Annotated in this window: 421 protein-coding genes, 8 tRNA genes and 2 pseudogenes (2 of these 431 running past the window's edge); 197 read left to right on the top strand and 234 right to left on the bottom strand. The window is 61.9% G+C overall.

The window, feature by feature from the left end:
- The 12 genes from fabD to DOM58_RS04435 all read left to right on the top strand — a co-directional run.
- Positions 1-867, top strand: partial view of an ACP S-malonyltransferase gene (fabD, locus tag DOM58_RS04490; RefSeq protein WP_110691905.1) — the 3' portion only. It extends 102 nt beyond the left edge of the window; only the last 867 of its 969 coding nucleotides appear in the window; its start codon lies off the left edge, out of view; it ends in the stop codon at positions 865-867.
- Between the two features lies 1 nt (position 868).
- Positions 869-1,612: a 3-oxoacyl-ACP reductase FabG gene (gene fabG, locus DOM58_RS04485; protein ID WP_110692058.1), complete on the top strand. Its 744-nt coding sequence runs from the start codon at positions 869-871 to the stop codon at positions 1,610-1,612.
- Positions 1,613-1,708: 96 nt separating this feature from the next.
- Entirely contained in the window at positions 1,709-1,942 is a 234-nt protein-coding gene (gene acpP, locus DOM58_RS04480; protein ID WP_075561292.1) for an acyl carrier protein, read from the top strand.
- Between the two features lie 469 nt (positions 1,943-2,411).
- Entirely contained in the window at positions 2,412-3,650 is a 1,239-nt protein-coding gene (gene fabF, locus DOM58_RS04475) for a beta-ketoacyl-ACP synthase II (RefSeq protein WP_075561293.1), read from the top strand.
- Between the two features lie 6 nt (positions 3,651-3,656).
- Entirely contained in the window at positions 3,657-4,463 is an 807-nt protein-coding gene (gene pabC / locus DOM58_RS04470; protein WP_110691904.1) for an aminodeoxychorismate lyase, read from the top strand.
- Positions 4,464-4,520: 57 nt separating this feature from the next.
- Entirely contained in the window at positions 4,521-5,525 is a 1,005-nt protein-coding gene (gene mltG / locus DOM58_RS04465; protein ID WP_075561295.1) for an endolytic transglycosylase MltG, read from the top strand.
- Positions 5,526-5,579: 54 nt separating this feature from the next.
- Positions 5,580-6,236: a dTMP kinase gene (gene tmk, locus DOM58_RS04460; RefSeq protein ID WP_110691903.1), complete on the top strand. Its 657-nt coding sequence runs from the start codon at positions 5,580-5,582 to the stop codon at positions 6,234-6,236.
- Entirely contained in the window at positions 6,227-7,210 is a 984-nt protein-coding gene (locus DOM58_RS04455; protein ID WP_110691902.1) for a DNA polymerase III subunit delta', read from the top strand. The genes tmk and DOM58_RS04455 overlap by 10 nt, the downstream gene beginning before the upstream one ends.
- Before the next feature lie 62 nt (positions 7,211-7,272).
- Positions 7,273-8,094: a TatD family hydrolase gene (locus tag DOM58_RS04450; protein WP_110691901.1), complete on the top strand. Its 822-nt coding sequence runs from the start codon at positions 7,273-7,275 to the stop codon at positions 8,092-8,094.
- 43 nt (positions 8,095-8,137) lie between these two features.
- On the top strand, positions 8,138-8,671 hold the full coding sequence (locus DOM58_RS04445; protein ID WP_110691900.1) for a DUF1285 domain-containing protein: 534 nt from the start codon (positions 8,138-8,140) through the stop codon (positions 8,669-8,671).
- Complete coding sequence (locus tag DOM58_RS04440) at positions 8,668-10,950, top strand: ATP-dependent helicase (RefSeq protein ID WP_245392149.1); 2,283 nt, start codon at positions 8,668-8,670, stop codon at positions 10,948-10,950. Before DOM58_RS04445 ends, DOM58_RS04440 begins: the two co-directional genes overlap by 4 nt.
- Before the next feature lie 3 nt (positions 10,951-10,953).
- The gene (locus tag DOM58_RS04435) at positions 10,954-11,784 is read left to right on the top strand and encodes a sulfurtransferase (protein ID WP_110691899.1); all 831 of its coding nucleotides are present in this window, start codon (positions 10,954-10,956) and stop codon (positions 11,782-11,784) included.
- Positions 11,785-11,822: 38 nt separating this feature from the next.
- Here DOM58_RS04435 and DOM58_RS04430 read toward each other — a convergent pair whose 3' ends face one another.
- On the bottom strand, positions 11,823-13,493 hold the full coding sequence (locus DOM58_RS04430) for an electron transfer flavoprotein-ubiquinone oxidoreductase (RefSeq protein WP_110692056.1): 1,671 nt from the start codon (positions 13,491-13,493) through the stop codon (positions 11,823-11,825).
- Positions 13,494-13,926: 433 nt separating this feature from the next.
- Between DOM58_RS04430 and DOM58_RS04425 the strand changes: the two genes are divergently transcribed.
- The 8 genes from DOM58_RS04425 to DOM58_RS04390 all read left to right on the top strand — a co-directional run bounded on the left by DOM58_RS04425 (position 13,927) and on the right by DOM58_RS04390 (position 21,091).
- Positions 13,927-14,688 (top strand): electron transfer flavoprotein subunit beta/FixA family protein, encoded by a 762-nt coding sequence (locus tag DOM58_RS04425; RefSeq protein WP_075561301.1) that lies wholly within the window; start codon positions 13,927-13,929, stop codon positions 14,686-14,688.
- Between the two features lie 14 nt (positions 14,689-14,702).
- Positions 14,703-15,629: an electron transfer flavoprotein subunit alpha/FixB family protein gene (locus DOM58_RS04420; protein WP_110691898.1), complete on the top strand. Its 927-nt coding sequence runs from the start codon at positions 14,703-14,705 to the stop codon at positions 15,627-15,629.
- 297 nt (positions 15,630-15,926) lie between these two features.
- Positions 15,927-16,766: a DUF3450 domain-containing protein gene (locus tag DOM58_RS04415; RefSeq protein WP_245392148.1), complete on the top strand. Its 840-nt coding sequence runs from the start codon at positions 15,927-15,929 to the stop codon at positions 16,764-16,766.
- Entirely contained in the window at positions 16,763-18,178 is a 1,416-nt protein-coding gene (locus DOM58_RS04410) for a MotA/TolQ/ExbB proton channel family protein (protein WP_110691897.1), read from the top strand. Before DOM58_RS04415 ends, DOM58_RS04410 begins: the two co-directional genes overlap by 4 nt.
- A complete protein-coding gene (locus DOM58_RS04405; RefSeq protein ID WP_110691896.1) occupies positions 18,162-18,695 on the top strand; it encodes a MotA/TolQ/ExbB proton channel family protein in 534 nt (177 codons plus the stop codon). Before DOM58_RS04410 ends, DOM58_RS04405 begins: the two co-directional genes overlap by 17 nt.
- Complete coding sequence (locus DOM58_RS04400) at positions 18,688-19,095, top strand: ExbD/TolR family protein (RefSeq protein WP_110691895.1); 408 nt, start codon at positions 18,688-18,690, stop codon at positions 19,093-19,095. Before DOM58_RS04405 ends, DOM58_RS04400 begins: the two co-directional genes overlap by 8 nt.
- Positions 19,095-19,880 carry an energy transducer TonB gene (locus DOM58_RS04395; protein WP_110691894.1) on the top strand — a complete coding sequence of 262 codons (786 nt, stop codon included), beginning with the start codon at positions 19,095-19,097 and terminating at the stop codon, positions 19,878-19,880. The genes DOM58_RS04400 and DOM58_RS04395 overlap by 1 nt, the downstream gene beginning before the upstream one ends.
- A 2-nt stretch (positions 19,881-19,882) precedes the next feature.
- Complete coding sequence (locus DOM58_RS04390) at positions 19,883-21,091, top strand: heme biosynthesis protein HemY (protein ID WP_245392147.1); 1,209 nt, start codon at positions 19,883-19,885, stop codon at positions 21,089-21,091.
- Between the two features lie 131 nt (positions 21,092-21,222).
- On the opposite strand, the gene xthA is transcribed toward DOM58_RS04390, so the two are convergent.
- Entirely contained in the window at positions 21,223-22,041 is an 819-nt protein-coding gene (gene xthA, locus DOM58_RS04385) for an exodeoxyribonuclease III (protein ID WP_110691893.1), read from the bottom strand.
- Positions 22,041-22,292, bottom strand: a complete 252-nt coding sequence (locus tag DOM58_RS04380) for a hypothetical protein (protein WP_075561307.1) — start codon at positions 22,290-22,292, stop codon at positions 22,041-22,043. The genes xthA and DOM58_RS04380 overlap by 1 nt, the downstream gene beginning before the upstream one ends.
- A 516-nt stretch (positions 22,293-22,808) precedes the next feature.
- On the opposite strand from DOM58_RS04380, the gene rhlB reads away from it, so the two are divergent.
- Together rhlB and dinG are read left to right on the top strand one after the other, a co-directional pair.
- Positions 22,809-24,098: an ATP-dependent RNA helicase RhlB gene (gene rhlB, locus DOM58_RS04375; protein WP_075561308.1), complete on the top strand. Its 1,290-nt coding sequence runs from the start codon at positions 22,809-22,811 to the stop codon at positions 24,096-24,098.
- 120 nt (positions 24,099-24,218) lie between these two features.
- Positions 24,219-26,372: an ATP-dependent DNA helicase DinG gene (gene dinG / locus DOM58_RS04370; protein WP_110691892.1), complete on the top strand. Its 2,154-nt coding sequence runs from the start codon at positions 24,219-24,221 to the stop codon at positions 26,370-26,372.
- A 107-nt stretch (positions 26,373-26,479) separates the two neighbouring features.
- Here the strand turns inward: dinG and DOM58_RS04365 are convergent, their stop codons facing one another.
- The gene (locus tag DOM58_RS04365; protein WP_110691891.1) at positions 26,480-27,562 is read right to left on the bottom strand and encodes a 3-deoxy-7-phosphoheptulonate synthase; all 1,083 of its coding nucleotides are present in this window, start codon (positions 27,560-27,562) and stop codon (positions 26,480-26,482) included.
- Between the two features lie 360 nt (positions 27,563-27,922).
- On the opposite strand from DOM58_RS04365, the gene rpoE reads away from it, so the two are divergent.
- The 10 genes from rpoE (at position 27,923) to pdxJ (ending at position 38,838) form a co-directional block, all read left to right on the top strand.
- Positions 27,923-28,528: an RNA polymerase sigma factor RpoE gene (rpoE, locus tag DOM58_RS04360; RefSeq protein WP_075561311.1), complete on the top strand. Its 606-nt coding sequence runs from the start codon at positions 27,923-27,925 to the stop codon at positions 28,526-28,528.
- Positions 28,529-28,903: 375 nt separating this feature from the next.
- Positions 28,904-29,692 carry a sigma-E factor negative regulatory protein gene (locus DOM58_RS04355; RefSeq protein ID WP_110691890.1) on the top strand — a complete coding sequence of 263 codons (789 nt, stop codon included), beginning with the start codon at positions 28,904-28,906 and terminating at the stop codon, positions 29,690-29,692.
- On the top strand, positions 29,692-30,750 hold the full coding sequence (locus DOM58_RS04350; RefSeq protein ID WP_110691889.1) for a MucB/RseB C-terminal domain-containing protein: 1,059 nt from the start codon (positions 29,692-29,694) through the stop codon (positions 30,748-30,750). Before DOM58_RS04355 ends, DOM58_RS04350 begins: the two co-directional genes overlap by 1 nt.
- Positions 30,751-31,113: 363 nt before the next feature.
- On the top strand, positions 31,114-32,538 hold the full coding sequence (locus tag DOM58_RS04345) for a DegQ family serine endoprotease (protein ID WP_110691888.1): 1,425 nt from the start codon (positions 31,114-31,116) through the stop codon (positions 32,536-32,538).
- 190 nt (positions 32,539-32,728) lie between these two features.
- A complete protein-coding gene (gene lepA / locus DOM58_RS04340) occupies positions 32,729-34,546 on the top strand; it encodes a translation elongation factor 4 (RefSeq protein ID WP_110691887.1) in 1,818 nt (605 codons plus the stop codon).
- 11 nt (positions 34,547-34,557) lie between these two features.
- Positions 34,558-35,346, top strand: coding sequence for a signal peptidase I (gene lepB, locus DOM58_RS04335; protein WP_110691886.1), 789 nt, complete (start codon positions 34,558-34,560; stop codon positions 35,344-35,346).
- Between the two features lie 201 nt (positions 35,347-35,547).
- On the top strand, positions 35,548-36,234 hold the full coding sequence (rnc, locus tag DOM58_RS04330; protein ID WP_425353386.1) for a ribonuclease III: 687 nt from the start codon (positions 35,548-35,550) through the stop codon (positions 36,232-36,234).
- Positions 36,231-37,130 carry a GTPase Era gene (gene era, locus DOM58_RS04325; RefSeq protein WP_075562408.1) on the top strand — a complete coding sequence of 300 codons (900 nt, stop codon included), beginning with the start codon at positions 36,231-36,233 and terminating at the stop codon, positions 37,128-37,130. The genes rnc and era overlap by 4 nt, the downstream gene beginning before the upstream one ends.
- A 54-nt stretch (positions 37,131-37,184) precedes the next feature.
- Positions 37,185-37,895, top strand: a complete 711-nt coding sequence (gene recO, locus DOM58_RS04320) for a DNA repair protein RecO (protein ID WP_110691885.1) — start codon at positions 37,185-37,187, stop codon at positions 37,893-37,895.
- A gap of 121 nt (positions 37,896-38,016) precedes the next feature.
- Positions 38,017-38,838: a pyridoxine 5'-phosphate synthase gene (pdxJ, locus tag DOM58_RS04315; protein ID WP_110691884.1), complete on the top strand. Its 822-nt coding sequence runs from the start codon at positions 38,017-38,019 to the stop codon at positions 38,836-38,838.
- A 5-nt stretch (positions 38,839-38,843) separates the two neighbouring features.
- Here pdxJ and DOM58_RS04310 read toward each other — a convergent pair whose 3' ends face one another.
- The gene (locus DOM58_RS04310; RefSeq protein WP_110691883.1) at positions 38,844-41,537 is read right to left on the bottom strand and encodes an Hpt domain-containing protein; all 2,694 of its coding nucleotides are present in this window, start codon (positions 41,535-41,537) and stop codon (positions 38,844-38,846) included.
- 286 nt (positions 41,538-41,823) lie between these two features.
- Here DOM58_RS04310 and cysM point away from each other — a divergent pair, with 286 nt between their 5' ends.
- The 9 genes from cysM to DOM58_RS04265 all read left to right on the top strand — a co-directional run bounded on the left by cysM (position 41,824) and on the right by DOM58_RS04265 (position 54,064).
- Entirely contained in the window at positions 41,824-42,720 is an 897-nt protein-coding gene (cysM, locus tag DOM58_RS04305; protein ID WP_110691882.1) for a cysteine synthase CysM, read from the top strand.
- Between the two features lie 2 nt (positions 42,721-42,722).
- Positions 42,723-44,207, top strand: a complete 1,485-nt coding sequence (rlmD, locus tag DOM58_RS04300; RefSeq protein WP_110691881.1) for a 23S rRNA (uracil(1939)-C(5))-methyltransferase RlmD — start codon at positions 42,723-42,725, stop codon at positions 44,205-44,207.
- 1 nt (position 44,208) lies between these two features.
- The gene (relA, locus tag DOM58_RS04295; protein ID WP_110691880.1) at positions 44,209-46,470 is read left to right on the top strand and encodes a GTP diphosphokinase; all 2,262 of its coding nucleotides are present in this window, start codon (positions 44,209-44,211) and stop codon (positions 46,468-46,470) included.
- Between the two features lie 34 nt (positions 46,471-46,504).
- Complete coding sequence (mazG, locus tag DOM58_RS04290; RefSeq protein WP_110692053.1) at positions 46,505-47,386, top strand: nucleoside triphosphate pyrophosphohydrolase; 882 nt, start codon at positions 46,505-46,507, stop codon at positions 47,384-47,386.
- A gap of 158 nt (positions 47,387-47,544) precedes the next feature.
- Entirely contained in the window at positions 47,545-50,244 is a 2,700-nt protein-coding gene (gene ppc, locus DOM58_RS04285; protein WP_110691879.1) for a phosphoenolpyruvate carboxylase, read from the top strand.
- Positions 50,245-50,336: 92 nt separating this feature from the next.
- Positions 50,337-51,371, top strand: a complete 1,035-nt coding sequence (locus DOM58_RS04280) for a DnaJ C-terminal domain-containing protein (protein WP_110691878.1) — start codon at positions 50,337-50,339, stop codon at positions 51,369-51,371.
- Positions 51,368-51,673, top strand: coding sequence for a chaperone modulator CbpM (locus DOM58_RS04275; RefSeq protein WP_075562399.1), 306 nt, complete (start codon positions 51,368-51,370; stop codon positions 51,671-51,673). Before DOM58_RS04280 ends, DOM58_RS04275 begins: the two co-directional genes overlap by 4 nt.
- Positions 51,674-51,880: 207 nt before the next feature.
- Positions 51,881-52,570: a nucleoside/nucleotide kinase family protein gene (locus tag DOM58_RS04270; RefSeq protein WP_245392146.1), complete on the top strand. Its 690-nt coding sequence runs from the start codon at positions 51,881-51,883 to the stop codon at positions 52,568-52,570.
- A gap of 54 nt (positions 52,571-52,624) precedes the next feature.
- The gene (locus tag DOM58_RS04265; protein ID WP_110691877.1) at positions 52,625-54,064 is read left to right on the top strand and encodes a sugar porter family MFS transporter; all 1,440 of its coding nucleotides are present in this window, start codon (positions 52,625-52,627) and stop codon (positions 54,062-54,064) included.
- Between the two features lie 112 nt (positions 54,065-54,176).
- Here the strand turns inward: DOM58_RS04265 and DOM58_RS04260 are convergent, their stop codons facing one another.
- From DOM58_RS04260 to DOM58_RS04250, 3 genes are read right to left on the bottom strand one after another with little or no spacing between them, the layout of a single operon-like run.
- Positions 54,177-55,187, bottom strand: coding sequence for a ketopantoate reductase family protein (locus tag DOM58_RS04260; protein WP_110691876.1), 1,011 nt, complete (start codon positions 55,185-55,187; stop codon positions 54,177-54,179).
- Positions 55,184-57,292: a DNA topoisomerase III gene (locus tag DOM58_RS04255; RefSeq protein ID WP_110691875.1), complete on the bottom strand. Its 2,109-nt coding sequence runs from the start codon at positions 57,290-57,292 to the stop codon at positions 55,184-55,186. Before DOM58_RS04255 ends, DOM58_RS04260 begins: the two co-directional genes overlap by 4 nt.
- Before the next feature lie 42 nt (positions 57,293-57,334).
- Positions 57,335-59,248, bottom strand: coding sequence for a hypothetical protein (locus DOM58_RS04250; RefSeq protein ID WP_110691874.1), 1,914 nt, complete (start codon positions 59,246-59,248; stop codon positions 57,335-57,337).
- A 120-nt stretch (positions 59,249-59,368) separates the two neighbouring features.
- Here DOM58_RS04250 and DOM58_RS04245 point away from each other — a divergent pair, with 120 nt between their 5' ends.
- Positions 59,369-61,189, top strand: a complete 1,821-nt coding sequence (locus tag DOM58_RS04245; RefSeq protein ID WP_110691873.1) for an SEC-C domain-containing protein — start codon at positions 59,369-59,371, stop codon at positions 61,187-61,189.
- A 91-nt stretch (positions 61,190-61,280) separates the two neighbouring features.
- On the opposite strand, the gene DOM58_RS04240 is transcribed toward DOM58_RS04245, so the two are convergent.
- Complete coding sequence (locus tag DOM58_RS04240) at positions 61,281-62,711, bottom strand: AmpG family muropeptide MFS transporter (RefSeq protein WP_110691872.1); 1,431 nt, start codon at positions 62,709-62,711, stop codon at positions 61,281-61,283.
- 247 nt (positions 62,712-62,958) lie between these two features.
- On the opposite strand from DOM58_RS04240, the gene rfaH reads away from it, so the two are divergent.
- Together rfaH and DOM58_RS04230 are read left to right on the top strand one after the other, a co-directional pair.
- Positions 62,959-63,495, top strand: a complete 537-nt coding sequence (gene rfaH / locus DOM58_RS04235) for a transcription/translation regulatory transformer protein RfaH (RefSeq protein ID WP_110691871.1) — start codon at positions 62,959-62,961, stop codon at positions 63,493-63,495.
- A gap of 149 nt (positions 63,496-63,644) precedes the next feature.
- A complete protein-coding gene (locus tag DOM58_RS04230; RefSeq protein ID WP_110691870.1) occupies positions 63,645-64,160 on the top strand; it encodes an FKBP-type peptidyl-prolyl cis-trans isomerase in 516 nt (171 codons plus the stop codon).
- A gap of 17 nt (positions 64,161-64,177) precedes the next feature.
- On the opposite strand, the gene DOM58_RS04225 is transcribed toward DOM58_RS04230, so the two are convergent.
- Both DOM58_RS04225 and DOM58_RS04220 read right to left on the bottom strand, forming a co-directional pair.
- The gene (locus DOM58_RS04225) at positions 64,178-64,813 is read right to left on the bottom strand and encodes a lytic transglycosylase domain-containing protein (RefSeq protein ID WP_245392145.1); all 636 of its coding nucleotides are present in this window, start codon (positions 64,811-64,813) and stop codon (positions 64,178-64,180) included.
- A gap of 15 nt (positions 64,814-64,828) precedes the next feature.
- Positions 64,829-66,538: a proline--tRNA ligase gene (locus DOM58_RS04220; RefSeq protein ID WP_110691869.1), complete on the bottom strand. Its 1,710-nt coding sequence runs from the start codon at positions 66,536-66,538 to the stop codon at positions 64,829-64,831.
- Positions 66,539-66,909: 371 nt separating this feature from the next.
- Here DOM58_RS04220 and DOM58_RS04215 point away from each other — a divergent pair, with 371 nt between their 5' ends.
- The 3 genes from DOM58_RS04215 to DOM58_RS04205 all read left to right on the top strand — a co-directional run bounded on the left by DOM58_RS04215 (position 66,910) and on the right by DOM58_RS04205 (position 69,285).
- Positions 66,910-67,515 (top strand): Yip1 family protein, encoded by a 606-nt coding sequence (locus DOM58_RS04215; protein WP_075562389.1) that lies wholly within the window; start codon positions 66,910-66,912, stop codon positions 67,513-67,515.
- A gap of 166 nt (positions 67,516-67,681) precedes the next feature.
- The gene (locus DOM58_RS04210; RefSeq protein WP_110691868.1) at positions 67,682-68,122 is read left to right on the top strand and encodes a hypothetical protein; all 441 of its coding nucleotides are present in this window, start codon (positions 67,682-67,684) and stop codon (positions 68,120-68,122) included.
- Positions 68,123-68,208: 86 nt separating this feature from the next.
- Positions 68,209-69,285 carry a zinc-binding metallopeptidase family protein gene (locus DOM58_RS04205; RefSeq protein ID WP_110691867.1) on the top strand — a complete coding sequence of 359 codons (1,077 nt, stop codon included), beginning with the start codon at positions 68,209-68,211 and terminating at the stop codon, positions 69,283-69,285.
- Between the two features lie 195 nt (positions 69,286-69,480).
- On the opposite strand, the gene DOM58_RS04200 is transcribed toward DOM58_RS04205, so the two are convergent.
- Positions 69,481-70,479 (bottom strand): alpha-E domain-containing protein, encoded by a 999-nt coding sequence (locus DOM58_RS04200; protein WP_110691866.1) that lies wholly within the window; start codon positions 70,477-70,479, stop codon positions 69,481-69,483.
- Between the two features lie 4 nt (positions 70,480-70,483).
- Positions 70,484-71,938, bottom strand: a complete 1,455-nt coding sequence (locus DOM58_RS04195) for a circularly permuted type 2 ATP-grasp protein (protein ID WP_110691865.1) — start codon at positions 71,936-71,938, stop codon at positions 70,484-70,486.
- A 291-nt stretch (positions 71,939-72,229) separates the two neighbouring features.
- Here DOM58_RS04195 and DOM58_RS04190 point away from each other — a divergent pair, with 291 nt between their 5' ends.
- The 3 genes from DOM58_RS04190 to DOM58_RS04180 all read left to right on the top strand — a co-directional run bounded on the left by DOM58_RS04190 (position 72,230) and on the right by DOM58_RS04180 (position 79,360).
- The gene (locus DOM58_RS04190; RefSeq protein WP_110691864.1) at positions 72,230-75,640 is read left to right on the top strand and encodes a transglutaminase family protein; all 3,411 of its coding nucleotides are present in this window, start codon (positions 72,230-72,232) and stop codon (positions 75,638-75,640) included.
- Positions 75,641-75,903: 263 nt separating this feature from the next.
- Positions 75,904-78,399 (top strand): circularly permuted type 2 ATP-grasp protein, encoded by a 2,496-nt coding sequence (locus tag DOM58_RS04185; protein ID WP_157957484.1) that lies wholly within the window; start codon positions 75,904-75,906, stop codon positions 78,397-78,399.
- Between the two features lie 58 nt (positions 78,400-78,457).
- A complete protein-coding gene (locus DOM58_RS04180) occupies positions 78,458-79,360 on the top strand; it encodes a transglutaminase family protein (protein ID WP_110691862.1) in 903 nt (300 codons plus the stop codon).
- Between the two features lie 101 nt (positions 79,361-79,461).
- Here DOM58_RS04180 and DOM58_RS04175 read toward each other — a convergent pair whose 3' ends face one another.
- Entirely contained in the window at positions 79,462-80,655 is a 1,194-nt protein-coding gene (locus DOM58_RS04175; protein ID WP_110691861.1) for a benzoate/H(+) symporter BenE family transporter, read from the bottom strand.
- Between the two features lie 187 nt (positions 80,656-80,842).
- On the opposite strand from DOM58_RS04175, the gene DOM58_RS04170 reads away from it, so the two are divergent.
- The gene (locus DOM58_RS04170; protein WP_110691860.1) at positions 80,843-81,391 is read left to right on the top strand and encodes a helix-turn-helix domain-containing protein; all 549 of its coding nucleotides are present in this window, start codon (positions 80,843-80,845) and stop codon (positions 81,389-81,391) included.
- A gap of 19 nt (positions 81,392-81,410) precedes the next feature.
- Here DOM58_RS04170 and DOM58_RS04165 read toward each other — a convergent pair whose 3' ends face one another.
- The 4 genes from DOM58_RS04165 to DOM58_RS04150 form a co-directional block, all read right to left on the bottom strand.
- The gene (locus DOM58_RS04165) at positions 81,411-82,391 is read right to left on the bottom strand and encodes an N-acetylmuramoyl-L-alanine amidase (RefSeq protein WP_245392144.1); all 981 of its coding nucleotides are present in this window, start codon (positions 82,389-82,391) and stop codon (positions 81,411-81,413) included.
- Positions 82,388-83,134, bottom strand: a complete 747-nt coding sequence (locus tag DOM58_RS04160) for a DUF3307 domain-containing protein (RefSeq protein ID WP_110691859.1) — start codon at positions 83,132-83,134, stop codon at positions 82,388-82,390. Before DOM58_RS04160 ends, DOM58_RS04165 begins: the two co-directional genes overlap by 4 nt.
- Positions 83,131-83,766, bottom strand: a complete 636-nt coding sequence (locus tag DOM58_RS04155) for a hypothetical protein (protein ID WP_110691858.1) — start codon at positions 83,764-83,766, stop codon at positions 83,131-83,133. The genes DOM58_RS04160 and DOM58_RS04155 overlap by 4 nt, the downstream gene beginning before the upstream one ends.
- A gap of 231 nt (positions 83,767-83,997) precedes the next feature.
- Positions 83,998-84,945 carry a GGDEF domain-containing protein gene (locus DOM58_RS04150; RefSeq protein WP_157957483.1) on the bottom strand — a complete coding sequence of 316 codons (948 nt, stop codon included), beginning with the start codon at positions 84,943-84,945 and terminating at the stop codon, positions 83,998-84,000.
- Positions 84,946-85,723: 778 nt separating this feature from the next.
- On the opposite strand from DOM58_RS04150, the gene DOM58_RS04145 reads away from it, so the two are divergent.
- Positions 85,724-86,101 carry a histone-like nucleoid-structuring protein, MvaT/MvaU family gene (locus DOM58_RS04145; RefSeq protein ID WP_110691856.1) on the top strand — a complete coding sequence of 126 codons (378 nt, stop codon included), beginning with the start codon at positions 85,724-85,726 and terminating at the stop codon, positions 86,099-86,101.
- 98 nt (positions 86,102-86,199) lie between these two features.
- Here the strand turns inward: DOM58_RS04145 and DOM58_RS04140 are convergent, their stop codons facing one another.
- From DOM58_RS04140 to flgA, 3 genes are all read right to left on the bottom strand, one after another.
- Positions 86,200-86,652, bottom strand: coding sequence for a flagella synthesis protein FlgN (locus tag DOM58_RS04140; protein WP_110691855.1), 453 nt, complete (start codon positions 86,650-86,652; stop codon positions 86,200-86,202).
- 36 nt (positions 86,653-86,688) lie between these two features.
- Complete coding sequence (gene flgM / locus DOM58_RS04135) at positions 86,689-86,964, bottom strand: flagellar biosynthesis anti-sigma factor FlgM (RefSeq protein ID WP_075562427.1); 276 nt, start codon at positions 86,962-86,964, stop codon at positions 86,689-86,691.
- A 115-nt stretch (positions 86,965-87,079) separates the two neighbouring features.
- Entirely contained in the window at positions 87,080-87,853 is a 774-nt protein-coding gene (gene flgA / locus DOM58_RS04130) for a flagellar basal body P-ring formation chaperone FlgA (RefSeq protein WP_083627800.1), read from the bottom strand.
- Between the two features lie 281 nt (positions 87,854-88,134).
- Here flgA and flgB point away from each other — a divergent pair, with 281 nt between their 5' ends.
- The 12 genes and pseudogenes from flgB to flgL all read left to right on the top strand — a co-directional run bounded on the left by flgB (position 88,135) and on the right by flgL (position 98,886).
- A complete protein-coding gene (gene flgB / locus DOM58_RS04125; protein WP_075562372.1) occupies positions 88,135-88,554 on the top strand; it encodes a flagellar basal body rod protein FlgB in 420 nt (139 codons plus the stop codon).
- Between the two features lie 4 nt (positions 88,555-88,558).
- On the top strand, positions 88,559-88,969 hold the full coding sequence (flgC, locus tag DOM58_RS04120) for a flagellar basal body rod protein FlgC (RefSeq protein ID WP_110691854.1): 411 nt from the start codon (positions 88,559-88,561) through the stop codon (positions 88,967-88,969).
- 58 nt (positions 88,970-89,027) lie between these two features.
- A complete protein-coding gene (locus DOM58_RS04115) occupies positions 89,028-89,732 on the top strand; it encodes a flagellar hook assembly protein FlgD (protein WP_110691853.1) in 705 nt (234 codons plus the stop codon).
- Positions 89,733-89,797: 65 nt separating this feature from the next.
- Positions 89,798-91,090 carry a flagellar hook protein FlgE gene (gene flgE / locus DOM58_RS04110; RefSeq protein WP_110691852.1) on the top strand — a complete coding sequence of 431 codons (1,293 nt, stop codon included), beginning with the start codon at positions 89,798-89,800 and terminating at the stop codon, positions 91,088-91,090.
- Positions 91,091-91,214: 124 nt separating this feature from the next.
- Positions 91,215-91,277: pseudogene (locus DOM58_RS17855) on the top strand (pentapeptide repeat-containing protein); the annotation flags it as partial.
- Complete coding sequence (locus DOM58_RS04105) at positions 91,270-92,037, top strand: flagellar basal body rod protein FlgF (protein WP_110691851.1); 768 nt, start codon at positions 91,270-91,272, stop codon at positions 92,035-92,037. The pseudogene DOM58_RS17855 and the gene DOM58_RS04105, both read left to right, overlap by 8 nt.
- A 42-nt stretch (positions 92,038-92,079) precedes the next feature.
- Positions 92,080-92,862 carry a flagellar basal-body rod protein FlgG gene (gene flgG / locus DOM58_RS04100; RefSeq protein ID WP_075562367.1) on the top strand — a complete coding sequence of 261 codons (783 nt, stop codon included), beginning with the start codon at positions 92,080-92,082 and terminating at the stop codon, positions 92,860-92,862.
- Positions 92,863-92,902: 40 nt separating this feature from the next.
- Positions 92,903-93,574: a flagellar basal body L-ring protein FlgH gene (locus tag DOM58_RS04095; RefSeq protein ID WP_075562366.1), complete on the top strand. Its 672-nt coding sequence runs from the start codon at positions 92,903-92,905 to the stop codon at positions 93,572-93,574.
- Positions 93,575-93,579: 5 nt separating this feature from the next.
- The gene (locus DOM58_RS04090) at positions 93,580-94,731 is read left to right on the top strand and encodes a flagellar basal body P-ring protein FlgI (protein ID WP_110691850.1); all 1,152 of its coding nucleotides are present in this window, start codon (positions 93,580-93,582) and stop codon (positions 94,729-94,731) included.
- A complete protein-coding gene (gene flgJ, locus DOM58_RS04085; protein WP_075562364.1) occupies positions 94,731-95,816 on the top strand; it encodes a flagellar assembly peptidoglycan hydrolase FlgJ in 1,086 nt (361 codons plus the stop codon). The genes DOM58_RS04090 and flgJ overlap by 1 nt, the downstream gene beginning before the upstream one ends.
- Positions 95,817-95,943: 127 nt before the next feature.
- Positions 95,944-97,572: a flagellar hook-associated protein FlgK gene (gene flgK, locus DOM58_RS04080; RefSeq protein WP_110691849.1), complete on the top strand. Its 1,629-nt coding sequence runs from the start codon at positions 95,944-95,946 to the stop codon at positions 97,570-97,572.
- A gap of 99 nt (positions 97,573-97,671) precedes the next feature.
- Positions 97,672-98,886, top strand: coding sequence for a flagellar hook-associated protein FlgL (gene flgL, locus DOM58_RS04075; RefSeq protein ID WP_110691848.1), 1,215 nt, complete (start codon positions 97,672-97,674; stop codon positions 98,884-98,886).
- Between the two features lie 227 nt (positions 98,887-99,113).
- Here flgL and fliR read toward each other — a convergent pair whose 3' ends face one another.
- The 8 genes from fliR to DOM58_RS04035 form a co-directional block, all read right to left on the bottom strand.
- Positions 99,114-99,905: a flagellar biosynthetic protein FliR gene (fliR, locus tag DOM58_RS04070; RefSeq protein ID WP_110691847.1), complete on the bottom strand. Its 792-nt coding sequence runs from the start codon at positions 99,903-99,905 to the stop codon at positions 99,114-99,116.
- 16 nt (positions 99,906-99,921) lie between these two features.
- On the bottom strand, positions 99,922-100,191 hold the full coding sequence (gene fliQ / locus DOM58_RS04065) for a flagellar biosynthesis protein FliQ (RefSeq protein WP_075562360.1): 270 nt from the start codon (positions 100,189-100,191) through the stop codon (positions 99,922-99,924).
- A 47-nt stretch (positions 100,192-100,238) separates the two neighbouring features.
- A complete protein-coding gene (gene fliP, locus DOM58_RS04060; protein ID WP_245392143.1) occupies positions 100,239-101,072 on the bottom strand; it encodes a flagellar type III secretion system pore protein FliP in 834 nt (277 codons plus the stop codon).
- Positions 101,072-101,506 carry a flagellar biosynthetic protein FliO gene (gene fliO, locus DOM58_RS04055; protein ID WP_110691846.1) on the bottom strand — a complete coding sequence of 145 codons (435 nt, stop codon included), beginning with the start codon at positions 101,504-101,506 and terminating at the stop codon, positions 101,072-101,074. Before fliO ends, fliP begins: the two co-directional genes overlap by 1 nt.
- Positions 101,503-102,048, bottom strand: coding sequence for a flagellar motor switch protein FliN (gene fliN, locus DOM58_RS04050; protein WP_110691845.1), 546 nt, complete (start codon positions 102,046-102,048; stop codon positions 101,503-101,505). Before fliN ends, fliO begins: the two co-directional genes overlap by 4 nt.
- Positions 102,041-103,051, bottom strand: coding sequence for a flagellar motor switch protein FliM (fliM, locus tag DOM58_RS04045; RefSeq protein ID WP_110691844.1), 1,011 nt, complete (start codon positions 103,049-103,051; stop codon positions 102,041-102,043). Before fliM ends, fliN begins: the two co-directional genes overlap by 8 nt.
- Positions 103,052-103,069: 18 nt before the next feature.
- The gene (gene fliL, locus DOM58_RS04040; RefSeq protein WP_245392142.1) at positions 103,070-103,540 is read right to left on the bottom strand and encodes a flagellar basal body-associated protein FliL; all 471 of its coding nucleotides are present in this window, start codon (positions 103,538-103,540) and stop codon (positions 103,070-103,072) included.
- 242 nt (positions 103,541-103,782) lie between these two features.
- Positions 103,783-105,009, bottom strand: a complete 1,227-nt coding sequence (locus tag DOM58_RS04035) for a flagellar hook-length control protein FliK (protein ID WP_157957482.1) — start codon at positions 105,007-105,009, stop codon at positions 103,783-103,785.
- 64 nt (positions 105,010-105,073) lie between these two features.
- Here DOM58_RS04035 and DOM58_RS17430 point away from each other — a divergent pair, with 64 nt between their 5' ends.
- The gene (locus DOM58_RS17430) at positions 105,074-105,424 is read left to right on the top strand and encodes a hypothetical protein (RefSeq protein WP_157957481.1); all 351 of its coding nucleotides are present in this window, start codon (positions 105,074-105,076) and stop codon (positions 105,422-105,424) included.
- Here the strand turns inward: DOM58_RS17430 and fliJ are convergent.
- The 5 genes from fliJ to fliF all read right to left on the bottom strand — a co-directional run bounded on the left by fliJ (position 105,400) and on the right by fliF (position 111,019).
- On the bottom strand, positions 105,400-105,855 hold the full coding sequence (gene fliJ / locus DOM58_RS04030; protein WP_139313622.1) for a flagellar export protein FliJ: 456 nt from the start codon (positions 105,853-105,855) through the stop codon (positions 105,400-105,402). The two genes, DOM58_RS17430 and fliJ, sit on opposite strands and share 25 nt — an antisense overlap.
- Before the next feature lie 171 nt (positions 105,856-106,026).
- On the bottom strand, positions 106,027-107,451 hold the full coding sequence (gene fliI, locus DOM58_RS04025; protein ID WP_280951115.1) for a flagellar protein export ATPase FliI: 1,425 nt from the start codon (positions 107,449-107,451) through the stop codon (positions 106,027-106,029).
- Positions 107,441-108,232 carry a flagellar assembly protein FliH gene (locus DOM58_RS04020; protein WP_110691842.1) on the bottom strand — a complete coding sequence of 264 codons (792 nt, stop codon included), beginning with the start codon at positions 108,230-108,232 and terminating at the stop codon, positions 107,441-107,443. The genes fliI and DOM58_RS04020 overlap by 11 nt, the downstream gene beginning before the upstream one ends.
- Positions 108,219-109,217: a flagellar motor switch protein FliG gene (gene fliG / locus DOM58_RS04015; protein WP_075562351.1), complete on the bottom strand. Its 999-nt coding sequence runs from the start codon at positions 109,215-109,217 to the stop codon at positions 108,219-108,221. Before fliG ends, DOM58_RS04020 begins: the two co-directional genes overlap by 14 nt.
- A complete protein-coding gene (gene fliF / locus DOM58_RS04010) occupies positions 109,214-111,019 on the bottom strand; it encodes a flagellar basal-body MS-ring/collar protein FliF (RefSeq protein WP_110691841.1) in 1,806 nt (601 codons plus the stop codon). The genes fliG and fliF overlap by 4 nt, the downstream gene beginning before the upstream one ends.
- A 476-nt stretch (positions 111,020-111,495) precedes the next feature.
- Here fliF and fliE point away from each other — a divergent pair, with 476 nt between their 5' ends.
- Positions 111,496-111,822 (top strand): flagellar hook-basal body complex protein FliE, encoded by a 327-nt coding sequence (gene fliE, locus DOM58_RS04005; protein WP_075562349.1) that lies wholly within the window; start codon positions 111,496-111,498, stop codon positions 111,820-111,822.
- A gap of 72 nt (positions 111,823-111,894) precedes the next feature.
- On the opposite strand, the gene rarD is transcribed toward fliE, so the two are convergent.
- Positions 111,895-112,860 (bottom strand): EamA family transporter RarD, encoded by a 966-nt coding sequence (rarD, locus tag DOM58_RS04000; RefSeq protein WP_110691840.1) that lies wholly within the window; start codon positions 112,858-112,860, stop codon positions 111,895-111,897.
- A 126-nt stretch (positions 112,861-112,986) separates the two neighbouring features.
- On the opposite strand from rarD, the gene DOM58_RS03995 reads away from it, so the two are divergent.
- The 3 genes from DOM58_RS03995 to DOM58_RS03985 are packed head-to-tail and all read left to right on the top strand — an operon-like array spanning position 112,987 to position 115,500.
- Positions 112,987-113,811, top strand: a complete 825-nt coding sequence (locus DOM58_RS03995; RefSeq protein ID WP_110691839.1) for an amidohydrolase — start codon at positions 112,987-112,989, stop codon at positions 113,809-113,811.
- Between the two features lie 9 nt (positions 113,812-113,820).
- Entirely contained in the window at positions 113,821-114,768 is a 948-nt protein-coding gene (gene corA, locus DOM58_RS03990; protein ID WP_110691838.1) for a magnesium/cobalt transporter CorA, read from the top strand.
- Between the two features lie 30 nt (positions 114,769-114,798).
- Positions 114,799-115,500: a pseudouridine synthase gene (locus tag DOM58_RS03985; protein ID WP_110691837.1), complete on the top strand. Its 702-nt coding sequence runs from the start codon at positions 114,799-114,801 to the stop codon at positions 115,498-115,500.
- 127 nt (positions 115,501-115,627) lie between these two features.
- On the opposite strand, the gene DOM58_RS03980 is transcribed toward DOM58_RS03985, so the two are convergent.
- The 6 genes from DOM58_RS03980 to gloB form a co-directional block, all read right to left on the bottom strand.
- A complete protein-coding gene (locus tag DOM58_RS03980; protein ID WP_110691836.1) occupies positions 115,628-117,211 on the bottom strand; it encodes an ABC transporter ATP-binding protein in 1,584 nt (527 codons plus the stop codon).
- Entirely contained in the window at positions 117,208-118,326 is a 1,119-nt protein-coding gene (locus DOM58_RS03975; RefSeq protein WP_110691835.1) for an ABC transporter permease, read from the bottom strand. The genes DOM58_RS03980 and DOM58_RS03975 overlap by 4 nt, the downstream gene beginning before the upstream one ends.
- Positions 118,326-119,414, bottom strand: coding sequence for a microcin C ABC transporter permease YejB (locus DOM58_RS03970; protein ID WP_075562424.1), 1,089 nt, complete (start codon positions 119,412-119,414; stop codon positions 118,326-118,328). The genes DOM58_RS03975 and DOM58_RS03970 overlap by 1 nt, the downstream gene beginning before the upstream one ends.
- A 9-nt stretch (positions 119,415-119,423) precedes the next feature.
- Entirely contained in the window at positions 119,424-121,193 is a 1,770-nt protein-coding gene (locus DOM58_RS03965) for an extracellular solute-binding protein (protein WP_245392141.1), read from the bottom strand.
- 374 nt (positions 121,194-121,567) lie between these two features.
- Positions 121,568-122,734, bottom strand: coding sequence for a transglycosylase SLT domain-containing protein (locus DOM58_RS03960; RefSeq protein ID WP_110691833.1), 1,167 nt, complete (start codon positions 122,732-122,734; stop codon positions 121,568-121,570).
- A 78-nt stretch (positions 122,735-122,812) separates the two neighbouring features.
- Positions 122,813-123,580: a hydroxyacylglutathione hydrolase gene (gloB, locus tag DOM58_RS03955; RefSeq protein ID WP_110692047.1), complete on the bottom strand. Its 768-nt coding sequence runs from the start codon at positions 123,578-123,580 to the stop codon at positions 122,813-122,815.
- Positions 123,581-123,813: 233 nt separating this feature from the next.
- Between gloB and DOM58_RS03950 the strand changes: the two genes are divergently transcribed.
- The 4 genes from DOM58_RS03950 (at position 123,814) to nudC (ending at position 126,932) form a co-directional block, all read left to right on the top strand.
- A complete protein-coding gene (locus tag DOM58_RS03950; protein ID WP_110691832.1) occupies positions 123,814-124,752 on the top strand; it encodes a methyltransferase domain-containing protein in 939 nt (312 codons plus the stop codon).
- 60 nt (positions 124,753-124,812) lie between these two features.
- The gene (rnhA, locus tag DOM58_RS03945; RefSeq protein ID WP_075562338.1) at positions 124,813-125,271 is read left to right on the top strand and encodes a ribonuclease HI; all 459 of its coding nucleotides are present in this window, start codon (positions 124,813-124,815) and stop codon (positions 125,269-125,271) included.
- 144 nt (positions 125,272-125,415) lie between these two features.
- Complete coding sequence (gene dnaQ, locus DOM58_RS03940) at positions 125,416-126,165, top strand: DNA polymerase III subunit epsilon (RefSeq protein WP_110691831.1); 750 nt, start codon at positions 125,416-125,418, stop codon at positions 126,163-126,165.
- The gene (gene nudC / locus DOM58_RS03935) at positions 126,165-126,932 is read left to right on the top strand and encodes an NAD(+) diphosphatase (protein WP_110691830.1); all 768 of its coding nucleotides are present in this window, start codon (positions 126,165-126,167) and stop codon (positions 126,930-126,932) included. The genes dnaQ and nudC overlap by 1 nt, the downstream gene beginning before the upstream one ends.
- Positions 126,933-126,942: 10 nt before the next feature.
- Here nudC and DOM58_RS03930 read toward each other — a convergent pair whose 3' ends face one another.
- Entirely contained in the window at positions 126,943-127,263 is a 321-nt protein-coding gene (locus DOM58_RS03930; protein ID WP_075562335.1) for an SCP2 sterol-binding domain-containing protein, read from the bottom strand.
- Positions 127,264-127,449: 186 nt separating this feature from the next.
- On the opposite strand from DOM58_RS03930, the gene sohB reads away from it, so the two are divergent.
- Positions 127,450-128,502, top strand: a complete 1,053-nt coding sequence (gene sohB, locus DOM58_RS03925) for a protease SohB (RefSeq protein WP_110691829.1) — start codon at positions 127,450-127,452, stop codon at positions 128,500-128,502.
- A gap of 19 nt (positions 128,503-128,521) precedes the next feature.
- On the opposite strand, the gene DOM58_RS03920 is transcribed toward sohB, so the two are convergent.
- A complete protein-coding gene (locus tag DOM58_RS03920) occupies positions 128,522-128,824 on the bottom strand; it encodes an ArsR/SmtB family transcription factor (protein ID WP_075562333.1) in 303 nt (100 codons plus the stop codon).
- A gap of 292 nt (positions 128,825-129,116) precedes the next feature.
- Between DOM58_RS03920 and DOM58_RS03915 the strand changes: the two genes are divergently transcribed.
- Positions 129,117-129,797, top strand: a complete 681-nt coding sequence (locus DOM58_RS03915; protein WP_110691828.1) for a 7-cyano-7-deazaguanine/7-aminomethyl-7-deazaguanine transporter — start codon at positions 129,117-129,119, stop codon at positions 129,795-129,797.
- An 89-nt stretch (positions 129,798-129,886) separates the two neighbouring features.
- Entirely contained in the window at positions 129,887-130,672 is a 786-nt protein-coding gene (locus DOM58_RS03910; protein WP_110691827.1) for an alpha/beta fold hydrolase, read from the top strand.
- A 51-nt stretch (positions 130,673-130,723) separates the two neighbouring features.
- Here the strand turns inward: DOM58_RS03910 and DOM58_RS03905 are convergent, their stop codons facing one another.
- The 4 genes from DOM58_RS03905 to DOM58_RS03890 all read right to left on the bottom strand — a co-directional run bounded on the left by DOM58_RS03905 (position 130,724) and on the right by DOM58_RS03890 (position 134,354).
- On the bottom strand, positions 130,724-131,662 hold the full coding sequence (locus tag DOM58_RS03905) for a GIY-YIG nuclease family protein (RefSeq protein WP_157957480.1): 939 nt from the start codon (positions 131,660-131,662) through the stop codon (positions 130,724-130,726).
- 20 nt (positions 131,663-131,682) lie between these two features.
- Complete coding sequence (locus DOM58_RS03900) at positions 131,683-132,726, bottom strand: ABC transporter substrate-binding protein (protein WP_245392140.1); 1,044 nt, start codon at positions 132,724-132,726, stop codon at positions 131,683-131,685.
- A 115-nt stretch (positions 132,727-132,841) separates the two neighbouring features.
- On the bottom strand, positions 132,842-133,618 hold the full coding sequence (locus DOM58_RS03895) for an ABC transporter permease (protein ID WP_245392139.1): 777 nt from the start codon (positions 133,616-133,618) through the stop codon (positions 132,842-132,844).
- Positions 133,611-134,354: an ABC transporter ATP-binding protein gene (locus DOM58_RS03890; protein WP_110691824.1), complete on the bottom strand. Its 744-nt coding sequence runs from the start codon at positions 134,352-134,354 to the stop codon at positions 133,611-133,613. The genes DOM58_RS03895 and DOM58_RS03890 overlap by 8 nt, the downstream gene beginning before the upstream one ends.
- A 255-nt stretch (positions 134,355-134,609) precedes the next feature.
- Between DOM58_RS03890 and DOM58_RS03885 the strand changes: the two genes are divergently transcribed.
- On the top strand, positions 134,610-135,476 hold the full coding sequence (locus DOM58_RS03885) for a hypothetical protein (RefSeq protein ID WP_110691823.1): 867 nt from the start codon (positions 134,610-134,612) through the stop codon (positions 135,474-135,476).
- Positions 135,477-135,568: 92 nt separating this feature from the next.
- On the top strand, positions 135,569-137,278 hold the full coding sequence (locus DOM58_RS03880; protein ID WP_075562326.1) for a potassium/proton antiporter: 1,710 nt from the start codon (positions 135,569-135,571) through the stop codon (positions 137,276-137,278).
- Positions 137,279-137,349: 71 nt separating this feature from the next.
- Here DOM58_RS03880 and DOM58_RS03875 read toward each other — a convergent pair whose 3' ends face one another.
- The 6 genes from DOM58_RS03875 to DOM58_RS03850 all read right to left on the bottom strand — a co-directional run bounded on the left by DOM58_RS03875 (position 137,350) and on the right by DOM58_RS03850 (position 140,169).
- Positions 137,350-137,565 carry a hypothetical protein gene (locus DOM58_RS03875; RefSeq protein ID WP_075562325.1) on the bottom strand — a complete coding sequence of 72 codons (216 nt, stop codon included), beginning with the start codon at positions 137,563-137,565 and terminating at the stop codon, positions 137,350-137,352.
- A gap of 164 nt (positions 137,566-137,729) precedes the next feature.
- Positions 137,730-138,032 (bottom strand): hypothetical protein, encoded by a 303-nt coding sequence (locus DOM58_RS03870; RefSeq protein ID WP_110691822.1) that lies wholly within the window; start codon positions 138,030-138,032, stop codon positions 137,730-137,732.
- A gap of 164 nt (positions 138,033-138,196) precedes the next feature.
- On the bottom strand, positions 138,197-138,439 hold the full coding sequence (locus tag DOM58_RS03865) for a DUF1654 domain-containing protein (RefSeq protein WP_075562323.1): 243 nt from the start codon (positions 138,437-138,439) through the stop codon (positions 138,197-138,199).
- A gap of 146 nt (positions 138,440-138,585) precedes the next feature.
- On the bottom strand, positions 138,586-138,837 hold the full coding sequence (locus DOM58_RS03860; RefSeq protein WP_110691821.1) for a hypothetical protein: 252 nt from the start codon (positions 138,835-138,837) through the stop codon (positions 138,586-138,588).
- 454 nt (positions 138,838-139,291) lie between these two features.
- Positions 139,292-139,753, bottom strand: a complete 462-nt coding sequence (locus DOM58_RS03855; RefSeq protein ID WP_110691820.1) for a lysozyme inhibitor LprI family protein — start codon at positions 139,751-139,753, stop codon at positions 139,292-139,294.
- A 325-nt stretch (positions 139,754-140,078) separates the two neighbouring features.
- Positions 140,079-140,169 (bottom strand) — tRNA-Ser (locus DOM58_RS03850).
- A gap of 164 nt (positions 140,170-140,333) precedes the next feature.
- On the opposite strand from DOM58_RS03850, the gene DOM58_RS03845 reads away from it, so the two are divergent.
- The 6 genes from DOM58_RS03845 (at position 140,334) to DOM58_RS03820 (ending at position 143,134) form a co-directional block, all read left to right on the top strand.
- On the top strand, positions 140,334-141,005 hold the full coding sequence (locus tag DOM58_RS03845; RefSeq protein ID WP_075562320.1) for a Bax inhibitor-1/YccA family protein: 672 nt from the start codon (positions 140,334-140,336) through the stop codon (positions 141,003-141,005).
- Positions 141,006-141,126: 121 nt separating this feature from the next.
- The gene (gene tusD / locus DOM58_RS03840) at positions 141,127-141,519 is read left to right on the top strand and encodes a sulfurtransferase complex subunit TusD (RefSeq protein ID WP_110692045.1); all 393 of its coding nucleotides are present in this window, start codon (positions 141,127-141,129) and stop codon (positions 141,517-141,519) included.
- Complete coding sequence (gene tusC / locus DOM58_RS03835) at positions 141,516-141,902, top strand: sulfurtransferase complex subunit TusC (RefSeq protein WP_110691819.1); 387 nt, start codon at positions 141,516-141,518, stop codon at positions 141,900-141,902. Before tusD ends, tusC begins: the two co-directional genes overlap by 4 nt.
- 16 nt (positions 141,903-141,918) lie before the next feature.
- Positions 141,919-142,209 carry a sulfurtransferase complex subunit TusB gene (tusB, locus tag DOM58_RS03830; RefSeq protein ID WP_110691818.1) on the top strand — a complete coding sequence of 97 codons (291 nt, stop codon included), beginning with the start codon at positions 141,919-141,921 and terminating at the stop codon, positions 142,207-142,209.
- Positions 142,209-142,559 (top strand): TusE/DsrC/DsvC family sulfur relay protein, encoded by a 351-nt coding sequence (locus DOM58_RS03825; protein ID WP_075562318.1) that lies wholly within the window; start codon positions 142,209-142,211, stop codon positions 142,557-142,559. The genes tusB and DOM58_RS03825 overlap by 1 nt, the downstream gene beginning before the upstream one ends.
- A 26-nt stretch (positions 142,560-142,585) precedes the next feature.
- The gene (locus DOM58_RS03820) at positions 142,586-143,134 is read left to right on the top strand and encodes an acyl carrier protein phosphodiesterase (RefSeq protein ID WP_110691817.1); all 549 of its coding nucleotides are present in this window, start codon (positions 142,586-142,588) and stop codon (positions 143,132-143,134) included.
- A 78-nt stretch (positions 143,135-143,212) separates the two neighbouring features.
- Here the strand turns inward: DOM58_RS03820 and DOM58_RS03815 are convergent, their stop codons facing one another.
- The 5 genes from DOM58_RS03815 to DOM58_RS03795 form a co-directional block, all read right to left on the bottom strand.
- A complete protein-coding gene (locus tag DOM58_RS03815; protein ID WP_110691816.1) occupies positions 143,213-144,442 on the bottom strand; it encodes a molybdopterin molybdotransferase MoeA in 1,230 nt (409 codons plus the stop codon).
- Positions 144,435-144,965 (bottom strand): molybdenum cofactor biosynthesis protein B, encoded by a 531-nt coding sequence (moaB, locus tag DOM58_RS03810; RefSeq protein WP_110691815.1) that lies wholly within the window; start codon positions 144,963-144,965, stop codon positions 144,435-144,437. The genes DOM58_RS03815 and moaB overlap by 8 nt, the downstream gene beginning before the upstream one ends.
- Positions 144,962-145,297 (bottom strand): DUF1244 domain-containing protein, encoded by a 336-nt coding sequence (locus DOM58_RS03805; protein ID WP_075562314.1) that lies wholly within the window; start codon positions 145,295-145,297, stop codon positions 144,962-144,964. The genes moaB and DOM58_RS03805 overlap by 4 nt, the downstream gene beginning before the upstream one ends.
- Before the next feature lie 117 nt (positions 145,298-145,414).
- Positions 145,415-146,047 (bottom strand): helix-turn-helix domain-containing protein, encoded by a 633-nt coding sequence (locus DOM58_RS03800; RefSeq protein ID WP_075562313.1) that lies wholly within the window; start codon positions 146,045-146,047, stop codon positions 145,415-145,417.
- A 102-nt stretch (positions 146,048-146,149) separates the two neighbouring features.
- Positions 146,150-147,085, bottom strand: a complete 936-nt coding sequence (locus DOM58_RS03795) for a histone deacetylase family protein (RefSeq protein ID WP_110691814.1) — start codon at positions 147,083-147,085, stop codon at positions 146,150-146,152.
- A gap of 153 nt (positions 147,086-147,238) precedes the next feature.
- Here DOM58_RS03795 and DOM58_RS03790 point away from each other — a divergent pair, with 153 nt between their 5' ends.
- From DOM58_RS03790 to DOM58_RS03775, 4 genes are all read left to right on the top strand, one after another.
- Complete coding sequence (locus DOM58_RS03790) at positions 147,239-150,031, top strand: bifunctional acetate--CoA ligase family protein/GNAT family N-acetyltransferase (protein ID WP_110691813.1); 2,793 nt, start codon at positions 147,239-147,241, stop codon at positions 150,029-150,031.
- Between the two features lie 186 nt (positions 150,032-150,217).
- Positions 150,218-151,420 (top strand): quaternary amine ABC transporter ATP-binding protein, encoded by a 1,203-nt coding sequence (locus DOM58_RS03785; RefSeq protein WP_075562310.1) that lies wholly within the window; start codon positions 150,218-150,220, stop codon positions 151,418-151,420.
- Positions 151,420-152,262 carry an ABC transporter permease gene (locus DOM58_RS03780; protein WP_075562309.1) on the top strand — a complete coding sequence of 281 codons (843 nt, stop codon included), beginning with the start codon at positions 151,420-151,422 and terminating at the stop codon, positions 152,260-152,262. Before DOM58_RS03785 ends, DOM58_RS03780 begins: the two co-directional genes overlap by 1 nt.
- A gap of 177 nt (positions 152,263-152,439) precedes the next feature.
- Complete coding sequence (locus DOM58_RS03775) at positions 152,440-153,324, top strand: glycine betaine ABC transporter substrate-binding protein (protein ID WP_075562308.1); 885 nt, start codon at positions 152,440-152,442, stop codon at positions 153,322-153,324.
- Positions 153,325-153,524: 200 nt separating this feature from the next.
- Here the strand turns inward: DOM58_RS03775 and pdxH are convergent, their stop codons facing one another.
- The 6 genes from pdxH to DOM58_RS03745 all read right to left on the bottom strand — a co-directional run bounded on the left by pdxH (position 153,525) and on the right by DOM58_RS03745 (position 157,659).
- Positions 153,525-154,175, bottom strand: a complete 651-nt coding sequence (pdxH, locus tag DOM58_RS03770) for a pyridoxamine 5'-phosphate oxidase (RefSeq protein WP_110691812.1) — start codon at positions 154,173-154,175, stop codon at positions 153,525-153,527.
- A 187-nt stretch (positions 154,176-154,362) separates the two neighbouring features.
- Entirely contained in the window at positions 154,363-155,613 is a 1,251-nt protein-coding gene (locus DOM58_RS03765) for a hypothetical protein (protein WP_245392138.1), read from the bottom strand.
- Entirely contained in the window at positions 155,610-155,996 is a 387-nt protein-coding gene (locus DOM58_RS03760; protein ID WP_110691811.1) for a DUF2069 domain-containing protein, read from the bottom strand. The genes DOM58_RS03765 and DOM58_RS03760 overlap by 4 nt, the downstream gene beginning before the upstream one ends.
- Positions 155,993-156,637: an NAD(P)H:quinone oxidoreductase gene (wrbA, locus tag DOM58_RS03755; RefSeq protein ID WP_110691810.1), complete on the bottom strand. Its 645-nt coding sequence runs from the start codon at positions 156,635-156,637 to the stop codon at positions 155,993-155,995. The genes DOM58_RS03760 and wrbA overlap by 4 nt, the downstream gene beginning before the upstream one ends.
- Positions 156,638-156,678: 41 nt before the next feature.
- Complete coding sequence (locus DOM58_RS03750; RefSeq protein ID WP_245392137.1) at positions 156,679-157,053, bottom strand: arsenate reductase family protein; 375 nt, start codon at positions 157,051-157,053, stop codon at positions 156,679-156,681.
- Between the two features lie 147 nt (positions 157,054-157,200).
- Positions 157,201-157,659: a gamma-glutamylcyclotransferase family protein gene (locus DOM58_RS03745; RefSeq protein WP_110691808.1), complete on the bottom strand. Its 459-nt coding sequence runs from the start codon at positions 157,657-157,659 to the stop codon at positions 157,201-157,203.
- Positions 157,660-157,878: 219 nt separating this feature from the next.
- Here DOM58_RS03745 and smrA point away from each other — a divergent pair, with 219 nt between their 5' ends.
- The gene (gene smrA / locus DOM58_RS03740) at positions 157,879-158,478 is read left to right on the top strand and encodes a DNA endonuclease SmrA (protein ID WP_110691807.1); all 600 of its coding nucleotides are present in this window, start codon (positions 157,879-157,881) and stop codon (positions 158,476-158,478) included.
- 88 nt (positions 158,479-158,566) lie between these two features.
- On the opposite strand, the gene DOM58_RS03735 is transcribed toward smrA, so the two are convergent.
- From DOM58_RS03735 to metH, 3 genes are all read right to left on the bottom strand, one after another.
- Positions 158,567-159,112, bottom strand: coding sequence for a DUF934 domain-containing protein (locus DOM58_RS03735; protein WP_110691806.1), 546 nt, complete (start codon positions 159,110-159,112; stop codon positions 158,567-158,569).
- Complete coding sequence (locus DOM58_RS03730) at positions 159,102-160,757, bottom strand: nitrite/sulfite reductase (RefSeq protein ID WP_110691805.1); 1,656 nt, start codon at positions 160,755-160,757, stop codon at positions 159,102-159,104. Before DOM58_RS03730 ends, DOM58_RS03735 begins: the two co-directional genes overlap by 11 nt.
- A 117-nt stretch (positions 160,758-160,874) precedes the next feature.
- Complete coding sequence (gene metH / locus DOM58_RS03725; protein ID WP_110691804.1) at positions 160,875-164,660, bottom strand: methionine synthase; 3,786 nt, start codon at positions 164,658-164,660, stop codon at positions 160,875-160,877.
- Positions 164,661-164,865: 205 nt separating this feature from the next.
- Between metH and nfuA the strand changes: the two genes are divergently transcribed.
- Positions 164,866-165,453, top strand: a complete 588-nt coding sequence (nfuA, locus tag DOM58_RS03720; RefSeq protein ID WP_188113769.1) for a Fe-S biogenesis protein NfuA — start codon at positions 164,866-164,868, stop codon at positions 165,451-165,453.
- 204 nt (positions 165,454-165,657) lie between these two features.
- Positions 165,658-166,635, top strand: coding sequence for a TAXI family TRAP transporter solute-binding subunit (locus DOM58_RS03715; protein ID WP_223162125.1), 978 nt, complete (start codon positions 165,658-165,660; stop codon positions 166,633-166,635).
- Between the two features lie 42 nt (positions 166,636-166,677).
- Here the strand turns inward: DOM58_RS03715 and DOM58_RS03710 are convergent, their stop codons facing one another.
- Complete coding sequence (locus tag DOM58_RS03710; RefSeq protein WP_075562296.1) at positions 166,678-167,649, bottom strand: DNA-binding protein; 972 nt, start codon at positions 167,647-167,649, stop codon at positions 166,678-166,680.
- Positions 167,650-167,823: 174 nt separating this feature from the next.
- Here DOM58_RS03710 and DOM58_RS03705 point away from each other — a divergent pair, with 174 nt between their 5' ends.
- Positions 167,824-168,252, top strand: a complete 429-nt coding sequence (locus DOM58_RS03705) for a SufE family protein (RefSeq protein ID WP_075562295.1) — start codon at positions 167,824-167,826, stop codon at positions 168,250-168,252.
- Between the two features lie 19 nt (positions 168,253-168,271).
- On the opposite strand, the gene yidD is transcribed toward DOM58_RS03705, so the two are convergent.
- From yidD to DOM58_RS03690, 3 genes are read right to left on the bottom strand one after another with little or no spacing between them, the layout of a single operon-like run.
- Positions 168,272-168,589: a membrane protein insertion efficiency factor YidD gene (gene yidD / locus DOM58_RS03700; RefSeq protein ID WP_425353383.1), complete on the bottom strand. Its 318-nt coding sequence runs from the start codon at positions 168,587-168,589 to the stop codon at positions 168,272-168,274.
- An 8-nt stretch (positions 168,590-168,597) separates the two neighbouring features.
- On the bottom strand, positions 168,598-169,041 hold the full coding sequence (gene hisI, locus DOM58_RS03695; RefSeq protein WP_110691802.1) for a phosphoribosyl-AMP cyclohydrolase: 444 nt from the start codon (positions 169,039-169,041) through the stop codon (positions 168,598-168,600).
- A 36-nt stretch (positions 169,042-169,077) separates the two neighbouring features.
- Positions 169,078-169,521, bottom strand: coding sequence for a transcriptional repressor (locus DOM58_RS03690; RefSeq protein WP_075562293.1), 444 nt, complete (start codon positions 169,519-169,521; stop codon positions 169,078-169,080).
- 524 nt (positions 169,522-170,045) lie between these two features.
- On the opposite strand from DOM58_RS03690, the gene cyoA reads away from it, so the two are divergent.
- The 5 genes from cyoA to cyoE are packed head-to-tail and all read left to right on the top strand — an operon-like array spanning position 170,046 to position 174,880.
- A complete protein-coding gene (cyoA, locus tag DOM58_RS03685) occupies positions 170,046-171,038 on the top strand; it encodes a ubiquinol oxidase subunit II (RefSeq protein ID WP_342588580.1) in 993 nt (330 codons plus the stop codon).
- Positions 171,039-171,042: 4 nt separating this feature from the next.
- Entirely contained in the window at positions 171,043-173,025 is a 1,983-nt protein-coding gene (cyoB, locus tag DOM58_RS03680) for a cytochrome o ubiquinol oxidase subunit I (RefSeq protein WP_075562291.1), read from the top strand.
- A 2-nt stretch (positions 173,026-173,027) separates the two neighbouring features.
- Entirely contained in the window at positions 173,028-173,645 is a 618-nt protein-coding gene (cyoC, locus tag DOM58_RS03675) for a cytochrome o ubiquinol oxidase subunit III (protein ID WP_075562290.1), read from the top strand.
- Position 173,646: 1 nt separating this feature from the next.
- A complete protein-coding gene (gene cyoD, locus DOM58_RS03670) occupies positions 173,647-173,979 on the top strand; it encodes a cytochrome o ubiquinol oxidase subunit IV (RefSeq protein ID WP_110691800.1) in 333 nt (110 codons plus the stop codon).
- A 7-nt stretch (positions 173,980-173,986) separates the two neighbouring features.
- On the top strand, positions 173,987-174,880 hold the full coding sequence (gene cyoE / locus DOM58_RS03665; protein WP_075562288.1) for a heme o synthase: 894 nt from the start codon (positions 173,987-173,989) through the stop codon (positions 174,878-174,880).
- Positions 174,881-174,983: 103 nt separating this feature from the next.
- Here cyoE and DOM58_RS03660 read toward each other — a convergent pair whose 3' ends face one another.
- From DOM58_RS03660 to gorA, 4 genes are all read right to left on the bottom strand, one after another.
- Positions 174,984-175,379, bottom strand: a complete 396-nt coding sequence (locus DOM58_RS03660; RefSeq protein WP_075562287.1) for an ectoine synthase — start codon at positions 175,377-175,379, stop codon at positions 174,984-174,986.
- 77 nt (positions 175,380-175,456) lie between these two features.
- Entirely contained in the window at positions 175,457-176,722 is a 1,266-nt protein-coding gene (ectB, locus tag DOM58_RS03655) for a diaminobutyrate--2-oxoglutarate transaminase (RefSeq protein WP_075562286.1), read from the bottom strand.
- A gap of 120 nt (positions 176,723-176,842) precedes the next feature.
- Positions 176,843-177,427 (bottom strand): diaminobutyrate acetyltransferase, encoded by a 585-nt coding sequence (ectA, locus tag DOM58_RS03650; RefSeq protein ID WP_075562285.1) that lies wholly within the window; start codon positions 177,425-177,427, stop codon positions 176,843-176,845.
- A 362-nt stretch (positions 177,428-177,789) separates the two neighbouring features.
- Positions 177,790-179,163 (bottom strand): glutathione-disulfide reductase, encoded by a 1,374-nt coding sequence (gorA, locus tag DOM58_RS03645; protein ID WP_110691799.1) that lies wholly within the window; start codon positions 179,161-179,163, stop codon positions 177,790-177,792.
- 268 nt (positions 179,164-179,431) lie between these two features.
- Here gorA and can point away from each other — a divergent pair, with 268 nt between their 5' ends.
- From can to DOM58_RS03600, 9 genes are all read left to right on the top strand, one after another.
- Positions 179,432-180,076: a carbonate dehydratase gene (gene can / locus DOM58_RS03640; RefSeq protein WP_075562283.1), complete on the top strand. Its 645-nt coding sequence runs from the start codon at positions 179,432-179,434 to the stop codon at positions 180,074-180,076.
- Between the two features lie 159 nt (positions 180,077-180,235).
- On the top strand, positions 180,236-181,879 hold the full coding sequence (locus DOM58_RS03635; RefSeq protein ID WP_110691798.1) for an ABC transporter substrate-binding protein: 1,644 nt from the start codon (positions 180,236-180,238) through the stop codon (positions 181,877-181,879).
- Positions 181,876-182,922 (top strand): ABC transporter permease, encoded by a 1,047-nt coding sequence (locus DOM58_RS03630; RefSeq protein ID WP_110691797.1) that lies wholly within the window; start codon positions 181,876-181,878, stop codon positions 182,920-182,922. The genes DOM58_RS03635 and DOM58_RS03630 overlap by 4 nt, the downstream gene beginning before the upstream one ends.
- Positions 182,919-183,866 (top strand): ABC transporter permease, encoded by a 948-nt coding sequence (locus DOM58_RS03625; protein ID WP_110691796.1) that lies wholly within the window; start codon positions 182,919-182,921, stop codon positions 183,864-183,866. Before DOM58_RS03630 ends, DOM58_RS03625 begins: the two co-directional genes overlap by 4 nt.
- Before the next feature lie 11 nt (positions 183,867-183,877).
- Positions 183,878-184,894 carry an ABC transporter ATP-binding protein gene (locus tag DOM58_RS03620; RefSeq protein WP_110692041.1) on the top strand — a complete coding sequence of 339 codons (1,017 nt, stop codon included), beginning with the start codon at positions 183,878-183,880 and terminating at the stop codon, positions 184,892-184,894.
- The gene (locus DOM58_RS03615; RefSeq protein ID WP_110691795.1) at positions 184,891-185,946 is read left to right on the top strand and encodes an ABC transporter ATP-binding protein; all 1,056 of its coding nucleotides are present in this window, start codon (positions 184,891-184,893) and stop codon (positions 185,944-185,946) included. Before DOM58_RS03620 ends, DOM58_RS03615 begins: the two co-directional genes overlap by 4 nt.
- A gap of 129 nt (positions 185,947-186,075) precedes the next feature.
- On the top strand, positions 186,076-186,987 hold the full coding sequence (locus tag DOM58_RS03610; RefSeq protein WP_110691794.1) for a LysR family transcriptional regulator: 912 nt from the start codon (positions 186,076-186,078) through the stop codon (positions 186,985-186,987).
- Between the two features lie 22 nt (positions 186,988-187,009).
- Complete coding sequence (gene pepQ, locus DOM58_RS03605; protein WP_110691793.1) at positions 187,010-188,347, top strand: Xaa-Pro dipeptidase; 1,338 nt, start codon at positions 187,010-187,012, stop codon at positions 188,345-188,347.
- On the top strand, positions 188,340-189,425 hold the full coding sequence (locus DOM58_RS03600) for a hydrolase (RefSeq protein ID WP_110691792.1): 1,086 nt from the start codon (positions 188,340-188,342) through the stop codon (positions 189,423-189,425). The genes pepQ and DOM58_RS03600 overlap by 8 nt, the downstream gene beginning before the upstream one ends.
- A 47-nt stretch (positions 189,426-189,472) precedes the next feature.
- On the opposite strand, the gene msrA is transcribed toward DOM58_RS03600, so the two are convergent.
- The 4 genes from msrA to DOM58_RS03580 all read right to left on the bottom strand — a co-directional run bounded on the left by msrA (position 189,473) and on the right by DOM58_RS03580 (position 197,294).
- A complete protein-coding gene (gene msrA / locus DOM58_RS03595; RefSeq protein WP_075562417.1) occupies positions 189,473-190,117 on the bottom strand; it encodes a peptide-methionine (S)-S-oxide reductase MsrA in 645 nt (214 codons plus the stop codon).
- Positions 190,118-190,232: 115 nt separating this feature from the next.
- On the bottom strand, positions 190,233-194,459 hold the full coding sequence (gene tamB / locus DOM58_RS03590; RefSeq protein ID WP_245392136.1) for an autotransporter assembly complex protein TamB: 4,227 nt from the start codon (positions 194,457-194,459) through the stop codon (positions 190,233-190,235).
- Positions 194,423-196,264, bottom strand: coding sequence for an autotransporter assembly complex protein TamA (gene tamA, locus DOM58_RS03585; protein WP_110691791.1), 1,842 nt, complete (start codon positions 196,262-196,264; stop codon positions 194,423-194,425). Before tamA ends, tamB begins: the two co-directional genes overlap by 37 nt.
- A gap of 4 nt (positions 196,265-196,268) precedes the next feature.
- The gene (locus tag DOM58_RS03580; RefSeq protein WP_110691790.1) at positions 196,269-197,294 is read right to left on the bottom strand and encodes a coiled-coil domain-containing protein; all 1,026 of its coding nucleotides are present in this window, start codon (positions 197,292-197,294) and stop codon (positions 196,269-196,271) included.
- Between the two features lie 359 nt (positions 197,295-197,653).
- On the opposite strand from DOM58_RS03580, the gene DOM58_RS03575 reads away from it, so the two are divergent.
- Positions 197,654-198,250, top strand: a complete 597-nt coding sequence (locus tag DOM58_RS03575) for a Fe-Mn family superoxide dismutase (protein WP_188113768.1) — start codon at positions 197,654-197,656, stop codon at positions 198,248-198,250.
- Between the two features lie 62 nt (positions 198,251-198,312).
- Here DOM58_RS03575 and DOM58_RS03570 read toward each other — a convergent pair whose 3' ends face one another.
- Positions 198,313-199,593: a nucleotide sugar dehydrogenase gene (locus DOM58_RS03570; RefSeq protein ID WP_110691788.1), complete on the bottom strand. Its 1,281-nt coding sequence runs from the start codon at positions 199,591-199,593 to the stop codon at positions 198,313-198,315.
- Positions 199,594-199,597: 4 nt separating this feature from the next.
- Positions 199,598-200,485, bottom strand: coding sequence for a UTP--glucose-1-phosphate uridylyltransferase GalU (gene galU / locus DOM58_RS03565; RefSeq protein ID WP_075562272.1), 888 nt, complete (start codon positions 200,483-200,485; stop codon positions 199,598-199,600).
- Positions 200,486-200,771: 286 nt separating this feature from the next.
- Between galU and ubiG the strand changes: the two genes are divergently transcribed.
- Both ubiG and DOM58_RS03555 read left to right on the top strand, forming a co-directional pair.
- Entirely contained in the window at positions 200,772-201,542 is a 771-nt protein-coding gene (ubiG, locus tag DOM58_RS03560; RefSeq protein ID WP_110691787.1) for a bifunctional 2-polyprenyl-6-hydroxyphenol methylase/3-demethylubiquinol 3-O-methyltransferase UbiG, read from the top strand.
- Entirely contained in the window at positions 201,539-202,216 is a 678-nt protein-coding gene (locus DOM58_RS03555; RefSeq protein ID WP_110691786.1) for an HAD-IA family hydrolase, read from the top strand. The genes ubiG and DOM58_RS03555 overlap by 4 nt, the downstream gene beginning before the upstream one ends.
- A 38-nt stretch (positions 202,217-202,254) precedes the next feature.
- Here the strand turns inward: DOM58_RS03555 and DOM58_RS03550 are convergent, their stop codons facing one another.
- The 13 genes from DOM58_RS03550 to DOM58_RS03490 all read right to left on the bottom strand — a co-directional run bounded on the left by DOM58_RS03550 (position 202,255) and on the right by DOM58_RS03490 (position 213,176).
- Positions 202,255-203,019, bottom strand: a complete 765-nt coding sequence (locus DOM58_RS03550) for a YciK family oxidoreductase (protein WP_075562269.1) — start codon at positions 203,017-203,019, stop codon at positions 202,255-202,257.
- 18 nt (positions 203,020-203,037) lie between these two features.
- The gene (gene ybgF, locus DOM58_RS03545; RefSeq protein WP_075562268.1) at positions 203,038-203,889 is read right to left on the bottom strand and encodes a tol-pal system protein YbgF; all 852 of its coding nucleotides are present in this window, start codon (positions 203,887-203,889) and stop codon (positions 203,038-203,040) included.
- 18 nt (positions 203,890-203,907) lie between these two features.
- Positions 203,908-204,420, bottom strand: a complete 513-nt coding sequence (pal, locus tag DOM58_RS03540; protein WP_075562267.1) for a peptidoglycan-associated lipoprotein Pal — start codon at positions 204,418-204,420, stop codon at positions 203,908-203,910.
- A gap of 47 nt (positions 204,421-204,467) precedes the next feature.
- Positions 204,468-205,781: a Tol-Pal system beta propeller repeat protein TolB gene (gene tolB / locus DOM58_RS03535; RefSeq protein ID WP_075562415.1), complete on the bottom strand. Its 1,314-nt coding sequence runs from the start codon at positions 205,779-205,781 to the stop codon at positions 204,468-204,470.
- An 11-nt stretch (positions 205,782-205,792) separates the two neighbouring features.
- Positions 205,793-206,947: a cell envelope integrity protein TolA gene (gene tolA, locus DOM58_RS03530; protein ID WP_110691785.1), complete on the bottom strand. Its 1,155-nt coding sequence runs from the start codon at positions 206,945-206,947 to the stop codon at positions 205,793-205,795.
- Between the two features lie 4 nt (positions 206,948-206,951).
- Positions 206,952-207,392: a protein TolR gene (gene tolR, locus DOM58_RS03525; protein ID WP_075563833.1), complete on the bottom strand. Its 441-nt coding sequence runs from the start codon at positions 207,390-207,392 to the stop codon at positions 206,952-206,954.
- A 14-nt stretch (positions 207,393-207,406) separates the two neighbouring features.
- The gene (tolQ, locus tag DOM58_RS03520; RefSeq protein WP_188113767.1) at positions 207,407-208,084 is read right to left on the bottom strand and encodes a protein TolQ; all 678 of its coding nucleotides are present in this window, start codon (positions 208,082-208,084) and stop codon (positions 207,407-207,409) included.
- Positions 208,085-208,109: 25 nt separating this feature from the next.
- Positions 208,110-208,520 carry a tol-pal system-associated acyl-CoA thioesterase gene (gene ybgC / locus DOM58_RS03515; RefSeq protein WP_075563831.1) on the bottom strand — a complete coding sequence of 137 codons (411 nt, stop codon included), beginning with the start codon at positions 208,518-208,520 and terminating at the stop codon, positions 208,110-208,112.
- Positions 208,513-209,610, bottom strand: coding sequence for a Holliday junction branch migration DNA helicase RuvB (gene ruvB, locus DOM58_RS03510; protein ID WP_110691784.1), 1,098 nt, complete (start codon positions 209,608-209,610; stop codon positions 208,513-208,515). Before ruvB ends, ybgC begins: the two co-directional genes overlap by 8 nt.
- A 7-nt stretch (positions 209,611-209,617) precedes the next feature.
- Positions 209,618-210,223 (bottom strand): Holliday junction branch migration protein RuvA, encoded by a 606-nt coding sequence (gene ruvA, locus DOM58_RS03505; RefSeq protein ID WP_075563830.1) that lies wholly within the window; start codon positions 210,221-210,223, stop codon positions 209,618-209,620.
- A gap of 89 nt (positions 210,224-210,312) precedes the next feature.
- The gene (gene ruvC / locus DOM58_RS03500; protein ID WP_245392135.1) at positions 210,313-210,849 is read right to left on the bottom strand and encodes a crossover junction endodeoxyribonuclease RuvC; all 537 of its coding nucleotides are present in this window, start codon (positions 210,847-210,849) and stop codon (positions 210,313-210,315) included.
- A gap of 192 nt (positions 210,850-211,041) precedes the next feature.
- Positions 211,042-212,823 (bottom strand): aspartate--tRNA ligase, encoded by a 1,782-nt coding sequence (gene aspS / locus DOM58_RS03495; protein ID WP_110691782.1) that lies wholly within the window; start codon positions 212,821-212,823, stop codon positions 211,042-211,044.
- Positions 212,824-212,882: 59 nt separating this feature from the next.
- Positions 212,883-213,176 (bottom strand): FmdB family zinc ribbon protein, encoded by a 294-nt coding sequence (locus DOM58_RS03490; RefSeq protein WP_075563827.1) that lies wholly within the window; start codon positions 213,174-213,176, stop codon positions 212,883-212,885.
- A gap of 346 nt (positions 213,177-213,522) precedes the next feature.
- Between DOM58_RS03490 and DOM58_RS03485 the strand changes: the two genes are divergently transcribed.
- The 3 genes from DOM58_RS03485 to DOM58_RS03475 all read left to right on the top strand — a co-directional run bounded on the left by DOM58_RS03485 (position 213,523) and on the right by DOM58_RS03475 (position 216,455).
- Entirely contained in the window at positions 213,523-214,455 is a 933-nt protein-coding gene (locus DOM58_RS03485) for a D-2-hydroxyacid dehydrogenase (protein ID WP_110691781.1), read from the top strand.
- A 10-nt stretch (positions 214,456-214,465) separates the two neighbouring features.
- Positions 214,466-215,410, top strand: a complete 945-nt coding sequence (locus DOM58_RS03480; RefSeq protein WP_110691780.1) for a ribokinase — start codon at positions 214,466-214,468, stop codon at positions 215,408-215,410.
- Positions 215,411-215,498: 88 nt separating this feature from the next.
- Positions 215,499-216,455 carry a nucleoside hydrolase gene (locus DOM58_RS03475; RefSeq protein WP_110692039.1) on the top strand — a complete coding sequence of 319 codons (957 nt, stop codon included), beginning with the start codon at positions 215,499-215,501 and terminating at the stop codon, positions 216,453-216,455.
- Between the two features lie 166 nt (positions 216,456-216,621).
- On the opposite strand, the gene DOM58_RS03470 is transcribed toward DOM58_RS03475, so the two are convergent.
- From DOM58_RS03470 to DOM58_RS03435, 8 genes are all read right to left on the bottom strand, one after another.
- Complete coding sequence (locus tag DOM58_RS03470) at positions 216,622-216,894, bottom strand: acylphosphatase (protein WP_110691779.1); 273 nt, start codon at positions 216,892-216,894, stop codon at positions 216,622-216,624.
- Entirely contained in the window at positions 216,833-217,825 is a 993-nt protein-coding gene (locus tag DOM58_RS03465; protein WP_110692038.1) for a YihY/virulence factor BrkB family protein, read from the bottom strand. The genes DOM58_RS03470 and DOM58_RS03465 overlap by 62 nt, the downstream gene beginning before the upstream one ends.
- 156 nt (positions 217,826-217,981) lie before the next feature.
- Positions 217,982-218,899: a LysR substrate-binding domain-containing protein gene (locus DOM58_RS03460; RefSeq protein ID WP_075563823.1), complete on the bottom strand. Its 918-nt coding sequence runs from the start codon at positions 218,897-218,899 to the stop codon at positions 217,982-217,984.
- A 91-nt stretch (positions 218,900-218,990) separates the two neighbouring features.
- Complete coding sequence (gene cls, locus DOM58_RS03455) at positions 218,991-220,421, bottom strand: cardiolipin synthase (RefSeq protein ID WP_110691778.1); 1,431 nt, start codon at positions 220,419-220,421, stop codon at positions 218,991-218,993.
- A gap of 193 nt (positions 220,422-220,614) precedes the next feature.
- On the bottom strand, positions 220,615-222,120 hold the full coding sequence (locus DOM58_RS03450; RefSeq protein ID WP_110691777.1) for a fumarate hydratase: 1,506 nt from the start codon (positions 222,118-222,120) through the stop codon (positions 220,615-220,617).
- A 173-nt stretch (positions 222,121-222,293) separates the two neighbouring features.
- A complete protein-coding gene (gene nei / locus DOM58_RS03445; RefSeq protein ID WP_110691776.1) occupies positions 222,294-223,115 on the bottom strand; it encodes an endonuclease VIII in 822 nt (273 codons plus the stop codon).
- 60 nt (positions 223,116-223,175) lie between these two features.
- Positions 223,176-225,209, bottom strand: a complete 2,034-nt coding sequence (gene uvrB, locus DOM58_RS03440) for an excinuclease ABC subunit UvrB (RefSeq protein WP_075563819.1) — start codon at positions 225,207-225,209, stop codon at positions 223,176-223,178.
- 162 nt (positions 225,210-225,371) lie between these two features.
- Positions 225,372-225,569: a copper-exporting P-type ATPase CopA gene (locus tag DOM58_RS03435; protein WP_110691775.1), complete on the bottom strand. Its 198-nt coding sequence runs from the start codon at positions 225,567-225,569 to the stop codon at positions 225,372-225,374.
- A 292-nt stretch (positions 225,570-225,861) separates the two neighbouring features.
- On the opposite strand from DOM58_RS03435, the gene ygfZ reads away from it, so the two are divergent.
- The gene (ygfZ, locus tag DOM58_RS03430) at positions 225,862-226,908 is read left to right on the top strand and encodes a CAF17-like 4Fe-4S cluster assembly/insertion protein YgfZ (RefSeq protein ID WP_245392134.1); all 1,047 of its coding nucleotides are present in this window, start codon (positions 225,862-225,864) and stop codon (positions 226,906-226,908) included.
- Between the two features lie 25 nt (positions 226,909-226,933).
- Here ygfZ and DOM58_RS03425 read toward each other — a convergent pair whose 3' ends face one another.
- From DOM58_RS03425 to DOM58_RS03415, 3 genes are all read right to left on the bottom strand, one after another.
- Positions 226,934-227,704, bottom strand: a complete 771-nt coding sequence (locus tag DOM58_RS03425) for a TatD family hydrolase (RefSeq protein WP_110691773.1) — start codon at positions 227,702-227,704, stop codon at positions 226,934-226,936.
- A 3-nt stretch (positions 227,705-227,707) separates the two neighbouring features.
- On the bottom strand, positions 227,708-228,193 hold the full coding sequence (gene mscL, locus DOM58_RS03420; RefSeq protein WP_075563816.1) for a large-conductance mechanosensitive channel protein MscL: 486 nt from the start codon (positions 228,191-228,193) through the stop codon (positions 227,708-227,710).
- Between the two features lie 210 nt (positions 228,194-228,403).
- The gene (locus DOM58_RS03415; RefSeq protein ID WP_110691772.1) at positions 228,404-229,993 is read right to left on the bottom strand and encodes a peptide chain release factor 3; all 1,590 of its coding nucleotides are present in this window, start codon (positions 229,991-229,993) and stop codon (positions 228,404-228,406) included.
- A gap of 393 nt (positions 229,994-230,386) precedes the next feature.
- On the opposite strand from DOM58_RS03415, the gene DOM58_RS03410 reads away from it, so the two are divergent.
- The 4 genes from DOM58_RS03410 to DOM58_RS03395 all read left to right on the top strand — a co-directional run bounded on the left by DOM58_RS03410 (position 230,387) and on the right by DOM58_RS03395 (position 233,648).
- Positions 230,387-231,658: an ATP-binding protein gene (locus tag DOM58_RS03410; RefSeq protein ID WP_075563814.1), complete on the top strand. Its 1,272-nt coding sequence runs from the start codon at positions 230,387-230,389 to the stop codon at positions 231,656-231,658.
- A 51-nt stretch (positions 231,659-231,709) separates the two neighbouring features.
- Positions 231,710-232,264, top strand: a complete 555-nt coding sequence (locus DOM58_RS03405) for a response regulator transcription factor (RefSeq protein ID WP_110691771.1) — start codon at positions 231,710-231,712, stop codon at positions 232,262-232,264.
- 130 nt (positions 232,265-232,394) lie between these two features.
- Positions 232,395-233,216 (top strand): inositol monophosphatase family protein, encoded by an 822-nt coding sequence (locus tag DOM58_RS03400; protein WP_188113766.1) that lies wholly within the window; start codon positions 232,395-232,397, stop codon positions 233,214-233,216.
- Positions 233,217-233,378: 162 nt separating this feature from the next.
- A complete protein-coding gene (locus tag DOM58_RS03395; RefSeq protein WP_075563812.1) occupies positions 233,379-233,648 on the top strand; it encodes a GrxA family glutaredoxin in 270 nt (89 codons plus the stop codon).
- A 138-nt stretch (positions 233,649-233,786) separates the two neighbouring features.
- On the opposite strand, the gene DOM58_RS03390 is transcribed toward DOM58_RS03395, so the two are convergent.
- Entirely contained in the window at positions 233,787-235,103 is a 1,317-nt protein-coding gene (locus DOM58_RS03390; protein WP_110691770.1) for an MFS transporter, read from the bottom strand.
- A gap of 410 nt (positions 235,104-235,513) precedes the next feature.
- Here DOM58_RS03390 and DOM58_RS03385 point away from each other — a divergent pair, with 410 nt between their 5' ends.
- The 5 genes from DOM58_RS03385 (at position 235,514) to DOM58_RS03365 (ending at position 239,669) form a co-directional block, all read left to right on the top strand.
- A complete protein-coding gene (locus tag DOM58_RS03385; RefSeq protein WP_075563810.1) occupies positions 235,514-236,389 on the top strand; it encodes an acyltransferase in 876 nt (291 codons plus the stop codon).
- A complete protein-coding gene (locus DOM58_RS03380; RefSeq protein WP_110691769.1) occupies positions 236,329-237,222 on the top strand; it encodes a M23 family metallopeptidase in 894 nt (297 codons plus the stop codon). Before DOM58_RS03385 ends, DOM58_RS03380 begins: the two co-directional genes overlap by 61 nt.
- 139 nt (positions 237,223-237,361) lie before the next feature.
- Positions 237,362-238,519: a glycosyltransferase family 4 protein gene (locus DOM58_RS03375; RefSeq protein ID WP_110691768.1), complete on the top strand. Its 1,158-nt coding sequence runs from the start codon at positions 237,362-237,364 to the stop codon at positions 238,517-238,519.
- Positions 238,488-239,042: a phosphatase PAP2 family protein gene (locus DOM58_RS03370; protein WP_110691767.1), complete on the top strand. Its 555-nt coding sequence runs from the start codon at positions 238,488-238,490 to the stop codon at positions 239,040-239,042. Before DOM58_RS03375 ends, DOM58_RS03370 begins: the two co-directional genes overlap by 32 nt.
- A 9-nt stretch (positions 239,043-239,051) precedes the next feature.
- Positions 239,052-239,669: an alpha-ketoglutarate-dependent dioxygenase AlkB family protein gene (locus tag DOM58_RS03365; RefSeq protein WP_245392133.1), complete on the top strand. Its 618-nt coding sequence runs from the start codon at positions 239,052-239,054 to the stop codon at positions 239,667-239,669.
- 198 nt (positions 239,670-239,867) lie between these two features.
- On the opposite strand, the gene gcvT is transcribed toward DOM58_RS03365, so the two are convergent.
- Positions 239,868-240,980, bottom strand: a complete 1,113-nt coding sequence (gene gcvT / locus DOM58_RS03360) for a glycine cleavage system aminomethyltransferase GcvT (protein WP_110691766.1) — start codon at positions 240,978-240,980, stop codon at positions 239,868-239,870.
- Positions 240,981-241,013: 33 nt separating this feature from the next.
- Positions 241,014-242,351: an alanine/glycine:cation symporter family protein gene (locus tag DOM58_RS03355; RefSeq protein WP_425353385.1), complete on the bottom strand. Its 1,338-nt coding sequence runs from the start codon at positions 242,349-242,351 to the stop codon at positions 241,014-241,016.
- Positions 242,352-243,027: 676 nt separating this feature from the next.
- Here DOM58_RS03355 and gcvH point away from each other — a divergent pair.
- Entirely contained in the window at positions 243,028-243,435 is a 408-nt protein-coding gene (gcvH, locus tag DOM58_RS03350) for a glycine cleavage system protein GcvH (RefSeq protein ID WP_110691765.1), read from the top strand.
- 104 nt (positions 243,436-243,539) lie between these two features.
- On the top strand, positions 243,540-246,440 hold the full coding sequence (gene gcvP / locus DOM58_RS03345) for an aminomethyl-transferring glycine dehydrogenase (protein WP_110691764.1): 2,901 nt from the start codon (positions 243,540-243,542) through the stop codon (positions 246,438-246,440).
- A 148-nt stretch (positions 246,441-246,588) separates the two neighbouring features.
- Here the strand turns inward: gcvP and DOM58_RS03340 are convergent, their stop codons facing one another.
- Entirely contained in the window at positions 246,589-247,509 is a 921-nt protein-coding gene (locus tag DOM58_RS03340) for a LysR family transcriptional regulator (RefSeq protein ID WP_110691763.1), read from the bottom strand.
- 422 nt (positions 247,510-247,931) lie between these two features.
- On the opposite strand from DOM58_RS03340, the gene DOM58_RS03335 reads away from it, so the two are divergent.
- Together DOM58_RS03335 and ppnN are read left to right on the top strand one after the other, a co-directional pair.
- Entirely contained in the window at positions 247,932-248,219 is a 288-nt protein-coding gene (locus DOM58_RS03335; RefSeq protein WP_157957479.1) for a YfcL family protein, read from the top strand.
- Between the two features lie 33 nt (positions 248,220-248,252).
- The gene (gene ppnN, locus DOM58_RS03330) at positions 248,253-249,617 is read left to right on the top strand and encodes a nucleotide 5'-monophosphate nucleosidase PpnN (RefSeq protein WP_110691761.1); all 1,365 of its coding nucleotides are present in this window, start codon (positions 248,253-248,255) and stop codon (positions 249,615-249,617) included.
- A 221-nt stretch (positions 249,618-249,838) separates the two neighbouring features.
- On the opposite strand, the gene DOM58_RS03325 is transcribed toward ppnN, so the two are convergent.
- From DOM58_RS03325 to DOM58_RS03270, 12 genes are all read right to left on the bottom strand, one after another.
- A complete protein-coding gene (locus DOM58_RS03325; protein ID WP_110691760.1) occupies positions 249,839-250,207 on the bottom strand; it encodes a hypothetical protein in 369 nt (122 codons plus the stop codon).
- A 23-nt stretch (positions 250,208-250,230) separates the two neighbouring features.
- The gene (locus DOM58_RS03320; RefSeq protein ID WP_075563799.1) at positions 250,231-250,692 is read right to left on the bottom strand and encodes a flavodoxin domain-containing protein; all 462 of its coding nucleotides are present in this window, start codon (positions 250,690-250,692) and stop codon (positions 250,231-250,233) included.
- Between the two features lie 124 nt (positions 250,693-250,816).
- Positions 250,817-251,125 carry an integration host factor subunit alpha gene (ihfA, locus tag DOM58_RS03315; RefSeq protein WP_075563798.1) on the bottom strand — a complete coding sequence of 103 codons (309 nt, stop codon included), beginning with the start codon at positions 251,123-251,125 and terminating at the stop codon, positions 250,817-250,819.
- 28 nt (positions 251,126-251,153) lie between these two features.
- Positions 251,154-253,535 carry a phenylalanine--tRNA ligase subunit beta gene (pheT, locus tag DOM58_RS03310; protein ID WP_110691759.1) on the bottom strand — a complete coding sequence of 794 codons (2,382 nt, stop codon included), beginning with the start codon at positions 253,533-253,535 and terminating at the stop codon, positions 251,154-251,156.
- 28 nt (positions 253,536-253,563) lie between these two features.
- A complete protein-coding gene (gene pheS / locus DOM58_RS03305; RefSeq protein WP_075563796.1) occupies positions 253,564-254,583 on the bottom strand; it encodes a phenylalanine--tRNA ligase subunit alpha in 1,020 nt (339 codons plus the stop codon).
- Between the two features lie 159 nt (positions 254,584-254,742).
- Positions 254,743-255,093 carry a 50S ribosomal protein L20 gene (rplT, locus tag DOM58_RS03300; RefSeq protein ID WP_075563795.1) on the bottom strand — a complete coding sequence of 117 codons (351 nt, stop codon included), beginning with the start codon at positions 255,091-255,093 and terminating at the stop codon, positions 254,743-254,745.
- A gap of 36 nt (positions 255,094-255,129) precedes the next feature.
- Entirely contained in the window at positions 255,130-255,324 is a 195-nt protein-coding gene (gene rpmI / locus DOM58_RS03295) for a 50S ribosomal protein L35 (RefSeq protein WP_071230088.1), read from the bottom strand.
- Positions 255,325-255,417: 93 nt separating this feature from the next.
- Positions 255,418-255,957 carry a translation initiation factor IF-3 gene (gene infC, locus DOM58_RS03290; protein ID WP_075563794.1) on the bottom strand — a complete coding sequence of 180 codons (540 nt, stop codon included), beginning with the start codon at positions 255,955-255,957 and terminating at the stop codon, positions 255,418-255,420.
- A gap of 21 nt (positions 255,958-255,978) precedes the next feature.
- On the bottom strand, positions 255,979-257,892 hold the full coding sequence (gene thrS / locus DOM58_RS03285) for a threonine--tRNA ligase (RefSeq protein ID WP_110691758.1): 1,914 nt from the start codon (positions 257,890-257,892) through the stop codon (positions 255,979-255,981).
- A gap of 16 nt (positions 257,893-257,908) precedes the next feature.
- A complete protein-coding gene (locus DOM58_RS03280; protein WP_110691757.1) occupies positions 257,909-258,106 on the bottom strand; it encodes a hypothetical protein in 198 nt (65 codons plus the stop codon).
- Positions 258,107-258,199: 93 nt separating this feature from the next.
- Positions 258,200-259,081 (bottom strand): OmpA family protein, encoded by an 882-nt coding sequence (locus tag DOM58_RS03275; protein ID WP_110691756.1) that lies wholly within the window; start codon positions 259,079-259,081, stop codon positions 258,200-258,202.
- A gap of 399 nt (positions 259,082-259,480) precedes the next feature.
- The gene (locus DOM58_RS03270) at positions 259,481-259,963 is read right to left on the bottom strand and encodes a DUF2489 domain-containing protein (RefSeq protein WP_110691755.1); all 483 of its coding nucleotides are present in this window, start codon (positions 259,961-259,963) and stop codon (positions 259,481-259,483) included.
- Between the two features lie 325 nt (positions 259,964-260,288).
- On the opposite strand from DOM58_RS03270, the gene DOM58_RS03265 reads away from it, so the two are divergent.
- A complete protein-coding gene (locus DOM58_RS03265) occupies positions 260,289-261,743 on the top strand; it encodes an SLC13 family permease (RefSeq protein WP_110691754.1) in 1,455 nt (484 codons plus the stop codon).
- Positions 261,744-261,846: 103 nt separating this feature from the next.
- On the opposite strand, the gene DOM58_RS03260 is transcribed toward DOM58_RS03265, so the two are convergent.
- Positions 261,847-261,923 (bottom strand) — tRNA-Pro (locus DOM58_RS03260).
- Positions 261,924-262,166: 243 nt separating this feature from the next.
- On the opposite strand from DOM58_RS03260, the gene DOM58_RS03255 reads away from it, so the two are divergent.
- Both DOM58_RS03255 and DOM58_RS03250 read left to right on the top strand, forming a co-directional pair.
- A complete protein-coding gene (locus tag DOM58_RS03255; protein ID WP_110691753.1) occupies positions 262,167-262,535 on the top strand; it encodes a CidA/LrgA family protein in 369 nt (122 codons plus the stop codon).
- Positions 262,532-263,260 (top strand): LrgB family protein, encoded by a 729-nt coding sequence (locus tag DOM58_RS03250; protein ID WP_110691752.1) that lies wholly within the window; start codon positions 262,532-262,534, stop codon positions 263,258-263,260. Before DOM58_RS03255 ends, DOM58_RS03250 begins: the two co-directional genes overlap by 4 nt.
- Positions 263,261-263,351: 91 nt before the next feature.
- Here DOM58_RS03250 and DOM58_RS03245 read toward each other — a convergent pair whose 3' ends face one another.
- The gene (locus tag DOM58_RS03245; protein WP_223162124.1) at positions 263,352-263,927 is read right to left on the bottom strand and encodes a KdsC family phosphatase; all 576 of its coding nucleotides are present in this window, start codon (positions 263,925-263,927) and stop codon (positions 263,352-263,354) included.
- Positions 263,927-264,772 (bottom strand): 3-deoxy-8-phosphooctulonate synthase, encoded by an 846-nt coding sequence (gene kdsA / locus DOM58_RS03240; protein ID WP_110691750.1) that lies wholly within the window; start codon positions 264,770-264,772, stop codon positions 263,927-263,929. The genes DOM58_RS03245 and kdsA overlap by 1 nt, the downstream gene beginning before the upstream one ends.
- Positions 264,773-264,931: 159 nt before the next feature.
- On the opposite strand from kdsA, the gene DOM58_RS03235 reads away from it, so the two are divergent.
- The 8 genes from DOM58_RS03235 (at position 264,932) to modC (ending at position 272,183) form a co-directional block, all read left to right on the top strand.
- On the top strand, positions 264,932-266,311 hold the full coding sequence (locus tag DOM58_RS03235) for an AlkA N-terminal domain-containing protein (RefSeq protein WP_110691749.1): 1,380 nt from the start codon (positions 264,932-264,934) through the stop codon (positions 266,309-266,311).
- Positions 266,308-266,892, top strand: a complete 585-nt coding sequence (locus DOM58_RS03230; protein WP_110691748.1) for a methylated-DNA--[protein]-cysteine S-methyltransferase — start codon at positions 266,308-266,310, stop codon at positions 266,890-266,892. Before DOM58_RS03235 ends, DOM58_RS03230 begins: the two co-directional genes overlap by 4 nt.
- 82 nt (positions 266,893-266,974) lie before the next feature.
- Positions 266,975-267,370: a DUF2946 domain-containing protein gene (locus DOM58_RS03225; RefSeq protein WP_075563784.1), complete on the top strand. Its 396-nt coding sequence runs from the start codon at positions 266,975-266,977 to the stop codon at positions 267,368-267,370.
- A 184-nt stretch (positions 267,371-267,554) separates the two neighbouring features.
- Complete coding sequence (locus DOM58_RS03220; protein WP_245392132.1) at positions 267,555-268,949, top strand: PepSY-associated TM helix domain-containing protein; 1,395 nt, start codon at positions 267,555-267,557, stop codon at positions 268,947-268,949.
- A gap of 79 nt (positions 268,950-269,028) precedes the next feature.
- A complete protein-coding gene (locus DOM58_RS03215; RefSeq protein ID WP_110691747.1) occupies positions 269,029-269,412 on the top strand; it encodes a winged helix-turn-helix domain-containing protein in 384 nt (127 codons plus the stop codon).
- 90 nt (positions 269,413-269,502) lie between these two features.
- Positions 269,503-270,294 (top strand): molybdate ABC transporter substrate-binding protein, encoded by a 792-nt coding sequence (gene modA, locus DOM58_RS03210; protein ID WP_110691746.1) that lies wholly within the window; start codon positions 269,503-269,505, stop codon positions 270,292-270,294.
- A gap of 12 nt (positions 270,295-270,306) precedes the next feature.
- Positions 270,307-271,020, top strand: coding sequence for a molybdate ABC transporter permease subunit (gene modB / locus DOM58_RS03205; RefSeq protein ID WP_110691745.1), 714 nt, complete (start codon positions 270,307-270,309; stop codon positions 271,018-271,020).
- Positions 271,017-272,183, top strand: coding sequence for a molybdenum ABC transporter ATP-binding protein (gene modC, locus DOM58_RS03200; protein WP_110691744.1), 1,167 nt, complete (start codon positions 271,017-271,019; stop codon positions 272,181-272,183). The genes modB and modC overlap by 4 nt, the downstream gene beginning before the upstream one ends.
- A gap of 383 nt (positions 272,184-272,566) precedes the next feature.
- On the opposite strand, the gene DOM58_RS03195 is transcribed toward modC, so the two are convergent.
- Entirely contained in the window at positions 272,567-273,193 is a 627-nt protein-coding gene (locus DOM58_RS03195) for a TetR family transcriptional regulator C-terminal domain-containing protein (protein ID WP_245392131.1), read from the bottom strand.
- Between the two features lie 260 nt (positions 273,194-273,453).
- Between DOM58_RS03195 and xdhA the strand changes: the two genes are divergently transcribed.
- From xdhA to guaD, 4 genes are read left to right on the top strand one after another with little or no spacing between them, the layout of a single operon-like run.
- Entirely contained in the window at positions 273,454-274,977 is a 1,524-nt protein-coding gene (gene xdhA / locus DOM58_RS03190) for a xanthine dehydrogenase small subunit (RefSeq protein WP_110691742.1), read from the top strand.
- Positions 274,961-277,525, top strand: a complete 2,565-nt coding sequence (xdhB, locus tag DOM58_RS03185; RefSeq protein ID WP_245392130.1) for a xanthine dehydrogenase molybdopterin binding subunit — start codon at positions 274,961-274,963, stop codon at positions 277,523-277,525. The genes xdhA and xdhB overlap by 17 nt, the downstream gene beginning before the upstream one ends.
- Complete coding sequence (xdhC, locus tag DOM58_RS03180) at positions 277,522-278,496, top strand: xanthine dehydrogenase accessory protein XdhC (RefSeq protein ID WP_110691741.1); 975 nt, start codon at positions 277,522-277,524, stop codon at positions 278,494-278,496. Before xdhB ends, xdhC begins: the two co-directional genes overlap by 4 nt.
- Positions 278,493-279,827, top strand: coding sequence for a guanine deaminase (guaD, locus tag DOM58_RS03175; protein ID WP_110691740.1), 1,335 nt, complete (start codon positions 278,493-278,495; stop codon positions 279,825-279,827). The genes xdhC and guaD overlap by 4 nt, the downstream gene beginning before the upstream one ends.
- 167 nt (positions 279,828-279,994) lie before the next feature.
- Here guaD and DOM58_RS03170 read toward each other — a convergent pair whose 3' ends face one another.
- A complete protein-coding gene (locus tag DOM58_RS03170) occupies positions 279,995-280,936 on the bottom strand; it encodes a hydroxymethylglutaryl-CoA lyase (protein WP_110692032.1) in 942 nt (313 codons plus the stop codon).
- A 35-nt stretch (positions 280,937-280,971) separates the two neighbouring features.
- A complete protein-coding gene (locus tag DOM58_RS03165) occupies positions 280,972-282,219 on the bottom strand; it encodes a CaiB/BaiF CoA transferase family protein (RefSeq protein ID WP_245392128.1) in 1,248 nt (415 codons plus the stop codon).
- A gap of 166 nt (positions 282,220-282,385) precedes the next feature.
- On the opposite strand from DOM58_RS03165, the gene DOM58_RS03160 reads away from it, so the two are divergent.
- The 3 genes from DOM58_RS03160 (at position 282,386) to DOM58_RS03150 (ending at position 286,006) form a co-directional block, all read left to right on the top strand.
- The gene (locus DOM58_RS03160) at positions 282,386-283,312 is read left to right on the top strand and encodes a LysR family transcriptional regulator (protein ID WP_110692030.1); all 927 of its coding nucleotides are present in this window, start codon (positions 282,386-282,388) and stop codon (positions 283,310-283,312) included.
- 182 nt (positions 283,313-283,494) lie between these two features.
- Complete coding sequence (locus DOM58_RS03155; protein ID WP_110691739.1) at positions 283,495-284,481, top strand: Bug family tripartite tricarboxylate transporter substrate binding protein; 987 nt, start codon at positions 283,495-283,497, stop codon at positions 284,479-284,481.
- A 148-nt stretch (positions 284,482-284,629) separates the two neighbouring features.
- Positions 284,630-286,006: a mechanosensitive ion channel family protein gene (locus tag DOM58_RS03150; RefSeq protein ID WP_110691738.1), complete on the top strand. Its 1,377-nt coding sequence runs from the start codon at positions 284,630-284,632 to the stop codon at positions 286,004-286,006.
- 132 nt (positions 286,007-286,138) lie between these two features.
- Here the strand turns inward: DOM58_RS03150 and DOM58_RS03145 are convergent, their stop codons facing one another.
- Positions 286,139-287,590, bottom strand: coding sequence for a mannose-1-phosphate guanylyltransferase/mannose-6-phosphate isomerase (locus DOM58_RS03145; RefSeq protein ID WP_110692029.1), 1,452 nt, complete (start codon positions 287,588-287,590; stop codon positions 286,139-286,141).
- A gap of 447 nt (positions 287,591-288,037) precedes the next feature.
- Between DOM58_RS03145 and DOM58_RS03140 the strand changes: the two genes are divergently transcribed.
- Positions 288,038-289,762, top strand: coding sequence for a PilZ domain-containing protein (locus DOM58_RS03140; protein WP_110691737.1), 1,725 nt, complete (start codon positions 288,038-288,040; stop codon positions 289,760-289,762).
- Positions 289,763-289,995: 233 nt separating this feature from the next.
- Here DOM58_RS03140 and DOM58_RS03135 read toward each other — a convergent pair whose 3' ends face one another.
- Positions 289,996-290,226 carry a hypothetical protein gene (locus tag DOM58_RS03135; protein WP_110692028.1) on the bottom strand — a complete coding sequence of 77 codons (231 nt, stop codon included), beginning with the start codon at positions 290,224-290,226 and terminating at the stop codon, positions 289,996-289,998.
- A gap of 796 nt (positions 290,227-291,022) precedes the next feature.
- Between DOM58_RS03135 and DOM58_RS03130 the strand changes: the two genes are divergently transcribed.
- The 6 genes from DOM58_RS03130 to DOM58_RS03105 all read left to right on the top strand — a co-directional run bounded on the left by DOM58_RS03130 (position 291,023) and on the right by DOM58_RS03105 (position 296,984).
- Positions 291,023-292,120: a FliC/FljB family flagellin gene (locus DOM58_RS03130; RefSeq protein ID WP_110691736.1), complete on the top strand. Its 1,098-nt coding sequence runs from the start codon at positions 291,023-291,025 to the stop codon at positions 292,118-292,120.
- Positions 292,121-292,252: 132 nt separating this feature from the next.
- Positions 292,253-294,502 (top strand): flagellin N-terminal helical domain-containing protein, encoded by a 2,250-nt coding sequence (locus DOM58_RS17805; protein ID WP_110691735.1) that lies wholly within the window; start codon positions 292,253-292,255, stop codon positions 294,500-294,502.
- A 167-nt stretch (positions 294,503-294,669) separates the two neighbouring features.
- Positions 294,670-294,945 carry a hypothetical protein gene (locus DOM58_RS03120; RefSeq protein ID WP_110691734.1) on the top strand — a complete coding sequence of 92 codons (276 nt, stop codon included), beginning with the start codon at positions 294,670-294,672 and terminating at the stop codon, positions 294,943-294,945.
- A gap of 396 nt (positions 294,946-295,341) precedes the next feature.
- Complete coding sequence (locus tag DOM58_RS03115) at positions 295,342-295,608, top strand: flagellar protein FlaG (protein ID WP_245392127.1); 267 nt, start codon at positions 295,342-295,344, stop codon at positions 295,606-295,608.
- A 123-nt stretch (positions 295,609-295,731) separates the two neighbouring features.
- Positions 295,732-295,950: a hypothetical protein gene (locus tag DOM58_RS03110; protein WP_110691732.1), complete on the top strand. Its 219-nt coding sequence runs from the start codon at positions 295,732-295,734 to the stop codon at positions 295,948-295,950.
- 83 nt (positions 295,951-296,033) lie between these two features.
- Positions 296,034-296,984 carry an alpha/beta hydrolase gene (locus DOM58_RS03105; RefSeq protein ID WP_110691731.1) on the top strand — a complete coding sequence of 317 codons (951 nt, stop codon included), beginning with the start codon at positions 296,034-296,036 and terminating at the stop codon, positions 296,982-296,984.
- A gap of 280 nt (positions 296,985-297,264) precedes the next feature.
- On the opposite strand, the gene DOM58_RS03095 is transcribed toward DOM58_RS03105, so the two are convergent.
- Together DOM58_RS03095 and DOM58_RS03090 are read right to left on the bottom strand one after the other, a co-directional pair.
- Positions 297,265-297,519, bottom strand: coding sequence for a Txe/YoeB family addiction module toxin (locus DOM58_RS03095; RefSeq protein ID WP_075562091.1), 255 nt, complete (start codon positions 297,517-297,519; stop codon positions 297,265-297,267).
- On the bottom strand, positions 297,516-297,770 hold the full coding sequence (locus tag DOM58_RS03090) for a type II toxin-antitoxin system Phd/YefM family antitoxin (RefSeq protein ID WP_110691730.1): 255 nt from the start codon (positions 297,768-297,770) through the stop codon (positions 297,516-297,518). The genes DOM58_RS03095 and DOM58_RS03090 overlap by 4 nt, the downstream gene beginning before the upstream one ends.
- A gap of 204 nt (positions 297,771-297,974) precedes the next feature.
- On the opposite strand from DOM58_RS03090, the gene DOM58_RS03085 reads away from it, so the two are divergent.
- Positions 297,975-299,939: a SulP family inorganic anion transporter gene (locus DOM58_RS03085; RefSeq protein ID WP_110691729.1), complete on the top strand. Its 1,965-nt coding sequence runs from the start codon at positions 297,975-297,977 to the stop codon at positions 299,937-299,939.
- Here the strand turns inward: DOM58_RS03085 and DOM58_RS03080 are convergent.
- Positions 299,928-301,136 carry an AGE family epimerase/isomerase gene (locus DOM58_RS03080; RefSeq protein WP_110691728.1) on the bottom strand — a complete coding sequence of 403 codons (1,209 nt, stop codon included), beginning with the start codon at positions 301,134-301,136 and terminating at the stop codon, positions 299,928-299,930. The genes DOM58_RS03085 and DOM58_RS03080 overlap by 12 nt on opposite strands.
- Between DOM58_RS03080 and csiR the strand changes: the two genes are divergently transcribed.
- A complete protein-coding gene (csiR, locus tag DOM58_RS03075) occupies positions 301,101-302,030 on the top strand; it encodes a DNA-binding transcriptional regulator CsiR (protein WP_342588579.1) in 930 nt (309 codons plus the stop codon). The genes DOM58_RS03080 and csiR overlap by 36 nt on opposite strands.
- Before the next feature lie 47 nt (positions 302,031-302,077).
- Here csiR and DOM58_RS03070 read toward each other — a convergent pair whose 3' ends face one another.
- The 7 genes from DOM58_RS03070 to DOM58_RS03040 form a co-directional block, all read right to left on the bottom strand.
- Positions 302,078-303,400 carry a CaiB/BaiF CoA transferase family protein gene (locus tag DOM58_RS03070; RefSeq protein WP_110691727.1) on the bottom strand — a complete coding sequence of 441 codons (1,323 nt, stop codon included), beginning with the start codon at positions 303,398-303,400 and terminating at the stop codon, positions 302,078-302,080.
- Positions 303,397-304,575: an acyl-CoA dehydrogenase gene (locus DOM58_RS03065; protein WP_110691726.1), complete on the bottom strand. Its 1,179-nt coding sequence runs from the start codon at positions 304,573-304,575 to the stop codon at positions 303,397-303,399. The genes DOM58_RS03070 and DOM58_RS03065 overlap by 4 nt, the downstream gene beginning before the upstream one ends.
- A 111-nt stretch (positions 304,576-304,686) precedes the next feature.
- Positions 304,687-306,363 (bottom strand): alpha,alpha-trehalase TreF, encoded by a 1,677-nt coding sequence (gene treF, locus DOM58_RS03060; protein ID WP_110691725.1) that lies wholly within the window; start codon positions 306,361-306,363, stop codon positions 304,687-304,689.
- A 135-nt stretch (positions 306,364-306,498) separates the two neighbouring features.
- Entirely contained in the window at positions 306,499-308,187 is a 1,689-nt protein-coding gene (cydC, locus tag DOM58_RS03055) for a thiol reductant ABC exporter subunit CydC (RefSeq protein ID WP_110691724.1), read from the bottom strand.
- Positions 308,184-309,887, bottom strand: a complete 1,704-nt coding sequence (gene cydD / locus DOM58_RS03050) for a thiol reductant ABC exporter subunit CydD (RefSeq protein ID WP_188113765.1) — start codon at positions 309,885-309,887, stop codon at positions 308,184-308,186. Before cydD ends, cydC begins: the two co-directional genes overlap by 4 nt.
- Before the next feature lie 53 nt (positions 309,888-309,940).
- Complete coding sequence (gene cydB, locus DOM58_RS03045) at positions 309,941-310,942, bottom strand: cytochrome d ubiquinol oxidase subunit II (protein ID WP_075562084.1); 1,002 nt, start codon at positions 310,940-310,942, stop codon at positions 309,941-309,943.
- 4 nt (positions 310,943-310,946) lie between these two features.
- A complete protein-coding gene (locus DOM58_RS03040; protein WP_110691722.1) occupies positions 310,947-312,344 on the bottom strand; it encodes a cytochrome ubiquinol oxidase subunit I in 1,398 nt (465 codons plus the stop codon).
- Positions 312,345-312,992: 648 nt separating this feature from the next.
- Here DOM58_RS03040 and DOM58_RS03035 point away from each other — a divergent pair.
- Positions 312,993-314,261 (top strand): multidrug effflux MFS transporter, encoded by a 1,269-nt coding sequence (locus DOM58_RS03035; protein ID WP_223162123.1) that lies wholly within the window; start codon positions 312,993-312,995, stop codon positions 314,259-314,261.
- Between the two features lie 23 nt (positions 314,262-314,284).
- On the opposite strand, the gene DOM58_RS03030 is transcribed toward DOM58_RS03035, so the two are convergent.
- A complete protein-coding gene (locus DOM58_RS03030; protein WP_425353382.1) occupies positions 314,285-315,253 on the bottom strand; it encodes a calcium/sodium antiporter in 969 nt (322 codons plus the stop codon).
- 412 nt (positions 315,254-315,665) lie between these two features.
- Here DOM58_RS03030 and DOM58_RS03025 point away from each other — a divergent pair, with 412 nt between their 5' ends.
- Genes DOM58_RS03025 through DOM58_RS03015 form a run of 3 tightly spaced genes read left to right on the top strand, consistent with a single transcriptional unit; the run spans position 315,666 to position 319,286 of the window.
- Positions 315,666-316,988, top strand: a complete 1,323-nt coding sequence (locus DOM58_RS03025) for a PqiA/YebS family transporter subunit (RefSeq protein ID WP_425353384.1) — start codon at positions 315,666-315,668, stop codon at positions 316,986-316,988.
- On the top strand, positions 316,981-318,633 hold the full coding sequence (pqiB, locus tag DOM58_RS03020; protein WP_110691719.1) for an intermembrane transport protein PqiB: 1,653 nt from the start codon (positions 316,981-316,983) through the stop codon (positions 318,631-318,633). Before DOM58_RS03025 ends, pqiB begins: the two co-directional genes overlap by 8 nt.
- Entirely contained in the window at positions 318,630-319,286 is a 657-nt protein-coding gene (locus tag DOM58_RS03015; RefSeq protein WP_245392126.1) for a PqiC family protein, read from the top strand. Before pqiB ends, DOM58_RS03015 begins: the two co-directional genes overlap by 4 nt.
- Positions 319,287-319,369: 83 nt before the next feature.
- Here the strand turns inward: DOM58_RS03015 and DOM58_RS03010 are convergent, their stop codons facing one another.
- From DOM58_RS03010 to fliD, 21 genes are all read right to left on the bottom strand, one after another.
- On the bottom strand, positions 319,370-320,068 hold the full coding sequence (locus DOM58_RS03010; protein ID WP_075562080.1) for an RNA polymerase sigma factor FliA: 699 nt from the start codon (positions 320,066-320,068) through the stop codon (positions 319,370-319,372).
- Positions 320,069-320,237: 169 nt separating this feature from the next.
- Positions 320,238-320,633, bottom strand: coding sequence for a flagellar protein FlhE (locus DOM58_RS03005; protein WP_110691718.1), 396 nt, complete (start codon positions 320,631-320,633; stop codon positions 320,238-320,240).
- Between the two features lie 41 nt (positions 320,634-320,674).
- A complete protein-coding gene (gene flhA, locus DOM58_RS03000; RefSeq protein ID WP_110691717.1) occupies positions 320,675-322,759 on the bottom strand; it encodes a flagellar biosynthesis protein FlhA in 2,085 nt (694 codons plus the stop codon).
- Positions 322,756-323,919 carry a flagellar biosynthesis protein FlhB gene (gene flhB, locus DOM58_RS02995; RefSeq protein ID WP_110691716.1) on the bottom strand — a complete coding sequence of 388 codons (1,164 nt, stop codon included), beginning with the start codon at positions 323,917-323,919 and terminating at the stop codon, positions 322,756-322,758. The genes flhA and flhB overlap by 4 nt, the downstream gene beginning before the upstream one ends.
- A 175-nt stretch (positions 323,920-324,094) precedes the next feature.
- Positions 324,095-324,763 (bottom strand): protein phosphatase CheZ, encoded by a 669-nt coding sequence (gene cheZ, locus DOM58_RS02990; protein ID WP_075562076.1) that lies wholly within the window; start codon positions 324,761-324,763, stop codon positions 324,095-324,097.
- Positions 324,764-324,782: 19 nt separating this feature from the next.
- Complete coding sequence (gene cheY, locus DOM58_RS02985) at positions 324,783-325,172, bottom strand: chemotaxis response regulator CheY (protein ID WP_110691715.1); 390 nt, start codon at positions 325,170-325,172, stop codon at positions 324,783-324,785.
- A 77-nt stretch (positions 325,173-325,249) separates the two neighbouring features.
- Positions 325,250-326,320 (bottom strand): protein-glutamate methylesterase/protein-glutamine glutaminase, encoded by a 1,071-nt coding sequence (locus DOM58_RS02980; protein WP_110691714.1) that lies wholly within the window; start codon positions 326,318-326,320, stop codon positions 325,250-325,252.
- Positions 326,321-326,330: 10 nt separating this feature from the next.
- On the bottom strand, positions 326,331-327,227 hold the full coding sequence (locus DOM58_RS02975; RefSeq protein WP_110691713.1) for a CheR family methyltransferase: 897 nt from the start codon (positions 327,225-327,227) through the stop codon (positions 326,331-326,333).
- Positions 327,228-327,241: 14 nt separating this feature from the next.
- Entirely contained in the window at positions 327,242-329,410 is a 2,169-nt protein-coding gene (locus DOM58_RS17800) for a methyl-accepting chemotaxis protein (protein ID WP_110691712.1), read from the bottom strand.
- A 128-nt stretch (positions 329,411-329,538) separates the two neighbouring features.
- A complete protein-coding gene (locus DOM58_RS02965) occupies positions 329,539-331,170 on the bottom strand; it encodes a methyl-accepting chemotaxis protein (RefSeq protein ID WP_245392125.1) in 1,632 nt (543 codons plus the stop codon).
- A gap of 238 nt (positions 331,171-331,408) precedes the next feature.
- Entirely contained in the window at positions 331,409-331,909 is a 501-nt protein-coding gene (locus DOM58_RS02960; RefSeq protein ID WP_075562071.1) for a chemotaxis protein CheW, read from the bottom strand.
- Positions 331,906-334,044, bottom strand: a complete 2,139-nt coding sequence (cheA, locus tag DOM58_RS02955; protein ID WP_110691711.1) for a chemotaxis protein CheA — start codon at positions 334,042-334,044, stop codon at positions 331,906-331,908. Before cheA ends, DOM58_RS02960 begins: the two co-directional genes overlap by 4 nt.
- A 48-nt stretch (positions 334,045-334,092) precedes the next feature.
- Positions 334,093-335,028: a flagellar motor protein MotB gene (gene motB, locus DOM58_RS02950; protein ID WP_110691710.1), complete on the bottom strand. Its 936-nt coding sequence runs from the start codon at positions 335,026-335,028 to the stop codon at positions 334,093-334,095.
- The gene (gene motA, locus DOM58_RS02945) at positions 335,025-335,912 is read right to left on the bottom strand and encodes a flagellar motor stator protein MotA (RefSeq protein WP_075562068.1); all 888 of its coding nucleotides are present in this window, start codon (positions 335,910-335,912) and stop codon (positions 335,025-335,027) included. The genes motB and motA overlap by 4 nt, the downstream gene beginning before the upstream one ends.
- A gap of 188 nt (positions 335,913-336,100) precedes the next feature.
- Complete coding sequence (gene flhC, locus DOM58_RS02940; protein ID WP_110691709.1) at positions 336,101-336,691, bottom strand: flagellar transcriptional regulator FlhC; 591 nt, start codon at positions 336,689-336,691, stop codon at positions 336,101-336,103.
- A gap of 3 nt (positions 336,692-336,694) precedes the next feature.
- A complete protein-coding gene (flhD, locus tag DOM58_RS02935; protein WP_075562066.1) occupies positions 336,695-337,027 on the bottom strand; it encodes a flagellar transcriptional regulator FlhD in 333 nt (110 codons plus the stop codon).
- A gap of 325 nt (positions 337,028-337,352) precedes the next feature.
- Complete coding sequence (locus tag DOM58_RS02930) at positions 337,353-337,646, bottom strand: EscU/YscU/HrcU family type III secretion system export apparatus switch protein (protein ID WP_075562065.1); 294 nt, start codon at positions 337,644-337,646, stop codon at positions 337,353-337,355.
- Complete coding sequence (locus DOM58_RS02925; protein ID WP_110691708.1) at positions 337,636-338,919, bottom strand: flagellar hook-length control protein FliK; 1,284 nt, start codon at positions 338,917-338,919, stop codon at positions 337,636-337,638. The genes DOM58_RS02930 and DOM58_RS02925 overlap by 11 nt, the downstream gene beginning before the upstream one ends.
- Positions 338,916-339,296, bottom strand: a complete 381-nt coding sequence (locus DOM58_RS02920) for a flagellar protein FliT (protein WP_110691707.1) — start codon at positions 339,294-339,296, stop codon at positions 338,916-338,918. The genes DOM58_RS02925 and DOM58_RS02920 overlap by 4 nt, the downstream gene beginning before the upstream one ends.
- Positions 339,297-339,300: 4 nt before the next feature.
- Entirely contained in the window at positions 339,301-339,711 is a 411-nt protein-coding gene (gene fliS, locus DOM58_RS02915; protein ID WP_110691706.1) for a flagellar export chaperone FliS, read from the bottom strand.
- A gap of 15 nt (positions 339,712-339,726) precedes the next feature.
- Entirely contained in the window at positions 339,727-341,130 is a 1,404-nt protein-coding gene (gene fliD / locus DOM58_RS02910) for a flagellar filament capping protein FliD (protein WP_110691705.1), read from the bottom strand.
- 234 nt (positions 341,131-341,364) lie between these two features.
- Between fliD and DOM58_RS02905 the strand changes: the two genes are divergently transcribed.
- The 7 genes from DOM58_RS02905 to DOM58_RS02875 all read left to right on the top strand — a co-directional run bounded on the left by DOM58_RS02905 (position 341,365) and on the right by DOM58_RS02875 (position 346,540).
- Entirely contained in the window at positions 341,365-341,865 is a 501-nt protein-coding gene (locus tag DOM58_RS02905; protein ID WP_075562060.1) for a hypothetical protein, read from the top strand.
- A 78-nt stretch (positions 341,866-341,943) separates the two neighbouring features.
- Positions 341,944-342,567, top strand: a complete 624-nt coding sequence (locus DOM58_RS02900) for a CBS domain-containing protein (RefSeq protein WP_075562059.1) — start codon at positions 341,944-341,946, stop codon at positions 342,565-342,567.
- 7 nt (positions 342,568-342,574) lie between these two features.
- Positions 342,575-343,630, top strand: a complete 1,056-nt coding sequence (locus DOM58_RS02895; protein WP_110691704.1) for an asparaginase — start codon at positions 342,575-342,577, stop codon at positions 343,628-343,630.
- A gap of 74 nt (positions 343,631-343,704) precedes the next feature.
- Entirely contained in the window at positions 343,705-344,394 is a 690-nt protein-coding gene (gene queC / locus DOM58_RS02890) for a 7-cyano-7-deazaguanine synthase QueC (protein WP_075562057.1), read from the top strand.
- A gap of 229 nt (positions 344,395-344,623) precedes the next feature.
- The gene (gene queE, locus DOM58_RS02885; protein WP_110691703.1) at positions 344,624-345,277 is read left to right on the top strand and encodes a 7-carboxy-7-deazaguanine synthase; all 654 of its coding nucleotides are present in this window, start codon (positions 344,624-344,626) and stop codon (positions 345,275-345,277) included.
- Complete coding sequence (locus DOM58_RS02880) at positions 345,277-346,131, top strand: 6-carboxytetrahydropterin synthase (protein ID WP_110691702.1); 855 nt, start codon at positions 345,277-345,279, stop codon at positions 346,129-346,131. The genes queE and DOM58_RS02880 overlap by 1 nt, the downstream gene beginning before the upstream one ends.
- 157 nt (positions 346,132-346,288) lie before the next feature.
- Positions 346,289-346,540: a YkgJ family cysteine cluster protein gene (locus DOM58_RS02875; RefSeq protein ID WP_110691701.1), complete on the top strand. Its 252-nt coding sequence runs from the start codon at positions 346,289-346,291 to the stop codon at positions 346,538-346,540.
- Between the two features lie 38 nt (positions 346,541-346,578).
- On the opposite strand, the gene DOM58_RS02870 is transcribed toward DOM58_RS02875, so the two are convergent.
- From DOM58_RS02870 to DOM58_RS02815, 11 genes are all read right to left on the bottom strand, one after another.
- Positions 346,579-347,589: an NADP-dependent oxidoreductase gene (locus tag DOM58_RS02870; RefSeq protein WP_075562053.1), complete on the bottom strand. Its 1,011-nt coding sequence runs from the start codon at positions 347,587-347,589 to the stop codon at positions 346,579-346,581.
- Between the two features lie 100 nt (positions 347,590-347,689).
- Positions 347,690-349,513 (bottom strand): SurA N-terminal domain-containing protein, encoded by a 1,824-nt coding sequence (locus DOM58_RS02865; protein WP_110691700.1) that lies wholly within the window; start codon positions 349,511-349,513, stop codon positions 347,690-347,692.
- Between the two features lie 236 nt (positions 349,514-349,749).
- Complete coding sequence (gene hupB, locus DOM58_RS02855; RefSeq protein WP_110691698.1) at positions 349,750-350,022, bottom strand: nucleoid-associated protein HU-beta; 273 nt, start codon at positions 350,020-350,022, stop codon at positions 349,750-349,752.
- Between the two features lie 188 nt (positions 350,023-350,210).
- Positions 350,211-352,613, bottom strand: coding sequence for an endopeptidase La (gene lon, locus DOM58_RS02850; protein ID WP_110691697.1), 2,403 nt, complete (start codon positions 352,611-352,613; stop codon positions 350,211-350,213).
- Positions 352,614-352,857: 244 nt separating this feature from the next.
- Positions 352,858-354,153: an ATP-dependent Clp protease ATP-binding subunit ClpX gene (gene clpX, locus DOM58_RS02845; RefSeq protein ID WP_110691696.1), complete on the bottom strand. Its 1,296-nt coding sequence runs from the start codon at positions 354,151-354,153 to the stop codon at positions 352,858-352,860.
- 63 nt (positions 354,154-354,216) lie between these two features.
- Complete coding sequence (gene clpP / locus DOM58_RS02840; protein WP_075562048.1) at positions 354,217-354,837, bottom strand: ATP-dependent Clp endopeptidase proteolytic subunit ClpP; 621 nt, start codon at positions 354,835-354,837, stop codon at positions 354,217-354,219.
- Between the two features lie 85 nt (positions 354,838-354,922).
- Positions 354,923-356,278 (bottom strand): trigger factor, encoded by a 1,356-nt coding sequence (gene tig / locus DOM58_RS02835; protein ID WP_110691695.1) that lies wholly within the window; start codon positions 356,276-356,278, stop codon positions 354,923-354,925.
- A 370-nt stretch (positions 356,279-356,648) separates the two neighbouring features.
- Positions 356,649-356,723 (bottom strand) — tRNA-His (locus DOM58_RS02830).
- A 24-nt stretch (positions 356,724-356,747) separates the two neighbouring features.
- Positions 356,748-356,822: transfer RNA gene (locus tag DOM58_RS02825), tRNA-His, on the bottom strand.
- Positions 356,823-356,866: 44 nt separating this feature from the next.
- A tRNA-Arg gene (locus DOM58_RS02820) sits at positions 356,867-356,943 on the bottom strand.
- Positions 356,944-356,990: 47 nt separating this feature from the next.
- Positions 356,991-357,067: transfer RNA gene (locus tag DOM58_RS02815), tRNA-Pro, on the bottom strand.
- Positions 357,068-357,312: 245 nt separating this feature from the next.
- Between DOM58_RS02815 and folD the strand changes: the two genes are divergently transcribed.
- Together folD and mtnN are read left to right on the top strand one after the other, a co-directional pair.
- Positions 357,313-358,170 carry a bifunctional methylenetetrahydrofolate dehydrogenase/methenyltetrahydrofolate cyclohydrolase FolD gene (folD, locus tag DOM58_RS02810; protein ID WP_110691694.1) on the top strand — a complete coding sequence of 286 codons (858 nt, stop codon included), beginning with the start codon at positions 357,313-357,315 and terminating at the stop codon, positions 358,168-358,170.
- Between the two features lie 154 nt (positions 358,171-358,324).
- Positions 358,325-359,029: a 5'-methylthioadenosine/S-adenosylhomocysteine nucleosidase gene (gene mtnN / locus DOM58_RS02805; protein WP_110691693.1), complete on the top strand. Its 705-nt coding sequence runs from the start codon at positions 358,325-358,327 to the stop codon at positions 359,027-359,029.
- 77 nt (positions 359,030-359,106) lie between these two features.
- Here mtnN and cysS read toward each other — a convergent pair whose 3' ends face one another.
- On the bottom strand, positions 359,107-360,498 hold the full coding sequence (gene cysS / locus DOM58_RS02800; RefSeq protein ID WP_188113775.1) for a cysteine--tRNA ligase: 1,392 nt from the start codon (positions 360,496-360,498) through the stop codon (positions 359,107-359,109).
- 21 nt (positions 360,499-360,519) lie between these two features.
- On the bottom strand, positions 360,520-362,262 hold the full coding sequence (locus DOM58_RS02795) for a glutamine--tRNA ligase/YqeY domain fusion protein (protein ID WP_083627761.1): 1,743 nt from the start codon (positions 362,260-362,262) through the stop codon (positions 360,520-360,522).
- Between the two features lie 196 nt (positions 362,263-362,458).
- Between DOM58_RS02795 and DOM58_RS02790 the strand changes: the two genes are divergently transcribed.
- On the top strand, positions 362,459-362,953 hold the full coding sequence (locus DOM58_RS02790) for a peptidylprolyl isomerase (protein WP_110691691.1): 495 nt from the start codon (positions 362,459-362,461) through the stop codon (positions 362,951-362,953).
- 46 nt (positions 362,954-362,999) lie between these two features.
- Positions 363,000-363,722: a UDP-2,3-diacylglucosamine diphosphatase gene (locus DOM58_RS02785; protein ID WP_110691690.1), complete on the top strand. Its 723-nt coding sequence runs from the start codon at positions 363,000-363,002 to the stop codon at positions 363,720-363,722.
- 115 nt (positions 363,723-363,837) lie between these two features.
- Here the strand turns inward: DOM58_RS02785 and DOM58_RS02780 are convergent, their stop codons facing one another.
- Both DOM58_RS02780 and DOM58_RS02775 read right to left on the bottom strand, forming a co-directional pair.
- Entirely contained in the window at positions 363,838-367,737 is a 3,900-nt protein-coding gene (locus DOM58_RS02780; protein ID WP_110691689.1) for an ATP-binding protein, read from the bottom strand.
- 126 nt (positions 367,738-367,863) lie between these two features.
- The gene (locus tag DOM58_RS02775; RefSeq protein WP_245392124.1) at positions 367,864-368,523 is read right to left on the bottom strand and encodes a MiaE family protein; all 660 of its coding nucleotides are present in this window, start codon (positions 368,521-368,523) and stop codon (positions 367,864-367,866) included.
- Between the two features lie 490 nt (positions 368,524-369,013).
- Between DOM58_RS02775 and acnB the strand changes: the two genes are divergently transcribed.
- The 3 genes from acnB (at position 369,014) to DOM58_RS02760 (ending at position 374,563) form a co-directional block, all read left to right on the top strand.
- Complete coding sequence (gene acnB / locus DOM58_RS02770) at positions 369,014-371,617, top strand: bifunctional aconitate hydratase 2/2-methylisocitrate dehydratase (RefSeq protein ID WP_110691687.1); 2,604 nt, start codon at positions 369,014-369,016, stop codon at positions 371,615-371,617.
- Between the two features lie 268 nt (positions 371,618-371,885).
- Positions 371,886-372,506, top strand: a complete 621-nt coding sequence (locus DOM58_RS02765; protein ID WP_245392123.1) for a porin family protein — start codon at positions 371,886-371,888, stop codon at positions 372,504-372,506.
- 242 nt (positions 372,507-372,748) lie between these two features.
- On the top strand, positions 372,749-374,563 hold the full coding sequence (locus DOM58_RS02760; protein ID WP_110691686.1) for a glycerophosphodiester phosphodiesterase: 1,815 nt from the start codon (positions 372,749-372,751) through the stop codon (positions 374,561-374,563).
- Positions 374,564-374,666: 103 nt separating this feature from the next.
- Here DOM58_RS02760 and ppsA read toward each other — a convergent pair whose 3' ends face one another.
- Positions 374,667-377,063, bottom strand: a complete 2,397-nt coding sequence (gene ppsA, locus DOM58_RS02755; protein ID WP_425353381.1) for a phosphoenolpyruvate synthase — start codon at positions 377,061-377,063, stop codon at positions 374,667-374,669.
- A 345-nt stretch (positions 377,064-377,408) separates the two neighbouring features.
- On the opposite strand from ppsA, the gene ppsR reads away from it, so the two are divergent.
- Positions 377,409-378,242 carry a posphoenolpyruvate synthetase regulatory kinase/phosphorylase PpsR gene (gene ppsR, locus DOM58_RS02750; RefSeq protein ID WP_075562036.1) on the top strand — a complete coding sequence of 278 codons (834 nt, stop codon included), beginning with the start codon at positions 377,409-377,411 and terminating at the stop codon, positions 378,240-378,242.
- A 58-nt stretch (positions 378,243-378,300) separates the two neighbouring features.
- Here ppsR and DOM58_RS02745 read toward each other — a convergent pair whose 3' ends face one another.
- From DOM58_RS02745 to DOM58_RS02735, 3 genes are all read right to left on the bottom strand, one after another.
- On the bottom strand, positions 378,301-378,873 hold the full coding sequence (locus DOM58_RS02745; RefSeq protein WP_110691684.1) for a hypoxanthine-guanine phosphoribosyltransferase: 573 nt from the start codon (positions 378,871-378,873) through the stop codon (positions 378,301-378,303).
- Positions 378,874-378,949: 76 nt separating this feature from the next.
- The gene (gene nagZ / locus DOM58_RS02740; protein WP_110691683.1) at positions 378,950-379,966 is read right to left on the bottom strand and encodes a beta-N-acetylhexosaminidase; all 1,017 of its coding nucleotides are present in this window, start codon (positions 379,964-379,966) and stop codon (positions 378,950-378,952) included.
- A gap of 204 nt (positions 379,967-380,170) precedes the next feature.
- The gene (locus tag DOM58_RS02735; protein WP_110691682.1) at positions 380,171-380,839 is read right to left on the bottom strand and encodes a TetR/AcrR family transcriptional regulator; all 669 of its coding nucleotides are present in this window, start codon (positions 380,837-380,839) and stop codon (positions 380,171-380,173) included.
- A gap of 320 nt (positions 380,840-381,159) precedes the next feature.
- Between DOM58_RS02735 and lexA the strand changes: the two genes are divergently transcribed.
- Both lexA and dinB read left to right on the top strand, forming a co-directional pair.
- Complete coding sequence (lexA, locus tag DOM58_RS02730) at positions 381,160-381,807, top strand: transcriptional repressor LexA (RefSeq protein ID WP_075562032.1); 648 nt, start codon at positions 381,160-381,162, stop codon at positions 381,805-381,807.
- Positions 381,808-381,825: 18 nt separating this feature from the next.
- Positions 381,826-382,896 (top strand): DNA polymerase IV, encoded by a 1,071-nt coding sequence (dinB, locus tag DOM58_RS02725; RefSeq protein ID WP_110691681.1) that lies wholly within the window; start codon positions 381,826-381,828, stop codon positions 382,894-382,896.
- A 103-nt stretch (positions 382,897-382,999) separates the two neighbouring features.
- Here dinB and purU read toward each other — a convergent pair whose 3' ends face one another.
- Complete coding sequence (purU, locus tag DOM58_RS02720) at positions 383,000-383,848, bottom strand: formyltetrahydrofolate deformylase (protein WP_110691680.1); 849 nt, start codon at positions 383,846-383,848, stop codon at positions 383,000-383,002.
- Positions 383,849-384,354: 506 nt separating this feature from the next.
- Between purU and DOM58_RS02715 the strand changes: the two genes are divergently transcribed.
- Entirely contained in the window at positions 384,355-386,043 is a 1,689-nt protein-coding gene (locus DOM58_RS02715) for a ribonuclease J (RefSeq protein WP_342588578.1), read from the top strand.
- Between the two features lie 136 nt (positions 386,044-386,179).
- On the opposite strand, the gene DOM58_RS02710 is transcribed toward DOM58_RS02715, so the two are convergent.
- From DOM58_RS02710 to DOM58_RS02660, 11 genes are all read right to left on the bottom strand, one after another.
- On the bottom strand, positions 386,180-386,470 hold the full coding sequence (locus tag DOM58_RS02710) for an H-NS family histone-like protein (RefSeq protein ID WP_075562029.1): 291 nt from the start codon (positions 386,468-386,470) through the stop codon (positions 386,180-386,182).
- A gap of 152 nt (positions 386,471-386,622) precedes the next feature.
- The gene (moaA, locus tag DOM58_RS02705) at positions 386,623-387,612 is read right to left on the bottom strand and encodes a GTP 3',8-cyclase MoaA (protein ID WP_110691679.1); all 990 of its coding nucleotides are present in this window, start codon (positions 387,610-387,612) and stop codon (positions 386,623-386,625) included.
- Positions 387,609-388,070 carry a molybdopterin synthase catalytic subunit MoaE gene (gene moaE, locus DOM58_RS02700; RefSeq protein WP_075562027.1) on the bottom strand — a complete coding sequence of 154 codons (462 nt, stop codon included), beginning with the start codon at positions 388,068-388,070 and terminating at the stop codon, positions 387,609-387,611. The genes moaA and moaE overlap by 4 nt, the downstream gene beginning before the upstream one ends.
- Positions 388,071-388,083: 13 nt before the next feature.
- The gene (gene moaC, locus DOM58_RS02695) at positions 388,084-388,866 is read right to left on the bottom strand and encodes a cyclic pyranopterin monophosphate synthase MoaC (RefSeq protein WP_110691678.1); all 783 of its coding nucleotides are present in this window, start codon (positions 388,864-388,866) and stop codon (positions 388,084-388,086) included.
- 132 nt (positions 388,867-388,998) lie between these two features.
- Positions 388,999-389,574: a molybdopterin-guanine dinucleotide biosynthesis protein B gene (mobB, locus tag DOM58_RS02690; RefSeq protein WP_075562106.1), complete on the bottom strand. Its 576-nt coding sequence runs from the start codon at positions 389,572-389,574 to the stop codon at positions 388,999-389,001.
- A gap of 47 nt (positions 389,575-389,621) precedes the next feature.
- A complete protein-coding gene (mobA, locus tag DOM58_RS02685; RefSeq protein WP_245392122.1) occupies positions 389,622-390,251 on the bottom strand; it encodes a molybdenum cofactor guanylyltransferase MobA in 630 nt (209 codons plus the stop codon).
- Entirely contained in the window at positions 390,248-390,877 is a 630-nt protein-coding gene (gene upp / locus DOM58_RS02680) for a uracil phosphoribosyltransferase (protein WP_075562025.1), read from the bottom strand. The genes mobA and upp overlap by 4 nt, the downstream gene beginning before the upstream one ends.
- A gap of 57 nt (positions 390,878-390,934) precedes the next feature.
- Positions 390,935-391,624, bottom strand: coding sequence for a uracil-DNA glycosylase (ung, locus tag DOM58_RS02675; protein ID WP_110691677.1), 690 nt, complete (start codon positions 391,622-391,624; stop codon positions 390,935-390,937).
- Positions 391,625-391,642: 18 nt separating this feature from the next.
- A complete protein-coding gene (gene gpt / locus DOM58_RS02670; RefSeq protein WP_110691676.1) occupies positions 391,643-392,131 on the bottom strand; it encodes a xanthine phosphoribosyltransferase in 489 nt (162 codons plus the stop codon).
- A 103-nt stretch (positions 392,132-392,234) separates the two neighbouring features.
- Positions 392,235-392,786, bottom strand: a complete 552-nt coding sequence (locus DOM58_RS02665; RefSeq protein WP_075562022.1) for an adenine phosphoribosyltransferase — start codon at positions 392,784-392,786, stop codon at positions 392,235-392,237.
- 144 nt (positions 392,787-392,930) lie between these two features.
- Positions 392,931-393,539 (bottom strand): riboflavin synthase subunit alpha, encoded by a 609-nt coding sequence (locus tag DOM58_RS02660; protein WP_110691675.1) that lies wholly within the window; start codon positions 393,537-393,539, stop codon positions 392,931-392,933.
- 283 nt (positions 393,540-393,822) lie between these two features.
- Here DOM58_RS02660 and DOM58_RS02655 point away from each other — a divergent pair, with 283 nt between their 5' ends.
- The 4 genes from DOM58_RS02655 (at position 393,823) to DOM58_RS02640 (ending at position 397,033) form a co-directional block, all read left to right on the top strand.
- Positions 393,823-394,866, top strand: a complete 1,044-nt coding sequence (locus tag DOM58_RS02655; protein ID WP_075562020.1) for a methionine ABC transporter ATP-binding protein — start codon at positions 393,823-393,825, stop codon at positions 394,864-394,866.
- On the top strand, positions 394,847-395,500 hold the full coding sequence (locus DOM58_RS02650) for a methionine ABC transporter permease (protein ID WP_075562019.1): 654 nt from the start codon (positions 394,847-394,849) through the stop codon (positions 395,498-395,500). The genes DOM58_RS02655 and DOM58_RS02650 overlap by 20 nt, the downstream gene beginning before the upstream one ends.
- 138 nt (positions 395,501-395,638) lie before the next feature.
- The gene (locus tag DOM58_RS02645) at positions 395,639-396,439 is read left to right on the top strand and encodes a MetQ/NlpA family ABC transporter substrate-binding protein (protein WP_110691674.1); all 801 of its coding nucleotides are present in this window, start codon (positions 395,639-395,641) and stop codon (positions 396,437-396,439) included.
- 120 nt (positions 396,440-396,559) lie between these two features.
- Positions 396,560-397,033 carry a GAF domain-containing protein gene (locus DOM58_RS02640; RefSeq protein WP_075562104.1) on the top strand — a complete coding sequence of 158 codons (474 nt, stop codon included), beginning with the start codon at positions 396,560-396,562 and terminating at the stop codon, positions 397,031-397,033.
- Positions 397,034-397,077: 44 nt separating this feature from the next.
- Here the strand turns inward: DOM58_RS02640 and DOM58_RS02635 are convergent, their stop codons facing one another.
- The 9 genes from DOM58_RS02635 to DOM58_RS02595 all read right to left on the bottom strand — a co-directional run bounded on the left by DOM58_RS02635 (position 397,078) and on the right by DOM58_RS02595 (position 404,778).
- On the bottom strand, positions 397,078-397,911 hold the full coding sequence (locus DOM58_RS02635) for an HDOD domain-containing protein (RefSeq protein ID WP_110691673.1): 834 nt from the start codon (positions 397,909-397,911) through the stop codon (positions 397,078-397,080).
- Between the two features lie 177 nt (positions 397,912-398,088).
- Entirely contained in the window at positions 398,089-399,837 is a 1,749-nt protein-coding gene (locus tag DOM58_RS02630) for an ABC transporter substrate-binding protein (RefSeq protein ID WP_075562016.1), read from the bottom strand.
- Positions 399,838-399,919: 82 nt separating this feature from the next.
- A complete protein-coding gene (locus DOM58_RS02625; RefSeq protein WP_075562015.1) occupies positions 399,920-400,192 on the bottom strand; it encodes a DUF2160 domain-containing protein in 273 nt (90 codons plus the stop codon).
- A 28-nt stretch (positions 400,193-400,220) separates the two neighbouring features.
- Positions 400,221-401,021: a carbohydrate ABC transporter permease gene (locus DOM58_RS02620; RefSeq protein WP_075562014.1), complete on the bottom strand. Its 801-nt coding sequence runs from the start codon at positions 401,019-401,021 to the stop codon at positions 400,221-400,223.
- A 7-nt stretch (positions 401,022-401,028) separates the two neighbouring features.
- Positions 401,029-401,892, bottom strand: a complete 864-nt coding sequence (locus DOM58_RS02615) for a carbohydrate ABC transporter permease (protein ID WP_075562013.1) — start codon at positions 401,890-401,892, stop codon at positions 401,029-401,031.
- Entirely contained in the window at positions 401,879-402,991 is a 1,113-nt protein-coding gene (locus DOM58_RS02610) for an ABC transporter ATP-binding protein (RefSeq protein ID WP_110691672.1), read from the bottom strand. Before DOM58_RS02610 ends, DOM58_RS02615 begins: the two co-directional genes overlap by 14 nt.
- Positions 402,992-404,101 (bottom strand): ABC transporter ATP-binding protein, encoded by a 1,110-nt coding sequence (locus DOM58_RS02605; RefSeq protein WP_110691671.1) that lies wholly within the window; start codon positions 404,099-404,101, stop codon positions 402,992-402,994.
- A gap of 463 nt (positions 404,102-404,564) precedes the next feature.
- Positions 404,565-404,641, bottom strand: a tRNA-Val gene (locus DOM58_RS02600).
- Between the two features lie 60 nt (positions 404,642-404,701).
- A tRNA-Val gene (locus DOM58_RS02595) sits at positions 404,702-404,778 on the bottom strand.
- A gap of 342 nt (positions 404,779-405,120) precedes the next feature.
- On the opposite strand from DOM58_RS02595, the gene DOM58_RS02590 reads away from it, so the two are divergent.
- The 3 genes from DOM58_RS02590 to DOM58_RS02580 all read left to right on the top strand — a co-directional run bounded on the left by DOM58_RS02590 (position 405,121) and on the right by DOM58_RS02580 (position 408,926).
- Positions 405,121-405,927 carry a DeoR/GlpR family transcriptional regulator gene (locus tag DOM58_RS02590; RefSeq protein WP_110691670.1) on the top strand — a complete coding sequence of 269 codons (807 nt, stop codon included), beginning with the start codon at positions 405,121-405,123 and terminating at the stop codon, positions 405,925-405,927.
- A gap of 270 nt (positions 405,928-406,197) precedes the next feature.
- A complete protein-coding gene (gene glpD, locus DOM58_RS02585) occupies positions 406,198-407,724 on the top strand; it encodes a glycerol-3-phosphate dehydrogenase (RefSeq protein ID WP_110691669.1) in 1,527 nt (508 codons plus the stop codon).
- Positions 407,725-407,849: 125 nt separating this feature from the next.
- Positions 407,850-408,926, top strand: a complete 1,077-nt coding sequence (locus DOM58_RS02580) for an endonuclease/exonuclease/phosphatase family protein (RefSeq protein WP_110691668.1) — start codon at positions 407,850-407,852, stop codon at positions 408,924-408,926.
- Positions 408,927-409,090: 164 nt separating this feature from the next.
- Here DOM58_RS02580 and DOM58_RS02575 read toward each other — a convergent pair whose 3' ends face one another.
- Both DOM58_RS02575 and DOM58_RS02570 read right to left on the bottom strand, forming a co-directional pair.
- On the bottom strand, positions 409,091-410,470 hold the full coding sequence (locus DOM58_RS02575) for a class II fumarate hydratase (protein WP_110691667.1): 1,380 nt from the start codon (positions 410,468-410,470) through the stop codon (positions 409,091-409,093).
- Positions 410,471-410,584: 114 nt separating this feature from the next.
- Complete coding sequence (locus DOM58_RS02570) at positions 410,585-411,712, bottom strand: zinc-dependent alcohol dehydrogenase family protein (protein ID WP_110691666.1); 1,128 nt, start codon at positions 411,710-411,712, stop codon at positions 410,585-410,587.
- A gap of 254 nt (positions 411,713-411,966) precedes the next feature.
- Here DOM58_RS02570 and DOM58_RS02565 point away from each other — a divergent pair, with 254 nt between their 5' ends.
- Positions 411,967-412,386 carry a secondary thiamine-phosphate synthase enzyme YjbQ gene (locus DOM58_RS02565; RefSeq protein ID WP_110691665.1) on the top strand — a complete coding sequence of 140 codons (420 nt, stop codon included), beginning with the start codon at positions 411,967-411,969 and terminating at the stop codon, positions 412,384-412,386.
- Positions 412,387-412,421: 35 nt separating this feature from the next.
- On the opposite strand, the gene DOM58_RS02560 is transcribed toward DOM58_RS02565, so the two are convergent.
- From DOM58_RS02560 to DOM58_RS02535, 6 genes are all read right to left on the bottom strand, one after another.
- The gene (locus tag DOM58_RS02560; RefSeq protein ID WP_110691664.1) at positions 412,422-414,215 is read right to left on the bottom strand and encodes an IlvD/Edd family dehydratase; all 1,794 of its coding nucleotides are present in this window, start codon (positions 414,213-414,215) and stop codon (positions 412,422-412,424) included.
- Positions 414,216-414,335: 120 nt separating this feature from the next.
- The gene (locus tag DOM58_RS02555; protein WP_110691663.1) at positions 414,336-415,736 is read right to left on the bottom strand and encodes a GntP family permease; all 1,401 of its coding nucleotides are present in this window, start codon (positions 415,734-415,736) and stop codon (positions 414,336-414,338) included.
- A 220-nt stretch (positions 415,737-415,956) separates the two neighbouring features.
- The gene (gene araH, locus DOM58_RS02550; protein ID WP_075562002.1) at positions 415,957-416,958 is read right to left on the bottom strand and encodes an L-arabinose ABC transporter permease AraH; all 1,002 of its coding nucleotides are present in this window, start codon (positions 416,956-416,958) and stop codon (positions 415,957-415,959) included.
- Between the two features lie 68 nt (positions 416,959-417,026).
- On the bottom strand, positions 417,027-418,520 hold the full coding sequence (gene araG / locus DOM58_RS02545; protein WP_110691662.1) for an L-arabinose ABC transporter ATP-binding protein AraG: 1,494 nt from the start codon (positions 418,518-418,520) through the stop codon (positions 417,027-417,029).
- 48 nt (positions 418,521-418,568) lie between these two features.
- Positions 418,569-419,513 (bottom strand): arabinose ABC transporter substrate-binding protein, encoded by a 945-nt coding sequence (locus DOM58_RS02540; protein ID WP_245392121.1) that lies wholly within the window; start codon positions 419,511-419,513, stop codon positions 418,569-418,571.
- 434 nt (positions 419,514-419,947) lie between these two features.
- Positions 419,948-421,204: an aldose epimerase family protein gene (locus DOM58_RS02535; protein WP_245392120.1), complete on the bottom strand. Its 1,257-nt coding sequence runs from the start codon at positions 421,202-421,204 to the stop codon at positions 419,948-419,950.
- Positions 421,205-421,390: 186 nt separating this feature from the next.
- On the opposite strand from DOM58_RS02535, the gene DOM58_RS02530 reads away from it, so the two are divergent.
- Positions 421,391-422,404, top strand: a complete 1,014-nt coding sequence (locus DOM58_RS02530) for a LysR substrate-binding domain-containing protein (RefSeq protein ID WP_083627756.1) — start codon at positions 421,391-421,393, stop codon at positions 422,402-422,404.
- A gap of 54 nt (positions 422,405-422,458) precedes the next feature.
- Here DOM58_RS02530 and hda read toward each other — a convergent pair whose 3' ends face one another.
- Positions 422,459-423,160: a DnaA regulatory inactivator Hda gene (gene hda / locus DOM58_RS02525; RefSeq protein ID WP_075562000.1), complete on the bottom strand. Its 702-nt coding sequence runs from the start codon at positions 423,158-423,160 to the stop codon at positions 422,459-422,461.
- Complete coding sequence (locus tag DOM58_RS02520; protein WP_157957477.1) at positions 423,157-423,408, bottom strand: hypothetical protein; 252 nt, start codon at positions 423,406-423,408, stop codon at positions 423,157-423,159. Before DOM58_RS02520 ends, hda begins: the two co-directional genes overlap by 4 nt.
- Positions 423,409-423,512: 104 nt before the next feature.
- Between DOM58_RS02520 and purM the strand changes: the two genes are divergently transcribed.
- The 3 genes from purM to DOM58_RS02505 all read left to right on the top strand — a co-directional run bounded on the left by purM (position 423,513) and on the right by DOM58_RS02505 (position 426,653).
- Complete coding sequence (purM, locus tag DOM58_RS02515; RefSeq protein ID WP_110691660.1) at positions 423,513-424,607, top strand: phosphoribosylformylglycinamidine cyclo-ligase; 1,095 nt, start codon at positions 423,513-423,515, stop codon at positions 424,605-424,607.
- Entirely contained in the window at positions 424,604-425,368 is a 765-nt protein-coding gene (purN, locus tag DOM58_RS02510) for a phosphoribosylglycinamide formyltransferase (RefSeq protein ID WP_110691659.1), read from the top strand. The genes purM and purN overlap by 4 nt, the downstream gene beginning before the upstream one ends.
- A gap of 196 nt (positions 425,369-425,564) precedes the next feature.
- Positions 425,565-426,653 (top strand): aldo/keto reductase, encoded by a 1,089-nt coding sequence (locus DOM58_RS02505; RefSeq protein WP_110691658.1) that lies wholly within the window; start codon positions 425,565-425,567, stop codon positions 426,651-426,653.
- Positions 426,654-426,791: 138 nt separating this feature from the next.
- Here the strand turns inward: DOM58_RS02505 and dcd are convergent, their stop codons facing one another.
- The 10 genes and pseudogenes from dcd to DOM58_RS02455 all read right to left on the bottom strand — a co-directional run bounded on the left by dcd (position 426,792) and on the right by DOM58_RS02455 (position 435,417).
- A complete protein-coding gene (gene dcd, locus DOM58_RS02500; RefSeq protein ID WP_075561995.1) occupies positions 426,792-427,358 on the bottom strand; it encodes a dCTP deaminase in 567 nt (188 codons plus the stop codon).
- A gap of 266 nt (positions 427,359-427,624) precedes the next feature.
- Positions 427,625-428,440: pseudogene (apbC, locus tag DOM58_RS02495) on the bottom strand (iron-sulfur cluster carrier protein ApbC); the annotation flags it as partial.
- Between the two features lie 190 nt (positions 428,441-428,630).
- The gene (locus tag DOM58_RS02490; protein ID WP_110691656.1) at positions 428,631-429,092 is read right to left on the bottom strand and encodes a tellurite resistance TerB family protein; all 462 of its coding nucleotides are present in this window, start codon (positions 429,090-429,092) and stop codon (positions 428,631-428,633) included.
- Positions 429,093-429,268: 176 nt separating this feature from the next.
- Complete coding sequence (gene luxS, locus DOM58_RS02485; protein WP_075561992.1) at positions 429,269-429,784, bottom strand: S-ribosylhomocysteine lyase; 516 nt, start codon at positions 429,782-429,784, stop codon at positions 429,269-429,271.
- A gap of 104 nt (positions 429,785-429,888) precedes the next feature.
- Entirely contained in the window at positions 429,889-430,617 is a 729-nt protein-coding gene (locus tag DOM58_RS02480) for a glutathione S-transferase (RefSeq protein WP_110691655.1), read from the bottom strand.
- A gap of 230 nt (positions 430,618-430,847) precedes the next feature.
- A complete protein-coding gene (locus tag DOM58_RS02475; RefSeq protein WP_110691654.1) occupies positions 430,848-431,117 on the bottom strand; it encodes a hypothetical protein in 270 nt (89 codons plus the stop codon).
- 168 nt (positions 431,118-431,285) lie between these two features.
- Entirely contained in the window at positions 431,286-433,673 is a 2,388-nt protein-coding gene (locus DOM58_RS02470; RefSeq protein ID WP_110691653.1) for a DNA polymerase II, read from the bottom strand.
- 41 nt (positions 433,674-433,714) lie between these two features.
- Positions 433,715-434,644, bottom strand: a complete 930-nt coding sequence (locus DOM58_RS02465) for an AEC family transporter (protein ID WP_075561988.1) — start codon at positions 434,642-434,644, stop codon at positions 433,715-433,717.
- Between the two features lie 95 nt (positions 434,645-434,739).
- On the bottom strand, positions 434,740-435,057 hold the full coding sequence (locus DOM58_RS02460) for a DUF2845 domain-containing protein (RefSeq protein WP_223162122.1): 318 nt from the start codon (positions 435,055-435,057) through the stop codon (positions 434,740-434,742).
- Positions 435,058-435,093: 36 nt separating this feature from the next.
- Positions 435,094-435,417 (bottom strand): DoxX family protein, encoded by a 324-nt coding sequence (locus DOM58_RS02455; RefSeq protein ID WP_245392119.1) that lies wholly within the window; start codon positions 435,415-435,417, stop codon positions 435,094-435,096.
- On the opposite strand from DOM58_RS02455, the gene DOM58_RS17655 reads away from it, so the two are divergent.
- The 4 genes from DOM58_RS17655 (at position 435,409) to nth (ending at position 439,629) form a co-directional block, all read left to right on the top strand.
- The gene (locus DOM58_RS17655) at positions 435,409-435,552 is read left to right on the top strand and encodes a hypothetical protein (protein ID WP_188113781.1); all 144 of its coding nucleotides are present in this window, start codon (positions 435,409-435,411) and stop codon (positions 435,550-435,552) included. The two genes, DOM58_RS02455 and DOM58_RS17655, sit on opposite strands and share 9 nt — an antisense overlap.
- A 177-nt stretch (positions 435,553-435,729) precedes the next feature.
- Positions 435,730-437,790: a methionine--tRNA ligase gene (gene metG, locus DOM58_RS02450; RefSeq protein ID WP_110691651.1), complete on the top strand. Its 2,061-nt coding sequence runs from the start codon at positions 435,730-435,732 to the stop codon at positions 437,788-437,790.
- A 160-nt stretch (positions 437,791-437,950) separates the two neighbouring features.
- On the top strand, positions 437,951-438,994 hold the full coding sequence (locus DOM58_RS02445; RefSeq protein ID WP_110691650.1) for an RnfABCDGE type electron transport complex subunit B: 1,044 nt from the start codon (positions 437,951-437,953) through the stop codon (positions 438,992-438,994).
- Complete coding sequence (gene nth, locus DOM58_RS02440; protein WP_110691649.1) at positions 438,991-439,629, top strand: endonuclease III; 639 nt, start codon at positions 438,991-438,993, stop codon at positions 439,627-439,629. Before DOM58_RS02445 ends, nth begins: the two co-directional genes overlap by 4 nt.
- A 78-nt stretch (positions 439,630-439,707) precedes the next feature.
- Here the strand turns inward: nth and DOM58_RS02435 are convergent, their stop codons facing one another.
- The 4 genes from DOM58_RS02435 to DOM58_RS02420 all read right to left on the bottom strand — a co-directional run bounded on the left by DOM58_RS02435 (position 439,708) and on the right by DOM58_RS02420 (position 442,748).
- Positions 439,708-440,220 (bottom strand): DUF1161 domain-containing protein, encoded by a 513-nt coding sequence (locus DOM58_RS02435; protein ID WP_110691648.1) that lies wholly within the window; start codon positions 440,218-440,220, stop codon positions 439,708-439,710.
- Between the two features lie 119 nt (positions 440,221-440,339).
- Complete coding sequence (locus tag DOM58_RS02430; RefSeq protein ID WP_110691647.1) at positions 440,340-441,002, bottom strand: glutathione S-transferase family protein; 663 nt, start codon at positions 441,000-441,002, stop codon at positions 440,340-440,342.
- Between the two features lie 152 nt (positions 441,003-441,154).
- Positions 441,155-441,460, bottom strand: coding sequence for an HlyU family transcriptional regulator (locus DOM58_RS02425; protein WP_110691646.1), 306 nt, complete (start codon positions 441,458-441,460; stop codon positions 441,155-441,157).
- 67 nt (positions 441,461-441,527) lie between these two features.
- Positions 441,528-442,748, bottom strand: a complete 1,221-nt coding sequence (locus DOM58_RS02420) for an argininosuccinate synthase (protein WP_110691645.1) — start codon at positions 442,746-442,748, stop codon at positions 441,528-441,530.
- 211 nt (positions 442,749-442,959) lie between these two features.
- Between DOM58_RS02420 and rnt the strand changes: the two genes are divergently transcribed.
- Positions 442,960-443,625 (top strand): ribonuclease T, encoded by a 666-nt coding sequence (gene rnt, locus DOM58_RS02415; RefSeq protein ID WP_110691644.1) that lies wholly within the window; start codon positions 442,960-442,962, stop codon positions 443,623-443,625.
- Positions 443,626-443,737: 112 nt separating this feature from the next.
- Here rnt and grxD read toward each other — a convergent pair whose 3' ends face one another.
- Positions 443,738-444,085, bottom strand: a complete 348-nt coding sequence (gene grxD / locus DOM58_RS02410; protein WP_075561978.1) for a Grx4 family monothiol glutaredoxin — start codon at positions 444,083-444,085, stop codon at positions 443,738-443,740.
- A gap of 410 nt (positions 444,086-444,495) precedes the next feature.
- On the opposite strand from grxD, the gene argF reads away from it, so the two are divergent.
- The gene (argF, locus tag DOM58_RS02405) at positions 444,496-445,413 is read left to right on the top strand and encodes an ornithine carbamoyltransferase (RefSeq protein WP_110691643.1); all 918 of its coding nucleotides are present in this window, start codon (positions 444,496-444,498) and stop codon (positions 445,411-445,413) included.
- A 63-nt stretch (positions 445,414-445,476) separates the two neighbouring features.
- Here the strand turns inward: argF and DOM58_RS02400 are convergent, their stop codons facing one another.
- The 3 genes from DOM58_RS02400 to DOM58_RS02390 all read right to left on the bottom strand — a co-directional run bounded on the left by DOM58_RS02400 (position 445,477) and on the right by DOM58_RS02390 (position 448,618).
- Entirely contained in the window at positions 445,477-446,097 is a 621-nt protein-coding gene (locus DOM58_RS02400) for a TVP38/TMEM64 family protein (protein ID WP_157957476.1), read from the bottom strand.
- Positions 446,098-446,233: 136 nt separating this feature from the next.
- On the bottom strand, positions 446,234-447,730 hold the full coding sequence (trpE, locus tag DOM58_RS02395) for an anthranilate synthase component I (RefSeq protein ID WP_110692018.1): 1,497 nt from the start codon (positions 447,728-447,730) through the stop codon (positions 446,234-446,236).
- Positions 447,731-447,952: 222 nt separating this feature from the next.
- Positions 447,953-448,618, bottom strand: a complete 666-nt coding sequence (locus tag DOM58_RS02390; RefSeq protein WP_110691641.1) for a phosphoglycolate phosphatase — start codon at positions 448,616-448,618, stop codon at positions 447,953-447,955.
- A 325-nt stretch (positions 448,619-448,943) separates the two neighbouring features.
- On the opposite strand from DOM58_RS02390, the gene DOM58_RS02385 reads away from it, so the two are divergent.
- On the top strand, positions 448,944-450,242 hold the full coding sequence (locus DOM58_RS02385) for an NAD(P)/FAD-dependent oxidoreductase (protein WP_110691640.1): 1,299 nt from the start codon (positions 448,944-448,946) through the stop codon (positions 450,240-450,242).
- A gap of 40 nt (positions 450,243-450,282) precedes the next feature.
- Complete coding sequence (locus DOM58_RS02380) at positions 450,283-451,935, top strand: dihydroxyacetone kinase subunit DhaK (RefSeq protein ID WP_110691639.1); 1,653 nt, start codon at positions 450,283-450,285, stop codon at positions 451,933-451,935.
- 198 nt (positions 451,936-452,133) lie between these two features.
- Here the strand turns inward: DOM58_RS02380 and DOM58_RS02375 are convergent, their stop codons facing one another.
- The 5 genes from DOM58_RS02375 to rpe all read right to left on the bottom strand — a co-directional run bounded on the left by DOM58_RS02375 (position 452,134) and on the right by rpe (position 458,102).
- Positions 452,134-454,464, bottom strand: coding sequence for an ATP-dependent DNA helicase (locus DOM58_RS02375; protein ID WP_110691638.1), 2,331 nt, complete (start codon positions 454,462-454,464; stop codon positions 452,134-452,136).
- Positions 454,461-456,200 carry a VRR-NUC domain-containing protein gene (locus DOM58_RS02370; RefSeq protein WP_110691637.1) on the bottom strand — a complete coding sequence of 580 codons (1,740 nt, stop codon included), beginning with the start codon at positions 456,198-456,200 and terminating at the stop codon, positions 454,461-454,463. Before DOM58_RS02370 ends, DOM58_RS02375 begins: the two co-directional genes overlap by 4 nt.
- Before the next feature lie 75 nt (positions 456,201-456,275).
- Entirely contained in the window at positions 456,276-457,022 is a 747-nt protein-coding gene (locus DOM58_RS02365) for a ParA family protein (protein WP_075571120.1), read from the bottom strand.
- Positions 457,023-457,067: 45 nt separating this feature from the next.
- Positions 457,068-457,409 carry a GIY-YIG nuclease family protein gene (locus tag DOM58_RS02360; RefSeq protein WP_110691636.1) on the bottom strand — a complete coding sequence of 114 codons (342 nt, stop codon included), beginning with the start codon at positions 457,407-457,409 and terminating at the stop codon, positions 457,068-457,070.
- 6 nt (positions 457,410-457,415) lie between these two features.
- Positions 457,416-458,102: a ribulose-phosphate 3-epimerase gene (rpe, locus tag DOM58_RS02355; protein ID WP_075571118.1), complete on the bottom strand. Its 687-nt coding sequence runs from the start codon at positions 458,100-458,102 to the stop codon at positions 457,416-457,418.
- A gap of 295 nt (positions 458,103-458,397) precedes the next feature.
- Between rpe and ggt the strand changes: the two genes are divergently transcribed.
- Positions 458,398-460,077 (top strand): gamma-glutamyltransferase, encoded by a 1,680-nt coding sequence (gene ggt, locus DOM58_RS02350; protein WP_210403220.1) that lies wholly within the window; start codon positions 458,398-458,400, stop codon positions 460,075-460,077.
- 121 nt (positions 460,078-460,198) lie between these two features.
- Positions 460,199-461,373 carry the 5' portion of an MFS transporter gene (locus DOM58_RS02345; protein ID WP_110691634.1) on the top strand. 1 nt of this gene lie beyond the right edge of the window, so the window shows 1,175 of its 1,176 coding nt (coding positions 1-1,175); its start codon is at positions 460,199-460,201; its stop codon straddles the right edge of the window (only 2 of its three bases are visible, at positions 461,372-461,373).

The raw sequence follows: 461,373 nt of genomic DNA, 5'->3' as shown, positions 1-461,373 counted from the left end.
GATGAAGCATCGGAGGCATTGGGTTACGACCTCTGGCATGTCGTCCAGGAAGGACCCGAAGAAGAGCTCAACTCGACGGCTTGTACGCAACCTGCACTGCTGACTTCGAGCGTCGCGATCTGGCGTGTCTGGCAGGAGCTCGAGGGGCCTCGCCCCGGCATGATGGCGGGGCACAGCCTGGGCGAGTACAGCGCGATGGTCTGTTCCGGCGCACTCGGCTTTGCCGAAGGCGTGCGATTGGTTCGCCTGCGTGGCGAAGCGATGCAGCAGGCGGTGCCGGCCGGCGTCGGGGCGATGGCGGCGATTCTGGGGCTGGACGATGCCGCGGTCGAAATGGCCTGTCGCGACGCCGCTCAGTCGGAAGTGGTCTCTGCGGTCAATTACAACTCTCCCGGGCAAGTCGTGATCGCAGGCAACCAGGGCGCCGTCGATCGCGCCATCGCCCTTTGTCAGGAAGCGGGAGCCAAACGGGCTCTGCCGTTGCCGGTCTCGGTGCCGTCTCACTGCGCACTGATGCAGCCTGCCGCCGAGCGGGTCGATGCCGCCATGGCAGAGCTTGAGTTCAAGCTGCCGCGTTACGCTGTCTACCAGAACGTCAACGCAAAGGTTGCCGAGACCACCGAGGTGCTGCAGCAGCGACTGGTCGAACAGCTTTACCAGCCGGTCCGCTGGACCGACTGCGTCAACGCGATGTTCGAGGATGGCGCCTCCGTCTTCATCGAGTGCGGGCCGGGGAAAGTGCTGACCGGCTTGAACAAACGCATTCAGCGTCAGGCGAGAGGGATCGCGGTCAACGATCCCGATACCTTGTCTTCGGCGCTCGAGCTGGCGCGTGATGCGCTGGACGTCCAAGAGCCCAAGGGGTGAAATCATGACCGAACGTAGAGTGGCGCTGGTCACCGGAGCGAGCCGGGGTATCGGCCGTGCCGTGGCGCGCGAGTTGGGGCGTCAGGGGCGCATCGTCGTGGCCACGGCCACCAGCGAAGCCGGCGCTGCCAGAATCGACGACGATCTCAAGGCCGAGGGTATCGAGGGATTGGGTCTGGCGCTGGACGTGACCGATCAGAACAGTGTCGATGCGGTGTTCAAGCGTATTACCGAGACCTTCGGTGCGCCGACCATTCTGGTCAACAACGCCGGCATTACCCGCGACAATCTCTTGATGCGGATGAAGGAAGACGAGTGGGACGCGGTACTCGATACCAATCTCAAGTCGGTCTATCGTGTCTCCAAGGCTGGCCTCAAGGGGATGACGCGAGCTCGCTTCGGCCGTATCGTCAATGTCAGCTCCGTCGTCGCGATGATGGGGAATCTGGGACAGGTCAACTATGCTGCTGCCAAGGCGGGTATGGAAGGCTTCACCCGGGCCCTAGCACGCGAAGTGTCGTCGCGGGCGATCACGGTCAATGCCGTGGCGCCGGGCTTCATCGACACGGATATGACGCAGTCTCTACCGGAAGCGCAGCGTGACGCGCTTCTGAAACAGATTCCGTTGGCGCGACTGGGCCAGCCGGAGGAGATCGCCGCCGCGATTGCTTTTCTCGCCAGCGATGCAGCCGGGTATATTACCGGGGAAACGCTGCAGGTTAACGGTGGCATGAACATGCGGTAATCCTCCCGCGACGCGGGTTGCGTCGTCTGGGGGCGGTCTATAAACTACCCGCAGCTTTTTAGCTGGCGGATTCGTACCACTAGGAGTAACGACATAATGAGCACCATCGAAGAGCGCGTGAAGAAGGTTGTTGCCGAACGCCTGAACGTCAAGGAAGAGGACATTCAGAACTCCTCATCCTTCACCGAAGACCTCGGCGCGGATTCGCTGGATACCGTCGAACTGGTGATGGCGCTCGAAGAGGAATTCGACACCGAAATTCCCGACGAAGAAGCTGAAAAGATCACGACCGTTCAGGAAGCGATCGATTACATCGTCTCTCATCAGTAAGCCTGTCGTCTCCCGCTGAGGCGAGAGAAGCCAAGCTGCTAAATAGTGTCGATGACAGTATCGATGTTCGGAAAGCCGCTCTCAATGAGAGCGGCTTTCTGCATTCTGAATGACTCACACGGGAAGCGCTGTCATGAAACGGGAATATGAAACGGGAGTGCTCCACCCGGTGGTCAGGCATCGTGGCCGGAAGGCCCGGGTGTAAGGCCGGCCAGGATAGAAGGCTTGGCGGCGGCTTGGCGATGAGTTGGTGTTCCAAATCAGGGTGGCGGAAATTGAAGGGCTCGAGTGCCCGCGAGGTGTCATGCCAAAGTCCCGGCTTACGACGCCCATCTCTCGGGTTGTTCAGGTATAATTCGCGCCAGTCGGGCCGAGGTCGAGGTGGCAATCCGGCGGGACGATGACAGTCGAAGGATCGTCCTTCATGAGCCGCGCCTAAATGGCCATCAGGAAGTTCGGAGGAGATTAGATGCCGCGCAGAAGAGTGGTGGTGACCGGAATGGGGCTGGTAACGCCAGTCGGCAACACGGTCGAGGAGAGCTGGAAAAGCCTTCTTTCAGGGACGAGTGGCATCACGCCGATCGAGCATTTCGACACGACCGGTTTCAATACGCGGTTCGGTGGTGCGATCAAGAATTTCGATATCGGCGAGTATCTCAATCCCAAGGATGCTCGCAAGATGGACCTGTTCATTCAGTACGGAGTGGCCGCGGCCACGCAGGCGTTGCGTCATTCCGGAATCGAATGTACCGAGGCCAACGCCCATCGCATCGGGGTTGCCATCGGCTCGGGTATCGGTGGTCTTCCGATGATCGAGCGTAACCACGACTCTCTGCGCAAGGGTGGCGCGCGGCGGATCTCGCCGTTTTTCGTGCCAGGGTCGATCATCAACATGATCTCCGGCAGCCTGGCCATTCAGCATGGCTTCAAGGGCCCTAACATCGCCATCACGACTGCCTGTACGACGGGCACGCATAACATCGGCTACAGCGCACGCACGATCGCCTATGGTGATGCCGACGTGATGTTCTGCGGCGGAGCCGAAATGGCGACCACGCCGCTGGGTCTTGGCGGATTCTCGGCTGCCAGAGCGCTTTCCACCCGCAACGATGATCCGCAGGCCGCTAGCCGTCCCTGGGATCGCGATCGCGACGGCTTCGTGCTGTCTGACGGGGCCGGGGTGATGGTGCTCGAGGAGTACGAACATGCCAAACGCCGTGGCGCGACCATTCATGCGGAGCTGACCGGCTTCGGCATGAGTGATGATGCCTTCCACATGACCTCGCCGCCGGAAGATGGCAGCGGCGCGGCGGCGGCGATGGCCAACGCGATTCGCGACGCCGGCATCGATTCCTCGGCCATCGATTACATCAATGCGCATGGCACCTCCACCTCGGCTGGCGACGTGGCGGAAAGTCGTGCGGTCGAGCAGGTCATGGGGGATCGCGCTCGTCAGGTGGCGGTCAGTTCGACCAAGTCGATGGTCGGGCACCTGTTGGGGGCTGCCGGTGCCGTCGAGGCGATCTTCTGCGTGCTGGCGATTCGCGATCAGGTCGCGCCACCGACCATCAATCTCGACAACCCGGATGAGAACTGCGTGCTGGATTACGTACCCCACACCGCACGCGATATGCCGATTCGCACGACGCTGTCGAACTCCTTCGGGTTCGGCGGAACCAATGGTTCACTGATCTTTACTCAGGTCTAGTCAGCGATGCGCGAAGCTGCACTGCCGATCGACGATCGCGGTCTGGCCTATGGCGACGGTCTGTTCGAAACGGTACTGGTTCGGGATGGACAGCCGTTGCTGTGGGACTACCACATGGCGCGTCTCGAGCGGGGGATCGATCGGCTGGCCTTGCCGCGGCCGGACTTCGCCGCGATCCATGCGCTACCGGCGCAATGCGGGCCGGGTCTTCGGGTCCTCAAGCTGATATTGACGCGCGGTAGCGGTGGCCGGGGTTATCGCCCGCCTGAAGCGCCCGACCTGCGGTGGCGCTGGAAGGATTCGCCCTTCGAGCCGTCGCCCGGACGCTGGTTCGAAGGCGTCAAGGTACGGTGTTGCGAGCTTCGCCTGGGCATTCAGCCGCGTCTGGCCGGTATCAAGCATCTGGCCCGACTGGAAAACGTGCTGGCGCGACAGGAGTGGCAGGACGACGCGATCGCCGAAGGGCTGCTCTGTGATAGCCAGGGCCATCTGGTCGAAGCCACGGCGATGAATCTGGTCTGGCGTCGGGCGGGGCGGCTCGAGACACCGTTGCTCGATCGTTGCGGTGTCGACGGTACGCTGTTGAGCGCGCTGGACGAGGTCGTCGATCTCGATCGGGTACGCGCCGGGCTCGATACCTTGCTGACGGCTGACGCCGCTTGGCTGATCAACAGCGTTCAGGGCGTGTGGCCCATTCGCCGGCTCGATGATAGCGCCGGCAACGCGCTCAAGCAGTGGTCGCTCGAATCGAACGATACTTTCCGTCACGCTGCCCATCGGCAGTTGGGTTATCCGCTGAACCTCGGCGATTGACGCCCGTCTCATGCCCAAAAGCCGCCTCTGCGCGGCTTCCGGCGATTAAGGAACAACATGCGTGTCCTCAAAATTCTGATCGTGCTGCTGGTGGTGGCGACGATTGCGGTCTTTGGCGGGTTTCACTACTGGCAGAAACAGCTCGATGCACCGATCGCGATCGACCAATCGACGATCTACGAGGTGCCTCGCGGCGCCGCTTACACCCAGGTCGTGCATGACCTCGCGAGCCGCGGCATCATCGATGCGGCGTGGCCCTATCAACTGCTCGCGCGCATCGCGCCCCAGGCTACCCAGGGGTTACGTGCCGGGGAGTTCGAACTCGAGCCGGGGATGAACGGCCGTCAGCTCATCGCCCATCTCTCCAGCGATCAGGTCGTGACCTATCGGCTGACGATTCCGGAAGGCTGGACCTTCAAGCAGATGCGCCGCCTGCTGGATCAGGCACCTAAGCTCGATCACCGTACCCAGGACATGAGTGACGACGAGGTGATGGCGGCGCTGGGACATGCAAAGACTCACCCCGAAGGCCAGTTCTTTCCCGACACCTATCGCTATCACAAGGGGGTGACGGATACCGAGATTCTTCGCCGCGCCTACGATCGTATGCAGCAGACCCTGGCCAGCGTCTGGGACGAGCGCGACGAGGGTCTGCCCATCGACTCGCCCTACCAGGCGCTGATTCTCGCCTCTCTAATCGAACGGGAAACCGGCGTACCCGACGAGCGCGAAGAGATCGCCGGCGTGTTCGTGCGCCGCCTACAGAAGGGGATGCGGCTGCAGACCGATCCTACTGTCATCTACGGCATGGGCGACAGCTACATCGGCAACATCACTCGCGCCGATCTTCAGCGCCAGAACGCCTACAATACCTACGTCATCGAAGGCCTACCGCCGACGCCGATCGCGATGCCGGGGTTGGGCTCGTTGAAAGCGGCCGTTCACCCGGCAGAGGGCGATTCGCTCTATTTCGTGGCGAAAGGCGATGGCTCGCACCAGTTTTCCAGGACGCTGCAGGAGCACAATGCTGCCGTCCGCCGTTACATTCTGAATCGCGATTGAGATCGCGGCGCCAGCAGATCCACGACCCCGACCACAGCGACGAGACGACAGCGCATGAGTGCAGGCGATATCGAACAGCGGCGCGGCCGCTTCATCACGTTGGAAGGCGGCGAAGGCGTCGGCAAGACGACCAACGTCAACTTCGTCTGTGACTGGCTGACGGCGCGAGGGATCGAGGTGGTGCGTACCCGCGAGCCCGGCGGTACGCCCGGCGCCGAAGCGATCCGCGCACTGCTGCTGGACCCGACGCGTGAAGAGTCCTGGAGCGACGACGCCGAGCTGCTGCTGGTCTTCGCGGCTCGCGCCCAGCATCTCGCCGAGCGTATCCGCCCGGCGCTCGACCGGGGGGCCTGGGTCGTCTGTGATCGTTTCACCGACGCCACTTTTGCCTACCAGGGCGGGGGCCGCGGGGTGGATCTCGAGCGCATTCGCACCCTGGAAACACTGGTCCAGAACGGCTTGCAACCCGATCTCACGCTGCTGCTCGATGTTCCACTGATCGTCGCCGCGCAGCGTGTGGCAGGACGTGGCGCGCAGCTGGACCGTTTCGAGCGCGAGCGGGATACGTTCTTCGAAGCCGTGCGCGCTACCTATCGGTCGCGGGCCGAAGCCGACGCCCGCTTCGCGATCATCGACGCCTCGCCCTCGCTGGAGCGCGTCCAGTGCGCCATCGCCCAGTGTCTGGAACAGAGGGTGGCGCCATGGCTATGACGCCACTGCCGTGGCAGCACGATCGCTGGCGAAAGCTGATCGAGCTCCAGGATAGCGGTCGTCTCCCGCATGCCTTGCTGCTGTCGGGGCCGCGCGGTATCGGCAAGCAGCCGCTGGTCGAGGCGTTGATCGCACGCACCCTGTGCCGGGCGCCGGGCGACGTCGCCTGCGGCGAATGTCACGGTTGCCGGATGCTGGGAGCGGGCTATCATCCCGACCTTCTCAGCGTGGGGCTGGTGGAAAAATCCCGTCAGATACGCGTCGATGCGATTCGCAAGGTCAACGGTTTCGTCGCCCAGACGGCGCAGCAGGGCGGCTATCGCGTCATCCGGATCGAACCGGCCGAGGCGATGAACGTCGCCGCCTCGAACGCGCTGCTGAAAAGCCTAGAGGAGCCGGGCGAGCGGACCCTGTTCATTCTGGTCTCCGATACCCCCTCGCGGCTGTTGCCGACCATTCGCTCGCGCTGTCAGCACTGGAACCTGGTGGCGCCGCGGCCGGAGGAGGCCGAACCCTGGCTGCGAGAGCGTCTGGGCGACGGCGGCGAAGCGCGTTTCTGGCTGCGTGTCGCCGGCGGCCTGCCGCTGCTGGCCGAAGAGCTGGCCGGCGCCGACGCTCGCCAGCTGCGCCAGGATATGCGCGAACTCTTCGATGCGCTGGTCCGCGGCGGGGAGCCTGTCGGTGAAGCCGCAAGGCTCGATGCGCAGTCACTCGATCGCATACTATGGTATGGCATCGGCTGGCTCGAAGATCTGATTCGCCTCGGCCTGTCCGGCGATCCGCAGCAGGTGCGCAACAGCGATCTGCTGCCGCTCTATCGTCAGGCGGCCAAGAACGCCCGGGTCCGCGACTGGTTCCGACTGCTCGATTACGCCCGCGAGCAGCGCCGTCTGGTGGCGGCCGGTGGCAATCCGAATCCGCAGCTGGTGCTCGAGGCCTGGCTGGTTCGCTGGTCGGCCCTGCTGCGATCCTGAGCGCGCCGACGTCATCGATCTTCCCGTCGGCACCCTCGTCATTACCCACTCTGGAAATTTGCATGTTCGTCGATTCTCACTGCCATCTCGATCGCCTCGACCTGACGCCCTACGACGGCGACCTCGATCTGGCGCTGGAGGCCGCTCGGGCCCGCGGCGTCCATCGCTTTCTGGCGATCTCGACTTCGCTGGATGGCGCCCCGAATCTGGCCGAGATCGCGAGACGTCATGACGATGTCGATATCAGCATCGGTCTGCATCCGCTTCACGAGGTGGCTGTAGAATCCGGTGGAGTGGAGCCCGACAGCAAAACGATTCAGGAGTGCGCGGACCGTTACGGCGCGGTGGCCATTGGCGAGACCGGGCTCGACTTCCACTACGATAGCGTGCCGCGGGACGTTCAGCGTCGACGATTCGTTGCCCATCTGGAGGCCGCGCACGAACTCGAACTGCCGGTGGTCGTTCATACCCGCGAGGCGCGCGACGAAACCCTGGCGCTGATCCGCGAATACATCGATCCCAAGGTGGGCGGCGTACTTCACTGCTTTACCGAGGATCTCGACATGGCGCGGGAGGCGGTGAGATCGGGTTTCTACATCTCGCTGTCGGGGATCGTGACGTTCGCCAGTGCCGAGGCGCTGCGAGACGTCGCACGCCAGGTGCCGCTGGACCGGCTGTTGATCGAGACCGATAGCCCGTTTCTCGCCCCCGTTCCCCATCGCGGCAAGCCCAACGAGCCGCAGTGGGTGGTCGAGGTCGCCGAGTGCATCGCGCGGGAGCGGGGTATTACCGTCGACGAAGTGGCGATGCAGACCCGCGCCAACTTCTATCGGCTATTCTCCGCCAGTACCCCTGACGCTCAGCGTGACAATCCATTCGGGTGACGGAGTTTCATCCACGTGAAGACGTCATGATCCGGAGGCCACGATGAAACTCGATACACTGTTCCAGCAGTTCGACGGGCAAACCATACCGCCGCTCGAGCAGTGGGATCCACCTTCGTGCGGCGACATGGATCTGGTGATCATGGCCAACGGCGACTGGGTGCACGAGGGCACGCCGATCCGGCGCCCGGCGCTGGTCAGCTTGCTGAGCCGCGTGCTCCGGCGCGAAGCCGAAGGCGACTATTTCCTGGTGACGCCGGGGGAGAAGCTGCGCATCCGTGTCGAGGATCTACCGCTGCTGGTGACGGATGCCGACCCCGTGGGGGCCGACTGGCTGGCGACAACCGCCTGTGGGGATCGTGTGGTGCTGGATGGCGCCCATCGATTGTCGCTGTCGCTGACACCGGGCGGGGAGTCACTGCCCGCGCTGCCCATTCGTCACGGGCTGCAGGCCCGCCTGCACCGCAATCTGTTCTATCGCTGGGTCGAAACCGCCGAGCAGGATGGCGACGAGATCGGGCTGTGGAGCGGTGGCATCTGGCACTGTCTCGGCCGCACGGACGACGTGACGCCATGAGCGATTCGATGAGCGCGGCGACTCCCGCCGCCGCACCGAACGACGAGTTGACGGCGGAACAGCGTGCGGTGATCGGCCATCTCGAGGGGCATGCCCGCGTGGCTGCCGTCGCCGGGGCCGGCAAGACCACGACCCTGGTCCGGCGCGTACTCCATCTGCTCGCCGGCGGTGAAAACCCACGGCGCATTCTGGTGTTGATGTTCAACCGTGCGGCGCGCGACGACTTCCGCGCCAAGCTGGCGCGGGAGGCACCCGCGGGCGTCGCTTTACCGGAAGTGCGCACTTTTCACTCGATCGGCCATCGCTTGACCCAGAGCCTGACCCGCTGGGGCTATCTACCGCCGCGTCAACTGCTGCAGGCGGAATGGCAGCGGGAGCGTCTATTGCGTCAGGCGGTGATGCAGAGTCTGGAATCGACCGACAGCGAAACCCGCGAGGCGGCACTCGATGCGGACCGGCTCGAGGCTTTCGGCCAGTTCTGTGATCTGGTCAAGGCCGAGGTCGCCACGCCGTCCGAGCTGTTCGAGAAGCTCGGTTACACCGGTAGCGAACGCCACTTCATCGATGCCTTCGATGTGGCCGAGTCGTTGCTGGAATCTGCCGGACAGATGACCTATGCGGATCTGCTCTATCGCCCGCTGCGATGTCTCGAGGAGCACGCGGAGGCGCGTCGTCGCGTCGAGGGATTTCTCGGCCACGTCATCGTCGATGAGTACCAGGACATCAATGAAGCCCAACTGCGGCTGCTCAAGTTACTGTCCGGCGATGCGGCGCAGGTGATGGCAGTCGGCGACGCCAATCAGTGCATCTATGAGTGGCGGGGCGCACGCCCCGACGCGATGCTGGCGCGCTTCGATGGTCTGTTCGGTCGGGCCAGCGAGTATCCGCTTTCTTACACGTTTCGCCACGGCCATGCCCTAGCGCTGGCGGCCAATCATGCCATTCGCGGCAATCGCCAGCGCTGGGATCAGCTCTGTCTGGCGGCGCCCGGCAATCCATTGACTCGATTACAGGCAGGCGCCGGGGCCGCCAAGCTGCTCGAGGCGCTGCAGCGCTGGCATGCCGATGGCCGGCGCAGTGACGAAGCCTGCGTACTGGTCCGCAGCTGGTCGTTGTCGGTCTCGGTGCAACTTCAGCTGCTGCGGGCCGGCATACCGTTCCGTCTCGCTCAGGAAGAGCGCTTCGTGTTCCGGCTGCCGTTGGTACAGGCGCTGGCAGGCTATCTCCAGCTGGCGCGTGAACCTCGGCGGCTACACGACCCGGCCCATCTGGTTCTGCTGTTCTCCCAGCCCACGACCTTCGTCGCCCAGGATCGCGTGCGCCGTCTGGTCGAGGAACTGGCCCGGACTCAGCAGTGGCCGGCTCGCGAGGCCTCGGTGCTGGCGGGTCTCAAACCCGGCCAGCGTCGCCATCTCAAGCGTCGCTGGCAGCTGCTCTGCGAGCTTCCCAAGTTGGCGACGTGGCCGCCGGCCAAGCTGCTCGAGCATGTCGTCGATGCCATCGACGCCGAAAAGATCCTGCGGCGCTCGGCCGCACGGCGGGAGAAGGGCGACGACGATGTCCGACTGCTCGATGTGTTGATCGAACAGGCCGGCGAGTTGGCCAACGACCCCGAGGCGTTCATCGAGCTGCTGCGCAATCCAGTAGAGAACCGGCCGGATGGCGTGCTGATCAGTACCGTTCACGGTGCCAAGGGCCTCGAGTGGCCGCTGGTTGTCGTATGGGGGCTCAATGAAGAGGATTTTCCCCATTTCAGTCGCGACAATCCGCTCTCGCCGGAACGGCTGGAAGAGGAGCGACGGCTCTACTATGTCGCCATCACCCGCGCCCGGGAGCACTTGCTGCTGATCCATGACGGTGGCGATCATCGGCCGAGCCGCTTCCTCGAGGAGACCGCGCTCGAAGATTGCTCCCGCGTCGACCGGGCGATCCAGGCCGGTGCCGAAACCGCCGTCGCGGTGCGCGAGCCGGAGATGATCGGGACTTATCTGACGCGCATCGGCCTGGAGCGCGGCGGTCAGTGGGTGACACTCGAGGCCCGGGAGTCGCCGACGCCGACTCTCGACCCCGGCAGAGGCGCCGCCGTCGAGAGCGGCACCAACGCGTCGTGGCAGGTCGGAGATCGCTTGCAGCACGCAAGCTTCGGCGAGGGCGAAATACTGGTGGTGGAGGGCAACGCCGCCAACCCGGTGATCGATGTGCGTTTTGAAGCGGCCGGCCGGCGGCGTCTGATCGCGACCCGGGCGCCAGTGACCAAACTGTCCGGAAACGGGAGATGAACCATGAATGCATCCGTTCTTGTCACACCAGAAGCGCTGCGCGATAGCCTCGCCGGTGAGAGGCCACCGCTGGTTTTGGACTGCCGGGCTCGCTTGGAAAGCGCCGACGCGGGCCTTCAGCTATGGCAGCAGGCGCACATTCCCGGGAGCTATCACCTGGATATGGATCGGGATCTCTCGACGCCGCCTGGAGAAGGCGGTCGTCATCCACTTCCGACGCAGGAAGCTTTCACGGCCACGATCCAGCGTTTCGGCATCCAGCCTCTGCGTCCCATCGTGGTTTATGACGATAGAGGCGGGCAGCTGGCCGCCGCTCGAGCCTGGTGGATGCTGGCCTGTTGGGCCGCTCATCCCGATGTTCGGGTACTCGATGGTGGGTTACCTGCGTGGCAGGAGATGGAAGGTGATCTGGTCACCGATGAGCCTGAGGTAACGTCCGCCAGCGAATGGCAGCCTGCCTTTGATAATACTGTGAGGGTCCCGGTTGAACGTCTGTTGCAAGAGGGTGGCCAATTGCTGGACGCTCGCGGTGAAGCGCGTTTTCGCGGAGAAGAGGAACCCATCGATCCCGTTGCAGGGCATATTCCCGGTGCTCTCTGTCGCCCCAGTCAAGCGAACCTGGAGGCAGATGGCCGTTTCAAATCGCCGGAAAAGCTGGCGGAGGAGTTGCCGAGGGCGGAGCGGGTCACCGCTTACTGCGGCTCCGGCATCTCGGCTTGTCATGACGTGTTGGCCTACGCCGTCGCGGGTTTGCCGCTGCCTCGGCTATATGCCGGGTCCTGGAGCGAGTGGATTCGCGACCCGGCACGGCCGATCGCGACCGGCGATGCCTGACACCGCCGGTCACGGAAGCGTGCTTTCGCTGTGACGTACTACATATTCGGGTAGTTGGGCCCGCCGCCGCCCTCCGGTGCTACCCAGGTAATGTTCTGGGACGGATCCTTGATGTCGCAGGTCTTGCAGTGAATGCAGTTCTGGAAGTTGATCCGGAACTGCGGCTCGCCCGCTTCCTCGACCACTTCGTAGACCCCGACCGGGCAGTAACGCTGCGCGGGTTCCGCGTATTCCGGCAGATTCTTCGCGATCGGAATGGCCGGATCGCTCAGCTTCAGGTGGCAGGGCTGGTTCTCGTCGTGGTTGGTATTCGACAGAAAGACCGACGAGGGCTTGTCGAACGACAGCTTGCCGTCGGGTTTGGGGTAGTCGATCGGCGCCGACTCTGATGCCTTCTTCAGCTGATGATCCGGTGTGGTATCGCGCTGTAGCGGCAGCTTGCCGCCGAGCCACTGATCGACGAAGTTGAATGCGCCGCCGCCCACGGTACCGAACTTGTGAATGGCCGGGCCGAAGCTGCGACTGGCCTGCAGTTCCTGCCACGCCCAGCTCGACTCCCAGGCGTTGGTGAAATCGCTGAGTTCCTTGCCGCCCTCATCACCGGCGGCGATTGCCGCGAATACCGTTTCGGCGGCGATCAGCCCCGACTTCATCGCGGTATGAATACCCTTGATCTTGGCGAAGTTGAGCGTGCCGGCATCGCAGCCCAACAGCAGGGCGCCGGGCATCGTCATCTTGGGCAGGCAGTTGGCGCCGCCCTTGGTGATCGCACGTGCGCCGTAGGCGACGCGTTTCCCGCCCTCGAGATGGCGCTTCAGCAGCGGATGGTGCTTCATGCGCTGGAATTCGTCGAACGGCGAGAGATGAGGATTGCGGTACGCCAGGTCGACGATCAGTCCTACCATCACCTGCTGGTCATCGCCGTGATAGAGAAACCAGCCGCCGTGGCTGTCGCCGCCATGGTCCTTGTCATCCAGGGGCCAGCCGGAACCGTGCAGCACCAGCCCCGGCTCGTGCTGCTCGGCGGGGACGTCCCAGAGCTCCTTGAAGCCGATGGCGTAATGCTGGGGATCGCGACCCGCGTCGAGCTCGAAGCGTGAGATCAACTGTTTGCCGATATGCCCCCTCGCCCCCTCGCAGAACAGCGTGTACTTGGCGCGCAGCTCCATGCCGGGCATGTAATTGGCGGTTTCGCTGCCATCGGCGGCGACGCCCATGTCGCCGGTGAGAATGCCGCGAACGACGCCCGCGTCATCGACGATCGCTTCCTGCGCGGCGAAGCCGGGGAAGATCTCGACGCCCAGCGCTTCGGCCTGCTCGCCCAGCCAGCGGCAAAGGTTGCCGGCGCTGATGACGTAGTTTTGATCACTGGCACCGGTCGAACCGGCGTGGCCGGTGTTGTGCATCGACTTGGGCACCAGTGCATTGGGCAGTTTCTGCGCCTTGGCGGTGTCCTTCAGCAGGTAGAGTTCATCGCGCCGCACCGGCGTATTCAGCGGCGCGCCCCGCTCGGCCCAATCGGGGAATAGCTCGGTCAGGGCGCGCGGCTCGAATACGGCGCCGGATAGGATATGGGCCCCGACTTCCGAACCCTTCTCGACCACGCAGACCGAAAGCTCTTGCCCGGTCTCGTTAGCCTGCTGCATCAGACGACATGCCGCCGACAGGCCGCTGGGGCCTGCACCCACGATCACGACGTCGAAATCCATGGATTCACGTTCCAAACCCGATCTCCTTGCTGGCTAGCGGGGCGCTGGCGAATACGGTAGCCAGGCACGCCCGCTCGGTCTGTTTCGTCGACGGCTGCTGCCACCGTTTTTTATAGCCTAACGTCAGTCAGGTGCCTCATGTTATGCCTGAGTGCGCTTTTCTTATGCGAAGGTGCTGCTTCGGCAGCACCCCGTTGATGCGCTATCATCGCATTTTCGCCCGTCGATGTCCCCGGCGATGCACCATGCTGGAGCGGAAGACGGGCCCCGAGTTGACCTTGGCCGACGTCGACGTGATTCTATATGCGCCGACGTTTTTGCTGTCTGGCATCACGTCAAAAGGGTGGTCGTGACATATCGATCATCGACGTCGACCAGCGCCCGCCGGGTCGGTCTATCAATAGCCTGCGAGGACAACCATGCGAGGCCACTCATGAAAGTACTCGTCGCGGTCAAACGCGTCATCGATTACAACGTCAAGATCCGGGTCAAGGCGGATCACTCCGACGTCGATCTGACCAACGTCAAGATGGCCATGAACCCGTTCTGCGAAATCGCGGTGGAAGAGGCCGTTCGTCTGAAAGAGAAAGGCGTCGCCTCGGAAATCGTTGCCGTCACGGTGGGCCCCAAGGCCGCTCAGGAACAGCTGCGCACGGCGCTGGCGCTGGGTGCCGATCGCGCCATTCACGTCGAGACCGACGAACGTGTCGAGTCGTTGACGGTGGCCAAGCTGCTCAAGGGTGTGGTCGACGAAGAGAAGCCCGATCTGGTGATCCTGGGTAAGCAGGCGATCGATACCGACAACAACCAGACCGGCCAGATGCTGGCGGCGTTGACCGATATGGGGCAGGGCACCTTTGCTTCCGAGGTCGCTTTCGGCGAGGGCGTCGAAGCCGGTGAGGTTCGCGTCACTCGCGAGATCGACGGCGGCCTGCAGACCGTCGCGCTCAAGCTGCCCGCCGTGGTAACGACCGACCTGCGACTGAACGAGCCACGCTACGCCAAGCTGCCGGATATCATGAAGGCCAAGAAGAAGCCGCTGGAAACCAAGACACCGGAAGCGCTGGGTGTGGCCGTGTCCAGCGGGCTCACGCTGCTCAAGGTCGAGACGCCTGCCGAGCGCAAGGGCGGCGTCAAGGTAGGCTCCGTGGATGAGCTGATCGACAAACTCAAGAACGAAGCCAAAGTGCTTTGATAGGAGCTGATCGCATGAGCATTCTGGTTCTGGCCGAGCACCACAACGGCCAACTGGCCGCCGGCACCGCGCATGTCGTCGGTGCCGCGCAGGCCATCGGTGGCGACATCGATCTTCTGGTCGCGGGTGAGAACGTTGGCGGTGTCGCGGAAGCTGCCGCCAGACTCGACGGCGTCGCCCGCGTGCGGGTGGCCGACAATCCGGCGTACGCCCACCAGCTGCCCGAGCCGCTGGCGGATCTGCTGGTCGCGCTGGCCGATGAATACAGCCATGTACTGGCCGCGGCTTCGACCGAGGGCAAGAACGTGCTGCCGCGATTGGCCGCGCTTAAGGATGTCTCGCAGATTTCCGAGATTCTGGGCGTCGAGAGCGCCGATACCTTCACGCGTCCGATTTACGCCGGCAACGCCATCGCCACGGTGCAGTCGAGCGATCCGCTCAAGGTGATCACCGTGCGCACCACGGCATTCGATGCGGTTAGCGAAGGCGGCGCGGCCTCCATCGAGGCGCTCGATTACATTGCCGACAGCGCGTGTTCGCGTTTTATCGGCGAAGAGCTTGCCCAGAGCGAGCGCCCGGAGCTGGGCGGCGCTCGAGTCGTGATTTCCGGTGGCCGTGGCATGGGTAACGGCGACAATTTCAAACTGCTCGACGGAATCGCCGACAAGCTGGGCGCTGCCGTCGGCGCGTCGCGGGCGGCGGTCGATGCCGGTTTCGTGCCCAACGACATGCAGGTCGGCCAGACCGGCAAGATCGTCGCTCCCGATCTCTACATTGCCGTGGGTATCAGCGGCGCGATTCAGCACCTGGCGGGGATGAAGGACTCCAAGGTGATCGTGGCGATCAACAAGGACGACGACGCGCCGATCTTCCAGGTCGCGGATTACGGTCTGGTGGGCGATCTATTCGAGATCCTGCCCGAGCTGGAACAGAAGCTTTAGGGGCTGTTGCTGTTCGCGCCTGCAAGCCGCGTTCGACCCAACCGGTGCCTGAGGGCACCGGTTTTTTTATGGCGGTGTCTTTTTTAAGGCGGTGTCTTGTTGATGAGAGGCGTCGGTCCGGCGACATGCTCGCCAGCGAAAACAGAGGTGATAACGCCGAGAAAACGAGACGATATCATGCGGATTGATAATTGTTCTTGTTTGTATTAGCGTATCGCATCGAATTCAGCGGCGTTACATCGTCGATCCGGTGATGCTCGTCACCGGCTGCTGACTGCTCATACGCAAGGAGATAGCGTGGTGCATGATTTCTCGCGCAGGCGAGGCAAGAGGCGTCTGTCGGCGTTCTGCCTCGCCGCCATGAGCCTGGCCGCGGCCGGCCCGGCATCGGCTCAGGACTCGCTCAGCCAGTCCAGCATCCAGGCCCAGCAGACCCAGGCCGAACTTCAAAGCCGTATCGATGAAGCCGACGACGCCACGCGCGACGCGCTGGAGCGTCTGCGTCAGGCCAACCAGCAGGCCGACCGACTGGAGAGTTACAACGCCGAGCTGGCGCCGATCGTCGATAACCAGGCCAAGCGAATCGCCGCCGAACAGAAAGCGCTGGCACAGATTTCGGTGACGCGTGAAGCGTTGCCGGGTGAGCTGCGCCAGATGGTCGAGCAGTTGCGCGCAATGATCGAGGCGGATATGCCGTTCCTGCGCGACGAGCGCCTGGCACGCGTCGACGATCTGGAGCAGATGCTGACCCGTGACGACGCCTCCCAGGCGGACAAGTTGCAGCGAATCTTTTCCGTGTGGCGCACCGAGCTCGACTACGGCCGCGAGATGGATCAGTGGAGCGGTTCGCTCGACGGTTCCCAGTCCGACGCGGCAAGCCAGGGTAGCCAAATGGCGCGGGAAGTCGACTATCTGCGTGTAGGACGCACTGGCTGGTACTACGTCACGCCGGACGACCGCGCCGGCGGTGTCTGGAGCGTCGCCAACGGCGAGTGGGAAGTGCTCGATGGCGATCAGATCGACGAGGTTCGCCGCGGTATCCGCATCGCTCAGGATCAGAGCGCGCCGGCGCTGCTGCACCTGCCGGCCTCACTGACCGTCGAGAACGGTCGGGCATCGACGGAGGACCAATCATGAAGCGTCACGCATGGTGGTTGGCAGTGCCTCTCGTCGCCACGCTTCTCACCCCGGGTATTGCCGTTGCCCAGTCCAGTGCCCAGTCCGACGCAGGAAGCAACACGACGCCGTCGATGCAGCAGGTGCTTCAATCCTTTCGCGCCGACAGCCAGGCCGCCGAACAGCGTGACAGCCAGCGGCTCGAGACGTTGCTGGACGACCGCCAGGCGCTGCAGCAGGCCGTTTCCGATGCCGAGCAGCGGCTGCAGCAGGTTCAGGCCCGACGCCAACAGCTGGACGATCGTCAGTCCGCGCAGCAACAGCAGCTGGCGGAACTCCAGCAGCAGCGATCGGATCAGGCCGGAGACATCGGCGAGATTTCCGGCATCGTCAAACAGCAGGCCGGCGAGTTGCGAGATGCTCTCGGCGAGAGCTGGCTGACCGTGGGCGGTGACGCTCGACTGCCGCCGCGGCTGGACGATCATGGGCTGGTCGATCGACAGACGTTCGATCAGGTACGTCAGGCTCTCGCCGGCCTGGTCGCGGAAAGCGGCCGTGGTGTGCGCTTTCAGGCGCCGGTGGCGGGCAAGGACGGCGATGTCGCCGAGCGCGAGGTAGTGCGCCTGGGTGACACCCTCGCCTTCAGCAACGGCGATCTGCTGCAACGCATCGGCGAGGATGGAAGGCTGGCGGTGTACCCGGTAACGCCCGGCGATGCCCGGCAGTCGTTACAGGCCTTTCAGCAGGGTGATGGCAACCAAATCGTGGTCGATCCCACCGATGGCGACGTTCTCGACGCGCTCTCCCGGCAGCCCAGTCTGTGGCAGCGCTTTCAGCAGGGCGGCTATGTCGGCTACGTGATCGTCGCGCTGGGGATCGTCGGTCTGCTGATAGCCCTGGCGCAGTATGTCTATCTCGTGATCGTCAGTGGCCGGATGCGCCGCCAGATGCAGGCGCCGGATACGCTGCAAGACGACAACCCGCTGGGCCGGGTGCTCAAGCGCTTCGCAGCACTGGGGCGCGATCATGCGCCGGAAGCACTGGAGGCGCGGCTCGACGAAGCCCTGCTGGCAGAGCAGCCGCGGCTGGAGCGCGGTCAGCCGATCGTCAAGCTGATCGCCGCAGTGGCGCCGCTGCTGGGTCTGCTGGGTACCGTGACCGGGATGATCGTCACTTTCCAGTCGATCACCGTGTTCGGCACCGGCGATCCGCAGTTGATGGCGGGCGGGATCAGTCAGGCGCTGGTCACCACCGTGCTGGGCCTGATCACGGCCGTGCCGCTGCTGTTCGTCAATACCGCCTTGAGCAGCCGTAGCCGGCGGCTGATCGGCCTGCTGGAAGGCCGGGCCAGCGCCGTGCTCGCCGAGCATCTCGAAGCCGAGACCGCTGCTGCCGCCCACGCCGAGGAGCGCCGTCATGGTGCCCACGCTTGAGCCGATCCGCTGGCTGATCAGTTCCGGCGGCGAAGTGCTGGTATTGATCATGCTGGTGGCAATGGCGTTGTTCGCGATTTCGCTGGAGCGATTGTTCTACTGGCGATTCACCCATCGGCGTGCGCGCCGGGTGCTGATCGACGCCTGGATCCGGCGGCGTGATCACTCGAGCTGGAGCGCGCTGACGCTGCGCGAAGTCTGGACGCGCGAACTGATCGCGCGGCTGCGTCTGCCACTGCCCTGGCTCAAGTTGCTGATCGCTCTCTGTCCGCTGCTGGGCCTGCTGGGAACGGTGACCGGGATGATTCAGGTTTTCGACAGCCTGGCGCTGACCGAAAGCAGCCAGGCCCGGGCCATGGCCGACGGCGTCGCCCAGGCCACGTTGCCGACGTTGTGCGGCATGGCCGTCGCCGTGGTGGGTCTGCTTTTCGTCACTCGTCTGGAACAGATCATTCGGCGCGAGGATCAGCGGTTGCATGACCGTATGGCCCGCGCCGTGGAGGACTCACATGCGTAGGCGCCGGTTGCGGGAAGCCAGTGACGACTCGACCGGTATCGATCTCACGCCGATGCTGGATGTCGTCTTCATCATGCTGATCTTCTTCATCGTCACCACCAGCTTCATCAAGGAGAGTGGCGTCGAGATCGAGCGGCCCGATTCGAGCGAGGCCACGGCGCGGCAGAATACGCAAGTGCTGGTCGCCATCACCGGCGATGGCGCGGTATGGGTCGACGGCGAGGCGGTGGATGCCCACCGCGTCGGCGCCCGTGTCGCCCAGCTAATATCCGGTGACGGCAGCGTCGTCGTCCAGGCCGACAAGAACTCGACCACGGGCCTGCTGATTCAGGTCATGGATCGTATTCACCAGGCCGGCGTCGACAACGTGGCCGTCGCCGCCAACCGGGATGCCGGTTGATGCGTAGAGTGGCCGGACTCGCGGGTGGCGCGCTGCTGACGCTGCTGGTGTTCTATCTGCTGGCGCTGTTGGTCGCGCCGCCGGAGCCGGATCGCACCCAGATCGTGACGCCCACCTCCATCTCGATGGTCGATGCGCCGGAGCAGGCGCAGGCACAGCCATCTCCGACCTCGCCGGCATTGCCGACGCCGCCCAGTGCGCCGCCACCGCCGCCCGCGGCGGCCCCCGTGCCGGCAGCGGAAACGCCCAGCCAGGTGGCGATTCCGGAGCCCGAGACGCCGCCGATGGAGACGCCGGATGCGACTCTGGACGCGTCGCTACCCGAGTTGAGCGAGGCGCGGCCGGAACCGAAACCAGAGCCCCAGCCTGAGCCGGAACCTCAGCCGGAACCTCAGCCAGAGCCGAAGGCGCAACCCGAGCCGCAGCCAACGCAGCAAACCGTGGCGGAATCGGCGCCACAGCCGCGGGCGGTGCCTGCTCCGCAGCAGCCGCCGAAAGGCACGCAGGCCTCGCCCCGCGATGTCGGCCAGCTCCAGCCCACCAGCCGGGTCAATCCGTCCTATCCCATGCGTGCACGCCGGCGGGGCATGGAGGGCTACGTAGAGGTCAGTTTCATCATTCAGCCTGACGGGCGTGTCGATACCGGTAGCCTGCGGGTGATCGATGCCGATCCCGCCAATGTCTTCGATCGTGCCGTCGAGGAAGCCGTGTCGCAATGGCAGTTCCCGCCGGCCGATGATGTCAGGCGCGCGACGCAGCGCATCCAGTTCCAGTTGGAGGGCTGAGGATGAGTTCGACGGTGGTCCGAGATCTGCGCAAGCGATGCCTGGCGCTGATGGCCGCGGGCCTGATCGGCCTCGGATGCGTTTCGTCGGCCCAGGCGGAAGGGCCGGCGCTGCGTCCGGACATGATTCAGACGCTGCACTCGATGCAGTCGCAGCTCGAGACCGGCGACGATGCTGCCGTGGCCTCGCGTGCCGCGGCTTCTGCCTCGCGGCTGCAAGGAGGGAATGCCGCCGACCGCTGGGCGCGGGCGCTGTTCCTGCAGTTGGCCGCGTCGGCCAATGCCCGGCAGGGCAACGATAGCCAGGCGGCGGATCAGTTGGCCGAGGCGCGCGGCACCGACGAGGTTCCCGATGCCCGCCGGCTGGCCTGGTTACGCCAGGAAGCACAGCTTCGGCTGAGTGCCGGTCAGACGGAACAAGGCGCGGATCGACTGACGCAGTGGGTCGAACGAAGCGGCGGCGACGACACCTCTCGTTGGCTGCTGGTACAGGCGCGGGCCTCGCTGAAGGAGTGGTCGGCCGCGGCCAATTCGCTCGATCGCCTCCGCCAATCCGGCGCCGAGGGGTGGAGCTCCTCACAGCAGCAATTGGCGAGCACGGTCTACCAGCAGACGGGTCGGTTCGACGACGCTTTGGCGCTGCTCGGCGACGATGCGAGTTCGCCGGACGTCTGGCGACGAGCGGCGGGGCTGGCGCAACAGGCGGGAGATGACGGCCGCGCGGCAGCGATCTGGGAGAGCGGCTGGCGTCGTGGGGCATTGACCTCGCGCGACGATCTGCTGCAGCTGGCCAAATTGCATATCGCCGGGGGAACGCCGGCACGAGCCGCCGAATATCTGCAGAGCTGGCTGGATGACGGCCAGCTGCAATCCAGCCCCGCGACGCTACGCTTGACCGCCCAGGCCTGGACCGCGGCTCGCGATCACCATCAGGCGCTGACGGCGTGGCGCAAGCTTGCCGAACGGAGCGGTCGCGCAGAAGATTGGCAGCAACTCGCCGAGCTCGCCTACGGTTGGGGTGAATGGCAAACGACGCTGGATGCGTTTTCGGCATTGAGAGAGGCAGGCGGCGACATGTCCGGGCGGGATTGGTTGCTGCAAGGCATCGCCACGGTACAGCTGGACGATCAGGACGCGGCACGCGATGCGTTCCGCCGGGCCAAAGCCGCGGGCGTCGATCAGGCGCAGCAGTGGCTGGATTCGCTGGGTTAGGGAGTGTGCCCTCTCGAGCGGGCCACGAACCGCAACGGCGACGTCTGGGATTCCCAAGCGTCGCCGTTTTGGTTCAGCGAGTTCGTAGTGTCGCTGCGCTTGTCGATCGACTCGGCTTGGGCCAAATCACCTCAATCCAGCGCGAACTCGGTCCACACCGGGGCATGGTCGGAAGGCCGCTCCATGGCGCGCAGGTCGTAGTCGATACCCGAGTGGCGCGTGGCGCGGGCCAGCGGTTCGGTAACCAGAATGTAGTCGATGCGCAGCCCGCGCTTGGGTTCGCGATCGAAGCCCTTGGAGCGGTAGTCGAACCAGCTGAAAGTGTCGCTGTCATCGGGGTGGCAGCGTCGATAGCTATCTTCGAGACCCCACGCCTTGAGGCGTTCGAGCCATTCCCGCTCTTCCGGCTGAAAGCTGGTCTTGCCCTCGCGCAGCCAGCGCTTGCGGTTGTCTTCACCGATGCCGATGTCGATATCGGCCGGCGAGATATTGAAATCCCCCATGATCGCCACCCGCTCGGAAGACTCGTGCTGCGTCTTCAGCAGGGCATTGAGCCCGGCGTAGAACGCCCGCTTGTTGGGGTATTTGGTCGGGTGCGCGATATTCTCGCCCTGAGGGAAGTAGCCGTTCCAGACCGTCAATGGCGCACCGTCTTCCATCTTCAGCGTCACCCCGATCAGCCGGCGCTGCGCTTCCTCGCCGTCATCGGGCAGCCCGTAATGCACGGATTCCGGTGCCACCCTGGTCAGCATTGCCACACCGTAATGGCCCTTCTGGCCGTGGAAGTGGACGTGATAGCCCATCGCTTCGACTGCCTCGCGCGGGAATTCGCTGTCCTGGACCTTGGTTTCCTGAAGACCGATGACGTCCGGCGCGTGAGTCTCGATCAAGGCGGCGAGCTGGTGTAGTCGAGCGCGGATACCGTTGATATTGAAGGAAACCAGGCGCATCAGTCGGAGTCCCCATTCTTCGAAGCGTCGCTGTCGGTTTTGGAGGCGTGCAGCGGTAGCGGCGGGGCGCTCTGGCGCTGACGCTTGCGCTCGGCCTGGAGTTTTCGCTGCTGAGTCTTCTTGTCGACATAACGGCGGGACGGGGCCACCGCGTCGGGGTTGTCATGGCGCCAGCGGCGGTAGTCCTTGCGCTTTCCGGTACGAATCGTCACCTTGTCGGCCAGCGACTTGGTCTTCTTTCTGCGAGTCATGCGCGCGACCTATAGCGGTTTCCATCGAACGATTTCCATCGACAGTCTCGACAACGCAACGCCGAGACATGGCGTCGCGAAATGAGACATCGGGACATTACCGCGTATTCTAACAGCCAGCGATGCAGGTGCCAGCGCTTAACGACCGCGCTCGCCGCCCCCCTCGACGTTCGATAGCGCCCGAGCGCCTGACAAGCCGTTGATTGGCAGGGCGACGAGACGTTGGTCGGCTGGGTGAGGAGACGTTGATCGACTGGGCTCGCGACGTTAGCGGGCTGGGCTGATATAATGCCCCCGGCTCGCGCTGGGCTCAGCCCCTGCGAAGTCGTCAATCGTCGCGTCGAGGTATCGTCTAGAAGCACTGCTTGGCATTAGCTGTCTAGCACTACCTAACCTAGAAGTACCCTCCTGGAGGGCGTGAACGCCTGTCCCGCCGCGCCGATGTCGGCGTCGTCGAACAGGGCGCCAGCCGTCGCGAGTCAAACCGTCAATCGATTTCGGACATTCGTCATTACTATGAGTGAGTCTGACAACACCCAGCCCCCGGCAGAGAATCGCAGACCCAAGCGGCGTCGGCGCAAGCCACGCAAATCCCAGTCCCGTAACGCTTCCGGCTGGTCGCTGAAGCAGTTTCAGGTCGAGCCTGTTGCCGGGCGCTGGCGGTTCCATGACTTCGACCTGCCGACGCCGCTGATGCGGGCGATCCAGGCCGAGGGCTTCGAGTACTGCACGCCGATTCAGGCCGAAGCGCTGATGCACACGCTGCTCGGCGGCGATGTGGTCGGCAAGGCGCAGACCGGAACCGGCAAGACGGCCGCGTTCCTGATCTCCATGCTGGCCTATTTCCTCGAAGAGGAAGCGCCGGACGGCCAGAAACCGGGGACGCCGCGCGCGCTGATCGTCGCGCCGACCCGCGAACTGGCCCTGCAGATCGAAAAGGATGCCAAGGCGCTGGCGCGGTTCACGTCGCTGAACGTGGCGAGCGTCGTCGGTGGCATGGACTACCAGAAGCAGCGCGATCAGTTGAGCAAGAATCTGGACGTGCTGGTGGCAACGCCGGGCCGACTGCTCGATTTCCAGCAGAAGCGGGATATCGACCTGTCTCAGGTGGAAGTGCTGGTGCTGGATGAAGCCGACCGGATGCTGTCGATGGGCTTCATTCCCGACGTCAAGCGCATCATTCGCTACACGCCCAAGCCCGTGGAGCGTCAGACCTTCCTGTTCTCGGCGACCTTCACGCCGGACATCCTCGGTCTTTCCGAGCAGTGGACCCAGAACCCGGCTCACGTCGAGATCGAGGTGACCCACGACAACGCGGCCAACATCGATCAGCGTGTCTATCTGGTCAGTGACAGCGACAAGCGCAAGCTGCTGTTCAATCTGGTCAACCAGGAGGCGATGGAGCGGGTCATCGTGTTCGCCAACCGTCGCGATCTCGTCCGTGAGCTGGATCAGCTACTGCGTGAACAGGGCATCAATGTGGCGATGCTTTCCGGTGACGTGCCGCAGAGTCAGCGCATCAAGACGCTGGAGCGTTTCCGTGAAGGTGAAGTGAACGTGCTGGTGGCGACCGATGTCGCCGGGCGTGGCATTCATATCGAAGATGTCAGCCACGTGATCAACTTCACGCTGCCGGAAGACCCGGAAGACTACGTTCATCGTATCGGCCGTACCGGCCGGGCCGGCGCCCAGGGCGTATCGATCAGTTTCGTCGGCGAGGAAGATGCGTTCTCATTGCCCGAGATCGAGAACTACATCAACGGCAAGCTGCCCTGCGAGCATCCGCCCGAATCGATGCGGCCTTGAGCCGATGCGGCCCTGAGCGGCTGACATCCAGGGCGGCGCAGATCCCTGAGGCTGTTCTCCGGTAATCGCCCACCCTCGGTGGGCGATCCTTTCCCGATACCATTCCGCTCCGGAACGCGCATGCTCGACGAACCCCTCAAGCAACAGATTCAAGAGGCTTACCGGCGCGTGCTCGAGGGGCTGGAGCTCACGCCGCGCTACGGTCAGCGCCTGATGATCGCGGAAATCGCGCGGACGCTGGCGTCGATCGAGCAGGACGAGCAAGGTCGGAGAACCTCCAACGAGCACGTCTGTGTGCTGGAAGCCGGCACCGGAACCGGCAAGACGCTCGCCTATCTATTGTCGGCACTGCCCGTGGCCAAGGCCCGCGGCAAGCGTCTTGTCATCGCCACCGCCACGGTGGCGCTCCAGGAGCAGGTTCTGAATCAGGATCTGCCGATGCTCAAGGCGCACAGTGGCCTCGACTTCGAATACGCGCTGGCCAAGGGGCGGGGGCGTTACCTCTGCGTGGCCAAGCTGGACCAGGCGCTGGAAGGGGCCGAACCCAATCCGACGCTGTCGCTGTTCGAGCAGACTATCGCCACGGATGCCGGGGGGGATTTCCCTCAGCTGATTCAGGAGATGGCCGACACCTACGCGTCGGGGAACTGGGAAGGGGACCGTGACAGCTGGCCGGTCGCCATCGACGATCGCGACTGGAGGCGGCTGACGGTGGATCATCGGCAATGTACCAATCGCCGCTGTGGTCATTTCGGCGCCTGCGCCTATTTTCGTTCGCGCCGGCATCTCGAGCAGGCCGATATCATCGTTGCCAACCATGATCTGGTGCTGGCAGATCTGGCGCTGGGCGGTGGCATGGTGTTGCCATCGCCCAAGGACTGCATCTACGTCTTCGATGAAGGGCACCATCTGCCGGACAAGGCGCTGGATCATTTCTATCATCGCTTCGGGATCAACGCCACGCTGCGCTGGTTGCGAACGTTGAAGAAATCGCTGACCGAATTGAACACCGCGCTGGGCGCTCAGCCCACCTTGGCACGACTGCTGGCCAGCTTCCCCGAGCGGATAGCGGCGCTGGAGCCCCGGCTCGGCGATGCCTATGCCATGGGTCATCAGATCGCCGGGCTGAGTGCCGGTGCCGGCGATGAAACGCAGAACTTCCGCTTCCCCAACGGCCGCGCCCCCGAGCCGCTGGTCGAGCTCGCTCAGCAACTGGTCATACCGTTCGCCGAACTCTCGCGCGACCTGGAGACGATGAGCGACATCCTGCGCGAGAGCCTCGATCCGGATAAATCCACCGGGCTCCCGCGGGAGCAGGCGGAACCCTGGCTGCCTTTGACGGCGCTGCTCCACGGCCGCGCCCTCGAGGCGCACGCGCTGTGGTCGGCCATGGCCAAGCCCGATCCGTCCGGACAGGCGCCACAGGCGCGCTGGTTGACGTTCCAGAGCTTCGGCGGTGAGCCGGAGCTTACTTTTTCCGCCAGTCCGGTATCGGCGGCGGAGACGTTGGCGCGTCATCTCTGGGGAAGCTGCTACGGGGCGGTGGTCACTTCGGCGACACTGACGGCGCTCAACCGCTTCGAACGCCTGCAGGAGCGCGCCGGACTGGCCAACCGCTACCGCTATCAGCGCCTGCCGAGTCCGTTCGACTACTCCCGTGCGACGCTCAGCGTGCCGCGCGAGGCGGTCGAACCTGGCGATGCCATGGCCCATGACCGCTCCATCGTGCAGTTCATCGAAGGCCTGGCCGACGACGAAGCGGTGCTGGTGCTGTTTTCGTCGCGCAAACAGCTGCGCAGCGTGGCGGATGCGCTACCGGAGCCGTGGGCATCGCGGCTGCTTTCCCAGGATCGATTGCCCAAACGTGAGCTGCTGGAGCGTCACCGCGTCGCCGTCGATGCCGAGAAGGGGAGTCTGATCTTTGGCCTGGCGAGCTTTGCCGAGGGCATCGATCTGCCCGGTCGTTACCTGACCCACGTGGTGATTACCCGGCTGCCGTTCTCGGTGCCGGACGATCCCGTCGGTGCGACGCTCGCCGAATGGATCGAAAGCCAGGGCGGCAATCCTTTCATGCGAATTTCGGTGCCGGATGCGTCGATCAAGCTGGTGCAGGCGTGTGGGCGATTGATTCGCAAAGAGGACGATAGCGGGCGTATCTCGTTGCTGGACCGGCGCGTGCTGACGCGCCGCTACGGCAAGGCGTTGCTGGATGCGCTGCCGCCGTTCCGACGCCAGATCGAGGGCGTCGACATGGGAGACTCGGTCAGGTCCTGAATCTCGATGTCGCGTCATGTCGTCTCGAATGAAAAACGCCCGATGCTGGTTCGCAGCATCGGGCGTTTTTCTGGGTAGTGTTCGCTTTGACGGCATTCGCTCGCGAATCAGTCCTCGTCCTGCTGGCGCGCCTTGAGCGGTGACTTCAACTGCTTCGCCATCTGGGTCAGTGTGCGTTCAGTAGTCGGCCAGTCGATGCAGGCGTCGGTGATCGAGACGCCATATTCGAGCTGACTGCGATCTTCCGGAATCTTCTGGCTACCCCAGCCGATGTTCGACTCGATCATCAGGCCGATGACCGAACGGTTGCCATCGAGAATCTGATGGGTCACGTTTTCCATGACCAGCGGCTGCAGCGCCGGGTCCTTGTTGGAATTGGCGTGAGAGCAGTCGACCATGAGATTGGCCTTCAGGCCGGCCTTGTGCAGCTCCTGCTCGGCCAGCGTGACGCTAACGCTGTCGTAGTTGGGCTTGCCGTTGCCGCCGCGCAGCACCACGTGGCCATAGGCGTTGCCGCGAGTGCGAATTACGGCGACCTGGCCGGACTGGTCGATACCCAGGAAGTTGTGCGGGCTGGCCACCGACTGCAAGGCGTTGACCGCCACATCCAGGCTGCCATCGGTGCCGTTCTTGAACCCGACGGGTCCGGACAGGCCGGAGGCCATCTCGCGATGAGTCTGGGATTCCGTGGTGCGTGCGCCCACGGCCGACCAGCTGATGCAGTCCTGCAGATATTGCGGCGAGATCGGGTCCAGCGCCTCGGTGGCCAGCGGCAACCCGATCTCGGCCAGATCCACCAGCAGACGACGAGCGATGTGCAGGCCCTCTTCGATCTCGAACGAGTCGTTGAGGTGCGGGTCGTTGATCAAGCCTTTCCAGCCGACCGTGGTGCGGGGCTTCTCGAAATAGACGCGCATCACGATATAGAGGCTGTCGCTGACGGCATCGGCCAGCTTGCGAAGACGTCTGGCGTAGTCGCGAGCGGCATCCGGGTCGTGGATCGAACACGGGCCGATGACTACCAGCAGACGTGGATCTTCACGATCCAGAATACGCTGGATGGTCTGGCGCCCTTCGATGACCGTGCGCTCGGCGGATTCCGTGAGCGGAATGTTCTGCTTCAACGCTTCCGGGGTAATCAGGACATCCTGGGAAAGAACGTTGAGATTGTTGACCTGCTGTTCCGACATGCTGGGGCCCGTTGACTCTGATTAGTGACTGCGCGTGAAGCGCGTACTATGGAGGCTGCGAGGTGTAAAAATCAACTTTCGGGCTGTCGTCGAGCCGCGAGACCGGGTCGAATTTCAGGAAATCGAGCCCGGAATGATAGTTTGATGGGGCATGATAAAACCCAAACGCCGGGGCAGCTTCGCGTGCTAATCCAGCGTTTCTGTTATAAGTTGCACGCCTGTCATTGAATCGCGAGCTCGAGGGCTCCAGGTTGGATCATGAGCGTATTGTTTCCTAGTCACCACACTTGTCACCGCCGCGCTGTCACTCGACTTCCGCTTCCGCCGTTTTCCGTCCCCCACTGTACGGGGAGGGTCTGAATGGGTGTCCGAGAGACCGACCAACAGCTCGTAGAACGCGCGCAGAAAGGAGATAGCCGAGCTTTCGATCTCCTGGTCAAGAAGTATCAGCACAAGATCCTCGGCTTGATCAGCCGTTATGTTCAGGATCATTCCGAAGTTCAGGACGTTGCCCAGGAAGCTTTCATCAAGGCCTATCGTGCGTTGGGAAGCTTCCGCGCCGAGAGTGCCTTCTATACCTGGATGTATCGAATCGCCATCAATACGGCGAAGAATTATCTGGTATCGCGGGGGCGTCGTCCGCCCGGCAGCGATCTCGACATCAGTGATGCCGAGATCGTCGATCAGAGCGGACGGCTATCGGATATCGAATCCCCCGAGGCGGCGATTGCCCGTGACCAGCTCGAAGCGGCGGTGTTCGAAGCGATCGATAAGCTGCCTGACGATCTGCGTACCGCGATCACCCTGCGTGAGTTCGATGGGCTCTCCTACGAAGATATCGCCACGATCATGGAGTGCCCGGTGGGTACCGTGCGCTCGCGGATATTTCGGGCCCGTGAAGCCGTCGATAAACATATCGAGCCGCTGCTGGAACATGGTACGGGCAATGCGGTCAATGATTCGTGAATGATGTAGAGGTGCTCATGCGCGGATGTTTCGGCGAGAGGCGCGCCGCGTCCGGTGAGGGATTCATCGGTCTTCGCTGGAAGTTGGCGACGGTCAGCGAGTGAAAGATGAATCGAAAATGAACTGTCGTCGATTTTTGTCGTCGTAGTAAGGGCAGATGATAGCCAAGGCAGGGCAGATGATAGCCAAGGCAGCGCAGGTGATGGCCAAGGCGTCGTCGACCGGGGCTCCCGGTCACGATGAGCCGGTGACACAGAGGTTGAGCTTGCGTGTCTCGAAAGGCGCAGATCGAGCTGACGGCCTCCCAATGTCATTCTGAACGTTGCCGTCATTCAACACGTGGCGAGCCGCAAGGCCGAGTGTGAGGGTGTAATCATGAAACAGGTGCACGAGTCTTTTTCCGCACTGATGGATAACGAAGCCGATGAATTCGACCTGAGACGAGTTCTCAAGACGATGGGTACGGCCTCGCAAGAGGGCGACACCTGGCGTCGATATCATCTGGCTCGAAGCATGATGCGACGTGAGCGCGATGCGATCGTCGACATCGATATTTCCCGCGATGTGATGGCTGCCATTGCCGACGAGCCGCAGCCGGTTCGGGAGTCCGGTAGCGAACCGACGAGGCGCCATTCGTTCTCGATGATGAGTGGAGCCGCCGTTGCGGCCGCGGTATCGCTGATGGTGATCACCGGCGTTCAGGTCTACAACAGCCAGTTTGGTGGTGGCACCACGTTATCGCCGGACGTCGCGTCCAGCAGTGGAGCGGCTTCGTCGGCAGGGGCACAGCCTTCGCTGGCCTCGGAAGAGATGTCAGGCGGGCAGGGCGGTGCGATGCAGGCTTCCATGCAGGCGCCCATCTCCAACGGCCTGCCGTATGCGCTGGGTGGCGCTGGCAGCTTTGGCAGTGGCAACCCGGGTAACGGCGGTAACAGCGGGTTGATGACCGTCGGTGAGCAGGTCATGCAGCCGATGTTCATGTCTCCAAGCACGCGTCAGTCGCCCAATATCGACAGAGAGCAGGCGCAGACGCTGCAATCCTATCTCGAGCGTCATTCTGTTGGGGCCGCGTACAGCACCGGTGACAACTGGATGCCATTGCTGCGCACGCCGGGTGGCCTGTCCGCCCAGATCGACGGCGCCGGAGCCACGGACGCGCGTTGATGTTCCGGATCTCCCCTCGGGCCCCTTGGGCCGCGGTATTCGCCGTAGTGGCAGCGTCGGCTGCCATGCCGGCGTCATCGCTTGCCGATGATCGAACCGCCCAGGAGACGTTCGACTGCGGTGATCTCGGTAATCTTGGCGCGGATAGCGACAGTGATGTCTCCCCCTATGCGTTGTTTCAGCGCAGTCTCTGGGCCAGCCACTGCTACAACTTCGGAGCGCGTGCCGTCCGCATCAGCTTCGATGGTGTCAGAACGCTGGCGCTGACCCATAGCGTCGAAAACGGGGTCGAGACCGAGTCCGCCAGATTCCTTGATGGCCCGCCCATCGCTGTGGAAAAGCGAGGCAGCGTAGGCCAGGGCTCGAAAAAGAGCGCCCTGGGCTTCTCGGCCGGCGTCGCACCCGCCGAGCTCACTCGCCAGATCGTCGGACACTACGAACTCCAACCGATGGCGCTCGAGCGGATCGCCGGCCGCCCGGCATGGCGACTCGATGTCGAACCGCAGGACGGGCTGCGCTACGGCTACCGCCTATGGCTCGATCGCGAGACAGCGTTGCCGCTCAAGCGCGAGATGATCGGCATCGACGGGCAGATTCTCGAAACCTTCCAGATAACCGATCTTCAAAAGCCCAAGCTCTATGCCGGCACGTTGCGTCTCGGGCCAGGCCTCCAGCCTGCGGACTCCCCGTGGCATGCGCAGTGGCTGCCTGCGGGTTTTACCGCGCAGCCGATTCCCCCGGAAAGCCCTGACCAGAGTGCTCGGGTGGAGCATCGCCTTTACAGCGACGGCCTGACCAGCATCAGCCTGTTCGTCGAACCCATGGCCAATGACCGGCGCGCCTTGCTGGCGGGCATTCATCGTCTGGGTATCTCCTACGGCGCTGTTCGCCATGTGATTCATCAGGGTCGGCCCATGCAGATACTGGTGCTAGGGGAGGCCCCGGCCGAGGTGCTGGCACGCATCGCCTCGAGCGTGGCGTGGAATGATGAAGACGGCGCCAGCGACACCACTGCCGATAGTGTCGATGACAGCTCCGCTGATAGTTCCGCTGAATAGTTCCGCTGAATAGTTCCGCTGGTGGTTCCTGACGGTCCTTCCCTGTAGCTTCTGATGGCATTCCCGAGCATGGGCCAATGTCTGAACCGCCGCTGTCGGGTCCTGTTTCTTCCGTGCCGTCCGGTCGTCGATAGCCATTGGCGATAGCGAGCCGATGGCGGCCGCCGCTGCAAAGAAACTTTACATCCCGTTGAACTCTTGCTGGTTTTTCGTATCAATGACTGTGGTCGCCGCGTCTTGTCATCAGCCGCGGCGATGATGCGATGACGTGAGGTTTATCAGCGGCGCTTAATTTACCCCTCACGGCCATCGATCTTCTCAACGTGTGACTCTCAGAGTCTTCATCGATGTTTAGGAGTGTTTATGGAACGCATGACAAGATGGTTCGCTCCGTGGCTCTTGATGGCCGTGACGTTATTGTCCGTTCAGGCGGCACAGGCACGCGAACTGCCCGACTTTACCAAACTGGTCAAACAGGCTGCGCCCGGCGTCGTCAACATCGCCACGACCAGCAGTGTCAGCGCGTCCAGCGGCCCTTACGGTCAGCAGGACGTCCCCGAGATATTCCGACGTTTCTTCGGCGATCAGATGCCGCAGATCCCCGGTAGCCCAGGCGGCCAGGGTGAAGAGGAGGAGCGTAAATCCCTTGGGTCGGGATTCGTCATTCGTAAGGATGGCTACATTCTGACCAACGCCCACGTGGTCAAGGATGCCGACGAGATCATGGTGCGGCTGAACGATCGGCGTGAGCTGCCGGCCAAGCTGGTGGGTTCCGACACCCGCACCGACGTGGCGTTGCTCAAGGTCGACGCCAAAGATCTGCCGACGTTGAAGATCGGTGACTCAGACGATCTCGAGGCCGGCGAGTGGGTTGCCGCCATCGGCTCTCCGTTCGGTTTCGACCATTCGGTGACGGCCGGCATCGTCAGCGCCATCAACCGCACGCTGCCGAGCGAGACCTACGTGCCGTTCATCCAGACCGATGTAGCGATCAACCCAGGCAACTCCGGCGGGCCGCTGTTCAACCTCGACGGCGAGGTCGTGGGTATCAATTCGCAGATCTATACGCGTAGTGGCGGTTTCATGGGTCTATCGTTCGCGGTACCGATCAGCGTTGCCATGAATGTCGCCGATCAGCTGCGCACCGAAGGTCATGTCAGCCGCGGCTGGTTGGGCGTGGTGATTCAGCCGGTGTCCAAGGATCTTGCCGAATCGTTCGGCCTCGACGGCACCAACGGTGCGCTGGTATCGGATGTCAGCGATGACAGCCCTGCCCAGAAGGCCGGTCTGAAGGCAGGCGACGTGATTCTGAGCGCCAACGGGTCGGATATTCAGGACTCCACTACGCTGCCCCGCGTGGTCGGTCAGGTGTCGCCGGGCGATGAGGTCAAGCTTCAGGTCATGCGTGACGGTACCGAGCGCGACATCGACGTGACCGTAGGGGATTGGCCGGAAGAGATGGCCGCCGACGGTTCGCCATCCAGCGAATCCTCCAACGATCAGACCCAGTTGGGTATCGCGGTCAGCGATCTCAACGATCAGGAGAAACAGCAGCTGGATATCGACAAGGGCGCGCTGGTGCGTCGCGTCGATCCGCGTGGCGCGGCGGCTTCCGCAGGTATTCAGCCGGGGGATGTGGTCGTCAGTTTCGATCAGAAGCCGATCGACAGCGCCGACCAGTTGATCGACGCGGTCAAGAAAGCCGATGACGATCGCGCGATTCCGGTGCGAATCGTGCGTGATGGCAACTCGCTGTTCGTGGCACTGCGCCTGAAGTCCGGCGACTGAGCCGGGTGACGCGACAGCAACACGTTGCAGCTTCACACAGCCCCGCTTTGGCGGGGCTGTGTGCGTTCCGGTTGTCGCTGTCTTTGCCCCGGCCTTGTCGGTACAATGCGCCCAATTCGAAATCGACCGCGCGACTTGGCTACAGCACTCCGTGCGGACTGCGCGTGTACAAATGACCGGTAAGGCTTAAATGGCAGACGCTGCAAGTAACGAGCAACTGAAGTTCATTCGCAACTTCTCGATCATCGCCCATATCGACCATGGCAAATCCACCCTGGCGGATCGCATCATCCAGTTCTGCGGGGGGCTGACGGATCGCGAGCTCAAGGAGCAGGTGCTCGATTCGATGGATCTCGAACGCGAGCGGGGCATCACCATCAAGGCGCAGTCGGTCACGCTCGACTATCAGGCGCAGGATGGTCATACCTATCAGCTCAACTTCATCGATACACCGGGGCACGTCGACTTCTCCTACGAGGTGTCGCGCTCGCTCTACGCCTGCGAAGGGGCGTTGCTGGTGGTCGACGCGGGCCAGGGCGTCGAGGCGCAGTCTGTCGCCAACTGTTACACCGCCATCGAGCAGAATCTGGAAGTCATCCCGGTTCTCAACAAGATGGACCTGCCCCAGGCCGATCCGGATAAGGTGGCTCACGAGATCGAGGAGATCATCGGCCTCGACGCGCAGGATGCCATACGCGTGTCGGCCAAGAGCGGTCTCAATATCGATCTGCTGCTCGAGCGTCTCGTTCGCGACATACCGCCACCCCAGGGGGATCGTGAAGGCGATCTCCAGGCGCTGATCATCGACTCCTGGTTCGATAATTATCAGGGCGTCGTGTCGCTGGTGCGGCTGTTCGATGGCACGCTGAAAAAGGGCGACAAGATCCGCATGAAGTCGACCGGTCGCGACTGGGACGTGACCGATATCGGCTATTTCACGCCCAAGCAGAATTCCACCGGTATCCTGCGGGCTGGCGAAGTCGGCTTCGTCATCGCCGGGATCAAGGATATCCAGGGCGCGCCGGTGGGCGACACCATCACGCATACCAAGACCAAGGACGTGCCGCGTCTGCCCGGTTTCCAGAAGGTGAAGCCGCAGGTCTACGCGGGCATGTTCCCGATCAGTTCCGATGACTACGAGGACTTCCGCGACGCGCTCGAGAAGCTGGCGCTCAACGATGCCTCGCTCGATTACGTGCCGGAAAATTCCGATGCGCTCGGGTTCGGCTTCCGTGTCGGTTTCCTGGGCACGCTGCACATGGAGATCGTCCAGGAGCGGCTGGAACGCGAATACGACATCGATCTGCTGACCACGGCGCCCACGGTCAACTACGAAATCCTGATGGACAACGGCGAGCTGGTCACCATTTCCAACCCGTCGAAGCTGCCGGACATGGCCAACGTGGCGGAGATGCGCGAGCCGATCGTGCGCGCCAGCATTCTGGTCCCGCAGGAGTATGTGGGCAACGTCATCTCCGAATGCGTCAATCGGCGTGGCGTGCAGCTCGACATGCAGGTGCTGGGCAACCAGATGCAGCTCGTCTACGAACTGCCGATGGCCGAAGTCGTGATGGATTTCTTCGACCGTCTCAAGTCGATCTCCAAGGGTTATGCGTCTCTCGACTACAGCTTCGAGCGTTTCGAGACGGCCAAGCTGGTGCGCCTGGATATCCTCATCAACGGGGAGCGTGTCGATGCCCTGGCGCTGATCATTCATCGCGATCATGCCCACTCTCGCGGCCGCATTCTGGTCGACAAGATGAAAGAGCTGATCCCGCGTCAGATGTTCGACGTCGCCGTCCAGGCGACAATCGGCGGCAGCGTGGTCGCGAGATCCACGGTCAAGGCGCTGCGCAAGAACGTGACGGCCAAATGTTACGGCGGTGATACGTCACGCAAGAAGAAACTGCTGGAGAAGCAGAAAGCCGGCAAGAAACGCATGAAGCAGGTGGGTCGTGTCGAAATACCCCAGGATGCGTTCCTTGCCGTTCTCAAAATGAACGAGTAGGAAAACAGGTCATGGATTTTTCGCTGTTACTGGTATTGGCTGTCGCCATCACAGGGCTCGTCTGGTTGCTGGACAGCCTGTTCTGGCGTCGCTCACGTCATCGACGTCAGCGGGCCGATGCCGAAGCCAAGGGCGATGGCAAGACCGCAGAGTTCAAGGATCCCTGGCCGGTCGATTACGCTCGCTCGTTCTTTCCCGTGCTGCTGATCGTGCTGGTGCTGCGCAGCTTCATCATCGAACCGTTCCAGATTCCTTCCGGTTCCATGCGTCCGACGCTCGAGATCGGCGATTTCATCCTGGTCAACAAGTTCAGCTACGGCCTGCGACTGCCGGTCGTCAATACCGAAATTGCGGATCTGGGCGAGCCGGAGCGGGGTGACGTCATGGTCTTCCGATTCCCGGAGGACCCGTCGGTCAACTTCATCAAGCGCGTCATCGGCTTGCCTGGCGATCGCATTCGCTACGAGAACAAGCAGCTCTACGTCAACGGCGAACCGGTATCCAAGTCGATGGCCGACTCCGATCCGGCGGAGGCGCCCGGCGAAGAGCTGTTCACAGAGCATCTCGGCGATGTCGATCACAGTATTTTCAACAATCCGCAGAGCCCCGGGCCGCAGATGCGGGAGATCGTGGTTCCCGATCATGAATATTTCATGATGGGCGACAACCGCGATCATTCCAACGACAGCCGCTACTGGGGCTTCGTGCCGGAGAAGAATATCGTCGGCAAGGCGTTCGCGGTGTGGATGCACTGGGATGGTGGATTACCTAGCTTCAGTACGGTGCGACAGATAAACTGATCCTTATATAGCCGGAAGCTAAAGCAACCGCTGCGCCACCCGCCGAGACCATCGGGTTCAGGTAACGGCAGTGACGCAGCAACTCGCGGAGCGGGCGACGGGCTATCCCGCGCCCGCTTTGCTTCGAAGACAACGACTCTTTGTTTCAAATAAGACTTGGTTCAAAGATAACGACTCAATGGGAATGACGTGAGTGATCCTCTGCAAGGCTTCAGCCGTCGTATCGGCCACGACTTTCGTGACCCGGCGCTGCTGGAACTGGCCCTGACGCATCGAAGCGTCGGCGGTTCCAACAACGAAAGACTCGAGTTTCTGGGAGACTCGATCGTCAATTTCGTGATCGGTGAAGCGTTGTTCAAGCGCTTTCCGGCCGCACGCGAAGGTCAGCTATCCCGGCTGCGGGCAGGCCTGGTCAAGGGTCAGACGCTGGCCGTGGTGGCTCGCGAATTCGAACTGGGCGGCTGTCTGCGGCTGGGCTCAGGGGAGATGAAAAGCGGCGGACATCGGCGCGATTCGATTCTCGCCGACGCCTTGGAAGGGGTCATCGGCGCCATCTATCTCGATGCCGGCATGGATGTGGCGCGAAGCCGCGTGCTGGCCTGGTTCGGTACCCGGCTGGAGGCGATCGATCTGCACAATACGCAGAAGGATCCCAAGACGCGACTGCAGGAGTTTCTGCAGTCTCGCCAGCAGGCGCTGCCGCGCTACGAGGTGATTTCGGTCGAGGGTGAAGCACACTCCCAGACCTTCAGCGTCGAGTGTCACGTCTCGATGCTGGGCGACGAATCGCCGACGCTAGGAGAGGGCTCCAGTCGGCGCATCGCCGAACAGCAGGCCGCCGAACTTGCGTTGTCCAAACTCGAACCCTCAAAGGGCAAGCGCCAATGACACAGAGCTGTGGTTTCGTCGCGATCGTCGGGCGCCCCAATGTGGGCAAGTCGACCCTGATGAATCGGATCCTGGGGCAGAAGATATCGATCACTTCGCGTCGTCCGCAAACGACGCGTCATCAGGTGATGGGGATCAAGACCGAGAATGAGGTCCAGTTCGTCTACGTCGATACGCCGGGTATTCACCTGCAGACCCGCGATCGCAACAAGGCGATTAACCGGTTCATGAACCAGGCCGCGACCCAGGCGCTGCGCGATGTCGACTGCGTGGTGTTTCTGGTCGATCGTACGCGCTGGACGGACGAAGATCAGGTCGTTCTCGACAAGCTGACCCATGTCGAGGCGCCGGTGATCCTGGCGATCAACAAGGTCGATTGGCTCGAGGACAAGACGACCTTGCTGCCGTGGCTGGAATCGCTTTCGGCGAGACGCGAGTTCGCCGCGATCCTGCCGATTTCGGCCAAGGACGGGACCAACGTGCCCGAACTCGAGGGCGAAGTCGCCAAGCGTCTGCCCGAGGGCGTGCACTATTTCCCGGATGACCAGATCACCAACAAGAGCCAGCGGTTTCTGGCGGCCGAACTGGTACGTGAGAAGGTCATGCGCCAGCTGGGCGACGAGCTTCCCTATCAGATGACCGTCGAGATCGAAGAGTTTCGCGATGAAGGCAAGGTCATTCACATCAGCGCGCTTATGCTGGTCGAGCGTCAGGGCCAGAAGAAGATCCTGATCGGCGACAAGGGCGAGCGGATCAAGAAGATCGGTATCGAGGCGCGTCAGGAGATGGAGCGCGCGTTCGACAGCAAGGTCATGCTCAACCTCTGGGTCAAGGTCAAACGCGGCTGGTCCGACGATGACCGTGCGCTGAAGAGTCTCGGCTATAACCACGATTGAACGACGGCCTGCGACTTCCTTGCTGACCTACGCTTTTCTCAAGAGACAACGGCAATGACGCCCCAGCCGGCCTACCTCCTGCACAAGCGGCCTTACCGGGAAACCAGTGCGCTGGTCGACGTCATCACCCTCGAACACGGCCACGTGCGCGCCGTGGCCCAGGGGGTGCAGCGAGCGGGCAGCAAGTCGCGCAGCAAACTTCAGCCCTTTGCGCCGCTGCATCTGACCTGGGTCGGCGACGGAGATCTCAAGCGCCTGCGGATGATGGAAACCAGCCAGAGCGCGGTATTGCTGGCCGGTGAGGGGTTGCTCTGCGGTTTTTACGCCAACGAGCTGCTGACCCGTGCGCTGCCGGTGGGTTTGCCTGCAGGGGACGTATTCGCCATCTACGCCTGGGCGATCGAGCGTCTGACCCGTCCGGCGGAGCGCGCCACCAGCCTGCGCCGCCTCGAGATCACGCTGCTGGAAACGCTGGACGCCGACCCGGTGTTTCTCGATCTGGACGACGCGCCGCTCGATCCTTCCGTGCGTTACACCTATCTGCCCGAGAGTCGCCGATTCATGCCGATTGCGGCGCATCTTCCCGGATGGGACGGACGCAGTCTCAAGCTGCTGGCGCGCGGCGACTGGGATTCACCGGGGCTGGCCGGTTTGAGCAAGGCCTTGACCCGCGCCGCCCTGGCGCCGTTGCTCGGCAATCAGCCGTTGCGCTCCCGAGAGCTGATGCAGCGCCTCGGTCAGCGTCGTCGGCAGGGACATTCCTGAGCGTGATCGATGTTGGGTTTGGGTTCTGTATCGCGGACCCGCTGCGACACCATTTTCGTTTTGCCCATCACAGCTTTTGTTTGTCACAGCTTCTACCTATCAAAACAAGGAGATCGAGCCGATGATCGCTACCCGAATCCAGTTGGGGGTCAACATCGACCACGTCGCGACGTTGCGCCAGGCACGCGGGTCCCGCTATCCCGATCCCGTCCAGGCGGCGCTGCTGGCCGAGGAAGCCGGCGCCGACGGTATCACGCTCCATCTGCGCGAAGATCGCCGCCATATCCAGGAGCGCGACGTCGAGCTGATTGCGGCCGTACTCAACACGCGCATGAATCTGGAGATGGCCGTCACCGAAGAGATGATCGCGCTGGCCGAGCGGCTGAAGCCCAGTGATGTCTGCCTGGTACCGGAAAAGCGCGAGGAGTTGACCACCGAAGGGGGCCTCGACGTCGCTGCCGGCCGTGACGCCGTCGCCGATGCCTGTACGCGTCTGGCGGCCGCCGGCTGCCGGGTGTCGCTGTTCATCGATCCCGAACCGGCCCAGATCCAGGCGGCGTTCGAGGCCGGTGCGCCCATCGTCGAGTTGCATACCGGTGCCTATGCGGAGGCTACCGGTGAGGCCCAGCGCCTCGAGTACGCGCGCCTGGTCGCCGCCGCGGAGTTCGCGGACGAGCTGGGGCTGGTGGTGAATGCCGGTCACGGTCTGCACTATCACAACGTCGAGGCGGTCGCGGCCATTGCCGGTATCCACGAGCTCAATATCGGCCATGCGATCATTGCCCGCGCGCTGTTCGTCGGTCTCAAGGAAGCCGTGGCGGAGATGAAGCGGCTGATGATCGCGGGCCAGGAGTCGGGGCTCGTCGCTCAGATCGAGTCTTTCGACCACGACCATGAACACGAACACGATCACGACGCCGACGATGACCACGGCCACGCGTAAGACCCTCAGCGATTCGCGGTGATCTTCTGGTCGTCGGCCCATACGATGAGACGATCGCAGGCGGCCATCAAGTCGCGAAACGCCTCACCGCAATCGTCCAGCGGCTGGCGCCGGGCTCGATTCTCCAGTACGTCGCAGCTCGCCGACAGCTGCGGTACGCCGCAGTAGCGACAGCCGCCGCCGAGCTGGTGCGCGATCTCCACGAGCTGTTCGACGTCATGGCGCTGCCACGCATCCTGCAGTTGGCGGCGGTAAGCGGGCAGGCTCGCGACCAGCATCGTCAGCATCTCCTCGGCGAGCGCTGCGCGATTGCCGCTGAGTCGTCGCCCCTCGGCCTTGTCGACGACCGGTAGATCATCGGGATGCGATGACGGGCGGGAGCCCGCGGTTGTAGCTGTCGCCGCAAGGCCCCGTTGCGGAGGCGGAATGGTGGCGCCAACGCTGGGCGGCGCCGCTAGCGGCAAGTAGCGGCCCAGCAGGTCTCTCAGCAGACGCTCGTCCAGCGGCTTGATCAATCTCTCGTTGAAGCCGTCATGCGGCAGGCCGTTCTTGTCTCCCAGACGCTTTTCGTCCACGGAGCTGTTTTCGTTCTCCAGCCCGTTCTCATCCTCGGGGCAGTTCTCGTCCTCGACAGTTTCGCGGCCTTCGGCGCTGCCGCTGTCCTCAACATGGTGCTCGTACGCTGCCGGTTCGGCGGTCATCGCGATGATCGGTTTATGTTCCCATGCGCGACTCAGGCCTCTCAGGCGACGCGTTGCCTCGACGCCACCGGCATCGGGTAGACGCAGATCCATCAGTACCAGATCGAGGGTCTCTTCTTTCGCAACGGCATAGGCTTCCGCGGCCGTTCCGGCGATCACCACGTCGACACCGAAGATGGGAAGCAGGGCGTCCAGATAGTGTTGCGAGACTTCGTCGTCGTCGACGACCAGGATGCGAGGACGGGGAGGTAGCATCCGCTGACGGCGTTCGGCGAGCATCTTGGCCAACGTCCGGCCGAGAATGTAGCGCGATATCGGCAGCCGTAACAAGACGCTTCCCCTCGGCAGACTCCAGTTGAGTGGCTGGCTCGGCGCGACGTTGGCGACCACCAGACAGGGACGCTCCATGGCGTCGAAGCGCGATTGCCAGGATTCGCGGGCCTCGGGTTCCAGATCCTCGATGTCGATACCGATAATCGCCAGCTGACTCGTGTCAATCGGCGCGCTCAGAAAATCCGCCTCGGTCAGCGATATCGGGCGGGCGCGCCAGCGCTTCAGCGCGTAATCGAGGAGATAGGCAAGCCGCGAATGGGGTTGCCACAGCGCAATCTCCGCGCCTTCGAGGTCGAATTCCGCCGGGCGAACGTAGGGCGCGCACGCTTCCAGCCCGATGTTGGCAACGAGGGTGTGGCCCTTGCCCGAGCGCGCGGCCAGCGCCAGTGTTCCGTTCATGTTCGCGACCAGACGATGGCAGATGCCGACGCCTACGCCGGCCTCGGCATCGCTCGGTCGCACCGGTCCATGATGGATCGCCTGTTCGAGGCGCCTGCCGTGTGCTGGATCGAGGCTGCCACCGTCGCTGACGCTCAGACGCAACCGCACGGCGCTGCCTTCACGGCTCTCGAGGACGACTCGAACGACCACATCACCCTCGCCGCCATACTTGATGGCATTGTTGATCAGGTTGGTCAGCAGTTGGCGGATGCCGACATCGGCTCCGACGAGGCGAGGGGGAACATCATCGTAGACGATCGCCAACAGCGTGATGCCTCGTGATTGCGCCAACGGCGTCTGCAGACACAGGACCTCCCACAGCACTTCGGTGATGTCGAACACATTGTCGGCGCGGCAACGGCGGGTGTCTCCCAGCACATGGTCGACGGTGTCAAGCAGCCCGTTGGAAGCCAGGTGGATATGACGTAGCCATTCCCGCTGCTGGACATCGAGAGGGCTGTTCTCCAGCAACCGACAAAACCCCAGCACTCCGGATAGCGGGGCGCGCAGTTCATGGCTGACATAGCTGAGATCGGCGTCGGGGAGGGCCTGGGGTAGTGATGTCGGCGGAGCGCGCGATGATTCGCTGTCTCTTTCGGTTTCGCTGTCCTTCTCAGTGTCGGTGTCGGTGTCGGTCCTGGTCTCGAGCTCAGGTTCGACCGGTTCCCGCTGGCGCCCGATCTCTTCGCCGCGGCGTGATTGGCGCCAGGCCAGCATCGCCGGCGAGGCCAACAACAATGCCACCAGCGGCGTCCACCAGTCGGCCCGATCTCCCGAGAGGGGGCTGGCGCGTTGGGGATCGAGGCTCAGATCCAGCCAATAGCGATGCGTCGACCGCGAGCCGGCAAATTCCTCCAGCGGCTGAACCCATCGCTGAACGCCATCGTGATGGCCGGTGTGCAGTATCGGCGGCAGTGTTTCCAACCCGGCAGGAGGCGGCATCTCCCCCGTGGAATCGCGAGCATTGCCGCTTTCATCTCTGAGCGTGGCGTTGAGGATCGCCGGGTCGCGAGTCAGGCGGGTCAGCAGCTCATGGACCTGAGCCATGTCCTCGTTCTGCGCAGCTTCGGCCAGTGACGGCGTGAAGACACGATTGATGCTCTGCAGCCGACGAGACAGCATCTGGGCGTTGCCATGATGCCATTCCCAGGCGTGCCACCCGGTAAAGCCGAGCAGCAGCAGGGAAGACAGCGTCGAAAGCAGAATCAGCCAGCGTGGAACCATGAATACTCGAAGCCCTTGACGTTCTCTTGGCGTTTTTATCGGCGATTACCTATAAAACCGTAATCCTGGGCGTCACTTGAATCGACTATATCTTACGAAGGGTTTCTCGGTGTCGTCTCGAGACGCCAATGTAAGGGCACGAGTCGGTACCGCGTCACGATGACCGCTGTCATGTCCCCCGCTGGCTTCGATATACTGGTGTCATTCCACTTACCGATTTCAGCCGGCCGCTTCCACCAATGGCCTCGACTGAAACCGTCCAGACTTTAGCTTCAGGGACTTCTCTATGGCATTTCCCACACTCGCGCAGACTGTCGGCAATACGCCGCTGGTCAGGCTCGCCCGCATCAACGCCGGGCGCGACAACACGATTCTAGCCAAGCTGGAGGGTAACAACCCGGCCGGCTCGGTCAAGGATCGTCCCGCACTGTCCATGCTTCGCGAAGCCGAAACCCGCGGCGACATCTCGCCGGGCGATACGCTGATCGAGGCGACCTCCGGTAACACCGGTATCGCGCTGGCCATGGCCGCGGCGGTCATGGGTTACAAGATGGTCCTGATCATGCCGGACAATGCCTCGAGCGAGCGCAAGCAGGCGATGGCGGCTTACGGTGCCAAGCTGATCGGCGTCAGCAAGGAGGCCGGCATGGAGGGCGCGAGAGACCTGGCCGACGAGATGATCGCGCGCGGCGAGGGCAAGCCGCTCAATCAGTTTGCCAATCCTGACAATCCGTTGGCCCACTACCGCACCACCGGCCCTGAGCTGTGGGAGCAGACCGCGGGGCGTATCACCCATTTCGTCAGTGCGATGGGTACCACGGGTACCATCATGGGGACGTCGCGCTATCTCAAGGAGCGCAACCCGTCGATCCAGATCGTCGGTCTGCAGCCGGCGGACGGCGCGAGTATCGCCGGTATCCGGCGCTGGCCCGAGGCCTATCTGCCCGGCATCTTCGAACCGCAGCGAGTCGACAGCGTGCTGGACGTCGGCCAGCAGGAAGCCGAGGAACACATGCGTCGATTGGCGCGGGAAGAGGGAATTCTCGCCGGTGTCTCCTCCGGCGGTGCGCTGGCGGGGGCGCTCAGGGTCGCCGAGCAGGTCGACAATGCGGTCATCGTGTTCATCGTCTGCGATCGCGGCGATCGCTATCTTTCCACCGGCCTCTATGCGCCGGAAACCTGATCATGGCGATGCTGGGAAAGAGGCGCGTGCCGGCGGTCCGGCGCGAACGCCAGCCGACCACGCCGGCGGCGAAAAGCGATGACGATTCACTGATCATCGAACGGCTGGCGCACGACGGCCGCGGCGTGGCACGAGACGTCGAGGGCAAGACGGTATTCGTCGATGCCGCGCTGCCGGGCGAGCGGGTCGAGGTCGCGATACATCGCCAGCGCAAGCGCTACGACGAAGCGCACATACGCCAGCGCCTCAGCGATGCCGCGAGTCGCGTCGAACCGCCGTGCGTCTATGCCACCCGTTGCGGCGGCTGCGATCTGCAGCATCTGAGTGTCGACGGTCAGCGTGAGCACAAGCGTCAGGTGCTGATCGATCTGCTCAAGCGCCAGGCCATCGAGGCGCCCGACGAGGTACCCATGCTGGTCGGCGATTCGGCCGGCTATCGGCGCCGCGCCAGGCTCGGCGTCAAATGCGATGCGCAGGGTCACGTGCATCTGGGGTTTCGGGCGCGGGGTAGCGAGCAGCTGGTCGATATCGACAGTTGTCACGTGCTGGCGTCGCCGCTGGCGGCGCTGTTGCCGAAATTGCGAGCCCAGCTCGAATCGCTCGAGGCGCCCCGCCATGTCGGGCATCTCGAACTGCTGCTGACCGATGGCGATGACGATGGCGATGGCGATGGCGACATTATCACCGTGGTCGTTCGGCAGCTGCGCGATGTGTCTGAGGACGCGAAGCGCTGGCGAGCATTCGCCGGGCGGGAACGGCTGGCTTGCGCGCTACGCCGGGGAAGACAATCGACGGATCTGGTCTGGCTGGGCGATCAGCCGCGGCTGGTCACCGCCATCGACGGCGGTCGGCGTCAACTGTCGCTTGCGCTGGCGCCGGGGGATTTTCTTCAGGTCAATGCCGAGATCAATCAGCGCCTGATCGACACCCTTAGAGCGTGGCTGGCGCCGCGCGGCAGCGAGCGGCTGCTCGACCTGTTCGCCGGCATCGGCAATTTTTCGCTGGCCTTGGCCGATGACGTTGCCAGTGTCACCGCTGTCGAAGGTAGCAATGAGATGGTCGAGCGGCTGCGCGATAATGCCGATCATAACGGCTTGAGCGTATCGGCCCTGCAGGCTGATCTCAACGATCCCGGTGCGACGATCGAGGAGCTGATCGCCGCCCACGATACGGTGTTGCTGGACCCGCCGCGGGATGGCGCCGACGCGCTTTGCCGTCGCCTGGCGCAGAGCGATGTCACGCAGGTCGCCTATATCTCCTGCGATCCGGCATCCCTGGCACGGGACGCGGCACATCTGCTGGCTGGCGGGTTTGTGCTGTCGCATCTGGCGATGGCCGACATGTTCCCGCATACCGCCCATCTGGAGTCGCTGGCGCTGTTCCAGCGACCGGAGCGTCTCGAACGGCCAGCGCGATCGGCCTATCGCGAGCGGCTGCGGCGGCAGCAAAGTGATCTCGACAGTCCGGTCTCGGGAGGCAAGCGCTAGCATGGTAAAGGTGCGAGAGAGTGAGCCGCTGGTCGATGACGGCAGCGTCGATCTGGAATTGTGGTTGCATCGGTTGCAGCAGGAAGTCGAGTTGCGAGCTCCCGAACGCATTCTGCAGGCATGCCGTCTGGCGCTGCGAGCCAGCGAACGAGAGGCGAACGGCAGCGAGGCGCTGCCCGATCAGACGTTGCTGACTGGGCTGGAGATGGCCGACATTCTCAGTCAGCTCAAGCTCGATCAACAGACGCTGGAAGCCGCGATTCTCTACCGTAGCGTCCGCCGCGGCCTGTTGAGCCTGGAAAGCGTCGCCAAGCAGATGGGTGACGAGGTTGCCAAACTGATCGACGGCGTGCTCAGCATGGCCGCGATCAGCCAGCTCCAGGCGCCCAAGCACGGCCTGTCGCAGCACAACCAGCAGGACAATCTGCGCAAGATGCTGGTGACCATGGTCGATGACGTGCGTATCGCACTGATCAAGATTGCCGAACGGACGTGCATGCTGCGCCAGGTCAAGGATGCCTCGCGAGAAAAGCGGCTGCGTGTGGCGCGTGAGGTCTTCGACATCTACGCCCCGCTGGCGCACCGGTTGGGTATCGGTCAGATCAAGTGGGAGCTCGAGGATCTGGCTTTCCGCTATCTGCACGAAACCGAGTACAAGTCGATCGCCAAGCAGCTGGCGGAAAAGCGACTCGCCCGTGACCGTTATATCCATGAAGTCGTGGACACGCTGGAGACGCTGCTGGAGCGCCAGGGCATCCTGCGCTATCAGGTCGATGGCCGGGCCAAGCATATCTATTCGATCTGGCGGAAGATGCAGCGCAAGCGCATCGATTTTTCCCAGGTCTACGACGTGCGGGCGGTTCGTATTCTGGTGCCCGAGATCGCCGACTGCTACACCACCCTCGGGGTGGTGCACTCGCGCTGGCACCATGTGCCCAATGAATTCGACGACTATATCGCCAATCCCAAGAAGAACGGCTATCAGTCGCTGCACACTGCGGTCATCGGCCCCGAAAACAAGGTGCTCGAGATCCAGGTGCGCACCTTCGCCATGCATGAAGAGGCGGAGCTCGGCGTCTGTGCCCACTGGCGCTACAAGGGCATGGACACCGACGCCAAGAGCCGGGGTTACGAAGAGAAGATCGCGTGGCTGCGCCAGGTCCTCGAGTGGCAGGAAGAAGTCGGCGACGTCGGCGATTTCCGCGAAGGGCTGGCGAGCGACGTGGCGCCGGATCGGATCTACGTGTTCACGCCCGACGGTCACGTCATCGACATGCCCCAGGTCGCCACGCCGATCGATTTCGCCTATCGCGTGCATACTGAAATTGGCCATCGCTGTCGCGGTGCCAAGGTCGACGGCCGCATCGTGCCGCTGACCTATCGGCTCAAGACGGGCCAGCAGGTCGAAATTCTTACCGCCACCAAGAGCGCGCCGAGCCGCGACTGGCTCAACCCCAATCTGGGCTATGTGCGCACCTCAAGAGCGCGCTCCAAGATTCAGGCCTGGTTCAAGCTGCAGGCGCGCGAGCAGAATCTCGACGAGGGCAAGGCGATCTTCGATCGCGAGTTTCGCCGACTCGACATCGACGGTGTCGATCTCGAGCGTCTGGCGGCTGCGGTCAACTACCTCGAGGTCGAGGACATGTACGCCGCGATCGGGGCGGGCGATCTGCGTATCGGCCAGGTACTGCATCAGGCCCAGCAGCTGTTCGGCGAAAGCGACGATCAGGAGCAGCTCGATCGCCTGCTGACGAAGCCGCGGCGCCATCAGGGCAAGGAGCCCAGCGACGGGATCACCGTGCTCGGGGTCGGCAATCTCAAGACCGCGATGGCCAACTGCTGCCACCCGGTGCCGGGGGATCAGATCATCGGCTATATCACCCAGGGTCGCGGTGTCACCATTCATCGCCAGGATTGCTCCAACGTGCTGCAGTTGCGCAGCGAGGAGCCGCGGCGGATCGTCGACGTCGAGTGGGGTCAGAAAGAGCAAGCCCAGTATCCGGTGGACATCGAAATCGAAGCCTGGGATCGCTCCGGGCTGCTGCGCGACGTCACCCACGTGCTCTCCAGCGACCGCGTCAACGTGACCTCGGTCAATACAGTGACGGACAAGTTCGACAACATCGCGCGAATGCGGATCACCTTGGAGATCGAGAGTCTGGAGGCGTTGGAGCGCATCTTCTCGCGCATTCAGCAGCTACCCAACGTGATCGACGTCAAACGGCTGAGACAGGGCGCGGGGCAGGGTCACGGGCCACAATGAGGATCAAGGTTTGAGTATCGAGGACAAGACCGCCATGCCACCGCCTGCCGACCTCCGACGCCCGGACTCGCGACGTCATTCCCTCGATGACCTGCTGACCCTGATGGCCGTGCTCAGGGATCCCGACCATGGCTGCCCGTGGGACATCAAGCAGCACTGGGACACCATCGTTCCCCACACCCTCGAGGAAGCGTACGAAGTCGCCGATGCCATCGAGCGCCGCGCCTTCGATGATCTACCCGGCGAACTCGGCGATCTACTGTTTCAGGTGGTCTACTACAGCCAGTTCGGCCGGGAGGAAGGGCGCTTCGACTTCGATGATGTCGTGGATACACTGACGGCCAAGATGCTGCGACGTCATCCGCATGTCTTTCCCGACGGCACGCTGCATTCCCGACGCAGTAGCGGTGGTGACGCGGAAAGTCAGGTGGCCGAGCGGCAGGTCAAGGCCCGTTGGGAAGCGTTGAAAGCCGACGAACGCGAAGCCCGCGTAACCGATGGCGCCGGTGCTTCGGCGCTGGACGATATCCCCACGGCGCTACCGGCACTGAGTCGCGCCGCCAAGTTGAGCAAGCGTGCTGCCGGTCAGGGTTTCGACTGGCCGGACGAGCGCGGCGTCATCGACAAGATCCGCGAGGAACTCGCCGAGGTCGAGTCGGCGCTGGCCGAAAACGACCGGACCCACGCCCAGGAGGAAGTCGGCGATCTGCTGTTCGCTGTCGTCAATCTGGCACGGCGTCTGGGCTGTGATCCGGAACAGCAGCTGCGCGGGACCAACGCCAAATTCGAATGGCGCTTCCGTTACGTCGAACGTGCCCTCGCGGCAAGCGACTCCGCGACTGATCGTGCCTCTCTGGAGGAGATGGAGCGCCATTGGCAGGCGGCAAAGCGCGAAGAGAATGCCTCGCGCTCCTGATCCATGTCGTAAATTTACGACTAATGTCGTTTTCCCGCCGGTCGACTCTTTCCCCCAGATCGTTATGCTGATGTTTTCAGCGGTTTATTCCAGTGATATCGATCTGCTGGGATCGGGGTCGCCACCTGGCGCCCTGTCTAGCCATAGGGAGGGATGCCATGAGTCCAGAACAGGAAACGTCGCTGCACGAATCATTGCGAGACAACGTCCGGCTGCTGGGCGATAGCCTCGGCCGCACCATCGCCAAGGATCTCGGCAGTGAGTTCGTCGATCGTATCGAAACGATCCGTGCCCTGGCCAAGAAAGGGCGACAGAGCGCCGAAGAAGCCGATCGCCGCGAACTGATCGATTACCTGCGGGCGCTCCCTGACCAGGAGTTGCTACCGGTCACCCGGGCCTTCAACCAGTTTCTCAACTTCTCCAATATCGCCGAGCAGCACTATCGCGCACGCTTTCGGCGTGTCGAAGATTACAAGCCCGGCACCCAGCCCGATCTGGGCGAACTGCTCCAGCGCGTGGGGGCGTCGGGCCAATCCTCGCGGCAATTGGTCGATGCCATCGCCGACATGCGCGTCGATCTGGTACTGACGGCACATCCCACCGAAGTCATTCGACGCACCTTGATTCAGAAATACGACGCCATCGATGACTGCCTGCGGACCATCGAGGACAGCGGCGATCATCCGGAAGTGCTTCAGCGCGCCCAGGGCCGATTGGAAGAGCTCATTGCCCAGTCCTGGCATACCGACGAGATCCGCCACGAGCGACCCACGCCCGTCGACGAGGCGAAATGGGGCTTCGCGGTGATCGAAAACTCGCTGTGGGAGGCGGTCCCGACGTTCCACCGCGACCTGGATGCGTTGCTGATGGAGACGGCCGGTGAGCGGTTGCCGCTGGAAGCGTCGCCCATCCGCTTCGCCTCGTGGATGGGAGGCGACCGGGATGGCAATCCCAATGTCACGGCCCGCGTCACCGAAGAGGTTCTGCTGCTGGGGCGCTGGATGGCCGCCGATCTTTATCTGCGCGATCTGGAGCAGCTCAAGGCCGAGCTATCGATGTGGAAGGCCAACGATGCGCTGCGTGCCGAGGTCGGAGACGACGCCGAAACCGGATCCCGCCAGGCTGCAGAACCCTATCGCGCGCTGCTCAAACGCTTGTCGACCCGGCTGGAGGCGACTCGGGCATGGGCGCGAGCGCGACTCGATGGCGAACCGCCCGGCGATGATCCCATCATCGAGACGCGCGAGCAGCTGTTCGCGCCGCTGCTGACCTGTTACCGCTCACTGTGCGATGTGGGGCTGGAGACCATTGCCAACGGCGTGTTGCTGGACACGCTCAGACGGGTGGCGGTCTTCGGGGTCAATCTGGCCAAGCTCGACGTGCGCCAGGACGGTACCCGCCATGCTCAGGTCTTCGAGGAACTGACCCAATACCTCGATGTCGGCGCCGACGGCAGCCACTACCGTGACTGGGACGAATCCGCGCGGCAGGCATTTCTGCTCGAAGAGCTGGCCTCGCCGCGGCCGCTGATTCCGCCTCGTTGGGAGTGCTCGGCCGAAACCCGGGAAGTCCTCGACACGTTCGGCGTGATCGGCCGCGAGCATCGTCAGGCGCTGGGCACCTATATCATCTCCATGGCCCAGCAACCCTCCGACGTGCTGGCGGTGGCGCTGCTGATGAAGGAAGCCGGCAACGGCGTGCGTCTGCCGATCGCTCCGCTGTTCGAGACGCTGGACGATCTGGATCGGGCGGGTGACGTGATCGAGCGTCTGCTGGCACTGCCGGGGTATCGAGAGGTCGCCGGCGACTATCAGGAAGTGATGATCGGCTACTCGGATTCGGCCAAGGACGCCGGTCAGCTGGCGGCGGCCTGGGCCCAGTATCGTGCCCAGGAGCGGCTGGTCGACGTGTGCCGAGAGGGCGGCGTATCGCTGACGCTGTTTCATGGCCGCGGTGGCACCGTCGGCCGCGGCGGTGGCCCTGCCCACGCCGCCATTCTGTCGCAGCCGCCGGGCTCGGTGAACGGCAGCCTGCGAGTGACCGAGCAGGGCGAGATGATTCGCTTCAAGTTCGGCCAGCCCGATATCGCGCTGCGTTCGATGGAGATCTACGTCTGCGCGGTGCTCGAAGCGACGCTGTTGCCGCCGCCTGCACCCCGACCCGAGTGGCGCGAGGAGATGGATCGCCTGGCCGATATTGCCCATCGTGCCTATGTGGGCGTAGTGCGCGAGGATCCCGACTTCGTGCCTTACTTCCGGGCGGTGACGCCTGAAGGCGCACTAGGCCGGCTGCCGCTGGGGTCACGTCCCGCCAAGCGGCGTCAGGAGGGCGGCATCGAGACTCTGCGTGCCATTCCCTGGATATTCGCCTGGACCCAGACTCGCCTGATGCTGCCGGCCTGGCTGGGTAGCGGCGAAGCGTTCTCCAAGCGTCTGGAAGAAGACGGCGGGCTCGATCGGCTGCGAGAGATGCGCGAACAGTGGCCGTTCTTCGGCACCTATCTCGATATGCTCGAGATGCTGCTGGCCAAGTCGGATCCGCTCATCGCCGCCTATTACGAGAAGCGGCTGGTGGAGGAGCCGGCATTGACCCGACTGGGTGAGTCGCTGCGTCAGCGCTTGGTCGATCTGGAAGCCGTGCTGTTGCGGATCCTCGATCAGCGCCGGCTGCTCGACAATACGCCGTTGATTCGCCAGGCGATCGAAGTGCGCAACCCCTACATCGATCCACTGCATGGTCTTCAGGCCGAACTGCTGCAGCGTAACCGCGATGCCGACGGCAATATTACACCGGAGCTTTCCCGAGCGCTGATGGTAACGATGGCGGGTATCGCTGCCGGCCTGCGTAATACCGGCTAGGCGCGAGAGATGCCGCGAACCCTGCTATAACGATAGTGACCGGCCTGCATGAAAATGCGGCCGGTCATCGACCCGTCGACAGGGAGCGCGGCATGGAGTTCAAGGATTACTACGCGGTGCTGGGCGTGGAACGCGATGCCACTCAGGAAGAGATCAAGCGCGCCTACCGCAGACTGGCTCGAAAGTATCACCCGGATGTCAGCCAGGAAGCCGACGCCGATGCGCGCTTCAAGGAACTGGGTGAGGCGTACGAAGTCCTGAAGGATCCCGAAAAGCGTCTCGCCTATGACCAGGTGGGGCAAGGTCAGCGGGCCGGCGAGGATTTCCGGCCGCCGCCGGACTGGGATGCCGGGTTCGAATTCCGTGGCGGTGGCTATACTCAGCAAGGCCATTCGCGGGGCGGCTATTCAGCGGGAGGCCATTCACAGGAGGACAGCGCCGCTTTCAGCGATTTCTTCGAATCGCTGTTCGGGCAACGCCGGGCAGCCGGCTTTGGTCCCGCAGCCTCGAACGGCGAACCCGGCAGCGCGGGGTATCGTGATCGCGGTGCGGGTCTGCGCGGAGAGGATCATCATGCCAAGGTGTCGATTGCGCTCGAAGACGCCTATCGCGGCGCCACGCGGACGCTGACGCTCCAGAGCGGTGAAATCGATGATCAGGGTCGGCTGCGACCTCGCCAGCGTACGCTGAAAGTTCGTATCCCCAAGGGCGTCAAGCAGGGCCAGCGAATCCGCCTGGGCGGGCAGGGCGAGGCGGGGATGGGCGGCGGACCGGCCGGCGATCTCTATCTGGAGATCGAGTTCGAGTCGCACCGGCGCTATCAGGTCGAAGGGCGCGACGTCACCCTGATCCTGCCCGTGGCACCCTGGGAAGCAGCGTTGGGCGCGACGATCGCGGTCCCGCTACCCGAGGGCTCGGTGGAGCTCAAAGTGCCGTCGGATTCCCGGGAAGGACGGCGCTTGCGACTCAAGGGTCGAGGCATTCCCGGCCAGCCGCCGGGCGATTGCTATGTGACATTGAAGATCGTTCTGCCGCCCGCGACGAATGAAGACGTCAAGGCGGCTTATCGCCAGCTGGAAGCGGTGGCGAACTTCGATCCCAGAGCGGCAGCGGAGGAGAAGCCATGACCATCCACGATCTCACCCAGGTCCCGGTCGACAACCTCGACGAAACACCCGTCCTGACGCTTGGCGAACTGTGCCGGACCTGCACGGTCCATGCCGAGTGGGTCATTGAGCTGGTCGACGAGGGCGTCATCGTTCCCGATGGCCGCCGGCGTGAACAGTGGCGGTTCTACGGCGCGAGCCTGCACCGGGTCAGAGTTGTCCAGCGTCTGCAGCACGATCTGGGGGTCAACTTGGCTGGTGCAGCCCTGGCACTCGAACTGATGGATGAGGTGGCACGATTGCGCCGGAGAGTTGGCGAGTAGCCGATCGCTTGCCGATCACCAAGGATATTGCAAGCGCCTTCGAGAGCGTTTGCGGCCGACATCGTGATTGAAACCGGCAATATCGACCTCGATATTTTCAAATGTCAGTAAGTTTACGACGATAGTCTTGTCGCAGAAAAACGACTCTCATCATCAAAATGAGCGTGCTACGCTTATTCCCACCTCCAGCTTTTCTGCGATCCCCCAATGCGTATCAAGGCGATGGAAACGCGGTCGTTATCGATCGATATCGACCCGCTGATTGTGGATGTGGCGCGGCGCTTAATCGATTCACCCGAGCGCCGTCTTCTCGGCCTTGTCGGGGCTCCCGGTTCCGGTAAAAGCACGCTTTCCGCGGCGCTTCTTTCGGCGCTGGGCGATCGGGCACAGGTCGTACCGATGGATGGGTTTCATCTATCCAACCGCCAACTGGTCGCGCTGGGTCGCGAACAGCGAAAAGGCGCGCCTGACACGTTCGATGCGTTCGGCTATCGCGATTTGCTGCTGCGTCTTCGTACGCCTCATGACGAATCCGAAATTGTCTATGCGCCGGGGTTCTATCGCGAGATCGAGGAGCCCATCGCCGCCAGTATCGCCGTTCCACCGGTAACGTCCTTGATCATTACCGAGGGCAATTATCTGCTGCTCGAGGATGAACCCTGGCCACAGGTGCGAGAGATGCTGGACGAGGTATGGTTTCTCGATGTCGACCGAGAGCTACGCGAAGAGCGTCTGGTGGCTCGGCATAGACAGTTCGGTCGTACCCAACAGCAGGCGCTGGACTGGGTTCGCACGACAGATGCGCCCAACGCCGAGCGTATCCAGGCCGTAGCCGCCAACGCCGACCGCCAGCTGTGGTGGAGCGGCACCAGCATTCGTTTCAAAGATAGCACCTAGTCATTCGAACCGGGCAATTCGTCATCCAGGACGCCCGATTTCAAGGAGAGAAGCATGAACGCAAACGCAACCGCCAGTGGCGGGCCGAAGCGTAAAGGGCTGGTCGTCATGGTGTCGGTCGTCGCTGCGCTAGGTGGCCTGCTGTTCGGTTACGACACCGGCATTATCGGTGTGGCGCTACTGGGGCTGTCGAAGCAGTTCGCCCTCGACGACACGCTCAAGCAGTTGGTGACCGGCGCCATCATTCTTGGCGCGATCTTCGGCTGCGTAGGCACGGGCCGGCTGTCCGATCGGCTCGGGCGGCGCTGGACGATCGTGCTGGTCGGCGCGGTGTTCGTCGTCGGCTCGATTCTGTCGGCGACCTCGACCAGCGTCGGCATGCTGATCGCGGCGCGGTTCATTCTCGGGCTTTCCGCCGGCAGCGCGACGCAGATCATTCCGGTCTACATCGCCGAAGTCACGCCGCCGGAGCATCGCGGAAAACTGGTGGTGATGTTCCAGTTCATGGTGGTGTTCGGCATTCTCGTCGCCTATCTCGTGGGTTACGGGCTGGGCGAACAGTGGCGCTGGATGTTCGGTCTGGGCACCGTACCCGCGGTCATTCTGATGCTGGGCATGCTGTTTTTGCCGGAAAGCCCGCGCTGGCTGGTGAGCAAGGGACGCGAACCCGAAGCGCTGCATATCCTCGAGCGAGTGCGCGCCAGCCGCGAAGGCGCCCAGACCGAGATGGACGAGATCAAGGAGGTCTCGGCGCGTCCCGAAGGCACTTGGCGTGACCTGTTCCAGCCGTGGATCCGTCCGGCGCTGGTGGCCGGCGTGGGGATCGCGATGTTCTCGCAGATCACCGGTAACAATGCCCTGATCTACTACGCGCCGACCATTCTGAGTCAGGCCGGTTTCGGCGACAGCGCCTCGGTGCTGGCGGCCATCGGTGGCGCGGTACTGATCAACCTGGCGACGATTCTGGGGATCTTCCTGGTCGATCGTATCGGCCGCAAACGCTTCCTGCTGTGGATGGTGCCGGGGTCGGCGGTGGCGCTGGTGATCATGGGACTGCTGTTCATCGGTGGTGCGCCCGAGGACGCCTTCAGCCAGTACGCGCTGGTGGCGTGTCTGGCGATCTACATGGCGCTCAACTGCAGTTTCGGTGTCTGTCTGTGGCTGATCAACGCCGAGGTCTACCCGCTGTTCGTGCGGGGCAAGGGCGCCAGCATGGGGGCGTTGAGCCACTGGGTGTTCAACCTGCTGGTGACGCTGACCACGCTGTCGCTGATCAGCACGCTGGGCACTTCCGGCACGTTCTGGCTTTACGCCGTGATCACCACGATCGCGCTGGTGTTCATCGTGCGCTACGTTCCCGAGACCAAGGGCCGCTCGCTGGAAGAGATCGAGAGCGATCTGAAAAAGGGCGTGTTTTTTCCGGCGGACAAGGCCAAGGGCAAGTCGCAGCCTGATTCGCCAATCCGATCTGAAGCCGCCAGCACTACCGAATGAGGGGCTGATACCGATATCACTGGAACAACGCAAACGGCCGTTTGCGTCTCGGGCCATCGATTCGAATCGTGGCCCACGCGGGCAGGTTGGTAGCCGGTAGGAGAGGTGTTATCTAGGCCGGCCTTGCCCGGTAGAGCTCAGTGAGCGCTGGTGTGGCGAGTTCATGGCGAAGACCCGCATCGATCAGTGGCCAGAGAATGGCGTCACGCTCCGTGGGACGACCGGCGAGCACGTCCTGCAGCATCGAGGAACGGTTGGTTGCAGTGGCCTCGATCACGCCGTCGATCAGCGCCTGCCAGCCCGCGGCGGGTGGTTTTATACCCTCGGCCCGCATGATCCGGTCGATCTCCGAGATCAACGCCTCGATCCGGGGGCGGAACTCGGCTCTCGCCAGTTCGCCGTTGCGAACCCCATGGCTGGCGGTCAACGGATTGATCACCGCGTTGATCGCGAGTTTTTGCCACAGGCGCTGGCGGATGTCGGCGCAGGCGGTAGCGGCGATCCCTGCCTGGCTCAGATCGTCGGCGACGACTGTTGCCAGTGCGGCATGGCGGCCGGCCAGATCGCCGATCCAGGTTTCTCCGGCGGCGGCATGAACCACGTCGGGTCTGGAGAGGTGGAAATCAGAATGGGAATCGCCTTCGGGCTCAGGCCCAGGCTCGGGCATCGGACGATAGGCGGCCTCGGTGGTCGAGGCGCAAAGCACCGGCCCTGTCCAGTGTTCGCTGATGCGAGGCTGTACCTGGAAGCCATTCTGCAACAGCAGCAGCGGCGTGGTGGGCGCAAGCGACGGCGTCAAAGCATCGAGTGCGGCCCGGGTATCGTGAGACTTGGTCGCCAGTACCACTAGGGCCGGGGCGCTATATTCGCCCCGTTTGGCGATCCAATCTTTCAGTCGTTCGCGCTCCAATGTGATCTCGACATCCGTGCCATCCACCTTGCGCAGGCGGATGGGGGGCCGCGCCGGGTTCCTGCCCAGCAGGATGACGGGCCGAAACGCAGCGAGGGAGGCGGCAAACAGCTGGCCGAGCGCGCCGGCGCCGACGATCAGCCAGGGCGCATCGTCGCTCGACGCTGGGCCTTGGCCATCGATGCATCGAGGCGTGCCGGCCGAAAATGTCATGAGGTCCGCTTCCGGGTGCGGCGAGGCGGCGTCGGCTTGTCACCCGTCGAGGATGTCGCCTGGCTCTTTTTCGAAGAACTGCTCGTCGAAGAACTGCCCGTCGAAGGGCGACTCGTTGACGAACTGCTCGTCGAAGTACTACGCCGAGACCTGCTTCCGCTCGACTTGCGGGCGCCGGCGCCACGCTTGCCTCCTTTGGTACTCTTGCGTGGCGGGGCTTCCGGTGCCGGCCCTTGCGTCGATGCCTTGAGCGCCTGATTGAGTCGACCGGCATCCGCCTGGCCCAGCAGCGCGCGCAGATCGCTGACCAGCGCTTCCAGGAATGGCGCCGGTGCATCCTGACTTTCGGCGATCGCCGAGAGGCGCTGTTCCCATAGGGCGGTACGCTCCGGCCGCGTCGCCGCCGGGGGCAGCGAGTCGATCAGGGCATGTCCGGTACGCGTCGCCTTGATGGCTTTTTTGTCGCGAATGAGATAACCCCGCGTCAGCAGCGTTTCGATGATGCTGGCCCGGGTCGCTTCGGTGCCGAGACCGTCCGACTCGCGCAGTGTCCGTTTGACCGCGGGATCCTCGACATAGCGCGCGATGTTCATCATCGCCTTGATCAGGCTGGCATCGGTGAACGGTTCCGGCGGGCGGGTTTCGCGGGCTTCGCAGCCGGCATCAGTCACTGTCGCCGTCTCGCCCTGGGTCAGCGGCGGCAGAGCGGGGACGTCGTCGCGGGTGGTGAACAGTGGCTTCCAGCCTGGTTCGATGATCTCCCGCCCCTGGGCCTTGAAGCGCTCGTCGAGGATGTCGAATAGCGCCTGCGTCTCGTAGGTCTCGAGCGCGGGATAGAACTGGGCCAGCACGTTGCGCGCGATCAATCGGAACAGGTTGGCCTCGTCGCGGTTCAGCCTGTCCATGTCGGCCGGCCGGCCGGTGGGTGCCAGCGCGTGGTGGGCGCCGACCTTGGCGTCGTCCCACGCCTTGGAGCGCAGGCTGAAATCAGCCTGTTCGGCCCAGTCGCGCAGCTGGTCGTCGAGTCGGCAGGTGCTGATCAAGGTCTTCGCCGCCTCCCGGTGGTGGGCGGCGGGGAGATAACGGCAGTCGGAGCGCGGATAGGTGATCAACTGATGACGTTCGTAGAGCGTCTGACAGACATCGAGCACCCGCTTGGCGGATAGACCGTGGCGGCGCGCGGCATCGATCTGCAGCGACGACAGAGAATAGGGCAGCGGCGCGGCCTGTCGCTTGCGCTTCTGGTCGAGCTTGGCGAGATGGCCCTGGGCGCCGGCGAGCCGTTGCGCCAGCGCTTGGGCCGGTCGCGGGTCGAGCAGGCGGCCCTGTTCATCAAAACAAGAGCCATCAAAACACGAGCCATCCAAACATGAGCCGTCGAGCGGGTGATTCTCGCCGGGCTGCCACCAGGCTCGCAGCGAACCGTGGGCCACCTGGAGATCCGCCCAAAGCACGTAAAACGGTTTGGGTTCGAACGCCGCGATATCGCGATCGCGCCTGACCACCAGCCCCAGTACCGGGGTCTGCACCCGGCCCACCGACAGCAGGCCATCAAAGCCGGCCTGGCGGCCGATCAGCGTCCAGGCACGAGTCAGATTGATGCCGTACAGCCAGTCCGCCCTGGAGCGCGCCTCGGCAGCGGCATAGAGCGGCTGGTAACGCTGGTTGTCCTCGAGGCTGGCAAGCGCCTTGACCACCGCGGGGCGGTTGAGATCCTGTACCCGCAGACGTTGGGTCGGCCGTCGCCAGCCGAGGTGGTTCAACACTTCTTGCACCAGCAGTTGGCCTTCGCGATCCGGATCGCCGGCGTGAACCACGCTGTCGGCGCTTTTTATCAGCTTGCGCAGCACGGCCAGCTGGCTGCGTGCCTGGCTTCTGGGCACCAGCTGCCAGCGTTCGGGAATGATCGGAAGGTCATCGAGCCGCCACTGCTTGTATTTCGGGTCGTAGCGTTCGGGAGGCGCCTGTTCCAGCAGGTGACCGAGGCACCAGCTCACCACGGTATCGCCGGCCTCGAGATAGCCTTCGCGCCGCGTCGCCCTGACCGGTAGCGCGTCGGCGATGGCGCGGGCGAGACTCGGTTTTTCGGCGACGATTAAACGCATGGAACAGGCTCCGCTGAATGGCTTCTATTCGACATCCGTCGATCATTTCTCCAAATGGCGGCGAGCGCGAACCAGCGCCCGATACCACTGGCGATGCGGCGTACCCACGGCCGGCGGTGCCATGCTCAGGTAGCTGACGTTGGCTGTCTCGGCGCGATCCAGATTGACGTTGGTCAGCATCTGCAGCGTGGCTTCCCGCGCGCCGTACTGGCGCTGCAGGAATGCCATCGCCTCCGGTTCCAGCGCGACGCGGTAGTGCCTGACCAGCGCCAGCGCCAGCGACTCCGCGGTACGCGACAGGTCGGTCTCGATCTCGCGGACCATGGCCGAGCCCATCGCTGCCTTCGCCGCTACCGAAAGGTTGGGCTCGAGCTGGCCGAAATCCGCCGCATTGGTACTGTTGATGGCACGCTGCACCGCCGGTCGCGACAGATGCACGTGGGGCTCCAGCGCCAGGAATATTTCCACCGCCACGCGTTTGGCGCTCTCGACCCCGACGCTGAGCTGGGTGTCTCGCCCGACTTGGCGCAGCCGCTCGCGCAGCGTGCCGATGTTGGCCTTCTCGAGATGACGGCCGAGATGCTTGCAGACCACCGCCTTGGCTTCGTCGTTTAAAGCGATCTTGCTTTCGCGAATGCGCAGGCCGCGCCGCCCCGGGCCCAGGCGCAGGCGGGTAGTGCTATCGGAAAGATCGGCACTGACTGCTTCCCAGCGCTGGGCCATGCGCAGTCGATGGGCGTGGCTGCGGCCGACTTCGTCGTAGGCACTGGACACGCTCTTGTAGAGCTTGATCGCGTTGGTCAGTACTTCCGCCTGGCGGCGCAGTGTCTGACGATCGTCGCTGCGTCCGGTATGGATGGCATGGGACAGCGCATGCGTCTGTTCGCTCAGCTCATCGATGGCGGCAACGCTGTGGGCCAGCAGGGCGTCGGCGCGCTGGCCGGAAACGCTTTCGGCGAGCGGCGTCACCGAATGCTCGACGAGATAGGTGTTCAGCGCCTTCAGGCGCGAGAGACCGGTGGCCTGGGCGATCCGATGTCGAGCCCGGGCTTCTTCCAGGCTGTCGAAGGCCCGAGCCAGCTTCCAGCGGCCGCGGTATTCGAATGACAGTACCGGGATTTCCCGTCCGCTGATCAGTTCGAACGCCAGAATCACCATCTCCTCGACGTCCTGTAGCGTCATCAGCAGATCGTTGTCGTGCTCGATCGAGGCCATGACGCGCTCGATGAAGTGTTCGTCTCGCGGCACGCCGTATCGCGGGTCCGGGGCATGGCCCTCGAAGCGATCCCGCAGCAGCGTGATCGCGGCAGGCGCCAGGTCGTAGAGTTCGGTGAAACGTGGCTCGATATCGTCGCGGTAGATCTCGACCAGATCGCTGACTCGGGCGTGGAGACCGACCCGTCGATAGACGTCGATCTGGCCGATCAGGCGAGCGCTGTCACGGTCGTCGAGCAGTTCCAGTGCCGCCAGTTCGACCCCTTCCGGTGACAGATCCTGCTTGCGCAGCAACATTGCGGCCGCTTCACGACGCCGGGCATCGCCTTCGAGGCTCTCGACGATCAGGTTGCGAGTGGCCAGCAGCAGTTCCGGCAGCGTCTTGATGACCCGCTCGATACGACTCGAGGTGCGTTCCAGCCGGCGCCCGCCTGTCAGCTGGTGCAGCAAATTGGCCATGATCCCGGCGGCACCGGTGATGACCGTAAACGAAATGAAGAAGATGTAGTTCTCGAGCGTCGGCGCCTTGCCGTAGCCCAGCAGGTAGCCGCCCCAGGCGCCGAGCAGGGTCACCGGCCCCGCAGTCCACAGGATCTGCATCAGACTGATGGTCCACGGGACTTTTTCGACCGCCGCCGTGATCCGACGAATTTCGTCGCGACCCTCGCGTTCGAGTCGCACCTGCGGGGTATCGCTGGCGACCGACGGCGACGGGCGGCGAAACGGAATCGGCAAGAGCACGGGCGCTTCTCTTTATTGACGGCGATTGGGCTGGCGGCGGCTAAATTATCACCCCATGCCGGCACTCGCCAGCGCTCTGGGCCGGCATGCTAGGATAGGGCCAGAAAACGGAGGAATGCCATGCTGACAGCTTGGGTCGAACAGCTGCTGGGCTTTGCCAGCGGCGCCCTCGAGGCGATTCGCGCCAATGAACACTACCCGACGATGATGGCATGGGCTCGCAGTGAAGGGATCGAGCATTGCGGCGGCAGCCTCGATCTGGCTCAGGCGCTTGCCCCCCTCATCTGGAATCAGACGCCGCTGGTGCGGCGCGGCTTCGACACCGAGCCACTGGCCGAGCCGAAACGCGACGAACCCTGCTGGTGCGATTCGGGACGCCTCTATCGTGACTGCTGCGCACGGGTCGAGATGCCCAGCGTGATACCCGATCACCTGATGTGGATGCTGTCGCTGCGCGAATGGCGCGGCGAGACGCTGAAGGCCGCGCTGGAAAGCCGCAAGGCACCGGCACAGGCGTTGCTGGAGGCCGGCATCGTATCGGCGGAAAGCGGCAACAATGGACGAGCGCAGCAGATTCTGGAGTCGCTGTTCGTGGGCGATCCCGACTGGGAAGCGCTGCAGGAGCAAATCGAACCGGCTTTCGAGATTCTGGTCGATCTGTATCAGGAGCGAGGCTTTCATCGCAAGCGTGCGGCGCTGGTCGAGAGAGTGATGGCGGACGGGCCGGACTTCCTGCGTGGTGCGGCGCTCGAGCGGCTGTGCCTGATGCACCTGGACAGCGGCGATCTGGCCAGCGCGCGAGAAGCGTTTCAGAGTGCCCAGCGGACCCTGCCGGATTCGCCGTCGCTGGCTTACATCGAAGCGATGGTGTTGCTCCACGAAGGCAATATTGGCAAGGCGCGGCAGCGGGCGGCGTTCTGGTGGCGGCGGCTGTCGCGTCAGCACCATCTGGATCCGGATCAGCTCGAGTTCATTGCCGAACTCGCCGACGATCCCCAGGCGGCGCTGGCGGAACAGGTGATCCACTCCGAGCAAGTGCTGTCCGGCCCGTTGACGGCGCTGCAGGCGCTGCTGCATACCCAGCAGCGCCCGCCGCGACTGGAGCTCTCGCATTCCGACGAACGCGCGCTGCTGTACGAACCCAGCGCTCGCGAGGCGTCGCTCTACCGCGGCTGGGCCGAGGCTTGCGAGGTCGAGATCGACGAAGATGCCGCGCTCGGGTTTCTAGGCGATCCCTGGGTGACGGCACCGCAGTGGCTGCAGGCGCTATGTGCCAATCCCGAGTGGCTCGATGCGCCCCGGGTGATGCAGGCGCTGACCCTGGCACTGGCCAGCCGCTTCGGCAGTCTGCCGTGGATGGTCGATACTTTCTTCACGCCGCTGGCCGAACGCTACGGTTTCTGGCTCAACCAGCTCGAGGACGCCGGCGGCAGCTTCTCCTGGCACGATGCCGACAATGCCACGCTGCTGAGAACCGGTCTGGCGCTGGTCATCGGCATGGAGCGTGGCGCAGGTCAGGAAGCACGGAAGCTGGCGCAGCGTCTGCTGGCGCTGGACGAAGAGGACAGCTTGGGCCTGCGGGAACTGGTGATCGATCAGCTGCTGCGCGAAGGGCGTGACGAGCAGGCGCTGGCGGTCAGTGAACAGGGCCCGGAAGGCACCGAGATGCTGGGGGTGCAGATGGGTCGCGTGCTGGCGCTCTATCGGCTGTCTCGTCACGACGACGCCCTCGGCGTGCTGCGGGAAGTGTGTTCCTCCAATCCCTATATTCTGCCGGTGCTGTGCGAAGACAGGCCACGCCCGGCGCGACTGGGAGAAGACATGCCGGAGCCGGGCACCCGCGCCGAAGCGTGGCAGTATCGCCAATTGATGCGAGACCAGTGGGTCGCCTCCGACGGCGCCCTGGACTGGCTCTCGCAGCAGCGCCGATCACTGGCCTGATTCGACCTCGACTGCCTCGGGCCGCCGCCGGTGATTGGCGGCCCGATGTCCACAAGTCCGACACCCACGAGTCTGACATTTCGCGAGCCCGTCAGCGCAAGCTGGCGGGCTCGCGGTCGTTGTGTTCGGTGGTGCCTGATTCGGCGTCCCGCTCGTTCTCTTCACTGTTTTCGTCACGATCCGGGCCGAGCGTCGGCAGGCGTCGGTTCAGCCACCATGCCAGCGCTACGGCCGGCAGACCCAGCAGGCAGACGATCCCGAAGAAGCTGGCATAGCCGACGTCGGCTACCACCACCCCGGAGAACCCGCCGATGAACTTGCCGGGTAGCGTCATCAACGACGAGAACAGCGCGTACTGGGTCGCGGTGTAGGTACGTGATGTCAGGCTCGACAGGAAGGCGATGAACACCGTGCTGGCGAGACCGTTGGCAAGATTGTCACCGGTGATGGCCACGATCAGCAGCGCCAGACTGTCGCCGCCGATGGCCAGCAGGGAGAACAGCAGATTGGTCAGCGCCACGGTCAGCGCGCCCACGATCAGCATGCGGCCGATGCCGTAGCGAACCACCAGCAGCCCGCCGAGAACGCCCCCGCCGATGGTCATCAGCACGCCGAAGACCTTGGTGACGCTGGCGATGTCGCTCTTGGTGAAGCCCAGGCTCAGATAGAGCGGGTTGGCCATCGCCGCCATCGAGATATCGCTGATCCGGTAGAGACCGATGAAGACCAGCAGCCACAGCGCCAGGCGACCGTAGCGCTGAAAGAAATCACTGATCGGACAGATCACCGCGGCGATCAGCCAGACGCCGGTCTGGCGCTGCCAGTGGCGGCGATCGCGACTATGGCGCAGAAACCGTTTTACGCGCGGATGAAACAGCACCACGGTGAGGCTCTGCGGGCGCGGCGGTTCGGGGCGAACCAGCACCGTGATCATGCCGACGCTCACCAGAATCGCCATGCTCAGGTAGGCGATTGCCCAGGATGCGGCGTCGGCGATGTAGAGCGCGCCGGCACCCGCCATCACGATGCCGATGCGGTAACCGATGATATAGGTCGAAGCCATGGCGGCCTGGATGGACGCTTCGCCGGATTCGATGCGATAGGCGTCGATGACGATGTCCTGAGTGGCTGCACCGAAGGCGGTGAGCAGGGCGAAAGCGGCCACCAGTGGCAGGTGGCCGGCGGGATCGAGCCCGGACAACCCCACCAGCCCGGCGGCGATCAGCGTCTGACCCAGCAGCATCCAGCTGCGCCGCTGGCCCAGGAAGCGGCCGATCAAAGGCAGCCTCACGCGATCGACGATCGGTGCCCAGAACAGCTTGATCGAATAGAGCAGCCCCACCCAGCTGAAAAAGCCGATGGCGGCCACTTCGACGCCGCTGTCCTCGAGCCAGGCGGTGAGGGTCGAGAACACCAGCAGGTAGGGCAGCCCGGCGGAAAATCCCAGAAATAGCAGGGTCACGACCGGCGCCCGCAGATAGACGCGCAAGGATGTCAGCCAGTCACGTGGCTCGCGTTGCATGCAACCTCCCAAAACCGGATCGACCCGCCGCGGGCGGACGAGTCGGGTCGAAAATGGTACTCTAGATGGCCTGTCACGTCTGGCTCGAATCTATCCTGAAAGAACTATCCCGAGCCATCATCGCGATGAGGCATGGTGACCCCGGAACGATGGGCGACGACTGACATTATCTTTGTTGGCAGCTGTGATTGGCAGCTGAGTCCAGTGGCTGAGTCCAATAGCGACGAGCAGGAAGGGATTACTACCGATGGCCAATGAATCGACGCAGGATGGTGAATCGCTACCCCGCTGGTACGTGATCCAGTGCAAGGGCGGCGAGTCGTTTCGTGCCAGCGAACATCTCGACAATCAGGGCTACGAGGTATTTCACCCGGTGCTCGAGGTGCAGAAACGCCGGCGCGGCAAACTGGCCTGGGTGGCCGAGCCGCTGTTTCCCCACTATCTGTTCATTCGTCTCGACCGTATCGCCAGTAACTGGCGACCGATTCGCTCCACCCGCGGCGTCCTGCGGTTGGTCAGCTTCGGTCAGGAACCAGTGTTCGTGCAGGACGCGCTGGTCGAGACGCTACGCGATCGCGTCGCTGCCGACGACAGCCGCGACCGCGCCAACGTCTACTATCGCCAGGGCGATATCGTCGAGATCACCGACGGGCCGTTTCGTGCCCTGCAGGCCGTCTTCGAGGCGCAGAAAGGCGAAGAGCGCGCCATCGTGCTGCTCAATCTGCTGCAGCAGACCCAGCGCCTCGAGGTACCGGTCGACGCCTTGCGCAAGCACACCTCGTAGTTTTTCAAAGGGGCTTTTCACCGAGCAAAGAGGCTTTTCACCGAGCCTTTCAGTCGTGCACTCGAATGCGTTCTAAGCACCGTTTATCGGCGTATCGGGTCGATCTCATCCTTCAACCGCACTGAATCCATCCTCTGTCTGGAGTCATCATGAGCCAGCTCGTCATCGAGCCGTCCCGCGTCGCGACCCTTCACTATGCCCTGCTGGATGCAAACGGCCGCACGCTCGACGATTCGCGCGCGCGCCAGCAACCACTCGAATACCTGCATGGGCATGGCAATCTGTTTCCAGCGCTGGAGGCGGTACTGGCCACTCACGGCCCCGGGGCGCGGTTGAGCGCGACTCTCGCGCCCGCCGATACCTATGGCGAACGCGACGAGGCGCTGGTCAGCGACAGCCCTCGTTCGTCGTTTCCGGAAGACCAGAGGCTCGAGGCCGGCCAGCGCTTTCAGGCGCAAGGGCCGGACGGCCCGCGAACGGTGACGTTGGTCGCCGTCGACGAGTCGCGGATTACCGTGGATGCCAACCATCCGCTGGCGGGAGAGACGCTGACCTACGAGATCGAGATTCTGGAGGTGCGCGAGGCGACGCGGGCCGAGCTGGCAAAGGGCCACCCGTTGCCACCGGGGACGTCACATACCGAGGTCGAAGACCGCAAGCAGTAGCGAGGCTGCGATGCTGTTCAGCGCTCCACCCACCAGCGCGTGAACCACGCCTGCATCACCAGTTCCGGATAAATCGTGCGACCCAGGCTGCCGTTGTAGCGGGCCAGGGCGTGGGTCCAGTCGCCGTTTTCGCGGTCGAGATAGTGAGCCAGGATGGTACAGCCGTAGCGCAGATTGGTATCGATATCGTGGAGGTCGTCCTGCGTTCGGCCGATCTCGGCTTTCCAGAACGGCATCACCTGCATCAGCCCCAGCGCGCCGGCCGACGAGACCGCGTTCGGTTGGAAGCGGCTCTCCACATCGATCAACGCCAATACCAGCTCCGGCGGCAGCTGAGCCCGTCGAGCTTCGGCGTGAATGCGCTCGAGCAGCGCCAGCCGGGCGCGGCGGGAGGGGTAGGCCTGGGGTTGGCGTCTGGCCAGGCGCGACTGCATGTCCAGCAGCCACACCTGAGCGTCGAAGGCATCCTCGAAACCGTCGGGTGCAGCCATGGCGCGAGACAGCGCATCCAGCAGATCCTGAGACGGGGGTTCCCCCGCTTCATCGGATTGCTTGGCAGGCGCGATCGACTGTGCCAGCGCCATGTCGGCGCTCGGCAGCCCGGCGACGACGAGCCAGATCGCCGTCACCGGAATGGCGGAAAGCCGAGTCATCACTCTGTCGACCGATCAGGCGAAGCGGGTGTCCAGGAACGCTCGGAGATTATCCAGCGCCACCATCGTGACTTCGCTGTCGCGGCGCCCCTTGTACTCCAGCTCGCCGTTATCCAGCCCACGATCACCGATGACCAGACGGTGGGGAATGCCCATCAGCTCCTGGTCGGCAAACTTGACGCCGGGACGCAGGTCGCGATCATCCAGCAGCACGTCGATACCGGCATCCGTCAGCTCCTGGTAAAGCTTGTCGGCGGTTTCGCGCACCCGGTCCGACTTGTGGGCGTTCATCGGCACGATCGCCAGCCGGAAGGGCGCAATGGCGTCGGGCCAGATGATCCCGCCGGCGTCGTGATTCTGCTCGATGGCGGCTGCCACCACGCGAGTGATGCCGATCCCGTAACAGCCCATCCACAGCGTCGCCGGCTGACCGCCGTCGTCGAGCACGGTGGCATTCATGGCCCTGGAATACTTCTGGCCGAGCTGGAAGACGTGGCCGACTTCGATGCCTCGGGTGATCGAAAGCGTGCCCTGACCGTCGGGTGACGGATCGCCCTCGACCACGTTACGCAGGTCGGCGACCTCGGGCAGCGGCAGATCACGCTCCCAGTTGATCCCGAACAGATGCTGGTCGTCGACGTTGGCGCCAGCACCGAAGTCGCTCATTAGGGCGACACTGTGGTCGATGATCAGCGGCATCGGCAGCTTGATCGGACCCAGCGAGCCGGGGCCGGCGCCGATGGCGGCCCGAATTTCCTCTTCACTGGCCATGGCCAACGGCGCCGCGACGCCCTCGAGGTTCTCGGCCTTGATCTCGTTGAGCTGATGATCGCCGCGCACCATCAGCGCGATCAGGCCGCCGTCGGCAGCGTGGACGATCAACGTCTTGACGGTCTTCTCGATCGGTAGATCGAAGCCTTCGACCAGCGCGGCGATGGTGCGAACGCCCGGCGTGGGAACCTGACGCAGCGTTTCCTGGGGCGCGGCACGCTCGGCGCCCCGGGGCGGCAGCGCCTCGGCCTTCTCGATATTGGCGGCGTAGTCGGAGCCGGTGGAGAACACCACGGCGTCTTCGCCAGAATCGGCCAGCACATGAAACTCGTGCGAACCGGTGCCGCCAATGGAGCCGTTGTCGGCCAGCACCGGACGGAAGTCGAGGCCCAGGCGGGTGAAGATGCGGACGTAGGCGTCGTACATGCGCTGATAGGACGCCTTGAGGCCGTCTTCATCGCTGTCGAACGAATAGGCGTCCTTCATGATGAATTCGCGCGAGCGCATCACGCCGAAACGCGGCCGGATCTCGTCGCGGAACTTGGTCTGGACCTGATAGAAGTTGGTCGGCAGCTGCTTGTAGCTGCTGATTTCGCGCCGCACCAGATCGGTGATGACTTCTTCATGCGTCGGGCCGACGCAGTAGTCGCGCTGATGACGATCCTTGAGACGCAGCAGCTCGGGGCCGTACTCGTCCCAGCGGCCGGATTCCTGCCACAGCTCGGCGGGCTGGACAGCCGGCATCAACACTTCCTGCGCGCCCGCCCGATCCATCTCCTCGCGAACGATGCGTTCGACCTTGCGTAACGTTCTCACGCCGACCGGCAACCAGGTATAGAGTCCCGAGGTCAGGCGACGGATCATGCCGGCACGCAGCATCAGCTGGTGGCTGACGATCTCCGCGTCGGCGGGCGTTTCCTTGAGGGTCGAGATCTGTAGTTGGCTGGCACGCATGGGGTGTTCTTTCCTGTATTCATCAGCGTCAAGCGGAACGCGGCATATGCTCGATATGACGTGATCGGCAGTGATTCGTCGGGCCGCCAGTATAGAGATGCGAACTGCAGGCAGGAAAGGGCGACTGCCAAAAAGCATTCGCGAACGCCTCGATGGTATCGGACCGCCGCGGCCTCTCGTCTGCAGTCTTTGATATCGGTCTCTGATATCGCTCTTTGATATCACTCTTTCCACTCATGCGATCTTTTCTATCTCGCGATCTTTCCTATAGTGAGAGTCAGGGCCGCGTCCGGCATCGTCGGAACAGACGAGCGGAGCAGGACACCATCGCAAACCCGTCGTAGGCGGCCCGCGGCGGCGGGAGGTGTGTCATGATTCATCACGTCTGGGGACTGCTCACGCATCCCAACCGCGAATGGCAGCAGATCCGTGGCGAGAACGAAACCATCTCGCATTTCTACGGCTCCCACGTGCTGCTGATGGCCGCCATCCCGGTCGTCTGCGCTTTCATCGGCACCACGGTGGTGGGCTGGCACTTCGGAACCACCGAAGACGGGCTGGCAAAGACCGTCAGCGTCTCGCCGACGACCGCGGTGCTGCTGGCTATCATCTTCTATGCGCTGATTCTGGGCGCCATCTGGTTGATGGGTAATGTGATCCATTGGCTGGCACGTCGCTATCCGGAACGCCCGGATCTCAACCACTGCGTCGTGTTCGCGGGCTACATGGCGACACCGATGTTCCTGAGTGGCGTGGTGGCCCTCTATCCGCTGGTGTGGCTGTGCCTGTTGGCGGGCATCGCCGGGCTCTGCTACACGGCCTATCTCGTCTATGCGGGCCTGCCGTCCTTCCTGGCTATCGATCAGCACGAGGGCATGCGCGCCTCGAGCGCCGCGCTGGCTATTGGCGTGCTGGTGCTGGAAGCGCTGCTGGCGATCACCGTATTGCTTTGGGGCTATGGCGCGTCGCTGGTCTGATTCAAAGGCGGCTCTGCCGGCGCCCGTACCTGAAGTGCGGGCGTCATCCTCGATGTCTCGTCTGCGCATGTCGTCTGGACTTGTCGTCTGGACTTGTCGTCTGGACTTGTCGTCGGCTGATGGATTAGGTTACCTCGCGTTACCTACATGTCACTGGAACCCTGCAATGCAACCTCGTTTTCGACGCTTGATGGCTGGCGCTGTCGTGGCCGGCTTGATGCTATCTCTCACCGGCTGCGGCACACTTTTCTATCCGGAGCGCAAGGGCCAGCTTCAGGGACGTGTCGATCCCGGCGTAGCCATTGCCGATGGTCTGGGCCTGCTGCTGTTCATCGTCCCCGGCGTGATCGCCTATGCGGTGGACTTCTCCAACAATACGATCTATCTCCCGGGGTCTCACGACGCCTCGATCGATCGGGTGCACTACGATGGCCAGTTGAGCGCTGATTCCTTGATGGCGATGATCGAAACCCGAACCGGTCGGAATCTCGATGACGATTCTCGCACTGTCGTCGTTGAGCGGGTCGCGACCCTGGATCAAGCGCTGTCGACGCTGGCGTTCGACGATCGACTCGAATTCGACTATCGACACGTCGCCGATTCGTGAGGAAAACGTAATCTGCTGACAAAGACTGGGCCTGTGGATACACCGTCGTCGACGGTGTCGTGCGTCTGCTGATAGGGAGATTGGTCATGCGTACCTTTGAATGCCATCACTGTAATCCGCCAAGTCGGCTTTTCTTCGATAACACTCAGTGTGTGGTGTGCGATGCCGAGGTCGGCTGGTGTCCCGTTTGCCATGCCATCGCCGCGATGCTGCCGGACAACGAAGTCGGCTATCGCTGCGCCAATGCCAGCTGCGGCACGGCGCTGGTGAAATGTTTCAACTATGCCAGCGAAAACGTCTGCAACCGGATGCAGACTCCAGCTGATCATGCGGCCTACGCCGGGCTCTGCGATTGCTGTCGTCACAACGCGGTCATTCCCGACCTGTCGATCGAAGGGCACCGTGAGCGCTGGGCAGCGCTCGAGGCCGCCAAGCGCCGGTTGTTCTACACGCTGGACCTGATCGGCCTGCCACATCCTTCCCCGCAGGACGATTCGCCGCTGCCGCTGAGTTTCGCGTTCATGGCCGACGCTCTGCCGGATGCGGGGCTTTGGCGCTCCACCGGCAGTACCGAGAAGGTTTACACCGGCCATGCCCAGGGTCTGATCACGATCAACCTGATGGAGACCGACGATGCCGAGCGCGAACGTCTGCGCGTCGACATGAACGAGTCTCATCGAACCTTGATCGGCCATTTTCGACATGAGATCGGCCACTACTACTGGGATCTGCTGGTCAAGGGTCAGGATGAGGATGCCAGTCGCGCTGTCTTCGGCAATCATGAAGACCCGACCTACGCCGAAGCACTGGAGCGCTATTATGAGCAAGGGCCGGCACCGGACTGGGCCAGGTCTCACGTATCGGCTTATGCCACCATGCATGCGTGGGAAGATTTCGCCGAGACCTTTGCTGCCTATCTGGATATCGTCGCGGTACTGGATACCGCGGAAAATCTGGGAATGCGGCGGGCAGCCAACGATGGCGGCATCAATGGCATGATCCTGTCCTATCAGCAGGTGGGCCTGGTACTCAACGAACTCAATCGCGAAATGGGAATGCTCGATATGGTGCCGCTGGTCATCACCCCGGCGATTCGCGACAAGCTCGAATACATCCACCAGGTCGTATCGCTAGGTGCCGCTTCCGCGGATTCGCTCCGCTAGCTGGCGATTCTGAAGTAACGCCCGCCATCACGTTCGAAATACGTCCCGAAGCCACGCAGGACAAGCCCGTGGAGACGTAACGATGTCGGAATCGGGTGGCGGAGCCCGTCACCCGGTTTCCACTGTCACGCTCTTGGCTCTTGGCTCTTGGCTCTTGGCTCCTGGCTCCTGGCTCCGCTGTCCGATCAAGCCGGTTCAATCCTCGTCATCGTCAACGAACGCTGACTGCTCCTGGCTTTGCGCCGCCATCACCGGCCGCTCGCTCACCGCGAAATAGGCACTGGCAATGGCTTCGTGAAGGTTGTTGAAGCCGATCTGGAATTCATCGATCAGCCGGTGCAGCTGTTCCGGTGCGCGGGCCAGCGCCTGAACGTCCGCCTCGGCGACTTCGGCGCGGATCAAGGTGGCAACGGCCAGCGGTCGATCGTGATGAGGGAGCGACTCCAGCTCCCAGCTGACCTCTTCCAGACTGCGCAGCACGGAGCGAGGCAGGGCGTGGTTCTGCAACAGGAAGCGCAGCACATCGGGCCCGCGGACGCGTAACCTCACCTGCTGACGGTACATCTGATAGGCAGTCAGTGACTTGAGCACGCTCATCCATTGCAGATGCTCGAAGGGAATCAGTTCTTCCGGATTGCGTGGCAGCAGATTGTTGGAGCGCACATCGATGATGCGGGTTGTCATGTCGGCGCGTTCGAGATGCCGACCCAGTGACAGGAAGGTGCGCGCTTCGGTATGGCTCAGCGTTCCTTCGATCAACCCGGTCAGCGTCTGACAGGCACGCGTCACGCTCTTCAGAAAACTGTCGCGGCTACGGGGTTTCAATCCAGTGAGCGTCTGTTCGCTGATTTCGAGATAGCAGTGATTGATCTCTTCCCAGATCTCCCTCGGGACCACATCGCGGGTCGTGCGTAGATTTTCCCGAGCGTTGGCCATCGACGATAAAATCGAACTGTCGTGTTCGCGGGACAGGCACAGAAAATCCACCACGTTGCGTTCGTTACGCTCCTCGAAGAGGGCATCGAACACCTCGCCGCTACCGGTGATATCGATCAGCGTCGACCAGCTCAGTGCCGCCTTGCCCGGCATGTCGAGCAGCAGATTGCTGTTGACGCTGATCAGCCGGGCGGTGTCTTCGGCGCGTTCGAGGTAGCGGGCCAGCCAGTATAGGTTCTCGGCAACTCGTGACAGCATGATTTCACTCCCCCTCGGTTTCGACGATCCAGGTGTCCTTGCTCCCGCCGCCCTGGGAGGAGTTGACCACCAGCGAGTCCTTCACCAGTGCCACGCGCGTCAAGCCGCCCATGGTGACGTGCGTCTCGGGGCCGGAAAGGATGAAAGGTCTCAGGTCGACATGGCGGGGCTCCGGCGTGCCGTCGAACAGCGTCGGCGCGGTAGAGAGCGCAAGCGTAGGTTGAGCCATGTAGTTGCGAGGGTCGGCTTCGATACGTCTGGCGAATTCCCGGCGTTCCTCGTCGGTGGCGCGCGGGCCGATCAGCATGCCGTAGCCACCGGACTCGTTGGCCGGCTTGACCACCAGCTCGTCGAGATGCTCGAGCACGTAGCGGCGATCGTCCTCGAACATGCAGAGATAGCTGGGAACATTGGGAATCAGCGGTTCCTGATCGAGATAGTACCGGATCAGCTGAGGCACAAAGGCGTAGACGACCTTGTCATCCGCGACGCCGGCGCCTGGAGCATTGGTCAGAGCGACCTTGCCCGCGCGCCAGGCTCGCATCAGCCCCGGCGTGCCGAGCATGGAATCCGGAATGAACGCCTCCGGATCCAGAAACAGGTCGTCGACGCGGCGGTAGATCACGTCGACGCGTTTGAGGCCATCGACGGTGTGCATATGCACGACATCGTCGTCGTCCACCGTCAGATCGGAACCCTGTACCAGTTCCACGCCCATCTGCTGGGCGAGATAGGCGTGTTCGTAATAGGCCGAGTTGTAGATGCCCGGCGTCAGCACCACGATCTGGGGCTCGTCATGGTGACGCGGCGACATGCTCGCCAGCATGTCGTAGAGCTGGGCAGGGTAGTCATCCAGCGGCAGAATGCGACCGGTCTCGAACAGCTCGGGGAGAACCCGCTTGGTCACGTTGCGGTTCTCGAGCATGTAGGAGACGCCGGAAGGAACGCGAAGATTGTCCTCGAGCACGTAGAGCGTGCCGTTGCCGTCGCGAACCAGATCGGAGCCGCAGATGTGCGCCCAGACGCCGTGGGGCGGATTGATCCCCATGCACTGCGGGCGGAAGTTGACCGACTGCGCCAGCACCTCCTCGGGAAACACGCCATCCTTGATGACTTTCTGGTCATGGTAGAGGTCGTCGATGAACAGATTCAGCGCATCGACGCGCTGCTTGAGGCCGGCCTCCACGGCTCGCCACTCGTTGGCCGGGATGATGCGCGGCACGATATCGAACGGCCAGGCCCGGTCGATGGTGCTGCCCTCTGAGTAGACGGTGAAAGTGATGCCCATGGTCCGGATGGCGACTTCCGCCGCGATCTTGCGTTCATCGAGTTCCTTGGCCGTAAAGCTCGAAAGCATGTCGCATAGCGGCTTGGCCGCATCGCGCGGCGAACCATTGTCATCGAGTAGTTCGTCGTAGAAGTGCTGGCTCGGGTACTGCTTCCAATCCACATTGCCCATGGGAGAACACTCCTGTCTGCGGGGTCGAAGACGCTTTTTTGGGTGTTGTCGCGTCGCCCGTTGCGGCAAAACCGTTTATATGGACGTATATAGAGACGGGTATGGAAGAATTCGGTCGTTGTGACTCGGCCTATGTCGCTGTCCGCCAGGCCGTCGTCGAACGTTCCGTCTTCAGCATAGTGAGAAGCGTATGCGGGTGTCACGCTGAACGCCTACGCTGATAGCCTGAATTTGCTCAATCGTGCCCGTGAATACCCACAACAAGATCGTCAATCGAGCCAAGAGATTGCCATGACCCTACGTGTTGCGCTGTCTCATCGTACCTCCTACGTCTTCGACCGGCCGGTTCATCTGTCGCCGCATCTGATCCGACTGCGGCCGGCGCCGCACTGCCGCACGCCGATCGAAGCCTATTCGCTTGAGATTTCGGCCAAGCCGCAATTTCTGAGCTGGCAGCAGGACCCCTTCGGTAACTTCATCGCCCGCGTGGTCTTCCCGGAGCCGGTGACGCGTCTCGACGTGGCGGTCGAGGTGATCGCGCCGATGACGGTGATCAATCCGTTCGATTTCTTCGTCGAGAGCTACGCCGAGAATTATCCGTTCGCCTATCCGCCGGCACTGCGCAAGGAACTGGCGCCTTATCTCGAGATCGGCGAGCGCGGTGAACGCCTGCTGGCCTGGCTGGCGGCGGTGCCCAGAGACGAGCGCGGTATTGCCGATTTTCTGGTAATGCTCAACCAGCGCCTGCAGCAGGACATCGGTTATCTGGTGCGCATGGAAGCGGGCGTCCAGAGTGCCGAGGAGACGCTGGAGAAGGCGCTGGGTTCGTGTCGGGATTCTGCCTGGCTGCTGGTGCAGATCGCGCGTCATCTCGGCCTGGCGGCGCGTTTCGTCTCGGGTTACCTGATTCAGTTGACGGCCGACGTCAAGGCGCTGGATGGGCCCTCCGGGACCGAAACCGACTTTACCGATCTCCATGCCTGGGCCGAGGTCTTCGTGCCCGGCGCGGGCTGGATCGGTCTCGACCCGACTTCCGGTCTATTGGCCGGGGAAGGGCATATCCCGTTGGCGGCGACGCCGGAGCCGACCAGCGCCTCGCCGATCGTCGGTTACTCCGACGAGTGCGAGGTGACGTTCGATTTTTCGATGAGCGTCGAGCGGATCCACGAGGATCCACGTGTCACCCGGCCCTATAGCGACGATCAGTGGCAAGCGATCGAGCGTCTCGGCGAGCAGGTCGATCGTCGCCTGAGCGCCGGTGATGTCCGTCTGACCATGGGCGGCGAGCCGACCTTCGTGTCGACCGACGACATGGAGGCCGACGAGTGGAACACTGCCGCCCAGGGCCCGACCAAGCGCCGGCTTTCCGGCGAGCTGCTCAAGCGGTTGCGGCGCGCCTTCGCCCCGGGCGGTCTGCTGCACTACCGGCAGGGCAAGTGGTACCCCGGCGAACCGCTGCCACGCTGGGCACTGGCCTGTTACTGGCGCCGGGACGGTCAACCCGTATGGCATGACGAGCGCTGGCTGGCCGACGACGGCGCTCAACCCGGCCACGATGCCGGGGACGCGCTGCGCTTCGGCGAGGCCCTGGCCGAGCATCTGGGTGTCAACGCGAATCACCTGCTGCCCGGATACGAAGACGCCTTTTACTATCTGTGGCGCGAGCAGACCCTGGCGCTGGACGTCGACCCGCGTCAGCACGATCTCGATGACGATGAAGAGCGTCGGCGTCTGGCGCAGCTGCTGGAGCGTGGCCTCGGGAGCGTGGTCGGCTACGCGCTACCCCTGCGTTACGCACCGAGATTGCACGGTTGGCAGAGCGGCGAATGGCCGCTGCGCCGCGATCATCTCTATCTGATTCCCGGCGACTCGCCCATGGGCTTGAGATTGCCGTTGTCGTCACTGCCACAGGTAGCGTTTGGCGACGTCGATCAGCAGCGTTCATTGTGGGCGCCATCGGTTGCGCTCGAAGATTCACATGCCGGGGTGACACGACGCTACCAGGCCGTGCGCCAGGCCGTCGAGGCGGGCCCCGCGGGTGCGCAGCGCGAGAGTGCCGAGAGCCTGCCCTACAACGCCTTGAGCGGTGGACGCCGGCCCGGATCGGCGGGGCCGGCGGTCGTCGATGAAGCGGTCAGCGACCGGCCCGGTTCGATCAACGATCAGCCCGAGACCATCAACACCAGCCTGTGTCTGGAAACGCGCGCCGGCCAGCTCCATGTCTTCGTACCGCCGGTGACCCGGCTCGAGCACTATCTCGAACTGATCGCGGCCATCGAGCAGACCGCCGCCATGCTCGAGATGCCGGTGGTCGTCGAGGGCTATCCGCCGCCCGCCGATCCGCGCCTCAAGCAGTTCATGATCACCCCGGACCCCGGCGTGATCGAGGTCAATATCATGCCGGCCGAAAGCTGGTCAGGCCTGGTGGCACAGACCGAAACGGTCTACGAAGAGGCCCGGCAAACCCGTCTCGGCGCCGAAAAGTTCATGCTCGATGGTCGTCATACCGGCACCGGTGGCGGCAATCACGTCACCCTGGGCGGCGCCACGCCCGCGGATTCGCCGTTCCTGCGACGCCCGGCTTTGCTCGGCAGTCTGGTCAGCTACTGGCAGCGCCACCCGGCGCTCTCCTATCTGTTCTCGGGGCTTTTCGTCGGCCCGACCAGTCAGGCGCCACGCGTGGACGAGGCACGCCATGAGTCGCTGCATGAACTCGAAATCGCGCTGGCGCAGCTGGAGCGAGAGGAGACCGCGCAGCCCTGGCTGGTGGATCGACTTTTCCGGCATCTGCTGACCGATCTCACCGGTAATACCCATCGCGCGGAATTCTGCATCGACAAGCTCTATTCGCCGGACAGCGACACCGGAAGGCTCGGCCTGCTCGAGCTGCGGGGCTTCGAGATGCCGCCGCACCCGCGCATGAGCCTGATGCAGGGTTTGCTGATCCGCGCGCTGGTCGCGCGCTTCTGGGATCGGCCGGCGTACGGCAATCTGGTCCGTTGGGGCACTGCGCTGCACGACCGCTGGATGCTGCCGCACTATCTCTGGCGCGATCTCGAGGAAGTGCTGGGCGATCTCGCCAATGAGGGGATGACTTTCGCGCTCGAGTGGTTCGCGCCGTTTCTGGCGTTTCGCTGCCCGGTACTGGGTCGCGTCCAGTATCAGGGGCTCGAACTCGAACTCCGCCAGGCGATCGAACCCTGGCACGTGCTCGGCGAAGAGGCTTCCGGTGGTGGAACGTCGCGCTATGTGGACTCCTCAGTGGAGCGACTGCAAGTCAGGGTCAGCGGTATGAGCGGGAATCGGTATGTCGTGACCTGCAACGGGCATCGTGTGCCGCTGAGGGCCACGGATCGTAACGATGAAGCCGTGGGCGGAGTGCGTTACCGCGCCTGGCAGCCACCGTCCGCGCTGCATCCACGGATACCGGTTCATGCGCCGCTGGTGTTCGATATCGTCGATACCTGGAATCGGCGTTCGATCGGTGGCTGCAGCTATCACGTGTCGCACCCGGGCGGACGCAATTTCGAGCGCTTTCCGGTCAATGCCAATGAGGCGGAGGCACGGCGTCTGGCCCGGTTCGTGGCTCATGGTCATCGCCAGGGTGTCCACGATGTGCCCGAGCTGAACGTCAGTCGCGATTATCCGTTCACGCTCGATCTGCGCGAACGCGGAACGGAAATCGACTCGCGCCATGGCTAAACCGGGATATGATGGCGGCCGATAGAAGGGCGTCGTCCGTGGAACCGGCGGCGTGGCGTTCTTTTGCCGAGCATGGCGTTCTTTTGATGAACATGGCGTTGCTGTGATGAGTAACGCCCTTTGGATGAATAGGGGAACCGACGATCTCGTCGAGCCCCATGGCACCGGCAGGAGCCCGGTGATGACCGGCCGCTGGGAAGGAACCCCGGCGCATACGCAGATAAAATACGATGGTGGCGAGCGAAACGCTTCGGACTCCCTGGTTGGAAAGCTACGCCCCCGGTAGCGCTCACGATGCGTTGATTGCCAGCGATGGCTCGGTGCGCCAGCGTTGGCTGCCACTGTTGCATCAATTGGCCCAACTGGGGCGGGAGGCGCTGGTACAGCGAGCCGACGAAGTGCAGCATCTGCTGCACGAAAACGGCGTGACCTACAATCTTCCCAACGACGAAGCCGGCAGCCGGCGTCAGTGGTGGCTGGATCCACTGCCGTTGGTGATCTCGCCTCAGGAGTGGCAGCAACTCGAACAGGGCTTGCGCCAGCGCAGCCGGTTGCTGGCCGCCGTGCTCAAGGATATCTACGGGCCACGTCGGATGCTGGCGGAGGGCGTGCTGCCGGCCGATGCGCTCTATGCCAATCCTGCTTTTCTGCTCCCCTGCGATCAGCTGTTGAGCGAAGACGATCCCGGTCTGCTGTTGCACGGTGTGGATCTGACCCGCGATGCGCGCGGCCACTGGCGAGTGCTGGCCGATCGTGTCCAGTCGCCTTCGGGCGTGGGCTTCGCGCTGGAAAATCGCATCGCCATGGCTCGCGCGCTGCCGGATCTCTATCGCCGGGCGCCGCTGAGACGGCTGGCGGGCTTTCTGAGCGCCCAGCACCACTCCCTCTCATCGTTGTCACGCCTCAATTTCGATCACCCCACCATCGCGTTGCTGGCGCCGGGCCCCGGGCATGACAGTCATTTCGAACATGCATACCTGGCCAACTACCTCAATCTGGCCCTCGTCGAGGGCAGCGATCTGGTGGTGCGCGATTCGCGTGTGTGGATGCGTACGCTGGGTGGCCTTCAGCCGGTGGACGTATTGTTGCGTCACATCGGCGATGCCTGGAGCGACCCGCTGGAACTGCGCGGCGACTCGCTGATCGGCGTGCCTGGCTTGCTCGAGGCGATTCGCGCCGGTGGCGTCGGTGTGGCTAACCCCCCGGGCGTGGGCGGGCTGGAGCATCCATTGATCGCGGCGCACCTGCCTATTCTGTGCGAGCGACTGCTCGGCGAAACGTTGCAGATCGAGGGGGTCGAGCGGCACTGGTGCGGCCAGCCGGACGGGATGGCCTGGGCGATGGCCGGATTCGAGACGCTCGCTTTCCAATCTCTGGATGAAGGATCGGTTTTGATCTCGGTGGCCGATCTGAGCGAGGAGGCGGCCAGCCAGCTGCGCCAGTCCATCGTCGCCCACCCGGATCGTTACGTCGCCCAGCAGCTGCTGGAGGCGGCTACCGCGCCGTTTTTCAGTCGCGACTGCGCCGAGCTGACACCACTGTCTTTCAATGTGCGTTGCTTCACCCAGGCGGTCTTCGACGCCGACTATCGTTTCAGGGCTTACGAAACCATGCCCGGCGGCGTTGCCTGGCAGGGCGCCCCGGGCAGCGCGATGCGATCCAGCCAGTGCGTCAAGGACGTCTGGATCACCGCGGATCAACCGCAGCCGCATGTCAGTCGGTTGCGGCGTTCGCGTCAGCCGCTGGTGGTGACGCGCGATGGTGCCGATCTGCCGAGTCGTGTTGCCGATAGCCTGTTCTGGGTGGGGCGCTACGGCGAGCGACTCGAGGGACGGTCTCGACTGCTGCGCGAGGCCCTCTATCGGCTACTGGAACAGGATCAGGAAGGGCTGGCGGATGAAACGCTGATCGATCTGCTGCATCTGATGGAGCCCGATTCCGCGTCGCCCGATGCATTGCCGGTGGAACCGTTCGTCGCGCATCGAGAGCGGCTGCTGGCGCTGTTTCAGGAGAGCCGGGACGGTGGTCTGCCGATGCTGATCTCGCGCATGGTCAACAACTGTCGCGCCGTGCGTGACCATCTCGGTGACGATGCCTGGCGCGTCTTCAATCAGCTCCGTCAGGAGTCGGCGCGATTGCCCTACGCCGGGATCGATCAGGGCCGGCGATCGGTCGAGACGCTGATCACTCAGCTGGCGGCTTTCTTCGGTCTGTGCAACGAGACCATGCCGCACCACTTCGGTTGGCGTTTCATGGATATCGGACGTTTTCTCGAGCGAGCACTGGCGACCTTGAGGCTGTTGCGGCTGGCATTGATCGATTCGGCGCATGCCGGCGAGTCGCTGTGGGACGTGGTGCTGACGACGACGGATAACGCCACCGCCTATCGAAGACGTTACCGCAGTGAGCTGCATCCGGCGGCCATTCTCGATCTGCTGCTGTTCGACGAGGCCAACCCGCGCTCCGTGGGCTACATGTTCAAGCGCCTGGAACGTCAGATCGAACGTCTGCCCCAGCCGAGCAACACGCCGTATCGCAGCGATGAAGCAAGGCTGCTGATCAAGGCTCGTTCGGCGTTGCACCTGGCCGATCTGGCGCTGCTGGCGAGACTGGACGACGACGCCGAGGCCAAAAGCGCGCTGTCGGAACTGCTCGATGCCCTGACCGCGCCGCTCGAAAGGTTGTCGCTGGCCATCGAGCATAGCCATTTCAGTCACGTCGAGGCGCCGCGCCAGCTGGTTCCCATGCAGGCGCAATAAATACGCTGCCCGTTGCTCTGGGCATGGTTCTTCGGCTCGCTCGTCACAGGATTTCAGCATGCGCTACCGCGTTCGCCATACGACTCGCTATGACTACGCCTCGCCTGTCTCGCTGTGTCACAACGAGGCGCGCCTCACGCCTCGGGTATTGCCTTGGCAGAAGATCGAGACCACTGAGCTTACGATCGAGCCGCGCCCGGCGGTCGTCAGCGAACGCGCTGATTTCTTCGGTAATCGAGTGACGCGTTTCAGCGTTCAGGAGATCCATCTGGCATTGTCGGTCACCGCCTCGACCGCACTTCAGACCCAGGGGCGCCCGCTGCCACCGAGCGAGGTCGACAAGGATTGGCAGTCGGCCGCGAGCCATGCCCCTCGATTGCCTGAGCTTCGCCAATTTCAACTCGATTCGCCGTTCATCATGCGGGAATCGGCGCTGCGAGCGTTCGCGATCTCCAGCTTTCCGCCCGGTCGCCCGTTACTCGAGGCGGTGGGGGATCTCAACCGCAGGATCTTCGAGACGTTCACCTACGATCCCGAGTTCTCGACGCTGGCGACGCCGGTGCGGGAGGTTCTCCGGGCGCGGCGCGGCGTGTGCCAGGATTTCGCGCATCTGATGATCGGCAGCCTGCGCTCGCTGGGCCTTGCCGCCCGCTACGTCAGCGGCTATCTGGAAACGCTGCCGCCGCCGGGGCGCCCCCGGCTGATCGGCGCCGACGCGTCGCATGCCTGGGTCGCGGTCCATGTCCCGAACTGGGGTTGGCTGGAATACGATCCGACCAACGGCAATCTGCCCGGCGAGCGTCATCTGGTGCTGGGATGGGGAAGAGATTACGGCGACGTGCCACCTCTCAAAGGCATCATGAACGGTGGCGGCGTGCATGAGCTCGAGGTCGCCGTGGACGTCGCGCCGATCGGCGATGGCGACGAGGGCTCGCGACAGGGCGCGTTGAACGGCATCTGACCCATCGTTCAGCTGCTGTCCCCGGCCAGCCGCCGTCCGGTCAGACCGCCAGATTCTATTCAGGGTCAATTCAGAGCCAGCGTCAGGGCGAGGGGCAGGGTTCAGCCGTGGCGCGATGGCGACAGGACGAACAGCGACAGCAGCCCGGCTGCCAGTCCCCAGAACGCCGCGCCGACGCCGAACAGCGTTACCCCTGAACCGGTCACCAGAAAGGTGATCAGCGCCGGCTCGCGCTGATGGCTTTCGAGCAGGGCACGGTGAAGACTGCCACCGATGGTGGAAAGCAGTGCCAGGCCGGCAATCGCCAGCACCAGGCCCGAGGGCAAGGCATCGAATAGCGTGCCGATCGAGCCGCCGAAGAGTCCGGCCACAAGATAGAATCCGCCGGCGCAGATCGCCGCCGGGTAGCGCCGATCCCTATCGGGGTCGACTTCCGGCCCCATGCAGATCGCGGCGGTGATCGCAGCCAGACAGACGCTGAAGGCGCCGAACGGCGCGAGAACGAGCGTCGCCAAGCCGGTCCAGATCATCAGCGGCGAAATGGGCGCGTCGTATCCGGCCGCGCGCAAGGTGGCCACGCCCGGGGCATTCTGCGACGCCATGGTCACCACGAACAGCGGGACGCCCACGCCGATCAGGCTCGATAGCGAGAAAGTCGGCCAGACCGGCTGGGGTGCGGTAATGGTCAGGCCGGCCTGATGTGTATCGATCTCGCCCAAGGCTGCCGCCACGCCGAGTCCGACCAGCAATACCATGACGATGGCGTAGCGGGGCTGCCAGCGCTTGGCGGCGAGATAGGTCAGAAACATGGCCAGTACCAGCACGAAATCGCCTTCCAGCGAGGCAAAGGCCTCCAGCCCGAAGCGCAGCAGCACGCCGGCGAGCATGGCGGCGGCGATCGATTGTGGAATGATCTGCATCAGCCTGGCGAACCAGCCGGTAATACCGCAGATCAGGATCAGGACCGCGCTGAACAGGAAGACTCCGATGGCCTCGCTGAGCGGAAGGCCTGGCAGACTCACTGCCAGTAGTGCCGCGCCGGGCGTCGACCAGGCGGTCAGAATGGGTTGCCGATAGTGCAGCGAAAGCCCGATCGAGGTAACGCCCATCGCCAGGCCGAGCGCGCTCAGCCAGCCGCCGATCTGAGCGGGGCTCGCACCGGCTGCCGCGGCTGCCTGGAAAATGATCACCGCGGAGCTGGTGTATCCGACCAGAACCGCCACGAAACCGGCCGTGACGTGTGACAGAGTGATCCTTGGCAAGGCGAATCGACGGCCGGTGGGTCTGCGAGCCATGAAAGGTCTCTCGAAAGCGATCTGGAATGTGCGTTATAACGCACACGCTGAAACAATGGCAATGTGCGTGATAACGCACGCCGTTGTATTCTCGAGCTTTGCCGGCTCACTCGCCATGGCTGCGGCGGTGGATTGCGGGTAGCGTGGCGTCGGTAGCTTCTTTGAGGACAACCTGTTGGGAGACAGCATGGAGGCGGACCTGACGGCCATCGGCCGCCACTTGAAAAAGCACCGCAGCGAGCGTGGCTGGAGTCTTGACCGGGTCGCTCGGGAGAGCGGCGTGAGCAAGGCGATGCTGGGACAGATCGAACGCGGTGAATCCACGCCGACCGTATCGACGCTGTGGAAAATAGCCAGTGGGCTGCGAGTGCCGCTTTCAGGCTTTCTGGTAGCGGAAGGCGCGCTACAGCGCCCGACAATGGCACCGCGCCATCACGATGCCTCGGGGATGATCGTGACGCCGCTGTTCGCATTCGACCCTGCGCTGGGCTTCGAGATGTTTCTGATCGAGATGCCCCAGGGCACGCTCAGCGAATCGACGCCGCATGCCGCCGGTGTGGTCGAACATCTGATCGTGCTGGAAGGGGTGATGGAGCTGCGCCTAAGCGGTGATTGGCAGACCCTCTCGGCCGGAGACGCCGTTCGGTTCCCGGCGGATCAACCCCATGCCTATCGCAACCAGTCCCGAGCGCCGGCCAGAATCCATGATCTGATTCACCATCCGTTCAGCCCGTGAAGCGCCGCGGGTATCGGTTTTATTGGCCTTGATAGCGGTCTTCTCGTCTGTCCTCGCAGTGCGCTGGTCTCGTCAGGTCATTGGTAGCCAGTTCGTCGTCGGCCAGGTCGTCTACCAGAGCTCCGCCAGCCAGAGCCTGGGGCCGGTAGCGGGCCAGCAGCGCCCACAGCGTCGCCGCGGTATCGACGTCCGGCTGGCCGCTGTAGCTGGCCGGGCGAAAATGCATCTGGAACGCTCGCAGCACGTTCCGAGTGCGGCTATCCAGCTCGCCGGTGATATCGATGGCATAGCCATAGGCGCTCAAGGCTTGCTGGATCTGCCGGATCGTGGGGACGCAACGCGCGAACTGTTGGCGGTAGGCGACGACATCGGCGTCGTTCGGCCAGGCCCCGATACCGGCGTCGTGGAGTCTTTTCCAAGGGAAGCGCGGGCCCGGATCGATCTTGCGTGACGGGGCGATGTCCGAATGGCCCAGAATCGCCGTCGGCGGCAGCTGATAGCGGTGAACGATGTCCTTTGCCAGGGCGATGACCGCCTCGATCTGTGCCTCGGAATAAGGTTGCCATTGTCGCCCACGCGGTGACATGTCCTGCGGGCCGCGGTTGACGATCTCCACGCCGATGGACGTATCGTTGAGCTGCGTGCGGTCTTCCCAGGCGCTGATGCCGGCATGCCAGGCGCGATCCCTCTCGTCGACCAGTTGCCAGATCCGAGGCAGGCTATCCGTCGTCGCAGGCTGTCTGGGTACCAGATAGTGCGAGCTGACATCGGGCCCCAGCAGGGTATGCATCGCTCTGGATTCGTCGGAATCCGTGTAATGCAGAATCAGGTAGCGGATGCGCTGGTTGTAGGCGCGGGAGGAATGCGCTTGATCGGCGATGTAGCCGTCTCGGACTTCGCTGGTGGGGGTACCGGCGCAACCGGCCAGCATGATCAGCAGCAGCCAGCCGGTCAGATGACGCATGACGCCCAGGGGCGGTTCCTCGCGATTGAATGTCATAGTACGCTCAGCAGGTAACGGGTCAGCAGGCCCAACGTCAATGTCAGCGAGAAACTCAACATCGTGCCGAGCAACACGTATTCGGTCAGTTTGCGATCACGGTCTTCATACAGATCGCCGAAGCGCAGCACCGATTTGGCCGTCAGCAGGAAGCCGATCGCGGCCATCTGATGGCTCAATACGAAAGTCAGAATGAGAAAGCGCTCGAGCATGCCGATTCTGGCTCCCGCATCGGCCAGCGTGCCGCGGGTATCCACGCCTTCGCTCCAGCGTCGCATGATCAGCGCGATCAGGATCGAGGCGGGGCGCATCACCACGAGATAGACCAGCGCGACCAGCAGGGTCTGAGGCTGCCATAGCAGGTCGAGTTCGACAGGGAATCCCGACAGGCTGGCATCGATGATCCACCACCACACGGCGGCCAGAATCGCCAGATGCAATCCCTGATCCATCAGGAAGAAACTGACTCTGCGCGGTGGGGTATAGCTCTTGAGTACATCGATCAGCCCGTGTGTAAGCCCGATGATCAGCATGGCGGCAACGGCTTTCAGGATGTCGACGCCAAATACGACCATGACCGCCAGGCTCGACAACGAATGAATACCCACATGCCAGTAAAGGGATATCGCGCGCCAGTGATCGCGCTGCTTCTGGTTCGCCCAGGTGTCGCTCTGCAAGATGAAATCCGAAAGCGTGTGGCACAGCAGCAGAGCCAGCAGCAGCGACAACTCGATCTCGTTCATGTCAGCGCCTCCAGCCGTAACCGGGCAAGATCGAGGAAGTCGCGAATCAACGGCCAACGCGCGGCACTCAGGCGGCGGTTGACAGTGGGCTGGGAACGTTCCAGTCGTCGCGCGAGTTCGCTTTGAGAGAGATCGGTAGTCAGGCTGAAGCGAACCACTTCCGCGGCATTGTGGCTCCAGTGGCTGATGATGTCGTCGGCGAAGCGGACCAGCAGCTCCAGATCGGGCTGTGGCGGCGTGATGAACAGTCCCAGGCGCTGATGGCCGCGACTCGTTATATCGTCCAGACCTTGCCCGGAACGCACGAAAGCTTCTCCATCGGCATCGACGAAATTGTCTAATGTGGGCATCTCGCTCTCTCCGATGCCGACCGCAATTCGGGCATCCCACATCTGCTGTCGAGAGGGCGAGTGCTCGATGAGACTCGCCCGCATGATGACCGCCGCGATAAGGGCATTCTGGGGTTTGGGTATCGCCAACTGGAAAGCGTCGCCACGAAATCGCATGCCTACCGCGCCGAGCGTTGTCTCGAGACGCCCGAGGCCCGTGTCCATCGCCCGACGCAACTTGCGCTTGTCGGTAATATCACGGGAGGCAACGATGTCTCCGCTGAGCACGCCGATCACTGACATGAGGCTCCTCGCCGGTAGTTTCCGATTGGGAATGTTAACTATAGCGTAAAAAAGCTATTTTTAGATTTATGCATGAAAAAGGCTATAAATAAAGCGTATTGCCGATACGCCGATAAGCTCAATCTAAATAAGGGCTGTATAAATATCCAGTTATTGCGTGTAAAAAATGTTGCCTGAATGGCACGAGCCGTCCAGTTTGCGTCGAGACCCCGCAATCTCTGCGGCGCGATCTCAAAGGTTCGGCAGTGGAGTGTCGCAGAGCGGGGGATCGGCCAGCTCGGATTCGGCAGGGGTGGAAGGGGAAGAGTGGGATCGGGGCGCGCCGATCAACCTTGCCGCGACCCGATTTCTACCATGCGCCTTGCAGTCGTAGAGCGCCTGGTCGGCATGCGTGATCATGTCGTCAATATCGACCAGCAGACCATTCGGGCTGGTCACGACTCCGACGCTGACGGTAACGACGTCAGCCACCGGTGAATATTCGTGGGGCAGTCCCAGTGCCTGAATCATGCCGCGCATGGCATCGGCCAGCGACCAGGCTTCCTCTTCGTCGATATTGATCAGCAGCACCAGAAACTCTTCGCCACCCAGACGTATGACCACATCGGTGTCCCGGCGAAAGGTGTCCTTCAGCACGCCGGCAAGATCGACCAGGCAGGCATCTCCGGCGGGATGGCCATAGTTGTCATTGAACGGTTTGAAGTGATCGACATCGATCATCATTGCGGAGACCGTGCAACTCAGCCGCCGGCTCAGCGGGATCAGCATGTCGAGACGGCGCTCGAGCAGACGGCGATTGCCTAGTCCGGTCAACGGATCATTCAATGTCTGTTCTAGCAGTGCGGCATTGTGACGACGAGACTCTTCGATCAGCGTCTGCAATTGCCTCGCCAACAACCCGACGGCATCGAGGCGCTGCGAAAGTTCGGCGGGCATCTCTTGCGGCGTATCGCTGAAATCGTGTTCGAGGCTGACATGATCCGTCAGGCGCCGTATCGGCATCAGCAGGCAGCGGTCGAGTAACCACAGGCTGGTCCCCAGTCCCAGCAGACCGATAACCACTGCCCCCAGCACGATGATCGCGAATGGACGCCCCGCGGCTGCCTGCCAAGCGACTCCCACTATCAGCGCCGAGGTACATAGCCAGATCCCGCCGACTGCGCCTGTCGTCTGTTTCAAGAAATGAATTTTCATTGTAGGTATTGTCTTCCATCGAGGTCGCAGGTATCGATGCATCGCTTTTTTGCGTAGCCGTGGTTATTGTGTCCCGCCTTGTCTACGGTGTTGCCGTTGCCCGGCCTTGAAGTCGAATTTCATGCCTGGCTCCGATGCTCGACCGTTGCATGGAAGGCCAAATGCAAGACTGTCGATATTTGGCCGGCTACTAGTCGATATCGACGGTATGAAGCAGAAACTGTAGCGCTGAAGGCCGGCGCACGGAAATGACCCAATAGCCTTGATGGGTCAACTTTTCATGCGACGCTATTTGCTTATTGGAAATTTCATCCGGTAGCGCCGATGGAGAGCGCCATGAATACCGGCCCTGCGTCGTGCGCCCCGGCGGTCTTCCGGTCGCTGCTCTTCAGGTGTCTGGTAAGGTTCACCGGCGCCTGTTTCATTGTCTATTCCCCGTCGACATTATTTCGGTCATTATTTTCCTACGGCTATCTTCCTATTTCGGTATCGTTAAGTCAGAAAAGACTCGATTGTCGATCGATAAAGAACGATCCCCATAGAGCCATCCACAACGAGTGATGGGCAAAGTTGTTGAACTTGGAAACAGGTCCGAGACAACTATCTCGAGAAGGGTAATCAGAGCGAGTCGTCACTCACCTGCACCTCAATAGAGATTTGTTATTGCTCGACTTTAAAAAAATCATCCGGGCGCGCTTGCAAGTTGGCGGATATCCGCAATAATGATCACGCTTAAACCAATCCGCAACGGAACAACGAACGCATGTCTCTACTTAGCGATTACGTCAAAAAAGAACAGCTCCTGAAGCAGTTGGAAGAAGAGCTGAAACGCATGGAAGGCGATCAGCGCCTGAAAGCCGAAATCGAGTTCAAGGAAAAGCTCGAAGCGCTGATGGCCGAGTACGGCAAGACGACACGTGATGTCATCGAACTGCTCAACCCGAAAGCCGATAGTGCACCGGCGGCTGGTCAGACCGGTTCCACCGGCGGGCGTCGCAAGCGCAAGCTGAAGATCTACAAGAATCCCAAGACTGGGGATGTGGTCGAGACGCGCGGTGGTAACCACAAGACGCTGAAAGCCTGGAAAGACGAACACGGCAGCGATACCGTCGAGTCCTGGGTCGTCAGAACGGAAGACTGAGCGCTTTCTAACTTTTTCCGCGCTTAGGTGAAAGAACCCTCCGCCGTTGTGTCTCGGCGGAGGGTTCTGCGTTAAAGCGCTTTTCGGCTCTGGAAACGTCAGGCCTTGGAGCTGATGCCGCCAAATCCGTGATGGCGGGATTCACCGTTGCGACCGTAGACGCTGCCCCCAATGGCACGATTGAGAAAATCGATAGCCTTCTGGTTGTGCTCCAGGCGCGCGGAGATGATATGGCCATTCAGCCGGTTGCTCCGGCGAACCTGCTCCGCTAGCTGACGAGTGCGCTGCCACGTAACGTGGTGATCCAGCGCCTGGGCAAACTGCTCTGCGCCCTGACTTCCTAGACTGAACCCCATTGTCTGCTGATATTCGCGGCGTTGTTTCTCGATGCGGTCGAGCTCGTGGAGCTGCTGCTGCTTGAGTGCTGCCAGGGCGCTCAGACGCTCCCCATCGACCTTGCCCTCGCCGAGACAGCCGGCTTCCTCATCGAGCGTTTCAGCGAACGCCTGCAGCAGGGTCTTTTGCTCGACAATCAATTCGGCTGGCGTCATGCGGCGGTTCCTGAAACGGGTTTTAAGATCGGATGTTCAGCGCTCACCCAGCATATCGCGGACGCTCTTAACCAGACCGTCGGCAATCTTGCCGGTGTCGAGCTCGAGGCGGCCTTCGGAGATCGCCTGGCGAATCTCGTTGACGCGAGCGGTATCGATGTCACTGCTGTCATCGGCAGTCGCGATCTGACTCAGCGTCGTTCTGGAGCCGGCGGCCGTGTGAGCACCCTCGACCGTCTCTGCACCTTTGCGCTGCTCGGTGGCTTCATTCTGAGCCGGACGAGTCAGGGGATGTGTTTGATCGATTTTCACGGTCATTACCTCATGGCTGGATGCACGATCCTGTGCTTGCCTACGTTATCGGCAGAACCCGCGGGAGCTGAAAGAGATTCGGGCAGAGTTTTGTGAAGAAATTTATCTGAACGGTTCAGAAATCGACTCGCAGTTGATCCTGGCCCGTCACTCGGCCCTGCAGGATCTGGTTGGATTCCGTCTTGAGTCGAATGGTACTCCCCAGCCCGCCATTATCCAGTGCCTCGACGCTACGGCTGACATGAAAGCCCTGGCCGACAGCGGTGAGTACTACCGTGTCTCCTCGTTTTACCATCCATGGCTCTCTGAGCATATTATCGGTCAATACCGCGCCGTCGGGAATGCGCCGGGTCGCGATCATGCCTGCGGCCTGACCGATGTCGTCGAGATAGCCGCGTCGCAGCCGCGAGATGTCCGACTCCTGCCAGCCAAGCTCTGCCGCATCGATTCGCTGTCCGGGAGCGATCGATTGCTGTACCACCAGATGGCGAACCATGGCCGAGACCGTTGCCTGCAGGTAGCGCGTTCGCTCTCCCTCACTCCCGCAATGTACACCGACCGTGACCCGACCCTGGGGAATGCCGGGTCGCGGCAGAAACGGCTGCGGTGCCGGACAATCGCCCAGATCGGCAGCGCTGTCCCGGATCTCGATCGTCACCTGGTCGCCGAGCGAGGCGGTTCGCTGTTCGAGAAAGCGCTTCACGCTGGCGGATACCGTGTCGCCGGTCGGCAATTCGGCATCGGCTTGGGCGATCGAGGGTATCGGTAGCAGAGAGAGTGCGAACAGCGATGCCATCAGCGTCGTGGCGCCGACCCACAGCAGTCGCCGGAGAGCAGGGCGGTATTTCGATCGGGGGCGCTGGGCTGCTTCTGGGGGGGCGACACGCATATCACGGCTCTCGGTGGGTATGCTCTAGGTGACTAGTGAGGAGCGCGGTACATCGCGTCGATTCATATCGCTGGCACATGTGTCCCGTAGCCGTTCTTGGATACATGGCGCCCATCGACGCAATCCTCCACGTTGGATAGCGATTTTAAGCCTGAACCTACAAGAGCATTGATGAAAATGGCGCGCAATTAACGGTCTGTTTACACGTTTGATGCGAGCCTCCCGCCGCTATTCTCCATCCTGTCAATTTTCCAGCGAACGCCATTCGAGGTGCATACGGCATGTTCGACAAGTTGGATAACGCGCTGCGCTTTCAGCAGGAAGCCATCAATCTGCGTGCAGAGCGTCAACAGGTGCTGGCGAACAATATCGCCAACGCCGACACGCCCAACTTCAAAGCACGCGATTTCGACTTCCGTGCGGAGTTGAATCGGGTCATGGAACAGGGCCGTAGCGAGTCGTCCGGCGGACTGTCGCTGACGCGGACGTCGGCTCGTCATATTCCGGCTCAGGCCAGCGGTAGATCGGGCGTGGAAAATCTGGGCTACCGCATGCCGGATCAGCCGAGCCTCGACGGCAATACGGTCGACATGGATCGCGAGCGCTCGGCCTTCGCCGATAATTCGATGCGCTATCAAGCGGACGTCACCTTCGTTAGCCGTAAAATCCAAGGGCTGAAGAAAGCCATGCAGTCGGAGTAACACGATGTCGATGTTCAGTGTATTCGAGATTTCCGGTTCGGCGCTGTCGGCCAATTCACAGCGCATGAACGTAACCGCCAGCAACCTGGCCAATGCCGACAGCGTCGCTGGGCCTGACGGACAGCCGTACCACGCCCGGCAAGTGATGTTTCAGGCGATGAGCCAGCAGGATGGCAGCGCGGGCGGGGTGCGGGTCAACGGGGTCGTCGAGGACGACACCACGCCGATGCGCATGGAGTATCGGCCCGGACATCCCTTGGCCAATGACGAGGGCTATGTGCAGATGCCCAACGTCGATCCGGTCAACGAGATGGTCGACATGATCGCCGCCTCTCGCTCTTATCAGGCCAACGTCGAGGTCATGAATACCGCCAAGACGTTGATGACCAAAACACTCACGATCGGCGAAGGCTGATCGATGCGGCTCATGTCAGGTCGGGTCGTATCCAGTCGGATCACATCAAGGAGACGTCATGTCCAGTCCGGTGATCGGTAGCAGCACGCTTGCCAATATCAATGGCGCGGCCGCCAAAAGCAGCACCACGGGAGTCGATTCCGGCAGCGAACTCAATGATCGCTTCATGACGCTACTCGTCACGCAGTTGAAGAATCAGGATCCGACCAGCCCGATGGAAAACTCGGACATGACCGCGCAGCTGGCGCAGATCAATACCGTCAGCGGTATCGAGAAGCTCAACGACAGCCTGTCCGCCATCACCGACCAGATCGATGCGGGACAAGCCTTGCAGGCCACGGCGTTGATCGGCCAGGGCGTGATGGTGCCGGGCAACGAGATTCTGGTCGGAGCATCCGAGGAATCCACCAGCGATGTCGTTACAACGCCGATCGGCGTGGAGCTGGACAGCGCTGTCGAAGATCTTCAGGTCGATATCCGCGGTGCCAGTGGCGAAATCATCGACAGCTTCTCGACCGGGCCGCTGGAAGCCGGCGTGCATAGCTTCACCTGGGATGGAAAATTGCCCGATGGCACAAGCGCCACTACCAATAGTACTTACACGGCTTCCCTCACCGGAACCGTGGGAGACGAGACATACGCACCGACGACCCTGAATTACGCTCTCGTCAACGGCGTGATTCAGGGCGCGAATGGCGCTCAACTCGACTTGGGATACGCTCAGGATCCCGTGGCGCTCTCGGAAGTGCGTCAGATTCTCTGAGTGAGATCAGTAGCGACAAAAAAACCGTTCTAGCTTACGCAACCGATAAACGCAGAGGATCAGTCATGGGCTTTTCACAGGCATTGAGCGGCGTCAACGCCGCGTCTCAGCAGCTGGATGTCATCGGCAACAACATTTCCAACTCTCAGACCAAAGGCTTCAAGAGCGGGTCAGTGCAGTTCTCCGATGTCTTCGCCAACAGCGCCGTGGGTCTGGGGACTCGGGTTTCCGGTGTGCTGCAGGACTTCGGTACCGGCAGTCTGGAAGCCACCGGGCGCAACCTGGATGTCGCCATTAGCGGCGACGGTTTCCTGCGTTTTCAGCAGGAAGGCGAGGTCGGCTATTCGCGCAACGGCCAGTTGACGATGACCGCCGACGGTTATCTGGAAAATGCTCAGGGCGCGCGGCTGATGGGTTATGGCCTGGCCGATGCGGGTGACGTCAATTCCGGCGTCGTGGTCGGCGGCCAGCCCCAGGTGCTCAACATCCCGGCGTCGGATATGCCGGCGAGCGCTACCGGCGCCACCGGCACGGGGATCAACATCCAGCTCAATCTGGATGCGTCCACGGTTGCCGACGAGTCTTCCACGGCGGTTCTCTATAACAGTCTCGCTGCCAAGACGGCTGAAGACACCACTGAGCAGACCACCGTTCCCTACAACTACTCGACGAGTTTCACGGTCTACGATTCCCAGGGCGAGCAGCACAACTCCACGCTTTATTTCCAGAAGACCGACGATAACGCCTGGAGCGCGCGTACCGCGCTGGATGGCGTGGTGACGGATCAGGAATTCCCGGTGACGTTCGACAACGACGGCAAGCTGGCGACGATCGACGGTGCTGACGCAACGGCCAACCCCGTCGACTGGCCGACGCTGGCTTTCGGCGCCAATGAACTCGGCAATGGTGTCGACCCGGTCAACGCCACCTTCAACATGGCGGGCAGCACCCAGTTCTCCAACGACTCAACGGTCAAGAGCCTGGCGCAGGATGGCTATGGTTCCGGTGCCCTGGTCGGCATCAGCTTCGCCGATGACGGCTCGGTCGTGGGCAGCTATGCCAACGAGAAGACCGTTAATCTGGGCCAGATCGCGCTGGCAACCTTCCGTAACCCCGAGGGTCTGTCACCGTCCGGCGGCAACCTGTTCGCGGCGACGGCGACTTCGGGTAATGAACTGCTGGGAACCGCAGGTACCGGCACGCTGGGATCGATCGAGTCCGAGACACTGGAAGCCTCTAACGTCGATCTGACGCAGGAGCTGGTCAACCTGATCATTGCGCAGCGCAACTATCAGGCCAACACCAACTCGATTCGCACCCAGTCCGAGGTGATGGATCAGGTCGCGCAGCTGCGCTGATAGTTCTGTTGCCAACACACTGGCGTTGCCGGTCGCTATGTGACCGGCAACGACCTTGCTTCGATAGACTTCGCTTCGAAAGACCTCACTTCGACAGACCTGATGCGAAAGCTCTGGTCCGAAAGGCGCTGACTTGAAAGGCACTGACTTGAGAGGCACTGACCTGAAAGGCACTGGGCATGGATAGACTTCTTTACACCGCCGGCGGTGGCGCGAGCCAGACCATGGCGCAGCAGTCGGTGGTCAACAACAACCTGGCCAACGTCAGCACGCCGGGATTTCGCGGCGAGCTGATGGCGCTTCGCGCGGTGCCGGTAGAGGGCGAAGCGCGCCTGCCGACACGTGTCGCCTCGATGATGACCACGCCGGGCGCGGACTTCACGCCGGGCAACATCAACACGACCGGACGCAGCCTCGACGTTGCCCTGCAAGGGGGCGATACCTGGCTGGCCGTACAGTCCCCGGATGGCGGCGAAGCCTATACCCGGCGCGGTGATCTGCAGGTCGACTCGACCGGTTTGCTGACCTCGCTCGGCAACCCTGTGCTCTCGGACAACGGTCAGGCGATCGTGGTACCGCTTGGTGGCGACGTGACGATTGCGGCCGATGGCTCGATCAGCGTGCTGGAGCCGGGACAGAATCCCGATGCCGTGGCCCCGTTGGCGCGCCTCAAGATGGTTGCGCCGGGCAACGACAACCTGGTGCGCGGCGAAGACGGGCTGTTTCGCATGACGCCGGCGCAAGGTCAGGACATCGCGGCGCCGATACCCGCCGACGATACACGGCGCCTGGTTCCCGGTGCGCTCGAAGGCAGTAACGTGACCGCGACCGATGCGATGATCTCGATGATCGACAGCGCCCGCCGTTACGACATGCACATGAAGGTGATCGAAAGCGCGGACGAGAACGAGCAACGCGCCAACAGTCTGCTTTCTCTGACCAGCTGATGCCAGCCGCCGCGCTAGCTCACCGATAATAGGGTTTCTCTCATGATCAAGTCTTTATGGACGGCCAAGACGGGGCTGGAGTCGCAGCAGGTCAAGCTGGACGTGATTTCCAACAACCTGGCCAACGTCTCGACCAACGGCTTCAAGCGCTCTCGCGCGGTGTTCGAAGACCTGCTGTACCAGAACGTGCGTCAGCCCGGTGCCCAGTCTTCGGTGGTCGACACGCTGCCTTCGGGTATGCAGGTGGGTACTGGTGTGCGTCCGGTCGCTACCGAACGGTTACATACGCAAGGCGGATTGCAGAACACCGAGAACTCCCGCGACCTGGCAATCAACGGCAAGGGCTTCTTCGCCGTGCAGATGCCGGACGGCACCACCGGCTATACCCGCGATGGCAGTTTCCAGGTCAACGAAAACGGCCAGCTGGTGACCGCCGGCGGCTATCCGGTCGATCCGCCGATCGTGATTCCGCAGAATGCGCTGTCGATCAGCGTGAGCCAGGACGGTGCCGTCTCCGTTACTCAACCCGGCACGTCGCAGAGCAACGAAGTCGGGCAGATGATGCTCTCTACCTTCATCAATCCGACCGGGCTTCAGAGCATCGGCCAGAACCTGTATCTGGAGACCGATGCGTCGGGGCCGCGTACCGATCTCAACCCGGGGCTGGATGGTGCCGGCAAGCTTTATCAGGGCTATGTCGAAACCTCCAACGTCAACGTGGTGGAGGAGATGGTCAGCATGATCGAGACGCAGCGTGCCTACGAGATCAACAGCAAGGCCGTCGAAACATCCGATCAGATGCTGCAGCGTCTGACCCAGCTATAACCGAGGAAGACGCGTGTCGCCGAACCTGGAACTAGGCCCGATGTGGCGCAGGATGATGATGTTGGTCGGCCTCTCTCTGGCGCTGATCGTCTCCGGCTGCGCCCAGATTCCCCGCCACTCTGTGGTCGAGGATTCGGCGCCGGTGGAGATACCTTCGACGCCGCCGGTGCAGGCCAACGGTTCGATCTATCAGGCCAGATTCGGCTTTCAGCCGCTATTCGAGGACCGCCGCCCGCGTCAGGTCGGCGACATCATCACCATCGTGCTCGATGAACAGGTCAGTGCCAGCAAGAATTCGGCGGCCAATGCGACCCGCAATGGCTCTACCTCTTTTACACCGACGACGGTGCCTGATGCGCTCGATTTTCTCGAAAAGTACGGTACCGACCTCGAAGGCGAGAATGTCTTCAACGGTTCGGGCGGCGCCAACGCCAACAACACCTTCACCGGCACCATTACCGTGACCGTCTACGATCTGCTGGCCAACGGCAATCTCAAGGTGCGTGGCGAGAAGCAGATCGCGATCAATCAGGGCACCGAGTACATCCGGTTCTCCGGCGTGGTCAATCCTCGAGCGATCAGCGGGGCCAACACCGTGCAGTCGACCCAGGTGGCCGATGCCCGCATCGAATATATCGGTGATGGCTATATCAACGAAGCGCAGACCATGGGTTGGCTGCAGCGCTTTTTCCTCAACATTTCGCCTTTCTGATGCCTATGTCTCGTTCGTTCCCGTCGCCGGATCCGCGCTGCCCGTCACGTCGATCACCGCTGGCGACAATCCTGCTGCTGTTGGCGGTCCTGCTGTTCAGCGTGAGTGCCCAGGCGCAGCGTATTCAGGATCTCGCCAACTTTTCCGGCGTGCGTGACAACCCGCTGGTCGGCTACGGCTTGGTCGTTGGCCTGGACGGTACCGGTGACCAGACCACGCAGGCACCGTTTACCGGTCAGAGCGTCACCAACCTGCTGTCGCAGCTGGGCGTTACGATCCCCGCGGGCACCAACATGCAGCTGCGCAACGTGGCGGCGGTCATGGTCACCGCCAAGCTGCCACCGTTCTCGCGTCAGGGGCAGGAGATCGATGTCACCGTCTCATCGGTCGGCAATGCCGATAGCATTCGTGGCGGGACGCTTTTGATGACGCCGCTGAAGGGGGCCGACGGCCGTGTCTATGCGCTGGCCCAGGGCAACGTCTATGTCGGTGGTGCCGGCGCCGAGGCCGCAGGCAGCAGCGTGTCCGTCAATCATCTGGCGGCGGGCCGCATTCCGGGCGGGGGGCTGGTCGAGCAGGAAGTCCCGATGCGCCTGGGCGACGCCAACGGTACGCTGGATCTGTTCCTCAAGGATTCCGATTTCGAGAACGCCCGGCGGATGGTGGCGGCAATCAATCAGGAGTTCGGTGCGCCGGTGGCCGCCGCGCTCGACGGTCGCACGGTCCAGCTAAAGTTGCCGGGCAATGACAATGATCGGGTCAACTTCCTGGCGCGAGTACAGGGCGTGAACGTCACCACCGAACGCGGCCCGGCCAAGGTCATCCTCAATGCGCGTACCGGCTCGGTGGTACTGTCCGATACCGTGACGCTCAATCGTGCCGCCGTGGCTCACGGCAACCTGTCGATCGTTATCGATTCCAATCCGCAGGTCAGCCAGCCCAACGCGCTGTCCGGCGGAAATACCGTGGTCGTGCCCAATGCCGATATCACCGTGCAGCAGGAGGGCGGCGCATTGCAGATAGTTCAGACCAGCGCCGACCTGATGGAGGTGGTCAATGCCTTGAACGCGCTGGGGGCATCGCCGCAGGATCTGATGTCGATTCTGCAGGCGTTGAAGTCGGCCGGCTCGCTCAATGCCGAACTGGATATCATCTGATGGCGATGAGCAACGATCTCTCGGGGCAGTTCGCGCTCGATGTCCATAGCGTACAGAAACTCAAGTACAGCGCTGCCAACTCGCCGCAGGGCAGTCTCAAGGAGGCTTCGCGTCAGTTCGAGGCGATCTTCCTGCAGATGATGCTCAAGAGCATGCGCGACGCCAGTCCCAAATCCGGACTGCTGGAGAGCCATCAGATGGACATGATGCGCTCGATGCAGGATCAGCAATGGGCGCAGCAGCTCGCGGGCAAGGGCCTGGGGCTCGCCGATCAGCTGGTTCAGCAGCTCGAAGGCAGCGGGCTGCCGGGCACCGCGGCGCTTCCGGGAGCCAGCACGGCCGACGACAGCTCGGCGCTGATTGCCGGTATCCCGAGAGGGACGCCGCGCCTGCTGCATGGCGGTCTGCGTACGCCCGGATTTGTGCCGAACGCTTCGGAACGCGCCTCGGCCGGCTTCGAGTCCGACGCGCTCGGCTCGGCGGCGACCGCCGCGAACTCCACACCTTCAGCGTCGGCGACGAGCGAATCCGACGATCGCCCGGCTCACGTTCGCGCTTTCCTGGACAGTCTGGCCGGGCCCGCCCAGCAGGCCGAGCAGTCATCGGGTGTGCCCGCCGAGCTGATCCTCGCTCAGGCCGCACTCGAAACCGGCTGGGGCCAGCGCGAGATCCCCACCGCCAATGGCGGCAACAGTCATAACCTTTTCGGCATCAAGGCCGGCCAGTCCTGGCAGGGCGCCACCACCGAGATCACCACCACCGAGTATGTCGCCGGGCGGCCGATCAAGATGGCCGATCGCTTCCGGGTCTATGACTCCTATGCCGAGGCGTTCGCCGATTACGCCAAGCTGATTGGTGACAATCCGCGTTATCAGGGCGTGGTCGCGGCGGCGTCGCCCGACGTGGCAGCGCAGGCATTGCAGCAGGGCGGCTATGCCACCGATCCGCGTTACGCCGACAAACTTCGCGGGATCATGGCGCAGCTGGGTACGCTCGAATCCTCGGCAGGTAGCGATCGGTTGGCCGCGTCCAGCCGCGTCAATAACCCTTTCGGCCCCGACGCACTGCCCACTGCCATCTTCTGATCGGCGGTAACAATTCGTTGCGAAATCACGCCTTGGAAGGTTCAAGAAGTGACGGGCGCCGCCGATAAAAATCATGACCTTGCATGGACATCGCCCGGATTGACTCGGCGTTTCACGGGAAAGCGATATGAGCCTGTATTCTATTGGCCTTAGTGGTTTGAGCGCAGCGCAGAACGCGCTGTCGACCACCAGCAATAACATCAGCAACGTCTATACCGACGGCTACAGCCGCCAGTTGACGCTGCTGGGACAGAATGGCAGTGGCGATGCGGCCGGCGGTTCCGGTGTCAGCGTCGACGGCATTCAACGTCAGTACAATGGCTATATCAGCTCGCAGCTCAATCAGGTCAACAGCCAGCAGTCGGCGCTGGAAACCTATCAAAGCCAGGTCAACCAGGTCGACGACCTGTTGGCAGATAGCGATTCCGGTCTGACCACGCTGATGCAGGGCTTCTTTTCCAGCGTCGAGGATCTGACCGGCGCGCCTGCGGATGCGGCGGCGCGAGAGGGCGTGTTGGGCAGCTCGCGCAGCATGGTGGCTCAGTTTCGCGCCTATGACAGCTATCTTGGCGATATGCGCGAGGGCATCAATGGCCAGATCGGCGACGTGGTCACCCAGGTCAACAACCTGAGCGATCAGATCGCCGGTCTCAACAAGCAGGTCACGCTGGCGCGGGCGCGAAGCGGCGAAGAGCCCAACGCGCTGCTGGACCAGCGCGACAAGCTGGTCAGCGACCTCGGCGAGCTGGTCGATGTCAACGTCCAGGTCCAGGATGGCTCGACCTATCAGGTGTCGCTGTCCAACGGGATGCCGCTGGTCGCCGGTAACAAGTCGTTCGATCTCGTCGCGGTCAAGAACAGCGATGACCCCTCCAGCGTCACGATCGCCTACGAGGATGGCGCCGGCTCGCAGTCGCCGCTCAAGGAGTCGGTCATCAAGGGTGGCGAGCTGGGCGGGCTGATGAGCTTTCGCCGCGAAACGCTGGATAACGCCCAGAACCAGCTCGGCCAGTTGGCGGTGACCCTGGCATCAAGTTTCAACGCGCAGCATGAAGCCGGCGTCGATCTCAACGGTGATGAGGGCGAGGCGTTCTTCGATATCGGCAGTCCCACCATCGTCAGCCGTTCGACCAATAACGGCAGTGGTTCGATGTCCGCCGAATATAGCGATATCAGCCAACTGACATCGGATGATTATCGCCTGACCTATCAGGCCAATGGCTCCTATTCGGTCGAAAATCTGAGTAGCGGCGATACCAGTACTGTCTCTCCAGAGGATGGCACGTTATCCGTTGGCGGGGTAACGCTGACACTCAAGGGTAACCCGGCCGAGGGGGATGTCTTCACGCTGCAGCCCACCCGCAACGCGGCCGCCGGATTCGATGTGGCGTTGAGCGATACCAGCAAGATCGCCGCCGCCGATGGTGACAGCGGTGGCAGCGGCGACAACCGCAACGCCTTGGCGCTGCTGGACCTGCAGAATCAGAAGCTGGTGGGTGGCAGTGCCACGCTCAGCGGCGGCTATGCCGCGATGGTCAGCGATGTCGGCAACCGTGCCGCGATCACCCAGGCCAACCTCACCACGCAAGAGGGGCTGAGCGATCAGCTCTACGCCTATCAGCAGGCCGACTCCGGCGTGAATCTGGACGAGGAGTACGCCAACCTGATGCAGTATCAGCAGTACTACTCGGCCAACGCCAAGATCATCGAAGCGGGTTCGACCATCCTGGATACGATCTTGAATCTGCGCGCTTAAAAAGCCGCCGAACGTCGTGATTGTGAAGCGTCGTTATTGAACAGCTATTGATCGCGCCTTTTATCGTGGCGCCATCGAGGCATCATCGAGGAGAGTGCCGTGCGTGTCAGCACCGTAATGATGTTCGAGCGCAGTGTCAGCTCGATGAACCGCCAGCAGAGCGCCTTCATGGACGTCGGCGAACAGATCGCGTCCGGTAAGCGCGTCGTGCGTCCGTCCGATGACCCGCAGGCCGCCTCGCGTGCCGTCGGCGTCTCGCAGTCGCTGGCCAGCAATAGCCAGCAGAGCGATAGCCGCGTGACCGTGCGTAACTCCCTGAGCCAGGAGGAGAGCGTTCTCAATAGCGTTTCCGACTCCCTGACCCGGGCCAAGGAGCTGATGGTTCAAGCCGGCAACGGTACGCTGAGTGATGCCGACCGGCAGTCGATGTCCACGGAGTTGCGTGGCGTCTACGAGGCACTGCTGGGCCAGGCGAACTCCACCGACGGTAACGGCAGCCATCTCTTCGGTGGCTATCAGGATGGGGCCGCACCGTTCGTCAAGGATGCCTCCGGCGCGGTGCAGTACGAAGGTTCCGACCAGGTGCGTCAGCAGAAGGTCGACTCCTCGCGGCTGATGGAAGTGGGCAATACCGGCACCGACGTCTTCCAGACCGTCGCTGCCGGGTCCGGTTATGTGGCCAAGGCCGACGCGGGTAATGCCGGCAGCCTCACCTTCACTGGCCCGCAGGTCACCGACACCACCGCCGATGGCTATGGCGACAGCTACGCCATCTCGTTCGGTGACAACGGTGACGGGACGTTCGAGTATACGATCAGTGGTGGCCCTGAAGATGGCACAACGGGCACCTATGACGGCTCCAGCGCCACGCTGGAATTCGGTGGTGTCCGTCTGACGCTGGAAGGCGCGCCCGAGGACGGCGACTCGCTCGCGGTGGGTACGGCGCAGAGCATGGATCCGGACGTCTTCACTACCTTCGAGAACATGCTCTCGGCGCTGGAGAATCCGCTCGATTCCGACGCCGACAAAGCGGCTTTCGCCAATACGCTGTCGACCTCCAGTCGGGAGATGGACAACGCGCTGGACAACGTGCTGACCGTGCGTGCATCCGTCGGGGCGCGGCTCAACGAGCTGGACACCCTCGACACCGTGGGTAGCGACCGTAAAATCAGCTACACCCAGACCCAGAGCGATCTGATCGATCTGGATTACACCACCGCCATTTCCGACTACGTGCTACGTCAGGTAGGGTTGCAGGCGTCGCAGAAAGCCTTCGTCGATCTACAGGGGACCTCGCTGTTCGATCTGATGTGAGATTCGGTGTCCATGTTAGGCGGGCCAGGCCGGGGTCGATCGGTGGGCACGACACGAGAGAGGGGCGTATCCATCCGGATGCGCCTCTCTTTTTCGTTCGAGTGTCATGCAACGCGAATGGGTCGAAAAACGTCAGGGTCGAAGCACGTCAGGGATCGAAAAGCGCGGGCTGACGCGAAACCGAATGTCGATGCCGGGCTTTACCCTCGAATCACCCAGCCACCGAGTCAGGACGAGCCGGCCATCTGCTCGATCATGCCCTGCATGAAACGGAGCTGCGTATTGAACAGGTCGCTCCAGAAACCACCCAGATCCGGAATCAAGGCAGTGATAAGCACCAGGCCAGCGGTCAAGGTCATGGGAAAGCCCACCGAGAAGATCGACAGCTGAGGCGAGGCGCGGTTGAGAATCCCCAGCGAAAGATTGATCAGCAGCAGAGCGGTGATGATGGGGATAGCCATCAGCAGGCCGGAAGAGAAGATCGTGCCGCCCCAGCGGGCCAGCGTCTCGGCGAAGCTGGCATCGATCGAGGTCGACCCGATCGGCAACATCTCGAACGTCCAGGCCAGGATTTCGATGGTGACCAGATGCCCGTTCATGGCCAGGAACATCAGCAGCGTCACCACCTCCAGCAGGCGTGACAGCACCATCGTGTTGGTGCCGGCATCCGGCTGATAGAACGTGGCGAACCCCAGCCCCATCTGCATGCTGATGAATTCACCGGCCGTCTGTACCACGGCGATCATCACCCGCAGTACCAGCCCCATGGCAACGCCGATCAGGATCTGTTGCAGCATCAGACCGAAACTTTCCAGCGAAAACAGCGGAATCCCCGGCATCGGCGGCAGCGTCGGAGCAATGGCGATGGCAATGCTGGCACCAAACAGCGCCTTGACCGGGGTCGGCACGCTGGGAAGGCTCCATAGCGGCGAGGCCATGAAGAAGGCAAGAATGCGCACCGTGGGCCAGAAGAACAGCTGAAGCCAGCCCAGCCACTGGGCGGAAGTGATGTCGATCATCGCGGGCGTTGCCGCCTCAGCTCACCATCATGGGAATATTCTGCAGCAGCTCCCGGGTGAAATTGACCAGCAGCTGAATCATCCACGCTCCCGACACGATCAACATGGCGAAGACGCCCAGGATCTTGGGAATGAACGACAGCGTCATTTCGTTGATCTGGGTCGCGGCCTGAAACAGGCTGACCAGCAGGCCGATCAGGAGCGCGGTCAGCAGCAGCGGGGCGGCCATCATCAGGGTCACTTTCATGCCCTGATAGGCCATGCTCATTACCATTTCCGGGGACACTGTTCACCTCCGTGCGATGGCGGCCAACCCACGACGCCGCCAGCCGTTCAAGAAAGATAGAAGCTCTGGGTCAGCGAGCCGATCAGCAGCTGCCAGCCGTCGACGAGGACGAACAGCATCAGCTTGAAGGGCAGGGAAATCGTCGCCGGTGGCACCATCATCATCCCCAGTGCCATCAGCACACTGGCGACGACCAGATCGATGATCAGAAACGGAATGAAGATCGTGAAGCCGATCTGGAACGCCGTCTTCAGTTCGCTGGTCACGTAAGCGGGAACCAGGATGCGCATCGGCACGTCTTCCGGGCCCTGCATCTCACCGACATCGGCAATCCGGGCGAACATCGCCAGATCGGCCTGGCGCGTCTGCGCGAACATGAACTCGCGAAAGGGTTGGCTACCCCGGTCGAGGGCTTCCTCCAGCGAGATCTGTTCGGCCGAGAACGGTTGCCAAGCCTCGTCATACACCCGGTCCAGCACCGGCGACATGATGAAGAAGGTCAGGAACAGGGCGAGCCCCAGCAGCACCTGGGTGGGCGGCGCGGACGGCGTGGCCATGGCGGTGCGCAACAGGCCCAGCACGATGATGATCCGGGTGAAGCAGGTCATCATCAGCAGCATCGCCGGCAGAAAGGCGAGCGACGACAGAAATAGCAGCGTCTGCAGGCTCAACGACCAGCGTTGCCCACCGTCCGGCATCGGTTCACTGATGATGCCCGGGAGCGCCTGTGCGAGAGTCCCGTGACTGGCCGTCAACGCTGTTAGTGCCACCAGCGTCACGACCAGGCCACGGCATTGACGATAGCCCCGTCTCGCCGCGGCGATGCGCGTAGCCATGATGCCGGCGGGCGGGGCGGCGACCACTGCGCCGAAGATGGCCATCAGGAGTCGACCCCGCCACCGTCCCGCGAGCTCCGGCGCTTCAGGGAGTCTCGTGCGTTGTGCTTGAGCGCCTGCCCGAAACGGCTGGCGAATGAGCCGGGCAGCGGTGACGCCGCGGGGTCTACGGCGGGCGGGGTAGGCGGATCCATGCTATCCAGCCTGGTCACCTGGCCGCCGCCGACACCCAGCACCAGCCAGCGATCGGCGACCTCGACGATCACCACGCGCTCGCGTTGGCCCACGGGCGTGCTCGCCACGACCCGCAGATGTTGCGTTCCTGCGCGACGATTGGGCCCCAGGCGCTTCAGCAGCCAGGCGCAACCCAGGATGATCGCGATGACCACGAGCAACGAGATGGCCGTCTTGCCGATCATCAGCAGACCGATCCCTTCACCGCCCGCGTGGGCTGCCTGCTGGAAGGTGTCGTCTTTCATCGATTCAGTTTTTGGACGCGTTCGGACGGCGTGATGATCTCGGTGATGCGGATGCCGTACTTGTCCTCCACCACGACCACTTCGCCCTGGGCGATGAGATAGCCGTTGATCAGAATGTCCATCGGCTCACCGGCCAACCCATCCAGTTCCACCACTGAACCCTGGGCCAGCTCCAGCAGCTGCTTGATGGTGATGCGCGTTCGTCCCAGTTCCACCGACAGCTTGACCGGGATATCCATGACGACGCCCAGATCCCGCGTCTGGCGCGCGTTGTCGCTGCCTTGATCGAAGGACTGGAACACGCCGATATCGGCGGCTCGGGACTCGCCTGAGTTCGCGGTGGCGGTAGGCTGGGCAGGTCCCTTGGGCGCGGCCTTGTGAGCGTTGGACTCGGCGGCTTTGGACTCGACGGCGTTGGGCTCGGTGGCTTCAGGCTCGACGCCCTGTTCCGCCATGGCTGCCGCCCAGAGATCTTCGGCATCTTCCTGGCTTGCGTTATCGGAAGCTCCCTGCTGGGATCCCGGTTTTTGATCGTCACTCATTGTCAAAGTCCTTCATGGCGGAGTACGTACCATGGTCGATAAGATGCTTCACCCGCAGGGCGCGCTGGCCATGCCGGGTACCGTATTCACAGGCCATGACCGGAACGCCGTCGACGCGCACGCCGAGAGTCTTGGGGAGATCGATGGGCAGAATGTCGCCGACTTCCAGTGCCAGCACGTCACCGATGGTGGAAGGTATCTCGGCGAAATCGGCGATCAGTTCGACCTGGGTTTGCTTGATCTCGCCGGCCATCCGCGACTCCCACTGGGTGTCGTCGCTGTCCAGGGCGCCGATCGGACTGGATAGAATGTCCCGGATCGGCTCGATCATGGAAAACGGAATACAGATATTGAAGTCGCTGGCCAGGTTGCCGACCTCGAGATGGAACGTGCTGTTGACGACGATCTCGTTGGGCGAATTGGTGATATTGGCAAAACGGACCTGCATCTCCGAGCGCATGTAGTCGATCTCCAGCGGATAGATCGATTTCCAGGCGTCCTCGTAGCCCTCCAGCGCCAAGGACATCAGGCGCTGAATGATGCGCTGCTCGGTGGCGGTGAATTCCCGGCCATCGGATTTGGTCAGGAATCGACCGTCGCCGCCGAACAGGTTATCCACCACCATGAATACCAGGCCCGGCGGAAACACCAGCAGAGCGGTGCCCTTCAGCGGCTTCAGGCTGATCAGGTTGAGATTGGTGGGCACCGGCAGATTGCGCGCGAATTCGCTGTAGCTCTGATAGCGCACGCCGGACACGGTGATGTCGGCGCTGCGTCGTATCAGGTTGAACAGCGCCATCCGAAAGAGACGCGCGAAACGCTCGTTGATGATGTCCAGCGCCTGCAGTCGCTCGCGAATGACCCGGTGCTGGTTGGCCGGGTCGAACGGTCGGGTTTGACGGCCGCTCTGGGAATCGTCGGCCGGCTTGTCGTCGTCGCCGCCGCTGACCCCGTTGAGAAGGGCGTCGATCTCTTCCTGCGACAGTAAATCGTCTTGGGACATGATTGGCCTGGCGTCCGCTTACTGCACGATGAAATCGGAAAACAGCACGTCATCGATGGATAACTGGGGCTGCGGCGTGGTGATCGGCTCGTCGAACAGACCGAGAATCTGCTGCTTTATCCGGGTCTTGCCTTCGGGCTTGATCAGCTCTTCCGCACTCTTGCCGGAAAGCAGCATCAGCAGCCGGCTGCGGACTTCCGGCATGTGCTGCTCGAGGAAATCACGGGTTCGTTGGTCGTCGACGCGCAGTGAGAGACCCACGTAGAGCAGACGATCACCGTAATCGCTCTGCAGATTGACCGTGAACGGCTGGATGGTGACGAAGATCGGCACCGGCGGTTCGACCGGCTCGTCCTCGACGACGTCGGTGGTATCGCTGCCACCGCGGGCATCGAGATAGAAATAGACGGCGACCGAGCTGGCTACCGCCAGCAGAACGATCAATAGTCCCACCAACATCAGGGTTCGGCTTTTACGGGGTGCGGACATTGCTTCTGCCATTACGGATCATCTCGGAAAGTTGCTGCGGATTATGCGGGGCGAGGGCTCGTGACGATCGCTGGAAAAGACGCCTTGCGACTTGCCAACTTCCCCTTTCATGCCCCGGAATCGAACATGCCCCGGAATCGAAAGGGGAGGCATGGGTTGCCAATGCCGTCGCATAGCGTAGTGATGGCGTGATGTCGCGGCGAACGTTCGCCAATCGCCACCCGTATTATCGGCAGCGCCGGCTAGGCATAAAGGCTGATATTGCCATTCGACCTGAGGTCGACCTGACGGAGAACGGACTCGTCGCCGGTATCGATGGGCGCGGCGGTCAGCAGTGCGCCGCCGGGAACCGAAGCGCCTCGCCGCCGATCATCGCCGGAAGACTGATCCTGAAACTGGTTTTGCTGAAATAACCCCTGATCACCGACCATCGCTTCACCCAAGGCGATGCCGCTATCGGCCAACGCCTGGCGAAGCTGGGGGATCGCCGCCTCGACCGCCGCCCGGACCGGCGCATGAGCCGAGAGGATTTGGAGCTGGGCCTGTTGATCCTGAACCGTCAACGTGACACTCAGCGGCCCCAGATCCTGAGGGTGAAGTCTCAGCGACATCTGTTGATCACCGCGCTGATGCATCTGCAGCACCTGCTGGCCGAAAGAGGCCGGCCACTGGGGCGACTGAACGGCGGTGGTGATGGCGGCCGGCGCTGCCGATGCCGCCGGAGTGGAAGCGCCGGTGGCATTCGAGAGCGAGGCGGTCAGGCTGGCCAGTGAACCGGGATCGGGACGATCGCCGGGTGACGCGCCCGAATTCAGATTGCCGAAGTCGCGATTGCTCGCCAACGTCGCATCGAGCCTGTCACCCGCGGTCAAATCGCCCTGCGGCATGGGCTGACCCGATGACGTGCCAGTGCCCGGCGCGAGATTACCCGGAACGAGATTGCCCGGCACGAGGTTGCCCAGTGATCCCGGCTTGCCGTCGAGATCCGACGAGGCGTCCCCGGTTGCGGCCTGGGAACCGGCGTTGACGCGAGTCGATGCGCCCGGCTGCTGGCTCGCCGCAGCCAGTACCTTCTGGGCGATGCTCGCGAGCTCGCCGGCATGGCCTGTGGGCGCCCCCAACCCGGTCCGCTGGAGCGCGGCCTGGGTTGCGGTCGATCCGCCAGCGGTATTGCCGACGCCGTTCGGCATCGAACCCGCCGATGTCATGTTCAGGGGCAGGGCGGCGAAGAGCGCGGCAAGCCCCTGGGCGTCGGGCGCTGGCGAATCATCGTCGGCCGCCGCGGTATCGGATGCTGTGTTACCACTCTCTTTGCCGCCTGCCAGCTTTTCGAGCGCGGCGTGAAGCCCGGCCATGTCGCCCGTCTCGAGCGACTGCAGAATTTGCTGCGCGTCCGTGGAGGCCGGGTCGAATCCCTGAGAGCCGCCCTGCGCCTGCCGTGATTCCTGCGTCGTTCGCGAGGTCGCCACGTCCGCCGAAGAGGGCGCTGTCGTCTTCTCTCCAATGGACGTCTGGCCTGAGGGCGTCTGGTCATTGGACGCCTGGCTCGTGTCCGGCTGCGAACTCGCGCCCGATGTTGATATTGTCGAGGAATGCGGCGCTGGATTCTCGCTGCTGGCGACGGAACGTTGCGGCTTTTCGGCGTTCGCCGTGCGCTGCATGACGTCGGCGAACGGCGCGTTGGCCGAGTTCGAGGATGCACTGCTCCGGGCGTCGGTGTTTCGCGCCGAAGAGGAGGACGTCGCAGCGGTAAGAGAGGAGAGTTCCATGGACGATGGCGCCAGAGTGATTATCGTTAAGTTTTTCGATGCAGAGTGGCACCGGACACGAGAACCGGAACCCGTCTTGCGAACAGCCGGCTACCGATGCGCGCCATCTTGTTGACGACGACGCAACTGCGCTGCCATCTCGTCGCTGTGGCGCTGCTCATGGCGTGACAGCTGGTGGGCCGCTTCGCTCTGCCGTCGGCTATGCAGCGTTTCGTAGGCGTTGAGCTTGCGATGCTCGCCCTGCCAGTGCTGTTTGCCGTTCTCGACACGCGATTGCTGCTCGCCGAGCCGGCGCTGCTGCTGCTCGATCGCGTTATCCAGCGAGCCGATGAACTGCTGATAGTCGCGCCACTGGCTGGAAGAGACGCCTTGCGTCAGGCTGTCGTGCAGCTTGCGCTGATACTCGTCGCGATAGCGCTGAAGCTGAGCCAGCTGATCCTGAGCCTCCTGCTGCTGGCGCTGCAGGTGGCCAAGAGTCTCGACGGCCTTGTCGCTGCTGCGCTGCGCAAGATCTCGAAGCATCTGCATGGCGGGTCTGTTGGCCAAGACGTCACCTCCTGTTCATACCGTGAGTGCGGTGAAGCCCGATACCGTTGGGATCTTTCACCGGTTGCCATTGTGACCGCCCGGGCGGCGTGGCAAACGCTCGAGAAACGCTAGAAAAGGCGACTATTCCATCAGCCGGACAGGCGAGGAGAGGTAAGCGAATCCGGTAAGTCAGTCGGCAATGGGGATGAGTCGGTCCAGGTCGGCATGGGTGGGCGCCAGCTCCGCGATCTCGTTCATGCCCTGCTGCAGGAACGACTCGAGCCGCGGGTACAGGGCGACCGCGCGGTCAAGCTGCGGATCCTGACCGCTGATATAGGCGCCGACGTTGATCAGATCGCGGTTGCGCTGGTAGCGGGAGATCATCTGCTTGAATCCCTGCGCCTGGCGCAAGCGCTTGGCTTCGACCACCGCCGGCATCGCTCGGCTGATCGAGGCTTCGATATCGATGGCCGGGTAGTGGCCGCTTTCTGCCAGTTGGCGGGAAAGCACGATATGGCCATCGAGAATGGCGCGTGCGGAGTCGGCGATCGGATCCTGCTGGTCGTCGCCTTCGGTCAGCACGGTGTAGAACGCGGTAATCGATCCGCCGCCGCGCTTGCCGTTGCCGGCGCGTTCGACCAGACCGGGCAGCTTGGCGAAGACGGAGGGCGGATAGCCCTTGGTCGCCGGCGGCTCGCCGATGGCCAGGGCGATCTCGCGCGCGGCCATGGCGTAGCGGGTCAGCGAGTCCATGATCAGCAGGACATTGCGGCCCTGATCGCGAAAATCCTCGGCCAGACGGGTCGCGTAGGCTGCGCCCTGCATGCGTTGCAGCGGCGAGGTGTCGGCCGGGGCGGCAACGACCACGGCGCGTGCCAGGCCGTCTTCGCCGAGGATGTTCTCGATAAAGTCCTGAACTTCGCGGCCACGTTCGCCGATCAGGCCGACGACGATCACGTCGGCATCGGTGAAGCGGGCCATCATTCCCAGCAGCACGCTCTTGCCGACCCCGGAGCCGGCGAACAAGCCCATGCGTTGACCGCGGCCGACGGTCAGCAGGCCATTGATGGCGCGGATGCCGACGTCGATGGCGGTATCGATGGGCGCGCGAGACAGTGGGTTGATCGGTGGCGTCTCGAGCGGAGCGTGCGGGGCCTGTTCCAGGGGGCCGTGGTCATCCAGCGGGCGGCCGTTGCCGTCGACGATACGACCCAGCAGGCCATCCCCCAGCGGAAATCGACGTGCGCTGGCGATATCTAGGCGATTGCCGCTTAGCGCCAGTACACGGGCACCGGGCAAGAGACCGCTGGTGTCGGCCAACGGCATCAGGAAGAGTTTGTCGCCGGAGAAGCCCACCACTTCGGCCTCGGCGAAGCGTTCGTCGTCGCCACTGCCGTTGCCGGCCGAGAGTTCGATCAGGCAGGCACTGCCGAGCGGGAGGCTGATGCCGACCGCTTCCAGAACCAGACCGGTGGCGCGGGTGACGCGACCCTCGTAGCGATAGTGGGAGAGTGATTCCACCCGATGGCTGATCTTGGCCAGGGCTTGACGCCAGCGTTGATGGTGAGGGGAGTCCCCTGAATCTGCCTGGGTGGAGGCCCGGTCACGCATCATCGGCCTCATCCTCGGCGTTCGGCTCCACCGGGGGCTCGGGGCTTTCGCTGACCGACGGTGCCTTGCGTTGGCGACGCTGACCCAGAATCGCCTTCCAATGGGTGCTCAAGCTGGCGTCGAGGCCGCCGCCGGCACTGGTGGCACGGCAGCCGCCGCGTTCGAGCGTCGGGTCGGGATGGCACTCCCAGCCGCTGGCCGCGAGCGTTTCCCCCATCGCCGCCGTCACCAGTTCGAGATCCGCCGGATGCAGCCAAAGGCGCGGTTTACCGTTCAACGTGGTGTCGGCATCGAGCAGCTCGCGCACCACGCTGAGGATCTGGTCGGGGTTGGCGGCGAGAGATTCCCCTGCCAGCTGGCGCCCGGTAATGAGGGCCAGCTCGATCAGTTGGTCGGCGACTTCGGTATCCAGTGACGTCAAGGCGTGACGAAAGTTGTCGGCAAGCTCGGCGAGGGGATTCAGAGTCATTTCCAGACGTTTCTGGAACTCCAGCTCGGCGGCGGCGTTGGCCGCTTCCAGGCCTTCCTGATACCCCGCCTGGTAGCCCTGTTCGTGGCCCTCGCGGTGGCCGCTCTCGAAGCCTTCGCGCTCGGCTTTCTCGCCGGCTACCTGACGCGCCCTGGCGTCGGCCTCCTGCTGCCGGCGTTGACGTTGCGCCTCGGCATCGAAGACGGGATGTCCGGTGTCCGACATGTGTTCGTGGCCGAGATCTTCCATCTGCCAGCGATGCCACTCACCGGTGGTCTCGAGAGCCGGCGGGTTGCGTCGATCAGACGTAGCCATCGTCGCCACCGCTCAAGGCGATCTCGCCGGAATCGGCAAGACGGCGCACCGTACCCAGAATCGCTTTCTGTTCGTTTTCGACCTGTGACAGCCGAATCGGCCCGCGGTTTTCCATATCCTCGCGCATCAGCTGGGCCGCGCGCTGGGACATGTTGCGCGTGAACTTGTCGATCAGTGCCTCCTCGGCCCCTCGCAGCGCAATGACCAGAGAGTTGGTCTCGACCTCGCGCAGGATCATCTGGATGCCGCGATCGTCGATGTCCAGCAGGTTCTCGAACAGGAACATTTCGTCGATGATGCGCTGGGCGAGGTCCTCGCTGTGGGCGCGGACGACGTCGATGACCTGCTCTTCCTGAGCGGTGTTCATCAGGTTGAGAATCTCGGCCGCGGTTCTGACGCCGCCCATCTTGCTGCGCTTCAGGTTGGTGCCGTCGAGCATCGAGGTGAGCACTTCGGTGAGTTCCTGCAGCGCCGCCGGCTGCACGCCGCTGAACGTGGCGATACGCAACATGACGTCGTCGCGCAATTTTTCGTCGAACAGCTCGAGTATGTCCGCCGCCTGGGAGCGCTCCAGGTGGACCATGATCGTGGCGATGATCTGGGGGTGCTCGTCGCGGATCAACTCCGCGACCATCGACGCTTCCATCAGATTCAGCGAGTCGATGCCCGAGGACGCATTATTGGTCTCGAGAATATCCTCGATCAGACTGCTTGCGCGTTCGCTACCCAGGGCCTTGGTCAGGACCGCGCGAATATGGTCGTTGGAGTGCAGGTTGATGGCGGTGAACTGCTCGGCCTCGTCATGGAAGTCCCGCAGCACCGCTGCCATTTCCTCATGGGAGACCTGTCCGAGCTTGGCCATCTCCTGGCTGATGTCCTGTACTTCGCGGGTGGAGAGGTACTTGAACACCTCCGCGGCGCTGTCTTCATCCAGCGACAGCAACAGGATGGCGCCACGTCGGGCGCCGGTCATTTCGAGCGTCATGATTTTTCCATCCAGCTTCTGACGACCATGGCGACCAGGCGCGGATCTTCTTGTGCCATTTCACGAACGTCCTTGAGGTCCTGCTCGTAATTCGAGGCGCTGCGCCGGTTACGCTCGCGGCTTTTCGCGGCGCTGCCGCCGCCAGCATCGCTGACGGTCTGATAATTCGCGGCGCCGGCCGCCGCCGCTGCACCGGAGGGGGGAGCTGCGGGCGCTGCCGCGGGTGCCGGGATGGGCTCCGGGGTCTGACGCCGGATCAATGGTTTCAGCACCTTGAACCACAGGAACAGGGCGGCCAGGGCCACGAGCAGATACTTGAGCGCGCTCTTGGCCAGGTCCCAGACTGCCGGCGTCTGCCACCAAGGCTGAGCGACGAAATCCGAAGTATTGATCTGGAACGGACTGTTGACCACTTCGAGAGCATCGCCGCGCGTCTCGGAGAAACCCATCGCCTGGCGCACCAGGCCGCGAATCTGATCCATCTCGGTATCGCTCAGGGCGATCTGAGTCGGGTTGCCCTCGTCGTCCACGCCGTCTTTGTAGTTGACGACGACCGCGACCGAGAGACGATCGATGCCGCCGCTATGCTGTTTGACGTGATCGACGGTTCGATCGACTTCATAGTTGATGGTGCTGTCGCGACGGCCTTGGCCGGTATCGGTGCCGTTGTCGTCCGTCTGGGCCGTATCGTCGGTAGTGGCGTCATCCGCCTGATCGGCGTCGTCGTCTGCGTTCTGGGCCTGCGTGGCCGGGTCATTGATCGGCGAGGTGGCCACCCCCGGCGGCTGATTGCTCAGCGCGCCGGGAACGCCCATGGCGAGATCGCTATTGCTCTGGAACGACACGCTGTTCTGCTTGCTGCGCACCGCGGCGTCGTGGGGAGACTGATTGGGGCCGTAGCGCTCCGAGGTCTGCTCCCGCTGGGAAAAATCGACCTGCGCGGTGACCTGTGCCCGTACGTTTCTCGCACCGACGATAGGTGCCAGGATCGCCTCGATGCGATCGGCGTATTGATTCTCGAGATTGCCGACGTAATCGAGCTGGCTGCCGTCGAGCTGATTGGCATCATGGCTCGGCCGGCTCAGCAGGTCGCCGTTCTGATCGATCACGGTGACATCATCGACGGCCAGCTGAGCGACGCTGCTGGAGACCATGTGGACGATCGCGTTGACCTGGCCTTCGCCGAGTACGCGACCCGGTTGCAGGTCCAGCACCACCGAGGCGGTGGCGGGCTGACTCTCGCGGACGAAGACCGACGGCTTGGCCATGGCCAGATGCACTCGGGCGCGGGCGACGCTGCCCAGCGTACCGATGGTGCGTGCCAGTTCGCCTTCGAGAGCACGCTGATAGTTGATCTGTTCCGCAAACTGGCTGATACCAAATGCCTGATCGTCCATCAGCTCGAAGCCGACGCCGCTGGCCTCGGGCAGACCCTGTTCGGCCAGCTTCAGACGAATCGGACGGACCTGATCGGCAGGGACCAGCAGCGCCTGGCCGCCCTCGCTGAATTCGTAGGGCACGCCCATGGCATCGAGCTGGTTGATGATCCGGCCGCCATCGGCGTCTGTCAGTGTCGAATAGAGAACGCGATATTCCGGGCTGCGAGCCCACAGCAGCAGCGCGATCACGATCGCCACGGCAGCGGCGCCGGCGATGATCAGCGGGATGCGCGGATTCGTCTGCAGCTTGCTCAACCAGTCGCGGCCGCCAGCGGTCGTCCCCGAATCGGCTTGCCGATTCGAAGCCCGGGCGGAGGCGTTGCCTGAACCTTGGGTGTCGTTGGGCGACGCGGCCGTGCTCATGTCGGGCTCCGATCAAGGCACGCGGTACGATCCAACGACCTGAGGTGTTCCATCGAGAGGGCGCGACCCATCGGGGCGCGATCCGTCAACCTGGTACGACTAGACAACATAGCAGTAGTCTGCTCCCTGCAACGCGTCTGCTCATCCGTGACTCGACCCGCTCGGAGCGTCCGTCCGATGCGGCCAAGACCGGGGCGTAAATTTGATGGCAGCCATTATGTGTCGCTCTGTTAACCGTGAAGGTAGGAAAAGCCGGTGTTTTCACACGCATTTACCGCGATAGTGATTGGCTGGCTATTGATAGGCTGCGAGCGTCGAATCCATCGGCCGCTTTTTTGAGCGCGTTCGCTATCGATAAAGAGCCGCTGCTGCAGTGAGCGTTGCAAAGAGCCGCTGCCTGGAATCGCGGCTGCGAATAGCTGTCGTCGCAGATAGAGAATCGTCTTGTAGTCAAACCGTCACACAGGGAAAACTCCATGAGTGCTCCAGCCATCCAGGCGGCGCTTCAGCAGATGCAGGCGTTGTCGGCCCAGGCCAGCGGTCAGAGCGCGAGCCCGTTGGCCCCGACCGCCGAGACCGGCGGTAGCTTCGCCGGTGAGCTTCAGGCATCGCTCGGTCGAATCAACCAGATGCAGCAGACCGCCAATCAACAGGCGATGTCGTTCCAGGCCGGCGATCCGAACGTGGCGTTGAACGACGTGATGATCGACATGCAGAAGGCGAGCGTGAGCTTCGATATGGGCGTGCAGGTGCGTAATCGCCTCGTGACCGCCTATAAGGAAGTCATGGGGCTGCAGGTCTAAAACCGCGTTCCGATCCTGCCGGCGCTTCGGTGCGGCCTGCCGTCTTGACTGACGGCAGGCCTTTGCCGTCGTTCAGGCGGCGTGCTGGCGATGCCGTCGCCAGGTGTCCACCGAATAGAAACCGAGCCCGATCCAGATCAGCACGAAGGTGATCAACTGGGAGGCGGAAATCGGCTCATCGAACACCCACAGCGCCAGCAGGAATTGCAGGGTGGGGTTGAGATACATCAGAAAGCCGACGGTGGAGAGCGTCAATCGCCGCGCGGCGCCGGCAAAGGCGAGCAGCGGCAGGGTGGTGATGACCCCGCTGACGATCATCAGTGCGGTGGTCCCGGCACCGTCTCCGAAGTGGGACTGGCCATGCCAGCTCAGCCACACCAATGCCACCAGGCTCAACGGCAGCAGCAGACTCGTTTCGACCAGCAGGGCCGAGAGCGCATCCAGCGCCACGCGTTTGCGCAGCAGGCCGTAGGTGCCGAACGTCATCGCGAGCACCAGGCTGATCCAGGGCAATCGCCCCAGCATCACCAGCTGCAGCACGACGGCTGCCAGCGCCAGACCGATCGCCAGCATCTGCCAGCGGCTCAGCCGTTCACGCAGCACCAGCATTCCCAGCGCCACGTTGACCAGCGGTGTCATGAAGTAGCCCAGACTCGCCTGGAGGACGTGGTGTGTTTCCACCGCATAGATATAAAGCCCCCAGTTCAGCGCAATGAGCAGCGCGCAACCCAGACTCCAGGCCAGTCCGCGAGCCAGTTCCCGGGAGCTTCGAAAGCTCCGGCGCAGTGCCGGCCAGCGACCCATCAGCGTGACCACGACAAGCAAAAAGGCACAGGACCACAGAATTCGCTGCACCAGGACCTCGAATGCCGGTACGCCGTCGAACAGCGAGAAGAACAGCGGGAAGCATCCCCACATGGCGTAGGCGGCAACGCCGAACATGACGCCGCGACGCGCCTCGCTTGGGGTTAACGACGATGCGGCAGGCGCCGTATCGGTCGTCGGTACTCGAGAAGTCTCCGTAGAAGAACCAGCCATGTTCGACGCTCCGTGTCGTGAACCCGTAATCTATCATGACCCGTACCTCTCGGCCGCCGCGCCTGATGACGCTGGCCCGAAGTTTGCCCGCGGGCGGTGTGCAATACGATTCGAACGAGGAATTCCATGACTGGACTACGCGTGAGTCTGGTGCAGAGCGAGCTGCACTGGGAGGATCCGGCGGCCAATCGTCGCCTGCTGGATAGCCGTATGGGAACGCTGGACGGCAGCCAGACCGATGTCATCGTGCTACCGGAGATGTTTGCCACCGGATTCACCATGAATGCCGAACTCATGGCTGAGCCCTCCGATTCGAGCCCGACGCTCGAGTGGATGCGCCGCCAGGCACGCGAGCGGTATTGCATCGTGACCGGGAGTCTGGCGATCGCCGAAGGCGGTAACTGCTACAACCGGCTGGTGTGGATGACGCCGGAAGGGCGGGCAACGGTTTACGACAAGCGCCACCTGTTCCGGATGGGCGACGAGCCGAAACACTACGCCGCGGGCTCGCGACGTCAAATCGTCGAGGTCAAGGGCATGCGTGTCATGCTGTCGGTCTGCTACGACCTGCGGTTCCCGGTCTGGCTACGTCAGCAGCCGACCGCCGAGCAGCCATTCGAATATGATGTGTTGCTGTGCGTTGCCAACTGGCCGGCCCCACGTCGACACGCCTGGCGGACGCTACTAAAGGCCCGTGCGATCGAGAATCTGAGCTATGTCGTCGGGGTCAATCGTGTCGGCGAGGATGGCAATGGCTTGCCCTACGCCGGAGATTCGATGGTCGTGGACTTCAAGGGCGAGCCGCTGGCCGATCATCCGGTAGACGAGGGATTCGTCGAGACGGTAACGCTGTCGGGATCGGCACTGTCATCGTTTCGCGATAAATTCCCCGCCTGGAGAGACGCAGATGGCTTTGCGTTGGCCGATTCCGATGACGACCTGCATGAGTAAGGATGGGCCATGATCCGAACCTTTCGCCTCGATCAGAACGATTTCAGAGAGCTCAGTGAAGGCCCCATCGACGCACGTTTGTGGGAAGCCAACTGGATCGATGCCTATGATCTCGACGACGAAGACCGCGCGGCACTGAAACCCTTTCTCGCGGACGAGTTGCCCGCCAATACCGATATCGAGGAGATCGAATCCTCGGCGCGCTTCTTTACCGATACCGACGGGCTGCACGTTCACTCACTGTTTCTGGCACGCAACGAAGGCAAGCATCAGACCAATACGGTGGTTTTCATCCTGCAACCCCAGCGACTGCTGTCGCTGCGCGAGGACGATCTCGCCGATTTTCGACTGTTCCGGCTGAGAGCGCGGCGCGGCCAGGTCAAAGCGGCCTCGCCGCAATCGCTGATCGTCACGCTGTTCGAACAGAAGGTGGAAAACCTGGCCGACGGCATCGAGGACATGCACCGCGACCTCGAACAGGTCAGCCACATGGTACTGGAGATCGAGGATGCCGATCTGGAGGAGGCGATCGACCAGTTGGCCAAGGTCGAGGATATCGTCGGCAAGATACGCCTGTGTCTGATGGACACGCAGCGCTCGCTCTATTTCCTCATCCGGCATCTGCGTTATTATGGCGAGCTGCAGGAGCAGGCCAAGGAGGCGCTGCAGGACGTCGAGGTGCTGATGTCCCACAGCACCTTCCTGTCCGACAAGGTCAACTTCCTGATGGATACCACCCAGGGTTTCATCAACATCGAGCAGAACCAGATCATCAAGAGCTTCTCCATCGCCTCGGTCGTGTTCCTGCCGCCGACGATGATCGCCAGTATCTACGGGATGAACTTCGACGTGATGCCGGAACTTACCTGGAGCTTCGGCTATCCGATGGCGATCGGCTTGATGGCGTTGTCGGGCATTTCACCTTATCTCTATTTCAAATACCGCGGATGGCTGTGAGTCTGCCGCGAGCCAGGGGTTTTCAAATTCATGCGGTTGGATCGATTTCTTAGCGAAGCCACGGAGCTAACGCGCAGCCAGGCCAAGCGTGCGCTGCGCCAGTTCGAAGTCAGCGTCGACGGCGAAGTCACGCGAGATGCCTCATATCAGGTATCCGACGATCAGGTGGTGCGATGGCAGGGCGACACTCTGGAGCGGGTCGGTTGGCGCTATCTGATGTTGCACAAGCCGGTCGGCGTCGAGTGTTCGTTGCGACCGACGCATCATCCTTCCGTGCTCAGTCTGATCGATATCCCGCAGATCGAGCGGGTGCATCCGGTAGGGCGGCTGGATCTCGATACCTCGGGCCTGCTGCTGATCAGCGACGATGGCAAGTGGACGCACCGCGTGACGTCGCCGAACCGCGCCTGCGTGAAGCGCTATCGGGCGACGTTGGGTGAACCGCTGGCAGCGGGCGAGGCAGAGCGTATTGCGGAGCGGTTTGCCGAGGGCGTCGAGTTGAACGGTGACGACAGGCCGACCCGGCCGGCAACCTTCGAGGCCGTCAGCGACACCGAAGTGCTGATCGGTGTCACCGAGGGGCGTTACCACCTGGTCCGGCGCATGCTGACCGCGGTGGGGCATACGGTCGAGGCGCTGCATCGCGAAGCGATCGGCCCGCTGGAGCTCGATCCCGATCTCGAGCCGGGGGAGTGCCGGTATCTGCGCCCGGAGGAAATTGCCGCGTTCTAGGGACGATCGCCGGACTTCGGGCCAGCGATATTGCCGTTAACCACTTCCCTATCTATTACGAGTCAAGGTTTATACCGTTATCTTTTTTTCAAGACTTAACGATAACAGAACTTCTTAAAAGCAGTCATCAGGCCAGTGACGAAGCGTCGATCAACGCTCGGGTATAAGCCGAGCGGGGCGCTTCGAGCAGTGTTTCGCACTGGCCCTGTTCGACGACCTTGCCCTCTTTCAGTACCAGTATCCGATGGGCCATCGCGCGTACCACAGCGAGATCGTGGCTGATGAACAGGTAGCTGAGGCCATGCCTGGCCTGGACGCTGCGCAGGAGTTCGATCAGCTGCTTCTGTACCGTGCGATCCAGCGCCGATGTCGGTTCATCGAGTACCAGTAACCGGGGTTTGAGAATCAAGGCGCGAGCGATGGCGATACGCTGGCGCTGGCCGCCCGAAAACTCGTGCGGGTAGCGGTGGCCGCAATCCGGCGGCAAGTCGACTTCCCGTAGCGCTTCGGCGATCCGTTCGGTCACGATCGAGGCGTCGAGTTCGGGGTGATGAAAGCGCAACCCTTCGCTGATGATATCGGCGACCGGCATGCGCGGGGACAGCGAACCGTAGGGGTCCTGAAATACGATCTGGAAGCCGCGTCGCTGGCGCCGGAGCGCGTTACCGCTCAGTGAATCCAGGCGCAGGCCGTCAAAATGGATCTCGCCGCTGGCCGGCAGCAGGCGAATCAGGGCAGCCGCCAGGGTGCTCTTGCCGGAACCGGATTCACCCACCACGCCGAGTGTTTCTCCCTCGCGCAGTTGAAGCGACAGCGGCTCGACCGCGACGAAAGCGGGCGGCCGGGGGCGCAGAAACGGCTTGGGCCGGGCAAAGGTGATGCCCACATCGTTGGCGCTCAGCAGCGTCGCGGCGTTCTCTGGCACGGGCAGCGGCCGTCCGGCGGGTATCGCGTCGATCAGCTGACGCGTGTAGGCGTTCTGTGGTGTGTCGAAAACATCGGTTGTCGGCCCGGCTTCCACGCATTCGCCGTGGCGCATGACCACCACGCGATCGGCATGACGCCGCACCAGGTTGAGATCGTGGCTGATCAGCAGCAGACCCATACCGTAGCGATCACGCAGATCGTCCAGAAGCGCCAGAATCTCCCGCTGAACCGTCACATCCAGCGCGGTGGTGGGTTCATCGGCGATCAGTAGCTGCGGATCGTTGGCGATCGCCATGGCGATCATCACCCTCTGGCGCTGCCCGCCGGAAAGCTGGTGGGGCCAGGCCGCCATCAGCTCATCGACCCGGGGCAGCTTGACCTGCGTCAGCAGTTCGCGGATGCGACCCTTGGCGGCCTGACCTCGCAGCCCCTGGTGCAGTCGCAGGGTTTCTCCCAACTGCTTGCCAACGCTGTGCAGTGGATTCAACGACGTCATCGGTTCCTGAAAGACGAAGCCGATCCGGCCGCCGCGTAGCGCGTTCCACTGGCGCGGCGAGAATTCGCCGAGGTCGCGGCCGTCGAAACGCCGCTCGCCTTCGATATCGGCCCCTGCGGGCAGCAATCCCAACGCCCCCAGCGCGCTGACCGACTTGCCCGAGCCGGATTCGCCGACCACGGCCACCGTCTCGCCGCGATCGACTTGAAGATCCAGCGAGTCGACCGCAACATGGCTTCCGAAGCGGACGGTGAGACGACGAAGTTCGAAGAGTCGGTGGTCGCTCATGGCAGACTGTCCTGACGCGGTCGGTTTGCCGGGGCCTGGGACCCGGCGGCAGGGGGATTCGGAATCCGGGTCGCCGTGAGGATATGGCGCGGATCGAAAGCGTCGCGAAGTCCTTCGCCGATGAACACCAGCAGCGACAGCATCAGGCTCAAGGTGATGAAGGCGGTAACGCCCAGCCACGGCGCTTGCAGATTGTTCTTGCCCTGGGCGACCAGTTCACCCAGAGAGGGCGAGCCCGGCGGCAGCCCGAACCCCAGAAAGTCCAGCGCCGTCAGGGTGGTGATGGCGCCGGTGAACAGAAACGGAATGAACGTCAGTGTGGCGACCATCGCGTTGGGCAGCACGTGTCGACGCATGATCAACCGCGAAGGCAAGCCCATGGCGCGAGCGGCTCTGACGTATTCCAGATTGCGGGCGCGCAGAAATTCCGCGCGCACGATATCCACCAGACCCAGCCACGAAAACAGCAGCATGATACCCAGCAGCCACCAGATGTTGGGCTCGACCAGGCTGGCGAGAATGATCAGCAGGAATAGCACCGGCAATCCGGACCAGATCTCGATCACGCGTTGGCCGATCAGGTCGACCTTGCCGCCGAAATAGCCCTGTACGCCGCCGATCACGACGCCCAGAAAAATCGAGCCGACCGTGAGCGCGAGGGCGAAAGCGACCGATAGCCGGAATCCGTAGAGGACACGGGCAAACACGTCACGGCCTTGGTCGTCGGTCCCCAGCCAGTGGCGGCTGCCGGGCGGCGAGGGCACCGGCCCTTTCACGTCACGGTCGAGCGTCTGGTAGGAGAACGGGACCGGCGGCCACAGCATCCAGCCGTTATCGGCGATCTGCTCGAAAACCACGGGGTCGCGATAGTCCGTCGTCGTTGGCAGGAAACCGTCAAATTCGGTTTCCGGATAATCCACCAGCAGCGGCACGTACCAGTGGCCGTCGTACTGCATCACGATCGGTTTGTCGTTGGCGATGAGCTCGGCGCCCAGGCTGACGATGAATAGCACCCCGAAGATCCACAGCGACCAGACCGCGCGGCGGTTGCCACGGAAGACATGCAGGCGTCTCTGGGTGATCGGCGACAGATGCCGGCGGCGGCTCGATGTCATCAGGACTCCCGGGTGCCGAAATCGATGCGAGGGTCGACCCACACATAAGTCAGATCCGAGACCAGCTTGAGCACCAGCCCGATCAACGTGTAGAGGTAGAGCGTACCGAAGATCAGCGGATAGTCGCGCTGCATGACCGCCTCGAATCCGAGCAGGCCCAGCCCGTTGAGGGAGAAGATCACCTCGATCAGCAGCGAGCCGGTGAACAGGATGCCGATCAGCGCCGCCGGCATCCCGGCGATGATGATCAGCATGGCATTACGGAAGACGTGGCCGTACAGCACGCGGCGCTCCGAGGCGCCCTTGGCTCTTGCCGTCAGCACGTACTGCTTGTGGATTTCGTCGAGGAAGCTGTTCTTGGTGAGCATGGTCAACGTGGCGAAACTGCCGATGGCCGAGGCAAGGACCGGCAGCGTGATATGCCAGAAATAGTCTTGGATCTTGCCGAGCAGCGACAGCTCGCTGAAGTTGGACGACGTCAGCCCGCGCAGCGGGAACCAGTTCCAGTAGCTGCCGCCGGCGAACACCACGATCAGCAGGATGGCGAACAGGAACCCGGGAATCGCGTAGCCGACCACCACCGCGCCCGACGACCAGACGTCGAAAGCGCTGCCGTGGCGCAGCGCCTTGCGAATGCCCAGCGGAATCGAAATGAGATAGACCAGCAGCGTGGTCCAAAGCCCCAGCGAGATCGACACCGGCAGTCGATCCAATATCAGATCGATCACCGGCTGGCCGCGAAACAGACTGTCGCCGAGATCGAATGTCGCGTAGTCCTTGAGCATCAGCCCGAAGCGTTCCCAGGCCGGCTTGTCGAAGCCGTACTCCTCAGTCAGCTGCTGTCGCAGCTGTTCGTCGACGCCATGGAGTCGCTGGGCGCTGCCGCTGCTGTTGCCACCACCATTGCTACCGTCACCGCCGCCGCTTTCGAGACCGGTGCTGGCGTTGCTGTTCAACCCTTCGAAACGCGCCATCATCTGATCGATGGGCCCGCCCGGGGCGGCCTGGACGATGATGAAGTTGAGCAGCAGAATTCCCAGCAGGGTCGGGATCATCAACAGCAGGCGGCGAACGATATAGCTGGCCATGATCGACAATCACTCCTGGCCGCGCTGACGCGCGGTGACGGCTCGAGCGCGGTCGGGGTCGACCCACCACACCGTGAAATCGGGAGTGTAGCGCGGGAAAGGCTTGGGGTAGTCGAACTTGTCCCAGACCGCGACGCGGGTGCCGTCGAAGTTCCACTGCGGGACCACGTAGAAACCCCATCGAAGAACGCGATCGAGCGCCCGCGAGGCGATGTCCAGTTCGTCGCGGCTGTCGGCCTGAATCAACCGATCGACCAGCGCGTCCACCACCGGGTCATGCACGCCCGCCAGGTTGCGGCTCTGTGGCACATCGGCATAGTCGCTGGTCCAGAAGTCCCGCTGCTCGTTGCCGGGGTTGGCCGACTGCGGGAAGCTGCCGACGATCATGTCGAACTGGAATCCGCGCAGGCGATCGAGATACTGGTTGACATCGACCACGCGAATCTTGCTCTGGATGCCGAGCCGTTCCAGATTGCGCACGAACGGCTGGGTAATCCGCTCCCACTGACTGTCGTAGAGTAGAAATTCCAGCGTGAACGGCTGGCCGATGGCGAGGTTGACGAGTTTGCCGTCGCGTACGTCGTAACCGGCCTCGCGAAGCAGATCGAGCGCCTCGCGCAGCCGTGGCCGTAGTGCCTCCGGCTGGGGGACCGGAAGCGGCTGGTCGAATACCGCGTCGGGCAGTTGGTCTCGATAGGGCGCGAGCAGTTTCAGCTCGGCATCGTCCGGCAAGGCCTTGGCGGCCATCTCCGAATTCTGGAAGTAGCTATTAGTACGTTGATAGGCGCCGTAGAACAGGTGCTGGTTGATCCAGTCGAAATCAAACACCAGGCCCAGCGCGCGACGAACCTTGGGATCCGAAAGCTTGTCGCGTCGCGTGTTGAAGACGTAGCCCTGCATTCCCGCCGGCTGGCCATCGGGAACGATGACTCGCTGGATCGCTCCGTCCTCGACGGCCGGCGTGTCGTAGGCGGTCGCCCAGTTCTTGGCGCTGCTCTCGATGCGCATGTCCAGTGCGCCGGCAAGAAATGCCTCCAGTGCCACGGACTGGTCGCGGAAGTAGTCGTAGATCAGCCGATCGATATTGTAGCGCCCGCGATTGAGCGGCAGGTCGCGGCCCCAGTAGTCGTCGACCCGACGATAGACGATGCGCCGACCGGGATCGATTTCGGCGATTTCGTAGGGGCCGGATCCCATCAGCTTGTCGAGCGTCGGTTTGGTGAAGTCCCGGTCCTGCCAGTAGTGCTCGGGTAATACCGGAAGCTGACCCAGGATCAATGGCAGCTCCCGCGACTGATTGTTCGAGAACTCGAAGCGCACAGTGCGCTCGCCAAGCGCCGAGGCCGATTCGACGCTGGCGTAGTAGGCCCGATAGAACGGCGAACCCTTGTCGCGCAGCAGGCGAAAACTGAACACGACGTCCTCGGCGGTTACCGGCTTCCCGTCGTGAAACCGCGCTTCGGGCCGGATATCGATTTCCATCCAGTGGCGGTCGGGATCGAGTCGGATGCCGCCAGCCAGCAGCCCGTACATGGTGAACGGCTCGTCGGCGCTGGATTCCATCAGCGTGTCGTAGATCTGGTTGAGGCCGTCGGCGGGCGTGCCCTGGATGATGAACGGGTTGGTGGAGTCGAAACTGCCGTTGGCGGCCCGGCGCAGCGTGCCGCCCTTGGGGGCGGCGGGGTTGGCGTAAGGCAGATGGTCGAAGTCCGCGGGCAAGCCCGGATCGTCGTAGAGGGCGATGGCGTGAACGGTCGGCACGTCGCCGGTTTTTTCCACGGCGCTTTGTTCGGCGGTGGTTTTTTTCTCGACGCTTATTCCATCAGCGCTTTTTCCATCAGCGCTTTTTCCATCAGCGCTTTTTCCTTCAGCACTTTTTCCCTCAGAATCATGCTGCTGGGCGAGCGCGGCTGCTGGCAACACGATGGCCAGCGCCAGCGTGACCGTCGCCAGTAAGCCTCGGAATCCAGCCATCGTCGACATCCTTTCCTCACGTGTCGCGGATCTTGTACGGATGCCAGCAAGGGCATCAGGCGCTATGGCATCAGGCATGCCTACATCCAGGCGCGGCCACACTTCGACACGTTGTACCGGCAACGGCCGTGATTTCAAAGCGCTATTTCCCGACGCCGTCGGCGCTTGACCTCCAAGCGCTATCGACGAGCATTGCTGTTTTGCGCCATTGCCGTGGCCGGAACCGTCAGGGTCTGTCCGACGCGGATGGTGCTGCCCTCGAGGCCGTTTTCACGACGGATCTCGGCAACGCTGGCACCGAAGCGCGCGGCAATGGCGGAGAGGGTGTCGCCGCGTCTGACGACGTAGCGGTCGAGTACCGTGCGTTCGGCGGCGGGTAGCGTTGCCAGGTTGGCGAGAAACCGCTGCTTGACCGCGACGGGCACGAGGATCGTGGCATCGTCGCGAGGGCGCGTGGATGCCCGCTTGAATCCCGGGTTGAGCTGGCGCAGCGTCTGGGGATCGACCCCGGCGAGATCGGCCGCCATCGACAGTGTCAGCGGGCCGTCGGTGGGGACCTGGGCAAACTGGACGCTATCGGGTATTTCCGGTAACACCACACCGTACTGTTCCGGCTCCGCGATCACTTCGGACAGCGCCAGCAGGCGCGGGATGTAAGCCATGGTTTCGGCGGGCAGACGCAGGTGCCAGTAATCGATCGGGTCGCCGCGATTGGCGGCGGCCTCTCTGGCCGCATTCACCGTGCCGGCGCCAGCGTTGTAAGCCGCCAGTGCCAGCAACAGGTCGCCATCGTACCAGCGGTCGGCCTGCTGCCGGATATAGCTCATCGCGGCGCCAGTGGCGGCCACGACATCGTGTCGACCGTCATACCAGGCGGTGCGCGATAGGCCCATGGCGTCGCCGGTGGCGGGCATGAATTGCCAGAGACCGGCGGCACCGCCGGGGTTGGTGGCGGTAGGGTCGTAGCCGCTCTCGATGAACGGCAACAGGGCGATCTCGCCGGGCAGATCACGCGACCGCAGTTGCAGGGTAACCCAGCGCAGCCAGGGCCGGGCCTGGGCCGCCACGCGCTCGACGTGCTGTGGGTGTTCCCGATACCACTCGAGCCACTCGGCGACTCGGGGGTTGGCCGTCTCGTGAGATAGACGAAACGCCTCGCGCAGGCGAAGCCAGGCGTCCGGTGAACGATGCTTCTGCAGTTTCAGCGATGACCAGAAGGTGCGCTGGGGCGCACTGGCCTGGGCATCGGCGCCGCTGCCCGCGATGGCAGTCACGGGCAGCGCGGAGAGTAGCAGGCTGCCTGCCAGGCCAACGAAAACCTGGCAGCGCCTCGATCGGGAAATCATGTGTTCGACAATCCTTGATGACGCTGTCGCACAACCGGATAAGGCGAACAGCGAGTAACCTCGTCTTTCATCGCAATGCTAGAAATGGTCTTTCCACGCCCGCAGGGTGGCAAAAGCCTCCATACCGTTATCGGCAGCACCGCGCTGACGTAAAGTCTCGAGCAGCCCAGGCTCGTCGATGCGCAGGAACGGGTTGATCTGGCGCTCACGTACCAGCGTGGTCGGTAACGTCGGACGGTCCAGGTCACGGGCTGTGCGACACTCGTCCCGGTAGGCATCACGGGCCGCATTGTCGGGTTCGGCCGCTGCAGCGAAGGCGAGGTTGGCAAGCGTGTATTCATGGGCGGCAAACACCAGCGTGTCTTCCGGCAGGGTCTGTATCTTGGCCAGTGATTCGTACATCTGCTCGGGTGAGCCCTCGAACAGGCGCCCGCAGCCACCGGAGAACAGCGTATCGCCGGCGAATAGCAGACCCGGTGTCCCGGGAGCGTAGAAGGCGATATGATCCAGCGTGTGGCCGGGTACGGCAAACACCTCGAAGCGTCGCCCGAGGACGCGGCATTCGTCGCCTTCGCCGACGCGATGGTCGATACCGGTAATGGCGTCGTTGGCGGGACCGTAGACCTTGGGAGAGTAACGCTCGATCAGCTCGGCAAGCCCGGCGGTGTGATCCTGGTGATGGTGAGTGATCAGGATGGTGTCCAGGGCCAGGTTTTCCTGCTCGAGCCAGGCGATAACCGGCGCGGCGTCGCCGGGATCGACGACGATGACGCTATCCTGATTGTCCTGGCGCAGTACCCAGATATAGTTGTCCTGCAACGCGGGAATCGGTTTCACGGTCAACATATGGCATCCTTCTGCGGCGGCTTCGTCCAGGGAGTTCCACGTTCGGGTTTCGGCGTCGACGGCGAATATCGCTCGATCTGCTCGACCCATCGCTCAGATCCAGGCATTGCCCGGAGGTTCCCCAGGCCGTCTGGAAAAGACCTTACTAAAATGACCTTTTTAGTACAGGAACCGTCGTCGAACCCGACGAGCCACCGTTTAAAAAGCGATAACCTTGGGGAGTAAAGTCGGTCGTGTCAATCTCGCCAACCGATCCGGGTTTGCAGGCAATCGTCCGCGAAGGGCGTCGATTCTGGGAATCGGCGCCCGGCCTCTCGCTGTGGCGGGCGGAGCGTGCATGCCTGGGGCCGCACTGCGAGCATCATCGGGGGATCGTCAGCCTGCAACTGGGCATGGCGCCCTTGATGAGCGACATGTGCCCGATCCGCCATGCGCTGGACTGGGCCCCGACGCCCGACCTCGTTCGTGGTGCCAACAGCCTCGTCTGCCTTCCCGATCGTCTTCCGCTCGCCGATGACAGCCTCGATCTGGTGGTGCTGCACCATCTGCTCGAAGCCGTCGAGCATCCGCATCACGTCCTGCAGGAAGCCGCACGCGTTACCCGCGCCGACGGGCGTCTGTTGGTGTTCGGCTGGCACCCGTTCGGTCCCAATGGTCTGCGTCCGCGGCAGCGGCCCGCGCCGTGGCAGCAGCAGTGGCGTACTCCCGGCCGCCTGCGCGACTGGCTGGCGTTTGTCGACTTCGAGATCGAGCGGGTAGACTACTGCGGCTTCCGACTGCCCGGTCGCGCCAGCGGAAGTGAGCGGCTCGAGACGTTGGGCCGGCGCTACAATCTGCCGCTGGCCTCGGCTTACCTGATGGTGGCCCGGCGTCGCAGCATTCCGGTCCAGCCGATCAAGGTGCGGGAGCGGGTGCTTGGTGGCAACAAGTCCGGTGCCTGGCTAGGGCTCGCCAAGGAGACGGCGCACGCCCGCGGTCGGCGTGACGAAGAGTCTCGCCGCGGCGCTGGCCCCGGGTCCTTGCCCAACCGGGTCGCGCTCGAGGCCGCCGACGGCGATCAGCGAACGGCGACGTCAAGTGACAGCTTCAATGGCGTCGTCGATGCCAATGCTAGTGCTAGTGATAGTGCCAGTGCTGTGACCCGTACTCGTGTCCCCCAGACGACCGCCTGACATCAAAGTCCGACTTCACAGAGAGTTTACGTCTTGCCTGCTCCAAAACCCGATTCGACGATGCCTGCCGTAACGATCTATACCGACGGCGGTTGCCGTGGCAATCCCGGCCCCGGTGGCTGGGGTGCGTTGCTGGTTTCCGGCCACCATGAGAAGCCCTTGAAAGGGGGCGAGGCCGAAACCACCAACAACCGCATGGAGCTGATGGCGGCGATCCAGGCGTTACGGGCGCTGGATCGGTCCTGCCGGGTTGCGCTTTGGACCGACTCCCAGTATGTCCGCAAAGGCATCACGGAGTGGATCCATGGCTGGCAGAAGCGTGGCTGGAAAACCGCGGCCAAGCAGCCGGTGAAAAACGCCGAACTGTGGCGGGAACTGCTCGCCGAGACCCAGCGCCATGCCATCGAGTGGCATTGGGTGAAGGGCCACAGTGGTCATCAGGGCAACGAGGCCGCCGACCGCCTGGTCAACGAGGCGATCGATGAAGTCGTCGCGGCGCGGCGGTCTTCAGTCCGTTGAGCGCGCCTCGACAGCAATTTTTCCCGTACAACGAGTGACGGCCGCCAGGCACTGAGGCTACGGGCACTAGGTTTACAGGCACTGGGTCTACAGGCACTGAGCCTCCGGACATTCAAGCCGCCGGACACAAGCGAGGATAACGGTATGCGTCAAATCGTCATGGACACGGAAACCACCGGTATCGATCCGCGGGAAGGCCATCGCATCATCGAGATCGGCGGCATCGAACTGGTCAATCGCCGGTTCACCGGACGGACCTATCACCAGTACGTCAACCCGCAACGGGATATCGAAGCGGAAGCCGTCGAGATTCACGGCATTACCAGCGAACGGGTCGCCAACGAGCCCGTCTTCGCGCAGATCGCCGACGACCTGTGGGAGTTCATGCGCGGCGCGCAGCTGGTGATCCACAATGCCCCGTTCGACGTCGGCTTCTTCGATCATGAGTTCAAGTTGCTGAACGCGGCCCGCGGGGAGCCGATGCTGGGGCCGGTGGCCGAGCACTGCAGCATTCTGGACACGTTGAAGATGGCGCGGCAGATGCACCCGGGGCAGCGCAACAGCCTCGACGCGCTGTGCAAGCGCTACGACATCGACAATGGCCAGCGTGTGCTCCACGGCGCGCTGCTGGACTCCGAAATCCTGGCCGAAGTCTATCTCGCCATGACCGGGGGCCAGACCGCGCTGTCGCTGGCCGGCAACGACACCAGCGAGAATCGGGAGTCCGGCGGCGCCAGCGGCAGGCGTCAGGTCGAGCGTAACGGCGCGACGCTGGCCGTGGTCCAGCCGAGCGCAGCCGAGTGGGAAGCGCATCAGCAGCGCCTCGAGCAGATTCGCCAGGCGGCGGGTCAGTGCCACTGGGATGCCTTGACTCTGCCGGAGACCCCACGCTGATGTTACAACGCGAGATGCCGCCGGCGGATGCCAAGGGCGGCTGGCTGCTGCGCATGAGCGACAACGGCGTGGCGTCGGATGCCGGCAACATGCTGATTCGCTGCGAACGCTGGCCGGAACGGGCGCTGCCGCTGGGTTACTGGCTGGGTGAGCCCGTGGCCGTGGTGGTCGAGGAGGGGCGCGACGATTGGCCGGCGTTCCGCGATTGGCTTGCGCAGGTGCCGGCCGCGCAGAGCGAGCTGTTGGCAACGGCGCTCCAGGTCACGCGCTGGGAGCGGGATCATCGCTTCTGTGGCCGCTGCGGCCATGCCACACGGCGGCTCGTCCACGAGTTCGCGATGCAGTGCGATAACTGCGGTCTACGCGGCTATCCGCGCATCTCGCCATGCATCATCACGCTGGTGACCCACGGCAAGGACATGCTGCTGGCGCGCAGCCCTCGATTCCCGCCTCAGCGCTACTCGACGCTGGCCGGCTTCATCGAGCCGGGCGAGGCGGTGGAGGCTGCGGTCAGGCGAGAAGTGATGGAAGAGGTGGGTGTCGATGTCGGTCGCGTCAGCTTCTTCAAGAGTCAGTCGTGGCCGTTCCCGCACTCGCTGATGATGGGATTCTTCGCCGAAGCCGCCAGTCGACGCATCCGCATCGATGGGGAAGAGATCGTCGATGCGGCCTGGTTTCGCCCGCAGAAGCTGCCGCAGCTTCCGCCGGTCTACTCGATCTCGCGCCAGTTGATCGACACTCACTGCGAATCGGTGGCGGTGCGCTGATCGGGCCGACTCAGGCCTTGGATTTGCCGAACAGCTTGGGTAGCCGGCTGGCAAGGCCGATGTCACCCTTGACCTTGACCTTGCCCGTCAGCAACGCCTGCATGGTATTGAGTTCTTTCCTCACCAGCGCCAACAGTGTCTGCGTGTCGCTGATGATGGTGACGCTAGGATCCGGATGACGACCGGGTTGGATATCGAGCACGCCGTGATCGATCGACATGTGGTAGTCGTCGACGTCGTCGAGATCGAATTGATAGATGGCCGACACCGACTCGGCAGCCTCGGCGTCGAAGCGCGCGCGGAGCTTGGCAATCAGTTGCTGGTCTTCCATGAGGGTCTCTCCGGTCACAAAACGCTAAGCAAATCATTGCCCATATTTTCATGCAAGTCTCGTGCAAGCGCATGCTGGCCTCAACCAGGCGCCAGACGATCGTCGGGGCGAAAACGAGTTTGGCGTAGACGACTCGGATAGAACGAAGGCCTGGAAACGGGTATTTCTCAGTGCAAGGAGCGTGAAGTGATCGAATGGCTGGCCGACTATGGCCTTTTTCTGGCGAAGACCGCCACTCTGTTGATCGCCCTCGGGGTGATCCTGACATTGATCGCCCACGGGCGACGAAAAGGGCAGAGCGGTGATGGGGCGACGTTGAAGGTCGTCGAGCTCGATGAGCGCTTTCAGCGTCGGCGCCGACAGCTGCGTCTGGCGGCTGAGCCCAAGGCGAGCCGGCGCCAGCTCGCCAAGCGGCTCAAGAAATCCGGCAAGCAGGCTGACAAGCAGTCCGCCAAGGAACTCGCGGATGCCAATAGCGAGCGAGTCTGGGTGCTGGATTTCAATGGTGACCTCAAGGCGTCCGGCACACCCGCGCTGGCCGAGCTGGTGTCGCTGCTGCTCGAGGAGATTCGGTCAGGCGACGAGGTCGTGCTGCGGCTGCAGTCGGGCGGCGGGCTGGTCCACAGTTACGGATTGGCGGCGGCCCAGCTGGATCGTCTTCGCGACGCCGGGGCCCGACTGACGGTATGCGTCGACAAGGTCGCGGCCAGCGGCGGCTACATGATGGCATGCTGCGCCAACCAGCTGATCGCGGCGCCCTTTGCCGTGATCGGGTCGATTGGGGTCGTGGCCCAGATACCCAACGTCCATCGTCTGCTCAAGAAGCACGATGTCGATGTGGAACTGCTGACCGCCGGGCGCTATAAGCGCACGCTGACCGTACTGGGCGAGAACAGCGAAGAAGGGCGAGCCAAGTTTCTCGAGGATCTGGCCTCGACTCATGACCTGTTCAAGCATTACGTCGGGGAGCGACGCCCCGGGCTGGATGTCGAGTCCGTCGCGACCGGCGAGATCTGGTATGGCAGCCAGGCGCTGGCCGCCGGCCTGGTCGATGCCGTGGGCACCAGCGACGCCTATCTGCTGGAGAAGCAGCGCCAGCGAGCTCGGGTATTGAAGGTATCGCTGGAGACCCGCACCGGCCTGATCGGCAGGCTGGGCAAAGGCGTGGACAGCCGTCTGGAAAAAGGCGTCGACGGCGTGCTCCAGCGCGTCGACGATCTGCGCTGGCAGCGCCGCTAGTATCGCTTCGCTATGGGTGTCAGCCGATGTCCAGCTCGCCGAGCGTCTGAATCAGGCGCTCGGCAGCATTGCCCTGGAGTGAATAGTAGATCACCTGCGAGCTGCGACGTGTCGATACCAGACGCTCCTGGCGTAGCACCGCCAGATGCTGTGACAGCGCTGATTGACTCAGCGTCATCTCCTGGTTGATCTGGGTAACCGAACGCTCGCCACGCATCAACAGGCACAAGATGCGCAACCGGCTTTCGTTGGCGATAGCCTTGAGCGTGGCCGTGGCAGGGCCGATCTGGTGATCGCCGAGCGGGGTAACTGTGGTCGTCATAAAAAATTCCGCATTCGCGTTGGCGGGTTGCCAACACTGAACCGGCGGTTCAGTCTCGCGTCATATTAGCTTAATGTAACTTAGTGTTACAATAGTTTTTTAACCCGTGACAATCGGTAGTTTTTCTGGCCGTTGATCTTCCCAATCTCTATAATATTTGCCCGCTATTCGCGGGCGACGCCATCACGGCGTCACAACCACGTCATCCAGAGGGTTCCCTTACCCCTCGGCCACGCTCCGGTAGACACACGCTTCATGGGTCAGAAGCGCCGGCAAACGAAAAAGGTTCTCCATGTTGACACTCGACAGTCGCCAACTCCGGCTCGCCCTGTTCTGGCTGGTCAGTTTTCACGTGCTGGTGATCACCGCCAGTAACTATCTGGTTCAGCTACCCTTTACGCTCTGGGGGTTACATACCACCTGGGGTGCTTTCAGTTTCCCCTTCATCTTTCTGGCCACCGATCTGACGGTCAGGCTATTCGGCAAGTCATCGGCGCGGCGCATCATCGCCAGCGTGATGTTGCCAGCGTTGCTGGTTTCCTATGGGGTATCGGTGCTGTTTCAGCAGGGCCGCTTCCAGGGCTTCGAAGCGTTGGCGCAGTGGAATCTGTTTGTCGGCCGGATTGCGCTGGCCAGTTTCATGGCCTATGTGCTTGGTCAGCTGCTCGACATTCACGTCTTCGATCGGATGCGCCGTCTTCGCGCCTGGTGGGTCGCGCCGACGTTCTCCACCATCCTGGGGAATCTGGCGGATACCTTCGCCTTCTTTGCGATCGCTTTCTGGCAGGGCCCGGATCCCTTCATGCGGCAGCACTGGGTCGAAATCGCCTGGTTCGACTACGCCGTCAAACTAACGATCAGCCTGGTTTTCTTCCTGCCGTTGTATGGCGTGCTGCTGGCCTATCTGGGGCGGCGTCTGCTGACGCAGCGCGACCAGTTGAATCTGCCGGGCGTATCGCGCCAGCGGAGTTGAGGGTGTCGTGACGCGACGGATCGGCGTTGCGGCGCAGGCTTTGTTATTCTGCTCCAACGGTGTCAGGCAGATTATCAGGAGAGACGACGTTGCAACTTCATTGTATCGATACCGGTGAGCCGGAGAACGCCCGGACCGCGCTTCCGCTAGTCGTGCTGCACGGCCTGTTCGGCAGCGCCGACAACTGGCGTTCCCATATCAAACAGTGGCAGAGCGAGCGTCGCGTGATCGCGGTCGATCTACGCAATCATGGTCGCTCGCCGCATGTCGACGGCATGCGCTATGCGTCGATGGCGGCCGATGTGATCGCGCTGCTGGATACGCTCGAGATCGACAGGATCGACCTGTTGGGCCATTCGATGGGCGGCAAGGTCGCGATGACGCTGGCACGCCTGCATCCGGCACGGGTGGCTCACCTGGTCGTCGCCGATATCGCCCCGGTGGTCTATGCCCATGGTCACGACGATATTTTCAGCGCCATGCGTCGGGTCGAGGCGGCCGAGCCGACTTCGCGCCGCGATGCCGGCAGGCTGATGGAAGAGGCGATCGACAGCGCGCCCACGCGGCAGTTTCTGGCCACCAATCTGGTGAGCGACGACGACGGCGTGATGCGCTGGCGCGTAGGGCTCGACGAAATCAGTGCCGGCTATGAAGATATCGTCGCCGCCCCCGATGGGGACGCACCCTTCGAAGGGCCGACACTGTTGATCCGTGGTGGCGCGTCACCCTACGTGCGAGACGATTATCGCGACGCGGTCGAGGCGGTTCTGCCCGGCGCGAAGTGGCAGACGCTGGACGGCGCCGGCCACTGGCTGCACGCCGAGCAGCCGGAAGCCTTTCGCGAAGCGGTGAATCGCTTCATCGACGCGCCGTAGCTCGTCATATCAGTCGATCACGCGTCGTATCACTCGATCTCGCATCGGGTATCAGTCAATCTCGCCATCGATCGGGATGGCCTCGATCGCCGGGCTCGACGCGGCAATGAAGCGATTGAGAATGCGGTAGGTATCGATGTCGAAGCCGCGAGTGTCGGGCAGCACGTCGAGCTCCTCGAGGCGGGTGACACTGCCTTGATAGTGCCAGTGATCGACGATATGCAGCCCGGCCTCGCCATGGCGATTGGTTTCACGGAAGGCGACCCGGCCGGGCCAGGGCCAGTTCTCGATGCGCAGCCGCTCCATGGCGTCACGCGCTCGCGAGGCGTGGTCGTCAAGGGTCTCCCCACCGCAGCAGGCGCCACGGCAGCGCCCGATCTGATAGCCGAAGCAGCGCCCGCTGCCCGCTTCGAGCCCCAGCACCCGCAGGCAGAGCGATTCCTCGGTGGCGATGTCGCGTAATGTCATCTGCGCATCGCGGCGATTGCGGAACAGGCCGTAGAACTGTGTTCGTGCCGTCACCACCCACTGGCCGTCGGTCAACGCCGGCCGGGCATCGCCCTCGGGCCAGTTCCAGCTCACCATGCGGACGCGCTTGCGCAACTGGCGGTTGTAGAGCGGCATCCAGCGTTTGATCAAGTCGGCCTCGAGCAGTTGCGCGCCGAGATCGCCGCTGGTCCGAAGCCAGGCGATACGTTGGGTCTGGTCGATCATCTGGGCATGCCGCCGGCTGGCCGGCTGCTGGACATGGCTGCGGATGCGGCTGCGGATATCGACACTCTTGCCGACATAGAGCGGTAAATCGTTGAGACCGAAAAAGACGTAGACACCCGGCCGGGCGGGAAGCGCGGCCAGGTCGTCGAGCGAGACGCTGGGGAGCGTCTCGACCGGGTCCTGCTGCGGGTCGTAGCGCCAGGCTTCGGAGCGCAACAGTTCGGGGCGCGACGGTTCGGGGCGCGAGGAATCGCCGCCGGTTGAATTCGAACTCATGTCATCCACCGGAATGCGCGTCACGGGGACGCGTTGAGATCCACCGCGAGACGAGAAACCGGACTCTGCGCCTTGATCTGCCCTCGCTCGAGCAGGAAGGCTTCGAAGTCGCGATAGCGTTTGGTATCGAGCGCCGAGGGACGCAGCGCGAAGCGCGGCAGGGTGGCTTTCCACGCCGCGGCGTTCAGCGGCGTATCCAGCGACGGATCATAGCCGATGAAGCTCTGCCAGGCGTCGTCAGGATGGTTGATGATCCAGGAGGTCGCCTCGCCGATGGCATCCATGAAGCGTCGATCGGCGTCGCGATGCTGATCGAGCGTGTCGCGATTGGCGACGAAGATCAGCTCGTCGTAGTCGGGGACCCCTTGCTCCTCGATATAGAACGCCTTGCCTTCGACGCCTTCCTGTTTCATCTGCGCCAGCTCGAAATTGCGGAACGCACCGGTCACTGCATCCACTTTCTCGCTGATCAGGGCAGGTGTCAGCGAGAAGTTGACGTTGACCATCTCGACATCCTTCAGGCTCAGGCCGTTGTGCTCGAGCATCGCCGCAAGCAGCACTTCCTCGACGCCGCCCACCGAGTAGCCGATCTTCTTGCCCGCAAGCTGGGAGATATCGTCGATTCCGCTGTCCGCGCGCACCAGCAGTGCGTTCAACGGCGTCGCGATCAGCGTGCCGACCCGGACGACGGGTAGCCCCTGGTCGACCTGCAGATGCAGCTGAGGTTGATAGCTGACCGCGAGATCGATGCGCCCGGCGGCGACCAGCTTCGGCGGAACGCTGGGGTCGGCGGGGGACTGGATATCGACATCCAGCCCGCGCTTCTCGAACAGTCCGCGCTGCTTGGCGATGATGATCGGGGCGTGGACCGGATTGACGTACCAGTCGAGCATCACGCTCAAAGGGATCATCTGCGGTGGCGCCAGGTCGTCGTCGTTGTCCTGCGCCAGTGCCGGCGAGGCTGATGTCAGACCGAACAATGCCAGGCCGACCAGAGTCAGACCGAACAGTCCCAGGTTCATGGCCAGCCTGCGGTACCACGGCGTCGAGCGTGAAGTCATCATTCCGGATTCCCTCGTTGGGTCGAATGGATGGTCTTAGGTGTTCGTCTCAGGTCATGCGTTCAGCCGATGGCCTGAAGGCAAGGCGCGGTTGTCGGCGCCAGATGTCATATCGGCTTCAGTCATCGGTCGTTATCCGGTCCTGCTGCCACGGCATCGCCAGTCTCAAGGCGGCGTCGACGCCGAAGTAGAGCAGCAAGGCGAACGCGACCAGCACGACCAGGGCGGCAAACATCAGGTCGATCTGCAGCCGGGCATTGGCGTTCAGCATCAGGTAGCCAAGCCCCTGACTCGAGCCCACCCATTCGCCGATCACGGCGCCGATCGGCGCGGCGCTGGCTGCCATGCGGAGTCCGGAGGCCAGCGACGGCAAAGCGGCCGGCAGCTGGACCTTCAGCAGCCGCTGACGCCGGCTCAACCCGAACGTCCGGGCCAGATCCAGCCACCCCTGAGGCGTCTGGCGCAGGCCATCGTAGCCGGTCGAGGCCACCGGAAAGTAGATGATGACCATGGCCATCAGGATCTTGGGGCCGATGCCATAGCCGAGCCACAGCATCAGGATCGGCGCCAGCGCGAACAGCGGAATGGCCTGACTGATCAGCAGTAATGGCAGCAGCGTTCGGCGTAGCGCCCGGAATCGAGCCAGCGCCAATGCGGTGGCCAGCCCCAGAAGGATGCCGCCGATCAGTCCCGCCACGATCTCGATGGCGGTGATGCCGGCATGATGGGCCAGCAGTCCGCGCTGCTCGATCAGGGCGCGACAGACGGCCATCGGCGAGGGCAGAATATAGCGGGGCACGCCGGTCAGCGTCAGAATGAGCTGCCACACCGCGACGAGGACGACGAGCGCCAGCAGCGGACGCATCCAGCGACTCCAGCCGAGACGGTCAGTCATGATCGGGCTCCCGCAGCTGGGTTACCAGTTCGGCCTGGCGACGTTGCAGTTCGCTGTCGTCGAGCGGGCGAGGGCGAGAGCCTTCGGGCACCCCAATCGATACCAGCCGAGCCGGCTCTCCCTTGAGGATCAGAATCCGATCGGCCAACCGCAACGCTTCCAGCGGATCGTGAGTGACCATGATCACGGTGCGATTGGCCAGCAGCCGACTGGCGAGTTCGTGGAGTTCCAGTCGCGTGATGGCATCCACGGCAGAGAAGGGCTCGTCCATCAGCACGACGCTCGCGTTCTCGAACAGGGTGCGGGCAAGGGCGACACGTTGACGTTGCCCGCCGGAGAGTTCGTCGGGCCACTGATCGGCCTTGTCGGCAAGACCGACCTGTTCCAGCAGCTGCCCGGCGCGCTGGCGATCAGCGGGGGTGGGACGCCCTCGCCAATGGGCGCTGAGCATCACGTTGCCTGCCACACGCTGCCAGGGCACGAGCAGATCCTGCTGCGCCATCCAGGCCAGCCGACCTGTCAGCGGCGAACCGTCGCTGGTTTCGAGATCGATATGATGATTGTCAGGCAGTTTCAGGCTGGCGATCATGCGCAGTAACGAGCTTTTGCCGCTGCCGCTACGGCCGAGCAGACAGGTCCAGCTGCTTGCATCGAAGCAGGCCTGAAGGTCGTGAAACAGCGGGCGATCACCGAAGATCAGCGAAGCCTGCCGGACGAGGAGTCCGGGTGGTGGCATGACAACTCCCGTTGAGGGGAACCGGAAGAAGACATGCGAGAACTGCTGGCATTTCCTCCGCCGGTACTAGCCGGTTCAGGTTCCAGGGTTGTGCATGGCTGTTTACAATCGCGTTCTCGATGGCTCGATCGCGCCTGCAGCCAATTTCACTCTCAGCCCGCGTGACGGGCACCCCTATCCAGTGCCCCGAATTGTACGCCGACCAGCGCCGCCTGCCCACCGGCGATGGCGGCGCTCCTGCAAGGATGATGTTCATTGACGGCATTCGACGACTCGCCCCACGCCTCCCCCGAACTGACGCGACGGGTATCGGTATTGACCGGCAAGTCACTGACGCCGCTGGCGCTTCGCTGGCCGGACAGCGCCAACTGGCTGTGGCGCAGTGAGGAACTGTCGCCACAACTGTTCAAGCTGGCGAGAAGGTCGACGACGACCGACCCGTTCTGGCGAGGTCTTCAGCGGCTGTTCGGATTTGACCGCTGGCAGTCTGCGGAAGCCTTGACCCAACTACCGGGCATGCTGCCGCCGCGACTCCCGCTGGCTCCGCTGCCGATGACCTATCTGGGGCGATTGCAGGGCGCACCGCTCTGGAGCCTGCCCTGGCGGCGGGCGAAACCGCCGCCGATGGGCTTGGCGCTGGCGCAACATCTGGGCCATCAGCTGGGAATCCTGCATCATGAGGCGCTGCCGGGGTTCGGCCATCCCGCGGGCGATGTGGCGCCGCTGTCGCGTTGGCCGGAACGGGCCCGGCGCTTCCTCGAGCATCATCCCCAGCGTGACTGGGTGGGTGGGGCGCCGATCTTTCCGGTGCCCACACGGGCCGTCTGGTCGCTACCCGACCTGCGTAGCGATCAGTTCCTGGCGGGGGCGACGGACTGGCTCTGGAGTGACTGGGAAGCCCTGGTGTGGGCGCCGCTGGAATTCGATCTGTGTCTGCTCGAACTGATTCTCGCCACCGCGGGCCAGCGTGACGCTTTCGTCACCGCGTATCGTCGCTATCAGCCCCTGCCCGCGCTCGGCGCGTATCGTGCCGGTATGCGGGTATTGGCGCTGGCGTTATCGCTGCATGGCGAAGACGGAAAAAACTGGGTATACGCACACCCTCACTGGCTAAAAGATTAAATTCACAGCACTTTTCAGCGCCGCAAGCTTTCGCGGACGTGGCATACTGTGGGTTGAATCTTGCCCTTTCAACCTGACCAACGGGCTCAGTCTTGGACTCGATCAATAGCCTTTTCCTCGTCTGCGGGGCACTGATAGCCCTCAGCATCCTGGCCAGTCGCGTCTCGTCGCGAATCGGCGTACCGCTGCTCGTCATCTTTCTGGGTCTCGGCATGCTCGCCGGGGAGGAGGGTGTGCTTGGCCTGCAGTTCGACGATTATTCCCAGGCGTTTCTGATCGGCCATCTCGCGTTGGCGATGATCCTGCTCGATGGCGGCCTTCGCACACGCTTCAGGACGTTTCGCGTGGGCCTCAAGCCCGCGCTCTCGCTGGCGACCATCGGCGTCTTCCTGACCAGCGGCATTGTCGGCCTGCTGGCGATGTGGTTGCTCGATCTGAGCCTGGTCGAAGGTTTGCTGGTGGGCGCGATCGTCGGCTCGACCGATGCCGCGGCGGTGTTCTCGATGCTCAAGGGCCAGGGCGTCAATCTCAACGAGCGGGTAGGGGCGACGCTCGAGATCGAGTCCGGCACCAACGATCCGATGGCGATCTTCCTGACCATCACGCTGGCCGAGCTGTTGACGGGAGCCGTCGGTGGGGTCTGGGATACGCTGATGCACTTCATTCTCCAGTTCGGCCTGGGTCTCGCGGTCGGACTGGGTGGGGGCTGGGTGTCGGCCAAACTGCTGCGCTGGCTGGACCTGGCGCCGGGTCTCTACTCTCTGTTGGCCTTGGCCCTGGGATTCTGCATTTTCGGCGCGACCAGTGCCGCCGGTGGCAGCGGGTTCCTGGCCATCTATCTCACGGGGCTGATGATCGGCAACCAGCCGGGCCGCCATCTCAACCATATTCTGCCGGTGCATGACGGGCTGGCGTGGCTCAGCCAGATCGGTCTGTTCCTGGTGCTGGGGTTGCTGGTGACGCCGTCCGAGATGATCGACTACGCCATCCCCAGCGCGATTCTGGCAGTGGCGTTAATCGTGCTGGCGCGTCCCGTCGCGGTGATGGTCTCGCTGCTGCCGTTCTTCAATTTTCGTTGGCGAGAACTCTTTTTCATCTCCTGGGTCGGGCTTCGCGGCGCGGTACCCATCGTGCTGGCGATCTTCCCCGTCATCAGCGGTGTCGAAAACGCCTCGCTCTATTTCAACGTGGCGTTCTTCGTCGTGTTGATTTCGCTTCTGCTTCAGGGGTCGACGCTGGCACGCGTCGCGGTCTGGATGCGCGTCGTGCTGCCGGAGAGCACCACACCGGATCGGCGAGGGCAGCTGGGCGTATTGCCCGAAAACGACTACGAGATGTTCATCTACAAGGTCGAGAACGAATCGCTCGATGACGTGCCGATTCGCCTATTGCGTCTACCGTCAGGCACGTTGATCTCCGCGATTTTCCGCCAGCACGCGATGCTGCACCCCAAGGGGAGTACTCGCCTTCGTCTGCGCGACGTCATCTGTCTGATCGGGCGAACCGGTGATCTGCCCTCCCTCAACCGCCTGTTCAATGGCGAAGCCAAACTCAAGCGGGAGCGTGCTTTCTTCGGCACGTTCACGCTGGATGGCGAGGCACTGATGCAGGAAGTGGCCAACGCCTACGGCTTGACCTTGAGCCCTGGCGAGCAGGAGATGACGCTTGGGGAGTTCGTGGCGCTTCGCGTCGGAGGCCATCCCGTGGTCGGGGATGACGTCGATTGGCACGGATTTCACTGGGTCGTCAACGAAATGGAAGGTAACCGCGTAACCCGTGTCGGCCTGCGTCTCTATCACTGAGCTAACAGTGAAGACAGCGAAGGGGTGCTGGGCTCAATTTAGCGGCAGCCCAAGAAAGAGACCGAGGCGTACTACTCGACTTCAGCCTCGTCGGTGGGATTATCCAGTCGCTTGCCGGTCTCGCGGGATGTCATTCGGTTCATGCTGTCGGCACGTTTCTGAGCCTGGGAGACATCGGCAAAATGGCCGAGGCTGCCACCGGTATCGCCATCATAGACCTCGTAGCAAACCTCGGCCGGATTACCCGGTTTGTGAGTCTTTCTGATCTCGACGAACGGTTCTGACATGATGGAATCCTCCTGAAAAGGGGTCGGCTATCAGGTTAGCCGAGTGGCTCGTGTTGTACAGCGGCGCGGCGGTTGTCGCCAAGGCGATGATTCGCCGACGGTACTGTCACTTGATGTCACTTGATGTCACTTGATGAACAGCTCCATGAATGACGCATGACCGCTCAATCTGGATCCAGATCCCACTGCAAACCGAATTGAAGGCCGTTGATGGCCTCGTCGATGAGGCCGTCGTTGCGGCCGCCATTGCTATCGTCCGCTTGCTCTCTCGCCACCTGCGTCTGAGGATCCGGCCACCCACGCCTGGCCATGCATAGCTGATACTCGGGTTCACCGCTGATCTGATGTGTCTGACGCTCGCAGGTATTACTGTCCTGCAGGAAATTCGTGGCCGTCAGCCGCGGCTTAGCCGACACACAGCCTGCCAGAAGAAGGGGAGCGATGAGGAAAATTAACGCGCGGTACATTGGCTACATCACTGAAGACTAGGTTCAGGGTAGCACCGTTCAGGCCCGCATCCGCATCGTCAATCAAAAAAAGCCTAGATCCACCCGCCATTTACGATATCCGACAAGACCGGTGTCGTGAAAAAAGATGCATTGTGGCCGCACGAGTGACCACACGGATGGCTTCACGAAGCGAGGCCCGAAGTAGACGAGCACCAGTTGAGCAGGATGTCGTGACGAGTGATGTGTATGACATGAATTCTGTCGCTGTCATCGAACTGCTCGACGAGCCGCTCCCATACATTCACGGGCTCGCCTTCGCCTCGACTGATCGTCACCTGATGGCGACGATTGGCGTGCGCCACCGAGATAAGCTTTTCCACACGGCGTCTGAGTCTGGCTTCAGGCGTTGGAAAGGAAATGACCATCGAAGGCTCCGCAATTACTGTTTATCCATACAGTATCGAGCAGAATAGACCCGAAAACAATCTCGATGCCGAAATGAAGCCGGCACGGCGCGACGGCTGGCCCAGCTTGCCGCCGTCAGGCTCGAAAGCGGCATCGCTCGAGAGAATTACTGTGGATGACTCTCCATGTAAGACTCGAGCGCAGACATGGTGGTCTGCATATCGTCACAGAAAGACTGGGACGGCTCGAAGTCAGCGCCACTAGCCAGCTTCTTCATCTCTTCATCGTGATTGGAAACCTGACCATTCTCCCGCAGGCCCCGCGCCATGCTGGTCAGATCCTGCTGGGTCTGCTGCGGATTATCGCTGCTGGAAATGTAGTCATCGATCTGCTGCGTCTGCTCGCTGACATGCTTCATCAGGCTATCCGAGGTGCATTCGAGATCGTCTGCAGCCGCTTGAGCCGAAGCGAATACAGCGCCGAACACAGCGGCATAAGCAATATTTCTTTTAAAATTCAAAGGAGTATCCATTTTTAAAGCATTGGCTACCTACTATGACAGCTTTGGCTTCTGCAGCCTAGGCCGTGAAGGAGCCCCAGCGATAGAAGCAATAGCCACACCGACTTTGAGATCTACGTCGCTCGGCGATAACTACCAATATGCGGGAGTCGCATCGATTGAGCAGCGTGAAGACCAATAATCCGACGCGAAAAAAAGCTATCCGCCGGAAAAGCTTGGCTGGTCTTGATTGGCTTGTGGCGCTATAGAAGATGCATTGGGCTGCCCACGGCAGAGGCGCTGCCTCGGCTACAATGGAAAGTTGTAGGCGATGCTGACCTACATGGCGGAACGGGCTCGAGCGTCGAGCTCTTTATATTTTCGGCTCAGGTAACGCAGGAGCGCTCGAGTCGGGTGTGGCGATGAAGTCCTCCCAGATTCGATGTGTACGTTCCTTCGTCAAATCGACGTAGCAGCGCCTTGCGGCTGAATCCCTCAGGCTACCTGTGCCATAGGAGTCGTAAACGTGCCTGCAATAGGTGCTGACGTACTCTTTCCAAGCAGCGCTCTCCTCAGAAAGATCTATTTTTTTGACTTCGTCGGGAAACTGCTCATGGCCTTGATCGAGTGACGCCTGAGCTACCTTCAGATAACGATGTAGTTCTTCGTCGACCTCTTTCGCGACACTTGTCAGGCATTCGTTCATATCGGCCGTTGAGGTTCCACTGGTGCATGGCCATCCATCATTATCTGCTTGGGCGACGGAGCAAGACATCAACGACAACAGCAGACAGCTCGTCGAGAAGCAAAGCGGGAAGTGAGTAGGGCGAGTCATTGTAGTTTTCCTTGAACGGGATTCGCTTAGATTGATATAGAGTGCCGGGCTCGGAAAGCGCTATTTCGCCACCCGTGCTGCCTGACCGAAGTACGGCTTGTCTTCGACGACGGGCTCAAAGTCTCGGTTGCGAAGCTCGGTCGCGACGATGCTCTATATTACTGAAATGCAGGATTTCTCAGTCTGAGCCAGCTTGCAAGCCGCGAGAGATACTGGCGAATACGCGTGGGTCGCTGATCGGGAGGAAGAAGAGGGCGGTTTGACAGGTCCAGAAACGAGAAAAGCCCCGCAGCACAGAGGCTTACGAGACTTTACAGATGTGGCGTGGCGGAGGGACAGGGATTCGAACCCTGGGTAGGCTATTAACCTACGCCGGTTTTCAAGACCGGTGCATTCAACCGCTCTGCCATCCCTCCGGCTTACGGCGTGGAATACTACCAGCTGATCCGAATACGTCAACAGGTTCTTTAGCTTTCAACAACTTATTTCGCTCCGAGCCGGTCGTATAACGCTTGTCAGGGGAACTTTGCAAGGGCATTGTGGTCAATGGGTGAGTTTCAACAGAACTGAGGGGACTACAATGGATTTTCGAACGTCGCACGACATCACAGATCGTCGATCGAGCGCGGTCAGCACCAATAAGGTGTTGCGTAACACCTACATGTTGCTGGCCATGACGCTGCTATTCTCTGCCGTGACCGCCGGCGCCGCCATGGCAATGGGCGTCACGCAGCTCAACATCTTCGTGTTCTTCATCGGGGCTTATGGCCTGATGTTCCTGGTTCACAAGACTGCTAACTCCGGCGCGGGCATTGCAGCGATCTTTGCCTTCACCGGGTTCATGGGTTTCACGTTGGGGCCGATCATTGACCTCTATCTGTCGATTCCCAACGGCGCACAGCTGGTGATGACGGCGCTGGGCATGACGGCCGCGACGTTCCTGGGCCTGTCTGCCGTTGCGCTGATCACGCGCAAAGACTTCAGCTTCCTGGGCAACTTCATGATGGCAGGCGCCATCGTGCTGGTACTGGCCATGGTCGCGGCAATGGTCTTCAACATCCCCGGCCTGGCTCTGGCGGTATCAGCCGGTTTCGTGCTGTTCTCGTCAGCGGCGATCCTGTACCAGACCAGCGAGATCGTGAACCGTGCGGGTGAGACGAACTACATTCTGGCGACCGTCACGCTCTACGTGTCGATCTACAATCTGTTCCTCAGCCTGCTGTCGATTCTCGGCGTCATGTCTCGCGACTAGCGATCATGGTGTGACATAGGCTGTCTCGGGGCCCCACTACGGTGGGGCCCCGTCGTTTGATACCATGTCACCGGTTCGAACCTCTATGACCGATCGAAGGAACGGGAGCCGCGGTGTCATGCTGAATTACGCGTTGCTGGTCCATGGCGCGCCCTATAGCCACCAAGCGGCGCTGTCGGCGTTGCGTTTTGCGGATACCGTCGTCACGAGCGGGCACCGGCTGGTAAGCGTGTTTTTCTACCACGACGGTGTGCACAATGCCTCGGCGTTGATGTCGCCGCCGCAGGACGAAGTCCATCTGGCCGAGGGCTGGCAGCGGCTGCACCAGGATTATGGTACCCAGCTGCTGGTCTGCATTGCGGCCGGTCTGCGGCGTGGCCTGTTGAGTGCCGACGAAGCCAACCGTCATGGTCTGGCCTCGCACAATGTCGAAGCGCCGTTCGAACTGACCGGCATTGGCCAACTGGTCGATGCCATGCTCAACAACGATCGACTGATCACGTTTGCCCCATGACGAGTGTTCACGTTTCCGACATCGAGCCGCAGGACGTATTGATCGTGCTGCGTCATCCGCCCCACGGCAGCCATTGGCTACGCGAAGGAATCGACGTGGCGCTGGTCGCGGCGGCGTTCGGCCAGCGTGTGGGTCTGCTGTTTCAGGGCGATGGCGTCTATGCGCTGCTGGAAGGTCAGCAGAGCGGCGCGCTGGGCCAGAAGGGCACCCATCCACAGCTGGCGATGCTGGAGATGTACGATATCGATTCGCTATGGGTCAGCGCAGCGGCGCTCTCCGAACGCGGCCTGTCGGTGGACGAGTTGATGTTGCCGGTGAAACCCTTGAGCGCCGAAGCGGTGGCCGAACTGATACAGGCCCAACCCCATACACTGATTTTCTGAGTCCGGAACGCATCCCATGCTGCTGCATCTGCTTAACCGATCTCCGCAGTCGACGGCCGTCTATCGAGACCTGGGCGAGGCTTTCGGCGTGAATGATCAGCTACTCCTGATCGAAGATGCCTGCTACGCAGCGCTGCCCGCTGCCAGCGGCGTCCTCGCGGCATTCGGGGGGCGGATTTCGGTACTCGAGGAAGATCTGGTATCTCGCGGCCTGGCGGGGCGAGTGAGCCCGGCCATTACCGTGGTGGATATGAAAGGGTTCCTGGCCTTGACGGAAACCCATGAACGCTGTGTGAGCTGGTTCTGATGGCAAAGACGACGGCAAGAACCTTGATGGTGGAAGGCCAGCCCATCGCGCTGGACCCGGAAGGCTATCTGGTATCGCTCGACGACTGGTCGGAGCGCGTTGCCGAAGCATTGGCGGCGGAAGACGGTCGAGAGCTGACTTCCGAGCATTGGGAAGTGATCGAGGTGTTGCGTGACTTCTACCAACGCTTCGAGGCGGCACCAGCCATGCGCCCGCTGGTCAAGGCGGTAAAGCAGTCGCTGGGCGCGGAGAAGGGCAGTTCGATCTATCTGATGAAACTCTTTCCCGAAAGCCCGGCCAAGGTCGGCGCTCGGTTGGCCGGCCTCCCCAAACCGACCAACTGTCTCTAGTTCATGATCTTCCTGGAATTTCGGCCATGAATTTTCTCGCCCACGCCTGGCTCTCCCGCCACGGCAGCGATGATTTTCTCTACGGCAATCTGATCGCCGATGGCGTAAAGGGTGCGCACCTAGAGTCCTGGCCGATGGCAGTGGCCGCTGGCATCCGCCACCACCGTCGGGTCGATGCCGGTATCGATCATCACGCCGAAGTTCTACGGTTGTTACAGATGGCGCCGACAGCGCAGCGGCGTTATACCGGTATCGCGCTGGACCTGGTATGGGATCATTTTCTGGCTAGCCGCCATCCGGATGCGGCGCTGGTCGAACGCTGCTACCGGGTACTGGGCGAGCGCGAGGCACCCGCGCGTCTGGCCAGGATGGTGCCGGTGATGATCGAGGGTGACTGGTTGCAGCGCTACGCGGACTTCGACTTCACCTGCCGCGCCATCGCGGGTATCGGTCAGCGCCTACGTGGCCCCAATCAGCTCGCGGCGCTGACGCCTTGGTTGCGTGACGAGTACGCCAATCTCCAAGCCGCCTTCGTCACGCTATGGCCGGAGATGCAGCACCGCTTCAGCGAATGACGCGATGCCGACGCCGCCTGCGGTCTGAAGGCATAATCATCTGGCTTTCGTCATCCATGCTTCGTCGTCCAGGCTCCGTCACCGGAGCCACAGACAGTCGACGCGGTCGCCGGGGCGGATATGGCTGTCGGCCGGAATCACCGCGAACGCATTGGTCGCGGCGCAGGAAGTCAGTACCGCCGAGCTCTGTTCGGAATAGACGCTTGCGACGATACGCTCGCCGTGGAATTCGAGATTGGCGCGCATGTAATGGCGCCGCCCCTGGGTATGGGCTTCGAACTGCGCTTCAGCGCTAATCACCGGAAGCGACTCCCTGTCACGACAGCCCTGGAGCCGCCCAAGCAGCGGCCGGAGATAAAGCCAGGCACCGACGTAACTCGATACCGGATTGCCGGGCAGGCCCACCAGCCGCGCGTTGCCGATCGTTCCCAGCGCCAGCGGCTTACCCGGGCGCATCGCTAGACGCCACAGCGAGAGTTCGCCGAGCTGCTCGAGAGCCGGCTTGACGTGATCCTCCTCGCCGACACTGACGCCGCCCGTGGTCACAATGACATCGGCCTGAGCCGCGGCTTCCCGCAGTCGCGCCAGCGTGGTGTCGAAATCGTCCGCCACCTTGACCTGGCTGACCAGGTCACCGCCGAAGTGGCGGATCAGCGTGGCCAGCATCGGGCCATTGCTGTTGTAGATCTGGCCGCGAGCCAGCGCCTGCCCCGGTTCGATGATCTCGTCTCCGGTCAGCAGCAGCGCCACTTTCGGGCGTCGAACCACGTTGACCGTCGACAACCCTTGCCCCGCCAGCAATCCCAACGCCGCGGCGCCGAGGCGAGTGCCTGCCGCGAGAAGCGGGGTGCCGGCGCTGACGTCGAGCCCTCTTAGACGCACGTTCTGGCCGGGCTGGGTAGCCGGAATCATCGCCTCGTCCCCGTCCAGCTCGACGTTTTCCTGAATCGCCACGCAGTCCGCGCCGGGCGGAATTTCGCTACCCGTGAAAATGCGGGCGCAGGTGCCGGGGGCAAGCGGCTGTGCGGGGTGGCCGGCAGGAATGCGTTGGGAGATCGGCAGACGCCGGCCGCTATCTTCGCTGGCCAGCGCGTAGCCATCCATGGCGCTGTTGTCGGCCGGCGGCACGTCGATGGTGGCCAGCACGTCTTCCGTCAGCACCCGATCATCGGCATCGACACAGTCGATGATTTCACCTTCGAGACGCTCGACACCATGGAGCAGCGCTTCCAGCGCCTGCTCGACGCTCTGGAGTCCATCCGTGGGTCCTTTGGCGCTCGATTGTCCGGTCGTGGATCGCTCAGCCATGAAGTTGCGTGCCTCGCTCGGGGATGACCAGGTTGGCGAAGTTGCACGGCCGGTGACGGCTATCCAGCTGCTCTTCGAGGATACGATCCCAGCCGGTGCGGCAGGCGCCGGTCGAACCCGGCAGGCAAAAGATCACGGTGGCGTTGGCAAGCCCGCCCAGACAGCGGCTCTGAACGGTGGAGCTGCCGATCTCCTCGAACGAGAGCTGGCGAAAGAGTTCGCCAAAGCCCTCGATGTGCTTGTCGAGCAACGGCTCAATCGCTTCCGGGGTGGAGTCGCGGCCGGTGAAACCGGTGCCACCGGTGGTCAGCACCACCTGCACGCCAGCATCGGCGATCCAGGCTGCCACCACCGCACGGATCTGGTAGATGTCGTCCGGCACGATGCGCTTCTCGACCAGACGATGGCCGGCGCCTTCCAGGCGTTCGACGAGTGTCTGGCCGGAACGGTCACTGCTTTCGTCACGCGTGTCCGAGATCGTCAGCACCGCGATCGACAGCGGGATCATGGCCGATTCGTTCATGATTCCCCCTTGCCGTCTTCAGTTGCCGCCTTGCGCGCTTGACGAGCTTCCAGTGCGGCGAGCTGCTCGTCGCTGGCCGGAGCCTGATAGTGCGCCTTCCATTCGGAGTAAGGCATGCCGTAGACATACTCGCGCGCCGTTTCGTAATCCAGTTCGGTTCCGCGCTTCTCGGCCGCAGTGACCAGCCACTTGGAGAGACAGTTGCGACAGAAATCGGCCAGGATCATCAGGTCGATGTTCTGGACGTCCTTGTTGTCATCCAGATGGCGAAGCAGGCGCCGGAAGGCGGCGGCTTCGAGTTCGGTACGGGTCTGTTCATCGAGGTGATGCATGATGGGCTCCTGTCGTCTCGGAGGTGAAAGGTTCGGTACCCGCGTCGATGCCGAGTGTTCGAGGCAATCGCGCGACACAGGAATAGTCGACGAATCGTGAGAATAGCCGATGAATCGCTACTCGCCGTCGCCGGGAGTGCAGACCGAGAGCACCACGGCATCGGCATCGCTGGTGGAGACCAGGGCATGGCCCATGTCGCTGTCGAAATAGAGCGAATCTCCGGCGGTCATCGCCAGCGGCTCGTAGAATTCGGAATAAATCAGAATCTCTCCCTCGAGAATCATCAGAAATTCCTCGCCATCATGGCGAACCCACTCCTGAAACTCCTCGAAACGGCGTGCGCGCACGATCGTCTTGAACGGGATCATCCGCTTCTGCGCCAGCTGATACGACAGCAGCTCGTGTTCATAGGTCGGCGTGGGATGCTGCTTGCCATCGCCGCGGGGCGTGAGATCGCGACGTCCGCTGGATTGGCGCTTGGGCTTGGTGGGCTTGAGCAGTTGGGGCAGATCGATGCCCAATCCGGCAATCAGTTTCTGAACGGCGGTGAACGTCGGCGAAATTTGGTTGTTCTCGATCTTGGACAGCGTCGAACGCGCCAGGCCGGTACGGGTGCTGACATCGCCCAGCGTCCACTGATTCGAAAGCCGTATCTCCTTGAGCCGCTCACCCAGACGCAGGGGTTCGACGAAGGCTTTGCGACCGGCGGCGATACGCAGCGCGGCATCCTGATCGTTACTGGCGGCCATGAAACTCTCTGTCAGGAGCGTGAAAAGTCGTTGACGGCATGAGGGCGAAGAATATCACAGCCAGTCGCTCGGACTCTGCGCCGAAACCGACCTGACGGCGTGTCAGGGCGAATACGGTTGCCCCAGCAGCGCGGTCAGGTGGGCTTCGACGCTCACAGGCAAGGTCTTCAAGTGATAACCGCCTTCCAGCACCGAGACCAGCCTGCGGCCGGCATGTCGACGCGCGATATCCATGGCCAGTGTGGTGACCCAGTAGAAATCCTCGTGATCGAGAGCCAATTGCCCCAGTGGATCGTCACGATGGGCATCGAAGCCGCTGGAAAGCAGCACCAGCTGAGGGCGATGTCGTTCCAGCGCCGGTAGCCATTCGCGTTCGACCGCGTTTCTGAAACCGAGGCTGCCGGTGCCGGCCGCCAACGGCGTATTGACGATGTTGGGCCAGTCTCCCGTCAGATAGCGCCAGGGGTAGAAGGCTTCCTGATAGCTGCTGCAGATCAGGATCGCCGGATCGTCGTGAAAGATGTCCAGCGTGCCGTTGCCCTGATGGACATCGAAATCGAGGATGGCGATACGCTCGATGCCGTGGACGGCACGAGCGTGGGCCGCCGCCACCGCGACGTTGTTGTAGAAGCAGAACCCCATCGCCAGCGACCGTTCGGCGTGATGGCCGGGGGGGCGCACGGCACAGAAGACATTGTCGGCGCGATTGCCGCAGACCAGATCGACGCCTCGTACGGCAGCGCCGGCGCCCAGCGCCGCGGCGTCCAGCGAATGCGGGCCCATTCGCGTGTCGCTATCGAGCTGATGGAGGCCGCTTTGCGGTCGCTGCGTGTCCAGCGCACTGAGGTAGTCTGGCGCATGTACGCGTTCCAGCTGGAGCCGCGTTGCCGGGCCGGGCTCGGACTGCATGGTCTGCTGGAGCAGGCCACTCAGCATCAGCCTGGCGCGGATGGCCTCGAGCCGCATTGGCGACTCCGGATGGTGAGAGCCCATGTCATGCAGCGCGATATCGGGATGCGTGAGATACGAAGTGATCATTGAGACTCGCCGGCCGGTTCGAGGTGGCTTCATTCTGAGCCAGAGCAGCGGCTGCGTCACACCGTCACGTGTCGACTTTGGTCTATGAGCTGAACCTCAACGGTCTGACCGTGTAGGGTTGAAACCCTCATAGCCGATGTCGAGAGGTCCACCGTGGCCACGCAGTTCTTGCGCCGATTCTTTGCTCCCCGCTCGCTGGTAGTGGTCGGAGCCTCCCCCAAACCCGAATCCATCGGGGGGATGGTGCTGCAGAATTTGCTTCAGGCGGGATTTTCCGGCCCGCTGTGGGTGGTCAATCCGCGGGGCTACAAGGAGGTTCATGGCGTGACCTGCTTTCGACGCATCGCCGATCTCCCCGAGACGCCGGATCTGGCCGTGGTCTGTTCACCGCTGGAAAGCGTGCCCGAGGTGCTGGAGCGATTGGGTGACAGGCAGGTCCGCGCGGCGCTGATCGTCTCGGGCGGGGTGTCGCTCGACCCCGATTCGAAAGCCGGCGCGGCACTGCGTCGACGCCTGCAGAGAGCGACGCTGCGTTCCGGCATGCGCGTGCTCGGTCCTGAGTGTCTGGGTGTCGCCGTTCCGTCCGTGAAGCTCAATGCGACCTATGCCAGTCAGCCGATCAGCGATGGCACCGTCGCCTATCTGGGTCAGTCGGGCATGCTGGGCAATGCGATGATCGATTGGGCCGCCGGGCGCGAAGTCGGCTTTTCACACCTGGTGACGCTGGGCGATAGCCTCGACGTTCAACTGCCGGATGTCATTGACTACCTCAATCAATCCGGTCGTTGCCGAGCCCTGCTGCTGCATCTGGAAGACGTCCGCAACGCGCGCCACTTCATGACGGCACTGCGCGAGTCCTCACGCAACCGGCTGGTGCTGGCGATCAAGAGCGGGCGCACTGCCGAGGCAACACTGAGTCCGGTCCCGGCGACGGCCGGGATCGACCGACGCGACGCCATCGTCGATACGGCACTGGCCCGGGCCGGCGTGGTGCGGGTCGCGGATTCCGACGAGCTGTTCGATGCGTTGGAGACGCTGTCACGATTCAAGCCCCCCAAGGGTGATCGTCTGGCGATCGTCTCCAACGGCGTGGGCCCGGCGCTGCTGGCGATCGACAAGCTGATCGACGGCGGCGGGCTGCTGGCCGAGCTCAGCGAGACATCCGCCCAGGCGTTGGTAGCCCAGAAGCTGGATGTCAGCCGGCCCGGGCGCAATCCGGTCGATCTGGGGGGCAGGGCTACCCCGGATCACTATCTGCGCGCGCTGGAGATCGTGACCCGCGACCCCGGCGTCGACGCGGTGCTGGTGTTGCATGCACCGACACGTCTGGCACCGTCGCTGGCAACGGCCAACGCGCTGGTCGAGGCGCGCCAGCGTTTCCGCCATCGCCTGCTGGTGAGCTGGATGGGTCTGAAGGAGGCGCTCGACGCCCGCGCGGCCTGCAACCGAGCCGGCATTCCCAGCTACGTGTCGCCGGAAAAGGCCGTGAGAGCGTTCCTCCATCTGGTGCGCTACCGGCAGGTCCAGCGACTGCTGCAGGAAACGCCGCCGTCGTTACCGTTCGACTCCGATGCCGAAGTGCGCCGGCGCTGCCACGCACTCGTCGACGACGCCCTGGTGCGCCAGCGGGATCGGCTGACGCATCAGGAGACCGGCGAGATTCTGAGCGCCTACGGTATCGAGTGCGCGCCCAGCGAATACGTGTTCGATCTGGAACAGGCGGAGCGCGCCACCGAGCGGCTGCCAGGACCCTGGGCGGTCAAGATCGTCCACCGAGACAACTGCGAGCCGTTTCGCGACGGCGGGGAGTCGCGCCGGCCGGCGACCTCGCTGATTCAGGATCTGGAACAGCCGGGTCGCGTGGTGGACGCCGTCGTGCGGCTGGAGTCGCAGGTCAGCGAAATGCTGCCGGACAGCCCGATCTACAGCTACTGCCTGCAGACCATGCAGCGCGGCAAGGGTTCGCTGCAGCTCTGCGCCGGGATCACCCGGGATGCGGAGTTCGGCCCGGTCATCGTCTTCGGCAGCGGGGGCTACAAGATCGACGTCATGGCCGATCGACAGACGGCGCTGCCGCCGCTCAATCTGCGTCTGGCGCAGGAGTTGATCGATCGCACCCGGGCCGGCCGACTGATTCGTGAACACAGTCACGACCCGCAGGACGCCGTGGCCTGGGTTTCGCGGTTACTGGTCAAGTTATCCCAGATGGCGTCGGATCTGCCACGACTCAAAGGCCTGGAGATCAACCCGCTGCTGCTCAATCAGGAAGGGTTGATGGCGGTGGATTTCGCGCTCGACCTGGGGGAACCGTCGACGCAGGCGATCATGCCGTATCCGGAACAGCTGCGGGAGACGGTAGTGCTGAAAGGCATGGAAGTCGACATCCGCCCGATCCGGGGTGAAGACGCGCCGTTGATCACTCATTTCCACACTTTTCTTTCCGAACAGAGCATCCGCTACCGCTATTTCCACCACAAGGCGGTGCTGTCGACCCGGGATCTGGCCCAGCTGAGCCAGATCAATTACGACCGCCAGATGGCGTTCATCGCGGTGCGGCGTCGTGAAGCGGTCGACCAAACAGAGGCCCCGGGTACCAAGGCGGCCGACAATGCGCCAGCCGGCGAGGAGATGCTTGGCGTCGTGCGGGTCTGGAACGATCCCGACAACATACGCACCGAGTTCTCGATCATTGTGAGGGACGATCTTCATGGCGTTGGCCTGGGGCGCCGCCTGATGCAGAAGATGATCGACTACAACCGACAGGTGGGGACCCTAGCGATGGTGGGGACGATTCTGAGCGACAACCTGCCGATGCGGCGTCTGCTGGCTGGGCTGGGATTCGAGCTGCGCACCAATGTCGAGGAGGGCGTGCTCGAAGCCACGCTGCGGCTGAACGATCCCCAGAGCGAATGGCAGCGTCACCGTCTGGAGACGGCGCTGGATTGAACGTGAACGAGGGAGAAGAAGGGGTGATGGAAGTTGAACGCCCATTCAATTATAGGATATTGTCGTTTGAAGGGTTATCGATAAAACCGTATGATGCGAAACCTAATAACACTAACAGATACCGTTCGACACGCGTCTTAACGACGTCGTAGAGGACTTCTTCTGCTTTGCCAACCTAGGCCTGACATGACCGACACACAGCAAACCAAGATTCAAGTGCGAAACTTGAGCAAGGTGTTCGGCGACGACACCAAGAAAGCGCTCAAGCTGCGTGACGAGGGTCTCAATCGTGCCCAGATCCTCGAGAAAACCGGGCAGACGCTCGGTCTCTCCAACATCAACTTCGACGTCCGCGAAGGTGAGCTTCTGGTCATCATGGGGCTTTCCGGTTCCGGAAAGTCGACATTGATCCGTTGCTTGAACCGGCTGATCGAACCGACCGAAGGCGACATCATCATCGGCGGGGAGAACATCCCCCAGCTGAGCGACAAAGCCCTGCTGCACTGCCGTCGTCGGCATTTTTCGATGGTGTTCCAGAACTTCGCGCTGTTCCCGCACCGCACGGTGCAGATGAACGCCGAATACGGACTCGAGATTCGCGGAATCGCCAAGGCCGAACGGGCCGAGAAAGCCAGGAACTCGCTCAAGCAGGTCGGACTCGACGGCTGGGAGCATGCCTATCCCAGCCAGCTTTCCGGCGGCATGCAACAGCGTGTCGGGCTGGCCCGGGCGCTGGCCAACGACTCCAGTGTGCTGCTGATGGACGAGGCCTTCTCCGCGCTCGACCCGCTGATCCGGCGTGACATGCAGCAGGAGCTGATCGAGCTGCAGCACCGCATGAAGAAGACCACGATTTTCATCACCCACGATCTCGACGAAGCGCTCAATATCGGCGACCGCATCATTCTGCTGCGGGATGGCGAAATCGTGCAGATCGGCACGCCGGAAGAGGTGCTGACGAACCCCGCCGATGACTATGTGGCGCGTTTCACCGAAGGCGTCGATCGCTCCCGCGTCGTCACGGCCCGTCGGGTGATGCGCCCGGTTCGTGCCACGGCCCGTCATGATGACGGCCCGCGTACGGTGCTGCGCAAGATGAGCGAGAACTCGCTGGATTCGATCTACGTCACCGATCGCGAGCGCAAGCTGCTGGGGATTCTGGAGGCGGAAAGCGTCGAGGAAGCGGCCAAGGCCGGCAAGGATACGATTCGTGATCTGGTGGTGACGGATTTCCCTCACGTGGGTCCGGAAGAACCGCTGGCAACGCTGTATCCGATGTTCAAGGGCAAGAGTTTTCCCGTGGCGGTCATCGATGACGAGCAGCGGCTGCTCGGCGTGGTGGTCAAGGGTGCCGTACTCGAACAACTGGCGCAGACGGGAGAACACTGATGGATTTCGATATTCCAAGAATTCCGCTGGGCGACTGGATCGAGAGCGGACTCGACTTTCTGACCACCGAATTTTCCGGCGTGACCCGGGCGATTTCCCGGGGGACGCAGGCCGGCATCAATTTGCTCAACGACGGTTTGATGTGGTTGCCTGAATGGGCGCTGATCTTGCTGGTCGCGCTGCTGTGCTGGAAAGTCGGCGGTCGTCGTCTGGCGATCGGCGCCTTGCTGGGCTTGGGCCTGATCTGGAATCTGGGTCTCTGGGATCCGATGATCCAGACGCTGACTCTGGTGGTCATCGCCACTTTGATCGCCATCGTGATCGCGCTGCCGCTGGGAATTCTGGCAGCGATATCCGATCGCTTCTATCGGGTGATCATGCCCATTCTCGATTTCATGCAGACGATGCCGGCGTTCGTCTACCTGATTCCAGCCATTCCGTTTTTCGGCATCGGCTCGGTATCCGGCATCTTCGCCACGGTGATCTTCTCGATGCCGCCGGCGATCCGCTTTACCACTCTCGGGATTCGGCAGGTGCCGAAAGACCTGATCGAGGCGGCGGATGCCTATGGCTCCACGCGTAGCCAGAAGCTGGTCAAGGTTCAGTTGCCACTGTCGCTGCCGACACTGATGGGCGGTATCAACCAGACCATCATGCTGGCGCTGTCGATGGTCGTGATCGCGGCGATGATCGGCGCCAACGGCCTGGGTAGCGAAGTGTGGCGCGCGATCCAGCGCTTGCGCCCCGGCGAGGGTTTCGAAGCCGGTATCGCGGTCGTGATCATGGCGATGTTGCTGGACCGCCTGACGCAGTCTTTCAGCGGTAAAAAGAAAACGAAATAAGCATAAAGCAGCGTCAGATTCTCAAAGGCCAGAGTCCCGAAAGCCAGGGCCCCGAAAGCCAGGGTCCAGAAAGCCAGAGTTTGAAGTGTTAGAGATTGAAGAGCAGGAGCCCGATGCTGCCAGCGTTTCGCCGGCAGCATCGGTAGCGGTACGCAAACCACAAGAAGGGGAAAGTCGATGACACGTAACGTAATGTCGCAAGCCGTTCGCTATGGCGCCTTGATGATGGCCGCCGGCATCAGCATGACCGCCGGTGTCGCCCAGGCCCAGGACGACAAGGGAACCATCAAGCTGGCCTACGTCGAATGGGCATCCGAAGTCGCTTCCACCAACGTGATTCGCGCCGTACTCGAAGAACAGGGGTACGACGTCGAAATGAACTCTCTGGGTGCCGCCGTGATGTGGCAGGCCGTGGGAACCGGCGATGCCGACGCCATCGTGGCTGCCTGGCTTCCGACCACGCACGGCGACTATCTCAAGAAAGTTCAGGATGATGTCGAAGATCTCGGCCCCAACCTGGAAGGGACCAAGCTTGGGCTGGTCGTACCGGAATACACCGATATCGACTCGATCGATCAGCTAAACGATCACGCCGATGAATTCGACGGCAAGATTGTGGGGATCGATCCGGGCGCGGGCCTGATGTCACAGACCGAAGATGCCATCGACGAATACGGCATCGACAAGCTGCAGCTGCAGTCGAGCAGCGGTGCCGCCATGACTTCGGCGCTGGCCGATGCGGTCAAGAATCACGAGGACATCGTGGTGACCGGCTGGACGCCGCACTGGATGTTCGCGCGCTGGGATCTCAAGTATCTCGACGATCCGAAGAAGGCCTATGGCGATGCCGAGCACATCAGCACCGTCGTGCATAAGGGCCTGAAGGACGAGATGCCGCAAGCCTATGCGATTCTCGACAATTTCAACTGGACGCCGGATCAGATGGGCGAAGTCATGCTCATGAACCAGAAAGACGGTTCGGATCCTTACGAGAACGCCAAGAAGTGGGTCGACGAGCATCCCGATGTCGTCGCCGAATGGACTGACGGTACTGCCGACTAACGCAGCCCCGCGTCAATCCCAAAAGAACGCCCGGTCATGATGGCCGGGCGTTTTGCGTTCTGGGCTTGGAAATCTCAGTTCGGGAAACCGTAGCCTCGGAGATCACTGCCTCAGAGATCTCAGTTCAGGAAGCCACGGGCTCGGAAACCTCAGTCTGAGAAGCCACAGACTGGCACGTCGAGCAGGTTTCCCGAAGGCCGTCACGGCGCCAGACGGGTGCGATGCCATTCGGTGGCCTGGCTGTCTCGACGGGTGTAGCGCACGCGATCATGCAGACGGCTGCGCTGCCCCTGCCAGAACTCGATCGTCTGCGGCACGAGCAGATATCCGCCCCAGTGCGGCGGCCGTTCGACCGGCTGGTCGGTGTAGACCTGCTCGAAGCGTGCCAGGCGTTCTTGCATCCAGTCCCGGTTGGGAATCTCGACGCTTTGCTGCGAAACCCAGGCGGCCAGCTGGCTCTTGCGAGGGCGGCTGGAGAAATAGTCGTCAGACTGCTGAACATCTACCTTTTCCACGCTGCCCTCGACCCTGACCTGCCGCTGCAAAGCGGGCCACCAGAATACGACCGCGGCATTGGGCACGTGGGCGAGCTCGTTGCCTTTCTGGCTCTGATAATTGGTATAGAAGCGGAAACCCTGCGGGTCGAAACCTTTCAGCAACACCACACGGGCGTGGGGATGCCCCTCGCTGTCGACCGTCGCCAGGGTCATGGCGTTGGCGTCCAACCCTTCACTTTCGATGGCTTGGTTCAGCCAATCCTCGAACAGGGGAAGTGGCGTGTCGGGGGTATTTTCCGGCGCCAGGGCTTCGCCTTCGTAATCCCGTCGCATACCGGCGAGGTCGCTCATCAGTGATTCTCCATGCGTACGCTATGAATGGTGACCATTGTAGCCTGACCGAGCACGGTGATGATGCCCCCGGCTCTTAGTCATTAGGCTCATCCCCTGATTTTGGTCTCTGGTAGCGGTCTCTGGTAGCGGTCTTTGGCTCCGCTCATCACCTTGGCCCGGCGTATCGCTGCTCCGGGTCGACGTGGGATTAGCCAAGGGCCGCGTGAAGCGCCAGCACCAGCCCGCAACAGCACCAGCCGAGAATGGCATAGGGCAGATTCCAGCGCAGCATGTCGCGCACGGCAATCTGGTAGCGCACGCAGATGGCCAGGTTGCTGCCTGACAGTGGGCTGCTACCGGTTCCCAGCGCCCAGCACATCAGAAACAGCATGCCGAGCAGGGTGGGATCGGGATGCAGCGGGGCGATCAGCGGCGCCAGCGTCGCGATGCCGATCAGCGGATGAATGCCGGTAAAGGAGATCACCACGATCACGCCCAGCGCAAACCAAGCCTGCCAGTGGCCGAAATGATCGATCGGCAGATCGAGCCCGTCAGGCAGACTGGCCAACAGGGCGGCTAGCCCCGTCGAGATGACGCCGGCACCCAGAAACAGGGCGAACTGGGGTGCCAGTCGCTGTAGCCCATGGGTGAACTGATGGCGCATCCGGTCACGTCGATGATCGCGTGGCATCAGCAGAAACGAGAACACTGGCGCGACGATGGCGATGATCAGCGGAATGGAGAGATCGGGTCGCCACAGATGCAATGCGATGACTACGACGGCCAGTATACAAGGCATCAGCAGCGCACTTTTCCCGATCGGGTAGCCGACGAAAGGGGCGTTCAATCGCCGGATGTCGATCCAGTTGAGCGCGAGCAGCAGAGCCGCCGCCAACAGCCCCCACGGGAGCAGGCTCAGATAGTCGAGCCCCGGGGCGTAGGTCAGGGCGACGCCCATGGCGACGAAGAAAGGGGACCAGGCGGCTGCGGCGGTGAAACCACGCCCGACGATGAGCGCCTGCGAGCGGGTCAGCTTGCCGTCGCGCTGCATCCGCTCGCCAAACAGGAAGACCACCGACAGATTGATCGCGGCACCGAACAGATGTGCGCCAAGCATCGTGCCGAGCATGCTGCCCGAGCGCTGATCGTCGCTATCGGTCGGTGGTGTCGCCATGGTCAGAAAGCTGACCCCGGCAAACATCATCAGCAGTGACTGGTTGATGGTCAGGGCATGCAGCAGGGGATAGGGTGTGCCGCGTATCAGCGCCACCGCCCATAGCAGCAGGCCGGCGCCGAACAGGGTTCCGGCCTGGCGACGCGAGGTTCGTGGCAGCTTGCGGAACAGCCTAAGCGTGGCCAGCCAAGCCAGTATTGCCGCCGGCCAGATTGGCCAGCCCAACAGATTGCTGGCCACGCTGAGTACCAGCATGGCCAGAATCAGTACGCTGGATGGTCTCACGAGGTGGGACGATCGATCCGGCCGCGCAAGCGAACGTACCGATAGGCCATGATCGCCAGGCCGGCGGCGGCCAGAATCTCGGCGCCGACCAGCACCGAGCCTCCGCCCTTGGCAACGATCATGATCCCCTGAACGACGTAAAGCACGCCTAGCGCCGTCAGCCAGATATGGCCGCGACGCCGCTGCATCAGCAGCGTCGGCAGGAACAGTACCAGCGGCAGAATTCGAACCAGTATCGCGGCCGCCTGGGCGTGCTGCTGCACGTAGTGCCAGATGCCACTGACCACCAGCAGGGCCAGCAACGCGGCATAGGCGATCCATACCCCCCGGCGAGCGGCGTTCAGGGCGGTGGCGTCAGCGGTCGGGGACGATGACAAAGTCATGAACGCGCATCCCGCATCGACTTGAGCGCCAGCGAGAGTTCGGCCAGGCGGCGCCCCTGAGCCATGGCCAGCGCGCGCTCATCGGCATCGACTTCACGGTCCGCATTGGGTCCCGCCAGATGACTGGTGCCGTAGGGCGTTCCGCCGCTCTGAGTGCTCAGCAGGGCAGTTTCGCTATAGGGTACACCGGCGTAGACCATGCCGTGATGCAGCAGCGGAATGAGCATGGTCAACAGGGTGCTTTCCTGGCCGCCATGCAGGCTGGCCGTCGATGTGAAAGCGGTAGCCGGCCGGTCGACCAGTACACCGTTCATCCACAGGCCACTGGTGGTATCGAGAAAATACTTGAGCGGTGCCGCCATGTTGCCGAATCGCGTCGGGCTGCCCAGTGCGAGGCCCGCACAGTGGCGTAGATCGTCTTCGTCGACGTAAATGGCGCCTTCGTCTGGCACTTCCGGGGCGCTCGCTTCGCAGACCGGAGAAACCGGTGGGACGGTACGGAGTCGTGCCTCGATGCCCGAGACGCTTTCGATGCCTGCAGCCAGCTGCTCCGCCAGGGTTTTCGTCGCGCCTTGACGTGAATAGTAGAGAACGAGAACGTAAGGGACGGCAGAGCCGCGGTTGGCGGTACGATCAGTCATGAAATTCCCTCGGGCGCACGGGTGGTGTCGGTACTGAAACGTTAGATCAGCTGGAGAACGGCCTGGGGTGGGCGACCGACTACGGCATACTCGCCGTCGTCGGCGATCGGCCGCTGCATCAGGCGCGGATGCTCGACGATGGCATCGATGATTTGCGCGCGTGTGGGCTCGTCGATGCCCCGCATCTGCCACTCCGTCTCTTCACGGCGAAGTATCTGATCGACATCGTCGCCCAGACGCCGTGCCAACCCCTCCAGCTCTTCGCGGGAAAGCGGATCGTTCAGATAGCGGCGTTCGATGACTTCGACGCCGCGGGACTCCAGCAGGGCAAGCGCTTCGCGGGACTTCGAGCAACGCGAATTGTGGTACAGCGTCAGCGTAGGCATCGGTGAGGCATAACCTTGTTCTGTCAGCACGAGATCTATTCGCGCGGGCTTGTCAGCACGGCATCTGTCGTCACGGCATCTATCAGCGCGGGCCATTTCAACAAGGGCCATCTTAATCCCGGCCATGCTAGCGCGACGTTATCGGACCCGCATTGTAGCGGTTATGGCGACACAGCCTCAATCACGGCTGCGCCGCGGCGGCGCGGCCTGTTCCGGGATGCGCCGATAGACCCAGGCGATGGTGCCGTCTTCGAGCTTGACGCTCTCCCGGGTATAGCGAATTCCCAGTCGTTCGTAACGATCCAAGGCTTCCAGGGCATCGGGACTGACCGTCAGCACTTCCCCCGGCACCTCGGCGTCCGCCTGCGGCAGAATGTCGAGATCCTGCCGGCGGTATCCCTTCAACGTGGCATCGCGCGTGTCAGCCGGCGTTCCCATGATGACCCAGCGCAACCAGTCATAGCGCAGAGTGCCGTAGACGAAAACGTCCTGCTCCGGCACCCGGTCGTCGATGACCGCGGTTTCCGCGGGCTGGTAGCCGTAGGGGCTCATGAAGGTATACCAGAAATATCCGCCGCCAATGGCGATCGCCGTGATCAGCAGGACGAAAAACCCGATGAGAAGACGTCTTGTCATGAAAGACCCTGATCTAGGTGGAGAAGCTGGGTAGGCGTGTCGAAAGACGTTTCGAGAGACGATTCAAGAGACGTTTCAAGAAGCACTGCTGCCAGCATACACAATGTGCAGACGGCGCAGCGCTGGAGAAGAAACGACACGCCGTTGATCGAGCTCCCGAACCCCGTGCTAGCATTTGAAGTCGAAGCACCAATGAGGTATCGACGGAGGAAAGCCATCATGAGTCACGCGACCAACGACCACCAGGCGTTCCGTGATGCTTTGGGTAACGATGTGCAGCCTCTTAGAAAAGGGCGCGACAAGGCCGCGCTCGCCCGGGCTCAAGCGTCGCCGTCGGAGGCCCAGCTGGCGCGTCGTGCCAGTGCGCAGCAGGCCGGTGACGACCAGCGAGACTTCCTGTCCGACGAGTTCGTCGACCTTTTAGGCGCTCACGATCCGATCGAGTTCCGCCGCGACGGCATCCAGATTGGGGTGCTCGAAAGGCTGCGTCACGGTGGCTATGCCGCCGAAGCACGTCTGCATCTTCTGCGCATGCCGGTGATCGAATGCCGTCGTGCGGTGTTTGGCTTCCTCCGCGACACCTATGAGCACGATCTGCGCAGCGTTCTCATCGTGCACGGACGTTCGCGGGATGACGATGGCCGGTCCAACGTGGTGCGTTCCTATCTCAACCACTGGTTGAAACAGTTGGAACAGGTTCAGGCGTTCAGTTCGGCGCCGGCCCATCAGGGCGGTCTGGGCGCAACCTTCGTGATGCTGCGCAAGTCCGAACGGGCGCGGGCCAACAATCGTGAGCGCCAACAGAAACGCCGTGGTTGAAGCAGTGAGCAGGACCGATTCGGCTAAAACGCAATGACCCCGGCCCTGGCCGGGGTCATTGGGAGATACGGGTAAGACCTTCGCTGCTCTATCGTTCTTTCAGGCGTCGAGCAAAGAGCGGTTCGCTCAGATCCACGGCCGGCTGATAGCTGACGGTGAAAGCCTTGAGCGCCTTCAGGGCCGGTTCGAGTTCCTGGTCCTCACGCAGTGCCAGCGCATCGAAGCCGCAGCGGCTCATGTAATAGAGCTGATCGATCAGTACGTCGCCGATGGCGCGCACTTCGCCGGCGTATCCGAAACGTTCCCGCAGCAGTCGCGCCAGCGTATAGCCTCGGCCATCGGTAAAGGCGGGGAAGTCGATCGCGATCAGGGCCGTCCGTTCCAGCTCGGCGACCAGTTCCGGTGTCAACTCGGTGTCGCTTGACAGCCACGGGGCCAGGTCGTCCTGATTCGCATGCTGCTGCCACAAGGCGAGCGGCACGATAGCGGGACGTCTCTCGGGCAGGCTTTCCGCGTCGCGGGAGAGCACCCAGGTATCGGTGACCGGTTTGCCGAGCTTGATCAGCGCACTCGTGGCAGTGACGGCTTCCTGGGCGTGTTGATGGACTTCTTGAAGCTCCTGTTCAGGCTGCATAGACACGCTCCTTGAAAGCCTGATGGCCGACACGGCGGTAGGTATCGAGGAAGCGCTCTTCATCCAGACGCTTCTCGACGTAGACCTGTAGTACCTTGTCGATGACGTCGGGAACGTCTTCACGGTAGAAGGAAGGGCCCAGGATCTTGCCCAGCGAGACATCGTCGTCGGCGTTGCCGCCCAGCGATATCTGGTAGTACTCCTCGCCTTTCTTGTCGACACCGAGAATGCCGATGTTGCCGACATGGTGATGACCGCAGGCGTTCATGCAGCCGGAGATATTGAGATCGATCGGGCCCAGGTCGTAGAGAAAATCGAGATCCTCGAAGCGCTCCTGAATCGCCTGGGCGATGGGGATCGACACCGCGTTGGCCAGCGAGCAGAAATCCCCGCCTGGGCAGCAGATGATGTCGTTCAACGTGCCCACGGTGGGGTTAGCCATGCCCAGCGCGTCCAACTGCTGCCATAGCGCTTCGATCTCGTCGACGGGGACGTCCGACAGCACCAGATTCTGCTCGTGAGTGACGCGCAGTTCACCGAAACCGAAGGTTTCCGCGAGATCCGCCACGGCATCCATCTGATCGGCGGTAATATCGCCCGGCGCCGCTTCGCGTCGTTTCAACGACAGGGTGACCGCCTTGTAGCCCGGTACCTTGTGATCCATGACGTTGTTGGTCACGAAGCGGGCGAAGGCGCGGTTGTCATGCCGCAGCTGATCGAACGCGACGATCGCGGACTCGGCCACCGGACGACGCGCCGGCTCGGGGAAGTGGGTCTTGGCTTCATCCACCGCGCCGTCGTTCAACGTCTGCGGGCCATCCTTGAGATGGGCCCATTCGGCCTCGACGCGGCGGGCGAATTCTTCGACGCCCAGCGCCTTGACCAGGATCTTGATTCGCGCCTTGAACTTGTTGTCGCGACGACCGAACTGGTTATAGACGCGAACGATGGCTTCGAGATAGGTCAACAGATGCTGCCAGGGCAGGTCGGCACGGACCACCTCGCCGATCATCGGCGTACGCCCCATGCCGCCGCCAGCGAGCACGCGGAAGCGCAGCTCGCCGGCGTCGTTCAGGAACAGTCGCAGGCCGATGTCGTGGACGTGAATCGCGGCGCGGTCATGGGTGGCGCCGGTGACTGCAATCTTGAACTTGCGCGGCAGATAGGCGAATTCAGGGTGCAGCGTGGACCATTGACGAATCAGCTCGCACCAGGGGCGTGGATCGACCACTTCATCCTTGGCGATACCCGCGAACTGGTCGCTGGTGGTGTTGCGAATGCAATTGCCGCTGGTCTGGATCGCGTGCATCTGAACCTTGGCCAGATCCGCCAGGATATCGGGGACGTCTTCCTGCGCCGGCCAGTTGAGCTGCAGATTCTGGCGGGTGGTGAAGTGGCCGTAGCCGCGATCGTAGCGGCGAGTGATCGTCGCCAACGCATGGAGCTGATGGCTGCTCAACATGCCGTAAGGGATAGCGATCCGCAGCATCGGCGCATGGCGCTGAATGTACAGGCCATTCTGCAAACGAACCGGACGAAACTCCTCTTCACCGAGCTTGCCGGCGAGATAGCGGTCCATCTGGTCACGGAACTGCGCAACGCGCTCGTCAACGAGCGTCTGGTCATAGGAATCGTAGCGATACATCGGGCCTGATCCTGCTAGTCATGGATTGCCAATGAGTGCACCTTACCGCGGGCGCTTTATTCTACAAAAGAATAAATACTCATAATTTGTTGCTTTATCGTTATTACGGACTGGTCGTCACGACGCCAGCGCAGAGCTCGAATCCCGTTCGTTGTCACCGGCCTGGGAAGCATCCGGATCGTAGGAGAGCACGGGCGATAGCCACCGCTCCAGCTCTGCCAGCGGCATCGACTTGCGATGCGCCAGTTTCTCGACCTGATCACGACCGATCTTGCCGGTGGAAAAATATTTCGATTCCGGATGGGCGAAGTACCAGCCCGAAACCGCCGCCGCCGGCCACATGGCAAAACTTTCGGTCAGCGTGATGCCGGTGTTTTCGGTGGCGGCAAGGAGACGGAACAGGGTGGCCTTTTCGGTGTGATCCGGGCATGCCGGATAGCCGGGCGCAGGGCGGATACCCTGATATTTCTCGGCGATCAGGGCGTCATTGTCCAGTGTTTCCTCCGGCACGTAGCCCCAGAACTCCTTGCGCACGCGCGCGTGCAGCCGCTCGGCAAACGCTTCCGCCAGACGGTCCGACAGCGCCTGCACCAGAATCGCGTTGTAGTCGTCGCCGGCCGCTTCGTAACGCTTGGCCAGTTCGTCGGCGCCGTGGCCGGAGGTCACCGCGAATCCGCCGATCCAGTCGAGCTTGTCGCTGGGTTCTCCGTTCTCTCGATAGCGCGGTGCGATGAAGTCGGCCAGGCTGTGGCAGATGCCGTCGCGGCCCTTGGTGCTCTGCTGGCGAATGTGATGAAGGCGCTCGATCACGGTCTCGCGGCTCTCGTCGGCATAGACCTCGATCACGTCGTCGTCGACGCTGTTGGCAGGCCACAGACCGATCACGCCACGGGCCTGGATGTGACGCTCGTCGATCAGCTTGCGCAGCATGACCTGGGCATCGCGGAACAGGTTGCGAGCGGCTTCGCCGACCACCTCGTCTTCGAGAATTCGGGGATACTTGCCCGACAGCTGCCAGGTCATGAAGAACGGCGTCCAGTCGATGACTTCGACCAGTTCCTCGAGGTCGTAGTCGTCGAACACCGTGAGCCCGGGCTGGATCGGCTTGACCGGCTCGAAGTGCTCCCAGTCGATCTTGAAGCGTCGCTCTCTGGCAGCGGCGTAACCGATGTCCGAGGCCTTGGGACGACGCTTGGCGTTGCGCTCGCGGACCTGATCGTATTCGTGTTGGATATCGGCAAAGTAGCCCGGCTTCTGCGCCGGCGAGAGCAGGCGGCTGGCAACGCCCACGGCGCGAGAGGCGTCGCTGACGTAGATTACCGGCTCGTCATACTGCGGCGCGATCTTGACTGCCGTGTGGGCTTTCGAGGTGGTGGCGCCGCCGATCAGCAGCGGCAGCTGGAAACCCTGGCGCTTCATCTCCTTGGCGATGTGGACCATCTCGTCGAGCGACGGCGTGATCAGACCGGATAGGCCGATGATGTCGGCGTTCTCCTCGCGGGCAGTCTTGAGGATCTTCTCGGCGGGCACCATCACCCCGAGATCGACCACGTCGTAGTTGTTGCACTGCAGTACCACGCCGACGATGTTCTTGCCGATGTCATGAACGTCACCCTTGACGGTCGCCATGATGATCTTGCCCTTGGACTGCACCTCGCCGGACTTTTCCGCTTCGATGTAGGGAATCAGATAGGCAACTGCCTGCTTCATGACCCGCGCCGATTTGACCACCTGGGGCAGGAACATCTTGCCGGCGCCGAACAGGTCGCCGACCACGTTCATGCCATCCATCAGCGGGCCTTCGATCACCTCGATCGGGCGTTCGGCCGCGGCTCTGGCTTCTTCCGCGTCCGCCTCGATGTAAGCGGTGATGCCCTTGACCAGGGCGTGTTCGATCCGCTTGTTGACTTTCCAGCTGCGCCATTCCAGGTCTTCTTTCCTGGCGGTGCCTCCGCCGTCGCCTCGATACTGTTCGGCGACCTCCAGCAGTCGTTCGGTGCCATCGTCACGGCGATTGAGCACCACGTCCTCGACGGCTTCGCGCAGCTTGCTCGGCAGATCATCGTAGACGGCCAGCTGGCCGGCGTTGACGATGCCCATCGACATGCCGGCCTTGATGGCGTGGTAGAGGAACACCGAGTGGATCGCTTCGCGCACGGCGTTGTTGCCACGAAACGAGAACGACACGTTGGAAACGCCGCCGGAGATCATCGCGTGGGGCAAATTCTCGTGAATCCACTGCGTCGCCTCGATGAAATCGACGGCGTAGTTGTTGTGTTCCTCGATCCCGGTGGCGATGGCGAAGATATTGGGATCGAAGATGATGTCTTCGGCGGGGAAACCGATATCGTCGACCAGCAGCCGATAGGCGCGCTGGCAGATTTCGGTCTTGCGCTCGAAGGTATCGGCCTGACCCTGCTCGTCGAACGCCATCACCACGATGGCGGCACCGTGACGTCGGCACTCGTTGGCCTGATGGCGAAACGACGCTTCGCCTTCCTTCAGCGAGATCGAGTTGACGATCGCCTTGCCCTGGATGCACTTGAGGCCGGCCTCGATGATCGACCATTTCGAGGAGTCGACCATGATCGGTACGCGGGCGATATCGGGTTCGCCGGCGATCAGGTTGAGGAAGCGCACCATCGCTTCCTCGGACTCCAGCATGCCTTCATCCATGTTGATGTCGATCACCTGGGCGCCGTTCTCGACCTGTTCCAGCGCCACTTCCAGGGCGGTAGTGTAGTCCTCTTCCTGAATCAGGCGCTTGAAGCGCGCCGAGCCGGTCACGTTGGTGCGCTCGCCGACATTGACGAACAGCGAGTCCGCTTCGATGTTGAACGGCTCGAGACCGGAGAGTCGGCAGGCGGCGGGGCGCTCGGGGATGGCTCGCGGCGCCACGCCCTCGACAGCGCGCTTGACGGCTGCAATGTGCTCCGGCGTGGTACCGCAGCAGCCACCGATGACGTTGATCAGGCCGCTCTGGGCGAATTCACCCACGATCGCCGCCATCTCTTCCGCGGTCTGGTCGTATTCACCGAATTCGTTGGGCAAGCCCGCATTGGGGTGGGCGGACACGAAAGTGTCGGCCTTGGCGGCAAGTTCCTGCAGGTAGGGTCTGAGTTCTTCGGCACCCAGCGCACAGTTGAGGCCCACCGAGAGCGGCTGGGCGTGACGCACGGCGTTCCAGAATGCTTCGGTGGTCTGGCCGGACAGCGTGCGTCCGGAGGCGTCGGTGATGGTGCCGGAGATCATCACCGGCAAGCGCTCGCCGCGTGACTCGAACAGCGCCTCAAGGGCGTAGATGGCCGCCTTGGCGTTGAGCGTGTCGAAGATCGTCTCGATCAGGATCAGATCGGCGCCGCCGTCGATCAGCGCCGTGGCGGCCTCGATATAGTTGTCGCGCAGTTGGTCGAACGTGACGTTGCGGCGGGCGGGGTCGTTGACGTCCGGCGACAGCGACGCGGTGCGCGAGGTCGGGCCCAATACGCCGGCGACATAGCGCGGCACGCCGGTCTCCTCGGCGACAGCGTCGCAGACCTCGCGCGCCAGCCGTGCCGCCTCACGGTTGAGCTCGACGGTCAGCGACTCCATGCCGTAGTCGGACTGGGAGAGCCGGGTGCTGTTGAAGGTGTTGGTTTCGACGATGTCGGCACCGGCCTCGAGATAGGCGCGATGGATCGATTCGACGATATCCGGTCGCGTCAGCGTCAACAGGTCGTTGTTGCCCTTGAGCTCACTGGGCCAGTCGGCGAAGCGCTGACCGCGGAAGTCCGCTTCCTCGAGGCGATGATCCTGCAGCATCGTCCCCATGCCGCCATCGAGAATCACGATGCGCTCGCCCAGCGTCTTGGTCAGCGTCTGACTAGACGAATCCGGCGAAGAAGCGGGGATAATGGCAGTCATGGCGACGACTCTCCAGCAGCAGGGGAACGGATCGCGTCCCGTCCGAGACGCCGAGGGGCCGCATGGTATCAGAAAGGCACGGGTGGCGGGACTCGGGCGATAGACCGCGGCCGGCATCAATAAGCCTGACTAAATCACTCGGGATTGTTTTGATGCCCGCTTTTTCCTACCATAATGGTACATCTCAAGCAGAGTTCGCAGTCCCATGAGCCAACCGATTCAGATCACCGAAAGCGGCCAGGAATATCTGGCCGATCTACTGGCCAAGCAGGGTGTCGACGATATCGCCGTGCGGGTCTTCATCACCCAGCCCGGTACGCCGTACGCCGAGACCTGTCTTGCCTATTGCCGTCCGGGAGAAGAAGAGCCGACCGACGAACGACTCGAGCTGGAAAGATTCAGCGTCTATCTCGACAAGAACAGCGTGCCGTTCCTGGAAGAGGCCGTTGTCGATTTCAACCCGGATCGCATGGGCGGCCAGCTGACCATCAAGGCGCCTAACGCCAAGATGCCGAAGGTCAATGCCGACAGCCCGCTGGAAGACCAGGTCAACTACATCCTCTACAGCGAGATCAATCCGGGGTTGGCGTCGCATGGCGGCGAGATCAGGCTGATCCAGCTGACCGAGGAGCAGATTGCCGTGCTGCAGTTCGGCGGTGGTTGCCAGGGCTGTGCGGCCGTCGATCTGACGCTGAAGGAAGGGGTCGAGAAGACATTGATGGAACGGATTCCCGAGCTGGCCGGCATTCGCGACGTGACCGATCACACCGACACTACCAACGCGTACTATTGAGCAACCAACGCGTGCCTCTGATCAGCCGCCGCGTCCGCTCGACCATCTCACGCGCCACGGGCGCGACTGCTTACCGGTCGCGTCATGGCCTCGCCAGTCATGTGTCAGTCTCGCGGCTGCATTCAGCTTTGGCTGCCGCGGCCGATACGCTGAATTAGCGCCGGGCGTTCCAGCTCGGCAGGGTATCGTTGCGGAGAGATGCGGATGCGTTCGACGACAACAGGGCGGGCGGGCCGTTATTTCGTGGCATGCCTGTTGATGTGCTGGGGAAGTGCTAGCTGGGCTGGCGCGCCGATCGTGATCGGCACCGGCGACGCTTCCGGCGTCTATCTGACCGTCGGCCAAGCCATCTGTCATCTCTATCAGCAGTCCACCGGTTCGGACTGTGAGGCACTGTCGACCGGGGGCTCGCTCTACAACGCCAACGGCGTACGGACCCGTGACTTCGATTTCGGCATTGTCCAGTCGGACATCCAGTACGCCGCGCTGCAGGGCACCGCAGAGTTCTACGACAGCGGCCCCAGCCCCGAGCTGAGAGCGCTTTTCTCATTGCACGCAGAGGCTTTCACGGTCGTCGCCACGTCGCCCGGGATCCGCCGGTTCGATGACCTGATGGGCAAGCGAGTCAACGTCGGCAACCCCGGGTCCGGCCATCGTGCCACGCTGGATGCTTTGCTGAAGGTCAAGGGTGAGACGGAAAGCGTCTTTACACTGGCTAGCGAGCTGAAGCCGGAAGACATGACCCGGGTGATGTGCAGCGGCAAGCTGGATGCGTTTTTCTACGTCGTCGGTCATCCCTCGAGAGCGATCGACAACGCGACGCGACGTTGCGGCGCACATCTGGTCCAGGTATCGGGGTCGGACGTCGCCAGACTGATTGCCGAAACGCCTTACTACAGCGTTACCGTGATCCCCGGCGGTACCTACGCCAATACGCCGGACGACACGACCACTTTCGGCGTCAGGGCGACGCTGATGACGCGGGCGGATGTGAGTGAAGAGAGCGTCTATCAGCTGGTCAAGAGCGTGTTCGAGCACCTGGATGGCTTTCGTCGCTCGCACCCTTCATTGGCAAGATTGACGCCGAGAGGCATGATCGACAATGGCTTGACCGCGCCCCTTCACCCGGGAGCGCGACGCTATTACGAGGAAGCGGGGCTGTTGCCACCCGACACTCACTGACCGACGACCACTGGCCGACGCCGTCTGGAAAAGGGCCTCGCCTCAACTCGCCGTGGGCGGCAGAGCGGCGCGAGACAGTCGATCGTGGAGTTCTCGGTTGGCCGCGCGTAGGTTCTTGAGCTCGCTCTCGAGGCGCTGGCGCTCCTGCTGGATGGATTTGACCCGATCGTCGCTGACGCGTTTTTCGCTCTCGGCCTGCTCCATGTGCACCTTGTCGGCGCGCAGGGATTCCTGCAGCTGCCCATACTGGCGGCGCTGTTCGGAGAGGTCGTGCTGCAAGCGTTCGCAGCGCTGATCGAGTGACGCCAGACGTTGCTCGTACTGTTTTTCCTGCTTCAGGCGCTCCTGCCGTGCATCCTCCAGCAAGCCCATGAGGCGAGCCTCGGCGGACTCATGACGCTTTTCTTCCTGGGCGAGCTTGGCCTGGTTGGCCTGATGCTGCTTGGCGATCGCGTCACGATGCTGCTTTTCCGCCTGTTCCAGGCTGGACTGGTGGCGCTGGCAGGTCTGCTCGAGCTGAAGAATCCGCTTTTGCTGCTGACTTTGGGTAGAGTGCAACGACTGCAGCTCGGCCTGGAGATGGGCAGCTTCGGTGGTCTTGCTCTCGAGGCGTTCCTGAACGCGCAGCATATGGTCATTGAGCGCCTGTAGCCGCTGCTCGGCGTTTTCACTCTGGCGTTGAGCCTGCTGGCCGATTTCGTCGGCTTCACGGATCTGGTCGTCCGCCTCCTGCCGATAGATCGCCAGTTTTTCGTAGGCCGCCTGCTGTGCCTTGTCCCAGATATCCGCCACCCAGGTGTCGAGACCTTCGGGACGCTCGAGGTTGCGCGGAATGGACTGCACCGAGCCGCCGCTCTGGCGGAGACGCCATTCTCGAAGGTGATCGCTGATCGTGGTGTAGCTGCCCGTACCGAGAAGCTCACGGATTTTCTGGACGCTGACCGTTTCGCCACGCTGCTGCAGCGTGTCGATGGCGCGGCAGACGTCGTCGTAACGAATACCATTACGTGCCATGTCGATTTCCCTTGCGTTGCTGATGATGCCGGAGCTTCTGATGGCTCCTGAGAGATAGCATAGGCGATTTACGTAAACTGTATACGTAAAAAGACTATGTAATGGGAGAGGGCGCATCTCTGGGGATTCGATCGTCAAAGCCCTATAATGACGACATTCATCACAGGAGGCGCTATGAGTATCCGCGAGGCCCAGGCCGAATTGCAGGACGAGTTTTCGATGTTCGACAACTGGATGGATCGGTACCAGTACATCATCGATATGGGCCGCCAACTCCCGGAATACCCGGAGGGAGACAAGATCGTGGCTTACAAGATTGAAGGCTGCCAATCCAATGTCTGGCTACGATCCACGCAAGAGGCGGGGCGGCTGCACTTCCGGGCGACTTCCGATGCCGCCATCGTCAGCGGTCTGATCGCCATTCTGATGCGACTCTACGATGATCGTGAGCCGCAGGAAATTCTCGACGGCGAGCCCGAATTTCTCACCGAGCTGGGACTCGACAAGCATCTGTCCCCAACCCGCAGCAATGGCTTGCATGCCATGATCGAGCGAATCTATGCCATCGCGCGTGAAGCGCGAACCGAACAGAAACTTCACTGATCGCGATCGTGGCCAACCCTCATTGGCGCCGATCGGGTGCGTCATGATCGTCGCCAGCGTTGTCCGCGTCGTCATCAATGCCGTTGTCGGACTGGCAATGACAGCCGCCGGGTTCGGGAACGGGATCGACACCGCCGGCATGAAACGGGTGGCATTTCGACAGCCGGCGAATCGCCAGCCAGCCACCACGCCATGGCCCATGTAGACGGATGGCTTCCAGCGCATAACTGGAGCAGGTGGGCCAGAAGCGACAGCGCGGGCCGAGCAGGGGGCTGATTCCGTAGCGGTAGACCTGGATCAGCGCGGTTAGCAGCCAGGTGGCGAGCTTGGCGATCACGGCGGGCCTCAGCGCTTCCCGGCGTAGAGCTGATCGGGGGAAATCAGCGGCTCCCGGTCGATCTCGGCAACGGTAGGTGTCAGCCTGAGATAAAAGCAGCTGCGGCGACCGGTATGGCAGGCCGGTCCGGACTGATCGACCTTGAGCAATACGGTGTCGCCGTCGCAGTCGAACCGCGCCTCGATCAACTGTTGCTGCTGACCCGAGGTTTCCCCTTTGCGCCAGAAGGCCTGCCGCGAACGGGACCAGTAGCACACTCGTCCCGTACTCAGCGTTTCCTCCAAGGCCGCACGGTTCATCCAGGCCATCATCAACACTTCGCCGCTATCATGCTGCTGTGCAATGGCGGGAATCAGGCCGTCATCGTTCCACTTAGCGGCCGACAGCAAGTCATCCGTCGCTACCTGAGCGCCAGATGTCGAGCGTTCGAGATCGTGAAAAAGTCCGGGCATGAGGTTTTCCGTTAGGCGTGTTCGATCGCCGCGCGATCAGGCTTTCTCGAGACAGGCATCACAGGCACCCAGCAGCTCGATGGTCTGACGCTGGATCGTGAATCCGCGTTCGCGGGCCGTGCGGGATAGCATTTCTCCCACGGCTTCCTGATGCAGCTCTTCGACGCGGCCGCAGTGACGACAGATCAGCAGCTGAAATCGATGCACATGCTCGGGGCATGGACAGGCGATATAGGCGTTGAGCGATTCGATGCGATGAACCAGGCCTTGCTCGATCAAAAAATCCAGGGCGCGGTAGACCGTCGGCGGTCTGGCCGCGGCATGTTCGTCCGAAAGGCGATCGAGCAGATCGTAGGCTTTGAGGCCGCCGGGCGTTCCGGAGATCATTTCCAGCACGCGTCGGCGAATCGGCGTGAATCGAACGCCGCGTTCCTGACACTGTTGGTCTGCCTGCTTGAGGAGTACATCCGAATCGTGCATCGATATTCCCGGGCAAGTATCGAGAGCGGCATATTCTACGCGCTAGCGTCGACGGGAGCCACCGAACGCCGCCAGGGTTTGAGCGAGTGAACGAGAGAGGCGTAACAAGTTGGTGGAGTATCCCGAGCAGATTCACGCCCAACATAATGTATTTAACATAATATATATTATGCGAAGTAAGGCCTGGCACCTGGGAGCAGCACCGGACACGTCCGCTCCAGGATTTTCAGCAACCGGTTTCTCACCGTCGAGGATTCGTGCATCTACGCGCGGCCGGAATCCGTACATCTCTCATGCGTACATCACCACGGAGTTGCGCTACGCTTAAGCTGAAATGACGGCGATCAGACCGCGACGGTCTGCGACATATCGCCACATTGATGATGAGTTTGGCGTCATCGTCTGATGATAAGCCAATTTTTCGGTACACTACCGACCGCGAAATCCCTACTTCGTTGGCGACGTCCGATGCTCGGTGCGCCACTGCGCGTCTTGTCAGAGTTGTCAGCCCTGGCTAGCAGCGTATGATGCAGGCCGCTAACCGATTGTTGCAGGGCCGAAAAGCTTTCCTCCACTGGGGTCGTGAGATGAGAAAAAGGAACTCCCTCAAGTATTTGAGTGTGATGACGTGGTTAACCGCGCCATTGTTGTTGAGTGGTTGTGGATCCGCCTTGATGGACCCGACCGGCCAGGTCGGCCAGGGTCTTAAATCGCTGATCATTACGGCCTTTGGCTTGATGTTGATCGTGGTCATTCCGGTCATCGTGATGACCATTCTGTTTGCGTGGAAATATCGCGGGACCAACCTTGCGGCCAAGTACACGCCGAACTGGGAACATTCGAACATCATCGAGATATTCGTGTGGGCCATTCCGTGCGTCATCATCTTTTTCCTTGCCATCCTGACATGGCAGACGTCGCACTCTTACGACCCGCACAAGCCGATCGCCAGTGAAGACGAAACCATGACCATCGATGCGATTTCGCTCGACTGGAAATGGCTGTTCATCTATCCCGACGAAGGCATCGCGACGGTCAATGAGCTGACCATTCCGGTAGATACGCCGATTCATTTCCGCGTGACCTCGGGCACCGTCATGAATTCGTTCATGGTTCCCACCCTGGGCAGCCAGATCTATGCCATGGCCGGAATGGACAACGACGTGTATCTGGAAGGCAATGAAACAGGCTCCTTCCGTGGTCGTTCGACGCATTACAGCGGTGAAGGTTTCTCCGAAATGCTGTTCGACACCAATGTGGCGACGGAATCGGACTACCAGGCGTGGGTCGACAAGGTCAAACAGTCTCCCAAGAGCATGATGTTCCCGGAGAACTATGACCAGATCGCCAAGCCCTCGATTGCCAATCCAGTAGAATACTTTTCGCAGGTCTCGCCGGATTTCTACGGCGATCTGATCAAAAGTTACAAAGCGGGTCATGGGGGTACGGACAACCATGGCGAGCACAACGAAGCACGGGAGTCTTCAATGCCCATGAGTGCGCAGGCAGCGGAGTAACGTCATGTTTGGAAAACTCAGTTTAGATTCGATTCCCTTCCATGAGCCGATCATCATGGTCACCGCGGCGGCCATCGGCATCATTGGTGCGCTGGTCGTCGGTTTGATTACCTACTACGGCAAGTGGGGCTATCTCTGGACCGATTGGGTGACGTCCATCGATCACAAGAAGATCGGTGTAATGTATTTTCTCGTTGCCCTGGTCATGCTCGTCCGCGGTTTCGCCGACGCGATCATGATGCGGACTCAGCAGGCTCTGGCCGCTGGTGGCGCCGAAGGATACTTGCCGCCCCACCACTTCGATCAGATCTTCACCGCTCACGGTGTCATCATGATCTTCTTCGTCGCCATGCCCATGGTCATCGGTCTGATGAACCTGGTCGTGCCGCTGCAGATCGGCGCCCGTGACGTGGCCTTCCCGTTCATGAACAACCTGAGTTTCTGGCTGTTCGCGGTGGGCATGATTCTGGTGAACATGTCGCTGGTCATCGGTGAGTTCGCCAAGACCGGCTGGCTGGCCTATGCGCCATTATCGGAATTGCAATACAGTCCGGATGTCGGCGTCGATTACTGGATATGGGCATTGCAGCTCTCGGGTATCGGGACCACGCTGACGGGGATCAACTTCTTCGTCACCATCCTGAAAATGCGCACCAAGGGCATGTCCCTGTTCCGCATGCCGATCTTCACCTGGACCGCGCTCTGCACCAACGTGCTGATCATTCTGTCGTTCCCGATCCTGACCGTGACCATCGCCCTGCTGACTCTGGATCGCTATCTGGGCATGCACTTCTTCACCAATGATATGGGCGGCAGCCAGATGATGTACGTCAACCTCATCTGGGCCTGGGGCCACCCGGAAGTCTATATCTTGATCTTGCCAGCGTTTGGTGTCTTCTCCGAGGTCATCGCGACCTTTACCAAGAAGCGTCTGTTCGGCTACAAGACCATGGTCTGGGCCACGGCGGCGATCACCGTATTGTCGTTCATCGTATGGCTGCACCACTTCTTCACCATGGGTGCGGGAGCCAACGTCAATGCCTTCTTCGGCATCATGACGATGATCATCGCGATTCCGACCGGGGTGAAGATATTCAACTGGCTGTTCACCATGTATCGCGGGCGCATCCAGTTCACGACCCCGGTACTCTGGACGATCGGTTTCATCATCACCTTTACTCTGGGCGGTATGACCGGTGTCATGCTGGCTGTACCGGGTGCCAACTTCGTGCTGCACAACAGTCTGTTCGTCATCGCTCACTTCCATAACGTCATCATCGGCGGCGTGGTGTTCGGGATGATGGCCGGCTTCACGTACTGGTTCCCGAAAGCCTTCGGCTTCACGCTGAGTGAAAAATGGGGCAAGCGCTCCTTCTGGTGCTGGCTGATCGGCTTCTACGTCGCGTTCATGCCGCTGTATGCGCTGAGCTTCTTCGGTGCTATGCGCCGGATGCAGTCCTATGAACAGACCGAGTGGCAGCCGCTGATGATCGTGGCCTGGTTTGGCGCGGTGATCATCGCCTGCGGCATTGCCTGCATCGTGATCCAGCTCGTCGTCAGTATTCGCGATCGCGAGAAGAACCGTGATCTGACCGGCGATCCGTGGGATGGGCGTACGCTGGAGTGGTCCACCTCCTCTCCGCCCCCGAACTACAACTTCGCTTACCTGCCCGATGTCGCGTCCATCGACAGCTACTGGGAGATGAAGCAGCAGCCGGGTGGCTTTAAGCGCGAGCTGGCGACCAAGTTCGAGGACATTCACATGCCCAAGAACACGGCCGAAGGTCCGATCATGTCGCTGTTCGCCCTGTTCTTCGGTTTCGCGTTGATCTGGCACATCTGGTGGCTGGTAGGCGTTGGCGCCATTGGCATGTTCGTGACGTTCATGTTCCGTATCTTCAATAACGATACCGACTACCACGTCAGCGCTGCCGAGGTCGAAAGGACCGAGCGTGAATACCACAAACGGTTGGAGATGCAGGCTTAATCATGGCAACCGACACAATCAAGCAACATGACGCTCATGCCCACGACGGGCATGAGCACCACGACGCAGGCGCAATGAAGGTCTTCGGGTTCTGGATCTACCTGATGAGCGACCTGGTGATTTTCGGCTCGCTGTTCGCGACCTTCGGCGTGCTGGCCACGGCGACCGCCGGCGGCCCGACCTCCCAGGAGATCTTCGAACTGCCCTTCGTGCTGGTCGAGACCTTCCTGCTGTTGATCAGTAGTTTCACCTTCGGCCTGGCGGTACTGGCGCAGAATGCGGGTGACCGCGGCGCGGTTCTGAAATGGCTGGCAGTGACGTTTCTGCTGGGCGCCGGCTTCATCTCGATGGAAATCTACGAATTCCATCATCTGATCGCCGAAGGTGCCGGTCCGGACCGCAGCGCGTTCCTGTCAGCATTCTTTACCCTGGTCGGGACGCACGGCCTGCACGTGACATTCGGTCTGATCTGGATCGCGATCATGTTCTTCCAGATCTCCAAGCGCGGACTCGACAGCGTGACCATGCCGCGGATGCTGTGCCTCAGTCTCTTCTGGCACTTCCTGGACATCGTCTGGATCTGCGTCTTCTCCTTCGTCTACCTGATAGGAGCCATGTGACATGAGCGATATTCACACCTCGCACGACGGCGCCAGTCACGGCAGCTACAAGTCCTACATCATCGGGCTCGTGCTTTCGATCGTGTTGACGCTGATTTCATTCGGCGTCGTCATGACCGGCAGCTTCGGCATCCCGGCAATGATGATCACGGTCGTCGTTACCGCCATCATTCAGGTGCTCGTGCAGCTGATTCTCTTCATGCACTTGAATACCAAGTCCGAAGGCGGCTGGAACGTGATTTCCTTCATCTTTACTATCGGTATCCTGACGCTGATCGTTGGCGGTTCTCTGTGGATCATGCACAACATCCACATCAACATGATGCTGGGCTAACCTGCAAATGGCCTTGAAGCCCTATTTGGCGCTGACCAAGCCCGGCATCATCTTCGGCAATCTCGTGACAGTCATCGGCGGCTATTTTCTGGCCGCCGGTGGCCGTTTCGATCTGTGGTTGTTCCTGGCAACGGTACTCGGCACGTCGTTGGTCGTCGCGTCCGGCTGCGTTTTCAATAACGTGATCGACCGCGATATCGATGGCCACATGGCACGTACCCAGTCTCGTGCCATGGTGACCGGCGAGATTTCGATTCCGATCGCCCTGCTGCTGGGCTGTCTGATGGGCGTTGTCGGCTTCGGTCTGCTGGCGTGGATGACCACGCCCATGGCCACAGGATTCGCGGCATTCGGTTTCGCCATCTATGTCGGTGCCTACAGCCTCTATCTCAAACGGAATTCGGTCTACAGCACGCTGATCGGCAGTCTGTCCGGGGCATCGCCGCCGGTCATCGGCTACTGTGCGGTAACGGGGACGTTCGATCTGGGTGCCCTGCTGTTGCTGATCATCTTCAGCATGTGGCAGATGCCCCACTCCTACGCCATCGCCATTTTCCGGTTCGACGACTACGCCTCGGCATCGATACCGGTGCTTCCGGTGAAATGCGGCATCGCCGTCGCGAAGCGACATATCGTGATCTACACGGTGCTGTTCGTGATCGCCTCGGTCATGCTGTCGGTCGCCGGCTATACGGGATGGGCTTACGCCATCGTTGCCGTTGCCGTCGGCGGTTACTGGCTCAGTATTACGCTCAGAGGCTTCCGGACCACCAATAACGAAGCCTGGGCCCGCAAGGTCTTCGGCATCTCGATCATGGTGGTGACGGCGTTGAGCGTGATGATGTCCGTGGACAGCCGTCTACCGATGGCAGAGCCGCTGGTGTCGCTAGCGTTGGGTTGAACGACGCCTCGAAACGAAAAAAGACCGCCGTTGGCGGTCTTTTTTTTGCCAGCGTCATAGGCTGGTAGCGCCCCGTTGACGCTGGCACTTCACACGGGTCGAATCAGTCGTCCGCCGGCGCGTAGGAGCCGTCTTCACGATGGATTTCGCGACCGGTCAATGCCGGGCTGAAGACGCAGGCGACGGTCATGCCCTTCTCCTTGCCGCGCAGCCAATGCTCGTCGTGCTGGTCCAGAAGGTACATGTCGCCTGCCTTGATGGTATGAATCTTGCCATCGGCGATGGTTTCCACTTCCCCTTCACCCTCGTAGCAGAATACCGCTTCGATGTGATTCTTGTAGTGAATGTGGGTTTCTGTGCCCGGATGAATTCGGGTGATGTTGAACGAAAAGCCACAGTTATCCTCGGCCAGCATCAAGCGGGTGCTGTCCCAGTTGCCGTTCTCGGCTTCCACGAAACGGTCGGTTTTCATGCACTCTTGAAGATTACGTACGATCATCGATCATAACTCCTGGTAAGTGATGCAGGGAATGAAAAGCAGCCCCTGAGGGCCGCTTTTCCGGGTCAGTGTCGCGTTTAAGCTAGAGCTTCCCGAGTGCTGCGCTCCAGAATGTCCAGACCTTCGAGCAGGTCTTCATCGCTGATCACCAGCGGGCAGAGGCACTTGATGACCTGACCGCCCTGACCGGCAGTTTCGATGATCAAGCCGTTCTCGAAGGCCTTGGCGGTAATCTTGTCCGCCACCTCGCCGTCGCGAACGTCGATGCCACGCATCAGCCCGCGGCCGCGCTCGCTTGCCGGATAGCCCATCTCGGTCAGCGAAGCGGCAATTCTGGCAAAGCGCTCCTGGACGATGCGGCCCTTGCGCTGCACCTCGAGCTCGAACTGGTCGTCGCTCCAGAAATGCTTGAGCGCGGCAGTAGCCGTCACGAAGGCCATGTTGAAGCCGCGGAAGGTGCCGTTGTATTGGCCCGGCTTCCATTTGTCCAGCTCGGGGCGCATCAGCACGTGGGCGAACGGCAGGCCATAGGCGGACAGCGATTTCGAGTTGGTCACGATGTCGGGCACGATATTGGCGTGCTCGAAGCTGAAGAACTTACCGGTACGACCGCAGCCCGCCTGAATGTCATCGACGATCAGCAGGATGTCGTGCGCGCGGCAGATGCCTTCGAGCCGCTTGAGCCAATCCAGCCCGGCGGGGTTGATACCGCCCTCGCCCTGCACCGTCTCGACGATCACACCGGCCGGCACATCGAGACCGCCGGATTTGTCGCCCAGCAGCTTCTCGAAATAGTCGAGCGTGTCGACGCCTTCGCCGAGGTAGCCGTCGAACGGCAGGAAGCTGGCCCCCTGGGTGGGAATGCCCCCGGTGGCTTCGCGGAACTTGCGGTTACCGGTCGTCGCCAGCGCGCCCATGGTCACGCCATGGAAACCGTTGGTGAAAGTGACGATGTTGTGGCGTCCCTTGGCGACCCGGGCCAGGCGAATGGCCGCTTCGGTGGCGTTGGTGCCGGTCGGGCCGGGCAGATGAACCTTGTAGTCCAGTCCACGCGGCTTGAAGATCAATTCTTCCAGCGCCTCGAGATAGTCGCGCTTGGCCGTCGACCACATGTCCAGGCCATGAACGATGCCATTGGAGGTAATGTACTCGACCAGCGCTTCCTGCAGCTTGGGATGGTTGTGGCCGTAGTTGAGCGTGCCGGCGCCGGCGAGAAAGTCGATGTATTCGCGGCCGTCCTCGTCGGTCAGCCGGGCACCCTGGGCCTTGCCGAAGACGACCGGAAACGAGCGGGAATAGGTCCGGACTTCTGATTCCATGCGTTCGAAAATCTGGGTCTGCATACAACCTCCTCAGTGGATGGATATCGATAGTGGAGTGATTGACTTGGGACAGTCGCAGTGAATGCGTAAACGATCAGGCGGAAAAGCCGAGCGAGAAAACGGCGCGCGGCGTTAGATCCGTCAGCCCTGGATGCGCTGCGGATCGAACGGGCCGATGCGGACGAGATTCTCCGGATCGTGTTCGCCCCCCAGCTGATCGGTAGAGAAATATTCGCGACTGATGAGCGGCGCCTGCCACCGATCGGCCAACCGACGAAACAGCCCCCACGAGGCCTGGTTGTCAGGTGTGATGGTGGTTTCCAGGTGATTCAATCCCGACAGCTCCGATCGCGTCAGCACGGCTTCTACCAGACGACGTGCCAGGCCGGTACCGCGAGCCTTTTCTCCCACGGCCACCTGCCATAGAAAGTAGATGTCGGGAGCTGCAGCCTTGACGTAACCCGAGACGAAGCCGACGATTTCGCCGTCTTCGGTGGTCGCGACAGCGCAACTGTCGCGGAACTGCGTTGCCAGTAGCAGATAGGCGTAGCCGGAATTGACATCGAGCGGTGGGCACGCCTTGACCAGCTCGTAGATACCCCAGCCATCTTCCGTGGTGGGCTTGCGGATGAAGAGAGGCATGTCAGGCTTGCCGACGACGGCATCGGCCACGGTAGGCCTTGCCAGATCTGCCGAGGGCGTAAATGCCGGGTTGGGGTTGGTCATCGTCATCGTCGCTATGGCGAATTTGGGATTCAGAATAACAGTGAGTCAGCCAACCTTCAAACGACAGGTTATTTAGCCGCGCATATTCAATAAATAATATTTATATGCTGGCGGGCTTGCGACTGCCTCGATACCCGAAGTCTAGACGACAAGCGAAGGGCCGTGAGGAAAAGTAGTCGGGGAAATCCCGGGAAGCGATGAGGTACGGGGCTTCGATGTAGCAGCGACGCCAAGAGAGTGGGCTTGTGGCGACCTGCCGCCGTTGCTGCATGACCGGAGCCTGCCGATTGACGAAATGCGATGAACCGAAGCGATAGCCGCCCTGCCGGGCGGCCACTTTGACGTTCAGCGATCGGCAATGATCAGCGTCGCGTCACGCTGCGCATGGTAACGAACTCTTCCGCGGCGGTGGGATGAATGCCCACCGTGGCATCGAAATCGCTCTTAGTCAGCCGAGCTCGCACGGCGATCGCGATTCCCTGAATGGTCTCGCCTGCGTCGTCGCCCACCATATGAGCGCCGACGACACGATCGCTTTCGTCATCGACCACCAGCTTCATCAGGCAACGCTCGTCACTGCCGGATAGCGTGTGCTTCATCGGACGGAAATCCGCGCTGTAGATGCGCACTGCCTCGAAACGCTCCCGCGCCTCTTCTTCGGATAGGCCGACGGTGCCGATGTTGGGGTGACAGAACACGGCCGTCGCGATGTTCTGATAGTCGAGCGGTGCTGGCGTCTTGCCGCCCTCGTTCTGGGTGAAGTGGTGCTGGACCAGGTGCATTGCCTCGGCGAGCGCAACCGGGGTCAATTCGGGGCCGCCGGTCACGTCACCTAGGCCGAGGATCGAGGGCACCGAGGATTCGTAGCGTTCGTTGACCTTGAGCGTACCATCGGTGTTGAGCTCGACGCCCAGCGCCTCCAGTCCCAGCCCTTCCAGGTGGGGCCGACGGCCGGTGGCGGCGAGTACGGCGTCAACTTCGAACTGCTCGCCGCTGGTCAACGTCACCTCGAGCCCGCTCTCTACCTTGCGAATGCGCTCGATATTGGTCTTGAAATGCAGGTCGACCCCTTTCTTGACCATTTCGTCGCGGGTGAACTCTCGCACTTCCCGATCGAAACCACGCAGGAACAGCTCCCCACGGTAGATCAGGCTCGTGTCCGCGCCGAGGCCGTTGAAGATGCTGGCGAACTCGACGGCGATGTAGCCACCGCCCAGCACCAGGAAGCGCTTGGGAAAGCTGTCGAGATCGAATACCTGGTTGGAGTTGATAGTGTGTTCACTGCCCTCGAACTCGGGCGTCCAGGGCCAGCCCCCCACCGCCACCAGTATCTTCTCGGCGGTGACGCGATCGCCGTTGATCTCGACGGCGTTGGCATCGACAACCTTGGCACGACCATTGATCAGCGTGACGCCGACGCCATCCAGCAATCGGCTGTAGATACCGTTGAGGCGCTTGATCTCCTCGATCTTGTTGTCGCGCAGTGTCGCCCAGTCAAACGTCGGTGCCTGCGGGATCGTCCAGCCAAACCCCGCGCTGTCTTCGAACGCGTCATGGAAATGCGCCGCATAGGAGTACAGCTTCTTCGGCACGCAGCCTACGTTGACGCAGGTACCGCCGAGATAGCGGTCCTCGGCAACCGCGACTCTGGCGCCCGTCGCTGCGGCCGTTCGTGCGGCACGCACGCCGCCGGAACCGGCTCCTATCACGAAGAGATCGTAATCGTAATTCGCCACGGTGAAACTCCTTGAATCAAGATCTTGGGAACATAATGCCGCGATGATACCAGCCTCGGTCGTCTGTCGAAAAAGACCGTGCCTATGAGGGCGATATAAAAAAAGCTTTGGGGATAGGATGCTAGCGTTGGCGATGCCATCGGGCCCGTTGAGCCCCTCCTTCAGCACGCCTTCGCCATGCCTTCGAAAATCCCCTCGGATAGCCTAGAATCATCGCTTTGCCGGCGCGACAAGACGTCCGCCGATTCACGTATCTCAGGGTGCTGCCATGAGCGATATCAACACGCTACTCGAACAGAATCGACGCTGGGCCGACGGGGTTCAGCAGCGAGATCCGAACTTCTTCGCGCAGCTTTCTCAGCAGCAGAATCCCGACTATCTCTGGATCGGCTGCTCCGACAGCCGCGTGCCTGCCAATCAGATCGTCGATCTGCCGCCCGGCGAAGTGTTCGTTCACCGCAATGTCGCCAACCTGATCTACCACAACGACATGAACGCGCTGTCGGTCGTCCAGTTCGCCGTCGACGTGCTCAAGGTCAAGCACATCATGGTCGTCGGACACTACGGCTGTGGCGGGGTCAAGGCGGCGATCACCGGGGGAGAACACGGTATCGTCGACTACTGGCTCAACAGCATCAGCGAGCTCTACCAGCAGCATCGCCCCACCCTCGAGTCACTGCCCCTGGAAGAGCAGATCGATCGGATGTGCGAACACAACGTTCGTCTCCAGGTGGCCAACCTGTGTCGTACCAAGATCATTCAGCGCGCCTGGGAGCGCAACCAGCCATTGTCAGTGCACGGCTGGGTCTACGGCCTCACCGATGGGCGCGTCAACGACCTCGGCTGCACGGTATCGCGCGCCGACGAGATGGGCGCCATCCGGATCCAGCCGACGTTCCCCGCCGAAAGCTGATCTCCCCTTCGCGTCCCGTCCTGTCAGCGCACGCCGATCATCGGCTGACGGGACGCTCGTCATTCACGGGTTGAATGCCGCGTTGCGCGATTTCGATTGGGCCCGTCGGACATCTATCAGTAAGGTAGTGGGATAACGGGCCTGCACAGCGGACTTTTAATGCGTCTCACCCTGTTTTCATCCGGCGCCCCGGCCAGCACGCGGGTCTGCGCTCTGATCGTGAGTCTATGGTTGTCCTTGTCGTGTTCGGCGCTGGCCGGCGACAATCCGGCCGATAATGGCGTCGTCGACGATGATCAAGACATCACGCTCAGAGTGGCTTACGACACCGCCCCGGTATCGCTGGATATCCACGAGCAGCTCTCCATTCGCATGCTCCAGCTGTCGCACCTGACTTTCGATCCGTTGGTGCGCTGGGATCGCGATCTCGAACTCGAACCTCGCCTGGCGACCGGCTGGGAACGGATCGACGACACCACGATGCGCTTCCACCTGCGTCACGGCGTGACATTTCATAGTGGTAACGCTTTCACGGCCAAGGATGTCGTATGGACGTTGCAACGTCTCAGGCGCAGCCCGGACTTCCGTGCAATATTCGAACCGATAGAACGGGCCGAAGCGATCGACGATTTCACCGTCGATCTGCATACGCGCAAGCCCTACCCGCTGCTGCTCAACCTCGCCACTTATCTGTTCCCGATGGATAGCCGGTTCTATACCGGCACCTCGGCGGACGGACGCGACAAGGCCGAAATCGTCAAGAACGGCAATTCGTTTGCCTCGAATCACCTGTCCGGGACCGGGCCGTTCGAGATCGAGGAGCGCCATCCCGGGATCAGGACCGAGTTCGAACGCTTTCCCGGCTACTGGGATACCGAGTCGCCCGGCAACGTCGATCATCTAGTAATGACGCCGATCGCCGAGAATGCCACCCGGGTCGCTGCGCTGCGCGCCGGCGATGTCGATTTCATCTCGCCGGTGCCTTTCAATGCCATGCAGCGGCTTCGCCATGCCGACGGGATCCAGCTGGTCTCCATGCCCGGCACCCGTATCACCATGCTGCAGCTCAACGAACGGCGGGTTCCGGCTTTCCGGGATAGTCGGGTACGTCGCGCGTTCACTTACGCCGTCGATCAGACGGCCATCGCCGAGCGCCTGCTGAAAGGCTTCGCGACGCCGGCGGCACAGATGTCGCCCGAGGGCTATGCGGGTCATGTGGCGACGCTGCAACCGCGTTACAATCTTGGCAAGGCGCGTGAACTGATGCGTGAAGCCGGCTACGCCAAGGGCTTTACGGTCACCCTGATGGCGCCCAACAACCGTTACGTGAATGACGCTCAGACGGCGCAGGTCGCGCTGGCGGTGGCTGCCATGCTGGCCAAGATCAACGTCACCGTCGAATTCGAGACGTTGCCCAAGAACCAGTACTGGGCCGAATACGACAAGCGCGCCGCGGACATGATGATGATGGGCTGGTACTCGGATACCGGCGATTCGGCCAATTTCTTCGAGTACCTCACGTTCTGCACCGATCCTGAGACCGGCGCCGGCCACTACAACGCCAGCGAGTACTGCAATCCGGCGATCGATGCGCTGGTCGAACGAGCGAACCTCACCATGCAGCCGGAGGCTCGCGCGCGCCTGCTGAAGCAGGCCGAGCAGTCGATTCACGATGACGCTCCCTTCATCCCCCTGTACTGGCAGAATCTTGCCTGGGCGGCGTCGGATCGCGTTGATATCGCGCCGGTGCTGAACGTGATCAACATGCCCTATCTGGGCGACGTGGTCGTTCACCCCCGATGATCATGTTTCTAATTCGACGACTGTGCCAGGCGATGATGGTGATGTTCGTCATCAGCGTGATCGGTTTCACCCTGCAGAGTAGCCTGGGCGATCCGGTGCGCCAGCTGCTGGGGCAGGCCGCGACGGACGCCGATATCATGGCGCTGCGTCAGTCGCTGGGATTGAACGACCCGCTATGGCTGCAGTATCTGCACTTCGCGGGTAACGCCCTGCGCCTGGATTTCGGCAACTCCTACTTCTTTCACGAGCCGGCGCTCGAGGTGATCGCACGCTACCTGCCGGCGACCCTCGAGCTGATCGCGACCAGCGCCGTGATCACGCTGCTGCTGGCGGCACCGATGGGTGTCTACTGCGCGATTCGCCCGCGCAGCTGGCTATCGAGGACGCTGATGGGTCTCTCGGTGGTGGGCATTTCGGTACCCGTGTTCCTGACGGCCATGGTGCTGATTCAGCTCTTTTCGATCGGTATTGACGTGACGTTATTTCCCGAGGGGACCGGCTGGGGCAGCTGGCTGAATCAGGCGCTCTCCACCCAAGGCGGAATGCCCGCCTACGGACGGGGCAGCCCGGTACACGTCTGGGGTGTCTGGAGCACCAACTTCGCCTCGTGGCGAGGTTGGCTCTATCTACTGCTCCCCGCCCTGTCGCTGGCCTTCGTCATGCTGCCGCTGTTCGTGCGTCTGATCCGCGCCGAAATGCTGGAGGTGCTGGAATCCGACTATGTGCGATATGCCCGGGCGCGAGGCATCCGGCCGTCACGCATCTACTTTCTACACGCGCTGAAAAACACGCTGCTACCGGTGATCACCCTGGGCGGCGTTCAGATCGGCACGCTGGCGGCCTACACCCTGCTGACGGAAACCGTCTTTCAATGGCCTGGCGCCGGCCTGATGTTTCTCGACGCGATCGAACGCGCCGACATGCCGCTGATCGTCGCCTACCTGATGGTAATCGGCGCCATCTTCGTGGTCATCAATACCCTCGTCGATCTACTCTATCGCGTGTTGAACCCGCGCATCACCATCAGCGGGAGGCCGGCATGAAGCAGAACCGACTCGGGACTGAGACGCGCTGGCGACGCTTTGGCGACTCCTACTTCGTCTATCGATTGCGCCGCGACCGCCTGGCCCAGCTCTGTCTGGCGCTGTTCGTGCTGATGATGGCAAGCATCCTGGCAGCGCCCTGGATCGCTCCGAGCAATCCCTACGACCTGGCCCAGATCGATCTGCTCGACTCCGAACTGCCGCCGTTCTGGCTCGCGGGGAGCGAGCCCGGCTTCCCGCTGGGGACCGACGCCCAGGGCCGGGATCTGCTGTCGACCATCCTCTACGGTGCCCGGGTATCGATCGCAATCGGCCTGGGCGCGGTGATGCTCCAGGCGATACTGGGCACGGCGCTGGGACTGCTTGCCGGCTATCGCGGCGGTGTCATCGACACCCTGCTGATGCGTCTGGCCGATATCCAGCTGTCTTTTTCGACGCTGATGATGGCCATCATTATCGGGGCGGTCGTCAAGACGGCGTTTGGTGGCGCGTTCTACGGCGACTACGGCGTGGTGATACTGATTCTGGTCATCGGTTTGAGCGAATGGCCCCAGTACGCGCGTACCGTCAGGGCCAAGGTGCTGGTGGAAAAGCACAAGGATTACGTCGATGCCGCTCGCGTGCTGGGGTATTCGGGGCGTCGCATCATGTTGCGACACATTCTGCCCAATACTCTGACGCCGATTCTGGTGATCTCCACGGTGCAGATCGCCAACGCCATCATGGCCGAAGCGGCGCTCTCGTTTCTGGGCCTGGGCATGCCGGAAACCCAGCCGTCGCTCGGCTCGCTGATCAAGTCCGGGTTCGACTACCTGCAGTCCGGCTCCTGGTGGATCACGCTGCTGCCGGGGTTGTTCCTGGTGGTATTCGTGCTGGTCGTCAATCTGCTGGGAGACTGGCTGCGCGATACGCTCAATCCGCGCCTGCCTGAAGGACCACTATGAGGGCCAATCCCATGGCACTGCTGGAAGTCGAACATCTCGATGTCCGCTTCCCGCTACGGCGGGGGGAAATACGCGCGGTTCGTGACTTGAGCTTCTCGCTCCAGCGAGGCGAGCGGCTGGGCATCGTCGGCGAGTCCGGCGCCGGCAAGTCGGTGCTCGCTTTCAGCCTGCTGAAATTGCTCTCGCGCCCCGGACGTATCGTGGCCGGCACGGTCCGTTTCGAAGGGCGCGAGTTGACCTCGCTGTCCGAAAGGCAGTTCCGACGACTGCGCGGCAATCGCCTGGCGATGATATTCCAGGACCCATTGACCACCCTCAACCCGGTATTGACCATTGGTCAGCAGATGATCGAAAGCCTCAAGGCGCACCGACGACTCTCGACTCGCCGGGCCAGGATCGTCGCCATCGACAAGCTGCGTCAGGTCCAGGTGTCGTCACCCGAACGCCGTCTCGAGCAGTATCCGCATCAGCTTTCCGGCGGACTCTGTCAGCGCGTGGTCATTGCCATCGCGTTGCTGCTGGAGCCGGATATCATCATCGCCGACGAGCCCACCACGGCGCTCGACGTCACGATTCAGGCCGAGATCATCACCCTGCTCAAGCGGCTGTGCGATGAACACGACGTCGGATTGATCGTGATCTCCCACGATCTGGGCGTCATCGGCCAGCTGACGCAACGGACGCTGGTGATGTACGCCGGGCGTATCGTCGAGCAGGGTCCGACCCGCGAGATCATCAACGACGCGCAGCACCCGTACACTCAGGGCCTGATCAATGCCCTGCCGCAGATGACACTGCCGAGACAGCGCCTGCATCAGATCCCCGGTTCGATGCCGACGCTCTCCGAGGTGCCCAGCGGTTGCGCCTTTCATCCCCGCTGCGCCTATCGCATCACGCCCGAAGGACTGCCGCGCCGGGACTGTATCGAAAACGTACCCGAGCCCGTTCGCTCCGGGGAGTGCCAGGTGGCCTGCCATTGGGTCGCCGAGTTGATCGCCCGCGGGCCGGCCGAGGAGCGCGCGACATGACCCAGCCCGAGACACTTCAGACGCTGGGGCGCGCTGCCGACACGCCGGAGCCGCTGGTCAGCGTTCGGCGGCTGCGCAAGCGCTTCGCCCTGCATCCGGAACGCCTCCTGCCGTGGCGATTCGACAGGCGTCAGCGTGGCTGGCGGCGAGAGCGAATTCATGCCGTCAACGGGGTCGATCTCGATATCCAGCGTGGCGACGCGCTCTGCGTGGTGGGGGAATCGGGCTGTGGCAAGTCGACGCTGGCACGCCTGATCATGGGCTTGGTGACGCCCAGCGACGGTGAAGTGCATTACGACGGCTGGCGTATCGATCATCTGAATGCCAGGCAGTGGCAGCCGTTTCGGCGGCGCATGCAGATGATCTTCCAGAATCCTTACGCCTCGCTCAATCCCCGTCTGACGGTGCGACAGGCGCTGGAGGAACCGGTTCGTATCCATCACCCCGACTGGTCTCGCGACCGGGTCGAGGCGAAGGTCGAGGCATTGATGGACGATGTCGGCATCGATAACGGCTGGGGCGATCGTTTCGCGCATGAATTTTCCGGCGGTCAGCGCCAGCGCATCGCCATCGCCCGGGCGCTGAGCGTCGACCCCGAGTTCGTGGTGGCCGATGAACCCGTCTCGGCGCTCGACGTCTCGGTGCAGGCCCAGGTCCTGAATCTGATGATGGACGCCCAGGCCTCGCATCGATTGACCTATCTCTTCATCACCCATGATCTGGCGGTCGTCGAGCATTTCGCCACTCGGGTGGCGGTGATGTATCTGGGTACGATTTGCGAACTGGCTGACGCCGATACGCTGTTCGCGCGCCCCCGCCATCCGTATACCCGGGCGCTGCTGGCGGCTAGCCCACGACTGGACGATGCCTTCCCCGGCCAGCTGCGACTGAGCGGGGAGCTATCGATGCCGCTGCAGGCGCCTTCGGGGTGCGTGTTCCGCGATCGATGTCCGCATGCCAACCGGCGTTGCCGCGAGGCGGCCCCTACCCCGATCACGCTGGATCGCGGCCACCAGGTCGCCTGCCACGCCGTCGAGGAGGGACGCATCTGATGGCCGTCGAAGATGGTCGCCACATGGCGTATCGGTTAGGCTGGCCGCAACCGGCTCTGTGCAGATGAGGTGATGTGCCAACCCGCCGTCCGCGACATCGCAACAGCGTGATTGACGATAGAGAACACCATGGAACTACGTTGGCTCGAAGACTTCATCGTCTTGGCCGAAACGCGTCATTTTTCCCGTGCCGCCGATCAACAGAATGTCACCCAGCCGACCTTTTCGCGACGCATCAAGCTGCTCGAGGAATCAATGGGCGCCACGCTGGTCAATCGTCAGACCCTGCCGCTCAGCCTGACCCCCGCCGGCGAGGAATTTCTGATTCTGTGCAAGCAGATCAGCGAGCGCGTACGAGTGACCCGGGAGCGGCTGAAGAATCTCGACCGAGAGGACGCCCGTCGCGTCAAACTGGCGGCGCCCCAGAGTCTGGTGACGCATTTCGTCCCCGCCTGGCTGGAGGCGAACGCAATCAGCCAGCAGGTCGAACCTTACCTGCGCGCGACCGGCTGGCTGATCGAGGACTACTTTCACGCGCTGGAACGTGGCGAGGTCGATCTGGCGCTGTGTTACTGGCCACAGGGGCGCACGGCGCTGGACCTGGATCTGACCGGCGTGCGCTATCTAGAGATCGGCGAAGAGCGTCTGGTGCCGGTGAGCGTGGCCAATCCCGACGGCCAGCCGCGTTATGCGCTGCCGGGGGACAAGCGAAGCCCGCTGCCACATATCGCCTATCATTCCGGCGGCCTGATCGCCGCGGCGCTGCAGGCACACTGGACGCGTTCGCGTCAGGAGGTGCATCTCTCGACGCTCAACGAAAGCGTCCAGACCTCCAATATTCGTGAACTGGTGCAGCAGGGTTACGGCCTCGGTTGGCTACCCTGGCGCACGGTTCGGCAGTTGCTCGAGACCGGCGATCTGACACGGGCCGGCGACCAGCGCTGGGACGTGTCGCTGTCGCTGCGCCTCTACTTTCGCCACGATAGCCGGCACCCTTCGTTAGCGGGCCTGCTGACGCAACTTTCTGCTGCTCATCGATGAGCCCTAGGACAGGAGACGCTCAATGACGTCTGACAACAACACCGTCGAAGCCCTTCAACGCGCCCATCTGGAACGCCTGCAGGCCGCCTACGCCACGATTCTGGCCGAACAGGGTTTCGATGCGGTGCTTATCTACAGCGGCCATGCCGGCACCTTCTTTGCCGACGACCAGCAAGCGTCGTTCAGAGGCTACGGTCACTTCGTCCACTGGACCGGCGCCAGCCATCACCAGCACGACTGGCTGCTGGTTCAGCCGGGTCGCGCGCCGCGCTGGTACTACTATGCGCCGGCGGATTTCTGGCATCTTCCGACACCCGCGCCAGCGGGCGTGCTGGCAGAAGTCCTGGCGTTGCAGCCGCTTCGTGATACCGGCTGGCCGCCCCCGCAGGAGGTTTCCGCCCGTCGACTGGCGGTGATCGGCGACCTGGACGCCTCGTCGATGCCACTGGGGGCGGAACTCAATCCGCCGGCACTGATCGCCGCTCTGGATGAGCTGCGCATGCGCAAGGACGATTACGAGCGCCACTGTCTGTTCGTCGCCAACCAGTGGGCGCTGGCCGGCCACGAGGCAGCGCGCGACGCCTTCGCGATGGGTGCCGGCGAGCTCGATATCCAGCTCGCCTATCTGGCCGCCACGCGTCAGCGGGAATCCCAGGTCCCCTATCAGAACATCATCGGCATCAATCACCACGCCGGCACTCTCCACTACCAGCACTACGCCTCCGCGGCGCCCGCGACGCCGAAGTCGCTGCTGGTCGACGCCGGCCACGCGCACGCCGGCTACGCCGCGGACATCACCCGCACATGGGCTTCCATTCACGCCGACCCGCTATTCGAGCGTCTCGTTCAGGGCGTGGCCGACTACCAGCACCGCCTGATCGCGCAGCTGGCGCCGGGGCTCAATTTCGTCGAGCTGCACCTCGACATGCATCAATATCTCGCCGAACTCCTGGTCGATACCGGGCTGACCTCGATGACCCCGGCCGCGGCAGTCGAAAGCGGGCTGACGCGCGCTTTCTGCCCCCACGGCCTGGGCCACAGCCTGGGAATACAGGTTCATGACGTCGGTGGCCGGCAGCGCGATAGCCAGGGAACGCCCTTGCCGCCGCCGGAGGCCGATCCGGCGCTGCGCCTGACCCGCACGCTTGACGAAGGCATGGTGGTGACGATCGAACCGGGGCTATACGTGATCCCGATGCTGCTGGAACCCTTCCGTCAGGGCTCGCAACGCCATGCCATCGACTGGGCGGCCATCGACCGGCTCGAGGATCATGGCGGCATCCGGATCGAGGACAACGTGATCATCACGGGGCAAGGTCAAGACAACCTGACCCAGGGCGCACCGATTCCCGATGCGTGAGACTCGCCCGTCCGGCACGATCGCCGCGGCCGACTTCGATCCGCCGTGGTGGCTTCGCAATGCGCATGTGCAGACGCTGCTGCCGCGCCTGCTGCGGGGGCGATCGTTGAGGCAGGATCCCGAGATCGTGAATCTGCCGGACGGGGATTTCGTGGAGCTGGCATGGGCGAGCCCTGCCCCTGCCAGCGACGCCGCGCCGATCTTCGTGCTCTTTCATGGCCTGGAAGGATCATTCGATTCGCCGTACGCGAGAGAACTGCTGTACACCGCGTCAAATCTCGGATGGCGCGCCGTGCTGATGCATTTTCGGGGCTGTGGCCGGGAGCCGAATCGACTGCCGCGGGCGTACCATTCCGGCGATACCGCAGATGCCCGCTGGATCATCGATCTGCTGGCGCAGCGTTATCCCGGTGCGTCGATGGTGGCGGCGGGTGTTTCCCTGGGCGCCAACATGCTGCTCAAGCTGGTCGCCGAACACAGCACCGATGAACTGCCGCTGGCCGGCGCTATCGCGATCAATGCCCCGCTGGATCTGGCCGCGAGCGCCGACACCCTCGATCGCGGCTTCGCGCGTGTCTATCAGCGCTATCTGCTGCGACAGCTGAAGCGCAAGGTGATGACTCGGCTGCAGACGATGTCGCTACCGCTGAGGATCACCTCCTCGGATATTCGGCACCTGAACACTTTCTGGGCCTACGACAACGATATCACCGCGCCAATGCACGGTTTCCGTTCGGCCAGCGATTATTATTGCCGCGCCTCGGCGGGCCCGCTGCTGGGCGAGATCGAAACACCCACGTTGGTACTGCACGCCGCCGACGATCCGTTCATGCCACGAGATCTGTTTTCACGCCTGCCGGCCCCTTCCTCATCGGTTCGGGTCGAGATCGCGCGATACGGTGGCCATGTTGGCTATGTCGAAGTGTGTGGCGGTCGGCTGCGCTCCTGGCTGGCCCGTCGGATCGAGGTCCAGCTCCAGCAGTGGGCACCCTGCCCGTCCGATCCGCCGAGTTGTCCTTCTGAACCGAGATCCCGCCCATCCGAACCGGCTGCCCGTCCCGCTCGGCAGGATCAGTGAGTCGGGACAGGCAGGAAACCCTGTACGGAAGCCGACCGAACGTGCGGTCAGGCCGGCAGCGGACAGGTCACGCCGGTTCCCTTCAGTCCGCAATAGCCGTTGGGATTCTTGGCCAGATACTGCTGGTGATACTCCTCGGCGTAGTAGAACGTATCCAACGGCCGAATCTCGGTGGTGATGACCCCTAGCCCGCGCGCCTGCAGCGCCGATTGATACTCGTCTCGACTCCGTTGCGCTGCCGTCTGCTGCGCGTCGCTGGTGGTATAGATCGCCGAGCGATACTGCGTGCCCATGTCGTTGCCCTGGCGCATGCCCTGAGTGGGATCGTGCGCTTCCCAAAAGGTGCTCAGCAGGGATTGAAGCGTCACTCGAGCCGGGTCATAGACGACCAGAACGACCTCGGTGTGGCCTGTCCTGCCCGAGCATGTCTCTTCATAGGTCGGATTCGGCGTGACACCGCCGGCATAGCCCGCCGCCGTCACGACGACGCCTTCCTGTTCCCAGAACAGGCGTTCGGCGCCCCAGAAACAGCCGGCCCCGAGCACGATCTGCTCGGTCCCCGCCGGAAACGGTGGCTGCATCGAGGCGCCATTGATCAGGTGCTCGCCGCTGATGGCGATGGGCGTATCGCGCCCCGGGAGTGCTGTTTCCGCGGTGGGGAGCGATTCGGAACGTCGTTGAAACATGGTCATCTCCCAGATGTCGAAGTCGGCGTCCGAGGTGTCGGACGCCGTTAGGGTCAATTGCCGGTGGCCTTCAATTGCCGGTGGCCTTCAATTGCCGGTGGCCTTCAATTGCCGGTGGCCTTCAATTGCCGGTGGCACGGCCAAGGCTGAAGGTATAGATCAAATCCACGGCCTGCGCAGCACCGGAGACCGCCTGAAGATAGAGGTTCTGGATCAGGCGGTAGCGAAGCGTCAATTCGGCGATGGGAGAGAATATGCCGACGCCGTAACTCACCTTCAAGTCATCGAAGACATATCCGCTGACCACGACCTGACTGTCGTCGCCGGATCCCGATGCATCGAGGCTCAGATCCTGGACCCCGAACGCTTCGCCGACCTGACCCACCGCGCTACCGGTCTGAGAGAGCGACAGCCCAATCAATGCCGAAGTCAGGGCATCGTCACCGCCGCCGGCGTCCTCCGGTGCTCGCCCGCGCAGAATGTAGGAAAGCGCTCGGCTTTCCGTCATTGCCGGCTCGGAGAAGATCGTCAGCCGTGGCGCCGATGCAGAACCGGTGACCCGCAGCCCGGCGACCACGTCGTCCTCGGTGGTGTCGGGATTGCGAATCGCCTCGAACTGCAGGCTTGGCTGCGAGGCCGCGCCACTGAACAGCACCTGCCCCTGGCGAATGATCAGATCCTGACCGAAAGAGGTGTACGTGCCGTCGGTCAGATTGACGTCGCCATACAGCTGGACCGGGCCGGTGCCCTGGCGAACCTGTAGATCGCCGGTGAGCCCGGCTTCGAGGCCGTAGGCTTCCAGCTTCATGTCGGGCCCGAGATGCAGGTTGACGCGAACATCGAGCTGCATGCCGGCATCGGCCAACGCCTGTGCGGTACCCGCCCCGTCTTCGCTCTCCCGGGCGGCGGCGGCTGCCTGCTGCTGGCGATCATCTTCTTCACTGATGATCACGGTATCGCTGCTGGGCGCCTGTGCCGAGGCAGGCAACTGGCCGATCTCCAGACGCGCCCACGGCACGGTCACGTCGCCGCGTACCTGAAGTCGCTGCGGCATCGCATGAATCTGCAGGTCCGGCGACACCCGCAGCCGACCGTAGGCCGGCATCGCCACCAGCAGCGGCGAGTCGGTGCCATCGATATTGACGTTGGCTCGCCAGTTGGCCGGATCTCGCCAATTGGCGTCGCCGGTCAGCTCGAGGCGGCCGTCGTCGCTCTGCACGAAACCCTGCAGCGTCGACGACTGGCCCTGCAGGGCCAGCGTCAGTTTGGCATCGGTCACCGCGACCGGCGATACGCCACCCTTGACCTTGACGCCATCGATGACGACATCGCCATTCAGCGCCGGCATGGCCAGCGTGCCGCCGAGCGAGACATCGCCGTTGATGGCCCCTTCCAGTTGATCGATGCCTGCCACTAGTGGCCGATAGGGGCTGAAGCGGAGATCGCTCATCTGCAGCCGCCCTTGCAGCGCGCCGTCGCCGGCCGGGTCGTCGACTTGGGCCTGGAGCTGAATTCGCCCCGCGTCTTCCAGTTGCAGATCGAGCTGGGTCCGGGCCCGCTGCTGATTGGCATCCAGCGATAGCGACATCGTTGCCGCCGGCACTTGCCACGGCGCACCGCGCGCATCGACGCCGCTGACCGCGACGTTGCTGTCGATATCGGCTTTGGCGGCCCAGGCCTGACCGCCACGTGACCAGCTGGCAATCAGCTTGCCGCCTGTCTGGCCGTCGATCTGCCAACCATCGGGCATGAAGTCGTCGAGCAGTGCCATCGGAATGTCATCGATCGACAGCGCCGCTCGGCCCTGGTCCGCGGAAGCGGTCATGCGTTCGGTCAGGCATAGCGCCCCGCCTTGCTGCCGATCGAGACAGAACGGCGTAATCATGGCGCTGGAATGGGTCAGGTCGGCATTGAAGCCCAGCGAATCGCGCAACGCGATATCGCCGTAGTCGGTCGAGGCCGAGAGCCGCGAGAATGCGCCTTTATAATGCTGGAATGTGCTGTCGAGGCCCCCCTGCAGGCGAATGGAGGCCTGCGATAGCGGCAGACCTTCACCGCCGCTCACGTCGAGAGAGAGCTGATGGCTGGACAGCCGGCCCTGCAGGCCCAGATCGATGGCGCTGATCTGTTGACCGCCGGCCTGAATGCCAGCGGCAGTGAAATCGACGTCGAACTGCGGATCCTGCGTCCCGGTGGAATTGGCTTTCAACGTCAATCGATCGAGGCGGTTCTCCGCATAGCCGACGCCGCTGCCCTGCAGATCGATGGCGATCTGCGGGCGTTCCAGGGTGCCACGCCCCTCGAACTGGCCTCGCAGGGCGCCAGAGAGTGCTGGCAGAATCGTGCCCAGCGCGGGGGCGTCGATACGGCCGTCGATATCGAGATTCTGGTCGACGCGCCCGCTGGCGGTGACCCGATTGTTACCCTGACGGAAATCCAGCTCGCGGATATCCCACTGCATCTCGCTGTTGCCATCGATCTGCGCATTCAGCTTGAGCGCTCGCTGCTGGAGCTTGCCATCGATCGCCAACTGAGGGACCGACAGCTGCCAGCCGCCATCGTCGCGCATGGCGAATGCCGCGCGCGTCTGACCGTTCAGCTCTCCGGTCACGGCCTGGGTGAAAGCGCCCAGCGGTAGTTTTTTGAAATCGAGGTTCACGCTCGCCGAGAGCACCGGCGTCCAGCGTACCGTGCCCTGGCTATCAAGTTCGCCGCCCTGACTGGTGACGTGCATCGGCTGCCACTGGAAATGACTCAGATCCCCCTCTCCGGCCACCGTCAGCGCGACGGGCGGCAGTCCCTGTCCCTGCCCGGCAAGATCCACCGCGGCGCGATAGTTCTCGAGAGTGCCATCGACATCCAGGGTCAGGTGGTCGAGCTGGTATTGCGGCGGTGCGGAATCGGCGGCGGCAACGCCACGCACCGCCCGCGCGGCCTCGATAGCCGTTGGGTCGATAGTCGCGGCAACGTCGAGCCCTTCGCCCGAGTCGGGTAGAGACGCGAACGGGCTCGTCGCCAACGGCCAGCGCAGCTGGCCCGTTTCGACGTGTAGCGAAAACGGCAGACCTGGTTCGAAGGCCTGCACTCGAGCATCGATCGCGGCTCTGGCTTCGCCGTCGGTGCATAGTTTGACGTCGAGATCGGCGAGCGTGCCGGAAGCGTCGAGTGCAACCGTCTGCCCGTCGATCGGCGCCCGCGTCACGCGCCCATTCAGCGATAGCGAGAGCGGGATATCACCCTGCAGTTCGGCGCTCGCCGTGAGCTCGGCGTGGCCGTCAGGGGCATCCACCATCAGTCTCTGTATCTCGATTTTGCGGTCGACGGCGGAGAACGCCAGCTCCAGCCGGTTCAGTTGCTGTGGGCTCGGCCCGTCGAGTCTGACATCGCTGATCGTCAGGCTGGGTGCCTCGACTTCCAGCGGCAGCTGAATGTCGGGTAGCTGCTGGCGAAGATCGTGCAGCGTCCGCTCGATCCGTTCGACGCGAGCGTCGCGCTGCGAGGTATCCCCATCCGCCACGTTGGCCGCCGCGGCCAGCGTCAATGGCGCCAGTACGGCCGCCACCCGATCGTCGGAGTCAGCGTCGCCACCGGCTGTCGACGATGCGCCTCCAGAGGCTTCAGAGCCAACAGTAGCCGGCGTCGCCGGAGACGCGGCGCGTTCGCCAGTCGCGTTTTCGTCGGCAGCCTGAACGGCCAGCGCCGCCTGCATGGCGTCCGGACTCACGACGCCGGGGCCAAGATCGGGCATAGCCAGCGCCTGGTCCGGGCTTTGCGGCAATCGAATGCGCGCCTGATTCAGCGTCGTCGGCAGTAGCTTCAGGTGATTGCCGGCCATTTCGGCGCCGGTCTGGAAATGCTGCCAATGAATGTCGGTGCCGTCGGCCAGTTGAACGCTGACGTCATCCAGCCGCACCTCGCGAATCTCGACCGGTAGCGGTACCGAGATCGAGGGCATGCCGCTGTCGCCGTCCGTTTCGGGAGGCGGCGTCGGTTGCTGATCACTCTCGCTCATCCGAATACGCGCACCGACCACGCTCAGATCGTCGAGACACACGCGTCCCTTGAGCAGGCAGTCATCGGCCCAGGCGAGGTGAAAGTGATCCACGGCCACATCCAGCGTGCCGGCCGACAGGTGCAACCCGTCGATGGTCAGCTCGTCGAGCGGGGCGCCCGCGAAACGCTGCGCCTCGACCCAGCCGCGCGACTGCGCCTGATCGAACAGCCAGTGGCTGCCCCAGGGAGACAGGCCCAACCCGATGAGCGTCAGCACCAGGCCCAGTAGCCACAGGATCAGGAACAGCAGCAGCCGAATCAGAACTCCGGTCCGATGGAGAAATGGAGACGCCAAGAATCCTCCTCGTCGTCAAACGGGTGGGCGATATCGAAACGAATCGGCCCAACGGGTGAAATCCAGCGCACGCCAACACCGGCGCCGGTCTTGAGCTCATCTGGCCACCATTCGTCGAAGGCGTTGCCCGTATCGACGAACGTGGCGCTCCAGAAGTTGCCGGTCAGATGACGCTGGTATTCGACGCTGCTGGTCAGCATGTGTTGGCCGCCCAGCAGTTCGCCATCGTCGTTTTCCGGGGACAGACTTTCATAGGAGTAGCCGCGGATACTCTGATCGCCCCCGGCGAAGAAACGCAGCGACGGTGGCACCTTGTCGAAAGTGTTGGTGGCCATGGCGCCGCCGCCGATCCGACCGACGAAACGGTTTTCGCTACCCAGCATGCGCACCCACTGGGAATCGAAGGTGGTTCGCACGAAGCGAGCGTCCGAACCCCAGGATGGGTCCGACCACTCCAGCGTCAGCTGCTGCTTGTCGCCCCAGCTCGGGAAGGTCTCGTTGCGCTTGCGGGTGCGCGACCAGCTGATGCCGGGATAGAGCAGCAGCACGGCGTCGTCCTGATCGGCCTGGGTAAAGTCTTCGTAGGTGGTCTGCCAGTAGAGATCCTGGATCCAGCCATTGGAAAACTCCCAGTGGCGTGCAAGCTGCACCGAGCTCTCGAAGCTCTTGGTGTCTTCGTTGTCGATGTTCTTGAGCCCGTAGCGAACGCGGTAACTGTCCCGCAACGGGTTGGCGAGCGGAATCGTATATTCCCCGGAGACGCGCTGCTCCGGCGCCGAAAGAAACAGCGAGTTGGTCAGACTGTGGCCGTAACGATTGAGCCAGGGCATGGTCCAGGTGAACTGCGTTCGCGGACCGACGTCGGTAGCGTACCCCACCCCGACCTCGAACTGATGGCGATCCGCCGGCGTCAGTTCGACATCGACCGGCACGATCGTCGGCTGGCTGTCAGTCAGTTCACGGGCGGCGCTCAGGCCGGGGCCACCCATGACTTCGGTGCTATCGGCCGTCGTGTCACGCCCGGTTGCGGCGCTCCACCATCGGCTGGGCGGCGTCGGGGAAGCGTCTTCATTGACGCGAGGGCGCACCGCGACCCCGGCAAACCAGTTGGTTTGTCCCAGGTTCTGATTGAGCGTTGCCAGATCCCCGGCAATGTAGGGATCGCCCGGTTCGAACGGGATCATGTTTCTGAGCCGGCGCTGCTCGATCTGGCTGCCCTTGAAGTGAACGTTGCCGAAGCGATAGCGTGTCCCGCTATCGAAGTCGAGAAAGATGCGGGCGCTGTTCTCCCACGGCCGAACTTCGATACGCTGCTGGCGAAAGCGCGAATTGAAGTAGCCTCGTTCCAGTGCCAGCGTGGAAATCTTCCCCTTGTAACCGTCGTAGCGCGAGTGCAGCAACGGGTCGCCGACCTTGAGCGGACTGCTCGCCATGACCTGCTCGAACGCCTTATCCTGCTTGGCATCGCCCTCGAGCGAAAGATCGACCTGGGTGATCTGCGTACGCTCGCCGGGTTTGATATCGATGACGACGCGTTTGTTATCCTCGTCGGGGTAACGGGTGGCGAGACTGGCGTTGTAGTAACCGAACGCCTGCAGTGCCTTCTCGGCACGGTCACGCACCACGCCGTCGAGACGTTCGCGGGTGGCCTGGCTGTCGGCTTCCAGCTCCGAGAGTATGTCCACGACGTTCTTCGCCGGTGGGCCACTCAATCCCTTGACGGTGACATCGAGCGCCCAGGCATGCCCTGCCGCGGGTAGCACAAGGCACAGCAGTCCCATCCGTAGGACTCTAGCTTGAGACATCGGCTCAACCTCCGCCGCGCTGTAGGTTGGAAACGTTGGTGATCAGCGACGTCACGCGACGCGTCAGCTGAGCGCGGCTGGCCTCGAGTGACCCCAGCCGTTCCCTGAGGTCGCGAATCTGGGACGCGCTGGCGCCGGTGGGCATATCGCTGATACGCGACTGCAAGGATTCGAGACTCGCGCTGAGCGCGGTCTGGCCCTGGCGAAGTTCCGTAACCGCTCCTTTGAGCTGGTCGACGTCGTCCGCAGACGGAGACTCCTGCTGGGCCAGGGTACCGACTCGTGTTTCGAGCTTCGACACCGTCGATTGCACATCGTCGATGGCCGCCTGGACATCCGAATCATCCGCCGTCCCGAGCTGCTGCGAAAGCGTCTGCTGATCTTGGCGAAGTTGATCGATCGACGCGCTGAATTGGTCGGCTTGCTCTTGATTGGCCTGCTGCTGCCGATCGACGGCGTCACCGAGCGAAGCGAGTCGATCATCCCGCTGTTGCTGGCCTTCCTCGAGCGTGGCGAGCCGTGCTGCCATAGCGCCCCGCTCATCCTTGCCAGTGCTCTCCAGCGCGGTGAACGAGGACTGTAACGCCTCGATCAGCCCCCTGAGGTTCTGGTCGGTCTTCTGCAGCGATTCGAATTGCTCGGCCTTTTCGTCGCCCTGCCGGAAATCGGCGACTCGGGTTTCCAGACTGCCCACGGCGGCCTGAGTGCCATCGAGCTGATCGCGGAGGCGGTCGAATTCGGCGCGCAAGCTTTCACCGGAGGCGTCCAGCGTCGAGCCGGTGGAATCCAGCCGCTGGTTGAGCCGGTCGATCTGCGCATTCTGCGCCTGCACTGTCTGCCAGAGTTGCCAGCCGCCTGCGCAGGCCCCGGCAATCAGCAACAGAAGCAGGATCCACAGCGGCCATACCCTGGGGGCACGACGGCCGCCGGCCCCTCGATAGTGATGTGTTCCGGCCCTGGGCACCGTCATGTCGTTGCGGTCGGGGACGATGCTCGGAGAAGCGCGATGCTCGTCGGATCGTGATGGCATGGCCGTCTTATACCTTTCCGATAATGTTGCGGACGCCGATTCTGCGATCGAGATGATCTTCGACGCCTGGAAGCTCGAACTGATGAAAATATGCCAAAAAGGTTCCTGTCGAGCGAGACCTGCGGAATGAAGGCTTAATGCCGCAAGCCGGGCGTAAACCGCTGACGCAATTACGTTACGTGAAAGCCATCGCAAAGCCTAGGCTTGGCAGCGTACGGTTCGCATGATAACGGCCGCGGCCCCAATGCGTATCGCATTGGCGATCCGATCCCGGTTCGCGGTAGCATGCCCGCCGTCGGCCGATCTCTGTCGGACTCTTTTTCCGCTACTCCGTTCCTCTCCCACTGTCGATGAATACGATGCCCCATTTCGCTTCCCGGTTCGAATTGCCCGCGCTTCCCTTCGAGCGACATTCGCTGGAACCCGAGGTATCCCGGGCGCAGATCGACCTGCTTTACAGCCATCATCATCGACGTCACATCGACGAGCTCAATGCGCAACTGGCTTCCGACGACGGGCGCTCACTGGCTGCGCTGGCAAAAGCCGAGGAAGCTGACGTGCGTGACTCGGCGCAGGAAGCCTGGAACCTGGTGTTCTTCTGGCATGGACTGAGCGCGCGAAGCGTGGAGATGCCGGAAAGGCTCGCCCGACGAATCGAGGCGGCCTTCGGTGGGATCGGCGGACTGCAGTGCCAATGGCGCGCACGGATCCAGGAAACCACCGCCGGATGGTGCTGGCTGGTGCTCGATTCCCGGAGCAGTCTGCGTCTGGCAACGTCGTCGCCTGCCGAGTTACCGGATGATGTGACCCCGCTGCTGGGCATTGCCCTGGCCGACGAGGCCTATCGAATCGATCATCGACACGACCGTGGCGAGTATTTCGATGCGCTGTGGCCCCACCTGAACTGGGAATATGCGCAACTCAACAGCGAGGTGGCGGGTCGAGCGCCGGTCTAGCGTGACCGGCGCTCGAGCTACAAAGTTACCGCCGGGGTTAGAACCCGGGCCAAGGCCCGCAATCAGGCCCGGCGGCCGATACCCCGATAGACGAATCCTCGAGACGCCACGTAGGCCGGATCGTAGATGTTGCGGCCGTCCAGAATCAGCGGTGTCTTGAGCGCCTGGAGCAGACGTCTCCAGTCCGGATTCCAGTAGCATTTCCACTCCGTCACCAGCATCAGAGCATCGGCCCCTTCACAAGCACTGTAAAAGTCTCCTTCACATAGCTCGAGCTGCGGATGGTCGAGATAGTGCGCGGCCAGTGCATGCAAGGCCGCCGGGTCATGTACCTTGACCTTGACGCCCTGCGCCCACAGCGCTTCCAGCAGCGTCAGCACCGGCGCGTGATCGATACGGGCAGTTCCCGGCTTGAACGCAGCGCCCCAGATGGCCACCGTGCGACCTTCCAGTTCGCCCTCGAAATGATTCCAGAGCTTGCGAAACAGCGTCTCTTTCTTGCTCTCGTTGATGTCGAGCACATGTTCGAGCAAGTGGGATTCGCGCCCCGTCGAGTGCTGCACGTCGGCCAGACGCACGAGGTCCCGGGAGAAATTGGGGCCGCCGAACCCGCAGCCGGGATAGAGATATTCGAAACCGATACGCGTATCGGCGCCCATTCCCTGACGCACGTACTCGACATCGACGGCGAGTGAGTCGGCGAGGCCAGCCAGTTCGTTCATGAAGCTGATACGCGTTGCCAGCATGCCGTTGATGGCCAGTTTGGTCAGCTCGGCGGCACGACGCGGCATCAACTGGAACACTTCATGACGTCGGTTGAAGGCACGCAGCAGTTCACGGATCTGCTGAGTTCCCCAGTCGTCCTCGCTACCCAGCAGCCAATGTGCCGGACGAGTGAAGGTTTCCCAGGCGCGGCCCTCCTCGATGCGATCCGGCAACGCCACGGCCACCTGCGAGGAGTGTCCCAACAACGCTTCCAGCTTCTCTGTCTGGCCCACCGGAAACGTCGAGTTGTTGACGATGATCAGCGGCGAGCTTTGTCGCCCCGGCACCGCCGCAACGTAGCTCTCGGCGGCCTCGCGTTGATCCGGCGATAGTGCCAGCCAGTGAACATCGGCTTCAGCATCGTCGGGGACGGCATCGACGATCACCAACTGTCCCGACTCCTGGCCGGCCTGAATCTGGTCCCTGAGGCCCGGTTCACTGATCAGCCAGTCGGCATTGGCCAGGCTTTCCCAGGGAAAGTCGGCATGTGGCATCCAGGTAACCTGATGCCCGACCGAGCACAACGCGGCGGCGGCAGTCGCCGCGGCCAGTTCGCTACCATGTACGACCACCCGCATGGGTCTACTCCTCAGCCGCGTATTGCTGAATCAACTGACGGAAGCCTTCGCCCAGCTTCGGATGCTTCCGCCCCAGGGCCAATGTGGCTTCGAGATAGCCCAGTTGGCTACCGCAGTCGTAGGTTTGCCCCTGCATGCGGTAGGCGGCGGCACCGCTTTGTTTGCGCAGGGTTTCCATGGCATCGGTGAGCTGAATCTCGTTGCCCGCCCCCGGCGGCGTTTCTGCCAGGATCGGGAAGATTTCGCCCGGCAGCAGGTAACGACCGATCACGGCCAGCGTCGACGGCGCTTCCTCGACCTTGGGTTTCTCGACCATGCCGGTCAACGGTGCGCTTTCGCCAGCAGCTGGCTCGTCACCTTCGAGCGCGACGATGCCATACTTATAAGTCAGCTCCTTGGGCACGGTCTCGACCATGATCTGGGCCTTACCGGTCTCGTCGAAGGCCTTGATCATGCCCATCAGATCGTTGCTGGCCATGCCGTTGTCGTCGATCACGACGTCCGGCAGCAGTACCGCAAACGGGTCGTTGCCGATGACCGGACGCGCGCAGAGAATGGCATGACCGAGGCCGAGAGCCTCTGGCTGGCGTACGCTGATGATATTGACGTCATCGGGGATGATATTGCGAAGTTCCTCGAGCAGTTCATCCTTGCCCTTGGCTTCCAGCTGCGTCTCGAGCTCGAAATGCTTGTCGAAATGGTTTTCGATAGCGCTTTTCGACGAGTGCGTGACCAGGACGATTTCCTTGATACCGGCCTTCACCGCCTCGGTGACCACGTACTGAATCACCGGTTTGTCGACGATGGTGATCATTTCCTTGGGGATCGCCTTGGAAGCGGGCAAACAACGGGTGCCGAATCCGGCGACGGGCAGTACAGCCTTGCGAATCATCTTTAGGTCCTTCCCTTCCTGGGTATGAAATCAACGGGCGTGGGGAGCCTGACATCGAGTCTCCTGCTAGCTTAGCGGGCGAGACGCCGAAAGCACAGTCGCACAATGGCGACAGGCCATGTCGATTATTGCCAGCCCTTTTTGCTAACTTGGCATCCAGCCTGGCTACCGTCCATAGTAGAATATCGTAAAGCCAGGTACCGCTGCACCGGCGCATCCCCTCTTTCGGTGGCATGAACTCAGCCAACTCAGCGATACATCGACATTCCGGTAAGGAAACCAGTCCATGACACCATCACCTCACGACAACGCGGCGCCCCATGACAATGTCGATCGGGCCGAAATTGCCAAATTCGAGGCATTGGCCAGCCGCTGGTGGGATCGGGAAGGTGAATTCAAGCCTCTGCATGACATCAACCCGCTGCGTCTGGGATTCATCGATTCTCAGGTATCGCTGGCCGGCAAGCGCGTGATCGACGTTGGCTGTGGTGGCGGCATTCTGAGTGAAGCCATGGCGATGCGTGGCGCAGACGTGACCGGGATCGATCTGGGCGAGGCGCCGCTGTCGGTCGCCAGACTCCATCAGCTGGAGAGCGGCGTGGAGGTCGACTATCGGAACATCAGCGTGGAAGCGATGGCGGCTGAGCACGCCGGTGAATTCGACGTGGTGACCTGCCTCGAAATGCTCGAACACGTGCCCGACCCGGGCTCCGTGATCGAAGCCTGCGCCAGGCTGGTCAAGCCCGGCGGCCACCTGTTCTTCTCGACGATCAATCGCAATCCGAAATCCTATGCGTTCGCGATCCTCGGCGCTGAATACGTACTGGGCCTGCTGCCGCGCGGCACGCACGAATATCGCAAGTTCATTCGCCCCTCCGAACTGTCCGGCTGGTGCCGTCAGCACGGCCTGAGGCTGCAGAAGCAGACGGGGCTGACCTATAACCCGGTATCACGACGCTACCGGCTGACCGCGAGCGACGTATCGGTCAACTACATGGTGCATGTCCGCCCCGAATGGTTCGGAGAAGAGCGAACCGGTAGCGGCGACGGCAAATGAGTGCGACGGCATTGCCGCAAGGGCTGCTGTTCGACCTCGACGGCACCCTCGTCGACACGGCCCCCGATCTGGCCGAAGCTACCAACCGGCTGCGTGAGCACCATGAACTGGCGCGTTTACCCTACGAGGACATTCGGGCCCAGGTGTCCAACGGCGGCAGTGCCCTGGTCACGTTAGCCGTGGGATGGGCCGTCGACCATCCGCGACATGCCACCGCGCGCGAGTTTCTGCTGGAGCGCTATGCGCAAGCCGTCTCGGAGAAAAGCGAAGTCTTTCCGGCACTCGTGCCGCTGCTGGCCCGATGGGAAGCGGCCGGACGGCCTTGGGGCATTGTCACCAACAAGCCGCGGCGTTACGCCGAACCGTTGATTGCGGCACTCGGCCTGGCACCGGGAGTCATGCTCTGCGCGGATGATCTTCCCGTCAGGAAGCCCGACCCCGCCCCACTGTTGGAAGCGGCCCGACAGATCGGTGTCGACGCGCCGCGATGCTGGTACATCGGGGATCATCGGCGGGACATGGAAGCCGCCAATAGCGCCGGCATGGCGGCAATCGCCGTACGCTATGGCTATATCGCGGAAGATGACGATATTGACGCGTGGCCGGCCACGCAGTGGTTTGCCACGCCGGCGGAACTCACCGACACCCTGCTGGCGTTGCTCGAAGCAAGGTGAATGGAGTGTCGAGCGGCGATCTGAGGTATGCGTCTGGCTCAGGCTTTCGCCTTCGGTGGCTGGGCGTCGAACGCCTGGCCGCTGACGCCCTCGCTGGATGAGCCCATCAGCCACAGGTAGGTCGGCATGATCTCTTCCGGCGTGCGAAGCTCCATAGGGTTTTCGTCCGGATACGCCGACTGACGCATGGCCGTGCGCGTGGCGCCAGGATTGAGCGAGTTGAAACGAATGGCAGCGTCGCGATGCTCGTCGGCCAGAATCTGCATCAGACCTTCGGTGGCAAATTTCGAGGTCGAATAGGCACCCCATTTGGCGCGCCCATGGCGGCCGACGCTAGACGAGGTAAAGACGACGGATGCGCTGCTGGAGCGCCCCAGCAGCGGCAGCAACGCTTGCGTCAGACCTAACGTGGCGGTGAAGTTGACCTGCATGACCCGAGCCCATAGCTCCAGATCGTAGGCCTCGACCGATACCCGCTCTCCCAGAATGCTGGCATTGTGAAGCAAGCCGTCGAGGCGGCCGAACTCCTTTTCCAGCTTGGAGGCGACTGCCAGATAATCCTGGGGTGTCGCGCTTTCGAGATTGAGCGGAAAAATCGCCGGCTGCGGCCCGTTCATCGCCTCGATGGCATCGTAAACCACTTCGAGACGACTGACGCTGCGGCCCAGTAGAATCACCGTGGCGCCGTGATGCGCATAGCTCATGGCTGCAGCGCGGCCGATACCTGCGTTCGCCCCGGTCACCAGAACGATCTTTCCGTCGAGTAGCCCGGTTGGCGCCTGATAGTCGATGTGGCACGTCATGCTGGTGTCCTGATCCGATCAGTTACCCATCTGATTGAGAAAGTCGCTCGCCATCTGGGCCGCGTTGCTGTCGGGATAATCGTCACGAGCCTGCTGCAGCAGCTGACGGCTGCCCTCGGTATCCCCCTGACGCGCTTTCAACAGCCCTAGCTTGTATAGCGCATCCGGAACCTTGTTGCTCTGCGGATAGTCGCTGATAACCGTGTCGAATGCCTTGACGGCCTGATCGAGCTGCGACTGCGCGGAATAGAGTTCACCTAACCAGTAGTGTGCATTGGGCACGAGACTGGATTGCGGATAGTCGCTGATGAAGCTCTGGAAAGCGGTGATGGCCGAGTCGAACTGGCGAGACTGAACCTGTTGAAACGCCGCCTGGTAAGCATCACGGCCGTCTTGACCGCCGGCTCCAGACTGGCCACCGCTGTCACCTGCGTTGGACGAGGACTGCGTCGAATTCCCGGCGTTGCTGGCGTTTGCGCCGCTATCGCTCGCGACATCGTTGGCCGCACCGTTATCGATACTGGTGTTATCCAGATCGCTACCGGAATTGCCGCCACCTCCTGCCCCCATCCCGCCGCCGGAGATGCGATCATCGAGGTCAAGATACTGCTGCTGGGTCTGCTGTTTCAGCTGATCCAACTGGTAGCGCAGCTCTTCTACTTGGCCGCGAAGCTGCTGAATCTGCTGTTGATTATCCTTCAACTGATTGAGGATCGTCAGCGTCCCCCCACCACTTTGGCGAGCTTCCGTCTGACTATAGAAGCCGTTCGACTGACCGGTGAGGTCATCAACGGCAGGTTGCTGAGCCCATACGGACAGCGGGAGCACCAGGGCTCCCGCGCCGCACAGTCTTTTCAGACCGTGTTTCATGCTTTTCTCCGTCGGTGCTTAGTACGAAAATACGACGCGACGGTTCTTGGCGTAAGCTTCTTCAGTGTGGCCCTGAACTGCCGGACGCTCTTCACCGTAGCTGACGATCTGGATCTGGGACGGAGAGACGCCCTGAACGGTCAAGTACTGCTCGACCGCCTGCGCACGACGCTCGCCGAGACCCAGGTTGTATTCACGCGTACCGCGCTCGTCGGCATAACCCTGCAGTGTCACGTTGGTGCTCGAGTTCGCCATCAAGTACTGCGCATGGCCATCGAGAACCGATTCGAATTCAGGGCGAATTTCTTCGCTGTCGAATGCGAAATAGATAGTGTCGACGTTGGGCTTCTGGTCATTGGCGCCCATCTGGGAGCCGGAAGTGCCCTGGCCGGATGTCATGCCCTGGCCGGACGTGCCGCCCGCGGTGCCATTCATGTCCCCTTCCTGGGTACCGCCACTGCTGGAACAACCAGCCATTACTGCTAGCGACAGCGCGACTGCTAATGTCTTCGCGTAGGTATTCATTTGCATTGTCATCTCCTTGCTCGGATGTCGAATGACACACTGACTGTAGTCGTTTAGTTCAAAAACGGCGACCACGCGGGTTCGCGTACGTCACCCTGCGCCGAAGGCAGTCGGAAGGACGCACGTCCATCCGAAGAAACTGCCCCCAACACACCTTGCGCCCCTTGCTGGGTAGCGAAGATTACCATGGTGCCATTCGGTGCGACACTGGGCGATTCATCCCAACGTGAATCAGTCAAGACAGTGACACGACTCGTGTCCATGTCCTGCTTCGCCACGTGATAACCGCTGCCGTCACGGGTCACCATGAAAAGAGATTTGCCATCGGGCGAGAAGCGCCCATCCGAGTTATAACTCCCGGTAAATGTGATGCGATCGGCCTGTCCACCGCTGGCCGACATGCGGTACAGCTGCGGGGCGCCACTTCGGTCGGAGGTGAAGATCAGCGACTGACCGTCAGGCGTCCAATCCGGTTCCGTCTCGATGGCGCGATTATTGGTCAGCCGCGTGAGCTGACGCGACGCCAGGTTCATGACGTAGATTTCCGGCTGGCCATCCTTGGACAACGACATCGCCAGCTTGCGGCCATCCGGTGACCATGCGGGTGCGCCATTGATGCCGCGGAATGACGTCAACCGTACGCGCTCGCCCGACGAGGTATTCTGTACATAGATGGCTGAGTTGCCGGATTCGAACGAGACATAGGCGATCTTCTTGCCATCCGGCGACCAGGCCGGTGACAGAATCGGATCATCCGACGACAGAATCTGCTGACTGTTGTAGCCATCGGCATCGGCTATATGGAGCGCATAGCGACTGTTATTCCCGGCACCGCTGGCCGAGACGTAAGCGATGCGGGTCGAGAACGCCCCCCGAATACCGGTAATCGCCTCGAAGATCTGATCGCTGATGTAGTGAGCACTGGCCCGCAGGTTACCCTCGGAGGAGGTCACGGTTTCGCCCAGCATGCGCTTGCCACCCAGGATGTCCATCAGCTCGTACTGGATACGATACTGATCACCCTGGGGCTCGATGTTGCCCACCACCAGATAGCGCGCATCGACGCGTTTCCAGTCGTCGTAGAAAACATCCTTGCTGCTGCTCGGCAACGAGACGAGTGAGCTCCGGCTCAGGGGTGAAAACTGCCCGCTATGTTCCAGATCATCACTGACGATCTGCGCCACATCCTGCGGCAACGAACCCTGGCCGCTGACCTCGAACGGCACGACCGCGATCGGTGTTGCCTGATCACTACCGCGATTGATTTCGATGGTCAGATTCTGTGCCTGGGCGGTGGTCGCCATACAGGTCAGGGCTATCAACGACACCAGCCAGCCGGCGGCCAGGGTTTTCCATCCTTGAGACATCCATCGTTTCATCACTGTACATCCCCGGGGGTGAATTTGAGATTGAAGTCGCGAAACCGCCGTTGCAACCCTGCATCCAGCTGTTGCAGTTCGCGGAACGGTGCCGCGGCTTCAACGGCCTGCGTCGCCGATCGATCGAAACTGGGATTGCCACTGCTGCGGGTGACGCTGGCTGCCAGCAATTCACCGGACGGCCCCAGTCTTACGCGAACCTGTGCTACCAAACCACCGTCCGCGTTGGCCGGCAAGTGCCAGCGATCCTCGACGGCCCGCTTGACCAGATTGATGAAGCTATTCGACGCTTGATCGGACTGCTCGGCATTGGCAATCCGCTCCTGCTCGTTGGAAATCGAATCGCTCAGCGCATCGGCAGCCGCTTTTTTCGCTGCCGCCTCCGCCTGGCGTTTCTTCTCCGCTTCTTCAGCCTTGCGCTTTTTCTCTGCCTCGGCCTTTTTCTGCTTTTCCGCTTCAGCCTTTTTCTTCTCGGCTTCCGCCGCCTTCCGCTTTTCCGCTTCGGCCTTTTTCTTTTCGGCCTCCGCCTGGCGCTGTTTCTCGGCTTCTGCTGCCTTCTGTTTTTCCGCTTCGGCCTTTTTCTTCTCGGCTTCCGCCTGGCGCTGTTTCTCGGCCGCTGCCGCTTTCTGCTTTTCCGCCTCGGCCTTCTTCTCGGCCTCTTCAGCTTTCCGCTTTTCGGCGGCGACCTGCTGCTTTTTCGCTTCGGCCTGACGCTGGGATTCGGCGGCCTTCTGCTGCTCTTCCGCCTCGGCGCGAGCGGCGGCGGCCTCTTTCGCCGCCTGCTGGCGACGCTCGGATTCCGCTTCGGCCTGCTCGGCAGCCGCCTGGCGCTCGGCTTCCTGCTGCTGCGCCTGTTCTTGAGCCTGCTGTTCGGCTGCTTGCTGTGCTTCTTCCTGCGACTGCTGTTCGGCCGCCTGCTGAGCCGCCTCTTCTGCCTGTCGCTGAGCCGCTCGCGCCCGCGCCTCCTTGGCGTACTGGGCCTGGTCCGTGGCGGTGACGTCGCTGACCAGCGTCGCCTGTACCACGGACGAGGAGCTCGGTGTCGGTTCGCTCTCCGGCAGGCGCAACATCGTCAACAACAGCGCCGCGACATGAACGACGATCGCCAGAACGACGGGCAGGCCGTAACCGACTCGGCGGTTTCGCTTCGCCATGCGGTTACCCTTTGTCGCCATGGGGCGGCTCGGAAATCAATCCGACGTTCGCCACACCTGCCATCTGCAGTGTACTCATCAGCGTTACGACCTGACCGTAGGAGGCATTCTGGTCGCCACGCACCATGACCGGGGTATCCGGCTTGCGCTCGAGGATCGCCACGACCTGATCGCCGACGGTCTCCAGTGTCACCGGCTTGTCTTCCTCGCCGAGCGAAATATAGTACTCGCCCTGGCTGTCGACCGAGACGATGATCGGCTCCTGCTCATCGGTGTCGATCGGTTCCGATGTGACCTGAGGCAGATCGACCTTCACGCCCTGGGTCAGCATCGGCGCGGTGATCATGAAGATCACCAGCAGCACCAGCATGACGTCGATGAACGGAACGACGTTGATTTCGCCCATCGGTTTGCGCCGTTGACGGCGGCTGTAGGGTCCACTCATGTTGAACCTCCGCCTCAGGACGCTTGATTGCTGCCGCGACCTTGCAGGTTACGGTGCAGGATCGAATGGAATTCCTCGGCGAAATCTTCGTACTCGCCGAGCAGGCGACTGGCGATGGCCGACAGACGGTTATAGAAAATGACCGCCGGAATCGCGGCGAACAGCCCCATCGCGGTTGCCACCAGTGCCTCGGCGATCCACGGCGCCACGGTCGAAAGTGTCGCCTGCTGGGCCATCGATAGGCTCTGGAAGGACCCCATGATGCCCCAGACGGTCCCGAACAGCCCGATATAAGGGCTCGCCGAGGCCACGGTCGCCAGCAGCGTGAGGTTGGCGTTGAGTCGATCCTCTTCGCGAGAGAGCGCTACTCGCTGCGAGCGCTGCACGCCGTCCAGCACGGCTTCGCTGCTGCGCGTCTTGGGCATCAGCCGATTGAACTCGCGGAAGCCGGCACGGAAGACGTGCTCGGAGCCCTGGGCTTCATAGTTTTCCGGCACATCCCGGTAGAGTTCGTTGAGATCGACACCCGACCAGAAGCGCTCGTCGAACGCTTTCTGCGTTTTCCTGGCACGGGCCAGCGCGAAACTGCGTTGAAAGATGACAACCCAGGAGGCGATGGATGCGGCCAACAGCAGGAGCAAGACCAGCTGGACCACCAGACTGGCGTTCATGATCAGATGGGGGATGGACATGGAGTCGTTCACGAAAATCCTCGAATCACTGGCTTGGAATGTCTGACGTCAGCACCGCGCGGAGTTCGCTGGGCCAACGCATCGGTTTCAGGCGTTGCGCATCGACACAGGCAATATCGACCGTCGCTTCGCATAATGTATCCCCGTCGTACCGTACGGCCTGCTCAAATTGTAACGAGCAGGCCGACAGTCGACTGACCTTGGCCGTCACTTCCAGCCGGTCGTCGAGTCGCGCCGGGCGTGCATAGCGGCAACTCAGCGAATGGACCACCAGCTGCACGCCCTTCTCTATCAACCCACGCTGACCGAAGCCGCGCGCATTCAACCATTCGCTGCGCGCGCGCTCCATGAATTTCAGATAGTTAACGTAGTACACAATGCCACCGGCGTCGGTATCTTCGATATAGACCTTCACCGGGAACATGAATTCACTCATTGCCGACCTGACCCCCGTCCATCGACGAATTCCGCCCGGCGCCTGCAGGCGTCAGGTCATCGCGGGGGGACTTGTCATCCGGCGCCTTGTCGTCCGGCGCGATGCCGAAATGCGTATAGGCGGAGCGCGTGACGACCCGGCCTCGGGTGGTACGCATCATGAAGCCCTGCTGGATCAGGTAGGGTTCGATGACGTCCTCGATGGTGTCGCGTTCTTCGCTGATAGCCGCGGCCAGGCTGTCGACACCGACAGGGCCGCCATCGAACTTCTCGATCATCGCCAGCAGCAGTCGCCGATCCATGTGATCCAGCCCGTGGCTATCGACGTTGAGCATGTTGAGCGCCTGATCGGCTACCACCGCGTTGACCCGCCCGTCGCCCTTGACCTCGGCGAAGTCACGCACGCGTCGCAACAGCCGGTTGGCGATACGCGGGGTGCCGCGGGCGCGTCGGGCAATTTCCCGGGCGCCTTCGACGTCGGCCGGTACGCCCAGCAGCCGGGCGGAGCGCGATACGATCTCGGTCAATTCGTCGACGGCGTAAAATTCGAGTCGCTGCACAATGCCGAACCGGTCGCGCAATGGCGAGGTCAGAAGCCCCGCCCGAGTCGTGGCGCCGACCAGCGTGAACCGCGGCAGATCCAGCTTGATCGATCGGGCCGCCGGGCCGTCGCCGATCATGATATCCAGCTGAAAATCCTCCATCGCCGGGTACAGCACTTCTTCCACTGCGGCGGGAAGCCGATGGATCTCGTCGATGAACAGCACGTCGCCCGGCTGCAGGTTGGTCAGCATCGCGGCCAGGTCCCCGGCGCGCTCCAGCACCGGGCCTGAAGTCGACTTGATGTCCACGTTCATTTCGGTGGCGATAATGTTGGCGAGGGTCGTCTTGCCCAGCCCCGGCGGGCCGAACACGAGGGTATGATCGAGCGTGTCCTCACGCTGACGCGCCGCGGCAATGAAGATGTTCAGCTGCTCGCGCACGCGCGGCTGGCCGATATAGTCAGCGAGCCGGCGTGGTCGAATGGCATGGTCGACCTGCTGCTCGCCCTGCTGCGGCGGTGCCGCAATCAGACGGTCGGGTTCAATCATGAGCGGGTTATCCAGCCAGCTGGCGTGACAGCGCCGCTTTGATCAGCGCTTCGGTAGGGAGCGTCTTGTCCAGCGCGGAAAGCATGCGCGATGCTTCTGTTGGCTTGTAACCCAGCGTGACCAGCGCGGCCTCGGCATCGGCCAGCGGGTCGGCCGGCGTCATCGTGGCGGCATTCTCGCTGCCCAGCAACGACGCCTGCCCTTCCTGCCAATGCGGGAAGCGATCACGCATCTCGACGATCAGGCGATCAGCGGTCTTCTTGCCGACGCCGGGCAGCTTGGTCAACGCCTTGCTGTCGCCTTCCATCACGCAGTGGATGAACGCATCGGTATCCATTCCCGACAGAATGGCCAGTGCCAGTTTGGGACCGACACCGTTGACCTTGATCAGGGCGCGAAACAGCTGGCGTTCCTCGTCGTGGGAAAAACCGTAAAGCAGATGGGCGTCCTCACGCACGCTGAGATGCGTATAGAGGCGCACAGCTTCCCCGGCGCCGGGCAGCGAAACCAAAGTGGTCATCGAGGTCTCGAGCTCGTAGCCGACGCCCTGAACATCGATGACGATCCAGGGGGGATGTTTCTCCAACAGCGTGCCGTGCAAACGTCCAATCATGCCATTCGTGTCCTTACTCCGACGGCGTCCACTATACGCATAGCCGATTCAACTGACTAGCTACCCGAGGCGCTGTTATGACGCCTCTGTCAATCCGGCTTAAAGTCTCGCCAGCGCCCGCCCCGAGAGGGTTTTCCGCGGCGCTGCGGAGACACCGCCAACAAGCCCTGGCGGGCGTATCCATGGGTCAGCGCGATCGCCAGCGCATCGGCAGCATCGGCCGGTGGCGGCGCATCCAGGGAGAGTATCGCCGTCACCATATGCTGGATCTGCGACTTGTCGGCACCGCCGTTGCCGGTGATGGCCTGCTTGACCTGGCGCGCGGCATACTCGTGGACCGGTAGACCATGATTTGCCGCGCAGACGATCGCGCTGCCACGAGCCTGACCGAGCTTGAGGGCGGAGTCCGCATTCTTGGCCATGAACACGCGCTCGATGGCGAATTCTGCCGGCCGATACAGGCCGATCAATTCGCTCACGCCGGCATAGACCCGTGCCAGCTTCTGGGCCAGATTTTCGCCGTCGATACGAATGCAGCCACTGGCGATATAACGTGGCTTGGCGGAGACATCGATCACGCCGTAACCGGTTATCCGCGACCCGGGGTCGATACCCAAGAGAATCAAACGTCGGATTCCTGTATCCACTGGCATAGATTCATCGAAATATGACCTCCCGACTGGCAGCGATGAATGTAATGAAGTTGCCCACGTCGAGCAGCACCGACACGGGGTCCCAGACTACCGCCGAGCCTGGACGACTGCAGCCAAAACAACGCCGGCGCCCCTGAGGGCGCCGGCGTGTGAAGTCGAAAGCCGTTATTCGCCGCTGCTTTCGGGCTTCGCTTTCTGGCGCAGACGGATATGCAGATCGCGTAACTGCTGGCTGCTGACCTCGCCGGGCGCGTCGGTCATCAGGTCGGCGGCGCTCTGCGTCTTGGGGAAGGCGATGACGTCGCGGATGGTCCGTGATCCCGTCATCAGCATCACCAGCCGGTCGAGGCCGAAGGCCAGACCGCCGTGCGGCGGCGCACCGTACTGCAGCGCGTCGAGCAGGAAGCCGAACTTCTCCTCGGCTTCTTCCTTGCCGATACCCAGCACTTCGAACACCGCGCGCTGCATGGCCTGATCGTGAATACGGATCGAACCGCCACCCAGTTCGGTGCCGTTCAGCACCATGTCATAGGCGCGAGACAGCGCCGTGGCGGGCGACGCCTTGAGCTCGTCCGACGAACAGGACGGCGCGGTAAACGGATGATGCAGTGCCGACAGGCGGCCGCTATCGTCGGCTTCGAACATCGGGAAATCGACGACCCACAGCGGCGCCCACTTGGCCGTGTAAAGATCGAGGTCCCCGCCCAGCTTGACGCGCAGCGCGCCGATCGCTTCGTTGACGATTTTCGCTCTGTCGGCCCCGAAGAAGATGATATCGCCGTCTTCAGCGCCGACGCGATCCAGCAATTGCTCGACGATGCCTTCCATGAACTTGACGATCGGCGACTGCAGCCCCTCGAGCCCCTTGGCGCGCTCGTTGACCTTGATCCAGGCCAGCCCCTTGGCACCGTAGATACCCACGAACTTGGTATATTCGTCGATCTCCTTGCGCGACAGCTTGGCCCCACCGCTCACCTTCAGCGCGGCCACGCGACCGTCATCGGCCTTGGCCGGACCGGAGAAGACCTTGAAGTCCACCGACTGCATCAGATCGTCGACATCCACCAGTTCCAGCGGGATGCGCAGATCCGGCTTGTCGGAACCGTAGCGTTGCATCGCTTCGCTATAGGGCATGCGCGGGAACGCCGGCAGGTCGACATCCAGCACTTCCTGGAACAGCTGGCGTACCATCTGCTCGGTAGTGCCCATGATCTCCTGCTCGTCGATGAACGACGCTTCGATATCGATCTGGGTGAATTCCGGCTGGCGATCCGCGCGCAGATCCTCGTCACGAAAGCACTTGGCGATCTGATAGTAGCGATCGAAGCCGGAGACCATCAGCAACTGCTTGAACAGCTGCGGCGACTGTGGCAGCGCGAAGAAGTGGCCATCGTGGGTTCGGCTCGGCACCAGATAGTCCCGCGCCCCTTCCGGCGTCGCTCGAGTCAGGATCGGAGTCTCGATATCGAGGAAACCATGATCCTCGAGATAGGCACGCACGCTGTGAGTGATCCGCGAGCGCAGACGCAGGCGCTCGATCATCTCCGGACGGCGCAGGTCGATATAGCGATACTTGAGCCGCACCTCTTCGCCCACCTTGCCGTGCTCGTCGAGCTGGAACGGCGGTGTCGCGGCGGTGTTGAGGACTTCGACCTGCTTGGCCAGCACCTCGATCATGCCAGTCGGCATGTTGGGATTCTGAGTGCCTTCCGGACGCAGGCGAATGCGACCGACGATGCGAAGCACGTACTCGTTGCGCGCTCGATCGGCATTGGCGAAGGCCTCGGCCGTGTCGGGATCCACAACCACCTGAGCGATACCGTCACGATCGCGCATGTCGAGGAAAATGACACCGCCATGGTCGCGGCGGCGATGCACCCAACCGCAAAGCGTGACTTCGTGATCGATCAATGACTCGTTCAATCGGCCGCAATAATGACTGCGCATGCTGGATCCTAGAATTGTGAAGCTTAAAAATGTGAAGCCTAAAAACGTGGAGACAAGACTCAGGCAGACGCTTTGCTCTCACCGCTCGATTTGCTTTCGCCTGTCGACTTGCTGCCACTTTCGCTCGACGAAGCCGGCTTGGCGGCGTCACCGACGAGATTCTTCTTGCTGCCCGATTTGAAATCGGTTTCATACCAGCCGCCGCCGGCCAGCCTGAAACCGGCCGCCGACACCAGGCGAGAGAGTTCCGGGCGCTCGCAGGTCGGGCAATCCTTCAACGGCGGCGCGCTGATCTTCTGAAGCTTCTCCAGACGATGGCCGCAAGCCTTGCACTCATATTCGTAAATGGGCATGGATTGATCACTCTCTGGCTACGGGAAGCCTAGGCCCCGCTATGGGCGACTTCCTTGCGTTATCCGGGCGCCACCCGGTTGTCGGCCTGGCGCCAGCTGTTTGTCTAGTCCCGCTTATCTGTTTCCCGCCGGCGCGGCGGCGAGAATGTTCTCGACGCCCAGCCCGAGCGGTGACGTACCGACCCTTTCCAAGCCGGGCAGGAAAGCCGCATAGTATAGCGCGCAGCAGCCGGTCGCGGGCAATATTACCGGCTGATAACGCCGATGTCGTCGTTCGCACGCAGCAATCGTGATACGACAGCGCCCGAGACCGCAGAGAGACCCGCAAGAGATAAGGAAAAGAAGCATGAAAGCCGTACTTCTGGACGCCGCTTCACTGGGGGACGATATCGATCTCGGCCCCATCCGCACCCTCGTCGACGATCTCGACATTCATCGTCTTACCGCTCCGGATCAGACTCGGGAACGACTCGAGGGCGCGACGGTAGCCCTCACCAATAAGGTCGTTCTCGATGCCGAACTGATCGAGTCCCTTCCCGCGCTGAAACTGATCTGCGTGCTGGCCACCGGCACCAACAATATCGACATGGCCGCCGCCGAGCGCCGCGGCATCGTGGTGCGTAATGTGGCGGCCTACGGCACGGCCAGCGTCGCCCAGCACACGCTGATGTTGATTCTGGCCCTGGCGGCGAGACTGCCGCGCTATCAGAACGAGGTGCAATCCGGAGCCTGGCAGCGTAGCGATATCTTCTGTCTGCTCGATCATCGCACGCTGCAGTTGGCCGGCAAGCATCTGGTGATCGTCGGCAGCGGCGTTCTGGGTACCGCCGTTGCCAAGCTGGGAGAAGCCTTCGGCATGCGCGTGACGTTCTCCGCTCGCCCAGGCAGTGAAGCTGATGATTCGCGACCGGCATTGGCGACGCTGCTCGGCGAGGCCGATATCCTGAGCCTGCACTGCCCGCTGACGGAGGCGACTCGCGGTCTCATCGATGGCGAGGCGCTAGCGATGATGAAACCCGATGCGCTGCTGATCAACTGCGCCCGGGGCGGCATCATCGACGAGGACGCTGCGCTTGCCGCACTGCGCGAGCGTCGTTTGGGCGGGCTGGCTGTCGACAGCCTGCCCAGCGAACCGCCCCGTGATGGACACCCGCTGCTTGACGCCCTGACCGAGCCGCTCAATCTGATCGTGACGCCGCACAATGCCTGGATCACGCCGGAAGCGCGTCAGCGAGTCGTCGAATTGACGGCGGACAATCTGCGCGGCTGGTTGGGCTAGGAGAGACGAGATGCCACGAGACACACCGAAGATTTACAACTACGGCTCCATCAACATCGATTACGTCTACCGGGTTCCCCACCTGGTGCGTCCCGGCGAGACCTTGGCCAGTACCAGCCTGAGCCAGGTGCTCGGCGGCAAGGGTGCCAATCAATCGTTGGCGCTGGCGCGTGCCGGCGGAAACGTCGCCCACTGGGGGCGTCTGGGCGAGAGCGACCGCTGGGCCCTGGGGGCGCTTGGCGACGCCGGCGTCGATATTCAGGACGTCGAACTGACGGCCGGCGCCAGCGGTCACGCGTTGATCCAGGTCGACGATGCCGGCGAGAACGCGATCATTCTCCACCCCGGGGCCAACCACGGTTTCGACGAGGCCCGGCTGAAGACGCTGGTCGGCTCGGCACACACGGGCAGCTGGGTCTTGATGCAGAACGAGTGCAACGCCGCGGAGTCGATGCTGCGTCTGGCGGCAGACAGCGATTTATCGATCGCCTTCAATCCGGCGCCGCTGTCCGCTGACGTACCCGATCTGCCGCTGGAGCTATGCCGGATTCTGTTCCTCAATCGTGGCGAGGCCGCGGCACTGGTCGAGCAACCGGAAACGGCCAACGTCGATGCGCTACTCGATGCCCTCGCGGCGCGCCTCCCTGCCGTCGAGATCGTACTCACACTTGGCGGCGATGGCGTCTGTCATCAGTATCGGGGCACACGTCTCACCATGGCGGCGCACGCGGTCGAGGCCGTCGACACCACGGCCGCCGGCGATACCTTTATCGGTTACTTCATGGCCGCGCGACAGCGTGGCGACGAGATCGAGCAGGCCCTGCGTCTGGCGACGACGGCGTCGGCACTGTGCGTGCAGCAGGCCGGCGCCGAGCCGAGTATTCCCACCGCCGAGACCGTCGAATCCGCGCTTAAGGAATGGCCCACGCTTGCGCTCGAACGCCTCGCGCCCTGATCGGCTGACACGTCGATCGCCGTATCGCTTCCGAGTGACCGGTCTTGCGTCCGGTCATGCCAACTGAATTGCCATGCAGGAATTCATCATGCCAACTCCGATTATTTTCGATACCGATCCGGGTGTCGACGACGCCCAGGCGATCGCCATCGCCCTCGCCCATCCCGACATCGAACTGCTGGGTCTGACAACGACTTTCGGCAACGTCACGATCGAAGTCGCGACCCATAATGCGTTGCTGCTGGCCGAGCTGGCCGGGCAATCGATTCCGGTTGCCCAGGGCGCCGCCGGGCCGCTGGTGAAGACCAAGAACCCGCCGCCGGGCCATATTCATGGCGACAACGGCCTGGGCGATATTTCACTGCCGCCTATCGGGACTCAGGCCCTGAAGCAGAGTGCGGCGCAGTTCATCGTCGATCAGGTCAACGCCCGCCCCGGCGAGGTGGTGCTGGTCGCCGTCGGCCCGCTGGGCAATCTCGCCGCCGCGCTGCAGCTCGATCCCGGTTTGGTCGACAAGGTCAAACGAGTCGTGGTGATGGGCGGGTCGATCCGGGAAGGCGGCAATGTGACGCCGGTGGCCGAAGCCAACATCTTCAACGACCCGCACGCGGCTGCCAAGGTGCTGGAAGCGAGCTGGCCATTGACGCTGGTCGGGCTGGATGCGACTCACCGCTGCGTGCTGGATCCGCGGAGCATGGCGCGGATCGTCGAGGCTCAAGGCGCGCTGGGGAAGGTGCTGGGTGAAAGCTACGCGTTCTACCGAAACTTCTACCAGCAGGCGCTGGGTATCGATGGCTGCTGCCCGCACGATAGCTGCGCGCTAGTCTGGCTGCTGCGTCCCGATCTGTTCAGCGTCGAACGGGGATACTTGAGCGTGGTGACCGACGGCCTGGCCGAAGGACAGACATTAATGGCGCCGGAGTCACGCGAATTCGTCGATCCACGCTGGTCCCACGGCACGCCGGCGGATGTCTGCATGAATGCCAACGGCCCGGGCGTGATCGATTGGATCGTCGAGACACTGACAGCTCACCCTTCGCCCTGAGCGTTCCCGGATCGTGGTAAATCATCTCAGGACCCCATCGCCCGATCGCCTACAACGGTCGGGCGATAGCGTTGGTTCCTCGGGCCGTGGACGTGTGAGTCGTAAGCTCAATGAACCGTGTATTCACCTCGAGGATTCACCCCAGGTGACTCAGCGAAGCGTGAGTCTAGTAAGTCGTGAAACTTGCCGGTGCAACGAGCGTCGCTTCCTCGACACTGACGTCGCTGACGTCCGCCGCCGGGGAGCCTTCCCACAGCCGGTCGATCAGTTCGGCAACGGCGGTCGCTTCGCCGCAGGCGACGACCTCGACACGTCCGTCCTCTAGGTTGAGCGCATGGCCGGTGATACCCCAGCGCTCGGCGTGCCGCCGTACGTGCTCACGATAGCTGACGCCCTGAACTCTTCCGCTCACCCACGCCTTGATCGTTCGATGGGTCATCCGGTGTCTCCTTTCGAATCACTTCATGGCGAATCAGTACCGCCGTGTTACGCGGAACGATACGCTGCCCCTTGGCGACCGTGTGGGTGCGCGTGAACGCCGCCCCGAACAGTAGAATCAGCGATGAGTAATAGACCCATAGCAGCACCAATACCACAGAGCCGGCGGCACCATAGGTCGATGCCGTCGCGGTATGGGCCAGATAGGCGGCAATCGCATTCCTGCCGATGATGAACAGTACTGCCGTTACCAGAGCGCCGAGTAGCACATCGCGGTAAGACAGCACCACGTCCGGCAGCACCTTGAAGATCGCCGCGAAAAAGAGTGTCACCACGACGATGGACAACAGGAACTCCGCTCCATCGAGCAGGAAGGCGCTCCCCGGCACCCAGTCTCCCGCGTAGCTGAACGTCGTTCTTAGTATGACGCCCAGCACCAGCGAGACCAGCAGAACGAAGCCGATGGCCAGTACGACTGCCATCGACAGCAGGCGCTTCTTGGCGAACAGCACGATGCTGTTGCGATCGGGATTGGGCGCTACGCCCCAGATGGTATTGAGCGAAAACTGCATCTGCCCGAAGACCGTAGTGGCCCCGATCACCAATGTGACGACACCGGCCAGTGTGGGCAGAATGCCGGAAGCCTGAATACTGGACTGCGCCACGGCATCCTCGATTGCGGTGGCCGCCGCTGGCCCCAGGGTGTCCTGCAGGCGGGTCGCGATTTCGCCACGAGCGGCGTCCTCGCCCAGCCACAGCCCGACGACCGTGACGGCGATAATGATCGTGGGTGCCAAGGAAAACAGCGTGTAGAAGGCCAGCGATCCGGCATAGCTGAAGGCGTTGCGATCGAGCCACAGCTTGATCGAGTCGCGCACGATGGCAGTCCAGTACTTCAGGAAAGGGACGACATTGGAAAAAGAGGCTCTCACGTAGCGTTCCTTATAGTTGGATTCCTCGTTGCTGGCTGCCACCGTCCGTGGCAGAAGCACACCTAGGGAAATCGATCGGCAATGACGCTTTCTCGAGTTATCAGCAGTCTAGACGACAATCCGCCGATATCCTGCCTGAGGCGCTGCTGATATCGCTCATGCACGCAAGAAATCGCTGGGGAGCTTCATCATGCGTCGCCAGAGTTTCTCGACCCCGGGCTTGTGCACCAGCGAGCAGCGATAGAGGCGAATTTCCAGCGGGATGTCCCAGTTTTCGGCAGCCGCGCGAACCAGCCTGCCGTTGGCCAGTTCGTCACGAATACAGAAATCCGGAATCCAGGCCAGACCAAATCCCTGCAGCGCCATCCCTTTCAGCCCTTCGGCCATGGCCGTTTCGTAGACGGTCTTCAGGCGCATGCGTCCCGGCTCGTTCTTGAGCAGCATCCGTACGCTGCGACCGAGAAAGGCGCCTTGTGTGTAGGAAAGAAAAGGAATCGCCCCCTCATCATCGAACGAAAATTTCGGCGCGCCGTCGGCGTCCGGCACGCTGACCGCAACCATCTTGACCTGGCCGATCGAAAACGATGGAAATATCTCGGCGTCTAGCTGCATGGTGGCGTAAGGATCGTGATACGCCAGCATCAGATCGCAATTGCCTTCGCGCAGCACATGAATGGCATCGCCGACGTTCATCGCCACCAGGCGCGTCGGCAGCTCGCCGACGCCCTTTTGCAGGCGTGATATCCAGGGCGGATAGAATGCCAGCGCCAGCGAGTGTGCGGCAACGATATCCAGGGCCTCGTTGTCCATCGCCAGACCGCGGAGATGGGCCAGGCTATCGCTGAGCTGCTCGACCATGTTTCTCGCGGTCACCAGGAAGAGCTGTCCTTCCGGCGTCAGACTCACAGGGGTTGTCGAACGATCTACCAGCGTCGCCCCGACCGCCTGTTCCAACGAGCGGATGCGCCGACTGAAGGCAGGCTGCGTCACATGTCTCTGGCGCGCGGAGGCCGAAAAACTGCGCGTGTTGGACAAGGCGACGAAGTCCTCGAGCCATTTGGTTTCCAGATTCAATGAAGCCCCCTGACATCTCTAGTCTCGGCGCGATCTGCGCACGACCTGCGGTGCGATATCTTGTGCCATGAGTGCAAAATACGTTGTCTCGTCATTGGATGGGCGACAGCAGATAGGTGGCCCGCGATACTACTTTGCGCCACAACGGTCGGTCGGAAAGTTCGCGCTGGCTGACTTGCCGGCTATTGGCGAAATCCTGCTCGAGCATATCGATGACCGTGGCAGCGAATGCCTTGTCGGGAATATAGGCTGTCACTTCGAAATTGAGCCTGAAAGACCGATTATCGAGATTGACGGTTCCTACCATCGCCGTGTGGTCATCCACCAGCAGGACCTTTTGGTGTAAAAAACCGGGTTGATAACGGTATATTTTTACCCCTGCCCGAATCATTTCCGGCAGGAACGCAAACGCCGAAAGGAAGACCAGCAGATGATCCGGACGCTCGGGAATCAGCACCCGAACATCCACCCCGCGCAAGGCAGCCAGAACCAGCGCATCCTGCACACCGTGATCGGGCACGAAGTACGGACTGGTAACCCAGAGTCGGTGTCGGGCACCGTGCATGGCATGCTGAACCAGCAAACTGGCGGTTTCCCGACCGTCGGCAGGCCCGGAGGGCACGATTGCCACATGCTGTGACGCCCCGGGCGCCGGCTGAGGCTTCCAGCCTAGTGCCAGAATATCCCCCGTCGCCCAGTACCAGTCTTCCCAGAAAGCCTCCTGTAGTGCCAACACGCTCGGGCCCTGGAGCTTGAGATGGGTATCACGCCATTGACCGTACCGCTCGACCCGGCCGAGATATTCGTCAGCGACATTGAGACCGCCGGTCCAGCCTTCCCGGCCGTCGACCACCACGATCTTGCGATGGTTGCGGAAATTGATCTGGAAGCGATGTCGCCAGCCACGCGAAGAGTTGAAAGCCGATACTCGAGCTCCCGCCTCTTCGAGGTCGCGCAGATATCCGCCGGGGAGCCCACGACTGCCGATCTCGTCGTACAGAAAGTAGACATTGACGCCATGTTCGGCCTGATGGATGAGCTTGCGCTTGAAAGCCATGCCGATCTCGTCAGCGCGGACGATAAAGAATTGAACCAGGATGTACTCTTCGGCTCGATCGATGCCTTCGAACAGACTATCGAACGTGGCTTCGCCATCGATGAGCAGATCCGCCCGATTGCCGCGAGTCATCGGCATTTTCGCCAATGCCTCGACAGCGCGAATGCGTCCGCTGACGGCCTCGGGCCGGGACACGTAGGATTCCATATGCGGACGATACCGCTGCAGTACCTGGCGGAGCACGGTATCGCGTTCACCCCGCGCAGAGACGTAGCCATAGAATCGAGGCCTACCGAACGTCCAGAAGATCGGGACCGCAATGTAGGGAAAGCTGACCAGGGTAACGATCCAGGCGACCGCCCCTTGAGAGGTGCGACTCGACATCAGCGCTACCACCGCGGTGATGATGCCTGCGACATGGGATACGAACAGAAACATACCGATCAGCCAGCTCATGTCTGCCATCTTCCCCCGCCCTTTCTCTCACTCTGCCCCATTGCCGCGCTCCCGCTTAAATCACCAAGCTAACCAATATCATACCGAAAAAAGGAGAGCCCCACCGGGACTCTCCTTTTTATCCGTGTTGCGACTTTCAATGGCCAGCGGCGCGAGCGGGATCCATCGCCGGCAGCCGACGGTTTGGTCCGATCCCAAAGGATCAGACGCGCTCGGCGATGATCTGTTTCCACTTGGCCGGCCCGGTCTGATGGACCGACGTACCGAGATGATCCACGGCAACCGTGACTGGCATGTCTTCGACCTCGAACTCGTAGATCGCTTCCATCCCCAGGTCGTCGAAGGCAATGACTTCGGCTTTCTTGATCGCCTGCGCCACCAGATACGCCGCGCCACCGACTGCCATCAGATAGACCGCCTGATTGTCGCGGATGGCCTCGATCGCCAACGGACCCCGTTCCGCCTTGCCGACCATGCCCAGCAATCCCGTCTCCTCGAGCAGGGTGCGGGTGAATTTGTCCATGCGCGTTGCGGTCGTGGGACCGGCCGGCCCCACGACTTCCTCGCCAACCGGATCGACCGGGCCGACGTAATAGATGAAGCGGTTTTTGAGATCGACAGGCAGGCTCTCACCCTTCGCCAGCATGTCGATCATGCGCTTGTGGGCGGCATCGCGGCCCGTCAGCAGTTTGCCGGAGAGCAGTACAGTATCGCCCGGCTGCCATTCACGTACCGCTTCCGGTGTTATCTCATCGAGGTTGACGCGTCGAACCCCTTCACCCACTTCCCAGGTGATCTCCGGCCAGTCATCCAGCTTGGGGGCTGGCAGTACCGCCGCCCCGCTGCCGTCGAGGCTGAAATGAACGTGCCGAGTCGCGGCGCAGTTGGGAATGATCGCCACCGGCTTGTTGGCGGCATGAGTCGGGTAATCCTTGACCTTGATATCGAGTACCGTGGTCAGGCCACCCAGCCCTTGCGCGCCGATACCGCTGCGGTTGACCTTGTCGAACAGCTCGAGACGCAGCTCTTCGGCGCGGTTGGCGGCACCGCGAGCCTGCAACGCCTGAATGTCGATTGGATCCAGCAGCGCTTCCTTAGCCAGTTCCATCGCCTTTTCGGCGGTCCCGCCGATGCCGATACCCAGCATTCCCGGCGGACACCAGCCCGCGCCCATCTTGGGCAGCTGTTCCAGCACCCAGTCGACGACACTGTCGGAGGGATTGAGCATGGCGAACTTGGACTTGGCCTCGCTACCGCCACCCTTGGCGGCAACGTGCACTTCGATCGTGTCACCCGGTACCAGTTTGTGATGGATGACGGCCGGCGTGTTGTCGCCGGTGTTCTGACGTTTGCCGTCGGGGTCCGCGAGCACCGATGCGCGCAGGACGTTATCGGGCAGCAAATAAGCGCGACGAACGCCCTCATTGATCATGTCGTCGAGACTCATGTCGGCTTCCCAACGCACGTTCATGCCGACATGGACGAAGACCGTGACGATGCCCGTGTCCTGGCAGATCGGGCGATGACCCGTGGCACACATTCTGGAATTGATCAGAATCTGGGCAATCGCATCACGCGCGGCGGGATTCTCTTCCCGTTGATAGGCCGCGTGCATGGCATCGATGAAATCCTTGGGATGGTAATAGGAGATGTACTGCAGCGCGTCGGCCACGCTCTGGATGAGATCCTCCTGACGGATCACGGTCATTACTGGTCTCCTGACTGGTCACGGTAACTGCCAACGGATCGATTGCCCGACGGTCGGTAACTTCAAGGGCGCCAATCATACCCTAGCGAATGTGAATTGGCAGTTGGGCGAGATAGAATTGCAAAATAGATAACGGTATAAGATTTAATATTATCGATCCGAAACCTCAGGTGTCATTCTGGCTGACAGGTCGGACAGCGGTAGAGTCGGCGAGAAGCAATGGTCTCACGCAAAATGAGATCGCCACAGGCATGACAAGGCTGGTTATCGCGATTGAACACGGCGAAGCGCCATTGGCTGCGGCGCTTCCCCTCCCGTTGCAGGCGTTTGCGCCATGTCGGGCGATTGGTCACGCCTGCCTCACGGTAAGCCTGTTGAACGGTCGTCAGAATGCAGTCGGCGAGTTTTTCCCGCTGTGCCTCGGAGAGCGCTTTAGGACGCTTTCTGGGCGCAAGGCCGGCATAGAACAGGATCTCCGACCGCAGATAGTTACCGATCCCCGCATAGAAGCCCTGATCCAACAGCAATCCTCCCAGCCCTCTTCCCGCGAAACGCGGTTCCGACAGACGAGCGACGATATCTTCGGCGGTGACATCGTGCGTCAATAGATCCGGGCCAAGGCGCGCCAGAAACGGCTGTTGTCGCAAGGTGTCGGCAGTCCACAACGAAATGTCCGAGGCACTGTAAAGGCTGGCGGTGTGATCTCCGGCCACCAGGCGCGCCCGCAGCACCCTGCCCGTCGTCGGCGATCGCCCCCGACGATGAACCCGCCAGACGCCGTAAAGCTGGTTGTGAGAATAAAGCACGTGCCCATCGGCGAAGGTGATCAGCAGTGCCTTGCCCCAGCAGTCGACCGTGGTCACCCGACTGTTCACCAGGCGCCCTGCCATGCTTTCCAGCTCGGGAAAGGCAAACCATACCTGGGTCAACGGCACATCTACCAGTACTTTGCCCAGACGATCCGCAACGCGGCGTATTTCCGGCCCTTCGGGCATGGCGCGATCATCCTTGATTCAGATTTCGACGATCCCAGCTTCAACTCGTCCCGACTCGATCTAGCCCAGTTCCAGCAGCCGCGATTTCAACGTTTGCAGCTGATCGCGCAGTTTCGCAGCTTGCTCGAACTCGAGATTCTGCGCGGCCTCATGCATACGATCCTCGAGCTTGCTGATCTCCTTGGTCAGCTGTGTGGCATTCATGGCGGCCAGCGATTCACGGGTATAATCGCCCGGCGCTTCGGCCACCAGCTGTTCGGTCCGCTTGCGACCGCTTTTACGACTACCCGGCGCTTGTGCGCCTTCCATGATGTCCGCCACGGACTTGGTCACGGTCATCGGCGTGATGCCATGGCGTTCGTTGTGCTCGATCTGCTTGTTGCGGCGGCGCTCGGTCTCGTCCATCGCGCGGCGCATCGAGTCGGTGATTCGATCGCCGTAGAGAATGGCCTTGCCGTGAGCATTACGCGCGGCACGCCCGATGGTCTGGATCAACGAGCGTTCGGCGCGCAGGAAACCTTCCTTGTCGGCGTCCAGAATCGCCACCAGCGACACCTCGGGAATATCGAGCCCTTCGCGCAGCAGGTTGATGCCGACCAGCACATCGAACTCGCCCAGACGCAGATCGCGGATGATTTCGACCCGCTCCACGGTATCGATGTCCGAATGCAGGTAGCGCACACGGATGTCGTGCTCGGCAAAATATTCGGTCAGATCCTCGGCCATGCGCTTGGTCAGCGTGGTCACCAGCACCCGTTCACCAACGTCGACGCGTAGCCGAATTTCGGATAGCAGGTCATCGACCTGCGACGTGGCAGGTCGCACCTCGATCTGCGGGTCCACCAGACCGGTCGGGCGCACCACCTGCTCGACGACCTGCCCGGCGTGCTCGGCTTCGTAATTCCCCGGCGTCGCCGAGACGAACACCGTCTGGGGGACGATGCCTTCCCACTCCTCGAAGGTCATGGGTCGGTTGTCCAGCGCCGATGGCAGCCGGAACCCGTATTCGACCAGCGTCTCCTTGCGCGAGCGGTCACCGCGATACATCCCGCCGACCTGCGGCACGCTGACGTGGGACTCGTCGATGAACAGCAGCGCGTCGTCGGGCAGATAGTCGAAGAACGTCGGCGGCGCCTGACCCGGCGCCCGGCCGGAAAGATAGCGCGAGTAGTTCTCGATGCCGTTGCAGTAGCCCAGCTCCAGCATCATCTCGATGTCATACAGCGTGCGCTGCTCGAGGCGTTGCGCTTCGACCAGGCGCTCATGCTTGCGCAGGTACTCGAGTCTGTCGGCCAGTTCCTGCTTGATCGAATCGATCGCACCCAGAATGGTGTCACGCGGCGTGACGTAGTGGCTCTTGGGATAGATCGTCATGCGCGGCACCTGCCCCCGAACCTCCCCGGTCAGCGGATCGAACAGACGAATCGAGTCGATCTCGTCGCCGAAAAGCTCCACGCGCACGCCTTCGTCTTCGGCATCCGCGGGGAAGACGTCGATCACATCGCCACGCACGCGATAGGTCCCGCGCCGGAAATCGGCATCGTTGCGTGTGTACTGCAGCTCGGCCAGCCGCCGCAGAAACGCGCGCTGATCGATCTGCTCGCCGCGGTTGAAGTGCAGACGCATCTTCATGTACTGCTCGGGATCGCCCAGCCCGTAGATCGCCGAGACCGAGACCACGATCAGCGCATCGCGACGTTCCAGCAACGCCTTGGTCGCCGACAGCCGCATCTGCTCGATATGGTCGTTGATCGAAGCATCTTTCTCGATGAACGTATCCGACGACGGCACGTAGGCTTCCGGCTGATAGTAGTCGTAGTAGGAAACGAAATACTCGATGGCATTGTCCGGAAAGAAGCTCTTGAACTCGCCATAGAGCTGCGCCGCCAGCGTCTTGTTGGGCGCCAGCACGATCGTCGGACGCTGCAGTTTCTCGACCACGTTGGCCATGGTGAAGGTCTTGCCGGAGCCGGTGACACCGAGCAGCGTCTGGTGCGAAAGCCCCGCCCCCAGCCCGCGGATCAGCCCCTCGATGGCGGCCGGCTGATCACCGGCGGGACGATACTTGGAGTGAATCTTGAAAGGTTTATTCATGGTCACTAATTAGGGTCCAAACTACCATCATTCAAGGGGCAGGCCTTTTTTCCGTTGCTTTCCATGCCTCGTCGGCGCGACAACCGCCCGGGCAGCACGGTGCTGTACGACACAGTCATTGGGCGACACAGTTACTGGGCGACATATTCCTGGAAGACAAAATCACTGGGCAAAATAGCCGGCCTTCAACGAAGCGACGACCTTGATCAGCGCCTCTCGGCTGACGCGTCCCTCGATCTCCGCCCACTCCAGTCCAATATCGACGGTATCGACTCCATCCACCATCATCAGTGCCGTCGTGACACGATTGAGATCTTCCGGGGTGGAGACCCCTTTCAGGGTCAGATTGATCCGGGCCATGCCGCTTTCTCCACGATGTTTTCCAGAACGCCGGTATGACGAACGGCGCTTTCTGATCAGTACTTCACAGCTGACAATTGACGTTGGTCAGCTCACGATAACGTCACACTCTGTTCATGACTGAGTTCATGACAGGGGCTTCCAGAACCGTGATTCGGGGAAAAGGTTCGAGCCAGCGATATAGCGTAGCACGCCGTTCGCCATCGCCGATGTTGCAATGGCGAGCGATCGACACCATCTTGACGCCAGCATCAGGCATAGACTGACATCAATGTCTTTATGGAGGGACCGGATGAACGATTGGCTGGCACATCTCACGGCAGCGGGCGGGCGCCAGGTCGACGAGCGTCTCTGGCAGTTTCCGCAGGACGATAGCCCCCTGGGCGCCCCCCCAAGCTGCCTGTCGCCGCTGAGCCATCTCGGCATTCTCGAATGCGACGGCCCCGATGCGGCGCGCTTTCTCCAAGGCCAGACCAGCGCCAACGTCGAGCATGCGAACGGCGAATTCGCCCCGCTGACCACGTTCTGTACGCCCAAGGGGCGCATGATCGCCAATGCCGAACTGCTCAAGGTTGGCGCGGAGCGCTACTGGCTATTGCTGGATATTTCTCTGGTCGCCCCGCTGGCGACGCAGCTCGGCAAATACGCACCGTTCTACAAGGTGACGTTGAACCCACGCGATGACCTGGCGCTGATCGGCGTCCTCGGCACCATGCCCTCATTGCCCGACGAGGTGCAGCTTCCCGCTCCGTCCGACATCGATTGGCACATGAGCCAGCAGGACGACACCGTGCTGGTGCGCCACCCTAGCGCCGGGTCACGCCTGCTGATGATTCTGCCCCAGGCGCGAGCGGTATCGGTCTGGAACCAGATGCAGCGCAACGCCATCGCAGTCGGCAATGCGAGCTGGCAACGCGCGGATATCGACGCCGGAGTGGCCTGGCTCACGGCGACCCACAGCGACTCGCTGCTGCCTCAGATGATCAACTGGGAAGCCCTGGGCGGCATCAGTTTTCGCAAGGGCTGCTACACCGGTCAAGAGATCGTGGCGCGCGCGCATTTTCGCGGACAGGTCAAGAAGCGGTTGCAGATCGCGACCCTGGAGGGCGGCACTGCGGTCGAGATCGGCAGCGAGATCCGCAACGCCGAAGGCAAGCGCGTGGGCGAGGTTTTTCAGGCCACGCCTGCAGGCGACGCGGCCGTCTGTGATCTGCTGGTGGTGCTCAATACCAGCGAGTCCGACGAATCCAGGCTCGTCGTCGGCGATCGCAAGCTGACGCTGCGCGAACTGCCCTATCCGCTGGAGCGCCTCGATCCCGAAAGCGTTGTTGCCGCTTAGACTTCGTGAGACGTCTTTCAACCACTCATGAGTCGGCGGTCAGCCGAAACAGTCGCCGCGTATTGGCCCAGGCGTTGGCGGCGATCCGGTCTCGCTCCTGGCGTCGCAACGCGGCGACGGCGTCCAATGTTCGGGGAAGACAGGATGGCTCGTTGCGCTGCCCCTGACGTCCGCATAACGGCATGTCCGGACTGTCGGTCTCGAGCACGAATCCGTCGTCGGGGAGCGACTGCACGACGCGGTGCAATCGTTTCGCCCGATCGTAGGTGACTGCCCCGCCGAGCCCCAGCGTGTACCCCAGATCCAGAAAGCGTCCGGCCTGCTGCGCACTGCCCCCGAAGGCATGAATCAGCCCGCCGGCCGGTAGATCGAGCTGCTTGAGCCGTTTGGCCACCTGATCGTCGGCGTGCACACAGTGGACGATGATCGGCAGCCGGCGCTGCTTGGCCAGTTGGAGCTGCGCCTCGAACAGCGCCCACTGCTGGTCTAGCGTGGCCTCGAATCGCGCGTCGATCCCGCATTCGCCGATACCGACCAGGTGAGGATGCTGGTCCAACGCTTTCGCCAGGCGTTCAATGTCCCTTTCGGCGTGCTCGTCGAGGAAGAACGGATGAAGCCCAAGTGACGCGACGACATCGTCGCGCTCACTCAATGCCAGCACGTTTTCCCACCGTCGCCGCGTCGTTCCCGGCACCATGAAACGCGAGACGCCGGCCGCGTGGGCACGTTCGAAAACGGCTTCGCGGTCGGCGTCGAAACTGTCGAAATCCAGATGACAATGCGCGTCGAACAGCATGATTCAGGCTATCGGGCTCTCTTCCGCCAGCGGAAGATCGGCGGTGCAGTGGCCGCACTTGGTTGCGTTGATCGGAATCGTCATGAAGCAGTGCGGACACGCCTTGTCCGTCGGCGCCTTGGGGGCGACCGCTTCTTCGCGCTTGAGCCGATTGATGGTGCGAACCAACAGGAACACGACGAACGCGACGATGATGAAACTGATCACGGCGTTGAGGAACAGGCCGTAATCCAGCGTCACGGCGCCGGCTTCCTGAGCCGCCCCCAGAGAGGCGTAGGGTCCTGGCGTCGCCCCTTCCTTGAGCACGACGTAGAAATTGGCGAAGTCGACGCCGCCAATGAGCAGCCCGAGCACCGGGTTGAAGATGTTCTTCACCAGGCTTTGAACAATCAGCGTGAAGGCACCGCCAATGATAATGCCCACCGCCATATCGACGACGTTACCTTTGACGGCAAACTCTCGAAACTCCTTGAGAAATTTGGAAGCCATCGGCTTTTTCCTTTTTCTGATCTAACGGGTTGCTCTCGAATCTCTCCGGCCGCCGTGACGACTAGCCGGTTTTCAGAATGGCCCAAGCGCCGGGTGGCGGCAAGACGAAATCTCGCGGTGTCTCGCAAGATCCGTTGAACGGACGAGCGGCTCTGGCGGCCCCGAACGTCCGTGGAGGCGAGATATTCTGCAGCAACGACCTGACGGTAATCAGTGCTCGCGGGTGGCCCTGAACTCGATCTCCGGCCAGCGTTCCTGCGTCATCTGCAGATTGACTCGCGTCGGTGCCAGATAGGTCAGATAGTGGCCGCCGTCCAGCGCCAGGTTGGCGCTCGCCTTGCGCCTGAATTCGTCGAGCTTCTTGGCATCCTTGCTGTAGATCCAGCGAGCGGTATTGACGTTGACCGGCTCGTAGATACAGTCGACCTTGTACTCCTCCTTGAGGCGATGCGCGACGACATCGAACTGCAACGTACCCACGGCGCCCACGATAAGATCGTTGTTGTCCAAGGGCAGGAAGACCTGCGTGGCACCCTCTTCCGAGAGCTGCTGGAGGCCCTTCTGAAGCGCTTTCATCTTCAGCGGGTCACGCAGCCGAACGCGTCGGAATAGCTCCGGCGCGAAGTGCGGAATGCCCAGGAAGCGCATGTCCTCCCCGGCGGTGAAAGTGTCACCGATCTGGATCGTGCCGTGATTGTGCAACCCGATGATATCGCCCGGCCAGGCTTCCTCGACATGAGAGCGGTCGGAGGCCATGAAGGTCAGCGCGTCGGCGATCTTGACCTCCTTGCCGATGCGCACGTGGCGCATCTTCATGTTGCGCTCGTACTTGCCGGAACAGATACGCAGAAACGCGACTCGGTCCCGATGCTTGGGATCCATGTTGGCCTGGATCTTGAAAACGAAACCGGAGAACCGGCCGTCGTCCGCGACCACTTCACGGGCATCGGTTTCCCGGGCCTGAGGCGTCGGCGCGAACTCGACGAAACCGTTGAGCATCTCGCGCACGCCGAAATTGCCCATCGCGGTACCGAAATAGACCGGGGACAACTCGCCACGACGATAGGCTTCCAGGTCGAACTCATGCGAGGCGCCGCGAACCAGCTCGACTTCCATGCGCAGCTCTTCCGCCGCGCTCTCGCCCAGCACGCGGTCGACTTCCTCGCTGGCGAGGCCTTCGATGCGCTTGTCTTCCGGAATGCGGTTGCCCTGGCCCTGGGTATACAGATGAACCACGTCATCGTAGAGATGGTAGACACCCTTGAACTGACGACCCATGCCGATCGGCCAGGTCATCGGTGCGCACTGGATGTTCAGCACCGTCTCGATCTCGTCCATGACCTCGATCGGATCGCGAGTGTCACGGTCCATCTTGTTGATAAAGGTCAGGATGGGCGTGGTCCGTAACCGGCACACCTCCATCAGCTTGATGGTTCGATCCTCGACGCCCTTGGCCGCGTCGATGACCATCAGCGCGGAGTCGACGGCGGTCAGTGTGCGGTAGGTATCCTCGGAGAAATCCTCGTGACCGGGGGTATCGAGCAGGTTGACGATGCGGCCGTTGTAGGGGAACTGCATGACCGACGTGGTGACCGAGATACCCCGCTCCTGCTCCATCTTCATCCAGTCGGAGGTGGCATGGCGCTCGGCCCGCTTGCTCTTGACCGAACCGGCCAGCTGGATGGCGTTGCCGAACAGCAACATCTTCTCGGTGATCGTCGTCTTGCCCGCGTCGGGGTGACTGATAATGGCGAAAGTGCGACGAAGGGCCGCTTCCTGCGCTAGCTGGGCATCTGACATGAGTAACTTCACTGACTAGAGGCGACTCACACGCAACAGCAGTTGCAGTGCGAGAGTTCGCGGAGAATCGAAGATGACGGCGATTGTACGCGCTGAACCGGCAGAGTTGTAGCCGCCGCAGCGGGACGGGAGAGGCCTTGCAAAGCCATGGCAGGGAAATCAGGCCGAAGACGCGATCAAACGGCAGCGTGTGTTCGTTACTGCGATATGCCAGCGCCTCCTTCCTTCTCTTCTCCGGTCGCTTGCTTTCCGTATGACCACCCGAGTCGGGCTCACGTCACCTCGTGGCATGCGGTACCATGATCGTCGTACCCGCGGCGATGTCGAGTCAGCCGCGCTGCCCTCGTTCGCTTTTCGAACGTTCTGCCAACCCGACTCGATACCGGAGAGATCATGCTGCAGCCGCTTCCGCTTTCGACGCCGAACCGCAATCTGGTTCGCTTGACGATCGTTCGCGGTATCACCTGGACCGGATTTCTGGCCGCGATCATCTTCGGGATCGAGGTCCTGGGGTTCCAGCTCCACGTGCTGCCGGTCATCAGTGTCATCGTCGCCATGGGCCTGTTCAACGTGGCGACCTGGTGGCGCCTGGGTCGGCCGCGGGCCGTCACCAACACCGAATATCTGCTGCACTGGCTGGTCGACATCGCCGGGCTGAGTCTGCTGTTCTACTACACGGGCGGTTCGACCAATCCCTTCATCACCTATCTGCTGGTGCCGCTGGGAATCGCCGCCGCCACGCTGCCATGGCCCTACGCCTGGGTCATCGCGCTGGCGGCGACCGCCAGCTACACCACCATGATGCTGTTCTATCAATCCGTGCCGCAGTTGACCAACAGCACGATCGTCTTCGGTGTCCAGCTGCATACGCTCGGCATGTGGTTGAATTTCATTCTGTCCGGCAGCCTGCTCACCTTCTTCATCTTCAAGATGGCGCACACCTTGCGCCGACGCGACATGACGCTATCCCGGACCCGCGAGGCCGCCCTGCGCAACGAACAGATCCTGGCGGTGGCGACCCAGGCGGCGGGTACCGCTCACGAGCTCGGCACGCCACTGTCGACGATGGCCGTGCTGCTCAAGGAGATGCGCCACGAGGCCAGCCAACAGCCAGCGCTGCTGGAGGACATCGACCTGCTGCGCAATCAGGTCGACACCTGCAAGCAGCGTTTGCAGACACTCGTCGCCAACGCCGACCGTCGGCGTCTGGAAAAGCCCGAAACACGGCGCGCGACACCCTGGCTCGAGAATCTGATCCAGCGCTGGCTGGTGCTGCGACCGGACGTTCACCACCGGCTGGAAGTGCTCGGCAAACGTGGCCAACCCAGTATCGCCGTGGACGCCACGCTGGAGCAGGCGCTGATCAACCTGCTCAACAACGCCGCAGACGCCAGTCCCGAAGCCATCGTCACCAGTCTCGACTGGGATGCCGAGGAAGTGGTTATCGACATTCGAGATAACGGCCCGGGCGTGCCGATGTCGATCGCCGATCAACTGGGCGACACCTTCATCTCGACCAAGAGCAAGGGAATGGGGATCGGGCTGTTTCTGACCCACGCTACCGTCAGCCGGTTCGGCGGCGGCGTGAGTCTCTATAATCATGAGGAAGGCGGCACGTTGACCGAGGTCAAGCTACCCCGCGTCAAGGCAGGCGAGAGCCTGTGATGCTCGCGCTCGTGTCCGCCGGGCAGGATTCAGTGACAGGAGGTTTCAGTGATGAGTGACTTGCAACGATCGGCCGATCAGGAGCGCCTGCTGATCGTCGACGACGACGAACAGCTCTGTTTCGTCATGGAGCGCGCCATGCGCCGCCGCGGCTACGACGTGGTCGTGGCTCATACCTACGACCAGGCCCTGGCCTCGGCGCGGGAGACGCCGCCGGCGCTGGCGACGCTCGATCTCAAGCTGGAATCCGATTCCGGCCTCAAACTGCTGCCTGCGCTGCTCGAGGTTGCCCCGGCATGCCGCGTGGTGGTGCTGACCGGCTATTCGAGCATCGCCACCGCCGTGGAAGCGATGAAGCTCGGCGCCGCCAACTATCTCTGCAAGCCCGCTGACGCCGATGAGATTCTGCAGGCGCTCGAACGCGAAAGCGGCGACGTCGACGTGGAGATCGCCGACAACCCGCCCTCGGTCAATCGGGTGACGTGGGAGCATATCCAGAAAGTCCTGCATGAACACGACGGCAATATTTCGGCAACCGCCAGAGCCCTGGGCATGCATCGCCGCACGTTGCAGCGCAAGCTGCAGAAACGCCCGGTGAGGCACTGATCCGGCCGCTGATTTGACCAAAGCCTGACCAGACGGCACTTTTCACCGACTCGACAAACAGACAGCTCATTCATCGTTGACGATCGCGCCCGGCTTTGGCGCGATCCTATCTTTAAGACAGGAGCCCATCGTGGACCACGCCCAGCGACTCGAACAGATAATCCGTATCGCCCGCCAGGCCGGTGAAATGATCGTTCAGGCCCGCGAGAAGCAGAATTTTTCGCGTCAGTACAAGGGCGGAGACGAGCTGGTAACAGAGACGGACGTCGCCGTCGATCAGATGATTGCCGACGAACTGGAAGCGCTGTTTCCCGGAGAAGCCAGACTGACCGAGGAGCTGGCGCCGGATAGAAGCCAGCTCGAGCAGCGCGGTTCGCTGTGGGTCGTCGACCCCATCGACGGCACGGTCAATTTCGCCTACGGCCACGCCCATGTCGCGGTCTCTATCGCCTGGGCCATGGATGGTGAGGTTCAACTGGGCGTGGTTCACGCCCCGTTTCTGGGCGAAACCTTCACCGCCGTGCGCGGTCAGGGAGCCCGACTCAACGATGAGCCGATGCGCTGCAGCCTGGCGGATAGCCTGGAGAGGAGCCTGGTCGCGACGGGATTCCCCTACGCGCGTGACAGACGCGCTCCGTTGGTCAGACGCCTCGATCACATCGTTCAGTCCTGCCGTGACATCCGGCGCAACGGCTCCGCCGCGCTCGATCTGTGCCACGTCGGTTGCGGGCAGCTCGACGCCTATTATGAAAGCGTCTCGCCCTGGGATTTTGCCGCCGGGCTGTTGATCGCCCGGGAAGCCGGGGCGACGACGAGCCATCTCTACGAATGCCCCGACGGGCTACCCGTCGAGCTCTATGGCGAGAACCTGCTGGTCAGCGCCCCCGACATTCATCGAGCGCTCGGAGATCTGCTACGCGATGCCGATGCGGGTCAGCGGCTCGAGCCTTGAAGCCGGGCTAGCGGCCCGTGGCGAAGCGATAGTGGCCTGCAATAGCGAATGTAGCGAGACTCTATTGGTCCGCCCGGGTTTAATACGAAAGAATAAGCCCCATTCTATTTCCACTCTCGTTCATCCGAAGCGAATCCATTATTCAGATCAGGAGAATCATTGATGCTGACCGTCATTTTTGGCCGCCCCGGCTGCCCGTTCTGCGTTCGCGCCAAAGATCTGGCAGAAAAACTGAAGGAAGCCCGGGACGACTTCGATTTTCGCTATATCGACATTCACGCTGAAGGAATTACCAAGGCCGACATGGAAAAGACCATCGGCAAGCCGGTCGAAACCGTACCGCAGATCTTCGTCGACCAGACACACATCGGCGGTTTTACCGAGTTCGATCAGTACGTTCAGGACAAGGCCTTGATGCCCGAAAACGCCTGAAGCACGACACGATATAGTGACCGATATAACGACGAGAGCCGGCAGATGCCGGCTCTTTTCGTTATGACTGAAGAGTTTTAGCTCTAAAGGGTATTGGCTCGAGTCTCGAGCCGCCTCGTCAAACTATCCATCAAACGATCAGCCAGATTGATAGGCCGGCTCGTCGTACTCCTCTTCCAGATCACCCTCCAGATTCAATTCATGCTGATAAGGGCCGTGGCGCGGATCCAGCTCATTGATATAGTGGGTCGACTCCACCATCGGCACCAACGGCATGTAGGGCTCCTGCTCCTCCGGCGCCATGACGGGTTCGCGCCGCCACAGCCGATAGGCAATGAACAGTGCCAGACCCAGCGCCACCGCTCCCAGGAATAGCCACAGGCCATCCGGACCCACGCTTTGCATCAGTAGGGAAGCGCTGAACGGCCCCACCACGGACCCGACTCCATAGCACATCAGGATCTTGCCATTGGCCTGAATCGTCTCCTCTGGCTCCAGCCAATCGTGGGTATGCGCCAGGCTCAGCGAATAGAGGGTATGCAGCATCGCGGTATGAAAGCTGGCCACGAATACCAGCAACCAGTAGCTGGAACGCGCGGCAAATACGATCAGCACGCCCGATATCGCCATGACCACCGCCATGCACAGGATGACCTTGCGCCGATCGAAACGGTCCGAGACTCGCCCCAGCGTCCACTGGGCGATGAGGGCCACCAGCGTGGTTATCGACATGAACTTGGCCGTCTGGGCGGTGGTAAGCCCGATTTCCTGACCGTAGTAAGGCGTCATGGCGAAGAACGCCTGGACCATCAGACCTGCCACGAAAGCGCCGACGAGACCGACCGGGGCTCTTGCCAGCAGCGTTCGCAGCGATATCTTGACTGGCGCGCTCTGGCTGTTGCGCAGCGGCCCCTGGATGCGATGAATCGACAACGGCACCAGCGATAGCGCGAACAACACGCCCGCCACCGAGAACAGCACGAAAGTGCCCGGATCGGCCATGTTGAGCATCCACTGCCCGCCCGCCAGCGACAGCGTCGAGATCACCAGATACCAGCCCAGCACTCTCCCGCGATTTTCATTGGTCGACTCGCCGGATACCCACGACTCCATCACCATCAGCAGCCCGGCGGTCGCCGCACCGCCGAAAAGCCGCCAGACCAGCCAGGCCCACGGGTTGACCCAAAGCCCATGCAGGATCGCGGTAGCCGCCAGCAACGCCGCACAAGCCGCGAATACGCGGATGTGGCCAACGCTACGAATGCGTTTCTCCAGCCAGTAACTGCCGGCAACGAATCCCAGCGAAAAGCAGGACATCAGCAGACCCGCCATCTGCGACGGAAACGCCTCCAGCGACATCCTTACGCCCAGCAGCGTCATGATCAGGCCGTGGCCGAGCAGGAAGCTGATTTCGCAGAGAAACAGGATGGGAAGGGTCGCGGGTAAGGAACGCAACGGCGATCTCCAGTAGCGTTGGTAAGAAAGAGGCCAGGACTTGGCGTCGAGGCGAGTCGATAATCGGTACTCCGTATCGAACGGAGACGAAAGCGGCGGCATTCTATCAATTCATGGAGGATATTGCCGAGAATTGGCGAGATCGATGTATCGCGATCGTTGACCCGAATTATTCACATCTTCTGTGGATAACACTGTGCATTTCCCGTGATCCGCCTCGACCGTCGTCGGCCCCATCCACGCTGGTGTTGAATTGGTTAGTTTTTCGGCAATGAGAAATCTCACTCCGGCTCTCTGAGTGAATTTTTCCGGCGTCGATATCCAGGTTGACCATTGCCCAGGACCTCGGGGCGCTGGGCAGCTTTGCGACATTCCAGTAACATCTAGCCAAGTCGTTGATGGAGAATGGCATGTCGACCCTGAAGGGGGTAATCAGCGTCCTGTTGCTGATCCTCAATACGCTGTTCTGGGGAATCCCCCTGGTCGCGTTGACCGCAATGAAACTGGTCACTCCGACTCGACGCTGGCGCCTGCGTGTCCTGGGTGGGCTGCACCGCGTCGCGCTGGCGTGGATCAGGACCAACAACGTCTGGATCCGCCACTGGATTCGCCCCCAGGTCCGGACCGAGATTCCCGAGACGCTCTCGCCACATCAATGGTGGCTGGTGATCGCCAACCACCAGAGCTGGACCGATATCATGGTCATGCTCTACGTGCTGACCGGGCGAGCGTCGATGCCGAAGTTCTTCCTCAAGCGGGAGTTGATTCTGGTACCCATCGTCGGTTTGGCCTGGTGGGCGCTCGAGTTTCCCTTCATGCGACGCTATAGCCGCGAGAAACTCGCCCGCAATCCCGGGCTGGCCGAGCGAGACCGCCAGGCGACGCATCGCATGTGCGAGCACGCCCGAGAAATGCCGATGACGATCTACAACTTCGTCGAGGGGACTCGCTTCACGCCGCAGAAGCAGCGCCAGCAGGAGAGCCCTTATCGGCACCTGCTGCGCCCCAAGGCCGGCGGCATCGCTCAAGTGATCGGGCTGCTGGGCCCGCGCCTCGACGGCATACTCGACGTGACCCTGCACTACCGCCGAGGCTCTCCCAATTTCTGGGACTTCCTCTGCGGTCGTGAGTCAGAGGTGGCGCTGTCCGTCAGATGCCTCGACAGGCCGAAATGGATGCTGGAGGGCCGCTACGATGACGCCCAATACAAGGAACGTTTCTACACATGGTTGAATTCACTGTGGCAGGAAAAAGACGCGGCGCTCTCCTCCTACTGCTGGGACTGATGTTGATCCTGGGTGGCTGCGCCAGCGGCGGCGGCACCCGGGTCGCCGACGGCGGAGGTTGGGTGACGGTGCAGCGCGGCGACACGCTGGGCAAAATCGCTAACCAGGCGGGGATACCGCTGCTGCGCCTGCAACGATTCAATCCGGGCGTGGATTCTCGTCGCCTGGCCGTCGGGCAGCGACTGATGCTGCCATCGCAGCAGGAACGCGCGCCGGGTGGCGGGCCCTATCGCTATCAGGTGCGTCGTGGAGACTCGCTGTATTCCATCGGACGCTATTTCGGCGCCAATCCGCAGCGCGTCCAGGCCGCCAACAAGGGCATCGATCCCTCGCAGCTCGAGGTCGGTCAGCTGATCCACGTCCCGCTGAACGGCGGACCGTCGTCGAGCGCCAGCCGTCGCACGGCTTCGGCGCCTGCGGCCTCCCGCTCGCTACCGGACCCCGGTCCCTTGCCGTCGTCCGCCAGCCGATGGCAATGGCCTCTGGCGAACTACACCGTGGAACGCCGGTTTGGCCGCGATTCCCACGGCACCCTGCAACCCATGATGCTCTCCACCGCTACGGCGGCGAAGGCGAAAGCCACCACGTCGGGTCAGGTGCGGTTCGCCAGCGGGATGCGCCAGTTGGGCCAGGTCGTCATTCTTCACCACGCCGACAACATGCAGAGCGTCTATGCGTTCTGCGGCAAGCTGCTGGTGTCCGAAGGGCAATCCGTCTCGGCCGGAACACCACTTTGCGATATCGCTCCAGAGAGCGACAGCAGTCGCTACCACCTGCTGTTCGATCTTCGTCATGGCGGCAAGCCCGTGGATCCGGCGCGCGTGCTACGCTAATCCAGTGGTGTCATCTATTCGTCATCATCGTGACGCATTGACGTCATCGGTAACCCGGATGATCGAAGACCGAAGCAGACACGGTCGGTGACGAATCGAGTGCAGTGGCAGATTCGCCAGCGTGCAAGGAGTAGTAACGATGCGCATAGCCCTGGTCAGTGAAACCTGGGCGCCAGAGGTCAATGGCGTAGCTCATACCCTGAGTCATTTCGCCAGCCACCTGGTGTCCAAGGGCATTCTGCTGCAGCTGATACGTCCCGACCCGGCCGACGGCAATCGCGATGTGCTGGCCGAGCGCGATGTGCATGTACGGGGAGTGGCGCTGCCCATCTACGCCGACGTACACGTCGGCTGGCCTTGTCGGCGCCGACTGATGCGTCTCTGGCGTGAAGAGCGCCCGGATGCCATCTACATCGCCACTGAGGGGCCCCTGGGCTGGTCGGCGTTGAATGCGGCACGGCGATTGCAGATCCCCGTCGTCAGCGGCTTCCATACCAACTTCGATCAGTACGCCAGCAATTACCGACTCGGCTGGAGCATCCCCATGGCTCGCCGAGGCCTGCGCTACTTTCATAATCGCTGCGAAGCCACCCTGGTTCCCACCGCGGCCCAGCGTGACGCGCTGGAGGATTACGGCTACCGGGGCGTTTCGGTTCTCGCTCGGGGCGTCGACGCCAACCGCTATCAGCCGTCACGCCGAGACAACGAGCTGCGACGCCAGTGGGGAGCCGGCCCCGATCAGCCCGTCGCGCTCTACGTCGGCCGCCTCGCCAGCGAAAAGAATATCGAGCTACTGGCCAGCACGATGGCGGCAATGCGTCGCGCCAATCCCGACCTGGTTCAAGTTCTGGTGGGCGATGGCCCGGCTCGCAAGACGATTACCCGACGTCTGCCGGAGGCCATCTTTACCGGATTTCAGACCGGAGAGGCGCTGGCGCGTCACTACGCCAGCGCCGACATGTTCATCTTCCCGTCCCTTTCCGAGACTTTCGGCAATGTCGTGCCAGAGGCGATGGCCAGCGGGCTCGCGGTCGTCGCTTTCGATCACGCGGCGGCCAAGGAACTGATAACCCACGACGTCAATGGCCGCCTGGTGCCTCCGGGCGATGACCAGGGCTTCATTCAGGCCGCCAGCGAGCTTTGCCAGCAGCCAGCGCTGTACACGAGCCTGGGCCGCGAAGCCCGCAAGCGCGCCTCGAGTCTGAGCTGGTCTCATATCGGCGACCGTTTTCTCGCACATCTAATCCAGGTTCAGGGAGCCCCGCATGCAGCCACGCACTCCACGTCTCACGTTTGAGCGTCTGGATCGTCTCGAGAGTCGGCTCAGTCACCGGCTGGCGGAACTCTCTCGCCATGCGCCGACGCTGTGGCTGTTCCGCTGCGTCAGTCGGCTGGGCGATTGGCCCGCCTGGGTGGCACTGGCATTGCTGCAACCAATCTGGCATGGCCACTTCGGATGGGTGATAGCGGTGCACTGGGGGTTGACCGCCAGCGTTGCCGCCCTGCTCTATCGCGTGCTCAAGACTCGCTTGTGTCGTGAACGTCCGTATATCACCTTCACCACCATTCGCTGCACCATGCCGCCGGTCGATCGCTACAGCTTTCCCAGCGGCCATACGTTACATGCAGCCATGTTCACCGGCCTGACCGCAGCCACCACGCCGCAACTGCTACCGGTCGTACTCCCGCTGGCGGGGCTGATTGCCGCCTCCCGCGTGGTGCTGGGACTGCACTATGTGAGCGATGTCGTGGTAGGTGGCCTGATCGGCGCCACGCTCGCCTGGTGCAGCGGTCTCGTCGCGCTGTTCGTCTGGGGCTGAGCTCGCGCCGTGACCGACACGACGCCTATCGAATGGCAGCGTCTCAACGACTCTCCGGTGCTGACGCTGCTTCCCGGTTTCCTCTCGCCCGCCGACGCGACGCGGATACAGCACGCCCTCGATCAGGAAATCGTCTGGAGCTCACCGACCATACGACTCTACGGGCGGCTGCATACCATCCCGCGCGCCCAGTGCTGGATGGGAGATAGCGACGCCGGCTACCGCTACTCGGGGCAGACGTTTCAACCCCAACCGTGGCATCCGCTGGTACGGATGCTACGAGACCGCGTGAAAGACGTCTTGCGAAGCAGTGATTTGCCGTCCGCCGACTTCAATAGCGTGCTGCTCAATCGCTACGCCAGCGGCGAACAGCGCATGGGTTGGCATAGCGACGACGAGCCCGAACTTGGCGATCACCCCATCGTGGCATCGCTCTCGCTGGGCAGTGAGCGCCCGCTGCGCTTTCGTGAAAAGACGGGATCTCCCCGGCACGCCTTCAATGTCTGGCTACCCCATGGCAGTCTGCTCCTCATGGGCCCCGGCGCCCAGCAGCGTTGGCAGCATGCGCTGGCCCCACGCGCGATCCAGGGCTGCCGACTCAACCTCACTTTCCGCCGCATCGTATAACCTGCGGTGCCTCGGGTTTGCAGCACTCGCCAGTCTGGTCGGAATCGCGCCACTGGCCGACAACGAGGCTCGCTGGCAACCGCCATGATTCCGCCAAATGGCTGGCAAACAACAGTTCTGCCAAACAAAAGGCCTTCTCTCTCGAGAAGGCCTTTTTAAGATAACGGTATAAAGATAGAGCTTCAGGGAGCCTGACATTCACCCGCGATAGTAATTCGCTGTGACGAATGGCATCGGGCTGATGGTCATCGGCAATCGCTTGCCGCGAACATCGGCGTACAGCGTTGCACCTTTCTCGGCGGACTCGATGACGACGTAGGCCATCGCGACCGGTGCTCCGACGCTGGGACCGAAACTGCCCGAGGTAACGTGACCGACCTCGTGATCATCGGCGTCGAACAGCTTGGTCCCTTCTCTGACCGGTGCCCGGCCCTCGCCGATCAATCCCACCCGGCGGCGGCGATGATCCTTGGCCTGCAACTGGTGGAGCACCATGTCGGCTCCCGGGAAGCCGGCTTCACGCTCCCCGCCGACACGACGCGATTTGCCCACCGCCCAGGAGAGGCTCGCCTCTACCGGTGTAGTGGTCGTGTCGATGTCGTGACCGTAGAGACACAGGCCGGCTTCCAGACGCAACGAATCCCTTGCGCCAAGACCGATCGGCTCGACCTCCGGCTGCTCCAGGAACCAGTGCGCCAATGCTTCGGTCGCCTCGGACGGCGTCGATATCTCGAAACCATCCTCTCCGGTATATCCGCTACGGCTCACCCATATCTCATGCCCCATCACATCGCAACGAGCGTGCTGCATGAATACCAGTTCGCAGGCGGCCGGACACAGCCGCTGCATGACATCCCGAGCTTGCGGGCCTTGCAATGCCAGCAAGCCTCGATCCAGAACCTCGACGTCGTGTCCCGTCCCGAGGCCGGTGCGCATCAGCGCGATGTCCTGATCCTTGCACGCCGCATTGACGACCACGTACAGCGATTCGCCATGATTGACGATCATCAGATCATCCAGCACGCCGCCCTCACTGTTGGTGAACAGCGCATAGCGCTGGCCGCCCTCCACCAACCCGACGACGTCGGCGGTCACCAGAGTCTCCATGGCAGCAGCGGGCGACGGCCCCGTCACTTTTACCTGGCCCATGTGGGAGACATCGAACAGACCGCAAGCTCGGCGCGTATGCTCGTGCTCCTTCTTGACGCCCAGCGGGTATTGCACCGGCATGCTGTAGCCGGCGAACGGCACCATCTTGCCACCCAGCTGCTGATGCAGCGCAAACAGCGGCGTCTGTTTCATGTTGGACATCAATGTCTCCCGTCTAGAGCAGATAAAAGAAAGTTACGCGTCTCGATCGCGGTCTTCCAGCGCTTCACCCGGCAGTACGGTCTTGCCGGCGAAGTGATCGCGAGTCAGCTTGAACACGACTGGGGACAACAGCGCCAGGGCGATCAGATTGGGAATGGCCATCATCGCGTTGAAGGTATCCGCCACCAGCCAGATAAAGTCGAGCTTGGCCATCGCGCCGACCGGCACCGCCAGCACGAACAGAATCCGGTAAAGCAGTATCGCCCGGTCGCCGAACAGATACTGAAAGCATTTCTCGCCATAGAACGACCAGCCCAGGATCGTGGTAAAGGCGAATATCGACAGCGCGATCGCCACGATGTGCTGACCGATACCCGGCAAGGCGCTGTCGAAGGACAGCGAGGTCAGCCCCGCCCCGCTCTCGCCATCCAGCCAGTGGGTCGAGGTCAGAATCACCAGCGCCGTCATGGTGCACACCACCAGGGTGTCGATGAAGGTACCCAGCATGGCGATCAGCCCCTGACGTACCGGATTACGTGTCTGCGCTGCGGCATGCGCGATCGGCGCACTACCCAGGCCGGCTTCGTTGGAGAAGATGCCCCGCGCAACACCAAAACGAATGGCCGCTGCCACCGCGGCACCGGCAAAACCGCCGCTGGCGGCAATGGGCTGAAACGCATGCTCGAAGATGGTTCCCAGAGCGCTGCCGATCTGATCGGCGTTGATGATCAGGACAACGACACCTGCCGCAAAATAGGCGACCGCCATCAGCGGCACCAGTTTTCCGGCGACACTGGAGATCCGCTTGATGCCGCCGAGTATGACGGCGCCCGCCAGCACCATGATGATCACGCCGGTCAGCCACGCTGGCACGCCGAAGGAGGTGGTCAATGCGTCCGCTACCGAGTTGGCTTGGACGGTATTGCCGATACCAAAGGCGGCGATCGCACCGAAGAACGCGAACAGCCCACCCAGCCAGGCCCAGCGTTTGCCCAGTCCGTTGCGGATGTAGTACATCGGCCCACCGACATGGTTACCGTTGGAATCGGTCTCCCGATAACGCACCGCCAGGACGGCTTCCGCGAACTTCGTCGCCATGCCCACCAGGGCGGTCAGCCACATCCAGAACACTGCGCCCGGTCCGCCCAGGGCGATCGCCGTGGCCACCCCGGCAATGTTACCGGTCCCGATAGTGGCCGAGAGCGCCGTCATCAGCGCGTTGAACGGCGATATCTCGCCCTGGTCATGGCTATCGGCTTCACTGCGGCGCCCCCGCCATAACAGGCTGAAACCCAAGCCCAGTTTACGGATGGGCAGCAACCTGAGACCCAGCTGCAGATAGATACCGACCCCGAACAGCAGAATCAGCATCAGCGGGCCCCATACCACGCCATTGATGGCGCTAAATACGGCAGTCAATGAATCCACGGCGAACTCCATCGGCACGTTGTTGTGTATTGGTCAGTTATCGCTTATCGCTTATCGATCACGTCGTTGCATACAAAGCGGCGCCACATTAGAGGATTCAACTATCCACCCACAATTATCCAATAGCATTCTTTTGGCAAGCTGACTCGACGCCACACTGTCCATGGTCATGAAGCCGGTCTCGTTGACGCCCTGAATCCGGGTCTAATTCCAGATATTGAATCTACGTACTGGAATCCACGTACTGGACTCTACGTACTGAGTCCAGTCACCGAGTTAGACAGGTTAAGGCACCATAGCGAAAAGAGCCTTTGTTTCCAATAAGAAACACCGCAAGGGCATCGAGCACCGGGTACGAGTCGTCTTGTCGTCTCCCGAGCAGTATCGCGGTATCCATCGATAATGCGCATCCGCACCACGGGAAACGGCGTGGAGAAGCGCTGGTGCCGCTGTAGGTCTTCTTGGGACTGGACGTTTTCCGGATCTGGGGTCAACCTAGAAGCGCGATTCGCGAGAAGCTGCGATGGAAGCACGCGAGACTATGCCATTCGATCCCGTGTTGAGGCATAATGCTCGCCAAAATCCCCCGTATCGAAATTTGTTTCTTATAGGAAACCTCATGAGCGAAATCCCGAACAACCTGCTCTACACCGACAGCCATGAATGGGTGCTGGACAACGGCGACGGTACCGTGACCGTCGGCATCACCGATCACGCTCAGGAAGCCCTGGGTGATGTCGTTTTCGTCGAGTTGCCGGAAGCCGGCCGTGAGCTGGATGCTGGCGACGAGTTCGGCGTTATCGAATCGGTCAAGGCAGCGTCAGATCTCTACTCTCCGCTGGCGGGTGAAATCGTCGAAGTCAACGAGGCTCTCGAAGACAGCCCCGAGACGGTCAACGACTCACCCTACAGCGACGGCTGGATTCTCAAGCTGCAGCTGGCCGATCAGGGCGATCTCGAATCCCTGATGTCGGCCGATGCCTATAAAGAACTGGTTGCGGCCGAGGAAGATCAGGACGACAGCTGATCGCCCTCCTCTCTCGCCCGCCGATCCGGCCGTTCGGTGCTTCCATCACCGAACGGTCCGTCTCGCTTTCCCAGCAATCTCTTGCCAACCTCGCCGGATAGACTATGCCCACCGAGACTCGCCCCCTGACCGAACTGGCCAATCACGCCGATTTTCTTCAGCGTCACAATGGCCCTACCCGCCACGATGTCGCCGAGATGCTCAAGGCGCTCGACATGACCTCGATGGCGACACTGATCGACCGAACCATTCCCAAGGGAATTCGTCTCGAGGGCGAACTGGCGCTGGATGGCCCGCGGGGCGAGTCGGAATCGCTGGACTATCTGCGCGGCCTGGCGCGGCAGAACAAGGTGTTCAAGAGCTATATCGGCCAGGGATATTACCCCACCCATCTGCCGGCGGTAATTCAGCGCAACGTGCTGGAAAACCCGGGCTGGTACACCGCCTACACGCCCTATCAGCCGGAAATCGCCCAGGGTCGGCTAGAGGGTCTGCTCAATTTTCAGCAGATGGTGATGGATCTAACCGGCATGGCGATCGCCAATGCCTCGCTATTGGACGAAGCGACAGCGGCGGCCGAGGCCATGGCGCTGTGCCGGCGTTCGAACAAGAAACAGAAAAGTCAGCGCTTCTTCGTTGCCGATGACGTGCTCCCGCAGACCCTGGACGTGCTGCGCACCCGCGCTGCCTACCTAGGATTCGAGCTGGTAGTCGCACCCGCGGCTCGACTGGCCGACGAAGAGGTGTTTGGCGCTCTGCTGCAATACCCCGGCGTCGATGGCGACATCAGCGATCTCGAGAATCTGGTGGCCACGGCGCGCTCGCGCCAGATCATGACCTGCGTGGCGGCCGACCTGATGAGCCTGGTGATGCTCAAGGAACCCGGCGCCATGGGCGTCGATATCGTCCTGGGCAACTCCCAGCGCTTTGGCGTGCCGATGGGTTACGGTGGCCCTCACGCAGCATTTTTCGCGACCAGCGAGGCCCTCAAGCGATCGCTGCCGGGGCGCGTCATCGGCGTGTCCAAGGATAGCCGCGGCCGTCCGGCGCTGCGCATGGCGATGCAGACCCGCGAGCAGCATATCCGCCGCGAGAAGGCGACCTCCAACATCTGTACCGCCCAGGCGCTGCTGGCCAATATCGCCGGCTTCTACGCCGTCTATCACGGCGCCGAAGGCCTGCAGACCATCGCCGGTCGCATTCACCGGCTGACCACGCTGCTGGCAGCGGGCCTCAAGCAGCACGGCATCGCACTCAAGCACGACAGCTGGTTCGACACCCTGACGCTGACGGGAGTCGACAGCCACCGGATTCAGGGACGCGCGCTGACCCGCGAGATCAACCTTCGCTATCCCGCCGATGGCGAGGTCGGCGTGAGTCTCAACGAGACCACGACCGCCGCCGATCTGGCGGAGCTCTTCGACGTGCTGATCGGTGAGGAGCACGGTCTGTCGGTGAGCGAACTCGATCGCCAGGCAGTCGATCAGGGCACCACCGGCATTCCCGTCGCCTATCGTCGTGACAGCGACTTCCTGCAGCATCCCAACTTTCAGCGCTTCCGCAGCGAGACGGAAATGCTGCGCTACCTCAAGCGCCTCGAGAATCGCGATCTATCGCTCACTCACGCGATGATCCCGCTGGGCTCGTGCACCATGAAACTCAACGCCACCAGCGAGATGATTCCCATCACCTGGCCGGAGTTCGCCAATATCCACCCCTTTGCGCCTAGCGAACAGGTGAGCGGCTATCGCCAGATGATCACCGAGCTCAGCGATTTTCTGATCGAGATCACAGGCTACGACAGCATTTCGATGCAGCCGAATTCCGGCGCCCAGGGTGAGTACGCGGGTCTCGTCGCCATTCGTCGCTATCAGGCCGCGGTGGATCAGGGGGAGCGTGACATCTGCCTGATTCCGAGCTCGGCTCACGGCACCAACCCGGCGTCCGCGGCGATGGCGCAGATGAAAGTCGTGGTGGTCGAATGCGATCGTGACGGCAATATCGACATGGCCGATCTCGAGGCCAAGGCGACCCAGCACCGTGACAAGCTTTCGGCGATCATGCTGACGTATCCCTCGACTCACGGAGTTTTCGAAGAAAACATCCGCCAGGCCTGTCAGATCGTTCATGACAACGGCGGTCAGGTCTATATCGACGGTGCCAACATGAACGCCCAGGTCGGCCTCTGCCGACCCGGCGATTACGGCGGCGACGTCTCGCACCTCAATCTGCACAAGACGTTCTGCATTCCGCACGGTGGCGGTGGCCCGGGCATGGGCCCGATCGGCGTCAAGGCACATCTCGCCGCTCACCTACCCAATCACGTCATGACACCGCAGGAAGGCATCGCCAAGGATTCCGGCGCGGTATCGGCGGCCGCCTTCGGCAGCGCTTCGATCCTGCCGATCTCCTGGGCCTACATCAAGATGATGGGCGCTCGCGGGCTGCGCGAAGCCACCGAGCTGGCGATTCTCAATGCCAACTACATCGCCAAGCGGCTGGAAACGCATTATCCGGTGCTGTATCAGGGTGCCAACGGGACGGTGGCCCACGAGTGTATCCTCGACGTCCGCCCGCTCAAGGCGGCCTCCGGCATCAGCGAGGAAGATATCGCCAAACGTCTGATGGACTACGGATTCCACGCGCCCACCATGTCGTTCCCGGTGGCCGGCACGCTGATGGTCGAGCCCACTGAGTCCGAATCCCGCTATGAGATCGATCGATTCTGCGATGCCATGATCGCGATACGCGAGGAGATCGCACGCGTGGAAGCCGGCGACTGGCCGAAAGATGCCAATCCGCTGGTGCTGGCGCCGCATACCATGGCGGACGTGACCGAAGAAGAGTGGGATCGCCCCTACTCTCGCGAGCGGGCCGCCTTTCCGACCCAGGCCGTGCGGGAGGCCAAGTACTGGCCGGCGGTCAACCGCGTCGATAACGTCTTCGGCGATCGGAACCTGATCTGCAGCTGTCCGCCGATCGATGCCTATCGGGATGCCTCATGAGGCTTGGTGGAATATCAGTCTTGGTGGAATGATAGAAACGACAACGGCCGCTCATTGAGCGGCCGTTTTTCGTTCCCTGCCTGACACGATGGGCCACGGGTATCGTTATTGCCAACGGAGCGTACAGCGACAATCGCAGACCTGAACGTCAGCTCTTCTCCAGCGTGGGTAGCTCGCTATAGCCGTAGAGGGCATTGAGACGCTGCTGACGGAAGGATGACAGCAGTTGGCGGTAGCGCTTGGGCAGCTCCACATCCTTGCGCGACACCAGGTGCAGTGTTTCGTAGACCGGTTGCGCCAGCGGCATCTCCTTGACCTGACGCTGCCAGGGCGAGGTTTCCAGAACCGGGCGAGACACTACCGTGAACCCCAACCCTCGGGCCACCGCATCCAGAACCTGTCCCACTTCGTTGGTGAACCCCTGCCGCGGGAAATGGCTCATGCTGCGAAATTCGCTGCCGAAGTTGCTCCGCAGCAGCAGGCCCGCATTGGCATTGCCGTCGTTATAGTTGACGAATCCCAACGCCACCAACTCGCTCAGCGTAGTTCCGGTGAAATCGGCCGGCACGACCAGGCAAAGCGGCTCCTGATGCCAGGCTTCGAAATTGAGATCGGTCTGCTTGCCGATCTCGGTGACGATACCGATATCATAGCGCCCGGCTACCACGTCCTGAGCGATCTCATGATCGAAGGCGAAGCTGTAGTTGACCGTCAGCCCCGGGTGCATCTGCTGATAGCCCAGCAGGAAGGGGTAGAACATCAATCCCACGCTACCGGGCGAAGCGATACGGCACTCGCCGCTGTCCGGCGAATCGTCATCCAACGAATGGCGAAAATGTTCGTGCTCGGCAAACAGCTTGACCGCGTAGTCATAGGTGCGGCGGCCGGCATCCGTCAGTGAAAAGCGCCGACCATGGCGATTCAGCAGCGATCGTCCGAGATACTCTTCCAGCTTGCGCACGTGCTGACTGACGCCGGGCTGGGTCATGTCGAGCTTACCCGCAGTCTGGGTGAAGCTCCCCGTTTCGACGAGCATCATGTAAGTACGAAAATACTGAGCGTTGAACATGGAAGCGCGGATCACTCACACTGTACGGCTGATAAAACTGATAAAACGTCTCGAAATGGTCTGAGCTGTCAGTCGGACTTCGATAACGCCTCGTTGTTGCCCACGGGCGTTCAAATCATAGCAGATTATGGAGATCGGGGCATCGTCCGCGCGCGCGAATGCCGTGAACAAATCGTCGGCCAATCAGCGTCGAGTACTGTCATCGCTCACTCTGGGGACGAGCCTGGGGATGAGAGTGAACGACGCCGTGGCCGAGGCGAAAAACGCCTGCCTGTTCAACCCTACGCGTCAGGCCCTACGCGTCAGGCCCTATGCACCCCCGGGGACGCCCTTCACCCATTGTGCCGGACTCCGCCCGGCTCGGCGGTGAGTGAACGCCCATGTTAGAATCGACCCACTTTCACCCAGGATTGAAGAACGCTATGTCTGATCCCTTCGCGCAGCGCGCCAAGGCCGTGCAGCAAACACTACTCGTGATGGAAGAGAATGCCGATGACGGCGAACTTTTCGCCCTCGGTTACATGATTCCGCAAATCGGTCTGGTTCAGGAACTGGCCGAATACGATCCCGCCGAGGTCGACGCCGACGACTTCGACGCGACCTACTGGCAGTGGCTGGAGAGCACCTTCGCCCAGGACAACATGAGCGAAACCGACCGCGAGCAGATTGCCGCGCTATGGCAGACCGCCGCCGCACGTGCCGCGCACTAATTTACCGATTTCATTGCCACAAGGATGCCGTCCATGCCTGAGACGCTATCAACCATCGTCTCCCCCGAGGGGAGTCTCGAGGTCCTGTCCCAGTCCGAAGTCAACCGGCTGAGAGATACGTCGACGAGCGGTCTTCACGATCTGGTCAGGCGCTGTGCGCTGGCCGTTCTCAATTGCGACACCCCGACCGACGATGGCCTGGCGGTCATGGAAGCGTACAAGGATTTCGACATCGAAGTCCTGCAACAGGATCGCGGCATCCGGCTCAAGCTTTCCAACGCCCCGGCCTGCGCGTTCGTCGATGGACACATGATTCGTGGCGTACGCGAACAGCTGTCCGCGGTGCTGCGCGACATCGTCTACGTCTACAACGAGATCCAGAACAACCCCAGGTTCGATCTGCGGACCAACGAAGGCGCCACCAACGCGGTATTCCATATCCTTCGCAACGCCAGCACGCTGCGCACCTCACAGGAGCCGAGCCTGGTGGTGTGCTGGGGCGGCCATTCGATCACCCGCGAAGAGTATGACTACACCAAGGCGGTGGGTTATCACATGGGGCTGCGCGGGCTGGATATCTGCACCGGGTGCGGTCCCGGCGCCATGAAAGGCCCAATGAAAGGCGCCAACCTCGCCCACGCCAAGCAGCGGCGCAAGGGCAGTCGATATCTGGGAATTTCCGAGCCGGGCATCATCGCCGCCGAATCCCCCAATCCGATCGTCAACGAACTGGTCATCATGCCGGACATCGAGAAGCGCCTGGAGGCGTTCGTGCGGATCGGCCATGGCATCGTGGTGTTTCCCGGCGGCGTGGGGACAGCGGAAGAGATCCTCTATCTGCTCGGCATTCTGATGCACCCGGACAACCGGGATATCCCCTTTCCGGTCATCTTCACCGGCCCGGAGAGCGCCCACGACTATTTCCAGCGCATCGACGAGTTCCTGCGCTATACGCTGGGCGAGGAAGTTCGTCGCCACTATCGCATCGTGGTCGACGATCCCGTCAGCGTTGCGCGTCTGATGCGCGACGGCATCCAGGAGGTGGCGGAGTTTCGGCGCGAAAAGAATGACGCGTTCTACTTCAACTGGCGTCTCAACATCGCCGCCGGTTTCCAGCAGCCCTTCGAACCGACGCACGAGGCGATGTCCGCGCTGGCGTTACATCACGACCAGCCCAATCATGAGCTCGCCGCCAATCTCCGACGGGCCTTCTCGGGCATCGTCGCTGGCAACGTCAAGGAACCCGGCTTGCGCGCCATCGCGGCTCGCGGCCCCTTCCGGTTGCATGCGGAGTCTGAGTTGATGACTAGGCTGGATACACTGCTGACCTCATTCGTGGCCCAGGGCCGGATGAAACTACCGGGCAGCGAGTACGTTCCCTGCTACACCCTTGGCTGACGTCGTACCGCGGGCCGACTGGGCCGTTGGCGCTGACGGCGCTTGATCGCAGAGCACGAAGGCCCTGCGCAAAGAGACAAAGAAATAGCGAAACGAAGACGGCGGNNCCGCCGTCTTCGTTTTCATGTCCCATTGATGGCAATCTGAGTGACGCCGCAAATGCTATCTGCTCGACGACTCTCAATTCCAGATCCCGCCTCGCCGAGTGAGCAATAACGGCTTCAGCGACGACGCCAGATCCGAGCCACCACGTGCAGCAGCAAACCCAGCGCTGCGCCTTGGGACAAGACGACCGCCCAATGATCGGCGGCCGTATCGAACCAGCGCCAGACCATCATCAGCACTATCCCGCCCAGCAGACAGGTAGCGAGATGTTTGATCGCTCCAGGGCAACGACTGCGCGCCTCCGGCCCCATTATCCGCCAGAATCCGATCAACGCGACAACGATTGCGGCCGCCAGAATCAGCAGCAGTGTCAACCGGGGAGTGTCGTGCAGGAACCAGTAGCGCGGCAGTGACAGCAGCATGACCAAACCCAGACCCAGCAGCGTGCTCCAGCGCGTGGCGGTCAGCGTTCTGGTCAAAGGCATACGCGAAGGCCCGCGCGACTCATTCACGTCCTCAGCCCCTGGGATTCGATCCATGATTCGACCCACGGAAGTGCGGCGTCGTCCGCCATAAAAGTTTCCATGGCGTCGATCTCGAGCCGCTCCCCCAGACGCTGCGCGCCCAGATCCGCCAGAATCTCGTCCAGCGCCCGGCCGGAACCGCAGAACGTATCCCCATACGAGCTGTCGCCGAGCGCGATCAAACCGTAGCGAAGCGATGCGAGGCTGGGCGGCTGGGACTTGAGTTGACGAACGAACGGCACGAAGTCGCCCGGGAAATCACCGCTCCCGGTGGTCGACACGCAGAACAGGGCCAGATCCGGCGGCTCGTCGATCAGGTCGTTCACCGACGGCTGCTCGATGATGACAACGTCGTAACCCGCCTGTTCGAACACCGGGGAAACCTGTTCCGCCACGTCGAGCGCCCCCCCGTAGACGGTACCGACGATAATCTTTAGCTTGGGCATAACACTCTGTCAGCAATTGATTTGCGCGGGAGCTTAGCATAGACCTCATGCGGGCTCACGGGGCAAAGTCCAAAGCATGACAGCCCGCCANNTGGCGGGCTGTCATGGCGATCACGAGAACGGCTCAGTCTTCCTGCAACTCGCCGTCGAAACTCTCGACCTTGGCCTTGAGCTTCTGCCCGGGCCGAAAAGTCACGACCCGTCTGGCGGAGATCGGAATCTCCTCGCCGGTCTTGGGATTGCGCCCGGGCCGTTCCCGCTTGTCGCGCAGGTCGAAATTACCGAAACCGGATAGTTTCACCTGTTCGTTCTCGCGCAGACAGCCGCGAATCTCTTCGAAGAACGTTTCCACCATGTACTTGGCTTCCCGTTTGGAGAAACCGAGTTCGGTGTGAAGATGCTCCGCAAGCTCAGCTTTCGTCAGCGCTCCCATGATCGCTCCCTTCGCGCAGGATGACGGATCAACTTCGCAGTGTGGCCCCGAAACGAGTTTGTGCCACTTCGACCACGCCTGCGATTAACTGATTGATTTCCTCGTCATTGAGAGTGCGCGAAGGATGCTGCCAGGTCAAGCCCAGGGCAATGCTCTTGAAGCCCTCCTCGACCCCTTTCCCCTGATAGACATCGAACAACTGCCACTGCGTGAGCCATTCACCAGCCCGGGCGCGGATGGCGTCCAGCAGTGGCGCGACGCCCACGTCATCGCTGACCACGAAGGCCAGATCCCGACGCACTTCCGGGAATCGCGACAGCGGTGTGAAGCGCGGAATCACGCCGCGGGTCAATGCCTCCTGCTCCACTTCGAACAGATAGACTTCGGGTTTGATGCCGAGCTCCGCGCGAACGGCCGGGTGCAGTGCCCCAAGCCAGCCCACGGCTTTACCCTGGCGATAAAGGCGTGCCGACCGCCCCGGATGTAGGGCAGGATGCATTTCCTCGATGAAGCTCCACGCATCTGCCTCGCCGCTCAGCGCGATCAGGCTCTCGAGATCGCCCTTGAGATCGAAGAAATCGACACCGTCGCGGGAAGAAAACCAGCCTTCCACTTCCCGCGAACCGCAGATCAGGCCGCCGAACATCGAGGTCTGCACCAGCGCGTCCAGCTCGCCCTGGAAGACCAACCCGGTCTCGAACAGTCGCACGCGCTGCTGCTGACGATTGAGGTTGTGTATCAGTGCCTTGATCAACCCCGGAAAGAGGCTATGTCGCATGACCGACATGTCGCTGGAAATCGGGTTGGCCAGCGTCGGAGACAGTGCGCCCGGCGTGATCAACGCCTGCAGCTCCGGCGACACGAAACTGTAGGTCACCGCTTCCTGATAGCCGCGCGAGACCATATGGCGGCGCAGACGGCGAAGCGGCTGGGACGCCTCGTCGTCCGACGTCAGGCTCAGCCGCGCCTGAGGCCGGCGCACCGGCAACCGGTTATAGCCATGGATACGCGCGATTTCCTCGATCAGGTCTTCTTCGACCGAAATATCGAAACGCCAGCTCGGAATCTGGACGTGCCAGCTTTGCCCCGGCGCAGAACTCGTCATCCCCAGGGATCGGAAAATCCGCTGGATGTCTTCATCGGGCAGACGAATTCCGAGACAGGCCGACAGTCGCTCTCGACGCAGCTCGACATCCGGACGACGAGGAAGATGCGCCGGCTGCCTGACTTCGGTGATCGGGCCCGGCGATCCGCCAACGATGGCGGTCAGCAGCTCGGTGGCGCGCTCCATGGCGGGGCGCGTGATATCCGGGTCCACGCCGCGCTCGAAGCGGTGCGAAGCGTCCGTGTGCAACCCGAACTCGCGTGCCTTGCCAGCGACGGCGAGCGGTGAAAAGTAGGCGGCTTCCAGAAACAGGTTGCGCGTTTCGCCACTGACCCCGGTTGCCTCACCCCCCATCACCCCGGCGATCGCCAGCGCACGATCATGGTCGGCGATGACGAGAGTGTCCCCGTCCAGCACCACTTCCTGTCCGTCCAGCAGCGTCAGCCGCTCGTCCGATCGCGCCCGACGAACCTCGATCCCGCCGTTCAGGGCATCGAGATCGAAAGCGTGCATCGGCTGCCCCAGCTCGAGCATGACGTAGTTGGTGACATCGACTGCCGGATCGATACTGCGGATACCGCTACGGCGGAGACGCTCGCACATCCACAGCGGCGTACTCGCCGTGATGTCCACGTCGCGAATGACCCGGCCCAGATAGCGCGGGCAACGTTCTCCATCGCTCACGACGACCGGAAACTGCGCGTTGTTGCGGGCCACGACCGTCGCGATGCCCGGCTCGTTCACCTTGGTCCCCGTCACGCAACCGACCTCACGCGCCATGCCACGCAGGCTGAGGCAATCCCCGCGGTTGGGCGTCAGATCGACCTCGATGGTGTGATCATCCAGTTGTAGCCAGGCCCGGAAGTCTTTCCCGACAGGCGCATCCGCCGGCAGCACGTAGATACCCTCGGAATGCCCTTCTTCCAGACCGAGCTCGGAGGCCGAGCAGATCATGCCTCGGGATTCGACGCCGCGAAGCTTGGCTTGCTTGATCTTGAAATTGTCGGGCAGCACCGCGCCGACCCGCGCGAACGGGACTTTCTGACCGGTGTCGACGTTGGGCGCGCCGCAGACCACCTGCACCGGCTCGCCGGATCCATCATCCACCTGACAGACATTGAGCTTGTCGGCGTCGGGATGTTGCGCCTTGGCGATGACCGTTGCCACAACCACGCCTTCGAAGATGGCACCAACGGGCTCGACCGCGTCGACCTCCAGGCCCGCCATGGTGATGGCATCGGCCAGCGCCTGGGTGTCGAGAGCCGGTGACACCCACTCGCGCAGCCACGCTTCGGAAAACTTCATCGGGATACTCCTTGACTGGGCGAGGACATCAGTTGAACTGACTCAGAAAACGCAGATCGTTATCGAAGAACAGGCGCAGGTCGTTGACGCCATAGCGCAGCATCGCCAGCCTCTCTGCCCCCATGCCGAAAGCGAAGCCGGTATAACGTTCGGCATCGATCCCCGAATGTCGAAATACCTCTGGATGAACCATGCCGCAGCCCATCACTTCCAGCCAGCCACTGTGCGAGCACACTCGGCAGCCGTTGCCCTGGCACATCACGCACTGGATATCGACCTCGGCAGAGGGTTCGGTGAAAGGGAAATAGGAGGGCCGGAAGCGCACATTCAGATCGTCGCGCTCGAAAAACGCCTGCAGGAAATCCGCAATGGTGCCCTTGAGATCGGCGAAGCTGACCCCTTCATCGACCAGCAGACCCTCCACCTGATGAAACATCGGCGTATGAGTCAGATCGGAATCACTGCGATAGACGCGCCCGGGACAGACGATACGAATCGGCGGTTCCTGGGACTGCATGGTGCGCACCTGCACGGGCGAGGTATGGGTACGCAGCAGCCGCGTGGCATCGAAGTAGAAGGTATCCGCCATCCCGCGGGCCGGGTGATGCGCGGGAATATTGAGCGCTTCGAAATTGTGGAAATCATCCTCGATTTCCGGCCCGACGGCGACCTCGAAACCGATATGCTGAAACAGCGACTCGATCCGCTCCAGCGTCCGCGTCACGGGATGCAGGCCACCGTTGACCTGGCCTCGCCCCGGTAGGGTCACATCGATGCGCTCGGCCTCGAGCCGACTCTGCATCGCGGCTTGCTCGATGATCTGCCTGCGCTGTTCGAGCTCACGCTGCAGGGCCTGTTTGGCCTCGTTGATCCGTTCCCCGGCGGCAGGGCGCTCCTCTGCAGACAGCTGCCCTAGCCCTTTGAGTAGCGCTGTAATCTCGCCTTTCTTGCCCAGAAAGCGAACACGCACCTGATCGAGTACCTGGGCGTCTTCAGCGGCGGCAATGGCCGCTCTCGCCTCGTTGACCAGGGCAGGAAGATGATCCATCCGTCGAGCTCCGCTTGTGATTCATGGCGCAGCGCCGTCGGTCACGAACGACGCGGCGATACGATATAAAACCTACGCTAAAAAAACAGGGGAAGAGCAGCTGCTCTTCCCCTGGATCGGTCATGCGACTCGTCACCCCGTAAGGTGAACTTGACTCGCTTATGCAGCTTTGGCTTTCTCGACAAGCGCCGTAAAGGTCGCTTTCTCGTGAACGGCCAAATCAGCCAGCACCTTACGGTCGATTTCGATGCCGGCCTTTTTCAGACCTGCCACGAAACGGCTGTAGGACATGCCATTGATGCGAGCCGCCGCATTGATACGCGTGATCCACAGAGCGCGGAACTGGCGTTTCCGTTGGCGGCGGTCGCGATACGCATACTGACCGGCTTTGATGACGGCCTGTTTGGCTACGCGGAAGACACGCGAACGCGCTCCATAGTAACCCTTGGCCTGCTTCATGATCTTCTTGTGACGACGACGTGCGACGACACCACGCTTGACGCGAGACATAGTTCTCTCCTGACGTTAAAGACTGACTACCAAGTGTTACAGATTGGGCAGCATGCGAGTTACGAGCTGCTTGTCGGCAGCGTGTACCTGCTTCATGCCACGCAGCTGACGCTTACGCTTGGTGGACTTCTTGGTCAGGATGTGACTACGAAAAGACTGTTTGTGCTTGAAGCCGTTACCAGTCTTCTTGAAGCGCTTGGCAGCGCCACTGTTACTCTTGATTTTCGGCATGGGAAAAACTCCACTCCGCTTTTTTTAGAAAACCCGAGGCCGGAAACGCCGGGCGCCATTCGCTCGCCGTCTCCCGTTCGACTTGCCCGCGGATCACTTCTTCTTGGGCGCAAGAATCATGATCATCTGTCGGCCTTCCATCTTGGGGAAGGATTCGACAGCGGCCAGCTCTTCCAGGTCGGCGGCAATCCGTTCCATCAGTCGACGACCGATGTCCTGGTGTGCCATTTCGCGACCGCGGAAACGCAGCGTGACCTTACCCTTGTCGCCACCTTCGAGGAAACGTATCAGGTTCTTGAGCTTCACCTGATAGTCACCCTCGTCCGTACCAGGACGGAATTTGACTTCCTTGACCTGGATCTGTTTGGTCTTCTTCTTCTGAGCCGACTTCTGCTTCTTCTGCTCGAAGAGGAACTTGCCGTAATCCATGATCTTACAGACGATAGGATCGGCATTGGAAATCTGGACGAGATCCATTCCGGCTTCCTCGGCGCGCTGAAGCGCCTCCTGCATGGGAACGACTCCCAGCTGCTCACCCTCGGCGTCGATCAGGCGAACTTCGTCTGCATGAATACGGTCATTAATGGGCGCGCGCTTTTCCTGAGGGCGCCCGCGCTGATTATTACGCTTGATCGTTAGATCTCCATTTGGCGATTAACGTTGCTGCTCCGGCTGATTGGCCTGCTGAAGCTGCGCTAACAGCGCATCGACAGTCACAGATCCTAGATCCTCACCGGACCGGGTACGTAATGCAACGGCACCCGATTCGACTTCCTTATCACCAACAACCAGCAGATAAGGAATCTTCTGCAGCGTATGCTCGCGGATTTTAAAGCCGATCTTCTCATTCCTCAAGTCCGACTCGACCCGAAAACCGGCTTCACGCAAGCGTTTGGCAAGATTTTCGGCATAATCACGCTGTGCATCCGTGATATTGAGCACGACAGCCTGGACCGGAGAGAGCCACAAAGGCAACGCCCCTGCGTAATGCTCGATCAAAATACCGATGAACCGCTCCATCGAGCCGACGATCGCCCGATGCAGCATGACCGGCACCTGGCGAGAACCGTCCTCGGCGACATACTGCGCGCCCAGACGGCTGGGCATCATGAAGTCGACCTGCATGGTACCGACCTGCCACTCGCGACCGAGGCAGTCTTTCATGTGATACTCGATCTTCGGGCCGTAGAACGCGCCTTCGCCGGGCAGTTCTTGCCACTCGACGTCGCAGTTGCCCAAGGCGGCCCGCAACGCCTCTTCGGCACGGTCCCACGTGTCATCGCTTCCGAGACGCTTTTCCGGCCGGAGGGCGATCTTGACGGCGATGTCCTCGAATCCGAAATCGCCGTAGACCTTCAGCGCCTGACGATGAAACGCTGTGACTTCGGGCTCGATCTGGCTCTCGGTACAGAAAACATGACCATCATCCTGCGTGAAGGCCCGAACGCGCATGATACCGTGTAATGCGCCCGAAGGCTCGTTTCGATGGCAGCCGCCGAACTCGCCATAACGAATCGGCAGCTCGCGGTAGCTTCGCAGACCGGAATTGAAGACCTGGACATGGCCCGGACAGTTCATCGGCTTGAGCGCGTATTCACGCTTTTCCGATTCGGTGAAGAACATGTTGTCGGCGTAATTGTCCCAGTGTCCGGATTTCTTCCACAGCGACACGTCCATGATCTGGGGACATTTTATTTCCTGGTAGCCACTACGCTTGTAGACGCCACGCATGTACTGCTCGACGGCCTGCCAGAGAGTCCACCCGCGAGGATGCCAGAACACCATCCCCGGGGCCTCTTCCTGCATATGGAAGAAGTCGAAGCGACGAGCCAGCTTGCGATGGTCGCGTTTTTCCGCTTCTTCGAGGCGCAACAAGTAGGCTTTCAGCGCCTTCTTGTCACCCCAGGCCGTGCCGTAAATCCGGGTCAGCATCGGCTTCGAGGCATCTCCACGCCAGTAGGCGCCTGCCAGCTTGGTCAGCTTGAAGGCTTTCAGATGCCGCGTGTTCGGCACGTGTGGGCCGCGACACATGTCGATATATTCCTGATGGTGATAGAGACGAATCGTCTCGCCTTCCGGAATGCTCTCGACGACTTCCTGCTTGTAAGGCTCGTTTCTTGACGCGAAGGTAGCCAACGCTTGCGATCGACCCACGTACTCCCGAACGACCTCGTACTCCTGATCGATCAGTGACTTCATCCGCGCCTCGATCGCTTCCAGATCCTCGGAGGAGAGAGAGGTTTCGAAGTCGATGTCGTAGTAGAAACCATCGTCGATCACCGGGCCAATCGCCATCTTGGCGTCCGGATACAGCTGCTTGATGGCGTGCCCCAGCAGGTGCGCACAGGAGTGGCGAATGATCGCCACGCCTTCGTCGTCTCTGGCGGTCAGGATAGCCACTTCGGCATCGCGATCGATGATATCGGCAGCATCGACTTCGACCCCGTCGATCTTGCCGGCAATACACGCCTTGGCAAGACCAGGGCCGATGGACTCGGCCAACTGCATGACCGTCACGGGTTCTTCGAAAGTTCTCTGACTGCCGTCAGGCAGTGTCACAATAGGCATGAAACATTCCTTACGTTCAGTGGTGGTCCACACCAAGGATCACATGAACTCGTTTATGAAGCAGAAGCACCACTTGTCGCCGGTTCGCATACGGGCGAACCCACTGTTGCTCGAAAGATGCGGTTTCGCGTGATATGGCGGTAATCGCGAAAACGTAGATTTGCAACGAGAAAACGCCTTCGCCATCGCTGGCAAAGACGCCGATTTTCAGCACTACCTTCTCTTGCCAACCCAGTTTTCTTTTACCCAATAATAAGGGCGCCCGAAGGCGCCCTCATCATCACATCAACTACGTGTAGTGGAAAGCTTACTTCCACTCACCCAGTTCGACGCGACGGTTCTGAGCACGACCTTCAGCAGTGTTGTTGCTGGCGATCGGCTGCTCTTCACCATGACCAGTGGTCTTGATGTTGTCGCCGGAGAATCCTTTGTTAACCAGGTAGGATTTCACGGAGTCGGCACGACGCTGTGACAGATCCTTGTTGTAGGCTGCTGAACCGACGGAGTCAGTGTAGCCTTCAACGCGGATGCGCAGCTTATCGTTGGTCATCAGCTTGTCGGAAACGCCATCCAGAATGGATTCTGCGCTGGAAGTCAGCTTGGCGGAGTCGAACTCGAAGTTGACGTCGCGAAGGACGACATCTTCTTCACAACCCAAGGAGTTAACTTCGGCACCAGCCGGGGTGTCAGGGCACTGGTCCTGATAGTCCGGCACGCCGTCACCATCGGAGTCCAGCGGGCAGCCCTGAGCGTTGACTTCAACGCCAGCCGGGGTTCCCGGACATTCGTCCATGTAATCCGGCACGCCGTCACCGTCGGTGTCGAGCGGGCAGCCAACAGCGTCAACCGCTACGCCAGCCGGTGTGTTCGGGCACTGGTCACGATCGTCCGGCACGCCGTCGCCGTCGCTGTCCATGACGTCCGAAGAGTAATCGGCGCACAGCAGAGCGCCGGCAGTTGCACCAGCAACGCCGCCAACTGCAGCACCGGTATCTTCGTCGGATTCGCCGCTAGTAGCATAACCGACACCGCCACCGATCAGACCGCCGGCAATGCCGCAGACAAACGGAGACTGGTACCAAGCCTGGTCGGACGAGCTACCAGTAGATTCCATACCGGAACTGGCACAACCAGAAAGACCGACTACCAGAGCAGAACCCAGTAGCAGGCCAGTCGTTGATTTTTTCATGTAAGACTCCTTCTTAACACAGCGCTAGTCGTAACGGGCGTTACCCAGCGGCTTCGAGTATAGAAGCCGAATTCGCCAAGAGGAAGGGGTCCCTCCCTCCTGATAACAAAGAAAACTTTGGCTGGCGTCATCAACACCGCTATGAACGGCGGTCAATGCCCCTTGCCTCTTTCCTTTGCAGCTCCGCAACAGCATTATCGATTCCAACCCGAGATGCAAACCGGTGTCGGGAAACACTGTTCTGTTTTAGCACCATTTCCCAGATTGGCAAAGCGGATTAGCGAAAACTTTGCACTTTTTCTTTATGCCTCCGCATTCCGAACACCGCATTTCCGTGGCGAGATAGCTCCTGTCCCCCAGATCCATGAACCCATTCTTCTCGGATGCCGGAAGCGATTTTCAATGGATAACGGCAGACCCGCTGCGCCCTTTCCTCTCTCGACAAAATTGCCGAAGCTCGATCGCTGCGAGATGCAGTCGATGCTCGTGGCGCTGAGCCATTTCTTCTCGCTGGCGATCCTCGCGGTGGCGTTCACGCGGGGACAGCTCGCGGCGTGCCTGATGGGTATGCAAATGTTCGGCCTCGGCTTGCACTTCACCGAGCACCCGCCAGGTTTCGCGGTCGACGAGGCGATTATCGATGATATCGAGCAGTACCTTGCACCGTAACGCCCCTTCCACCAAATCCACCTGACGCTCCGTCATCGCCTGTGACAGCGCGTCCAGACTGTCGATGCAGTTCTGATTGGCACGATCGATTTCAGCGGCTCGAAGCGCTCGCCGGCGCTTCACCTCGCTCCACAGCCGCCAGGCATAGATCGAGAGCGCGGCAATGATCACAACGGCGAGAATCGCGAATCCGGCTACGTAGGGAAACGACATGACAGTCAACGCCACCTTATAAGGGAAAATGTTTGACCGCGGTCAAAGGTTCGAGACCAAAAGGGTAACAGCATCTCGAATAGCTCACCTATTTATGCTTCTGCCACCTAATTTTATGCTTCTGCCACCTAATCCGTGAACGTTGATCCACGAACCATGACCATCGCGAAGACAGCTCCAACGCAGGAATGCAAGGCACCACCAGATCGGAGAATGTGCGGCAGCCTTATCGATTAGACCAAAGGCTAAGACACGACACCATCAGGGCGCCTACATCTTAAGTAGAATAGACACGACTCAAGCCACCCGAAAAGGAATTCACCTGATGGCGGAAGCTACAGATCAAGTGCCAAGCGCCCCGTCGATGGCCGCGCGCATCGGCCTCGTTCTCGGTCCGATCTGGATTATCCTAACACAGGTCTTGCCGGCACCAGCCGGCATGGAACCCGCCGCCTGGCACTGCGTCGGACTGGCGCTATTGCTGGCGACCTGGTGGGCGACCGAGGCGATCCCGATCCCGGCGACCTCGCTACTTCCCATTCCGCTGGCGCCCGCGCTCGGCATCGCCGAGCTCAAGGGTACTGCCGCCAGCTACGCCAACCCCACGATATTCCTGTTCCTGGGCGGCTTCCTGCTGGGGATCGCCATGCAGCGCTGGAATCTGCATCGCCGTATCGCGCTGCGCATTCTCAACGTCGTCGGCCAGAAGCCCAAGCAACAGATTGCCGGTTTCATGCTGGCGACGGGCTTCATCAGCATGTGGGTTTCCAACACCGCGACCGCCATCATGATGCTGCCGATCGGCATGTCCGTGGTTTCCCTGTTCGCCAGCGCGGATTCCGGCGAGGTCAAACGCTACGCTACCGCCCTGCTGCTGGCCATCGCCTACTCCGCCAGTATCGGGGGTATCGCCACGCTGATCGGTACGCCGCCCAACGCCATTCTCGCGGGCTACCTGTCGAGCGAACAGAATATCGAACTGGGTTTCGCGCAATGGATGATGGTCGGGCTGCCGGTCAGCATCGCGATGATGGTTGTCGCCTGGTGGTGGCTGACCCGCGGCGGTTTCAAGTTGAAGCTCGACGACGGCAGCGGCAATGTCATCGGCGATGAGCTGGCTAAACTGGGCAAGCTCAGCGCCGCGGAAGCCCGTGTCGGCATCGTCTTTCTACTGGCGGCCCTGGCCTGGGTAACTCGTCCGCTACTCAACGACTGGGGCGTCGAATGGCTTTCCGACACCTCTATCGCCCTGCTGGCCGGCGTCGCACTTTTCCTGATCCCCAGCGGCAATGAGCGCCACCGCCCGCTGTTGCTGTGGGAAGACGCCAGGGACCTGCCCTGGGGAATCCTGCTGCTGTTCGGTGGCGGCCTCGCTCTCGCCAGCACCATCAGCGGCTCCGGGCTCGCCGACTGGATCGCCAATCAGCTGAGCGTGTTTGGTGCGCTACCGTTGTTGTTGCTGATCGGGATCGTGGTACTGGTGATCATCTTCCTGACCGAACTGACATCCAACACCGCAACGGCCGCTGCCTTCCTGCCGCTGCTCGGCGCACTGGCCATGTCGCTAGGCGTCGATCCATTGCTGATTACCGTGCCGGCCGCCATCGCCGCCAGCTGTGCATTCATGATGCCGGTAGCCACACCCCCCAACGCCATCGTCTTCGCCACCGGACACATGAAGATCCAATCGATGATTCGAGCCGGGTTCCTGTTGAATATCGTGGGCACGGTACTGGTCACGTTGATCGGGATGGGCCTGATCGAACTGCTCTGGCTATGATTCGAATCGATCCACGACCTGCGGCCTAGCATCCCTATCGAAAGCGACTGAAAAGTCGACACAAAAAAATGGCCATCAGANNTCTGATGGCCATTTTCATATTTGGTCGGAGCGACAGGATTCGAACCTGCGACCTCTGCAACCCCATTGCAGCGCGCTACCAAGCTGCGCCACGCTCCGGTTTCGATCAGTCGCCGAAGTTCGGTCCCTGCGAAACGCTGCGTATACTACCTTGCACCCCGAGAAATGGAAAGCGCTTCTTAAGGCTTTTTTTTCAATTGCTTGCGAAGGCATGCGGTTCCGCGCCCGATCGATCCGGATACGGCTTCCCTATCACTTCGATGATTTGCACCGAGCCTCGTCTCCTGCTGGAGCCGCAGGTACAATCCATCAGCGCTAAGACCAAAGTCTAAGGATACTGCCATGGCACTGATCATCGGGATGAGCATTCTGCTCGGCTGCCAGTTTCTCGGCGAGATCATCAGCCGCGCCCTCGCGCTCCCCGTTCCCGGACCGGTTCTGGGCATGCTGATTCTGTTGATCGGTCTGATGATACGAGGCAGCGTTCCCGCCAGCCTGCGGACGCCGGGCGAAGGGTTGCTCAAATATTTGACGCTGCTGTTCGTCCCCGCCGGCGTGGGTCTCATCCAGCATTTCGGTCTGATCAGCCGGGAATTCGGGATTCTGATCATCACGCTGATCGTATCGACATCGGTGACCCTTCTGGTGACCAGCCAGATTCTGCAGCGTATCGCCGGCAGAACCCAACCTTCTCGAGAAGGCAAGACATGAACGGTTTGGGCCTTGCGCAGGTCTGGGTCTATCTGTCCGCCAGTCCGCTGTTGCATCTATTCGCCACCCTGCTGGCTTTCATCGTGGCCACCAGGATCAACCGCTGGGCGGGCGGAACTCCGCTTCTGCATCCGGTCATCGTGGCCATCGCCCTGCTGATCGGATTCCTGCTTCTGACCGACACGGACTACGCCACCTATTTCGAAGGCGCTCAGTTTCTGCACTTTCTACTCGGCCCGGCAACCGTTGCACTGGCTATTCCGCTCTACGATCATCGCGAACGCGTGCGTCGCATGCTGTGGCCCATCGTTGTCGGCACCCTGGCCGGCGTGGTGACCGCAGTGATTTCTGCCGTCGGCATCGCCATGGTTCTGGGGGCCGAGCCCGAAACGGTGCTGTCGCTGGCACCCAAATCGGTCACGTCTCCGATTGCCATGGGAATTGCCGAAAAAATCGGAGGGATTCCTTCGTTGACGGCCGGGCTGGTGCTGCTGACCGGTGTGGTGGGGTGCATCGTAGGGCCGTGGATTTTCCGACTGACCCGGATCACGGATCCCACCATCCAAGGCTACTCGATGGGGCTGGCAGCCCATGGCTTCGGCACGGCCTACTGCTTCGCCTCCATCGGCGCCGTGGCCGGCGCCTTTTCGGGATTGGCAATGGGCTTGTCCGGCCTGGTAACGGCCTTCGTGCTGCCGGCCATGGTTCATCTTCTCGGTTTCTGAGAGTCCGCCGTCAGGAAACGACGCCGGCTGACGATGGCTTCACGGCCGCTTACCGCCAGCCTTTCGCGCTACTGACCACCAGCCGTGCGCATTACTGAACGATGCCGTGCAGACCGTGACCGTCATCCAGCATGTGCGCGTACATGTCGGCCAGATCCAGCCCCCGCGCGAGCAGCAGGTCCTCGGCGATCTCGCGGGCGACGCCACGGCCGCCGTTGGTTTTCATCACGTGATCGGCGGCGGCGAGAACCAGAGGATGCGCATCGGCCGGCGCGTAGGCCGCGGCGACTTCCCGCATCACCGGAATATCGATGATGTCGTCACCCGCGAAAGCGATACGATCCGCAACAATGCCCTGCTCCTCGGCAATCTGACGAATGGCCTCGAGCTTGTGGCTGAAACCGATCTTGATCACGTCCATGCCCAGCTGTGTCGCTCGGGTGATCAAGGGTCGACTCGATTTGGCCGACAGTACACCGCTCTTGATACCGTGATGGCGCAGCAGGCCGACTGCGACGCCGTCGCGGACGTTGAACGGCTTGAGCGCTTCCCCTTCCGGCCCGATCAACAGCGTGCCATCCGTCAGCACCCCATCGACGTCGAACAGCACCAGCTCGACACGATCACGACGATCCGGGCGCGCCATCACTCGATCTCGGCTTGTCATCACTTGATCTCTAGCGGGGACAGGCTCTTGACCAGATCATCGACCGCCTTGACCTGAGCCAAGAACGGCTCGAGCTTGTCCAGCGGCAATGCGCTGGGGCCATCGCAACGCGCATTGTCGGGGTCGGGATGCGCCTCCAGGAAAAGTCCGGCGATGCCCACGGCCATTCCGGCACGCGCGAGTTCCAGAACCTGCCGACGTCGACCGCCCGACGCTTCACTGGTCGGGTCGCGGCGCTGAAGACTGTGCGTCACGTCGAAGATCACCGGCGCGTTGCCGCTGACGTCCATCATTTCCCGGAAACCCAGCATGTCGACGACGAGATTGTCGTAACCGAAGCAGCTGCCGCGCTCGCACAGGATTACCTGCTCGTTACCGGCTTCGGCGCACTTGGCAACGATGTTCTTGACCTGGCCCGGGCTCAAGAACTGCGGCTTCTTTATATTGATCGGCTTGCCCGTCCTGGCCATGGCAACCACCAGATCGGTCTGGCGGGCCAGGAACGCCGGTAACTGAATCACGTCCGCGACATCGGCGACCGCCTGTGCCTGTTCTATCTCGTGCACGTCGGTGATCACCGGCACGTCGAATTCGCGCTTGACCGCCTCAAATATCTTCATCCCTTCATCGATCCCGACGCCCCGGAAGGAGTGAATCGAGGACCGATTGGCCTTGTCGAAAGAGGCCTTGAAGACAAAGGGAATGCCGAGTTTTCGCGTCACTTCGACGAAGGCTTCGCAGGCCTTCAACGTGCTGTCCAGATCCTCGAGCACGTTGACACCGCCGAACAGAGTAAACGGCGAATCATTGGCTACGGATAGCCCGCCTACCGATACGGATTTCATCGAGTTCCCTCATTTCGGCCCATAAAATACAACTTTCCACGTCCCGCCAGCTTAGCGAATTCGCTTCGCGGATGGGAGTATCATTGAGTGCCGGATCCGGCCAGCCAATCCGTGGTCAGGCGTTACAATGGCTCCGAGACGATGATCAGGACGCACGCCATGCTCGATCCCCGACAATGCCGAAGTGCACGCCTGGCCCGCGACGCCCGCTTCGACGGTCACTTCTTCATTGCCGTCAGCAGCACCGGGATCTTCTGTCGTCCCATCTGCCCGGCAACGCTCCCACAGGAACGCCACGTGCGCTACTTCGAGTCGGCGGTGGCAGCGTCCAGCGCAGGTTTCAGGCCGTGTCTACGCTGCCGACCGGACAGCGCCCCGGATTCTCCCGCATGGATGGGCACCAGAACCACGCTGACGCGAGCCACAAGCCTGATCGACGACGGCGCGCTGCAGAGCGGCAATATCACCACGCTCTGCGAGAGGCTGGGGATCGGTGAGCGCTATCTGCGCCAGCTTTTTCAACAGCGTTTCGGCGTATCGCCCAAGGCCTACTCCCTCTACCGCCAGTGTCTGTTCGCCAAGAAACTGCTTCACGAAACGACTCTGCCGGTAGCCGATATCGCCCATGCCAGCGGGTTCGCCAGCCTGCGCCGCTTCAACGACGCCTTCAAACGCCAGATGTCGCTGACGCCTTCCGCTATCCGACGCCGTCGTAGCCAACCCGGTGCCGCACTCAACCTGAAACTGGCCTACCGCCCGCCTTATGAGTGGGAACGGCTACGCCATTTCTACGCGCTTCATCTCATCGAAGGTCTGGAATGGGTAGGCAAAGGCTCGTTCGGCCGCACGATCCGCTACGGCACGACGACCGGTCACTTCGAGGCCATGCACGATCCCGAGCACCATCAGTTCGACGTGACGCTAGAGCTCAGCGAGCTAGGCGATCTCAACGCAATCGTTCGCCAGATCCGCCGCATGCTGGATCTGGATGCCGACACCCGCACCATCGAAGATCATCTGCGGCAGTCGGTCCCCGGGATGGCACTGGCCGAGGGCCTGCGTCTGCCGGGCGCATGGCACGTGTTCGAGGCCGGTATCCGCGCCGTCCTGGGGCAGCAGATTTCGATCGCCGCCGCCAACCGGCTGATCCAGCAATTGGTCGATCGGTTGGGTGAAGTCGACGGCCATGGCCACCGACGCTTTCCCACCGCCGAGACCATTGCCGCCAGCGATCTGAGTTTTCTCAAGTTGCCCGGCAGTCGCCGCGACACCGTTCGCCGGTTGTCGACTGCCTACGCCGGCGGGGAGATCGGCGATGATCCTCATCATTGGCTCTCGCTCAAGGGCATCGGGCCCTGGACGGCCAACGTGGTCGCCTTTCGCGGCAACGGCGATCCGGATGTCTGGCTGGACGGCGATGTCGGCGTGCGCCGCGCACTCGCCGCCATGGATGCATCAGTGCCGTCGCCGATCGACACTGCTGCCGCCTCGCCCTGGCGCAGCTATCTCACCCTGCAACTGTGGAATCAGATCCTATGAAACATTTCTCGCCCCTCGATGATCCACGCCTTCCGGCCCGCCATGAAGACTACGTCCAGATCTATCATCCGCCGGCGTCGATCCCGCTCGGTCCCATCGTGATACGCGCAACCGAGCGCGGCCTGACCTGGCTGGCATTTTCGGCAAGCAGCGAGATCATTGAACACCCCAACGCCATTACCGAGCGCTGCGCAGAGCAGCTCGAAGCTTATTTTCGAGGTGAGCTGACCGCCTTCGATCTGCCTCTCGCGCCACGTGGCACCGAGTTCCAGACTCGCGTTTGGCAGGCGCTTCAAGCCATTCCCTTCGGCCACACGCGGAGTTATCGCGACATCGCCGTCGCCGTCGATGCGCCGCTCGCGGTTCGGGCAGTCGGTGCCGCGAACGGACGCAATCCGCTGTCGTTGATCGTGCCCTGCCACCGGGTCATTGGCAGCAACGGCAAGCTGACCGGTTACGCCGGCGGCGTCGACAGAAAGCGCTGGCTGCTCGAGCACGAGCGAGCGAACGTCGAGACCGTGTCGGCCCGACAGGACTTCACTTTGAGCGTGACGTCGGGTGCGACCTGGGGTGCGACATAACCCCACACCCGGCCAGACAGGATTGGCGACAAAACCGCCAACGGGTAGAGTCGCGGACTGACGATGGCGTCCTGGAACGGATATGACGCATTTCTGGCACCGCTGGTACCGCCCGCTGACCGCGCTTGCGCTGTTCGCCATGTTGATGGCGTTCACCGGGCCGTTGATCAGCCAGATGCAGCGGTTGATGGAGATGCCGACCGGCGGCATGACCGAGATGGCCCACCAGGGCGATGCCGGGTCTCACGGCCACGATCATCCCCGGGCAGTCGGTGATGCCCAGTTCGTCCATCACTTCGACATGGCCGCGTGCGGCTATTGTGAGCTCTTCCTGCATGCCCCGGGGATCGAACCACCTCGAGTGATGCCCCCGGTGACGCCGCCGCCAGCGGCTCGCCCACTGCTGGCGATCGAAACGTCGCCGTCCACTGCACCGGTCTACCCCCGCTACGCCTCGCGAGCACCGCCCCGAGCCTGAATCCACTCGTCTCTCATCGCCGCTGCCTGCCGTCTCGCGAGATAGAAATCTTCGCGACCGGATTCCCCGAGACTGCATTCTTCGAGATTGCAGTTTCGTGGGATGCATGGCCGGCGACGTTCCGTACGCGCTCGATGCTTCGGCATCCTGGCGCTGCATACTGGCTCAGGCTTGGAGTTCCACCATGGACACCGCTCCCCCGGCGGCCGATCGCCGCACGTCTTCCGCATGGGTCTCACTGATCATGCGCCTTCATTTTTACGTCGGCCTTTTCATCGGCCCTTTCCTGCTGGTAGCCGCGCTCTCCGGCATTGCCTACGCGCTGACCCCGCAACTCGAGAACTGGCTCTATCACGACGCCCTGACTACGCAGAGCAGCGGCGAAGCGCAGCCGCTGTCACGCCAGATCGAGGCCGCGCAGCAAGCCGTTGACATCTCTTCCCCGCCCGCGGCCGTTCGGCCCGCACCAGAAGCGGGGATGACGACACGGGTGATGTTCGGTGGCGATGCCTACGGTGCCTCAGAACATCGCGCGCTGTTCGTCGACCCGGTGACGCTGGAGATCCGCGGCGACATGCCGGTCTACGGGACCAGCGGGGTGTTACCGCTGCGCACCACCATCGATCAGTTCCATCGTAGCCTGCTGCTGGGCGATGTCGGCCGTCTCTACAGCGAGCTAGCGGCCTCCTGGCTGTGGATCGCCGCGCTGGGTGGCGGCTTTCTATGGTGGCGGCGCCGACGCGCCGTACGGCGGGAGAACGGACCGCAGCGCTTGCGCCAGCGTCATGCCACCCTGGGGGCCTTCGCGCTGATCGGGCTGCTGTTCTTCTCCGCCACGGGACTGACCTGGTCTCAGTGGGCCGGCGGCAACATCGCGCAGCTGCGCCATGCCTGGGGCTGGGGCACGCCCAGCGTCTCCACCGATCTGGCCGGGCATTCCGGCTCGGCGCAAAACGCCGATCCTCACGCCGCCCATCATGCCGCGAAGCAACATGCCGGGATGGACATGACCGACGAAACGGCACGGTCGCTGGACGACTTCGACCAAGCCCTGCATGCAGCCAGAGCCGCCGGCATCGACGCCGACAAGATCGAGATCGTGCCGCCGGGTTCGCCGCAGAAGGCCTGGCAGATTCGCGAGATCGGCCGGGAATGGCCGACCCAGGTCGATCAGGTCGCACTGGACCCGCAGACCTTTGCCGTTACCGATCGAACCGACTTTGCCACCTTCCCGCTGGCCGCCAAGCTGACCCGGTGGGGGATCGATCTGCACATGGGGGTACTGTTCGGACTGGCCAATCAGTTGGTGCTGGTCGCCTTCGCTGCGAGCCTCGCGACACTGATCTGCTGGGGCTACGTGATGTGGTGGCGTCGGCGAGCCACGGCTTCCCGCGACACGCAGACGCTGACCGCGCTCTTCCGGCGCATGGGACGACGGTCCCAGATCTGCACCATTCTCATCGCGCTGGCCTGCGGCTACGCGCTGCCGGTAATGGGAGCCAGCCTGGCGTTGTTCGTGATCGTGGACTGGCTGCGCTGGCGATTCGGCACCTACCGCGAAGTCGCGCAGACGGCGTGAACCATGGGCCCAAGGCGAGCGTCTGTGTTAAAACGAGCCCGTGTTAATATGAGGACCTCGCCACCACCATGATGCCGCCATGACCCGAACGCACCACCCGTCGCCGCGATTTCAACTTCGTCTGGTCGTCGACAAGGAGATCGTGATCGGTCCCGGCAAGATCGAGCTGCTGGAGGCGATCGGGCGGCATGGCTCGATCGCCGCGGCGTGCCGGGAAATGGGATTGAGCTACAAGAAGGCCTGGCAGCTTCTCGAGACCATGAATCGCCATCTCGCTGCGCCGGTGATCGATACCGTCACCGGCGGTACCCAGCGCGGTGGCGCCACGCTGACCGCTCATGGCCACGCGCTCATCGAGGAGTACCACCGGCTAATGGCCGATCTGGCCTGCAATCGCCACGGCGAAGCGCTGCTGAATCATCTCTCCCCCCGGCCTCCGGCCGAAGAAAACGGCGCCGACTGATAACCAGCCCTCGGTTTTTCTGTCGACCAATGCATCGCCGGCGTCTATAGTGATTTCCCGTTATTTCCATTCAGACATAGCGAGAAACCCATGACTTCTCCGGCTCATCGAATTCAGCGCCACTGGCTGGCAGCACTCTTTTTCCTCCCGGTTGCGGCCCATGCCGGCGATTCTGGAGCACAGGTCCAGGTCTATGCCGCTGCCTCGATGACCAATGCCATGGACGACGCAATTGACGCTTATGAAGCCGATCATGACGTCGATATCGTCCCGGTCTACGCGTCATCGTCGACGCTGGCGCGCCAGATCGCCAGCGGCGCGCCGGCCGACATCTATATCTCCGCCAATGAACAGTGGATGGACTGGCTCGACGACCAGCACGTAACGCTCGGCGAGCGCGTGGACCTGCTCCGGAACCGGCTGGTGTTGATCGCGCCGGCGCAAAGCGACATCGCGGACTTCACGCCCGGCGGCGATACCCCGATCGCGTCGCAGCTCGAAGACGGCCAACGCCTATCGGTGGGCGAGACCAGTCATGTGCCGGCCGGCATCTACGCCAAGGAGGCGCTGCAGTCGATCGGCGAATGGGATGCGCTGGAATCGCGCCTCGCCAACGGCGACAATGTGCGCGCTGCCATGGCGCTGGTCGAACGTAGCGAAGCGCCGCTGGGTATCGTCTACGAAACCGACGCCAAAGCCAGTGACCGGGTCAAGGAGGTCGGCGTTTTCCCCGACGACAGTCACGATCCGATCACCTATCCCCTCGCCGTGGTCGACCCGCAGCCGAGCGATGCGACCCAAGCGTTTCGGCAATGGTTGGCCGGCGATGATGCGCTCTCGATCTTTTCCCGCTACGGGTTCACCCCTGCGAACGCCGACTGAGTCACAATCCTGATGTTATTCGAGTCGATAGCGCTCTCCGATGCCGAATGGCAGGCCATTACCCTCAGCCTGAAGATCGCTGGCAGTGCGGTCGGCTGGATTCTGCTTCCCGGCATCGCCGTCGCCTGGCTACTGGCGCGCCACGAGTTTCGCGGCAAGGCCCTGCTCGACGGCCTGCTTCATCTGCCGCTGGTGCTGCCGCCGGTCGTGGTGGGCTATCTGCTGCTGCTATCGTTGGGACGCAACGGCTGGCTGGGCCAGTGGCTCTATCAAGGCTTCGGCCTGTCGCTGCCCTTTACCTGGCAGGGCGCCGCGATTGCCGGCGGCGTGATGGCGTTTCCGCTGCTGGTTCGCGCCGTGCGGCTCTCGCTCGAAGCGGTCGACCCCAAACTGGAAGCGGCCGCCGGGACGCTGGGCGCCAATCGCTGGCGCGTACTGTTCACGATCACGCTGCCACTGGCGATACCGGGACTGTTGACCGGGACGGTGCTGGCGTTCGCCCGGGCGCTGTCGGAATTCGGCGCCACCATCACCTTTGCCTCGAACATTCCCGGTGAAACGCGCACCCTGCCGTTAGCGCTCTACACGTTGATCCAGACACCCGGCAAGGAAGCCGCCGCGGCGCGCCTGTGCGTGCTGTCGATCGTGATCGCCATGCTCTCACTGATGGCGTCGGAATGGCTGGCTCGCCGGGCCCGGCAGCGTCTCGAGGAGCGTGATCGATGAACGATGTTTCGCGTCGTCACACCGACCGTGCGAGCGACGCCAACGCCGACGCCGACGCCGACGCCGACGCCGACGCCGACAGCAACGCCCTGGCCTGCCGCGTATACAAGCGCTTGGGAGATTTCGATCTGGATGTCTCGCTCGCAGTACCCGCCAGCGGGGTGACCGCGCTGTTCGGCCAGTCCGGCAGCGGCAAGACCAGTCTGTTGCGATTGATTGCCGGTCTCGACCGCCCGGATGGCGGATACGTCCGGCTAGGCGAGCGTACGCTGAGCGATATCCAGCAGAAGATTCATGTACCGATTCATCGACGCCAGCTGGGCATCGTGTTTCAGGAAGCGCGGCTATTTCCGCACTACCGCGTTCGCGGCAACCTGACCTATGGCATGCCGCCGGCCGCTCGCTCGCGCTTCGACGATCTCGTGGAGCTGCTGGGTATCGAATCGCTTCTGGAACGTTTGCCGGGGACGCTGTCCGGCGGCGAGGCCCGTCGCGTCGCCATCGGTCGCGCCCTGCTGACTCAGCCACGAATATTGCTGATGGACGAGCCCCTGACCGGGCTGGATGGCGAGCGCAAGCAGGAACTGCTGCGTTATCTCGTGCGGCTGACCCGGGAGATCGACATCCCCGTGGTCTACGTCAGCCACGACACCGCGGAAATCGTCGCGATCGCCGACCATCTCGCGCTGATCGAACAGGGACGGCTGGCAGCTCATGGACCACTGGACGAGCTGATGATGCGGCTCGACCTCACCGATCGGCTGGGCGGCTTCGATGCCACCACGCGGCTGAGCGCCAAAGTCGTCGATCACGATCACCGCTATTCGCTGACACGGGTCACACTCGATGACGGCCAGACGCTACGCATACCCGCGGTCGGCCAGCCTCCCGGCACGTCGATACGTCTCAGCGTCGGCGTCCGTGATGTGGCTCTGGCGCATGCCATGCCCCAGGGCACCAGCTATCGCAATGGTCTCGACACCACCATCGAGGCGATAGAGCCATCGCCGCAAGAACCCAGCGCCAACGAAGTTCGGCTGATTTTCGGCCGCCAGCGGCTTCGCGCCCGACTCACTCGTCAGGCTTGTGACGAAATGCAACTCGAAGTGGGCGATACCATCGTCGCGCTGATCCGGAGCGTCGCGTTCGACTCCCGATTATAGTTTACAAAACAATGACTTGAAGAAAGCTAGCAAGCGAATTAACAAGCAGGCGTATCACTTTGTAAATTAACGGTTTTTAGCCAATTTCCGGTTCGCTTTGTCGATCCCGAGTCGGCTACACTGGCAACGGCAGGACGCCGCTGCGGCAAGGAGGCACCTTCACGGATGATACGCACTCGCAAGGAGCGCGTTCAGGGATCGACAGCAGTGCAACAGGACGTTGCCGGCCCTCAAGGTAGAGACTCGATAGGAAGTCGAGCGCGAAGGGACTCGCATCCGAGTTTGAATCAGTGATTATATCTTCGCTCTTCTGCCCCCGCCGTTTTCTACCCGATTCCCAATCGATAGCCTTCGTCCCCTGCCAATACCGATCGACGGTTTCGCTAGCGCGCCCCGCACCCCTTGATGATGACCTGACAGAGGAAGTCGCTGGCCGACTGGAAGTCCTCTTCTCCAAGCTCGTCGCGAGGCGTAATGCCAACGATCTGGGTTTCGAAGTCCGCGTAATGCTGGGTCGCCGACCAGATCAGGAATATGAGCCAAACGGGATCCACCGGATCCATCAGCCCGCGCTCCGCCCACTGACGGAAAACCCGGGTGCGAGCGTCCATCCATTCCCGCATCTCGTCGAAGAGCGATTCCTTCAGAAACGGTGCCCCCTGAAGTATCTCGTTGGCGAAAAGCCGTGAACTCTGGGGATGGGTCTGACTCAGCCGCATTTTGCTGCGAATGAAGGCCTCGAGCACTTCTGCCGGGGAATCGTCGACATCGATATCGCTCAACATCTCGTTCCACCGCCACATCGTGCGTTCCAGCAGCGTGACGTAGAGCCGTCGCTTGCTGCCGACGTAATAGAGAACGTTCGACTTGGGAATACCGGCCGCCGCCGCGATCGCCTGGATGCTGGCGCCACGGTAACCGTGCCGGGCGAAGATGGTTTCCGCAGCCTCGAAAATGCGCTGCTCGTTACGCTCCCGAGCCGTGGTTTCGGGAAGATCGTGATTATCCACCTGAGCTCCTTGCACCCATCTATCTGCACACATCTATCAAAATGAAATCGCCCGCCCCGGGACGCGCCCTAGTGGTCCACGGTGCCGATGCTATGCTGAATTGAGTGGGTTGTCTGCCGGCGGGTCAGCTCAGACGCTGGTAGAGAGCACTTGCCATCGCGGCTGGAATCGAAGACGCTGTTCAAAGTTGACCGATCGGTCAGGATTTTGACGAACCGCTTTCTCGCATTGACCAAGACAATGATAACGACGAGTCCCCGATGATCGAATTCTTTCTCAACGGCCAACCCCAACGAGTGGCCGTCACCCCCGACACCAGCGTCCTCGAACTGCTACGGGGTCCGCTCGGCCAGTGTGGTACCAAGGAGGGCTGTGCCTCCGGCGACTGCGGTGCCTGCACCGTGGCGATCGCTCATCCCCAAGACGGCCATCCCCAAGACGGCCATGCCCAAGACGGCCATCCCAAAGACGACCACCGAGCACTCGCCTATCGCACGGCCAACGCCTGCATCACGCCGGCGCACCAGCTTCAGGGCGCGCACCTGGTCACCGTCGAAGGTCTCGCCCGAGGCGACGCGCTGCATCCGGCGCAGGCCTCGATGGTGGCGTGCCATGGCAGCCAGTGCGGCTTCTGTACGCCCGGCATCGTGATGTCGCTGTTCGCCCTGCATGAGCAGCAGCGCAAGACGCCGGATGCAGCACTGGATCCTCACCGACTCGAAGCCAGCCTGGGTGGCAATCTCTGCCGTTGTACCGGCTATCGCCCGATTCGAGATGCCGCCTTGAGCATGGGCGACCGCGCCGACGTTCGGCCGCCCTGGGCCGACGATCCGGCGCTGGAGAACCAGATTCGCGCGCTGACTCGCCAATCCGCAGAAGCCGATGACGACTCGTCGACTCCCGGCTATCAGACCCCGGCCACGCTGGCCGAGCTCATCGCCACGATGCAACGCCATCCCGAGGCGCCGCTGGTGGCCGGTGCAACGGACCTGTGGCTCGACGTGACCCAGCGCCTTGAGCGGTTCGATACGTTGATCGATCTGCGTCAGGTACGGGAACTGCGCCAGATAGAGGAGGAGGCCAACGGCTGGTGGGTCGGTGCGGCGGTTACCTATCGCGAATGGGAGCCGCTGCTGGCCGAGCACTATCCGGCGTTCGCGCATCTGGTGACCCGGCTGGGCTCGGACCAGATTCGCAACCGCGCTACCGTGGGCGGCAATATCGCCAATGCGTCGCCGATCGGCGATACCCCACCGGTGCTGCTGACGCTGGATGCCAGGCTGCGTCTGGCCGGCCCTGAGGGTATCCGCGAATTACCGCTCGAATCGTTCTTCCTCGATTACAAGAAGACGGCGCTCGAGGCCGGCGAGTGTGTTGCCGCCATCTATCTGCCCAAACCCCGGGCCGATCACGAGCTGCGGGTATGGAAACTTTCCAAACGCCGTGAGGACGATATTTCGACACTGCTGGGCGCTTTTCGCTGGCGATTGAGGGACGGCGTTCTCGCGGACGTACGCGTCGCCTACGGCGGCATGGCGGCGACTCCATTGCGGCTCCAGGCCGTCGAGGCGGCACTGGAAGGCCAGGCGCCCGGCGAAGACGCCTTCGCGATCGCCAAAAAGGCGCTGCGCGATTCACTCACGCCCATGAGCGATGCCCGTGGCTCCGCTGATTACCGTCTTATCGCCGCGGTCAATCTGCTCGAACGCTGGCGGCTGACGCTGGCTCGGGCCGACTCGAACGTTCCGACGCCGGAGGTGGCTCTCGATGCGTACGCTCACTAAACGGCTGTTCAACTCTTCACGTGCGACGACCGTAACGGCTGGGTCCGAGTCTGAAACCGCAGCGCCACGGAAAGATACCGAGGCGTCGCTGGAAGCGCAGATCGAATCCGAGTTATCGGAGCCGGACCGGGAGACCGGCCGCCTCGAAGGCGACGAGCCGGTGGCCCGTGACACCGTCACGCCGCGCCCATCAGCCACGGCCAACAAGCACGCCCAAGCTCATGAAAGTGGTACCCAGCATGTCACCGGTCGCGCCCGCTATATCGATGATCTGCCAGCGCCTCACGGCACGCTGCACGCCATGGTCGGTCTGAGTCAGATCGCTCATGGGCGGGTGACGCGACTCGATCTCGACGCGGTACGCGAGATGCCCGGCGTCGTCGACGTCATCGCGGCGCAGCATATTCCCGGGCATCGCGATATCGGCCCGGTTTTCCCGGGCGATCCGATGTTCGCCGACGAGACAGTGAGTTATGTCGGGCAACCGCTGTTTGCCGTGGCGGCCACCAGCTATGCCGAAGCACGCCGCGCCGTCCGGGCGGCCGTCGTCGAAATCGAGCCGCTGCCGCCCTGTTTCGATCCGGTTGCCGCCGCCGAGGCCGGCGAATTCGTGCGGCCGACGCACGTGCAGGTCAGCGGCGATTGGCAGCAGGCGTTGACGGACGCGCCCCACGTGCTCGAGGCCGAGCAGTTCGTCGGCGGTCAGGAACATTTCTACCTCGAAGGCCAGGCCTGCCTGGTCGTGCCCAGCGAAGATGAAGGCGTCACCGTTTACACCTCCAACCAGCATCCCAGCGAGACCCAGAAACTGGTCGCCGAGGTGCTGGATATCCCGTTCCACGCGGTGACGGTGGAGAATCGCCGCATGGGCGGCGGCTTCGGCGGCAAGGAGACTCAGGCCGCGCCCTGGGCGTGCATGGCGGCGCTGCTGGCCCGCCGCACGGGACGCGCGATACGCCTGCGTCTGCCGCGGGCCGACGACACCCGCATTACCGGCAAACGCCACCCGTTCCACAATCGTTACCGTCTGGGCTTCGACAGTGACGGCGTGATCGTCGGCGGCGATATCACCCTGATCGGCGATTGCGGCCATTCGCCGGATCTGTCCGAAGCGGTGGTCGATCGCGCCATGTTCCACGCCGACAACGCCTACTCGCTGGGCCTGGCACGCGTGACCGGCCATCGTGCCCGCACCCACACCGCCTCGAATACCGCCTTTCGCGGCTTCGGCGGTCCCCAGGGCATGATGATCGTCGAACGGGCGATGGACGATATCGCCCGCCATGTCGGCCAGGATCCACTGACCGTACGCAAGCGCAATCTCTACCGCGAAGGACGTGACACCACCCACTATGGCCAGCACGTCGACCAGCATCCGCTGATGGTGGAGATCATCGAACGACTGGAGCGCAGCAGCGACTACTGGCAACGGCGCGACACCATTCGCGAGTTCAACCATCGCAGCCCGATCATCAAGCGTGGCCTGGCACTGACGCCGGTCAAGTTCGGCATCTCCTTTACTGCCAAGCATCTCAATCAGGCCGGTGCCCTGCTTCACGTCTATACCGACGGCAGCGTGATGATCAATCACGGCGGAACCGAAATGGGCCAGGGGCTGCATACCAAGGTGTGTCAGGTCGTCGCCCGGGAGCTCGGTATCGATTTCGACTCGGTGAGAATCAGCGCCACCCGCACCGACAAGGTACCCAACACCTCACCCACCGCGGCCTCCAGCGGCGCGGATCTCAACGGCATGGCCGCACGCGATGCCGCCAGCCAGATCCGCCAGCGCCTGCTCGATTTCGCCGCCGAGCACTATCAGTTCGACCGCGAAGGGCTGCGTCTCGAGAACGGCAAGCTCGTCACCGACACCGGCGCGTCGACGCCCGCGGTGTCATGGGGAGAACTGATCCAGGCCGCCTATCTCGGCCGGGTCTCGCTGTCGGCGACCGGCTTCTACTCCACCCCGCTGATTCACTACGATCGCGACAGCGGGCAGGGGCGGCCGTTCTACTATTTCGCCTACGGCGCGTCGGTCAGCGAGGTCAGTGTCGATACCCTGACCGGCGAGTACCGCGTCGAGCGCGTCGACATCCTTCACGACGTCGGCGATTCGCTCAATCCGGCCATCGACCTGGGGCAGGTCGAGGGCGGCTTCATCCAGGGCATGGGCTGGCTGACCAGCGAAGAGCTGAAGTGGAACGACGACGGCCGTCTGCTGACCGATGGCCCCGCCACCTACAAGATCCCGACGTTCGGTGACCTGCCACCGATCTTCAACGTCGAACTGCTCGAGGGCCACCCCAACTCCCAGGCCAGTATCTATCGCTCCAAGGCCGTGGGCGAACCGCCGTTCATGCTGGGCATTTCGGTGTGGTCGGCGCTGCGCGACGCGCTGGCGAGCCTCACCGACTATCGCGTCAGCCCGCCGCTGGATACCCCGGCCACGCCGGAGCGCGTATTGATGGCCGCCGAAGCGCTGCGCCCCCAAAAGCCGAGCGCCCAAAAGCCGGACGCCGAAAACTCGAACACCGGAGCGACGCCATGAGCGCTGGCGACTCGCTCGAGACGCGGGGCTCTTTCGAGGCCCTGAACCAGCACGAAACCTGGCACGCCGCGCTGCATCGACTGCAGGAAAGCGCGGCGCCCCACGCCCTGGCTAGCGTGGTCGGCGCCGCCGGCTCGACCCCGCGCGAGCCCGGCGCCAAGCTGGTCGTCACCCCGACGGAGGTCATCGACACCTTGGGCGGGGGCCACTTCGAACAGCAGGTGATCGAGACCGCTCGCCGGCATCTGAAGGCGACGCCCGTGGCGGCAGGCACCTACCTCGAAGCGTTTCCGCTGGGAGGTCGCTCCGGTCAGTGCTGTGGCGGCTTCGTCCACGTGCTGCTCGAAATCTTCGCCGGTGCGGAGAGTCATCTGACGCTGTTCGGCGCCGGGCATGTCGGCCAGGCGCTGGTGGAACTTCTGGCGCCGTTACCTTGGCGCATCGACTGGTACGATAGCCGGGCCGAGGCGTTTCCGCTGCAAAACGGCCACGACGGTTATCCTGCTCGCATTCGGCCGATGGAGCTGACCCCGGACGCCGAAGGCGTTGATCGCGCCGTGGCGGCGATTCCGCCCGCCAGCCATGTACTGGTGATGACCCATGATCATGCACAGGATCGTGCGCTGATCGCGGCACTATTATCCCGAACAAACTCGAGCCACGAGGCATGGCGGTCCATCGGCATGATCGGCTCGCGAAGCAAATGGGCCAGCTTTCGCTCGCGCCTGGCCGCCACCGGATTCGACGATACCGCGCTGGCCCGGGTTCGCTGCCCCATCGGCCTGGGTTCGACGATCAACAAACGTCCGCAGGAAATCGCGATCAGCGTTGCCGCCGAGCTGCTGGCCCAGCAACGACCGTCGAGCAAACCGGCCCAGCGCGGCATTTCCCCGGAAACCTGGCGTGATACCTTCTCCGCTTTCGAACCGCTCGAGAGCGCCCCATTCGTCAAAGATCCTGCTAGAGAATGACCATGAACACTCACCAACGTCTGCTGCGCGGCCCGCTTTTCACCTGCCTCGACGATCCCGGCGAGGAAGCGACGCCGCTGGCCGCCACCACGCGCTATCTCGAGGATGGCGCGATCTGGATCGTCGACGGGCATATCCGGGCCGTCGAGCCTTTTGAGGTACTCGCCGACCAACTGCCGCCCGGTATCGAGATCGTCGACTACCGCGACAAGTTGATGATGCCCGGCTTCATCGATAGCCACGTCCATTACGTTCAGCTCGACATCATGGCGTCCTACGGTCGCGAGCTGCTCGACTGGCTCAACGATTACACCTTCCCGGCCGAATGCCGGTTCGCCGATGCCGCTTATGCCGAGGCCGGCGCCGAGCGCTTTCTCGACGAAATGTTGCGCGTCGGCACCACTACAGCCCAGGTGTTCTGCTCTTCGCATCCGGTGTCGGTCGACAGTTTCTTCAGTGCCGCTCAGCGCCGTCAGCTCCGCATGATCGCCGGCAAGGTGCTGATGGATCGTCACGCGCCGGACGCCCTCACCGACGATACGCTGGGCGGTGTACGTGACAGCGAACGTCTGATCGCCGACTGGCACGGCCGCGACCGCTTGAGCTACACGCTGACGCCACGTTTCGCGCCGACCTCCACCCGCGAGCAGCTCGACGCCGTGGGCGGCGTGCTGAACAACGCCCCCGATCTCTATCTGCAGACCCATCTATCGGAGAATCGTGGCGAGGTGGCCTGGGTCGCGGAACTGTTCCCAGAAAGCCGGGACTATCTCGATGTCTACGAGCGTTATGGCCTCGTCGGCCCGCGCAGCACTTTCGCCCACGGCATCCATCTGAATGACGATCAGCGCCGCCGCCTGGCCCAGCGTGGCGCCAATATCGCCTTCTGCCCTACATCGAACCTGTTTCTGGGTAGCGGACTGATGGATCGGCTGGCGTGTCGTGATGCGGGTCTTACGACATCGCTTGCCAGCGACGTCGGTGCGGGAACCACACTATCCGGTCTCGGCACCTTACAAGGCGCCTATCAGGTCGGCGCACTACTCGGTCAGGCATTGACCGGCTGGCAGGGGTTCTATCGGCTCACGCTAGGCAACGCGCGGGCACTGCACCTTGATGACAAGATCGGCAGCCTGCAGGCCGGGTTCGAGGCGGATATCGTCGTGCTCGACCCGAACTCGACGCCATTGATGTCACGCCGGCTCTCTCAGACGGAGACGCTCTCGGAGCGCCTGTTCGCGATGATGATGCTGGGCGACGATCGCACCGTGGCGGCGACCTGGGCCAACGGGCGCCTGGTTCACGAACGTGATGCGCCACGCTTTGTCTGAAAAATGCCTGCGCTCACCCATACGGCTTTAAAAATCAACTCAAAATGCTCGTTTACCCCGCGTAAATTCCACTTTTTCGCCGATTTTTGCCTTGTCTGGCTATCGCTCGTCGATTTTTCAGACAAAGCTTAGCGGCGTGATTATCGGACGCTACTATCTGCTATCCATCAGCCGTTGGCCGCTTCCGGTAATGGATATCTCCGATCCGACGTGCCGGCCTTGACCACCTGCCCCGGCACCTCATGGCCGATCATCGCCGGCAGCAGCTCGGCGGCCGCAATCAGACGCTCGAGATCGACGCCGGTGTCCACGCCCATCTGCTCGAACATGTGCACCAGGTCCTCGGTGCAGACGTTACCGGTGGCACCCGGCGCGTAAGGGCAGCCGCCCAATCCACCGAGCGAGGCATCGAAGCGGGTGACGCCGTTCTGCCATGCCGCCAGCGCGTTGGCCAGCCCCATGCCGCGCGTGTTGTGAAAGTGGAGCGTCAACGGCAGCCACGGCCAGCGGCTCAACGTTTCACGACACAGGTCGGCAACCTGGCGCGGGTTGGCCATGCCGGTGGTGTCGCAAAGCGAAATTCCCTGAACGCCCAGTGCCAGCAGTTTTTCGGTAATCCCGAGTACCCGCTTGAAAGGCACGTCACCCTCGAAGGGGCAGCCGAATGCCGTCGAGATCGAGGCGTTGACGAAGAGGTTGCTGCCTTTGGTGATCTCGAGAATATTGGCGAAGCGTTCGAGCGACTGTTCGGCCGTCATGCGCAGATTGGCGCGACCGTGGCTGTCGCTGGCCGACAGCACCAGATTGATCTCGTCGACGCCGCAGGCCAACGCGCGTTCGGCGCCCTTCTCGTTGGGCACCAGTACGACGTAGTCGACTCCGGGTACACGCTCGATCCCCCGCATGACCTCCTCGGCATCGCGCAGGCTGGGAATCGCCTTGGGTGAGGTAAACGACGTCGCCTCGATCTTGGCCAGGCCAGTGCGGGAGAGAGCATCGATCAGCCGAATCTTCTCCTCCGTCGGCACGAATCGCGATTCGATCTGGAGACCGTCCCGCGGCGCCACATCGTTGATGGTGACGCGGGACTGCGCGTTCGTCCGGATCATCGAATCAGGCATCGAACCAGGCATCAAATCGGTCATCAGATCACTCCTCTTTCACGCATCTTGGCCTGGGTCTCGCGGTCGATGCCCAGTTCGTCGAGCACATTCTGCGTGTGCTGACCCAACGCCGGTCCGCCCCCGTCGATGCGACCCGGCGTCCGGCTCAGCTTCGGCAGTACGCCCGGCACCTTGAGCGTTTCGCCACCGCCCAGCTGGATGGTCTCGATCATCTCCCTAGCGAGATAGTGCGGATCGGCCACGATGTCCTTCGCGGTATACGGGTAGCCCACCGGCACGTGCGCGCTTTCCAGCACATCGAGCACGTAATCGCGCCGGTGCTGCCGGGTCCAGTCAGCGATGGCGCCATCGATCAGCTCGGCGTGACGACTGCGGCCGTCGTTATGCGCGAAGCGTGGATCGTCGGCGAGATCCTGACGGCCGATCGCCGTCATCAAGCGCTTGAAGATACTGTCGCCATTGCCGGCGATCAGCACGTATTCCTCGCCCTGACCCTCACCCTCGGCCTCGGCCGACGCACAGAGATAGGCATTGGAGGGCGTGATCCCCGGCAAGGCGCTGCCGCTGGGTTCGCGGATCACTTCGGCGCCGTCGTACTCGGGAATCAGACTCTCCATCATCGCGAATACCGATTCGTAGAGCGCGACATCGATGTACTGGCCCCGGCCGCTGCGATGGCGCTCCTGCAACGCCAGCAAGGCGCCGATCACGCCGTACAGCGCCGACAGCGAATCACCGATGCTGATCCCCACACGCACCGACGGCTGCCCGGCATGGCCCGAGAGATAACGCAGCCCGCCCATCGCCTCGCCGATCACGCCGAATCCCGGACGGTCGCGATAAGGGCCGGTCTGGCCATAACCGGAGATGCGCACCATGATCAGGCCCGGGTTGCGCTCGCTCAGCGCCTCCCAACCCAGCCCCCACTTTTCGAGCGTGCCGGGACGAAAGTTCTCGATCACAATGTCCGCCTCATCGACGAGGCGCCGCACGATCTCCTGGCCCTCCTCGGAGCGCAGATCGAGCGCCAGCGAACGCTTGTTGCGGGTCTGGACGTGCCACCACAGTGACGTGTCATCCTTGAGCACACGCCACTTGCGCAGCGGATCCCCCGTTCCCGGTGGCTCGATCTTGATCACGTCCGCACCGAACTCGCCCAGCAGCTTGCTGGCGAAAGGGCCGGCAATCAGCTGACCCAGTTCCACCACCTTGAGTCCCGCTAGCGCCTGCGCATTGTCGTTGACTGCCATGTCGTTGCTGGCCGCCATGTCGATCTCCTTTATCACTTCAGATCCGCTACTCATCCGGCAGACCTCGCCCGACCAAGATTGACTCAGTCAGCAACGGGCAACAATTAGGCGATCGTCAAGCTAGGCTTCGCCGATCGCGAACGCTAGAGTGAGGCGATCATTGCCGCACGCAGGCGCCATCGCCATGAAACGACTCGACTTCACGACGCTCAAGCTGTTCGTTGCCATCGCCGACTCGCGAAGCCTGACCCGCGCCGCCGAGCGCGAGCATCTGGCACTGGCGGCCGTCAGTAAACGAATCAGCGACCTCGAGACCCAGTTATCGACGACGCTACTCTACCGCCGTCCTCGCGGCGTCGAACTGACGCCCGCCGGCCATGCGCTTCTGCATCATGCCCGACACATGCTCGACAGCCTGGATCATCTCAATGCCGATCTCAGCGAGTACAGCGTGGGCATCCGAGGGCACGTGCGCCTGCACGCGAATACCTCGGCGGTGATCGAGTTTCTCCCCGATGACCTCAGCGACTTTACCTGGCGCTATCCGCAGATTCGCATCGACATGCAGGAGCGCCTGAGCCACGAGATCATCGCGGCGGTGCGCGACGGCCTGACCGACATCGGCATCTTTTCGGGACATACCCCCGCCGAGGGACTACTGATTCGCCCTTACCGAAGGGATCGGCTGGTACTGGTTACCGCGCGAGATCACCCGCTGGCCAGCCGGACGAGTCTGGCGTTTGCCGACACGATGGATTACGACTTCATCGGCCTGGAGCAGGACTCTTCACTTCAGGCGCTGCTACACCAGGACGCTCAGCGCCTGGCGCGGCCGCTAAGAATGCGCATTCAGGTGCGCAGCTTCGAAGGCATCTGCCGGATGATCGACCGTGGCATGGGGATCGGGATTCTCCCCGCCCGCGCCGTTGCGGCCTATCGCGAAAGTCTGTCGCTGGCGACGATTCCGTTGGTCGACGCCTGGGCGGAACGCGAGCTGGTCATTGGCGTGCGCGACCTGGAGGCGCTGCCCCTGATCGCCCGCCAGATGGTCGAGCATCTGGCCGGCGTCGGTACGCGAGACGCTGAAACCCCTAGCGATTCGAGATCGTGAAGGTTACGACCAAGGTGCAAATCCTTCGGAAACCGCGAAGGGTTGCTTGTTCAAATAACAATTTTGTCTCCTGACGCCGCTCGCTACAGTCTTCATCTACCAAGGCCTTCATCGACCACGGCTCTGGGCCAGTTGCTCTTTGCCGAGCGATATAGACCGATAACAAGACGAAGGAGCACGCCATGATCCGATCCACCCTGATCACTTTCATTGCCGGAGGCCTACTCTGGGGGGCAGCCAGTACCTCCCAGGCTTTCGAACAGACCGGAAAGATCGACTGTATCGCTCCGGCCAATCCGGGCGGCGGCTGGGATTTCACCTGTCGCTCCGTCGGCCGCGTTCTCGCCGATCTCGGACTGGTCGACGGCAACGTCCAGACCATCAACATGCCGGGTGCCAGCGGCGGCGTCGGTTTCTCCCACGTGGTGCAGAAGCGCGCCGGCCAGGAGAACGTGATCGTTGCCGCCAGCACCGTGACCACCACCGGTCTGGCGCGCGGTCAGTTTCCGGGCATGGACGCCAGCATGGTCAACTGGATCGGCACGCTGGGCGCCGACTACGGCGTGATTGCCGTCGCCGCGGACTCTCCCTATCAATCGCTGCCCGAGGTGATGAAGGCGCTCAAGAAGGATCCTCGTGCGGTGAGCTTTACCGGCGGCACCGCCACCGGCGGCTGGGACCACCTGAAGCTGCTGATGGCCGCCGACGAGGCCGGGGTGGACGATCTGGCGCGCATTGCCTACCTGGGATACAACGGCGGCGGCGAAGCAGTGACACAAACGCTGGGCGGTCACGTCGACGCCTTCACCGGCGATATTTCGGAAGTGATCAGCTTTATCGAGTCCGGTGACCTGCGGCCATTGGCGATACTTTCCGAAGAACGGCTGCCCGGCACGCTGCACGAATGGCCGACGGCGCGGGAACAGGGGATCGATACCGTCGCCCCCAACTGGCGCGGCTTCTATATACCGGCGGATGTCTCCGACGACGCCTACGACTGGTGGGTAGACACCATCGATACCCTGTACTCAAGCGACGAGTGGAAAGGCGTAATGACTCAGAACGGTCTGATGCCCTTCGAGATGCATGGCCAGGCCTTCACGACGTTCGTCAACGACCAGATCGCCCAGATCACTGATATCTCGCGCCAGATTGGCCTTTCCCAGTAACCGGGACATCCCGCTGGACGCGCTCGCTCGAGCTCCGAGCGAGCGCGTTTTCCATTTGCGGCGATCAGAGAAATGCAATTTGCGACGAAAGTCGTAGCCAAAGCGCCTAAGCTGGAATGAGTCGACAACATCAATAACAGGCTCATCCATGAACGAATCCGTCCTCAATGCGACGTTCATCAACACCCTCATCGCAAACTGGCTCGATGCGCTGCCGTTCTGGATCACGGCCGCAGCCATTCTCGGCGCGACCGTCGTTGCCCACGCGCTGCTCAAATATATCCACTTTCGCTTGCGACGGTTCGATGATGGCCGCCTGCACCTGCTCGGCACGACGGCAAAAGCGGTACATCCGCCGCTAGTGGGCGTGCTGTGGATCTATGGATTATTCGGCGCCGGCTACTGCTTGATTCCCGATGAAGTCGAGGGCCACTCGTTGATCATGACCGTGGCGCATTTCGGCGCCGCGCTGCTTGGCGTCTGGCTACTGATCCGCCTGGCTCGGCGGCTGGTCAACACCATGGATCGCTGGGGAGACTCGCGCACTTCGATACTTGAGCGCTTCCTGGTGCCGTTCATGGCGCGCTGCCTGGCCGCGCTGATCCCGATCCTCGTGCTTTTCTCCCTCTTTCCGATTTTTATTACCTCGGTCAGTCTCGATTCGGCGCTGCACGATCTCACTAGTCTGATTCTGATCGGCGCCATCGCGGTGGTGCTGATTCACGGCGTGAATATCAGCGAGCGCGCGCTGAGCGAGCGCTACAAGTTCGACGACGAAGATGCCATCGCGCGCAAGGTCCATACCCAGATCACGGTGCTGCGCAAGCTGATCAATTTCGTGATCATCATCCTGGCGCTCGCCTCGATGCTGATGGTGTTCGACAAGGTTCGTCAGTTGGGCGCCAGCATTCTGGCCTCGGCGGGGATATTGGGCGTGGTGCTCGGCTTTTCGGCGCAGAAGGTGCTGGGCAACCTGATCGCCGGCATCCAGATCGCGCTGACGCAGCCGATCCAGTTGAATGACTCCGTCATCGTCGAAGACGAGTGGGGCTGGGTGGAAGAACTGACGCTGACCTACGCCGTCGTGCGCACGTGGGACTGGCGGAGAGTCGTACTGCCGATCACCTATTTCGTCGACCATCCGTTCGAGAACTGGACCCGGCGCGACAAGGATCTAATCGGCGTGGTCATTCTCTACGCCGACTATCACCTGCCGATGGCGCCGCTACGCGCCGAGTGCCAGCGGATCGCCGAGGCGTCGCCGTTCTGGACGGGCCGGGTCTGCAAGGTGCAATTGCTGGAGATGACCGAGCGCAACAAGCAACTGCGCGTGCTGATCAGCAGTAGCGGCGGCCCCAATACCTTCGATCTACGCTGCGAGATCCGTGAAGGTCTGATCGACTTCATCTGCCGGAATTATCCTGAGCACCTGCCGACCGTTCGCCTGGATATGCCACAACGCGACGGCGGCAATGCGCCGCAACCACCGCTATCGGATTCGGCCGCTTCGCTGGTGAGGGGCTAGGCACAGAGCGACACACCCTGGGCGATATTCAGCGCAATGTGCAGGGCGTCACACAGGGCGATACACCGAATCAGACCCAGGGCGAGGGTCGAGGCAACGCTGTTCAGCCGGGATTATGATCGAGACTGATGTTCACTCCCGCCGGTAGACGTCATCGAACCGCTCGATATCGTCTTCGCCGAGATAGCTTCCGCTCTGAACCTCGATCAGCTCCAGTTCGATCTTGCCCGGGTTCTCGAGCCGATGGACAACGCCCAAGGGTATATAGGTCGATTGATTCTCTTCCAGCAGGAAGGTTTCGTCGCCACGCGTCACTCGCGCTGTGCCGCGGACCACGATCCAGTGTTCCGCGCGATGGAAATGCTTCTGCAACGAAAGCCGGCCGCCGGGGTTCACGCTAATACGCTTGACCTGATAACGCTCGGCGCGATGCACGCCGTCGTAGCTACCCCATGGGCGATGCACACGGCGGTGATGGTCCCACTCCGGCCGATTTTGATGCCTGAGCGTCTCGGCGATCCGCTTGACTGCCTGGGCGGCATCGCGATGGGCGACCATGACTGCATCCGGCGTCTCGATCACCATCAGATCACGGACGCCGACCGCCGCCACCAGTCGGCTTTCGCTGTGGATCAGGCTGCCGGAAACGTCGTCGACGATCACATCGCCGCGCAGCGCGTTGGCGTTGTCATCCTTGGCCGAGATATCCCACAGCGACTGCCATGAACCCACATCCGACCAGCCGGCATCCAGCGCTACCACGCTGGCATCCGCGGTATTTTCCATCACCGCGCAGTCGATCGACTCCGCCTCGCAGGCACTGAAGGCTTCAACGCCGACTCTCAGGAAATCGAGATCGCCCTGACGGCCTTCCCAGGCGCGGGTCACCGCCGCCAGCATGGCCGGCCGATGCTGCTCGAGTGCTCGTAGGTAGCGGTCCGCACGCATCACGAACATCCCACTGTTCCAGAGATGCCGACCGCCATCGAGATACCGCTGCGCCGTCTCCGCATCGGGCTTCTCCACGAAGCGCTCGACCGGCACCGCGCGCTCCGCGCTGTCGTTACCGAGTGGCTCGCTCGTCCCGGGGTCGCTCCCGGTATCGCTGTCGATGCGTTTTTCGATATAGCCGTAGCCGGTTTCCGCACGCGTCGGCTTTACACCGAAGGTCACCAGCTTGCCCTGCTCGGCCGCTGCCTGCGCCGGGGTCATGGCACGGATCAGAGCCTCGGGATTGGCGATGGCATGATCGGCGGGCAACACCAGCATCACCGAGTTCGGATCACGGCTCATGGCTTGTAGCGCGGCCAGGGCAATGGCCGGCGCGGTGTTGCGCATCGCCGGCTCGAGCAGGATATCCGCCGACCAACCGGCCTCCCGCAGTTGCTCGGCCACCACAAACCGGTGCGCCTCCTGACACACGACGATTGTCGCCCCCGTCGCCAGCGGTTCGAAACGCGCCAGGGTTTCCACCAGCATGCTGCGCGTTCCGGTGATCGGCAAAAACTGTTTGGGATAGCTCGCCCGCGACATCGGCCACAAGCGAGTGCCGGAACCACCGGCCAGAACAACGGGAATCAGCATGCGCGCATCCTTGGCTTCGCTGTGATGGATATCTGCTGCATCGAGCTCTCTCATACAGGCCACGATATCTAACTCTATGCATCCAGGCATCGTGCCCAGTCGTCAGGGTAAACGGTTTTGGCCTTCACGACGCTACCGCTTCAGCGGCGGATGAGATTCGGCAACCCGCCCGGCCAAGCCAGCTAAGTTAACTTAGGCTACAAACATCGAACCGCCATCGTCGGCATCCGACTACGATCGCGATTGACCGAGAAGCAACAAGAAGTTTCACCGGGCTTCAGCTAAATCGATAGCAAAAGACATATGCCTATCTTCCCTATGCTTGAGTGAGTACCTAGAATGCGGATTAGGCAGCGGACCGCTGACCGGCATCACCAAACTATACTTAAGCAGCTTCGCTCAAGAGCTATTAAAAAAAGAAAACACACGACCAACGCAGGGTGACTTATGAATGGCAACTCACGCGCCCCCAACCTCTCCGCCCGAGTCATTCGGTCACTGACGCAGTACCAGCACAAGCTATCGGTCTATTCGGAGAACGAAGATTATTCCATTGAAGCCGACATCCTCGATATTGATCAGGACTCCGGCCGAATAGTCTTGAAAGTCCAACTCAATGATATAGATATCGAGAGGTATGCGAACGAAGGCAGTTTCAATTTCGATATCGAAGCCGCCAAGCCCACGGCCCCTCAGAACCGAGAGGTCTACAGCGTTTATTCGGCACCGGCGAAGATATTGAAAACCGATACCTTCAGCTACCGACTCGAATGTCAGTTACCTGACGCCATTGCCGGCGCGGGTATCGGCCGCTCAGCTCGCGTTCCCTTCGTGTTAGGAATGCATGCCGACGTCAGGCTGGAAGTCTATCGTCACAGCCTGAGTATCAACGGCTTTCTGCATAATCTGTCCATCGGTGGTTGTCTGTTGGAGATTCCGATAGCCAACAGTATTGCCCTGACAGTCGATCAGATACTTCCCGGCATTACCCTGGAATTTCCTAACGGTGAAACTTTTTTCTCGGAAGGCAAAATTCGACACATTCGGCCTATCGGCAGCCAAGGCTATACCGCCGTCGGCATACAGTTCATCAACATGAACTCCGAGCAGCAGGAAGCCATCTATCAGCACGTCAGGGATGCTGAAAGAGAAGCCGCCTACCGCTGTGGCACCAATCAGAAAATCACGAATCATTCGCCCCTGTTCATCGCGAACAACAAGGACAAGGAATTTCGTCAGTCCCATAGCCAAGGCGGTAAAATGAAACCCTCCATCCAGCGTGGCGTGGCCGAAATCGCCAATCAGATTCAGATAGGGTTTCTTTTCATCAAGGCCGGAACCAATTTCCGCGAAAAGATATTTTACGACTGTGCCGACCGTTTGATCGATATGGCGATGCGAGATCGCAAGGCGCTGCTATATGATCTGGCCTCGCTGCTGATGGAGCCGGACTGGGTCAGGCATGCCGTGCAGGTAGCGGGGCAACTGGCGGATATGCTGATCACGCAGGATCCCCACTCTCCGCAGATCAGAGAGGCCGTTGTCGGCGCGCTCATGCATACGCTGGGCAAACCGCTGCTGATCAGCCCCGAGCTGCCCTCTCTCGAAGCCCACATGACACCCAGCCAGAGAGCGATACTCAAAGGCCACTCGACGACGCTGTTGAAAAGACTCTCGGTCCTGGAATGGTCGCCCAGCCCGGTCTGTCACGACATCCTCGAAAATGCCAATGAACGGCTGGATGGCACCGGCTATCCTCAAGGCAAATCGTCTGAAGACCTCTCCAGTCTCATCAAGACGATTTCGGTCATCAAAGCCGTCAACAAACTGACCCACGGTCGCAATGGCAACCCGGGAAGGCCGCCACTGGATGCTTACCGCTGGATCAACGACGCCTCCGGCGCCTACGATAAAAGCCTGCTCGTCGAGTATATCCAGCAGTACGGGCTGTATCCGATCGGCAGCCTGGCGAAGTTTTCCAGAGGATACCTGGCGTGGATCATGGAAATCGACGCGAAGGGTATTCCAGTGAAGGTCGCCGTCGTCAAGAACTTGAATTTCCTGGACATGAATCTTAATTACATACTCGTAGCCGATGATTTTCCGCAAATAGGTAAACTGGAAGAAATCGTCAATCCACTAACCTACGGACTCACGCCTCTCAGAGGCTAAAGCCGTAAAAAATCCTCTGGTGACTATTTCTTTAGATCCTTTATAACTTCCGAAAAAGCCATCAAACCATCAAAGCCACTAACGAGGCGACAGTCAGCACGGAAAATAAAAACTTATTATTTTCGGATAACATTATCACTCAGAGAACACTTATCGATGACCAGTACGAAATGGTCATCGATACGACTTTCGATTCTGGAAAGAAGTCATAAAATGGGGAAAGCCTGCTTCTGCTAGACAATCTTCTTGAATTCCAAAAGCGTGCTGAGCATGGTGTGCACGCAGCCTTGGCTCAACGCGTACTCGTCCATCAAACCGTGCAGGCGCAGCTCGAACTCGGGGCGAGCGGCCGGCGCTTCTGGTTTGCTCGATGCCGGGCGGGAGCCGCCATCCATCTCGCGAAGGGCCTGCGCAAAGGCATCATCGAGTTCACGAAACTTACGAAGTTTTTCACGTTCATCCATCATACGAGACATAATAGGTTATTAAACATCCTGAAAAACGACCCGATTGCGGGTCGATAAAGTCTGATGAAAAACGGCCTGAGCCAGCGTTGAACGGGATGATAAATTTGCTGGCGGGAAATAGTGCCGTGGCTCTCTAAAACAGCGCATTAGTCTAGCGAAAAACACCCCAGAAATCATCAATACCGCCACCCTTCTTTGACTCCCAACGGTCACGGCAAGCATTGAAAGGCATTGCACTGCGCTGAGGGTCTGGAAACAGTCACCAAAAATACCGACCGGCGACAGCCAGCGCTAAATCTCGGACCACGAGAATCGCTCAAGATTCCCGCCCCTGGACTCATCCGGCCCACGGCCACTGTCGCGATAGCTTTCGCAGCCACTATCGTGGCGGCCTCCGGCCAGCGCTGCCAGGCGCCTCATAGTGGTACCTCGCCGACGCAGCCAGGTACGCAACCTCATCCTCCCTTCCTCCCTGCCTCCTTCTCTTTCTCTCTTTCTCTCTTTCTCTCTTCCGCTCGTAGCTCGTAGCTCGTAGCTCGTAGCTCGTAGCTCGTAGCTCGTAGCTCGTAGCTCGTAGCTCGTAGCTCGTAGCTCGTTACCAAAAGTAACAAACATCTACATCAAAAAAGCGAAATCATCCTAAAGCGAACCCGGGTAGCGCCGATAACTGGGTCAACGGCCACGGGCCGTTGCACCACGATCCGGCACCAGCTGCCATTAGCGCAGCGGATCAGGCCTAAGGTTGCGATCTCTCAGTGAGAAGCGCCCTCTTAACCGAGAAAGGAATACGACAATGGCAGTTATCAATACCAACATCACCTCGATGATCGGCCAGAACAATCTGAACAAGTCTCAGAACGATCTGTCGACCGCCATGGAGCGCCTCTCTTCCGGCCTGCGCATCAACAGCGCCAAGGACGACGCCGCCGGTCAGGCCATCGCCAACCGCATGACCTCACAGGTCACCGGTCTAACCCAGGCCAGCCGCAACGCCAACGACGGTATTTCACTGGCACAGACCACTGAAGGTGCGCTAGACCAGATCAACGATAACCTGCAGCGTGTTCGTGAGCTGACCGTTCAGGCGACCAACGGCACAAACTCGGATAGCGACCTGAGCTCCATCCAGGACGAAATCGATGCCCGTCTAAACGAAATTGATCGCGTCTCCGCTCAAACAGACTTCAACGGCACCAAAGTCTTGGATGGTTCCAAAACCAACATCAGTATTCAGGTGGGTGCTGACGACAACCAGACAATCTCCATTTCTCTGCAGAAAATGGACTCAGGCTCTCTCGGCCTAGACAGCTTTGATGTCAGCAAGCTTGCAAAATCTGTCTCCGCTGGTGGCTTCGATGACACTACCAATACCGCCGCAGCTGATGCCACCTTTAGCTTCACAGATGGCACAAATGCTGTTGACTCCGAGGGCCTGACTGTCCTTAAAGGGTCTGATGACGCGTACTACGTTCAGGATGCTGATGGAAAAACGTATGCGACTACGGCAACAACCGTGGCAGACGGTGATGGAGTTGCTGCAGACGGTACAGGTACAGATGTATCAATCACATTTGATCCGGCCGATGCATTAACTGCGGAAGAAGCCTCTGCTGTCGGTGTAAGTCCTTTGGCTGACCTGGACTCCGCGCTTAGCAAAGTCGACGGTATGCGCTCCGATCTCGGTGCGGTTCAGAACCGTTTCGAATCTGCCATCGATAACCTGAGCACCACGACTACCAACCTCTCCGCTGCCAAATCACGCATCGAAGACGCCGACTATGCGGTCGAAGTCTCCAACATGACTCGCGCACAGATCCTGCAGCAGGCCGGCACCTCGGTTCTAGCCCAGGCTAACCAGGTCCCGCAGGGCGTTCTGTCTCTGCTGCAGTAATTCGCAACACGAAGTTGAGACGGTAATTGAAGGCCGGCGCAAGCCGGCCTTTTTACGTTCCGGTCTCAATAAAAAACCTCAAGATTTTAGCAGCCAAGTCGATAACGATCGTAGTATTCAGAGAGATTTCCGATGTCCGTTATCAACACCAATATTGCCTCTCTCAAGGCACAACAAGATCAACGCCACTCCGGCACCGCGCTTGCGACTTCGTTGGAGCGTCTGGCGTCGGGCCTACGCGTCAACAGCGCCAAGGACGATGCTGCCGGCCAGGCGATTGGTAACCGGATGACGTCTGAGATTCAGGGGCACTATCAGGCACGGCGCAACGCCAATGATGGTATCTCCATGGCGCAAACTGCCGAGGGCGCACTTGATGAAATCAACGAGCGGCTGCAGCGTGTGCGTGAACTGACCGTCCAGGGGCTCAACGGTACGCTGAACCTCGACGACGCCGATGCGATACAGGCGGAGATTAATCTAAACCTCAAGGAAATCGATCGGCTCGCGGAAACGAGCGAGTTTAATGGCATTCCTGTCCTGAACGGCCAGGCGGGTGTCGTCAAGTTGCAGGTGGGTACTCACGACGATCAGGAACTAGGGATCGATCTGACGCCGCCCGGCTTCGATTCGGAGTCGCTGGGGCTGAAGGACTTCACGATAGTGGGCATCAACGGAGACGTCACGCCACGCGATACCGTGCTGGGACGAGCACGCGATATCGAACTGAACGACGGTTCCACCAATGTCACCTATACGAACACCACCGCGATTGACCCCGAGCTGCGTTATTCCCCCTCGAATGGATTCGGCTACTACACCCAAGCGACCGACACCGAGGGCAACGCCGCGTTTTACAACGCTGGCATTCAGGCTTACCACACGACCGCGACCGATAGCAGCGAGGTCACAGTCACTCAGACCGTCCAGCCGATCTACGCACCCAGCACTACCATTGAAGCCGAGAATTTCAGCCAGTTCGAATATCGCGACGAGAACGATGTGGTATTGAGCGACGACAACGAACGCGCGTTGGTTCTCGGAGACGACGATCACTACTACCTCCAAACGACCGACAACACGACTGGAGAGTTACGCTATCAAGCTGCCGAGTTGAATTATCAAGCGGATACGACCCGCGCCGTCGTCAGTGCCTCGACCGGTGACGTTCTCACTGCCTCCAGTTTTAGCCCGGTGGGGAACGTCGATGGATACGATCTGTCGGACGCTGCGGTTTCCGTGGAATACATTGCAGCTGACCAAACGGCATGGACAAGCGGTACTGAATCGATCGTTCAGGATGACAGTGGCAACTATTACATTCAGTCGGAGGACGCTGGCGAGCCGGTTTATTATCGTGCGACCAACCCGACTGCCGTGACCGATGAAGACGGCAATACCACATTGACGTTCTCCGCCCAGGATGACACAGCACGCCAGGCCGCGCCTTTCAGTACTGTCACCGCCGTTGAAGCTTCTCCGACTGTCCCCGTCGACAACACTGTCGAAATCCGCCGCGCCGACGGCACTATCATGGATTCCGCTACGACCCGCCTGATGCAGAGCACCACGGGCGACTATTATATTGAAGAGAAGGTCTCCAATAGTGAGTACCGGTTCCATCATGCGACTGTCGGCGTGACGTCTGACGGTGAAACCAGCACGATTATCGCCTCCATACAGAGCGACAGCACCCCAGTTGTATTCAATGCTGACATGGACCAGGTCGAAACGGTCTCCGGCTACTCGACGGTCACGCTGGATCCGAGGAACGTTACCGTCAATTATACCGACGGGGATGGCCAGACTTTTAGTGACGTTCTACGAACCGATGGGGACGGTAATTACTACTTCTCGATCAATAATGATGGCTCTAGTGAAGGTGGCTATAAAACCGCCACGTTGGTGGACGACGAAGGCGGCGATATTCTTATCAAGACGGTCAACGGCAATGGCGACGTTATCATTTATCATCCGTCTCAAACCGTCAGCTCGGGCGTCTACAATATTAGTGTTCAAACGGATGCCAACGGTGTGGATGACGATGGCATTGCCCACACGACTATCAATTTGACGGAAGTCGATCAGGATATCCGGCTACGTCAGCCGGAAAATCCTCTCGCTGCGCTGGATCGTGCCATCGCAACCGTCGATGCAAAACGTAGCCATCTGGGAGCCATGCATAACCGACTGGATTCCGTCATCTCGCAGCAGGCCACGGAGACAGTCAACCTCAGCGCTGCCCGCTCGCGCATCATGGATGCCGATTATGCGACTGAGATATCTCAGATGACCAAAGCACAGATCCTGCAGCAGGCCGGCACTTCGGTTCTGGCCCAGGCCAACCAGGTTCCGCAGGGCGTTCTGTCTCTGCTGCAGTAATTCGCGACACGCAGTTGAGATGGTAATTGAAGGCCGGCGCAAGCCGGCCTTTTCACGTCCAAATTTAACCCATGATAAAACGCTCAAACGCCCCTTTTATCGGTTTAACCACCCACGCTTCTCCGTGATTCAATGCACCAAAATGTCGCTGCCCAGGTCGACCCCCGATGACAATAGAAGATTACGAATTCATTATCGAGGAACTGCAAAAGGTTATCGGTGATGCCAAGGCATTGGTGGCAAAGTTCGAAGCCGAGAATGCCGACCAGTCGATGCCGGCGGAATACCACAAAGTGCACGCGCTATATCAACGTGCGGTGAAATCACAAAAGGCTTATACGCATGCGATGCTCGATCTTGTCGAATCCGAGCCTTCGGTACTAAATCAGCTCTGCCGTGAATCTTCACCGATAGAAAAAAGCCGACAACCCTCCATGGATTAGACAGACATCTCGATGGAAAACATCGACTGGCGGCAAGGCCGACGTTTAATACCAATGCCCGTTGAGACGCGAACGCGGCCTGTGAGTTCGCACCCGCCTGGACCGCCCCCTTCAGATTATCCCAACGCCGTCGATAACCCTAGAGACTGGTGTCGTCAGCCACCGGTAGATGCCCCGTCGCTTTAGACCGTAGATAGGCCCTGACAATATGGGCCGAGCGACCGCGTCATCAAGTGCGCTTGTCGCAATAGTGCGGTACCCCGACCTTTCGGATTTTATCCCTCGAGGAAAACAGTCATGCCTACCGCAGTCGATATGGCGACACTCCACTTGGACCTGTCATCAAACGCGTCACCCCAGCAGCGGCTCGATATCTTGATTCAGAGCACCGGGCCCATGTCCGATAGCACCGACATCCGGGGGGCCGATTCCCCGACGATCTTCAGTGGAGCGATGGGCGATCAGGTCAGCGAACTCAATGACGTCATGCGGCAGTACGGTTTGCGCTTCGAACTCAGCGAGTTCGATAGTCGTATCATTACGCAGGTGGTCGATAGAGAGACCGGCGAGATCATTCGGCAGATCCCCGCAGAGGAAATGGTGCAAATTGCCGAGGCTTTCACCAGCGACAACGGCGGCCGACTGCTCGACGCTTCGGCATAAACAGCCGTTCGACGTGATTGGCAAACCCGGTATCTTCGGGCGCCGGCATGTCTTGCTCGACTTGCCCGGCTCCATCACCTTCACCCGATTTCTGTTTCAGATACAGTGTTAGAGTAAAAGCTAATGAATATTGAAGACTACAAGTCAGTATTGAAAGCATTACAGCAGATCATCGATGACGCTAAATCCTTGATGACCCAATTTGAAGGCAACAATATCGATCAGAGCCTCTCGAGCGGAAACCATACGCTCCACGAACTGTATCAGCGCGCAGTGAGTTCGCAGAAGACCTATACCCACGAAATGCTGGATATGCTGGAAAAGCAGGCGATCGCTGACTGAGCGGGAATCGTCCACTTCCGATTGGCACTTCATCAGCGTGGGCCCTAGGCTAAGTCCACTTAACCGTTTCAAGGACCTGGCTGATGCCCAAGCGTTTCCCATTCCCGAGACTGTCGGCGACAGCTCGTTGTCTATTGTCTGCCCTGCTACTGCCGCTGGCTCTGGCCGGCTGCACCACTTACGTCAACGCGCCCGACGATGATTTGCCCCCGTCGGCGCAACAGCCCCACGATCTCGACTATCGAGTCCTTGAGGATCAGACCTACACCCCACCGGACTGGCCGCAGGCGCTGCAGGCGGATGTCTATCTGCCTGAAACCCGAGATGAGGCCCGACGGCCAGCGGTAATGATGGTGCACGGCGGCGGTTGGGAAGGCCGCACGCGGGATGATATGACGCCAATCGCCAAACGCTTCGTGAAACGCGGCTACGTGGTGGTCAACGTCAGCCATCGGTTCGCACCCGAGTATCGTTTCCCGGCGCAGCTGCAAGATCTGCAGGTCGCGCGGCACTGGATCGATGATCACGCGAAGCAATGGCGTATCGACCCGCAGCGTATCGCTGGATTCGGTTACTCTTCCGGCGCACACCTCGTCAGCTTGCTGGCTCTGGTGGCGGGCACGGATAGCGATCTGGATGCCCCTTACGGCGGGCGTGGCACCGGGTTCGCTGCGGTCATTTCCGGCGGCACACCGGCGGATTTGCGGCTGTGGGACAGCGGTCGCCTATTGATTCAACTGATGAACGGCACCCAGGCCGAGCGCCCGACGGCATACGCCGAAGCCTCGCCGGTCTTTCACGTTCACCCGGATGCACCGCCCTTCTTTCTGTTTCACGGCAGTTGGGACGACCTGGTACCGCCCGAGCAGCCCGAGAAATTCATGCAGGCACTCGAAGATGACGGCAATCACGTCGAGCTGCTGTGGATGAACGGCCGCGGACATATCACCACGTTCCTGTTTCGAGGCAGTGCGGAATCGGCGGCGCTGGATTTTTTGGCGCGGGAGATGCCCGACCTAAAATTGAGTCCGTAACGCGCGGGTGTGGGATGGCGCTTTGCGAACAAGACGCGGCGACATGACTCGAATGGCTCATCGATTTATTTGCAACCCCAGTTGCTCTCGCCGCATAACATCGACTATCAGGTGCTTGGTCGAAACAGCTCGATTTCGAGGCCATCGATATGGCGATAGTGGCGATCGTTGGCCGTCTTAAAGTGGTCCCTCGATCCAATGCCGTTGCCGCGATGAGGGCACCTGCCATCTGCATGTTGTGACTCAAGGCGTATTCTTCGACAAGAAACATCGCTCGAGATCAATAGTGGTACCGGCACTGGACGATAATGATCGCTTGCTCGGTCGGCTTGTAGACTAGGCGATGTTCCCGGTCGATACGCCTCGACCAGTAGCCCGACCAGCCGTGCCTCAACGGCTCGGGATCTCCAAGGCCACTAAAGGGCTGCCGCTGGATGTCCTTGATCAGCATATTGACCCGTTTCAGCGTCTTTTTGTCTGTGCTCTGCCAATAGAGATAGTCTTCCCACGCCTTCTCGGCCCACGTGAGCATCATTCTTCGATCAGCCCGTGCTCCTTGGCTCCACCGCTTTCGATTTCGGCGATCGCTTGGCTCAAACGCTCGGCATTCCTGGGGCTGGCCATCAAGTAGGCGGTTTCTTCGTAAGATTTGAAGTCTTCCACCGACATGACAATGGCCGGCTTGCCATTCTGGCGGGTAACCAGAACAGGCGTGTGGTCGTCGTTGACTTTATCCAACGTCTTGGCCAGCTGACTGCGGAAGGCCGAATAGCTCAGCGTATCCATTGGCTCTACCTCTCAGGACTTTAGGTACGCTATAATGTACATGTACAACAATAAGTACGCAACGGCATTGCCACTCGAATCAGACTGCGAGAAGCATGGTTCCAGCCGCCCACCGGCTTGCACCCGTCACCGAGTACGCGCACTATCTAACGCCTTGATTATCCTGTTCAACGATAAGCTTATTACCTGGAGCCGGACGAGACGATGAGCCTTTGGCGCCGATTGACGGGAACCGACGCGCGCGAGCAGATTCGCTTCCGCGCCCGTGTGGCACGCTACTTTCCGATCATCAGCTGGGTGCCCTACTACAACCGCCACCTCCTGAGCGAGGATCTGGTGGCGTCGATCATCGTCACGCTGATGGTGATCCCTCAGGCACTGGCCTACGCCATACTCGCCGGGCTGCCGGCGATCACCGGCCTCTACGCCAGCATGCTGCCGCTGATTCTCTACACGATCTTCGGAACCAGTCGTACCCTGGCCGTGGGGCCAATGGCGATCGTCTCGCTGATGACCGCAGCCGCATTGTCGCCGCTGTTCGAAAGTGGCACCCCGGCCTACAGTCAGGCCGCCGTGACCCTGGCGATGCTCTCGGGGCTGATTCTGGCGGTGATGGGGTTGTTGAGACTGGGGTTCTTCGCCAACTTTCTCAGCCATCCGGTGGTCTCCGGCCTGCTCACGGCTTCCGGCGTGCTGATTGCTGCCAGCCAGTTCGCGAGTTTGATCGGCATCGGCGGTTCCGGCTTCACGCTGATCGAGCAGCTGACGCATCTGCTCACCCATCTCGGCGGCGTTCACTGGCCGACGCTGGTGCTCGGCGTCTCCGCGCTGGTCTTTCTGCTGCTGATGCGCCGAGCCGGCCCGTGGCTTCAGAAGCTCGGGCTGAGCGCCGGTACTGCGACCTTTATCGTGCGCCTGGGGCCGGTCATCGCGGTCGCAATTACTACGCTGGCTTCCTGGGCACTGCATCTGCCCAGGCTTGGCGTGAATGTCGTCGGTGACATTCCGGCGCATTTACCGCCGCTCAGCCTACCGTCGTTCGAGCCGGGGCTGCTGCGCGACCTGCTGCTACCGGCCTTTCTGATCAGCGTGGTCGGGTTCATCGAGTCGGTCTCGCTGGCGCAGATGCTGGCCGCGCGGCGGCGTGAACGGATTTCACCGGACCAGGAGCTGGTCGGGCTGGGGACCGCCAACCTCGCGGCAGCGTTCACCTCCGGCATGCCGGTGACGGGCAGCCTGTCACGCACGGTAATCAACTTCGATGCCGGCGCCCGCACCCCGGCTGCCGGGGCGTTTGCCGCCCTCGGCGTGGGGCTGGTGATCCTGTTCCTGACCTCGCTGATCGCTTATCTGCCGATCGCCACGCTGGCCGCCAGCATCATCGTCTCGGCGATGACGCTGGTCGACCTGCCCGGTCTCAGACGGACCTGGCACTACTCGCGCAGCGACTTCGCGGCGATGTTGATCACGATTCTGCTGACGTTCGTCGAGGGCGTGGAAGCCGGCGTCATGGCCGGGGTCGGGGTGTCGCTGGCGCTCTATCTCTATCGCACCAGTCGGCCGCATACGGCGGAAGTCGGACGTCTCGCAGGCACCGAGCATTTCCGCAACATCCAGCGCCATGAGGCGGAGGTCGATGACGAGATCGCCCTGCTGCGGATCGACGAGAGCCTTTACTTCGCCAACGCCCGCTATTTGGAAGACACCGTCTACGGTCTGCTGGCCGACCGCGAAAACATGAAGCATCTGGTCCTGATCTGCTCGGCGGTTAACCTGATCGACGCCTCGGCGCTGGAAAGCCTGGAGGCGATCAACTCCCGGCTCAAGGATTCCGAAGTGACCCTGCACCTGGCCGAGGTCAAAGGCCCGGTCATGGATATGCTCGGCAACAGCGACTTCCTCGAGCATCTGACTGGCGAGGCTTATCTCAGCACCTTCGCGGCCTGGACCGATATTCGCCACCGCCTGGATGACGAACGGGCCGCGCTTCTGAAGTCGACCGAAGCCTCGACGGAAGCTTCGAAAGAGGCGTTGACCGGGGCTTCAGAAGAGGCCTCGAAAGAAGCTTCAGAAGAGGCGTCGACCGGGGTGTCAAAAGAGACGGCGACCGACGCTTATGCTGATGAGACGCCGCCCGCGACAAGCCCGACCAGACCCTCAGACCGATGACGCCGTCTTACGCTCGCCGTGCTGGCGCTGCATGATCGGCAGAATATCGCAGCAGGCACCCAGGATCTGCCAGTCGGTCTTGGGAGCCGGGCTCTTCTCTCTGGAATAGCGGCGGTTGTCCGGCGTCAGGATGCGATACCAGCCGCCGTGCTGGTGATCGATCAGGTGCTGCCAGCAGTAGTTGGCGATTCTGTCGTACCAGCGCCAGTAGCGGGCCTCGCCGGTCAAATCGCCGAGCATCGCGGCGACGGCCAAGCCTTCGGCCTGCACCCAGTACACCTTGTCGCGATTGAGAGGCTGGCGATCGAAGTCCACGCCATAGACCAGGCCGCCATGGCGGCTATCCCACCCCTTTTCGACCGCCTCGATGAACAGCCGCCGGGCCGTGGGAGTCAGCCAGCTTTCGGCCGGGCAGTGGCGTGCCAGCCCGATCATCAGTCTGGCCCAGGCGATCTGATGCCCGATCTGAAAGCCCCAGGGCCTGAATAGATCGTCGGGCTGATCGCGGTGATAGTCGAAGTCGATATGCCAGTCGCGGTCGTAATGTTCCCACAGCCAGCCATCACCCATGGGCGCGAGCTTGTGCCACAGTGTTCGAGCGATATTCAGCGCCCGCTTCAGAAAGGCGGCATCGCCAGTCGCCTCGAAGGCCGCGATCAGCGCCTCGCAACTGCGCAGGTTGGTGTTCTGCCCGCGGTAGCCAGTCAACTGCCAGTGCATGTCCGCCTCGTCGGCGTACAGCTGCCAATGCGGCTCGAAGAAGTGCCGGGTCTGAAGCGCATGAACGTGATCGAGCCCGGCTCGGGCTTCGCCGATCCCCGCCTTCAGCGCCGTGGCGTAAGCCAGCATCACCGAAGCCCAGCCGTAACCGCGGTGGGTGGCATCATCCGGCTTGCCGTGCTCCAGCGTCCACGCATAGCCCTGGGTACGGGTCTGATAATGCTTCTCTTCGATGAATTTCAGCCCGTGTCGCACCCATTTCAGCGCCTCGGGAGCGCCGGTATGGATGGCATGGAGTGCGTAGAGAATCACGTAGCCGGCGCTGGAAACGAGATGCCGATGGTGACGGTTATAGCGCTGCCCGTCGTCGGTGAGATAATGATAGAAACCCGCCTGGGGATCGATACAACGCGGGTGGTAGAACGCCATGGTCCTGGCGATATGCTGCTCGATCTGGTGCTGCGTGGTCAGCGGCATGGCTACCTCCCGGAAGACGAAGGCGATGACGATCTCGCCAGCACCGCTTGCCCGACATTCTGCGCGGTCGCTTATCCGGCATTGTGGGCGGTCGCCGATAGCGCAGCAATCCGCCACTGGTCGAACGCGGCTAGCCCTGGAGGCCCTTCCCCTGGCGTCGATATTCCCGTTCAATATCGACACATTTTAGTAATGGCCATTCGCATGACCCTCGATGCCAGCCAGTCCCCGACCGCGCTCGAAGCCTATCGACGGCTCAAGGGCGACATCGTGCGCGGCCACTACGCGCCGGCAGAAAAATTGGCGATGAGTCAGCTCAAGAGCCGTTACGGGATCGGCGTCGGCCCCCTGCGCGAGGCGCTGACGCGGCTGATCGGCGAGCAGCTGGTCACCGGCATCAGCCAGCGCGGCTACCGCGTGGCACCGATGTCGATCGCCGAGCTCGACGCCATCTACGACGCTCGCGCAGAACTCGAAGGCCTGCTGATACGGCTCGCCATCGAACGCGGCGACGACGAGTGGGAGGCGGCGATCCTCGCTCGCGCCCATACCCTGAGCAAGATTGACAGGGTGCAGGACGCCGACGAGATGCTCGAACGCTGGGATACCCGGCACCAGGCGCTGCACGATGCCATGGTCGCCGGCTGCGGCTGTCCACCGTTGCTGCAAGCGCGTGCGGCACTGTTCGATCAGGCTCAGCGCTATCGCCATCTCTGGCTGCGCCAGACCGTCTTTTCCGAACAGGCGCTCGCCGACAAGCAGCGCGAACATCAGGCGCTGCTCGAGACGATCCTCTCCCGCGACGCCCCGGCCGCCAGCCGATTGATGCGCGAGCACCTGATGACGCCGGTGCCGATCATCCGGCAACGGCTCGAGGAACGGGGCTGGATTTAGGGCTTATGGCTTAGGGATTAGACACTCGGCAACCTGGCCAGCGTCGATCAGACAATCGCACCATGGCGACGCAGATCGACGATTGCCTCGCCATCCAGCGCCAGCCACTCCTGCAGGACTTGCTGCGTATGTTCACCCAGGCGCGGCGGCGATCGCTCGGATGTCATCCGCTGGCCGTCCAGCGTGATCGGATTGGCCACCAATCTCGCTCGATGGCCATCGGCCATGGGGCTTTCCACCGTCATCCCGCGATGGCGGACCTGCGGATCTTCAAAGACCTGATCGAGCGTGTTGATGGGACCGCAAGGCACGCCATGGGCTTCCAGTAACCCGAGCCATTCATCACGAGGCCGAGCGATCAGCCGCTCGCTCAATAGATCGACCAGACATTCACGATGGGCGACCCGCTGCGCGTTGGTGGCGAAACGCGAATCGATTCCCCATTCGGCTTCGCCCAGCGCCTCGCACAGGCGCCGAAACTGGCTGTCGTTGCCCACGGTGACGATGAGATGTCCGTCAGAGGCGGCGAAAGCCTGATACGGCACGATATTGGGATGAGCGTTGCCCATGCGTTGCGGCGTCTGTCCGCTGGTCAGGTAATTGAGCGCCTGATTGGCGAGCACGCCGACCTGAACGTCCAGCAGCGCCATGTCGATGTAGCCGCCCTCGCCGGTGGCATCCCGGCGACGCAACGCCGCCAGAATGGCATTGGCGGCATAGAGGCCAGTGAAGATATCGGTGATCGCCACGCCTGTCTTCATCGGCTGGCCACCGCAGTCGTCAGGCTCTCCGGTCAGGCTCATCAGACCTCCCATGCCCTGGATCAGGAAGTCGTAACCGGCGCGCCCGGCGTAGGGGCCGTCCTGGCCGAACCCGGTGATCGAGCAGTAGATCAGATCCGGCTTGAGCGACTGGAGACTCGCATAGTCGAGACCGTAGGCGGCCAAGCCACCGACCTTGAAGTTTTCGATCACCACGTCAGCCTTCAGCGCCAGCTGTCGGACCAGATCCTGCCCCGCCTGCGTGGAGAGATCGATAGCAACCGAGCGCTTGCCGCGGTTGGCGCTGAGAAAATAGGCCGAGTCTTTCCTTTCGGCACCCGACTCCATCGCGTCTCTTACCTTAGCACCCGACCCCGTGCCGGTATCCGACTCCGTCGCGTCTCCTTTATTCGCCCCCGTGCTAACGTCCTCGAGCCACGGCGGGCCCCAGGCCCGGGTATCGTCGCCTCGCCCCGGCCGTTCGATCTTGATCACCTCGGCGCCGAGATCCGCCAGCTGCTGGGTGCACCAGGGGCCAGCCAATACCCGCGAGAGATCCAGCACCTTGAGCCCGGCCAGCGGCTGAGTCACTTCGCTCGTCGCGCTCATCCGAAGGCCTGGATGCCGGTCTGGGCGCGCCCCAGAATCAGCGCGTGGACATCGCGGGTGCCCTCGTAGGTGTTGACCGTCTCCAGATTGAGCATGTGGCGGATCACGCCGAACTCCAGCGAGATGCCGTTGCCGCCGTGCATGTCCCGCGACTGGCGGGCGATATCGAGGGCCTTGCCGCAGTGATTGCGCTTGATCAGCGAAATCATCTCCGGCGTGGCCTGGCCGTCGTCGAGCAGGCGCCCCACGCGCAGACACGCCTGCAGGCCCAGGGCGATCTCCGTCTGCATGTCCGCCAGCTTGACCTGCACCAGCTGCGTGGCGGCGAGGGGTCGGCCGAACTGGTGACGATCCAACGTGTATTGCCGCGCGGCGTGCCAGCAGAATTCCGCCGCCCCCATGGTGCCCCAGCTGATGCCGTAGCGGGCCTTGTTGAGACAGCCGAACGGCCCGCCGAGGCCGGAGGCGCCGGGCAACAAGGCGTCCTCCGCCACGAACACGTCATCCAGCACGATCTCGCCGGTAACGGAGGCACGCAGCGATGCCTTGGCCTGAATGGTCGGCGTCGAGAAACCTTCGGCGCCACGCTCGACCAGAAAGCCCTTGATCTTGCCTTCGTGGGCGTCGGATTTGGCCCACACCACGGCGACATCGGCAATCGGGCTGTTGGTGATCCACATCTTCTGGCCGCTGAGTCGATAACCGCCTTCGACCTTTGTTGCCCGCGTCTGCAGGCTGCCGGGGTCGGAACCCGCGTTGGGCTCGGTCAGGCCGAAGCAACCCACCATCTCGCCGCTCGCGAGTTCGGGCAGATAACGCTGCTTCTGCGCCTCGCTGCCGTAGGCCTCGATCGGGTACATCACCAGAGAGGATTGCACGCTCATGGCCGAACGGTAGCCGGAATCGACGCGCTCGACTTCCCGCGCGATCAGCCCGTAGGCGACGTGATTGGCGCCCGCCCCGCCGTAGGTTTCAGAAACCGTCGCCCCCAGCAGCCCGAGCCCACCCATCTCGCGGAGGATCTCGCGATCGAAGCTGTCCTGCTCGAAAGCCTCGAGTACCCGCGGCTGCAGACGCTCCTGGCAGTAGTCTCGCGCCAGCTGCTGAATCTGGCGCTCTTCGTCGCTGAGCTGCTGGTCGAACAGGAAGGGATCGTCCCATTGGAAACCGGCCATGATAGGCGCTCCTGGCATCGTCGATGCGGTTCGGAAAGAGCGACTACGATAGCGCCATTCACAATGTCGACACTATTGGCAAAATGTCTACGTTTTACTCTCGCGACTTTCCTACTCCGGACCTGTCCGGTTTTTTCCCGCCAGGCTCCGATGTGCGGCGTGCCGAGGATCTTCGTGCAGCAGTTGACGCGTCACCCCGTTGGTCCAACCGAAACCATCCTGGAGCGGATATTCGCCACCCCCGCCGCCGAACGCGCCCGACTGGGTCGGAGTCAGAGTATATTTCTCGACCAGCTTGCTCTCGCTCTCGTAGAGATTGCCAACCGTCGTCAGCCAACGGTGCGCGATATCCCGCGCCAGGGTCATCTCGCCATAGCGGGCGAGCCCACGCATCGCCAACCATTGCAGCGGTGCCCAGCCGTTGGGGCGGTCCCACTGCTGGCCGCTGAAAACCTCGGTGGTGGCGATCCCTCCGGGAACGAGCAGCCGAGCCCGAATCACCTCGGCGATACGCTGCGCCTGCTCGTGACTGGCGAGGCCGACATACAGCGGTGCCACTGTCGCTGCGGTTAGCGCCGTGCGTGGCTGATCACGCTGCCAATCGAAGTCGACAAAGGCGCCGGTACGCTCGTCCCAAAGCAACCGGTTGATTGCCTCGCGGCGGGTTTCCATCTTGTGCTGGAAACGCTCGGCGGTCTCGATATCCCCATTCTCCGAACTCAGCCGCGCGATCTGCGCTTCGAGCTTGAACAGGAAACTGTTGAGGTCGATGGGCAACAGCGCCGTGGTGCGGATGCTCGACAGCTTTTCATCGTCGAGCCAACGCGAGCTGAAATCCCAGCCCGAAGCCGCACCGGCACGCAGATCGCGATAAACCTCCGTTGCCGGCCGTACCGTCTGTTGCGCCGTCAGGACATCCTCGAGATAGGCTTCCTCACGAGGCGTGTCGCGGTCGTCCCAGTAGCGATTGAGCAAGGTACCGTCGCTCAGGCGGACACAGTGACGATGCGCTTCCCCGCAACGAAGCGTGTCGGCGCCCGCCATCCAGTAGGCATGTTCCTTGCGGAGCTGTGGCAAGTAATCGCGAGCATGCCTGACGCCGTGATGCTCGAATAAATCGACCATCAGCGCGAATACCGGCGGCTGTGATCGGCTGAGGTAGTAGGTGCGGTTGCCATTGGGAACGTGCCCATAGGTGTCGATCAGATAAGCGAAATTGTCGCCCATGGCCCGCAGCAAATGGGGCCGGCCGCTCTCGGCCAGGCCGAGCATGGTGAAATACGAATCCCAGTAATACAGCTCGTTGAAGCGCCCGCCCGGCACCACGTAGGCATAGGGCAACGGCAGCAGCGAGGAGTAACGAGGGTGCTGGCGCGGCTGGCGGGTGAGAACGTCCCACAGACCATCGATGTGGACCATCAGCGACTGATTCGGCGGTGAGACGTAATCGCGTGTCGGCACAACCTCGTGAGTGAAATGCTCGTGCACGAAGGCCGAAAGGTCGAACCCCGGTGCATCCCTGCTGGCGCGGTAGGCAGCCAGAATCGCCTCGGGTGCCTGGCACGGCACGCAGTCGACGAAGGTCTTGCTGTCCGCGAAGACCCGACGAGACTGCACATCGACGAAAAGCTCCGCATAGCGCTCGGCGGGCGTCAGCGTGTCGGCGGGTTCGACAGAGCCCACCTGCGCCCGAGTGTCGATCTTGTGAGTGTCGATATCGTGAGCATCGGTATTGCCCGTATCAGGAGCATCCTTGCGTTGATCCCTTGGCTGAGCGTCCGGTTTCATTTGCTTGCTCCCTCTGAGTGGTTCGGCAGGCTCTAACGCCTGATCGGGGCCCTGAATGATGTGACGGTTGAGGCAACGACTGAGGCGACGAATGAACTCATCCTGAACCACAGAGGATGAGACAAAAAGACAGCGTCAGACCAGTTCGCTGCCCTGCTCGCCGGGCATCAGCCGCCAGCAGTGGTCGCAGGCTGGCAGGGCCAGACGATCATGCCCCAGCAACAGCACGGTGCGGCCGGCAAGCCAGACATCCAGCATCACCTTGACTGCCGCCGTGGTGTCGGCATCGAGACCGCTCAGCGGTTCGTCGAGAATCACCAGTGGGGAGTTCCGCAGCATCACCCGCGCCAGCGCGATACGTCTAGCCTGCCCGCCGGAAAGCTGACGCCCCTGCTCGCCGACCCAGGTCGCCAATCCTTCCGGCAGCGTCTCCGCCCATTCCTTGAGCTCGACCCGCTCGAGGACATCCCATAGCTCGGTGTCGCTGGCGTCCGGATCGCCCATGCGCAGGTTGGCAGCCAGCGTGTCATGAAACAGTTCGCTGCGCTGGGTCAGATAGCCGATCCGTGCGCGCAGCGAGTCTGGGTCAAGACCGGCAATAGCCTGGTGATTGAATTCGACACACCCGCCTTGCGGGTCGAATGCCCTGACCGCCAACTGGGCCAGTGTCGACTTGCCGATGCCCGAGGCGCCGATGATGCCGATACGCTGACCGGGGTCTATGGCGAGATCGAGGCCACTGAACACGGCGCGTTCACCGTGCATTACGGAGACGTCTCGATAGACCAGCGCCGGTGCGGCCCCGCTCGAGCTCGATGGCTCGTCTTCCACCGGCGTGCCGCTCAGCGGGGTCTTCAATTCGGCCTGTGCATTGAGCCGCTCGGCCGCTCTCACTGTCGCGCCCAGCTGCGTGAATGCCATCGGCAGATTGCCCAGACCTTCGCTTACCGCCAGCGTTCCCAACGCCAGCATCACCATTGCCGGACCGCTCATCTGACCTTCGCGCAATGCCGTCAGCCCCAACAGCAGTACCGCCAAGGTCGCCAGTTGGATGCCCAACGTGACGACGAGGTTGCCCGCGGCGGTACGTCGGCCCAATCGGCGCTGGTCCTCGACCAATCCCTGCTCTTCCCGAACCCAGAGCTCGCGATGGGCCGCCAGCGCGCGGTAGCTGGTCAATTCCGCCAATCCCTCGACCTGCTCGATCGCGCGCACGCGCAGCCGCTCCTGGCGCTCGACCCGGCGGTGGCTGGCGTGCCAGCCCCACCATGCGCAGCCTGCCGTGGCAAACACGCCCAACGGCAGCAGGATAGCCAGCAGAACGATGCCGGCGGCAGGCAGGAAGACGAAGGCGAACAGCGCGAACGCCACGACGCTGACCAGCGCGACCAACGGCGGCGCCAGCAGCCGCAGATAGAGGTTGTCGAGGGTGTCGATATCCGCCGTCATGCGGTTGAGCCATTGCGACGCCCGGACGCGCGACAGGGTCCGCGCGTCGAGTGCCACCAGCCCCGCAAACACCCGTCCGCGAAGATCGGCCAGCAGCCGCAATATGGTGTCGTGGTTGTAGAGACGTTCCAGATAGCGGCTGGCCGTGCGCGAGACGGCGAACAAGCGGATGCCGCCACCCGGCGTGAATACATCCAGATAACCCGAAGCGCTGAGCGCGGCGACCGCCGTCGCGGTAATGAACCAGCCGGAGAGCGAAAGCAGCCCCAGCGCGCTGAACAGCGTGGCAAGCATCAGCAGCGCACCGAGCAGCAACCGGCCGCGGCGCTCGCTCAGGACGCCAATCCAGGGCCGCAATGCCATCAATGCATTCATGAGTGCAACTCTCCAGGCGAATTCAGGCGTTCGATCGGCGACAGCCGACCCGCCTCGATCGCGTACAGACGGCTGGCCATCGTCATGATCGCCGGATGATGCGTGGCGATAATCAAGGTGCGTCCACTTGCCGCCAGTTGCGTCAGTCCGGCGATCACGGCGCGCTCGGTCTCCGGATCCAGCGCCGCGGTAGGCTCGTCCAGCAGAACCAGCGTCGCGGGCGAGAGAAACACCCGCGCCAGCGCCAGCCGCTGTGCTTCGCCGCCGGAGAGCCCGACGCCGCGCTCACCCAGCGGCGTGTCCAGCTCCGCCGGTGTCGAAGAGAGCCATCGTCCCAGCCCCGCCTGATTCAGTGCATGACGAAGCTCCTCGTCTCTCGCGGTCGGGGCGACCAGACGCAGGTTCTCGGCCAGCGAGCCCTGAATGATCAGCGGGCGTTGATCGAGCCAGGCGATGGCGGGCTCGCGCTGAACGTGCACCGCCCCCGCACTCGGCGCGATGAACCCGGCAATCAGTTGTAGCAGGCTGGACTTACCGCTGCCGGACGGCCCGATCAACGCCACCACTTCGCCGGCATCGACGTCGAGCGCGAGCGGCCCGAGAATTCGCTCCCGACCCGCATGGCGAAGTTCGACGTCCACGAGGCGTACAGCGCCCGGCGCGAGTTCGACCGCATCGCTATCCATGCTTCGGGAACGCTCGTCGTCGACCGCGCCAGTCGTCGCTGCTGCATCGGGATTCTCGACCTCATCGTCGAGCAGCGCCACCAGGCCTTCCGCGGCCCCCAGTGCCGAGGCACGGTCATGATAGTGCTGCGACAGCGTACGCAGCGGCTGGAAGAACTCCGGCGCCAGCAGCAGGATGAACAGTCCGCTGAACAGATCGAGCTGCTCCGCGGGACCATACTGGATATAACCCAGCAGGCCGAAGCCGATATAGATGGCGATGACCGCCACCGAGACGGCGGCGAAAAATTCGAGTACCGCCGATGACAGAAACGCCACCCGTAGCGTCTTGAGACTGCGACGGCGATAGTCGTGGGCGACCTCGCTGACTTCCTCGACGCTGCGCTCGGCCAGGCCGAAGAGTTGAAGCGTCGCGATGCCGCGCACGCGATCGAGAAAGTGTCCGGAGAGCCGGGTGACGGCCTGGAACTGGGCTTCGTTGAGGCGCTGCGCTCCCATCCCGATCAGCGCCATGAACAGCGGGATCAACGGCGCCGCGATCAGCAGCCAGATCGCCGCCAGCCAGTTGAGCCAGAACACCACGACGAGATAGATCAGGGGAATGGCCGCCGCCAGTACCATCTGAGGCAGAAAGCGCGAGTAGTAACCTTCCAGCGATTCGACTTGATCCACCAACTGGCTGGCGAGGCCGGCACTATGCCGGGAAGCCAGGCGCACCGGGCCCAATTGCTGCAGGCGGGCCAGCAGACGCGAGCGCACCTGCTGCTTGACCCGCAGGCCGCACTCTTGGCCGCAGACTTCCTGCCCCCACTGCGCCAGGGCACGAACGATGATGGCGGCCACGATCGCCACGACGCCGACAGCCACATCTTCAAGGGCGGCCTGGTCCGTCACCACCCGGTCGACAAGCCAGGCCAGTGCGCCCATCTGTACCAGGGTGGCAACACCGGCAAGCAATCCGCAGCCAACCGCACCGCGATACCACGGCCGCACATCGCCCGCCTGCTGCTTCAACCACGCCCGCGAATGGCTCGCGCCTGACGAATTCGAGGATCGCCTCGCGGCTCTCAATGGTAGCCCTCACCCACGCGAACCTTGCCGCGGAAGACCCAGTAGGACCAGGCGGTATACGTGAGGATGATCGGAATGACGAAGAGCACGCCGATCAGCAGAAACAGCTGCGATTCCGGCGCGGATGCCGCGTCCCACAGCGTGAATTTCGGCGGCACCACGTAGGGCCAGCGGCTGACCAGCAACCCGAGATAGGTAAAGACGAACATGCCCATGGTCAGCAGGAACGGCATGACCTCGCGGCCCGCCTTGATGCTGCGGTAGATGCCGAACGCGCATGCCAGTGCCAAGGCGGGCAGAATCCAGATGATCTGGATATGGCCGAACCAGCGTTCGCGCACGCCGTCATCGATGAACGGTGTCCAGACCCCCACGACGGCGAAGATCGCCAGTACGCCGAACAGCAGTCCGGGAATCAGACGCCGCGCCCACTGATTGATATGCCCTTCCGACTTCATGACCAGCCAAGTGGCGCCGAGCAGCGCGTAGCCCGCCATCATGCCGAACCCGGTCAGCACGCTGAACGGCGTCAGCCAGTCGAGGGCACCGCCGGCGTAGACTCGACCTTCGGTGACGAACCCCTGGATGTAGGCACCAACCACGCAACCCTGCGCAAAGGTCGCGACCGCCGAACCGCCGGCGAAAGAGAGATTCCACCAGCGCTTGTGGCGAGAGGACTTGAACCGGAACTCGAACGCCACGCCGCGGAAGATCAGCCCGGCCAGCATCAGGAACACGCCGATGTAGAGCGCCGGCAGCAGGATCGTGTAGACCAGCGGAAACGCCGCCAGCAGCCCCGCCCCACCGAGCACGAGCCAAGTTTCATTGCCGTCCCAGATCGGCGCAACGGAGTTCATCATCACGTCGCGGGAATCTTCGTCGGGCGCGAACGGGAAAAGAATGCCCAGACCTAGGTCGAAGCCATCCATGAGCACGTACATGATGATGCTGAAGGCGATGATAATCGCCCAGATAATCGAGAGATCGATATTCGCCATGATGTTAACCCCTGCTCGTCGGGTTTTCTTTGTCGAAACTGACGTGAGTCGTTGAGAGTGGCCGCATCGGGCGCTCGATCTCGTCGATCTGGTCTTCCATGCCGTGATCGACCACCCGGGTCAGGTAGTAGATGCCGGCCACGAAGATCACCGCATAGACCGCCATGTAACCCAGCAGCGTGAACAGCGCCATGCCCCCCGTCAGCGACGGCGTCAATCCTTGAGCCTGGGTCATGTGGCCGTAGATGATCCACGGGGCACGCCCGGTTTCGGTAACGAACCAGCCGGCGATGACCGCAATGAATGGCGCCACGGTCATGAACTGCAGGCCTCGCAGATAGAGTCGCGAGGTGTAGAGTCGGCCGCGCGGACGCAACAGCAGGCCGGCGATCGCAAAGGCGATCATCAGCAGACCCAGCCCGACCATGATCCGGAAGCTAAAGAACGTGATCCATACCGGCGGCTGCTCGTCGACCGGCGTATCCCGCAGGCCGGGGATCGTACCGGCAGGATCATGCGTCAGAATGAGACTGGCGACCTTGGGAATGCCGATCTCGAAATGGTTACCCTGTATCCCTCGATCCGGAATGGCGAACAGCAGCAGCGGCGCGCCGGATTGCGTCTCCCAGTTGCCCTCGATCGCAGCGATCTTGGTCGGTTGATGTTCGAGCGTGTTGAGACCGTGTTCGTCGCCGACGAACGCCTGCAGCGGCGCTGCCACGAGCAGCAGCCACATCGTCATCGAAAGCGCCTTGCGATTGGCTTCGACTTCCCGGCCACGCACCAGATACCAGGCGCTGACGCCACACACCACGAAGCCACCCGTCAGGAACGACGCCAACGCCATATGGGCGAATCGGTAGGGGAAGGACGGATTGAAAATCGCATCGATCCAGGAAGTCACGAAAACGTGGCCGCCCCGGAACTCGATGCCGTCCGGCGTATGCAACCAGCTGTTGGAAGCCAGAATCCAGAACGCCGAGATGAACGTTCCCACCGCGACCATGATCGCGGCGAACAGGTGTAGCCCGGCCGGAACCTTGTGACGACCGAAAAGCAGTACCCCGAGGAAACCGGCCTCGAGAAAGAAGGCCGTGACCACCTCGTAGCTGAGCAAGGGCCCGATGAAGTTCGAGGCAGCCTGGGAGAAGTTGCTCCAGTTGGTGCCGAACTGGAAAGCCATGACGATGCCGGAGACCACCCCCATGCCGAATACCACGGCAAAGGCCTTGGTCCAGAAGATCGACAGCCGCTCCCAGAGCGGGTTGCGCGTCGCCACGAACAGCCCCTGCAGCAGCGCCACGTATGAAGCCAGACCGATGGTAAAGACCGGGAAAATGGCGTGAAACGCCACCACGAATGCGAATTGAATTCGCGACAGTATCAGCGGATCCAGCTCCATATCAGACTCCTCGCCAGTCCGGGCGTTGCAACATACATGCGCCGCCCTGGGGATTGCTCATTGATCGTTCGCCACCGTTGTCTCGAATCGCCGTAACCGGCCAGCAACGGCTCCGGCCGGACGCGACTACCAGAGAAGAACCATGGCCCGGGTGATAAGGATAACGGCACTTATCATAAAGAGGACAACGGCACTCATCATAAAGACAGTGACCGTTTGAACCGAACTGTCCTGATGTCGCAGTTCGTCGCACCTCGGCGATTCAGAGTCGTGTCACAGTCGACTCGGTCTCTTCCCTCAAGCTAGGTAAAACCGCGCCGGCTCGCCAACCGAAAGGCTTTGCGCCGTGACGAGCCGACATCGCTGGACCGGCCGCCGCCAACTCGGTGGTCTCGGAGGTGCGACGATATGTCAGCGTCTCGTGCGGAAAATTGACACTGACAAATACCCGTCACGAGAAGGCCTTGGGCGATGCGGTGTTCGGCGGTGACGCTTTCCCGTAATATCTTAATGACTAGCGCGCTATTGGTTTGGTCATGCGCTCACGGCCAGCGTCAGTCCAGAGTCAACGTCGGTCCAGAATCATCGCCAGTCCAGAATCAACGTCAGCGCTAAAAACAACGCGAATAACCCAGGATAAGGAACCTCGTGACCGATCCCGCCGATTCGACGTCCAAATCCGGTTCGACGTCGCCCGCCACACCGGCAACGCCTTCACGCGCCGTGCCCGCTCTGTGGATGCTGGTGATGATTACCTTGGCGGGCACGCTGGCCATGCATATCTTCGTGCCGGCGCTGCCCATCGCCGGCCAAGCGCTGGATGCCGATAACGCTCAGATGCAGTTGACGATCAGCGTCTACATTCTCGGTCTGGCGATCGGCCAGCTGTTCTACGGCCCGCTTTCCGATGCGCTGGGGCGACGGCCAGCGTTGATGCTGGGGATGCTGATCTACAGCGTGGCGGGGGTCGTCGCCTGGCAGGCACAAAGTGTCGAAGTGCTGATCGCGGCACGCTTCTTTCAGGCGTTCGGAGGCTGCGCGGGGCTGGCGCTGGGACGCGCCATGATCCGTGACACCGCGGCGCCGGATCGCGCCGTACAGCGTCTCGCCGTTCTCAATCTGGTGGTTGCCATCGGCCCCGCGCTGGCGCCGCTGGTCGGGACGCTGCTGACAGCCACGCTGGGCTGGCGCACGGTATTGCTGGCCCTCTGTCTGATGGGCATCGGCAATCTGCTGTTCGTGTGGCGACTGATGCCGGAAACCGCCGAGGCCAGCGGTCGCGTCGATGTCCCTCGGCTGGCACGGGAATATCGCACGCTGGTGCGTTCGCCAGCCTTCATCGGCTACGCCATCGGCGGCGGCTGCGTGACCACGGCGATGTTCGCCTTCGTCGCCTCCGCCCCGTTCATCTTCGTCGAGCAGCTGGGCAAACCGGTCAGCCACGTCGCGTTTTATCTCTCGGCCCTGATCCTGAGCATCTCGTTGGGCAACCTGGTCACCAATCGCACCATCCACCGCATCGGTCTGGTTCGGCTGATGCTGTCGGCAAGCCTTCTGAGTCTGGCCGGCGGGATCTCGATGCTGGTCATCGTGCTGTCCGGCTGGACTTCCGTGGTCACGCTCGAGGCGTCGGTACTGCTGTTTACCTTTGGCGTGGGCATGACCGGGCCAACGGCGCTGACGCTGGCCGTGGGCATCAATCCCAAGGTCGTGGGCTCCGCTGCCGGGCTCTACGGGTTTGCCCAGATGGGAATCGGCGCACTGTGCACCGCACTGGCCGGGCTGGGGGACAACCCGGCCCTGGCGACGGCTATCGTGCTGGCGACGGCCGCTGTCATCGGCCAGATCGCGTTGCGCACCGCACTACGCTTCGACGTTCAGCGGGGCGACAGCCAGGCGGGCCGCAATGTCCGATGACGATCGACAACAGGCGATGACGCTCACGGGATGACGCTCATCACCAGCCAGGATGTATAGCCGATGAAACTGGCCAATAGCGCTCCCCCTTCGAGTCGATTGATCCGCCCTTGTCCTTTGAGCCCGATACCGAACACCAGCAACGCCACGGTCAGCGCGGCCATGACCGGCCAATCCCGCACCACCACGGCCGGATCGACATCAATGGGACGAATGACGCCCGCCAGACCGACCACCGCCAGCGTATTGAACAGGTTGGAGCCGACCACGTTGCCCAGCACCAGATCGTGCTGGCCCTTGCGTACCGCGCTGATGGAAGAGGCCAGCTCCGGCAGCGAGGTGCCGATGGCGACCACGGTCAGCCCGATCACCAGATCGCTGACGCCGAAGGCTTCGGCGATCGTCACCGCCCCCCAGACCAGAAATCGCGAGCTGACGATCAATAGCGCCAGCCCGATCAGCGTCCAGATCACGCCCTGCTTGAGCGACATCTCCTGCCCTGTGGCATCGGCTTCCATGTCGGTCTGCAGGGCATCCTTTCCCGGCCGCTGAGAACGCCAGATGCTGTAGCCCAGAAACCCGAACAGCAGCGCCAGCAGCACGATCGCATCGATTCGCGAGATGACGCCGTCATGCAAGCACCACAGCGAGATCAACGTCATTACACCGAGCACCGGCAGCTCCTGGCGAATGATCTGGGAGTGAACTGCCAGCGGGCTGAGCAATGCCACCAAGCCTACGATCAGCGCAATATTGGTGATGTTCGAGCCGTAGGCGTTGCCCAATGCCAGACCCGGGTTACCCTGGATGGCGGCCAGCGCCGAGACCATCAGCTCCGGCGCCGATGTGCCGAAACCGATCACCAGCATGCCGATCAACAGCGGCGACAGCCCCAGATGGCGAGCGGTCGCGGAAGCGCCGTCCACGAAACGATCCGCACTCCAGACGAGCACGCCAAGACCGAGCACAATAGCTGCTAGCGCCATCCACACGTTAGGATCTCCTGTTACGCATTACCAAGGTTTACTTGAGGGCTCGGCTACCCGATATTACGAACCAGGCGTCGGATGCGGGGAATTGTAAGGCCGATTGCACACGCCATCCGGCCCGAGAGTCGTTAAAGACCACCATTGCACTTCTTTCGGCAAATCTCCCTTCACCGACTATTATAATGATGTTTTTACCTACTATAGTACGCAAGCGGCTGAACTAACGAGCATTTCCGCGACTTTGCAACTGTGTCACGCATTCGCTCCGGGTAAATCCAAGCCTAAACATGCATGACTGTATGTTAGAGTGTAACCTGACCGATACAGACTGCGTCACCCCTTACGATTCTGTCCTGCTCTAGGTATCGATTTGGCAACAGCCTCGAATGACAACGGCACCGAGAAGGCGACCTTTCTGACGCCTACGCGCACGCGGCGGCGTCTTCGTGCCTGCCATGAATGTGACCTTCTGGTAGCACTGCCACCCTTGCGGCCCGGCCAGCGCGCCAGTTGCCCGCGCTGCGACCACACGCTGAGCCATCGCCACTTTCGGCCGGCGGAACGCAGCCTCGCTTTCGCGATCAGCGCGCTGATCGCACTGCTGGCGGCGATAGGCTTTCCGTTCATCAGTTTCGAGGCACGCGGCGTCAGTAATGCCATTCGGTTGACCGATACCTCGGCCAGTCTGGTCACACAGCACGAACCCTTCGTGGGTATTCTGGTGCTGCTGACCATCATCGTGCTGCCCGCCTTCTATCTGCTGGCGGTCATCTGGCTACATCTCGGTCTGCTGCAACGCCGGCCGCTGCCTCGAAGCTACCGGATCGCACGCGCGCTTTCGCATCTGGGGCCGTGGATGATGGCCGATGTCTTCGTGGTCGGCGCACTCGTCAGTCTGATCAAGATCGCCGGCATGGCCTCGGTCGATCTCGGGCCGTCGTTCTGGTCCTTCTGTGTCTACGCCCTGCTGCTGCTGCTGACCACACGTTCGATCGATTCGGACTGGATGTGGTTCTCGCTAGCGGGGGAACCGCTGGCACCGGAGGGCTGCCGCCCGGGGCAGCCAGCCGCCGAACAGGCGCTCACCGGTTGCCCGACCTGCGGGCTCGTGAGTCGGCTCAGCCACTTCGGGCGCGGACGCTGCCAGCGCTGTGGAGAACCGCTACGCTTTCGCAGTCCGTATAGCCTTCAGAAGACCTGGGCGCTGCTGATCGCGGCGACGCTTTGCTATATTCCGGCCAATCTCTACCCGATCATGACCACGACCTCACTGGGCGACTCGACGCCCTCGACCATCGTCGGTGGCGTGTTGATCTTTCTGGGTCACGGCGACTGGCCCATTGCCCTGATCATCTTCACCGCCAGCGTGGTGGTGCCGATCGGCAAGGTATTTGCCCTGGCCTGGCTCTGCATCACGGTACGCCGCCGGGGCGAGTCCCGATTCAAGCACAAGCGCCAGACACTTTACCGGATCACCGAGCTGATCGGTCGCTGGTCGATGATCGACGTCTTCGTGGTCGCCATTCTGATCTCGCTGGTGCACGCCGGGTCGCTGCTGTCGATCACGCCGGGGCCGGCGGCACTGGCTTTTTCTGCGGTCGTGGTCATCACCATGCTGGCCGCCAACAGCTTCGATCCTCGCTTGATCTGGGATGCGCGCAACATGCAGCCGCACATGCCGGCCTCGCTCAAGCGACAATCCCCCTATTCGCCTGTCAAGGAAGTCGACGATGCCTGATTCGATGCAACGCGCCAAACGAGTGTCGCAATCGCGGCTCTCCCCGATCTGGATAGTGCCCCTGCTGGCTGCGCTGATCGGCGCCTGGATGGTCTGGGACAACTTCTCCAGTCGTGGTCCGTTGATTTCTCTGAACATGGACAATGCGGAGGGCATTGAGGCCGGCAAGACGCTGATCAAGACTCGCAACGTCCAGGTCGGCCACGTCGAAGCCGTGCGCCTGTCTGACGATCTGTCGCATACCGTGGTCACGGCGCGCATGTCCAACGACGCATCACGTATGCTCAACGCCGATACGCGTTTCTGGGTGGTCAAGCCCCGCATCGGACGCGAAGGTATCAGCGGCCTGAACACCGTGCTGTCCGGCGCGTATATTCAACTCGCTCCCGGCAAGAGCGACGAGGCTCAGGACAGCTTCGATGTCCTGGAGCAGCCACCTGTCGCCCCGCCCGACGCTCCGGGACTGCGTATCAATCTGGTCAGTCAGGTGGGCAATTCGCTCAGCGCAGGGGACCCGATCACCTATCAGGGTTACACCGTCGGCCGTGTCGAGAGTACCGATTTCGATCCCGAGAAGCGTGAAATGCGCCACCGCATCTTTATCCAGTCGCCCTACGACAGCCTGGTCACCGATACCACCCGCTTCTGGAGCTCTTCGGGCATCGACGTACAGCTCGATTCCGAAGGCGTCAACGTCAACCTCGATTCGTTCGAGACGCTGATCAGCGGCGGCGTGACCTTCGGCGTCCCGGAAGACGTCAATCGCGGCAACGCTGCCAAGCAGGACGCGACCTATACGCTCTACAACAACGAAGAGAGCGCCCGCGAAGGCACGTACGATCAGTACATCGAGTACGTGCTGCTTGTCGACGACACGGTCCGCGGTCTGAGCCGAGGCGCCCCGGTGGAATATCGCGGCGTCCGTGTCGGCACCGTGGTCAGCGTGCCGTGGCATTTCACCGCGCCGCAGCCCGACTCGTTGACTCAGTTCGCGATACCGGTACTGATCCGGATCGAGCCGCAGCGCCTGGACAGCAATCAGGATGTCAATGAAGACGTTGACGATCAGGAAGTGCGCGATCGCTTCGAGACCATGTTCTCGGAATACGGACTCCGCGCTACGCTCAAGGCGGGCAACCTGCTGACGGGCGCGCTGTTCGTCGATCTCAACTTCGACGACGACGCCTCGGCCTATGAAGCGCTGAAGTTCGACGGCAAACCGGTCTTCCCGACCGTCTCCGGCGGATTCGCGCAGATCGAACAGAAGGTTTCGAGTCTGCTCGACAAGCTCAACAACTTGCAGGTCGAGCCGGTTCTCACTCGTCTGGATCAGACCATGCAGACCTCACAGCAGACACTCGAGCAGGTGCGCCAGATTGCGGAGTCGGTCAACGGCATCGTTTCCGATCCGGCCACCCAGCAGTTGCCGGGTAGTATCAACGACACGCTGAAGGAACTGCAGGGTACGCTCGACGGCTTCTCTTCCGGTTCTTCCGGTTATCGTCAGTTGAACGATACGCTCAAACAGCTGGAGGTCCTGATGCGAGACCTCCAGCCGGTCGCCAAGACCTTGAGCGAGAAACCCAACGCGCTGATTTTCGACCGCGAAGTCAAAACCGATCCCGTGCCGAGGGCTCCCCAATGATGACGACCGCTCTGCCTCGCTGGCGCCGTTTCGGCGCCACCACCCTGCTGGCGCTGTCCGCCGTGGCCCTATCCACCGTCGTGCTGACGGGCTGCGCCGCGCAATCCACGCCGACCAATCGTTTTACCCTGCCGGAGGCCGATGGCGCGCAGTCATCATCGACGGCAGAGGCGAGAACGACAGCAGACATTCGACAGTTGGCAGTAAGCCCGGTCGAGGTGGCAAGCTACCTCGATCAGGAGGGCATCGTGATGCAGACCAGCGATATCGAGCTCGCCGCGGCCAACCAGAACCTGTGGGCCGAAGAACTGAGCCACCAGTTGACGCGGCGCCTGCGCCAGTCGTTGACGGCCAATCTACCCGGCATGACCGTGCTGAGCGCGGCGCAGAGTGGTTCCGATGCACAGCGCCTGACGCTGAGCGTCGACCAGTTCCAGGGGCGCTACGATGGCCAGGCCGTGGCCTCGGGAGAGTGGCAGCTGCATGACGGCAATCGGCTGGTGGCACAGCACCACTTCGACGTCACGCAACCCTTGAGCGACGACGGTTATCCGGCGTTGGTGCGCACGTTAGGCACCGTCTGGGATCAGGTGGGCCAGCAGGTAGCCGATGAGATCCGCACGGCCTTGACGACGGCGTTGATCACCGAGTGATCCAGATATAAAAAACGCCGCTCGATCCGGCCAGGTCCGCGTCAGGCGGCCGGTTCGAGCGGCGTTTTCGTATCAGATGATGATTAGGGATTCAGACGGCTTCGCAGACGGGCCACCGCCTGACTGTGCAGCTGGCAGACGCGGGATTCACTGACGCCGAGCACCGCACCGATTTCCTTGAGGTTGAGCTCTTCCTGATAGTAGAGCCCCAACAGTAGCTTTTCCCGCTCCGGCAAGGCATCGATTGCCGCCATCACGCTGGCGCGATTATCCGAATCGAGAAGTGCCGCAAGCGGCGACGGCGAGCTTGATTCGGCGACCGTGGCAATGCCGTTCTCGTTGTCGCTCTCGTCGTAAGCCAGCAGAAAGCCGTTGTTGGCATCCGCCAGCAGCCGATGATAATCGTCACTCGAAACGCCCATTTCCCGGGCGATTTCCCGCTCGTCCGGCGCCCGGCCCAGCTGCTGCTCCAACCGGCGCACGGCCTGATCCAGCGCCCGTGCACTGCGCCGCACGCTACGTGGCATCCAGTCCCGGCTGCGCAGCTCGTCGATCATCGCTCCGCGGATCCGCTGATTGGCGTAAGTCGAGAAGCTGGCCCCATGCGAGTCGTCGTAGCGCCCCAGGGCGTCCAGCAGGCCCAGCATACCGGCCTGGATGAGATCATCGAGTTCGACGCTGGCCGGTAGGCGTACCTGAAGGGAGAGCGCATGGCGCCTTACCATCGGCATGTACTGCTCAATCAGTGCCGTCTGATCGATTTTGCCCTGTGCGGTATACATCGAATGGCCTCGTGCAAAACACCTACGGTCATGGAATGCCTGACCCAGGCTTTCATTATGCCGTGTGATCGTCACCCCGAGCGCGCAAACTGCCCGCCTTCAGGTGGCTATTTCGACTGTTTGGCCGTGGCGTTACCGCCATTTCCACTGCCGTCAGCTCGTCGTATTGTCACTGCCGATAGTCGACGATCAGCTGCGCGTCGGATATCACCAGTCTGGTGCCATGGTGCGAATCGGGGGACCATTGAAATCGCAACCGGAATGGGGCCGCCGCGGAGCGACCCGAAAAGTGCTGGGTTTCGCCGCGATTCCGGGTCAGCCGCTGACACCGATCGGCCTGACACAGCCATAGCTTGAGCCCCGGTGCCGACACGCTGGTCCGAAACGTCCAGCGAACCCGCGCAATTTCGGCACCGTTCATCGCCGTCAGCGGCTGGATTGGCTCGCTCTCCATCGGCCGATCCGAGACGACCACCGTCTGACGCGGGATCTTCACGACCCACGAGCCGTCGGCCGCCCAGGCTGGCACGTCCCACCCCATGGTGAGCATCGCCATCAGCGCCATGGCACTCAAAGGCCAAACCCTGAAAGACGGTTTACCCCGGATCACGGCGCCGTGCCGATGGTCGTGGTGACCCGCAGGTTGCGATCGTCGGGAATCTCGGCCTGGGAAAGCACCACCAACGACTTGATCTGGCGGCGCAGAAAACGGGCCAGCAGCGCCCGCAACCCGTGCTGCACGACCAGCACGGTGGGTTCGTCGCGACTCTGTTGACGTTCGACCGCCGCCGCGGTCTGTTGCATCAGCGTGTCGGCCAAGCCAGGCTCCAGCGCACCGCCATTATTGAGCGCCTGGGTGAGCACCTGCTCCAGCCTGGGTTCGAGGCTCATCACGTGCATCGGCTCGCGGCCCGGGAACCACTGCTGGGTGATCGCTCGACCCAACGCCACACGGACCAGCGCGGTGAGTTCGTTGGCATCCGACTGCTGCGGCGCGTATTCCGCCAGCACATCGAGAATCGTGTGCATGTCGCGAATCGGCACGTCTTCGGCCAGCAGATTCTGCAGAATGCGCTGCAGCGAGGTCAGTGCCAGCAGTTTGGGCACCACGTCATCCACCAGCGACTTCTGCTGTTCGCCGACCTTGTCCAGCAACTGCTGGACCTCGGCCCGCCCCAGCATGTCGCCGGCATTCTCGTGCAGCAGATGGTTGAGATGAGTGGCGACCACGGTGCTGGCGTCGACCACGGTGTAGCCATAGATCTGTGCCCGCTCCCGCTGCGCCGTGTCGATCCAGTAGGCGGTCAGGCCGAACGCCGGGTCCTGGGTCCTGGTGCCGTCGATCGCTCCCGAGACCTGGCCCGGATCGATCGCCAGCCACTTGCCCGGAAACGCCTCGGCGCGACCGACTTCGACGCCTTTGAGCGTGATCACGTAAGCGTTGGGACTCAGTTCGAGATTGTCGCGGATGTGTACCACCGAGGGCAGAAAGCCGACATCCTGAGCGAATTTCTTGCGCACGCTCTTGATACGGCCCAGCAGCTCGCCTTTCTGACGATGATCCACCAGCGGAATCAGCCGGTGCCCGACCTCCAGCCCCAGCGTATCGACCAGTTGCACATCGTCCCAACTGGCCTCCGGAGTCTCCTGGACGGTCGGTGGCGCCTTCTCGTCCACCGCGCGAACCGCCAGTTCCTCTTCGCGCCGCGAAATCCACCAGCCAAGCCCCGCGAGAAGGGCGGCAAACAACAGAAACACCACGTTCGGCATGCCCGGGATCATCCCCAGCAATCCCATCACGCCAGCAGCGAGATACATCACGCGCGGGTTGTTGAAGAGCTGACTCAACAGCTGCTGCCCCACGTCCTGATCGGTGTTGACCCGGGATACCGTGACGCCGGCAGCCGTCGAGATCACCAGTGCCGGAATCTGGGCGACGAGACCATCGCCGACCGTCAGCAAGGTGTAGGTCTTGACCGCTTCCCCGAATGGCAACCCGTGCTGCGCCACCCCGATCATCAACCCGCCGATGAGGTTGATCACCATGATCAGCAAGCCGGCCATGGCATCGCCGCGGACGAACTTGCTGGCGCCATCCATGGAGCCAAAGAACTCGGACTCCTGATTGATCTCGGTGCGGCGGCGCCGGGCGTCTTCCTCACCGATCAGCCCGGCATTGAGATCGGCGTCGATCGCCATCTGTTTGCCCGGCATGGAGTCCAGGGTGAAACGCGCACCGACTTCGGCGATACGTCCGGCACCCTTGGTGATGACCATGAAGTTGATCACGACGAGGATCAGGAACACCACCAGACCCACGGCGAAGTTACCGCCGATCAAAAACTCGCCGAACGCCTCGATCACCTTACCCGCGGCATCACCGCCCTCATGCCCGTCCATCAGCACGACACGGGTCGATGCCACGTTCAACGACAGGCGTAGTAGCGTCGAGAACAGCAGGACCGCCGGAAAGGCCGCGAAGTCCAGCGGCTTCTGGGTGAACATGCTGACCAGAAGCACCATGATCGACAGCGCGATATTGAAAGTGAAGAACAGATCGAGCGCGAATGGCGGCAGCGGCAGGATCATCATCGACAGGATCATGATGATCAGGACTGGGCCAGCGAGCACCTTGTACTGCGTTTCGCCCGGCCATTTGCGCTGACCGAACCACTGGGTGAGCGCGTTCATTCACTCTCCTTGGATGAATCAGGTACGGCATCATCGAACGCCGGTGGCACGGTCAGATCCCGTGGCGCCGGCGGCATGTCGCCGCCTTCGGTTTCTACTTGCTTGAGCCGGAACGCCCAGGCCAACACCTCGGCCACCGCGGTATAGAGATCGCCCGGAATTTCCTGCTCCAGATCGACGTGATGGTAGAGCGCGCGAGCCAGCGGCGGTGCTTCCAGCCGTGGCACCCGGTTATCGTCGCCGAGCTCGCGGATTTTGGCCGCCACCTGGTCGGCCCCCTTGGCAATGACCCTCGGCGCCGCCATCGAGTCCTGCTGGTAGCTCAGTGCCACCGCGTAGTGGGTCGGGTTGGTCACGATCACGTCGGCGGTCGGCACCTTGCTCATCATGCGTCGTCTCGCCATCGCCTGCTGCTGGGAGCGGATGCGCCCTTTCACGTGCGGGTCGCCTTCCGACTCCTTGTGCTCCTGGCGGATGTCTTCGCGGCTCATGCGAAGCTTCTTGTTGTGGCTCCAGATCTGGTACGGCACATCGATCAGAATGACGAAGATCATCGAGGTGACGATCAGCGCACAGCCGATGGCCGCCAGACGCATCGCCGTGGCCAGAGCCTGCTGAATCGGCATCTCCATCAGACCGAGCAGCGTGCCGCGCTGAGCCCAGAGATAGGCCACGGCAACGCCCCCCACCAGCACCGATTTGGCAATGGCCTTGCCCAGTTCCGCCAGCGCCTGACTCGAGAACATCCGCTTCAGCCCCTTGAGCGGATTGAGCTTGCTCAACTGAGGCTGAAGCGATTTTGCCGACAGCAGCCAGCCGCCCAGCATCGTCGGTCCCAGAATCGCGGCGACCGTGAACAGCAGGAACAACGGCAATAACGCGATCAGCGTATTCTGGCCCAGCAGCCAGACATGGCTGAGCATGCGGGAGGTGTCGAACGCCAGCCCGTGATCGAACAGGAACGCCTGCTCCATGACGATGGAGAGCTCGTCGTAGAGATGGTTCCCCAGGAACCACAGACCCATGACGCCGCTGACCAGCAACAGAAAGGTGGCGAGCTCGCGCGAACGCGCCACCTGCCCTTCCTCACGCGCTTTTTCGATTCGCCTGGGTGTGGCCGGTTCGGTCTTTTCCTGATCACTGTCGTTCTGCTCGGCCAAGCGCGCACTCCACCACAGTCATCGCCACCGTCGTCGCCACTATCGGCGACATGAATCCGTGGGCGCTATTCTGCTGGGAGTGACGACATGGCAAAGGGAGAAATAGCAGGAGTAAGACCCTGCTATTTCGGAAGGTAGGATGTACAACGGGGTCTGTCAGTTACGACCGGCGCGCTCAGAATCCCAGGCTATCGAGCAGATCGTCGACCTGGTCCTGGCTACTGACAACATCGGCAGCCTGGGGATTGACCTGCGGTCCATTGAGCAGCGAGTTGGGTTTCGCAGCCGTCGGATTCGCCGAGTCCCGACGTTCGGCGCCCTCCGGGGCGTTGTCGATCAACACCTGCACCAGTTGCTGCTCGATCTCGTGGATCACTTCCATCATCTTCTTGATGACCTGCCCGGTGAGATCCTGAAAATCCTGGGCCATCATGATCTCGAGCAGCTGCGCATTGGTGGCACTGGTCTTCTTGGGCACATCCTGAAGATAGGCACGAGTGTCCTTCACCAGCGCCTTGGCCTCGTTCAACGCCTTGGGTTCGGCGAACCACGAATCCCACCGCTCGTCGAGAGCGATCGCCTCGCGCTCGAGCCCGTTCTGCAGCGGCTGGGCGTTGTCGATGGCGTTCAACGAGCGTTCCGCCGCCTGCTCGGTCATCGACGCAACGTAGCTGAGCCGGTCGCGGGCATCGGGAATCGCCTGGGCCGCCTTCTCCACCTCCTTGTCGAGGCCCAGCTCGCGCATGTTCTCGCGCAGCATGCGCGTCAAATGGCCGATACGGCGAATCAGGTCGTCGGGAGCCGCACTTTCCGCCACGCTGGTCTGAGGGTTGGCACCACTCATGATCTACCCTCCGTAGGCGTCACTTGCCCAGTTTTTCGAAAATTTTGTTGAGCTTTTCTTCGAGCGTGGCGGCGGTGAAAGGCTTGACCACATAGCCGTTGGCGCCTGCCTGGGCGGCTGCGATGATATTCTCTTTCTTGGCTTCGGCCGTCACCATCAGCACGGGCAGCGAAGAGAGCTGGGGGTCCTGCCGGATCTCCTTGAGCATCTCCAGACCGTCGAGATTGGGCATGTTCCAGTCGGAGACCACGAACTCGAACGCGCCGGTTCGCAGCTTGGTCAACGCTTCCTGACCATCCTCGGCCTCTTCTACGTTCTCGAATCCGAGCTCCTTGAGCAGGCTGCGGACGATCCGACGCATGGTCGGGAAATCGTCCACCACCAGAATGCTCATGTTCTTGTCAGCCATCGTCTTTCCTCTTCGATTCGTTAGGCGGGCATGCCGTGAATTATCGGCAGCATGACCGTTCGCTTTACAGGTGCTGTCTATACGCGCTGCGCGCGTCCCGCCAGGTGCATCTGCTGAACCAGATGGCCGGCAATATCGGTCAGCGCAATGACCTCCGTCGCTCCGCCGAGCGCGATCGCCTCCTTGGGCATGCCGAAGACCACACAGCTTGCCTCGTCCTGCGCGACGGTATGCGCGCCGGCCTCGCGCATTTTCAGCAGGCCGACCGCACCGTCACGGCCCATGCCGGTAAGGATGACCCCCAGAGCGTTGCGCCCCGCGCAGGCGGCCGCGGACTCGAACAAGACATCGACCGAGGGCCGGTGACGGTTCACGGGTGGGCTCTCGTCGAGCGCGATCACGTAGTTGGCGCCCGAACGCGCCAGCCGCATGTGCCAGTCGCCCGGCGCGATGTAAACGTGACCGGGTAACACGCGCTCTCCCGCTTCCGCCTCCTTGACCGTGACACGGCAGAGTCGATCGAGACGTTCGGCGAAGGAGCGGGTGAAGCCGCCCGGCATGTGCTGGGTAATCAACACCGCAGGACTGTTGGCCGGCAATGGTTCGATGACCTGACGGATCGCCTCGGTCCCCCCCGTGGAGGCACCAATAATGATGATCTTCTCGCTGGAGAGAATCGGCGCCTTGAGTACCCGCGGTGGCGCCGCTGGTGTCGCTGTTCGATGTTGCTGAAGCGGTTGCGGGCGGGACTGCGCGGCGGCGCGGATCTTGTCGGCGATCAAGTCGGCATACTCCAGCATGCCTTCACGAATGCCGACTTCCGGCTTGGCCACGAAGTCTACTGCGCCCAGTTCCAGTGCCCTCAGCGTAATCTCGGACCCGCGCCGGGTCAGCGACGAAATCATCAGCACCGGCATGGGGCGCAATCGCATCAGCCGCTCGAGAAAATCCAGACCGTCCATGCGCGGCATCTCGACATCGAGCGTCAACACGTCGGGGTTGTGCTGCTTGATCAGGTCACGGGCGACCAGCGGATCCGGCGCCGTGGCCACCACGGTCATGTCGGGCTGGGCGTCGATGATCTTGGTCATCAGATCGCGAATGAGCGCCGAGTCATCGACACAGAGCACTTTGATCGTCGGTTTCACCGCTCACTCCCTAGCGTGAGGCATCCGGCATCGCCCGCGACGAGGGTGATGCCAATGTGTAAACGGTCTGACCTCTCAAACGAAAAGCCTGACTCAGAAAGGAGAAGTTCTCGGAGTGACCGGCAAACAGCAGACCATCCGGCTTCATCTGGGCGGAAAATCGCCGCAGAATGTTCGTCTGCGTCTCTCTGTCGAAGTAGATCATGACGTTGCGACAGAAAATGATGTCGAAAGGGCCGTTGATCGACCATGAACCAGTGACCAGATTGAGCGGACGAAAATCGATCATCGCCGCCAGTTCAGGTCGTACTCGAGCCTTGCCGGCACGGCTGCCACTGCCGCGTTGAAAGAATTGCCGACAGCGAACCTCACCGAGCTTTTCCACCGTTTCCAGCGCATAGACCCCGGCGCGAGCGGTATTCAACGCCTCGGTGTCGATATCGGTCGCCAGGATTTTCACCTGCGAGGCCGCCGGGCCCAGCGTTTCTCTCACCGTCATTGCCAGGGAGTAAGGCTCTTCCCCGGTCGAGGCGCCGGCGCACCAGATCTTGATCCCGGTACCGCGTCGGCGTACTTCCTCGGCCAGCACCGGGAAGTGATGGGATTCGCGAAAGAACGCCGTCAGATTGGTGGTGAGAGCGTTGGTGAAGGCCTCCCACTCCTCGGACTCGGCTCGTCCCTCCAGCCGGTCCAGATAGTCACCAAAACGCGTCATGCCATGCAGTCGCAGGCGCTTGGCCAGCCGGCTGTACACCATTTCCCGCTTGTTCTCCGCCATGACGATACCGGCACGGCGGTAAATCAAATCCCGGATCCGCTCGAAATCCCGCAAGGTAAAATCGAGATCCCGGGTAAAGCGCACGGCGTTCTCATCGACGCTCACAGTGGGATCTGGAGCTGAGAACATGGCTGGCTCGGATTTCAAAATGACTCCCACTCCTCGTTGTCATCCGTCAGCGCACGACGAGGGCTCGCGGTAAGCGTGGCCGGCTTGTTCGTCGGCTGATGCCGGGGGGTAACAACGGGCTCGCGCGGCGCCCGTGGCTCGCCGCCGACCACCCGCTCTTCTCCGCTGCCCGCCAACCGGAAGACGGCGATGGAGGTTGCGAGATGGTCGACGCTGGCGCGCAGTTCGGCCGCGGAGGAAGCCGTCGTCTGCACGCGTTCGGCGTTCTGCTGGGTCACTTCGTCCATCTGCGCGACCGCCTGACTGATCTGCTGAATACCGCTGGTCTGCTCTTCGGAGGCGGCGGAAATTTCGCTGATGATATCGTTGACGCGAGTCACCGCGTTGACGACTTCCTCGATCGACCCTTCGGCCTGACGGACCAGATCGGCGCCGTGACCGACTTCCTGAGTCGAGCTGTCGATCAGATTGCGAATCTCCTTGGCCGCATCGGCGCTGCGGCTGGCAAGATTGCGGACTTCACCCGCGACCACCGCAAACCCGCGTCCCTGTTCGCCGGCCCTGGCGGCCTCGACGGAGGCATTCAGCGCCAGAATATTGGTCTGGAACGCGATCGAATCGATCACGCCGACAATATCCGCCACCTTGCGCGAGCTGTCGGTGATGCGACCCATCGTACCTACGACCTGTCCCATCACCTCGCCGCTGCGACGCACTGTATCGGTCGCGCCATCGGCGAGCTGACTCGCCTGACGGGCGTTGTCGGCGTTCTGCTTCACGGTCGCCGTCATCTGCTCCATGCTGCTGGCGGTCTCGGCCAGCGAGGCAGCCTGCTGCTCGGTCCGCGAGGAGAGATCCTCGTTGCCGCTGGCGATATCCCGGGTCGCCGGGGCCACCACCGCGACGTTCGAATTGACGTCGCCGACGATCGTGCCGAGGCTCTGGCGCATGCTGTTGAGCGCCCCGATCAGCCGCCCCACTTCGTCATTGCCGCGCTGCTTCAGCGTCGCTCCCAGATTGCCCGAGGCGATCTGCAGCGCGAAGTCCAGCGCCTCGCGAACGGGCTTGAGCGTTGCCCGTATCGTCGTCAGCCCCACGATGATCAACAGGATGGCGCCGGCCCCAAGCAACGAAAGCAGAATGATCATCGTGGTGCGCTGGGATTCGGCGGCACTCGCCGCCATGTCCGCTCCGCTCACGCGCTTCGCTTCGACCAGCGCGTTCAGGTCGGTGCTGATCTTGTCGCTGTTGGCAGCCAGCACGTCGTTGTAGGCAACGTAGGACTGGTAGAAGTCGCCCCCGTTCAACGCGTCCATCACCCCTTTCAGGCCTTCATCACGGTACTGCTGAAGATCGGCGGCGAAGGTCTCCGCGGCCGGCGTCTGGTTGACGGGACGATCCTGGTAGAAGGCATCCCAGGTCCCGTTCAGTTCGGCGATGAGCGCATCGACCTGTTCGTTGACCGGTGCCAGGTCGGCAGCCATCGGGTTGCTGACCGGCTTGTCGACCAGATTTCGCCCCTTCGACATCAGTTGATCGATCTTCTGAAGCCGAACCAGGTCTTCCAGGCCGTTGGTGGTCAGCTGCTGCAGCCGCTGGCCATCTTGATGCAGCGCATACATCGAGACACCGCCGCTACCGGCCAGCACGATCAACGCCAGCACCATCATCGAAATCAGCCGCCCTTTCAGCGAGCGCAGAGTGAGACGTCGAATTGCCGGGACGAGCCCGCGCGGCTTCAACTCGCCATGGTCAAGCTTGACGCCACGCCTGCGACCGGCCAGCAGCTGCGGATAGTGCTTTTCCGCCAGTTGGCGTGGCTTATCGGCGACCTTGACGCGCACCGAGGTGTAACCGGCGATCTTGCCGTCTTCGATGATGGGGGTGACGGTCGACTGGACCCAGTAATGCGATCCATCCTTGCGCCGGTTCTTGATCACCCCGGTCCAGTTCTCGCCTTTCTCCAGCGTCTTCCAGAGATCTGCGAAAGCCGCCGGCGGCATATCCGGATGTCGGATGAGGTTATGCGGGGCGCCGATCAGCTCTTCCCGGCTAAAACCGCTGACCCTGACGAAAGCCGGGTTGGCATAGGTGATCCTGCCTGTCAGATCGGTTCGCGAAATAAGATAATCCGAGTCGCTTATCGCGAACTCCTGGTCGAGCACGGGTTGATTGTTTCGCATCGCAGCATCCCTGGTGTTGTCATGCACACTCGCGATCTGCCGCAACGCGTGAGGCAGATCAGAGATCATTGTCGTGACTGGTTATCGGCCGATCACCCGCTCTCTTGAGCTTCCCGAGAGGCCACCGATCACGCCGGCTGTTCCCGGCGCGATGTTGTCTTTTCGACGTTGGGCTGCCACTGGGTCAGACTGGAATCGCTGACTTCCGTCTCCGCTACCCGGTAATGCTCCAGCGTCGACTCCAGCTTCTGCGCCTGACTCACCAGCGACTGGGAGGCATTGGCCGTCTGCTGTACCAGCGCGGCGTTCTGGCTGGTGACCTGGTCGAGCTCCGTGATCGCCTGATTGACCTGCTCGATGCCGCTGCGCTGTTCTCGCGACGCGTTGGCTATCTCTTCCATCAGACCACTGACGCTGGTCACCGAGGAGACGATCTCCTCCATGGCGCGGCCCGCCTGCTCGATCAGCGTGGCGCCGCTGTTCACCTGCTCGCCCGATCCGGTGATCAGCCGACGAATATCCCGGGACGCTTCGGCGCTACGGCTCGCCAGGTTGCGCACTTCTTCCGCGACGACCGCGAATCCTCGCCCGGCGGAGCCGGCACGAGCCGCTTCGACGGAGGCATTCAACGCCAGAATGTTGGTCTGGAACGCGATGTTGTCGATCATGTCGACGATTTCCGCCATCTGCCGCGAGCCATCCTGGATCTGTGACATCGTGGTCTCGATCTCGCGCATCATCTCGCCGCCCTGCTGCGCGCGCTGACGCGTCTGGGATGCCGCCCGCGTGGCCGTTTCCGCGTTATCGGCATTGTGGCGGACGGTCTGGGTCAACTGCTCCATGCTGGAGGCCGTTTCGACGATGGCAGCGGACTGCTGATCGGTGCGCACCGCTAGGTCTTGATTGCCGCTGGCGATCTGGCCGGCGCCGACATTGACCCATTCGGCGCTGGCGCGAACGTCGGCGAATGTCCGGGAGAGCCGCTGACGCATACTTTCTATCGCGAACAGCAAACTGTCGATGTCCTTCGACTTGAGAACCAGAGCCTGGGAAAAATCGCCCTCGGCAATTTTCTGGATACTGTTACGCGCATGGCCGGGATCGCCGCCCAGCCGACCCAGAACATTACGGATGACCCAGGCGACGATCAGTGAGAGCAGGCCGCCGATCGCGGCGATCAGCGCCAGGTAGACCACGGCACCGTCCGCCAGCACGGCGTCGATGTCGTCGACATAGACGCCGGTGGCGATCTGCCAGTCCCACTGCGGTACGCGCATGACGTAGCTGAGCTTGTCGTACGTCTCGTCGCCATCACTGCGACGCGAGGCGTAGGGAACGAGCCCGCCGTCGGGCTGCTGGGCAGCAGCGAACATCTCGCGATAGAGATAGACCCCGTTGGGATCCTGATAGTCGCGCATGCTGTCACCCACGGCGCGACGCGGATGCTCGACGATCTCGAGATTGGAGTCGAACACGAAGATATAGCCGTCGGCGCCGAAACCGAGATGGGCCAAAGCGTTGCGCGCCTGCTGCTTGGCATCCGCTTCGCTCAATTCGCCGCTTTCCGATTGGCTGACATAATTGTCGACCAGTTGCTTGGCGCTGCCGATGAAGTACTGGAGGCTCTGGACACGCTGTTCCACCAGGTTTTCCCGCATGGAGTAGAGCGACCAGCCCGCCACCATGATCAAACCGACCCACATCAACCCCAACGTGGCCCAAAGCTTGCGACGCATCGTCCACTCTCGAAAATTCAGCATGGCGTTTCTCACCTGGATAACTTGATCGGCGCCTCGCCTGCCCGTATGGCGAAGCTGATGGTATAAGCGCGATAGCAACGTTATCGGCTTGGCGCGGATCAGCTTTATCTTTATTAGACCAAAGTCGAAAAATCGGATCGCGCCATGAACGGCTCGGTTCGTGATCCATTCGCGCCGTGCCGGCCAAAAAAAACCGCAGCCGAGGCTGCGGTCGATAATTCATTCCATGCTGCCCGGATCAGGCGCTTTCGGCAGTCCGCTCGACGAGCTGCATCTCTTCGTGGGTCAACAGCTTTTCGATGTCGACCAGTACCAGCATGCGATCTTCGAGGCTGCCGATACCGCTCAGGTAATCCGAGGACAGCGTGACGCCGAATTCCGGCGCCGGCTTGATCTGATCCGGCGCCAGGCTCATCACGTCCGAGACGCCGTCGACGACGATACCCACGATACGGTCATCGACGTTGACCACGATCACCACCGTCTGACCGTCGTATTCGACCTTGTCGAGATGGAACTTGAGCCGCAGGTCGATGATCGGCACGATCACGCCGCGCAGATTGGTGACCCCCTTGATGAAGTCCGGCACATTGGCAATGCGGGTGACGTTCTCGTAACCGCGAATTTCCTGCACCTTGAGAATATCGACCGCATACTCCTCTTCACCCAGCGAGAAGACCAGATACTCGCGGCTCGCGGCGTCGTTGACGATGGCATTCATGCTCGCTTGCGAACTCATACTAGCGATACCTCTTGTAGATGTTGGCGTTTCGCCTCGTGGCGCTGCTGCGATTTGCGCCGGTCGAGACGATGAAGATCGGCGATATCGAGAATCAGGGCAACGCTGCCATCGCCAAGGATAGTGGCCGCGGAGATGCCCGGGACCTTGCGATAATTGGTTTCGAGGTTCTTGACCACGACCTGCTGTTGGCCGATCAGGTCATCGACCAGCAGGGCGTAGCGCCGCCCCTCGCCCTGGACGATGACGGCGATGGCCTCGGTCAATTCGGTCCGGGCGTTGGCCACGTCCAGAGCATGGTGCAGCGCGATGATCGGCAGATACTCGTCGCGCACCTTGAGCAGCTGATCGTCGCCGGCCATCGAATAGATGTCGTCGGGCTGGGGCTGCAGCGATTCGAGGACCGCATTGAGCGGCAGCAGGAAGGTCTCCCCACCACAGCGAATCGACATGCCGTCCAGGATCGCCAGCGTAAGCGGCAGCACGATCCGTGTCGTCGTGCCCTGGTTGGGTTTGCTCAGGATCTCGACGTGCCCGCCCATGGCCTGAATATTACGCTTGACGACATCCATGCCGACGCCACGCCCGGAGACGTCGCTGACCTGCTCCGCGGTCGAGAAACCGGGGGCAAAGATCAGCTGCCAGACGTCGTCATCGCTCATGGTGTCGGTGACGGCGAGACCGTTGGACCGGGCCTTGGCCAGAATCCTGTCGCGATTGAGCCCGGCTCCATCGTCGATCACTTCGATCAGGATATTACCGCCCTGGTGCTGGGCGGACAGCGTGAGATGGCCGGTCGGCGACTTGCCGGCCGCTTCGCGGCGTTCCGGAGACTCCAGGCCGTGATCGAGGCTGTTGCGAACCAGATGGGTCAAGGGGTCGATGATGCGCTCGATCAGGCTCTTGTCGAGCTCGGTGGACTTCCCCTCGGTGATCAGTTCGACGTCCTTGCCCAGCTTGGCCGCCAGATCGCGCACCAGCCGCGGAAAACGACTGAAGACGTAATCCATCGGCATCATGCGAATCGACATCACCGATTCCTGCAGATCGCGGGCGTTGCGCTGCAACAGATTCATGCCGTTGACCAGCGGCCCATGAGAGACGATGTCCAGATCGCTGGCCGTCTGCTCGAGCATCGACTGAGTGATGATCAATTCACCGACCAGATTGATGATCTGATCTACCTTGTCGACCGGCACCCGGATGGTGCTGGACTCGCTGCCCTTGGCGTTCTTGCCACCGGACTTGCCACTCGGTTTGCTACTGGCCTTGTCGCTCGGTACGGCGGGCGCCTCAGCCACCGACGTTTCGGCGCTGGCCGGCGCCGGCTCGCTGGACGGCACCGGCGTCTCAGCCATCGGTTCCCGGACGGTCGTGTCTGCGCTGTCCTCGGCCGGGGCAACCGCTTCGGCCGGGGCAACCGCTTCGGCCTGGATCGACAGCTGCTCCGGCTCGATGATGAAACAGAGCACCGCTTCGATATCATCCTGGGATTCCGCGCTGTCCAGAACCACCTGATACCGCGCCGCATCGCCCGACTGCGATGCGATCACACCGAAATGCTCGAGCTCGTCGACCAGCAGATTGCGGTCCTTGTCGTTCACGTTCGTCAGCGTAATCGACAAGCGCTGGGTAGCGCCCTTGCCGGCCTCGGCGCTTTCCGGACTCTCCACTGAAGGAGCGGGGGTCGTCGCCGCGGGTTCCGGTGTCGCAACCGCCGGCACATTCGCTGCCGCACCGCCCTGGCCCAGCTCATCCAGCGCCATCTGCTGCAGAACGCGGGAAATCCGTTCGAACGCTTCGGCATCCGGCTCACTGCCGTTGCGGTAGGCATTCAACTGGTCATGAAGCATATCTTTGGTTTCCAGAAACGTGTCGACGATATCCCGCCGTAGAGTGAGCTCGCCACGCCGGGTATGGTCCAGCAAGTTCTCGAGCAGGTGCGTCGTCTCCTGCAGGACGGTAAAGCCAAAGGTGCCAGCCCCCCCCTTGATCGAGTGCGCGGCACGGAAGATCGCATTGAGCTCTTCGACATCGGGATCGTCGACATCGAGATCCAGCAGCAGGCGCTCCATATCTGCCAGCAGCTCTTCGGCTTCTTCGAAGAAAGTGTCGTAAAAATCAGAAATATCCATGAGCACCTGCCATAGAAGCCCCACCAACAGGGCGTGAACACGTTTGCATCAACCCGCTGAATTCGGCTCGGTCATCCCGCCACTACTACCACTCGCCTCACCACCGTTGCCTGCCAGAGGCGTTGCCAGAGATGAGGGCAGCGGCGTCTTTTCCTGCTGTTCGATTGCCTGAGCCGCCCGGTTATCCAGCACCACGATGCTGATCCGACGATTGACGTCGTCGCTGGGGAGCGTGTTCGGCAAGGTGATGCGCGAGCCCATCCCGGCGACTCTCAAGAGTTTGTCCGGCGCCAGGCCGGCGGCGATCAGTTCCCGGCGTGAAGCGTTGGCACGATCGGCGGACAGCTCCCAGTTGCTGTATCCCTTCTCGCCGCCGACGTAAGGAATGTCATCGGTGTGGCCGCTGATGCTGATGGGATTGGGCATCTCGTTGAGCACGGGAGCGATGCGACCCAGGATCTTTTGCATGTACGGCTCGAGGCGATCGCTACCGAGTTCGAACATCGGCCGCTTGTCGCTGTCGACGATCTGCACTCGCAACCCTTCGGGCGAGAAATCCATCCGCAGCTGCGAGCTCAGTTCCTTGAGCTGCGGGTCGCTCTGAATCACGCTCTGCAGACGATCGCGCAGATAGCGCAGATTGCGCTGCTCGTCACTCGAGCGGGTCTGCTCGCGGATGTTCACGCGGCGTTCCTCGCCATCGACCTTGGTCGGGTTGTCGCCACCACCGGGTATGGCGCTGGTGCTCGCCGTCGTCTTGTCGCCGCCCGTCAAGGCGACGGCTAGTGGAGTACGGAAATATTCGGCGATATGTTCCAATTGGCTCGGACTGGCCGTGGAAAGAATCCACAGCACCAGGAACAGCGCCATCAATGCCGTCATGAAATCGGCGTAGGCGATCTTCCACGACCCACCGTGATGCTTCGCCGACTGAACCCGCTTGCGCTTGACGATCAGCGGCCGCCGTTCATCACCGCTACTCATGGCCCCTCCGTTCCCGTGCTGCGCAGGGTCTGCCCGCTGGAACGAACGTGTTCTTCAAGCTCGCTGAATGACGGCCTGATAGCGGTAAACAGCGCCTTGCGGCCGAACTCCACCGCCAACTGCGGCGCCAGACCATTGAGGCTGGCCATCAGGGTTACGCGAATGCACTGCAGCATCTTGGTCGCTTCACCCGCCTGCAGGTTGATGCGGTGAGCCACGGGCGTCACGAAGCCATAGGCCAGCAGGATCCCGACAAAGGTACCCACCAGCGCCTGTGCGATCATCTGTCCCATGACACCGGCGCCCTGATCCGCCGATCCCAGAGCGTGCACCACGCCCATGACCGCTGCCACGATGCCGAAAGCCGGAAGTCCGTCGCCGACGGCCGATAGCGAGTGCGCGGGCAGCTCCGCTTCATGCTGGAAGGTCTCGATCTCGTGCTCCATCAGCGCATCGATCTCGAAGGGATCCATGTTGCCGCTGACCATTAGGCGTAAATAATCGGTCAGGAACCCCATGATCATCGGATCCGAGAGGATCTTCGGATAGTCCGCGAAGATCGCGCTGTCCTGCGGCGCATCGATATCACGCTCGATCGCCAGCATGCCGTCGCGTCTCGCCTTGGTCAGAAGCCGGTATTGAAGCGCCATCAGCTCCATGTACATCATCTTGTTGTAGCGCTTGGTGCGCTTTAGCTTCGAGAACGACCGCAACGTCGCCTTGATCGCCTTGCCGTTGTTGGCGCAGACGAAGGCGCCGAGGGCGGCTCCGACGATCATCACGAACTCGGCGGGCTGCACCAGCGCACCCAGATGCCCGCCAATCGCGACGTAGCCACCGAATACACTACCCAAGACGATGATGTAGCCTAATAGGATCAGCACGGTGAGGCTCCCGAAACAGTGCATGGCAAACTTGCTGACTGTATCGGCAGCCGAGGCGTCGCGCTTGAGGGTAGAAATATCAGAAAAGCGTGATTGTTCGAAAAACGACGGTGCCAGGCAGGCATCTCGTCGCCGAACGGACACAAAAAAGCGGGCCCGTTGGCCCGCTTCTCGATGACGAGATCAGCCTAGACGGCCAGGCGGTCCGCCAGCGACATCTCCAGAGGAACGAACGTCGGTGCGGCCGGTTTCGACATCGCCTTGGCCTTGCGAGTCTTGCCAGCCCGGGAAGGGGGCTGGCAGATACCGCAGACGTAGTCCTGCATCGGGCTATGAGCATGCGCCACGAAATCGCCCTTACAGGTCTTGCAGCGCGACAACTGCAGCAGATCGCTCTCGAAGAATCGCACCAGCGTCCACGCCCGCGTCAAGCCGAGCGTGGGCTCCGCACCATCGAGTTCGACCTGCTCGAGATACAGCCGATAAGCCTTGACGAACGCAGGCATCCGCTCGCAACCCAGCTCTTTAGTGAGGCGACGATAGACGTTGTAGAACAACGATGAATGAATATTGGGTAGCCAGGTAATGAACCAGTCGGCCGAAAACGGCAGCATACCTTTGGGCGGAGACATGCCTTTGACTTCTTTGTAAAGCTTGATCAAACGCCCGCGACTCAGATCCGTCTCGGTTTCGAGAACCTGCAACCGCGCCCCCAGTTCGATCAACTCGATGGCCAGCTGCACCTGAAGCATCTCCGCAACGAGGCTCTTGTCCGCCATGGATCAGCTCCCCTGCCGGGACGAGAATTGAACGCGACCCGCACCGGCCATCAGCAGTGAGGCATGCGTCTGCTCGAGCCCCTGGGCTCGCGGGTTACGGACCAGCATATTGAGCTGTTCAGCATCCGTGAATCGCAGATTACATAGCAACTGATTTGTTCGAGACAGTTGAGTCAACTGCTTGATCGATAAGCGAATAATGGTATCCGCAAGATCGGCATTCATGTCGAGTCGAAACATCGCCGACTCACGATCCTCGTTCAGCAGGCGCTGAACCAGAAGCAGATAGGAGAGATTGAGATCTTGAATGTCGTCCAGAAGACTGTTCGGGGCCATTGTCCGATTCCCTGCGTATGGTTTTATTGGCTTCCATTGATTGAAAGCTCCAGCCGACATAGCCATCGAGGCGACTACATCAGTTCTTTATGATGGACCTAGTTTGCGACTTTTTGATGAACAAAAGCAAGTTTTGTTACCAAATTTATAGTCACGTAACGAACTCGTCGCTATTGAGTTTGCTATCGATTGATTTAAATAACTGATCCTACGTGAAATATTGTGATTACTGCCTTTACGGGCAGATGCGAGCTCGTGAAGACAAACGGTCCCAAAAGACACATTGGATAACAATACCGTTTAAAATTAAACCTGACAGTCAACGCTAATGCTGATGACCTGACGTCGCCGCACTGTCGATCTGGCCGATCCATACCAGCAATTCTGCTACCACCTGATAGAGCGACTCCGGGATACGGGCATCCAGGTCGACCTGCATCAATAGCGCAACCAGTTCCGGGGAGTCATGTACGAAAACGCCCTCCTGCTGTCCGAGCTCGATGATGCGATCCGCCACATTGCCGTAGCCCTTGGCAACGACCCTGGGCGCGTCCGTTCGTTCACCGCTGTAAGCCATGGCGATCGCGCGTCGGCGGGCATCCGCATTTCTATCGCTCATGATGGCTAGCTCCCAATGCGATCTCTGCTTGTATACCCAACGCAGTCAGGCGCTGGCGCAATGGTTCGAGCTCCCGCCGGACGCGATCCCGGGTGGGCGCCTCGGAAGGATCGATCTCCACTCGTAGTGCAGTCGCCTGGCGCGCCTGGAAGGTGATGTCGACGACGCCCAGAGTGGGCAGCCGAACCTGCACCTCGGCGCGCCACTCGTCGCGGGTTTCGTCATCGTACCGCGGTGAACGATCATCGACGTCGTCATCGTTATCGTCGAAAGCCGGATCGCGTGGCAACTCGGAAAACATCAGTGTCATCGGCACCCCGGGCCACAGCTGCCCTTCCCAACGTAGATTGGGTGCCACGATCAGCTCCAGCTGATGCCGAACGATCGCCTGCAATGCCTCCGTGGGTTGCTGCGAAAGCTGGTGCGCACGGGACATGGCGAGTGACGATGCCGTATCCGATACGCCTGCCATTGAAGACGAACGCTCACCGCCGAAACCGGCCGCCGTGACAGACTGCGAGAGGCGCGATTCCCCGCTCCCAATGGCTCTTGAACTCGTGGTCTCGTCGAGATTGGCTGTCGCAGCGGTCGTGCCGGCAAAGGTACTCGTCTTCGCTGGCATGGGCGTCGAGCTCGGAGAAACATGCTGAGGCAATGCCTGGCTGCCACCGCCGGTCAGGAGCCCCGAATTCAGTGGCGTCGGCGTGGCCAGAAATGGCATTGGCGTGGACAGCATCGAGGTCGGCGTGAACGAACGAAAGGTCAGGCTCAACCAGGCCTGAGGTTCGCGCATCAGCGCCGACCGGGGATACTGACCGGCCATCCATCGCTGCAGATGAGATTCATAGAAGGCACCGCTCTCGCGAACGCTTTGCGACAGTGCGGTGGCGAGGGAATCGGCACTGTCCGCAGGCTGGAGCAGAAGCGCGGCAAGCGGCCGGACCGATGCGGTCTGAGTGGCAGGAAAACGCGAGAGCAGATCAGCGATCTTTATCGCGGTCGGGCTCAAGTGTAACTGCGAGGACGAGAGCCCGGCCTGACCCGACGGTGGAGCGGGCACAGAGGCGCCTTCCCGGACCGTCGCCGGGGATGGGCCCATGACGCGCTCCCCGCCCTGCTGATGTAGACGAGAGTCGCTGCGAGCCGGCTGAATGGCGTCCGAAGACGTCGCCGCCGACACTGGTAACGGCTGGTCCTTGATGACCGGCGTGTCGACACGCTTGCCGAGAACCTGATGCAACAGGGTGTCGAGTATCGGCGTGATGCCGCTCACGGGCGATCGTCGGTCGGCACCGCGCGCAGTCGTGAGGCGATGCTGCCGCGCCCCGCCTGGTAAGCCTGCCCCAGTGCCTGCTGTCGCCGGGAACTGCCAATGAGATGGCTAAGCTCCTCGCGACGGGACTCCAGCACACGGCGAGTCTCGGCGTCCTGGGTCAGGATCTGCTCGAGCAAGCTGAATTTCTGTTCACGCTCCGAATCGGTCAACGACTGCACTTCATCGAGAGACCTCACGCGCTGAAGCGATACCACGTAGCCGGCCTCGCACTGCACCAGGGCTTCCCACTCCTGCTCTCGCGCCAAACCCAGCATCCGGCTCGACACCTCTAGTAACTGACGGTACTGCTCGATGACCGAAGGGCCTGGTGTCATTCGATTATACTCCCCCGACCATCTCGACCGGCGCCTGCCGAAGCTCACGCCAACCGGAGCCGATGTTATCGAGAAGTGACGCGGCTTGATCCAGCGCGGCCATGTCGTCACGCAGATTGGCCTGCAGCAACAGTCTGGCGACGTAGTCGTAAAGCTGCCCCAGGTTGGCGGCGATATCGCCCCCCTTTTCATGGTCCAGCGCAGCCGCCAAACCGTTATTGACGATGTCGATCGCCTTGGAGATCGACGCGCCCTTGGCTGCCCGGTTGCCGTCCTGCATATGCAGGCGAGCACTGGCGATCGCCGCCTGGACACCATCGAATAGCATGACGATCAGCTGGTGGGGGTCGGCAGACATGACCGCCGACTCGACCCCAACCCGCGCGTAGGCGCCCGCGCCCCGTCGTGAATTCATCATCGTTGAGACCTATTACTGGTTGGTTTGCGCGCTCAAGGCATCGAACTGCTGGGTCAGGTAACTACTGGTCGAATTCATCTGCGAGACCAGAGAGTCCAGGCTGGCGAACTGGGTGCGATAACGCTCGACCGTGGAGTCGATGGATTCCTGCATCCGCGTGTAACGGTCGCCCAGGCGGTCCAGCGTGGAATCGATACCGTCGGTGGCAATCTGCAGCAGGCCGCCGTCATCGAGAATGGTCCCCATGGTGTCGTCGATGCTGGCAGACAGCCCGCCCTTCCCGTCGACACCGGCGAAAAATTGGCTTACCGCGTCACTGTCACTGGAGATGGCTTCGCTCAGCTTGTCATCATCGACCTCCAGCGTGCCGTCCAGCTGGCGCTCGATACCCAGGTCCGACAGCATCGAAAACGTGCCATCGCCATCGCTATAGCCGAGCACACTACTCAGGCGGGACTCGATAGTGCGCATGGTCGAGTTGCCCAGCAGCGCTCCGGCCGTGTCTGACTCAGAGTCGTAGGAAGTGAGGGCGTCAGACGTACTCTGAAAGCTGTTATAGGCGGTGACGAAAGCCTTGACCGCCTTGGTCATCGACTCCGTGTCTTTGGACACTTTGAGCGTTTCTGCTCCGCTCGTGGTCGAGGTCAAATCGAAAGTGACGCCTTCGAGCGCACCCTTGACGGTATTGGACTGGCTGGTGATATCGATACCGTTGACGGTCAACTCGGCATCCTGGGCCGCCACGGTCTGTTCCGAGCTGCCATGACTACTGAAGACTTGCTCACCTGCCTCGACCGAGCTTGTAAAGCCGAACGCCACGTCCAACGCGTCCCCCGGCGACGCCGAAGAGACCGACATCGTAGAGTCAGTGCCTGTCTCGGTCGAAGTCAGTACCAAACGATAAGGCTTGTCACTACCGTCGCTGACAATCGTTGCCGTGACATTTCCGTTCTTGCCGTTGATCGCATCCCGGAGATCCGCAAGCGAATCGTCGTTCGCCACGTCAATTTCGAAGGCACTCTCGCCGGACCCGAATTTGAGAGTTCCGGACATCTCGAGACCGTCGTCTTTCTTCTCATAACCACCGGAGGCGACGGACTGCGCCTGAGCAAGACTCGTCACCGAGACTTGATAGCGACCGGCGACGGCATCCCCAGTGGTGGTGGCGGTGACGGCGTCGCCGGTCATCGAGCTGGTGACGGCCGAGAAGGTTTCGGGATCGCTCAACTTGGTCGCGGCATCACGCAACGCGGTCAGGGAACTCTCCAACGAACCGAAGGCGGACAGTTTGGTCTTGTAGCTCTGCTGCTGGGCGACGATCGGCGTGAGCTTCTGTTTTTCCGCATCTTCCAGGTCATCGAGCAGTCCGCTCAAGTCCAGCCCGGAACCGATTCCCAGTGACGATATGGTAGCCATGTAACCTCTCTATGCCTGGCGCACTTTGTAACACGCCGATCACGACAGCAGACGCCGATTAAGCGCACTTTAATGCTTCAGTTCCCTGATCGGCCGATCCCCGGGGAACTTTAGCGTTGGCTGATCTTCTTTTACGCTTGCCGCCCCTGGGGAAACGTCAACCTTGGGTGGTCAGGGAGCCACCGGATAGGCGATCATAGGCGGCCGATAATTTCGCCACTCTCTGGAGAAGACATGGACGCAACCGCCCTGCAGGACAATTATCGCTTGTGGCAGCGTTTTCAGCGCCAGGAACAATTGGGGCGCGAACATCAGGCTGCGCTGCATAAACTGGCACAAACCGGGGCGATGGCGTCTCGTGTCACCGAAGCTTACCGTAGCATGGCGGATCGCGGCGCCAAGGAAGGCGCCAGTTACCGTACGCTGTTTCAACGCCAGCGCGAGAATGGCGACAACCTGGCCTGCGAAGGCTGGCTGTTCGTGCGCCGTGTCCTCGCGGAAGGCGGCACCACCAGAATTCGCGCCACGCTGTTCGAGTCCTTCACGCTGGAGGAGGGGGAGATCAAACCCTCGCCGGAAATCCCCAAGAAGGTCACGCTGGATATTTACGACGAACTGCTGGTCCATAAGAGCATGACACTGGGCTGTCGCACCGATCGTCACGACGATGAGCGGGATACGCGCTTCATTACCTTTCTGGACAGCGTCCGCGGCGATCTTCACCAGTATCTATAACGACCCGCTCGGAAGCCGGCTTCGGCCTGTGGATTCCGACCGGAAAACGCTTTTGATTCGATCCAGGGAGATTCATCGATGGTCAATACCCCCCATCCTTCCAAAGTCCATTTTTCGGCGCTGTCACTGGAAAACCTGGACGGTGTCAGCGGCATCGTGCAGCCGGTAGCCAAGACGCAATCCGTGACACTGGAAAGCCCAGCCACGATGCTGGTCACCGATTTCAATGTCAGCCATCCCCACACCCTGCCCACCGGCAGCTCGATTGGGCAGGCTCACGAGACCATGAAGCAGGCTGGCGTCGGCCTACTGATGCTGATCGACACCAGTGGAAAGTTCACCGGTGTGATCAACGCCCGCGAGCTGATCGGGGGTCGTCGCATCACGCTGGCGATGCAGCAGCATCAGCTCGGCCGCGACGAGGTTACCGTCGAGATGATCCAGACACCGCGTAGCGAATTGCACTCGCTGTCCTACGCCAAGATCTCCCATGCCAGCGTGGGCGATCTGGTCGAGACGCTCAAGACCTCGGGTGACCAGCACGTGCTGATTACCGAACCCGACGGCAGCGGTGCTTCGCGGATTCGCGGCATCATTTCGGCCTCCAACATCAGCCGCGCGCTGGGCGTCGATCTTCACCAGCCACCGTCGGCCCGCACGTTCTCGTCGATCTGCCATGTCATTCTCGGCCACGATCTCTGAAGCTGTCATGAGTGCAGCGACCCAGGACACATCGTCTTCCATTCTGGTGATCTACACCGGCGGCACCATCGGAATGCGTGACAGCGACCGAGGTCTGGTCGCCGCTGGCGATTTCGATTCCCGAATGACGGCAGCGCTGGCGTCGCTGCCGCCAGATCGCCGACGCCGACTTCCCGAATACATCGTCTGGGAGTCGCCCGACCCGATCGATTCCAGCAGCGCCACGCCGGACGACTGGGCAGTGCTGGCAGCGCTGATTGCCGATCGTTATCAGGACTACGCCGGATTCGTGGTGCTTCACGGTACCGACACGTTGGCATGGTGCGCTTCCAGCCTCGCCTTTCAGCTGCAAGGGCTGTCCAAGCCGGTCATCGTGACGGGCGCCCAAAAGCCGCTGGAGTCGGAAGGCAGCGATGCGCTCGTCAACCTCGAAGCTGCGCTGGCTTTTGCCGCGCAGACCGCGCTGCGGGAAGTGTGCGTGAGCTTCGGGGGCCGTCTGCTGAGAGGATGCCGTGCCAGAAAATGGTACACTGCGGACTCGCTAGGATTCGAGAGCCCGAACTGGCCACTGCTGGGTGAGATGGTGGATCACAGTCCGATCGTCTACACGCCCCGCTGCTGGCCCGCACGTGGGGCGCCACGCTTCGAACTTGCCGGCGGCGATGCAGCAGTCGTCATTCGTCTGGTGCTGTGGCCCGGCATTCGTGCCAAAGACGTGGCTCGCTGGCTGGATGACGACTCTCTGCGCGGTGTCGTCATCGAGTGCTGGGGAAGCGGCAATCTACCGGAAGACGAGGCATTGCTCGGTGTCCTGGCTCGCGCCAGTGCCGAAGGCAAAGTCATGGTTGCCGTCAGTCAATGTCCTGTCGGCGGCGTCAGTCCCGGCACCTATGCCAGCGGACAGACGCTCAACGAGATCGGCATCCTGTCCGGCGATGACATGACGCCCGAAGCCGCTCACAGCAAACTCGCTCACCTGCTCGCCCAGGATCTGTCCCGAGGCGATCTGCGGCAGCGCCTGCTGACCTCTCTCGTCGGCGAGAGCGGGGCCTTCATGGCGTAAGCGAGCCACCCGAATCAGCTATCACCGTGGGCCCTTGCCAGGCCCAGACAGTTTGCACGCCACAGGTTAACCGCATGACATCCTCGACTTCTTCCAGCGATTCCACACCGGTCGTCGTGATCTACTCCGGCGGCATGGACTCCTACACGGTACTCCATCGCGCCATACGCGAAGGCTACGACGTCCACGCCCTGTCGTTTCATTACGGTCAGCGTCATGCCCGCGAGCTCGATGTCGCAAGCCGCGTCTGTGCCGACCTTGGTCTTTCGCACCGCGTCGTCGACATTCGGGCGATTCATGAGCTGATCGGCAATTCCGCGTTGACCGACAGTGGACGAGCCATGCCGAAAGCTGACTATGCCGAGGACAACCTCGCCGACACCGTCGTACCCAATCGCAACATGATTCTGCTGTCGTTGGCGATCGGCTACGCAGTCAATATCAAGGCACCGATCTGCTTCTATGGCGCTCACGGGGGCGATCATGTCCTGTACCCCGACTGTCGCCCGGCGTTCGTCGAACGCATGAACGATGTCTCCGCGATCGCCAATTTCGAGGCTGTCAGTATCGAAGCGCCCTATCTGCACAGCGACAAAGCGCAGATTCTCGCCGACGGCATCGAAATGGGGCTCGACTACGCCGATACCTGGACCTGCTATCTGGGCCAGGAAGTGGCTTGCGGTGAATGCGGTAGCTGTCGGGAAAGACTCAACGCCTTTGCCGAGCTGGGAATGAAGGACCCGATTCCCTACGCTACGCGCTGACGGGCGGACGCCTCCTGGCCAGACGTCGATGATGCGAGGCCGGATCGATCGCGCCGACGAATCGGATATCGTTTCGAATTCAGCTTTGACGCATCAGCCCTGGCGCTCAAGTCCTGACTCGCTAAGTCCTGGCTCTCCAAGTCCAGACTCTCCAAGCTCTGGCGCGCCAGGCTCCGGGAAACCCAACCCGGCAAACCGAACCCTGAATCGACTCAGCACGGAATCATGCATGTACAGCGTCAAAGAAGCCTTCTACACCCTGCAAGGAGAAGGCGCCCAGGCCGGTCGGGCCAGCGTCTTCTGCCGATTCACGGGCTGCAATCTGTGGTCTGGTCGAGAACGAGATCGCGCCACTAGCCAGTGCACGTTCTGCGATACCGACTTCGTCGGCACCGACGGTCAGAACGGCGGCCAATTCACCGATGCCGCGGCGCTGGCCTCGCATCTCGAGCGTCTCTGGCCGACGTCCGTTTCGGGCAGACATCGCCGCTATGTGGTATTCACCGGCGGTGAGCCGCTGCTGCAACTGGATACGGCGCTGATCGAGACAATGCATGCCCAAGGCTTCGAAATTGCCGTCGAGACCAATGGCACACTGCCGGCCCCGCTGGGGATCGACTGGATCTGCGTCAGCCCTAAAAGCGACAATGCGCTACGTCAGACGCGCGGAGACGAGCTGAAGCTGGTCCACCCGCAGGCGGGCATCGATCCCGAGACCTTCGCCGAGCTGGATTTCACTCACTTCTTTCTGCAGCCGATGGACCTCGCACCCGGCGCCATCGTGAGCGATGCCAGCCCGATGGAGGCGACCGTCGATTACTGCATGCGTCATCCGCAGTGGCGCCTGTCGCTGCAGACTCACAAGATCGCGGGGATCGATTGATGACCCTTTTCGTCAACAATCTGACCAATATCGACGCATCGATCTGGTCGCCTCAACGTGGCCTGAGCGGCGCCAGCTGGCACGTCGACGTCGAACTCGACGGCGAGCTGGGTGAGGACGGCATGCTGTTCGACTTCGGCGAGGTCAAGCCGTGGATCAAATCACGCCTCGATGGCGGACTGGATCATACCCTGCTCGTGCCCACGCAGGCCGCGGGCGTCAAGATCGAGGAGTGCAGCGAAGGCCTGCACATGGCCGCCGAGCTTCCTTTCCCCTTCGAGCTGCGTGCCCCGCGCCAGGGCTTCACGCTGTTTCCCTGGGGCGAAGTGACGGCGGAACGCCTGGGCGCGCATCTCAGCAGCGAACTCAGCAAACGGCCGCCACCGCGCGTCGAGGCAATTCGCATCCGTCTTCGCGAAGAACTCGTCGATGGCGCCATTTACAGCTACAGCCATGGTCTCAAGCATCATAAGGGCAACTGCCAGCGGATAGCTCATGGTCATCGCTCGCATCTCAGGATCTGGCGGGACGGCCAGCGCGATTCGGAACTCGAACGGCTCTGGGCCCAACGCCTGGACAATGCGTATCTCGTCGACGAGGCCGACATCGTCAATCCTCGGCGCAACGACGATATCATGCGTGTGCGCTATCGCTCCGCCCAAGGCCAGTTCCAGCTCCACCTGCCGAAGGAGCGATGCCATACGCTATCCGCCCCCACCACTGTCGAGAATATTGCGGCTTGGCTCGCTCACCAGATCGCGCTGGCTACCGGCGCGCATATCCGGGTCCAGGCATTCGAGGGAATCGACAAAGGTGCGCTGGCGGAGAGCAGAGGAACGCCTGCCGGGGGCTAGTTGATAACCCTGCTCAATCACCAGCGACCTGATTGCGGGAATATCAGCGAGCGGAGGCCGGGCTGCCGGAGCCCGGCTACTTCAATGAAATGGCTGCCGAAGAGACTCGATCAGATCCCGGTGAATCAAATCGCATGACGCTGAAAGGAGAACCCCCATGAGCTGCCGCGCTGGCTGCGGCGCCTGCTGTATCGCGCCCTCGATCACCTCGCCGATCCCCGGCATGGCGCAGGGAAAGCCCGCCGGGGTCCGCTGCGTGCAACTCGACGACGGCAACCTGTGCCGGCTGTTCGGCGATCCACGCCGACCGGAAGTCTGCCGGCGCTTCGATTATGATCCCGAACTATGCCTCGATAGCCGCGAGCAGGCGCTGACTGTGCTAACGGAATGGGAGCACGCCACTCGGTAGAGGCGCCTCACGGCGGTCGTCGCCATTCTCGAGGGTCGTCAGTCCGAGGCAAGCCGAACCAGCATCTTGCCCTCGTTTTCCCCCGAGAAGAGTTTCAGGAAAGCCTCGGGCATACGCTCCAGCCCATCGACGACGGTCTCCCGATATTGGATCGCTCCGCCTTCTACCCGCGGCGCGACCTGATCGAGAAACGCCTGGTAGTGATCCCAGTGCTCGACGACGATAAATCCTTCCATTCGCGCCTTGCGGAAAAGGAGTTGATTGAGATTGCTGGGGCCGCCGCCCGGCTCTGTCGCATTGTAGCGATCGATCAGACCACAGATCGCGATTCGTGCATGGTCCCTCAGATTGGCCAGCGCCGCCTCCATTAGCGGACCACCGACGTTCTCGTAGTAGATATCGAAGCCGTCGGGCGACGCCTCGGACAACGCGCTCGTCAGCGCCGCGGCATCCTTGTCCCGGTAATTGACCGCCGTGACCCCCAATGACTCGAGCCACTCGCACTTGGCCTGACTGCCGGCGACCCCGACGACGTGACAACCCGCAGCCTTGGCAAGCTGCACCGCCAAAGAGCCCACCGCGCCGGAAGCGGCGCTGACGAGCACGCGATGACCTGGCTTGAGTTCGGCGATGAGATTCAAGCCGGTCCAAGCGGTCATCCCCGGCATTCCGAGAACACCGAGATAGGCCTGCTCCGGCACGTCAAATCTCGGCAGCGGCTCGACCTCCTTGCCGGGGAGCTGGGCCACGTCACGCCATCCCGCCATGTGGCGAACCCGATCACCTTGTTGAAAATGCGGGTGACGCGAAGCAATGACTTCCCCGACTGCGCCACCTTCCATCGGCGCGTCCAGTGCATAGGGCTCGACGTAGGTCGTAACACCACTCATCCGCCCCCGCATGTAGGGATCGACCGACAGCCACCGGTTGCGAATTCTGACTTCGTCGGGCGCAAGATCCGGCAGCGACGTTTCGCGTAATGCGAAATGCTGCGGTTGCGGCAGTCCCTGCGGAATGGATGTGAGTGCAAAGTAACGAGTAACGGTCATTAAAAAACCCTCCTGGCTGACGGTTGGCATACCGTTCAGCCTAGGAGGGTCGGCGGGAATGAAGCAAGACTCGCGTTACCAAGACCTCACTTCGACCGGATTAATTACGCTCGATATCGGCGTCGTCTTCCAGCGTCTGGCTCAAGCCCTGGATGACGATCTGCGCTTGAAGGCGCTGGGCCAGTCGCGTCGAAAAGTCAGCATCGTCCGCGCTGGTATCACCAGCCTGCACCGACTCGACACCGACGATGGCAACCCCGTTCTGGCTATCGACCTGGCCCCAGACCACGCTATCGGCCTGCGGATGCGGCAGCCGGAAAGCCTGCTGGCGAATGGCGTCCGGAACACTGTCGGCATCCCGGGTCACGGCGTCGGCCTGCTGCCAGTTGAGGTCCGATACGCTCTTGCCATCACGCAGCGCCTTGACCGCCTCAGCCGCGCGCGCCTCGAGCGCCTGCTGCGTCTGCTCGGCCTTGACCGCAGCCATGACCTGGTCACGAACCGCATCGAGCGGTAGCGTACTGGCGTCGCGATGATCGACGACATGCAACACGACACGCTGCTGATCATCCGTTTCGATCACATCACTGTTATAACCGTCGTCCTTCACGTCGGAAGAAAAGGCTGCTGCTGCGGCATCCGGGTTGGCAAGCACGCCCTCTCCCCCGGCCTCCTGGGAAAACCAGTCGCTGGACTGGACCGACAAGCCCAGATCGTCGGCGACTGTCGACAGGTCATCCGCTTCATAAGCATCGTCAGTGAGCTTCTGGACCCGTTCGTTGAACAACGATTGGGACTGTTCGAGCTTGACCTGCTGCGTCAGCGCCTCACGATCCTCTTCGAACGACGGAATATCGAGGCCCGTGACCTTGATCAGATGGAGACCATACTGGGTCTGAACGACTTTCGACACCTGGCCCGGATCGAGCGAAAACGCGGCATCGTCGAACTCGTCTCCGAAAAAGCCTTTCTGAATCGCACCCAGATCGCCGCCCTTGTCGGCAGACGACTGGTCGTCGGAGTACTCGCGTGCCAAGGCGGCAAAATCCCCACCCTTCTCGAGCTTCGCCTTCACCTCGGCGAGGCGATCACGCGCCTCCTGCTCGGTACGATCATCACCGAAAGTCACCAGAATATGAGAGACGTCACGGGGCGCTTCCGCGCGCGCCTTGTCATAGGCCTGCTGCAGCTGGTCATCGGTGACCTCGACATCCTTGGCAACGTCTTCCTGGTTCAGTACGAGGTAGTTGACCTTGACCTGCTCGGGCCGACGGTAATCCTGCTGATGCTGATCATAGTACTGCTGCAGATCGGCATCGCTCGGCGTCACGGGCTGGGCGAGGTCCGCTGGCGTCAACTGGGCGTAACGAAAGGTCCGCTGTTGCTGCTGCAACGCGGCCAGGCGCTGTTTCTCCGCCGGCAGCAGGAATGTCGAACCGGCCAGGCCTTGCTGCACCTGACGCCGCAAGGTGTCTGCGCGCAACTCACGCCGGAACGACGAGGGAGTGTAGCCGGCCTGAGCCAGGCGATTGGTGAACAGCTCATCGGAGAAGCGACCATCCTGATCCTGGAACTCAGGCAGCGACACGATCAACTGGTCCAGCTGACTGTCCGAGATATGGAGCCCACCTTCATTGGCATATTGATCCAGCGTACGCTGACGGATCAACTGATCGAGCACCTGGCCGCGGAACTGCCGCTCCTGCTCCGGCGGGACCTGCCCGGAACGGATGCCGCGCTGAACCTGTGTTTCCACGGCCTGACGACTGATGGACTCGCCATTGACGGTCGCCACGTCATTGCTTCCGGAAGAGAAGTAACTGACCAGAGACTCCGCGCCGAAAAGCGCGAAGGTCACGATGATGGCCCCGACGATGACTTTTGCCACCCACCCTTGGGAGCCTTCACGAATTCGTTGCAGCATGCTGTCCTCGCATGTCGATTACCCAATATTGCGCGCGTATCGTACACCGTCTTTCTACGATGGCGCATCCACGCGCATGGTATTGGTGATCCATGCTGCAAAGGCCCCGCCCTTGCAGTACGACAATAAAAAAGCGCATCGCTTGGGCGATGCGCTTATGTTGCGGGCTTCCACTAGCCGGAAGGCTTGAACCTCTCACGGCGACCGGAATGTCGACCCGCGCGACGGAGCGAAACTCAGTTCACCGCGTCTTTGAGCGCCTTGCCTGCCTTGAAGCTCGGCACCTTGGCAGCGCTGATATCGATCGGCTTGCCTGTCTGCGGGTTACGGCCGGTACGTGCTGCACGCTCTTTGACCGCAAAGGTCCCGAACCCTACCAAAGCTACGGAATCGCCTTTCTTCAGGCTGTCGGACACGGACTCAATCATCGCGTCGAGTGCACGCGTGGCAGCTGCCTTGGGAATGTCGGCAGACTCAGCAATGGCTTCAATCAGCTCGGATTTATTCACGCTTCACCCCTTGACTATATACGAAATTAGCAGGACATCGATGCGCAACCGGAAGCGCGATGACGTTCCGATCACTATCAAAACAGGTGGGCATTTTATAGCAATGCCACGATTCTACTGTCAATCAAGATCGTCAGAAAAACCGCGCCATATCAGGCCTGGCGCGTGAAATTTGCACACCGACAAAATCAATGTGTGCTGACATTGGCTTGCGAGGTAGCCACATCTTCAACAACTTTGTCATCGTCGTCGACAGAATTCGTCAATGCCACTGACAATACATCATCAATCCACTTAACCGAACGAATGTCCAATGCATTCTTGATATTGTCAGGTACCTCTTTGAGATCCCGACGATTCTCTTCCGGTATGAGTACGGTCTTTATACCACCGCGCCGTGCAGCCAGCAATTTCTCCTTGAGACCGCCGATCGGCATGACTTCGCCACGCAGATTGACTTCGCCCGTCATCGCGACGTCACACCGTACCGCTCGTCCGGTATAGGCCGAAACCATCGCGGTGACCATGCCGACACCGGCACTAGGCCCGTCCTTGGGAGTCGCTCCCTCGGGAACGTGGATATGCAGGTCTTCCTTTTCGAAGCGCTCGGGGTCGATACCGAACTGGCGGGCACGGGCCCGAACGACGGTATGCGCGGCACTGACCGACTCCTTCATGACGTCGCCCAGGGAGCCGGTCTTGTTGACACGCCCCTTGCCTGGCGTCACTACGGACTCGATGTACAGCAGCTCACCGCCGACCGAAGTCCAAGCGAGTCCAGTAACACGCCCAACCTGATGCTCCTGGTCCGCCAGACCATAACTGTAGCGGCGGACGCCGGCGTAGCGCTCAATGTCGTCCGCGGATAGCGTCACTCCCGCCAGGGCACCCTGCCCCTTTTCCGTCTCGAGACGTTCGCGAAGTACCTTGCGGCTGACTTTCGCGATCTGACGCTCGAGCTCGCGCACCCCGGCTTCCCGGGAATAGTAGCGAATCAGCTCGAGCACGGCCTCGTCACCGAACGACAACTCGCCGTCTTTCAGGCCATTGGCCTTGAGCTGCTTCGGGATCAGATAACGCTTGGCGATGGCGAGCTTTTCGTCTTCGGTATAACCGGGCAGCCGAATCACTTCCATACGGTCCAGCAACGGCCCCGGAATGTTCATCGAGTTGGCGGTACAGATGAACATCACGTCCGACAGATCGTAATCGAGCTCGAGATAATGATCGTTGAACTTGTCGTTCTGCTCGGGATCCAGCACCTCGAGCAGCGCCGACGAGGGATCGCCCCGATGATCCATGCCGATCTTGTCGACTTCATCGAGCAGGAATAGCGGGTTACGCACGCCCGCCTTGCTCATGCGCTGGATCAGCTTGCCGGGCAGCGAACCGATGTAAGTCCGTCGATGGCCGCGAATCTCGGACTCGTCACGCACGCCACCCAGGGCCAGACGTACATAACGACGATTCGTCGCACGGGCGATCGACTGCCCGAGCGAGGTCTTGCCGACGCCGGGAGGACCGACGAGGCAGAGCACCGGGCCCTTGAGCTTCTTGACCCGTTTCTGCACCGCCAGATACTCGAGAATCCGCTCCTTGACCTCTTCCAGACCGTGGTGGTCTTCGTCCAGCACCTTGGCGGCATGCGGAAGATCGTGCTTGACCCGTGTGCGTTTTTTCCAGGGCACGGAGAGTACCCAGTCCAGATAGGAGCGCACGACGGTCGCTTCGGCGGAAGTCGGCGACATCATCTTGAGCTTGCCGAGCTCCTGATTGGCCTTGTCGATGGCTTCCTGGGGCATCCCGGCTTCCTGGATGCGCTGCTCGTACTTCTCCGCCTCGTTGGGAACGTTCTCGAGCTCGCCCATCTCTTTCTGGATGGCCTTCATCTGCTCATTGAGATAGTACTCGCGCTGAGACTTCTCCATCTGGTCTTTGACCCGCGAACGAATACGCTTCTCGACCTGCAGCAGATCGATCTCGGACTCGATCAGCGTCATCAAGTGCTCGACGCGATCACGAACGCGATCCATCTCGAGCAGCTCCTGCTTGTCATCGATCTTCAATGACAGGTGGGCGCAGATGGTATCGACGAGCCGACTCGGATCCTCGATCTCCTGCAACGAGGAGAGCACTTCGCTGGGAACTTTCTTGGACAGCTTCACGTACTGCTCGAACTGATTGAGCAGCACACGAACCAGCGACTCCTGCTCGCGCTCGCTGAGCGGCTCGCTGTCACGGGCGACCGCCTGCGCGCTGATGAAGCCGTCTTCATCCTGCAGGATCTGCTGAATGTCCGCCCGAAAACTACCCTCGATCAGCACCTTGACGGTACCGTCAGGCAGTTTGAGCAACTGCATGATGTCGGCGACCGTACCAATGCCGAAAAGATCATCGACACCTGGATCGTCGTGCGCCGCTTCACGCTGAGCGACCAGCAGCACGCGCTTGTCGTGCTCCATCGCCGTTTCCAACGCGCGAATCGACTTCTCGCGCCCTACGAACAACGGGATGACCATCTGCGGATAGACAACCACGTCACGCAGCGGCAAGAGCGGAAGCTTCATTGTCTGGTCAGAGCTCTTCGCCATTACAGCAATTCCTCGACAAACTATAGGATGGATGAGCCACCAGAGCGGCATTATGGAGACTACGTGGGGGCGCCATCATTCAGATGCAAGTCGCGCACGGCGAACCGTGGGATGCACCAGAGAACGAAATCATGAAGGATCCAAGCCAGAAAAAAGAAAGACACATAAAGCTGGATCCATAAGAGCGACAAAGAAAGGGGGCCCACCGGGCCCCCTTTCTAGGCAGACGCCATGACGAACGCGTTTATCCGTCCTTGTTGGCGACTCGACTCTCTTCCGGCTTGGAATCGTCTTCCTGCTTGGAATAGATCAGCAAGGGATTGCTGTCACCGGAAATCACGGAGCCATCGATCACGACCTTACTGACGCCGTCGAGCGACGGCACGTCATACATGGTCTCGAGCAGCACCGATTCCAGAATCGAACGCAGCCCGCGCGCGCCGGTCTTGCGCTCCATGGCCTTGTGGGCAACCGCCCGCAAGGCTTCCTCGCGGAAGTCCAGATCGACACCTTCCATCTCGAACAGGTGCGCGTACTGCTTGACCAGCGAGTTCTTGGGCTCGGTCAGAATCTCGACCAACGCGTCCTCGGTCAATTCGGTCAACGTCGCGATCACCGGGAGACGCCCGACGAACTCGGGGATCAGACCGAACTTGACCAGATCCTCGGGCTCGACCCCAGCAAGAATATCGCCGACGCCCTTGTTGGTTTCCTTGCTCTTGACGGACGCATTGAAGCCGATCCCACCCTTCTCGGCACGATCGCGAATCACCTTGTCCAGTCCGGCAAAGGCGCCGCCGACGATAAACAGGATATTGCCCGTATCCACTTGCAGGAATTCCTGCTGCGGATGCTTGCGTCCGCCCTGCGGGGGCACGGACGCCGTGGTGCCTTCGATCAGCTTGAGCAGCGCCTGCTGAACACCTTCACCGGAGACATCACGCGTGATGGAAGGGTTGTCCGACTTGCGTGAGATCTTGTCGATCTCGTCGATGTACACGATTCCGCGCTGTGCTTTTTCGACGTCGTAGTCGCATTTCTGCAGCAGCTTTTGAATGATGTTCTCGACATCCTCACCCACGTAGCCGGCTTCCGTCAGCGTCGTGGCATCGGCAATCGTGAACGGCACATTCAACAGGCGTGCCAGGGTCTCCGCCAACAGGGTCTTGCCGCTACCCGTCGGGCCGATCAGCAGAATGTTGGATTTGCCCAGCTCGATGTCGCTCTTGCCACCGCCACGCAGACGCTTGTAGTGGTTGTAAACCGCCACCGACAGCACCATCTTGGCGCGATCCTGGCCAATGACGTAGTCGTCGAGCGTATTGCGAAGCTCGCGCGGTACGGGAAGACGGTCCTCATCGCTCTCGGCGTCGGCTTCCAGGACCTCCTCGCGAATGATGTCGTTGCAGAGATCGACACACTCGTCACAGATGTAGACAGACGGACCCGCGATGAGCTTGCGAACCTCGTTCTGATTCTTGCCACAGAACGAGCAGTACAGCAGCTTGCCGTTGTCGTCTTTGCCTTTACCGTCGGCCATTCGTGTACCTCGTCAGGACGACGGCGCCGCGCGCCGTCGTGTGAAACCTTGACTCAAACGCTATCAGGATACCGGACGCTTATCCAGCATGGCATCGATCAGGCCATATTCGACGGCCTGAGTTCCATCCATGAAGTTGTCACGGTCGGTGTCCTGGGCGATCTTGTCGATATCCTGTCCAGTATGATCTGCCAGAATGCGATTCAGCTTGTGGCGGATGGTCAGGATCTCACGGGTATGAATTTCAATATCCGTCGCCTGTCCCTGATAACCCCCAAGCGGCTGATGGATCATCATGCGCGAATTCGGCAGGCAGAAACGCTTGTCCTTGGCGCCACCGGTCAGCAACAGCGCGCCCATGCTGGCCGCCTGTCCGATACACACGGTGGAGACATCCGGCTTGATGAACTGCATCGTGTCATAGATGGACATACCCGCCGTTACCGAACCACCCGGCGAGTTGATATAGAGATGAATATCCTTGTCCGGATTTTCGGACTCCAGGAACAGTAGCTGCGCCACGATCAGGTTCGCCGTGTAGTCTTCGACTGGGCCGACCAGAAAGATGACGCGCTCTTTGAGCAGACGCGAATAGATATCGTAAGACCGCTCACCGCGCGCGCTCTGCTCCACCACCATCGGGACCAGGCCACCGGCATTACGGATGTCGAACTCGTTGTGCATCGCGATTTCCTTACATCTGGTGATTGTCAGGCCCATCGACTCGCAACCCGGCCTGCGCCGGGTTGCTTCGCTTACCAAGCACCGATCATGCCTTGGAATCGCTTTCCTCAGCCTCGTCTTCTTCGGCTGCTTCTTCGGATTGCTGTGCGGCCTGCAGCACTTGCTCGTAGCTCATGCTGACGTCATTAACCTGGGCTTGCTCGAGAAGCTTGTCAACGGCCTTGTCTTCGAGCACGGCTGACTTGATCTGACCCTTGAGTTCATCGTTTTGCATGTACTGCTCGATGACCTGCTCGGGCTGCTGGTACTGAGTCGCGAGCTCTTCGGCGCGCGCCCGGATCTCGTCATCGCTGGCATCGATTTCGTGCTGCTTGATGACTTCGGCCAACAGCAGCCCGACCTTGACGCGCGTCTGGGCCTGCTCGGCAAACAACTCGTTCGGCAGCTGGCTGACATCGAAGTCTTCACCAAGGCCGAACTGCTGCGCTGCCTGACGCTTGAGCCCGTCAGTCTCCTGCTGGATCAGCGACTGCGGCACCGTGACCTCATTGGCCTGCTGCAGAGCGTCCAGCGCCTGCTGCTTGACGCGATTCTGGGCCGCCTGCTTGACCTCGCGCTCCATGTTCTTCTTGACCTCGGCGCGGAACTTGTCGGGGTCGCCGTCTTCCACACCGAATTCCTTGATGAACTCGGCATCGACTTCCGGCAGCGCCTTGGCGGAGACTTCGTGCACGGTCACCTTGAAGGTCGCTTCCTGCCCGGCCAGGTGCTCGGCCTGGTAGTCGTCGGGGAAAGTCACGCTGATGCGCTTTTCTTCACCCGCCTTGGCACCCACCAGCTGCTCTTCGAAACCCGGAATGAACCGGTTGGAGCCCAGCTCGAGCTCGTGGCCCTCGGCCGAACCGCCTTCGAACGGCTCGTCGCCGAGATAGCCCTGAAAGTCGATCTTGACCTGATCGCCATTTTCAGCGCCACGTTCGACCGGCTGAAACGCCGCATGCTGGCCGCGCAGCGTCTCGATCATGGTGTCGATATCAGCTTCTGTAATGTCCGCCTGCGGACGCTCGATGGCCGTACCCTCGATGCTGTTCAGCTCGATCTCGGGGTAGATCTCGAGTGTCGCGACGAATTCCAGATCCTTGCCGGTCTGATCGACCGTCGGCTCGATCGACGGGTAGCCGGCCGGGTTCAGGCTCTGCTCGGTAATCGCCCGCACGTAGTGCTGACGCATGAGCTCGCTGACGACTTCGTTGCGCACGTCTTTACCGTAGCGCTGACGCACGACCGCCATCGGGATCTTCCCTTGACGAAAGCCATTCAGACGAACTCGCTTGGCGGTGTCTTGCAGGCGCGTAGCAACGGCTTCATCAACCTCGGCTGCCGGAACCTGAACAGTGATGCGACGTTCGATCTGGGATGTCGTCTCAACGGAAACTTGCATAGATGATCCTCTACCGACGGGGGCGTTCTGTGATTGCAACTCAAAAACTGTCGCTTCAAGACTGTCACTTCGAAGCTGTCATTTTTAAACAGGGAGGGATTTTATGAATCCCCATGCCCACTGGCAAGCGGACTAGCGGGATAAATGGTGCTAAAGGGGGCGAAATACAAGCCTGGGGCGGTAAAAATCGATGTGGAAACGAAAAACACCCGATCGGCGATGCCGAACCAAGCATTCAGTGCCGTCTGACGCCGGCGCTCGGCAACCTGCATGACCATCGACGGACGTCATAGCCAAGGCGAAGAGAGTCGAGCAGTGGACGACGAACGTGAAAATAGCGGAAAGCGTGAAAACAGCGACAAACGAGAAATGGGGTGGATGATGGGGATCGAACCCACGACCACCGGAGCCACAATCCGGGGCTCTACCACTGAGCTACACCCACCATTTCTGAAGCAGCGATCGGCAATGGGGTGGATGATGGGGATCGAACCCACGACCACCGGAGCCACAATCCGGGGCTCTACCACTGAGCTACACCCACCATACCGATACGACATCGACCCGGAACACGCGATCCCGGTGGAATGGCGCGCCCAGCAGGACTCGAACCTGCAACCTACGGCTTAGAAGGCCGTTGCTCTATCCGATTGAGCTATAGGCGCATTCCAATACCGGCTGCATTTCCATCGACGCGGTAACCGGAACATGGTGGTCGGGGTAGAGGGATTCGAACCCCCGACATCCTGCTCCCAAAGCAGGCGCGCTACCAGACTGCGCTATACCCCGTCATGCCGTAAACCGCGCTCGATGACTCTACGAGCCCCTCGATGCGCTGCGTATTCTACGGATCATTTCTGCTAGGTCAAGCCTTTACGTGAACCCGACACGGATTCATGGGACCGCTGGAGTGCCGAAAACCCGCCCCTATCGTCGTTGGCATTCACGGCGCGTTGACTACGTCGCTGGGCATGAGAAAATCGCCCTCTTTCGCTGGCCACCGTCAGCACCTTCAGACTCAGAAAGGAAAGTCGATGACCGCTCAGTTGATCGATGGCAGGGGCATTGCCGGCGCTATCCGCAGTCAGGTAAAAGCCGACGTGGAGCATCGAACCCAACAGGGGCTGCGTCAGCCGGGGCTGGCCGTCATTCTGGTAGGTCACGATCCCGCCTCCGAGGTCTACGTCAGCCACAAGCATCGCGCCTGCGAGAATGCCGGCATCCTCTCGTACAGCCATCGGCTCGAGACCACTACGACCCAGGCGGAACTGGAAGCGCTGATCGATCGCCTGAACGACGATCGGAATGTCGATGGCATCCTGCTGCAACTGCCCTTGCCCGAACATCTCGACGCCAACCCGTTGCTCGAGCGCATTCGCCCGGACAAGGACGTCGACGGTTTCCACCCCTATAACCTGGGGCGCCTGGCACAGCGACTGCCACTGCTACGCCCGTGTACGCCCAAGGGCATCATCACGCTGCTGGAGCAAAGCCAGATTCCGCTGCGCGGTCTCGATGCCACCATCGTCGGCGCGTCCAACATCGTTGGCCGCCCCATGGCGCTGGAGCTGCTGCTGGCCGGCTGCACCACGACGATCTGCCACCGCTTCACCCAAGGGCTGGAGCAGAAAGTGCGTCAGGCCGATCTGCTGGTCGTCGCCACCGGCAAGCCGGGATTGATCGACGGCAACTGGATCAAGCCCGGCGCCATCGTGATCGACGTGGGCATCAATCGCCAGCAGGATGGGACCCTCGTCGGCGATGTCGACTTCGCCACTGCCGCCGAGCGCGCCAGCTGGATTACGCCCGTACCCGGTGGCGTCGGCCCGATGACCGTGGCCACGCTACTCCAGAACACGCTGCAGGCGGCCGAACTTCACGACGCCCAGTAGCGTCCGGCAGCGAGGGGTCGGACAGCGCCGCGGGCCCGAACGGGTTCGCTGGCGTTCCCCCCCCTTGCCCCCTTTCAGATAGCGCTTTCAGCGGGCTCTTTCAACCGGCTCTCTCGGCAGACTTTTCCAACGGACTTCTTTAACGGACTATCGCATGCAGACTCTCGGTATCATCGGCGCCATGGAGCAGGAAGTGACCCAGCTGGCATCCCAGCTGACCGACGCCCGCGTCGAGCATCATCCCGGCGGCACCTTTCACTGCGGGGAGCGCCATGGGCTTCGAATCGTGCTGCTGCAATCGGGAATCGGCAAGGTCAATGCCGCGGTCGGCACGACGCAATTGATGACCCACTATCGCCCGGACGCCATCATCAATACCGGTTCCGCCGGCGGCTTCGGCGCCACCATGGAAGTCGGCGACGTGGTCATCTCCAGCGAAGTCCGCCATCACGACGTCGACGTTACGGCTTTCGGCTACGACATGGGTCAGGTCCCCGGCATGCCGGCAGGCTTTGCCGCCGATCCCGGCCTGATCGAGACCGCCCGCGCCTGCATCGAAGGACTTGGCGATCTACCCGTCCACGAGGGGCTGATCTGCACCGGCGACAGCTTCATGGCGGACCCGGCACGTGTCGATGCCGTCCGCGCGCACTTCCCGCAGATGCTTGCCGTCGAGATGGAAGCGGCCGCTATCGCCCAGACCTGCCACATTTTCGACTGCCCGTTCGTGGTCATCCGCGCGCTTTCCGATATCGCCGGCAAGCACTCCGAACTCTCGTTCGAGGCGTTTCTGGAAAAGGCGGCCGCGCATTCTGCCGCAATGGTCGACGCCATCATCGCCCGCCTGGCCGGGAAGTGACTCCAGCCCAATACGTGTCAAAACGACGAACCCCGCCGATTGGCGGGGTTCGTCGGTTCACAAGCTTCCGGTGTCATTCAGGCCGAGGGAGACTCGAAACTCCAGCGAGTCCCCTCGCGGGAATCCTTGAGCACGATGCCCATCGCCGCCAGCTCGTCGCGAATTCGATCGGCTTCCGCGAAATCGCGGCCGCTCTTGGCAGCCGCTCTCGCCGCTATCTGTGCTTCGATCTCCTCCGCGCTCAACGGAAGCGCGCCGGCACCGGCCTTGAGAAATTCGGCCGGCTCGCGTTCGAGAAGCCCCAGCACGCTCGCCAGACGCTTCAACTCCTGCCCCAGCGCACCGGCGTGCCTGGGTTCGACATCGCGTAGCCGATTGATCTCGCGCGCCAGATCGAAGAGCACCGACAGCGCTTCCGGTGTATTGAAATCATCGCTCATCGCCGCCGAGAAACGTTCGGCGTAGATGCCCTCGACATCACCGTGAACCAGCTCGACACCGTCGAGTGCGTGGTAGAAGCGCTCCAGCGACTTGCGCGCCTCGCTAAGCGACTCCGGCGCATAGTTGATCGGGCTGCGATAGTGGCTCGCGACCAGCAGGTAGCGCACCACCTCCGGATCGTGAACCTCCAGCACTTCACGAATGGTGAAGAAATTACCCAGCGATTTGGACATCTTCTCGTGATTCACGCGCACCGCACCGGCGTGCATCCAGACGTTGACGTAGGGCTTGCCGGTCGCCGCCTCGCTCTGGGCGATCTCGTTTTCGTGGTGGGGAAAGGTCAGATCCGGCCCGCCACCATGAATGTCGAAGGTGTCGCCGAGACAGCAGGTCGACATCGCCGAGCACTCGATGTGCCAGCCGGGACGCCCTTCGCCCCAAGGTGACGACCAGCTGGCCTCCCCCGGCTTGGCGGCTTTCCATAGCACAAAGTCGAGCGGATCTTCCTTGTGCTCGTCGACGTCGACACGAGCGCCCGCTCGCATGTCGTCGAGGTTACGATTGTTGAGCTTGCCGTAGCCGGCAAACCGGCGGACACGGTAGTAGACGTCGCCGTTGGCCGCAGCGTAGGCATAGCCGCTGTCGATCAGGCGCTCGATCATCGCCACGATCTCCTCGATATGCCCGGTAGCCCGTGGCTCCGCATCCGGGCGCAACACGCCCAGGCGCGCCTCGTCCTCGTGCATGGCCGCAATCATGCGCTCGGTCAGCGCCGAGATCGACTCGCCATTCTCCTCGGCGCGCTTGAGGATCTTGTCGTCGATATCGGTGATATTGCGAACATAGGTCACGTCCAGTCCCGTCTGACGCAGCCAGCGTGTGATCACGTCGAACGCCACCATGACGCGGGCGTGCCCCAGATGACAGTAGTCGTAGACCGTCATCCCGCAGACGTACATCCGCACCTTGCCGGGCTCGATCGGTTCCAGCGTCGACTTGCGCCGCGTCAGTGTGTTGTAGATTTCCAGCGCGCTCATGCTCTCGTTACCTCAGCCCTGCTTCTTCTGAATCTTGGCCCAGCTATCCTTGAGTCCCACCGTGCGGTTGAATACCAGCCTGCCATCACGACAGGCGTGGCGATCGGCACAGAAGTAGCCCACGCGCTCGAACTGGTAGCGTGCCTCGGGCTCGGCGTCTGCCAAAGAGGGTTCGGCGATGCCTTCCACGGTCACCAGGGATTCGGGATTGAGGTGCTCGAGGAAATCGGCGTCCTTGTCGCGGTCCGGCGCTTCGTCCAGGAACAGGTTGTCATAGAGCCGCACTTCCACTGGCACACCGTATTCGGCGCTGACCCAGTGAATGACGCCCTTTACCTTGCGCCCTTCCGGGTTCTTGCCCAGCGTATCGAAGTCGACGCTGCAGTAGAGGGTCTCGATGTCGCCATCCTCGCCCTTAACCACCTCATCACAGCGGATGACATAACCGTTGCGCAGGCGAACTTCCTTGCCCGGCGCCAGACGGAAGAACTTCTTCGGCGGCTCCTCCATGAAATCGTCGCGATCGATCCAGATTTCTCGGGTCAGCGGCATCCGGCGGGTGCCCATGTCCTCGCGCGCCGGATGTCCCGGCACTTCGAAGACTTCGTGATGATCCGCCGTCACATTGGTCAACACCACTTTCAGCGGATTGAGCACGCACATCGCTCGCGGGGCATTGTCCTCGAGATCCGAGCGGATGGCGAAATGCAGCATCGCGATGTCGACCACGTTCGCGGCGCGGCTGACGCCGGTCATGTCGCAGAACTTGCGCAGCGACGCCGGCGTGTAACCCCGGCGACGCAGTCCGGAGATCGTCGGCATGCGCGGATCGTCCCATCCGTCGACCACGTTCTGATCGACCAGCAGCTTGAGCTTGCGCTTGGAGGTCACCGTATAGTTGACGTTCATCCGCGCGAATTCGGTCTGGCGAGGCTTGGCCGGCACCGGCAACTGGGCCAGGAACCATTCGTACAGCGGACGGTGATCCTCGAACTCAAGTGTGCACAATGAATGCGTGATGCCTTCGATGGCATCGGACTGGCCGTGGGTAAAGTCATAGGAAGGATAGATCTTCCAGGCGTCACCGGTCTGATGGTGCTCGGCATGACGAATACGATAGAGAATCGGGTCGCGCAGATTGATGTTGGGCGCCGCCATATCGATCCTGGCGCGCAGCACCTTGGTCCCTTCGCCAAATTCGCCCAGCCGCATGCGTTCGAGCAGATCGAGGTTCTCGTCGACGCCGCGATCGCGATAGGGGCTGGGGCGACCCGGCTCGGTCAGCGTGCCGCGATACTCGCGGATCTCGTCCGGCGACAGATCATCGACGTAGGCCTTGCCTTCACGAACCAGATGCTGAGCCCAAGCGTAGAGCTGATCGAAGTAGTCGGAAGCGAAACGCACCGCCCCGCTCCACTGGTAGCCGAGCCAGTGAATGTCTTCCTGGATGGCGTCGATATACGCCTGCTCTTCCTTGGCCGGGTTGGTGTCGTCGAAACGCAGGTGGCAGCGGCCACCGAATTGCTCCGCCAGACCGAAATTGACCCAGATCGACTTGGCATGACCAATATGCAGGTACCCGTTGGGCTCCGGCGGAAAGCGAGTCACGATCGTGGTGGCCTGCCCCGATTCGATCTCGCTTCGAATCTGGTTACGCAGGAAGTTCGGCGCCTCGTGCTGGTTCTCTGCACCGGCGTTATGGCTTTCGGCACCGCCGTCGTCGCGCTTGGCGTTCGTGTGGCTTTCGACGCTCATGGAATGCAGGCAACCTCTTTAATTCGAATGTTCAGCCAACGGTGCGCCCTTTAGGCGCCACCCTTTTAACGGCAGGTTAACACGCGCGGACAGCGGTTTCTCCCGCCGCCCCAAAACCGCTATTATAGCGTGACGCGCGCAGCCGGCGGCAAGCCGGCCGCCACCTTTCCCTCGCTCGAATCGCTCAGGATTTTCGATGATCGTTTTGCATACCAATCACGGCGCCATCACGCTCGAACTCGATTTCGACAAGGCTCCCAAGACCGCTGCCAACTTCGAACAGTATGTCAAGGAAGGCCACTACGACGGCACGCTGTTCCATCGCGTGATCGATGGCTTCATGGTTCAGGGTGGCGGCTTCGATACGGACTTCGAGCAGAAGCCCACTCGCGCCACGATCGACAACGAAGCCGATAACGGCCTGACCAACCAGAAAGGCACGGTGGCCATGGCCCGGACGCAGGATCCCCACTCCGCCAGCGCCCAGTTCTTCATCAACGTGGGCGACAACGATTTCCTCAACCACCGCGACAAGAGCGTGCAGGGTTGGGGTTACTGCGTTTTCGGTCGGGTCGTCGATGGCATGGACGTGGTCGACAATATTCGCCAGATCGCCACCGGGCGTCGCGGCATGCACAGCGATGTTCCTACGGATGACGTCGTCATCGAACGTGCCGAAGTCAAATCCTGACCTCTCATCCGACGCCAGCCGACCACCGACAGGAATGAATCGCCGTATGCAACTGCTGATCGCCGATCTCCATCTTCATCCTTCGCAGCCGGATATCGCCAAGGGTTTCATCGACTATCTACGCGGTCCGGCGCGAGAGGCATCATCGTTGACCATCCTCGGCGACCTGTTCGAGGCCTGGATCGGCGATGATTATCGTGGCGATTTCGAGCAGCAGATCATCGCCGAGCTCAAATCCTGCTCGGCGTCAGGCACCCGCCTGGCGTTCATGCATGGCAACCGGGATTTCCTGATCGGCGAAGCGTTTGCCGCCGACAGCGGCTGCGCCCTGCTGGAAGATCCCGCGGTGGTCGAATTGGCCGGTCAGCGCGTTGTATTGCTGCACGGCGACAGTCTGTGCACTCGCGACGAAGCCTATATGGCCTTTCGCCAACAGGCCCGCAACCCGGCCTGGCAGGCACAGATTCTGGCGATGCCGGTCGAGGAGCGGCTGGCGCTGGCCGGCAAGTTGCGGGAACAGTCCGGCGAGGCCAATACCAACAAGGCCGAAGACATCATGGATGTCACCCCCGAGGCCGTCGTGGAGCTCATGCAGCGTCACGACGTGAAGATCATGATTCACGGCCACACCCATCGCCCGGCAGTGCACGATCTCAGCGTCGACGGCGAGCCGGCCACACGCTATGTGCTGGGCGACTGGCGCCCCGGCCAGGGCTGGCAGCTGAGAGTGGAAGACGACACGCTGACGCTCGAGTCGTTCGCGATCTGATCGCGGCAACATCGATGGTAAAAAAGCGCCCGGCTCGAAGCCGGGCGTTTTTGTCAATGCGGCCTGTGTCCAGGCGCTGCAGCCTGCGGTTTCTGCAGCGGGGCCATGCCAAACGTCAGGACGAGAATTGATAGTCCGGTTGACGAGCCGTGGCACTGACATTGTCCAGCAGTGTCCGCCAGCGGGTCAGCACCGGCGCATCGGACAGCGCCACTTCCCCCAGCCGGTAGCGCAACGCATGCCGCTTGTCGGTATCTGCCGGATCGACCAGGGAAAGCCACATCTCGAGACTTTTCAGTTCCATGTGAGGGCTGCCGGCATCGATGGCCCAGCTCCTCGCTTCCTCGATCAGCGCGGCCACCTCTGAAATCTCGTCGCCCATGCGATGCTTGGCGCGAGCCATCTGCAGCGATATCTGCGGCATCATCAGGGAACGCCGCGATCTCGCCTGACGCAGACAGGGCTCGAGATAGGCCACCGCACGCGCCACATCGTTGAGAGCCAGGCAGGCATCGCCGTACCAGAGGAAGGGGCGCTGACAGGGCTCGCGACCGGTCAGCTCACTGAGCTGACGCACGCTATCTTCGATTCGCCGAAAGCCCTGCGCCTCCCCTGCCAACGACTGACCCCATCCCAGCACGCATTCAGCCTCCCAGTGCCAGCGCTGGAGATCGGCGGTGCGGGTCATTTCATGGGCGCGGCGCCCGCGTTCTATCGCCAGATGGACGTGACCCAGTTGGCGATAGAGCGAGGCGGCGAAGATCAGCGCCATCGCCAGCGAGCCGGGATGACGCACGGATTCGGCGAGTCGAATGGCGGCTTCCATCTGCTGTTCGGCACGACGGTAATCGCCACGCAGACACAGCGCCCAGCTCTGATAGCAGGCCGCCGCCACCTGCGGATGATCGGAGTACGGCAGCCATTCCAGCACCATCGGCCGATTGAGCGGATCGATCTGATCGAGATGCTCGTAGGCGAGCGCGACCTGGCCGCTCCAGTATTCCCCGTGGGCGCGAGCGTAAAGCGCCAGACGGTGATACCGGGCGTCGTCGATGCGCTGTGCCAGGTCGCGCAGCTGCAGCGCCAGTGACTCCGCTTCCTGGTTGGCGTGGCGCTGGCTGGCCCCGACCCATAGCCCCCAGGTCACCAGAAATGCCTGATCGTTCGCCTCTTCTTCGTCGAGGGGCGAGCCCTGCCAAAGCTTCTGTGCCTGCAGGAAGCTCTCGTGCGCCGTCGGTGAACCGTGCCCCTCCAGCGCATAGCAGGCCTGCCCTTTCACCGTCAGCAAGCTGACCTGACGCTCGGCGCCGTCGGCAGTTCCCAGACAGTCGAGACCCGATTCCGCCATCTTCAGGGCGGTGCGATTGGCACTGACCTTGAGCGCGCCTCTCGCCGCCATTTCGAAGTAGCGCGCGGCCCGCGCCGCATCCCTGCTGCGCCGCAGATGTTCGGCGAAATCACCGGGATGACGGCTGATCCAGGCGGGGTAGCGGGACTCGATCAGCTCGACGACCCGCTGGTGCAGCACGATACGCACATCCTGTGGGCAAGAGAGATAGGCGGCTTCCTGCAGCAAGGGATGGGTGAACTGGAAATCGTAGGGGTAGGTCTCGCAGGGCTCAATGATCTCCAATCGTCGCATCTGCTCGATTGCCACCTTGAGCGCGGTGTCATCGGTTTCGAGGCACTCGCGCAGCATGCCGGCCTCGAACTGTCGCCCGAACGTCGCCGCCATGTGCGCCACCTGGCGACTGCCCTGCAACTGATCGATCCGGCTCGCCAGCAACCCCAGCAGGCCGCTGGGCAAGCTGGCGACGTCCAGTCGACGTCCTTCGCGCCGATCGATCTCGAGTCGCCGGCAGAGCTCCTGCAGGTAGAGCGGAACGCCTTCGCAGCGCTCGATCAGTTGCTGGCGTAAGCGAGGATTCAGCTTGAGACGATGTTTTCGGCCCAGATAATCCAGCATGTCCGAGGACTGGCGTGTATCGAGACGCCCCAGCACCACCTGTTGATCCCAGTTCAACCTGACCGAAGGCACCTCCCGGTTCTGATGCGAGGCGACCAGCAGCGACGCGGTATGAATCGGCAGCCTGGCCTGGAGGTTCTGTATCACCTTGAGCGATGGTTCATCGAGCCACTGCAGATCGTCGACGATGATCACCAGCGGGCGCCGGGAGGCAGTCATCTCGAGAATCACCGCCTGGATCAGCTGCGTGACCAGCTCCACCGCCTCGTCGGCGTCCTCGCGAGCCAGCGGCTCGCGCCCCAGCACGTCGATCAAGAGCTGGCGGCGCTCGCCACCGATCTTGTCGAGCGTTCGGGTGCGATCGATCAGGGTTTCCAGGACTTCACGACTCGGCTCCTGCTCGAGATGCCACCTCAGCAATGACTGAATCAGTCCGTAGGAAGTCTGGCTGGAAAGCCGGGTGGTGGGCCGCCAGAACACCGCCGCATCTTCGTGCTGCAGGTACTCGCGAAAATGGATCATCAGCGCGGACTTGCCGATACCCGTATCGCCCAGTACCAGCACACTCTGACGAAGCCCCAGCGACACCCGAGCCAGGGCGTCGCGCAGCTGGCGTAGCTCTCCCTCGCGGCCCAGCAGATTGGGCGGCAGCGTGTCGCGCCCCGCGCCGCCCGCGGTGAGCACCAGTCCGCGACGCTGAACCCGGCCGTCGCTACTGATCAGGCGAGGCGCCAGCCGGGACTGAAGATCGAACGCCGGCGGCAGATGCTGGCTGGCGTTGAGCGAGATGACCAGCTCGCTGCGCTGAGCGGCAGCCATCATCGCCAGCGCCACCTGCGTGACGTCACCGAAGGGGTCTATCGACTGGCGTTCAGGCAGCCAGATCACCCGCCCGCTATCCAGCCCGGCCGTCAACGTAAAACGCGGGGGCGGTTCGCCACCGTCCCACACGTTCTCGAGCTCATGCGACAACCCTTGACGACAGTGCTCGAACAGCGCGACCAGCTCCGCCAGCTGGTGGGTCGGACCGTGGGTGCCAAAGCAGGCGAGCCCAATGCCGCTGCCCACAGCGGCCTGCCAGAAACCGCCAAGATGGCGACACTGGGTTTCCAGCCAGGCAAACAGCTGCTGTTGTGCTTTCAGGCAAGCTAGCGCCCGGCCGAGATCGTTGCCGGCTTCTTCGGGGCGTAGCGCGATCGCCATGACGGTGATCTGACGGTAGTCGATGTCATCCGTCGCGTAGCCGTAGACGCCCTGCTGGCCACCCGTAGGGGTGGACCCGCTCGCCGGATTCGGCCAGTCGCCGCCCAAACCCCGGGCAGGTACCTCGGACCAGAACCGCGCCAGTTGCAGAAAGCCGGGCTCGGGCTGCTGCCCGGATAGTGCCAGGTGCTGAAGAAAGGCGTTGAACTGCTCGCGTGCCGCAGCGAACTGGCCGTGTTCGGCCAGTTGTCGTACCAGCCGCTCGTGAAAGGGACCGTAGTCGGGGATTCGATGAATGAGTGTGCGCAGCAGCGCCTCCGGCAGTGCTGCCGATGTCTCGAGCACACGCTCGGCGTATTCGATCAGGCGCTGACGCCATTCGCCCCGAGTGCGTACCAGCCATTGCTGGAAGGCGACGCACTGCCCCAGATGCAGCTCCGCCAGCAGATCGCCGCGGTAGTGGTCGAGCAGTTGCTCCAACGTCTCGACGGTGGGCGGTCGTTGCAATAGCCGCTCGGCCTCCCGCAGATCCCAGGAGACCGCGAGCGGCAGCTCGAAGGTAATCGTCTGACGGGTAACGGACAACGAAGCCTCGGCGAGATCACCGAGACTGTGACGCAGACAGTGCAAGGCGTGGCGAAGATTGGTCCGTCCCGATTTGACGCCCTGGTCCGGCCACAGCATTTCCGCCAGCGCGGCACGACTGACAGGGGTTTCCTGCAGCAGCAGATAGACCAGCAAGGCCTTGACCTTGTCGTAACTGAATTGCGTCAGGCTCTGCGCGTTGCGCTGATAACTGAAATGTCCGAAGAGCGCGATTGTTGTTGTGGCTCGACTTGGGTTCATTGTGATCCGTTATCCGATGGAAGTTGGAATCGCCAGTGGCTTATCGACGAAGCGCCCCGTTTCGACGGCTTTTTTCGATCACGGCAGCTATCGATCACAACGGCCAGAGTGATCGGCGTCGAACGCTCATTCCGTCAGGGCGGGTACACCGCTATGGAAGCGAAACATGGCGTCTTCGCTCTGGATCAGCGCCTGTTCATGGGCCGCGAACCGGGCAACGCGTTCCGCCACGAAGGCCTTGCCAGCATAGCGTTCCGCCAGCCCGAGATAATCTTCGAAGTGCCGGCCTTCCGAACGCACCAGGGAGCGATAGAATCTGGCCAGCGGCTCGTCGAGATGGGGAATCAGACGGGCGAAGCGTTCACACGAGCGGGCCTCGATGAATGCACCGACGATCAGGATGTCGATCAATCGCTGCGGCTCTTCGCGGGCCACGTGCTCTCGCAACCCTTCAGCGTAACGAGAGGCCGGGATATGCGAGTAATCGATCCCGCGCTCCTGCATCAACCCGACCACCTGTTCGAAATGAAGCAGCTCCTCCCGCGCCAGCTGCGACATCTTGGTCAGCAGCTCGGGGCGGTCGACGTAACGAAACATCAGACTCATCGCCGTCGACGCGGCCTTCTTCTCACACTGCGCGTGATCGATCAGCAGCAGCGCTGGATTCTCCAGCGCCGCCTCTATCCAGCGCTGCGGTGTATCGCACGGCAAAAACGCCAGCAGTTCGGCAGGCAACAAGTCGTCGGTCACGGTTTCGGTATTGGCAGTCATTCGTCCGATAGTCATTGACGTTCAGCGATCGACGGGCAGTCGATCGACTGGAAAGTGGGTACGAGAGACGTCGAGAGTCATTACGACTGACGCCGAGGAAGCGATCCGTCGAGAACGCGAAATGCCGTGAAGAAGGACACTGCCACTGGCGTCATGACGGCAGCTTACTCGGCCGCTCCGATGCCTGGCCCAATGCGTTGAATCACAGTGGACTCGACGAATCACCGTCATGGTAGCGCCTGCCCTGACAGACTGCGATACCCAATTTTAAGACATTGGTGTCATTTACTCGGAGGAATAAAGCGCTTCAAGTCGCCGCTCCTTAACATTGTCGACAGTTTGTCGTAGACTCCGCGGCGCCCACCGCAGCCGATCCATGGCAGCCGAACCCGCTCATGGCAACCGAACTGTCTCCGCCGACTGATGGCCGACCAGCAGGTAACCATGTAGTGGCGCCTGTACCGTATCGCTCATGCGGGCTCCAACACTCGATGAGGATCTCCCCGTGCTTGAAGCTTACCGCCAACATGTCGAGGAGCGCGCCCTGGAAGGCGTGCCACCGAAACCGTTGAATGCCGAAATGGCCGCCCAACTGATCGAGCTGTTGAAGCAGCCCCCGGCCGGCGAAGAAGCATTTCTGCTCGAACTGATTACCGACCGCGTGCCGCCGGGCGTCGACGAGGCCGCCTACGTCAAGGCCGGGTTCCTTACCGCCATCGTCAAGGGCGAGGCGAATTCCCCGCTGATCGACAAGATTCACGCGGTCAAGCTGCTGGGCACCATGCAGGGTGGCTACAACATCGCCACGCTGGTCGAACTGCTCGACGACAATGAGTTGGCCCAGGAAGCCGGAGAGCAGCTCAAGCACACCCTGTTGATGTTCGATGCCTTTCACGATGTCGCGGAACGCGCCAAAAATGGCAACGCCGTGGCGCAGAGCGTGCTGGAATCCTGGGCCGACGCCGAGTGGTTCCTGGCCAAGCCGGCTCTGCCCGAGAAGATCAGCATCGCGGTGTTCAAGGTGCCGGGCGAAACCAATACCGACGATCTCTCGCCGGCACCGGATGCCTGGTCGCGCCCCGACATTCCGCTGCACGCGAACGCCATGCTCAAGAATGCACGCGACGGCATCGAGCCCGAAGTCGCTGGCGCCAAGGGCCCCATGACGCAGATCGACGCGGTCAAGGCCAAGGGCTTTCCGGTCGCCTACGTCGGTGACGTGGTCGGCACGGGGTCGTCGCGCAAGTCTGCCACCAACTCGGTGCTGTGGTTCTTCGGTGACGACATCCCCTACGTGCCCAACAAGCGTGCCGGCGGCTTCTGCTTCGGCGGCAAGATCGCCCCGATCTTCTTCAACACCATGGAAGACGCCGGCGCCCTGCCGATCGAGATGGACGTCGAGCAGTTGGACATGGGCGACGTCATCGACGTTTACCCCTATGAAGGCAAGGTGACTCGTCACGACAGTGCCGAAGTGGTCTCCACCTTCGAACTCAAGACTCAGGTCATCCTCGATGAAGTGCGCGCCGGCGGCCGTATCCCGCTGATCATCGGTCGCGGTCTCACCGAAAAAGCGCGCAACGAACTCGGTCTACCGGCATCGGCTATCTTCCGTCTGCCGGAGCAGCCGGTCGATACCGGCAAAGGCTTTACTCTGGCTCAGAAGATGGTCGGTAAGGCCTGCGGCATGAATGGCGTGCGCCCCGGCATGTACTGCGAGCCGAAGATGACCACGGTCGGCTCCCAGGACACCACCGGGCCGATGACCCGCGACGAGCTCAAGGATCTGGCGTGTCTCGGCTTCCAGGCCGACCTGGTGATGCAGTCGTTCTGCCACACCGCCGCCTACCCCAAGCCGGTCGACGTCGAGACCCACCACACGCTGCCCGACTTCATCATGAATCGAGGTGGCGTCTCGCTGCGTCCGGGCGACGGCATCATCCACTCCTGGCTCAACCGCATGCTGCTGCCGGACACGGTCGGCACCGGCGGTGACTCCCATACCCGCTTCCCCATGGGCATCTCGTTCCCGGCGGGTTCGGGTCTGGTCGCCTTCGCAGCAGCCACCGGCGTCATGCCGCTGGACATGCCGGAATCCGTGCTGGTCCGCTTCAAGGGCGAGCGCCAGCCCGGCATCACCCTGCGCGATCTGGTCCACGCGATTCCCTACTACGCGATTCAGCAGGGCCACCTGACGGTCGCCAAGTCCGGCAAAAAGAATATCTTCTCCGGTCGCATTCTGGAAATCGAGGGCCTCGAGGATCTCACCGCCGAGCAGGCGTTCGAGCTTTCCGACGCCTCCGCCGAGCGTAGCGCCGCCGGCTGTACCATCACGCTGGGCGAAGAGCGCGTCACCGAGTACCTGAACTCCAACGTCACGCTGTTGAAGTGGATGATCAGCGCCGGCTACGGCGATCGCCGCACGCTGGAGCGCCGCATCGAAGCGATGGAAGCCTGGCTGGCAAACCCGAGTCTGATGCGCGCCGACGCCGATGCCGAATACGCCACCATCATCGAAATCGATCTGGCCGAAATCGACCAGCCGGTGCTGTGCGCCCCCAACGACCCGGATGATGCTCGTCTGCTCTCCGACGTCGCCGGTCAGAAGATCGACGAAGTGTTCATCGGCTCCTGCATGACCAACATCGGCCACTTCCGCGCCGCCGGTAAATTGCTCGAGAAGCAGCCCGCCGGTAGCCTGAAAACGCGCCTGTGGCTTGCACCGCCGACCAAGATGGATCAACATCAGTTGACCGAGGAAGGGTACTACGGTATCTACGGCAAGGCTGGCGCGCGCATGGAAATGCCTGGCTGCTCCTTATGCATGGGCAACCAGGCCCGCGTGGCGCCGAAATCGACCGTGGTGTCCACTTCCACACGTAACTTCCCCAACCGTCTGGGCGACGGCGCCGACGTCTATTTGGCTTCGGCAGAGCTCGCGGCGATCGCTGCCGTAGAAGGCCGCCTGCCCACGGTCGAGGAATACAAAGCTACCATGGGCGAGTTCAATGCCATGGCGGGAGAAATCTACCGCTACATGAACTTCCATGAGATAGAGGATTTCCAGAAAGCGGCCGCAACGATCATTCCGGCCGCCCAGGAAGCCTGATACGACTCTTCCGATGCTCGCAGCTTCATGAAGAGGTCACCGAAACGCCCCGCCAATGCGGGGCGTTTTTTTATGCCGGTTATGTCGGCCGTCATCCAGCGAGGGGCTCGGACATCGACTCGAACGCTGGTTTGCCTCACGAACCGACGCGAGCCTCGTTGAATAGTCAAACGCTGTTCATTATTCTCACGGATGCGTCTGCCATCGTGGCGACACGACAGGACACGGTTCCGGGAAGTCCACCCGGACTCGAATCAGGAGATCAACGATGAAGATCCAAGCCTGGCTGGCTTTGCCGGCCGCCCTCTGCCCTATGTTTCTGGCAGCACCGCTGCTTCTGGTCGCGCCCACGGCGCAGGCGGCCAATGCCGACGGCCTTTATCTCGGCGTGGGAACCGGCTTCAGCTCGCTGAAGAATGATGACGGTGATGTCGGCGACTTCATCGAATCCGGTAGCGACGATTTCGATATCGACGACGATGATGACAATGTCTACAAGGCGTTCGTCGGTTACGAGTACAACCGTTATTTCGCCACCGAGGCCTTCTACGCCGATCTCGGCAAGACCCGGCTCGAGGGCAATGATGGATCGAGCGCCGATCTGGAAAGTCAGGCCTACGGCCTGAGTCTCGTCGGCAAGCTGCCGGTGACCGACTGGCTCGAACTCTTCGCCAAGGCTGGCATGGCCAAATGGAAAACCGATGTCACCGGTCATCTCGACAGTGCCTCGGCCCATATGGACGACAATGATGGCATCGACCCCGTTTACGGGGCGGGCGCTCAGCTCAACTTTCGTCCACTGCTGGTCCGCGCCGAATACGAGCGCTACGACTTCGACAGCGATTACCAGGTCGACTCTTTCACCGCCTCTGTCGGCTGGATGTTCTGAGCGTCGCTCGCCCTGAAAGCAAGCTCCGAAACGTCTTCAAGAGCGCATTATCGCCATTCCATTCATGTCGTCTTCCGGTCGCCCTTGGGCGACCTTTTCGTCTGTCGGCGGCTGAACTTGCAAAGATGACGGTTTGACGACAAAACTGATAACGGTTTGACGACAACATTACAGACACACGCTTTCTCGCCGCCATCATCGCCGAGCCCACTCGATCCAGGAAGGAACGCCGCCTCGACGCCATGTTAGCTCCTCGCTCGCTGATTCAAGACATCGCCCGCCAGATCCGCGCCCATCTACGCTCTCTGGTCGCTTTCCATCTCTTCTTCACGTTGCTGGCATCGGCAGTCTGGGTGCCGCTATCGGCCAACACGCTCTCCGGCCTGCTTCAGCGCATCGGCCGTCCGGTACTCAGCAATAACCAGATCGCGGACGTGGCGCTTTCCCCCTGGGGCTTGATCTGGCTGCTGACGGCCATCGTGCTCAGCTTTCTGGTGATCTTCCTGCAGCAGGCCGGCATGATGCTGGTGGTCTCGAGTCCGGCCGGCAACCGCTATCGGGTGGCGATGGGGTCGCTCTGGCATGTGCTAAAACGCTTTCCGGCGCTGGTGACCCTGACGTTTCTGCAGGTCGGCAGCCACTTGTTGCTGGCGGCACCCTTCGCCATCGGCCTGGCCCATTTGTACGGCGCCATGCTCGGCGATATCGAACCCTACATCCTGATTCATCTCAAGCCGCCGGTACTGTGGGAATTTCTGGCCTTCGCCGCGCCCATCTTGCTGATCCTGGTGCTGCTCAGCGCCAAGCTCTACTTCCGCTGGTTTCTGGCACTGCCCGCCATGATGCTCGACGGCCTCAAGCCGATTGCCGCGCTGCGCCGCAGCCGCGAACTGACCCAGGGACGGCGTCTACGGATGGCGCTGATGGTCGTCGGCATCGCTCTGGTCGTGGCTGCCATTCCGATCGTCTTCAGCGTCGGGTTCAATACCCTGGGCGGCATCCTGCTCGGCAACCTGCCCGAACGCAACAGCGTGCTGGTCCCCGCGATGCTGGCCTACTTGGCGTTCTATATCGTCGCCACGATCGCCCTCACCTTTCTGGGCATCGCCGCCAACAGCATGCTGGTGATCACGCTTTACCATCGCGCTACCGGTCGAGCGACGGTATTCCGTCAGTCTTCCACGCCGCGGCGCACCGGGGTCATCGCCTGGGGCGCAGAGATCCTGCTGCTGGTGTTTGCCCTGGGCCAGGCGGGCTGGATACTGCATGGGTTCGAGATCAACGATCACGTCACCATCACCGCGCATCGCGGCAGCTCGCTGGTGGCACCGGAAAACACGATGGCATCGATGAATCAGGCCATCGCCGACGGAGCGGACTATCTCGAGCTGGATGTGCGTCTGAGCAGCGATCGTCAGGTGGTGGTCTCGCACGACAACAATCTGAGTCGGCTGACCGGGGTCGATCGCAACATCAGCGACATGACGCTCGAGGAGATCGAACGGGTCGATGTGGGCTCCTACTTCGGCGACGCCTTCATCGGCGAACGCATCCCCACCTTTCAGCTGGTGCTCGACAACGCCCAGGGCCGCATCGGTCTCTACGTCGAGCTCAAGCCTGCCCACGGCAACGCCGAGGAACTGACGCGCAAGGTCATTGCGCAGTTGAAGGCCAGCCACATGGGCGAGCATGCCGTCATCGCTTCGCTTTCGCCGGACATCATCGAAAGGGTCAAAGCGATCGACTCCGATATGCGCACCACGCTGTTCATGCAGTTCGTGCTTCCCGGTGCGCTCAATACCACCGATGCCGACATCATCGGCCTGCGCCACACCCAGGCGACACCGAGCCTGTTACGGACCATCCACGGCACCGGCCGAAGTGTCGCGGTGTGGACCGTCAACGGCATTGGCGACATGTCACGCTATATCGACATGGGTGTCGATAACATCATTACCGATCGGCCCGAGGCGCTGACCAGCATCCTCGCCGAGCGACGCGAGATGTCGGATGGCGAACTGTTGCTGGTGAAGCTGCGCAACTGGCTACGGTCCTGAGGCAAAGCGGCTCGCGGCCTGACTGCCGGTCGGCTTGGCATATCCGCACACAAAAAAGCCGGCGCGAGGATATCGCGCCGGCTCGGTGATTCCGCCGCCAAACTTAGCCCAGCGTTTCGCCCGCCAGCATGAACCAGGTTTCGAGCACCGCATCCGGATTCAGGGAGACGGAGTCGATCCCCTGCTCCATCAGCCACTTGGCCAGCTCCGGATGGTCGGAAGGCCCCTGACCGCAGATGCCCACGTACTTGCCCTGCGCCTTGCAAGCCTGAATCGCCATCGACAAGAGCTTCTTGACCGCCGGATCCCGTTCGTCGAACAGGTGCGCGATGATCGCGGAATCCCGATCCAGCCCCAGCGTCAACTGGGTCAAATCGTTGGAACCGATGGAGAAGCCATCGAAGTGCTCGAGAAACTCATCCGCCAGCAGCGCGTTGGATGGCAGCTCGCACATCATGATGACCTTCAGACCCTGATCTTCGGGAGATGAAGAGGCGCCGCGCTTGAGGCCGTTGGCCTCGAGCAGATCGACGACGGCCTTGCCCTCGGCGGGCGTGCGCACGAACGGCACCATGATCTCGACGTTGGTGAGCCCCATCTCGTCGCGAACACGCTTCAGTGCTCGACATTCCAGCTCGAAGCAGGCGCGAAAATCGTCCGAGATATAGCGGGATGCGCCGCGGAAACCCAACATCGGGTTCTCTTCGCCCGGCTCGTAGAGCTTGCCGCCGATCAGGTTTTCGTATTCGTTGGACTTGAAGTCCGACAGCCGCACGATCACGCGCTTGGGATAGAACGCCGCGGCCAGCGTGGAAATCCCCTCGACCAGACGGTCGACATAGAAACTAACCGGGTCGGCGTAGCCGGCGGTGCGCAGGTCGATGGTCTGCTTGAGGTCAGGCGAGAGCTTGTCGTAATCCATCAACGCGCGCGGATGTACCCCGATCATGCGATTGATGATGAACTCCAGGCGCGCCAGACCGATCCCCTCATTGGGCAGTCCCGCGAAAGCGAAGGCCCGGTCCGGGTTGCCCACGTTCATCATGATCTTGAACGGGATCTCCGGCATGCCGTCGACGCTGGTGGTCTGGCAATCGTACTCGAGCTTGCCCTGATAGACGTGCCCCGTGTCGCCCTCGGCGCAGGAGACCGTCACCTCGACGTCGTCCTGCAGCAACTCGGTGGCATCGCCACAGCCGACCACCGCCGGAATGCCCAGTTCGCGGGCGATGATCGCCGCATGGCAGGTACGGCCGCCGCGATTGGTAACGATGGCCGATGCGCGCTTCATGATCGGCTCCCAGTCAGGGTCGGTCATGTCGGTGACCAGCACGTCGCCGGGCTGCACCTTGTGCATCTCTTCCGGCGATGCCACTAGCTTGACCTTGCCCTGGCCGATGCGCTGACCGATGGCACGGCCTTCGACCAGCACGCGGCTCTTGCTCTTGAGCGTGAACCGTTCCAGCGTGCCAACCTGCTGATTGGATACAACCGTCTCCGGCCGCGCCTGGACGATATAGAGCTTGCCGTCGTCACCGTCACGCGCCCACTCGATGTCCATCGGACGACCGTAGTGCTTTTCGATGGTCACCGCCTGGCGCGCCAGCTCCATGACGTCGTCATCGCTCAAGCAGAAACGCTGGCGATCCGCATGCGCGACGTCGACGGTCTTGACCGAGCGACCCGCGGCCGTATCGTCGGTATAGACCATCTTGAGCCGCTTGGATCCCAGCGTGCGGCGCAGTACGGCCGGTCGGCCGGCAGCCAGCGTCGGCTTGTGGACGTAGAACTCGTCCGGGTTGACCGCGCCCTGCACCACCGTCTCGCCCAGACCCCAGGCGCCGGTGACGAATACCGCATCGCGATAGCCGGATTCGGTGTCGAGCGTGAACATCACGCCGGCTGCCGCCGTCTCGGAGCGGACCATCTTCTGGATCCCGGCCGACAGTGCGACGTTCTCGTGGGCATAGCCGCGGTGAACGCGATAAGAGATGGCGCGATCGTTGAACAGCGAGGCGAAGACTTCGTGAACCGCCCGTTTGACGTTGTCGAAGCCGTCGATATTGAGAAAGGTTTCCTGCTGGCCGGCGAACGAGGCGTCGGGCAGATCTTCGGCGGTGGCCGACGACCGAACCGCCACCTTGAGCTGGGGATGCCTGGTCTGCAGCGTCTGATAAGCGTCTGCCAGCGCCTGTTCGAAAGCCGGGGGTAGCGGCGTGTCGATCACCCACTGACGAACTTTCTCGCCCACCTTGGCCAGCATCTCGGTGTCATCGACGTCGAGCCGGGAAAGCTCGGCATTGATTCGATCGTTCAGCCCGTCATGAGCGAGAAACTCGCGATAGGCGTGGGCCGTGGTGGCAAAGCCGCCCGGGACGGTAACGCCAGCGTCCGCCAGGTTGGAGATCATCTCCCCGAGTGAGGCGTTCTTGCCCCCGACGCGTTCGACGTCGGACATTCCCAGTTGCTCGAAGGTAATGATGAAGGGTTCCAAAGTCATCTCCTGGTCGTCTCGACTGGCCACTGTTCGTCGCTGATGATCGCATCCGATCGCGGTACATCGAACAACGCTCATTGAGCATGGCTCATCGGGCGTGGTTCATTGAACGTGGTCCACTGAAAATGGCGCGATCCGCTGCACCGTGATGGAGCCAGAAGCTAACAGGCGGCCATAGGCTTAGCCAGAAGTTTAAGGGCGTAGAGTTTGGAGTATTTCTACAGGAATCCGGGGATTGGCAGCATTCCTGTAGTCACCGGCTGCCGTTGCCGTTGCTCGACGGCAACGAGTTGCTCGCGCGGGGATTTTGGGCCGACAATGGTTGATCGCCACACTTGGATGAACGCCATGCCCCGCACCGCTTTCTTCATCTCCGACGGCACCGGCATCACCGCGGAGACCCTCGGCCGCAGCCTGCTTTCGCAGTTCGAAAACACCGAATTCATTCAGGTGACCAAGCCCTATATCGACACCCTCGACAAGGCCCGCTCGCTGGTCGGCATCATCGAAGCGACCGCCGAACGCGACGGCATCCGTCCGATCGTCATCGACACCATCGTCGATCAAGCGATCCGCAATATCGTCGCCGAGGCATCGGCGTTCAAGGTGGATATCTTCTCCACCTTTCTCGCGCCGCTGGAAGAGGAACTGGAAACGCATTCCACCTATACCGTCGGCCGCACCCACGCCATCGGCCGCGACGATGTCTATATGCATCGGATCGAGGCGGTCAACTTCGCCCTCGATAACGACGATGGGGCGAGGACGCATCAGTACCAGGAAGCGGACGTCATCCTGATCGGCGTCTCGCGGTGCGGTAAGACGCCCACCTCGCTCTATCTGGCGCTGCAGTTCGGCATTCGCGCGGCCAACTATCCGCTGACCGAAGACGATCTCGATGAGAACGGGATTCTCAACCTCCCCCCCTCTCTGGCCAAGCATCGCCACAAGCTGTTCGGATTGACCATCGATGCTCGCAGGCTGGCGGCCATTCGCACCGAGCGACGGCCCGATAGCCGCTACTGCTCGATGGACCAGTGCATGCAGGAGATCGGCCAGGCCGAAGCGCTCTACCGCCGTCACAATATCTCCTACATCGACACGACTCGCTTTTCGATCGAGGAGATCTCGACCCGGATGATCAACGAATCCGGGCTGCAGAGACGCTTCAGCCCGCGTTGAGCGGGCTGAAGAAGAGACTCATGCACGGGCCGAGCCGTAAGACACTAACAGCGTCGTCTCATAGACCTTTAGGGGCAAAGATCCCCGGCGCGTTGCGCCAGTAACCCTTGTAGTCCATGCCGAAACCGAACACGTAGCGGTCGACGACTTCCAGCCCGCAGTAGTCGGCCTTGAGGTCCGGCGTGGTCTTGCGGTCGTGACGCTTGTCGACCAGTACCGCCGTCGAAATGCTGGCAGCGCCGGCCTGTCGGCAGTAGTCGAGTATCGCGGCGAGCGTCGCCCCTTCATCGAGGATGTCATCGACGATGACCACATGACGGCCAGCCATCGGCACCTCCGGCGAGACGCGCCAGAACAGTTCGCCGCCGCGAATGCCGCCGCGATATCGCGTGGCGTGGAGATAGTCGACTTCTAGCGGGAATCCAAGCCGGGTCAGCAAGTGTCCGGTGGTAATCAGCCCGCCGTTCATGACGCAGTAGAAGACGGGGAGCTTGTCGCCCAGTTCGCGGGTGATATCGGCCGCCATGCGATCCAGCGCCTGCTCGACCTGAACCTGGTCGATCAGGCAGTCCGCGTTGTCCATCACATCCTGCATCGAACTCAAGGCATCGATCGGTGGAGTATCAGTCATTGTTTACCATTCACCAGGAAAAACGCGGCGGCAGAGCAGGACACTGCCACCGTGGAAAATATCGTAGCGCTATCGCTCATTCGGACTCATTGAGCGCATTGAGACGAGCATGGGTACGCCGCCAGCGGGAGATGGCCGCCAGTGACTCCAGGCTGGGACGAGCGCGGGCATAGCGTAGCTTGGCAATGCGCTGGGCCTGACGCCCTTCGCAGGCAGCGACCACCGCGCGGGCATCGGCGGGGGCATTGCAGATCACCGCCATATCGCAACCGGCATTCCAGGCCGCCTCGGCGCGTTCACCCGGCGTTCCGGCGGTGTGGGCCGCGGCCATCGTCAAATCATCCGAGAAGATCGCGCCCTTGAAACCCAGCTCTTCGCGCAGCATGCCCAGCCAGCTAGGGGAGAAGCCGGCCGGGCGATCGTCGAAGGCGGAATAAATGACGTGCGCCGGCATGATCCCGTCGAGCTTGCCTGCCAGCCGAGCGAACGGGATCAGGTCATGCTCTCGCAGAGCGGCCAACGGCCGTGGATCTTCGGCGATCTTGAAATGAGAATCCTGACGCGCCCCACCGTGACCCGGGAAATGCTTGCCGATCGCGACCAGGCCCGATTCGTGCAGCCCATCGACGAAAGCGCCAGCCAGCGCGCTCACCACTTCGGGATCCGGCGAAAAGCTGCGAGAGCCGATCGCCGGCGACTGATCGTCATCGAGGTCGAGAACCGGGGCAAAGGTCAGATCGAAACCGCAGGCCGCCATCTCCATGCCCAGCAGCCAACCGGTATCCTGCGTCAGCGTCAGAGCGGCTTCGGGAGACTCGGCGAACTGACGACCCAGCGTCGCCATGGCCGGTATCTGCGTCACGCCATCCTTCAGGCGCTGTACGCGGCCACCTTCCTGATCGACGGCCACCAGGATATCGGGACGACATTCGCGAATCTGGCCGATCAGCGCCTGGGTGGTGGCGACATCCGGCGTATTTCTGGCAAACAGCAAGACGCCACCGACCTCCGGGCGGGAGATCAACTGGCGCTCCTCATCACGCAACCGCGTGCCTTCCACATCCAGCATGACCGGACCGAGAGGTTGAGTCATAGCAAACACCTGAGACCATTGAGCGCCCGATTCTAGACGACACCGAAGACGCATGACAGAGGCAGCGTGACGCAAGGCCATCCGGACACGCGATTCCGACGCCCTGTACTGACGCCCTGTTTCGACGCCCTGTTTCGACGCCCTGTTCTGACGTCCTGTTCTGGCGCCCTATGGCATCCGCCTTGTGGCGTCGGTTCTATCGCTTCAATCGGCCAGCGGTGCGTGCGTCTCCAGCGCAGCGGGGAGCGGCGCCTGCATGCCGGCAACCACCACCGGGCGCAGATGCCGGATCAGCTCGCGTACCGTCATATGATCCTGATATTCGTTGTCGGCGATATCGCGCAGCGCATCCAGGCCGGAGAGCGTGAAGACCACCGTGCCCAGCATGAAATGCAGCCGCCAGAATCGCTCGACGTCCGGTAAATCCGGCGTTGCCAGGCGCAGGCACTCGACGAAGCGATGAAAGGTTTCGCCGTAGTGCTCCTGAATATAACGCCGCAGGTGCCCCTGAGCCTGGGTATAGGCGAGCCCGAGCAGCTTCATGAATATCTTGAGGCTATTGCGCTCGGCGGGCACCTCCAGAACGCTGGTGGCAAGCTGCTCGAGCAGGACCTCGAGCGGGATCTGCTTACCTCGATAGCGGGACTCCAGTTCATCGAGCGCCGTATTGAGACGCGCCGCGAACGGATCGAGGTAGCGGGCGAATACCGCCTGGATCAGCGACTTCTTGGATCCGAAATGGTAGTTCACCGCAGCCAGGTTCACCTTGGCCCGGGTAGTGATGTTGCGCAGCGAGGTTTCGGCGAAACCCTTCTCGGCGAACAGGATCTCCGCCGTATCGAGAATGCGAGTAACGGTATCGGGTGGAGCCATCTCATACCTCGCGCCTGAGAACAACGACTTAGAACGGTCATGATTCTAATCATTCGGGGACAGCCCGCACAATCAGGCATTCGGCCAGCCCATCGCCAGGTCCAGTCTGGAGCCATAAAGCCCCTTCCCTCATCGAGGATGACTGGATACAATTCCAGGCTGTATACATGAACACGCCTGGTCGCATGCCAGGTTCGAAACGCCTGGCGATTCAACAGGCCAGTACATGCCTGGCAATTCGACAGGCCCGCACATGCCTGGCAATTCAACAGGCCCGCACACGCCTGACTGACATAGCGACACGGGCAAGGGAGAGACCGATGGCGAGACCCCTCACCGCACGGCAGCAGAATGTCTATGACTTTATCGTCAAGACAATGAGCGAATTCGGTTACCCACCGACGCGCGCCGAAATCGCCCGCGCACTGGGATTTCGGTCCCCCAATGCCGCGGAAGAGCATCTGCGCGCACTGGATCGCAAAGGCGTGATTCGGATGATCCCGGGCACCTCCCGCGGCATTCGTCTGCCGGCGAGTGCCGTCGAGCCCGAACCGGAGGAGGCTTCCCCCCTCGGCCTGCCGATCATCGGGAGCGTAGCCGCCGGTAGCCCGATGCTCGCCACCGAACATATCGATCGCTACTGCCCGCTACCGGCTGACTATTTCTCGCCGAGCGCGGACTATCTGCTGAGAGTTCGCGGTCTCTCCATGAAAGACGCCGGTATTTTCGATGGCGACCTGCTCGCCGTTCACCGTACTCAGCAGATTCGCAACGGCCAGATCGTCGTCGCAAGGCTCGAGGACGATGTCACCGTCAAACGCTTCCAGCGTGAAGGGCGCCGCGTCACGCTGCTCGCCGAGAATCCCGACTTCGAACCGATCGTGATCGACCTCGAGCATCAGCATCTCGAAATCGAAGGGCTTGGCGTCGGCGTCATCCGTGGCGGCAACGGCGCCGGCCTGCATTGATCGCGCTTTTCTAGCGACATGCGCAAGATTCTGCACGCCGACTGCGACTGTTTCTACGCCGCTGTCGAAATGCGCGACGATCCCGCGCTGAAGGAAGTCCCTCTGGCGATCGGCGGCAGCGCCGATCGTCGTGGTGTTGTCGCGACCTGCAACTATCCCGCTCGACACTACGGCGTGCATTCGGCCATGCCCACGGCCAGAGCATTGCGACTCTGCCCTCAGCTGAAAATTCTTCCGCCGGACTTCAACAAGTATCGAGATGTCTCGCAGCAGATTCAGGCCATCTTCCATGAACTGACACCGTGGGTCGAACCGCTGTCTCTCGACGAGGCCTACCTCGACGTCACCGAGGTCACCCGATTTCAAGGCAGTGCTACCTGGATGGCCCAGTGGCTGAAGCAGGAAGCGTTGGCGAGAACCGGCATCGTGATTTCGGTCGGAGTCGCGCCCAACAAGTTTCTTGCCAAGATCGCCAGCGACTGGGACAAACCCGACGGTCTGTTCGTGATTCCCCCCGACCAGACGGAGTCCTTCATCACCGACCTGCCGGTCAAGAAACTTCACGGCGTCGGGCCGGCCACCGCCGCCAAGCTCGACTCGCTGGGCATCGCCAACTGCGCCGATCTACGCGCCCAGCCACTGGACCGGTTACTCGATCAGTTCGGCAAGTTCGGACAGCGGCTTCACGAACTGGCCCAGGGTATCGACGAGCGACCGGTCAATGTCTCTCGTGAACGCAAGTCAGTCAGCGTCGAAACCACCTATGATCGCGATCTGCCCGCGCTGGCCAGTTGCCATCAGGCGCTGATACCGCTGATCGAGAAACTGCACGAACGCCTGGCACGGCACGGGGATCCCGCCATCAACAAGCAGTTCATCAAGGTACGCTTCAACGACTTCGCCAGCACCACCCAGGAAACCGGCGCCAGCGGGATCATCGACGCGCGATTTCACGAACTGCTCGAGAGCGCCTGGCATCGCGGGGAACGGCCGGTCAGACTGTTGGGCGTCGGCGTGCGCCTGCTGCCGGAGCAGGATCAACGTCAGCTGACGCTGTTCGAGGACATCGACCCGACGGGCGCGGCCTGAGCGTTATCGCCTCGCGTCTTTCACGGCCAACTCGCAGCCCGCCTCGCAGTCAGCCGCCACTCGTCTCCTCGCGTCTGGCTACCTGTTTTCGGCGCTAGCGGGGTCAGGAGAAAACCACGGTCTTGTTACCCTGAATGAGCACCCGATCCTGCAGGTGCCAGCGCAAGCCGCGGGCGAGCACGGCCTTTTCCACGTCGCGGCCCAGGCGCACCAGATCCTGGGGTGTATGGCAGTGCGACACACGCTGGATGTCCTGCTCGATGATCGGCCCGGCGTCCAGATCCTCGGTGACGAAGTGACAGGTGGCACCAATCAGCTTGACGCCGCGCTCGAACGCCTGGTGATACGGCTTGGCGCCGGCGAAGGACGGCAGGAAGCTGTGATGGATATTGATTACCCGGCCCGCATAGCGCTGGCAGATATCGGGTGGCAGGATCTGCATGTACCGGGCGAGTACCACGCTATCGGCCTGCGCGGCTTCGATCAGACGTTCGGTCTCGGCAAAAGCGGGAGCCTTGTCGTCGGGATCCACCGGGACGTGATGAAACGCTATCCCGTACCACTCCACCAGCGAGCGTAACGCCTCATGGTTGGAGATCACGCAGGGAATATCGCAGTCGAGCTCCCCGACCGACCAGCGATAGAGCAGATCGACCAGACAGTGGGATTCTCGCGAGACCATGATGACCACGCGCTGACGGCGGGCGGAATCGGTGAGCCGCCAGGTCATCTCGAACGCTTCGGCAATGGGCGCGAACGCTTGCCGAAAGGCCTCGGCACTCAAGGTGTCCGACTGAATATCGTAACGCATGAAGAAGCGTCCGACGTCCAGGTCGGAATGCTGGTTGGCTTCGATGATCGAACCGTTTTGTGCCGCGATGAATCCTGCCACGCGAGAGACGATCCCGACGCGATCGGGGCATGAGACGATCAGACGATAATGGTGCGACATAACTCTCGCGCGACTCCTGCTGGGTGGCTCGAATCCAGAAAACTCGAGTCAGGGAAATTCAAATCAGAGAAATTCAAATCAGAGAAATTCAAATCAGGGAACTCGAAATCAAAGGCGTGACAGGATCAGGGCTCGACGCGAAACGGCCACCATTCGAATAGGCCAAACATCATGAAACCTCACCATGAAACCTTCCCGTGAAACCTCTCCATAAAACCCCGATGCACATCGAGTGGCTCGGCAATCGGGAAGCGGCCACAGGCATCGCCGACACCATTTGGTAAAACGAGGGCGCTCCGCCTGACGCAGAAACGCAATCCCGGACGACGCGCCGACTATAAACGCCTGACAGACGTGCAGGGTATAACGTCGCTGTGGCCCGCCTGACACCTCGCCGGGCCGCATTGTACCCGATCCCTCGATGACGGCCAGCGCAACGCGAGGTTTGAGCGGGCCGAAAGGCATGACTTATAGTGAAACCAGATTTCACCCTTTTAAGGATGCCGATGTTCCGTCCGCGCGCGCAGATACGCCCCCGCTCTTACCCACCGCTGCTGTTCCATCCCCTGGGTGGCTGCGGTGAAATCGGCATGAACCTGTCGCTCTACGGCTATGACGGCAACTGGATTGGCGTCGATTGCGGCATGATGATCCGCCAGGACCTGCCGGATCAGCCTTTGCAGATTCCCGATATCGAACATCTGGCGACCAATGCCATGGTGCCCTCGGCGGTCTTCATCACCCACGGCCATGAGGATCATCTGGGCGCTCTCGCCTGGATCTGGCCGCGCTGGAACTGCCCGGTCTATGCCACCCCGTTCGCGATCGAAATGCTGCGTAGCAAATTTCTCGAACAGGGCCTCAGGACCGATGCCCTCAAGCCGATTCAACCCGGCGCCTGCGTCGCCATCGGTTCGTTCGAGGTAACCTTCCTGCCGGTAACGCACTCGATACCGGAGAGTTGCGCGCTCTCGATCATTACGCCCCGCCACCGCATACTGCACACCGGCGACTGGAAACTGGACGAGCGACCGCTAATCGGCGCGCCGCTCTCCGCTGCCCAGTTCAAGGCATTGGCGCCGGTCGACCTGGTCGTGGCCGATTCGACCAACGCCGATGTCGAAGGGCATTCACGCAGCGAAACGGAAGCTGCCAGCGCGCTGGAAGCGGTCATCGAGAATTGTCGCGGGCGAGTCATCGTCAGTTGCTTCGCCAGCAACATCGCGCGGATCAAGGCGCTGGGGAAGATCGCGGAACACACTGGGCGGCGAGTCGCGCTGCTCGGCCGCTCGATGGAGCGCATGGTGGCGATTGCGCTCCAGCTCGGCTATCTGGACGACTTTCCCCCTCGGGTCCCGGCGCATGATCTGGGTTATCTGCTACCCGAGGAAGTGCTGATCATCGCCACCGGCAGTCAGGGCGAGCCGCGTTCGGCGCTATCGCGGATGGCGCAGGGCCGACACTCTGCCGTCGATCTACAGCCCCAGGACGACGTGATCTTTTCGGCTCGCGCCATTCCCGGCAACGAGCGACTCATCGGTCGCCTCAAGGCCGGCTTCAAGCGAATCGGCGTCAACATCCATGACGAACACACGGATCCCGCGCTCCATGCCTCTGGGCACCCGGCTCGCGAGGAACTGCGCCAACTCTATGCCTGGCTGCAACCGAAAATGCTGCTGCCGGTTCATGGGGAAGCCACACACCAGGAAGCGCATCGCGAACTGGCCACGGCGCTCGGCATCCATGTCCCCCAATTGGTCAAGAACGGCAACGTGCTGGCGCTGGAATCCGAGACGCTGGTAATGAAAGACCAGCATCATTTGCGACCTCAGTTGATCGCCTCACGCATGCGACCCGGTGAACGAGCGTCGCCGGTATCGGCCCGCCAGCATGCGATGACATTGTCGCTGGCGCTCAACGTGCTGCCGACCGAAACCGGTTGGACTCGCATCGGCCGACTGCTGTGGGATAGCGAAGTTGCGCTACCGCTCGACGAAGAGGCGCTGGCCGACTGGCTGGATGATCGAATCGACATGATTCCAGCCGAAACGCTATTACAACTGCGCCAGCAGCTCTTTGGCCCTCTACGCGAGTGGTTGCACGAACGACTGCCGACGCTGCCGGAAATCCACCTGCAGTTGATGCCTGCGGACCCTCAGCCGGAATATGAAGTGCGCTCGGTATCTTCTCGCTGAATCATCGATAGAAAAAAGCGCGTCCGTTGTATAACGAACGCGCTTCTTTCGACTGGCCAGCACCCACCCGGTCTGACCTGGATGACCTTACCGCTAGCGACAATAGCGAATAAGGTTCCGGACATCGCGATCCGATTCAGCCTTTGTTGGCATTCTTCGGCGGGCGGCCGCGACGCTTGCGCGGCTGCTCTCCCACCAGATCATCCATCGACAATCCAGCGCTATTCATCGCCTCGCGGATTTCGGCCAGCTTCTTCTGCTTGTCAGCCTCTTCCTTCAGACGCTCGTGATCTTCTTCCTGCTTCTGTTCGATCACTTCGACGATGACTTCGGAGAGCTTATGTAACTGCTCCATGCTCAGTTGACGTGCAGCGGCACGCGCAACGTTTTTATTACGAGCGATGCGTTCCAGAGACTCGGTGGACATCGTCCTCTCCTTGCTAGATTTCGACACGACATTAGGCCGGATGTTTTGTTGAAAGTATATTCTCACCCCCCCTTTTGGCAAGAAATTAAATCAAAAAAGGCACNNGTGCCTTTTTTGATTCAAATACTTCCCGGGGTTAATGCTAAAGCGCTTCAACCACCCGTCATATTCATGAAGCGAACAACTTGCACGTCTCCGTCCGTCGAGAAATGATGACGCTCCGGCTTCAAATCCATCGCCTCGATAATCTGCTCCTTGAGAGGTTCCAGTTCGCCCGGATAGCGACGCAAGGTATCGCGCAGATCCACCGAGTGCTCGTTACCCAAGCAGAGCAACAACCTGCCCTCGACCGTGACGCGCACACGATTGCAAGTGCTGCAGAAATTGTGGCTATGGGGAGAAATGAAGCCGACACGACTCTCGCTGCCGGGCATGCGGAAGTAGCGCGACGGGCCCAGAGTCGATTCCGTCGACGGCATGAGAGCGTAGCGAGGCTCGATGCGGGACTGTACGTCATCGCTCGAGTAAAAGGTTTCTCCACGCGAGTGATCCGAGACATCCCCCAACGGCATTTCTTCGATGAAACTGATATCCAACTGCTCGGTGCGGGCGAAGTCGACCAGATCCAGCACTTCGTCGTCATTGCGTCCACGCAGAATGACGGCGTTGAGCTTGATACGTTCGAAGCCGGCGTCCTGCGCGGCGTGGATACCGTCTATGACCTTGCCCAGATCTCCGGTTCGGGTCAGCCGCTTGAACCGTTCGGGATCGAGAGAATCCAGACTGATATTGAGACGAGTCATGCCACCCGCTTTCAGCGCCCGTGCGTAACGGGGCAGGCTGGCCCCGTTGGTGGTCATGGCAAAATCCTTCAGACCCGGCAGGCCACCGATGTCAGCCACCAGATTATCGATCCCCTTGCGTACCAGCGGTTCGCCGCCGGTGAGCCGTATCTTTTCGACGCCCAGCTCAGTGAAAGCGCGCGCGACCTGATGCAACTCTTCGAGCGTCAGGACCTGGGCTCTCGGCAGGAATGTCATCTCTTCGCTCATGCAGTAAACGCAGCGAAAATCACAGCGGTCGGTGACCGAAATTCGTACGTACCGAACCTGACGCGAAAACTTGTCGATCAAAGCGGTCATGAATGCTCCCAGCGATCCGCAGCTTCGCGGTCGCTTTGCCGTTCCGAGACCCAATAGGAGCCACTCTCGGTGTGCTCCTTTTTCCAGAAAGGGGCCCGCGTTTTCAAAGTGTCCATGATGAAGTCACACGCCTCGAAAGCCGCGTGACGGTGCGCGCTAGCCGCCATCGCGAGAACGATGGCCTCTCCCGGCTCTAGACGACCAATGCGATGAATGATGGTGACGCCCTGTAACGACCAGCGGTCACTGGCTTCCTGAGCTATCGCGTGAAGCGCCTTCTCGGTCATCCCCGGAAAGTGTTCCAGGGTCAGCGCCGTCACGTCGGGACGCTCGTTGAAGTCGCGCACCCATCCGGTAAAACTGACCACGGCGCCGATGTCGCAACGACTCTCTGTCAGTGCGAGCTGTTCAGCGCCAACGTCGAAAGTCGTCTGCTGAACCCTTATCGCTATCGTCATGTGTCCCCTCCGTTCAACCACCGGTGACCGGCGGGAAGAAAGCGATTTCGTCACTCGGCGCTATCGGAGCATCATCCTGACTCATGGCCTGATTGAGCGCGCAAAGAACGCGCTGATGCAGCAATGCCTTGAATTTGGGATCCCGGTCGATCAATGCCAGCTTGATGCCCGCGATATCGCGAGACGGAATCTGCTCCCAATCCAGCGTCAATTCGGCGATGGCGAAGCGTTCCCGAAGCTCGGCGAGAAAGTGTATCGTGACGGTGTTCGCGACGGATGACGCCTCCTCATTGAATGCCGCAATCTCGTCCGATTCAGGCGCTGATTCACGCGACCAGTCACCGGAGCGTCCGCCGCGTTTTTCTTCCAGGCGGACGCCGTCGATAGTCATCCCCTTGTCGACCGCCTTGCACATGTCATAAAGCGTCAGGCACGCGACCGAGACCGCTGTCAGTGCTTCCATCTCGACACCCGTGCGCCCATTGAGACGACAGAACGCCTCGACATGCACGCAGTTTTGCGACGTATCCAGCCTGAATTCGACGCTGACTTTCGATAGTGCCAGTGCATGACACAGCGGGATCAGTTCGGGGGTTCGCTTGGCGGCCTGGATGCCGGCAATTCGGGCAGTCGCCAGGACGTCTCCCTTTGGCAGTCCGCCTTCGGCCAGCAGTGCCAATGTCGCAGCCTGCATGTGAATCGCACCACAGGCACGCGCTTCACGTCGCGTCTCCTGTTTATCGGCGACATCGACCATATGCGCTTCGCCTCGCGCGTTGAGATGCGTGAGCGTCATGCGGATTTCGCCTCGCTTCGAATCGTGTGAGATCAAACGGACAGTGTAGTGTGGCTGGCGCGTTGATGCCTGTCATTCACATGGCACACATCATGACAGATCGATAGAAAGGCCGACTCCGGAGCGGATCGTTCAATTTCGCTCGGCCTGCTCACGGATCGCCCAATCGACGATCCAGTCGAGAATCGCCTCGCGATCGTCCAGCTCGAGCCGGGCCACTTTCGCCGGCAATCGCGCCAGAATCTGCGGCGGTGTGTCCGCGGATTTGAAGGCTACCGCTTCGACCCAAGCATCGTGCTCGGCCAGCAGCGGTCGGCCATCATCGCCGCGATACAGTTCCAGCTTGGGAATCGGCCACGTCTTGAACCCTTCGACCAGAATCAACGCGGGTTTCAGGGCCGCGACCTGCGCCACCAGCGCCGGCAGGTCTGGTTCCTGCTGGCCGGGGGTTTCCATCATCAGCGCGAAGCGCCGTCCGGAGGCCACGACCATCGGCGCCGCACCGGCCTCTCGCAGGCGGTGGCTATCTTTACCCGGCGTATCGATGTCGAATTCATGGTGGGCGTGCTTGATCACCGCCGCCGGCCAACCACGCTGGCGTAACCCTGGCAGCAAGGCTTCCAGCAGCGTCGTCTTGCCGGTACCGCTCCAGGCAGCAACGCCGAGCAGCGGAATCGAGCCTTTGGCAAGGATGACGTCATGAGGCATGACAGCACCCGGATTGTCATTGCCGGGCGCAGCGTCGTCCGGCTGATTCATCGGCGTGTCTCTCTGTCGCATCCTGATGAGCCGGTTGGCGCTTTGCCCGCGCGGTCCGCCCACTCGTGCTCCTGCGGGGTGTTGAGATTGGTGAACTCGGCCTCCCGGTTGGAGAATTCGACCCGACACCAACGGTGCCGATCATACCAGCCGATCACCTTGCCACCGCCGGCCTCCAGCCATTCCGCCAGGTCCTCGTGAAGCGAACTGCGGATCAATGCGACCAGCGGTTGGAGCCGCTGTCCGTCATGCGCGACGACGACGTCCGCCTCGCCCATCGAACTCGACAGTCGAGGTACCAGATCGGACGGCAGCCAAGGCATATCCACCGGCGTCAACAGAACCCAGGGCGTGGAGACGAGCGGCAACGCACTCGAAAGGCCGGTCAGCGGGCCGGGATAGTCAGGCAGCGAGTCGGTGGCGACGGCATGGCCCAGGCGTCGATAGTCGTCGACGTGGCGATTGGCACTGATGACGATCCGATCGACCTGAGGCGCCAGCCGGCGCAGCGCACGCTCGACCAGCGGCTCCCCGTCGAGAGACAACCAGCCCTTGTCGACGCCGCCCATGCGCCGCCCGCGACCGCCGGCAAGCAGTACGCCCGTCACATCGGAACGTTCGATCACCGCGTGCCGAAGATCTTGTCGCCGGCGTCGCCCAGACCCGGGACGATGTAGCCGTTCTCGTCGAGTCGCTCGTCGATGGCCGCGGTGTAGATCTCGACATCGGGATAGGACTGCTGCACCCGCTCGATCCCTTCCGGCGCCGCCACCAGCACGATCACCTTGATCTGCTGGCAGCCTCGCTCCTTGAGCATGTCCAGCGTCGCGACCATCGAGCCGCCCGTGGCCAGCATGGGGTCGATGACGATCGCCAGACGCTCGTCCAGGTCGCTGACAAACTTCTCGAAATAGGGCACCGGCTCCAGCGTCTCTTCGTTCCGATAGAGCCCCACCACGCTGATGCGCGCACTGGGAATCAGGTCGGTGACGCCATCTAGCATGCCCAGACCGGCACGTAGAATCGGCACGATGGTGACTTTCTTCCCCTTGATCTGCTCGACATCGATCGGCGAGCCGTCCCAGCCTTCGATCGTCGCCGGTTCCATCTCCAGATTCTGGGTCGCTTCGTAAGTCAGCAGCTTGGCCACTTCGCAAGCCAGTTCACGAAAGCTCTTGGTGCTGATATCGGCCGCCCGCATCAGTCCGAGCTTGTGTTTGACCAGGGGATGGGAGATGGGATGCACACTCATGATCGGCGCCTTCGTCATAATGGAGGAAACGCCGATATTGTACGCGAGGAGCCGGATTCAGGCGACGCTGGCCGGCAATTGCCACTCGATCGGCGTCAGCCCACGATTGGCGAGAAAGGCATTGGCCTGGGAAAAGTGGCGCGTACCGAAAAACCCCCGATGAGCGGATAAGGGCGAGGGATGCGGCGCGTGCAGGACCAGATGCTTGCCGCGATCGACGAAGCTCGCTTTCTTCTGGGCATAGCTGCCCCACAGCAGAAACACCACGCCGTCGCAGTGCTCGTTGATCACCTGAATCGCACGATCGGTGAACGTCTCCCAGCCGCGATTGCGGTGAGAACCGGCATTGCCCTGCTCCACCGTCAGGACGCTGTTCAACAGCATCACGCCCTGCTCGGCCCAACTTTCGAGGAAGCCATGATTGACCGGCGTCGTGGCGACGTCGGTGGCCAGCTCCTTGTAGATGTTCTGCAACGAGGGTGGCGTCGGCACGCCAGGGCGCACCGAAAAGCAGAGGCCGTGGGCCTGATGGGGCCCGTGATAAGGGTCCTGCCCCAGTATCACCACCTTGACCTGATCCAGCGGCGTCAGCTCGAAGGCGCGAAACCAGTGCGACGAGTGCGGATAGATGACCTTGTGCGCGGCCTTCTCTTCAGCCAGAAACTCGCGCAGTTTCAGCATGTAGGGAGCGCTGAATTCATCGCCGAGATAGGCGTTCCAGCTGTCCGGTAACGGCGACTGAGACATCGAAGAGCTCCGCGTCAGTCAGGGTTTGGGTGAGCGCATCTGGTCTACCAGCGGCTCGACGTAGGCATGGCCGAGATCCCAGGGAAACTGGATCCAGCAGTCCTGAGCCACTTCGGTCAGGCACTGGTCGACCAGCGGGCGTCCCTCCGGCTTGGCATAGACGGTGACGAAGTGGGCCTTGGGCAGCATCTCGCGCACGGCCCGCGCCGTCTTGCCGGTATCGACCAGGTCGTCGACCAGCAGCCAGCCGTCACCGTCGTGATCGACGCCTTTCATCACGTCAAGGTCGCCCTGGAATTGTTCGTCGTAGCTCTTGATGCAGACCGTGTCGATCAGGCGGATATCGAGCTCGCGGGCGATCAGCGCAGCCGGGATCAGTCCACCGCGGGTGATCGCAACGATCCCCTGGAAATCCCGTTCGACGAGCTGATGGCACAACGCCCGGACATCGCGGTGAAGCTGGTCCCAGGACACGGTGAAATGGTGCTGATAACGATTGGCGGTCATGGCGTATCCAACCTGTGGATCGGGCCGCCATCGGCAGATGGCGGCGGCAGGCCTCTTCTATCGTTTCGAATGGAGGCCTTTTCGAATAACGGCTCCGAGACGTTTACTCGTCTTCGGTAAAGCTACAGACCGCGAAGACGCTATAGCCGGCCTCGCGGATCTTGGCCGAGCCACCCAGTTCCGGCAGGTCGAGGATGGTCGCTGTCTCGACGATGTGGCCGCCGCTGCGTTGAATCAGCGACGCCGCCGCCAGCATGGTCCCGCCCGTCGCGATGATATCGTCGATCAGCACGATGCGATCATGCTCGCGAAACGCGTCGGCATGGAGTTCGACCGTCGACTCCCCGTACTCGAGCGTATAGGTCTCGCTGATCGTTCGAAACGGAAGCTTACCCTTCTTGCGAACCGGTACGAAGCTGCAGCCCAGCTCGTAGGCCAGCGGTGCGCCGACGATGAAGCCGCGCGCGTCGATGGCGGCGATGGCATCGACTTCGAGCTCCTGATAGCGATGCACGAAGCTGTCGATCAGCTTGCGAAACGCGGCGCTGTTCTGAAGCAGCGGCGTGATGTCGCGGAAGTTGACGCCAGCGTGCGGCCAGTCGGGCACGGTGCGAATGACCGACTTGATATAGTCGCCGTAGATACTGCTACTCATCAGGGGAAACTCCATTGGCCGGACACGGCGCGCCGTAAACAGTCAGTCCTGCAACGATGATTCTTGGCGCAAAGGCGCATATGTTACCCAAGCCGAGGCCATGGCGCGAGCCGTGGCCGGCATGGAATGGCCTGTCCTCGACGATCAGCTGCGCGACGCCATTACCCGCTCCACGGTCTCGACGATCGCCTGGGTCTGCGGGTCAATCTCCAGATTGACGCGATCCCCCGGCACTCGTTCGCCGATGGTCGTTCTGACCAGCGTTTCCGGAATCAGATTGACGCAAAACCGCCCGGCTTCCACCGCACCGATCGTCAAGCTGATGCCGTCGACACCGATATAACCCTTGTCGAACACGAAGCGAGCCAGATCCTGCGGTAGCTCGAACCACAGCCGCCGATTGTTGGGCGCTTCGTCGATTTCCACCAGCTTGGCCATTCCCATGATATGGCCCGACATCGCATGCCCGCCGATCTCGTCGCCGAAGCGCGCGGCTCGCTCGAGGTTGACCCGGCCTCCGACACCGAGATCACCCAGATTGGTCAGCCGCAGCGTTTCACGCATCAGATCGAAACTGACGTTTTCCTCGTCGATCGCCGTCACCGTCAGACAGCAACCGTTATGGGATACCGATGCCCCCAACGTCAGGCCTTCGCGCATCGCCGCCGACATCACCACCACGTGGGTGTGCAACTGCTCACGCTCCTCGATCGCTATCACGGTACCCACATCCTGCACGATCCCGGTAAACATGAACCTCACTCCTGGCCTGGACGGATAGCTAGCCGCCGATGACAGACACGCTCGGCGGGCAACAAGAACGAGAATTCTAGCACGCTGGCGATGCCTGCCAGGAAATGATGCCTGCCAGGAAATCGGCGCGCTTGCCGTGCGACATCCCGCGGTCGCTCCGACCCGGCGAGATCCGTATACTACTGCGCTCATCGACGCGGGTCTGACGCCGTTGGCGCCCTATCGGCGCGGTAGACGGCGCCCCGCTTTTCCGACTCTCAGCCAGACGCTTTCGACACGCCCAATGATCTCACTGGACAACGTTTCCAAAACCTACGGCAGCGGGCCCGGCGCCGTGCAGGCGCTGAAGGACATCGACCTGCAGGTGCCGAAAGGCACGATTCACGGCGTCATTGGCCTTTCCGGCGCCGGCAAGTCGACCCTGATCCGCTGCGTCAATCTGCTCGAGCGGCCGACCGCCGGTCGCGTCATCATCGACGGGCAGGAACTGACCGCCATGGACGCCGCCGCGCTGCGACAGGCGCGCCACCAGTGCGGGATGATCTTCCAGCACTTCAACCTGCTGACCAATCGTACCGTCTACGACAACGTGGCGTTGCCGCTGGAATTGATGGGCCAGTCGCGCCAGGCCATTCGCGAACGCGTCACGCCGCTGCTCGAGATGACGGGCCTCGCCGACAAGACAACGCAATATCCGGCGCAGTTGTCCGGCGGCCAGAAACAGCGCGTGGCCATTGCCCGCGCCCTGGCCAGCCGGCCCAAAGTGCTGCTCTGTGACGAGGCAACGTCGGCGCTCGACCCGCAGACGACGGCGTCGATCCTGACGTTGCTGCAGGAGATCAATCAGCAGCTTGGGCTGACCATTCTGCTGATCACCCACGAAATGGAAGTCGTGAAGACGATCTGCCATCGAGTGGGGCTGATTTCCGATGGCCGCCTGGTCGAGGACGCGGATGTCGGTGACTTCTTCACCTCGCCTGGCACGCAGCTGGGTCGGGAATTTCTGAATGACTTCCTCAAGCTGGAAGCACCCCAGGCCCTGATCGAACGCCTGGAACCGGAAGCGGGAGCGAACACCCACCCAGTGGTGCGACTGACGTTCTCCGGCGACAGCGTGGCCACCCCGCTGATTTCGCGGCTGGCCCGTGAACATGGCATCGACGTCAGCATTCTGCAGGCCAAGGTCGAATCCATTCAGGGCCGCACGCTGGGCCTGATGATCGCCGAATTGATGGGCAGCGCCTCGCAGACCCGGCAAGCGCTGGCAACGCTCGAATCCTTTGATCTGCAAGTGGAGGTAATGGGTCATGTCCAGCGCCCTGATTGATCTCGTCTGGCAGTCCACGCTCGAGACGCTCTACATGGTTGCCGTCGCCGGCATCCTGTCCACGCTCATCGGCGTGCCGCTCGGCGTGTTGCTCTACGTCACTCGGCCACGCCAGATTCTGGCCCAGCCGATCATCAATACCCTCCTCGGTATCGTCACCAATGTCGGCCGTTCGGTACCGTTCATCATCCTGCTGGTGGCGATCATTCCGTTCACCCGCATGATCGTCGGCAGCTCCATCGGCACCAATGCCGCCGCGGTACCGCTGACCATCGCCGCCATTCCGTTCGTCGCCCGGCTGGTCGAGGGTGCGCTTAACGAGGTTTCTCCCGGCCTGGTCGAGGCCGCGCAGTCGATGGGCGCGACGCCGATGCAGATCATCATGAAGGTGCTCCTGCCGGAAGCCCGGGGCGGCATCATCAACGGTCTGACGATCACCGTCGTCGCCCTGGTCAGCTATTCCGCCATGGCCGGCGCGGTGGGTGGCGGCGGGCTGGGTGACCTGGGTATCCGCTACGGCTACAACCGCTTCAACCCGACCGTAATGCTGATTACCGTGGTCGTGCTCGTGGTCATGGTGCAGCTGTTTCAGAGCTTGGGGGATTATCTGGTGCGCAAGAGCGATCACAAGTGATTGCCAACGGCCACTAGATTAATAACCAGAATGAATTACCGCGGCCGTTGTTATTCCGTTATATTTCAGCTGTCGTCAGACGCCGACAAGAGCGTCGGCCTCAATCATCGATAGCAATATCCTCAGGGAGAGTCGCCAATGCCGATTTCAATCACACGCACGCTGGGCGCTGCCGCGCTGAGTCTGGGCCTGGTCGCCAGTGGCGCTCATGCCGCCGATGACACCATCAAGGTCGGCACCATGGCCGGTCCCGAGACCGATGTCATGCAGGTGGCCAAACAGGTGGCCAAAGAGAAGTACGGCCTCGATGTCGAGATCATCGAGTTCACCGACTACGTCACGCCCAATGCGGCACTGGCGGACGGCAGCCTGGATGCCAACGCCTACCAGCACGAGCCGTACATGCGCTCGATGGTCAACGACCGCGGTTATGATTTCGCCGTGGCCGGCAAGACCTTCGTCTACCCGATCGGCGCGTACTCCGCCAAGTACGACAGCATCGACGATCTGCCGGATGGCGCGACCATCGCCGTTCCCAACGATCCGACCAACGAAGGTCGCTCGCTGATCCTGATGGACAAGCAAGGCCTGATCACGCTCGACGACGACGAGAATCTGGAAGCGACGCCGATCGACATCACCGAGAACCCGCACGACTACTCGTTCAAGGAGATCGAGGCCGCCCAGATGCCGCGCGTACTGCAGGACGTCGACATGGCCTTCATCAACAGCACCTTCACGCAGCCCGCCGGTCTGACACTGGACGATGCGCTGATCAAGGAAGGCCCGGACTCGCCCTACGTCAATCTGATCGTGGTGCGGGGTGGCGATCAGGATCGCAAGGAGATCAAGGAACTGGTCAAGGCCTATCAGTCCGATGCCGTGGCCGACAAGGCCCAGGAGCTGTTCCAGGGCGGCGCCGTTCCCGGCTGGAAGTGATCGCGGCGGCGTCACCAATGTGACGAGCCAGGCATCATGATCATCGCGAAACCAGCGCCCGAGGCGCTGGTTTTCGTTTTTCGGTTGACCTTTTTTCGTTCATTTTTCGAGGAGACCACGATGACCGACTACGATTCCCTCGAGCGCCAGCTGACAGCGCTATTGGATACGCGCGACTGGCTGACCAACTCAGCCCAGACCAGCGCCTTCCTGATGCAGACACTCGAGAAGCTGAACTGGGTCGGCTTCTATCTACAGCGCCAACCGGAGACGCTGATTCTGGGACCGTTCCAGGGTCAGCCGGCGTGCAACCCGATTCCGTTCTCCAAAGGCGTCTGCGGTGCCGCCGCACGTTCGCGCCGGACTCAGCGCGTCGACGACGTTCACGCCGTCCCCGATCATATCGCCTGCGATGCAGCGTCGCGTTCGGAGCTGGTCGTTCCCATCATCATCGACGACGAAGTCTGGGGCGTGCTGGATATCGATAGCCCCGAACCGGCTCGATTCACGGCCGAGGATCAAGCGGGTATCGAGCGTCTGTGTCATGTTTTCGCCGCCGCCAGCGACCTCCATGAGAGCGTCGGACAAGACTGAAATCCTGAAACCGGTCTCGGACTGTCGAGCGCACGATGTCGGCTTCAATCCAGAAACACGCCCAGCTCGTCATCCGTGCGCACTATCTGCAGGATATCTTCATAGAGCGATAGCAGATCCAGCGCCAGCGGACGACGAACCTCTCGCGGCATTTCTCCCAGGGCGTGCTCTTCACGACGCCCGCCGGCGATATTCTGATAGAGACCGATCGCCAGATGAACGGCAGCGGCGTAGGGCGAGAAAGGCACGGCTTCCAAGGGCTTGCCCTGATACGTCAGGGCGTTGCAGATCGTCTGCGGGAAGCGCCAGCGGCGCCCCAGCTCGGCACCTACTTCGCTGAACGTGTAGCCGAACTGATTGGCTTCCAGCTCGATCCGCGGCGCGCCCTGCTCGACCAGTGCATCGATCCGCTGCATCGTTTCCGGGTGGCCGATATGCATCAGCGCGGAGCCCACGTGATGCAGAATGCCACAGGTGAACGCGGTCTCTGGCGCCAACTCCCCCAGTTTGCTGTGCTGGACGATCGTACGGCTCAAATTGGCGACCATGAACGACTCGCGCCAGAAAGCCTTGCGGTCGAGTCCAGGCACCTCCTTGAGCATGCCGACCATACCCGAGGCTATCACCAGCGTGCGTACGCGATCGAAGCCCAGCAGCAGCAAGGCATCGTCGATCGTTGCCACGTTTCGACCCACGCCATAGCGCACGGAGTTGGCGGAGCGTAATAGTTTCAGGCTGAGGCTGGGATCCCTGCGGATGATGGACGACACCCGATGAATGCTGATCCGGTCATTGTCCAGACTGGCGATCAGCTCGGTGACCACAGCGGGTACGCTAGGTAACTGATGAATGTGTTCGAAAAGCGAATTCAATGACATGTTTCACTCCAGCTATTCCCCAATATTATCTGTCGCTCCACGAAAAGTCCTGAGGCCGGCATAAGTTAACCCAATGGCCGGAATGACAAACAAAAACCCCGCCGGTAAACCGGCGGGGAGGTCGTCGCCTTGGCGACGCGATAAGTTGATGTTGCAGGTGACTGCCGAGTCAGTTGCTCAGCTCTTCTGCCAGGATTTCACCATCTCGTCGTAAGGGACGGTCTTGCCCTGCGGTTTCTCGTTGTCGAGTTTGGGTTTGGGCGCACCGGGCTGATCCAGCCAATACTGCGCATCGCGAGGTTCGTTCAGCTTGGGCCCGCAGTTTGGCTGGACATTGGCCCGCTCCAGGCGCTCCATCATCCGATCCTGGGCGTCCGCCAACCCATCCAGGGCTTGCTGCGCGCTGGTTTCACCGCTGACCGCCTGGGAAATATACTGCCACCACAGCTGCGCCAGCTTGGGATAGTCCGGCACGTTGGTGCCGGTCGGTGACCACTGCAGTCGCGCCGGGCTACGATAGAACTCGACCAGGCCACCCAGTTTCGGCGCGGCGTCGGTCATCGCCTGGGACTGGATGTCGGATTCCCGGATCGGCGTCAGCCCCACCAGCGTCTTCTGCAGCGAGACCGTCTTCGAGGTCACGAACTGCGCATAGAGCCAGGCGGCGAGACGGTTCTTCTCGGGGGTCGATTTCATGAAGGTCCAGGATCCGACGTCCTGATAGCCCTTCTTCATGCCGTCTTCCCAATACGGCCCCACCGGTGATGGCGCCATCCGCCACTTGGGCGTGCCATCCTCGTTGACCACCGGCAGCCCCTTCTGAGTCATGTCGGCGGTAAAGGCGGTGTACCAGAATATCTGCTGGGCGACATTGCCCTGCGCCGGCACCGGCCCGGCTTCCGAGAACGTCATGCCCTGGGCTTCCGGGGGCGCATAGGCATGCAGCCAGTCGATGTACTTCTGGGTCGCGAACACTGCGGCCGGGCCGTTGGTGGCGCCACCTCGGGTAACGTTTGAGCCCACCGGCCGACAATCCTCGACCCGAATCCCCCATTCGTCCACTGGCAGGCCATTGGGGATGCCCTTGTCGCCCGCCCCGGCCATCGAGAACCAGGCGTCGGTGAAACGCCAGCCCAGCGAGGGATCCTTTTTGCCGTAATCCATGTGGCCGTACACCCGTTGGCCATCGATGTCGTGGACGTCATTGGTGAAGAAGTCGGCGATATCCTCGTAAGCCGACCAGTTTACCGGCACGCCCAGGTCGTAGCCGTACTTTTCCTTGAAACGCGCCTTGAGATCGGGATCGTCGAACCAGTCGGCGCGGAACCAGTAAAGGTTGGCAAACTGCTGATCCGGCAGCTGATAGACCTTGCCGTCAGGTCCGGTGGTGAACGAGAGGCCGATGAAGTCATCGAGATCCAGTGTCGGCGAGGTCACCTCGGCGGCGTCGCCTTTGATCATGTCGGAAATCGGCACCACCTTGCCGTAGCGAAAATGCGTGCCGATCAGATCGGAGTCGTTGACGTAGGCATCGTAGATGTTGCGACCGGACTGCATCTGCGTCTGCAGTTTCTCGATCACATCCCCTTCCTGGATCAGATCGTGCTTCAGCTGAATGCCGGTGATCTCGCTGAACGCGCGGGCCAGAACCTCGGACTCATACTTGTGCGTCGTGAGCGTCTCCGAAACGACGTTGATCTGCATGCCACGGAACGGCTTGGCGGCATCGATGTACCACTGCATCTCGTCCATCTGCTGTTCCGGAGTGAGTGTCGAGGTCTTGAACTCGTCACTCAGCCAGCGTTTGGCGGCATCCTGATACTGATCGGCGATCGCGGTTCCCGAGACGGCCATCAAACCGGCAAGGCTGATGCCGATGCTCAGTGGCAGTCGGCGTCGCGATCTGGCGTGCTTGATATCGAACATAGCGTTAACCCTCTTTGTTATCCTTACTTCGTTTGCTGTCGTGGCGCTATCCGATGAAGAGCGGTGATCCCTGGTCGATGCGTTACCCCCATTTCATGATGATTGCCATGGCTGCCACACAGATCGCGGTCGCGATCCAGAGCGGCCAGTCGGTGAGTGCCAGAACCAGCAAATGGCCGTAGGCCGATGCCAGCAGGCCGATGAACAGCCGATCGCCGCGCGATGTCGTCAGTGGCAGAAAGCCTTTGCGTTCTCGCCCCGGAGATACGGTCTGCCATACCGTCATCGCGACCAGCAGTGCCGCGATCCCGGCAAAGAACAGAGTCGTCGGTAGTGTCCAGGCCATCCAACCCATAGTGGTTCCCCCTCTTTGGCCAGACGGATCAGACGCGACCCAGGGCGAAGCCCTTGGCCACGTGGTTGCGCACGAAATAGATCACGGCGATGCCAGGCAGCAGCGCAACGACGCCTGCAGCCGCCAGCACGCCCCAGTCGATGCCTGATGCCGAGACCGTACGGGTCATCTGCGCCACGATCGGCTTGGCATCGACCGAGGTCAGCGTTCGCGCCAGCAACAGTTCGACCCAGGAGAACATGAAGCAGAAAAACGCCGTGACGCCGATGCCGGGCCGAATCATCGGCAGGAAAATCTTGATGAAGAACTTGGGAAAGGTATAACCATCGATATACGCGGTTTCATCGATCTCCTTGGGCACCGACGACATGAAACCCTCGAGAATCCATACCGCCAGCGGCACGTTGAACAGGCAGTGCGCCAGTGCTACCGCGATCGGCGTATCGAACAACCCTACCGCCGAGTAAAGCTGGAAAAACGGCAGCAGAAACACGGCCGGCGGCGCCATCCGGTTGGTCAGCAGCCAGAAGAACATGTGTTTATCGCCCAGAAAGCGATAGCGCGAGAACGCATAGGCGGCCGGCAACGCGACCAGCAACGAAATCAGCATGTTCATCGAGACATAGCTGAGAGAGTTGAGATAACTCGTGTACCAGGTCGGCTCGGTGAAAATGACACGATAGTTGTCCAGTGTCGGGGCGGTCGGCCATAGCGTCAGCCCGCCGAGGATTTCCCGGTTCGACTTGAACGACATGTTGACGAGCCAGTAGATAGGCACCAGCACGAACAGCAGATAGATCAGCATCACCAGACTCTTGCGCAGTCTCATGGCGGCGTCATTCCTTGTTGTCGTTATGCGTCATGGCGGTATAGAACACCCAGGTCACCAGCAGAATGATCAGGAAGTAGATCAGCGAAAACGCTGATGCCCGGCCCAGATCGAACTGGCCCAGCGCCATCTGGGTCAACGTCTGGCTGAGGAATGTCGTGGCCGTGCCCGGCCCGCCACCGGTAAGCACGAACGGCTCGGTATAGATCATGAAGCTGTCCATGAAGCGCAGCATGACCGCGATCAACAGCACGTTCTTGAGCTTCGGCAACTGGATGAAGCGGAACACCGCCCAGTGAGAGGCGCGATCGATTCTGGCCGCCTGGTAGTAGACATCGGGAATCGATCGCAGCCCGGAGTAGCACAGCAGCGCCACCAGCGAGGTCCAGTGCCAGACGTCCATCACCAACACCGTGATCCAGGCGTCCCGTGGATTGGAGGCGTAGTTGTAGTCGAGCCCCAGGCTGTTGAGAATCCAGCCATACAGACCGATGTCCTCTCGCCCGATGATCTGCCAGATCGTCCCCACCACGTTCCACGGCACCAGCAGCGGTAGAGAGAGTAGAATCAGGCTGACCGGCACGCCCAACCCTCGCCGAGGCATCGACAGCGCGACGATGATACCGAGCGGCACCTCGATGGCCAGCACGCAGAACGAGTAGATGAACTGCCGCACCAGCGAATCGTGCAGCCTCGGATCCGCCAGGATCTCGCGATACCACTCGGTGCCCACGAAGTAGCGCGTACTCGGGTCGAAGATGTCCTGTACCGAATAGTTGACCACCGTCATCATCGGGATGATGGCGCTGAAGGCCACCAGCACGAACACCGGCAGTACCAGCCACCAGGCCTTGTTGTTATAGGTTTTCATCAGCCACTCCCACCAGATGGTCGTCGATATAGAAGCGCTGCCAGGGTTCGGGGAAGTGCACGCCAGTTCGCCCCTCGGGAACGTTGGCCTCTTCTCCCAGGCGCGCCTTGACCACCGGTGCCGATGGCGTATCGAGGCGCACATCGACGATCTTGAAGGTGCCCTGGTCCTGAACCAGATCGACATACCCGTGCAGTACCGCATTCTCCGGCGCCACCAGCTGCACGAATTCCGGCCGGATGCCGAGCTGCAGGCGCTCGCCTTCGCGCTGCCGGAGCTGGGCGACGATCGCGTCGGCCACCGCCAGCGTTCGCCCGTCGAACTCGATACCCGTCTCGCCCAGGGCGACATCCAGCAGATTCATACCGGGGCTGCCGATGAAGTAGCCGACGAAGGTATGCTGCGGGTTCTCGAACAGCTCTCGCGGCGTGCCGAACTGGACGATCTGGCCTTCGTACATCACCGCGATCTTGTCGGCGAAGGTGGACGCCTCGAGCTGGTCGTGGGTAACGTAAACCATCGTCACGTTGAAGCGCTGGTGGATCTCCTTGAGCTTGCGCCTCAGCCGCCACTTGAGCTGGGGATCGATCACCGTCAACGGCTCATCGAACAGGATCGCCGCCACGTCGTCACGCACCAGGCCGCGTCCCATCGACACCTTCTGCTTCTCGTCCGCCGTCAGGTTCTTCGCCTTTCGGTTCAGCAGCGGCTCGATCTCCAGCGCCTCGGCCACCTCTCTCACTCGGGCATCGATGCGCTCGCGTGGCTGTCCCTGATTGCGCAGTGGAAACGCCAGGTTCTGGTGAACGGTCATGGTGTCGTAGACCACCGGGAACTGGAAAACCTGGGCGATATTGCGATCCTGCGGACTGAGATCGTTGACCGACTTGCCGTCGTAAAGTACGCGGCCTTCCGAGGGCGCCAACAGACCGGAGATGATGTTGAGCAGCGTGCTCTTGCCGCAGCCCGAGGGGCCCAGTAAGGCGTAGGCGCCCCCTTGCTCCCAGACGTGGTCTATCGGCCGGAGTGCGTAATCGCGGGGTTGCGAAGGGGCGCTATGGTAGCTGTGCGCCAGCTGTTCGAGGCGAATTTCTGCCATCTAGAGTTCTCCTCGAACGCTCGCAAGCGCTGGTCGCGACGAGGATGGCGACAACACCAGATCACCACCCGGCTCGAATACGAACAACTGTCGGCACGCGACGTGAATGTCCAACGCCTGATCGACGCCGAACTCGTGAATCCCTGCCAGGTGCGCGACCAGGTCGATCCGATCATGCGACAGATGCAGAAAGGTTTCGGAGCCGCTGATCTCCGCTACGCGCACGATGGCCGGCAGACGTAACGCCGCTTCCGAGAGCGGCTGAAGCGACCAGTGATGAGGCCGGATACCGACCTGATAGTCGCCGTCGGAGAGATTGCGCCACTCTTCTGGCAGCGGCTGGCGCTGATCGGCGATCCGGCACTCGCATCCGTCGACCGTCATCGGCATCAAGTTGATCGGTGGTTCGCCGAACAGCGTGGCGGCCTCACGGTTACGCGGATGGCGATAGACGTCGCCGCTAGGCCCGCTCTGAACGATCCGGCCCTGGTGCAGCAGGGTCGTCGTGCCGCCCAGTGCCAGGGCCTCCGCGGGCTCGGTGGTGGCGTAGACCGCGATGGTATTGCGCGATTCGAACAGTTTGCGCATCTCGACGCGCAGCGCTTCGCGTAACTTGTAGTCGAGATTGACCAGAGGTTCATCGAACAGCACCAGATCCGCGTCCTTGACCAATGCTCGGGCCATCGCCGTGCGCTGCTGCTGCCCACCGGAGAGTTCCTGCGGATAGCGTCCCAGCAGGTGCTGAATCCCGAGCATTGCAGCCGTTTCCTCGACTCGACGGGTGATCTCCTGGCGGGACATCTTGGCCTGCCTGAGCGGCGAAGCAATATTGTCGAAGACGGTCAATGTGGGGTAGTTGATGAATTGCTGATACACCATCGAGACGTTGCGCTGACGAACCGGCACATGGGTCACGTCTCGGCCATCGAGATGTACCGAGCCCTTGTCAGGCCTGTCCAGGCCCGCCATCAGTCGCATCAGTGTCGTCTTGCCCGCCAACGTGTGTCCCAGCAACACGTTGAACGACCCCGGCTCCAGCGTCAGACTGGCGTCATCGATGTAAGTCTCGCCCCGCACCGACAGTGTCACATTGTGGAGTTGTAATGACATGAGTGGCGCCGTTCCCGTTTTCTCTTCCGAGCATCCTAGAACAGCCGTTTTATAAAGCTATACGACGAAAAAAGCAGAAAACGAGTTTTGCAAAAACAGGCTTCTATTTAATTGATTTTATTACGTTTAAAAAAGCTGCAACCTTAGTCTCAACCACCAATGTCCTACACTCGACAGTGCTGGCAGACAGGAAATCCTGACAAACGAGTCGGTTTGTCTCGCCTGCCGTTCGCATTTCAACATCGACGACTGAAAACGAATCTTGGCGTCGAGTAGCGTCTGAAGACTTTGTCATTCGGCCCGGGAAGCAACTTCCACGCAACGTACGCCCCGGCAGGCGCCATCGGATCACACCAGCGAAAAGGGACCGAGAAGAAATAGAAAGTGAAATGGGAAAGGGACAGGGACAGGGAAAAAAACTCGACCATAAAAAAACCCCGAGCCGTGGCTCGAGGTTCGAATCTGGTAGGACCAAGCGGATTTGAACCGCTGACCTCCACGATGTCAACGTGGCGCTCTAACCAACTGAGCTATGGTCCTGAAATGCGTTATCGCAAACCCCTTCATCTGCAAAGTCATCTGACTTGCTAGGTCTGACTTTGGTAGGACCGAGCGGATTTGAACCGCTGACCTCCACGATGTCAACGTGGCGCTCTAACCAACTGAGCTACGGTCCTACAGACGTTGCGCTGAGCTTGCCGTGACAACGGATGCGAATTTTACCCGGGCAGACGCGGAATGCAACCCTTCGACAACAAAAATTCGACGCCAACTGCCTGTCATGTCGGCACTATTCTTTTTCGCCCCCACTTTCATCCTCACTTTCATCCTCACTTTCACCCTCGCTATCACCTTCAATCGACAACGACCTGAATTCGACTGCTGACACCATAGACCATGGTCTATGGCCCGATGCGCCTGATGGCCCTACTGAAACCCCGGTTCCGGGTAAGGGTTTGATAAACTCTCGCCATGACGTCATTTCAACAATAGCCATCGAACCGCGGCAGGAAATCAACATGACCCAGCAGGAACGTCACGAAGCCATCGTCGAGCTGGTCAAGCGCCAGGGTTATGCCTCGATCGAACAGCTTGCCAAGGATTTCGACGTCACGCCCCAGACGGTACGCCGGGATCTCAATCAACTCGCGGAAGAAGGCATCGTCAAGCGCGTGCACGGCGGGGCCGGGCTCGAATCGAGTACGGTCAACACCGCCTATCACACCCGCAAGACGCTCAATCTCGATGCCAAGCGGCGCATTGCCGAGATGCTGGCTGCCCAGATTCCCGACTCTTCATCGCTGTTCATCAATATCGGGACCAGCAACGAATTCATTGCCGAAGCGCTGTGCCAGCATAGCGGGCTGGAAGTCATTACCAACAATCTGAACGTGGCGGCCATTCTTCAGCACAAGACCGATTTCAACGTCATCGTTGCCGGGGGGCAAGTTCGCTCGCGGGACGGCGGCATCATCGGCGAGGCGACCATCGATTTCATCAATCAGTTCAAGGTGGACTACGGCATCATCGGCATCAGCGGTATCGACGGTGACGGCTCGCTACTGGAGTTCGACTATCAGGAAGTTCGCGTGGCCCAGGCCATCCTGCGCAACTCCCGTCAGGTATTTCTGGCAGCGGACCATTCGAAGTTCCACCGCAATGCCGTGGTACGACAGGGCAATCTCAGCCAGATCAACGCCTTTTTCACCGACCGCCAGCCGCCTGACGTTCTGTGCCGCCTGATGCGTGAACATGACGTGGCATTGTACGTCGCGGATCCTCTGATAGCGGTCGAAGCGGAGGCCTTAACCGCCGAGGCGAACTGACTCCGACTGAATTGAAGTGACGCGATCATCGCGCACTTGACGAACTCTCCCCTCCCCTTCCGCGCCGGCCGTCGACCGGCGTTCTCGGGAAGCCAACCTTGTGTCGGTTCTTTCTCTTGGGCGATTCGATCGTGTGACAAATCACCAACTATGACCAATGGACGACCACTGGACTCCTCCAAGCGCAATGACACGCTTGATGTTCGAAAGTGATTAATTTATTTTCGTAAACGAACATATTCGATGTCATCACGCTTTCGGGAGAACGGCATGGCTTCTGCGACCCCGCAACACGTTTACGACCTCATCGTTGTCGGCGGCGGCATCAACGGTACCGGGATCGCCAACGATGCCGCTGGACGTGGCCTTTCCGTGCTTTTGTGCGAACAGTCCGATCTTGCCAGCGCCACCTCGTCGGCCAGCAGCAAGCTGATCCATGGTGGCCTGCGTTATCTCGAACACCGGGAGTTCAGGCTGGTCCGGGAAGCGCTGAGGGAACGTGAAGTCATGCTGCGCAAGGCGCCACACATCGTCTGGCCGCTACGCTTCATTCTTCCGCACCAGCCACATCTGCGCCCAGGCTGGATGATTCGCGCCGGTCTGTTTCTCTACGATCATCTGAGCCATCGTGACAGTCTGGCCAATGCCAGGACTCTGCGATTCGGTGCCGACAGTCCGCTGGTGCCGGCGATCAGGAAAGGGTTCGAGTACTCGGACTGTTGGGTAGACGACGCGCGCCTGGTGGTACTGAACGCCTTGCAGGCGCAGGAGAAAAGGGCAGATATACGGGTACGAACGCGCTGTACCCAGGCCAGCGAGGAGAACGGCCAGTGGCGGGTCAGCCTGGAGAACCGCGATACCGGAGAGCGCCAGGAGTGCCGTGGCAAGGTTCTGGTCAATGCCGCCGGGCCGTGGGTGGAGTCTTTTGTCAAGAACAATGCCAAGCGGGAATCGCGCTACGGCATCCGCATGATCCAGGGCAGCCACCTGGTCGTACCGCGCCTCAATCAGGATGATCGCGCCTACATCCTGCAGAATCAGGATGGCCGTATCGTCTTCGTGCTGCCCTATCAGCAGCGCTTCAGCCTGATCGGCACCACCGACCGCCGCTATCAGGGCGACCCTTCCCAGGTCAGCGTCAACGACGAGGAGATCGACTATCTGCTCGAGGTACTCAACGCGCACTTCGTCAAGCAGCTGAGCCGCGAGGATGTCATCTCGACCTACGCTGGTGTTCGGCCACTGTGTGACGACGAATCCGAGAATCCCTCGGCCATGACACGCGACTATACACTCGACCTCGACAGCCACGGCGCGCCGATGCTGTCGATCTTCGGCGGCAAGATCACCACCTATCGCAAGCTGGCGGAAGCGGCGCTGCACAAGCTTCAACCGCTGATGCCGGACATGGGCCAGGCCTGGACGGCCGAGGCTCGTCTCCCCGGCGGGGATATCGAATCGCGGGAGGCCTTTGTCCTGCAGCTGCTGCGCGATTATCCGTTCCTCGGTCGGGAACGGGCCGAGCGTTTCGCTTCCAGCTACGGCACGCTGTGTCTGCGTTTTCTGAGTGGCAAGCAGAGTCAGGAAGCACTTGGCCAGCATTTTGGCGGCGGACTGACTCGCGCCGAGGTCGACTATCTGATCGAACACGAATGGGCACGTACCAGCGAAGACATTCTCTGGCGGCGCAGCAAACTCGGGCTGCGACTGACGAGTGAAGATCAGCAGGCATTGGCGGACTATCTCGATCAGCTCCCGGCTCTCGTCACGTCGGTGGCATCATCGAAAGCCTGCTGAAAACTGTCACCGGCTGCATTGCCAAGTAGCGTGAATCGCCCCAAGCCCACGGTATCATTGTCGGGACGCATTTCTGCTACTCTTGACCCGGCAAGGTGCCCTATCCCGATACAAGGAATGACCCGTTGCTGCAGCTCCTGTTTACCTGTCTTGGTTGCCTCGTCTTGCTGATCACCCTCGCGCCCTATCTGAGGATTCGACACTGGACCATTCGTAGCTTCGATTTCCCGCTTCTGCAGATCGCGATCGCCGCCACCGTTCTGGCACTGGCCCAGCTGGCATTCGGACCCAGCGCCTGGTGGCATTGGGCCGGAATAGCCGCCAGCGTGATTGCTGCCGGCATTCAATGGACGCGGATTTATCCCTGGACGCGTCTGGCTCGCTGCACGGTGGTCGAGGCAGAGTCCCACACCCCTGACCGCCAGCTCAGGCTGCTCGTGTCCAACGTGCTAACGCCGAACCGACAAGCCGACAAGTTGATCGCCCTGGTCAAGCAGCACCAGCCCGACATGCTGCTGACGCTGGAATCGGACCAGTGGTGGGGTGATCAGCTGGATGCCGCCATTGGCGAGATGATGCCGCAGGCGATCCGTATCCCTCTAGACAATCTGTACGGCATGCACCTCTACTCCCGAGTGCCGCTGGAGGATGTCGAGGTCAAGTGGCTGATCCAGGACGACATTCCCTCGATTCATGCCTGGGTACGCTTGCCAGGCGGCGAAAGGGTTCGCTTTCATGCGCTGCACCCGCGCCCGCCCGCGCCATCGGAGAGCGACGAATCACTCTGGCGTGATGCCGAACTGCTGCTGGTCGGCGAGGCCATCGCCAAGAAAAAGCTGCCGACCATCGTGGCCGGAGACCTCAATGACGTCGCGTGGTCACCGACGACCAAGCTATTCTGCAAGATCAGTGGAATGCTCGATCTGCGCCGAGGCCGCGGACAGTACAGCACCTTTCACGCCAAATATCCGATCCTGCGTTGGCCTCTTGACCACGTCTTCGTCACCGAGCATTTCACGCTGGTGCATATGCAGCGGTTGTCGGAAGTCGGATCGGATCACTTTCCGATCCTGGTCACGCTCTCCTACGCCCCCTCCCGCGCCGATGAAAACGAGCCGGAAAAAGCGGACGGTGAAGAACGCGAAGATGCCGAGGACACCATCGAAGAAGCGCAGGATCGGCACGGCGAAGCACCGGTATAGGGAAAGACAGTGTAGAAAAAGACAGTGCAGGAAAGGACTGTATAGAAAGCCCCAAAGCAAAAGGGATTCGCCCGACCGAGGCATCCGACAAAAACGCCACCCGATCGGGTGGCGTTTTGTTGTGGGTCACTGCAGAAACAGCCTTCCGCACAGTCAAGCCCGGTTTACTCCGGTATGCCGCCCTGGGTCAGCTTGGTCGGATCGAGCAGCCGTTCGAGTTCTTCACGAGAAAGATCGGTTTCCTCTTCGGCCACATCGATAATCGGTCTTCCGCCTTGATAGGCCTTCTTGGCCACTGCCGCAGCGGCGTTGTAGCCGATCACCGAATTGAGTGCCGTCACCAGAATCGGATTCCTGGAAAGCGGCGTCTCGATGTTGTCGCGACGGACATTGAAAGTGGCGATGGCGCTATCCGCCAGCAGCCGGCTGACATTGGTGAGCAGCGTGATGGAGTCCAGCACGTTGTTAGCGATCATCGGCAGCATCACATTGAGCTGGAAGTTGCCGCTCTGCCCGCCCACCGTGACCGCGGCATCGTTGCCGATCACCTGAGCGGCGACCTGGGCGGCCGATTCGGGAATGACCGGGTTAACCTTGCCGGGCATGATCGAACTGCCCGGCTGTAACGCTTCGAGCTCGATTTCGCCTAGCCCTGCCAGCGGTCCGGAGTTCATCCAGCGCAGGTCGTTGGCGATCTTCATCACGGCAACGGCGTAGGTCTTGAGATGACCGGAAAGTTCCACCGCAGCGTCCTGGGAAGCCAGGCTGGCGAAGAAACTGTCGTTGGGACGAAATTCGAGCCGTGTGGCGCTGGCCAGACGCTGGGCGACTTTCGCCGCGAAATCGGGATGCGCATTGACGCCCGTGCCCACCGCGGTACCGCCCAGCGCCAACCGGGTAATCCGCTTCAAGCCGTCCTCGAGACGCTCGACGGCCTGTCCGATCTGGCTCGACCAGCCGCCCAACTCCTGGCTCAGCCGAACCGGCATCGCATCCATCAAGTGCGTGCGGCCGGTCTTGACCACGTCGTCGACGGAGGCCGCCTTGTCGTCGATGGACGAACGCAGATAATTGAGAGCGGGCAATAGACGCTCGTTGACCTCGATCGCCGCCGCCAGATGAATGGCCGTGGGAATCACATCGTTGCTCGACTGGCCCATGTTGACGTGATCATTGGGACCCACCTCGAGCCCGGCACGGCTTGCGAGGTGGGAGATCACCTCGTTGACGTTCATGTTGGTCGAGGTGCCGGACCCCGTCTGAAAGACATCGATCGGGAATTGATCCGGATGCTTGCCCGCGACGATCTCGTCGGCCGCAGCGACGATCGCCTTGGCACGATCCTCATCGAGCAGGCCCAGCTCCAGATTGACCTCGGCGGCCGCCTGCTTGATCCGCGCCACCGCGGCAATAAATGCCGCCGGCAGTGGCCGACCGCTGATGGGAAAATTGTTGATGGCACGCTGCGTCTGAGCGCCATAGAGCGCGCTCTCGGGGACTTCCAGTTCGCCCATGCTGTCGCGCTCGACTCGTGTCTGAGCCATGACTTTCTCCTGTCGGTGACGGATGAAATGCGAAAGAGGCAGCCAAGGCATCGGCCACCTCTCCGAGACTCCTTCAAGACTAGCAGTCGATCCGCAACCTGCCCGGCTAGCGACTCAATCGAAATCGATGATCTGACGAATGGCTTGACCATCGGCCAGACGGTCGAAGCCGAGGTTGATCTCGTCCAGCGTCAGTCGATGCGTCAGCAGCCGGTCCACCGGCAGTCGGCCAGCCTGATAAAGCGCGATGTACTCGGGTACATCCAGCGACGGCACATGACCGCCCAGATAGGAGCCCTTGAGCGTGCGCTCCTCGGCGACCATTCGGGTCGGACTGATGGCGAAGCGCACATCGGGATGCGGCAAGCCGGACGTCACCGTCGTGCCGCCACGCGCGGTGGACTCGTAGGCGAACTCCAGCGCCTTGGCAACGCCGGCGAATTCGGCCGCGATATCCACACCGCCGCCACTGATCTCGCGCACCTGCGCTACCGCATCCGGATCCCCGCTGTTGACGATATGCGTCGCCCCCATCGCCTTGGCGGTCTCCAGCTTGTCCGGTGCGATATCGGCGGCGATGATCTGGCGCGCGCCACCGCCGACCGCGCCCATCACTGCCGCGAGGCCTACCCCGCCGAGCCCGACCACCAGCACCGATTGCCCCAGCCGCAACCCTGCCGTATGTACCACCGCACCGACGCCCGTCAGTACCGCGCAACCGAACAGCGCCGCGATGTGAAATGGCAGGCTGGAATCGATCTTGGTCAGGGAGCGCCGCGAGGCGACCGTGTACTCGGCAAAGCCCGAGACGCCGATATGGTGGTAGATCTTCTCCCCGCCCTTGTGCAGCCGCATTCCCCCACCCAGCAGATGCCCGGCGGTGTTGGCTGCCGCCCCGGGCTGGCACAGCGCTGCTCGCCCGGAAAGACACGACGAGCACGCGCCGCAACTGGGCGCGAAAGAGAACACCACATGATCGCCCGGCGCGAGATCGGTCACGCCTTCGCCCACCTCGGCAACCTCCCCGGCCGCCTCGTGTCCCAGCACCATGGGCAGCGGGCGCGGCCGATCCCCGTTGATCGTCGACAGATCCGAATGACACAAGCCGGCGGCACGCATCTTGACCAACACTTCACCCGGGCCCGGCCCATCCAGCTCGACTTCCTCGATCGACATCGGCAGTGACTCCCGATACGGACGGGGCTTTTTCATCTCATGAATCACGGCGGCACGAATTTTCACGAACACCTCCTGTTTCTGGATCGCCTGGAGCGACTGCCAACGGGGCGGCAGCTCTTTAGCCTATGCGCAAACAACGACGCAGGGACTGCGACTTTGGTCTCTCCCTACCTATTCACCGTCATCAATTCGGAATTGCAGGAAAAGGGAGCTACAGGAAAAGAGAACCACAGGAAAAGGGAACTACAAAAAGACAGTGCCGCAGCCGTCATCTACGATAAACGCGACATGCACAGATTCCTGAAGGAGCCCGCGTCATGTGGCACCGCCACCAGTTTTCACTCAAACCCCGCTCACGCGGCTTTCATCTGGTCACCGACGAGATCATCGGCGCCCTTGCCGGCATCAACGAGATCCGAACCGGCCTGCTACATCTTCAACTGATGCACACTTCCGCATCACTGACACTCAACGAAAACGCCGATCCGGACGTACGCCACGACATGGCCCTGTTCGCCAGCAAACTGGCGCCGGAAAATCTGTCCGGCATGCGGCATACGCTCGAGGGCCCCGATGACATGCCCGCCCATGTTCTTGCCAGTCTGTTCGGAACCGAGCTGACCGTCGCCATCGACAACGGGCGACTGCTTACCGGCACCTGGCAAGGCATCTGGCTGGGCGAGCACCGCCAACATGGCGGTACCCGGAAGGTCACCGCCACATTGATGGGTGAATGACGAACGTCTCTCACTGAGGCCGCCTCGCTGACACCTCAGTGCGAATGACGCGGCACTTCACTCCCTCGGCAACCGCGCAGGAAGTCGAAGTCGCAGCCCTCGTCGGCCTGCAGCACGCGCTCGATATAGAGCTGACGATAGCCGCCGGTGCTGGCGATCTGGTTTGAGGCCGCCATCGGATCGACCTCGGCCAGACGACGGGCGATTTCGGCATCGTCGACTTCCAGCTCGAGCGCACCGTTGTCGCAGTCGAGTGAGATCCAGTCACCGTTGTGAACCGCGGCCAATGGACCACCGGCAGCGGCTTCCGGCGCCACGTGCAATACCACCGTACCGTAGGCGGTGCCGCTCATGCGGGCGTCGGAGATGCGCACCATGTCGGTAATGCCCTGCTCGAGAATCTTCGGCGGCAGACCCATGTTGCCGACCTCGGCCATGCCGTGATAGCCACGCGGCCCGCAGTGCTTCAGCACCAGGATATCGTTGGCATCCACTTCGAGATCGGGGTCGTTGATCCGCGCCTTGTAGTCGTCGAAATTCTCGAACACCACCGCGCGGCCGCGATGCTTCATCAATTCGGGACTCGCCGCCGACGGTTTGAGCACCGCCCCGTTGGGCGCCAGATTGCCGCGTAGCACGCACATCCCGCCGTCCTCGCGCAACGGGTTATCCAGCGGCCGGATCACCTCGTCGTTATAGTGCGGAGCGTCCTGCACGTTTTCCCAGATCGTCTTGCCGTTGACGGTCAACGCATCCTTGTGCGGCAACCGATCGGCTTCGCCCAATCGACGCAATACGGCGGGCAGACCACCGGCATAGTAGAACTCTTCCATCAAGAAGCGCCCGGAGGGCTGCAGATCGACGATGGTCGGCGTGCCTCGGCCAACCCGAGTCCAGTCGTCCAATGGCAAGTCGACACCAATGCGTCCGGCGATCGCCTTCAGGTGAATGACGGCGTTGGTCGAGCCGCCGATCGCGGCGTTGGTGCGAATGGCGTTCTCGAAGGCTTGCTTGGTGAGCACCTTGGAGAGCTTGAGGTCCTCTTGGACCATCTCGACAATACGGTTGCCGGAGAGATGCGCCAGGACATAGCGGCGCGAATCGACCGCCGGAATCGCCGCGTTGTGGGGTAACGAGGTGCCCAGCGATTCAGCCATGCAGGCCATGGTCGAGGCGGTTCCCATGGTGTTGCAGGTACCGGCGGAGCGCGACATCCCGGCCTCGGCGGCCATGAAGTCGTGGATCGATATCTTGCCGGCCTTGACCTCTTCCGAGAGTTTCCACACCACAGTACCGGAGCCGATGTCCTTGCCTTCGTGCTTGCCGTTGAGCATCGGCCCGCCGGTCACCACGATCGTCGGGATGTCACAGCTCGCCGCGCCCATCAACAGCGCCGGTGTCGTCTTGTCACAGCCCACCAGCAGTACCACGGCGTCCATGGGGTTGCCGCGGATGGCCTCCTCGACATCCATGCTGGCCAGGTTGCGGGTGAACATCGCCGTCGGCCGCAAGTTGGACTCGCCGTTGGAGAACACCGGAAACTCCACCGGATAGCCGCCAGCTTCGAGCACGCCTTTCTTGACGTGTTCCGCCAGCTTGCGGAAATGCGCGTTGCACGGCGTCAGCTCCGACCAGGTATTGCAGATGCCGATGATCGGCTTGCCCTGGAACTCATGGTCGGGAATACCCTGGTTCTTCATCCAGCTGCGGTACATGAAGCCGTTCTTGTCGGCGGAGCCGAACCATTCGGCGGAACGCAGCTGGCGTTTCTTCTGGGGCTCAGATCCTTGGGGCTCGGCTTGTCGGGACTTGTCCGATGAATCACTCATCTTTTTCTCCTTGAGCCACCGTCATCACGGTGGCGGTCACGGCAGTCATCAAACGTGTCATCGAAAGTTGCCTTCGCCTTTCGCCATCTACTCGGCACCATCGACAGTCACTCTCGATAATCACAATAGGGAAAACACCAACCACGCCAGGCCAGACGCCATCAGCGAGATACCGATGGAGATCACCGTCCAGGTCTTGAGCATGGTCTTGGTATCGACACCGAGGAATCGACCCACCAGCCAGAAACCGGAATCGTTGACGTGGGAATAGCCGATGGCACCCGCCACGATAGCCACGGTAATGCAGGCTGCCGGCAACCCGGCAAGCGACGGATCTCCCAGCACCACCGGGGCCATGATGCCGGCTGCCGTGGTACCGGCAACCGTAGCCGAGCCCTGAGCCACGCGAATCACCGAGGCGATCACATAGCCGGCCAGGATCACCGGGAGTCCGAACGCCTGCAGACTGTCTGCCAGCGCATCGCCGATGCCGCTGGCCGTCAGCACACCGCCGAACATGCCGCCGGCACCCGTGATCAGAATGATGCTGCAGACGGGAGACAACGCCTGTTCGACGATCTCGTTGATGGAATCCATCGCCCCGCGCTCACCGCGGCGGATGACCAGCAGCCACATGGCAATACAGGTGCTGATCAACAGAGCAATCGGCGTCTCGCCGATCACCATCAGCGCGGCGACCAGTGGATTGTCGCCGTCGATGGCCCCACTCTGGCCCAGCGTGGATAGCCCCGTGTTGAGAAAGATCAACACCAGCGGCAGCAATAGCACCAATAGAACCGTACCGAACGCCGGGCGTTTCTCGGGCGGGACCTCCTCGCTTTCATCCCCCATCAGGTTCGGTACCGGCTGAAACGGTGACCGCTTGGCCAGTATCAGCGACAGCCGGTAGCCCATTACGTACCATGTCGGCAGCCCCACCAGCAGCGCCACGAACAGCACCTGGCCGATGTCGGCATGCAGGAAGACCGCGGCCGCCACCGGGCCCGGGTGCGGAGGCATCAAGGCGTGCATGACCAGAAACGCACCGGCAGCCGGCAGACCGTAGAGCAGCAACGACGCCTTGAGTTCGCGCGCCACCGAGTAGATCACCGGCAGCATCACCACGAAGGCGGCGTCCAGAAAAATCGGAAAACCGAACAGCAGACAGGCGATCGACAGTCCCAACGGTGCTCGCTTGCTGCCAAAGAAGTGAATCAACGTATCGGCCAGTACGCGTGCCCCGCCCGAAACGGCGACCAGTCTTCCCAGCACCGCCCCGAAACCGATCAGCAAAGCGACGTTGCCCAGCGTTTTGCCGAAGCCGCCCAGTAATGTCGGCAGCAGGTCGGCCACCGAAATGCCGGTGGCCAGCGCGGTGCCGATGCTGACGATCACCAGCGCAAAGAACGGATGCAATCGGATCCTGATGATCAGAACCAGTAGAATCGCGATAGCGGCGGCGGCAATCCCCATCAATCCCAATGTCGAGAGACCGGTTGCCGCTTGTGTGGTGTCTTGCATGGCGTCCTCCTGACGGCCGCCACGGCTTCGACTTGACTAGCTGCCGTGGGGTGTCGCTACGTTAGCGCCAACACCAATAACCACATAATGCCAATTCTAGTGCCGATCGATGCCAATACGAGTATCGGTGACGGCGCACCGTGCAGCGAGTCACGTCTCTGTCATCCACGGCGTAATCCGCTACCCGACCAAAGTTGAAAAATGCCGGCTTTCGGTGACGTCAACCGCCCGCCCGACGGGTCTGCTTCCAGCGATCGAACATGACCGCGAGCAGCAGGATCGCCCCACGCACCAGGTATTGATAGAACGTGGGGACGTTGAGCAGCCCCATGGCGTTCTGTACGCAGCCCATGATCAGCACCCCGACCAGCACCCCGGTGATCGATGCGACCCCGCCGGAAAGCGACACGCCGCCCAGTACGCAGGCCGAAATGACGGCCAGCTCCAGTCCCTGAGACGTATTGGGGTCGCCCAACCCCATGCGCGAGGTCAGCAGTACCCCGGCGATACCGGCGACCAGACCCTGCAGCGCGAAGACCATGATCTTCAGGCGACGGACATTGACCCCCGCCAGGCTGGCCGCTTCCGAGTTTCCCCCGGTCGCGAGCGTGTTGCGGCCAAAAGCGGTCATGTTGAGCACGACGCCGAATATCAGGAAGCAGGCGATCATCGTCCAAACCGGCAGCGTCAGCCCCAGAAATGCGGCGCTACCCAGATCGAAGAATCCCGGCACGGTGATCATCACTGCGTCACCACCGGAGGTGATATAGGCCAGCCCCCGGACGAACTCCATCGCGGCCAATGTCGCGATCAGCGAGTTGATCCCGAAACGGGCAACCACGAATCCATTGAAGGCTCCCACCGCCGCGCCAGCCGCAACCCCCACCAGCACGCCGATCATCACGCTGCCGCTGGTCGAGGTGACCATGGCGGCAACGACACCGGAAAAGGCGACGATGGACGCCACCGACAGATCGACCTCTCCCAATGCCAGCACCATCATCATGGTGGTGGCAATGGTGCCGATCAGCGTCACCGACAGCAGCAAGCCGACAATGTTACGTTCGGTCAAAAACGACGGCACCATCACGGCAAGACCGATGAACAGCAAGATGAAAACGGCAATCAGGCCGGAAGTGTCGAGCAGCGTCCGTAACGGCTTGGGGAGCCCTCGACGTTCCTCGGCCGGCACTGCCGTCGGCGTGGCAACTTTGTCATTCATGATTCTGAACCCTCTCGCGATTCACAGCTGTTGTAACAGTCGATGCCGAAATTGATGTTGGAGCCGTATTAGGCCGGCAGTGCAAGCCCCAGCAATCGCTCGGGCGTGGCGGCGTCCCGAGACACGATGTCGATCAGCTCGCCGTCTCGCATCACGCCGATGCGATCGCAGATCGAACTGACCTCAGCCAGGTCGCTGGAGATAATGAGGACCCCTTTCCCCTGCTCGGCAAGGTCGTAAAGCAACGAATAGATATCCCGACGTGCGCCGACATCGATGCCCCGTGTCGGCTCATCCATCACGAACAGGTCGATCTCCTCCGACAGCCAGCGGGCCAGAATCACCTTCTGCTGATTGCCGCCGGACAGGTTGGCGATCGGCGTTTTCGGCCCCGGCGTCCGGATTCGCAACTGGCGGATGTACTCCTCGGTATTCTGAGTTTCACGTCGCGGGTTGCGGAAGCCGCCCCAGCGCTTGAAGAAACGACGACAGCTGATATTGAGGTTGTCCGAGACACTGGCCACCGGGAAAATTCCCTGCGACTTGCGATCTTCCGGACACATCGCGATGCCAGCACGGATTGCCGCTTGAGGAGAGCCGAATCGGCGCGGCGTGCCATCGAAGGTTACCTGACCGGCGGTGGCTCGCTCGACGCCGCACACCAGGCGCATCAGTTCGCTACGTCCGGCGCCGACCAGACCGAATAATCCCAGCACCTCGCCACGACGTATTTCGAGGCTGACCGGCGCGCTGACGCCGCGCCCCTCGATACCCTCCAGCCGCATCAGCACTTCGCCGTGCTGGCGCGACCGATATCCGTAGACGTCCTCGATCTCGCGCCCCACCATCTCGCTGACGAGGATGTCGTGATCGAGCCCCTCCAGGGTGTCGTGGGTGCGAATGTGGCGACCGTCACGAAACACGGTCACCGCATCGCACATCTCGAACACCTCCTCCATGCGATGGGTCACATAGAGCACGACTCGTCCCTCGTCGCGAAGCCGCGAGACGATCCGCTTGAGATGCCGAATTTCCTGAACCGAGAGCGAGCTGGTGGGTTCGTCGAAGGCAATGATCCGGGCGTCGCGCAACAGCGCTCGCCCGATCTCGATCATCTGCTGCTGGCCGATCGATAGATCCCGCACCTTGGTCGAGGGATGAATATCTCCCTCACCCAGTTCCTCCAGAATCGTCGTCGCACGCTCGCGCAGCCGACGCCGATCGAGGAAGCCATGCTTGACCGGCAGTTGCCCCAACAGCAGGTTTTCGGCCACCGAGAGATTGGGCGATAGCGTCAATTCCTGGTAGATGATCGCGATACCCTGACGCAACGCCTCGCGGGAATTGGCGAAAACGATCGGCTCGTCACCGATCCACAGCTGTCCACTGGTCACCCGATTGACACCGCTCAATACCTTCAAGAGTGTCGACTTGCCGGCGCCGTTTTCGCCCATCAAGGCATGGACTTCCCCGCCTCGCGCCGAAAAGCTGACGCCATCCAGCGCGCGAACGCCAGGGAACTCAACGGTAATGCCGTCGACACGCAGATAAGGTTCCGCCATCCCGCTCTCCTCAATCCCTCACGGATCCGATACCACGGCTGCCAGGATTCAAAGCCCCAGATCTTTGCGAACCTGTTCCCAGTTGTCGCGCGTCATCAGCGTGCCTGTCGTTTGCGTGTTGGCAGGCGGCTCCTTGTCTTCGGTGATCCAGGTGTAGAGATTGTCGGCACTCTGGCGGCCGTGCATGGTCGAACTGACGGCGATCGTGCCGTAGAAACCGGTCGCTTTCTCGCGCGAGAACTCGGCAAACGCCGCGCCCGAGCCATTGATACCTACGCCGATGACCTGGTCCGGGGCCAGACCGTACTGCTCGCTGGCACGAACGCCTCCCAACACGCTCTCTTCATTCAGCGCGTAGATGACCCAGTGTTCGAAATCACCATTTTTCGACAACACCGGTGATGCCGCCGCGAACGCGCTGCTAGTGTCGGTATTCTGCTGTGGAGCGTCGAAGATATTGTCCTTGACGAACCCGGCATCCAAGAGAGCATCGGTGGCGCCGTCGGTGCGCTCCTTGGCGGTCGGCAGTTCGTTGTTGCTGATGCGCAACGCCGCTACGCTCTGTGGATCCCAACCTCGAGCCTTCATCTCCTTGGCGATCGTTTCACCGACCTGCTGCCCGATCTTGTAACCCGACATGCCAAGATGTGGCACGGAGTCCATCGGCTTGCCATCTGCGCCGAGGAACTGGTCATCGACGGTTACCACCTTCATCCCATACTGCTTGGCACGATTGGCGATCGCCGGCCCCAGACGAACGTCCGGCGGACAGATCACGAAGCCCTGGGCGCCCTGGGAATTCAGGTTGTCGATCGCGCTGAGCACCTGCTGACCGTCTTCACCGGAGAGACGCACCACCTCGAACCCCTTCTGCTTTCCGAGTGCGCTCGCGGCATCCTGCTCATTGATGAACCACGCCTGCTCCGGCTTCTTGACGATGAAACCGATCTTGACGTCATCCTGGGCGTAAAGTGGCGCGGAACCCAAAACCAAGCTCGATACACCGAGTACGAGTAACGATGATTTAACAAAGCGAATCACTGGCGGCCTCCAGCCCCATCGGGGGCATTGGGGTTGTTATTAGATAGCCCGTGTCACGTCACGGCAGAAATGACAGTAAGCCGTAAGCCAATAACCGACTAATACGCACACTCACACAAAGCGATACATGATTTGCTATCAGCAAATCACGGAGATAACCAGCAGGCGGGCATCGCCTCCCGGAGACAACGCCCCGCCACGACTAAAGTCGTTTTAAGACTTTGGTTAAAACAGGCGTTTCATAACCATCAGGGCCGCCATGGTGGCGGCCCTGAGCGTGCCTTGGACAAGGCGATTGACGGGAGCGGCATCGAAGCCTGCCATCGGGATGCCCGTGGCGACCTAATTCGTGGCGAACCAATACGCGACGGGCTCAGTCGTGCGATCTATGAGGAGTGGAGCTGGGTGGAACGTGATTGGCCCTCCGACTGTGTGGTCGAGAAGCGATAAACGGTCCGCGAGTGATAGGTCTCGTCTGGCTTCAGGATCGTCGACGGAAAATTGGATTGATTGGGAGAATCGGGAAAATGCTGGGTCTCCAGCGCGAGCCCCGAGCGATGGGTATAAGCGCGGCCGCTCTTGCCGGTCAGGCTGCCATCGAGAAAGTTACCCGAGTAGAACTGCAGCCCCGGTTCAGTGGTAGAGACTTCGAGCACTCTGCCGCTTTGCGGCTCGGTCACTCTTGCTGCCAGCGCCAGATGGCCTGCCGCGCCCGGATTCTTGCTCAGCACGAAGTTATGATCGTAGCCCTTGCCGTAGGCCAGCTGGGTATTCTTCTCTCCCATCCGCGCACCGATCGCGGTCGGCCGGCGAAAATCGAACGGTGTGCCGCTGACATCGGCAATCTCGCCGGTCGGAATCAAGGTTTCGTTGACCGGCGTGAATCCGCTCGCATTGATCGTCAACTCATGATTCAGAATGCTGCCATGGCCTTCACCCTGCAGATTGAAGTAGCTGTGCTGGGTCAGATTGACCGGCGTCGCGCGGGACGTCTTTGCGCGATAGTCGATGGCAAGCTCATTATCGTTGGTCAGCGTGTAGCTGACCCGGGTCGAGAGTCGGCCGGGAAAGCCTTCCTCGCCGTCTTCACTGGTGTAGGTCAGTACGAGCCCGCGTCCTTCGCTCGAGGAAAACGGCTCGGCATGCCATAGGCGTTGATTGAAGCCGACGTCGCCGCCGTGCAGGGTGTTGGGACCATCGTTGGTCGGCAGCTGGTAGGTCTCGCCGTCGAGGCTGAAACGGCCATTGGCGATACGATTGCCGTAGCGACCGATCAAGGCACCAAAGTAGGGGTTGGCCCGCCGATAGGCATCCGAGAGATAATCGTCGAGCGAGTCGAAGCCGAGCACGATGTCATCCATCTGGCCCTGCAGGTCAGGGGTCTTCAACGACACGATGATGCCACCGTAGTTGATGACCCGCATCTCGATACCGTTTTCGTTGGTGATGCGATAGCAGTCGACCTCGCGTCCATTCGGCAACTGGCCGAAGGCGGATCGCTCGATGCCCGGTGGCAGGGCACTGGAGGATGATGAATCGATCGGCATCGTCTGCGCCTGGGCTTGTAAAAAGGCTTGGCCGATCATCAACCCGAACAGCCCGACGCCGAGATAGCGAGGAAAAGAAAAGACATGGCGTGTCATCGCAAGCTCCTGTTTTTCGTTTAGCTATACGTTTTGGTTATTATTTCTGTTTATCTCGACGTCAGCGCCAATCGGTTGCCGCCAATGACGTCCGTCTAAACCGTAGACCGCCGGCACCGATCTGACTATACGAGAACCGCACGACACGCCTCATAAAAACGTCGAATATTCGCCAGAGACAACATCATGAAATCCCAACCCACCGATCTGCTGTCCCCCGACTGGTTCCTCCGCGTCCGGCTCAAGCTTCGCCATCTTCAATTGTTCGTGGCGCTGGACGAGTGCCGCAATCTCCATCGGGCCGCGACCAAACTGGGCATGAGTCAACCGGCGGCCTCCAAGCTGCTGGGAGATCTGGAGCATCTGCTCGGGGTCTCGCTTTTCGATCGTCACTCTCGCGGCGTGACGCCCAACTGGTATGGCGAAAGCATGATTCGACACGCTCGCGGCATGTTGACCTCGCTCGCGCAGGCCAGCGAGGAGATCAATGCGCTCAGCGAAGGCAATGCCGGAACGGTTTCGATCGGTACCGTGCTGGCACCGGCGGTGACGCTGCTTGCCAGCGCCGTGGAACGCGTGCATCGCGACAGCCCCCACCTGGAGGTCAATATCGATGTCGATGTCAGTCGCAATCTGGTGCCGCGGCTACGCGACGGTGAGTTCGATTTCGCCATTGCTCGAATTCCCAGCGGCATGCCGGCCGGCGACTTCGTGTTTGAGGAGATCGGAGAGGAGGCGCTCTGTTTCGTCTGCCGCGCAGGACATCCTCTCGCAGCGCAGGAGACGTTCGACCTGACTGCGATGCTGGATTATCCATGGGTATTGCAACCCCCGGGGGCGCTGATGCGGCAACGCGTCGAGCATCTGTTCCTGCATCACAAGGTGGCGCCACCGCAGCGAATCATCAATACGCCGGATATCTATATGGCCCTGGCGATGGTCGACAAGTCGGATTCGGTCACGGTCACGACGCGGGAGGTCGCCGAACTCCTCTGCACGCAGCCGCGTTTCGTGATTCTGCCGTCGACGGATGCCCTCAGCGTCCAGCCATTCGGCCTGATCAGCCTGCGCGAGCGTCGCATGTCACCGGGCGCCGCCAAGTTGATGAGCACCCTGCATCAGATGATTCGTGAACGCCGAGCGCTCGAGTCGAAGGTGACGCCAACCGAGCCGCCCGCCTACAAGGACATCACGCTCTAAGCTCGCGGGGCCCTGAGCTTGTCACCTGCCACAATCCCCAAGCGGCTCGGGCATCTACCACTCCAGCGCCTGCTTGACGAACGGAATGGTCAGTCTGCGTTTGGCCGATAGCGATGCGCTGTCGAGCCGACGCAGGAGATCGAACAGCGGGTCCAGCTGACGGGGACCACGATGCAGGATATAGCGCCCTACCTCCGGTGGCAGCTCCATACCCCGGACTTGCGCTCGCAGCTGAAGCGCGGCCAGACGCTGCGTATCATCGAGCGGCTGGGCGTGAAACACCATGCCCCAGCTCAGCCGGGAAGCCAGATCCGGCAGCTTGATCTCGAGCTGGCGCGGCGAACGGTCGGCAGCGATCACCAAGCGTTTTCCGGCGTCGCGCAGGCGATTGAAGCCGTGAAACAGCGCCTCCTCCCAGCGCTTGCGCCCCGTCACCAGCTGCAGATCGTCGATCGCCAGCAGATCCAGGCGCTCCGGCTCTTCAAGGATGTCCGGCGGAAAATGCCCCAGCGTCTGCAGTGGCAGATAGAGTGCGCGCTTGCCCTGCGCGTCCGCGTTGTGACAGGCCGCCTGGAGCAGGTGGCTACAGCCCACGCCTTCACCGCCCCACAGATAGAGAAAAGGTTCGCCGCCCTCCTCCAATTGCTCGGTCAAATGCGACACCAGCGAGGCGTTGTTACCCGGCAGGTAGTTGGCGAAGGTGGCGTCATCGCGCAGCCCGATGCCGAGTGGCAGTTGAGACGGCCCAGGACTCATGTTGAACCATCCTCCTGACGCGGGTTTAGGGGATGCTCGCCGCCTGGCGAGCGATCGTGGAGCTGGCTGCCACGGTAGCGGTTGTAGACACCGCGCAGCAATACCATGATCCCGACCGCCACCGACAGCGCTTGGATTGGCGCCGAGATCGCCACCTGCATCCGATTGAACGCGCTCGGCACCGCCTCGGTCAGCAGCCAGACCGTCAACGCCACGCCCAGCACGCTCCAGATTTGCAGTTTTGTCATGGTGCTCTCGTCGCCCATCGGCTGCCCCCTCAATGAAGGCAATGCTACAATGCGCCCCGCTTAACATCATCCTTATTCCTTGGCTCCGCGAGAAAGGTCCTCCTATGACGCGCTCCTCTTCCGATACCCCGAATGCGCCCCGTTCGCCAGCCCCCCATTCCCTGACCTACCGCGACGCGGGCGTCGACATCGATGCCGGCAACGCGCTGATCGAGAGAATCAAGGGTGTCGCCAAGCGCACCGCGCGACCGGAAGTGATGGGCGGGCTCGGCGGTTTCGGTGCGCTGTGCGAATTGCCCAGCGGCTATCGCCAGCCGGTGCTGGTTACCGGCACCGATGGCGTGGGTACCAAGCTGCGTCTGGCCATGGACCTGAGCCGGCATGACACCATCGGCATCGATCTGGTCGCCATGTGCGTCAACGATCTGGTCGTCGCCGGTGCCGAGCCGCTACAGTTTCTCGACTACTACGCCACCGGCAAGCTGGATATCGATATCGCCGCCGACGTTGTGACCGGCATCGGCGAGGGTTGCAGCCAGGCCGGTTGCGCCCTCGTCGGTGGAGAGACAGCGGAGATGCCCGGGATGTACGCGGGCAGCGACTACGATCTGGCCGGTTTCTGCGTGGGCGTGGTCGAGAAGTCGGAAATCCTCGACGGCAGCAAGGTCGCTGAAGGCGACGTGCTGCTGGGCCTGGCCTCCTCCGGCCCGCACTCCAACGGCTATTCGCTGATTCGCAAGATCCTCGAGGTCGGCGGCGCCAAGCTCGACGAGAACCTCGACGGGAAGCCGTTGGCCGACCTGCTGATGGCGCCCACCCGCATCTACGTCAAGTCGCTGCTGTCGCTGATCAAGTCCAGCACCGTCGATGTCCACGCGCTGTCCCACATCACCGGCGGCGGGCTGCTCGAAAACGTACCCCGCGTATTGCCCGATAACCTGGCGGCGCGTATCGACGTCACCAGTTGGCAGCGCCCCGCCGTATTCGACTGGCTGCAGCAGCAGGGCAATGTCGAAGAGCGCGAAATGTACCGCGTACTCAACTGCGGCATCGGCATGGTGGTCGTGGTCGCTGCCGATCAGACCGATCAGGCGATCGCGCATCTCGAAGCTGCCGGCGAGACCGTCTATCGCCTGGGCGATATCGTCGCTCGCGAAAGCGATACGGAATCCGTCCTGCTGGAGAATCTCCCGACATGAGCGACGACCATCCTTCTCAGCAGCACGACACGCTGAACGACTTCGAGGCCGAGACGGCCGAAAAGCCGCGGGTCGTGGTGCTGATCTCCGGCAACGGCAGTAACCTGCAGGCGCTGCTCGACGCCCAGGAACATGGTGAGCTGGGCGGCGGCGAAATCGTCGCCGTGGTTTCCAACAAGGCCGATGCCTACGGGCTCAAACGGGCCAAGGACGCCGGTGTCGACGCCGTCGCGCTGCCCCATCGCGAATATGATTCGCGCGAAGCCTTCGATGCCGCACTGATCCGGGTAATCGATCGTCATGAACCCGACCTGCTGGTGCTTGCCGGTTTCATGCGCATCCTGACGCCATCCTTCGTCGATCGTTATCGGGGGCGCATGCTCAACGTCCACCCGTCGCTACTGCCTGCCTATCAGGGCTTGGACACGCATCGACGGGCGCTGGCCGACAACGTCTCGGAACACGGCGTCAGCGTGCATTTCGTCACCGAAGAGCTCGACGGTGGGCCGGTGGTCATCCAGGCGGTGGTCAACGTCGAGCCGAATCAAGATATCGACGAATTGATCGACAAGGTCCACGCTCGTGAGCACCTGATCTATCCGATCGCCGTGCGCTGGTTCCTCGAAGGCCGCGTCAAATTGTCACCCGAGGGCCAGGTGACGCTGGACAACATGCCGCTGCCCGCAACGGGTCTGCGCATGTCCCATGCCGACGCCGCCGAAGAGCTGGATGAAGATCTGGACAAAGATCTCGACGGCTGACATCCAGACTTTCCATCCAGACCCTCGGCCGGCAGCATAGCCGGCCTCGTTATTGCCTCGGATATTGATCTGAGGCTCGTCCTCCACTTGCCCTGACCGCAATCTTTGCCAGACTGAGATCACGTAATCGCCCGACGCATCGCCGGGCGAATGATCTCTACCGGCGATGCTTCAATCAGCAAGGAGGACAAACGATATGGATTATCGTCCGCTAGGCAATTCAGGCCTGATGGTATCGACGCTGACCCTGGGCACGGTGCCCTTCGGTGGCGCCAACGGTTTCGAGAAAGCCGCCAGTGTCGACGCCAAGGGCGCCAAGAAGCTGCTGGACATCGCCTTCGACGCCGGCGTCAATCTGGTCGACACTGCCGACCTCTACTCTCTCGGCCTGGCCGAAGAGATCACCGGCAAGGCGCTGGGCAATAAACGCAACGACATCATTCTCGCCACCAAGGGTCGAAGCCCGCTGGGTGACGATCCCAACGCCTCCGGCGCCTCGCGGTACCATCTTATCCGTGCCGTCGAAGCCAGTCTCAAGCGCCTCGGCACCGATCATATCGATCTCTACCAGCTGCACAACTGGGACGGCGTCACGCCGATCGAGGAGACGCTCGAGGCCATGCACCAACTGGTCGCCAGCGGCAAGGTTCGCTACTGGGGTACCTCCAATTATACCGGCTGGCAGATGATGAAGACGCTCGGCAAGGCCGAGACGCACAACATGATCAAACCGATCAGCCAGCAGATCTACTACACCCCGGAATCCCGCGAGGCGGAATACGAGTTGATGCCGCTGGCGATCGATCAGAACGTGGGGTCGCTGATCTGGGGGCCGCTGGGCGAGGGTTTCCTGACCGGCAAGGTACGCCGCGGCCAGAAGACACCGCCGGACACTCGTCAGGGCAACGGCTGGCCGGAACCCTACGTTCACGACATGGAACGCGCCTACGACATCATCGAGGCCCTGGCCGCCATCGGCGAGGCCCACGACTGTTCCATCCCGCGCGTCTGCCTGGCCTGGTTGAAGGATCGCCCGGGCGTGACCTCGTTGATCGTCGGCGCCCGCACCGAAGAGCATCTGCGCGACAATCTGGCGGCTGCCGATCTTAAACTGAGCCAGGAAGAGCATCAGCGGCTGGAAAAACTGACCCGCCCGGCCCCGCTCTATCCTTACTGGCATCGCGTGGTTTCCGGAATGGATCGTCTGGATCCGGCGGAAAAGCCGTTTCTGGACGGATTCGGCGAAACCATCAGCAACCGCACCGATGACCGCTCGGCCTCATGACAATCAACTAACTACCGAAGAACGTAAGCGAGGCAGGCAAGACAAGGAAAAAACGGCCGAAAAAGCGCAGTTTACGAGTTTGTAAATGAGCGCTTTAAGGCCGTTTTTGACGCAGTATTGTCAACGCAGGTAGTTCTTTCAGGTGCGCGGTAGCGTTACGCCGCGCTGACCCATGTACTTACCGCCACGATCCTTGTAGGAGACGTCGCAGACCTCGTCGGATTCCAGAAACAGCATCTGCGCCACGCCCTCGTTGGCGTAGATTCGCGCCGGCAGATTGGTGGTGTTGGAAAACTCCAGCGTCACGTGCCCTTCCCACTCCGGCTCCAGCGGCGTCACATTGACGATGATGCCGCAGCGCGCGTAGGTCGACTTGCCCAGACAGATCGTCAGAACGCTGCGCGGAATACGGAAATATTCCACGGTGCGCGCCAGGGCGAACGAGTTGGGCGGAATCACGCAGGCGTCGCCCTTGATATCGACAAAGCTCTTCTCGTCGAACGCCTTGGGATCGACGATCGCCGAGTGGATATTGGTGAACACCTTGAACTCGTCGGCGCAGCGCACATCGTAGCCGTAGCTGGAAGTTCCGTAGGAGATCACGCGCTGATTGTTCACGTGGCGGACCTGATCGGCTTCGAACGGCTCGATCATGCCTTCCCGCTCCGCCATCCGGCGAATCCAGTTGTCGGATTTAATGCTCATGCAGGCGTCCTTGAGACAGAAACTGACGTCATCTCGACGCCACGAATTCGATAGGAGTGATCTGATCGGGTCGATCTGATCGGGTCGATCTGATCGAGGCGTCATGATAGCGATCCGATTTCACGAAGGAAAAGAAAAAAGGAACCGAGTGACACGGCTGCGCTGGCAATGCCGCGCAGAATACGGCGAGTGAACCGCACTCTGCGCTTTCTGGCCCCCTTTCTGAGCGAAACCCGGCATCGAACGACAGCCCGCGACGGGCGAGTTCAGTCGCTGAATGAAATCGACGGGCCCGCGGTATCCTGCTCAGCGACACCACTGGCGACGGCGCGCGCCATGGCGCGGAACGTGGCGGCGATTTCGCCGTCCGGTTCGGCGACGACACTGGGCGAGCCGCCATCGGCCTGCTCGCGGATCGAGAGTTGCAGCGGCAATTGCCCCAGCAACTGGGTGTCGTACTGCTCGGCGATGTTCTCGCCGCCACCGGCACCGAAGATCGGCTCGCTGTGACCGCAGTTCGAGCAGATATGCAGGCTCATGTTTTCGACCACACCGAGCACCGGCACGTTGACCTTGCGAAACATCTCGATGCCCTTGCGCGCGTCGAGCAGCGCGATGTCCTGCGGCGTGGTGACGATCACCGCACCGTCGACCGGCACTTTCTGCGCCAGCGTCAACTGGATATCGCCGGTGCCCGGCGGCATGTCGATGAACAGAAAATCGAGATCGTCCCACAGCGTCTGGTTGAGCAGCTGCTGGAAAGCACCGGAGACCATCGGCCCACGCCACACCATTGGCTGATTGATATCGACCATGAACGCCATCGACATCGCCTGGATGCCGTGCGCCATCACCGGCTTCATGCTCTTCTCGTCGATCACCTCGGGCCGGGTATTCTCCGGCAGGCCGAGCATCCGGGCCTGGCTCGGGCCGTAGATATCGGCGTCGAGAAGACCCACGCGATACCCTTCCGCCGCCATTGCCAATGCCAGATTGGCGGTGACGGTGGACTTGCCGACGCCACCCTTGCCGGACGCCACGGCCACGATATGCTTGATGCCCTCGATCACGAACCACTCCTTGCAACGTTCAAAAACTGACTGGAATCAGTATAACGAGCCACGCCGCCAAACCCCTAACGACAATCCCCCTGTAAAAAATCAGGAAAGGCGCATGTCCGGCAGAACGACCGCAACGAGCCGCCCGCGCGCCGAGGCCACTAATGCGTCCACCGCATTCAGCGCGTCCACCGCACTCAGCGCGTTCAGCCGGTCAGCGACGACCGAGTTCGTCCTGCACGGCCAGTTTGGTACGAATGAAATCGCTGTGGGTCACGTAGAGCAGGTCAGCCAGGCGCCGGATGCGATGTTCCTCGAGCGCGGCGAGTTCGTGGTCGGCGTAGGCCAGCCGCCACATGGCCGCGATCAGCTCGACGCGCTGATCGTAGTCGTAACGTTCGTTGAGCAGAGAAACGTATTGGAAATGGTCCACCGCCTGCTCGACCTGCTGCTGGGCCTCCTGAATCAACGCCTTTGCAGCCGCTTCGTCCAGCGAGAACTGGGACATCAGAATGCGACGCAGCGTGGCCAGTTCTTGAGGGTCCACTTCATAATCGGCGCGCAGCACTTCGCTGAACAGCGCCGCCACTGCCAGCTGCGGCGTGACGGCGTCAGAGTCACCGGATTCCGGCGCGGTCAGAACACGCTGGAAGAACTGCTGAACGGTATCGAGCATGGATAAATCCCCTTGCGGTAAACGGCAAAAAAATGGGTAACGTTTCGACACCGAAAGCGCTGAAGGTTCCGTCAAGTGGTTCCGAGAAACCGGATCACTGCAACGAAAAAACCCGCAACCGAGGTTGCGGGTTCGACAGGCGAGCAGCGGCTACTCACGACTGAGAAAGCCGGTGATCAAGCGCCGTGGGCGGCGAGGAACTCCGGCGTCAGCTTGAGTTCGCTGTTGGAGTTGACGCCGATGCCGCGCGTGGTGACGTTGCGCGCGATCTGCTGCGCCTCGTCCAGCGAATGCATCTCCGCCGTGCCACACTGGTAGACGTTGAGCTCAGGAATCGACTTCTGATCGGTGAGTTCCAGCACGTCTTCCATCGCCGCTTTCCAGGCGGTGCCCACGGTCTGCTCATCAACCTGACCGATCAGGCTCATGTAAAACCCGGTACGGCAACCCATCGGCGAGATATCGATGATCTCGACGCCGTCGCTGTTGAGATGCTGACGCATGAACCCGGCGAACAGATGCTCGAGCGTGTGGATGCCGCGCTCGGACAGAATCTCTTCGTTGGGAATGCAAAAACGCAGGTCGTAGACGGTGATGTTATCGCCAGCCGGAGTTTTCATCTGCTTGGCGACGCGTACCGCGGGTGCATTCATCTTGGTGTGGTCGACCATGAAACTATCGAGTAATGGCATGCTCGTCTCCTTCTCGTATGTTCGAACGTGTACCTACTTTAGCACGCTAATCGGCACTGTCATCCGCCGGCTTCCTGGTAGCAAGCCGTAGGCGCTCTGTATCGTCACCCGTCCAGTTCCGGGTAGTGACGGAAAATTCCCCCTTCGTTGAAGTCGAGGCGACGATCCGAAGTCAGATAGGCCGCGAGCCGATCACGCTGACTGACACGATCGACCAGCGCCGTCACTTCCGGCAGCTCCGGCTCCAGTCGCTCCATGGCGCGGGGGAAGGCGTAGCGCAGCCCGGTTACCACCTGGAACAGCGACAGATCCACGTAGCTGTGGGCCGTACCCACCAAGTAGGCCTCGTTGCCAGCGTTGACGGCCAGCACCCGTTCGAAATAATTGAGGAACTTGGGTAGCCGCTCCTGGACGAAGATCGCGCCGCGTCGCTTCGCTTCCGCCTGCTGATCCTCGTAGTAGAGCGAGGCACCGAGCGGATGGTGCGTATCGTGAATTTCGGCGACGAAATCCGTCAGCGTCAGCTGCAAACCGTTGGCCCACACACGACTCCCCTCGTCCTCCGGTATCAGACCTAACCGGGGGCCGAGAAACTGCAGGATATTGGCAACGTGGGAGACTACGAACTCGTCGGCCTTGAGTATCGGCGGCGCGAAATGTGGTTGGCCGATTTCACCACCGTGAAGAAATTCGCTGACCGCGCCGGCACCGCCACCGTTGCTCTCCGAAGTTTTACCGATATCGATATACTCGGCCCCGGCATCCTCGAGCGCCAGACGGACGAATTCCCCGCGGCCGGGAATGCCTGGCCAGTAATAAAGTTCGTATTGCATCGCTCTCTCCCTGGGGTGAATGAGACTCTTCCTGGAGACTCCCTGCTTGCTGTTCCTTGCCATGGTTGCTGATCGTTTCAGCGTAGCAGTTCAGTCGGGAGTGGCGATGAGTCCGCCCGGGATCGACGCATTGCCGCTTTTGTGAGCCTAGCGGTCGTAAAAAAGCCGAACCGGCAATGGCCGGTTCGGCTCGATCCATTTTGCGTGAAGCGTGGGTCACCGATGCTCGGTTAACGACACGCCACGGCCTGACGCAGCGTGCTTTTCACCCACAACCGCTGGTCATCCGGCGTTCTACCCTGATCATTCCACTGCTGCGTGGTCTGGACGCAGAACGAACCGAGATTCTCCACCGCCGGCGCGGCCGCTTCCGGGCGCTCGCCGCCAATACGCAGAACATCGGTGTTGTTCGACTGGTAATTGGGCGCAAAAGTGTTGGAGGCGCAGCCGGCCATCGCCACGACCAAACCAGATACCATCAGCATACGGCGCAATGCCATCGTGAATAAGTCCTCGAAAAGCGCCTGACACCGCTCACGAACGTGGCCGGTCGCACTGGCGCAACACCGGCACGATTGCCGGCAGCGGCTAGATATCACCGCTTCGACGGGGCGTCAACGCCTTTTCGAGTCAAGTCGGCCGCATCGTCCTGACGACCTAGACAGGTGTCAGAACAACCCCAGTTGTTGATCGGTCAATCTGGCGAAGTCATCGCCCACGAACGGCAGAATGCCGTCGGCGACAGGTGCCAGCTGGCGGCTGACGTAGTGCTGGTAATCGATCGCCGAGCGCCGATTTTCCAGTGGCTCGGGACCGGCGACGGTCATCACGTAGCGAATCCAGCCACCGTTCTGGTACTGCAGCGGGCGCTTCATCTGACGATTGAAGTCGTCGGCCAGTCGCGCGGCGCGAACGTGGGGCGGCACGTTGCGCTGGTAATCGTCGAGCTTGCGGCGCAATCGCTTGCGGTAAACCAGATCGTCGTCATGCGCACCCGCCAGCGTATCCCGGACGGTCTCGCACACGTAGTCGCGATAGGCTTCACCCGCAAAAATCCGGCGATAAAGCTCGCGCTGGAACGTCTTCGCCAGTGCCGACCAGTCGCCACGCACGGACTCGAGCCCCTTGAACACCAGCCGTTCACTGCCATCCGCTTCGCGTACCGACCCCGCGTAACGCTTCTTGCTGCCCTCTTCCGTACCGCGGATGGTCGGCATCAGAAAGCGGGTAAAATGCGTTTCGAACTGCAACTCCAGGGCGCTCTCCAGATCGAGAGTCTCTCGCAGATGCTGCTGCCACCAGGCGTTGACGAGAGAAACCAGCCGCTGACCGATCTCGTCCGCTTCCTCCGCGCCATGCTCCCTGCCTAACCAAACGAAGGTGGAGTCGGTATCACCATAGATAACGGTATAACCTTCAGCTTCGATCAACTCCCGCGTGCGGTGCATGATCTCGTGACCACACATGGTAATCGACGACGCCAGTCGCGGATCGAAGAACCGGCAGCCACGCGAACCCAGCACGCCGTAGAACGCATTCATGATGATCTTGAGCGCCTGGGCCAACGGCGCGTTGCCGTCGCGCTTGGCCGCCTCGCGCCCTTTCCACACCCGTTCGACGATCGCTGGCAAGGCGTGGGTCGAACGCGAAAACCGTGCGCCCAGAAAGCCGGGCACCGACTGGGCCTCATTCGGCGTGCGCAGACCTTCGATCAACCCGACCGGATCGATCAGAAACGTGCGGATGATCGAGGGATACAGGCTCTTGAAATCGAGCACTAGCACTGAGTCGTAGAGCCCGGGGCGGGAGTCCATGACATAGCCACCAGGGCTATCGTCACCATCGCGGGCACCCAATGTCGGGGCGACGAACCCTAGCCGGTGCATGCGTGGCAGATAGAGGTGCGAAAACGCCGCGACCGAGCCGCCGCTACGATCCGCGGCCAAGCCCGTCACGCTCGCTCGCTCGAGCAGGAAGTCCATGATCCGGGTATGTTCGAAAATCCGCGTGACTAGCTCGCAATCCTTGAGGTTGTAGCGCGCCAGCGCCGGCTTGTCTTCGCCGAACATGCGGTTGATGTCCGCCATGCGCTGGTAAGGATTGTCGATCGCCTTGCCCTCGCCGAGCAGCGTCTGCGCCACGTTTTCGAGACTGAACGACGGGAAACTCCAGGTCGCAGAGCGCAGTGCTTCGATACCATCGATTGCCAATCGCCCGGGGATGGTGACGAAATGGTGGTTAGGCTGGTTGCCATGAGCGCGCCACTCCACTGGTGCGCCACCTCTTCCTAGATTCAGCGGCACGTTCAAACGTTCGGCGTGACGCTGCAACTGGCGCAGATCGAACTGGATCACGCTCCAGCCGATGATCGCATCGGGATCGAAGCGCGCGAACCATGCGTTGAGCGCATGCAACAGATCGGCGCGCGTCGCGCAGTAGATCAGCTCGAAATCGCGCTGGCGATCCGCTTCGCTAGCTCCACCCTTCGATGGACCGAGCATGTAGACGACCCGCTGGCCGCAGCCGTGCAGGCCGATCGAATAAAGCTCGCCGCGCTCGCTGGTTTCGATATCCAGCGAGCAGAGCTTCAGAGCCGGGCGATAATCCGGCGCCGGCTTCAGCTGGGCGTCCAGAATCGTACCGTCCTCGATCTCGCGGCCGGTGACCCTGACCGGGGCGGTGATGAAGCGTTCCATCAGATAGCGATCCGGCGGCCGCACATCGGCCTCGAACACATCGATGCCGGCATCGCCGAGACGCCGTTCCAGATTCATCAGCTGACGATGGTGCCGACAATAGAGCCCCGACACCGGCCGCTGATCGAAGTCCTTCAGCTCCAGCTCACGTAGTTCGACATCGCGTTCGGCGCGGATCAGGCGCTCGACGGCCTCGCGCTGATCTGTCGGAAAGAAAGCCACCGAAACCTGAGGCGGCAAGTGCACCAGCCGCGGCCCATCGTCGGTAGCCAGCCACAGTGAGACATCCGTACCGGCCGGCGTGTCCTGCCAGTGACGGGTCAAGATGAAGCCCTGCCTTTCGACGAAATTCCTTTCCACGGAAGTCTCTTGCACGATAGTGGACACTCATCCCGCTCGTTTCAGAAAGTGAGCACCCAGGGCAGTACGTACCCGAGGTAGATCGGTATCAACAGGGGCGCGGCCAGGGTGGTGATCAAAACCGCGATGGCTCCTTTCTCGGGGCGAATCTCCAGCTCCATGGCAATGACCACCACGTTGGCGGCCATCGGTACCGCACCGATCAGCAGAAACGCCAGCACCAGCGAATCCGAAATGCCCACGCTCGCTCGCAGCAGAATCACCATCAGCAGCGTCGCCAACGGCCAGACGACGAAACGCACCAGCACGCAGCCGGCCACGAAACGACCATCGAAGGCCCGCCACGTGACCCGCCCCAGGGTCATGCCGATGATCATCATGCCCAGTACGGTGAAGCAGTACTTGAAGTAGTCGAGCCCCTCTGCGGCGATCTCGGGAACGTGCCAATCGAGTGCGCTGATCAGCATGCCGGCCAGGAACGCGTAGATCAGCGGCAACTTCGCCAGTCTGACGAGGCTCTCCCTGACCGAAAAACGTCCGCGGGCACTGACGTAGAAGCCGACCGTGAATTCGTACAGCGAGATGCCCAGCATGCAGAAGAGATAGAGCGTGACGCCCTCCGGCGGCAGCAGTACCAGCGCGATCGGAAAGCCGAAATAACCGGTATTGCCGGTTCCCGCTGAAAAGGCCAGTAACGCCCGCTCCTGATCGGCAAAAAAGCGCGCGGCCACGACATTGACGATCAGGCACAAAAACGCTGCCAGCAGCCATACACTGCCCGTCAGGACGAGCTTGTCGGGGCTGGGCTGCCCCTGGGTCAGGCCGTGAAAGAAGGTCAGCGGCGAAATGATGTAGACGAGCAGGGTCGCGATCGGTCGCGGGTCGACTTTCAACAGCCGCCCGGCCACCCAGCCCAGAGCCACGAAAATGAGCAGCATCCACAGTGACTGTGAGAGATCGATATCAGCCATCCCGGGCTCCTGACGCGGCGGACTGCAGTGATTTGGCCGCTAACTGTAACACCCGAAACCGACGCGAGCTGGCTTTCCCTCTGGTTGAAGGACGGTCAAGGCACGATCTCGACAGCCTCATCGACCAGCTTTCCCGCCACGAAACGCAGATGGTAGCGCGCGCCCGACCTCGGGCCGTAGACCCAGCGCTCGACCGTGACCGCACCCTCGACGACATGCCCGCCACGTTTCTGCGGCAGTTCGATCACGCGCGACGCAGGCGTGCCGCATTTGCTCAGGACCTGCTCGGGCGAATCACCATCCGCGGTGAGTCCGTTGTCACAGCGCATCGCATGGGCCGACCCGGTCATTCCAATCAACACCGACGCTGTCAGCCACAACCCAAGCTTTGCGCGAGTCCAGGGTAAATCCATTCCTCCCTCCCTAGATTCATCACGTTTTGCGTCGCTTCAGGAAGGACCGGGCGTCGACAACAGAGGAATCCGCCGCTGCGTCGAGGCGATGATGCAGAACAGCAGGAACACCTGAAACGGTAATCGCCACAACAGCACCCATTCCGGCACCATGGGAAATAGTTCAGGGTGCAGCCACATGTAGACGTTGGCCGGCGTCACGCAGATCGTCAGCGCCACCAGCCCCCATCCCGCCAGCGATCGATAGCGTGGAAGCAAGATACCGACGGCGCCCAGCAGCTCGAAGAGGCCGCTGATCAGCACCGCCGCCTCGGGCCAGGGCAAACCCGGTGGAATAATCGAGACAAATGCATGCAGCATCACGAAGTGGCCGATGCCACCGACCGCGAACCAGATGAAGACGAGAGAGAGGCCTGCAATGCGCCAGACACGACGATGAGAAGCGATGAAAGTCACCAGTATTGGAAAATGAATGAGCCTACATCAGAAGCATAGAACACTCGCGACCAGGACTCCCTGTCGGGCCCTCGGGTTCATGGCGGCGCGCCCTTTCCGGCGCAAAGTCACTGCCATCAGTGCTACAATCGTCGACCAAGTTTTCAGCCTATCCATCCCGTGGGGCCTTCGATACCGCGCCGCCTCGGGTTTCGTTACGGGAATGTTCCAGTCGCCATGTCGAACAACGCCTCGCTTTCGCGCCAGATCCTCGTCACCAGCGCACTGCCCTATGCCAACGGCTCGATCCATCTGGGCCACCTGCTGGAATATATCCAGACCGATATCTGGGTGCGTTTCCAGAAGAGCCGCGGCCACGAGTGCTATTATGTCTGCGCGGACGATGCCCACGGTACCGCGATCATGCTGCGTGCCGAGCAGGAAGGCATTACCTCCGAGCAGCTGATTGCCAAAGTCAGTGAAGAGCACCAGGCGGATTTCGCCCGGTTCGGCGTCGCCTTCGACAACTACCACTCGACCCACTCGGAAGAGAACCGCGCCCACAGCGAGCGCATCTATACCGTGCTGCGCGATGCCGGTCACATCAGCACTCGCGATATCGAGCAGATGTACGATCCGGTCAAGGGCCTGTTCCTGGCCGACCGCTTCATCAAGGGCACCTGCCCCAAGTGCAAAAGCGAGGACCAGTACGGCGACAACTGCGAAGTGTGCGGTGGGACCTACACCCCGGCGGAGCTGATCAATCCGGTGTCGGCGATCAGTGGCGCCACGCCGGAAGTGCGCACTTCGACCCACTACTTCTTCAAGCTGCCGAACTTCGAGGAGTTCCTCAAGCAGTGGACGCGCTCCGGTCGCGTGCAACCGCAGATCGCCAACAAGCTGCAGGAGTGGTTCGAGGCCGGTCTCAACGAGTGGGACATCTCCCGCGATGCGCCCTACTTCGGCTTCGAGATCCCCGATGCGCCGGGCAAGTATTTCTACGTCTGGCTGGACGCGCCGATCGGCTATCTGGCCAGTTTCCAGAATCTGTGCGATCGCGAAGGCCTCAATTTCGACTGCTACTGGAAGGCGGATTCCCGCGCCGAGGTCTATCACTTCATCGGCAAGGACATTGTCTACTTCCATGCGCTGTTCTGGCCGGCGATGCTCGAAGGTGCCGGCATGCGCACGCCGACCGGGGTCAACTGCCACGGCTTCGTGACCGTCAACGGCGCCAAGATGTCCAAATCTCGCGGCACCTTCATCAAGGCGCAGACCTACGCCGAATATCTCAATCCGGAGTATTTGCGCTACTACTTCGCCGCCAAGCTAACTTCCGGCGTCGACGATCTCGACCTCAATCTCGCGGACTTCACGGCACGAGTGAATTCGGATCTGGTCGGCAAGGTGGTCAATATTGCCAGCCGCTGCGCCGGCTTCATCAAGAAACTCGCCGACGGCCGGCTCTCCTCGACCTGCGCCGAGCCGGAGCTGGTCGCCCGATTCATCTACGCCGGTGACGAGATCGCCGCCGACTTCGAGGCGCGCGAGTTCGGCCGCGCCATGCGCAAGGTGATGGAGCTCGCCGACGAAGCCAATACCTACATTGCCGACAAGGCGCCGTGGGTGCTGGCGAAAGAAGAGGGTCGCGAGCAGGAAGTGATCGATATCTGCTCGGTGGGCATCAACCTATTCCGCACCCTGATGGTCTACCTGCAGCCGGTGGTGCCGGCGATGGCCGAGCAGGCGCGTGTCTTCCTGCAGGTCGACAGTCTCGACTGGGAAAGCCGCCAACACGTGCTGGAAGGCCACGTTATCGGCAAGTTCAAGCCGCTGATGACTCGCGTCGAAAGCGACAAGATCGAATCGATGATCGAGGCTTCCAAGGAAGTGCTCGAGGAGGAGAAGAAATTGACCGGAAAAGCCCCCGCCGATTCCACGGGTGACGACGCCTCCACCATCGAACCGATCAGCGACGAGATCGCGTTCGACGATTTCATCAAGGTCGACCTGCGGATCGCCAAGATCGAGAAGGCCGAGTATGTCGAAGGCTCCAACAAGCTGCTCCAACTGACGCTGGATTTGGGTGGCGAAACGCGCACCGTGTTCTCCGGCATTCGCAAGGCCTATGCGCCGGAAGCGCTAGAAGGCCGGCTCACGGTGATGGTCGCCAACCTGGCGCCGCGCAAGATGCGCTTCGGTGTCTCGGAAGGCATGGTGCTGGCCGCGGGCGACGAAGGCGGGATCTATCTGATGTCGCCGGACAGCGGCGCCAAGCCCGGCCAGCGAGTCACCTGATCGGCAGTCAGCGCCAGACTCGATGAACGCGCGGCTCCGGTCGCGCGTTCTGCTTGGGCCTGATGGCAGGCCTGAATCTCGAAGCGTCCGTGGCAAACGTCTATAATGCCGCGCTGTCCCTGCCAGGGGGCGGCCGTTCGTCCCGCTTTTCGGAAATCTCATGACAGTCGCCATCACCGTTGAACGCATCGATGCCGAATTGCCGCAGACTCAATGCGGCAAGTGCGGGCACGACGGCTGTCGCCCCTACGCGGAAGCGATCGTCGAGGGAGAGGCGATCAACCGCTGCCCACCGGGTGGCGAGACGACTCGTGATCGACTGGCAACGCTCACCGGCCAACCCCCGCTCGAACTGATCGAGCCGCCCCAGACGCCGCTTATGGCGGTGATTCGCGAAGCCGAATGCATCGGCTGTACCAAGTGCATTCAGGCCTGCCCGGTGGACGCCATTCTCGGCGCGGCCAAGCAGATGCACACGGTGATCGAATCCGAGTGCACCGGTTGCGAACTCTGCGTTGCGCCCTGCCCGGTCGACTGCATCGATCTCATCGAGCATCCCCAGTGGGCAGATGCCCGAAACGACGCCGAGCAGCAGCGATATCTCGACTGGCGTGCCGAAAACGGCCGCCAGCGCTTTGTCGCACGCAATGCCCGCCTGGCACGCAAGGCCGAGGAGAAGCGCCGCAAGCAGCGGGAACGCCGCGCCGCCGCGGCTCGCGCCAGCACGACATCCGACGAGGCAGCGCCAAAAGAACACCACCAGCCCGTCCCCATCGACACCACGGCGCTGAAAGCGCAGCGGGCGACACTGACGGCGCGTCGGAAACGCCTACACCGGCAGCTGGATAAAGCTGACGACGCGCAGCGCCCTGCGCTTCTCGAACGCCTGGAGGGCTTCGACCACCAGCTCGAAGCCGTCGATCGCCAGCTCGGCTCGGCATCGTCGTCAACTCCCCCCCGTGATCATCAGCATATTGCCGTGGCCGCGGCCGAAGAGGCCAAACGCAAGGCACGCCAGGAACTGGCCCATTTTCAACGCCAGGGCGATCAGGATGGCGTCGCTCAGGCGCAAGACAAGATACTTGCGGCGGAGCGGCTGCTCGCTTTTGCCAACGGCGCGCCGGCCGATCGAATCGAGACTGACCACTCCACGGCCAATCCGCCCGCCGATAGCAGCGGCGACGATGACGGGACGACCTCATGAACGCGACCAAACGTGAACAGATTTTCGCTCGCCTCAAGGCTGACAACCCTACGCCGACCACCGAGTTGAACTGGTCGACGCCTTTCGAGCTATTGGCAGCGGTACTGCTATCGGCGCAGGCAACGGATGTGGGCGTCAACAAGGCGACGGCAAAGCTGTTTCCGGTGGCCAATACGCCGCGAGCGATCATCGATCTCGGCATCGATGGCCTGAAGACGCACATCAAGACCATCGGCCTGTATAACACCAAGGCCGACAATCTGATGAAGACCTGTCATATCCTGGATGGGCAGCACGACGGCGATATCCCGCGAACGCGGGAAGAACTGGAAGCGCTCCCGGGCGTCGGTCGCAAGACCGCCAACGTGATCCTGAACACGGCCTTCGGCGAGCTCACCATGGCGGTCGACACGCATATCTTTCGCGTCGCCAATCGCACCCGAATCGCCAAGGGCAAGAACGTGCTGGAGGTGGAACGCCAGCTATTACGCCACGTGCCCCGGGCCTATCTCAAGGACGCCCACCACTGGCTGATTCTGCACGGCCGCTACACCTGTCTGGCACGCAAGCCGCGCTGCGGCAGCTGCGTGATCGAGGACCTGTGCGAGTATCCGGACAAGATCGATATCGGCTGACCCGGAACCGATAATCGGCGAGTCACGATCAGGCGTACGCGGGCATTCTCAGGGGGTCAGGGACTCGGGACTCAGAGCTCAGGGGCTGGATTCCGGTTCCTGACCACCGTCGTCATCGGCGCCATCCTCCGACGGCACGGCATCTTCCCCGCTGGATTCCGGCGCCGCGGGTGCAGTTTCCGGCAGACGGCTTCCTTCAGAGTTGTCCAACGCGTCGTCACCCGCTGTCGACGACATCTCCTGCGCGCCAGTGGCACTCGTTTCGGTCGCCCCCTCGCGACTGTAGACCACCTTGCGCGTGCCCCCGTCGCAGCTACCGACCACCTCGGCACCGGCGAAAGCCTCGCCTTCTCTGACGACATCGCCTTCCACCTGGGCGTTGTCGACGATCTCGAGCAGGAAGTGCCGCGCGCCATTGTCTCGGATCGTGCGATCGATTTCCGCTTTCAGACGCTCGCAGGCCAGTCGAGTTTGCGGCTGTTGATCGAACGGAGAAGTTGCCGACTGCGCCTGAGCCCAGCTCAGCGACGACACCAGACCGGCAGTGCTCAGACCCGCGACTACCGCGGCTTTCCAGGAAGAGAATGGCATCGCTAATTCCTCAGCTCGTTGAACGCGACATCACCAGACGTGCTGGCCGTTCGCGTATTCGTGATCTCGAACGCCATGTTGCCGTATCGACTGGACATCGCGTCCGGTATCGGGACGCTTCATAGCTGAAATTCACCACCTTTTTCGATCGCCCGCTGATAGGCCGGCCGCTCGCGCATGTTCTGCAGCACTTTCTGGATCTGGGGATAGTCAGAAAGGTCGGTACGGCTCTCTGCCGCCAGCAGCGGGAAACTCATCTGAATATCCGCCGCCGTGAACTGGTCCCCGGCGAACCAGGCGTGTTGACGGAGTTCACTCTCCCAGTAGTCACAGTGCAGGCGAAGCTGCGGATCGAGGAATTTCTGACGAACCCCATTAGCCAGCAACTTGCCGATCGGACGAATGATCGCCGGGACCGGTGGCTTGCCCAGTTTCGAGAACACCAGCCGCATCACCAGCAACGGCATCGCCGAGCCCTCGGCATAGTGAAGCCAATGGGTGTAGCGCAAGCGCTCCGGCGTGCCGGCTTGCGGGACCAGCGACTCGCCGTGATAACGATCGACGAGATACTCGATGATCGCGCCGGATTCGGCCACCGTATGAGCCTCGTCGGTGATCACCGGCGCCTTGCCCAACGGATGGACTTTCTTCAGCTCGGGGGGCGCCAGCATGGTGACGGGATCACGCCGGTAGGTCTTTATCCGATACTCGACGCCCAGCTCTTCCAGCAGCCACAGAATACGCTGCGAGCGCGAGTTTTCGAGATGGTGAACCGTGATCATGAGCGGGCTTCCTTGCCGGATAGTCGAAGGTTTCGACCTGGATAGGTCGATAGAGCTCTCGGGTTCAGTTAACAATAGAGAGCGATCGACAAAGTCGCCAATCGCAAAAACGGCGCCGTAAAGGCGCCGTGGATAAGATCAGCCGAGCGTCATCAATGCTCCTGCTCGAACATCTCGTCGCCGATGTCATCGATGTAACGCTGGCTCTTGGCGACCGTCAACTCGACGCAGGCATCTTCGCCGGGGACGACATCGGAGCGCTCGAACCGGCGCTCCAGCGTCTCCCCACCTTCGACCGGTTTGCGAATCAAGCCGCTGACCCGATGCTGGCCGCCGACGTCCTGCGGATCCGGGATGATCAAAAATCCCTTGTACTCGATCGCCTCCCGCTCTTTCTTAGGCGCGGCGGGCTTGGCATCGCCACTGCCCAATAGTCCGGAAAACAGTTTCTTGAACATGTGTTGCTCCCGATATGCCTGCGACATGAGCCGTGGCATCGATGGTTGGCCGTGCCGTCGAGCGACTTCAGCTGGCCGAACGGCCCTTGCCCGCGGCGATCCGCAGACGCAGCGCATTGAGCTTGATGAAGCCCTCGGCGTCTTTCTGATCGTAGGCGCCGGCGTCATCCTCGAACGTCGCGATCGACTCGTCGAACAGCGACTGTTCGGATTGGCGCCCCACCACGATGGCATTGCCCTTGTAGAGCTTCAGGCGTACCACGCCGTTGACGAATTCCTGGGTTTCATCGATCGCCGCCTGCAGCATGCGGCGCTCAGGGCTCCACCAGTAGCCGTTATAGATGACCTTGGCGTACTTGGGCATCAGCTCGTCCTTGAGATGCGCCGCTTCGCGGTCGAGCGTCAGCGATTCGATCGCGCGGTGCGCGCGCAGCAGGATGGTGCCGCCCGGTGTCTCGTAGCAACCACGGGACTTCATGCCGACATAGCGGTTCTCGACGATGTCGAGACGGCCGATGCCGTTGTCGCCGCCCACCTCATTCAGCTTCGCCAGAACCTCGTGAGGCTTGAGCGGCTCGCCGTCGATCGCCACGACATCGCCTTTCTCGTAGGTCAGCTCGATATAGGTCGGCTTGTCCGGCGCGGCTTCCGGCGAGACGCTCCAGCGCCACATGTCTTCTTCGGCTTCGGCCCAAGGGTCTTCGAGAATGCCGCCCTCGTAAGAGATATGCAGCAGGTTGGCATCCATCGAGTATGGCGACTTCTTCTTGCTCTTGGAGAAATCGACAGGGATGTCATGCTCTTCGCAGTACGCCATCAGCTTCTCGCGCGACGTCAGATCCCACTCACGCCAAGGCGCGATGACCTTGACGCCCGGCTTCAGCGCGTAGGCGCCCAGCTCGAAGCGCACCTGATCGTTGCCCTTGCCGGTGGCGCCGTGGGAGATCGCATCGGCACCGGTCTCGTTGGCGATCTCGATCAGGCGCTTGGCGATCAGCGGGCGCGCGATCGACGTGCCGAGCAGGTACTCGCCCTCGTAGATCGTATTGGCGCGGAACATCGGGTAGACGTAGTCGCGAACGAACTCTTCCCGCAGATCCTCGATGTAGATTTCCTTGACGCCGAGCGCCTGCGCCTTGGATCGGGCCGGCTCGACTTCTTCGCCCTGGCCGATATCGGCCGTGAAGGTGACCACTTCGCAGTCGTAGGTTTCCTGCAGCCACTTCACGATCACGGAAGTGTCGAGGCCGCCGGAATAGGCGAGGACGACCTTCTTGATATCGGACATGCGACAGCTCCTTCGAGTTTCGTTGGACAAGGTTTCGGTGGCATACGGCGGTCGGCGACCGAACAAACGCTGGATTATAACGCCCCGGGCCTGCCGCGAACACCAACCGCCGGGACGCCAATGGCCGAAACTGCTAGACTCTACGCGGTTTAATCATCGCGATTTCGTCATCACGTCATCGTCATTACGTCAAGGGAACGGGAGTCATTGCATGTCGGACGCCAGCATGAGGGAGCTGATGGCGCAGCGTTTTCGCGGGTATCTCCCGGTGGTGGTAGACATCGAAACCGGCGGATTCAATTCAGCCACGGACGCCATGCTGGAGATCGCCGCCGTGCCGCTGACGATGGACGAGCAAGGCAATCTGCTGCCGATGGACACTATCGCTTTCCATGTCGAGCCCTTCGAGGGTGCCAACGTCGAGCAGTCCGCCCTGGACTTCACGGGAATCGATCTCTCCAGCGCCTTCCGCCAGCAAATTGCGGTCAGCGAGCGCGAAGCCCTGGACGGCATCTTCAAACCGATTCGCAAGACCATAAAATCCCACGACTGCACGCGAGCCATCCTGGTCGGCCACAATGCCTCCTTCGACCAGGGGTTCCTGAACGCCGCGATCCAGCGCTGCAACATCAAGCGCAACCCGTTCCACCCGTTTTCCAGCTTCGACACCGCCACCCTTTCGGCGCTGGCGTACGGCCAGACGGTTCTGGCACGTGCCTGCCAGGCCGCCGGTATCGATTTCGACAACTCCTCGGCCCACTCGGCGAGCTACGATACCGAGCGCACTGCAGAACTCTTCTGCGCCATCATCAACCGCTTCAAGGATCTCGGCGGCTGGAATTTGGCGATGAAGGAACAGGGTCTCGACGAGATCTGAGTTCCGAAACGACCGAATTTCGAAACGACTGAATTTCGAAACGAGTGCATTTCGAAAAAAAACGCCCCGTGCAATGACGGGGCGTCTCGGAGACAAAGCTCGAACGGGAGACTCAGCTGTCGCTGGGAGAAGCCTCGGCCGATTTTGCGGCAGCCGCCTTGACCATCGGCTCCAGCTCACCGTTCTGATACATCTCGACGATGATGTCGCAGCCGCCTACCAGCTCACCGTCGACCCACAGTTGCGGGAACGTCGGCCAGCTGGCGTACTTCGGCAGCTCGGTACGAATATCCGGATTATCCAGAATGTTGACGAAGGCAAACTTCTCGCCGCAGGCCATCAGCGCCTGTACCGCCTGAGCAGAGAAGCCGCACTGCGGCAGCTGGGGCGAGCCTTTCATGTAAAGCAGGATCGCGTTGTCGTTGATCTGCTGCTTGATCGCTTCGATGGTATCGCTCATGGGACGTCCTATAGCGGGAAGAGAGGGCCGATGCCGACTCTTCGCGTGTACGCGAGTGTGAATGACCGTACTCCCATTCTACTGATGACACCGACTGAAAACACCCCTGCCGCCGATTCAGGCTCGCGCCGGGCCATTGCGCCCTCGTTGGGGGCTGGTTAGGATAATCGGCTTTCGCGCGGATCGGCCACGACCGCAGAAACGCAACATCGGCCGATCACGGCGCCGTCTCGCCAGACACCTTTGCAGGCGCCTGGTAAGCGGCGCTTTTTTCATTGTTTCCGAGTCGCCTACCGTGGATAGCCCGCCATTGCGGTCGACGATCTCGATTTCGCCGTGCGGCGCGCCTCGATATTGCCGCATGCCTTGTAGCCAATTTCTCAACGTCAAGCCACGACAGGAAGCCGCCCATGAGCGCACGCCATTTTCTGACCCTGCTGGATCTTTCCGCCGACGAGCTGGCCTACCTGATCCAGCGCGGGATCACGATCAAGAATCGGCTGAAGGCCGACGGCCCGACCTACACGCCGTTCAGTAATCGCACCCTGGCGATGATCTTCGAGAAGTCCTCCACCCGGACTCGCGTGTCGTTCGAGACCGCCATGGCGCAGTTCGGCGGTCATGCGCTGTTTCTGTCGTCACGCGACACTCAGCTCGGCCGCGGCGAACCGATTGGCGACACCGCTCGGGTGCTCTCGGAAATGGTCGATGCGGTGATGATCCGGACTTTCTCCCACGCCGGACTCGAGCAATTCGCCGCCGCCAGTTCGGTGTCGGTAATCAACGCGCTGACCGACGATTACCATCCCTGCCAGTTGCTGGCCGATGTCATGACCTGGACCGAGTGTCGTGGGCCCGTCAAGGGCAAGACCGCGGTGTGGATCGGTGATGGCAACAACATGTGCCACTCCTGGATCAACGCCGCGCGCCAGTTCGATTTCCAGCTGCGCATCTGCTGCCCGGAAGGCTACGAGCCGCGCCAGGACATCCTCGACGCTGCAGGCCAGAATGCTGTCATCGTCCGCGACCCGAGCGACGCCGTTCGCGGCGCCGACCTGATCACGACCGATGTGTGGGCCTCGATGGGTCAGGAAGAGGAACAGGCCAAGCGCGAGCGCGATTTCGCCGGTTTTCAGGTCACCGAAGCACTGCTCGACCAGGCCTCGAGCGAGGCGATCTTCCTGCACTGCCTGCCGGCCCATCGCGGCGAAGAGATCAGCACCACGCTACTCGACGATCCCCGCGCGGTGATCTGGCAGGAAGCGGGCAACCGGCTTCACGCTCAGAAAGCGCTGATCGAATTTCTGCTGCTGGGCCAAGTCGACTGATCTGTCGATAGAAAGACGCCGCGATCCATCTCGAGGATCGCGGCGCCAGTTCCCGCTCGATCGCTACCCTTCTCGCGACTCCGCCGGCTGCGGGATACGGCATCGCGCCCGGTATCCCATCGCCATTTTCAGCGTCACGATGAATAACGCGAGTACTCCTGCCGCGACCAGTGCCTGGCCGACGTTACCGGTCAGCGCGGACTGCCCCAGCACCACGAAAGCCACGGCGTAAGGGCCGGTGGTCATCAGGGCAACGCTCAGGTAGATCGACAGCGGGACGCCGGCAATCCCCAGCGCGTAGTGTTTGAGAAACATCGGGACGCCGGGAACGAGCTTGATCAGGAATGTGACGCGCCAGGCATCCTGGCGGGCATCATTCAGTCCTGCCAGCGCCGGGAAACGCCGTTCGATGGAGGCACGAAGAACCGGCCGCAGTTGGCCGCTGGCGATCGCATAGCAGAGCAGCAGGTTGAGCAGCGTCGCCGTCGCCGAGAACATTAGCCCGGTCGGCACGCCGAAGCGCAATCCGGCGAGAATGTAGAAAGGCGTCATCGGGATACCCAGCGCCGGCAAGCCCGCCATGGCAATCAGCAATGCCAGTGGGTGCAGCGCCTCGAGCGCTTCCCGCGAGACGCCGCTCCAGGCAATGAGAACCGCAACGAGCGACGCGAGGGCGAGAATCACGGCCCGTCGCCTCACGCGAGCTCGCCCGGGCACCAGGTCGGTATTGGCAGGAAATCGATCGGAGGCAGTCTGTCGCATGCCCCCGATCTAAACCGATCATCGTGACCGGGTGATGACAACCCGGCCGAGCCGCTACCTACTCCAGATTATCGAGCCCTTTCTCGGCCATCGCCACGGCGCGGAACAGCGCGCGACGCTTGTTGAGCGTCTCGTTCCATTCGTCGTCGGGATTGGAGTCGGCCACGATCCCGCCGCCCGCCTGCACGTGGAGCTCGCCATCCTTCAGCACGGCGGTACGAATGGCGATCGCCATGTCCATGTTGCCGTGCCAGGAAAGATACCCGACCGCCCCGGAATAGACGCCGCGCTTGACTGGTTCGAGTTCGTCGATGATCTCCATCGCCCGGATCTTGGGCGCGCCCGAAAGCGTACCCGCCGGGAAAGTTGCTCGCAGCACGTCCATCGCCGACATGCCGTCGCTGAGCTTGCCGGTGACATTGGAGACGATGTGCATGACGTGGGAATAGCGCTCGATCGCCATCTTGTCGGTCAATTCGACGGTTCCGACCTGGCTGATGCGGCCGATATCGTTGCGCCCTAGGTCGATCAGCATCAGGTGCTCGGCAATCTCCTTGGGATCGGCCAGCAGCTCCTCTTCCAGTGCCTTGTCCTGTTCCGGCGTGGCGCCGCGCGGCCGCGTGCCCGCAATGGGGCGCACGGTCACTTCGCCATCTTCCAGCCGGGTCAGAATTTCCGGCGAGGAGCCGATCACGTGATGATCGTCGAGATTCAGGAAAAACATGTAGGGAGACGGGTTGAGACTGCGCAGCGCACGGTAGAGGTCCAGCGGCGGCGCCTGATAAGGGATCGACATGCGCTGGGACGGCACGCACTGCATCACATCGCCCGCCAGCACGTATTCCTTGATCTTGGCGACCGCGTCCTTGTACCCCTGCTCGCTGAAACTGGCGTGAAAATCGTCTTCGGCAACGTCAGCACGCCCCGTTCCCGGGCTCAGCGTATTGACAGTGGCACTGCGGAGCTTCAGTTCCAGCGTCTCGAGACGCTCGACGGCGTTGGCGTAGGCGTGAGGCGTCTCGGGGTCGGCATGCGTCCACAGCTGAAGACGACCCGAGAGATTATCGAAGACGACCAGATCGTCGCACACCATCAGCAGAATATCCGGCACCCCGATGGGGTCTGGCTTTTCGGCGGCAAGCGAGGTGCGCAGCTTGGGCTCTATGTAGCGGATGGTGTCGTAGCCGAAATAACCGACCAGGCCACCATCGAAGCGCGGCTGGTCATCGAGCTGAGGCACCTTGAAACGGGACTGGAACCGCTCGATCCAGGCCAGCGGATCCTCGACCTCGCTGGCGCCGTGCTGTTCTCCGTCGACGATATGTCGAACGGTAAAACCCCGGACCTCGATGCGCTCCCGGCTGGGCAGGCCGATGATCGAGTAGCGGCCCCACTTCTCGCCGCCCTGCACCGACTCGAGCAGAAAGGTCCAGGGCGCGTCGGCCAGTTTGAGATAGGTGGAAAGCGGTGTATCCAGATCGGCCAGCACCTCTCGGGTGACCGGAATACGGTTGTAGCCGGCTTGTGCCAGCTCGGCAAAGCGATCAGGGGTCATCATGGGACCGGGCTCCAGCAGTGAAAATCAGCAATCAACAATCGAGGGAATCGGCTGACAGTCACCATCGCCAACACGTGACGTGGCGAATCGACGCGCTGGGGCTGAAAAGACGTTGGGTATCCGGTCGCATGTCAAAGCTCGGTCGAAGGAGAAACGGGAAAACACCGGGGAGGTACACAAAACCGGCGCCACATCTGCCGTGGCGCCGATTCGGAAACCCTAAACGAGTTCCCGGAGCGATTCAACTACGCCATCCGGGCGGCTGGATGCCACCGGCTCGCCGTGGTTGTACCCATAGGGTACGGCCAGCGTGCGAAAGCCTGCGCGCCTTCCCGCCTCCACGTCATGGCGTGAATCCCCCACCATCAGACACTGCGCGGGATTGACCCCGTACTGCGTCGCCAGATGCAGTAACGGCGCCGGATGCGGCTTTTTCTCCGGCAGCGAATCCCCGCCCAGCGTGGTACGGAAATAGCGGCGCAAATCCAGCGCTTCGAGAATCGGATCGATGAATGCCGCGGGCTTGTTGGTGATCAGGGTAACGATGAACCCGCCCGCCTCGAGGGCATCCAGCGCCTCTCGCACGCCGGGGTACACGCGGGTCCGCTCGCAGGGGGCCGCGTGATAATGGCGCAGGAAGCGATCGTGGCTCGCGTCGATCAGTGACGAATCTGGCGCCTCATCCGTGACACAGGCCAACGCGCGCTCGACCAGCTTGCGGGAACCATTGCCCACCCAATTGCGGACCCTGGCCTCGCCCACCGACTCGAAGCCCTGCTCGACGAGCATGCCATCCACTGCCGCAGCCAGATCGGGGACGGAGTCGATCAGCGTTCCGTCGAGGTCGAACGCCACCAGGCGAATATCGTGAAGCAGCGGATGCATGAGAGCTCCCTTGTGAGAACGGACCGAAAGATGGGCGTGCGGGCACCAGCTTACCCAAGACGGCGTAAGTTTACGCAACCCACGGATGCCAAGCGGCACTGATCGGCGTATCCTTTGGCCCATCTTTCGTCGAATCGACGGGTGCCGTTTTCCGTGAATGCGCAGTCTCACAGTCCGATATCGTCATCACTCGGCTCTTCCTGTGCCTGCTTTTCGCCAGTTACCGGCTTTGCGGACTTTCAACGCGACTTCCCGATTCGACAATGCTCGTTTTTCTCGAATGTTCTGGTTTCTTTCCTTTCCGATTTTCCGTCTGGAGCTTCCCATGACCACACCACGTATCGTCGTGGTCGGTGGCGGTGCGGGTGGACTCGAGCTGGCAACCCGTCTGGGTCGCAAGCTCGGCAAGTCCCGGCGTGCCGATATCGTCCTCGTAGATCGCAATCCGACGCACATCTGGAAACCGCTGCTACACGAGATCGCGACCGGCACCCTCGACTCCGGACTCGATGAGGTTTCCTACCAGGGCCACTCGAAGAGTCACGGCTATCGCTTCCAGCGCGGCACGCTGAGCGCCATTGATCGCGACAACCGGACCATCACCCTCGAGGCGATCCACGATCACGAAGACGTGGTCGTGCTACCGGCCCGCCAGCTTGAATATGACTATCTGGTCCTGTCGGTGGGCAGCGTCTCCAACGATTTCGGTACGCCCGGTGTTGCCAAGCACTGCCACTTCATCGACAGCCCGCAGCAGGCGGAGAGCTTCCGCCGCAACATGCTCAATACCTTCCTACGCTATAGCGATCCCGAGCGCAGGACGCACCCCAAGCTGACCGTCGGGCTCGTCGGTGCGGGCGCCACCGGTGTCGAGCTGGCAGCCGAACTCTTCGGCGCATCGCGCATGCTGCACAGCTACGGCTTCACCGCGATGGATAGCGGCAAGCTCGAGGTCCACCTGATCGAGGCGGCGCCACGCATTCTGCCGGCGCTGCCCGAGCGGATCAGCCGCGCCGTTCACGGCGAACTCGAACGTCTGGGGGTCAAGATTCACGTCGATACTCGAGTCACCGAGGCCAACGCCAACGGCTTCATCACCGCCGATGGCGAGCCGCTGGAAACGGATCTCAGCGTCTGGGCCGCCGGCATCCGCGCGCCCGAATTCCTGTCGAACCTGGGTCTCGCCACCGAGCGCAATCACCAGATCAAGGTCAGCCAGACGCTGCAGAGTCTGGACGACGAGCGCATCTTCTCCTTCGGCGACTGCGCCTCCTGCCCTCAGCCCGACGACAAGCGCGTCCCCCCGCGCGCTCAGGCCGCCCACCAACAGGCGACCCACTGCTATCACAATCTGCGCGCGGCGATGGATGGCAAACCGCTCAAGCCCTTCGTCTACCGCGATCGGGGTTCGTTGATCTCGCTGGCCCATTTCGAGGCGGTCGGTAGCCTCATGCGTGGCGCGTCGGCGCGCAGCCTGTTCATCGAGGGCCGGCTTGCCAAGTTGTTCTACGCTTCTCTCTATCGCATGCATCAGATGGCGATTCACGGCATCTTCAAGACCGGCATGACCGTCGTCGTCGATGGCCTCAACCGCTACATCCGCCCGAAAATGAAATTGCACTGATGCGTTGATCCCGAATTCGAAACACCAGCGGAGAGACAACATGGATCGTTTCTACAATGCCCCCGGCGATGTGGTCGACGACATTCTGTATGCCGCGGCAGCGACTGCCCCGCTGCGCGTCGCCGAGCCGGAGAGCGGCCTGCGCATCCTGGTTCGCAGCGACTGGGACAAGCAGGATCAAGGGCGCCGCCAGGTCGCGATTCTCTCAGGCGGCGGCGCGGGTCACGAACCCGCCCACGCCGGCTATATCGGTGAAGGCATGCTGACCGGCGCGATCTCCGGCAGCCTGTTTGCCTCGCCCAGCGTCGAAGCGGTACTCGCGGCCATCCGCGAGGCCTGCGGCGATGCCGGCTGCCTGCTGGTGGTCAAGAACTACACCGGCGACCGGCTCAACTTCGGGCTCGCTGCCGAGCGCGCCAGGAGTGAAGGGTTGAACGTCGCGATGGTCATCGTCGCCGACGACGTGGCCATCGAGAACGCCCCACAGCCCCGAGGCATTGCCGGTACCGTGCTGGTGCACAAGCTGAGCGGTTATCTCACCAGCCAGGCAACGCCGCTCGACACCATCTGCGAACGCGCTCGAGCGCTGTGCCGGCGCATGGGGTCGTTAGGCATGGCGCTCAGCGCCGCGGCGCAGCCGGGTCAGGACGCCGCCGCGCGCCCCCCGGAGCTGGGGCTGGGGATTCACAACGAGACCGGCACACGAGAGGTCGATCCGAAAAGCGCCGACGACGCCATGACCCTGGTTCTGGATCCGTTGCGCAACGCGCTTGCCGATCGTCAGCTCGCCGGGCCCTGGATCGCGATGCTCAACGACCTCGGTAGTTGCTCCACCCAGGAGATGGGTGTACTCGCCGCCAGCCTGCTGCGTCAACTTGGCATCGATCAGGTAGCGCACTTGATTGGCCCGGCGCCGCTGATGACCTCGCTGGACATGCACGGTTTTTCGCTCACGCTGCTGCCGGCAGATGACGACATCGTCACCGCGCTATCAGCGCCGACGAGCGCTCCCGGCTGGCCCGGATTACGTGCCATCCAGACGCCTGCGCATTTTTCGCCGGATACCCGTCAGGATCATGAAGCGCTGGTCGAGGATGCCCCGCAGGACGCCACCACTGCCGCCGCCCTCGAACGGATCATCGACGCCCTGCGCCAGTCGCGCAAGGAACTCGACGCGCTGGATGCCAAAAGTGGCGATGGCGATGCTGGCGCCAGCATGCAGAGCGGCGCCGACACGATCGCCAGGGCACTGCAGGCCGGACGGCTGAATACCGCGGCACTGCCTCAGCTGTTCGCCGGCATCGGCCAGCTGCTGGCGCGGGACATGGGCGGTTCCAGCGGCGTGCTGCTGTCGATCCTGTTCACTACGACTGGCGCGTCATTGGATCGGCGCGGAGAACTCGCCAACGCGCTGGCCGCGGGTGTCGAAAAGATGCAGGCCTACGGTGGTGCCGGACTCGGCGACCGCACCATGCTCGACGCCCTGATTCCCGCCATCGAATCGTTGCAACGGGGTGAATCGCTCACCCAGGCCGCGCAGGCCGCCCGCGACGGCGCCCAGGCCACCGCCGCGCTGACCCGCGCCAATGCCGGACGCTCCGCCTACGTGCCGGAAAGCGCGCTGAAGGGTATCGTCGATCCCGGCGCTGAAGCCGTGGCAAGAGTGTTCGAGGCATTGGCGAGAGAGCAATAGCGGTTTGGCGCCCTGCATGACGAAATCCTGAATGTCACGAACTCAGCTTCGGGTCGGCGTGCAAGGGCATCCCTGCCCAGGCACGCCTCTTGCGACATCCATATCGCAAGACCCGGCTGCGTCCGAGCCATCCAGCATGATGCTGAATAGCCGCCGGATGGTGGCGGCAGGATACGCACAGACTCATTTCCCACTGCCTCAATCCAACGTTGCTGGAGGCCACCATTCCGGCAGCAACGCCTGGGCCTCTCGCCGGGCAAACCGATCGTCGAGCAGATGAATCACCCCTTCATCCGTTCCGGAGCGGATCACGCGACCGGCCGCCTGCACCACCTTCTGCATGCCGGGGAAAAAGTAGGCGTAGTCGTAGCCATGGCCGTAGAGCGTCTGCAGCCGGGCGCGCATCTGCTCGTTGACCGGGTTGACCTGGGGTAGCCCCAGCGTGGCCACGAACGCCCCGATCAGGCGATCGCCCGGCAGATCGATGCCCTCGCCGAAGATCCCGCCCAGCACCGCGAATCCCACGCCTTCCCCGCTCGTCTCGAACCGCCCCAGAAACGCCTCGCGGGCGTCATCGTCCATACGTGACGCCTGACGCCAGATCGGAACCTCGGGGTGACGCTCGGCCAGCCGATCGGCAACCTGCTCCAGATAGGCGAAGCTCGAAAAGAATGCCAGATAGTTACCGCGGGCTGCCCGGAACTGATCGGCGATGCGATCCGCCAGCGGTGCCAGGGATGACTCGCGGTCGGTGTAACGGGTCGATAATTGCGCGGCGATTGTGACCCTCAGCTGCGAATCCTGAAACGGCGATGCCAGCGTCATCCAGGGGGCATCGTCGGGCACGCCCAGCAGGTCACGATAGTAGGCTTCGGGTGCCAGGGTCGCGGAAAACAGGGTGCCGCCATGGGCTGCGGCAAAACGCGGCGCCAGGAACGGCGCCGGCACCACGTTGCGCAACGTCACCCGGGCGCCGGCATTGCGCTGGCGGCCACGGGGAGACTGCCGCGTCACATCACAGATCGAGTGATCGCCGAAGACATCGGCGACGCGACAGAAGTGCTGGGCGTCGAACGCGAACCGTTGTAGCTCGCTATCCAGCGGGATCGGCTGCTCGCTCTGATACTCGACGATCTGCGAGACGGCCTGTTGCAGTGCATTGATCAACTTGCCGGGCAGCGTCTCGAGCACGCGATATTCGACGTCACTTTCCTCTGCCAGCGCCTGCCAGACGGACGCCACTCGCGACAGCGGCCTCTTGAGAGCCGCCGGCAGCGTCGGCTTCAGCCGCCGGAAGGCGGCATGATCGAGCGTCGCGCTGTACATGCCCCGCCCCCGCTCGACCAGATTGTGCGCCTCGTCGACGAGCAGACCGACCTGCCACTGCTGCTGCTGGCTCAAGGCGTAGAGCATGGCGTGGAAATCGAACCAGTAGTTGACGTCGCCGATGACGACGTCGGCCCAGCGCGCCATCTCCTGACCCAGATAGTAGGGGCAGATTTCATGGCCGAGCGCGATGTCTCGCAAGCCGGCCCGGTCCAGCCAGCCGCGCTCGACCGCCGCCACGCGCGCCGCGGGCAGCCGATCGTAGAATCCCGACGCCAGCGGGCAGGAGTCACCGTGACAGGCCTTGTCAGGATGTTCGCAGGCCTTGTCACGGGAAGTCAGCGTCAGCACGCGCAAGGGCACCGCTTCGACTGCGCTATCGATATCGTCGCACCCGGACTCGTTCGGGCCGGCCCCCTCGAGCCGTTGGCGTTCGGCACCCAACGAACGCAATGCATCGAGCGCCAGGCGCTGGCCGGTGTTGCGCGCCGTCAGAAAGAAGATCTTGTCCAGCGGCTCGCCCGGCATCGCCTTGAGCATGGGGAACAGCGTACCCAGCGTCTTGCCGATACCGGTGGGCGCCTGCAGCATCAGCCAGCGTCGGGTGTGGATCGACTTGTAGACCGTTTCGGCCAGCGGCCGCTGACCGTCCCGAAATCCGGCGAACGGGAATCGCAGCGCCTGCAACGCGCGATCACGCCGCCGCCGGTGGGCCAGTTCCTGCTGCGCCCAGGCCAGAAACGCCTGACAGAGTGTCTCGAACACTTCTCGCAGTTCATCCGCCGAACAGGACTCGCTCAACGGGGTTTCGCGCTGGCTGACGATATCGAAGTAGGTAAGCGTCACCGTCAGTTGATCCAGGCCCCGCTCGACACAGAGCAGATGACCGTAGACCTTGGCCTGCGCCCAGTGCAGCGCGCGTTGGTTGGCCGGCTGGCGGGAGAGATCGCCACGATGCGTCTTGATCTCCTCCAACCGATTGGCGGCGGGATCGTAGCCGTCGGCGCGGCCGCGCACCTCCAGATGGCGATAGCTACCGCGCAGAGCAACTTCACGTTCGTAGCGTTCGCCGCGTCGCTCCCCGACCAGTTGATGACCGGCAATGCCCTCCTGCGCAGAGGGCGACGGCGTGAAGCGCAGATCGAGATCGCCGCGCTTGGCCGCGAATTCACACAGCGCGCGAACGGCGATCCGGTAGCTCAAGAAAGCACTCCCGCCATGCTCTCATCATCGCTCGCGGCTGTCGTTTCGCCGTTTGGGGCCTCCCAGGTGACGTAGCAGACGCTGACTGGCATATCGTGGCGGGCGCAGAACTGAAGCCAGCGTTTCTGGTTGTCCTGCAGGCGATCGCCGGGGCCTTTGACCTCGATCATGCGATACGCCGGCGACTCGCTCGTGCTGGCATCCGGCGAGTCATCGGCAGCGCCCGGCCAGAACTGGATCAGGTCCGGCATCCCGGCGCGATTGGCGCGGATATCGCCGAGCAGACGCTCGAACCAGAGGCGAAGATGACTGGCGGGAATGCACTGCAGGGCCAGCTCCAGCACGCGCTCGTCGAGCGCTTCCCAGAACACGAACGGTGATTGGATGCCGCGTTTGTCGTGATAGCGGCGGCGGATGATCTCCGCATGATCGCCCCGTTCGAGCGACCCCAGGCAGCCATCGATCAGTTCGCGACGGCGGGCCTGAAAGTCCACCTCGAACAGATCGGTCGGACCGTTATGAAACGGGTGGAAGAATGCCCCGGGCAGTGGCGCGAAGATCGCCTCCCAGCAGAGCAGTCCGAACAGGCCGTTGACGAGCACGTTCTCCACATAGCAGACCGGCGCCTCGTCGCGGGTGAGATGCCGGGCCACCGCCAGCTCGACGCTGGATGCCCGAGGCAATGTCAGATCGAGACGTGGGGGTTCCGGTGCTTTCGAGCGTCTGGCTGAAACCACGCCCAGTTTGCGCCGCAGCCGCGGCAGCACGCGTTCCAGCGCCTGACTCTCCGCGGCACTGACGGGCGCTGTCTCGGCCTGCCCGGCCAGTGTCAGCGCATCGCTCAATTCCTGCTGGGCTTCGAGCACGCGAATCTGACGAAGCCGAGCTTCCGGCGCCGAGCAGTCTCGATAGAGCGCCAAGGCCTGATCGAGCTCGCCCTGGCGCTCGAGACGATAGGCCAGCTTGTAGATCAGGCGGCCTCGCCGGCGCTCTAGCCAGTCGTTGTCGAATGCGATTCGCGGGATATCCGGCAACAGCGACTCCATCGGCTCGTCGGCGTCGAAGCGTTCGCGACAGCGGTGCAGATGATGATAGGCCTCAAGTTCCTCACGCCGGGAGAACGCTCGCGAGGCGGCATCCAGCTCGACGGCCTCGAAGCGATAGACGCCGAGTTCCGCCAGGACGAATTCCGACCAGTGCTGACGCAGATTGCCGAAAAACATCAGTCGGAAGCGCTCGCACATGGCGTCGACGTTCAGACGATAGTGACGCTCTTCCAGCGTCGGCAGCCACTCGGCCAGCGGACGAGGATCCGGCGACTCCGCCTGCAACGCCGAAAGCCAGACACGCTTGCTGGCACTCTTGCCGATACCGAGTTCCACGAGCCACGGGGCCATGTCGGCGGCGATTTCCGCTCGAGTCACCAGCGTGAACAGGGTTTCCAGCGTCAGCGGCGCGCCCTCCTCGACCCAGCCGGCCTCGAGCAGCGGGCCCGCCGCGTGATAGCTGTCGCCGATCTCGGCATAGACCAGGCGACTGGCGCGAAAATCGGCGCCCTTGCGCATGACCATTCGCACCAGCAGCGCCTGAGAGGCTTGAGGCAAGCGTTCGAAAGCCGCAATGAACGCCGATTCTTCGGCGCTCAGCAGATCCGCGTAGCGCGACGTCAACCAGTCGAGCACGCGGCGAAAGTTGGCGAGATAGTAAAGCGGATCTTCGAGCGTCGGCAGCGCCATGGGGTCCCCAGCGTCGGACTCAAAACACTGGGTAAGTATACAGACCCTGCACGAACGTTCGAAGCCTTGGCGCGGCTACTCCCCCAATTCCGTCTTGAGTTCCTGCCACAGACGGCGATAGGCGTGAGTGGCACGGCTGCGAGGTGCCAGATCCGCCAGCGGCCGGTTTTCGAGACTCATGCGCTCGATGTCGCTGGCGTAGGGGATCCAGTTCTCCAGCGTCCGCCCCAACGCCTCGGGCGGGGAATCGATCCACTCGCAGTGCAGACGCCGACGTCGATCGACCAGATTGAAGAACGGCAGGACGCGTTCGCGCTGGCGCTTCTTGAGCTCGAGATGCGCCAGCATCCGCGAGAACGCCTGCACCGACAGCGGGCTGGGAATCGTCGGCACCAGGATGCGATCGGCGGCGCGGATCAGCTGTTCGGCCAGCGTGGAGAGCCCGGGTGGGCAGTCCAGAATCATCAGCGCGTACTCCTCGCTGAATGGCGCGATCAACCGTTTGAGGTGCTTGTCGCCCTCGGCCTTGTCCTCGAGGATACGATCGAGCTCGCGCAGTCGCATATCCGCCGGCAGCAGATCGAAACGCTCCCAGGGGGTGTGCTGCACCTGCTCACCCAGCGGCGACTTCCCCGACAGCAGCTTGCCGACCTTGCGGCTCATGCCGTTCTCCCCGCCCAGTATCCAGGTCGAGGCCCCCTGGGCATCGAGATCCCACAGCAGTACCGGCAGGCCATCGCGATTGGCCTCGCGGGCCAGGTTGACGGCGGCGGAACTCTTGCCGACGCCGCCTTTGAGGTTGTGCAGTGCCACCACTTTCATGATCGAAGCGTTCCAGGTCGACGTCGTCGGACGGTGACTGGAATTCTACGGTGCCGCGGGATCCGGGACGATGACAATCTGGTGACAGAACGATGACAGTCGATGTCGCTCGATCCAGCGGCGCTTGCCCTCGGCACTCAGCCGCTTGATCGAGGCCTCGAGCCGGAGCGCGTCGCCGTGACTGCCGACCGCCTGGGCGTGGCGCAGAGTCAGCGGCCCTTTGCCGCGCAGCGCCCGTGCGCCACGGCCGCGGGCGTGCTGAGCGAACCGTCGGGCGACATCGGTGGTGATGCCGGTGTAGAGCGCGCCATTGGCCATCTCGACCAGATAGAGATACCACTGGCGCGGCTCGACGGGCGGCGTCGATGCTTCGGCGGTCGTCGACATGCCCTGTCAGCTCGCGGCGAGGGCCGAGCGCATCTTGCCGATCACGCCGTCGTAGCGATTGGGATCATCGAGATTTCGCGCCTTGAAGATCGCCGAGCCGGCAACGAACGTGTCGGCCCCCGCTCGGGCGATCTCGGCGATATTGTCCGGGCCCACGCCCCCGTCGACTTCCAGCCGGATCGGCAGGCCGCTGGCGTCGATGCGCCGACGCGCCTCGCGCAGCTTGTCGAGCGCCGCAGGTATGAAGGATTGCCCGCCAAAGCCGGGGTTGACGCTCATGATCAGGATCATGTCGACCTTGTCCATAACGTAATCCAGGTGGGAAAGCGGCGTTGCGGGATTGAACACCAGCCCCGCCTTGCAGCCGTGGCTGCGAATGAGCTGTAGCGAGCGGTCGATATGCTCGGACGCCTCCGGATGGAATGTCACGTAGCTGGCCCCGGCATCGATGAAGTCCCCGATCAGCCGATCTACCGGCTTGACCATCAAATGGCAGTCGATCGGCGCGGTGATGCCATGCTTGCGCAGCGCCTCGCACACCATCGGCCCCATCGTCAGGTTGGGTACGTAATGGTTGTCCATGACGTCGAAATGGATGATGTCGGCGCCCGATGCCACCACGTCTTCGACCTCCTGTCCCAGACAGGCGAAGTTGGCGGACAGAATCGAGGGGGCAATCTTGAAATCGCGCATGAGCGAAAAATCCTTATGCAGGCTGGCTTCTGGCGCTCATTCTAGCGCACGCTTTGCGATCTTTGGCGGCGCCGGACGTAAAACCACTGCGCCACCGAAGACGATGACGCGGTTGGCGTCGACTCTTTCTATACTGCATCTGGCCTCGACCGCGCGTATCACGTCGGTCACATACAACAACGACGCTTCTGGGGGACATTTCATGCCTCGCTTCATTGCTCCCGCGCTGCCCGCTCGCCGGGTCATTGCGCTCTCCGTTTTCTGCCTGACCACCGCGGTCTCGGCGACATTCTCGATGGCGTTTTCGACGCCTGCACTGGCCCAGTCGGCGATCCTCGAGGGCGAGCGCTTCCATCCCCAGGTCGGCGAACACGCCATGGTGGCGACCAGCCATTATCTGGCTTCGCAGATCGCGCATGACGTGCTCGAAGGCGGTGGCAATGCCGTCGATGCGGCCGTTACCGCCGGGTTCGCGCTGGCGGTGACACAACCCCGCTCGGGCAATATCGGTGGCGGCGGATTCATGCTGATTTCGGACGAAAAAAGCGACAAGGTCATCGCCATCGACTATCGCGAGAAGGCACCCGCCGCGGCCTACGAAACCATGTTCCAGAACGAACAGGGGGAGGCCGTCTCCGAGCTTTCGCGCTACACCCACAATGCGTCCGGCGTGCCTGGCACGGTTGCCGGGCTGGCCCTGGCGCTGGATAAGTACGGCACGCTCACGCTGCCGCAGGCGCTCGCCCCGGCGATCAAGCTGGCCGACGAAGGCTTCGTCATTCCGCCGCGCTTCGCGGAGGGGCTGGACGAAGCTCAGGATCGACTCAAGCAGTGGGACTCTACCCGCAAGGTGTTCTACAAGCCGGACGGTTCGCTCTATCGTGCCGGCGAGCGATTCCGTCAGCCTGACCTCGCCGCGACGCTCAAGCGCATTGCCGACAAGGGCCCGCGGGAGTTTTACGAAGGCAAGACAGCCGAGCTGATCGCCACAGAAATGAAGAACCACGGTGGTCTGATGACGGCGAAGGATCTGGCCGGTTACCAACCGACGATTCGCGAGCCGGTGCACGGCACCTATCGCGGCTACGACATCTACGCCATGAGCCCGCCCTCCTCCGGCGGCGCGCATATCGTCCAGATGCTCAACATCCTCGAGGGCTACGACATCCATGCCATGGGCTTCAACTCGGCGCGGACGATCCATGTCATGAGCGAGGCGATGAAGCGCGCTTATGCCGACCGGGCCGAGTATCTCGGGGATACCGATTTCGTCGATGTGCCGTTGAAGGGCATCACGTCGAAGGCTTACGCCGAAGAACTGCGCGCGCAAATCGATCTCGACCACGCCACGCCGAGCAAGGAGATCGCCGCCGGTCATCCGCTGCCCTATGAGTCCAACGAGACCACGCATTTCTCGATCGCCGACGATAGCGGCCTGGCCGTTTCCAATACCTACACCATCAATTTCAGCTACGGCTCGGGCATCGTCGTCGACGGCGCCGGCTTTCTGCTCAACAACGAAATGGACGATTTCTCGGCCAAGCCCGGCACGCCCAACGCCTACGGCCTGATCGGCGGCGAGGCCAACAAGGTCGAACCGGAGAAGCGCATGCTCTCGTCGATGACGCCGACCATCGTCAAGAAGGATGGCAAGAACTTCCTGGTGACCGGTAGCCCGGGCGGCTCACGCATTATCACCACTACGCTCCAGGTGGTGATGAACGTGATCGACCATGGCATGAATATCCAGAGCGCGGTCAGCGCCCCCCGGATTCACGACCAGTGGCTGCCGGACGAGATCCGCATCGAGGACGGCATCAGCCCGGATACCATCGCTCTGCTCGAAGCGATGGGCCACAAGGTGAGCCAGCAGGAAGCGATGGGCGCGGCGCAATCTATCCTGATCGAGGATGACGGCACCTTCACCGGCGGCGCCGATCCGCGACGTTCGACGTCGTCGGCCATGGGGCTTTGAATTAGCCGCTGATCCATCGCCAGCGATCTGCAGCGCCATCAAGGGTTTCGAGGTGCGGCGGATCGCTGGCGTCGATTCAGTATCATGCCGCCGGGAACGCCGCATGCGCACAGGAGTCCCGATGCCGATTGTCATCATTGCCATCGCCGAATGGTTCGGCACCGCACTGTGGTTCACGCCCAACGCGGTGATCGACGATCTCCAGCGCCTGTGGCAGCTTTCTCCAGGCGACCTGGGCTGGCTGACCGGCGCGGTGCAGTTCGGGTTTCTGCTCGGCACGCTGGGTCTCGGTCTCAGCGGCCTTGCCGATCGCACGCGGGCCAGCCGGCTATTCGCGCTGGCATGTCTGATCGGCGCCCTTTCCAACGCGTTGCTGCCCTACGCCAACGGCCTGGAGTCGGCGGTCGGGCTGCGCGTGGTGACCGGGCTATCGCTCGCCGGCATCTACCCCATCGGCATGAAACTGATGGTGGGCTGGGCTCCGAAGCGCACCGGCCTGGGCCTGGCATGGCTGGTCGGCATGCTGGTCCTGGGTACCGCGATGCCTCATCTGCTCGCCGGGATACACTGGGGAGGCAACTGGCGGCTGACGCTCTGGCTCGCCTCGCTGCTAGCGTTGATAGCCGGTATCGCCGTGTGGCGACTGGGTGATGCCCCGAGCGAGCCGAGGGCATCTCCCTCCACATCATCGCGCCTGGCCGGGCTGGGGGCGTTCCGGATCGCTGATTTCCGTCGTGCGGCCGGCGCCTACTTCGGCCACATGTGGGAGCTCTACACCCTCTGGACGCTCATCCCATTGCTACTGATAGCTGCAGATCCGACGATCTCCTCGAGAACGCTGGCGCTGACCTCGTTTGCCCTGATCGCAATCGGCGCTCCCGGCTGCTGGTTGGGCGGCTGGATGAGCCAGTACCTTGGCAGCCGCCGAGTCGCCGCCGCAGGACTGACGGGCTCGGCGCTTTGCTGTCTGGCGTACCCCTGGCTGGCGCCTCATATCGGCTACGCCCCGCTGGTCGGATTTCTGGGCCTGTGGAGCCTTCTCGCGGTAATCGACTCGCCGCAGTTCTCGGCGCTATCCGCCGGCGCCTGTCCACCGACACTGATCGGTAGCGCGCTGACGCTGCAGAACGCCATCGGCTTCGCCATTTCGGCCGCCTCGATTGGCCTGCTGGTCCCGGCGCTCTCCACCTGGGGGGCGACGATTGCCTGGTGGTTGCTGCCCGGGCCACTGCTGGGTCTGGTCGGACTTTACCGGATCGGCAAGCCGTCTCGCATGGCTCACGTTGAGCCAGTCTA

The sequence above is a fragment of the Salinicola halophyticus genome, from assembly GCF_003206695.1.
Taxonomy (GTDB): Bacteria; Pseudomonadota; Gammaproteobacteria; order Pseudomonadales; family Halomonadaceae; genus Salinicola; species Salinicola halophyticus.
This window is presented reverse-complemented; position numbering and strand designations above follow the sequence as displayed.

Excerpts from the sequence above, each read along its gene's own strand:
- relA (WP_110691880.1), top strand. The coding sequence starts at position 44,209 with ATGGTAAAGGTGCGAGAGAGTGAGCCGCTGGTCGATGACGGCAGCGTC.
- DOM58_RS03415 (WP_110691772.1), bottom strand. The coding sequence starts at position 229,993 with ATGTCAGATGCCCAGCTAGCGCAGGAAGCGGCCCTTCGTCGCACTTTC.
- DOM58_RS02870 (WP_075562053.1), bottom strand. The coding sequence starts at position 347,589 with ATGACCGTTACTCGTTACTTTGCACTCACATCCATTCCGCAGGGACTG.
- DOM58_RS02905 (WP_075562060.1), top strand. The coding sequence starts at position 341,365 with ATGGACGCAACCGCCCTGCAGGACAATTATCGCTTGTGGCAGCGTTTT.
- metG (WP_110691651.1), top strand. The coding sequence starts at position 435,730 with ATGTCGAACAACGCCTCGCTTTCGCGCCAGATCCTCGTCACCAGCGCA.
- DOM58_RS03845 (WP_075562320.1), top strand. The coding sequence starts at position 140,334 with ATGGATTTTCGAACGTCGCACGACATCACAGATCGTCGATCGAGCGCG.
- DOM58_RS03735 (WP_110691806.1), bottom strand. The coding sequence starts at position 159,112 with ATGCAGCCTGAACAGGAGCTTCAAGAAGTCCATCAACACGCCCAGGAA.
- DOM58_RS03145 (WP_110692029.1), bottom strand. The coding sequence starts at position 287,590 with ATGCTGATTCCCGTTGTTCTGGCCGGTGGTTCCGGCACTCGCTTGTGG.
- DOM58_RS03245 (WP_223162124.1), bottom strand. The coding sequence starts at position 263,927 with ATGACAAGCCGAGATCGAGTGATGGCGCGCCCGGATCGTCGTGATCGT.
- motB (WP_110691710.1), bottom strand. The coding sequence starts at position 335,028 with ATGAGTAGCGGTGATGAACGGCGGCCGCTGATCGTCAAGCGCAAGCGG.
- DOM58_RS04145 (WP_110691856.1), top strand. The coding sequence starts at position 85,724 with ATGTCTCTACTTAGCGATTACGTCAAAAAAGAACAGCTCCTGAAGCAG.
- DOM58_RS02365 (WP_075571120.1), bottom strand. The coding sequence starts at position 457,022 with ATGAAAGTGGTGGCACTGCACAACCTCAAAGGCGGCGTCGGCAAGAGT.
- DOM58_RS03490 (WP_075563827.1), bottom strand. The coding sequence starts at position 213,176 with ATGCCCATTTACGAATATGAGTGCAAGGCTTGCGGCCATCGTCTGGAG.
- DOM58_RS02655 (WP_075562020.1), top strand. The coding sequence starts at position 393,823 with ATGATCTCACTGGACAACGTTTCCAAAACCTACGGCAGCGGGCCCGGC.
- msrA (WP_075562417.1), bottom strand. The coding sequence starts at position 190,117 with ATGACCATGTTTCAACGACGTTCCGAATCGCTCCCCACCGCGGAAACA.
- lepA (WP_110691887.1), top strand. The coding sequence starts at position 32,729 with ATGGCAGACGCTGCAAGTAACGAGCAACTGAAGTTCATTCGCAACTTC.
- tolQ (WP_188113767.1), bottom strand. The coding sequence starts at position 208,084 with ATGTCCATCCCCCATCTGATCATGAACGCCAGTCTGGTGGTCCAGCTG.
- DOM58_RS03265 (WP_110691754.1), top strand. The coding sequence starts at position 260,289 with ATGGCGGAAGCTACAGATCAAGTGCCAAGCGCCCCGTCGATGGCCGCG.
- DOM58_RS02865 (WP_110691700.1), bottom strand. The coding sequence starts at position 349,513 with ATGCTGCAACGAATTCGTGAAGGCTCCCAAGGGTGGGTGGCAAAAGTC.
- modA (WP_110691746.1), top strand. The coding sequence starts at position 269,503 with ATGACTTCTCCGGCTCATCGAATTCAGCGCCACTGGCTGGCAGCACTC.
- flgG (WP_075562367.1), top strand. The coding sequence starts at position 92,080 with ATGATCAAGTCTTTATGGACGGCCAAGACGGGGCTGGAGTCGCAGCAG.
- DOM58_RS03320 (WP_075563799.1), bottom strand. The coding sequence starts at position 250,692 with ATGCCCAAGCTAAAGATTATCGTCGGTACCGTCTACGGGGGGGCGCTC.
- DOM58_RS03875 (WP_075562325.1), bottom strand. The coding sequence starts at position 137,565 with ATGTCAGAACCGTTCGTCGAGATCAGAAAGACTCACAAACCGGGTAAT.
- DOM58_RS03450 (WP_110691777.1), bottom strand. The coding sequence starts at position 222,120 with ATGACCGTGATCCGTCAGGAGGATCTCATCCAGAGCGTGGCCGACGCG.
- DOM58_RS03710 (WP_075562296.1), bottom strand. The coding sequence starts at position 167,649 with ATGGCACGTAATGGTATTCGTTACGACGACGTCTGCCGCGCCATCGAC.
- DOM58_RS03900 (WP_245392140.1), bottom strand. The coding sequence starts at position 132,726 with ATGATGACTTCACGCTCGACGCCGTGGTACCGCAGGCTGGCCATGAAC.
- DOM58_RS03570 (WP_110691788.1), bottom strand. The coding sequence starts at position 199,593 with ATGCGGGTGGTCGTACATGGTAGCGAACTGGCCGCGGCGACTGCCGCC.
- DOM58_RS02735 (WP_110691682.1), bottom strand. The coding sequence starts at position 380,839 with ATGGCTCCACCCGATACCGTTACTCGCATTCTCGATACGGCGGAGATC.
- DOM58_RS03395 (WP_075563812.1), top strand. The coding sequence starts at position 233,379 with ATGCTGACCGTCATTTTTGGCCGCCCCGGCTGCCCGTTCTGCGTTCGC.
- ruvA (WP_075563830.1), bottom strand. The coding sequence starts at position 210,223 with ATGATTGGACGTTTGCACGGCACGCTGTTGGAGAAACATCCCCCCTGG.
- DOM58_RS17655 (WP_188113781.1), top strand. The coding sequence starts at position 435,409 with ATGCAGCATCACGAAGTGGCCGATGCCACCGACCGCGAACCAGATGAA.
- DOM58_RS02630 (WP_075562016.1), bottom strand. The coding sequence starts at position 399,837 with ATGTTCGATATCAAGCACGCCAGATCGCGACGCCGACTGCCACTGAGC.
- tolA (WP_110691785.1), bottom strand. The coding sequence starts at position 206,947 with ATGGCGAAGCGAAACCGCCGAGTCGGTTACGGCCTGCCCGTCGTTCTG.
- DOM58_RS02590 (WP_110691670.1), top strand. The coding sequence starts at position 405,121 with ATGACCCAGCAGGAACGTCACGAAGCCATCGTCGAGCTGGTCAAGCGC.
- DOM58_RS04310 (WP_110691883.1), bottom strand. The coding sequence starts at position 41,537 with ATGGTTCCACGCTGGCTGATTCTGCTTTCGACGCTGTCTTCCCTGCTG.
- DOM58_RS02615 (WP_075562013.1), bottom strand. The coding sequence starts at position 401,892 with ATGAAAACCTATAACAACAAGGCCTGGTGGCTGGTACTGCCGGTGTTC.
- rpmI (WP_071230088.1), bottom strand. The coding sequence starts at position 255,324 with ATGCCGAAAATCAAGAGTAACAGTGGCGCTGCCAAGCGCTTCAAGAAG.
- DOM58_RS02660 (WP_110691675.1), bottom strand. The coding sequence starts at position 393,539 with ATGTTTACCGGGATCGTGCAGGATGTGGGTACCGTGATAGCGATCGAG.
- flgC (WP_110691854.1), top strand. The coding sequence starts at position 88,559 with ATGTCGATGTTCAGTGTATTCGAGATTTCCGGTTCGGCGCTGTCGGCC.
- ybgC (WP_075563831.1), bottom strand. The coding sequence starts at position 208,520 with ATGAGTGAATTCATGTTCCCGGTGAAGGTCTATATCGAAGATACCGAC.
- glpD (WP_110691669.1), top strand. The coding sequence starts at position 406,198 with ATGGCTTCTGCGACCCCGCAACACGTTTACGACCTCATCGTTGTCGGC.
- DOM58_RS03890 (WP_110691824.1), bottom strand. The coding sequence starts at position 134,354 with ATGCCACCACCCGGACTCCTCGTCCGGCAGGCTTCGCTGATCTTCGGT.
- DOM58_RS02530 (WP_083627756.1), top strand. The coding sequence starts at position 421,391 with ATGAAATCCCAACCCACCGATCTGCTGTCCCCCGACTGGTTCCTCCGC.
- DOM58_RS04350 (WP_110691889.1), top strand. The coding sequence starts at position 29,692 with ATGTTCCGGATCTCCCCTCGGGCCCCTTGGGCCGCGGTATTCGCCGTA.
- ppc (WP_110691879.1), top strand. The coding sequence starts at position 47,545 with ATGAGTCCAGAACAGGAAACGTCGCTGCACGAATCATTGCGAGACAAC.
- DOM58_RS04090 (WP_110691850.1), top strand. The coding sequence starts at position 93,580 with ATGTCTCGTTCGTTCCCGTCGCCGGATCCGCGCTGCCCGTCACGTCGA.
- DOM58_RS03615 (WP_110691795.1), top strand. The coding sequence starts at position 184,891 with ATGACCCAGCCCGAGACACTTCAGACGCTGGGGCGCGCTGCCGACACG.
- DOM58_RS02445 (WP_110691650.1), top strand. The coding sequence starts at position 437,951 with ATGACAGTCGCCATCACCGTTGAACGCATCGATGCCGAATTGCCGCAG.
- DOM58_RS03825 (WP_075562318.1), top strand. The coding sequence starts at position 142,209 with ATGGCAAAGACGACGGCAAGAACCTTGATGGTGGAAGGCCAGCCCATC.
- DOM58_RS03745 (WP_110691808.1), bottom strand. The coding sequence starts at position 157,659 with ATGACAAGACGTCTTCTCATCGGGTTTTTCGTCCTGCTGATCACGGCG.
- dcd (WP_075561995.1), bottom strand. The coding sequence starts at position 427,358 with ATGAGCATTAAATCCGACAACTGGATTCGCCGGATGGCGGAGCGGGAA.
- ggt (WP_210403220.1), top strand. The coding sequence starts at position 458,398 with ATGGCGTTTTCGACGCCTGCACTGGCCCAGTCGGCGATCCTCGAGGGC.
- DOM58_RS03220 (WP_245392132.1), top strand. The coding sequence starts at position 267,555 with ATGGACACCGCTCCCCCGGCGGCCGATCGCCGCACGTCTTCCGCATGG.
- DOM58_RS03610 (WP_110691794.1), top strand. The coding sequence starts at position 186,076 with ATGGAACTACGTTGGCTCGAAGACTTCATCGTCTTGGCCGAAACGCGT.
- argF (WP_110691643.1), top strand. The coding sequence starts at position 444,496 with ATGAGCGCACGCCATTTTCTGACCCTGCTGGATCTTTCCGCCGACGAG.
- moaA (WP_110691679.1), bottom strand. The coding sequence starts at position 387,612 with ATGACCGCTTTGATCGACAAGTTTTCGCGTCAGGTTCGGTACGTACGA.
- pheT (WP_110691759.1), bottom strand. The coding sequence starts at position 253,535 with ATGAAGTTTTCCGAAGCGTGGCTGCGCGAGTGGGTGTCACCGGCTCTC.
- dnaQ (WP_110691831.1), top strand. The coding sequence starts at position 125,416 with ATGCGTCAAATCGTCATGGACACGGAAACCACCGGTATCGATCCGCGG.
- DOM58_RS03325 (WP_110691760.1), bottom strand. The coding sequence starts at position 250,207 with ATGCCTTTGACCAGAACGCTGACCGCCACGCGCTGGAGCACGCTGCTG.
- DOM58_RS02875 (WP_110691701.1), top strand. The coding sequence starts at position 346,289 with ATGAGCTGCCGCGCTGGCTGCGGCGCCTGCTGTATCGCGCCCTCGATC.
- DOM58_RS02385 (WP_110691640.1), top strand. The coding sequence starts at position 448,944 with ATGACCACACCACGTATCGTCGTGGTCGGTGGCGGTGCGGGTGGACTC.
- DOM58_RS02625 (WP_075562015.1), bottom strand. The coding sequence starts at position 400,192 with ATGGGTTGGATGGCCTGGACACTACCGACGACTCTGTTCTTTGCCGGG.
- DOM58_RS04210 (WP_110691868.1), top strand. The coding sequence starts at position 67,682 with ATGCAACCTCGTTTTCGACGCTTGATGGCTGGCGCTGTCGTGGCCGGC.
- DOM58_RS04240 (WP_110691872.1), bottom strand. The coding sequence starts at position 62,711 with ATGCAACGCGAGCCACGTGACTGGCTGACATCCTTGCGCGTCTATCTG.
- grxD (WP_075561978.1), bottom strand. The coding sequence starts at position 444,085 with ATGAGCGATACCATCGAAGCGATCAAGCAGCAGATCAACGACAACGCG.
- DOM58_RS04365 (WP_110691891.1), bottom strand. The coding sequence starts at position 27,562 with ATGTCGGAACAGCAGGTCAACAATCTCAACGTTCTTTCCCAGGATGTC.
- csiR (WP_342588579.1), top strand. The coding sequence starts at position 301,101 with ATGCTGCTCGATCTGGTGCTGCGTGGTCAGCGGCATGGCTACCTCCCG.
- DOM58_RS03620 (WP_110692041.1), top strand. The coding sequence starts at position 183,878 with ATGGCACTGCTGGAAGTCGAACATCTCGATGTCCGCTTCCCGCTACGG.
- cyoA (WP_342588580.1), top strand. The coding sequence starts at position 170,046 with ATGATGCAGGCCGCTAACCGATTGTTGCAGGGCCGAAAAGCTTTCCTC.
- DOM58_RS04420 (WP_110691898.1), top strand. The coding sequence starts at position 14,703 with ATGAGCATTCTGGTTCTGGCCGAGCACCACAACGGCCAACTGGCCGCC.
- moaC (WP_110691678.1), bottom strand. The coding sequence starts at position 388,866 with ATGACGCTCACGCATCTCAACGCGCGAGGCGAAGCGCATATGGTCGAT.
- DOM58_RS03960 (WP_110691833.1), bottom strand. The coding sequence starts at position 122,734 with ATGATTTCCCGATCGAGGCGCTGCCAGGTTTTCGTTGGCCTGGCAGGC.
- DOM58_RS02785 (WP_110691690.1), top strand. The coding sequence starts at position 363,000 with ATGCAACTGCTGATCGCCGATCTCCATCTTCATCCTTCGCAGCCGGAT.
- flgE (WP_110691852.1), top strand. The coding sequence starts at position 89,798 with ATGGGCTTTTCACAGGCATTGAGCGGCGTCAACGCCGCGTCTCAGCAG.
- DOM58_RS02775 (WP_245392124.1), bottom strand. The coding sequence starts at position 368,523 with ATGACTATCGGACGAATGACTGCCAATACCGAAACCGTGACCGACGAC.
- flhA (WP_110691717.1), bottom strand. The coding sequence starts at position 322,759 with ATGAACGCGCTCACCCAGTGGTTCGGTCAGCGCAAATGGCCGGGCGAA.
- DOM58_RS03155 (WP_110691739.1), top strand. The coding sequence starts at position 283,495 with ATGATCCGATCCACCCTGATCACTTTCATTGCCGGAGGCCTACTCTGG.
- DOM58_RS03820 (WP_110691817.1), top strand. The coding sequence starts at position 142,586 with ATGAATTTTCTCGCCCACGCCTGGCTCTCCCGCCACGGCAGCGATGAT.
- era (WP_075562408.1), top strand. The coding sequence starts at position 36,231 with ATGACACAGAGCTGTGGTTTCGTCGCGATCGTCGGGCGCCCCAATGTG.
- DOM58_RS03470 (WP_110691779.1), bottom strand. The coding sequence starts at position 216,894 with ATGACCCATCGAACGATCAAGGCGTGGGTGAGCGGAAGAGTTCAGGGC.
- clpX (WP_110691696.1), bottom strand. The coding sequence starts at position 354,153 with ATGGCCGACGGTAAAGGCAAAGACGACAACGGCAAGCTGCTGTACTGC.
- xdhA (WP_110691742.1), top strand. The coding sequence starts at position 273,454 with ATGATCGAATTCTTTCTCAACGGCCAACCCCAACGAGTGGCCGTCACC.
- gpt (WP_110691676.1), bottom strand. The coding sequence starts at position 392,131 with ATGACCGCCAATCGTTATCAGCACCATTTCACCGTGTCCTGGGACCAG.
- modB (WP_110691745.1), top strand. The coding sequence starts at position 270,307 with ATGTTATTCGAGTCGATAGCGCTCTCCGATGCCGAATGGCAGGCCATT.
- DOM58_RS04400 (WP_110691895.1), top strand. The coding sequence starts at position 18,688 with ATGCGTAGGCGCCGGTTGCGGGAAGCCAGTGACGACTCGACCGGTATC.
- uvrB (WP_075563819.1), bottom strand. The coding sequence starts at position 225,209 with ATGAATAAACCTTTCAAGATTCACTCCAAGTATCGTCCCGCCGGTGAT.
- cyoD (WP_110691800.1), top strand. The coding sequence starts at position 173,647 with ATGAGCGATATTCACACCTCGCACGACGGCGCCAGTCACGGCAGCTAC.
- luxS (WP_075561992.1), bottom strand. The coding sequence starts at position 429,784 with ATGCCATTACTCGATAGTTTCATGGTCGACCACACCAAGATGAATGCA.
- DOM58_RS02475 (WP_110691654.1), bottom strand. The coding sequence starts at position 431,117 with ATGGCATTGCGCCGTATGCTGATGGTATCTGGTTTGGTCGTGGCGATG.
- DOM58_RS04220 (WP_110691869.1), bottom strand. The coding sequence starts at position 66,538 with ATGCGTGCCAGCCAACTACAGATCTCGACCCTCAAGGAAACGCCCGCC.
- DOM58_RS03865 (WP_075562323.1), bottom strand. The coding sequence starts at position 138,439 with ATGGTCATTTCCTTTCCAACGCCTGAAGCCAGACTCAGACGCCGTGTG.
- DOM58_RS04175 (WP_110691861.1), bottom strand. The coding sequence starts at position 80,655 with ATGGCTCGCAGACCCACCGGCCGTCGATTCGCCTTGCCAAGGATCACT.
- DOM58_RS03120 (WP_110691734.1), top strand. The coding sequence starts at position 294,670 with ATGACAATAGAAGATTACGAATTCATTATCGAGGAACTGCAAAAGGTT.
- wrbA (WP_110691810.1), bottom strand. The coding sequence starts at position 156,637 with ATGACTGATCGTACCGCCAACCGCGGCTCTGCCGTCCCTTACGTTCTC.
- ubiG (WP_110691787.1), top strand. The coding sequence starts at position 200,772 with ATGACACCATCACCTCACGACAACGCGGCGCCCCATGACAATGTCGAT.
- nfuA (WP_188113769.1), top strand. The coding sequence starts at position 164,866 with ATGAGCCAACCGATTCAGATCACCGAAAGCGGCCAGGAATATCTGGCC.
- DOM58_RS03575 (WP_188113768.1), top strand. The coding sequence starts at position 197,654 with ATGCCCCATTTCGCTTCCCGGTTCGAATTGCCCGCGCTTCCCTTCGAG.
- DOM58_RS03140 (WP_110691737.1), top strand. The coding sequence starts at position 288,038 with ATGAATGGCAACTCACGCGCCCCCAACCTCTCCGCCCGAGTCATTCGG.
- DOM58_RS03105 (WP_110691731.1), top strand. The coding sequence starts at position 296,034 with ATGCCCAAGCGTTTCCCATTCCCGAGACTGTCGGCGACAGCTCGTTGT.
- DOM58_RS02715 (WP_342588578.1), top strand. The coding sequence starts at position 384,355 with ATGTTCCGTCCGCGCGCGCAGATACGCCCCCGCTCTTACCCACCGCTG.
- DOM58_RS03070 (WP_110691727.1), bottom strand. The coding sequence starts at position 303,400 with ATGAGCGCGACGAGCGAAGTGACTCAGCCGCTGGCCGGGCTCAAGGTG.
- DOM58_RS02465 (WP_075561988.1), bottom strand. The coding sequence starts at position 434,644 with ATGGCTGATATCGATCTCTCACAGTCACTGTGGATGCTGCTCATTTTC.
- DOM58_RS04390 (WP_245392147.1), top strand. The coding sequence starts at position 19,883 with ATGAGTTCGACGGTGGTCCGAGATCTGCGCAAGCGATGCCTGGCGCTG.
- DOM58_RS02780 (WP_110691689.1), bottom strand. The coding sequence starts at position 367,737 with ATGAACCCAAGTCGAGCCACAACAACAATCGCGCTCTTCGGACATTTC.
- DOM58_RS02610 (WP_110691672.1), bottom strand. The coding sequence starts at position 402,991 with ATGGCAGAAATTCGCCTCGAACAGCTGGCGCACAGCTACCATAGCGCC.
- DOM58_RS04425 (WP_075561301.1), top strand. The coding sequence starts at position 13,927 with ATGAAAGTACTCGTCGCGGTCAAACGCGTCATCGATTACAACGTCAAG.
- DOM58_RS02455 (WP_245392119.1), bottom strand. The coding sequence starts at position 435,417 with ATGCTGCATGCATTTGTCTCGATTATTCCACCGGGTTTGCCCTGGCCC.
- fliL (WP_245392142.1), bottom strand. The coding sequence starts at position 103,540 with ATGTCCGCACCCCGTAAAAGCCGAACCCTGATGTTGGTGGGACTATTG.
- DOM58_RS03135 (WP_110692028.1), bottom strand. The coding sequence starts at position 290,226 with ATGGATGAACGTGAAAAACTTCGTAAGTTTCGTGAACTCGATGATGCC.
- DOM58_RS02605 (WP_110691671.1), bottom strand. The coding sequence starts at position 404,101 with ATGTCATTACAACTCCACAATGTGACACTGTCGGTGCGGGGCGAGACT.
- DOM58_RS03920 (WP_075562333.1), bottom strand. The coding sequence starts at position 128,824 with ATGACGACCACAGTTACCCCGCTCGGCGATCACCAGATCGGCCCTGCC.
- rarD (WP_110691840.1), bottom strand. The coding sequence starts at position 112,860 with ATGGCTGGTTCTTCTACGGAGACTTCTCGAGTACCGACGACCGATACG.
- mtnN (WP_110691693.1), top strand. The coding sequence starts at position 358,325 with ATGCAGACTCTCGGTATCATCGGCGCCATGGAGCAGGAAGTGACCCAG.
- DOM58_RS02795 (WP_083627761.1), bottom strand. The coding sequence starts at position 362,262 with ATGAGCGTCGAAAGCCACACGAACGCCAAGCGCGACGACGGCGGTGCC.
- DOM58_RS02370 (WP_110691637.1), bottom strand. The coding sequence starts at position 456,200 with ATGGCGCTGCCGACGCTCGAAGATCCGCTTTACTATCTCGCCAACTTT.
- dinB (WP_110691681.1), top strand. The coding sequence starts at position 381,826 with ATGCGCAAGATTCTGCACGCCGACTGCGACTGTTTCTACGCCGCTGTC.
- DOM58_RS02565 (WP_110691665.1), top strand. The coding sequence starts at position 411,967 with ATGTGGCACCGCCACCAGTTTTCACTCAAACCCCGCTCACGCGGCTTT.
- DOM58_RS04180 (WP_110691862.1), top strand. The coding sequence starts at position 78,458 with ATGCGCTACCGCGTTCGCCATACGACTCGCTATGACTACGCCTCGCCT.
- tolB (WP_075562415.1), bottom strand. The coding sequence starts at position 205,781 with ATGTCTCAAGGATGGAAAACCCTGGCCGCCGGCTGGCTGGTGTCGTTG.
- fliN (WP_110691845.1), bottom strand. The coding sequence starts at position 102,048 with ATGAGTGACGATCAAAAACCGGGATCCCAGCAGGGAGCTTCCGATAAC.
- rlmD (WP_110691881.1), top strand. The coding sequence starts at position 42,723 with ATGGCGATGCTGGGAAAGAGGCGCGTGCCGGCGGTCCGGCGCGAACGC.
- thrS (WP_110691758.1), bottom strand. The coding sequence starts at position 257,892 with ATGCCTATTGTGACACTGCCTGACGGCAGTCAGAGAACTTTCGAAGAA.
- acpP (WP_075561292.1), top strand. The coding sequence starts at position 1,709 with ATGAGCACCATCGAAGAGCGCGTGAAGAAGGTTGTTGCCGAACGCCTG.
- DOM58_RS04245 (WP_110691873.1), top strand. The coding sequence starts at position 59,369 with ATGCTGACAGCTTGGGTCGAACAGCTGCTGGGCTTTGCCAGCGGCGCC.
- DOM58_RS03485 (WP_110691781.1), top strand. The coding sequence starts at position 213,523 with ATGAAAGCCGTACTTCTGGACGCCGCTTCACTGGGGGACGATATCGAT.
- pabC (WP_110691904.1), top strand. The coding sequence starts at position 3,657 with ATGCGCGAAGCTGCACTGCCGATCGACGATCGCGGTCTGGCCTATGGC.
- DOM58_RS03110 (WP_110691732.1), top strand. The coding sequence starts at position 295,732 with ATGAATATTGAAGACTACAAGTCAGTATTGAAAGCATTACAGCAGATC.
- DOM58_RS03980 (WP_110691836.1), bottom strand. The coding sequence starts at position 117,211 with ATGAGCGACCACCGACTCTTCGAACTTCGTCGTCTCACCGTCCGCTTC.
- fliR (WP_110691847.1), bottom strand. The coding sequence starts at position 99,905 with ATGATCGACATCACTTCCGCCCAGTGGCTGGGCTGGCTTCAGCTGTTC.
- DOM58_RS03555 (WP_110691786.1), top strand. The coding sequence starts at position 201,539 with ATGAGTGCGACGGCATTGCCGCAAGGGCTGCTGTTCGACCTCGACGGC.
- ppsA (WP_425353381.1), bottom strand. The coding sequence starts at position 377,063 with ATGACTTTGGAACCCTTCATCATTACCTTCGAGCAACTGGGAATGTCC.
- gcvH (WP_110691765.1), top strand. The coding sequence starts at position 243,028 with ATGAGCGAAATCCCGAACAACCTGCTCTACACCGACAGCCATGAATGG.
- DOM58_RS03405 (WP_110691771.1), top strand. The coding sequence starts at position 231,710 with ATGAGTGACTTGCAACGATCGGCCGATCAGGAGCGCCTGCTGATCGTC.
- flhC (WP_110691709.1), bottom strand. The coding sequence starts at position 336,691 with ATGGCGGACAAGAGCCTCGTTGCGGAGATGCTTCAGGTGCAGCTGGCC.
- purU (WP_110691680.1), bottom strand. The coding sequence starts at position 383,848 with ATGTCGCACCATTATCGTCTGATCGTCTCATGCCCCGATCGCGTCGGG.
- DOM58_RS03785 (WP_075562310.1), top strand. The coding sequence starts at position 150,218 with ATGACCGACACACAGCAAACCAAGATTCAAGTGCGAAACTTGAGCAAG.
- nudC (WP_110691830.1), top strand. The coding sequence starts at position 126,165 with ATGTTACAACGCGAGATGCCGCCGGCGGATGCCAAGGGCGGCTGGCTG.
- pqiB (WP_110691719.1), top strand. The coding sequence starts at position 316,981 with ATGCCTGATTCGATGCAACGCGCCAAACGAGTGTCGCAATCGCGGCTC.
- DOM58_RS03860 (WP_110691821.1), bottom strand. The coding sequence starts at position 138,837 with ATGAAGCATGTCAGCGAGCAGACGCAGCAGATCGATGACTACATTTCC.
- DOM58_RS03015 (WP_245392126.1), top strand. The coding sequence starts at position 318,630 with ATGATGACGACCGCTCTGCCTCGCTGGCGCCGTTTCGGCGCCACCACC.
- araG (WP_110691662.1), bottom strand. The coding sequence starts at position 418,520 with ATGGCGGAACCTTATCTGCGTGTCGACGGCATTACCGTTGAGTTCCCT.
- aspS (WP_110691782.1), bottom strand. The coding sequence starts at position 212,823 with ATGCGCAGTCATTATTGCGGCCGATTGAACGAGTCATTGATCGATCAC.
- tmk (WP_110691903.1), top strand. The coding sequence starts at position 5,580 with ATGAGTGCAGGCGATATCGAACAGCGGCGCGGCCGCTTCATCACGTTG.
- DOM58_RS04345 (WP_110691888.1), top strand. The coding sequence starts at position 31,114 with ATGGAACGCATGACAAGATGGTTCGCTCCGTGGCTCTTGATGGCCGTG.
- DOM58_RS03895 (WP_245392139.1), bottom strand. The coding sequence starts at position 133,618 with ATGACTGACCGTCTCGGCTGGAGTCGCTGGATGCGTCCGCTGCTGGCG.
- ybgF (WP_075562268.1), bottom strand. The coding sequence starts at position 203,889 with ATGAAACACGGTCTGAAAAGACTGTGCGGCGCGGGAGCCCTGGTGCTC.
- DOM58_RS02360 (WP_110691636.1), bottom strand. The coding sequence starts at position 457,409 with ATGTCGACGACCGCCGAAGCATCGACGCCGCCCGTCGAGCCGCGCCAG.
- trpE (WP_110692018.1), bottom strand. The coding sequence starts at position 447,730 with ATGACCCCTGATCGCTTTGCCGAGCTGGCACAAGCCGGCTACAACCGT.
- queE (WP_110691703.1), top strand. The coding sequence starts at position 344,624 with ATGTACAGCGTCAAAGAAGCCTTCTACACCCTGCAAGGAGAAGGCGCC.
- rpe (WP_075571118.1), bottom strand. The coding sequence starts at position 458,102 with ATGCGCGATTTCAAGATTGCCCCCTCGATTCTGTCCGCCAACTTCGCC.
- purM (WP_110691660.1), top strand. The coding sequence starts at position 423,513 with ATGACGCGCTCCTCTTCCGATACCCCGAATGCGCCCCGTTCGCCAGCC.
- DOM58_RS04435 (WP_110691899.1), top strand. The coding sequence starts at position 10,954 with ATGAATGCATCCGTTCTTGTCACACCAGAAGCGCTGCGCGATAGCCTC.
- DOM58_RS03090 (WP_110691730.1), bottom strand. The coding sequence starts at position 297,770 with ATGGATACGCTGAGCTATTCGGCCTTCCGCAGTCAGCTGGCCAAGACG.
- araH (WP_075562002.1), bottom strand. The coding sequence starts at position 416,958 with ATGAATGACAAAGTTGCCACGCCGACGGCAGTGCCGGCCGAGGAACGT.
- flgJ (WP_075562364.1), top strand. The coding sequence starts at position 94,731 with ATGGCGATGAGCAACGATCTCTCGGGGCAGTTCGCGCTCGATGTCCAT.
- rfaH (WP_110691871.1), top strand. The coding sequence starts at position 62,959 with ATGGCCAATGAATCGACGCAGGATGGTGAATCGCTACCCCGCTGGTAC.
- fliF (WP_110691841.1), bottom strand. The coding sequence starts at position 111,019 with ATGAGCACGGCCGCGTCGCCCAACGACACCCAAGGTTCAGGCAACGCC.
- DOM58_RS02895 (WP_110691704.1), top strand. The coding sequence starts at position 342,575 with ATGAGTGCAGCGACCCAGGACACATCGTCTTCCATTCTGGTGATCTAC.
- DOM58_RS03625 (WP_110691796.1), top strand. The coding sequence starts at position 182,919 with ATGAAGCAGAACCGACTCGGGACTGAGACGCGCTGGCGACGCTTTGGC.
- DOM58_RS04105 (WP_110691851.1), top strand. The coding sequence starts at position 91,270 with ATGGATAGACTTCTTTACACCGCCGGCGGTGGCGCGAGCCAGACCATG.
- DOM58_RS03005 (WP_110691718.1), bottom strand. The coding sequence starts at position 320,633 with ATGGCGCTGATGGCGATGCTCACCATGGGGTGGGACGTGCCAGCCTGG.
- dinG (WP_110691892.1), top strand. The coding sequence starts at position 24,219 with ATGCTCGACGAACCCCTCAAGCAACAGATTCAAGAGGCTTACCGGCGC.
- DOM58_RS02430 (WP_110691647.1), bottom strand. The coding sequence starts at position 441,002 with ATGATCACGGTTCACCATCTCGAAAACTCGCGCTCGCAGCGTATTCTG.
- rplT (WP_075563795.1), bottom strand. The coding sequence starts at position 255,093 with ATGTCTCGCGTCAAGCGTGGTGTCGTCGCACGTCGTCGTCACAAGAAG.
- DOM58_RS04115 (WP_110691853.1), top strand. The coding sequence starts at position 89,028 with ATGTCCAGTCCGGTGATCGGTAGCAGCACGCTTGCCAATATCAATGGC.
- rhlB (WP_075561308.1), top strand. The coding sequence starts at position 22,809 with ATGAGTGAGTCTGACAACACCCAGCCCCCGGCAGAGAATCGCAGACCC.
- nagZ (WP_110691683.1), bottom strand. The coding sequence starts at position 379,966 with ATGACTCAACCTCTCGGTCCGGTCATGCTGGATGTGGAAGGCACGCGG.
- DOM58_RS04215 (WP_075562389.1), top strand. The coding sequence starts at position 66,910 with ATGATTCATCACGTCTGGGGACTGCTCACGCATCCCAACCGCGAATGG.
- DOM58_RS03480 (WP_110691780.1), top strand. The coding sequence starts at position 214,466 with ATGCCACGAGACACACCGAAGATTTACAACTACGGCTCCATCAACATC.
- DOM58_RS03930 (WP_075562335.1), bottom strand. The coding sequence starts at position 127,263 with ATGGAAGACCAGCAACTGATTGCCAAGCTCCGCGCGCGCTTCGACGCC.
- DOM58_RS03225 (WP_075563784.1), top strand. The coding sequence starts at position 266,975 with ATGACGCATTTCTGGCACCGCTGGTACCGCCCGCTGACCGCGCTTGCG.
- DOM58_RS03335 (WP_157957479.1), top strand. The coding sequence starts at position 247,932 with ATGTCTGATCCCTTCGCGCAGCGCGCCAAGGCCGTGCAGCAAACACTA.
- DOM58_RS02555 (WP_110691663.1), bottom strand. The coding sequence starts at position 415,736 with ATGCAAGACACCACACAAGCGGCAACCGGTCTCTCGACATTGGGATTG.
- DOM58_RS03040 (WP_110691722.1), bottom strand. The coding sequence starts at position 312,344 with ATGGAGCTGGATCCGCTGATACTGTCGCGAATTCAATTCGCATTCGTG.
- modC (WP_110691744.1), top strand. The coding sequence starts at position 271,017 with ATGAACGATGTTTCGCGTCGTCACACCGACCGTGCGAGCGACGCCAAC.
- flgB (WP_075562372.1), top strand. The coding sequence starts at position 88,135 with ATGTTCGACAAGTTGGATAACGCGCTGCGCTTTCAGCAGGAAGCCATC.
- DOM58_RS04160 (WP_110691859.1), bottom strand. The coding sequence starts at position 83,134 with ATGAACGAGATCGAGTTGTCGCTGCTGCTGGCTCTGCTGCTGTGCCAC.
- lexA (WP_075562032.1), top strand. The coding sequence starts at position 381,160 with ATGGCGAGACCCCTCACCGCACGGCAGCAGAATGTCTATGACTTTATC.
- DOM58_RS02920 (WP_110691707.1), bottom strand. The coding sequence starts at position 339,296 with ATGACACCAGGCCCTTCGGTCATCGAGCAGTACCGTCAGTTACTAGAG.
- pepQ (WP_110691793.1), top strand. The coding sequence starts at position 187,010 with ATGACGTCTGACAACAACACCGTCGAAGCCCTTCAACGCGCCCATCTG.
- DOM58_RS02880 (WP_110691702.1), top strand. The coding sequence starts at position 345,277 with ATGACCCTTTTCGTCAACAATCTGACCAATATCGACGCATCGATCTGG.
- DOM58_RS04280 (WP_110691878.1), top strand. The coding sequence starts at position 50,337 with ATGGAGTTCAAGGATTACTACGCGGTGCTGGGCGTGGAACGCGATGCC.
- DOM58_RS03375 (WP_110691768.1), top strand. The coding sequence starts at position 237,362 with ATGCGCATAGCCCTGGTCAGTGAAACCTGGGCGCCAGAGGTCAATGGC.
- fabF (WP_075561293.1), top strand. The coding sequence starts at position 2,412 with ATGCCGCGCAGAAGAGTGGTGGTGACCGGAATGGGGCTGGTAACGCCA.
- DOM58_RS03150 (WP_110691738.1), top strand. The coding sequence starts at position 284,630 with ATGAACGAATCCGTCCTCAATGCGACGTTCATCAACACCCTCATCGCA.
- lepB (WP_110691886.1), top strand. The coding sequence starts at position 34,558 with ATGGATTTTTCGCTGTTACTGGTATTGGCTGTCGCCATCACAGGGCTC.
- smrA (WP_110691807.1), top strand. The coding sequence starts at position 157,879 with ATGAGTCACGCGACCAACGACCACCAGGCGTTCCGTGATGCTTTGGGT.
- DOM58_RS03425 (WP_110691773.1), bottom strand. The coding sequence starts at position 227,704 with ATGCTGTTCGACGCGCATTGTCATCTGGATTTCGACAGTTTCGACGCC.
- DOM58_RS03275 (WP_110691756.1), bottom strand. The coding sequence starts at position 259,081 with ATGAAAAAATCAACGACTGGCCTGCTACTGGGTTCTGCTCTGGTAGTC.
- can (WP_075562283.1), top strand. The coding sequence starts at position 179,432 with ATGAGCGATATCAACACGCTACTCGAACAGAATCGACGCTGGGCCGAC.
- nei (WP_110691776.1), bottom strand. The coding sequence starts at position 223,115 with ATGCCCGAAGGGCCGGAAATACGCCGCGTTGCGGATCGTCTGGGCAAA.
- gcvT (WP_110691766.1), bottom strand. The coding sequence starts at position 240,980 with ATGTCCAACATGAAACAGACGCCGCTGTTTGCGCTGCATCAGCAGCTG.
- DOM58_RS04265 (WP_110691877.1), top strand. The coding sequence starts at position 52,625 with ATGAACGCAAACGCAACCGCCAGTGGCGGGCCGAAGCGTAAAGGGCTG.
- moaB (WP_110691815.1), bottom strand. The coding sequence starts at position 144,965 with ATGAACGAATCGGCCATGATCCCGCTGTCGATCGCGGTGCTGACGATC.
- metH (WP_110691804.1), bottom strand. The coding sequence starts at position 164,660 with ATGACTGCCATTATCCCCGCTTCTTCGCCGGATTCGTCTAGTCAGACG.
- DOM58_RS03580 (WP_110691790.1), bottom strand. The coding sequence starts at position 197,294 with ATGCCATCACGATCCGACGAGCATCGCGCTTCTCCGAGCATCGTCCCC.
- DOM58_RS04355 (WP_110691890.1), top strand. The coding sequence starts at position 28,904 with ATGAAACAGGTGCACGAGTCTTTTTCCGCACTGATGGATAACGAAGCC.
- DOM58_RS04275 (WP_075562399.1), top strand. The coding sequence starts at position 51,368 with ATGACCATCCACGATCTCACCCAGGTCCCGGTCGACAACCTCGACGAA.
- mobB (WP_075562106.1), bottom strand. The coding sequence starts at position 389,574 with ATGCCTCATGACGTCATCCTTGCCAAAGGCTCGATTCCGCTGCTCGGC.
- DOM58_RS03795 (WP_110691814.1), bottom strand. The coding sequence starts at position 147,085 with ATGATCACTTCGTATCTCACGCATCCCGATATCGCGCTGCATGACATG.
- DOM58_RS03970 (WP_075562424.1), bottom strand. The coding sequence starts at position 119,414 with ATGGCCAGCTATATCGTTCGCCGCCTGCTGTTGATGATCCCGACCCTG.
- DOM58_RS04225 (WP_245392145.1), bottom strand. The coding sequence starts at position 64,813 with ATGACTCGGCTTTCCGCCATTCCGGTGACGGCGATCTGGCTCGTCGTC.
- ppsR (WP_075562036.1), top strand. The coding sequence starts at position 377,409 with ATGCCCCGCACCGCTTTCTTCATCTCCGACGGCACCGGCATCACCGCG.
- rnhA (WP_075562338.1), top strand. The coding sequence starts at position 124,813 with ATGCCTGCCGTAACGATCTATACCGACGGCGGTTGCCGTGGCAATCCC.
- DOM58_RS02520 (WP_157957477.1), bottom strand. The coding sequence starts at position 423,408 with ATGACAAAACTGCAAATCTGGAGCGTGCTGGGCGTGGCGTTGACGGTC.
- galU (WP_075562272.1), bottom strand. The coding sequence starts at position 200,485 with ATGATTCGCAAGGCTGTACTGCCCGTCGCCGGATTCGGCACCCGTTGT.
- DOM58_RS02930 (WP_075562065.1), bottom strand. The coding sequence starts at position 337,646 with ATGAGCGATAGAAATGCGGATGCCCGCCGACGCGCGATCGCCATGGCT.
- DOM58_RS02645 (WP_110691674.1), top strand. The coding sequence starts at position 395,639 with ATGCCGATTTCAATCACACGCACGCTGGGCGCTGCCGCGCTGAGTCTG.
- DOM58_RS03855 (WP_110691820.1), bottom strand. The coding sequence starts at position 139,753 with ATGACTCGCCCTACTCACTTCCCGCTTTGCTTCTCGACGAGCTGTCTG.
- flhD (WP_075562066.1), bottom strand. The coding sequence starts at position 337,027 with ATGGCCCCGAACAGTCTTCTGGACGACATTCAAGATCTCAATCTCTCC.
- cyoB (WP_075562291.1), top strand. The coding sequence starts at position 171,043 with ATGTTTGGAAAACTCAGTTTAGATTCGATTCCCTTCCATGAGCCGATC.
- moaE (WP_075562027.1), bottom strand. The coding sequence starts at position 388,070 with ATGACGATAGCGATAAGGGTTCAGCAGACGACTTTCGACGTTGGCGCT.
- folD (WP_110691694.1), top strand. The coding sequence starts at position 357,313 with ATGACCGCTCAGTTGATCGATGGCAGGGGCATTGCCGGCGCTATCCGC.
- treF (WP_110691725.1), bottom strand. The coding sequence starts at position 306,363 with ATGAAACCGGACGCTCAGCCAAGGGATCAACGCAAGGATGCTCCTGAT.
- DOM58_RS04380 (WP_075561307.1), bottom strand. The coding sequence starts at position 22,292 with ATGACTCGCAGAAAGAAGACCAAGTCGCTGGCCGACAAGGTGACGATT.
- DOM58_RS04140 (WP_110691855.1), bottom strand. The coding sequence starts at position 86,652 with ATGACGCCAGCCGAATTGATTGTCGAGCAAAAGACCCTGCTGCAGGCG.
- hda (WP_075562000.1), bottom strand. The coding sequence starts at position 423,160 with ATGAGTCCTGGGCCGTCTCAACTGCCACTCGGCATCGGGCTGCGCGAT.
- cls (WP_110691778.1), bottom strand. The coding sequence starts at position 220,421 with ATGGCAGACATGAGCTGGCTGATCGGTATGTTTCTGTTCGTATCCCAT.
- fliG (WP_075562351.1), bottom strand. The coding sequence starts at position 109,217 with ATGACGCTCGAAATGACCGGCGCCCGACGTGGCGCCATCCTGTTGCTG.
- DOM58_RS03080 (WP_110691728.1), bottom strand. The coding sequence starts at position 301,136 with ATGCCGCTGACCACGCAGCACCAGATCGAGCAGCATATCGCCAGGACC.
- mazG (WP_110692053.1), top strand. The coding sequence starts at position 46,505 with ATGCCACCGCCTGCCGACCTCCGACGCCCGGACTCGCGACGTCATTCC.
- DOM58_RS03355 (WP_425353385.1), bottom strand. The coding sequence starts at position 242,351 with ATGCTGATTCTGCTGTTCGGGGTCGGTATCTATCTGCAGCTGGGTCTC.
- cysM (WP_110691882.1), top strand. The coding sequence starts at position 41,824 with ATGGCATTTCCCACACTCGCGCAGACTGTCGGCAATACGCCGCTGGTC.
- DOM58_RS03115 (WP_245392127.1), top strand. The coding sequence starts at position 295,342 with ATGTCCGATAGCACCGACATCCGGGGGGCCGATTCCCCGACGATCTTC.
- DOM58_RS03805 (WP_075562314.1), bottom strand. The coding sequence starts at position 145,297 with ATGCATCACCTCGATGAACAGACCCGTACCGAACTCGAAGCCGCCGCC.
- fliI (WP_280951115.1), bottom strand. The coding sequence starts at position 107,451 with ATGATGCGTGACCGGGCCTCCACCCAGGCAGATTCAGGGGACTCCCCT.
- DOM58_RS03215 (WP_110691747.1), top strand. The coding sequence starts at position 269,029 with ATGACCCGAACGCACCACCCGTCGCCGCGATTTCAACTTCGTCTGGTC.
- DOM58_RS04190 (WP_110691864.1), top strand. The coding sequence starts at position 72,230 with ATGACCCTACGTGTTGCGCTGTCTCATCGTACCTCCTACGTCTTCGAC.
- DOM58_RS17800 (WP_110691712.1), bottom strand. The coding sequence starts at position 329,410 with ATGCGAAACAATCAACCCGTGCTCGACCAGGAGTTCGCGATAAGCGAC.
- nth (WP_110691649.1), top strand. The coding sequence starts at position 438,991 with ATGAACGCGACCAAACGTGAACAGATTTTCGCTCGCCTCAAGGCTGAC.
- pal (WP_075562267.1), bottom strand. The coding sequence starts at position 204,420 with ATGCAAATGAATACCTACGCGAAGACATTAGCAGTCGCGCTGTCGCTA.
- DOM58_RS02745 (WP_110691684.1), bottom strand. The coding sequence starts at position 378,873 with ATGACTGATACTCCACCGATCGATGCCTTGAGTTCGATGCAGGATGTG.
- DOM58_RS02790 (WP_110691691.1), top strand. The coding sequence starts at position 362,459 with ATGATCGTTTTGCATACCAATCACGGCGCCATCACGCTCGAACTCGAT.
- fliD (WP_110691705.1), bottom strand. The coding sequence starts at position 341,130 with ATGGCTACCATATCGTCACTGGGAATCGGTTCCGGGCTGGACTTGAGC.
- DOM58_RS03995 (WP_110691839.1), top strand. The coding sequence starts at position 112,987 with ATGACTGGACTACGCGTGAGTCTGGTGCAGAGCGAGCTGCACTGGGAG.
- xthA (WP_110691893.1), bottom strand. The coding sequence starts at position 22,041 with ATGCGCCTGGTTTCCTTCAATATCAACGGTATCCGCGCTCGACTACAC.
- kdsA (WP_110691750.1), bottom strand. The coding sequence starts at position 264,772 with ATGAAATCCGTATCGGTAGGCGGGCTATCCGTAGCCAATGATTCGCCG.
- DOM58_RS02960 (WP_075562071.1), bottom strand. The coding sequence starts at position 331,909 with ATGAGTTCGCAAGCGAGCATGAATGCCATCGTCAACGACGCCGCGAGC.
- DOM58_RS03410 (WP_075563814.1), top strand. The coding sequence starts at position 230,387 with ATGCTGCAGCCGCTTCCGCTTTCGACGCCGAACCGCAATCTGGTTCGC.
- pheS (WP_075563796.1), bottom strand. The coding sequence starts at position 254,583 with ATGGATCATCTTCCTGCCCTGGTCAACGAGGCGAGAGCGGCCATTGCC.
- DOM58_RS02710 (WP_075562029.1), bottom strand. The coding sequence starts at position 386,470 with ATGTCCACCGAGTCTCTGGAACGCATCGCTCGTAATAAAAACGTTGCG.
- DOM58_RS03915 (WP_110691828.1), top strand. The coding sequence starts at position 129,117 with ATGTTGACACTCGACAGTCGCCAACTCCGGCTCGCCCTGTTCTGGCTG.
- DOM58_RS03730 (WP_110691805.1), bottom strand. The coding sequence starts at position 160,757 with ATGTATCGCTACGATTCCTATGACCAGACGCTCGTTGACGAGCGCGTT.
- DOM58_RS03085 (WP_110691729.1), top strand. The coding sequence starts at position 297,975 with ATGAGCCTTTGGCGCCGATTGACGGGAACCGACGCGCGCGAGCAGATT.
- DOM58_RS03705 (WP_075562295.1), top strand. The coding sequence starts at position 167,824 with ATGAGTATCCGCGAGGCCCAGGCCGAATTGCAGGACGAGTTTTCGATG.
- DOM58_RS04205 (WP_110691867.1), top strand. The coding sequence starts at position 68,209 with ATGCGTACCTTTGAATGCCATCACTGTAATCCGCCAAGTCGGCTTTTC.
- DOM58_RS03380 (WP_110691769.1), top strand. The coding sequence starts at position 236,329 with ATGGTTGAATTCACTGTGGCAGGAAAAAGACGCGGCGCTCTCCTCCTA.
- DOM58_RS03475 (WP_110692039.1), top strand. The coding sequence starts at position 215,499 with ATGCCAACTCCGATTATTTTCGATACCGATCCGGGTGTCGACGACGCC.
- hisI (WP_110691802.1), bottom strand. The coding sequence starts at position 169,041 with ATGCCCGGACTTTTTCACGATCTCGAACGCTCGACATCTGGCGCTCAG.
- DOM58_RS03095 (WP_075562091.1), bottom strand. The coding sequence starts at position 297,519 with ATGATGCTCACGTGGGCCGAGAAGGCGTGGGAAGACTATCTCTATTGG.
- cheY (WP_110691715.1), bottom strand. The coding sequence starts at position 325,172 with ATGGCTGACAAGAACATGAGCATTCTGGTGGTGGACGATTTCCCGACC.
- DOM58_RS04445 (WP_110691900.1), top strand. The coding sequence starts at position 8,138 with ATGAAACTCGATACACTGTTCCAGCAGTTCGACGGGCAAACCATACCG.
- DOM58_RS02635 (WP_110691673.1), bottom strand. The coding sequence starts at position 397,911 with ATGTCATTGAATTCGCTTTTCGAACACATTCATCAGTTACCTAGCGTA.
- upp (WP_075562025.1), bottom strand. The coding sequence starts at position 390,877 with ATGAGTGTGCATCCCATCTCCCATCCCCTGGTCAAACACAAGCTCGGA.
- DOM58_RS02480 (WP_110691655.1), bottom strand. The coding sequence starts at position 430,617 with ATGCAATACGAACTTTATTACTGGCCAGGCATTCCCGGCCGCGGGGAA.
- DOM58_RS03255 (WP_110691753.1), top strand. The coding sequence starts at position 262,167 with ATGGCACTGATCATCGGGATGAGCATTCTGCTCGGCTGCCAGTTTCTC.
- recO (WP_110691885.1), top strand. The coding sequence starts at position 37,185 with ATGACGCCCCAGCCGGCCTACCTCCTGCACAAGCGGCCTTACCGGGAA.
- guaD (WP_110691740.1), top strand. The coding sequence starts at position 278,493 with ATGACCATGAACACTCACCAACGTCTGCTGCGCGGCCCGCTTTTCACC.
- DOM58_RS03065 (WP_110691726.1), bottom strand. The coding sequence starts at position 304,575 with ATGGCCGGTTTCCAATGGGACGATCCCTTCCTGTTCGACCAGCAGCTC.
- DOM58_RS04395 (WP_110691894.1), top strand. The coding sequence starts at position 19,095 with ATGCGTAGAGTGGCCGGACTCGCGGGTGGCGCGCTGCTGACGCTGCTG.
- DOM58_RS02460 (WP_223162122.1), bottom strand. The coding sequence starts at position 435,057 with ATGGATTTACCCTGGACTCGCGCAAAGCTTGGGTTGTGGCTGACAGCG.
- DOM58_RS03385 (WP_075563810.1), top strand. The coding sequence starts at position 235,514 with ATGTCGACCCTGAAGGGGGTAATCAGCGTCCTGTTGCTGATCCTCAAT.
- DOM58_RS03690 (WP_075562293.1), bottom strand. The coding sequence starts at position 169,521 with ATGCACGATTCGGATGTACTCCTCAAGCAGGCAGACCAACAGTGTCAG.
- DOM58_RS04450 (WP_110691901.1), top strand. The coding sequence starts at position 7,273 with ATGTTCGTCGATTCTCACTGCCATCTCGATCGCCTCGACCTGACGCCC.
- tamA (WP_110691791.1), bottom strand. The coding sequence starts at position 196,264 with ATGTCTCAAGCTAGAGTCCTACGGATGGGACTGCTGTGCCTTGTGCTA.
- cydC (WP_110691724.1), bottom strand. The coding sequence starts at position 308,187 with ATGAATGCATTGATGGCATTGCGGCCCTGGATTGGCGTCCTGAGCGAG.
- DOM58_RS04230 (WP_110691870.1), top strand. The coding sequence starts at position 63,645 with ATGAGCCAGCTCGTCATCGAGCCGTCCCGCGTCGCGACCCTTCACTAT.
- DOM58_RS04430 (WP_110692056.1), bottom strand. The coding sequence starts at position 13,493 with ATGGATTTCGACGTCGTGATCGTGGGTGCAGGCCCCAGCGGCCTGTCG.
- DOM58_RS03370 (WP_110691767.1), top strand. The coding sequence starts at position 238,488 with ATGCAGCCACGCACTCCACGTCTCACGTTTGAGCGTCTGGATCGTCTC.
- ihfA (WP_075563798.1), bottom strand. The coding sequence starts at position 251,125 with ATGGGAGCGCTGACGAAAGCTGAGCTTGCGGAGCATCTTCACACCGAA.
- DOM58_RS02560 (WP_110691664.1), bottom strand. The coding sequence starts at position 414,215 with ATGAGTGATTCATCGGACAAGTCCCGACAAGCCGAGCCCCAAGGATCT.
- flgK (WP_110691849.1), top strand. The coding sequence starts at position 95,944 with ATGAGCCTGTATTCTATTGGCCTTAGTGGTTTGAGCGCAGCGCAGAAC.
- DOM58_RS04155 (WP_110691858.1), bottom strand. The coding sequence starts at position 83,766 with ATGTCAGTGATCGGCGTGCTCAGCGGAGACATCGTTGCCTCCCGTGAT.
- DOM58_RS03780 (WP_075562309.1), top strand. The coding sequence starts at position 151,420 with ATGGATTTCGATATTCCAAGAATTCCGCTGGGCGACTGGATCGAGAGC.
- DOM58_RS04165 (WP_245392144.1), bottom strand. The coding sequence starts at position 82,391 with ATGACATTCAATCGCGAGGAACCGCCCCTGGGCGTCATGCGTCATCTG.
- DOM58_RS03660 (WP_075562287.1), bottom strand. The coding sequence starts at position 175,379 with ATGATCGTACGTAATCTTCAAGAGTGCATGAAAACCGACCGTTTCGTG.
- DOM58_RS04195 (WP_110691865.1), bottom strand. The coding sequence starts at position 71,938 with ATGGGCAATGTGGATTGGAAGCAGTACCCGAGCCAGCACTTCTACGAC.
- DOM58_RS03815 (WP_110691816.1), bottom strand. The coding sequence starts at position 144,442 with ATGGCTGAGCGATCCACGACCGGACAATCGAGCGCCAAAGGACCCACG.
- DOM58_RS02620 (WP_075562014.1), bottom strand. The coding sequence starts at position 401,021 with ATGAGACTGCGCAAGAGTCTGGTGATGCTGATCTATCTGCTGTTCGTG.
- DOM58_RS03870 (WP_110691822.1), bottom strand. The coding sequence starts at position 138,032 with ATGTACCGCGCGTTAATTTTCCTCATCGCTCCCCTTCTTCTGGCAGGC.
- rnt (WP_110691644.1), top strand. The coding sequence starts at position 442,960 with ATGTCGGACGCCAGCATGAGGGAGCTGATGGCGCAGCGTTTTCGCGGG.
- DOM58_RS04410 (WP_110691897.1), top strand. The coding sequence starts at position 16,763 with ATGAAGCGTCACGCATGGTGGTTGGCAGTGCCTCTCGTCGCCACGCTT.
- fliS (WP_110691706.1), bottom strand. The coding sequence starts at position 339,711 with ATGAATTCACGACGGGGCGCGGGCGCCTACGCGCGGGTTGGGGTCGAG.
- DOM58_RS02965 (WP_245392125.1), bottom strand. The coding sequence starts at position 331,170 with ATGCTGAATTTTCGAGAGTGGACGATGCGTCGCAAGCTTTGGGCCACG.
- DOM58_RS03635 (WP_110691798.1), top strand. The coding sequence starts at position 180,236 with ATGCGTCTCACCCTGTTTTCATCCGGCGCCCCGGCCAGCACGCGGGTC.
- DOM58_RS04440 (WP_245392149.1), top strand. The coding sequence starts at position 8,668 with ATGAGCGATTCGATGAGCGCGGCGACTCCCGCCGCCGCACCGAACGAC.
- cheA (WP_110691711.1), bottom strand. The coding sequence starts at position 334,044 with ATGGATATTTCTGATTTTTACGACACTTTCTTCGAAGAAGCCGAAGAG.
- DOM58_RS02505 (WP_110691658.1), top strand. The coding sequence starts at position 425,565 with ATGGATTATCGTCCGCTAGGCAATTCAGGCCTGATGGTATCGACGCTG.
- cyoC (WP_075562290.1), top strand. The coding sequence starts at position 173,028 with ATGGCAACCGACACAATCAAGCAACATGACGCTCATGCCCACGACGGG.
- DOM58_RS02900 (WP_075562059.1), top strand. The coding sequence starts at position 341,944 with ATGGTCAATACCCCCCATCCTTCCAAAGTCCATTTTTCGGCGCTGTCA.
- DOM58_RS02380 (WP_110691639.1), top strand. The coding sequence starts at position 450,283 with ATGGATCGTTTCTACAATGCCCCCGGCGATGTGGTCGACGACATTCTG.
- DOM58_RS03160 (WP_110692030.1), top strand. The coding sequence starts at position 282,386 with ATGAAACGACTCGACTTCACGACGCTCAAGCTGTTCGTTGCCATCGCC.
- DOM58_RS02425 (WP_110691646.1), bottom strand. The coding sequence starts at position 441,460 with ATGTTCAAGAAACTGTTTTCCGGACTATTGGGCAGTGGCGATGCCAAG.
- queC (WP_075562057.1), top strand. The coding sequence starts at position 343,705 with ATGACATCCTCGACTTCTTCCAGCGATTCCACACCGGTCGTCGTGATC.
- DOM58_RS02650 (WP_075562019.1), top strand. The coding sequence starts at position 394,847 with ATGTCCAGCGCCCTGATTGATCTCGTCTGGCAGTCCACGCTCGAGACG.
- cydB (WP_075562084.1), bottom strand. The coding sequence starts at position 310,942 with ATGGCGAATATCGATCTCTCGATTATCTGGGCGATTATCATCGCCTTC.
- DOM58_RS03905 (WP_157957480.1), bottom strand. The coding sequence starts at position 131,662 with ATGAGTTCGAATTCAACCGGCGGCGATTCCTCGCGCCCCGAACCGTCG.
- DOM58_RS03340 (WP_110691763.1), bottom strand. The coding sequence starts at position 247,509 with ATGTTCAACGCTCAGTATTTTCGTACTTACATGATGCTCGTCGAAACG.
- DOM58_RS04405 (WP_110691896.1), top strand. The coding sequence starts at position 18,162 with ATGGTGCCCACGCTTGAGCCGATCCGCTGGCTGATCAGTTCCGGCGGC.
- ectB (WP_075562286.1), bottom strand. The coding sequence starts at position 176,722 with ATGCAGACCCAGATTTTCGAACGCATGGAATCAGAAGTCCGGACCTAT.
- DOM58_RS02575 (WP_110691667.1), bottom strand. The coding sequence starts at position 410,470 with ATGGCTCAGACACGAGTCGAGCGCGACAGCATGGGCGAACTGGAAGTC.
- DOM58_RS03235 (WP_110691749.1), top strand. The coding sequence starts at position 264,932 with ATGCTCGATCCCCGACAATGCCGAAGTGCACGCCTGGCCCGCGACGCC.
- DOM58_RS04095 (WP_075562366.1), top strand. The coding sequence starts at position 92,903 with ATGTGGCGCAGGATGATGATGTTGGTCGGCCTCTCTCTGGCGCTGATC.
- pdxJ (WP_110691884.1), top strand. The coding sequence starts at position 38,017 with ATGATCGCTACCCGAATCCAGTTGGGGGTCAACATCGACCACGTCGCG.
- tig (WP_110691695.1), bottom strand. The coding sequence starts at position 356,278 with ATGCAAGTTTCCGTTGAGACGACATCCCAGATCGAACGTCGCATCACT.
- tusB (WP_110691818.1), top strand. The coding sequence starts at position 141,919 with ATGCTGCTGCATCTGCTTAACCGATCTCCGCAGTCGACGGCCGTCTAT.
- DOM58_RS04170 (WP_110691860.1), top strand. The coding sequence starts at position 80,843 with ATGGAGGCGGACCTGACGGCCATCGGCCGCCACTTGAAAAAGCACCGC.
- DOM58_RS02975 (WP_110691713.1), bottom strand. The coding sequence starts at position 327,227 with ATGTTCTCAGCTCCAGATCCCACTGTGAGCGTCGATGAGAACGCCGTG.
- ygfZ (WP_245392134.1), top strand. The coding sequence starts at position 225,862 with ATGAACGATTGGCTGGCACATCTCACGGCAGCGGGCGGGCGCCAGGTC.
- clpP (WP_075562048.1), bottom strand. The coding sequence starts at position 354,837 with ATGCACAACGAGTTCGACATCCGTAATGCCGGTGGCCTGGTCCCGATG.
- DOM58_RS04270 (WP_245392146.1), top strand. The coding sequence starts at position 51,881 with ATGCGTATCAAGGCGATGGAAACGCGGTCGTTATCGATCGATATCGAC.
- fliO (WP_110691846.1), bottom strand. The coding sequence starts at position 101,506 with ATGAAAGACGACACCTTCCAGCAGGCAGCCCACGCGGGCGGTGAAGGG.
- gcvP (WP_110691764.1), top strand. The coding sequence starts at position 243,540 with ATGCCCACCGAGACTCGCCCCCTGACCGAACTGGCCAATCACGCCGAT.
- cyoE (WP_075562288.1), top strand. The coding sequence starts at position 173,987 with ATGGCCTTGAAGCCCTATTTGGCGCTGACCAAGCCCGGCATCATCTTC.
- mscL (WP_075563816.1), bottom strand. The coding sequence starts at position 228,193 with ATGGCTTCCAAATTTCTCAAGGAGTTTCGAGAGTTTGCCGTCAAAGGT.
- DOM58_RS02390 (WP_110691641.1), bottom strand. The coding sequence starts at position 448,618 with ATGCATCCGCTGCTTCACGATATTCGCCTGGTGGCGTTCGACCTCGAC.
- DOM58_RS03985 (WP_110691837.1), top strand. The coding sequence starts at position 114,799 with ATGCGGTTGGATCGATTTCTTAGCGAAGCCACGGAGCTAACGCGCAGC.
- DOM58_RS03775 (WP_075562308.1), top strand. The coding sequence starts at position 152,440 with ATGACACGTAACGTAATGTCGCAAGCCGTTCGCTATGGCGCCTTGATG.
- DOM58_RS02435 (WP_110691648.1), bottom strand. The coding sequence starts at position 440,220 with ATGCCATTCTCTTCCTGGAAAGCCGCGGTAGTCGCGGGTCTGAGCACT.
- fliP (WP_245392143.1), bottom strand. The coding sequence starts at position 101,072 with ATGGCCATCTTCGGCGCAGTGGTCGCCGCCCCGCCCGCCGGCATCATG.
- DOM58_RS04020 (WP_110691842.1), bottom strand. The coding sequence starts at position 108,232 with ATGGCTACGTCTGATCGACGCAACCCGCCGGCTCTCGAGACCACCGGT.
- DOM58_RS04200 (WP_110691866.1), bottom strand. The coding sequence starts at position 70,479 with ATGCTGTCACGAGTTGCCGAGAACCTATACTGGCTGGCCCGCTACCTC.
- DOM58_RS03760 (WP_110691811.1), bottom strand. The coding sequence starts at position 155,996 with ATGACTTTGTCATCGTCCCCGACCGCTGACGCCACCGCCCTGAACGCC.
- DOM58_RS04260 (WP_110691876.1), bottom strand. The coding sequence starts at position 55,187 with ATGACATTTTCGGCCGGCACGCCTCGATGCATCGATGGCCAAGGCCCA.
- DOM58_RS02640 (WP_075562104.1), top strand. The coding sequence starts at position 396,560 with ATGACCGACTACGATTCCCTCGAGCGCCAGCTGACAGCGCTATTGGAT.
- DOM58_RS03715 (WP_223162125.1), top strand. The coding sequence starts at position 165,658 with ATGCGTTCGACGACAACAGGGCGGGCGGGCCGTTATTTCGTGGCATGC.
- corA (WP_110691838.1), top strand. The coding sequence starts at position 113,821 with ATGATCCGAACCTTTCGCCTCGATCAGAACGATTTCAGAGAGCTCAGT.
- DOM58_RS02535 (WP_245392120.1), bottom strand. The coding sequence starts at position 421,204 with ATGACACGCCATGTCTTTTCTTTTCCTCGCTATCTCGGCGTCGGGCTG.
- DOM58_RS03550 (WP_075562269.1), bottom strand. The coding sequence starts at position 203,019 with ATGACGTGCCACATCGACTATCAGGCGCCAACCGGGCTACTCGACGGA.
- DOM58_RS03165 (WP_245392128.1), bottom strand. The coding sequence starts at position 282,219 with ATGGCGGCCAGCAACGACATGGCAGTCAACGACAATGCGCAGGCGCTA.
- purN (WP_110691659.1), top strand. The coding sequence starts at position 424,604 with ATGAGCGACGACCATCCTTCTCAGCAGCACGACACGCTGAACGACTTC.
- tolR (WP_075563833.1), bottom strand. The coding sequence starts at position 207,392 with ATGAGTGGACCCTACAGCCGCCGTCAACGGCGCAAACCGATGGGCGAA.
- fliE (WP_075562349.1), top strand. The coding sequence starts at position 111,496 with ATGAGTGCTCCAGCCATCCAGGCGGCGCTTCAGCAGATGCAGGCGTTG.
- DOM58_RS03270 (WP_110691755.1), bottom strand. The coding sequence starts at position 259,963 with ATGTCGTTTCCCTACGTAGCCGGATTCGCGATTCTCGCCGTTGTGATC.
- fliM (WP_110691844.1), bottom strand. The coding sequence starts at position 103,051 with ATGTCCCAAGACGATTTACTGTCGCAGGAAGAGATCGACGCCCTTCTC.
- DOM58_RS03010 (WP_075562080.1), bottom strand. The coding sequence starts at position 320,068 with ATGTATACCGCACAGGGCAAAATCGATCAGACGGCACTGATTGAGCAG.
- ppnN (WP_110691761.1), top strand. The coding sequence starts at position 248,253 with ATGCCTGAGACGCTATCAACCATCGTCTCCCCCGAGGGGAGTCTCGAG.
- DOM58_RS04255 (WP_110691875.1), bottom strand. The coding sequence starts at position 57,292 with ATGCGTTTAATCGTCGCCGAAAAACCGAGTCTCGCCCGCGCCATCGCC.
- xdhC (WP_110691741.1), top strand. The coding sequence starts at position 277,522 with ATGAGCGCTGGCGACTCGCTCGAGACGCGGGGCTCTTTCGAGGCCCTG.
- DOM58_RS03130 (WP_110691736.1), top strand. The coding sequence starts at position 291,023 with ATGGCAGTTATCAATACCAACATCACCTCGATGATCGGCCAGAACAAT.
- DOM58_RS02665 (WP_075562022.1), bottom strand. The coding sequence starts at position 392,786 with ATGAGTAGCAGTATCTACGGCGACTATATCAAGTCGGTCATTCGCACC.
- DOM58_RS03630 (WP_110691797.1), top strand. The coding sequence starts at position 181,876 with ATGATCATGTTTCTAATTCGACGACTGTGCCAGGCGATGATGGTGATG.
- DOM58_RS02760 (WP_110691686.1), top strand. The coding sequence starts at position 372,749 with ATGTTAGCTCCTCGCTCGCTGATTCAAGACATCGCCCGCCAGATCCGC.
- DOM58_RS03975 (WP_110691835.1), bottom strand. The coding sequence starts at position 118,326 with ATGACATCGAGCCGCCGCCGGCATCTGTCGCCGATCACCCAGAGACGC.
- DOM58_RS17805 (WP_110691735.1), top strand. The coding sequence starts at position 292,253 with ATGTCCGTTATCAACACCAATATTGCCTCTCTCAAGGCACAACAAGAT.
- DOM58_RS04455 (WP_110691902.1), top strand. The coding sequence starts at position 6,227 with ATGGCTATGACGCCACTGCCGTGGCAGCACGATCGCTGGCGAAAGCTG.
- ruvB (WP_110691784.1), bottom strand. The coding sequence starts at position 209,610 with ATGATTGAACCCGACCGTCTGATTGCGGCACCGCCGCAGCAGGGCGAG.
- DOM58_RS03800 (WP_075562313.1), bottom strand. The coding sequence starts at position 146,047 with ATGGCCGCCAGTAACGATCAGGATGCCGCGCTGCGTATCGCCGCCGGT.
- DOM58_RS02490 (WP_110691656.1), bottom strand. The coding sequence starts at position 429,092 with ATGCTCGATACCGTTCAGCAGTTCTTCCAGCGTGTTCTGACCGCGCCG.
- DOM58_RS03170 (WP_110692032.1), bottom strand. The coding sequence starts at position 280,936 with ATGATCCGGACGAACGCGCAGTCCCGCGTCACCATCAACGATGTGGCG.
- rpoE (WP_075561311.1), top strand. The coding sequence starts at position 27,923 with ATGGGTGTCCGAGAGACCGACCAACAGCTCGTAGAACGCGCGCAGAAA.
- ung (WP_110691677.1), bottom strand. The coding sequence starts at position 391,624 with ATGTCTCAGTCGCCGTTACCGGACAGCTGGAACGCCTATCTCGGCGAT.
- DOM58_RS03230 (WP_110691748.1), top strand. The coding sequence starts at position 266,308 with ATGAAACATTTCTCGCCCCTCGATGATCCACGCCTTCCGGCCCGCCAT.
- DOM58_RS03435 (WP_110691775.1), bottom strand. The coding sequence starts at position 225,569 with ATGGCCCGGATCAATCTGACCCTGAAAGGGGTCTCCACCCCGGAAGAT.
- xdhB (WP_245392130.1), top strand. The coding sequence starts at position 274,961 with ATGCGTACGCTCACTAAACGGCTGTTCAACTCTTCACGTGCGACGACC.
- gloB (WP_110692047.1), bottom strand. The coding sequence starts at position 123,580 with ATGTTGACCGTGAAACCGATTCCCGCGTTGCAGGACAACTATATCTGG.
- flgA (WP_083627800.1), bottom strand. The coding sequence starts at position 87,853 with ATGCGTGTCGCCCCCCCAGAAGCAGCCCAGCGCCCCCGATCGAAATAC.
- DOM58_RS03600 (WP_110691792.1), top strand. The coding sequence starts at position 188,340 with ATGCGTGAGACTCGCCCGTCCGGCACGATCGCCGCGGCCGACTTCGAT.
- DOM58_RS03250 (WP_110691752.1), top strand. The coding sequence starts at position 262,532 with ATGAACGGTTTGGGCCTTGCGCAGGTCTGGGTCTATCTGTCCGCCAGT.
- cheZ (WP_075562076.1), bottom strand. The coding sequence starts at position 324,763 with ATGAGTGGTGCCAACCCTCAGACCAGCGTGGCGGAAAGTGCGGCTCCC.
- DOM58_RS02765 (WP_245392123.1), top strand. The coding sequence starts at position 371,886 with ATGAAGATCCAAGCCTGGCTGGCTTTGCCGGCCGCCCTCTGCCCTATG.
- lon (WP_110691697.1), bottom strand. The coding sequence starts at position 352,613 with ATGGCGAAGAGCTCTGACCAGACAATGAAGCTTCCGCTCTTGCCGCTG.
- ectA (WP_075562285.1), bottom strand. The coding sequence starts at position 177,427 with ATGACCAACCCCAACCCGGCATTTACGCCCTCGGCAGATCTGGCAAGG.
- tusC (WP_110691819.1), top strand. The coding sequence starts at position 141,516 with ATGACGAGTGTTCACGTTTCCGACATCGAGCCGCAGGACGTATTGATC.
- mltG (WP_075561295.1), top strand. The coding sequence starts at position 4,521 with ATGCGTGTCCTCAAAATTCTGATCGTGCTGCTGGTGGTGGCGACGATT.
- DOM58_RS02420 (WP_110691645.1), bottom strand. The coding sequence starts at position 442,748 with ATGTCCGATATCAAGAAGGTCGTCCTCGCCTATTCCGGCGGCCTCGAC.